The sequence below is a fragment of the Neokomagataea anthophila genome, assembly GCF_018122595.1.
GTDB classification, from domain to species: Bacteria; Pseudomonadota; Alphaproteobacteria; order Acetobacterales; family Acetobacteraceae; genus Gluconobacter; species Gluconobacter anthophilus.
Genome location: NZ_JAGRQH010000001.1, coordinates 1 through 461,373, shown reverse-complemented (window position 1 = coordinate 461,373; position 461,373 = coordinate 1). Strand labels below are relative to the sequence as shown.

The window sequence follows — 461,373 nt, the reverse complement described above, 5'->3', positions numbered from 1 at the left end:
GTGATGAGTTGCTCCGGCTGGTTGCGCAGCGTTTACGGCTCAATGTTGGGGCTAATGATTTGGTCGCCCGTTTGGGGGGGGATGAGTTTGTCGTTTTTTGTTCATCATGTGCTGATGAAGAGGCTGTGATGGATATGGCAGCTCGTATAGCGGCTGATTTGTCTTTGTGTGAGGAGTTACCCTTTGGGCAAGTGGCGGTTAGTGCCAGTGTTGGGGTTGCGATTGCGATGGTGGGGGATGTAACGCCAGAGCGTTTGCTGCGTCACGCTGATTGCGCCATGTATGCGGCTAAGAGCACGGGAAAAGGCTGCTGTGCTGTTTATGAGCCGTGGATGTTGGATGAAGCTGAGCGGCGGCAAAAATATGAACAGGCTTTGAGGCGGTCAGTTGAAACCAATGAGTTTCACCTTGTTTATCAGCCAGTGATTGATTGGCGTACAAAACGTGTCATGAGTTTTGAAGCTTTATTACGGTGGGAACATCCTGAGCTTGGTTCCGTTCCACCGAGTGATTTTATTTCTATTGCGGAAGAAATTGGAGCGGTTTTTGCTATTGATTGTTGGGTGATGAAAACGGCGTGTCAGGAAGCTGCGAAATGGCCTGATGATTTGATTTTGTCCGTGAATGTATCCCCGACGAGCTTTGTTGAAGATGATCTTTTAGAGAGTATTTACACTGCACTGAAGGAAAGTCAGTTACCACCGGAACGCTTGGAAATTGAAATCACTGAGACCGCGATGATTGAAGATCTTCCCGGGGTGCATGCTGTTGTCACGGCACTGCGTAGTCTGGGCGTTAAGGTTGCGATTGATGATTTGGGAGTGGGATATTCATCCCTCAGCTTTTTGCGGTCTATTCCTGTCACACGTGTGAAAATGGATAAAAGCTTCATTGCCGAGTTAGGGCGGGTTGAAGCTGCGCAAGCGATTATTCAGGGTGTTGTTGTCATCTGTCATGAATTGTCTATCGCCCTAACGGCAGAGGGCGTGGAGACTGCGATGCAAATGGCGGCATTGCAGAGTATTGGGTGTACGCAACATCAAGGGTACTATATTAGTCGGCCATTATCGGCAGAAGATGTTTTGCCATTTGTCGCTAGTTTTAGCGTGCGTACAGTCCCATCATTGCATGAGTGCCTACAAGGAACGTGGGGTGCCTTGCGGGTGGAAGCCTTATCTACAACGCACTCAGCCCTTGCATAGCTGTTCAGGCCTCTTCTTGATACGGTGTGCAAGGCTCTGGTGTTGTTTCTCTAAGGAAGTGGGCTAAGCGCCGAAAGACGTCTGCGCGGGGGTCAGAGCTACGCCATGCGAGTCCTATAGTGCGTTGGGCTTCAGTTTCGGCAAAGGGGCGTATACGGACCAAATTTTGGAAATCACTTCGGTTTTGTAGGGCGAGTTGCGGGATGAGGGAGAAGCCTTCACCCGCGCCAATCATATGCCACAGCATTTCGAGGCTGGTGGCTAGTCGTGGGATACTGCTGCCTTCACGGGGGCGTGGGAGTGCTGCGCATAGTGATAGGGCTTGATCACGTAAGCAGTGTCCGTCCTCGAGGAGCAAAAGATCATGACGGCCTAGCTGTTGGAGCTTAAGCGTTTTTTGTTGGGCGAGTTCATGTGTCGCGGGGAAAACACCTAAAAACGCTTCGTTAAACAGAGGAACGGTTTCGAGCGTATCCGCAGGAGCGGGGAGGGCCATTAACGCAAGGTCCAACTCTCCACCGCGCAGTTGGCGTACAACATTCTCCGTCATGCCTTCGGTCAAACGAAGGGAGAGTTGTGGGTATTCGTGGCGCAGGCGTGGTAATAGGCTCGGAATATAATACGGGCCTAAAGTGGGGATGACACCAAGGCGCAAAATTCCGTCGAGTGGGCTGCATCGTGCGCGAGCGACTTCCAAGAGATTACGAGCTGCTGCCAGTACCTCGCGGCCAAGAGTAATGAGGCGTTCACCTTCAGGAGTGGGCGCAACATGACGGCGTGACCGTTCAAATAATGTGACGTCTAAAAGCTGTTCCAATTTGCGGACTTGTTCTGACAAGCCAGCTTGGCTGACGCCGCAACGTTCCGCTGCACGTGAGAAGTTCCGTAGGTCGTCAACAGCGACGACGTATTCGATATCGCGCAGGGAGAGGCCCGCTAAAGGAATATAGCTCATAGAATAATAGATAGGACCGAATGATATTTTATAAAAGCCCGGTTTTTCTTATTAGTGCAATTAGGTGCGGGTGTGGACGTAAAAAGCACAGCGGCTCTGACAGAGCTGCTTTCAGGGGCAGAATATATTTCAAAGCACGACATCAAGAAGCAAAATATCATTATGATAGCGTACAGGGTGGTGAATTATGGAGATGCACCTTATCTCTCATGTTATTGCTGCTAATCGTGGCCCTTAATTCGGCATGTTTGAGGATTTACCTTGCGTAACGTAACTCGTTCTTTGGCCTTATGGGCTGCTTTATCCTGTGGTTTTGCCACAACATATTCGGCTCATGCGGCGGAAAGTACCCCTGTTGTTTCGGAGAACGATACCGCGAGTTTGATTACGGATCGTGATGCCGTTGGCCCAGATCAGACGTTACGGGTGGGACTGCGGTTACAGCTGAAGCCGGGTTGGCATACGTATTGGGTGAATCCGGGTGATGCGGGAGACCAGCCGACATTAGATGTTACGGCGTCTGGTGATGCTGAAGGAAAAGGTTCAGAGATACATTGGCCTGTGCCTGTGCGGATCAGCGAAGGCGGTTTGATGTCTTACGCATATCTCGGGGATCTTTTATTGCCTGAGACATTGGCGTTGAAGGGGCGTGGCCCCGTGACGCTGCATGCGCATGCGGAGTGGCTTGTATGTGCGCAGGTTTGTGTACCGGAGAGCGGTGACTTTACGCTTTCTTTGCCTGCGTCTGATGCGGCAGCGCCAGTCGGGAGAGATGCGGCGCGTTTTGATGCAGCCCAAGCGCATATGCCGGTTCCGTCTCCCTTTTCGACGACATTGGGGGCGGATGGTGTCCTGACATTATCCGGTAAGGGATTATCGCCAGCAACGGTGTCTGACGCATGGTTCTTACCGTTGGAGAATGGCGTTTTAGATCAGGTCGCGCAGCAGCGTTTGACGGTGCAGAATAATAGCCTTTCCTTGGCCTTACCGTTTCAGAAAACGGCGAAACGTGATGCTGCTTTGAGCGGTGTTGTGGTGTTGAAAGATGCGCATGGGGAAGAAAGTGCTTTATCGGTGACGGTGAAGCCGGGCGCAGTGGTGGCGGCACCTTCAGTCTCACCCGTTATGGCGGAGCCAGCGCCAAACGCAGCGGGATGGCTGCGTATGATGGCTTTTGCCTTTATCGGCGGGTTGATTTTGAACCTGATGCCGTGTGTTTTTCCTGTTTTAGCGATGAAAGCTCTGTCGTTAGCGCGTATGGGGGGGCATGGCCGCGCTGCCCAATTGCGGAGCGCGTTGTTCTATACTGTGGGGGTGATGGGCTCTTTTGCCGTGCTCGGCGGTATTATGATTGGGCTGCGTATGGCCGGGTCCGCTGCCGGTTGGGGCTTCCAGTTTCAATCAACAGGCTTCGTGGTGGCGGTCTGCTGGTTGTTGTTTGGCATGGCGTTGAACCTGCTTGGGGTTTTTGAGATTAGCGCGGGTCGTTTGGGGCAAATCCAAACCAATGGTCATGGTGTAGGGAATGACCTCATGACCGGCTTGTTAGCTGTGATCGTTGCAACGCCGTGCACGGCACCATTCATGGGTGTTGCGATTACGACGGCACTGAGTGGGCCACCGGTGATGGGGCTGTTGGTGTTTTTATCCATGGGATTTGGCCTTGCAGCGCCTTATGTGCTGGCAGCAGGCGTACCGGGAGTGGCCTCTCGCTTCCCTAAGCCGGGTGCATGGATGAATATCTTGAAACAGGTTCTGGCATTTCCATTGTTGGCGACCTGCGTGTGGCTGTTGTGGGTTTCTGTTGTTCAGCGTGGGGCTGATATTGTGGTGACCGTGGCTGGTGGCTTGGTGCTGCTGGCGATTGCGGCATGGCTGCATGGCATTGGGCAGCGTCGCGCCATTATGGAAGGGGCAGACCGGACGGTTTGGCTATGCCGTGGGCTGACGGCGTTAGCTGTTCTGGCATGTGTTGGCGCTTTAACGCAGGCTGTGCGTGCGCCGGTACAGGCTGTTGCCGCGCCTTCACAGCAGGCAGGGATTGAAGCGTATACGCCAGACCGTTTAGCGGTTTTGCGGGCTGATGGCCGACCTGTCTTTGTGGATATGACGGCGTCTTGGTGCATCACTTGCATGGTGAATGAGCGTGTAGCGTTGGATGTGGCGTCTGTACAAAAGGGGTTTGTCCAAAATCATGTGGCCTATTTGAAGGGGGATTGGACGAATCGGGATGCGACGATCTCAGCTTTCTTGAAAGAGCATGGCCGCGATGGTGTGCCGCTTTATGTGTACTACCCGCCCCATGGGGAAGGGGTTGTTTTGCCACAGATTCTAACGCCTGCTTTGGTGTTAAAAGCGATTACACCTCAATAATAACTTTGCGGATAAATGGCGCTTTTGTGCGAAAAAACTTGTGCAGAGTGCCATTTTCAGCTACGTCGCCGCACGCACAGGCACCCCTGGAGGTCTGTGTTTTATGAATTTTTTCTACGCAGGAGCGTAAAATAGTGACCAAATTGACGACACTTGCTGTCTCTCCGCGCGCGAAGGCTGGTAAGGGGGCAGCGCGCGCTACGAGACGTGAAGGTCTTGTTCCAGCTGTAATCTACGGCAACAAGCAAGAGCCTGAAATTGTTTCCATCGATCCGCGCCTCATCATGAAGGAGCTGTATCGTGGTGGTATTTCTTCACGCGTATACACGCTCGCAATTGAAGGCGGTGCTACGGCTTCCGTTCTGATCCGTGACGTGCAACTGCACCCGGTTTCTGACGCACCGATCCACGTTGACTTCCAGCGTATTGCACCGGGCCACAAGATCCACGTTGCAGTGCCAGTTGCTGTTGAAGGCGAAGCACCGGGCGTAAAGCGCGGCGGCGTTCTGAATGTTGTGTATCATTCTGTTGACGTTGAAATTGATCCGTCAAAGATTCCTGAGCACTTCGTTGCAGACATCAGCGGTCTCGACATTCACGACACCGTTCGTTGGACAGACCTGAAGGGTACGGAAGGCGCAAAGCTGACCGGTTCTCAGCCTTCTGACCTCGTGATCGTGTCTGTTGCTGCTCCGAGCGTTGACGCAGACGCTGAAGACGCTGCTGCGGAGTAAGTCCATGCTGCTCTGGACCGGCCTCGGCAATCCCGAGCCGGGGATGAGCCGTCATCGACACAATATCGGTTTTATGGCGGTTGACGCCATTGCCGCGCGTCATGGGTTCTCCCCATGGCGCAAGCGTTTCCGCGGTGAAACTGCTGACGGAAATATTGGGGGGCAGAAAATTCTGCTCCTCAAGCCGCTGACCTATATGAACCTTTCCGGTGATAGTGTTCAGCAGGCGGCTCAGTTTTTCAAAATTCCACAATCCGACATTACCGTGTTTCACGATGAGCTTGATTTGGCATTTGCTAAATTGCGTATCAAACGTGGCGGTGGTGCCGCTGGGCATAATGGCCTGCGTTCTATGGATCGCTGCTTGCCCGGGCCAGATTATTGGCGTGTGCGGATGGGAATTGGTCACCCCGGCCATAAAGACCGTGTGCATGGTCATGTGCTCGGTAATTTCGCAAAGGCTGAAGAGCCTGAGCTAGAGCGTTGGTTGGATGCAATTGCGGATGCAGCACCAATTCTCGCGAAAGGTGAACGCGAAGCTTTCATGACGAAGGTCGCGCTGCTTTTAGGATAAGACGTATTCGTCTTTGATTCTGGGCGCTGCCCAGACCCGGCAGGGATCTTGATCCCTGCACCCTGATTTTAAAAGTGCGATAGTCTCACAAACGATATTCCTACAAAAGGAATAAGGCTCAACAGTTTATCGCTTTTCACAGGTCCTTTAAGTATTAAAAATAAAAAATATCCGGTCAAATGGAGTTTAACAAAGTAAATTCATAATTACTTTTTTGAATTATAATTATATATTAGAGTGTGTAGTAAATTATATACGTATTATATATTAATAACTTTTGTAAAATATTTGAATTTATTTACTCTATTATGGGTAATTATATGAAAGCATACATCCAGTATAATCGAAATTATCATCAGAGTTTTGTGAAAAATTATACATACGATTTTTTGATTTAGGCTTTTAGAGTGCACGAAGTGATATTTGTCATATTCGGTAGGTGACATTGGTCCATTTTTAAAAATAATTCTTTAGATCACAGTGGAATCGTTGAAAAAATTCAATGAAATTCCTTTGAAAAGTGACCGTTCATGCTCAATTTAGCGATATTTTTTGTGGTTGTTTTCTCGCTCGGGGAAATAGCCCTTCTTCTACGGCGTAGGTCAGGAGACACAACGAACCGTGACCAAAGCACGCTGCGCTTATTTTGGATTATATTGCCTGTTTCCATATCCGCAGCATTCCAAGCCCAGAGGTTCTTTCCTGTGTGGATGCTGCCTAAGACGGAGGCTGTTATGGCTTTCGGGGCAGTATTGGCCTTTTTAGGGCTGATATTACGCTGGTATGCTATTTACCGTTTAGGGCGTTGGTTTACGGTTGATGTTGCTTTGTCTTCTGAGCAAGTCTTGTTGCGTGAAGGGCCATATCGCTTCATCCGTCACCCCTCTTATATAGGTGCACTTTTGACGTTGATGGGCGTTGGCGTGCTGATGGGAAATATGGGTGCGATTGCGCTGATGATGCTTCCAGCACTGGCAGCCTTTTTATACCGTATTCGCGTTGAAGAACGCGCGCTGGCACAGGTGTTTAGAATGCAGTGGAGCGATTATTGTGTACAAAGCTGGCGTTTGGTGCCGGGAGTTTATTGACCTTTAATTGTGTCGTTTTTGGATATTTTATAAAGTGATAGAACAGGTTAGCGGGGCATAACACCATACCTCAATAAGAAGGGTGCAGGGATCAAGATCCCTGCCGGGTCCGGGCAGCGCCCGGATGGTCCGACAGGGGAGGGTTATTATTGCGCCGTCAGACCGCGATGCGCGAGCATAGGCTCGATTTCGGGGTCTTTGCCGTAGAAGGCGCGGAACATGGGGGCGTAATCCATCGTATGGCCCTTGGACAGGATCATATCGCGGAAGCGCTGGCCGTTTTCACGGGTGAGGCCACCATGCTGCGTGAACCATGCAAAAGCGTCTTGATCCAGCATTTCGGTCCAGAGATAGGCGTAGTACCCGGCGGAGTAGCCGTTGGACCAGATATGCAGGAAGTAGGTTGAACGATAGCGGGGCGGAACGTGTGTGACGTCTAGGCCCATGCTGTTGAGGGCGTCGCTCTCGAACTTATCAACGTCTTGACGTGGGGTCGAAGCGGGCAGGCTGTGCCACTTCATATCCAGTTCAGACGCTTCCACGATTTCACCCAGAGCGTAGCCTTGGTTAAAGCGTGCGGCTTTTTTGATCTTCGCGACGAGGTCCTGGGGCATGGGGGCGCCGGTTTTATAATTCCGTGCGTAATGCGCTAGAACTTTCGGGTCAAAAGCCCAGTTTTCGTTGAACTGGGATGGGAACTCGACGAAGTCACGGGCAACGCTAGTGCCGGAGAGGGACGGGTATGTCTGGCTTGCAAACAGGCCGTGCAGGGCATGGCCAAATTCATGGAACATGGTCGTCACGTCATCAGAGGTGATAAGTTGTGGTTGACCCGGCGCGGCTTTTGCAAAATTGCCGACGTTGTAAATAACAGGCTTTGTGCCAAGCAGCTTGGATTGACCAACGAAGTTCGACATCCATGCGCCACCAGATTTGGTGTCACGTTTAAAGTAGTCAAAATACATCAGACCAAGCTGTGAGCCGTCTTTGTCGAACACTTCAAACACCATGACATCCGGGTGGTAAACGGGAATGTCTGTGCGGGGTTTGAAGGTCAGTCCGTAAAGCTGATTTGCGGCAAAAAAGACGCCATCAGTCAGTACGGTCTTGAGTTCGAAATAGGGTTTTACGTCATCTTGATTGAGGGCGTATTTTTCGCGGCGTACCTGCTCGGCATAGCGTTGCCAGTCCCACGGCATGAGAGAGAAGTTCTCTCCATCACGGTGAATGGCATCTTGCAGAAGGTTAACTTCGTTCTTCTGTTCTGCGGCAATGGCGGGCACCAGTTTTTGCATGAAGCCATTGGCTTCTTCTGGTGTTTTGGCCATTTGATCATAGAGCGTATAGGCGGCGTAGTTCGGGTAGCCGAACAAGGCTGCTTTTTGGGCGCGGAGTTGTGCGAGTTCTGCGATGGTTGAGCGCGTGTCGTTCGCGTCACCACGTTCTGCGCGGTTCCAGCTATGGTCATACAAAGCTTGGCGTGTGGCGCGGTTGCTGAGGCCTTCTAGAGCAGGTTGCTGCGTGGTGTTTTGCAGAGGGAGGGCCCACTTCCCAGCGAGTTTGCGGCTTTCTGCGGCTTTAGCGGCACCGGCGATGCTGCCATCATCCAGACCTGCGAGGGCGTCTTTCGAGTCGACAACCAAAGCGCCATCACGTGCGGCGGCGATCAGTTTTTGTTGATACGCGGATTCGAGATTTGCCAGCTTCGTGTTGATCGCGCGAAGTTTGATTTTATCGCCCTTGGACAGCTCTGCGCCAGAGTGGACGAATTGCTGATAATAGACATCGAGAAGCTGTGCTTGTTCAGCATCCAGATTTAGTGTGGCACGTGAATCATAAAGTGTTTTGATGCGTGCAAAGAGGCGTGGGTTAAGGTTGATTTCATCTGAATGTTGGGAAAGGCGGGCCGCTTCACGGCTTTCGACCTTATCTAGAGCGGGGTTGCTGTTGGCTTGGTAAACACCAAAGAAGGTTTCTTGAACGCGGTCCAGCAAGCGGCCTGATTTTTCGAGGGCAACAATGGTGTTCTCGAATGTTGGCGCGGCTTTGTTGTTTGCAATCGCGAGGACTTCACGCATGTGATCGGCCATGCCGCGCTCAAAAGCGGGGGCGTAATCACTGTCTTTAATCAGGTCAAAGCGGGGTGCTTGATAAGGTAATGTGCTGGCGGTGAAAAAGGGATTGGTCGCTGCTGCTTGCGCTTGTGTGCCTGCGAGAGCGGTAAAAGAGAGCGCATAAACGGCGCGCACCCAAGACTTTGTATTCATGACATTATCCTGATTTTGTAATGACATATTGAGTGTAGGTGAGAAGCGTTCGAGCGTCCATGAGTGCGCTGGGGTGGTGGTATTTGTTTGATCGATAAAAATTTTCATTCAAAAAACGTTATTCGGTTAAACCGATCAATCATATTGACACTAACTGTTTCCTGTTTTTCTCATTCTGTGGGACATAGAATCCCGTCTCTAAACGTAGAGCGACAAAGCAGGAGATTTTCTGATGGTTCGCATTAACTCGACGCTGGCTCCTTTCAGCACTGATGCTTTCCGTGATGGTAAGTTTTTGACGGTTACGGATTCTGACGTTCGCGGCAAATGGTCCGTGTTCTTCTTCTATCCGGCTGACTTCACATTCGTTTGCCCGACTGAGCTTGAAGACCTCGCTGACCATCAAGCTGAGTTCGACAAGCTGGGCGTTGAAATCTACGGTGTGTCTACCGACAAGCACTTCACTCATAAGGCTTGGCACGACACGTCACCAGCAATTGGCAAGATCAAGTACACGATGCTTGGTGACCCAACAGGTGCGATCTCCAAGGCATTCGATGTGTACATCGAAGAAGCTGGTATGGCTGACCGTGGTACCTTCCTGCTCGACCCAGAAGGTAAGGTTCAGTACATCGAAATCACCTCTGGCGGCGTAGGCCGTAGCGCGACGGAACTGCTCGATAAGGTTCGTGCGGCTCAGTATGTTGCGGCTCACCCTGGTGAAGTTTGCCCAGCAAAGTGGAAAGAAGGCTCAGAAACGCTGAAGCCATCTCTCGACCTGATTGGCAAGATCTGATCCTTACGGTCAGTATCGGGGTAGGGGCTTTTGGGCCTCTACCCACCACAGTATTTTTGTTTTAGCGATATCCACACAATACCAACCGGCTGTCGCTTCTGTTTCCGATGATACAATGGGAGAAAAACCATGCTTCAGGACGACCTGAAAACCCAGATGCGCGCCTATATGGACTATCTGCGCGAGAATGTCGTTCTGGAAGCGACGCTCGGAACAGATGCGCGTTCGAATGAAATTCGTGATGTTTTGGCAGAGGTTGCTAGCCTTTCAGACAAGGTGAGTTTTTCAGATCAAGGCACAGATGCACGCAGCCCATCCTTTGTGATCCGCCGTGCGGGTTCGCAAGAGCAGGTGGCGTTTGGTGGTCTGCCGATGGGCCATGAGTTTACATCGTTTGTGCTGGCGTTGCTGCAAGTTGGCGGGCACCCACCGAAGATCGATGTAGACCAAGTTGAGCAAATTCGTGCGCTGGATGGTGATTTCCAGTTTGAGACGTATTTCTCACAATCCTGCCAAAACTGCCCAGATGTGGTGCAAGCGCTCAATGCGATGAGTGTGCTGAATCCTAAGATTAAGCATATTGCGATTGATGGTGCGGATTTCCAAGCTGAGGTGGAAGAGCGCGGTATTCGTACTGTGCCGCAGGTTTATCTGAATGGTGTGCCGTTCTCATCTGGTCGGATGGATGTGGCGCAGATTCTGGCGAAGCTTGATGAGTCTTCTGTCGAGCGTGCTGCGGCGAAGCTGGGTGATCTTGCGCCATTTGATGTGCTTGTTTTGGGCGGTGGCCCTGCTGGTGCATCGGCTGCTGTGTATGCGGCGCGTAAAGGCTTGCGTACGGGTATTGTGGCGGATCGCTTTGGTGGTCAGGTCATGGATACGGCAGGGATTGAAAACTTCATTTCCGTAAAGGAAACAGAAGGTCCACATCTGGCCGCAGCGTTTGAAGCCCATGTTCGCCAGTATGATGTTGAAGTGATTGCGTCACAGCGTGCGAATAAGCTGGTGCCAAAGCAGGATGAGACCGGGTTGCACGAGATTGTTTTGGAGAGCGGTGCAAGCCTGCGTTCTAAGACGATTATCTTAGCGACGGGTGCTCGCTGGCGTCAGCTTGGTGTGCCGGGTGAGAAAGAATACATGACCAAGGGCGTGGCATATTGCCCGCATTGTGATGGTCCGTTCTATAAGGGGCGCCCGGTTGTTGTTGCTGGTGGTGGTAACAGCGGTGTGGAAGCGGCCATTGATTTGGCGGGTATTGTGTCTCACGTCACGCTGTTGCAGCGCGGTGCACAACTGAAGGCGGATAAGGTTCTGCAAGATAAGCTGCATAGCTTGAAGAACGTTACGGTGTTGACCAATGCTCTGACGGCTGAGATTCAGGGTAACGGTAAGGAAGTGACGGGTCTGACTTACCGCGATGTTGATGGCGCATCCCAAGAGATTAAAGCGGATGGTGTCTTTGTGCAGATTGGTTTGTTACCAAACACGGAATGGCTGAAAGGCGCACTGGATCTTTCTCCGTATGGTGAGATCGTGATCAATGATCATTGTGCGACGTCTGTTCCGGGTGTGTTCGCGGCAGGTGACGCGACGACCGTGCCGTATAAGCAGATTGTGATTGCCACAGGTGAGGGGGCAAAGGCGTCTCTATCAGCCTTTGATTATCTCATTCGTTTGCCTGTTTAAGGCATATTTGGTCTGTAGGTTGGAGGTAAGGCGGCTGTTTAGCCGCCTTATTTTTTGTCTCAACTCGCTGTGTTTCACGTGAAACGCTGTTGGGGTTGATGTGCTTCCCGGAACTGTAGCCATTGTGAAGTGGAGTTTGCTGGATAGGGTTATGAAGCGCAGTCGTTGTGTGGAAGAATAGATTATCAAGGTCCTACACAAGCAGGGTGCGGGGCTGAAAATGCCGGATCTCTGCCGCAAAAGTGCTATTGAGTGATGCCACGTTTTATAAGTGGAAACCCCGTTATGGAGGCCTTGAGGTTTCGGAAGTGAAAAAACTGTGTGTGTTGGAGGACGAGAACACCCGTCTGAAACGTCTCTTGGCGGATGCGATGCGGGTCAACGAACATATGCCGTGTAAAAGGCTGGTATCATGGTCGTACGCCATGTTTAGAAGCCTTTTCCCTTCCTATCGCTTGAGAACAAGAAGGGACTTATTATCCGGTTGGGTTGAGGTATACTTCGTTTAGCAAGACTAACCACGATCTAAGATAAAAACGGCTTGGATTTAATCCACAGCTGGAATGAAACGTCCTGCGCTGGCGGCTGTGATGTTTTGTGTGTTCATGTCTGTAGGGACGAAAATGACGGTGGCTTTGCCGGTGCGGCTGGCGGTGGTGACCATGTCATTTTGATTGACGTTGAGCATGAGCGCGAGGATGGCGTCTTCGCTGACTTCGGTCATACTCGCGCGGAGTGTGGCAGCGGCTTCGGCAAAGCCTGCAGCAATGGCTTTGCGTTCATTGGCGATACCTTCCCCTTGCAGTTTTTTACTTTCGGCTTCTGCACGGGCGATACCAAGGCGACGCACCATTTCGGCATCAGCTTCAGCCTGTGCGGCGTCTTTGCGCGCTACGGCGGCGAGTTTATTATTCATGGCTTCTTGGATCACTTTTGGCGGCATGGGCTGCTCAATCGTGACGTTATGAATATCGAGACCAGAATCGAGGGCATCGGCCGTTTGGTCAGCGATGACTTGGCGGGCTACGGCGTTACGCTGTGAGTAGAGTTCGGATAGCGTCATGGTTGAGGCGATCTGGCGAATTTCATTTTCGACTTTAAAGACAAGTCGTTTGACGGGTTCTGAGACTTTATAGGCAAAATTGAAGACGGCATCAGAATCATCGCGGACGCTGTAGAGCAGGACCCATCGGATTTCGATGAATACGTCATCTTTGGTTTTGATTTCGGATAGGGTTTCGACCTGCTCTTGTTGCAGGGAAACTCTGTAAGAAATGCGGTTGAGTACAGGAATGATAAAATGGAGGCCGCTATTGAGTGGTTTGCGCTGCGGTTTTCCGAGAAACTCGTAGACATAGACCATGCGTCCTGGAACGATGATAATGCCATTTAGAAGTAGTATTGCTCCAATAATGAGAAGGAGTATAATTAAAAATACAAGGCTGGTAAGCATGATGTGTACTCGCATTGTTATGATGAAATATTTGCAGAGTACACATCATGAAATCAATAAAAATCAACCAAGACGCCAGTTGCCCCAATCGGTTGAGACGGGTTTTTGGGTTTCAGCAGCTTTGTAAATCGCTTGGATAATTTTTAGGTCTTGCAGGCCTTCTTCCCCTGTAGACGTGATGGGGGCCTTCTTTTGAATGGCTTCTGGTAAGTGATCTAGTTGTGCAGAGAATTGGTTGAGTTGCGGAATGGTGAACATTCGTGGTGTCCATACTTCTGTTTCATCAGTTTCATGAAGCTCTACTCGGTTACCATAATAGCCTGTGGCTGGGTCCATGGTGAGGTTTGCTTTGTCGCCTTGGAGGCCAAATCGTGTTGTGGCAGCGGTGGAGAATGAGGAGCTACCATGGACCATAGCACCAGAACGGTAGCGCATTAGCCAAGTAATACGGTCTTCGACATCACCGAAATTGGGGTTTTTGGGTGGTACGGTCATGGCCATGACTTCGATGGGATCTTCATTAAGAAGGTAGCGAGAAGCATTGATGCCGTAGATGCCGATATCCATGAGTGACCCACCGCCGGAGAGTGCTTTGGTGACGCGCCATTGGGCGGAGGGGTCTTGGAAGTCAAGAATATCGGTATTGTCGGTTGTGAGGATTTTGGGGGTGCCGAGGCGTCCATTGCGGATGACGGAGACGGCTTGACGGTTCAGTGGGTCATAATGGCAGCGATAGCCGATCATCAGTTGTTTGTTTGCGCGCTTACCTGCATCGATCATGCGTTGCGCGTCTTCGATAGTAGTGGCCATGGGTTTTTCACACATGACATGTTTACCGGCCCGAAATGCGCGAATGGTGAAGTCGGCATGAAGAGCATTTGGCAAAATAATATAGACGGCATCAATTTTGGGGTTGTGAATGATGTTGTCAAAATTTTCGTAAGAGTAAATGGAGTCTTCGTTTAGGTTGTATTGCTGTGCGACTTTGAGCGCTTTGTTGCGGTCACCGCTGACGAGGGCCTCTAACCGTGCGTGTTGGCACTCGGCAAAGGCAGGTAAAATCTGATTAAGAGCGTATTTTCCAAGCCCGACGATAGCATAGCCGAATGTTCTTTTGCCTTCTGGCAAGGGACGGATTGGGGTGGGATATGGGCGGCCTGTTAGGTGGTTAGGGGGGGCAGTAAAGCTTTGTGCCAGTGCGGTGTTTGCGAGGGACCCTACCGCGGCAAGCGATCCGATACTGAGAAGTGTACGGCGGGAAGTATGTGTTTTGGGGGCGCTGTGCTTCTTTTGGGTCATGTGGAGAGCCCTTTATTACCCTGCGAGAGGGATGTTTTTAGGAAGACTCGAATGTCTTTCTTAAAAACTATTTTATAAAAAGGTCTTTTACCCAGAGTGATGTGGATCAAGAAGGATGATGAATCCCCCCACTTTGATAATGAAAGTGGGGGGTGTTGGCTTAAGAGCCTGATTTAACGCGGTGTTTGACAGTGATGTTTTGGCCTTTCATCATGCCGTGCCAGTAGACGCGGTGAAAGACTTGCGTTTTGAGGAACCATGCAAAGCGGCTGGGTTTGCGTTGGTCATAGGGGAAACTGGGGGCGACTTTTCCGCCATATACGAACTCAGCCAAGACGACTTTGCCGTATGCCACGGTGAGGGGGCAGGCGCCGTATCCGTCATACGTGCCTTTGAGTGGGCGGCCATCGAGTGAAGCGAGCAGGTTTTCAACGACGATTGGTGCTTGCTCACGTACGGCGGCGGCGGTTTTAGCGTTGGTGGTGCCCATGACGTCACCTGCGCCGAAAATTGTGTCATAGCGGGTGTGTTGCAGGGTGGCGGGGTCAACGTCGAGCCAACCACCAGCATTGGCGAGGGGGCTGGTTTTTACGAAATCTGGTGCGCTTTGTGGTGGGGTGACATGCAGCAGGTCAAAGCTGCGTGTGATGGTTTCCTCTGTTCCGACGATTTGGAACGTTGCCTCGCGCTTTTCTCCATCGACTTTGATGAGGTTTTCTTTTTTGTGAACGTTGACGCCGTAATAATCCATTTGACGCTGTAAGGTTGGGACCCAGTGGGCAACGCCAAAGAGGGCGTCCCCTGCGAGGCAGAAATCTACTTCGGTATTATGTAGTGAGCCTTCTTGGCGCCAATGGTCTGAGGCGAGGTAGACGATTTTTTGTGGTGCGCCTGCGCATTTGATCGGCATAGGGGGCTGCGTGAAAATTGCCTTGCCGCCATCCAAGTGTCGGATGCACTCCCATGTATAGGCAGCCGTTTCACGTGAGTAGTTGGAGGTGACACCGTTGCGCCCGAGGGTTTCGGGGAGGCCTTCGATTTTGTCCCAGTCCAGTTGTAGGCCGGGGCAGACGATCAAGCGGCGGTACTGGACGGTGCGGCCGCTTTCAAGGGTGACGCTGAGGTCATCAGGTGCGAAGGAGGCTGCGCGTTCTCTGATCCATGTGACGCCACGGGGAATGAGGCCGCCTTCTTGGCGTAGGGTTTTGCGTAGGGGAACAACGCCAGCGCCAACCAAGGTCCATGCCGGTTGGTAGGCGTGGGTCGTGGAGGGTTCGATGATGGCGATGGAAAGGTTCGGGCGGTGCTTTTTCAGCAATGACGCGATGGAGATGCCTGCCGCACCACCGCCAATAATGACGACGGTGAAGCGATCTTCAGATGATGGGGATGTATCAGCCATGATCGAAACTCCGAAAGATCGAAAGAGCCGAGCCATCCCAAGAGGTTGAAGTGAGGTTTACTTCAAGCGGCCAAGACGCTCAGCGAGAAGACTATAAAACGCCTCTGCGTCGATCTCGTCCACCCACAAAGCGTTTGGTGTACGTGATGTAACGGCCCAATAATCGACAATACTTTGGCCGAGGCAAAGGGGAGCGTCACATTCAACGACGACATTGCATACCCGCCCTGCGAAGAGATCAGGGCGCAAGAGCCAGCCAATGGTGAGAGGGTCATGCAGTGCGCCGCCTTCCCAGCCATATTTCAGCTTCTCAAAGCGGTCCTCTGCGCCGAGCATACGAGTGACCATGGCGCTGACGGGGGTGTTGTGTGCGCTGATGGGGGCGAGGCGCTTGGGGGTGGCGATGGCGCGGTGTGTGACGTCAAGCGGAAGCAATGTGATGGGGCGCCCGCATGCGAGCACAATTTTTGCGGCGTCTGGGTCTACAAAGAAATTGAATTCAGCGGTGGGGGTGATGTTGCCGCCTTCGCGCTGTGCGCCGCCCATGGCGACGATCTGTGCGATGCCGTGCACGCAGTTAGGCGCGCGGGTTAAAGCAGTGGCGATGTTGGTCAGCGGGCCAAGGCAGACGAGGGTGATGGGGTTTTGGTCGTCATGTGCTTGGGTGAGGCGTTCGATCAGGGCATCAACGGCATGTTGGGGTTGTGCTGTGAGGGTGGGGGGCGGCAGGTTTGCGCCGCCCATGCCTGTTTCTCCGTGGACATTGGCCGCGTAGATGGGGTCTTTACGGAGCGGGCGGGCCGCACCGGCATAAACGGGGACATCAGTGCGGTGTGCAAGTTCCAGCAGGGCGCAGGCATTACGCGCTGTTTGCTCCACGGCGACATTACCAGCAACGGTGGTGATGGCGTCTACCGTCAGTTCTGGTGACGCAAGCGCCAGAAGAATGGTGACGGCATCGTCCTGACCGGGGTCCGTATCAATAATGATGCGGCGAGGTAATGGAGCCATGGAGTGCGCTCTCTCTTTTTGTTTATTACGATTCGGTGTTGTCGTCTTTGAACCAGACTTCGACTGGGCCGGTGATCTTCAGGGTCATGGGGCGGCCTTTACGGTCCATTGCTTTACCGACGGTGAGACGCACCCAGCCTTCGCTGATGCAATATTCTTCAACCGTGGTCTTTTCTTCACCTTTGAAGCGGACACCGACGCCACGAGCTAGGACTTCTTCATTGTAGAAAGGGCTGTCGGGGCTGGCGCAGAGGCGGTCGGGAGGCGTATCGCTCATGGGAATGATCCTGTTCATGTGATGTGTTCGTTCCTTCTCTAGCGCCCAAGGCGCTACTCTCCAAGTCATCAACCTCTCGTCCTGTGTGTTTCTCCTTGCTAGGGTCTTGATTGGGCCACTGAGGATTGTGGAAATCATGGGTGTATGTCGTGCTGTGACGCGCTGGGGATCGTATGTTGTTTCCGGAGTGGTGGTCTTATCGGTGGGGTTAACGTCTTGTGCGCCGAAGCCTGTGCTGCCCGTTTTGGATGATGTGCCGGGCGTTGCTGCCGGGCAGGTTGTACGTGTGGATCGCTTAGGAAATGGAGCTGTCCGGCGGGGGTGGCGCCTCACGTATCGGAGTTTGGATGGGCAGAACGCGCATCAGCTGGTGCGTGTGTCGGCGCAGGTGTTTTTGCCGTCTGGTAAGGCGCCTCAAGGGGGATGGCCTGTCCTAGCGTGGGCGCATGGTGCGCGTGGCCTTAGTCTGACATGTGCGCCTTCTATTATGGGAGAAGGAACGTCAGAACAGGCATTTTTTGAAGCGTGGCTGCGCCGTGGTTATGCCATTATTGCTACGGATTATCAGGGCTTGGGTGAGCCGGGCCAGGTTTTGTTTATGAATGCTCGTTCTGAGGGAATGAATGTTCTGGATGCGGTGCGGGCTGCGCGGGTACAATTCTCTCAACTCTCCAGTACCGTGATTGTTTATGGTCATTCGCAAGGGGCACAGGCGGCGTTAGCGGCGGCGGGTATGGCTGCGTCTTATGCGCCTGGCTTGGCGATACGTGGTGTGATTGCTGCGGCGCCACCATTCTTGGACCAGCTTGGGTTGCAGCAACGTTTGCATTCTGATGGGACAGGGAATGGTACGTCGAGTTTACCGGTTATGATGTCTTTGGTGCAGTCTGCTGCGGATGCAGGAGAAGATATGCAGGGTGTTTACACGGCGAAAGCGAAGCGTTTTTCTGTGCAGGCGCGGTCCTTATGTATCGAAGACTTTGCGCCTAAAGTGCATAAGCAGGGCTTAAAACCGGAGACGGTTTTCGCGGCAGGTGCAGCAAAAAAACTGGCATTTTTAGCGCAGACATGGACGGCCTACCCATCTTTCTCTTTGCCTGTTCCGGTTTTGATTGGGACGGGGTTGGACGATCACCACAATACAGCTCTTGAGCAAGATCGACTGGTGCGTGCTTTGTGCCATGCTGGAAGTATTGTGCAGCAGGAGCATTTTCCGGGGGCTAATCATTTTTCGACGCTCCGTGATGTACAGCACGATGCGATGCATTTTGCGGATTCTGTTCGTTTAGGCAGAGTGCCGCAGAATACCTGCCCAGCTTTATGAGAGTTCTGATTTCAGGTGCGGCGTCTGGGATTGGGCGTGAGTTAGCGTGCCGTTTGGCGCGGCCTGGTACGATCTTATTTTTGGTGGATGTTCAGGCAGATGCCCTAGAGCAGACGCGGCATGATTGTATGGCGCGTGGGGCGGATGTGCGGAGCATTGTGCTGGATGTGCGAGATCGTGTGGGGATGAGTGCTTGGGTGAAGAGTGCTCAGCAACTGGATCATGTGTTTATTTGTGCCGGGATTACGGGGGGAAGGCCACCTTGTGATGATGATATGGCCGCGTTTGAGGGAGAAGAGCGTGTCCGTACAATGTTTGCGGTGAATTTTGATGGTGTTTTGAATGTTTTTTATCCGGCGCTGGCTATTATGCGGTGCGGAAAGCCGAATGCGGCGGGGGTACGTGGGCGAATTTGTGTGATGGCGTCTGTTGCGGGGTTTGTTTCCTATCCGGGTACGGCATCTTATTCTGCATCCAAGGCTGCGGTGGATAGGTTTTTGGTAGCGATGGCGCCGTCGGTCGAAGCATTGGGTATTACGTTGACGTCCGTGTGTTGTGGATTTGTGGACACGGCAATGGTGTGGCGGAATGATTTCCCGATGCCGGGTCAGGTCTCGGTGGAAGAGGCCGTTTCGCGTATTGTGCGGGGTGTGCAGCAGGGAAAGCGGCGTGTGGTGTTTCCGTTGTGGCTGGCGGTGGGATCACGGCTGATGGATCTTTTGCCGCCACGCTGGGCAGAGCGGTGTTATTTACGGCAGCCTTCGGCGCAGCCTGCGGGAATGCCGGATTTTTAATCAGAATATCATGATAATTTTCATGGATTAGGCATGATGTATTGTGTCTAATTGGTAATGACAAAAAACAGGTCAATGAGGCTATACTTTTCTTATGAACTTCTGCCGTATTTTCATTGACCGCCCCGTTGCGACAACGCTGATGTCTATCGCGATTTTTGTTGCAGGGATTATTTGTTATCCATTGCTTCCGGTCTCGACTATGCCGGATATGTCATCCACTGCGATTATGGTGGTGGCGACGCAGCCGGGGGCAGATCCGGAGCAAATGGCGACGTCTGTTGTCGGACCGTTGGAGCATCGACTGACGGGGCTGGCAGACCTTGAAAGTATTGAATCCGAAACAACGCAGGGTAGTAGTAGCCTCTACTTGAATTTCTCATCGTCCCGCAATCCGGATGGAGCGTTGCGTGATGTGCGTGCTGCGTTGCGCGCTGCGCGGGTGGACTTGCCGCAAGGGACGTTGGACGGGGATCCGCAGGCTTTTAAGCTCGATGGTGGTGGGTTCCCGGTTTATTTGATGAGTTTGACGTCGGATACGTTATCTCAAGGGCAGCTTTACGATATTGCTCATATCAATGTTGATCCGATTTTGTCGGAAGTGTCTGGGGTTGGGCGGGTCGAGGTTGTCGGTTCGTCTAATCCTGCGGTGCGTGTTGAGCTTAATCCTGGTCCTTTGTATCGGTGGGGGATTGGGCTGGAGGATATTCGGTCTGCGCTTGCTTCGGCGAATGCGTTTACGCCGAAAGGTTTTATTGACAGTCACGGTCAGCGCATGACGCTGACAACGAATGATCAGGCGCTTAAAGCGGAAGATTATCGAAATCTGATTATTGCGTACCGGAATAACTTTTTCCCTGTGCGCTTGAGTGATGTCGCGACCGTTAAAGATGACGTGCAAGATGTTTATCAGACGGCATATTTGAATGGTCAACGTGCGGTGACGTTGCTGGTAACGGCGCAGCCCCATGCGAACACCGTGGCGATTGTGAATGGCATTAATGCGCGGATGGATAAGCTCCGTGCGTCTTTGCCGCCCCATGTTGCGTTGCGTGTTGGGCTGGATACATCCCGTTCTATTCGGGCGGCGCTACTGGATGCCAAAGAGACGTTATTTGTTTCTGTGATCCTGGTTGTGCTGGTGATTTTAGTCTTTTTCCGCCGTGTTAAGACGACGATTATTCCAGCCGTGACGGTGCCATTAGCCTTGTCAGGCACATTGGCTGTGATGGCGATGTTCCATTTTTCACTCGATGTTTTGTCTTTGATGGCTTTGACCATTGCTGTTGGTTTTGTGGTCGATGATGCCATTGTCGTGTTGGAAAATATCGCGCGTCACATTGAGAATGGTGAGACGCGCTATGATGCCAGTGTACGTGGTGCTTCTGAGATTGGATTTACGGTTCTATCGATCAGTGCATCGCTGATTGCGGTGTTCATACCGTTGTTGTTTTTGCCGGGCACCGCGGGTTCGATCATGTTCGAGTTCTGCATGACGATGATTGCCGCCATTGTTATTTCTATGTGGCTTTCGCTGACGCTGACGCCAATGATGTGCGCGCGTATGCTGGAAGTGGATCATGGAGATGGAGAAGCGCGTGGTTTTGTTGGGGCTATTCTGAATAGAACCGTATGGGTGTTGGACGGGTTGTCTGCGCTCTATGCGCGTTCCATGCGCTGGTGTTTACGGCATACGGTGCTGGTGGGTTTGACATTACCCTTAAGCTTTATTGCGTTGATTGCGGTAGTCACGATCTTGCCGAAGGATTTTGTACCGCAGCAAGATATTTCGCTTTTGGGAGGGAATATACAGGGTGACCCGACGATGTCGTTCCAAGAGTTGGATCGGCGTATTAAAGTTGTGGCGAATATTGTGGGGAAAGACCCTGATGTTTTGTCGACAACAGTGTTTACGAGTTCGAAAAATGAGGCAGATTTTTATCTGCATTTGAAAGATAAAAGCGAGAGACCTCCGGTTGAGACGGTTCTGGCTCGGATACGTAAAGCCTTACCGAATGATCCCGGTGCTGAGGTGATGTTCTGGAATCAGGGCGGCGGCAATCAGGGCGGGAATAGCCAGAATAATACTGGTAATTATCGTTATGTATTGCGCGGTGAAAATATTGATGATTTGTCGGCGTATATCCCGAAATTAATGTCTTATTTGCGTAATTCGGGGCATTTTAACAACCTCTCTTCACCGACAGAACATCAAACGATCTCTGCTGTTGTGGCAGTGCGCCGTGAGACGGAAGCGCGCTATGGAGTGACGCCGCAGCTGATCCAGCAGGCATTGTATGACTCGTATGGGCAGAGCATTGTTTCTACGATTCATCTGCCGATGACGACGCATCGTGTGGTGATGGTTGTGGCACCGGAATATCGGTTGGATCCGTATCAATTGCATTCGTTATGGGTCTCGACTTCGGCAGGAACGGCAGCGGGTGGTATTGCCTCGAACTTGATACGTGTGCGTGAAACGGGTGGAACGGAATCTGCGTTTAATGCGCGTGCTGCGGCATCGATTCAGAATGCGCTGGCCAATAGGTTGTCTGGTACGAGTTCTGCGGGGTCTGCTGTATCGTCTTCGAGCGAAACGATGGTGCCATTGGATAATGTGGCGCAGGTTTTGATGAAGCCGCAGCCTTTAATGGTGGCGCATCGGGAGGGGTATTTCTCAGAGTCGTTTTCATTCGATCTCACCCCGGGGTTTTCCTATTCACAAGCAACGAAATTTATTGAGCGTGCTTTACAGGAGACGCATGCACCTTCTGGTGTTTTGGGGGAATTTACGGGAACGGCGGGTGATACCTCCAAAATGTTGGTTAATGGTTTGTTGGCCTTCGCGGCCGCCTTGGCGGTGATGTATATTGTGTTGGGGATTTTGTATGAGAGTTTGATCCACCCAATCACCATTTTATCGACGCTTCCGTCAGCGGGTATTGGCGCGGTTCTGGCTCTTTTGGTGTCGGGCAGTTCGTTCAGTTTGATTGCGATGATTGGGATTATTCTTCTGACAGGGATTGTGAAGAAGAACGCTATTTTGGTGATTGATTTTGCGATTGAAGCTGAACGCAAAGAAGGGTTGAGTCCGAAAGAGGCTGTATACAAGGCTTCTGTCACCCGGTTCCGTCCGATTATTATGACGTCTTTGGCTGCAGCGCTTGGGGCTGTCCCTTTGATTATTGGGCATGGTTATGGCTCTGAGATGCGTGCGCCTTTGGGGATTTCGGTGCTGGGCGGGATGATTGTGAGCCAGTTATTGACTTTATATACGACGCCGGTGGTGTATTTGTGGATGGACCGTCTAGGGCGGTTCGGAACGCGTTTGGTTCGGCGTGTTGTTGGGAAATCAAAAATATCATCAGCCATTAAAGTTTAAGGGTAGTATATTTTTTCCTGAATAGGATTTATTGTGAAAGCATCTTTCTTCTTGTGAGGAGAAAGATGCTTTTTGCTATTTTATTAATATTTCAATTTTATTAGAGAAATAAAAGGGATTTTATTAAGAACGATGGCAGATGATTTTTCTTCGACCGCCCCTCAGAGTTTTTCTGTGTCTGCTGTGAGTAAGGCCTCGGATGCAGGGCCTTATTTGTTACCACCTGCGGCACCTGCGTTGAGTGTTGAGCGTAATATATGTTTTGATTTCAATGATGGTGCTCGTGTGATGGTGCCTGAAATCGATCCTCAAATTGGACAATGGCATGTCTGTCTGTCCGATTATGAGACGGGTAATGTATTATTCAATGCCCCATTAAAGGGCGGTATGGTGTCTTCGACGAAGAAGTATCATGTGCCGTTTCAGATTGATGTGACTTTGGTGCAGGCGGATGGGACGCGTGTCGCGGCCTTGCATCATAAGATGTCTTTGCGGGAACAGCCGGTTTTGGTGCAGCTTCCTGTGGGGACGTTGGGGGATACACTGGCATGGTTGCCAGCAGTTATCCGTTTTGCGCGGCAAACGGGTGCGCGTGTGACGTGCAGTGTTGCGGACATTATTTTACCGCTTGTCGCAGAGGCTAACCCTGAGGTGGTGTTGGTCGGGCATAATGTTGCGAAGGCTGACGAAGCTTTTACGAGCCGTTTTTACGCGACGTATCGTATTGGTTTGTTCTTCACGGATAAAGATTGTGCCTATCAGCCGACGGATTTTCGACATGTTGGGTTGCACCGTACGGCAGCGTATATTTTGGGGGTAGACCCTTGGGATGATACGCCGCCAAAGGTGACGATTCCGGATGGTGATACGCCGCCAATAAATGGCCCTTACGTGGTCATTGCAACGCAGGCGAGTACCCAGTGCAAGTACTGGAACAACCCTGCTGGGTGGCATGAGGTGATCGCATTTTTGAAGAAAGCGGGATACCGGGTTGTCTGTATTGATAAAGATGCGTTTCATGGAACAGGGTATGTGTATAATCATATACCGCATGGCTGTGAGGATGAAACGGGCCCTCGGCCACTCTCTGAACGAGCACGCTGGCTCAAACACGCAAGTTTCTTTATAGGGTTATCGAGCGGTCTGGCGTGGTTGGCTCATGCAGCGGGGACGCCTGTTGTTATGATTTCAGGGTTTACACATCCGAATAATGAGTTTGCTACGCCGTATCGTGTCATCAATTGGCATACGTGCAATTCTTGCTGGAATGATCCGCAACACCAGTTTGATCATAAAGACTTTTTTTGGTGCCCTCGTCATAAAGGGGATGAGCGCCAATTTGAGTGTACTCGTTTGATTACGGGGGCGCAGGTCATCCGCACGATACGCCGCTTGATGAAAGACCGTGCCCTGCCGGGTGCGGAGGATCAACAAACGAACGCTGCGTGACCGAGTCTTATGTCTGAGATATCTTCTTCCGTTGAAATGCCCATCTGTGTGGCAGCTCTGTATAAATTTGTGCCGATTGAGGATTGTCCATCTGTTCAGGCCTTGCTGAAGCAGGATGGGGAGGCGTTGGGCATTCGCGGGATTCTGCTGGTCGCTCCTGAAGGGTTGAACGGCACGATTGCGGGAACGGATGAGGCGATTACGGCTATTTTGACGCGTATCCGCTCTTTGCCGGGGTGTGCAGATATTGAGGTGAAATTCTCACGGGCGCCGGAATTACCGTTCCGGCGTTTTAAGGTGCGGTTGAAGCGTGAAATTGTGACGATGGGGTGCCCGGATATTGATCCGCGGCATAGTGTTGGTCATTACGTTGCGCCGGAAGATTGGAATGATTTGATTTCTGATCCGGATACGATTTTGATTGATACGCGTAATGATTACGAAGTGTCGATCGGAACGTTTAAGGGGGCTGAAGACCCGAAGACGACCAGCTTCCGTGAGTTTCCTGAATGGTTTCGTAAGCGTCGGGAGGCCTTGGAGGCTGAAGGGCGCAAGCCAAAGATTGCGATGTTCTGCACGGGGGGCATTCGCTGTGAGAAATCGACGGCTTTTGCGCGCTCGGAAGGTGTGGAAGATGTGTACCACTTGCAGGGTGGTATTTTGAAATATCTGGAGACGGTGCCAGAGGAAAAGAGCATGTGGGAAGGCGCGTGCTTTGTCTTTGACCAGCGCGTTGCGGTGGAGCATGGCCTTGAAATTTCACATTATGATCTGTGCCATGCGTGTCGCCGGCCAATTTCGGAGGCAGAAAAAGCCTCTCCGCTGTATGTGCAGGGGGTGGCATGTCCGCATTGTCATAATGAACGCTCTGAAGAGCAGCGGCACCGCTACGCTGAGCGTGAGCGGCAAGAGCGTTTGGCCTTAGAGCGTAAGAGCGGCCATTTGGGTGTGTCCCAGAAATAGGGTGAGGGGGCGTTTTCTGTATGTGGAAGACGCCCTGCCGGTTGTTGCTACGTCTAAGAATAAAATCATCTAAAATTCTGAGTGAATACGGGCGCCAAGAATTGAGACGGGGCCACGATCTTTATTATAGGCGGGGTTTCCGACCCATTGATAATCAAGGGTAAGGTGGCCGATAGGGTGGACTGAGAGGTCGTAATACATCTCTATGATATGTTCGTCTCCGGCGTGGGGGAGTTGGCCATCCCCGACGAGTAAGCCGGTTCCACCTGCGGCGAGATAGGCTTTGCGGCGGCCGGATGCCGCGTTGATGACTCCTGCGAGGCCGATGCGGTCATCGGAGCGGTGCCAAATTGTACCGTCAAAGGACAGGCCGAGGGCGAGAGAGCGGTCAATATCTGTGAATTCGTAGGTTTCGTAGTGGCCGTCGGCCCAGCCTGTGCGGATAAAGGCGGCGATGTTTTTTGTCAGGGATTGCTCAATGGTAAGGCTGAGGCCGGGGCGGTTTTCCATGCGGCGGACATTGGCGGTGTTGGGCGTAGTGTCGGTAAGGTTTCCAAGGCGTAGGGCATCGGAAAAGCGCCCCATACGGGCATGGGTTGTGAATGCTGTGAGCAAGATTTTTCCGGGGAGTGTGCCGATTTGGTGCCGCTCTTCAAGTTCTTCATCAATTTGGAATTGTTTGAAGCTAGTATCAATATCCGGGCTGTTGGGCACGATGGACATGAGGAATGCGCCGGAGCGTAATGTCCAGCGGCCTTGTGTCCATTCCGTGGCGATGCCGGTGGTGTAACCCCACGAATCTGCTGCGTAATCGAAGGTTCCGGTATCGATCAGGGACCAGTTCAGAAAGTCGGCCCGTGGGTCATGGGCGTAGCTGTTATTATCGTAGAGATCGGGGATGGAGAACTTCCCCATTGTGAGGACCAAGCGGTTCGGTGCTTGTTTGATTGAGAATTGGTTGAGGTCATCATCCACTCTCGTGGCGGTCCCGCCAAGGTTGATGGTTTGTCGGAAGAAGGCCCGTTGGACGCGGAAATAGGGGGTGCCGCGTCCAATTTTATAGGCTTCACCGCTGGAGAAACCGGCTAACCCTAGGGTGTTACCAATGCCGAAGCCTTGATCAACTTCGCCATTTACCCAGATTTCGCCGCCCTGCCATGGGTGCAGTCCGGCATAGAGGGTGAGATCCCATGTTTCATCGCCGCGTGCGGCGGGCATGAGGCTTTGCGCGCCGGAATAAGGGGCATGAAATCCGTCATGCCCTTGCCAGACGAGGGTTGATTGCGCGTGGAAGGCAAAGAGGTCGCTAGAGTCGGTTGTGTTGGGCTGGGCTGTTTCCGCTTCGATGAGTGGGGATAAAGCGGGGACAGCCCATGCTGGGTTTCTGGGTGCGAAAACCGTGGCAAGGGTGAAAGATAAGAGGCTGTAGCGACGGAGAGAGTGGTAAGCGGTGCGTACGATCATTGACGGATGAGGATGTAATTCAGGGTCATGTCGAATTCGAAGTGATCGCCCTTCATGTCTGGCGGAGGAGGAGGCAAGTGGGAGCCTTGGAAGGTGCTCGTAAGGCCCGCATCTAAAGAGTATGAGCCGGATGATCCGATGAGGCGCACGGTTTTGACGCGTCCGTACCGATCTAGGACGACGTGGACGGAGGTAGCGCCGTCTTCGCCGTTACGGGCGGCCTCTTCTGGGTAATAGATATGGGCTTTGATCCAGCGATCGATTTCACCGGCATAATCTTCACTGACGCCACGGATGGAGGTTTTGGTTTTGAAGGGCGCATTGATTTGCCCGTTCATGCTTAGCGGGCCGAGGGACATATCGATGGGGCCGCCGGAGCCTGCGGGGCGGCCGCGATGGCGTGGGCGGGGTGAGGGTTGCTCGTTAAAGCTGAGATCCATGGGGTGTGCGAAGGGATTACTGGTCGCGCTGCTGGATGTTGTCTGGCGGTGATGTTGGTGGCCGCGCTGCGTGTGTGCTTGAGCGCTGGGGGAATGCCCCGGTGTGACGGGTGCAGTGGTTGGTGGTGTTTGGGTGAGTTCTGCGGAGTGATCTTGCTCTAATGGCGGTGCGGAGGGCTGATCTGGGGTGGGTACGACTGTGGATGGTGCAGATTCAGCACTGTCTGAATTGGCTTCAGAAGGTGGCTGTGGTGAGGGGGTTTGCGTGTTTTGAGCCGGCTGACCGCCGCCTTGATCCTGCGAGCGTGGGCCTTGCATGCTGTGTTTGGTAGGGGGTTGGTCAAAAACCATTTCGACCTGCGGTTCTGCACCCGTGGCGCCGCCGGAGAGTTGTTGGTGCGGCCATAAAAGGAGCGTTAAGAGCGCGCCATGCAATAAGGCTGAAAAGCAGAATGGGCCGAGGGGGCCAGCTTCGATGAAAACCTGCCGTCGTTCCATAGGGGTAAGGACGGAACGGACGGGGGTGCTGGGGGCGGCATAATCGCGCAGGCGTTCCCGTGTCCCAGTTGTCGGGGCGGCACGGCGTGCTGTGGCCGTTTTGAGGCGTGGAGCGGCGAAGAACTGGGGTTCTTGGCGCTCATCGCGTTGGGAAGCATGCGGGATACGGCGGATCATGCAGGTTGGCGGCGTGTGTGTTGCGTCCGGCCAGATGTCAGCCTCTCCCGTTGTGGGAGGGACTGAGCGGGTGCTGGTGCGGTCAGGTTTACTGTGCGGCCTTGGGAAGGCCGTGCGGAAAATTCACGTCGGATCACACGGTATCATAGACAGGTCTTAGGGAATCAAGAAAGCCCGAAACCTGTTTTGTTGTGTGTTTGTTGGTGCCTATTGAGCCGAAAGAAAAGGAGTCATCTGTGCGAGAAAGCCTTTAGGTTGGTCTACATGGAGCCAATGTCCGGCATTGGGCAGGGTTTCAATCTGTGCTTGGGGGAAAAGAGCGTGGATAGTGGGGTGGTGGGATTCTTGGACGTAGGGGGAGAGTTCACCGCGTAAGAAGAGGGTGGGGCCCTCATAAGGGAGGGTTTGTGGAGCTTCCCAGCCTTCAATATGGGTAATGGCATCTGCGAGTTCATCAAATCCAATCGCCCAGCCGGGTTGATCGCCTAAGCGAAGATTTTGTCCCATGAGTTCGGAAACGGCGCGGCTTCCGGTGATGGGGTCTAGAAGAGCGAGTGCCTCTTTACGGTCTAGCGTTGGGGGGAAGGTGAGGGTTTTGAGGCGTTCGATCATAGCGCTTTGACCGTGGCGTGTGGGGGCAGGAGCCATATCCGCTACGAGGAGGCGGCTAACACGGTCTGGGTGTTTTAGCGCGAGATGCATGGCGACTTTGCCGCCCATGGAGTGCCCGACAAGTGCAAAGCGGTTAATGTGATGCGCGCTGAGTGTTTCGAGCACATCTTCGGCCATGGCGCTGTAGGATGCGGGGCCATGAGGGCTGTCACCGTGATTGCGCAGATCTGGCGCGATAGTGCGAAAATTGCTGGCGGTGGCGCGTTGGAGAAAGCCGAGATTACGGGCACGTCCGAACAAGCCATGTAGAAAAACAATGGCGGGCCGCTCTTCTGTGGGGGTTTCGCCTTCGGTTCGTTCAATGACGTGCAGTTGCATGAGTGCACCTTCCAGAGAGAAGAGTTGATTGATGGTGAATGAACCGCCAAACAGTAAGGATATTCCTGCCCATGAGGGGCGTCCTTGTCTAGCACCCTAAAATAATTGGGGTACGAAAGGGATAGGCAGCCGTGTTTTTGGTGTTCGATTATGCGTGAGCCGCGCTCTTTCTTAGCGCCTGTTTGGCTGCGTTCATGGGTGCGAGCCGATGAAATCTGGCTCACTCTGTTATCGGCCATCTTAGGCGGTGTGGCGGCGTTGTGGGTGATTGGTATTTCAACGGTGACGTTGATGCTGCATCGTTGGTTGTATGGGGTGGCCTATACCCCCACGGGGCATCTTTCAGGGTTAGATCACCTTTCTGTTTGGCGGACGGTGTTGGCGCTGACGCTGGGCGGATTGGCGGTTGGTGTATTTGGGGTTGTGGCGGCGGTTTTTGTGCCACGGCAGCCTGTTGACCCGATCGAGGCGAATGCGCTGCATGGTGGCCGGATGTCACTGCGGGATAGTCTTGTGGTGGTGGGGCAGACGATTTTATCAAATGGCTCGGGTGCATCCATTGGGTTGGAGGCCGGGTTTACGCAGATTGGCTCTGCCTGTGCGTCTTGGGCAGGGCGTGCTTTTCGTGTGCGGCGGGATGACTTGCGTGTTTTAGTCGGCGCGGGTGCGGGTGCGGCTATTGGTGCTGCGTTTAATGCGCCTGTGACGGGTGCGTTTTATGCGTTCGAACTGGTTATAGGCTCGTACACATTGGCGAGTCTGCCGCCGGTTGCGGCTGCGGCTTTGGCGGGTGTGGGTGTAGCGCATGTTTTGCATCACAACCCGATGGCGCTGCCGCCGTTGTCGATCGGTCCGTTGGATTGGAATGCTGGTATTGGCGTGGTGTTGATTAGTGTTCTGTCTGCGCTGACGGCGATTGCTGTGATGTTTAGTGTTACGCAGGTGGAGAAGGTGTTTCGGCGTTTGCCTGTGCCGGGTTGGGGGCGCCCTGCATTGGGTGGTTTGGCGGTGAGTGGCTTGGCGGTGATTCATCCATCAGTTCTGTCGTCCGGGCATGAAGCGATGCGTCGTGTTTTATCCGGTGATTTTACGCCGCGTATGGCGGCGGGGTTGTTGCTCTTAAAAGCTGTGGCGTCGGCCTTGAGTATTGGTTCGGGCTTTCGAGGTGGGTTGTTCTTTGCCTCTCTGTATTTGGGGACGTTAGCGGGAACGGTTTACACGGTATTTTTGACCCCGCTGGGCGTGGCACCGGGCAGTATGGTTCTTGCAGCTTTGGTCGGGATGAGCGCCATGGCTGTTGCGGTGATTGGAAGCCCGATGACCATGGTGTGTTTGGCGTTGGAAATGACGGGGAGTGCGGTTTTCAGCGGCGCTACCTTTGTGGCGGCGATTATATCGCTTCTGACGGTACGGCGGCTGTTTGGATATAGCTTTGCGACGTGGCGTTTTCATTTGCGTGGTGAATCGATCCGTTCGGCCGTGGATGTGGGGTGGATACGGTCTTTGGATGTGCGGCGTATGATGCGGCCTGTCCCGCGGAGTTTACCTTTACGCACATCGGTAGCACGGGCGCAGAAAGTACTCGCTCCGGGGTCCGGGCAGCGGGTTATCCTGCTGGATGATGCCGGGCGGTATGCTGGGGTTCTTGGGATCGCGGATTTGCATTTGGCTGATGGTACACGTGGACAAACGCTGGAGATGTTGGCGCAGCATGGGGGGGATGTTTTGACGCCTCTCATGAATGTGCGTGAGGCGATTGAGCTTTTTACGCAGGCTGAGGCTGATGCGTTGGTTGTGGTGGATGATGTGATGTCACGCAAGGTTGTGGGCCTCCTAACGGAGCAGCATGCCTTGCGGCGTTATGCTGAGGAATTGGAGCGTAGTCGGCGGTCTTTGGCGGGAGAGGAGTCTTTCCCGACGTAAGGCTCTTGGCAGTGTTGCGGGAACGTTCCAAACTAGAGGTGGTACTTTTTCAAAGGATATGACCGACATGGCTGATGTGAACTACGAAGACCGCCTTGCTGCTTTAGGGATTACGCTGCCGGAAGCAGCTGCGCCTGTTGCTAATTATTTGGCTGTGACCCGTACGGGGAATACGCTGGTTGTGTCCGGCCAGTTGCCATTGGTTGACGGTAAGCTCCTTGCTACCGGTAAGCTCGGTGGTGATGTTGACGCTGAAACGGGCGTGGCATGTGCCAAGGCGTGTTTGGTTAATGTGATTGCACAAGTGAAGGCTGCTTTGGGTGGTGATTTGTCCCGTGTGCGTAAAGTTGTGCGCTTGGGTGGGTTCATTGCATGCACGCCGGACTTTGTGACGCATGCTGTTGTGATGAATGGTGCGTCTGATCTGGCGGTTGAGGTCTTTGGTGATGCGGGCCGTCATGCGCGTTCGACCATTGGTGTGCCAAGTTTGCCGCTGAATGCCCCTGTTGAGGTGGAAGCTTTGTTCGAAGTCGATTGATTTTGACGAAGATGGGTAGAGCGCTGCGGGGTTCTACCCTCCAATTTTTAACGATTTAGCAAGTATATTGACCCTACTCTTGGCGTGCTTGGAGCGTGGCGGAGTCTTGGGTCTTGGAAAATACGACGTATATCGCGTTATCGAAGATGGACGCGCAGCAGCGTGCGATGTCTGTCATTGCAACAAATATGGCGAATGCGTCGACCGTTGGCTTTAAGCGCGAAGACGTTTTGTTCAGTGATTATCTCTCACATCAACATGCCGGACAGCAGCCGAATGGCGCGGAAACGCAGGCCTACACGCAAGATCGTGCGACGTATCGTGATGTGCAGCAGGGTGATTTACAGCAAACGGGAAATCCGTTGGATGTTGCGCTGGGTGGGCAGGGGTATTTCCAGTTGCGTACGCCGGATGGCGTGCGTTTGACGCGTGCGGGCCGTTTTGAGCAGCAGGCAGATGGTACGATTGTGGATGAGAGCGGTAATGCGCTTTTGGATACCGCCGGGCAGCCTGTGAAAATCCCACAAGGTGACCAGAAAATCAGCATTTCGAGCGATGGTATTTTATCAACAGAAAGTGGTGACCAAGCGCATATCGCCGTTGTGTCGGTAGCGGATGAAAATGCGTTGAAAGCACAGGGTGGTCATCTGTTTATGACAGATCAGCCGACGCAAGCGGTTCAGCAACCGCATATGGCGCAAGGGATGCTTGAGGGGAGCAACGTTCAGATGATGAGCGAAGTGACCAAGATGTTGGATATACAGCGGAATTTTCAGTTCATGGCGCAATTTGTGAATGCGGAAGCGACGCGCCAGCAAAATGCCATCGATAAAATTGTTCAGGTTTCAGCCTGATTTTCATGTTTAAATGAAGGATTGAGACCTGATGCGTTCTCTTGATATTGCCGGCACCGGGATGCAGGCCCAGCAGACCAATGTTGAAACGATTTCCAACAATATCGCGAATATGAGTACGACGGGCTATAAGCGTGCGCGCGCTGAATTTCAGGACTTGATGTATCAAGATTTGCGGCGTGTTGGCACGACGTCTTCTGATTCAGGCACCACCGTTCCTTCTGGCGCGCAGGTTGGGTTGGGGGTGAAGACGGCGGCGATTTACCGGATTAATGATCAGGGTAGTTTGGAGCAGACGAGTAATTCGCTGGATCTCGCGGTGCAGGGGCGTGGGTATTTTCAAGTGCAGCTTCCATCGGGGCAGATGGCCTATACGCGTGATGGAACGCTCTCCATGGATAGTAACGGCGCGTTGGTCACGGCAGATGGCTATGCGGTTAATCCGGGGATTACGATTCCATCAAACGCGCAGAGCGTGAGTATTGATCAGTCTGGTCAGGTGAGTGTCACGGTGGCGGGGCAGAATACGGCAACGGTTGTTGGACAGTTACAGCTTGCGACATTTGCGAATGAAAATGGTTTGGCCGCGATGGGCCAAAACTTACTAACTCAGACCGCGGCATCTGGTGATGCACAAGTTGGTACGCCTAATACGACGGGTTATGGCGGTGTGATGCAGGGTTATGTTGAAAAATCAAATGTGAATGTAGTGTCTGAAATTACAGATTTGATTACGGCGCAGCGGGCGTATGAGATGAATAGTAAAGTGATTACGTCTTCTGATGACATGATGCAGACGTTGAATAATTTGGGTGGCCGCTAATGATGCTGCGGCGTCAGCTTCATGTGATGTGGTTGGTGCTGCTGCTCTTCATGGGGCAAGTTCAGGCGGCGACGTTACGGCCATCGGCTAATATTGAGCATGAGCGTATTCGTCTTTCGGATCTTTTTGCGGGCTTAAACCCTGGGCAAGATGTGGAAATTGGCGATGCTCCGGCTTTAGGTCAGCATTATACAGTTGGCGGTGATCAGTTAACGGCAATTGCGGCACAGTTTGCTGTGGACTGGCCGGATGCTTCTCCCTCTGTTTCTGTAACATTAACACACGCTGCGCGGTGGGTAACGGAGGATGATGTGTTGCCGGTGGTCCAGCAGGCATTGATTTTACCGGAACATGCAGAAATTGACGTCGCGCTAGAGAATTTTAAGCCAATTCCTGTACCTGTGGAGGATCAGGAACCGCTTGTTTTGATACGGTTGGAGCATCCGGGGCGAGGGGAGCATTTTACGGCGCGTTTTCGTGTTCCCGGCTATGCAGGAACGCAGGGGACTGTTCTGACGGTTTCGGGCAAGGTGCAGGCGAATATACGTACTGTTATTTTGCGGCGTTCGGTACGGGCGGGAGAAACCCTCTTAGCTGAAGATGTGACGATGGGGCTGGTGCCGTTTAGTGAGGTACCGGAAGACGCATTGGCGTCGGAAGATGCAGCTATTGGGTTAATGGTACGGAATAGTGAGCACGCAGGAGCAGTGCTGAGTACCGCTCAGTTGGTGCGGCCGCAGATGGTGCATCGTGGTTCGCCTGTGGTGGTGACTTATCGTGGCCCTAATGTGAATGTGACGGTATCTGGAACGGTTTTGGAAGGTGGCGGCAAGGGAGACATGGTGCATGTCTATAATGCAGCGAGCCAGATGATTTTAACGGGCCGGGTGATGGGACGAAGTGCGGTCGATGTGTTGGAAGGAGCAACACCTTTAGCCGCGGGCACGCGGTCGCATGAGGGGCCAGTGATGTTGCCGACCTTGTGAGTTTTGATTGACGTGGTCTTAAAAAATATGTCCCAATTGACGTTATAGAATTTGGGGATGAATTATGGATTATCATTATTATTACCATGCAAATCATGACGGTATTGTGCTTTTAATCTTCTTTTTTGTTATTCTGCCGATATTGAGTTTGGGGTTCTATTTTTTACCATCAATTATCGCGCTGAACCGGCGCTCTGATTATGTCGGTCTTGTGTGCATTACGAATTTATTGGTGGGGTGGACGTTTTTCGGTTGGTTCATTGCGCTGTATATGGCGTTGACGATGCCTGGGCGGGTGCATCGGGTTCCGCCTGTTCTGCCGGGGCAAGGTGGGTTTGGTCCTCAAGGTGGTGTGTCCCCTCATACGCCACCGCCGGGTTGGGGGCGCTCTTGATCGGTATGGTGATGGGTTTTTGAGGGGAGAGGGTTTTTCTTTTTCCGGGAGGCTCTGCGTATTGGTTTGGTAGATGTGCAGGGCTGAAGATTAAGCACCTCTTTGAAAGCCTAACCTGACGGGGTTTTTCCGTCAGGTTTTTGCGCTCAGCGGTTTACGATTGTCTATAAGGCCGCTCCGCCTAAGGGGGCGTACATTAATGGCGGTGGCGCAGCCTGAAGAGATTACTTTTTAGGCTTCTTTTTGTTGCTTTTGGGGCGGTTATTGTGCGGACTATCCTTCAAAAGAGGCGCGAGGAATCGTCCGGTATGGCTGGCTGAGCAGGCGGCAATTTCTTCCGGTGTGCCTTGGGCAACGATTTGGCCGCCGCCATCTCCGCCTTCAGGGCCGATATCGATCAGCCAATCGGCTGTTTTGATGACTTCTAGATTATGCTCGATGACCAAAATGGTATTGCCTTGTTCGACCAAGGCATGCAGCACGTCGAGCAGTTTGCGAACATCTTCTGTGTGCAGGCCGGTGGTGGGCTCATCGAGAATATAGAGGGTGCGGCCTGTGGCGCGTTTGGCGAGTTCTTTGGAGAGTTTGACGCGTTGTGCCTCACCGCCAGACAGGGTGGTTGCTTGCTGGCCAAGGGCGACGTAACCGAGCCCGACTTGTTGGAGAATGGCCAGTCTGTCGCGGATACGGGGTACGGCTTGGAAGAAGGGGAGTGCGTCATCCACCGTCATGGCGAGGACATCGGCGATGGATTTTCCGCGAAACTTAACCTCTAGGGTTTCGCGATTATAGCGGGCGCCTTTGCAGGTATCGCAGGTGACAAAAACATCCGGCAGGAAGTGCATTTCGATCTTTAAAACGCCATCGCCTTGGCAGGCCTCGCACCGTCCGCCTTTGACGTTGAAGGAAAAGCGCCCGGGTTTGTAGCCGCGTGCTTTTGCTTCGGGCAGTTCAGCGAACCAATCACGGATGGGTGTGAAGAGGTCTGTATAGGTGGCGGGGTTAGAGCGCGGGGTGCGGCCAATGGGAGATTGGTCAATTTCGATAATTTTATCCAGATGCTCTACGCCGGTGAGGCGGTCATAAGGCAGGGGAGATGCGCTGGATTTCATCAGGGTGCGTGAGAGCGCTTTGTAGAGTGTATCAATGACGAGGGTGGACTTTCCGCCGCCGGAGACGCCCGTAACGGCGATGAAGGTACCGAGTGGAATATCGACGGTGATGTCTTTGAGGTTGTTGCCGCGTGCGCCATGCAGGGTGAGTGTTTCGCGGGCTGTGCGGCGTATGGCCGGGATTGGGATGGCTTTGCGGCCTGAGAGGTAAGCGCCGGTGATGCTGTCTGGGTTTTGGGCGACTTCAGCGGGCGTACCATAGGCGATGACATTGCCGCCGCGTGTGCCAGCCCCTGGCCCCATATCGATAAGGTAATCGGCAGCGCGGATGGCGTCTTCATCATGTTCGACGACGATGACGGTGTTTCCGAGGCGTTTTAGCCGCTCTAATGTGCCGAGGAGGCGCTCATTATCCCGTTGGTGCAGGCCGATAGAGGGTTCGTCCAACACGTATAGGACGCCTGTGAGGCCGGACCCGATTTGTGAGGCGAGGCGGATGCGTTGGCTCTCACCGCCGGATAATGTGGCGGAGCCGCGCGAAAGGGTGAGGTAATCGAGGCCGACATCATCCAAAAAATGTAGGCGGTCTGTGATTTCGCGCAGGATGCGGCGTGCAATTTCGGCTTTTTGTGGTGTGAGGGTGCCTTCAACCTGAGAAAACCAGTGTAGCGCTTGCCGGATGGGCATGTCTGACGCTTGGGCAATGTTGAGGTCACTGACTTTGACGCATAGGGCCTCAGGCTTGAGGCGGGCGCCTTGGCAGGTGCGGCAGGGTTTTTCGGATTGGTAGCGGGTGAGGGCATCACGGACATGGATGCTGTCTGTTTGGGCCATGCGGCGCTGGAGTGTTTTGAGAACACCTTCAAAGGGTTTGGTGACGGTGTGGACCGTGCTGCCATCACGGTAAGGAATGGCGATGAGTTCTTTGGTGCCGTAGAGAATGAGGTCTTGCGTTTCGGGTTTGAGGTCACGCCATGCGGTTTGCATGGTATCACCCGTATGGCGAGCGAGTGCGGCGAGGGTTTGGGCGTACCACTCGGCGCCATTGCCTTGCCATGGGGCGACGGCACCATCCTCTAAGCTTAGGCTGTCGTCAGGTACGATGAGGTTAGCGTCAAAATGCGTTTCAGTGCCGATGCCATCGCAGGAGGGGCAGGCGCCCATGGGGGCATTGAACGAGAAGAGGCGTGGCTCAATTTCCGCAATGGTGAAGCCGGAAACAGGGCAGGCGAAGCGTGCGGAGAAAATGGTTCGGGTGGCTTCCCCGTCTTCTCCAGCGCGTTTGACATCTTGAGTGAAGGCGACGCCATCGCCGAGTTCGAGAGCGGTTTCGAAGCTATCGGCCAGACGTGTTTCGAGACCCTCTTTGACGATGATACGGTCAATAACGGCTTCAATCGTGTGACGTGTTTTGCGATTGAGGTCCGGGGCGTCAGCAATATCGTAGAGTGTGCCATCTATAGTGACGCGGGCGAAGCCTTTGCGGGCGAGTTCGGCTAGTTCGCGTTTGCCGTCGCCCTTACGGTCTTTCATGACGGGGGCGAGGAGCATCAGGCGCGTACCCTCTGGCATGGCCATGACACGGTCAACCATTTGGCTGACGGTTTGCGCTTCAATCGGTAGGCCTGTTGTGGGGGAGTAAGGTGTGCCTGAGCGTGCCCAGAGCAGGCGCATATAATCGTGGATTTCTGTGATGGTACCGACGGTTGAGCGCGGGTTTTTCGATGTGGTTTTTTGCTCAATTGAAATAGCGGGTGAGAGGCCTTCAATGGAGTCGACATCCGGCTTGCCCATGAGCTCCAAAAACTGGCGTGCATAGGCGGAAAGGCTCTCAACGTAGCGGCGTTGGCCCTCGGCATAGATGGTATCGAAGGCGAGGGATGATTTGCCGGAGCCGGAGAGGCCTGTGATGATGGTCAAAGAATCCCGTGGGATAGTGACATCAACATTCTTGAGGTTATGGGCGCGAGCACCGCGGACGCGAATGGCGTTGTTCTCAGGAAAAGTCACGTTTTGGCACACCGATAAAGATGAGGGCATTGGATGTGGAAACCACGCGCAAAGGGGGTGTGGTCAACCGTCTTACTATGTTAGGTGTTTGGGAAGGTTTGAAAAGAACAATTCGCGAAAATAGAGTGGAACGTCATGGCTGGTAGCGTCAATAAAGTGATTTTGGTGGGGAATTTGGGGCGTGACCCTGAAATTCGCCATACGCAATCGGGTTCTAAGATTGTGAACATGACGATTGCGACGTCTGACACGTGGAATGACCGTCAGTCTGGTGAGCGTAAAGAGCGGACGGAATGGCACCGTGTGGTCATCTTTAACGAGCATTTGGCTGGTGTTGCTGAGCGCTTCGTGAAGAAGGGCAGCAAGGTTTATGTGGAAGGTGAACTGCGTACGCGGAAATGGACGGACCAGTCTGGCCAAGAGCGTTACACGACGGAAGTGACGATTGATCGTTTCCGTGGTGATTTGACGCTTCTGGATAGCCGTTCAGCGGGCGGTGATGCTGGTGGTGGTTATGGTGGCCAAGGCGGTGGTTACGGCGGCGGCGGTAACAACTATGGCGGTGGTGCGCCTGCGGGTAATCAGCAGGGTGGCGGCTCTCGTGGTGGCTCCGCGCCGTCTCACGGTGGCGCTTCCAGCCCGGGCGGCTGGGATTCATCACGTGATAACGATCTGGATGATGAAATCCCGTTCTGATTTTTTGGTAAAATGATTTAAATATTGCCCCCCACATCCTAGATGTGGGGGTTTTTATTATGGGTATATGGAAGATATGATAAAGGTCATTGTAAAAATAATAGGTTTTTATTGTATATTAAATATATTTTGTGGATTAGTTGATGCTCGTTCTGTAGGTGATGCACATAAATGTGTGTTTATTTCGCCACGGGATGCTGCGATAGTTTTTAATAAGAAATATAATAGATTTATATATTCTGATGATAAAGACATTTCTTTATCGGATTATGGAAATATTATTTCTGATCTGGATGAGGGAAGTTTTTATAATCTCGATCATTGTATAGGGTATTTTTTTCATACGAATGAATTTAATTATTTGGATATAATATCTCAAAATACAATTTACCATGATTATTTAAAATATGGTGCCTCTCCTCCTCGAGGAAGTATTTTTTATGGTAATAATTATTATACAATAGCCTCATGTGATTTAAACGCATGTGCAGAAAATATTGAAAATGTTATTTTTGATCGGCATGGAATGTTGATTGCGGTTATGGAGAGTGTTCCATTTGGTGAATCAAAAAAAATTGAAAAATATAAAGGGAAATATATCATTCTGGAGCGTTGGGTATTGGTTCGAAAAAAAGATCTTAATGATGAATTGAAGTATTTTATAGCGCTTTCTATGGAGAATTTATACGCCAATACTCGGATTAGAATTCAAAAATGGCATTATGTGGTGAGTGATCATTGATTGTGCTGTCATTTCGTTTGTGAGTAAGGGATTCATCCCATTTTAGGGTGGGTTTTTTCTTATCTGAGCGGGAGAGTAGCGTCGCGGCGTTGGTTGGAGTATATTGGTCTTCTGTTTTCTAGTGTGGTGGACCTGTCTTGACCGAGTTGAATGAGCCGACTGATCTTGTGCCTTCCGGCCGTCTTCCCGTGACGATTGAGGAGGAGATGCGCTCCTCCTATCTGGCCTATGCGATGTCGGTCATCGTCTCGCGTGCGTTGCCGGATGTTCGTGATGGTTTAAAGCCTGTTCATCGCCGTATTCTATACGCGATGCGCGAGAGTGGATTTACGGCGGATAAGCCGTACCGTAAGTCAGCGCGTGCTGTTGGTGACGTGATGGGTAAATACCATCCGCACGGTGATAGCTCGATTTATGATGCCATGGTGCGTATGGCGCAGTCATGGTCCATGCGCGTCAAGTTGATTGATGGTCAGGGTAACTTCGGTTCGGTCGATGGTGATAGCCCGGCTGCGATGCGTTATACGGAAGCGCGTTTGGCTAAAGCCTCGTCCTTCCTGTTGGATGATATTGATCGTGGGACGGTTGATTTCCAGCCGAACTATGACGAAAGCGAATATGAGCCGGGCGTTTTGCCGGCGACGTTCCCTAACCTTCTGGTCAATGGTGCGTCTGGTATTGCCGTCGGTATGGCGACAAATATTCCGACGCATAACCCGACGGAAGTTATTGATGCCACGCTAGCAGTCATCGCTAATCCGGCCATTGAGCTGGATGAGCTGATGCAGGTTATTCCGGGTCCTGATTTCCCAACGGGTGGGATTATCATGGGCCGCAGCGGTATTCGTAAGGCGTTTGAAACGGGCCGTGGTTCGGTACCGGTGCGCGCACGTGCGGAAATTGAAGAAATCCGTAAGGACCGTCAGGCGATTGTTATCACCGAGATTCCGTATCAGGTGAATAAGGCAACGCTTCAGGAAAAGATTGCGGATCTCGTACGCGCGAAAGAAATCGAGGGCATTTCGGATATTCGTGATGAATCCGATCGCTCCGGTATGCGTGTTGTGATCGAACTGAAGCGCGATGCGACGCCGGATGTGGTGTTGAATCAGCTTTATCGTTTCACGCAGCTTCAGACATCTTTCAGCGTGAATATGCTGGCGTTGGATGAAGGCAAGCCACGTACGATGGGGCTGAAGGATGTTCTGGAGGCGTTTATTCGCTTCCGTGAGGACGTCATTCTGCGCCGTGCGCGTTTTGATCTTGATAAGGTGCGTGACCGTGGGCATTTGCTCGTCGGTCTTGTGTTGGCTGTTGCCAATATTGATGAGGTTATTGCGCTCATTCGGAGTGCGCCAGATGCAGCGACGGCGCGTGCCTCTTTGATGGCGCGTGAATGGGATGCGGGCGAAGTTGTTCCGTTGCTTGAGCTTATCCATGATGAGGGCAATGTCGTTATTGATGGCAAGGTTCGTCTGACGGAAGCGCAAGCGCGTGGTATTTTGGAACTGCGCTTGCAGCGTTTGACAGGCCTTGAACGCGATAAAATTCAAGGTGAGTTGGGCGAAGTTGCCGTAAAAATCGAAGATCTGCTCGATATTATTGGTAGCCATCCTCGCCGTATGGATGTCATGCGGAATGAACTCATGGCCGCGCGCGCTGAAATTGCGACGCCGCGTATGAGTGAGATTTCGGATGCGTTGGGTGATCAATCGGATGAAAGCCTGATTGAGCCGGGGCAGATGGTTGTGACCATTACCCGTGACGGCTTTATCAAGCGTACGCCATTGGAGATGTTCCGCTCCCAGAATCGTGGTGGGCGTGGTCGTACTGCGGCGGGTCGTCGTGGTGATGATGTGATTGTCCGCAGTTTTAATGCGCATACGCATCAATGGGTCTTGTTCTTCTCCTCTGGTGGTAAAGCCTACCGCATGAAGGTTTGGCATTTGCCGGAGGCGTCCCCGACATCTAAGGGGCGTGCGCTGGTGAACTTGCTGCCGGAATTGGGCAGCGATGCCATTACCGCTGTTCTGCCTTTGCCGCAGGATGAGGAGTTGTGGGATGATCTGCACCTCGTCTTTGCAACGGCGAGTGGGAATGTCCGTCGTAACCGTCTGAGTGATTTCCGTAATATCCGTGCGTCTGGCTTGATTGCGATGAAGCTGGATGAAGGAGATTCTTTGATCGGTGTGGCGACATGCCGTGAGGGGCAGGATGTCTTCCTGGCGACGCGTAAGGCGCGTTGCATCCGCTTCCATATTACGGATGAGGTGCTGCGTGTCTTTGCCGGGCGCGGCAGCTCTGGTGTGCGTGGTATTAAGCTTGCAGAGGGCGATGAGGTTATTTCGCTCTGTGTGCTCAACCATGTGGATGCGAGTGTTGAAGAGCGTGCGGCTTATCTGCGTATGGCGAATGCAAAGCGCCGTGCAGAAAATGCCGCTTTGGCAGAGGGCGCAGAAGAAGACGTTGCATCGGCTGATGATGAAGCTGTTGAAGTTACGGGTGATCTGACGCCAGAGCGCTTTGAAGAATTGGAAGCGCAGGAAGAAGTGCTTCTTACCGTGACCGATGGTGGTTTTGGCCGTCGTTCCTCAGCGTATGATTACCGTGTTTCTGGTCGTGGTGGTTTGGGTATCACGAACATGACGTTCTCGGCGACGCGTCGTGGGACAGAAGTGGTTGGAACGTTGCCAACGTTGCCGGGTACCGATGTAATGTTGGTTACGGATACAGGGCGTTTGATTCGTCTGCCGGTGTCGCAGGTTCGTATTATGGCGCGCCAAGCTGCTGGTGTGACGTTGTTCCGCCTGAATGATCATGAGACGGTGATTTGTGTGTTCCCAGTTGTCGAGGATGATGGGGAAACAGGTGATGAGGCTGTTGTAGATGGCGCAGACGTTAATGCTGCTCCAGAGGCGCAAGCTGCACCGACTCACGAGGCAGGGGATTCATCTAGCGTAGGTGAATAATATGCCCCTTAACCCACGTATGGCGTTTTATCCGGGGACGTTCGACCCTGTGACGTATGGCCATATGGATATTATTGCTCGTGCGGCCCGCTTGTTTGACAAGCTGGTCGTGGGGGTAGGGGTGAATGGTGGGAAACAACCTCTTTTGACGCGTGCGGAGCGTTTAGTCTTGCTGCGTCAGGAGGTCTCAAAATTACCGGAGGCACCGCGGATTACTGTGGTGGAGTTTGATACTCTGCTCGTGGATGCTGTGCGTTCCGTGGGCGCAGGTGCGGTTGTGCGTGGGCTACGTTCTGCGGGTGATTTTGATTTTGAATGTCAAATTTCAGGAGTGATGCGTCGCCTTGCTCCGGAGATAGAAATGGTTCTGTTGCTCTCTGCTGATGAGCATCGCGCAACGGCTAGTCGTATTGTGAAGGAAATTGCTGGTTTAGGCGGTGATATTTCTTCCTTTGTGAGTGAGGAAGTGGCGCGGGTTGTCTTGTCGAAAAGTTGTAGAGAGGCGACATAGAGGGCCTAACCGGATTCAGAAGGATTTCATGAATGTCTGAGAACGTGACGATCCCAGCAGGTAACAAGCTGGTTTTTGAACTTAAGACGGGTAAGGTTGTCATTGAACTGCGCCCTGACCTAGCGCCTTTGGCTGTGGAGCGCTTGAAGCTTCTGGCGAGTGAAGGCTTTTACGATGGTGTGAAGTTCCACCGCGTGATCGAAGGTTTTATGGCGCAGGGTGGTGACCCGACCGGAACGGGTACGGGTGGTAGTGAATATCCAGACCTTAAGGCTGAGTTCACGGATAAGGCGAAGTTTGAGCGTGGTACGCTGGGTATGGCCCGTACAATGGCGCCGCACACAGCGAACAGCCAGTTTTTCATTATGTTTGAGAACGTGCCGTCACTGAATGGTCAGTACACGATTGCTGGTCAGGTTGTGGAGGGTATGGAATTGGTTGATCAAATCAAGCGTGGTGCGGGTGCATCAGGCATGGTTAAAGACCCAGATTCTATCGTGAAAGCTTATGTTGAAGCCTAATTTTTTAGAGTTTTGATAGAGTTTTTGAAGCCGGTGGGAGTAATCTCACCGGTTTTTTTGTGCGTGGAGTGATGAAAGGTGATTTTATTGGTTTCATTGTGTAATAATTACGAATTAATTTTATTAATTGAGGATTCTGCTGCATGGAAAATACGTCTTTTGGTGTTTTTTCATTTTTAAAACAGAGCTGGACATTACCTTATCTGTTCAGGCGTGATGTTTTTTGGTTTTTTATTTTTTTGTTTGGGCAGGATATTGGGTTTTCCGTAATTGGTCATTTTTTTCCGCAGAGCGAGTGGCATCGTTCAGAATTATTTATTAGATATTTTAATATATTCGTAGTTTTTTTGTCATTCATTAAATCTTGTTTGTGCACTGTAATAATAAACAGAGCGTTTCTTACTAAAGAAAAAGGATTTTGTTTGATTAAAATGGATTTAGGTTCATTGTATTTTTATTTATTCTCAATTTTATCGGGATTATTTTATTCTTACATGAATAAAATAATCAATTTTGTTCATGACAATATTAACGTTGAGTATTTTTTTATTGTTACATTAATGGCTATTTTTTATATTGTCTTTAAGTTATGTTATGACCATTTGTATGGTGAAATGGAGCACGTTTGAGAGTCATTTTTCCATTAAACAATCTAAAGATAAAATGTCTGATAATTATTTAAATTATTTAATATCATATTTGATTATTGTTTTTATGTTCTCTTCTGTAAATAAATCCATAGATGATTCATTGCATTTTTTTGGTTTTGATAATTTTAATTTTTTTGTTGATATTATTATATCAACATACACGGCGATTCTTTTTTCATCATACGATGCATTTTTTGTACGGTCTTTGGAAAAAGAACAATAAAGATACAAGGTGAGTGCCTATGTGCGTAGGATACTCACCTTTGCCGCATCATGCGGGTAGGGGATGCCGTATTGTGCTGCATAGCGGGTAGCGAAGTCTTGCCGTTCCAGACGCTCACAATAATCAAGGTAGCGCATTAAGGCGCGTTCTGCGCGCGGTGTGCGGCCATAGATACGTTTGTAGTGTTTCCACAGGATGAGCGCATTCACTGACCATGCGTCATAGACATGCTCTGCTAGTCTTTGGCGGATAGAGGGAGGAAGTTGGTCGAAGGCTTCCCACGCATCACCATCGAAACGTTGCCAAATTTGGTCGCGAAAGGTGCGGTCGTTGAGGTCAGGTTTTGTCATGCCAGTCACAGAAAGAAGGTTATGATATATCATAACATTTAAGGCTTCCGTGGAGCAAGGTCTCGCTATTACGCTGAAAATCGAAGGTTTTTTAATTTTTTTCCTCTTTGGTGTTGACCCGAGGGCTGATCCTTCGTAAACACCGCGCCAGATGAACCGGTAGCTCAGTTGGTAGAGCATTCGACTTTTAATCGAATGGTCCTGGGTTCGAGTCCCAGCCGGTTCACCACTCTTTCCTCTGAAAAATATACTCTGCTTTGGTAGCGTGATCCTTAGATGCGTTACAGAATTATGCTGTTTTCAGCTTCTATTTGGAAAAAACGTATCAAGAGCGTTAAAAGACGCTGAGACACGGATATTTCAAAGGACACAAACATTGCAGAAAAACCGGATGACCTTGTTCATTCTGATTGCCTTGGTGCTTGGCATCATCACGGGTGGGGTGATTCATAATACGGTTGCAGATGCTGCCATGCGGCAGAGTTTTGCTGCGGATATCTCCATTGGATCGACTGTTTTTCTGCGTCTGATCAAAATGATTATCGCGCCGTTGGTGTTTTCCACGTTGGTTGCCGGTATTGGTCGTATGACAGATGCGAAAACGGTTGGCCGCATTGGTGGGAAAGCGATGCTCTGGTTTGTTGGGGCGTCTTTGTTCTCGCTGACATTGGGTATGGTTCTGGTCAATGTGATGCATCCGGGCGTTGGTTTGCACCAGGTCAATGCTATGCAGGCTACGCATCTGAGTGCGGGTGGTATGACGCTGGATAGTTTTATCCATCACCTCGTGCCGGATTCTGGCTTTAAAGCGATGGCCGATAACGAAATTTTGCAGGTTGTTGTTTTTGCGGTTTTCGTAGGCATTGCGTGTGCGTCCCAGCCAGAGAAGGGGCGCTCCTTCTTGGAATGGACGGAGAGCCTTGCGCACATCATTTTAAAGGTGACGAATTATGTGATGCTGCTGGCTCCGCTCGCAGTTTTCTGTGCAGTGGCTGCGACGATCAGCACCAATGGCCTTGCGATTTTGCTGACCTATGGAAAGTTCATGGGTGAGTTCTACTTCGCCATGTTCTTGCTGTGGGTGTGCTTGATCGGGGTGGCGTTCTTGTGTTTGGGCAAGTCTGCACTGCGACTGGTGCGTTTGATGCGTGAACCGTTCTTGTTGGCATTTTCAACGGCAAGTTCTGAAGCTGCATACCCGTTGATTTTGGAGCGGATTACGCAATTCCCTGTTTCGCGTAAGATTTCATCTTTTGTGTTGCCGTTAGGGTATTCGTTTAATCTCGACGGTACGATGATGTACTGCACTTTTGCGAGCATCTTCATTGCGCAGGCTTATGATATTGTTCTGCCGTGGAGCACGCAGATTGTGATGCTGTTGACGCTTATGTTGACGAGTAAGGGGATGGCGGGGATACCGCGTGCATCATCTGTTGTGATTGTAGCGACGCTGGGTCAATTTAATATCCCGACCGAAGGTATTTTGTTGATCCTTGGTGTGGATACATTCCTTGATATGGGGCGTTCGGCCACCAATGTGATCGGAAATTCTCTGGCGACGGCTGTTGTTGGGAAGTGGGAAAATCTGCTCGTGCGTGACGGTGAAGTCGCAGAGTGATGCAGATCATGGGGCGGCATGTCGATAATGACGTGTCGCTTCAATTCTCTTAATTTTTTAAGGGAAATGGTGCCGGGTGAGGGATTTGAACCCCCGACCTTCGGTTTACAAAACCGCTGCACTACCACTGTGCTAACCCGGCGACCTTGGGGCCGTTTTTCCATGTGTCGGCCTCAGGGTCAAGATGAAATTTACGATTTTGAGAAGAATTTAGGCCTTATCTTCGAGGCCTTTGGCAATGACCTGCGCTAAGGCGGTATAAGCTTGGGCAGCTTCGCTCTCTGGTTCGGAGAGGGTGATAGGGGTTCCGTCATCGCCGCTGCTGCGAATGGCGGCGAGTAGGGGGATCTCCCCTAGGAAAGGCACGCCAGCGCTCTCAGCTTCTGCGCGTGCACCGCCATGACCGAAGAGTTCTGTGCGGTGGTTGCAGTTTGGGCAGCAGAAGTATGACATATTCTCGATAATGCCGAGAATGGGCGTTTCCATGCGTTCGAACATGGCGATGCCACGGCGGGCATCAAGCAGAGCAATATCTTGGGGGGTGGACACAATAACAGCGCCACCTTTGGCGAGCTTCGGGCCGAGCTTTTGGGCAAGGGTGAGTTGTGCATCTCCGGTACCGGGTGGCATGTCAATGACGAGAACATCAAGTTCGCCCCATTCGACTTCACCAAGGAATTGGGTCAGTGCGCCCATGACCATGGGGCCACGCCAGATCATGGCTTGTTTTTCGTCCACCAGATAACCGATGGACATGCTTTTAATGCCCCATGCTTCAAGTGGGATGATGCGGCTGTCTCGGACTTCGGGGCGGGTGGAGTGACCGAGCATGCGGGGCAGAGAGGGGCCGTAAATATCGGCATCCAGAAGGCCCGTTTTGAGGCCGGATTGCGCTAAGCTTACAGCGAGGTTAACTGCTGTTGTCGATTTTCCAACGCCCCCTTTACCAGAAGCCACAGCGATAACGGCTTTGACGTCCGGGAGGATGGCGTGAGTTGGTTTGCCTTTCCCTAGGTTAAATGGACGGTGTCCAGCAGTCTTGGGAGGGGTGGCCGGTTGGGGGGGAGTTTTGCGGTGCGATGTCAGAGAGAGGGTGGCTCCGGATAAGCCGGGGAGGCGCGCGATGTCCGCTTCGATCTTCTGGCGAATGGGGGTAAGGCGTTCAGCATCATCGCGTGAGGTGGAAAGTGCGATATGGGCGTGGCCTTGTTGAATGGAAACTCCATCTAAGCGTGCGAATGTGAGGATGTTGGAGCGCTCTTCGTTCTGACGCTGTAAAATATCGATGATGCGTTTTTCGGTCAGGTTATCAGGGCTGGAGGGGGATGATGAAGGGGGGAGGGTTTCGTCCGTCATGGCCGTTAATCTCAATATGCGCTTTTCGTGTGGTGCTAGCCTAGCATAGAGAGAGTATGTCCGCATCTTGATGAGGTGTAGCGGCATTTGGCCTTATGCGTTAGCGTGTTGATATGACCCGAACTTGCTTCCGATCCTCCTTATTTGGTCTTACTGCATTGGCTCTGGGCGCGTCTGTTACGCCTGCTTTTGCGGATGCTGGGGTGGAGGTGCCTATTATGGCACCACGTACTCCAGCCAGTTTTGCTGATTTGGCAAACAGGCTTTTGCCGTCTGTGGTGAATGTTTCGATTGCGGCGGTGTTGAAGCCTGATCAGGATGAGGAGAAAGGGCCGGATGCGAGTCCGCCTGCAGGGCCGCAAGTGCCGAAAGGCGCGCCGGGTTCTCCCCTCGATAAGTTTTTACATGATTATACAAAGCGTAAGCCTGCGCCAAACCGGCCTCCACGCCGGGTGCAGGGCTTAGGGTCTGGGTTTATCATTGATCCGTCTGGCATCATTGTGACCAACAATCATGTGGTTGAGGGGGCAGATCAGGTTGTTGTGACGCTGCATGACGGGACGGAAATGCCGGCCAAGATTGTTGGGCGGGATAGTCAGGAGGATTTGGCGGTCTTGTCCGTTAAGCCTGATCATCCATTGCCGACGGTACCTTTGGGGCATAGTGATGCGGCCCGGATTGGTGACTGGGCGTTGGCCATTGGCAACCCCTTTGGGCTGAATGGTACGGTTACAGCTGGCATTATCTCGTCGCGTGGGCGTAATGTTGAGCATGGTTTGTATGATGATTACATCCAGACGGATGCTGCGATTAACCGCGGAAATTCCGGTGGTCCTTTGTTCAATATGGCAGGGGAAGTGATCGGGATTAACACGTTGATTTACGGCGGGTCAGGTGGTGGCTCCATAGGGCTTGGCTTTGCGATTCCGTCGGATGATGCGCGTGGTATTATTGAGCAGTTGCGGCGGGATGGGCATGTCTCTCGTGGGTGGCTTGGGCTGCGTTTTCAAGACGTGACGTTCGATATGGCGCAGGATCTCGATTTTCATGGCGCGGATGGTAAAGTTGGCCACGGGGCAATTGTCTCGCAGGTTGAACCACATGGGCCAGCTTCCGCGGCAGGTTTGCAGATTGGTGATGTGATCATGCGTGTTGGGGCGCGTGATGTGACGGGGCAGACGATGCCGCGTGTTGTGGCGTCTTATCCACCTGGTACAAAATTAGCGCTGACAGTGTGGCGGAAGGGAACGGTACAGGCGTTAAATATTACGCTGGGTAAATCACCGACACCACCGGATATGCCGCCTTCTGATACGCATCCGCCTGAGCACGCGAAAGAGGCTGTTGGGTTATTGGGTTTGGAAGTCAGTGCGATTAACGCAGAGTTGCGGACACAATATGCGCTTTCTGATGATCAGCGTGGGGTGCTTGTGGACCGTGTGGATTCATCTGGTACGGCAGCATTACGTGGTATTGCTGTTGGGAACGTGATTGTTCAGGTCGGACAGGTTCAGGTGAATACGCCAGATGCGTTAGCTGGAGAACTGAACCGTGTAAAAGAGCAGAAGAAGAATGAGGCTCTGCTTTTAGTGCAAGATGATGATGGGTTGCGCTGGGTGCCTGTACCGCTTGCGGCGGATTAAGGTTTGCAACGGGTCTTCATTTTTCTGAAGAAAAATGAAGCAAAAAGATTTTTGACTGTTTTGGTGGTGAGCGTTTTTATGAGGCTTAGCCTCGATGAATAGGTCAAAAGAGCGCTTATATGAGAAGACGTCAGGGGGAGGCGTTGGACATAAAAAAGACCCGGGTGGTGTGGCCCGGGTCTTTTTTATGTGTGTCTCTGCATGGTATTATGCGGAGACAGGGTGTTTTAGAAGCCAGCGCTAACCGATGCGATTGCGGAGAATGGAGCCGCAATCGCGTAAAATGGGGTGTTGGGTGTGACGGTATGATGGTTGCTAAGATTTACTGCGTTAGCATTCACTTGGATTGATTTTGCAAAACCAAGATAAGCATGGTTGGTAAGGTTACTAAAGTTTACCCGGATATTTGGCGCTTTGAGGAAGCCAATATCAGAGAAACGGTAACCGATATTTGCATTCATCAGGACATAGCCAGGAATAGATTGGTCGTTCATGAAAGTTGAGAATTGCTTCGCGACATATTTGACATTATAGGCACCAAAGAGATGGCCATCGTCATAATCAAGGTTAAAGGCCGCTTGATAGCGTGGCGCTTCAGGAGCAACTTTTCCTCTTGTAGGGAGATAGTCAGAGCCTGCTGAGATGGCAGGGTTGGTTGTTTTATTAGTGCCGGTACCTGTAATAATAGAGTTGCCAGCCAGATTGCTGCCTAAGCGTGCGTCCAGATATTCAAACGACACATAGGGGCGCAGGTGGTAGAAAATTGGGCGTGTGCCGATTTCTGCATCGACACCGTTTGACGTTTGGCCGCCGCCATTCAGACTGGTTTGGAATGTGTTCAAGCACTGCGCATCAAGGCACTGTGTTTGGCTAAATAAGCGGTTGGTGAAGTCATAATGGAAGTATGTGATGGAGCCCATAATGGTGTGGCCAGTGTAACGATAGCCTGCCTCTTCCGAAATGGAGACTTCAGCATTTTGGTTCACGTTAGCACGTGTGGAGTAGCTGCGTGTTGTTGGGTTGTAGTTGCCTGAGTCGTACAGTGCAGCGTTTGTTGGCATACGGAAGTTTGTTGCGGCAGACACGAAGAACTGATTTTCTGCGTCCAGCTGGTAACGGATTGCCATGGTCGGTAATGGTTTTTCCCATGTCTTGTTGATGTATGGGCCGGTGGATGTGTCTGGCAGGAAGTTGTGACCGTTACGCATGACGATGGCATATTTGAAGCCAGCGTCGATTGTTAGTTTGTTGTTCAGCAGGGACAGTGTGTCACCGATAAACATGGTGTGGACGCGGGTTTGCGTCAGAGTATTACGGTATTGGTATGTTTGGCCATTAGACAGAACGGCATTTGGGCCAGCTGCCCAGATGTTCCAAGGGTTACCGTCCGCACCGATCCCTGTGTATGGAGAGGTTTGGCTTTGTTTGGAGTATTCGAACCAGTAGCCAACCATCAGGCGGTTTGCGCCTGTTGTGAGTGTCAGCTTCGCGACGTTACCTGGGCGGTAGGTCGTGGAGGTTGAAGGGTTATACAGCAGGCCTGATGTTGTTTTACCATTCAGGGTCGCATTGAGCTGTTGTTTACCCCACTGAACACCATTGAGGTTGGTGTTGTATGCGGATCCACCATTGCCGTCACCGTACCAGAAGTAAGGTGTTTCGGTGAGTGTGAGGTGGTCAGACAGGTGAAATGTGGAAGGGGCACTGGCATAGATGTTGGTGAACGGGTTCTGTTGCAGCTTGTAGTAAGATGCACCCTTGTCTGAAGCTGTTGGATCAAACGTTGAGTTTAGTTGAGTATTGCCTACAACATATTGGTCTTTACGGCCACGGCCATAAAGGTTCCAGCTGGCGAGGCTGGGGTTAACGTTCTTGTAATTATACAGGCGGTTGCCGATGATCGCGAGGGAAATACGGTTGCCGTTACCCCAGTCATTCACAAACTTTGTTTCAGCATGGAGTTTACGGTTTGTGAAATCGGTATTGAAACGGTCTTCTGAGGCGTATGAGCCGGAGAAGTAACCGCGCAGGTTCGTGTTGCCGATTTTACCTGTATCGAGGCGCAAGAAGCCACGCGTTGCGTTGTAAGAACCGTAGGAAACGTCGAAAGATCCGCCCTTCTTCATGGCAGGGTCGACCATATACATATCAACCACACCGCCGGTAGAGCTGAGATGCGGGCTGTCCAAATCGGCTGAACCTTGGGCCATGCTCACGGTACGCAGGTTTTCTGGGTCTGCGATTTCTTGTGAGTATACGGCGTAGTTGCCGATATCGTTGATCGGGAAGCCTTCAAGCGTAAAGCCGACTTGCGTCTGGTCCATGCCGCGCAAGCTCATGGAACTGCCGGTCAGGCCCATTGCATCTGTTGCCGTGACATTGGCACCGGGAAGCAACGCGATAAGTTGCATCGGGTCGCTGCCTGGGACTTGCTTGCTAATGAAGTCACGGGACACAGCGGAGACAGATTTTGCGCTGTCTTGCTTTGTCATCAGACCGCCGCCGACGGCATTGCGCGTAACACCGTCGAAGTAACGGTGCTGTGCGTGCACAGTCAGGTGTTCTTCGTTGTAATCGGTGGGGGAGGTGTTACCCATCATGGATGGAGCCGTGATTTGGGTATGTGCTTTGGCTGCTGGCTTTTTAACATCCGTATTGGATGCGGGGGCAGCGAAAGCAGGCAATGTCCCTAGGGCGATGAGGGCGGAGGTTGATAAAAGGCGTGTCAGGCGCATGGGCAGCGTGATCTTTCTCGTTTCCGATAGGAAGGTCGAGACGTCGGAAACCACGCTTTTTAAGGTGGAGCAACACTTCTTGCGTTGACAAGAAATGACATCTTTTTTTCGTGATAAATCTGCCACTCTTTCTGCGGTGGTGGGTGCTTTTTCCGCAGAAAGAGATAGTTTATGTGACAATAGGATGACATGAAGGGGGAAAGTTTTTCATCCCCTTTTATGTGAGATGTGTTCTTAACGTTTCATCTTTTGCATAGAGTGCTCGGATTCGGTGTTTTTGTTCTTCTGTCACTTGAAGTGCGTGTGCGTTTTTATTGAGGTGAGGGATAGAACGTTTTTTTAATTGGGGAATATGCTGCGGCAAGTCATTGATTTGTGCCATTGAGAATAGTTTTGAAACAGCTAATTCGCCTTGACGGTTACAGAGGTACCAATGCTGTGGGCGGAAGATATGATCCACGTCGTAAGGGGATGGTGCTTTTTCGACGAGGGTAATAGCATCATCTAAAGTGTGTAGTGTGCGGTAAAGTGCATTGACAGATGGATGCATGTTGACGCGCTGTGTGCCGCCGCGGCGGGCAAAGGACCATGCAGAGATAAAGCGTTCAACTGGATCACGCCAAATAGCAAAACTCGGTAGAATGCGGACCATGTCTGGAGCTACATGTTGGTAGTAGCGGATGCTTTCATGCATCATGATACCGCCATAGAGTTGGTCACAAATAGATGTGCCGCCATTTTTGGGGACATGTACAAAGAGAACACCAGATTTGAGAATGGTTTCTAGGCGGCGTTTTCGTTTGCCTCCACAGGGGAGTGGCATTTTGAGGTCGGCGGCGCGTTCATGAATATCATTGAACTGCTGCACTCTAAAAAGGGTGCTTAATGCTCTATGAGCCCAGTCGTCTCGTGTTGGGTACGGTAGGGACGATGGAGTAATGGGCAGTGTGTCTTGGAGCGTTAATGTCGCGTTTGTGTTCATGGTAAGATGCTGGCTGCCAATTCTTTAAGTGTGCTGATTCTCAAGTCTTTATGACGGTGAGAATAGCACAGAATGCACCCAGCGCTGTAAAAAATAGAAACAGAGTGAAACGTTATCTGGTTTTATCGTTTTCCGTACTGTCTTGCTAAAAGTGTACAGGTAAAGAGTTGGATTTGGTGGTAAATCATCAAAGGTAGGACAATGATCCCCACAGTCGAGGCTGGGAAAATAACGCTGGCCATAGGAACACCTGATGCCAAGGATTTTTTTGATCCACAGAGTTGTAGAGAAATAGAATTTTCGATGGGCATTTTGCGCCCTAAGAGGCGTGAGATCATTAAGATGCTTGTTAAAAGAATAAAATTAATGGCGGTAATCTCTATGAGACGCATGACAGAGACACGGTGCCATATGCCTTCCGTGACGGCTGCGCTGAAGGCGGTATAGACGACCAAAACAATGGATCCACGGTCTGTCATTGAGATAAGGAATTTGTGCTTTTTAACAATGGGGCCAAGCCATTTTTGAACAATTTGTCCCAAGAGGAAGGGGAGCAATAACTCTTTACTGACGTCGAGAATGGCATGGACTGGGGAAGAGCCACTGTTGTGAGTGCTTCCGAGAAGAAGGCCGGCAAGTATAGGCGTTAGAATAATACCAGCAATATTTGACATTGTGGCTGCGCAGATTGAAGCGGGAATATTGCCGCGTGCGATGGATGTGAGGGCAATAGAGGATTGTACAGTGGATGGTAGGCAGCAGACAAAGAGAATGCCGCTCCATAAGCCATCTCCGATTAGGCCATCGGGCGAGAGTGTTTTGAATAGGTGGTGTAGCGCGATTCCCAATAAGGGAAAGATTAAAAAAGTGCAGAGCAACACGCCGCCTTGAAGCCGCCAGTCCCGCACACTTTCTACAATGGCTTTTCGTTCCAATTTTGCGCCTTGGAAGAAAAACATGAGCGCGATGAGTGCCGTAACAGCGTTTGAAAGCCATAGGCTCAGAATGCCATGGCAAGGGAAAAACGATGCCAGCATGACAGCGCCGATTAGGGCCATGAGAAAGGGATCGAGACGTTTCATGATCTATTATGGGCGCAGTTTCTCTGAAGATGCAAATGACTGTTTTCGCGTTAAATAAAGTAGAAAAAGGTTGTGCCCTTCTACGTTTGGGCTGACACTTACGGCCTATTTTAAATCGGGGCGAGTGGGAGTGGTCATGAGCGACGAGATGCGTGCGAAGAATGGTGGTGTATTACCTGCGCAGAACGCTGAAGGCTTTGTGTCTGGGCGGAGGCAGGCTCTAACGTCTTTGCTGGCAGCCGGCGCTGTTTTGGGGGCTGGTCGTGCTCGGGCTGCGGATGTTGTGAAGCCGCCTGCTGGGGCTATGTCGCCGCAGCGTGATCAGCCGAATAACTCTCACGCGGAACCAGCTAACCGACCTGGTGCCGCGAGCCAGCCGGTGATTAAAACACAGGCGGATTATTTTTACCGACCGACCATTCATTACACGCCGTTAAATGGTTTTATGAATGATCCGAATGGTTTGATTTTTGATGGTGAGCGTTACCATCTTTATTACCAGTATGACCCGTTTGCTCCGTATGCTGGGCGTGTTCATTGGGGCCATGCAACCAGTATGGATCTGTATACATGGCAAGATGAACCAATTGCTATTAATGAGACGGCTGCGGGGGAAGCGTACACGGGTTGTGTGGTGATGGACCGTGATAACGTATCGGGTTTATTTCCGCCTAAAAAACCAGATGTCGTGTCAGGTAGTGCCGCTGGCGGTTCGGTGGTACCAACAGCGACGCAAGAAGCTGTTGCGGCTTTGTCGTCAAAGCTGGGGAAAGATGCGACGGATGTGCCGTACGCTCCCGATGCAATGCAGGCTTTAAAGCCGAATGCAGACCAGCCTTTTGGGACATTATATGCGCCGGAAGATGCAGGAACTGTGCCAACAGCCCCTGTTCAGCCTAAGCTGCCGCCAATGGCTGGTGGTCTGATAGCACTTTACACGCGGGCTACGCCGCAGAAGCAGTCTCAGTATATTGCATGGAGCCCGGATGGGGGTAACCATTTCATTGATTATGACCAGAATCCAGTTTTGGATTTGGGGATGACATCTTTCCGAGATCCAAAAGTCTTCTGGCACAAAGAGAGCCAGAAATGGGTCATGGTTGTTGCAAAATCACGTGAGCATAAAATTGCATTTTTTGGGTCGATTGATCTGAAGCATTGGATGCATTTGAGTGATTTTGGCCCCGCAGGTTTATTCGGGGTCGATTATGAATGTCCGAATTTGATTGAAGTGGATGTTGAAGAGCCGGGCGCGGCGCGCCGTTGGGTTTTGTTTGTTTCGGTTAATCCGGGTGGCCCTCAGGGGGGGTCTGTTACGCAGTATTTTATTGGGGATTTTGATGGTGAACGCTTCATCCCTGAAAATACGGTGATTGGCCTGACGGATTTTGCCAAAGATAGTTATGCTATGCAGGTCTATGATGACATGCCGGATAATAAGGCGGTTTATTTCGCATGGTTTGGTAATTGGCAATATTGTGAAGAAGTTCCGAACCGGAGTTGGCGTGGCTTGATGAGTCTGCCGCGGACTTTGAGTTTACGCCGTGATGATATGAATTGGTTGCGGTTAGTGCAGAAACCCTATGGGGTTGAAGGACTGCGGCAGCCGGACTTGCCATTTAAACCAACGCGTATTCAGGCGCAGAGCGGGGTGCAAACGTCTTTGCCTGTCGCGCAGGCTTTTGAGTTGTCTTTGACCGTTACCGTGGATGAGAAGTTAAATGCTCAACCAGATGGCGACCATGGGCGGGCAGGACGCTTTGTGATTGTTTTGTCGAATAGTCAGGGTGAGTCGTTGTCGATTGGCTTTGATGCGTTTTCAGGGCAGTTGTGGCTGGATCGTGGTAATTTACATGGTTTTTCGCAGCCATTTTTTACAGAGCGTTTTTCTACGCCATTAGTGGCAAATAGTCGGCGTTTCTCGCTGCAAATTATCGTTGATGCTTGTGCACTAGAAATTTACGCTAACGATGGTTTGTCTGTTGGAACAGCGTTAATTTATCCGGCGAACCCTTTGGAAACGCTTAGTCTTGAAGCTACTAATGCAGGCGCAACAATTAATGAAATGCGTTTATGTCCTTTGCGTAAAACAATGGATCGACCGACTGCAATGTAATTCTTTAAGATAAAATTCACCTATATGCGTTTTTTAGGGTGTATATAGGTGAAATAGGTATTAAAAATAATAATTTCTTAAAAGTTAACAAAAATAAAGATTGATTTTTAATAATTAATTAAATTATTTGAATTAATTAAATTATATATTTATGGATTGGGTGTTATGCTGAAAAACACATTGATAAAAACCAAAATAGCTTTGGTTGCTTTTTCTTTGGCTGTGGTTGCTTTGGTTGGAAATGCTTTTTTATCTTATAATGAAATAAAAACAGAAGAAAGTTATAGAAAATTAGTTCAGGTAGATGATCCTGGTACTATAGAGCTTACAAGGGCAACAGATAAAATAAATGCTTTACTATATGCAACGCACCGAATGTTGGAGCAGGTCCATACTTCTACTGTTTTAGAAACTCAGAAACGCTTTGAGCGTGATATTGAGGGTATGGATGCTGTTTTGAATGAAGCGCGGCGTAAAGATCCTCAAATGGCTCAAACTTTGGAACCATTTAATAAGCGCTGGATAGAATTGCGGAGGATGTTTCGTCAAGCTGGGGCAGCAGTCAAGCAGGGAGATGTCGAACAGGTTATTGATAATTTAAATTATCTAGATCGTGATGGCGTTAATTTTGCGCTGGATATTGGTTCTCTTGCCAGTAAAAGAATTATGTCTGTTGACAATAAAGCCAATAGCATTATGAAATCGGCGTCTTTTTCTATATATTTATGTATGTCTATTGTATTTTTTTCAATATTAATATTTTCTATTATTTCTTATTATGTTGCTAATAGAGGTATTGTTTCGCCTCTTCTCTCTGTGCGTGATCATATGTTGGCGTTGGCACGTGGTATTTTGAATGAAGATATCGTGCATAAAGAGCGTGGCGATGAAGTGGGGGCTATGGCGAAAGCTTTGCATATTATGCAAAATGCCTTGGTACAAGCGCGCCGCTTGGAAGATGAGCAGCGGTTATTAGAAGAAAATGCTGCACGGGAACGGGAGTTGGCCGCAGAACGTGCGGCGCGTGATGCAGCATTTGAAAAACAAGCAATTGATGCAATACGAAAAGGCTTATCAGAAGCGGCCGAAGGAAACCTAACGTATCATGTGGATACGGATTTTCCTGACCGACTTTTGATTATGCGTGATGATTTTAACAGTTCTTTTGTGAAGTTACGACAGACCTTGATGGCTGTTCAGTCAGGTATTGTGGTTATTAATTCTGGCGCGAGTGAGGTGGCTACAGCTTCGACAGATATTTCACGTCGCATTGACCGGCAAGCGCAGAGTATTGAACAATCTTCGGTGGCTTTGGGACGTGTTTCAGGAATGCTCCGCGATTCTGCCGAAAGTGCCAAGAAGGTGGCAGAAGTAACAGATAAAGCGCGTGAAACGGCAGAACATTCGGCCCAAAAGATGCAAGGGGCGGTGGATGCGATGGGGCGCATTGAGGGGAGCTTTAAAGAAATTAGTCAAGTGATTGGGTTGATTGATGACATTGCATTTCAAACGAATCTTTTGGCTTTGAATGCAGGTATTGAGGCCGCCCGTGCAGGGGATGCGGGGAGTGGTTTTGCTGTTGTGGCGCGTGAGGTGAGAACGCTGGCCTTACGGTCTGCGGAGAGTGCGCGGCAGGTGAAAGAGCTTGTGTCGAATTCTGGGCATTTTGTACAGGATGGTGTGGTTCAAGTGAACGATGCGGGTGGAGCTCTCGAAAATATTTTGCGCCAAGTTGGTGAGATTAATCAGTATGTTGCTGAGATTGCTCAAGCCTCTTCAGGGCAGTCGATAGCCGTTGAAGAAGTGAATTTAGCCGTTGGTGAAATGACGCAGACAATTCAACAAAATGCGGCGATGTTGGAGCAAACGACAACGTCTATTGCATCTTTGGATCAAGAGGCGATGCGGTTGAAAAAACGGATTTCACTTTTCAAATTAGAGAGTGAAGGTCATGTGCTTGATTATGTAAAAGCGCATTCATTCTCCAAAAAAGAGTTGAGTTTGTCTTCGTAAAGGGGTGTTTCAGCGTTCCTTCTCATGGCGTTAGGGTGTTAGAGGTCATTATCTAACGTGATGAGAAGGGGAATGGTGTGCAGGCAAAACCATACCCGCAAAGCATAGGTGGTGTAATGCGACCGAGTGTGTGGTGCGCTGTGGGGGCGTTGGTTTTCGTTGTTGTTTCGTCTCTTTCAGCGCCGCTTTATGCACATTTTTGTGGTGTCAGCCCGTTTAATTCTAATGTCGCGGGCACGGCATTGCGTGGTGGGCATGTTGTGGATGTCATGCAGCCTAATGATAACCCTCTACATCTTGGTTTGTCGCCTTTAGGGCCAGATTGGCGGTTAGGCGCGTATATGTTGGGGGCGGATACGCAAGGCCGGGATGTGGCTGCACGTTTGTTCTACGGTGGCCGCAATTCTTTACTGATCGCGGGGGCATCGGCAGTTGTGTGTTTGCTTGTAGCGGGCAGTGTGGCGTTATGGGCAGGTTATAAGGGGGGATGGATCGATATTATCCTGTCACGGTGTATGGATATTTTATGGGCCATCCCCGTATATTTGTTGGCAATTTCGTTGTCGGTTGTGACGTTGGGTCACGGTTTGACCATTGGTCCTTTGCGTATTGAAGCAGATAGTTTTCTCATTCCCATTATGATTATCGCAACGGTGTACGTGCCCTATGCAGCGCGTTCGTTGCGGGCGCAGGTGCAGCGTTTGGCGCGGGCTGAGTTTGTGCTGGCCGCGCGTAGCTCTGGTGCTTCGGATATGCGTATTCTTGTGCGGGAAATTTTACCGAATTTATGGCCATCGTTCTTAGTGCTGGCACCTTTAGTCATGGCACTGTGTTTGATGGCGGAATCGGCTTTGTCGTTTTTATCTCTTGGGGTGCAAGCGCCAGCGGCGTCCTGGGGGACGATTATTTTGGATGGTGAGGGGCTTTTATATACGCGTCCTCTTGTAGCGATTGCCCCGGGTATTTTGATCGCTATTACAGTTTTATCCTTGAATGTTTTGGGTGGTGCTGCGCAGTCGGCTTTAGAGGCGCCGGAGCACGACCGGACATGATGATGCGTGCTGTGTTTTCGCGTTTAGGGCAGATGGTTTTTGTCTTATTTGGGATTTCTGTCTTGGTGTTTGCAATTTTCTTTGCAACCCCCGGTGCGGATCCGACGGCGCGTATTGCGGGACGTGGAGCGAGCCCAGATGTTGTGGCGCGTGTGCGCGCAGAGTACGGCTTTGATCGTTCTTTGCCAGTGCAATACGCCACGATGATGAAAAAGCTTTTCGTGACCCGTGACCTGACATCTTATGTAAATCATGGGCAACGTGTTGTGCCGGAAGTCTTACAAGCTGCGCCTGTTACGGGGTCACTCGTTTTGTTTGCCGCCTTGTTTTGGGTGGGGGGGGCGTTGGTCTTTGGGCTGATCGCGGCAATATGTGCAGGGCGGTGGCCTGATCGGGTGGTCATGACCTTGGGGCTTGTGGGGTTGTCCATGCCGGTTTTTTGGTTGGGGGAAACGGTTAATCTTCTGACGCAAAGCCGTTGGCATGACAGTATTGTGTTTCGTTGGGTGCCTCCACTGGGATACACGCCGTTTCATGACAGTCCGTGGGGCTGGGCGCGTGCTTTGTTATTGCCGGCATTGACGTTGGCTGTGTCGTTCATTGGGTTTTATGCACGGGTTTTAAGAAATGATCTTCTGGCGGCTATGCGGGATGATTCGGTCAGGACAGCGCGGGCGAAAGGGGTGGGGCCTATAGCGCTTTGGACTCGATATGGTTTGCGTTTGTCTTGGACGGGACTTGTGTCTTTGTTCGGGCTGGATTTTGCCCAATTATTGGGCGGTGGCGCATTGTTGGTTGAGGTGGTGTTTGCGCTGCCCGGTGTTGGCCGTTTGACGTATCAGGCATTGGCGACGTTGGATTTGCCATTAATTATGGCCACGGTGATGTATGCGGCGTTTTTTGTAGTGCTGACGAATGCGGTTGTAGACGGGATTTACGTATTGCTGGACCCGAGGTTGCGGGGGGTACGTCATGGGGGATGAACCGCTTCTCTGTGTCGATGATATGCGCTTAACGCTCCGTAATGGTGTGCGGCTATTGGATGGGGTGTCCCTGTCGGTGCAACGTGGTGAAGCGTTGGGAGTGGTTGGTGAGTCTGGCTCCGGTAAAAGTTTGACGGCGCTCAGCATCTTACGTCTTGTACCTGATGTGGTGACAGAGGGAAGCTTACGCCTGAATGGTGTGGAACTAACGACGTTGTCTGAGCGTGCTTTGCGGCGTGTCCGTGGGCGTAAGGCTGCGATGGTGTTTCAAGATCCAATGACAGCGTTTTTCCCAGTACGATCTGTCGGGGAGCAAATTGTAGAGCAAATTCGTTTGCACCGAAAAATACGCTTTCGTGCGGCATGGGATGAGGCTGTGGCTCTTTTGGCACGTATGGGAGTGCCGGATGCCGATGGTGCTGCGCGGCGTTATCCGCATCAACTGTCTGGTGGCCTACGGCAACGTGCCATGATTGCGATGGCGTTATCGTGTACTCCGGACCTTTTAATTGCAGATGAACCGACGACGGCTTTGGATGTGACGGTTCAAGCGCAGATTTTACGGTTATTTCAAGAAATTAGAGCTCGTGGGTCGGGGCTTATGATCATTACGCATGATGTGGGGGTTGTAGCGCAAACCTGTACGCGTGTGGCTGTGATGTATGCAGGGGTTGTTGTCGAAGAAGGGCCGACGGAAGCAGTTTTGAACAAGCCCTTGCACCCATACACGCAGGCTCTGATTGCTGCGGTTCCTCCTTTGGAGGGAGATAGGCCGGAGCGTTTGCAAAGTTTATCTGGGACACCGCCTAACCCTGCATCTCGTCCGGTAGGGTGTGTTTTTGCGCCGCGCTGTTTGTATGTGAGCGACGCGTGTCACACGCGCCCTATTTTGAATGTTGGGATTACGGGGCGGAAAGTGGCGTGTATTTTGTATGATGGGGCGGAGGCGCTGGATTGATGCAGAAAAGCGCATCATCTGATCATCCTCTTTTGGAGGTGAAGAATCTTCATCGTCGTTACCCTGTGGGGAGGGGGCGTGTTCTGCATGCGGTTGCGGGCGTGTCTTTAACGGTAGCGCGTGGTGAAGCTCTTGCGCTTGTCGGTGAATCAGGGTGTGGGAAATCAACATTGGGGCGTTTGTTGATTGCCTTAGATCAGCCTGATGAAGGGGAGGTGCGCTTCGAAGGACAGGTGATTAGTGGCCGTTCTGAGCGTGCAATGAGGTCGATGAGACCGCGTATGCAAATGGTCTTTCAAGATTCGCTATCGAGTTTTAATCCGCGGCGGCGTGTGGGGGATGCGCTATTAGAGCCATTAAAGATCCATCGTCGCTCTTATGATGCCGGTACTCTTGAGCGATTATTGGAACAAGTTGGGTTGCCGGTCGATGTTAAGGGGCGTTTTCCAAAGACCTTTTCAGGTGGACAAAGACAGCGGTTAAATATTGCACGCGCCTTGGTGTTACAGCCCGATTTATTGGTGGCAGATGAGCCTGTTTCGGCTTTGGATGTTTCATTGCAGGCGCAAATCATTAATTTATTTCATGAGTTGCGCGCTCGTTTAGGGCTGGCGTGTGTTTTTATTTCGCATGATCTTTCTGTCGTGAGGCAAATGGCTGATCGTGTAGCGGTGATGTATTTGGGGCGTATTGTTGAGGTGGGGGAGACCCTTTCGCTCATGCAGCATCCTGCGCATCCTTATAGCCGGGCATTATTGGACGCGATTCCGCGTTTGAATCAGCCTTTGCCCAATGCTTTGCAAGGAGATGTGCCGAGTCCGGTGGATGTGCCGTCTGGGTGTCCTTTTCATACGCGGTGTCCAGTTGTGAGGTCGCGTTGTGGGCAGGAGCGTCCAATGCTGCGGCCGGTTGGGGGCGGGCGTGAAGTTGCATGTCACTACCCTGTTTAGGGTGCTATCTTAATTGTGAACGACGGTGGAGTGCGGTCTCTCGCGACTGTTACAAGTTGAGGCTTGCGCCGATGGGAGGAGCGTTCTTGTGTATTCTGCGTTTCTGTTCAGAGGTGTTCATGCTTGATGTCCGTTTAATTGCTTCGGTGAAATCAACTGCGCGTTGGGTACGGAATATGACGGCGCTGGCGGGAGTGGCGGTCACTGCCGCTCTGTCTTTGTCGTCCGTTGCTGTAGCTGAGGATGTAAAATCGACTTTGGCTCCGCAGGATATCGCTTTTGCACAGGACTTAGAGTATCGGACGTTCCACTGGTTTTGGGATAATGCGAACCCGAAGAATGGGCTTGTGCCAGATCGGGCACCGTTGCCGAATGGTGCCGCGAGCATTGCAAGTGTTGGCTTTGGTTTGACGGCGTACGGCATTGGGGCAGAGCGCGGATATATTACGCGGGATGCTGCTGTGGCCCGCACCTTGCTAACGTTACGTTTTCTGAGCTCTTTACCGCAAAATGGTAATGTGTCCGGCAGTGCCGGGTATCATGGTTTTTTCTATCATTTTCTTGACCCTAATACGGGTTTGCGGGTGGCGGATTGGTCCGAGTTGTCCAGTATTGATACCGGGCTTTTTATGTCGGGCGTTTTGTTTGCCCAGTCTTACTATAACCACGATACGCCGGATGAGCGTGAGATACGGTCTTTGGCAGAAGCATTGTATCGCCGGGTGGACTGGGCCTGGATGCGAGATGGTGGTCAGTGGTTGCGGATGGGGTGGTATCCACCGGGCACGTTTATCGCAACGCCGTGGAAGGGTTATAATGAAGGTTTGATCTTGTATTTGCTCTCCCTGGCATCACCGACCTCTCCTTTGCCACCCGCGTTGTGGGATCAATGGACACAAAGTTTTTCAGGGCAATGGACAAGCTTTGAGGGCAAGACATTTTTGAATTTTGCGCCGCTGTTTGGGCATCAATACAGTGAATCTTGGCTAGATATGCGCGGTATTCAGGATGCATTTTCTCGGGCGCATCACACAGATTACTTCCAAAATAGTCGTGCGGCGACTTACGCGCAGCGTGATTATGCTGTGCGTAATCCGGGGAAATGGGTTGGCTATGGCTCGGATGTGTGGGGTCTGACGGCCTGTGATGGGCCGGGAGAGGCCCGTCAGGCTCATCAGGGGCAAGACCGTCATTATCTGGCATATAGTGCGCGTGGCGCGGGTGCAGATTATATTTTGGATGATGGGACTATTGCGCCGACTGCAGCGGGTGGGTCTGTTGCGTTCGCACCTGAGATTGTTCTGCCGACTTTGCATGCGATGTATGATCGGTATGGAAGCCGCATTTATGACCAGTATGGTTTTAAAGATTCGTTCAATTTGACCTTTAATGACCAAGGGAATTTTTGGGTTGATGGTCAGCAATTGGGCATTGATCAAGGGCCTATTTTGCTCATGCTGGAGAACTGGCGCAGTGGTTTTGTGTGGCAGGTTATGCGTCAAAACAGTCACATCCGTGATGGTTTGACGCGCGCTGGGTTTACGGGTGGTTGGTTAAACGCGCAGTGATTTAGTGTGAGGTATGGGCGGAACGGAACAACGCCCATTCTTCGCGGACAGAGCCATCGGGTAGATGGCAGTACCCTACTTGCCCTTGAGCTTCGGTACGGATTTCGGACCGTCCTCCGATCTGTACGCAATAGACAGAAGCAGGGTTTGCCATCGTCATGGTATGCGTTTTTTCGGGGGCTTTGGGGGCGGGAGAGCAGGCGGCAAAAAGTAGAGGGATGAACAAGATGCTGATACGCATGGGCTAGGCTCTTGGTGAGTGTTGAGACAATAGAATGATAAGCCATTCAAGCGTTTCCGCCTAATGAAGAGGGTTATGTGTCTTTGTGGTCGTGCCAAGGTGAACATTGTGTTTTTTGGCATCATGGCTGATGATAAGGCCGTGAATAGTCATCTTAATGAGAGGACAGATTATGCGTTTTCTATTGGCTCTTTTGTTGCCTTGGTTGCAGTTTTTTACCATTGGCCGTCCAATTAGTGGTCTGATTTGCTTGGTACTGCAGATTACGGTGATTGGTTGGGTTCCTGCTGCGATTTGGTCTGTGTATGCGCTGACCGAATATCGTGCAGAACAGCGTAACCGTTAAAATTATTCTTTTAGCAATACCCGGATACAGCAATGGTCCGGGTGTTTTTATCGCGCCTAATTGAGATTAATTATTATTTGTGATATGGGCTGCGCATTCAATTATTGCAGTTGCCAAATAAGGTTTTTGGGCACGTGCGTGAAAGACGAGGTGCAGAGGGCTTTGTCTTCGCTTTTTCAGAAAGGGTGAAAGATGCCTCTTGCAGGGTTTGGAGTGTGCTTGAGTAGCATTTTTGCTGTGTCATCGGCTCTGTTTTTATATCTTTCCGCTCCTGCGCAAGTGTTGTTGCGTCAGCCTTTGCCGCGCACAATGAGTTGGGTATTGGCTGCTTGTATGTGGTCGGTGAGTTGGGTGGTGCTGTGGCGGGTATTCTCCTTTCCGGCAGCGTTGAGTCTTGCGCTCCTTATGGTGATGTTGGGGGCTATGGCGTTAGCGTTTTTAAGTGGTTTATTCTCGGCGGTTAAAAACATGCGCCGTGATCGGATATTCCAACGCAATGCGTGATTCGCGTCGTTCTAAGCGGGGTGGGCAGAACCCCGATGCACTGCTGAAGCAATGGTTGAGCAAGGCCTTAGCGGGTCTTATTTTAGGTGCTCCTTTAAGTTTCGGTGTTTTGGGGGATTTGGGCTTACTGTTGCGAGTTTCGGCGCAATTGGACCAAGCAGAAGCCTTGTTGTTGCGCTGGGTTCCGGGTGTGGTGTGGGTGCTGGTGGTATGTCTATCGCTGACCTGTCGGTCCGGTTTGCGTGCTGTAGGGGCTATGTTGGCGGGTAATATATTCGTCTGGGGGGTGTACGGTCTTTTGTATGCGCTCTGTGTTGCGGGGTGGGCGGCATTATGATGCGTAAGCCAGAAATTGTGGCGTTGTATCGTCGTGTGCATAGCTGGGTTGGTATTCTGGCGGGGTTATTTTTATTTATTGGCTTTTATGCTGGGACACTGACCCAGTTTGAGGAGCCCTTGCAGGATTGGGCTGCATCCTCACAAGGGTTGCCTGCACCTGTGCCGTTTAGTCGTCTGGGAGAGTTGCGGGACAAAGCATTAGCCGAAAATCCTAAAGCGCGGGCAGGGTTTACTCTCCACTTGGCTCCCGAAGGGGCAAACCCTTCAAGTATGAGTTGGGTATTGCAGCAGGACCGTGATCGTGGTCCTGGTTTAACGGTTTATGCGGGACTGGATACGCAAGGGCGCGTTGTGTTGGCGCAGCGTGTGCCACCGCAGGGTGCACGCTTTTTAAATATGTTGCACCAGCGGATTGGTCTGCCACTGAACCGCGCTTGGGGCCGTCCTGTAATGGGGATTGTTGCCTTTTTATATGCCATGGCTCTGGTGTCTGGTGTGGTGGTGATGCTCCCATCAGTCGTGCGAGCGATGTTTAATATGCGCTTAGGGCAAGGTGCGCGGCGGGCATGGTTTGATTTGCATACGTTGTTGGGTGTGTTTTCACTGCCGTTTCATATTATGATTGCGGTTACAGCATTGGGTTTTGCTTTTGTGGAGCCGCTGGGTATGGCGGAGCGTGCGCTTTTTGTGCCGGTTGTTAAGGTGATGCCAAGCACTAAACAGAATGTGCTGCCGGTGCATGATATGAAGGCGTCACAACACGAGAAAATTTTTTTAGAACCTGATGTTCTCGTTGCGCACCTAAAAAATGATGTGCCTAGTTTTACGCCAAAAGATTTGGACTATTTCCCGAGGCAGGGTGGTTTTCGTGTCATGGCTGTTGGGCCGGATGCAACAACGGTTACTCGTATTGCCCGAGGGGGTGTTGCTTTAGTGGACCCCTATGATGGCCGTCTCGTTGGGGTGAAAGATTTACCTTATCATCAGAGTACATCTTTTCTTGCTGCTGCTGCCATTGGTGGTTTCCATTTTGGGCGTTTCGGTGGTTGGCTTGGCCATGTCGGAATGGCGTTGATGAGTGCGGTGGGTAGTTTTCTTTTTTATTCTGGGAACGCATTGTGGTTGGCATCGCGCCGGCGCAAGGACCGTGCTGCGGGCTATGTGGCAGACCGCTTTGGAACGCGTCTTCTGTCTGTGCTGAGCGCAGGGGTGATATTTGGGTGTATGGCCGGTGTTTCCGCGGTTCTGGTTGCGATGTTGGCGGTACCGCATGCAGAGTATTATGTTGTATGCGAGCGCGTATTTTACGCTGTATTCTTCGCGTGTTTGTTGATTGCTTCCTGCATGGGGGGGGAGCGTGCAACGCCGTGGTTGATGCGCGTTGTGGCCGGTATCACGCTAGTGCTTCCGCTGATGGATGGTTGGCGCCATTGGCAGCAAGGGGATGTGGATTGCTTTGCTGCGTGTTTGGATATGGTGGCTTTAGTGCTGGGCGTATGGTTGCTGCGAGTGTCGTATGGCCGCGGCATGGCACGGTTGATGCGTGATCCGGTCGTTTAATTCAGCGCATGAGCTGCTTGAGTGGTGCTAGCGTTGAGTTCGCCTTAAACAGCGAGAAGCTATACTGGATGTTGAATCCTGCGTCTCAGAACGTACAGCTAGGTTGTGATGTTGTTATCGCTCTGGGTAAGAGGGTTTAAGAATAGCGAAGGGCTTTTTCAGCTAAGAGGTTGGCTGGGCGTAATGGGAAAAAACGTGTGAAGGCTTGGCCAATATGACCGTGTGTCATGAAAGTTTGGCCGTCTAACTGTGCACCAACTTGGATGAAGCGGTCACTATCCATAATGGGAAGTGAAATGGGTACCCATTGGCGTTGTCCGTTGATGAGCATAGGGGCACCGTCTTGAAGGCGAGGGGCGTTTGGTGTGGCACGGCGTTCTGCAAGGTGTAATGCCGTGCATGTTTCCCAACCGCAGCCGACCATGAGAATGAGCCCGTCCTGATCTTCCAGTCGTGCCAAGGGAGACTCGCTGCCGAGCGGATCCGTCAACGGTTGATGGCATAAAAACTCTGTAGCGTTCGGGCCTCGTGCCGAGAGAGATAAGAGGGGGTGGTCGCTACGGCGTGTTTCGGGCCAATGTCGGAAGGCTTCGGGGACGGCCCCACAACCATAAGTCGGGGTAAGGTCCGGGTCATAAGGTGTTTGGGAGGCGCGGATTGTGGCCCACCAGCTTTCAGGGACAGGTGGGTTGCTCCAGTGCTGTGGGTCACTCAAGCTAGGAGACTGAGCAGGCATCATAAGTGTGCCGTTGGGGCCGACAGCTGTAATGAGGGCGTTAATCATACTCTGCGCACCGCCACAGACCCAACCGACACGGCTAAGGGCGGTATGAACCAGAATGGTCATACCTGGCTGTACCCCTAGCTGTGTTAGGTCATGTTGAAGGCGCGCTTGTGTAATGGGGCCGTTTGTGGAGCGCGCTATGGCTGCGACCTCGGTCATGGACAGAGCTTAGCCGCGGCCACGATAGCCGGGAACCTCTTGAGCGGGAATCCAGACACCCTCTGGAGCGGTGCCAGTTTGCCAGAAAACGTCAATGGGAATGCCGCCGCGGGGGTACCAATATGCGCCGATTCTGAGCCATTCTGGGTCAAGAAGTTCCACGAGGCGTTCGGCAATGCTGACGGAGCAATCTTCATGGAAGGCGCCATGATTGCGGAAGCTCGTCAGATAAAGCTTGAGAGATTTGCTTTCGACGATCCAGTTACGCGGGATATAGTCAATGACAATATGCGCGAAATCCGGCTGGCCAGTGACGGGGCAGAGGGATGTAAACTCAGGTGCCGTAAACCGAATGACGTATTGGCGTCCTTTATGCGGTGCGGGAACACGCTCGAGCACGGCTTCTTCAGGAGAAGACGCAGGAACAGCATGTTGTCCTAGCTGACTAAGAGCATCGGTGCCGGGGGCAGATGGGCCGGGGTGAGACATAGATTTTTCCTTCGAGTGTAAACTGCATAAAAGCTGATTTTCTGCGTATGTGAAGCAGCTTTTGCGATGGCTCAAGTGGTGTCGGATATGAAAAGACGACGACAGCATTTGCAAATTGTCAGGATTCAGTGCAGAAGATCGCGGAATTTGATCTTTGCTAGCCTCTTTCTGGAAGACCGTATGGAACTCCGTAATATCGCCATTATCGCACACGTTGATCATGGCAAGACCACGCTGGTCGACCAGCTCCTCAAGCAATCCGGCTCGTTCCGTGACAATCAGCACGTTGCTGATCGTGCGATGGACAGCAACGACTTGGAACGTGAGCGTGGTATTACCATTCTCGCGAAGTGTACGTCTGTTGTTTGGAACGACACGCGCATCAACATCATTGATACCCCAGGTCACGCCGATTTCGGTGGTGAAGTTGAGCGTATTTTGAGCATGGTGGATGGCGCGATCATCCTCGTGGATGCTGCTGAAGGTGCACTGCCACAGACGAAGTTCGTTCTGGGTAAGGCATTGGCACGTGGCATGCGCCCGATCGTTGTCGTGAACAAGATTGACCGTGGTGACGCACGTCCGGACGAAGTGCATGAAGAGATCTTTGATCTGTTCGCGGCACTGGGTGCGGATGAAAAGCAACTCGACTTCCCGATGCTGTATGCATCTGGCCGTCAGGGTTGGGCTGATGAAGAAATCGAAGGCCCACGCAAAGATCTGTCTCCTTTGTTTGACCTCGTTCTGCGTCATGTTCCGACGCCGGGTCTGGACAAGGATGCGCCGTTTGGCATGGTGTCCACCATTCTGGAAAGCGACAACTTCCTGGGTCGTATCCTGACGGGTCGTATCGAGCAGGGTCGTGCGAAGGTGAACATGCCTGTTCGCGTTCTGCGCCGCGACGGTACGATTGTGGAAACGGGCCGCTTGACCAAGCTGCTGTCCTTCCGCGGTCTGGACCGCGTGCCGGTTGAAGAAGCAGAAGCTGGTGACATTGTTGCTGTGGCTGGTCTGTCTGAAGCAACCATCCCAGACACGATTGCTGACCCAACGGTTGAAGCACCGCTGCCTTCAACGCCTGTTGATCCACCAACCCTGTCTATGACGTTCCGTATTAACGATGGTCCGTTGGGTGGCCGTGAAGGTAAGAAGGTAACGTCTCGCCAGATTCGTGACCGTCTCTTCAAGGAAACCGAAGGCAACGTTGCTATTAAGGTGACGGACAGCCCAGAAAGTGAAGCATTCGAAGTTGCTGGTCGTGGCGAACTTCAGCTTGGCGTTCTGATTGAAACGATGCGTCGTGAAGGCTTTGAACTGACGATTGGCCGTCCGCGCGTGCTGTTCCGTGAAAACCCAGAAACGGGTGAACGCGAAGAGCCGTTTGAAGAAGTTCTGGTTGACGTTGACGAACCTTATTCTGGCGTTGTCGTTGAGAAGATGTCCCTGCGTAAGGGCGTGATGCAGGATATGCGTCCGTCTGGTGGTGGTAAGGTCCGTCTGACGTTCTTGATCCCGTCACGTGGCTTGATTGGTTACCATGGTGAGTTCCTGACGGATACGCGTGGTACGGGCCTGATGAACCGTCTGTTCGATGGTTATCATCCTTATGTTGGCACGATTGAAGGCCGTCGTAACGGTTCCTTGATCTCTGCTGAAGACGGCACCACGACGCAATACGCACTGTTCTCTCTGCAAGACCGCGGTACGCTGTTTGTTGATGCGGGTGAGAAGATTTATCAGGGCATGATCTTGGGTGAGCACTCACGTGAGAACGACCTTGATATTAACGCAGTTCGCGAAAAGAAGCTGACCAACATGCGTGCATCCGGTAAGGATGAAGCGCTGCTTCTGACGCCGCCACGTAAGATGAGCCTTGAGCAAGCAATTGCATACATCGAGGACGATGAACTGGTTGAAGTTACACCGTCTGCGGTTCGTATTCGTAAGCGTTACCTTGATCCGCATGAGCGTAAGCGCGCATCGCGTTCTAAGGAAGCGTAAGAGCGTTTCGCTAAGCGTTTTGAAGGGCCGGCTGATATTTTATCAGTCGGCTTTTTTTGTTTTTATGGTGTTTTTTAACGGTAACGGAATATGTCATAATTGTGGCGCATTCACGAATACCTGCCCTATTGACTTGAAATTTCTAAAAGTTAATGCGCGACTATCTGAAAATGTAGTGATAGGCTTCAATCAAGGTCGAGATTTAAGAGATCGATTTCTTCGATTTCTTTCTTGTTGATCCAGTGATTATTTTTATATGGAGCTTGGTTCCCATGCGTCTGTTCAATGTTTCTCTGATCGCTGCTGCTTCTGCTCTGGCCCTGACGGCTGCTGCTCCTGCATTCGCTGCTGACCCGGCAACGGCTCCGGCACCTGCTGCTGCTCCGGCAGCACCAGCAGCTCCTGCTGCAACAGACGCTGCACCAGCAGCAGCTGACGCAGCGGCACCTGCTGCTGACGACAAGGGTGCAGCAAAGCATCACCACAAGCACAAGCATCATAAGGGCCACAAGAAGGCTGCTTCCAAGTAAGATTGGAAGACATCGTGTGAAGGGTTCTTCTTACGGTGCCTTTGATAAAAAGGGTCGGCTTAGCCGGCCCTTTTTTATTGCGTCTAAGGTGTGTCAGGTATGTTTAGGGTGATTGAAACGGGGCAATGGTCTGAAAGGCCAGTAGGGTTTGTATCGCGTTGGTAGGTTAAGACCCGTAGGCTTTGAGGGACGAGCCATTGGCGCGCGGTGTTGCCCAGTAGAATATGATCAATAAAAGACTCGCCGTACCAGCAAGGGCTAGAAAAACCAGCTGTGGTGAGGTTGAGCGGGGCAATTGTGTTCATGTGCTGCATGAGTGGGTCGCTGGGGGTTAACCTACGATTGAAGTCTCCCAAAACAGCATAGGGCATGCCTTCATCTTGCCGCTCGGCAATCCAGTTTTCTAGAATGGTGAATTGTTGATACAGAGTTGGACATGAATGTTGCTTTTGGCTTAGGGGCTGGTCCCAGCAGCCTGTTTTGAGATGTACGACCAATAAGCGCAGTGTTTGAGGGCCGTCAGAAAGTGTGACATCCAGCCCGCTGCGAAGATGGTGAATCGCTGTTGGCGGGGTATTGTCTAGTTCTTGCAAGGGTGGGTTGACGGAAACAGAGAGTGACTTACGGATAGCGAGCCCTGTTTTTTGAATGACTTTGTCTTGGCTAAAGATGAATTGATATTTTTGAGGGTCGAAAACACGTGAGGCAGTCTCTACGTTTTCAACTTCTTGGAAAGCAATAATGTCTGCATTGAGGTGGTCAGCATAGGCATGAAGCCTTAAGAAATCATTTTGTGTGCGGCTGGGAATGTCTGGTGGAAGAGCCGCGTCTCCGCTCTGCCTGAGAGTTAGCCAGTCTAGATTCCATGTGCTGAGTTTTAAACGGTGTGCGTTTGCAGCCGGGGCAGAGAAAAGAAGTGCTGCCGTGAGGCAGCACTTTGTCCAAAATCGGTCGGAGAATTTAGGCACCAAGGTCAGAAAGAACATCCGCTACGGAGCGTGCGGTCCGAGTTTGTTCATCCAAAACAGCGATTTGTCCCTTGGGAATATCGTAGTACCACCCTTGCAGGGTGATGTCTTTTTTGGCGAGTGCACGTGCCACAGCAGGGTGAGTACGCAGATGTGCTAGTTGCAATAGTACGTTATTTTCCGTCAGTTCACGGATTTGCGCGGGGCCTGCATCTTCTGCTTTGAGATCCCCAAGAGTTGCGCGCGCGGCTTCACCATTGCGCATCCAACTGCGGACGGTGGGAAGGCCATCGAGCTTGGGGTCATTCAGGTTCATCAACGCACCCATGGCACCACAGTTGGAGTGTCCGCAGATAATGATGTTTTTGACCTTGAGAACAGCCACAGCATATTCGATAGCTGAAGAAACACCGCCAAGCATTTCACCGTAGGCTGGTACGAGGTTACCAACGTTACGAACGATGAAGAGCTCACCCGGTTGAGTCTGGGTGATCAGGCTGGGGCTGATTCGGCTGTCTGCGCAGGTGATGAACAGCGTAGAAGGTGCTTGGCTGTTTGCGAGGCTTTCAAACAGTTCTGCACTTTCTGGGTAAACATCGTTCTGGAAGGTTTTAACGCCTTCAAGCAGCTTAGAGAGTGTATCGCGACCGCAATCCATGGTGTGTCTCCACCTAATGAGAGGATGGCCAAAGAGCGAACCTGAAGGGGGTCAGGTTCTATAAAAGAAAATTTATTTATTCCTCCGGAACGGCACAAGCGGTTTCCGAAGGAACTTACTCTTTGTTGCAATGCCCCGTATTATGATCTTTACCCTTCGAGGGTTTTTCTCAGCATAGCAAACACAGCATCCGAATCAGCATTCGGGCCACCAGCTTGCGCCATATCTGGTCGGCCGCCGCCGCCTTTTCCACCCATAAGAGCAGAAGCCTCACGCACTAAGGTCACGGCGTTAAAGCGCTCGGACAGATCCTTGGTCACGGCGATTACGATGCTGCCGCGCCCATCTGCCGCAGACATCAGAGCCACGACGCCAGAGCCGATTTGTTTGGTGATTTCTTCGGCCAAGCTCTTCAGCTCTTTCGGGCTGACATCCCCAAGGTTGCGTGCGCTGAGCGTGATTCCATTGATGGTCTCGTTGGATTCGGCAGCACCGCCCGTGGCTAAGCGGCGTTGTAGCTCTGAGATTTGGTTATTCAGGGCCTTACGCTCTTCCAACAAAGCGGCAACGCGTGAGGTCGCATCGCTTACCGGCACTTTGAGAAGGTCAGCGATATCTTTTAGGCGTGCTTCTGTTTCGAGAGCGAGATTCTCTGCGGCGAGGCCACACACCGCTTCAATACGACGTACACCGGCTGAAACGCCTGTTTCCGAGACGATACGGAAGGTACCAATTTCACCCAGGCGTTGAACATGTGTGCCGCCACAAAGTTCGATAGAATAAGCATGACGGGCGTCATCGCCTTTGCCCATAGAGACAACGCGGACTTCATCACCGTATTTTTCACCGAAGAGTGCCATGGCGCCTTCAGCGACGGCCTGTTCTTGTGTCATGAGGCGTGTTTCAACAGGTGCATTTTCACGAATGCGCTCGTTGACTTCGGCCTCAACAGCAATCAGTTCGTCTTGTGTGAGCGGGCGTGGCTGGCTGATGTCAAAACGCAGTCGTTCAGGCGCGTTTAAACTGCCTTTTTGTGTGACGTGATTGCCGACCTGACGGCGTAGGGCTTCATGCAGCAAATGTGTTGCAGAGTGATGGCCACGAATGGCCGTACGGCGCGTATGGTCGAGTTCTGCATGGACCGCCATGCCCGGTTTTGCGGTGCCTTCAACGACGCGGCCGTAATGGACGAGAAGATCTCCATTACGCTTTTGCGTATCGGTAATTTCAATGGTGAGACCCGATGCGGTGAGCGTGCCGTGATCCCCAACCTGACCGCCGCTTTCACCATAAAACGGTGTTTGGTTGAGGAGGAACGCAACGGTCTCATCGGAAGTAGACGCTTCCGCGAGTTCATCGGAACCTTTGTAAATAGCTTGGATTTCGGCGTCAGCTTTTTCGGATGTGTAGCCGAGGAATTCGCTCGCGCCGTGCTTATCACGTGCGTCAAACCAAATGGTTTCTGCTGCTGCGTCACCTGAGCCTGTCCATGCAGCGCGTGCACGTGCGCGTTGCTCGGACATGGCGGCTTCAAAGCCTTGCTCGTCAACAGTACGATTTTGCTCACGCAATGCGTCTTGTGTCAGATCCAATGGGAAGCCGAATGTGTCGTACAAGCGGAAGGCGACGTTACCCGGAAGAGCTTCTTTCTCACCAAGGCGAGATACTTCATCGGAGAGAAGCGTCAGGCCGCGTTCCAGAAGGGCGGTGAAGCGTTCTTCTTCACCCTTCATAGTTTCAGCGATGAGAGCTTGATGCTGAACGAGTTCAGGGTAGGCGGCGCCCATTTGACGAATGAGAGCGGGGAGGAGGCGGTAGAAAACTGGCTCTTTCGCGCCCATCATGTGTAGGTGGCGCATGGCACGGCGCATGATACGGCGCAGAACATAGCCACGGCCATCTTTGGAGGGCAGAACGCCGTCAGCAATCAGGAAGGCTGTTGAACGCAGGTGATCAGCGACGACGCGGTGGCTGGACTTGAAGGGGCCATCAGGATCTTGGTGTAGCGCATCAGCCGAAGCCTCAATGAGTGCGCGCATTGTATCTGTATCGTAGTTGTCGCGCTTTCCTTGGAGAATCGCAGCAAAGCGTTCCAGGCCCATACCCGTATCGATAGAAGGGCGTGGGAGTGGGTTACGAACGCCAGCAGGTTCTTCAAAGAACTGCATGAACACGAGGTTCCAGATTTCGACGAAGCGATCACCATCTTCGTCCGGGCTACCTGGAGGGCCACCGAAGACGCTATCCCCATGGTCAAAGAAAATTTCGGAACATGGACCGCAAGGGCCTGTGTCACCCATACGCCAGAAATTATCCGCTGTGCCGATACGGATGATTTTATCGTCGCTCAGGCCTGCGATTTTACGCCATAGGCCTGCTGCTTCTTCATCGTCAGCGTAGACAGTGGCCAGCAGTTTTTCTTTGGGCAGGTTAAAGCCCTTGGTGAGTAGATTCCATGCAAACTCAATGGCATCAGCCTTGAAGTAGTCACCAAAGCTGAAATTGCCCATCATTTCAAAGAAGGTGTGATGGCGTGCTGTGTACCCGACATTGTCGAGGTCATTATGCTTGCCGCCTGCGCGCACGACCTTTTGTGCTGAGGTTGCACGTTTGTAGGAGCGTGTTTCTTGGCCTGTGAACAGGTTTTTGAATGGCACCATACCCGCATTCGTGAACAGAAGCGTTGGATCGTTCTGCGGCACGAGAGGGGCCGAAGGAACGATGCGGTGGCCATGGGAGGCAAAATACTCAAGGAAAGCTGAGCGGATATCGTTTGTACTGGTCATGAGCGCGCGCAATTCCGAAAAAACGGCAAGAAAATGTCTGTTTCTCCTAGACGATTGTGACGCTCTTGGAAATGCGTACCGTAAAGGAGTGTTTAAGAGAGTTTGGAGGGGGGAGCGGGTTGGTGTGTGTCTTGATCTATTTGGGGGGGATAGTTTTTGGTGTGGAGCTATGAAAAACGAGGCGTTTTGAGAGATTAAAGTTCGCTATCATGCCGCAGGCCGCGCCGATTGCGAGGGCAATCGCGGGGTGGTGTCGGGTTATTGGCCATACTGCGTACAGACTAAATACCGCGCCGCGATTAAACAAAAAGCCGATGCTATTTGCTGCGAGGAAACGCAACCATTGTACGATTAGTGGCTGTTGTGCGGAGGTTTCTCGGAATGTCCAAAGGCGGTTGAGCAGCCAGTTTCCGCTTGCGGCAATAAAATAGGCGCAAAGCGTAGCAAGCGTGAGCTTGAGAATGGGGCGTAGGAGCGTGACGCTGGCGCAATCAACGAGAAGGCCAAGGCTCCCGACAGCTCCGAAACGTAGAAATTGCTGACAATAGAGCGGAATACGAATGGAAAACCGAGCCACGAGGCGATCCCATGCAGGAAAAATATCTGCTTTTTAAGCAGGTTTATGAAAATCCTCGAAGGGCATTCATAAAGGTTTTATATGTACGGTGCTTAGAAACAGAAAAGGCGCCCCGAAGGACGCCTTAACGTGGAACCGACACCGAAACCGAGGTTCCGGTGCGATACGCGTGGCTCTCGCCCTGAATTACTTCAGGATGATTTCTACGCGACGGTTCTGAGGCTCACGAGTGTTTGGACCCGTTGGAACCAGTGGGTTCTGCTCACCGAAGCCGTGGATGTCGACAGCTGCAGCAGGAACGCCATCACGTACCAGCTCAGCCTTCACAGCATTTGCACGACGCAGGGACAGACCCATGTTGTACTTCTGGCCAGCTGCGCCTGGGCGAGCTGCAGAGTTATCGGTGTAGCCGTTAACTTCGATGCGCGTTGTTTGAACGTGCGTAGAAGCTTGAGCTGCCGTAGCAACGATCTCACGAGCGCGGCCCGTCAGGTCAGCCTTATCCCAGTCGAAGAATACCAGGTATGTACGAGCTGGCTGAGGCGCAGGCGGTACAACAACTGGTGCTGGTGGCGGAGGAGGAGGAGCCGTATCGAACGCATAACGCAGGCCCAGGATGAACTGGTGCGAGAAGCGTGGGTCGAAGTTCAGGTTGCCTGTGTGGCGGCCCGTCGTGTTGTACGACGTTGAGCTGAAGGAACCGTTTGAGAACTGCTGACCAATGAAACGGTATTCCGTCGTCAGAGCCAGGCCTGGTACGCTTGGGATGTCGTAAGCTGCACCGACGATGCCCTGGTACGCGAAGCCGCTGTTTGTGCCGCCGATGCGGTTAACTGCGCCGTTCGTGTAGGACGTCGTTGTTGGGTTCAGGTGCTGCCACAGGTAACCTGCACCGACACCAACATATGGCGTTACTGGTGAGTTCAGGCCGAACTGAGACAGGTCAATGTCATACAGGACGTTGACGAAACCGCCGTAAGACTGGTCAGAACCGGACGTTGCGCCAGGAGCTGCCGTGAAGTTGCGGTGGTTCAGCTGGGAGTAGTTGTATACACCCTCGATTTCGGCGCGCAGGCCGTTACCGAAGCCGTAACCTACTGAGCCGAAGCCCGTGAAACCGTCTTTATGACGGAAAGCGGAATTGGTGCTGCCATTGTAGGAAGAGCCATCAGCTTGCGTCGTTGGTGAGAACGAGCCGTGCTGTGTCTGAACCAAGTTGTAGCCGCCGCCGAGATCGACGTATGGGCCGGTGATCGTGCTTGCCATAGCGAGCGACGGTGCCGCCACCATCGATGTCATGGCAAGGAGTGCCGTGCGGAGACGCATGTTTTCGTCCTCTTTCGTGACTTAACGTTCGAGCAGCCAGTCCATCAGTTTCCTGTCTTGGACTAACTGACCCAGCGCGATGCATAAGTGCATATAGAGCCGTAAGTTCCCCTTCACCAAGTGATCTAGGGTAGGTTGGGCGCTATAGGAGCGGAGGTTGTGTGTTTTTGGTCACAGTTTATTCCGACTCCGACACAATATAATTGCGCTGCGTATTTTGCCTTAGCTGAAGAGAGCAGAGAGCACCATACTTTAATTTTTTATGATCAGATAAAAATATTAATAAAAATCAATACCTTCTTTCATCTTATGAAGCATGAATAGAGAAATATTATGGTGCACAGCCTTCTTCTTCTAAGAGAGTTTTAACCTGATCGAGGGAGACGTCACTGTTTGTAAATGCTTTGCCAATTCCTCGTAATAAAATAAACGCAATTTTGCCATTTTTCATTTTCTTGTCGCGCATCATGTTGTTTATGAGTGTCGTTGCTGAAAAATGATTGCTTAAAGCGCGAATACTCAGGGGCATATTAAGTGTTTTTAAATGAGTATCTAATCGATCAAGGTCACTATTTTTAGCGTAACCAAGTTCTACAGAAAGGCGCATAGCCATGTGAAGCCCAATAGACACAGCTTCACCATGTAGAAGACGGCCATTATAGCCCATTTCTGCTTCGATAGCATGGCCGAATGTATGGCCTAAATTGAGTAATGCACGCCCATTTTGTGCAGCAACCTCTCGTTCGTCATGAGCGACGACTTTGGCTTTGAAAGCGCATGCGCGTTTGACGGCTTCGGCTACAATTTGTGGGTCACCGTCCAAAACGCGTGCGCCATGCGTTTCACACCACGCAAATAGTTCTGGGTCACTGATGAGACCAGCTTTGAGGATTTCCGCATAGCCTGCGACGCGTTCGCGGCGCGGTAGTGTTGCGAGGACAGAGCTATCGGCTAGAACGGAAATAGGCTGATGAAATGCACCGATCAGATTCTTGCCGGAAGGAGAGTTGATACCCGTTTTCCCCCCTACGGAACTATCGACTTGTGAAAGAAGTGTTGTGGGGATTTGTACAAAAGGGAGGCCGCGGAGCGCTGTAGCGGCAATAAAACCGGCCAAATCGCCCACGACGCCGCCGCCAAAGGCAATGATGGTGGTGTGACGTTCGATGCCGAGGGCGAGTACGCGGGTTATGAGATCACTATAATGTGAGAGTGATTTGCTACCTTCTCCTTGGGGAACGTGGAGTGTGTCAAAGCGAATCTCTGTTTCGGCTAGTGCAGCCTCGAGTCGTGAAAGGTGCAGTGTTGCAACATGCTCATCTGTAATAATGACAGCGCGCTTTTGTGGCAGAAGCGGTGCTAACCAACGTCCTGCACGTTCGATCAAGTCTTTGCCGATCAGCACATCATAAGCGTGGTTTTGAAGTGCGACGTGTACTTTCTCTGGTGGCTGCCATGTTGTGAGAGCCACATGCAGTTTTTCGACGCCTTGTTCCACCGTTTCATCTCCACAATCTACAATAAGGTCTGCTTCCGCATAAACGGGATGTCGTTGTTCAGCTAAATTGCTGAGAATTTCATGTGGGTTGCCCGTTGCAAGAAGTGGACGACCGTGACGGCCATGCACGCGTTTCAAGAGGACGGGGATTGGCGCGCGTAACCATACAGAAAGGCCGCGTTGGCGGATTCGGCTGCGCGTTTCTTTGTTCATCCATGCCCCGCCGCCCGTGGCCAAAACGCAGGGCGCACCATCAAGGAGGCGTGTAATGACGCGTCGTTCACCATTGCGAAAAAAAGCTTCGCCATGGCGTTCAAAAATTTCTGTAATGCTACAGCCTGCTGCCCGTTCAATCTCGGCATCAGCATCGACAAAGCGGCGGCCGAGAAGCTGAGCGAGGCGGCGGCCAATGGTCGTTTTCCCAACACCCATCATGCCGATCAAAACGATGGTGCGTTGTGGAATGCGGTGCATCGTGGAAGCAGGTAGCGTCAGTGAGGCGGGATGAAGGTAAGAAGACGATGATGACATGGTGCGTTGCATAGCATAGGAAGGGCAAGTCGTCCCCTCTGTACTGCTGAGAGTACTCTAAATATGCCCGGTTTTGACCGTTCGTCCCGCCTGCCGTTGATTGCGGGCATTGCTTTCTTGGCTGTGGTTGTCATCGGTGGTGGTGGTTTCTTACGCCTTGGGTTTGACCAGAGTGCGCCAGCACAGAGCAATGTGCATAAAATTTTGCCAGTTTCAGCCTTTGTGGTGAAAGAATCGGGTACGCCGCTGCCGTCTTTGGCGCCTGTTCCGTCGGTTAGTGGTGTGCCTATGGTTGCTGTGCCTGCACCTATGACCGCGAATCCAGCGAGTGCTGCGTCTGCTATGGGGCCATCAACGCCATTGCCGACTTTGCCAGCGCCGAAAGCATTGCCGGGCCAAGGTGTGGTTGCGCATTAAGTTAATGCAGCGCTGTGGTGTCTGATGATCGGTATATAGACGCGTTTTTGGAAATGCTGGCCTCAGAGCGTGGGGCGGCAAAATTGACGCGCGTGGCCTATGCGGCGGATTTGGCCGATGCCGAAGGGTTTGTCGCTCCAACTCGGTTGGAGAAGGCGACAGCGTCAGACATTGCAGCGTATTTGGCGTCTTTATCGAAGCAAAAGCTGTCTGCCCGGACTTCGGCGCGCCGGTTATCGTGTCTGCGGCAGTATTATCGTTTCTTAATGCTTGAATCCGTGCGGGAAGATGACCCAACGGCGCGGCAAATTGCTCCTAAAGTGTCAGCTACTTTGCCAAGGCCATTGGCTGAAGACGAGATTCGACGGCTTTTAGAGCACGGTACGGTTGGTCATGACGATGAACGCCGTGATCTGGTTTCGCGCGCGGCTTTAGAGCTTTTATACACGACGGGGCTTCGTATTTCGGAGCTTTTGGCGTTGCCTGCTACCTGTGTGCAGGCGAAAGGGCCGATGTTGTTGGTACGTGGTAAGGGGGGGCGTGAGCGCCTCGTACCTTTATCGCAAGCGGCGCGTGATGCTGCGGATGCGCTGGTGCATTATGATAGAGGTTTGGGAAGTCTTTATTTGTTTCCGGGGCGGAATCCAGCGAAGCCTTTGACGCGACAGGGTTTTGATAAAATTTTGTATGCTTGTGCCGTGAAGGCAGAGATTGATCCAGAACGGGTCAGTCCGCATGTTTTGCGGCATTCTTTTGCGAGTCATCTTTTGGCACGCGGTGCGGATTTACGTGCGTTACAGATGCTTTTGGGGCATGCAGATATAGCGACCACGCAAATCTATACGCAGGTGATGGCAGAACGCTTGCGTCAATTGGTCTCGGCCCATCATCCGTTAGCGGCTGTAACATCGTAAGACGCTTTGGGGCTGTTTTCTGGGGCGTCTCCGTGCTATCGGGCAAGCTATGCGCCAATTCCTAGATTTCGAGAAATCGGTTGCCGAGCTGGAGACCAAAATTGACGAGCTTCGTCAAATGGGCAGCGAAGAGCCGAATGCAGGTGCCAGCAATGCTGGCGGTATCGACATTGCGGACGAGATTGCTCGTCTGTCTGACAAGGCAGAGAAGCAACTTCGGACGACGTATAGCAAGCTGACGCCACTGCAAAAAGTGCAGGTGGCTCGGCATGCACAACGTCCGAAAACGCTGGACTATGTTCGCTTATTGACCACAGATTTCACGCCGCTTGCGGGTGATCGGGCATTTGCAAACGACGAGGCCATGATTGGTGGCCTTGCGCGTTTTCGTGGTCAGCCCGTGGTCGTGGTCGGTACGGAGCGTGGGCACGATACGGAAACGCGCTTGAAGCACAATTTCGGCATGGCTCGTCCGGAAGGGTACCGTAAAGCACAACGTTTGGTGGAGATGGCAGGGCGTTTCGGGCTGCCGATTCTCAGCTTTATTGATACGGCAGGGGCCTGGCCCGGTATTGATGCGGAAGAACGCGGCCAGGCTCAAGCCATCGCCCGCTCTATTGATGTGTGTTTGCAAGCGCCTGTGCCGTTAATTGCGGTTGTCATCGGTGAAGGTGGCTCTGGTGGTGCAATTGCTATTGGCGCGGGCGATCGCGTTATGATGCTTGAACATTCGATTTATTCTGTGATTTCGCCGGAAGCTGCAGCTTCGATTCTGTGGCGTGATCCGAAGCTGGCCCCAGCGGCGGCTGAAGCGTTGAAGTTGACCGCGCAGGATCTGAAAAAACTGGGTCTGATTGATCGTATCGTGACGGAGCCAGTAGGCGGTGCGCAGCGTGCGCCGGAAGATGCTGTGCAGGCTGTCGGTGATGCGATTGCTGAAGAACTGGAAGAGCTTACAGCACTGAACAGTGCGGCTTTGCTTCAAAAGCGGCGTGATAAGTTCTTAGCGATGACGCGTGGTGCGTTGAATTAATTAAGTGGTTTGTGGCGTTGGAGGCGGCCTTATAGAAGCCGCCTCTGTGCCGCTGCTTACTGTGTTTTTCGGTACGCAGTATGCGCTTTATGATGGGCACAAAATGCCCTTCATCTTTTTATTGTGGTGAAAAAAGAAACAGCCTTACAGATCGGCAGTGATTGTTATGGTCGGTTAAGGTTCGCCGGCTAGCGGGGTTTGTCCCTGCGTGATGATCAGGTCATGCAGTATTCTTGCTGCGTCTTGGACCTGCTCTGCATGATACCCTTTGACGATAAGTGCGACGCCTTTCCCGTTTTCAGGGTGTTCATAGGGATATGAGCCGATATCCAGTTGCGGAAAATTTTCTTGAATTGTGGTGAGGTTTGCAGCGAAGTCGCCTTCGCGTAGGCCGTATGCGTGCCATCCTGTCATGCTGAGGGCTGTGCCTTGTGGTAGGGTAGGAATCAGCGCTGCAATTGTAGCTGTGAAAATCTTGGGTACGCCCGCGAGGACGTGTACGTTTTCGATAATAAAGCCGGGAGCGATAGCGACAGGATCAGCGATAGGAACGGCCCCTTCGGGAAGATAGGCCATACGCTGGCGAGCGGTATTAAAACGTTCTGTCCCGAAATACTCTTCAAGTGCCGTGAAGCTTTCTTGGTGCTTTACGAGTGAGACGTTAAACGATTTTGCGATGCAGGCAGCCGTAATATCATCATGTGTTGGCCCGATGCCGCCGCTGGTGAAAATAAAATCAAAATTCTCCCGGCATGCTGTGACGGTTGTTACAATATGCTCTTCGATATCAGGGATAATCCGCACTTCTAATAGGCGAATACCATGCTGGTTAAGGGCAAGTGCTAACGTGCGTGTATTGGCATCTTGTGTGCGTCCAGAAAGAATTTCGTTACCGATAATCAGCAGGCAGGCTGTTTTGGGTGACGGGATATTTTGAAGCATGGTCTGATGCCTGTTAGGGTGCGTTGAGAGTATGTACTCTTCTACTCTATTCCATTCTTTGGACAGGATTGCCATGACCACGTTGAAGCATCACGACCCAATTTGTGTTTACGATATCCGTGCGACTTTGGCGGAAGGCCCTGTTTGGAGCGCGGCCGAAAATGCTCTGTATTTCGTTGATATTGTAGAAGAAAAAGTACACCGCTTTGTGCCATCAACGGGTGAGCGTACGGTGTGGACGGCCCCTGATCGGATTGGTTTTCTTCTGCCGGTAGCAGGGGGTACGTTCCTAGCGGGCTTACGTGATGGTTTGCACCGTTTTGATCCGAAAACGGGTGGTTTTTCAGTGGATACTGTTGTTGAGCCAGAGCATCCGGGCAACCGTCTGAATGACGGTTGTGTTGATGCAAAAGGCCGTATTTGGTTTGGCACCATGGACAACGGTGAAACGCATCCGACGGGTTCAATCTATCGTGTTCTGCGTGGTGAAAAAGGTCTGGAAGTGACCCATCATGATGAAGGTTACACGGTCTCAAATGGTCCGACCGTCTCACCATGCGGTAAAGTGTTGTATGTGTGTGATAGCCCTGAGCAGCGCATTTATGCTTTCGACGTGGATGATGCTGGTGAGCTGTCGAATGAGCGTGTTTTTGCCACGTTGACGGAGGGTTATCCGGACGGGATTGTGACGGATAGTGAAGGGACGGTTTGGTCTGGCGTGTGGGGTGGCAGCAAGATTTTGCGTTTCCGGCCAGATGGTACGCAGCTTGAGCCGATTGCAATGCCGGTTTCGAACGTCACGAAAATTACGTTTGGTGGTGATGACCTGCGGACTGTGTACGTGACGACAGCGCGTAAGGGGCTGTCTGCGGAAGCATTGGCGCGTGAGGAGCAGGCTGGTTCAATCTATGCATTCCGCACGGATGTGCCGGGTTTGGCGCAACGTCAGTTCGCTCTGTAAGGTTATTGGGGTGAGAGTATCACCCCAATAATTCCCGTAGTAATGGGATCAAAGGGACGTCAGGGTCTGGCATAGGGTATGTGTGCAGATCTTTTGCATCGACCCATGCCAGTTCTTGGCCTTCTTTGCCGCGGGGTTGCCCACGCCAGCGCCGTACCACATAGAGTGGCATGAGTAAGTGTCGGGCGCCGACATCTGCGCTGACAAAAGTAAAGGGAGAGAGGCAGGCCCCTTTGAGGTCTATGCCGAGTTCTTCTTCCATTTCTCGAATGAGAGCGCGTTCTGGCGATTCGTCCGATTCTACTTTCCCGCCGGGGAACTCCCATAAACCTGCGAGTGGTTTGCCTTCGGGGCGGCGTGCGAGCAAAATTTGTCCATCTTGATTGATGAGGGCTGCTGCTACGACGAGCAAGGTGCGGGTTTTGGCTGGTGGTGCCGGTAGTGCTGTGCTGGTTGGGGTGTCGGCCTGTGCTGTATCGGCGGGCAGCGGTGCTTTGGGCATTACTGGCGTGGGTAGGGTGGCTTCTGTTCGTTCAAAAAGGGTGATGGGACATTCTTGCCCGCGTGAGACGAATCGACGTGTGGATTGACCAATTTCTTGGAAGCCATTTTTGCGTAAAACGGCAGCTGATGCCGGGTTATCCACGCTTACATCGGCTGTCATGCGTTTGAGTTTGAGGACAGTGAAAGCCCATTCGGTGACGCGCTGCGTGGCGCGTGTGGTGATACCCTGTCCCCATAAAGTGGGACCAATCCAGTAGCCTAACGTTGCACTGTGTTGAGGCTTCGTGATGGTTACTCCGACTACGCCAAGAAGAGTGCCTGCACGTGTAATGGCGAAATGATAAGCTGTACCACTTTGACTATCGGCAATGACGCTGGCGATCCATTGATCTGCAAGGTCACGCGGATAAGGAAAAGGAAGGCGACTGAGCATGCGCACCACGCTCCAGTCATTGATCAAGCGGTGTACGGCCGGAGCATCCTGTAATGAAAGCGGGCGTAAAATGAGATCGTCGATCAGGAGTTCCGGTGTCATGTGTCTCGTAGCATCAGGAGGAGTGAGCAGAAGCTGAGTAAACGATGCAGTTACTTTATCCCGTCAGGATAACAGGCAAATCTTTCATTCTGAAAGTTTTATATGCTGTATAGTGTGTGTTATAATGGCAACGTGAGACTTTAAAACAACAATCGGTGCATGTCATTGAAATGTCATTCGTTTTAATGACGGGTTTCGCCTCAAATTAGGAACCGTAAAAGTGGCCACCCTCTTTTGGTTCGAAGCCTTGATAATGCAGGGCAGCTTTACTTGGAAATATGTGATCAGGAGCCCGGAAAAAACGTGCGATTGAAACTGTGTCTTTTGTCTTCCGTTGCGTTGTTGACGATGCCGTGTGTGGCTTCTGCTGCGGTGAAGCAGAATGCTGCTCATAAAACGGGTCATCAAGCCGCCCCTGTTCATGCGCCTCAGTCCGTTAATACGGCAGAAAAAGCACATACAGTGGTGCGTCATGCGCATGCATTGAATGCAACGAGTGAAGAAAGTGTTTCAGTCGTCGGGCGGACACGTACAGGGCAGGATGCTGAGCAATCTGTTTCTAAGGCTGTGATGCGCCAATTTGTGCCGGGGACGAGTCCATACCGAATGTTGAGCCGTGATGCGGGTGTAAATTTCACCTCCACGGATCCATTCGGCATCGATAGTTTTGGTGCGAATCTTTATGTGCGCGGCTTTTTCATGAACCAGATGGGCGTGACGGTTGATGGCGTGCCATTGAACGATCAAACCTATCAGTCTGTGAATGGGTTAAGTCTTGCTTCGGCTATTATCCCAGACGATATGCAGTCTTTGCGTATGTCTCAGGGGGCAGGGTCTGTTGAGTTGCCGTCAACGAATACGCTGGGCGGCACGATTCAGGTGACATCGAGTGACCCGAGTGATCGGCGCGGTGGAAAGATTAGCCAGTCTTTCGGGAGTTATGATTCGTACCGCACCTATGTCCGGTTGGATTCGGGTAAGCTGAATTCGAGTGGTACCAAGTTGTTCACATCCTATGCGCGTACGGATGAAGGTATGTGGATGGGCGGTGGTAAAGACCAGTTCATGCAGCAGGTTGATGCTAAGCTGGTGCAGCCGATCGGTACGCAAAGCCGTATGTCTGCGTTTTTTAACTGGTCGGGCCTGACGCAGTGGAATTACCCGGATACATCGGTTGGCATTTTGCAGCAAGATGGCTGGCGGACGCCCAACCTGTATCCGAATTATGCTCTGGCTTATAATATCGCAAATGGTGGTGCCGTTCCGGCGGGCTATGCTGGTGTGCCGGGTATACCGGGATCACAGATTGCGCGTTATGATGGTGGGCAAGCTGAGACCAACTATATGGGCGGCTTGCATTTTGACTTGGCCTTGTCTGATGCACTGACGTGGAACACGACGGTCTACGGCCATAGCCAGACAGGTTATTATAGCTACACGGATAATACGACGCCTTCTCCGGGAACGGGTGCGCCGCTCTCTGAAATTGTATGGCAGAACCGCCAAGAGCGTTATGGTGTGGATACATCCTTACGCTACCGGATTGGTCGCCATACGTTGGAAGGTGGCGTTTGGTATGAGAATAATAACCAAGCTGCGGGGCTGTTCAGTTATAATGAACCTGCTTTAGGGCAGGGTGCGCCATTGCAGGCTGTTGGCCCGTATGATGTTTATGGCCCGGCTTTTCAGCAAGGTTATGGTTTCCAGTGGAACACCAATGTAGTGCAAACCCATTTGCAGGATAGTATTCGCCTAGCACAGGGGCTTGTTCTGCATGCAGGCTTCAAGTCCATGGTGGCGACGACATCTGGTGGGGCTAATTATAATAATCAGAGCTATACGGATGCTACAGCATTGCCCAATGGGTCATTGACGGCTTCTGATGCGTTCTTGCCGCATGTGAACTTGGATTGGCATGTGAATCGTCATCATGAGTTTTATGTCGATGTGGCGGAGAATATGCGGGCGTATGAGGTGTCCGCTTATGGTGTGGCTAATTCGGTGTACTCGGTACAAGATCAAGATACGTTTTTGGCGCAACGCAAAGAGCTGAAGCCTTCTAAAGCTTGGGTTTATTTGGGGGGGTATCGTTACACGTCTTCATTCCTACAGGCGAATGCGACGGTGTACCATGCGAAGTTGCTGCATCCGGTTTTGGCTGCGGCTGTGGGGTCTTTAACAAACCCTATTTCGCAAGTGATTGATTTCGGTAAGGTATCCATGACCGGTGCAACCGGTGATGTAGCGTTAACGCCGCTTCCGGGACTGACGATTGATAATAATATTTCCTACAATAAAGGAACTTATGATCGTGATGTTCAGACCACGGGTGGCTATTACGCGCTAGCAGGTAAGAAGATCGTTAATTACCCGGCATGGATGTATAAGGCTTCGGTCTCCTATGCTTGGCACGGAGCAATGGCACATTTTGATGCGAACTATCTGGGCCGACGCTATTATAGCTTTATGAATGATACATCCATCGGGGGGTATTGGTTGGCGAATGCGGGCTTGGATTATCGCTTTGGCAATGTGAGTGTCCTGCGTGATGTAACAGCGAGCTTTAACGTTTATAACCTGTTTAACACTAAATACATCGCAACGATGGGTGAGAATGATAACCCTGCAACAGGTGATTATCAGTCGATGGAACGTGGTGCTGTACGTCAGTTTTACGGTACGATTAGCGCTGGTTTTTAAGTCCAGCATAAAACTGTACGGGTAACGAAGGGCACAGCTTGGCTGTGCCCTTTTTATTTTTATATTGTAAAAAGATCAAAACGTGACATATATGAAACGAAATTGGGCTTTCGTTACAAAGTTTGTGTAAAGAGTGCTTGTATAACGCTTATTTTAATGTAATTTAAAATTAATCGTATCGATATAGGTGAATTCATTTTCACCGAAAATAATTAGTTAAATTAAGCGGATGTGATCATGAGACTGCGCCTTCTTCTTTCAACTGTGGCGGCTGGAGCTGTTTTGACGGGTTTCTCGTATGCGGAAGCTGCACGGCATACGGATGGGAAAACCAAATCGACGCAGACCGTTGGTGTGAAGAAAATCAGCGCTCCTGCGGTGCATATGCGGAAATCCGCGCCGCATGTTGCTCCCGGAAATGAAACGCTGACTGTGAGCGTGCGGCGTACGGCATCGCATAATGCGGTGGAAGTGGTTTCTCGCCAGACAATGGATCATTTCGTTGCGGGCACGAGCCCCGTAGCGATTTTGGCGCAAACGACACCGGGGGCATTGTTTACATCGGATGATGCCTTTGGTCTCGATACCGTGGCGAATACATTGTATGTCCGTGGTTTTAATCAGACTCAACTTGGCGCGACGTTGGATGGTATTCCAATGGGTGGGCAAGGTTTTCATAATTGGAATGGTCTTGGCGTTGATCAGGCTGAAATTCAGGAGAATATCTCCAGCTTAACCCTTTCGCAGGGGGCTGGTGCATTGGACACGCCATCGGCGCAGACATTGGGCGGCGCCATGACGTTTGCGAGCAGCGATCCGACGGATCATGCTGGTGGGCGTTTGAGCCAACTCTTCGGGAGTAATCATGGTTTCCGTACGTTTGCGCGTGTGGACAGTGGGATTCTGAATCAGACGGGTACGAAGTTTTATGCTTCTTTTGCACGGACGGCTCAGGATTTATGGAAGGGTTATGGAGACCAATCTGAACTTCAAGCCAATGCAAAAATTGTTCAGCCTGTTGGTGAGCACGGGAAAATTACGGCTATTTTTGATTATTCAAATTTTGCCCAGTACAATTACCTCTCGGTCACCAAAAATATGTGGCAGCGCTTAGGGCAGGACAGCATTTATCTGAAGCCAAATTACGCATTGGCGAAGCAATATGCGTATTATGCGCAAAATGGCGGTGTTCCTGCGAATTATGCTGGTATTCTATCCAATGATGAAATCAGTGATTTTGCTTATGACGGCACCCAGATTCAACGGAATTACCTCTCTGCATTGACCGGTGATTTTGAACTGGCTCCTGGGATTACGTCGAAAACTATTGCGTATGCACATATTTCTAATGGTGATTATGCGGGGACAAATCCGTCTTTGATATCGCCAGATTCTCAGGTGCCTATGGTGCTTGAAGTTGGGCACCCTGATACCCGTCGACTTGGTGTGGTGCAGAGTTTTGATATTCAGGCGGGCCGCCGTAATGATATTAAAACGGGTATTTGGTACGAGAATAATCGCTTCCAATACCCCATGATGATGTATCAAGATGGCGTTAACTACCCACATGCGTCGTTGTCAGATTTCACGAATGGGACAACGTGGTGGCGTGATGCTTTTAACACCAATACGTTCCAGTTTTACCTGCAAGATACATACAAGGTCTTGAAAAATCTGACGGTTACGGCTGGGTTCCGTTCTTTGGTGCAAAGCACGCATGGGGGCACTAAAGAAGATAATTCGAGCTCATTGTCGGATTGGGGGGTCTATTATAGCCATCCCGTTAATGGTGCTTTGACTGCGGCAAATGCCTTTTTGCCACATGTGAATGTAGATTATCGTTTCCTTGAGCATCATGAGATTTATGTGGATGTTGCTGAGAACATGCGCGCTTATGATTATGGTGCTCAGTCTTCGAGTGGGAGCGCGTGGTCTCATATTGGTACAAGTAAAGTCAGCGCACAAAGTGTATTTGATGCGAGCAAGTCTGTTTTGCGCCCTGAGCGGACGTGGAATTATGTGATTGGTTATCGTTTTAACAGCCAGTATTTTGCAGGTAGTGTTGATTATTATCATACGGATTATTTCAATCGTTTAGCGGCGATTTCCAGTGGTCCGGTGAATAATACGTATAATGCTTATCTGAATGTTGGGCGTGAAAGTGTGAATGGTGCGGATGTTCTGGGCACTATTCGTCCGATCCCGGGCTTGGCGATTACGAATAGTTTTAGCTGGAATGACGCGCGTTATCAGCAAGATAGCTTGCCTTATGCTGGGAGCACGATCAGCATTAAGGGTAAGCAGCAGGTTTATTATCCGAAGTATATGTATAAGGCCGATGTGACTTATACGTGGAAAAAAGCGACGGTGAACTTCAACACGAATTATGTGGGGTCACGTTATATGACCTATACAAATGATGAGAAGATTCCGGCGTATTGGTCTTCAACGCTGACGGCGAGTTACGATTTTGGTCGTATTGGTTTTGCTGAAAATCTGAAGGCAACTTTTGGTGTAACGAATTTGTTCAACCAGAATTATATTGGTGGCGTATATGGCGCTGCAGCTGTCTCTGGTGATGATAATGCTAATCTGTTCGTGGCCGCACCGCGTCAGTATTTTGGCAGTGTTGCTGCTCAGTTCTAAGGTCTGTAGTTGACGATATCTTTCCGGCCCATTTCTGGGGCCGGAAAGTGTAAGGTTATGTGCGGCTAGCCTCGTTTTTTTGGGGGAAGGCCGCGCCTCTGTTAAGCAGATAATTCTGCCGAGAGATTATCAATAAATTGAGCAGCCACGCGTCCTGATCGGCTACCGCGTGCCATCGCCCATTGAAGTGCGCGGCGGCGTAGTTCTTCAGTGTCGATGGGGAGTTTTCGGTCTGTAGCATAGGCGTTTACGATGGCGAGGTAGTCGTCTTGTGTGGCGCCATAGAGACCAATCCATAATCCAAAGCGGTCAGAAAGGGAGACTTTTTCTTCGATGGCTTCTGAGGGGTTAATTGCGCTTCCTGTTTCATTTTCGATCATGTCGCGTGGCATGAGGTGTCGACGGTTTGAGGTCGCATACAGCAAGACGTTGTCAGGGCGACCGGCGACGCCACCGTCTAGGACAGATTTGAGTGATTTATAATCGGCGTCTTGGCTTTCAAAAGAAAGATCATCACAGAATAAAATACACCGGCGGGGCGTTTGGCGCAGAAGTGCGAGGAGGCGCGGGAGTGATGCGAGAGCATCACGTGGGATTTCGATGAGTGCGAGTGGCGCTTCGCCGCGTTCACGTTGTTCAGTATTAATGGCCGTTAGGGCGGCTTTTACAAGGGATGATTTCCCCATGCCGCGCGCCCCCCAGAGCATGACGTTATTGGCAGGAAAACCGCGCGCAAAATGACGTGTATTGGCCAGAACGGGAGCAATCTGTCGGTCAAGGCCGCGCAGTAGCCGCAGGGGAACGCCAGAAGGGTTTGTAATAGGGTGAAGGCTTTCGGTTGCTCCGTCCCAATAATGTACATCGGCTTTGTCCAAAGCATCAGCACGAGCGGGCTTTGGGGCCATGCGCTCAAGGCTATCGGCAATACGGGTTAGGGCAGTGAGGAGGGCGGGGTCGGTCATGGTAAAGCTTTATTCAATAGAGTGCGGCGCTTGACGCGCGGTCCGGGAACGATATGGTCCCTTCACGCTTCACTCAAGATGGAACTTTGATCATGCAAAATGTGTTTGCTAACCCACAATTTATTCAATTCGCCCCGATGGTTCTGATTTTCGTGGTGATGTATTTTCTGCTGATCCGTCCGCAGCAAGCGCGTCAGCGCAAGTTGAAAGAAGAGCAAAATAGCTTGCGCCGTGGTGACCGTATTGTGACGGCAGGTGGTGTGATCGGTGTTGTTCAGGCGACGCGTGAAGGCAGCGATGAAGTTGATGTAGAGATCGCTCAAGGTGTGCGGGTTAAGATTGTACGCAGCACCATCACGACGGTTCTGTCACGCGAACAAAAGGCTTGATGTCTGGCGTTATGTCAGCAGAAGATTAGGTACAAAAAAGCTCCGCAGAATAGTCTGCGGAGCTTTTTTATGTGTGTAGCCCGTGATTAAGCGGATTTCAGCACAGCTTCTGCGAATTCGTAATTCGCCAGCTTGTCGAGGTAGTTTGATACGTAATCTGGGCGACGGTTACGGAAGTCGAGGTAATAAGCGTGCTCCCAAACATCGAGACCCAGAAGGGTCTTGCCTTGGCCTTCAGCCAGTGGGTTGCTGCCATTTGGGGTCTTGGTGACGACGAGTTTGCCTTCACCATTCAGAACCAGCCATGCCCAGCCTGAGCCGAACTGTGTGGTGGCAGCTTGCTTGAAGGCTGCTTTGAAGGCATCAACTGAACCGAAATCTTCGTTCAGCTTGCTTTCCAGCGCTGTTGGGATCTTGCCGCCAGCAGGTGACAGATTCTGCCAGAACAGAATGTGGTTCCAATGTTGGCCCGCATTGTTGAAGATCGGCGCCATGTCAGCAGAATCGTGCGAGAGAACAATGATTTCCTCGAGCGATTTGCCTGCGAGCTCTTCATTCTTTTCAACGAAGCCATTCAGGGCTGTGACATAAGCCTGATGATGCTTGCCGTGGTGCAGTTCCAGGGTTTCCTGGCACATGCCAGCGTCAGCAAGTGCGTTGGCGGCGTAAGGTAGGGAAGGAAGTTCGAAAGCCATGATATGTGCTCCTTGAGGAAAAGGAAGGGGCATTAAAAAGCGTGTCGGCCCGCATGCTACAATGCGTATAGCGAACCGTCATGCTCACCGATGTCACTTATGCGCGATGTTTGCAACGCTGCGTTCCATCGCACCGATCAGTGCAGCGTAATCTTCATCTGAGTGGTTATTGTTGCTGAGGGCAAGAGCTTGGTCAGCAACAGCCATAGCCGGCATGAACGCACCAGCTTTTCGGCCGGCCTCCATGAGAAGGCCCATGTCTTTGGACATGAGGCGTGTGGGAAATTGGGATGGGAAACTTTTATTCTCTGCCATGGTCAGCTTGCGTTTGTGGTGCGGGCTAATAACGGCGAGGTTTTGGAGTGTTTCGAATAGGACATGCCGCTTAATTCCTGCAGAAAGGCCATAGCTGACCCCTTCAGAAATGACGTTGAGCGTTGCCCCCATAATGCCATTCACGACGAGTTTGAGGCGTGCAGCACTACCGGCAGGGCCTGCGTGAATGGTGATTTTGCCAATGACATCTAGTATGGGACGTGCACGCTCAACGGTTTCTGCGGTGCCGCCGACCAGCATGATAAGCTCGCCTTTTTCAGCTTCTGGTGTGCTGCCTGACATAGGGGCGTCGAGCAGGGCGAAGCCGTGTTCGTGTGCAAGCTTGGCGAGTGCATCTGCTTGATCTGGGGAGACAGTTGAGGTGTCGAGCACGAGTTTGTCTGGGTTCAGCCCTGCGAGAAGTCCGTTTTCGCCATGCAGGGAGGCTTGTTCTGCGGCATCATTGGGTACGCAGAGAATGATAATGTCAGCTTGCTCAGCAATGGCCCGTGGCGAGGGAAGTGGTGTTGCGCCGGTGATACGGCCTGAGGGTGTGTAGGCTAGGACCGTATAGCCCGCTTTCTGGAGGTTTTTGCCCATGGGTTGGGCCATGGCGCCGTAGCCAATGAAACCAATTGTTGGGTTGGGCATGTAAAAACCTCTTTAGGCAGTGAGTGTATCAGCCCTGCATGGTGAAGGGCTGAATGCATATTTGTTCTCTACGTGGCAATGTGAATGGGGTGAGGAATATTTTTTGTCATCGTATCTAGGGTGTGAAGCATAATTTTTTAAGCATGTAGTGCGAGGGCGTGTTCTATATCTGGCAAGAGTGCATCGAGCGCTGCGGTCATCCGTGTGAAGTGGTTACGGCTTTTTTGGATGGTGGGTGCAGGGAGATGCGCGACCAATAGGCCATCTGGTAGGCGCGTAATCGCGTTGGGGTGAAAGGTCTGTCGGTTGAGCGTAATGCCGCAGGCATCCATCAGGGTAATGTGGGCACTGACGCCGATGGCAATGACCAGTTGTAGGCCGTGCAAGGTTCTGAGCTCGTGCTGCAGCGTTTGTTTGGCAGTATTCAAGCGGTCGGGTTGGGCGATGGTGGCTTGGATGGCGGCGCTTGCTTGAGAAAAGCATGCATAAGGGCGAAAGCCATCACCATTCTGTGCGGAGAACCGCAGGCCGCGTGCTTCGAAAAGATCTTTTAAGCAGGCCCGTGAGAGGGTCTGATCAACATGGACGATGAGTATCGAAGGGGGAGAGAGGGGGGTAGAAGGAGGGCTCCCTTCCGAAGGAGCCAGAAAAGAAGAATGGATAGTCTCGGAAGGGAACGCAAAGGTCATGTCGGAAGAGTTTCGTCGCTATTAATATCGGCAGGATGACGAATAGGAGCCTGACGAGGGCGCGGTTCTGCGCTGCGTCGTGTGAATTCTGGAGCAATTTCGGCCAATTCGATGAAGCGATCTGCCTGGCGGCGCAGGTCATCACTGATCATCGGGGGGGTGGAACGCGTTGAAGAAATCACAGAAACACGTACACCACGAGATTGTACGGCCTCAACCGCACGGCGTAGGTCCGCATCCCCGCTGATAATGACAGCGTGGTCCAGATTAGGCGCTTGTTCCAGAAGATCTACGGCCAGTTCGACATCCATATTGCCTTTAATACGGCGTCTTCCTGAATGATCCGTAAACTCGCGTGCGGTTTTCAGTACTAAATGAAAGCCGTTATAGGCGAGCCAGTCGGTCAAAGGGCGTAGAGGGGAGTATTCGTCGGTGTCTGGGATGGCGGCGTAATAGTAAGCGCGGCGGAAGAGGCTGCGCTTCTCGAAAAGATCGCGCAGACTACGGAAGTCAACGTCGAAGCCAAGGTTTTTTGCCGCATGATAGAGGCTGGCACCATCAATGAAGAGGGCTGTGCGTTCTGCTGGTTTTAAAAACATGATTTTAGACAATCCATTTTGTACTGAGAATGTGGGCTCATATTCGCCGCTTGCGGCAGAATCGTGACAATGCGGTTAAAATAAGTGTCCAACTTTCTGAACGTTGCGTGTTTGAGGAAAGTTGCACGGTGCTGGTGTAAAGTCGTATTTCATTCTGTGGGATGTGGGCCATCTCGCGCCGGATTGCAACGCTGTGGCCATTATGCTATACGCTGAATCTTCCAAAGTTGTATATTAATTATTTCGACCCGAAGGGGACAGCCTCATGGCGCGCGTAACCGTAGAAGACTGCATCGAGAAGGTGCCTAACCGATTCGATTTGGTTTTGTTGGCCGCACAACGTGCGCGTGGTTTGTCACGCGGCGAAGAAATGCATGTTGATCGTGACAACGACAAGAATCCAGTTGTAGCTCTGCGTGAGATTGCGGAAGACAAGGTCGAATTGTCTACTCTGCAAGACCGTATTGTTCGTTCACTGGCACGTGCGCCCGATCCAGAGCCTGTTGATGAAGAAGTGATGGACATCATTCCTACGGATCAAAATATTTTTGGTCTTCAAGATGTGTCTTCAGAAGAAGAGCAGGCGCATATGTCTTCTGACAGTGCTGCTGTTGAGGCAGAGCTTGGTGGTCGCGGGCGCTTCTAAGCTTTTGCTTTGTAATGCTCATGGGTGAGGGGTGAGATGTAATGGCTGACACCCTTCCTCCAGCAGAAGAAAAAAAAGCAGGTCGTCCACCGCGTGAGGCAAAAACCCCCGGTGGGGCCTGTGGTGACTTTAAGCCGCCAATTGATGGTGTCATTCGTCGTATCGTGGCGTATGATGCTAGTGCTGATATTGCACGTGTTGAGGCCGCTTATGATGTGGCGGCCGATGCCCATGATGGGCAGCGCCGTGATAATGGCGATGCGTATATCACTCACCCCATTGCTGTTGCGAATATTCTAGCCGGTTTTCGGATGGATATTACGTCCATCATGGTTGGTTTGCTGCATGATACGGTAGAAGATACCGGTGTATCGTGTCGTTCCTTGCAGGAGCAGTTTGGGGAAGATGTGGCCTCCCTTGTTGATGGGGTCACGAAGCTTACACGGCTAGAGCTACAGTCAGACCGTACCAAGCAGGCGGAGAATTTCCGTAAGCTGGTGTTGGCGATGTCACGCGATATTCGCGTGTTGATTGTGAAATTGGCGGACCGTCTGCATAATATGCGGACATTGCATTATGTGCAGAGGTTGGACCGCCGTCAGCGTATTTCACGCGAAACGATGGATATTTATGCGCCACTCGCTGAGCGTATTGGTATGGATCGTGTTAAAACGGAGCTACAAAATCTCGCCTTTGCTCAGCTTGAGCCAGAAGCTGATGCGACAATCCGTGCACGCTTGAACTTTCTGCGCGGTCAAGGGGCAGATGTTGTTGAACATGTGCGCCGTGAACTGATTGCTTTGTGTCGTGAAGCGGGCATTGAGCAGGTTGAAGTATCCGGTCGAGAAAAATCTCCTCATTCGATCTGGGCTAAGATGCAGCGCCGTAATGTGGCGTTTGAACAGCTTTCGGATATTATGGCGTTTCGTATTGTCGTGCCAACGCGTGATGCGTGTTACATGGCATTAGGCGCGATACATGGTGCGTTTCCGGTGATTGCGGGGCGTTTTAAGGATTATATTTCCACACCAAAAGCAAACGGGTATCAAAGTTTGCATACTGGGGTGACGCTACGGCACCCGCGCAATCAAAAAATTGAAGTGCAAATCCGTACGCCGCAAATGCATGATTTGGCGGAAAATGGTGTTGCTTCGCATTGGGCATATAAAGAAGATGCGACCCCTAGTGAGCGGGAAGCTGCAGCACTATCATCTGCTTTTGGTGCACATACGCGTAAGCTGCGTTGGGTTCAGGATCTTTTGGAGATCTTGGAAGATAGTCAGGCACCGGATGAGTTCCTCGAAAATACGAAGCTGGAACTGTATCAGGACCAAGTTTTTTGCTTCACTCCTAAGGGGCAATTGATTTCACTTCCCAGCGGTGCGACGCCGATTGACTTTGCTTATGCAGTGCATAGTCAAGTGGGGGATCGTTGTGTTGGTGCGAAGGTCAATGGGCGTTTGATGCCCTTGCGCCATGAATTGCAAAACGGGGATCAGGTTGAGATCATGACGGCGCGTGGTGGTACACCGTCGCCGTCATGGGAACGTTTTGTTGTTACGGGCAAGGCGCGTGCGCGTATTCGGCGCTTTATTGCAGCACAGCAACGCCAGATTAATCTTGATAATGGTCGTGCCAGCATTGCTAAGGCCTTCCGTCAGGAAGGGGTGGATGGTTCAGAAAAGGTTCTAGAGAGCCTATTGAAGGACCTTCGTTACGCTTCGGTCGAAGATTTGAGTGTTGCTGTTGGGCAGGGCCAAATTGGGCCGAAAGATGTTGTGAACGCGGCTTATCCAGAGTTGCGTCAGACGGCGCGTGCGCCGCGTATGGTGCCGGGCCTCTCGCCACGTTTTGGGCAGACATTGACGTCGCCTCAAAGTGGTGCGCGTACCTCTCAGGTGTCATCGGGTAATATCGTGACCGGGGTTGGGCGCGGTATTGCGGTTAGCTTTGCTGGGTGCTGTCGTCCGCTTCCGGGTGATCAGATTGTTGGGATCATCGCGCAAAGTAAGGGTATTTCGATACATCGTAAGAGCTGTCGAAACTTGTCGAGCTATGTGGACACGCCTGAGCGTTTCTTAGATGTTGACTGGGATTATGATGCGCTTGGTAGCCGTAAGGACGCGGCACCGCACACGGCACGTTTGTCTGTTGTAGCGACCAATGAGCCGACTATTCTTGCGACTTTGACGAATGTGGCTGCCAAGCATGCGGGTAGCGTGGTGAATTTGCGTATTGTGAATCGTCAGCTCGATTTCATGGAAGTCTTGGTTGATTTGGAAGTGCGCGATTTGAGGCACTTATCGTCTTTGATTGCAGCATTCCGCACGGCTGTGGGTGTTATGCAAGTTGAGCGGGCGAAAGCGTAAGGCATTACAACGTGATTGTGGGTATTGGGACAGATCTGTGCATGATCGAGCGGATCGAAACCGCGATTACGCGTTTTGGTGATCGTTTTGTCGACCGTGTTTTTACTGAAGCTGAGCGCAAACATGCTGACCGCCTGTCTGGCGCGGCCCGTATGGGAAGTTACGCAAAGCGTTGGGCAGCGAAAGAGGCTTGTGTGAAGGCGCTTGGTACAGGTTTTGCTCAAGGTGTAAGTTTTCAAGATATCGGTGTGGTGAATAGCGCTGCGGGCGCGCCGGAGTTGGTGTTGTCAGGTGGGGCTGAGCGCGCGTTACAGCGTTTGGTGCCACAGGGAAAACAGGCGCAACTCTTCGTGAGTTTGAGCGATGATGCGCCTTTTGCTTTGGCTCAGGTTCTGATTCAAGCTGTGCCATATTGATGCCCTTATAGGAGAGCATTGGCCTAAAGTGCCAAGCTGGGCTATGAGCAAGACATGAGACAGAAGGAAGCGCCGGTGTTAGGGACGCAAAAGACAGCTGAACAAGCCGGCAATGCGCCGAGCATACCGCAAGAGCAAGAAAGTTGGAGGGACACTCTACGCTGGTTTGTTGGTATGGTTTTCATCTTTGTGATGGTGCGTACGTTTGTTTTTGCGCCTTATGAAGTGCCGTCGGGCTCCATGATTCCAACGTTGCAAGTTGGTGATTTTGTTATCGCAACAAAATTCAACTATGGATATTCACGCTTTTCACTGCCTTTTGGTCCGAACCTCTTCAATGGTCGGATTTTTGGTGCGGAACCACATCGCGGCGATATCGCGGTGTTTCGTTATACGCATGATACGTCCATTGATTATGTAAAGCGGATTGTTGGTTTGCCGGGTGATCATATTCAGATGATTGACGGTAAGCTGTATCTCAATGGTCTTGAAGTGCCACGTAAGGACCTGGGGCATTATGAAGTCGTCGATGAGAATGGTCGTTTGCTGAGTGGTGAACGTTATCGGGAAGAGCTGCCGGGGAGTGGTGGGCGTCCGCCTGTATCGCATGATATTCTCAAGCTGGTGGATGACGGCTTCGCGAATAATACGTCGGAATATGTTGTGCCTGCAGGGACCTTCTTTGCGATGGGGGATGATCGGGACGATAGTGCCGATAGCCGCTTCCAAGGTGATGGTCCGGATGATTTGGGTTTTGTCCCAATGCAAAATCTTGTGGGTCGTACGCCTATTGTTGCGTTCTCGATTGATCTGCGCCATCCGTGGTGGGAAATCTGGTATTGGCCGGTGGAAATCCGCTGGGGCCGTATTTTGCATTTGTTGCACTAATGACGTTATCTCTTGAACAAGCCATTGAGGCTATGGAACGGGCTCTTGGGCATAGTTTTCAAGAGCAGGGGTTTTTGGTCGAGGCTTTGACGCATCGCTCGGCTGTGAGTGGGCGTGAGGCAAAGCGAGGCCGCCGTTCTGGGCGCAGTAAGGGTGCCGGATCAAATGAGCGTTTAGAGTTCATTGGTGATCGTGTGTTGGGCTTACTGATGGCAGAGTGGTTGTTCGAGCGCTATCCGGATGAGCAGGAGGGCGCTTTGGGGCCACGTCATGCGCATTTGGTCTCGCGGCCCGTTTTGGCTGAGATTGCGGATCAGGTGGGGCTTTCAGCGGCGCTGCGTATTTCTCCTCATGAAGAAGAGGCAGGCATCCGTCGTTTATCCAGCATTCGCGCTGATGCGATGGAAGCATTATTGGGTGCACTGTATTTGGATGCGGGGTTGGATCCGGCGCGCCGTGTCGTGCGTGAGCGTTGGGCTGGGCGAATTGATAGCGATGCGCGCCCGCATAAAGAGCCAAAGACACGTTTGCAGGAATATTTGCTTGCGCGTGCGCAGCCTCTTCCAGTGTATGATATTTTGGCTGCTGAAGGCCCCTCTCATGCGCCTGTGTTCCGCGTGGCGGTGACAGCGTGCGGGCAGACGGGTATGGGGCAGGCTGGTTCAAAGCGCCAAGCGGAAAGCATGGCTGCGAGTGATTTATTGGCCCGTTTAGGGCAAAACAAAGCATCCTGAGGGTGAAGGAAAAGAGTATGACGACGCGCTGCGGTTTTGTGGCACTTGTTGGGGCGCCGAATGCGGGGAAATCAACCCTGTTGAACCGCATTGCTGGTGCAAAACTGTCCATTGTAAGCCCGAAGGCACAGACGACGCGCTTTCGGACGTTGGGCATTGTAATGCATGAAGAGGCTCAGGTGATCTTGGTCGATCTACCGGGGATCTTTAAGCCGCGCCGTCGTTTGGACCGGGCGATGGTGAATGCCGCGTGGTCTGGCTCACAGGATGCGGATATGACGCTGCTCTTGGTGGATGCCAAAAGCGGTCTGCGTGACGATGTGCGTGAGATTATTGGTAAGCTGGCTGAAGCAAAAAGCAAAGTTTGGCTGGTTCTGAATAAAATTGATCTGCTGTCCCCGGACGCACTATTGCCGCTGACGAAAGAGATCAGCGCGCTCATTACCGTTGAGCATGTTTTCATGCTGAGTGCGCGTAAGGGCAATGGTGTGGATGATTTGATGGGGCGTTTGTCGCAAGCGCTGCCAGAAGGGCCATATCTGTACCCGGAAGATGATTTGACGGATTTGCCGGATCGTTTGTTGGCGGCTGAACTGGTGCGTGAGCAGATCTTTATGCAGACGCATGAAGAAATTCCGTATCAAGCAACGGTTGAAACAGAGAGCTTTAAGGATCGCCCGGACGGGTCGGTTCGGATTGAAGTCACGATTTATGTGTCTCGCCCCGGACATAAGGCGATTCTCATCGGGGAAGGTGGGAATAAGATTAAGTCCATCGGTGCGCGTGCGCGTGTTGAGTTGCAGGATCTTCTGGAGCGGCAGTGTCATTTGTTCCTGAACGTCAAAGAGCGTGCTGGTTGGGATGAGGAAAAAGCGCGTTTGCGTGCCATTGGCCTCGAAGATTAAAGGGTGAAGGCGCGGAAAGTGTGGGACTTTGCTTGTTCCGCACGCTTTGCGTCTGTATGAGAAGCAAAAACACGATATCCGCCTGTGAGGAGCCCCGCCATGAGCGATGAGACAGAGAAAACCCCCGCCTATAAGCGTGTGCTTCTAAAAGTATCCGGTGAAGCATTAATGGGGGATGGTCCCTCAGGTGTTGATCCCGATATGGTGGACATGGTTGCCGCAGATATTGCTGATGTTGCAGCGTCTGGTGTGCAGGTGTCTCTCGTTGTTGGTGGTGGTAATATCTTCCGCGGCTTGGCTGCTGCTGCGAAGGGTATGGACCGTGCGCAGGGTGACTATGCTGGGATGCTGGCAACGGTCATTAATGCATTGATGCTACAAAATGCGCTAGAGCGCCGTGGCGTTGAAACCCGCGTTATGACGGCCATTCAAATGGCGTCCATCGCTGAACCTTACATTCGCCGTCGTGCTGTTCGTCATATGGAGAAGGGCCGCGTTGTAATTTTCGCAGCGGGTACGGGTAACCCGTTCTTCACAACGGATACGGCTGCAGCTCTGCGCGCGAATGAGATGGAGTGTGATGCTCTGTTGAAGGGGACGCAGGTTGATGGTGTGTACTCGGCTGATCCGCGCCGTAATCCGGATGCTGAGCGCTACACGCAACTGACGTATATGGATGTCTTGTCGCGTGATCTGAACGTGATGGATGCTGCTGCGATTAGCTTGGCGCGTGAAAACCGTTTGCCCATTATCGTGTTCAATATGCACGCGCCGGGTGCTTTTGGTGCAGTGATGCGGGGTGAAGGTCGCTTTACCCGTATTATTGAAGCGAGCTAATCCGGCTTTATCACATTCTTTAGACTGTTAGTTTTACATTTCGTTCGTACGAAATGCGTTACATTGAAAGGAACCGCTCATGTCTGCTGATCTTAAGGATCTTCTGGATGATCTGACCCGCCGCATGGACGGTGCTATGGATAGCTTCCGCCGTGACCTATCCGGTCTGCGTTCAGGCCGTGCAAGCCCGAACCTTCTGGAGCCTGTCCGTGTTGAGGCTTATGGCTCGGAAGTTCCACTGTCTCAGGTGGGTTCGATTGCTGTGCCAGAAGCGCGTATGCTGACGGTATCAGTTTGGGATCGTACGGTTGTTGGCGCTGTTGAGCGCGCCATTCGTGATGCCGGTCTGGGCCTGAACCCTGCGGCTGATGGCCAAACCATTCGCGTGCCCATTCCGATGCTGACGGAAGAGCGCCGTAACGAGCTGGCACGTGCGGCTGGTCGTTACGCTGAGAACGGCAAGATTGCTATTCGTAACGTGCGCCGTGACGGTATGGAACAGGCTAAGGCGCTCGAGAAGAAGAGCGAAATCAGCCAAGATGATCAAAAGACGTGGACGGATGCCATCCAGAAGCTGACGGATCAGTATGTGAAGAAGGCTGATGAGATGCTTGCGGATAAAGAACGCGAGATCAAGCAGGTCTGATTTCAAACTTGTCTTCTGGTTCATCCCCGTTTTCTCAGGATTGTTACACCGCGCTTGACGAGGGTGGTGTAACGGTGCCGCCGCAGCACATGGCCATCATCATGGATGGTAATGGGCGGTGGGCGCAGGCGCGTGGGCTGCCTGTGGTAGCCGGGCATCGTAAAGGTGCTGAGGCTGTGCAGCGTAGTGTGAAATTCGCGATCCGAGAGGGGGTGCGCTATCTAACCCTTTATGCGTTTTCGTCTGAAAATTGGCGGCGTCCTGCGGCTGAGATTGGTGATTTAACCTCGCTGTTGCGGTTTTATTTGCGCCATAAATTGGATGAGTTGGATGCGCAGGGTGTGCGTTTGCGGGTCATTGGAGAGCCTGAGCGGTTTGAAGGTGCGCTGTATGATGAGTTGTTGCGTGCAGAAAATCGCACTCGCAACAATGATCGGCTGACGCTGACATTGGCGCTCTCTTATGGTGGTCGTGCGGATATTGTGCGCACAGCACAGCGTTTGGCACAGTCGGTCGCGCAGGGAGAGATGGCTCCTGAGGCGATTGATGAGACCTGTTTTGAGCGTAGTCTCCAAACAGGTGATATGCCGCCGCCGGATATGCTGATTCGGACGAGTGGTGAACGGCGACTTTCCAACTTTTTGTTGTGGGAAAGTGCGTATGCGGAGCTCGTCTTTTTAGATGTGCTGTGGCCGGATTTCGGGGAAGAAGACTTTCTCCAGGCATTGAATATTTATGCAGGCCGTCAGAGGCGGTTTGGTGGGCGTCCAGCATGAGCAGTGGAACACGTTGGGCAGATTTACGTCTGCGTTTGATCTCTGCTGTGGTGATGGTCACCATAGGTGCCGCGTGTCTGATGGCGGGCGGTGTGAGTTATGCTCTCCTTATCTTGCTGACCATGTTTGGTTTGGTGTGGGAAGGGGAAGCGCTGCTCGGGCACTCGCGGACGAGTTGGCGTGGTATTTTGATGTTGGTATGGCCTGTTGCGGCTGGGATTGCTGCTCTGAAGGGGTCTTGGCATGAAGCAGTCGTACTCTCTCTGGCAAGCATGATTTTTGGGTTGCCGACCTGTATTCCAGTGATGATTGCGGCTTTTGGTGGGCTCTCTCTCTTGTGGTTGAGAGGGCTGCCTTATGGCCTACAGGGTGTACTGTTCGTTTTTGCTGTTGTTGTGGCGAGCGATAGCTTTGCGTATCTCACGGGTCGTATTTTCGGTGGTCCTAAATTGGCTCCGAGTATCTCCCCGGGTAAGACCCGCTCCGGTGCGATTGGTGGTCTCGTCGGTGCCGCGCTGATTGGTGGTGCTGTGGCGGCCTGTGTTGGTATCGGGCCTGTCTATGGTGGCATGCTGTGGGGGGGCTTTCTCGGTTTTTGTGCGCAGAGCGGTGATTTGCTCGAAAGTGCAGCGAAGCGCCGTTTGGGTGTGAAAGATTCTGGGCAGTTAATTCCGGGGCATGGCGGTTTATTGGATCGTTTCGATGGTCTTTTAGCGGCAGCACCAGTGGCGGCCTGTGCGTCTTTGGTGGCACCCGGGCAAGTTTTTTGGTCCTTGGCATTTACGCATTGGTCGTCTGTCGGCTTGGGCGCTGGGGCTTCTGTAGTGGGGCTCCGATGACTGTTTCACAAAGGAGCGTTTTTTCATGACGAACAGCCCAGCAAGTGCTGCTCCACGCCGCATTAGTGTGCTTGGGAGTACGGGGAGCATCGGTACATCCACTGTGGATTTGCTGAAGCGTATGCCGGAATCGATTACGGTGCGCGCGCTGGTCGGGGGGCGTAATGCCGCGTTGCTGGCGGAGCAGGCTATTGCTCTGCGTGCAGAAGTGGCTGTTATTCATGATGAACGCCATTATGACGCGTTAAAGAGCCTTCTCGCAGGGACGGGTATTCAGGCGGCGAGTGGTCGTCAGGCTGTGATTGATGCTGGTGCGCTTGAAGCGGATTGGACAATGGCGGCCATTACTGGGGCTGCAGGGCTTGAACCGACATTGGCAGCGGCGCGGAATGGTCATGCTGTGGCATTGGCTAATAAAGAAGCGTTGGTGTGCGCCGGTGATGTGATGCTCCGGGCGGTGCGTGAAGCGGGTGCGACTCTTTTGCCGGTGGATTCTGAGCATAATGCTATTGCTCAGGCTTTAGGTGGTTGTGACATGGCGACCGTTGAGAAGATTATTCTCACGGCGTCCGGTGGGCCTTTCCGTCAAGCAACGCGTGAGCAAATGCGTGAGGCGACCCCAGAGAAAGCGTTGAAGCACCCGACATGGACGATGGGTGCAAAGATCACCATTGATTCGGCGTCTATGGCGAATAAGGGCCTTGAAGTGATTGAGGCGGCGCGTCTGTTCGATCTGACGGAAGATCGCATCGATGTGTTGGTGCATCCGCAATCGGTGGTGCATGGCTTAGTGCAGTTCCGCGATGGAAGCTTGGTGGCGCAAATGGGGTCTGCTGATATGCGGATTCCAATTGCGCATACACTGGCGTGGCCGCAGCGTATGAATACGCCGTGTCAGCGTTTGGATTTGGCGACAATCGGTCGTTTGGATTTTGAAGCGCCGGATGAAGAGCGCTTTGTGCCGCTGAAGTTAGCCCGCCAAGTCTTACGTGCTGGCGGTGCTGCGCCAACGGTTTTCTCAGCGGCCAATGAAGTGGCTGTGGACGCATTTTTGAATCGTCGGATCACGTTTTTGGGTATTGGTGAAACGATTGATGCCGCGCTACAGGCAATGTCAGAAAACCCCGAATTAACAACACTTGATGACGTTTTGGACTGGGATGCGCGTGGGCGTGAACTGGCCGAAGAGCATATTTTATCTGTCCATGGTGGGCGGCGTAATGTGATGGAAGCAGCTTTGAATGTTTGATCTGCTACGGACCCTTTTGGCGTATGTGCTGATTCTTGGGGTACTCGTTTTTATCCATGAGGGGGGGCATTATTTCGCAGCACGCTGGCGTGGTGTGAAAGTTGATACCTTCTCTATCGGCTTTGGGCCAGCTTTACGGCGCTGGTATGACCGTACAGGCACGGAGTGGCGGATTAGCGCTATTCCGTTGGGTGGTTATGTGAAGCCTCATGGTTTTGAAGGCCCTGATGAAGCGACGGACGAGCAGAAGGCGGCCTGGATTCCGGGTAAAACCTTCCATGATAAATCGGTTTGGTCCCGTGCATTGGTGATCGTGATGGGGCCGGTTTTCAATTATCTTTTTGCGATCCTTGCATTCACTGTGCTGTTTGCCACGGTGGGGCAGCCACAATTGAAAGATAATGTTGCATCTGTTTCGGTCGGGAGTGCTGCTGAGAAGGCCGGGCTTCAGGTTGGTGATGTGATTACCAAAATTGGCACTTTGTCGATGTCTGGACCGCAGGATATTATGGGCACGGTTTCGGCCCGTCCGGGTGTGACGACGACATTGGATGTGCTGCGTGCTGGGCATGATCTGACGTTGCCGGTGACGTTTGGTAGTCAGCCGGGGCAAGGAAGTGGGCACCGCGCAACGGGATTCCTCGGTATCGGTTTTGCGGCTGTGCCTGGGCATCCATTGCCTGTTTGGTCTGCTGCTGTGAAAGGCGTGGAAGAAAGCTGGTTGACCTCAGAGCGTATTTTGCAGGGTGTTGGCCAGATTATTACGGGCCAGCGGAGTGCACGTGAATTAGGTGGTACGATCCGTATCGCGCAGATGTCTGGCCAAGTCTCTCATTATGGTTGGGCGAGCATTTTGTCCTTTATGGCGCTGCTATCCATTAATTTGGGGTTGATTAATTTGTTCCCGATTCCGGTGTTGGATGGGGGACGTTTGGTCTTTTATGCGGCGGAGGCGGTGTTGCGTCGTCCAGTGCCAAAAAAGGTTCAAGATCTCGGAATGCAGGTCGGTATGGCGTTAATTGCGGCTTTGTTCCTGTTTTCGACATTGAATGACTTGACTAATCTGGGTCTTTTCCGCTGGCTAAGGCATCTTGCTGGTTGATCGTACTTTAGTGAAGAGATACGTCTGGTAACGCTTTGTGAGGGGCCGTATGGCTTGCATAAGTGGGCGCTTTTCGGATACCTCCGGCGAGGTAGCTCGGCGTCCGGGCCCCGTTTGCGTTCTGTAACAAGGAAAGCTGGTTTGTCAGGATCACGGTCTAGAAGCCCTCGGCTCTCGAACATGCGGCTCCTGCTGCTGGCTTCGGCATGTCTTATTCCGGCAGTGCCGATGGCCGCAGATGCGCGGGCCACGCGCCATGCCGCACCGGTGAAGGCATCTCTTCCCGGGGATATTATTCAGTCGATTGATGTGAAGGGTAATGCTCGTATTGAGACGAGCACGGTGCTGTCTTATATGGTGGCCCAACCCGGTGACACGTTTAAGCAAGATGACCTTGATCGGTCTTTGAAGACGCTATACGCGACGGGTTTGTTCCGTGACGTCACGCTGCGCCGTGATGGCAGCACTTTGCATGTAGATCTGGTTGAAAACCCAATTGTTAATCGCATTGTGTTTGAGGGGAATCACGCCATTAAGGATGAGGATCTTCGTAAGGAGATCAGCCTTCGTCCCCGTGCTGTTTTCTCATCACAGGTCACGGCAGCGGACCGTCAAAAGCTTCTGAACCAGTACGCGCAAAAGGCTCGTTTTGGGGCGACGGTTACGCCGCAGATTGTGAAGCTTTCGCATAACCGCGTAGATGTGATCTTTAAGATCAATGAAGCTGAACAAACATTGATCCACAAAATTGCATTTGTGGGCAATAAGCAGTTCAGTGAAGCCCGTTTGGCGCAGGTTGTGTCCTCCAAGGAAGCTGCGTGGTACCGTTTCTTCTCGTCATCGGATGAATATAACCCAGAGCGTATTAAGTACGATGCTGAGTTGTTGCGCCGTTTTTATCTTCAAAACGGTTACGTCGATTTCCATATGATTGATGCGACAGGTGAACTGTCGCCAGATCATAAGACCTTTACGGTAACCTTTACCTTGGATGAAGGTGCGCGTTATCGTTTGGGAAAGATTGATATTCGTTCGTCTGTGCGTGGTGTTACGCCAGAACTCATGAAGAAGCATGTCGAGCTGTTTAACCACCAGTGGTATGACGGCACGGCGATTCAGCATAATACGACGAATATGCAGGAGTGGTTACAGGCAGAAGGGCATCCATTTGCTCTGGTGCGCTCCGAAATTGCTCGTAATCCGGAAAAGCATGTTGTTGATCTGTTGTTCGATGTGAACGAAGGTCCACATGTGTATGTTGAGCGGATCGATATCAACGGGAATACCATTACCCGTGATAGTGTTATTCGCCGCAACCTACCTATGGCCGAAGGTGATGCATACACGCCGTTCGCGCGTAAGTATTCCAAACTTGAATTGCAGGATCTGGGCTATTTCAGTTCAGTGTCTGTTGATCAGACGCAAGGGTCAGCGCCTGACCGTGTGAACGTGTCGGCGAATGTGGTTGAGAAGCCAACAGGTGAATTTTCGCTCGGTGGTGGTTACTCAACAGATGTTGGTATGTTGGGCAACGCGTCTGTAAAGCAACATAACCTGCTGGGAACAGGGGTGGATGCTGGCTTGTCAGGCACGTTGGCTTATTATCAAAAACAAGCCGATATCTCGATTACGGATCCATACTTCCTGAACCGTAATCTTGTTGCTGGTGCAGATTTCTATTTTATTAAGACCAGCAGTAACGGTTATAGTAGCTATCAGCAAAGCTATAGCGAAGGTCAGTATGGTATGAGCCTGCGGATGGGGTATGCGTATAATCGCTATCTGTCTCAGTCTTGGAACTATACGCTGGTTGATCGTCAGGTTTCTAATACTTATAGTCAGGCACTGATTAATCAGTACCCGTCTTATAATGCATATGCACCGTCGATTTATGTTCAGCAGTCCAGTGGTTGGTCTTTGCTGTCTCAGTTGAGTACCACATTGACGTATGACCGTCGTGATCGTCGTATGAACCCACATGATGGGTATGTCATGACGTTGGGCGGTGACTTTGCTGGGCTTGGCGGCGGCGTGAAGTATGGCCGTGTGAAGGCGGATGGTGCGTATTATATTCCGCTGGATGATTTCACAGGTAACCATGACTGGACGGTGCAGCTGAAGGGCGGCGTTGGCTACATGGGTGACTGGAGCAGCAGCAGCCAGAAGAACATCATTGATAACTTCTATCTTGGTGGTCAGAACCTGCGTGGCTTCTTGCAAGGTGGTGTCGGTCCTCGTTCAGGGCATATTTGTACGAATAAAAGTGCAAATGGGCAGTGCACAGGATGGATGCCAACCCAAGGAAGTGAAGACTTCATTGGTGGTACGTTCATGTATACGGCCTCTGCTCAGTTGAATTTCCCGATGCCAATGGGCGATGATCTTGGGATTTCAGGTCGTTATTTCGTGGATGCGGGTAGCTTGTCTGGTATTCGTGTTCGTAACCGTTATACGGATTTTGCGCGTCGTTATCAGGCGAATTATCCATACACACCGATCAATGGTGACACGATGACGCCACGCGTGGCCACTGGCTTCGGGGTCTCTTGGAAGAGTCCGTTTGGTCTCGTGAATATTGATGCCGCTGTGCCGCTCCGCAAGGAACGCGGAGACCGTATTTACCCAATCCGCTTTGGTTTTGGGCAGCAATTCTAAGTACCAAGAGTGCGGTATCGTACCGCACTCTTTAGATATCATTTTAAAAGAGGTGTTTATGACCCTGACTTCGCTGAAACGCACGGCCAAGGTCAGTGCTCTGCTTGGTGCTTTCGTTGGAACGGCATTGGGCTTTTCTGTGCCAACTGCACAGGCTCAATCAGCAAATGGTGGTTGGTTTGTGCCTAAAAGTGCACAGCCAGAAGCTGCACCGCGCCCAGTAGCACGGCATGTTGTAGAGCAGCCTGCCCCGATGTCGGAAGAAGATGCGCAGGCCGCCCCAGAGGCGCAGCGCGCTCCGCCAGTTTTGCCTTTGCCGCCCGTGCCGACACCGCCAGTATTGGCAAAATCAACGACGCCACCGCCGGTTGTGGTGGGTGTGATTAATGTGCAAGCTGTGATGCAGATGTCCAGCGCGCAACAGGAAATCCAACAGGTTTTGGGTGCGCGCCGGGATCGCTTGGCGCAGGCTGTTCAGCATGAAGAAGCCGCATGGCGTGAAGAAGCACAAAAGCTTCAAGCGCAAGCGCGCGGTCTGAGTGCGGATCAAATCCAACTGCGTGAACGTCATTTGCAAGAGCGTCGTGCGAAAGATCAGCGTGAGTTCGGTAATCAGGCGCGCATTTTGCAGGAAGCGGCTCAGGTTGCGTATCATCAGATTGAGCGTGAACTTGAACAGCCAAACGGCATTATTGCGAGTGTTGCAGGTTCTCATGGTATGAATCTTGTTCTGCATTCAGAGCAAGTGGTTCTGCATGTTGGAGAACATGATATCACGGACGAAGTTATTGCTCAGTTGAACAAGACTTTGTCGCATGTTTACATTCCGGCTGATGGCGTTGACCCTGAACAAATTGCGAAGTCTGGCAAAATGCCAACAACGGCTGATGAAGAGCGTTCTGCTGCACCAGAGCCTACCCAGGCTCCTGCGGAAAATGGTCAGCCGCAATCTGTTCTGCGTCAGTCGCACTGAGGTTTATAGTGTCTGAGACTGTCAGTTCGTCAGTGGCATCTCCAGGGCAGGATACACGCCCTGGAGACCCACGCTTTTTCCAGCGTTCCGGTCCGTTTACTTTGGAACAGTTAGCGGCAGTTTCAGGTGCTGAAGTGAAGCCAGCAGAGCAGGGCGGCGGTACGGTTTTCCGAGGTGTCGCTCCTTTGCATGTGGCGGGGCCTGATGAAGTAAGCTTTTTAGATAATCGGCGTTATTTGCCGCTTTTGGCGGAAACTCGTGCTGGTGCGGTTATTTTGGGGCCGGCTTTTGCAGATAAACGTCCAGAAGGTACGGCAGCATTAGTTAGTAAGTCTGCGTATCTGGCATGGGCACAAGTGGCATCAGCATTTCACCCTGCGCCACCGTCAACAGGTACGTGCCATCCGACCGCGGTGATTGAAGACGGGGCGGTATTGGGCGAAAATGTCCAGATTGGTCCGTTTGCCGTGATTGGTGCTGGTGCTCGTATTGGTGCAGGCACAATTATTGGTGCGCATGTCAGTGTAGGTCAAAGCGTTGAGATCGGTGAGCGCTGCCGCATTCATGACCATGTATCTGTCTCTCATGCTCGGTTGGGCCAACGTGTGACGTTGTTCCCCGGTGCGCGGATTGGGCAAGATGGTTTCGGTTTCGCGGTGGGGCCTGCGGGTTTTGAAACAGTGCCACAACTGGGACTTGTCGTTCTGGAAGATGGTGTGGAGATTGGTGCGAATTCGACCATTGATCGCGGTTCGATGAAAGATACCGTCATCGGTGCAGGTTCGCGGATCGATAATCTGGTTCAGATTGGGCATAATACGCGCTTAGGGCGATGCTGTATTGTTGTGGCGCAAGCTGGCATTTCTGGCTCTACTGAGTTGGGTGACTTTGTCACGGTTGCGGCGCAGGCTGGCTTGATTGGGCATATTAAAATTGGTGATAAAGCCCGCATTGGTGCGCAGTGTGGTGTGATGTCCGATGTGGATGCTGGGGCTGATGTCATCGGTAGTCCGGCTATGCCCTTCCGTGAGTTTTTCCGTAATGTTGCAACACTCCGGAAGCTTTCCGCACGAAAGACTGAGGGCTCTTAGGAAACGTTACGCGGTTCAAGTGTTTTAATGGTGGATGGCATAAATGTGACCCTTTTGCTAAAGGGGGGCACAAACATTGTGTTAACCGCTAAAAAACTGACGAATGGGTTCTTGATCAAGAGCCCGGAGGGGGGATTGTGACAGACACTGACCGCGTAGACGCCCCGGTGATTCCGGAAAAAATTGACGTTCTGCAAATCATGCAGGCAATCCCTCATCGTTATCCGTTCTTGTTGATTGATCGGATGGTTGAGATCAAAGCCGGGGAATCGGCTGTCGGCATCAAGAATGTCACGTTTAATGAGCCTTTTTTCCAAGGTCATTTCCCTGGTCGCCCGGTGATGCCGGGTGTGTTGATTGTGGAAGCTATGGCTCAGACAGCGGCGACATTAGTCGTGCTGACCCTTGGTGAAGCATTTGAAGGTAAGCTCGTTTATTTCATGACGATTGAGGGCGCGAAGTTCCGCCGTCCGGTTGAACCGGGTGATCAGCTTCGTATTGAAGTTGTGAAAGAGCGTTCTCGCGGTAATGTTTGGAAATTCAAAGGCATTGCGCGTTGTGACGGTGTAGCCGTGGCAGAAGCAACGTTCAGCGCCATGATCATGGGTTGATCTTATGGATATAGCGGGTAAACGGCCGGAAACGGTGGATATTCATCCGACAGCACTTGTCGATGAACGTGCGCGTATTGGTGAAAATGCGCGCATTGGTCCTTGGTGCCAGATTGGCCCGCATGTCACTCTGGGTGCCGGTGTGCATTTGCACGCATCTGTCATCGTTGACGGGCACACGACCTTGGGTGATGGGGTTGAGGTTTACCCGTTTGTAACCATAGGGATGGCTCCACAAGACCTGAAATATGCAGGGGAGCCAACGCTCTGTGAGGTCGGTGCCGGGACGGTCATTCGTGAGAATGTGACGATTCATCGTGGCACGGCACAGGGTGAGGCGCTGACACGTATTGGTAAGAATTGTCTTATCATGGCGAATGCACATGTGGCGCATGATTGCTTGCTTGGTGACCACGTGATCGTTGTGAATAACGTGGTGATGGGCGGGCATGTTCAAATTGGTGATGGCGCGCGGGTCATGGGCTCAGCCGCTGTCCATCAATTTGTACGCGTTGGACGTGGTGCCGTGGTTGGCGGTGTCTGCGGTGTGGAAATGGACGTGATTCCTTATGGCAGTGTGCTGGGGAATAGAGCGCGCCTTGTTGGTTTGAATTGGGTTGGCCTGAAGCGCTCTGGTGTGACGTCAGAAGAAATGCAGGCCATGCGTAAAGCGTTTCGGACATTATATCCACGCCATGGGCAGGGTAACGATGTGTTGGAAGCGCGTATCGCGCATGTTCGGCAAGAATATGGGCATTTGCCACGTATTGCTGAAATGCTCGATTTTATGGAAGCGCCGAGCCATCGTGGTTTGACGCGTGCTGCACGTCCAGATGCACAAGCTGAGACTGAAGGTGCCTGATACAAGCCCAAGGCGGTGTGTTGGTATCCTGGCAGGGTCCGGGCCCTTGCCGGCACAAGTCGCGGCTGCTGCGCAAGCACGTGGGCACGATGTCTTTGTTGTGGCGTTTCGTGATTTTGCGGAACTGCCTTTGCTGGCGCCATATCCTCATGAAGTCTTCCGTTTGGCTGCGGCTGGAGAAATCCTTTCGGCATTAAAGCGCAGGGGATGCCGTGAGCTTGTCTTGATCGGCCCAGTGCGCCGCCCTGCATGGCGTGATTTACGTCCGGATGGTGAAGGGGCGCGGATTTTGGCGCGACTAGGGCGGGCTATTTTCCTTGGAGATGATGGTCTGCTCGGTGCGGTTGTGCGCGTTCTGGGGGAAGAAGGGTTTGTAGTCCGTGGCGCGCATGAATTCTTGCAGAATGCGACGGGCCATTCCGGGGCATTAGGGCGCGTTGCCCCTGACATGCAGGCGCGCGCGGATATTGCGCGCGGCGTTTCTGTGCTGCGCACAATGGCACAATTGGATATTGGCCAAGGCTGTGTGGTACAAAATGGTCTTGTTTTAGCTGTCGAAGCTCTTGAGGGGACGGACGCCATGTTGGGGCGTTGTGGTTCACTGATGCAGGCTGGTAGTGGCGGTGTTTTGGTGAAGATGCCTAAACAAGGCCAAGATTTGCGTGCAGATATGCCCACTATCGGCCCTGAGACTCTCGAAAATGCTGCTCGCAATGGTTTGCGTGGCGTTGCCTTCCAGCCTGGTGTTACGCTCTTGACGGACCCGGTGCGGTGTATCGCGCAAGCAGATCGTTACGGGCTATTTTTGTATGGGCTGACAACAGACGATCTTAAGGAATAACAATGAGCAGCTATCTTCATACGATGGTCCGTATTCGTGATATTGACCGGAGCTTAGCCTTTTATCAGCTTTTAGGCATGAAAGAGCTGCGTCGTAACGAAGTGCGCGGTGGGCGTTATACGTTGGTGTTCATTGGCTTTGCTGACAATGCACACGGTCAGGCTGAGATTGAACTGACCTATAACTGGGACCAAGAAGAAGATTACGACATTGGGACAGGGTTTGGCCATTTCGCGGTTGGTGTGCCGGATGTCGCTGCCGCGGTAGAGCGGATTCGCTCAGGTGGCGGGAAAGTCACGCGTGAGGCTGGACCTGTGAAGCACGGCACGACGGTCATTGCGTTTGTTGAAGATCCAGATGGTTACAAGCTGGAGCTGATTGAACGTAAAAATATGGAAAATGTTGAAGCTTTTAAGTGAGGCTTGTGCACCGACTCGCTCTTAAGAGGGCGGTCGGAGTAAAGCGAGGGCGCGATCAAGAGAGTGTATGATCGTTGCAGCGTGGTCTTGTACGGTAGGATCTTGGTGCGATTCTAGCATTTCTGCGCATAAGAGCGCGCTTGCGAGGGCATTACGGAGGTCGTGGCGTGTCTGTGCGGCCTCGTCCTGTGACGAATTGGGCATGATCTGATGGTTCTTTCGCTCTTTTCTTGACAGAATCGATACCACATTTTATACGCCCGGGTCACATTCAACGGGCGTTTCGTGCGCCCGATCGACGCGTTCGTCAGCAGGGCGGGCGCAAAAGACGTTAAGGATCGATGTCATGAAGCGCACGTATCAACCCTCTAAGCTGGTTCGCAAGCGTCGTCACGGTTTCCGTGCACGTAAAGCAACTGTCGGTGGCCGTAACATTCTGGCGAACCGTCGTTCCAAGGGCCGTACAAAGCTCTCTGCTTAAGGGTTTCTTTCCCTGTCGTCTGATCAACAGCCGGGACGCTTAAAAAAGCGCTCCCAGTTCCTTCATCTCTCGCGGAGAGGGCGTAAGGCCGCTCTTCCGGGGATGGTGGTGCAAGGCCTTCTTCATGAAGGTGCTGAGGCTGAAAAACAGACGCGTGTCGGTTTTACCGTCACAAAAAAAGTAGGCAACGCCGTGGTCCGTAACCGGACGCGGCGTCGTTTGCGAGAAGCCCTGCGTTTAGTGGCGCGTGATGAGGGCTTGCCATCCGGTGACTTCGTGCTGATTGGGCGAGAAGGAACGCGGGGGCGTGATTTTTCTGCTTTAAAAAATGATCTGCGCCAAGCGATGATAAAAGTGTCAAAGCGCTGATGCATAATGTCGGCTATTGGCTGTCGCGTTGTGTCTCTGGTGTGTTTTTGCTGCTGATCAAAGCCTATAAGCTGTGTGTCAGCCCTTTCCTTGGTCAAAATTGTCGTTTTGAGCCGGGGTGTAGCACGTATGGCCTTTTGGCGATTCGGCAGCATGGGCCTTGGCGTGGTGGATATCTGACAGTACGGCGCATTTGTCGCTGTCATCCGTGGTCAAAGGGTGGCATTGATTATCCGCCTCCACCTGATTCAGCCTGAATTTGGGTGACCTCTTAATGAAAAAGAGAGCTTGCCTATTGTTTTGAGGAATTTTTTCCTCCACTTGAAGCGCAAGCTTATTCTCGTACGACGAAAGACCGGCACCCGCCCGATGGACATCAAGCGCATTATTGCGGCCACTATCCTCTCCGGCCTGATCCTAATCGGCTTTGATTATTTCATGCCGAAGCCAGCTCCTGCTACGCATGCTCCCGCTCAGGTAGCGGCGACTGCGCCTGTGAGCTCCCAGTCCTCTCTTGCTTCTACGGATACGGCGCAGAATGCTGCACCGGCCGTTGCAGCGCGCCGTTTGACGGTCCGCAGCCCAGATGTGCAAGGGTCAATCACACTTAAAGGGGCTTTGCTCGATGATCTGGTGCTGACGAAGTACCGTGAGACATTGGCAAAGGACAGCCCGTTGGTACGCTTGTTGAGCGCACCGGGGAGTTCTGCTCCGAGTTATGTAGTGATTGGTTGGGAGAATGCTCCGGGCTCTAACGCGGCTGTGCCGGGTTTGAATACGGTATGGCAGAGCAATGATGACGCTTTGGATCCGACGCACCCCGTTACGATGCATTGGGATAATGGGCAGGGCCAAGTTTTTATTATTCGTTTGAGCATCGACAGTCATTATGTGATTGCGGTTCAGCAGACGGTGGAAAATCACGGGACGACGCCTGTTTCATTGATCCCGTACCAGCGGGTACAGCGGGATTATGAAGCGCAAGGCGGGTCATGGACGGAGCATGAAGGCCCGGTTTCCGTTATGGATGGCCGCCTGAATGATGAGAGCTATAAAAACCTCCGTGATGCTGCGACGCATCCTGACCACACCTATTGGGCTAAAAATGGTACCGGTGGTTGGGTCGGACTGAGCGATAAGTACTGGCTGACGGCGGTCTTGGCTGAGTCGACAGCACCTGTGTCAGCATCTTTCGGGTTTGTGCCGGGGCTGCCAGGAACGGCGGGTTCGTACCGTGTTGGTTTCACGGCGCAAAGCGCTCAGACAATCATGCCAAACGCTTCGATTACGCTGAGCAGTCATATCTTTGCCGGTGCGAAGGTTGTCGACTTATTGCAGTCCTATAGCCGTGATTTGCATGTGCCAGATCTGGATAAAGCCATTGATTTTGGTTGGTTCAGTTTCTTGACGCGTCCGATTTTAACGCTGCTTCATTGGCTGTATGTGCATCTGGGCAATTTCGGTTTGGCGTTGATGGCGTTGACCTTGATTGTGAAGATCATTCTTTTCCCGCTTGCGGCGAAGGCTTCAGCATCTTCAGGGCGTATGCGTTTGTTGGCGCCAAAGATTCAGGAAATTCGGGAGCGTCATAAAGATGACCCGATGGCGGCTAATCAAAAAGTCATGGCGCTGTACAAAGAAGAAGGGGTTAGCCCAGCAAGTGGCTGTTTGCCGATGCTGATACAGGCACCGATTTTCTTCTGTCTGTATAAGATGCTGTATATCAGCATTGATGAACGTCATGCGCCGTTCTTTGGTTGGATTCATGATCTGTCGATCCCGGATCCGACCAATATCTTTAACCTGTTTGGTTTGCTGCCATTTGACCCAACCGCTTATATTTCAATGCTGCATGTTAGCGTATGGGGTACAGCGTTGGGCATTACGTTCTGGCTGTTACAGCGTCAAACCACCGTGACGATGGACCCTGCTCAAGCGCGTATTATGCAGTTTATGCCGCTGGTTTATGTGTTCTTCATGTCCAGTTTCCCAGCGAGCTTGTTGGTTTATTACACATGGAACAACTTGCTGACCTTTGCACAGCAAGCTTTCATTCAAAGCCGTACGAAGTTGCCGGTACCGGTGACGACGGCGAAAAAGGGACGCTGAGCGAGCATGCGTGAGATAGCAGGGCCACCGTCACCGGAATTGGTAGAAGAAGGGCGCCTCCTCTTTGCGGGGGAGTGCACCTTCTATTTCGGGTCTCCTCGGATTGACCAACTGCCGCCGATAGATTTGCCAGAGGTGGCATTTGCGGGGCGTTCTAATGTTGGCAAATCGAGCCTGATTAATGCTTTGACCGGGCGTAAAGCCTTGGCGCGTGCTTCTTCTGAGCCGGGCCGTACGAAGCAATTGAACTTCTTTAATCTGTCTGAGCGTTTGGCTCTGGTGGATATGCCGGGTTATGGCTTTGCAAAGGCGGCTAAATCCGTCAAAGAAGATTGGCAGGAGACGATGTTCGCGTATCTGCGCGGACGGACAACCCTTGAACGCGTTATTCTGCTTCTGGATGCGCGTATTGAGCTGAAAGCGTCCGATAAAGACGTGATGGAGCTTTTGGACCGTGCTGCGGTTGTGTTCCAAATCGTGCTGACAAAAGCCGATCAGGTAAAGCCGGGTGCGCTGAAGAAAAAGCGCGAAGAGATAGAGGCGCTGGCTTTGAAGCATGCTGCGGCCTATCCGCGCGTGGTTGTGACCAGCAGTGAAACGGGTGAGGGGATTGAAGATCTCCGTGGTGAAATTGCACGTTTCGCCCGTTCGTCAGATCATACGACTCAGTCCTGACTGAGTGTAAGCAAGGGATATTGCCCCAGCTATGAACGCGAAAACACATAGTGATAAGCTGCCAACGACGCCGCCGATCATTAATACGGATGAGGCGCAACAGCAGGCCTCTATTCTTGCAAGTGCTTTGCCGTATTTGCGGCGTTATGCGGGTGACACCATCGTGGTCAAGTATGGTGGCCACGCTATGGGACACGGTGAACTCGCGAATGCTTTTGGGTATGATATTGCCCTCTTGAAGCTGGTAGGGATTAACCCGATTGTTGTTCACGGTGGTGGGCCGCAAATCAGTGCAATGCTGGATCGTCTGCATTTGAAGTCCACCTTTGTGGATGGTCTGCGTGTGACGGATCAGGCGATGATTGACGTCATCGAGATGGTTCTTGCTGGGACAGTGAATAAACAAGTTGCGGAGTTGATTAACCGCGCTGGTGCTTTGGCTGTTGGTATTTCCGGCAAGGATGGTGGGCTTTTGCAAGCACGCCGTATTCAACGAACAAAGCGTGATCCTGAGACGGGCGAAGACAAGCCGCTGGATATTGGGTTTGTCGGCGAGCCAGAAAAAATTGATCCACGCGTGTTGTACGCGTTGTTGGGGTCTGGCTTGATACCTGTTGTTGCCCCAGTTGGGGCGGGTAAAGACGGTGAGACATACAATATTAATGCGGATACAGCGGCTGGAGCGATTGCTGGTGCGGTTAATGCATCACGTTTGTTGATGCTGACGGATGTGCCGGGTGTTCTGGATAAAGACGGCAATCTGATTGAAGAACTGACGGCAGAAGATGTCGCCCGTTTGATTGCTGATGGAACGATTTCTGGTGGCATGATTCCGAAGGTGGAGACTTGCTTGCAAGCTGTGCGTGCTGGTGCAAAAGCAGCAGTGATTTTGGATGGTCGTGTTCCCCATACGTGTTTGTTGGAATTGTTTACCCGCGCAGGGCCAGGAACGCTGATTAAGGCGTAAGCGTGCGCTTACGGCGCTTCATGAAAGAAGCGCCATTTTACGCCTTCGCGTAGCCCAGTATTGAGCGCTAGTGTTGCGCGTTCGAGTAGGGTATTTGCGGTCCCTTCGGTATCTCCGGCTTCACGAGATACAAGGCCGATATGCAATGGAAAATGGACGGGTGGGTTAATGAGAATTGGGATGCCGTGTGCTGTCATGCGTTCTGCGCGTTCAGCAATGGCAAAACGGTCTCCCCCATCTAACCACAGGCCAAATGTATTGCCACTGAGGCGGCTTAGGGCATCTGTTGGGCGGACGGCATTGCGGAGTAAGGTGATGCTTTGAGATAAAGCATCTTCGAAGCTTTGAAAGTCGCGCTCGGAAACGAGCGTATCAAGGCCCGGAATATAAGCTAGCATGAATGTTGCTGCTTTCTGATCACGGTCTAGCCGGCGGCATCGACGTGTGATTTCAGCTTGGAAACCCTGCCAATTTAAAAGATTCGATGAGATGTCGTAATGCGTATTGGCATGTACGCGTCTGTGCAGCGCATCAAGTTCGAGAAGGCCGCACAGCGTTGAAACGATTGTGCGCAGCATAGTGATGTCATGATGTGACCATGGTTGTGAGTGCCAGCAAATAAGGCAGAGCGGTTTTTGGCTACGTACGATATCGGAAATAAGGAGAGCATGGGTGGTGCCATGCTGGTGGCTGCGCGTCTCTGGGGTGAGTGCGTTTACTCCGTGAGGTAGCAAAGCTGCTTGTAGTGAAGAGGGTATGGGGGTGGTCTTGTGAAGAATATTGTCCTCTTCGGGCGTATCGTCTCCCTGAAAAAGAAGGATATTTGTATGAGATAACGTTGAAAGATGGGAGAGGGCAGCGGCGGCTCCGAGGTGAGGGAGAATAGCGCGTCGGATTTTGATGAGTGTGTCTGTAAGGGTGGTGTGATTCCAGAGCGATGGCGCAATGTCAGGGGCGGAGGATGTGCGCCCTAGTGGCGTACGGGTGCCCGACTGATACATAGCGGTGTGCTCCTGAGTAAGTCTGTGGGGCATAAGGAAGCCCAGCATGGGTAGCGGACCGATTCAAATTTAGACCTAAAGAGTAAATAAAAGGTTAATCTTGATTTTTGGGTGTCATTTCGGGCGTTGACATTACCGGGACCGAGCAGCATGGTTCGGCACTATTTTCAGTTTCTGACGGGTAAAATCATGTCTCAGGATACGCTGCGCACCGCTATCGATTCTCTTTGGGAGCGTCGTACGACGTTAAGTTCGCAGACTGAAGGTGCGGACCGTGAAGTCATTGAGAACGTTCTGCGTGATCTGGATTCTGGCGTTCGTCGTGTTGCTGAGCCAACAGCGGATGGCTGGGTTGTCCATGAATGGCTGAAAAAAGCTGTGCTGCTGTCCTTCCGCCTGAACGATAGCCGTGTAATGGAGCGCGGCTGTGCGGGCGTTTCTGGCTTTGATAAGGTTCCGTTGAAGTTCGAAGGCTGGGACCAGTTCCGTTTCTCTGAAGCTGGTTTCCGTGCGGTTCCGGGTGCTGTTGTGCGTCGTTCAGCGTTTATCGCGCCAAATGTGGTGCTGATGCCGAGCTTTGTGAATGTCGGTGCTTATGTTGATAGCGGCACCATGGTTGATACATGGGCAACGGTCGGTTCCTGTGCGCAGATCGGTAAGAACGTGCATATCAGCGGTGGTGCAGGCATTGGTGGCGTACTGGAGCCACTGCAAGCGGCTCCCGTTATCATTGAAGATGATTGCTTTATTGGTGCGCGTTCGGAAGTGGCAGAAGGCGTGATCATTGAGCGTGGTGCTGTGCTGTCTATGGGCGTGTTTATCGGTGCTTCCACGAAGGTTGTGGATCGTGCGACCGGTGAAATCTTCCAGGGCCGCGTGCCAGCGTATTCCGTTGTTGTGCCGGGTACGCTGCCACCGAAGGAGCCGGGTCAGCCATCTCTGGCATGTGCAGTGATCGTGAAGCGTGTTGATGAGCGTACACGTTCCAAGACGTCGATCAACGATCTGTTGCGCGACTAATCTTGAGTATCATTTCTGCTATTGCGTCTGCGCCGTTCACAGATCCTGTTGAATTGGCGCAGGACATGCTGCGCTGCCGCTCTGTGACGCCTGTGGATGATGGCGCACAGGCGTGTTTGATTAAGGCTTTGGAGGCGTTAGGGTTTACCGTAACGCAGCTACCGTTTGGGCCTCAGGATGCGCCTACGCCGAATTTTTATGCGCGTCGTGGGGAAGGGCGGCCTCGTTTATGCTTTGCTGGGCATACAGATGTGGTGCCGCCCGGGCAAGGATGGTCGCATGACCCGTTTGAGGCTGTCATTCATGAGGGTATGCTGTATGGGCGCGGCATTGCGGACATGAAGGGTGGGTTAGCCTGCTCTGTGGCTGCTGTGGCGCGTTTAATAGCAGAAGGTGAGCCAAAAGGTGCCATTTCATTCTTGGTGACTGGGGATGAAGAGGGGCCTGCGCATTATGGTACTAAGCCTGTTATTGAATGGCTGGCGGAACGTGGTGAACTGCCGGATTTTTGTCTCTTAGGTGAGCCGACGAACCCGGCATTCTTGGGAGAAACGATTAAAATTGGCCGTCGGGGCAGCATGAATGCACAGATTACTGTGCAAGGTGTGCAGGGTCATGTCGCGTATCCACATCGTGCGGATAATCCAATTCACCGCTTACTTTCCGCTTTGAGCGAGATGACTGGGCGTGTACTGGACGAGGGCAATGAGTGGTTTGCGCCGTCATCTTTGCAGGTGACGAGTGTAGATGTTGGAAACACTGCCACCAATGTGATTCCGGCCCAAGCCAGCGCTATGTTGAATATCCGTTTCAATGATTGTCATACAGGTGCTGCGCTGGAAGCGTGGTTGCGTGATGTGACGGCGCGACACGCGCCGAATGCGCAGGTTGATGTGAGCATTAGTGGTGAAGCATTTTTGACTGAACCGGGTGAGGCGGTAACGTGTTTGCAGGCCTCAGTGGCTGATATTACCGGTTCTACGCCAGTATTGGATACTGGAGGAGGGACGTCAGATGCGCGCTTTATTTCGCAATATTGTGCTGTCGCAGAGTTCGGTCTTGTTGGGGCGACGATGCATAAGACGAATGAGCATGTGTCGCTGACCAGTTTGGAAGAGTTGACTGAAATTTATCGTGTTTTCATGAAGAGGTTTGGTCTGTGAATTCGGAGCGGCCAACAGGCCTTCTGCCACCTCGAGGGGGGAGCGTGCCCTTAGGGGTGTGGTTGTTGGCGCGTGGGCGTGGCATTGGCATGATGTGCTTTGAGCCTGGTGTGCCACCGTTGATGGCAGCATTCGCCCCGACTGTTGCTGTGGCTATTATTGCGTGTGGTCTTACGTTTCAGGCGCCGAGCGCAGAGTGGGGTATGGGGCTAGTGCGTGCATTGGTCCCGTTGACGTGTACGCTACTGCAACTGGTTGTATCGCATGCTTATGCGCGCTGGGTGCGCCGTGAAGGATTGTGGACGCGTTATGCGACGGCATCGCTCTGGTGTGCATGGGTGCCGTTGATTATGGCGTCACTCGCTGTTGGGGTGTGGAAAGGGCTTTTGCCCCATGCAGGTGCGCAGAGTATATTGTTGATATCGCTGGTAGTTCAGATTTATGGGCTATGGCTTACATGGTATACGAGTAAAATTGGGCTGTTAATTAGTAATTTTCAGGCTGTTTGTGCCACGGCTTTGCAGGTTGTAGCAGTGGTTATTTTATTGATTGTTTTGAGTATTTTGCCACCACATTATAATGCAATGGCGGATCTGCTGATTGCAAATTGAGGTTCACGGCCATGATGCATGGCCGTGATACACCAGTCCTTATTAGAGGGCGTTTGGCGTTTGCTCTAAAAAAGGTAAGAAATATCTGAAGAGCTCAAGGTCATGCTCACGAATTGTGAATGCACCTGTTTCTTCGTTCTGTTGTCCGAAAATATAGGAACATTCTTGACCGCAGGCTGCTGAAATACCGGATTGTAAGAAGCCGGGATGCCCCATTGTGCCGCGTAATGTAACGATTTCCGTTCCTGCTGGCGCGAGGACGGAGTTATGCATTCCAGAGCCATATTCTCCCATGATGATACGGGCGGACGAAAAGGTTTTGATTTGGTCTGTGATGCTCAGGCGCTCTGGATAGATAATGTCAAAGCCGAGTTCTTGAACGAAGTTTTGGACGTAATCTTGGTTGGTGAGTTGGCGTGATGTGTTGCCCCATAATGCGCGGGACACAAACAGCTTTTTATGCGGTGTAGATGTATTGGCGCCTAAGCGTGCGGTACACATCTCTTGGAACATTTTGCCTAAAATTGGCGTTGCTCGTGAGTTGCCGCGTATGCTGGTTGGTATGATGGCGCGTTTGATATGGCAGCGGTCACGGACCACATCGTAAGTGTGAATATTCTCACGTGGAATGCCAAGAAATTCGAGCCAAGCCCATGAGAAGTTCAGCAGGTTATGCGGTACGAGGTACTTGAGGGTTTCTAGAGCGTAACCGGCTTCACGTAGGATTAAGAGGCGCGGCAAAAAGTCGATAAGCCAATGGCCGTAGATTTGATAAGCAGGGCCGCATAATAAGACAACGTCTTCGTCGATATGCAGGTCACGGTCAGGCTCTGGTACGACCAAGGCATCACGGACTGAGCCTTCATGCATGCCTGTGCGTTCTATGAAGATAGTATGTCCATCTTTAACCAAGACGCGATCAGAGCCGAGTGAAACGTGATCAATGGTATAAATGCCGCAAGATGGTGCCAAGCGATCTCCATAAAACCAGTCACTAAATGGGCCGGGGATTGGCCCTAGTGTAAAGCGTGGTGGCTGGCGAGGGCCCCCGGCTTCAGGAGCGACAAGCTGCCATCCGAACCCTTCTGTCTGGTTTCGAATAGCATCATCAATATAGAGACCGGATGGAACGTCCATTGTTATACAGAGCCTGTTTTAGAGGTCGTTGTGGAGGGTGCGAACGACGAGTGGTACTTGAGCGACGTTAAAAAACGGATGTTTTTTGCGCTTTGAAAGGATGAAGTAGTTGAGGGCTTTTTCGGCGACATAACCCCAGCGTCTTGGGAACGGATCTAGTTTCCCTTCCATGAGTGCTTCAAGGTCTTTTACGGCGGCGAAAAGGCCATGCATATATTCGTCAAACAGTTCGGTCTTCATAATGAAGATGCTGTTATGGTTGGATGTTCGGATCGGGTGATAGGGAAGTGGAGAGAACTGGGGTTTGTCGCGCATGGACGCCATGAACATTTCCCACATTTGTGGTGGGAGGCCACTATTTTTCCATTCGCTTTCTAGGTCTGGCCGATCATGCAGATGCCACATGCGTGGAACCACAACATCATATTGGGACAGCCAATGTTTGAAGCTATCGATTTCAGCCGGGGTGAAGTTTTTACGAATGGTGAAGTAGTCTAGGAAATCTTCGCGACTTTGTTGAATTTCGTGTATTTTCTGATCCGTATCAAATCCATCGCGCTGTTCAGCATAATGCGGTGAAATGGACTGAAGTTTGTCATATGGCATTGGGGTGATAAAGAATTTTCTTCTGTAATGATCAAAGCCGATATATTCGTAGTCATCTAAAAGATTTTTCCATACGTAATAGTGATGGCGTATTTCGCTAAAATCATTTTGTTCAGCAATGTTTACGCCATCTAGGTCACCAATATAAGCGCCGTCAGGATCGCTATGATATCCGGAAATTAAATCAGCGAATAGTTCAGTATTCACGGTGTGGGTTGGTTTTTGGTAATGGCAGGAGAAAATCTTTACGCGCATTGACTTATCCTCGGCTGTGATAGTGTGCGTACCGTTTAGGTTTGTAAGAATGTTCTCCTATTAGTGCGATTATTCCTGAGTAATGACAAGGTGTTCAGCGTTTAATGTAAGAGTGAAAAATGTGTTTTGCCTTGCTGTGATGAAGGTCATCAAACATTTCACAATACTTAATGTTTTTTCAAAAAAGGATTGTCGGGGTAGCCCACTGCGAGGAAGCATAACCCTTCCGAGGGGGCTGTCTGTCCTGCGGCGCGGCGGTCACGTGCTTCGAGTGCTTGGGTAATGCGATCTGGTGTCCATTGTTTGGTGCCGACCATCATGAGAGAGCCGACCATGTTGCGGACTTGATGATGCAGGAATGATCGCGCTTGCGTTTCGATCAATACATACTCTCCGTCTCTGCGGATGCTGAGTTCGTCGAGTGTGCGTATGGGGGAGTTTGCTTGGCAAGCGGAGGCACGGAAGGATGAGAAATCATGCGTGCCGAGCATGCGGTTCGCGCCTTCTTGCATCAACTCTATGCTGATAGGGCGCTTTACGTGCCAAGCGCGGCCTTCCATGAGGGCAGGGCGCGAGGGGCGGTTGATGATGGTGTATCGGTAGCGCCGCCATGTGGCTGAAAACCGTGCGCTCCAGTCAAGGCTGACGGGGGCGGCATCAAGGACGACGACGCGGTGTGGTTTGAGGTGAAAGCTCAATCCGTCTCGGACTTGATGGGAACGAAAGTTCGTGTGGGCTGGAAAGTCTAAATGTACGACGAGACCAGCGGCATGGACGCCGGAATCGGTTCGTCCGGCGGTGATGCTGGAAACGGGGTGCCCGCTGGCAATGCGTGAGGCGGCGGCTTCGACTAAGGTTTGAACCGAGACACCGTCTTTTTGGCGTTGCCATCCGACGAAGTCGGTTCCGTCATACTCGATTAAGACGGCCCAACGAGTAATGGCAGTTTCAGTCACAACGTCAGTCAAAGCGGGTCCCTTTGGGGATGGATTGGCCACGGAGAAAGTCTGCGGCAGACATCATGCTACGGCCCGGTTTTTGTAAGCGATCGATGCGTAGGGCAGTCGCTCCACTAGCGTTGTTGCCGCATGCAATCGTGAGGGTATCATCAATTGTGCAACCACTCTCGGCGGTGTGGGATGATGATGCGATGGGGGTTGCAGCGCCAATTTTGATTGTGACGCCATCAAGTGTGGTGAATGTGCCTGGCCATGGCGTGAAGCCACGAATTTGTTGGTCGAGTTCTTGTGCGCTACGGGACCAGTCGAGGCGGCCATCATCGCGCGTGAGAATTTTGGCGTAGCTGACGCCTTCTGCGGGTTGAGGTGTGGCCTTTGGAGTCGTTGTGAGGGCTTGCACGATTAATTCGCCACCAATGGCGGATAAGCGGTCATGCAGTGTACTAGCGGTGTCTGATGCTGTGATGGGGGTGGCGCCTTGGAGTAAGACGGCTCCTGTGTCTAAGCCTTCATCCATTTGCATGATGCAGACGCCGCTTTGCGTATCGCCCGCAACGATGGCGGTTTGGATGGGGGATGCGCCGCGCCAGCGTGGGAGTAAGCTTGCGTGGATATTCAAGCAGCCGAGGCGTGGGGCATCGAGCATGGCTTTGGGTAGGATTAGCCCATAAGCGGCTACAATGGCGGCATCGGCGTTGAGTGCGGCGAAGGCTTCGTGCTCGGCTGTGTCACGTTTGACGCGTGCAGGTGTACGTACGGTGAGGCCAGCGGCATCTGCGGCTTCATGGACAGCGGAGCGGCGCAATGCTTTTCCGCGCCCAGCAGGACGTGGTGGTTGTGTATAGACGGCCACAATCTCGTGGCCGGCTTCCATCAGGGCGTGCAAGGCAGGGACGGCAAAGTCCGGTGTGCCCATGAAGATCAGACGCATGGTGTGATTAGCGCCTTCTGAACTTTTGCTCTTTGGCTAAGCGACGCATGATCATGTTGCGCTTGAGCGTAGAGAGGTGGTCGATGAAGAGGACGCCGTCGAGATGGTCCATTTCATGCTGGATGCATGTGGCGAGGAGGCCGTCGGCATCAAGCTCTTCGATATCTCCGGCGACATTGCGGAAACGCACGCGAATCGCTTCAGGGCGAATCACTTCGGCATATTGGTTTGGAAGAGAGAGGCACCCTTCCTCACGCGCGGCCATTTGCTCCGAATCGGTGACAATTTCGGGGTTGATCAGCACCATCGGGTTACGATCTGCACCTTCTTCTGCCACATCAACGAGGGCGAAGCGCATATCTAGCCCAACTTGTGGGGCTGCAAGGCCAATGCCGGGGGCCTTGTACATGGCAGAAAACATGCCCGGAAGCTGTTCGCGGAGGCGGGACATGTCCTCAGGACGCACGTCACGGGTAACCTGCCGCAGGATGGGGGCAGGGGCAATGACGATGGGCGTGGGCGGGACGTCTTCAATCCCGGTCAGAAAATCGAATTCGCTCATGCTGTGCGATGTAGCGATCAGGGGCGCGCAAGGCCAGCTTAAAGAGGCGATAAGCCGTCATTTCCTGAGGAAAGCTTGCGTGAAAGGGCAACAGGACCATATTATTCCAAGGTGGATGCCGCTTTTTGGGTCCATATCACCCTGTTTCGCTCCTTGAGGAGGCTTCAGCTTATGTCAGGTCGTCTTTTTACGTCCCCTATGTTTCTTGGGTTTGATCATTTGGAACAGATGTTGGAACGGGCTTCCAAAACCAGCTCAGATGGTTACCCGCCCTATAACATTGAACAAATTAGCCAAACGGCGTTGCGCATTACGCTCGCAGTGGCTGGTTTTACGATGGATGACCTCCAGATTACGCAAGAAGATAATCAGCTTGTGATTCGTGGTCGTCAAAATGATGATTCGCAGGGGCGTGTTTTCTTGCATCGTGGTATAGCGGCCCGGCAGTTCCACAAGGCGTTTGTCTTGGCGGAAGGGATAGAGATCGGTGGTGCATGGCTCGATAATGGCTTGCTCCATATTGATCTCTTACGGCCAGAGCCAGAAGTGCGTGTGAAGCGGATAGCGATCTCTCAGGGACGTCGTCCGGGTGCACCCACCGCACCGCTCCATCCTGATGTTGTTCCGCCCGTGGTGAAGTCACGTCGGTCTCACCCAGTGCGTGAGATTGGGGATGATTAAGGCGTCGCGGCGTTTAACGTAGCGTTATCTTTTGCTCTGCTGTGCTCTGTGCATAAGCCAGCGGAGCACCTAGAGGATTCAGATTTGACCGATATTTTCGACAGTAACCAGCCAGCAGAAGAGGCATTGCCAAGTGATCTGCGGCATATCACGGATCAGCAATTGCGTGTTCTGGGTATGTCACGTCTCGCTTATGTGCGGGCGGGTGTTGAGGATGGCGAAGCTGTTATGATTATTCATGCGGCCGATGGTACGCCGATGGCTGTGGCAGATGATGAAGAAAGCGCCATGGATGCCATTCTTGAGCATGAGATGATTCCAACCATGCTTCAGTAAGCCGGTTGGCTTGCACGGGGAGTATGACGTTTGTCATGCGTCATCAGAACGTTAACGGGAGGGTATATGGTCCAGCATCACGATATTAGCCGCCACTTGGAAGAAAAGCGTCTGACAGGTGTGGTTGTGCATAATGGGGTGGCATATCTGGCTGGTCAGGTTGCTGATGATGCCAGTTTGGACACAGAAGGCCAGACGGCGGATATTCTCCGTCAGGTTGATGCGTTATTGGCTGAGTTGGGTACGGATAAGACACGTCTGCTCTCAGTGCAGATTTTTCTGACGGATATTAATGAGATTGGCGCGATGAATCGTGCATGGGATGCATGGTTGGACGCGGGGCATAAGCCTGCGCGCGCGACGGTTGAGGCAAAATTGGCCGACCCAGATTGGCGTGTAGAATTGACGGCGATTGCGGCCTTAAAAGGCTGATACATACAATAGTTCACGCGCTGTTTTGATGAGAAGCGTGTGTGGTGAAGTGATTAAGGGGCATCCTGTTTGTGCAGGAATGCCCCTTAATGCGTTTGAGAGCGTATATCTCGCTCGGGTATTAGTGCTTTCGGTGGGTAATGGCGGCCAATGCCCATAGGATGGCCATTGTGCTGATTGATAATAGGCAATCATTGCGGCCAGAGGCAGTGAAGGCAATGCTGAGCAATGTCAGGGCAAAACCTGCGAAGGTAATACCGGCGAGCATACGCTTGGATGTATCGCCTGGGGTTTGGGACGCAGAGAGGCGGTGTATTTGTGCAGCATTGGCGAAAAGATATGTGAACATGATGAGCATGGCTGAGAGTGAGAGCGCCATGATGTATCCATCATGAGGGGAGAGGATTCCTAATCCAGCGACAATGCACTCTAAAATGGCAGTATAAATGACGGCTCGGGTTGGAACGCCGCTGCTGCTGAGTGTGCGGCAGTTCGAGGGGGCATCTTTCGTTTCAGCTAACTCATAAAGTACGCGAGACGCGGCGAAGAGGGCTGAGTTTAAGCATGATGTTACGGCCACGAGAACAATAGCGGTGAGAATGCGTGCTCCAACTGGGATACCCATGTGGCTGAGAGCCGTAGTGAAGGGGGAGTGCCCCGGTTGTAGGGCTGAGATGGGCACGATGGTAAGCACCAGCGCCAAAGATGCGACATGGAGAAAGCCAACTTGAGGCACAAGGCGGCGGGCGGCATGGGATACGCTGCGGACGGGGTCTGGAGATTCCATAGCGGCAACAGTGGCAATTTCGAAACCCGTTAATGTTTGAACGAGTAGGGGGAGTGCTGCCAGTGCTGTGCCAATTCCGGCCGGGATCAGGGAGGCTGTTGGGAAGCCGACATTCTGTGTGGGTATGCCGCTGATGAAAGGCCAGCACCATGACAAAACGCCGACAGCGATGAAGAGAGTGAGTGCACCGAGCTTCGTTAAAGAAAGGGCAGCTTCTCCGCTGGCATAGGCGCGTGCCGAGATGAGGTTTGTGATGAGCGTTAGGGCGACCAATGCGCCCATGCCGAGTGGCCCGGGTAGGCCTGTTAACTGGTTAAATAGTGGGCCGATGGCAATGATTTCTGATCCGGCAGTGGCGCACCAATATAGGACGTATCCCCATCCCGCGATGAAACCCGCGCGTGCCCCGAGTGCATCGCGGATTTGTCCAATGAAGGACCCTGCTTCAGGTTTGCGGGCCGTCATATCCGCCAAAGTCCGCATTTGGGCAATCATGAGGAGAATGGCGATGGTGTAGAGTGGGATAATCAGAAAGCCGGTCTGCCGTAGAAAGGCGGTAGAGCCGACGAATAACCCTGCGCCGATTACGCCACCGACGGCAATCATCCCGACGAGGCGGGGGGAGAGTGAGTGGCGTAGGCCGGAGGAGGGTGTGCTCATGGTTATCCCCAAAGGTCCGTGAGGGTTTCTTCCGCAATGGCGAAGGACGTGCTGGCCCCTGTTCCGCTGGTGATGAGGACGATGCGGACAGAATCTGACACGCGGTCCATGACCATGGTGTTGGGGCCACTGGTGTAACAGCCACTCCAACGGGCAATGACCGATGGTGTGTGTTTGAATACACTATCATGTTCTGTAAGAATCAATTCGTCCACCCCTGTATCGGTAAATGGGTCGGGTTCGTCCATATAAACGTGTGAATCACCGACAATTTGTGAGCCATCGGCGGAGCGTACGGCAATAAGGTGAACGCCCGCTGCAAGGGCTGCGCTTTTGTCCTGTTGGAGGCGCTTTTGGAGGGCTGTATGGCCGGGGAGGTGATGGTAGCCACGGTAACGTTCAACGCCAAGGTCAGACATGATGGCGGGTGTATTCGCGTGTACGCCACCGGGGGCGAGGCGCATCATTTGGAGTTTACACCGTGTAAGGCCGTAATGTTTGAGGCGCTCGGGGAAGAGGGTGCGGAGATCATCACCGGGGCAGATAATGACGGATTCGGCGTGGACTGTGCCTTGGCTTGTCTGAATTTGTGGCGATTCAACGGTATGAACGGTGGTGCCCCATAGAAAGGTTACGCCCCATTGCTCGGCGAGCCATCGTGTGAGCTGGGGAATGGCCTCTTTTGATTCGACGCGGAGTTCATGAGGGGAGAAGAGTGCGCCTTTGAGGTGTGTGGTTTTGAGGTCTGTGTAAGCGTCCAGTTCTGTGCGGGAGAGAAGATGACAATCCTCGCCCATTTCATCCTCTGTGAAGGCTTCTAAGAGATGCTGTGTCTCTTGGGTTTGAGCCAGAACCAGCATAGAGCGCTGGGTAATCTCTATGCCTGCGTGGTCTGCAATCTCGGCCCAAATGTCACGACTGCGTTTGGCGCGTTGCCAGCAAGCCCCTTGTTCTTGTCCAGAGACAGTGATGAAACCGAAATTGCGGATAGACGCACCTACAGCCGCTAAATTGCGTTCGATCACAATGCAGCTTTTGCCACGTTTTGCTGCGGCAAGGGCGTGAGCGAGGCCGCAAATGCCAGCACCAATAATGGCGACATCATAATGTGCGTTCATGCTGCGCCGCCTGTTTTGTGCAATGCTGCGGCACGCTGGGAGAGTGCAGTGGGAAGGTCTGCGATTGTATCAATGACGCAGTGCGCTCCAGCCTCGCGTAACGTGTCGTAGGCAGCTTGGCGTTTGGTGGCGAAGTCTTGTGCGGACATAGTGGCAATGTCCGCTTCAGAATGGCCAAAGGCATTTCCTGAAAGAGCGACACCGACTGTCCATGTTCCGGCATTAAGGCCTTCTGCAATACCGACGGGCGTATCATCGACTTTCACGACGCGCTGGGCGGGCCAGATATTGAGGGCGATGAGATTGTGCCAGAGCATGAGGGGGCTAGGGCGGCCGGAAGGCGTTTCTTCCGCGCAGACGAGATGATCGACGGTTACACCTTGCTGTGCCGCAATGGGTAGAACCGCGTTCATGATGGAGCGTGTGTATCCGGTGGTTGAACCGATTTTAAGGCCATGTTCTCGTAAGGTTTGCAGGCAGTGTGTGGCACCGGGAATGGGCGTGGAATGTGAGGCTGCGCTGGCAATATTGCGTGGTATAAAGTCATTATAAACGGCATCAATATCTGCGTCCGTGGGAGGAGCGCCGTGGGTTTGCGTCCATGCGGTTTGAATGCGGGGTTGGGCGAGGAGCGCTGCAATATGGGGGCGCTTGGCCATGCCCATGGGGATGCGGGCTTCGGCGATGGTAATATCCACGTTAAAACGGGAAAAGCTTTCAACGAAGGCTTGCATAGGGGCCAGCGATCCGAAGTCGATGAGTGTGCCGGCCCAGTCAAAAATAACAGCGTCAAAGGCAGAAGATATCATGGTGTTTGGCTCCACGTATAAGGTGGTGCCAGTATCAGGTGCTTGGCGCGTTTAAGAAAAATCGTTAATAATGATAAATATATCAGTTTTTACGATGGATGTGTGATGCAATATGTTCAGCTCCGCGCCGTACATGCGGTGGCGGTACATGGAGGTTTTTCTGCAGCGGCTGAGGCGCTGGGGGTAACGCAACCTGCGATTTCAGATCAGGTGCGTAAACTTGAGCAGGAATATGGGTGCGTGTTGTTTCATCGACGTGGTCGTGTGGTGGAATTGACGGAATTGGGGCGGCGGCTTCTGACGGTTATTCAGCCCATGTTTGACGCGCAAAAACAGGCTGAGATGCTACTCTCCCAAGCGGAGAGTATTGAATATGGTTCGCTGGCTGTGGTGGCGGATGCGCCGGATTTGGCCGTTGGGTTAATTGCAGCCTTTCGTGCGCAGCACCCTAACGTGCAGGTCACGTTGTCGATTGCTAACGCAGAGACATGTTTGGAACGTATCAGTAATGCAGCGGCGGATGTAGCGATTACGGCGGCACCGTCTGTTGATTCACGTTTACACGCACAAACACTGCGGCGTGAGCGTTTGATGGCGTTGGTGCATAAGCGCAGCCCTTTGGGGCAGAAAAAGAAGCTTACTTTGGGGGCGCTGGCAGCGTCGGGATTGATTTTTCGTGAGGCGCGGTCGGTGACGCAGCGTTTGTTAGAGGCGGAGCTTCAGCAGAACCAAATTGTTTGTGAGCCAGCTTTGGTGGTGGATGGACGTGAGGCCATGGTGGAAGCTGTTGCGGCTGGTCTGGGTGCGGGGGTTATTGCCGCGAGTGAATATGGTGGTCGTCGTGGTGTACGTGCCGTGCCGATTGCGGATTGCCGGGCACGTATGACGGTGTCTTTGGTTTCACTCAAACAGCAAGCGAATACGCGGTTAGTGGCCGAGGTATTTAAGATCGCTGCTGCGGACGCGGTAAGCTGATGGCCTTTCATTGTAGCGATGTATGAAAAAGGGTCTTCTTTTTCTGGAAGAAAAAAGACGTTTGACTGTTTGGGGGGCGCTCACGAGGACGCTCTTTGCGCGTTGGTCATCCATAATGACCTGTTCGGCCTGAACGTCCGTAGGGTTCTATTATGTCATGGGTGGCAGTATTAGCTGCCACCTACGATTGTGAGCATAAGGCGTTTTATTAGGACGGTAAGCCACAAATGAGGGAGACGCCTTCAGCAGAACCCAAGACAGCTGCTTTTTCAGCACGGCTGAGGTGTTTGAGGGCAGCGTCTAGAGTGGGGGCCTCGCGTAGTTTAACCAGCCCGACCAGTAGGTGAGCGTCAATATTGCTGCCCGGTTGGCGTGGCGCTGGCAGCGCATTGAGATGCGCTTTTAATAGCGAGGGGTTGGTCCGGAGGGCTGCAAAAGCTTCTTCTGGTGGGCGGTGAGGTGCATTTTGGGCTTGGATCCGCCGTTGTTCATTGGCGCTGGCAAGTTGCAAAATGGCAGGAGGCGCTGTTTCTTCGGGAATGAGCAAAAGACCAAGCCGCCGCAGGCCAAGCCCGACATCCCGGCTTGCCGTAAGGGCTGCAAGAGGGATAGCGAGAGCGAGGCCCACCAAAACCGGTAGCATCCATAGGAAAAGTGCTTCGGAAACGGACCAAGCAGCAACGGCAAGTGCAATGCCAAAAACAGTATAAATCCAATAGCCGCGTGCGACCTCTTTCAAGGATACGCGGTCATCGTCACGGTTCTGTGCGTTCCAGCCGGAATCGCGCCCCAAGAGGATGGAGAGAATACCAGAGGTTTGGATCAGCATGGCGATGGGGGCGATCAGACCGCCAATCAGGGTTTCGAGTACGATGGATAGGGCAAGGCGGATGAGTCCCCCTGCACCGCGTCGCGTTTCCCGGTCAAACAAAGCGGCGATAAAGGACAGGCCTTTCGGCGCTAGCAAAATCAGCATCGTGCTGATGAACACGTATTTGGCTTGAACCGGGTCAACCTGTGGCCAATGAGGATACAGGGTCAGGCCGTTACCAAAGTAATTCGGATGATAAAAATGGGCCTGAAGGGAGATAAGAATCCCTACCAGTAGGAACAGTAGCCATAAGGGAGACGTGACGTAGGAGCCAATGCCCATGAGCATGTGGACGCGGCTGACCCAATGCATGCCTTTTGTGCCGAGTAGTTTGGCGTGTTGAAGGTTCCCTTGGCACCAGCGTCGGTCACGGATGGCAACGTCGGTTAGGGAGGGGGGGCTTTCTTCGTATGAGCCAAACAGTCCGGGGACCATGTGAATGGCCCAGTTCCCACGCCGCATGAGGGCGGCTTCAACGAAGTCATGGCTGAGGATGTGCCCGCCAAAAGGGGGCTTTCCGGGCAGGTGGGGGAGGCCAGCTTGTTCCGCAAAGGCTTTGGTGCGGATGATTGCGTTATGCCCCCAGTAATTGCCTTCTGAGCCGTGCCACCATGCGACACCATGCGCGATGAGAGGGCCGTATAAACGCCCGGCAAATTGCTGCATACGGGCGAATAATGTGCGGCCACCGATAATGACGGGGAGGGTTTGGATGAGAGCCACATTGTCATGCTTCTCCATAGCGGAGACAACGCGGACAATCAGGCTCCCGTCCATGACGCTATCGGCATCAAGGGTAAGCATATGGTCATAGGCACCGCCATATTGCGTGACCCATTCACCAATATTACCCGCTTTACGGTCTGTGTTGCGGTGACGGCGGCGGTAGAAAATACGCTGTGCGTCGCCCGTGCTTTCACGTAGGGCGAGGAAGGCACGCTCTTCTTGCACCCAAACGTCTGGGTTGGTTGTGTCTGCGAGAATGAAGAAATCGAAAGCGTCGATCTGTCCTGTCGCGTTGAGGCTATCATAAATCGCACGCAGGCCACCCAGCACGCGTTCTGGGTCCTCATTATAGGTTGGCATGAGGACGGCGGTGCGGCTTTTAAGAGCAGGTAATGGGCCGGTACGGTGAATGCCGAGGCCTAGTCCGCCACGTCTTAAGAGGGAGACAAAACCGCCAAGGCTGGAGGTAAAGGAGAGGGCAATCCAGAACCCCAGCACCACAAACAACACCATGATCATGATGCCTAAGGGGGTGACACCCATGGCATTGAACACGCGGTTGATGTGCTCAGCCCCAAAAGCAGTCAGTGCAATGGCACCACCAAACACAAAGACTCTACGCAGCCACAACAGAGTGGGCGTTGTGGGCAAGCGCGGACCGGAGCGGCCATAGCGCTCTGGTGCTTTGTGGAGGTTTTGTGCCTTCATGCCTAGCGGGGCGTGCTGGGGCATGAAGGGTGTGTGCGTGTCGGTTAGAGTGTCCACCGATACATCCATTTTTCAGAAATAGGGCCTTGATCATTCGCAAGTTGAACTTGAAGTTCAGCCGCTTTGGTGTCTGCGGGGTCAAATTCAAACATGGCGCGCCAGCCATGAATGGGAGGGTTGGCTTCCACGACCACGTTACGAATGGTGCCTTGCGTTGATTGCGGCAAGAGATGGAAATGCGTGTCAGGCGGGCAGTTTACGAAGGGTTCGCCTGTGAAGTCGATGACGAAAAGCTGTGCGTTCTCGCTGCCCGGCACGCTGCCAATGCGTGTGGCACCAATACGGGCGAGGTGTGTGGGGGCAGGTGTGTCCCAGCCCCATGTGATGCGATAAGTGTAATCATATTGTTGCCCAGCTTTGAGCGGGCGCTCCGGGCGCCAGAAGGTCACGATATTATCGTTGACCTCATTGGGTGTTGGAATCTCAACGAGGTCGATTGCGCCTTTTCCCCAGTGGCCGATGGGCTCGATCCATGCGGATGGGCGCTTTTCATAGTTTAGGGCAAGGTCTTGATAATCCGCGAAGGCGCGTTTGCGCTGCATGAGGCCGAAGCCTTGTGGCCCGTCATCGGCAAAGGCAGAGAACTGTAGATCGGTTGGGTTTGCCAATGGGCGGTAGAGCTGCTGTGCGGTGCCGGTCCAGATTTGCAGGGCTTCACTGTCATGGGCGGCAGGGCGCCAGTCATTGACGCGGGTATGGTCGTTCGTATCGAAGTAGAACATACCGGTCAGGGGGGCGAGGCCAGCTTCAGCCATGTCTTGCCGTGGGAAGAGTGAGGATTGGACGTCAAAGACGGTGGCGTCACCCGGGCGAATGGTGAAGCGGAAGGCGCCTGTGACCGATGGGCTGTCGAGCAGGGCATGCACGACGAGTGAGTCCGCGCCGGGAGCGGGTTTTTCGAGCCAGAAGGCCCGGAAAAGAGCGAATTCTTCTCCGCGAGGGTCACCGGTTCCGTTTGAAAATCCACGTGCAGAGAGGCCGTAGGTCTGCCCTTTTGCGATAGCGCGGAAGTACGACGCACCTAAGAAAACGGCAAATTCTTCCATGACGCCGGGTGTGTTGATGGCGTAACGCAGGCGCAACCCACCGAAGCCGACATTGTCGGTCGTACGCAGGAGGGGGTCTGCGTAGTTAAACAGGTCTGGGTCATATGGGACGGCACTTGCTTGCCCGTCTACGACTTCATGCATTTCGATACGCGGGCGGTAGAGGAATCCGCGTGGGAAGAACTCAACCTCAAAGGCAAGGTTCTGCCCTCGCCAGAGGGCTTTGTCCGTATTGTAGGTAATGCCCCGATATTGATCGAAGCTGAGAGAGGACAAAGGGGCAGGCAAGGATTGAGGAGGAGGAGAATATGCTGAGCGTGCCAAGTTCCGCGCCATATCCCGTACCGTATCTTCAGAGAAGGCGGTGGCTTTGGGCTGTTGTGGCTGTGGGGCGGTGGGTGGCGTTTGGGCGCGGGCGGTCCAGCCTGTCCCAAGAAGTGACAGGCCGGCTCCTAATTTTACCAGATCGCGGCGCAGCATAGTCATAGTTGTGTTTAGAACCTTAAAAATGCAGTGGACCCAGAGTGCTCTTTCCTGGTGAGAAAAGGAAGAAAAGCATGGGGGCCTGAGGGGTTAACGTAAGATCGTCCTGTTGAGATGCACGTTACACGGTGCAGAAATGGCATTTCGATGGCGGCGTTTTGCAAATTACATTTAATGTTGGTCAGGCTTTGTGGACGAGGCTGTGAAATGTTGGAACGTTTTTGGCATGCTCAGTGACGCTTTGGGGAGAAATATGCGCAATGTGAGGGACCGTAAAAAGCGTTCTGACACCGCTGAAACGTTCAATCATTCGCATATTATCAGGGTTTTCCTTCCCGCTAAATACAACGCCTAAAATTTCAATCCCACGCTGTTTTAGGGCCTCAATAGTCAACAAACTGTGATTAATGGTGCCAAGGCCACTGCGGGCGACGAGAACGACTGGCAGCGCAAAGCGCGCCATCAGATCAATCATCAACACGTCATCGTATACCGGCACCATTACGCCACCCGCGCCTTCTACGACGAGCGGTGCAGCAACATTCGGTAGGGTTAAACGGTCAGGATCAATGTGGATGCCCTCTAAGGCGGCGGCGGCCGATGGGGCCAGTGGTTCCTGCAGTGCGTATGCTGGGGGAATGAGGCGTTCTGGTGTGAGGTTGGCAAGGCGGCTTACGGTGGGGCTATCGCCTTCTTCTTCATTGAGGCCGGTTTGGAGTGGTTTCCAGTAGGTTGCTTGCCATGCGGTGGTGAGGATGGCTGAGGTGAGGGTCTTGCCGATCCCTGTATCTGTGCCGGTAACAAAAACGCCGCGTGTCATGCTGTGTGTCCTTTGTGAAAAATACCGATTCCGATGCGGTAGGTGACGCCTTCATGCTCTGCGTCAAAGCGTTTCATCGCGCGACGTAAAGCTGCGCCTGTGGCGGGGCGAGCATCATCGCGCGGGAGGGAAGCGCCGATTTGACGTAGGCCGCGTAAGAAAGCGCTGGCGGAGGGGGTAGGGTCAATGAGGTCATGGCTTTGCCAGTGTCTCTCTCCGGGAATAGAGCTTGGCCAATCTTGCGTAAGCTGTTCTTCGGTCGGGTAATGCGGGACGCCGCAGGGGGCGTTCTCGGTAGCGCAGGCGTTGACCCATTCTTGCAAGCTTCCGGAAAGGAGCGTGGCTACAATCAATCGTCCGTTGGGGGCAAGGTGTGCGCAAAGCCGTTCAAGTGCTTGTGGGCGGTTTTGGAACCATTGCATGCAGAGGCTGGAGGTAATGAGGTCAAAAGGCCCGGAGACATCAGGATTTTCACCATCCATGATGTGATAGCGGATGTTGTCATGTCCTAATCGCGCTTCGGCACGGGCGAGCATGCCGGGAGCAAGGTCCGTAGCGTGGATGAAGGCGTGGGGGAAAAGTTGTCGTAGATGGTGTGTAAGAAGGCCTGTACCGCAGCCGAACTCTAAAATGTTCTTGGGTGCATGCTGGCAGGAGGTTGCGATGGTATTTGCGGTGAGTTGTGCACAGCGTCTTTGGATATGGGCCGCTTGATCATATGTATCTGCGGCACCAAAGCGCGCCATGAGGGCTCGTTTTCGGGCATCTAGCATGATGCTTGGCCTGTGATGTGGAGGGCTTGGCGTATGAGTGCGGCGCACTCTTCTGGATATTCTTGTGGCAGACAATGGCCGCCGGGCAGGGATGAGCCGCTGCCCGTTTGGAAGCCAACTCGTGCTGGGGTGAGGGGGTCATGATCCCCTGTGAGCCAAAAAAGGCGTTCGCCCCATTGGGTGGCTTTGGCGCGGGCATCACGGGTTTCGAGTTGGTCGAGGCCGTGGTCAAGTCGGATGACGTTGGGTGTGTTTGGTATGGGAGTGTGATCACCGCATTGTTCGCGGAAATTAAGGAGTGTCTTGGTCGGGTCTTTGGTGAGGTGGCGGCGCATACGGGTGATGATGCGGGCAGGGATGCCATGGGAATGATCGGGGGCGGCACTAAAGCGCGCAAAGCCATTAAAGGACACGATCCCAACGCAATGGGGGAGAGGGTGCGTTAGAAGGTCCAGCACACCGGCGGAATGGCCGATTGCGAGGAAGGGTGTGGTGGGTAAGCTCGGTGTGAGGTCTTCACCATAATAGCCAGAATCGGTGCATATGGCTGTGTATTCTGGAAGGTGCTTTAGCATCTTCTGCCAGAAACTATGGTCATAGCTCCAGCCATGGACGAGGTAGAGTGGCAGGGTCATGAGATGGCCTCTTGCAGAATAATATCCGCTAATGTGTTCAGGCTGTTGTGGTCCAAAGCGCTATGCAGGGCTAGGCGTAGACGGGCTGTGCCTTTGGGGACTGTGGGTGGGCGGATTGCTCCAACAAGGAAGCCGGCGTCTTCTAACGTCTGTGCAATGGCGAGTGTGCGTTCTGGGCTGCTGAAAACCACCGGTATGATTTGGGTGCTTGAGTCGAGGGTGGATAAGCCCGCTGCGTGGAGGCGTGTGCGTAGGTGGGCTGCGTTGCTTTGTAGTGTTTCTCGGCGTTCGTTTAAGGATGGAAGCAGGTCTAGCGCGGCATCAATGGCGCCAAGAACGGCGGGTGGAAGTGCCGTGCTGTAGATGAGGCCAGAGGCATGATTGATCAGATAATCGCGCAAAGCGTGTGAGCCTGCTATGAAAGCCCCCATGCCGCCCATGGCTTTTGAGCATGTCCCCATAATGATGTCAGCTTGTCCGTCTGCAAGGCCGCGCCCATCTGTGCCGAGTACGCCGGTTGCATGGGCCTCATCGATATAAAGAAGCGCATTATAGCGGTCCGCCAAGGCGCGGAGGGCAGGGATGTTAGCGCGGTCTCCATCCATGGAGAACACGCTTTCGGTTACGATCATACGCAGGCCGGGTGTGTCCGCATGGCGTATGAGAAGCTGTTCGAGATGGGCGAGGTCATTATGGGCAAAGCGTTGCTGGCGAATATCGGCGGCGGCGAAGCCATGATGCAAGCTGGCATGGTTTAGACGGTCTGTGAATGCCAGCATTTTGTGGCCAGTTTGGGAGAGAGAGAGAGCGCAAAGTGCCGGGATGACGGCGGCATTGGCTTGCCAACCGCTCGCGAAGAGCAATGCCGCATCCGTTTTTTTGAAGGCAGCGATTTTGTGTTCTACGGCGTCATGCAGGTCGAGCGTGCCGGTGACGAGGCGTGAGGCACGGGCGCCGGTGCCAAAGCGTTGGGCCCATTCGGCGGCACGTTCGCGCAGTAGTGGGTGGTCTGCCAAGCCGAGATAATCATTTGATGCAACATCCGCGAGGTGCCGTCCGTCACGTTGTATTGTGCCGTTATGGCGCGTGATGGGGCGCAGGGTACGGCGGGTGCCTTGAGCAGCCCGTTCTGACAAAGCTGCTTCGAAATATGTGTCAAACCGGGTCATGCGTGGCTCTGTAAAACGCTGTGGATGCTGCGTGTTAGATGGCTGAGTTCCTCAGGGGGGATGGTGAAGGCTGGCGTGAGATAGACAATCGTACGGAAGGGGCGAACCCAGACGTTATGTTCCAGCAAGGCACATTTGAGCTCTTCCGGGTCAGGGATGGCCGTGAGTTCGACCACGCCAATGGCGCCCATAACGCGGACATCACGGACATTCGGCAAGTCTCGGCATGGTTCGAGTTCTTTGCGGAGTTGTGCTTCAATCTGGGCGACCTGTTGGAGGCGTGGTTCCTGCTCAAAAAGGTCTAAAGATGCATTGGCGACGGCACAGGCCAGCGGGTTCGCCATGAAGGTGGGGCCGTGCATGAGGGCTTTGCTGGGGTCGTCCGAGAGAAAAGCCTCAAAGACCGAGCGCCGGGCAACGGTTGCGGCTAATGCCATGGTGCCGCCGGTAAGGGCTTTGGAGAGTGCGACGATATCGGGAGTGATTTGGGCCTGCTCACAGGCAAACATGGTGCCGGTGCGCCCAAAGCCCGTAAAGACTTCATCAAGGATCAGTAAGAGGCCAAAGCGGTCACAGAGCGTGCGAAGCGTTTGTAGAACGGCGGGTTCGTGGAAGAGCATGCCGCCTGCGCCCTGCACGAGGGGCTCTGTCACAATGGCCGCGATTTCGTCACCACGCTCAGACAGCAACTGTTCGAGCTTGTGGGTGCTTTCGGCATCGGTGGGGAGATCGGCGATGATGTGTTCTGGCAGGACACCGGCGAAGAGGCTGTGCATGCCTTCTTCGGGGTCACAGATAGCCATCATGCCGAGCGTGTCCCCGTGATAGCCCCCGCGAAAAGAAAGAATCTTGGTGCGGCCTGTGTGGTTGTTGTTGAGTTGGAATTGGATCGCCATTTTCACGGCTACTTCCATCGCGACTGAACCAGAATCGGTGAAGAAGACGCGCTCTAAGTCTCCGGGGAGGAGGGCGGCCAAACGGGCGGCAAGGCGTTTGGCGGGTTCATGGATCATCCCGCCGAACATCACGTGCGGCATGGCTTCCGCTTGTGCGACCAGTGCCGATCGCAGATGGGGGTGATTATAGCCATGGCATGCGGTCCACCATGAGGCGATGCCGTCAATCAAGACGCGCCCATCATCCAATGTGATGGTGCTGCCTGCGGTTTTAGCGGCGGTGACAGGCCATGCGGTTGTCTGCATTTGGCTATAGGGCAGCCAGAGATTGGGGAGGTCAGCAGCGCGGTGATGTGGTGTGGTCATGAGGGGTCTGTCTCTTACCGCCTATGGCGAGGGTCATTCTTTATCGTGCGAGTGCTTAGGTCAGCATACCGGATATCGGGCAGATGCCATGAAATGGCCTTGCGATATCATAAAACGGTCACTCGACTGTAGGGAACATTATGGCATGACGCGTGTTCAGAAGGGAGCCCGTACTGTTGGGCAGTTTTATCTAAGGTCGAGATCCATGTTGAGTTCTAAGGTCATTCATGTCGATGGTGTGTTTTTAGGCACTGCGATTATGGCCGACGCCGGAGCTGTTTTCCGGTTTTATGCGACCCACGACACAGTGCGGGAGTTGCATGGTATATCCATGCCTGATTTATCGCTTCTCGTGGAGCGGGCGCGGCGTTTGTTTAAGAATCGTCGTCCGGTTCTGTCTCCGGTGTCAAGCGCCGCTTGAGAGGTTATTAAGTCCCACAAAATGTATGAAGGACGCGTTCTTCAGGGCGTGGGGGAGCATAAAAGCTATCATCCGCGTCATGATATGGCGTGCGTAATGCTTTTTGTAGGTGTTCGAACGGTTTGAAGTCCCCGTCGTAAGCGGCGTTGATGGCGTGTTCGACTAAGTGGTTTCGCGGGATAATACGAGGATTCACCCGCTGCATAGCGTTGAAGCGATCGTCTTGAGAGATGGCCTCCTGCGCGATGCGTTTTTGCCATTGTGTGTACCAGTGTTGGCCTGCGTCGCGGTCTGAGCAAAGGGCTAAGAAAGGCTCAGGGTTTTGTGTGCGTATCGTGGTGTTGAGTGCACGGAAGCTTTGTGTGAAGTCGAGTTGTTGGCGGTGCATGATGTCGAGTAATTGGGCGATGAGCCTTGTATCGGCTGGTGCTTCGGTGAATAGGCCCAGTTTTTTGCGCCACCCGGTTAGATAATGTTCTGAGAAAACACGATCGAAGTCTTTGAGGCAGGCAGTGGCCTGCTCAACCGCCATATTATCATCTGAATGAATGAGCGGCAGGAGGCATTCAGCAAAGCGCCCAAGATTCCAAAGGGCCATATCAGGCTGGTTGCCATAAGCGTAGCGCTTGCCACGGTCTATGAAGCTAAAGCAGGCTTCGGGGTCATAAGCATCGAGGAAGGCGCAAGGGCCGTAATCAATGGTTTCTCCGGCGATAGACATATTATCGGTGTTCATGACGCCATGCACGAATCCAATATGCAGCCATTGGGCGACGAGTTGAGCGTGTTTGTGGATAACGGTTTGGAGCAATGCCAAGGCTTTATTGGGGGTATTGGTGAGGTCTGGATAGAGGCGTGTGATGACGTGATCCAGCAGGACCGCAAGTGCTTCATGGTCTTGGCGGGCTGCAAAATATTGAAAAGTGCCGATTCGAACATGACTGCGCGCCGTACGGGCGAGTACGGCACCGGGTAGAGCGGTGTCTCGTTGTACAGTTTCGCCGGTGAGTGTGGCGGCAAGGCTGCGTGTTGTGGGGATGTCGAAAGCTGCCATAGCTTCACTGATGAGCATTTCTCGTAAGACGGGGCCGAGAGCGGCTTTTCCGTCGCCATTGCGTGAGAAGGGGGTACGGCCCCAGCCTTTGAGGTGAAGGTCATGTTTCTGACCGTTTTTGGTTGTGAGTTCACCAACAAGAACGGCGCGCCCATCACCGAGAGATGGGACAAAATGTCCAAATTGATGACCCGCATAGGCCATGGCAATGGGGAGGTGTCCGTCTGGTGTGATGCCGTGTGTGAGGAGGTCTTTACCCTCTGGTGTGTGGAGCCATGTGGGAGAGAGGCCTAATGCTTCGGCCCAAGGGGTGTTGAGGGTGATGAGTTGCGAAGGTGGAGGAGAATATTTGGGGGCAATTTTTGCGGAGAAATGCTCTGGCAGGAGAGCGTAATCGTGGGAGAATTGCATCAGGTGCCCAGTTCGTAACGTGTCATGTCGTAATGATAGTGTGTTTTTTGAATGATAAAGCGCAGATTAGTGGGGAAAATCATTATTATAGGCAAAGAGTTAAATATATTGATTGAGTTGTAAAACTTTTTCTTATGTGAAGAAATATAGACATATTGATGAGAGGGAGGTGACGAAACAGTTTGTCTTGACTATTCATTAAGTATGAGTGGGTATGGCAGACTACGATGCCGCCTGTGCGGGACCGCAGCATAGAGGATTTTTCGTGGAGCAGACGCATCCTGTGTCAGGACCGGGGGTAAAAGTTACTCCGGCAGTAATCCGACTTTATGCCGCAATGGCGGCAGCCCGTTTTCACGGGGTCGAGTTGGATATTCGAGATTTTGCCGCTGAACCCGGTGAAGAATCACCCTCCCCGGCAGCATTGGCGCGCTGGCTGAACGATCAAGGTGCCGTCGCTAAAGGGATGCGCCTGCGTTGGCGTTATCTGGTGCGTATGGGGAATACGCCTCCGGTTGTTCTGATGTTCCGTGATGGATCCGCAGGCCTGATGGTCGCGAGTGATCCTGAGCGGGGTGTGGTTTGGCTGCGAGACCCGATGGGTGGTGATGGTGATGTCCCTGTTGCCGTTGATGAAGTACGCCTGAGCCAAGTATGGACGGGGGATGTACTGCTTGTAAAACGCCGCAAAGATGAGAGTGAGGCTGATGCCCGCTTTGATATGTTGTGGTTTGCGAAGATGGTGCTGCGCGAAAAGAAAATTTTGCGTGATATTTCTTTGGCATCAATTGTTTTGTCGATTTTGCAAATTTTCCCTGCCCTGATTGTCATGCAGGTCATTGATCGTGTGGTGAATTACCACTCGATGGCGACCTTGGTTTCGATGGTCGGCTTCGTAATTATTTTAAGTTTCTACGAAATTTTAGTCACGTATGGTCGACGTGAACTTTCATTAGTTCTCTCGTCTCGTCTTGATGCGCGTATTTCATTGCACGCCTTTAATCGTCTGTTGGCTTTGCCGCTGGAATTTTATGAGCGTGAGCAAACGGGTGAAGTTCTTGGCCGGTTTATGGCCATTTTTAAGGTTCGTGACTTCCTAACCGGGCAGCTCATGACCACATTTTTGGATCTGTTTACGCTCGTTGTTATCTTGCCCATTTTGTTCATGCTGAGCTCTACTTTGGCGTGGATGACCTTGGCGGGCGCTGGCTGTATTGGTCTGATTGTTATTCTGTTCTTGCCGGTTGTTACGCGTGTGATGTCGCGTCAAATTCGGGCGGAAATGAAACGTAGTTCAGTTCTCTATGAGAGCATCGCGGGTATTCGCACTGTTAAAACGCTGGCTTTGGAGCCAACGCGCCGCGAAGAATGGGACCGTGTTACAGCAGAAGTGGTGCGTTGGAAGCTTGCAGCCGGTCGTACTGCTGCATGGCCTCAAACGCTGATTATGCCGTTTGATACATTCATTAACCGTGGTGTGATTTTGGTAGGTGCCTATTTGGTACTGACTAATCATAGCGATTTGTCAGGCGGTGCACTGGCAGGATTCATGCTGTTGGGCGGGCGTGTTGCGACACCGCTTGTGGGTCTTGCGCGACTGTTGGAATCATTCAACGAAGTGATGGTCTCGTTGGGTGAGGCAGGCGCTGTTTTGAATCAGCCGACTGAGACGAAAGCTCTGACCACGGGTATGCGCCCAGTGATTAAGGGTGCTCTGTCATTCTCGAATATCAACTTCTCTTACCCCGGTTCGACGACCAAGGCTTTGAAGGATGTCACGTTTGATATTCCTGCGGGCACCATGCTGGGTCTGGTGGGGCGTTCTGGTTCAGGTAAGTCAACGATTACGCGTCTTTTGCAAGGTGTGAGCCGTAATTATCTTGGGTATTTGCGCTTGGATGGTGTGGATATTCGGGAAATTAACCTGACACATTTGCGTCGTTCTTTTGGTGTTGTTCTGCAAGATAACTTCTTGTTCCGCGGCTCAATCATGGAGAATATTACGGCGGGTCGTCCGGGATTGACGTTGGAAGATGCAATTCGTGCGGCCCGTTTGGCTGGCGCTGAAGAGTTCATTGAACGTATGCCTGCCGGATATGATACGTGGATTGAAGAAGGGTCGACGAATATTTCGGGCGGTCAGCGTCAGCGATTGGCGATTGCCCGTGCCGTTATTAGTGATCCGAAGTTGATGATTCTGGATGAAGCGACTTCAGCTCTTGATCCAGAATCAGAAGCATTGGTGAACGCAAATCTGAAGCGTATTGGTCAAGGCCGTACGATGGTGATTGTGTCTCACCGACTGTCTTCTTTGGTGGATTGCCATCAGATTGCGGTTATGGACCAAGGTGAGCTTGTGGATATTGCACCGCATGATGTTCTGTTGGAACGCTGCGAGATCTACCGTACCTTGTGGCTGCAACAGAACCGCCATTTGAACAAAGCTTCGACGTCGCGTGATGTGAAGCCACTGGGTGAGGGAGAATAAGCGCATGAGTGCATCTAATATGACTCCCCATAACGGTTCTTCTGGCGCAGAAGATGTGCCTGTGACAGGTGCTCAAGAAGGGCCTCGCCCTGCGACGGATCCGTTTGCACCTGGTGACACGCCGCTAGCGCTTTTGGAGTTCCATTCGCCAACGCAAGGCTATGTGAATCTGCCAGCGACAGCATCTGCACGTTATATGGTGTGGCTTGTTGCTGGGCTGTTTTTTGCGTGTTTAGTAGGGATGATTTGGTTCCCTATTAATCGTGTTGTCTCCACGACGGGGCGGTTGACCTCTACGCAGCCCACTATTCTGGTGCAGCCTTTAGAGACGTCTATTGTGAAGTCGATCGACGTACATATTGGCGATTTCGTTCATAAGGGTGATGTGCTTGCGCATTTAGACCCGACATTGACTGAAGCTGATATTGTTAATGTCCGGCAGCAGGTCTTGGCCTACCAGGCGGAGGCAGACCGCTTGCGAGCCGAAGCAGATGGTCTCGATTATAAGCCAGACATGCACATTCCGGCTTCGGTTGAGCAGGCGGCCGCTTTCCAACGGCGTCGTGCGGAATATCGTGCACGTATGGAAGATTACGATCAGCAAATTGCTGGTTTGCAAAGTGATCTTCAGGCTAGTCGTGCAAATGCGGCTATGTATGGCAGTAAGACGCGCCTTTTCTCCGAGGTGCTGAAAATGCGCCAACGTGAGCAGGTTGATCAGGTCGGGTCACGTCTGTCGACGCTTTCTGCGCAAAGTGACTTGATGGAAGCAGAGCGTGCGGAAATTACGTCTCAGCAGGAAGCGAATAGTGCAGAAAGTAAGCTTTCGGCTACCCGTGCTGAAAAGGAAAGCTATTCTGCAAATTGGAAAGCGCAGATTTATACTTACCTGTCAGATACGCAGCACCGTTTAGATGAATATCGCAGCGAGTATCAGAAAGCTCATTTGCGGCAGGACTTGATTACACTGCGTGCGCCAGAAGATGGTATTGTGTTGACGCTTGCTAAGGTGTCGGTGGGTTCCGTTCTGCAATCTGCACAGCCTTTCATCACGCTCGTCCCGACGGGAACGGGGATTGAGATGGAAGCGATTATGCAGGCGAATGACGCAGCCTTCGTACAGGTTGGTAACCGTGCGCTCGTGAAGTTCGCAGCGTTCCCATACACACAATATGGCGGTGCGGAAGCCACGGTGCATGTGATCAGTGCGGATTCCTTTACGCCGGAGTCATCATCGTCTGATTCATCCACGCAAATGTTCTACCGTGTGCGTTTACGTATTGATCGCTATACGTTGCATGGTCAGCCAGCATTTTTCCACCCAACACCCGGTATGCCTGCCTCGGCAGATATCAATGTTGGGAAGCGTACGATCATGCAGTACCTGTTTAACAGCCTCACGCCGCTTCTCAGTAGTGGTATGAGAGAGCCCTAAGGCTTGAGTATAGGACGCCCTTATTTGTCTTAAGGGCGTCCTTTGTCGTTTCAGGTGAAATGAGTATCCATGTCTTTAAAGCAACGTTTTTCCGCCCTTTTGAATCCACAGGCAAAATTGGCGTATGCGCTACAGCTTCTTGAAGGCAAGAATGCTGTTCGTGGTGTCCAGCTTTTGGGACAACTGGCGAAAGACGGCGTTGTAGAGGCTAAATTTCGGCTTGGGCGTATTTATCTTGACGGTCAGGCGGTTCCGCCAAGTCTTGAAGATGGTGCACGGTGGATGCTCCAGGCCGCAGAGGCCGGTCATGTTGAAGCCGCTTTTATCTTGGCGACTTTATACACGGTTGGTCTACCCGAAGGGTTTGAAATCCGTGCCGAGAGCGGAGCGTTGGATTTAAGTGTCCGACCAGAGCAAGGGCCGCGTATCCCCGATTTTCATCAAGGTCGGTATTGGGCGCATAAAGCTGCTGTAGAGCACTCGGCAGATGCTCAGGCACTGTTGGGTTATATTCTAACAAATGGGCCAGAAGATTTACGGGATTTACCTCAGGCGCGTGACTGGTACCGGAAATCAGCACAGGCTGGGTGTTCGCAGGGGCATTTGGGGCTGGCTTTCGCGTTATTGAATGATGCGGAGACGGATGAAGAACGCCAATATGCGGCGCGTCACTTCATAGAGGCGAGTAAAGCAGGTCTCGGTACGGCCTATGAGTTTTTAGGTCGTATGAGTGAGGCGGGCATTGGCCTGCCGCAAAGTATGAGTGCTGCGGCAGAATATTACCGTAAAGGCGCTGAGCAGAATGTTCTGTATGCTCAGGCGCGTTATGGCTTGATGCTTTTGGAAGGCGTCGGGGTTGACCAGCATTATGGCCAAGCTGAAACGATGTTGCGTCGTGCCGCTTTGGGTGGTGATGCTGAAAGTGCAGCGGTTCTAGGCGATTTGAACGCCAATGGTGGTGATTTGCCACCGAATATGATGGAAGCTGCGAAGTGGTACCGTCTTGCGGCGGAGCAAAAGCACCCCGGAGCAGCGCGGGCTTTAGGACTTTTGTACTTAACGGGCAACGGCGTTCATAGAGATGCTGATGTTGCGGCGCATTGGTTCAAAGTTGCATCCGAATCTGGGGATGCGCAGGCTGATGCGGATTTGGGTAACCTTATTTTAACGGGGGCCCGCGCGACAGATACCGAAAAAGAGGCATTGCGTCAGCGTTTTGAGCGTGCGGCTGAGAAAGGTGACTTGGTTGGGGCGTTCAATCTGGGCGTGTGCTATGCAGAAGGTGTTGGCCATACGACGGATAGTCGTGAGGCTGCTCGGTGGATGCAGCGTGCAGCTGATGGCGTTGTGAATGCTCAATATTGGTATGGCCGGATGTTGCTGGATGGGCGTGGTGTTGCTGCTGATCCGACACAGGCGCTGTATTGGATGGAAAAAGCGGCTGATGCGGGTATGGCAGAAGCGCAGGCTGCTGTAGGGCAGTTTTTGGTCACGGGCCAGATTAATAACCGTAAGGATCATGCGAAAGCGTTGAAACTTTATGCGGCTGCAGCTGAGAGTGGTAATGTTGATGCCATGTTCTCACTAGCGGCGATGCTGGGTGGTGGGCATGAAGTGCCGGAGAATCGTACCGAAGCGCAGAAATGGTTCCGCAAGGCAGCACAGCGTGGCAATGGCTTGGCTCAGCTGATGCTGGGTCGTTATCTGGTGCGTGGTTTGGGCGGTGTGCAGGACCCGGTCGAGGGGCGTATTTGGTTAGAGCGTGCGGCAGGGCAAGGCATTGATGGTGCTGAGCAAGAGTTGGCAGCGTGTGATGCGACGCATACGTCAGACTAACCCTTTATAGTTTATGTGATTCGTGTCTGATGATTCAAAAGTGGTGACAGAAACTGACCGTGCGGGTTCCGGTTACGCAGGGTATGGCAATGTGATTACGGAAGCGGACCGTGTATTATGGCGCAAGGTCTATGAAGAACGTGCGCAGGAAGCGTTTCAGCGTGGTGAGCGCGCTTTAGAGCAAAATGATGTGCTGGCGGCACGCTTCTGGTTGGAGCGTGCAGGGCGGATGGCACGTGTCAGTCCTAATATCACGTGGGCTTTGGCTCTGGTGGATATGCGGATGGGTCATTTTGACGATGCACTGCATAAAATGAGTGACCTGCAAGAGCAGTTTCGCCTGCGGGAGGCGGCCTTTCTTGCTGTTGTGTGTTTGGTGCGCTTGCAGCGGTGGGATGAGGCGTTACAGCGGTTGCATCATGCTTTATCCGCATCGGTGATCATGCCGGATCTGCATGCGATCGCGGACCATGTGGTTCAGGTGGCGCAAAAGCCTGGGTGGTGCTTTGCGTCTAATGCAGGGCATGTGCACGTTGTTGCTGAAGGGCGTGTAACCGTTGCACTTGATGGTGAGCGTGTGAGTGTCGGCCTGTCAGGTCAGCATCAATTGCCGGATGGATGGGGGAAGGCGCGCCAGATTACGGTGAAAGTGCGTGGTCGTCATGTGGTTGGTAGCCCTATTGATGTCGCGGCTTTGACACGTTTTGAGTCTTTGTTGACGGCGGATGCGGATGGCTTGTGCGGTTGGGCGTGGTTCCCTGCCGAGCCGGAGCATGATCCTCAACTGCGTTTGTGGGATGATACCGTTTGTTCGGCTACTGAGAATGCTCTGACGATTGAGAGTGACGTACCGTTAGCCCGCCCACGTGCGTTTCGTGTGCCTTTACCGTCGGGGGGAGAGGGCGCGGCAACGTTATTGGCTGTTTATGATGATCATGGGCGACCACTGACGGGGGCACCAATTCGCGCGGATATCGGGATGTTGTTGTCTGGCAAGGTGGAAGCTTTGTTGCCAGACATGCGGCCTTACCCGGTGAATACATTAGCTTACTCTGCGGGTAAGAAAACTGTTGCGGCGGCGCAAGGCTGTTGTGTCGTGATTCCGGTGTATCGAGATTATAGAATCACACGGGATTGTCTTGAAAGTGTATTGGCGACTATCCCTGCGCATACGCGTGTGATTGTGGTGGATGATGCGACACCGGAAAAGAAGCTGGCATTGGCGTTGGACGCGTATGCTGCGCAAGGGCGTATAGAACTGGTGCGTTTAAAGCAGAATCGGGGTTTTCCGGTTGCTGTGAATATGGGGTTGGCGCGCGCCGTCGGGTTTGATGTTGTTTTATTGAACAGTGATACGGTTGTGCCGCCCGGATGGTTGGAGCGGTTGGTGCGTCGCTTGCGTGTTCCGGGTGTGGGAACAGTGACCCCGTTTAGTAATGATGCCAGTATTTTCTCGTATCCGTCCGTTGAAGAGCGAAATCCCGTACCCTCTATACGTGAGGCGCTGCGGTATGATCGGTTATGCCAAGACTTGTTTCATGACGAGGTGGTGGCAGAGAGTGCACCGACGGCGAATGGGTTTTGTATGGCCATCTCCGCTGGGTGCTTGCAGGAGGTTGGTTTCCTGCGTGAGGATGTATTTTCGCAGGGATATGGTGAAGAAAATGATTTTTGCCTGAGGGCACATCGACTGGGTTTCACACACCATATAGCGCCCGATGTGTATGTTTTACACCGTGGCTCGGTCTCTTTCGGGGCTGGAAAGCGCTGGCTTATGGCGCGTAATCTTGAGATTCTCAACGGTTTACACCCCGGTTATGATGCGTGTGTTGCGGAGTTTCAAAAGCGTGACCCTTTCCGTGTTTTGCGGAGGCGTTTGGACCAAGTACGGTTAAGGCGTGATGTCACAGCGAAGGGGCCTGCGGTCGCCATGATTGTCCATGCTGGCGGTGGCGGCGTGGAACGTGTGGTTCGTGAGCGTGCGGCAGCTTTTGAGCGTCAGGGGCGGGCAGCTTATGTTTTGCGTCCCGTTGAAAAAGGCTGTCATGTTACGCGGCCTGATGCGGGAGAAAATAAGAAAAAAGTTGAGCCGTTTAACTTCGTGTTTGATTTGCCGGATGAAGAATCTGCGTTGGTCGCTGCATTGTCAGCACTCGGTATTCAGCACATTGAATGGCATCAATTAATTGGGCACGCAGAATGTATCCGAACGCTGCATCAAGCGCTGGGTGTCCCTTATGATGTGTTTGTGCATGACCATGTGTGGTTTTGCCCGCGTGTTTCTTTGTTGGATGGGCATGGGCGGTATTGTGGCGAACCCGATGTGTCTGGGTGTGAGCAGTGTGTGTCACGTTGGGGGGATGTTTTAAATGACGGGCTCTCGATAAAGGCGCGTATTGCCCGCTCTCAGTGTGAATTTTCTGAGGCAAGACGGTGTATTACGCCATCACGGGATACCGCGCAGCGCTTTCGGCGCCATTTTCCAGTGACGGCTTTTGAGGTGGAAGAACTCGAAGCGGATGATTTCCCGACGCCGCTTGGTCAGCGTAGTGGGGCTGTAACGGTGCAAGGGCGGCCTTTACGGCTATGCGTGCTTGGTGGGATTGGTCAATGGAAGGGTTATCATGTTTTGTTAAGCATGGCCCGTGATATTAGAACTCATTCATTGCCCGTAGAGATAATACTGGTTGGTCATACACCTAATGATAATGAATTAATGGATGCTGGTGTGATTGTCACGGGAGAGTATAAGGAAGGAGAAGCATTCAAACTTATTGAAAAATACAACCCAGATGTAGGTTTCATTCCTTCTATTGCTCCTGAAACTTGGTGTTATGCGTTGAGTATTATCTGGAAGGCGGGTTTGGAGGTGATGTGCTTTGACATTGGTGCACAAGCTGAGAGGGTGAAGGAGCGAGATGGGATTATTCTTCCACTTGGTGCATCTTCATTACAGCTTCTGCGTTTTATTTTACTACGTTGGTATCGATAAGTTTGAAGAGAATGGGTTTACCTGTTTGTAAAGACAGTTAGACTAGGGTGGATGAACATGGGAGTTTCATTTTCTGGAGGGATACATTTCTTCAAGAATGGAATATTTCATGTGCGTTTATCGCTCTTGGCTTTAGTTTGGCTGCTTGAGTTCCGTAATGACGCCCGGATGTGTGGGACCTATTGGGAGTAAAGAATGACAAACTCTGAAGAAACGCCTGGGCCAAATCGGGTTATTGACCTGAAAGCCAGCGCTCGTCTGATGGTGCTTGATGCAGGCGTGTTTTGTATTTTTCATCCTCCTGGGCAAGCCGATTCGGGCCCAAGTGGCTTGCCAGGCGTGCGGATTTCACGTGCACCTGCGACACCGGCTGGTTTGGTAAGTATTAGTACGTTTGATGAAGACGGTTGGATTGGAGGCAGTAAAGGCGCTGCGCTCGTGCGCGTTCTGCGTGGTCCTGCCGCTGTTTTGGTTACGACGTACCAGGACCCAAGCAGTGAAGCCGGCGCGCCTCAGCTTCAAGTCGTGCAATTGGCTGGTCCAACGGCTGCAGTAGCGCCTGCTACCGCAGAAAGCACACCGGAGCAGGTTGCAGCACCAGCAGCACAAGGCTTGGAGATCTCGGCGCATGTTCAACGCCGCGGTGACGTTGGTGGTGTTATTGGTGAGTGGATGGGCACGCCAGAGAGCCAGACATGGATCGAAGGGTTTGCAGTCGCTCCAGTCGATAAAATCCCAGCAACTGATATTGAATATCAGGCTGTGCTTGGAAAAGGTTGGCTTTCACCTTGGGCAGAAGGTGGTCAATATTGCGGTTCTCGCGGTATGGCTCTGCCGATTTTGGGTCTGCGCGTACGTCTGAAAAATGAATCCGCAGAAACGCATGAAGTGCGCCTGACGGCAACGTTCACAGATGGTACTCGTTTGGGGCCGGTTGATGGCTCGACAGCACTTGAAGCAGAAAGCTTAGCGCCTCTGGAAGCATTTTTGCTGGAAGTTGTTCCTTTAAAAACAGCCTCAAAAAAGGCTGTAAGTGAAGGATCAGAAGAGGCGCCAGCAAAGAAGGTGCGTTCTTCTGGGCGGCGGAAAGCGGCTTCAGGCAAATAATGAGTGGTGCCCCCAACGCAGCTTTTAAAAAGCGTACGTTGGGGGTTTACAATGTGCGGTCCTGTATGAAGAGGCAGGTCGCTGGCTGTTTCTCGGTCAGGACAATTACGTGCGGTATCTTTTCGTTCATCAAAACTTTCCGGGACAGTTCTTACATTTTGTTCGTCACTTAAGCGCTCAGGGCGGGCATGAGATTGTTTTTCTTTCTGAGGCCAATGCAGGTGATATTCCTGGTGTAAGGCGGGTTATTTACCGTACGGAGCGTGAGCCTGCTGAAGCGACGCATCCTTATTTGCATGAGTTTGAACGAGGTTTATTGAGAGCTGAAGCGGTTGCGCGCTCTGCAAGAACTCTCAAAAATCTCGGCTATGCCCCGGATATTATTATTGGCCATCATGGTTGGGGTGAGTTGTTGAATCTTGTGGATGTTTTTCCGGATACACCCATTTTGGGATATTTGGAGTTCTTCTACCATTCTGATCGCAATGATGTGGGCTTTGACCCAGAGTTTCCGCCGAGCGCAGATTTGCCGTCTCTCGTTCGGATAAAAAATTCGATTAATTTACAGGCCCTGAATTTGCCAAATAGTGTAGGTCAGACACCTACAGTGTTTCAAAAGCAGACTTATCCGGCATGGGCACAGTCAAAGATGGCTTTGCTACATGAAGGTGTGAATTTAGAGGCATGTAAACGCGACGGACGCCTTAGAAATCGTCATTTGACCATTGGCGGTGTGCATATTGCAGCGAAAGAACCAGTGGTGACTTACGTCGCACGGAATTTGGAGCCTTATCGTGGCTTCCATGTTTTTATGCGGGCTTTGCCACGAATACAGGCTGAATGCCCTGATGCGCGTATTATTCTGATTGGTGGGGATGGTGTTAGTTATGGAAACCCGCCTCCAGGGGGAGGTAAGTGGCGTGACCATATGTTGGCGGAGTTGTCTGGTCAGATTAATTTAGACAAGGTGCATTTTGTTGGTCATGTTGCTCATGATGATTTCCGAACGTTAATTCAGCGCTCTGATGCTCATGTTTATCTTACATATCCTTTTGTTGCTTCGTGGTCGCTGCGTGAAGCAATGGCTGCCTCTTGCCCGATTATTGGGAGTGATACTGCACCCGTACGAGAGTTTATCGAAGATGGTGTGACGGGCCGTTTGGTACCATGTCTGGAACCAGAGCGTATTGCTGATGCGGTTGTAGAGCTTCTACAGGATAGAGCCTTGGCGCGTCGTTTGGGGAGTGGAGCACGTCGGTATGCGGAAAGAGAACTCTCTATGGATGGATATATCGCACGCTATGAAGAGTTGGTACGGGATATTTTGGCTGGAAAGCGCGCGTTCTAAGCACTAATGCACGGCCCGAATATGAAGAGCGGGCCGTGATTGTTTAAGAATGGTGGAGGAGATGTGGCTACTGGGCGTGCCACGATGCTCCGCTATTCTTATATTGTACTTCATATTCTTCTACAAAACGATCGAAAGCAGCTTGGTCATCAATGCGCATAGATGGCAGGAATGCGTCGAGCTGAAGGCTTTGGTAAAGTGCGCGGCTGACGGCACGATTGAGAACGCCAGGACCTGTTTTGAATGCAATATAAAGACCTGGATGGCGAAACATATTTGCCCAAGCTGTCATCATTGCGTTTGTAATGATTGGGCTGGTTGGTGCGGCTCCAAAAAAATCATTATGAAGGACGTAGTTGCCTGTCGTGAATAACTGGCAGTTTGTTTTGATGTCTTTTAGTCCTTGCCAAGCCTCAGCGGATTTTACTCTTAGATCCGCATCAAGCCACCAGCCACCATGCGTTAAAATGACGTGAAGGCGCAGAAGGTCTGCACCTTCAGCAGGGTGGCGGACGTTTAAGAAGAGGTCTTTTGCTTCTTGTCCATAGTGATCATACAGCCAATCAGCGGCGCTGCTTTGGTCAAAGACAGTAAAGGAATCGCCAAGAAGTTCGCGGTGGTACTGGATATTGGCTTGAATTTCTGGGGGCGGATTTTTGTCCCAGTACATGTAGAGATGATGAGGAATACTGGGTGCTGAATCAGGGAAACCCGTATCGCCGAAAGACCGAATCCAGCTGAGGGCAATTTCAAGGTAAAGGCGGTCAATTTCTTCGCCAGAGTGGAACTCTTCAAAGGCATTGCCCATGAGTGCAAGGCTTTTTTCCGGGTTATGATCCTGCCAAGCTGCACGGATGCCGCGGATATAGTTCGCCATTAAGGGCGAGTAAGATGCTAATTCTTCTACTTCATTTTCAGGTAGGGGCTGTGCAGCCTTTAGGAGGCAAAGAAGGCGAACCTGTAGCAGTGACTGGGGTAGTGGGTATTCTGTCTGGGATTTGCTGTGCAGATCAAAGGCTCGGCGATAAAAAGAGGACGCCTCAAAAACTTTGTTATGGATATGCAAAATGTTGGCAATGGCGAAAGAGTGCTCAACCGTATCAGCGCCATGGCGTTCGAGATAAGCTGCTGCCTGCCCATCGCCGGCAAGATCTGCCGCGCTTGGAGAGGAAGATTTGTGCAGGCTTTGATCGTTGTTTTCGCTCATGGACTAATCTTCTTTGAGTGTATGCGTATTATGATTTTTGAAGTTAGCAGATAATTCTTAAAAAATCTTGAGTGCAATAAAGAGTTCTTTGAACTTTTGAGGCTATATCGGGATAGATAATTCAGCCATGATGCAGTCACGTGTTAAATTTAACTCTTCCGGCACATAAGGCGGGTCTTAGTTTCCTGTTGAGGTGTATGGGGCTGATTGGACGAGGGGAATTTTGATGTCTCAAGAATTACTTCCAGGCTTTAAAGAAATGTTGCAGGGGTGGGTGTTAAAAAAAGGCCCGGCTCGCGCTCCGCAGCGTATTACGGACGCAGATGCAGATGAGATTGCACGCGCTTCTATTGAGGCATTGCATCAGCGGGTTATTGGTGAAGGTTGGGGTAGCCTTGAAACGCTGACGCAAGGCTGGTTGGTGCAGCGTCAAAAAGGGCAGAAACCCTCCCCGGTGGGAGAAGAAGACTTTCGTGCCTTTACGCTTCTTGTGCTGCGAGGCTTGAGTGCGCCGCAGGGAAAAGCAGAAGAGGGCGCTGTTGTGCAGGCGGAAGAAGAAGGTGTTGAGGGGGCGGAATCGGAAGAGGTGCCCGAAGATACTTTCCGTTTTGCGCGTGAGCATCTGGCTCGCGCATTGTAAAATTAAGAGTATAAAAAAGGCGGCCCGTTATTATGGGCCGCCTTTTTTATTTAAGCTGTATACCAAGATGGTAGTTGTTGCTTGTACGGTGTGTCGAATTCTTCGATCATATCGTTGAATTTATGATGGTCGAAAATTTCGATTTTCTTTGCTGGTGGGTTACCAAGCAAGCTGCGATGTGCGATTCGGTTAAGGGCGCGGTTAAAGATACCTGGGCCTGTTTTATACGCGATGAAGAGACCGTGGTGCAGATAGCAGTTACGGTAGAGTGACAGGAGGCAGTCACTCAGCACATCACTATTGGCAACAGATCCAAAAAAGTCATTATGAACAACATTATTGTGCGTTAGGAAAAATGCTGCGCCAGCATTGCGGGTTGCCATGAATTTGAGCGCGTCTGAATTTTTGACGCGAATATCGGCATCCATCCACCAACCGCCAAGCAGTTGGATAACATGAACACGTAAGAAGTCTGCCGCTTCAGCAGGGTGGCGTGCGGCAAGGAAAAGAGAACGCGCTTCAATGCCATAATGTTGGTAAAGCCATTCAGCGGCTTCTTCTTTGTTGAAAAAATGCGTTTCAAAATGTGGAATGTTTTTGTGTAATTCAAAATTCTTCTGAATTTCTTCAGGTGGATTTTGATCCCAGTACATGAAGAGTTTACGCGGTATTTGCCCGTAGACACCTGCGTCAGCATTGGGCTCGAACGGAGATGGTGAAGCTTGCCGGGCTATTTCCAGCGTGATGCTATCGACCTCTTCGCCGGTATGGAACTCATCATAGGCATTGCCGATGGTATTTAAGGCATCGTGAGGTGTGACGCCTGCCCATGCGCGGGCTGTACCGTCAATGTAGTTCGCAAATGGGATGTTGAGCGAACGTAGTTCCAAAAGTTCTTCTGCAGGTACGGGCAAGCCTGCTTTGAGACGGCAAAGTAGGCTGACTTGCAGGAGTGTCTGCGGCAGGGGGTAGTGATTAGGCTCTCTGGAGTGGAGGTCATACGCTTGGCGGTATGCGCGTGAAGCTTCAGAGACGTTGCGGTTGGTGTGTAAGATATTGGCTAAGGCAAAAGCCGTTTCGACCGTATCAGCACCATTTTGCGCAAAAAATTCGCGTGCCTGATGATCGGCTTCTGGGAGGTCTTCTAACGTTAAACGCTGTTGATGGGCGGGCTCCGCTGGTGTTTCCGCAGGCGCTTCCGGTTCATGGGTTTCTACGACTGGCTCAATGGCCGGAGAAGAGGCTTCTTCCGATGGGGGGGGGGTATCTTGGGGGGCAGCTTCTGTTGCGGCATCATCGCGCAACGCGTCCCATTCAGAGAGATCCCAATTGGAATTGCTATCACCAAAACCCGCTGCAGAGACGCTCATGCGTGTTTTCCCGTCAAGTGTTTGTTAAGGTTCGAAGCATTCAAAGAATACAACGGACTGATAAGTTTATTGGTAACCCTCAAAAGAGAGCGGGGCAAGATTATGAAAAGGCGGGTAGAGCAAAACTCTACCCGCCTTTTCATCGTGACATACAGAAAGTGTTTCTAAAAGAAGAAGAGCGTTATTGCGTGCAATTATTGATAATTTTTCTTCTTTTAGGAGGAAGACGTTTTATGCAGAAGGCTCTTGTACGTGTGCTTCTAAGAACCAAAGGTCCTTATCGAGGCCGCGTGACACTTCCGTGAAAAGATCGGCAGTATCATCATCACCCGCTTCGGCGGTGATGGTAATAGCCTCGCGTACGTTGTTTGCTACGATGGCATAGCGCTCAATGAGTGCTGAGATATGGTCGGAAATTTTGTAAATATCGGTTGGGTAGGCTGGGCATGATGATGACTGAGCAACATTTTGCACAGTGCCGAAGGCCGTTCCGCCAAGTTGTACGGCGCGTTCCGCTGCAGTATCGACGAAGCCATCAACGCCTGTACGAAAGCCATCGAGCATTTCGTGGACGCCAATAAATTGTGGGCCTTTAAGGTTCCAGTGTGCTTGCTTAATCACGAGCGCAAGGTCAATCAGGTCCGCTAAACGCGCGTTGAGCAGTTCAATGGAAACGTTTTTGGTGTTGTCCGCAGTATTGTTCTTCGTGGCGTGACGATAGGAACTGACAGTCATGGTACGTTGTCCTTTTCAAGCTGCAATACACTTAAACACGTTGTGTTGTTTCACCAGAGGTCAAGGTCTCTGGGTCTTCCAGTTCAAAGAAAGGCTGTTGATCAACCCGGAAGAAGCGTGAGTAAGCGGGGTCTTGTTTGAACAGTGGTTCATGCTCCCAACGGGTGAGCATGGTCTGAGTTTCTAGGAAGAAGCGTGTTTCATGCTCGGGACGGTCATCGCTGCCGCGGCTTAAGCTTTCATGGTGCACAGCAATAGAGTCGGCACTGAAAATGATGCGATAGCCTGCCTTGCGAATCTTGAGGCAAAGATCAACGTCATTGTAAGCAACGGTGAGATGTTCATCATCAAACCCGCCGACAGCGTCAAAAACATCTTTGCGCACGAGCATTGCTGCCGCTGTCACCGCAGTTACTTCATGCGTTAACATGGCTCGGCCGATATAACCGTAGTCGTTGGCTGCAATGCCACGTTGAGTATGGACCGCAACAGCAGGAGCGCCGACGGCCACGCCAGCATGTTGTACTGTATTGTTGGGGTATAAAAGTTTTAAGCCGACGGCACCAATGTCCGGGGCAGCCAGAGCTTCGCTCATGGCAATGTTAAGCCAATTTTTTTGCTCAACAAATACGTCATTATTTAAGAATAAAATAAAGGGGGATGTGCTGTTGGATACGGCTTTATTATTAATGAGGGAATAATTAAACGGTTCTTCGATGCGAAGGGTACTAATTTTTTTATTTTTTTGAATTTCTTTTAAATATTCTAAAGTTTCTTTTTCTGTTGACCAATTGTCTACGAGGATAATTTTGAAATTTTTATAGGATGTGTATTGTAAAAGTGCATCAACACATTGACGTGTTGTTTCGACTTGATCACGGAATGGAATAATAATGGTGACTTCAGGTTGTTCGGTGAGCGTGTATTGCGCACGATAAACTGTAAGATTGTTAATCGATGACACTTTTACTTTGTGTTTTTTGCGTGTCAGGTGGTCTTTCACGCAGCGCACACCCGCATCAACAGCATATGTTTTATTGGCTACGGTTACCGCTGTAGAATTGGGGGTTTTGCGCCAGTGGTAAAGCAATTCTGGAACGTGGTGAATCTCGTCAGGCGTGAGTATTTCGGTAGCTCTAAGAACAAAATCATGATCTTGCGCGCCGTCATATTGCTTTGACAGATGACCGACTTTGCGCATGGTTTCTGTATCGATCATCGTGAGATGACAAATGTAGTTGCAGCCTAGAAGGTAGCGGTAGTTAAAATCAGGTTTGAAGTTTGGTTCTAGATAGTAGCCCGCTTGATCAATTTTATCTTCATCAGAATAAATAAGCTTAGCACCAGTCTTTTGTGCTGCGCGCACCATAACCTCTAACGCGATATCTTCCATCAGGTCGTCATGGTCGAAAAAGACAACATACTGGCCTTGAGCCGCATCCATTCCGACGTTCGTAGCGTTTGAAATGCCTGCATTTTTGGTGAGTATAATGGGGCGGATGCGCTCATCTTGCTTGGCAAAACTATTGATAGTTTTGGTGGTTTCGGCCGATTTCCCGCAGTCATCAATAATGATGAGTTCCCAGTTGCTGTAAGTTTGGTTGAGAACAGATTGGATAGCGGCCTCAAAGTCGCTTTTGAGTGGTCGGTACGTTGGGCATAGCACCGACACGAGTGGTTGCGGTGGCGTCCCGTTTTGTGCGGCATAGTCACGTTCTTGTGCGGCAAGTACGCGGCGCATTGGATAATAGCGCCGTGCCCAACGATCATAATCTCTGAGTGTATCAGGGCGTTTGGGAATGAGTGAGCGGACATCTTTGCGGAGAGTGCTTAACTCGCGGTGCAGGCCGTCGATAACATTTATGAGGTTCACCAATCGCGTTTCTAAAGCATCATCTGTGACCGCACTGATGATGGGTGTGCCGGGAATCGTGAGTTTGTTGGGGAGTGTAATCACCTCAAAGTGGTGAGGAGCACTTCCACGGAAATGCAAAGGAATGGGAAGTTCAAAGCCGCAGTTTGGTGAGCACCCTAACGCGGCGGCAACATCGCCGCGATACAGGTTTGCGCGGGCTTGAGATGCAGGTCTTCCGTCCACGAGAAGGGAGACCGTGACATCGCCCTCTAGGTCGCCGCTTGGTGAAAGGCGCTGTAGTGCCCAGCCACGCACAGCGCCGTGTGTAATGCCGTCTGCATGGCTGACAATTTCAGGGGTATAGTCGAGTTGGAAGGTAATTTCGTCATGTGAAGGTGTCGCGTCTTCTTCGGGGAGTGGTAGAAGAATGGGGCTGCGGTCTGGTAGCCGAAGTGACAGCGTGTGTGGCTGGCCGTCGTGAAAGTGAGGGGGGATGGTAATGTTAATGCCGTGGTTTTCATGAGGGAGTTGGAATGCGTTTTGAACGTCTATTCGTGGTTCGTTGCAGGTGGACTGAAGTACTTCTTGCTGGTCTATAAGAATATGTACGGTTACGGGTTTGAGTGTTATTGTATCAAATGCCCATCCGGAAATTGTACCGTTGGTAATTTTATCAATATTGCTTCTAAAAATACTAGATATTTGTGGTTTTGAATTATTTTCTACCATGGAGAATTATACCTTCCGTTTTAAATGTATTGTTAACTTTTCGGGGCTTTGTTTTTGCCGTTGTTGTTAAGGTCTGATTTTCCCAAATGACAATAATGACATTTCTATAAGAGCGTCAATTCACGTACGTATACAAATTGATAGGCTTTTTATTGTGAAGGGAGGTTATTTTTTAAATGACATAAATCTTTCACTGTGGCGAATGAAGCTTGAGGTTGTGTCTCGTGAGAAGGGACGGTAATGCCTCAATAAAAGCGGCTTTTGTCGCCGCATGACGCCTGAACTTAGATGTTAGAGCCTAACCAGCATGACCCTTGCCCCTACTAGGCAGACCGAGACTTCTCCTTCTTCTTTTGAAAAAGAAGAGAAAAAATCGGGCTGGACAGATAGTTTTTTTCACTTGCTCGTCGGTGGGAGTGCCCTTGTGGTGCTGCTTGCGTTGGGTGGGTTGGTTCTGTTGATGGGATATGGCGGGCGAGAAGCCTTTCATATTTTTGGTTTGCAGTTTGCATTCCATAATGTGTGGAATCCCGTCACGAATGAATATGGTGCGTGGGCTCCACTTTTTGGTACGATTATCAGCACGCTCATCGGCGTTGTGATTGCAATACCTTTGGCTTTTGGTACGGCATTTTGGTTAACGGCTATCGCTTCGCCACGCGTGGCTTCCGTGATCGGTATGGCGGTGCAATTGCTTGCAGCTGTTCCTTCTATCATCTTTGGTATGTGGGGATTTTTTACAATTGTTCCGTTCGTCGCACGGCATATTCAGCCCTTTTTAACGCATCATTTCCGCCATACGCCTATTTTAGCACCGCTTATTCATGGCGCACCGTTTGGGACTGGATTGTTAACAGCAGGTCTTGTTTTGGCGGTAATGATCGCGCCGTTTATGACTGCTGTGATGCGTGATGTTTTTAGTGCAGTGCCGCCGATGTTGCGTGAGAGTGCGTATGGTCTTGGCGCGACACGTTGGGATGTGATGCGTAAGATTGTTGTGCCGTGGTCGCGCTCAGGGATCATTGGTGCTGCGGTTTTGGGTATGGGACGTGCTTTGGGTGAGACCATGGCGGTAACTTTTGTGATTGGTAATGTCACAGATGTTGGTTGGTCTTTATTCGCGCCGCGCAGCACGGTTGCTTCTTTGATTGCGCTCCAATTTCCTGAAAGCCCGGCAGGGTCTGTACGTTTATCGTCGCTTCTGGCGTTAGGATTTATTTTGATGTTGTTGTCATTCGTAAGTTTGGCTCTGGCGCGTACGCTCCGTGGAGATACAAAATGAGTGACGTGATGTTGAAGTCTGACGGTTGGGCGCCAAACCCTCGTGCAGCGCGTCGTCGCCGCTTTGATATGCTGGCAACGTTGTTTGGGATGGTAGCATCTGGCATTTTGGTGCTGGTGCTTGCTTCTATTCTCTGGACTTTGCTGTCTAACGGTCTGGCAGGATTGTCTGTTGCCGCCTTGGTAAAACCGATGGGTGCACCGGGCTCGGGTGGTGGTTTGGCGAATGCGATTATCGGTAGTGTAATCCAGACATTTATGGGGCTGTTGATTGCTACTCCGCTCGGCTTAGGGTGTGGCATTTATCTTGCGGAATATGGTTCCAAGTTGAATCGTTTTGCATCTTGCGTACGGTTTATTTCCGATGTGTTGATGTCGGTTCCTTCTATTCTGGTGGGCCTTTTTGTCTATCAGATTTTAGTGGCTCCATTTGGACATTTCTCGGGCCTGGCGGGTTCAGTGGCGCTGGCTATTTTGGCTGTGCCGATTATCGTGCGTACGACCGAAGATATGCTGCGTTTGGTGCCTGTGGCCATGCGTGAAGCCGGAGCGGCTTTAGGTGCGCCACGGTGGCGCGTAACGGTTTTCCTTTGCTTGCGTGCGGCTAAGACGGGTGTGACAACCGGTATTCTTTTGGCTCTGGCGCGTGTTAGCGGTGAAACGGCACCGCTATTGTTTACGTCTCTGGGTAACCAGAATTGGTCTTTGAGCTTAGATAAGCCAATGGCGAGTCTTCCCGTCACGATTTATCAGTATGCCGGTGCATCTTATGATGACTGGGTGCAACTCGCATGGGCGGGGGCGCTCTTGGTCACGTTGGGTGTGCTTGCCATTAACATTGCTGTCCGTATTTCAGCACGCCGCGGATAATTGAACAGGATTCTGACATGACAGACACTCAGCAACAGGCCGCTCCGCAAAATGCTCTTACGGTTCGTAACCTGAACTTTTTTTACGGGCAGCATCACGCGTTGCATGACGTAAATATTGACTTTCCGGCTCGCAAGGTAACAGCGATGATCGGTCCAAGTGGGTGTGGTAAGTCAACGCTGCTACGGATTTTTAATCGCATGTATGATTTGTACCCTGGCCAGCGTGCCGAGGGTGAGGTCATGTTTGATGGTCGCAATCTCCTCGAAAATGGGATTGATTTGAACATCATGCGCGCCCGTATTGGGATGGTGTTTCAAAAACCGACGCCTTTCCCAATGTCGATTTATGACAACATCGCTTTTGGTGTACGTCTTCATGAGCGTTTGACACGTGCACAGATGGATGAACGCGTACAGGATGTTCTGACGCGCGTGGCTTTGTGGGGTGAAGTGCGTGACCGTTTGCACGCGCCTGCCAGTGGTCTGTCAGGTGGGCAGCAGCAACGTTTGTGTATTGCGCGCTCTATTGCCACACGCCCTGAAGTGTTGTTGTTGGATGAACCCACATCTGCGCTGGACCCTATTTCGACGGCGCGTATTGAAGAACTTCTGGACGAGCTTAAGGAAGAGTTCACAATCGTTATTGTGACGCACAATATGCAGCAGGCTGCACGTTGCGCTGATCAGGTGGCATTCTTTTATATGGGGCGTCTGGTTGAAGTTGATACGGCGGATCGGATCTTTACCAACCCACGCCAGCAACAGACGCAAGATTACATTACCGGAAGGTTTGGATAATCATCATGGTTGACAGGTCCCATATCGTTAAAAGCTATGAGCAAGAGCTCGGGCAGCTTCGTTCGATGGTGTCACAGATGGGTGGCATTGTAGAGAATCAGGTGGCGCTGGCTCTGTCCGCGATTGCGGATCAGAATGAAGAAGCTGCAAGTGGCGCGACGCAACAAGATCCAGAAGTGGATGCGTTGGAGCGTGATGTTGAGGCGCTCGCTATTCGCCTTTTAGCTCTTCGGAGCCCCATGGCGAGCGATCTGCGTGAGATTGTTGCCACGCTGAAAATTACAGGGGATCTGGAACGTATTGGCGATTATGCGTCTTCTATCGCACGTCGTTCATTGCGGATTCGTAGCACAAGTGAGCAGATTACTCTTACGGGTCTGCGTTCAATGGGGCGTTTGGTGCAGGACAATCTGCGTCGTTCTATTGATGCTATTACGCAGCAAGACTCGAGCCGTGCGATGGAAGTCTGGCATTCAGACCGTGCTGTTGATGAGTACTATACGGCGCTCTTCCGTGAACTTGTGACGTATATGATGGAAGATCCGCGGAATATTCGTTCGTGCACAGAGCTTTTGTTTATTGCGAAGAATCTGGAGCGTATTGGTGATCATGCGACCAATATCGCGGAGCGTGTTTTTTACGCAGTGACGGGCGAAAATCTTCCGGCAGTTCGCCCGCGTGGTGGAATTGCAAGCACAGAAAACATTACGGATGCAACCGACCGGTGAGTGGCTCAACAGCTCTTCGTGCCAAAGGGCTCATTCTTGTTGTTGAGGATGACCCGGCACTCTCTTTGATGATGCGGTATAACCTTGAACAAAGAGGGTATCGTGTTGAGATGGCATCTGATGCAGAAAGTGCATTGGAGTTTTTAACGACGTCTCGCCCTGATGCGGCGGTACTGGATTGGATGCTTCCCGGTTTGTCGGGGTTGGATCTGTGCCGACGGATTCGTAGCAATCCGGCGTTGCGTGACTTGCCGGTGTTGTTGCTTACGGCGCGTTCTGAAGAGCAAGATGCTATTCGCGGGCTAGATACTGGTGCGGATGATTATCTGATCAAGCCGTGTAGTATTGATACGTTGGATGCCCGCTTACGTGCGTTGCTGCGCCGCCATCAGTCATCGTATGACGTACTGACCTTTGCCGACATTACGTTGGACCCGGAAACGCACCGTGTGGAGCGTGGCGGGCGTTTGTTGTCTTTGGGGCCAACAGAGTATCGTTTGTTGGACTTATTGATTCGTAACCCGCGTAAGGTCTTTTCCCGGGAAGATTTGCTGAGGCGGATCTGGGGGCAGAATATCCACGTCGAGATACGTACGATTGATGTGCATATTCGACGTCTTCGGAAGGCGATCAACGGGCCTAATGAAGCGGACTTGGTACGTACGGTACGTGCTGCAGGTTATGCGTTGGATGATGGACCTGTTGCACAAGAAGGTGCTTGATTAAGTGAAACCGCACGGGTTGTCTCTTGCTCTCAGCAGTGGTGACCCGCTGTGGCTTGGAATTGCTTTACTTGTTCCCGCAACAGCAGTTGGTTGGGGAGTGGCATTTTCTGCGTTGAGTCGTTTGCGTTATGCGCGCAAGCGTCTCATAGAACAGCAAGATAGTGCGATAGCTGAGCATTATGTAGAGCCGCCGGAATTGCCGATTGATGGTTTCCCAGGGTCGGTTCTTTTGTTGGATACGTTGGGCGCGTTGCTTCAAGCGAATCAAGAAGCCGTCTCTCAGTTTGGAGATAGTATTGGGGCAATTTTGCGCCATCCTGCTGCGCGTGGAGCGCTGTCCGCAGCGCTGCGTGCGGAGGCATTGGTGCAAGATGGTGCCCCTCCCGTGTGTTCGACGACATTTACGTTGGATGTCCCAATTAAGCGCACAATGTTTGTCGCATTGCGGCGCATTCCGGGAGCAAAGCGTTTAAACGATCGCATTTTGGTGCTTTTGACCGATCGGAGTGAGGCGCACGCGTTAGACCGTATGCGGATCGATTTTGTGGCACATGCGAGTCACGAGTTGCGTACGCCCTTAGCGTCATTGAGCGGTTTTATTGATGCTTTGCGCAATGGTGGTGCAAGCACGGACGAGGCAGTTCGTCAGCAGTTTCTTGATGTTATGGCGCAGCAATCGGCGCGTATGAAGCGCTTGATTGACAGGCTGCTTTATTTGTCTCGGGTGCAAGCGCATGAGCATCAGAAGCCTCAAAATATTGTAGAGGTCTCTGACCTTATGGCGTTGGTTTTGGATGAGGTTGCCCCCCGTTTTGAGGGGGAAGGTTATGCGCTGAAATTTGATATTGAGGATGATTTATTCATCCATGCGGATGAAGATGAGCTTGTTCAGGTTATGCTGAACCTCATTGAAAATGCGCTGCGTTATGGAAAGTATGACGATAAACTTTTGACGGTAACGTTAATGGCGCGCCGCGCTGCGGAGCAGGATGATCGTTGGCCCACTGAGGGCGGGGTTGTTTTGAGTGTGAAAGATGACGGGCGTGGTATGGAAGCTCATCATTTGCCACGTTTGGCAGAGCGTTTTTATCGTGTGGTGGATGCTGGACAGGTAGGGCGCACGCAGGGCTCTGGTCTTGGGCTGTCCATCGTGCGGCATATTATTGATCGGCACCAAGGGCGGATGCACATGGCGAGTGCTCCTAACCAAGGGACTTCTTGTCTTGTTTGGCTGCCGCCGCTTGTCGGTGATGCGGTTGTAGAGAGGGTACCGGGGCCGTCTATCTCTGTCAGTTCAGATGAAGCTGAACTGACAGATATCTAGAGGGACTCTAGCGCTTATTGTGTGCGGGAGCGTTTGATCACCCACCAACCGGCGGCTAAGAGCAGCGCAATCAGTGGAATGCTGGCGACGGTGTATGTGCCAGATGGATAGTCAAATGCCATCATCACCACGACAAACCCAAGAAAACCAAGAGTAGCCCAGTTCGTGATGGGCGCACCCGGCATAGCGAAGCCTGTAGGTGCAATTGTACCTTTCTTGATGGCAGCACGGAGGCGCATGTGTGAGAGCAGGATGCTGGCCCATGTGCCGATGATACCGATGGCAGCAAGGTTTAGAACGATCTCAAAAACCTGAGACGGGATGAAGTAGTTGAGTACGACGCCGACGAGATAGACGCATAATGTGGCGAGAATGCTGAAATAAGGGACTGAGCTCTTATTCATACGCGCGAAGGCTTTTGGGGCTGAACCACCAAGAGCAAGGGCGCGTAGAATACGGCCTGTGGAATAGAGGCCAGAGTTAAAGCTAGACAGCGCGGCAGAGAGCACCACGATATTCATGATGGTGCCGATGCCGGGGATGCCGAGCTTTTGGAAGAATGTCACGAAGGGACTGACGCCAGCGTGATAAGCGGTCCAAGGAAGCAAGCAGACGAGCAAAACGACAGAACCAACATAAAAAAGGCCGATCCGCCAGATAACGCTATTAACGGCTTTCGGCAGTACGCTGCGTGCATCCTTGCATTCACCTGCGGCGGTACCGATCAACTCAATGGCTGAATAGGCGAAAACCACGCCTTGCATGAGCATTAATGCGGGGATGAGGCCGTGCGGGAACAGTCCACCATTGCTAGTGATGAGGTGCAGGCCTGTATCTTGGCCAGCAATAGGGTGGCGGCTGCCGAGAACAACAATGCCGATGATTAAGAAAATGACGAGTGCGACGACTTTGATGAGGGAGAACCAAAACTCCATCTCACCAAAATATTTTACACCAATCATGTTCATGGTCCCGACGATAGCGAGGGCACCAAGCGCAAAGACCCATTGAGGAACGGCAGAAAAGACAGCCCAATAATGCATATAGAGAGCAATGGCTGTAATATCGACGATGCCGGTCGTGGCCCAGTTTAGGAATGAGAGCCAGCCTGATACGTAGGCGGCTTTTTCTCCGAGAAACTCGCGGGCATAGGTAACGAAACTGCCGCTTGTTGGGCGGTACATGACCAATTCACCCAAGGCACGGAGAATCAAAAAGCAGAAAGCGCCGCAAACAGCGTAAGCGATGGCAAGAGAGGGGCCTGCAATTTGAAGGCGAGACCCTGCACCCAAGAAGAGGCCGGTACCGATGGCGCCACCAATGGCAATCATCTGGATGTGACGACCGCCCAAGTCCTTGTGGTAGCCTTCTTCGCTTGTGGTCGTATCGGGCTGTGCATGAATCGGCGGAACGGGGTTAGACGTCATTTGTTCATCCTGCTGTGAACACATAGGGCGGTAGAGCGCATTTGGGCTGTTTTCCAGTCGTTAATGCTTGGCTGATATGCTTCTAGCGCATGAACCATAGCCGAAATGATCTCATGATGCGTGGTGTACGATCAAAAAAAGAACCTATTTCACGTTTTTTTTTATGAATTGTGTTCTTAGGGACCTCTCAATGGGTGGGAAAGTTACTGTCCAGGCTCTTTAGGAATGCAGGCCAGATTCTGGGCGGTGAGCTGGTGGCAGGCGGCTGCGGCGCTATGGGCATCAAGTCCGGATAGGCGGGAGCGCCAGAGGGTGCGGCCGTTAATGTTGACGGCTTGAACGGTGGTTTGTGTGGATTGCAGTGTAGAAAAGGCTGCTTGTCGGGCCATAGTTGCAGCAAAGCGGGCCTGTCCTACGCTGTTAAATGCGCCGACTTGGATACTCCATGCACCGTAATGAGAGATGGCGGGAGGTGGAGGCTGTTGGGTGATGTGTGGTTGTACTGGCGTTGGAATGGTGGGTTCTGCGGGGTTGGAGAAAGAGTTGGTTGTTGTGTTGCTGAGGGTGGGTGTCGGTGGAGCAAGCGTAGTTGTTGGTGACGTGCAGTTATCTGTCGTGTCATAGGCGGCGTTGGGATCACATGGCACAGCAGAGACTGGGGCAGGGAGGTTGGCTGTGTCGGTTTGTGTGGGAGGAGCGGGTGCGTATGCCCGTTTTGCCCATGCTGCACTGACGGAAGAAGAGTTTTGCGGTGTGGTGGTGGCGATATCCGCGGCGGCGGGTGGGGCATCACTCAGATGGGGGCTGATTGCGGCGATATAAGCCACGGTTTCGTGCGGTAGAGGGCGGGATTGGTTGAGATAGGCTTCTAGCCGTTGGGGACCGGCATTATAAGCGGCAAGGAAGGCGGGTGAGCCATATTTGCGTGAAAGAATGGCGATGTATTCTGTGCCTGCGGCGATATTGTCATGTGGGTCATAGGGGTCTGAACCGAGGTTTAAACGGTCCTGCATGTCTGCATAGGTTTGGGGCATCAGTTGCATGAGGCCCATCGCGCCGGAGCTTGAGGTGATGGGTTGGCCGTCTAAATACTCATGCCCGCCGGATTCTTGGTGCATGACGGCGCGGACCCAACTTTCTGGGACCGAAGAGTGCTGAGAGGCTTCACGAATATAGGGTCCCCATGGGTCGGCTGCTGTGCCGGGGGCACGGTAAGTAGGGTTGGCCATGCTGTAGCGGTCATAGGCAGAGCGGTGGCTGGCGCAGTTGGTGAGGAGTAGAGGTAGAAAAAGCCAAGCATATGATGCCCGTATAGGAGGGGCTGTATACCTAAAATTAACCTTTTCTGCACATGGTATGCACCTGTGAAGAGGAAGGGTGAGCAAGCGGTGACGACAGCTCCAGACATGAAAGATAAGGCCGGTATGTCGGGCAAAAAGCGCAAACTTATGCTGGCGGGCGTTGGTCTGGCTGTGCTGCTGGGCGTGCTTGGAGTTGTTGGTTTTCAGAAAATGCATCAGCCACCGCCTGCGCGAGAAGTAAAAAAGCCAGCCTTAACCATTCTGTCTATTCCCACGGTTGTGTCTAATCTTGATACGGGTGATGGCCGGGCGCGTTATGTTAAAATCACAGCACGTGTCCAGACGGAAGGGGCACCGGATGCTGCGAAGATGGCCCTTCTGATGCCGCAAATTCAGGATGCTTTCCAGACATGTCTTCACGGTATGCGACCAGATGAGATGGAAGGTGTTGGGATTTATCGTCTGCGCGAAACGATGTTGGTGCAAATTGAAAATATTTTAGCACCGATCCCAGTGAAGGATCTCTTCTTTGTGGAGGTTCTGGTTCAGTGACCGATCAAGAGGCAGAACTCCCCATTGCTCAGGACGAGGATGGGATGCCGGTGCCGCGTAATGCGGTATCGCTTGATGACTTTAATTTTGGCGATGATGAAGAAGAGAATGATGGGCGCATTCTGAATCAAGCTGAAATTGATAGTTTATTTGGCGGGGACGCTTCGTTTCAAGGTGATGAACGGGACGAAACAGGACTGACCCGTCTGATCAGCTCATCTCATGTGTCCTATGAACGCTTGCCGATGTTGGAGGTGGTGTTTGACCGTCTTCTTCGGATTTTTACGACCAGCTTACGGAACTTCACGAGTGATAATGTTGAACTCTCGATGGATCGTCTGGGGTCTCAGCGTTTTGGCGATTATTTGGACAATGTTTCTCCGCGATCGACCTTCGTGGTTTTTAAGGCTGAGGAGTGGGATGGCTACGGTATTCTCGTTCTAAGTTCGTCACTGGTTTACAGTGTTGTGGACTCTCTTATGGGGGGGCGGGATCGTGGCCAGTCACCGGGGGCGGCTCAGGCAGCAGACCGGCAGGAGGGGCGGCATCATACGGCTATTGAACGCTCTTTGGTTGAGCCATTGGTCCGGATGATTTTGAACGATCTTTCGACTAGTTTTAGTCCGCTTTGTGCAGTGAATTTTCGTTTTGAACGTTTGGAGCTTAATCCGCGCTTCGCGACTATTTCACGGGCAGCGAATGGCGTGGTGATGGCGCGGTTCGGTATCGATATGGATGGGCAGGGGGGCGATATTGATCTGATTTTGCCTCACGCCACGCTGGAGCCTGTTCGTGATATTCTTTTGCAGCAATTTATGGGTGAAAAATTTGGTCATGATGGTATTTGGGAAAATCATTTAGCTCAAGAACTCTGGCAAACCGATATTACGTTTGATGCAGTGCTTGAAGAGCAGGTTATGTCCTTGAACGATATTGTTTCTTTATCTCCCGGAGATCAGTTGATTATTCGCCGCAACCCGGAAGGGAAAGTACGCCTTCGTTGTGGTGATAAAACCTTGTTTCAAGGGCGAGTGGGTAAGAAGCAAGGGAACATAGCGATTTGCATAGAAGATGTTTTCATTGGTCGAGATGCAAAAATACATAATAAAAACTATGTATAGAGTGGTATAAAAATAATGGATTTATTTCAGACCTCCCTCGAGGTAGCTCTTCTTTTGATGCTGCTAATCACTTTATTTGTATGTTTGCATTTGGGACGCTCGTTGAGAGCATTGCGGCGGGATCGTACAGATCTAGATATGATGGTGGCCCAGCTTCGGCAGTATGGTGATGATGCGCAAAAAGGCATTGATCAATTGCAAAGTTCCAGTGAAGGCGTGGGGCGAGCATTAAGTAAGACCGTGGAAGCGGGGCAGGTGCTGAAGCAGGATTTAATGATGCTGTGTGAGCGGTCTGAAGCACTGGCGGAGCAGTTGGAGGGGAGTGTTTTTCAGCGGCGTGGACAGGAGAAACCAGTCAATACGGCAAGTCGAGTACGGAGTGCTCCAGCGGTAGCGACTGTAACTGATGCAACGGGCGGTTTAGGTAAAAGTGCTGCGGAGCGTGAGTTGCTTCGCGCATTGCGGCAAAAGCAGGGGTAACGGGTAATGCTTCTGCGCTTATTGTACTGTGCTAGCACGGTGATGATGTTGTTAATGGGTGTGATGGCTTATGATTTGGCCTCTCGCTGGATGGGTTTGGATTCATTTCCTGTTGCCGTTGGGGTGAGTGCAGAGGCGGCGCCGGAAGGGAGTGTGACGTCAGCGCCAGTGCTACCGCATGCTCTTCGCCATGATGAAAAAACCGTCGCTGTGCAGAATGGTTGTGCAGGGGGAGGGTGTACAGGGGGTGTATCTTTTTCTGCGCCACTGGACCCTGTTTTGAAGGCATCTTTGGCGGAGCGTGAAAAAGCACTGGACCGTCGTGAGCGCGCGCTAACCGACCGGCAAGCTGTGATTGAAGCAGCGGAAGAAGAGTTGCAAAAAAAGATGGCGGCGTTGGATGATGCGCGTAGTCGTTTGGATGCGAGCCGTCAACAAACTGCACGTTTGGTGGATCAAGATGCTGATCGTTTGGTGAAGATTTACGAGGCGATGAGCCCAGTGGATGCGGCGGCGATTTTCAACATTATGGATTTGCGTATTGGTGTCGGGCTTTTAAGTCGTATGACACCGCGGAAAGCGTCTGCAATTTTAGAAGTGATGTCCCCTCAGCGAGCGATTTTGGCGACGCAAATTTTGGCGAATACACATAACCAGCCTGTGCCATTGACAGGGCATAACGGATGAAGCGCGTAGGAGCCGTGCTTTTGGGGATGTGGGCTTTGTATGGTTCATGCGCTGAGGCTCAAGATGCTCTTTCGGTAAAACATCGGCATCACCACCACCGTAAAGTGAAAGGAATGCCCGTTGTGGCGGCGCCAGTAGCGCCTCCTGTGCCAGCAATGTCTGAGCAGGCTGCGGCGGTACCGCCCTCGGTAGGTGGTTTGCCTGCTCTCCCCACAGGATGGGCTGTTGTGGGGAAGGGGCGGTCGATGGCGGCTACAACGAAAGGGGATGGTCTAACGCCCATTTCTGCAGATGTTGCGGTCAGTGGGTTGTGGTTGCCATTAGGCGAGCGCACGCCCATCGCGATGTTTCGTGAAGGGACACAAGGGGTCATTGTCGCGGGCGGTGAACATGGTTTGGACACGTTGGGGAGTCTTGAAGCGGGTGGTTTTGCGCCAGTGCGCAGTCATGTTCTTCCGGGTGTGACGATTATTACGTTTACTTTGCCACAAGGCATGTTGGTGGGGGTGAGGCCGCAAGGTGCGGGCTGGGTGGTGGCTGCAACAGCGGATGTGCAGGCTGAAATGTCTTTAGGACGCTGGGGGAGTGGCCTTAGCTTTGTTCCACCAGAGCAAGATGCTGCTTTGGAAAGCGTACAAATTGATGATCCACTGTCCGGCCGACGTTTACTGGTAGGGATGGTGCGCGCGGGGCATGTGTCTTCTGAACGGATTGTGCGAGGTGACGGGTATCTTGTTCGTCCCAGTCTGATCGGGTTAGTGGTGGCGGCAGATGAAGATGCGTTGGAATTGCGCAATCTGGCCGGGCGCTTTGTATTGGATCGCATAGGGCCAGCAGAAGACCCGTTATTTGCTATGAGAGATTTGCCGGATTCGGGGGCAGCGTTGAATGGGGTCTCCTTAGGGCAGGGGACGCCAGAAGCATTGCGGGGAGCGGTCCGTGATGCGTGGTTTGCGGTTTCGGCATCATCTCCCGGGGAGCGTTTGAATACGCGTATCCATTTGGCGCAGAGTACGGCCCGATTAGGGCAGGCTGCGCAAACAGACCAAGTTTTGCAAACCATCATACGTGATGAGCCTGAGGCCTCTGGCCGTAGTGATGTGCGTCGTTTGCAGCAGGTCTCTTCGGTTTTGTTGGGGCGGGTGCGTGATGATGCGTTGATGGATGATGGCGGTACAGCGCCAGAAGATCAGTTTTGGCGTGGCATGATGCGGACATTGCCTGAGGATCCACGTTTGGGTCAACGGCCAGTGCCAGAGCGTTTGAAGGATCCAAAAGAGCAGGCGCAAACAGCGTATATGATTGCGGCCGGTTTGCCGTCCTTAATGTCTTATGCACAGCCTTTGCAGGCCGCTTTGCTGGGGCCGGCAGCGCTTTGGGTTGCGCGTTATGGCGATGTAACCGCACAAAAGGCTCTGGATAGTGTGCCAAAAACGCCCGATACGGCGTTGGCATATGCTGTGCGGGATATGCGGGCACATGCGCCGCAGGCGAAGCACGAGTTAGATATTCTAGCACATAGTGCTTCCCCTCATATATGGCCTGTAGCGCGTTTTTTACAGCTACAGCAGGGGGTGGAGAGCAAACAACTCTCTCAGGAAGAGGCCGTGCACCAGTTGGATCGGTTGATGCCGGGTTTCCGTATGGCGGGAATCGGTTCGGAAGCACAACACATGCTGTTGGAGGCTCAGTTACAGGCTGGGCAGATGCGGGACGCTTTGATGGGGTTGCTGCGTGGGCAGCATACTCCTGTGTCTGGAGAAGATGGAGAAGCATTGCAGCGCATTGCTTATGGTATGCGTGCACAATTGCCAGAAAATGTTGAGCAACGTGCTGAAGAGGCGGGGCTGCTGCGGCAGATTTTGACGCAACGTGACCGAATGCCGGTGGAGACACAGCGGACATTTCGCCAAGCATTGGCTGAGCGTTATAAAAGCTTGGGCTTACCTTTCGATGAGCGGGAGGTGCTTCAGAGTATTACGGAGGATGAAAATCCTCGTGCTCATCAGAAACGTTTGATGAGGTTAGTAGAGCTAGATCTTGCTATTGGCGATTTGGATATGGCGGCCCGTGATTTGGCGCATTTTCCCGAAATAGATGTGCCCCCCGTTGGTGCTTTGCCGGGGGGAGAAGGGAGTTCAGACCTTGCGTGTCTGAAAGCACGTTTATTGATGGCGCAGAAACGGCCTGTAGAGGCGATAGCTGTGTTGCAGCCTTATACGGATCATCAGGCTTCCGCCCTTTTGGCAGAGGTTGCGGAAGCCGTGAAAGATTGGAGAACAGCGGAAGCAGCACGTTTGAAGCAGTTGGGGGCTGAGAATCCGTCTCCTGCAGGGTTTGATGAGGTGCAAGCAGGCGTTGTTTTGCATGCGGCAGGTGATGCATCACGCGCACAGGACGTGACGACACAAGAAGCATTATGGAGCCGTTATCGTGATGTGATGATGAGGACATCATCCGCAGGTTTATTCCGTATCGTGACTGGGCACGCTGTAGAGTGAGGCTAGGGCGATGGAATATGGGCCGAGATAAAGATATGGACGCTGCTACGAATAAAGTTTTCGAGGTCTTTGCCTGTGCGGGGGCGCTTACATGTGCACAGATGGGCGAGTAATGTTCCGCCAATGGCACTGCCAAAGAGTTGGTCTGCTGCGTCGTGTACGTTGGGTATTATTAATTTTCCTTGTTGCACCTGGGTTTCGAGCCAATCTTGGATCGGGAAGTTCTTTTTGGACATTTCGAAGAGTTGCGTGATGCGTTCTGTAATCTCGGGGTTTCGTCCACTGGCGGCGATGACGGAGCGCAGGAGATTAATTTTTTCAGGGTGTAGAATAATTTCAGCGCTTTTGAGCGTTAACTGAATCAGTTGTTCTTCGGCGCTGTCTTTGGGGTCCGGCGTAAAAACGATTCGTGAAAAAAGGCGCTCTAGGATGACGGCCTCAAAAAGAGTGCGTTTTGATGGATAAAAATGGTACAGAGTCTTCTTAGACATCCCTGAATATGTAGCGACGTTATCCATCGATGCGGCATGATAACCGTGCTGGCAAATGGCTGTGCAGGCGGCATCTAAAATACGGTTTCTGCGCGTGGTCTCGTCCATAGCGTCGTGGCGCCGCCCGCAGCAATGCTGGGTAGAGTCAGGAGAGGTGGGCTCAGACGGTGTGGGGACGGGGCGCGACAAAAAATTAATTCCTTAGGTTCTGTAAGTTGATTGACGAGATTGGGGGAAACCAGCTAGTTTCCGTCCCAATAAAGGAAACTAGGAAGTTTCTCTATCACAGGATTGGCTCAGTATCATGCTTTCTTTTGAAAAGAATTCTTCACGATGTGTGAGGGGAACTGTTGATTCGGGTTTGTCCGTTTTGCGTGCTGTGGGGGGTGTTTCACTCCTGAGTGTACCGCTGATTTTGGCGGGATGTGACAAGAAGCCCGCCATGCCGCAAATGCCGCCTCAACCAGTTGTTGTGCAGACGGTTAAGACACAGCCTGTGACGTTAGATACGTCTTTACCGGGCCGCATTGATGCAGTTGAACAAGGTGAGATTCGGCCGCAGGTGAGCGGTGTGATTGTGTCCCGTAACTTTGAGCAGGGTACGGACATCAAAGCGGGACAGCAGTTGTTCCAGATTTATGCGGCGCCCTATCAGGCTGCGTATGATCAGGCTAAGGCGCAGTTACAAAATGCTCAGGCAGCGGCATTTCGTGCGCAGGGTCAGTTGCGCCGTTATGCGCCTTTGGTGCGTGCCCACGCGATTAGTGACCAAGAGTATGACAATACATTAGCTGCCGCGCGGGAGGCTGATGCTCAGGTCGCGCAGGCAAAGGCGAATGTTGAATCCGCTGCTGTGAATGTGCGCTATACGCGCGTCTTAGCGCCGATTGATGGTCGCATTGGTCGTACATTGTATACGCCGGGCGCATTGGTTACGGCTAATCAGACACAGCCTATCGCGGTTGTGACGCGGTTGGACCCGATTTACGTCGATGTAAACTTGCCGGCGGCTGATATGCTGCGTTTGCGCCGTGAATTGGCGAATGGGCAGTTGCAGCGCAATGGTGGTGATGCCGCCGTCCACCTTCAGCTGGAAGATAGCTCGGCTTATCCACAAGTTGGTAAGCTGGAACTCTCCGAAGTCACGGTTGACCCGGCTACGGGGACATTGGTGATGCGTGCTGTGTTCCCAAACCCAGACCGTTTGTTGATGCCGGGTATGTTTGTGCATGCCAGCATCCAAGAGGGTGTGGACCCGAAGGGTATTTTGGTGCCGCAAGTTGCGGTTGAGCGTGACGCGAAGGGCAAGCCTTACGTGATGGTTGTGAACGCTCAAAATATTGTGGCGATGCGCTTTGTTGAGACATCGCGTGCCATTGGTACGGACTGGTTGGTGACGCAAGGTTTGGCTGAGGGCGACCGTGTTGTGACGAGTGGTCTGCAAAAGATTCAGCCCGGAGCGAAAGTGTCACCGCAGGAAGCGCCTGCTGCATCCGCTGGAAAGGCGGAGTAAGAGATTATGAGCTTATCACGCTTCTTTATTGATCGGCCGATTTTCGCATGGGTTATCGGGTTGATCATCATGCTGGTGGGTGGCGTGGCCATTACCCGCATGCCGATTGCGCAATATCCGAGCATTGCCCCGCCGCAAATCGCGATTAGCGTTATGTATCCGGGTGCCTCGGCTGAAACGGTGAACAATACGGTTGTTCGGCCGATTTTGCAGCAGATGTATGGTTTGGATCATCTCGAATATCTGTCAGCGTCTTCTTACGCGAGTGGACAGATGGAAATTGACCTGACGTTTGAGCAGGGGACAAACCCCGATATTGCTCAAGTTCAGGTGCAAAATAAACTACAACTGGCCCAGCCTCGTTTGCCCCAAGAAGTGGTGTCGCAGGGTATTGGTGTTACGAAGGCCACTAAGAACTTCATGTTGGTAGCCGCCTTCATTTCCGAAGATGGCAGCATGAGCGGCCAAGATATTTCGGATTATGTAGCGTCTAACATTTCGGACCCGCTGTCGCGTGTGTCTGGCGTTGGTGATCATACGTTGTTCGGTTCTGAATATGCGATGCGTATTTGGTTGGACCCGGCCAAGCTGTATAATTACAGCCTGACGGTTGGTGACGTACAAAATGCGATTTCAGCGCAGAATATTCAGGTTTCTGCGGGTGAGTTGGGTGGTTTGCCAGCGAAGAAAGCCATTGGCTTTGACGCGACGATCCTTGGCCCAACGCGCTTCAGCAAGCCGGAACAGTTTGAGCAAATTCTGCTGAAAGTTCAGCAAGATGGCAGCCAAGTTCGCTTGAAAGATGTCGCACGGGTTGAACTAGGTGCGCAAAGCTATGCGCTGTCTTCCATGTATAATAACCACCCGGCGGCTGCGATGGCGCTTAAGTTGGCACCGGGTGCTAACCAGTTGAAAACGGCTGCGGCGGTGCGTGAGCGTATTGGTGAGTTGAGCCGTTACTTCCCGCCAGGCTTGAAGGTGGTTTATCCGCTGGATACAGCCCCTTTTATTACGCTTTCCATTCATGAAGTGATTGAAACGTTGCTGGAAGCCATTGCGCTGGTCTTCTTGGTAATGTTGATTTTCTTGCAGAACTTCCGGGCCACGTTGATACCGACCATTGCTGTTCCAGTGGTGCTGTTGGGGACGTTCGGTCTGCTCTCCACTATGGGGTATGGGATCAATACGCTGACGATGTTGGCGATGGTTCTCGCTGTTGGCCTGTTGGTGGATGATGCTATTGTTGTTGTTGAAAACGTTGAGCGCGTGATGAGTGAGCGGGGGATTTCACCGCGTGAGGCTGCACGTCAGTCCATGGATGAAATCTCAGGTGCTTTGATTGGTATCGTGCTGGTGTTGTCGGCTGTCTTTTTGCCGATGGCGGCCTTTAGTGGTTCGACCGGTGTTATTTACCGTCAGTTCTCCATCACGATTGTTGCGGCTATGTGGCTGTCCGTTCTGGTGGCGATGGTGATGACGCCAGCATTGTGCGGTACGATGTTGAAGCCAACGCATAAGGCAGCCGATAAGGGGCCTGCTGCGTGGTTTAACCGTAACTTTGATCGTTTGACCCGTGGATATTTGGGTGGTGTTCGCCGGATGGTGGGACGCCCTGTTTTGAGCATGCTGGCCTTTGTTATTCTTACGGTCGGTGTCGTGTTCTTGTTTAACCGTGTTCCGGGCGGTTTCTTACCGGATGAAGACCAAGGCGTTATTTTTGGTCAGGTGACGATGCGGGCGGGGGCAACAGCTGAGCAAACGGCTGAAGTGAACCGTCAGATCTCTGATTATGTACTGAAAACATACGGCAAGACGGTGAAGTCTGTCTTCACGATGACCGGGTTCAGTTTTGCTGGGCAAGGGCAAAGTGCGGGTGCTTTCTTCATTCGTATGAAGCCATGGGATGAACGCCCGGGTAAGCAGAATACCACCATGACGGTTGCTAACCAGGTCATGATGCACTTCTGGATGAACCCAATGGCGCAAATCTTTGCCGTTAATCCGCCAGCCGTGATGGAACTGGGCAATGCGACCGGTTTTGATCTGGAATTGGAGGATACAGGGCATTTAGGGCATGAAGCTCTCTTGAATGCGCGTAACCAAGTTCTCATGGAAGCCGCTAAGAACCCTGTATTGCAGGCTGTGCGTCCGTTGGGCATGGAAGATGCGCCGCAATTTGCGATGGAAATTAACCGTGAGCGTGCGAATGCTCTGGGCCTATCCAACGCAGATATCAACACCACCGTACAGGGTGCTTTTGGTTCCACCTATGTGAATCAGTTCATGCGTAATGACCGCGTGAAGCAGGTTTATATACAGGGTGCAGATTGGGCGCGTATGACGCCGGAAGATCTGAACCGTTGGTACGTCCGTAATGCATCTGGCACGATGGTTCCGTTGAATGCCTTTGTGGATGGGCACTGGGTCAGTGGTCCGCAAAAGGTTGAAGACTATAACGGCATGAACTCGTACGAGATTCAGGGCCAACCCGCTGCGGGCGCAAGCTCTGGTCAAGCCATGGGCGAGATGGAAAAGATCCTGTCTCATCTGCCTCATGGGATTAGCTATGAGTGGACGGGCTTGTCATATGAGCAGTTGGCTTCGGCAGGTGCGACGGGGCCGCTTTATGTGCTGGCTGCGATTGTCATTATGCTGTGCTTGGCTGCTCTTTATGAAAGCTGGGCTATTCCGCTATCCGTTATGCTTGTACTGCCCTTGGGTGTGCTGGGGGCTATTGCAGCGACGTTGGGGCGTGGCCTGAATAATGACGTTTACTTCCAAGTCGGCTTGCTGACGACGGTCGGGCTGTCGGTGAAGAACGCTATTCTGATTGTGGAATTTGCGAAAAGCTTCTTCGAACAAGGGCGTTCTTTGGAAGAGTCAGTTTTGGAAGCAGGGCGTGAGCGTTTGCGGCCAATTCTGATGACGTCGATTGCGTTTGTTTGCGGTGTGTTTCCGCTGGCGATTGCAACAGGTGCGGGTTCTGCTGCGCGTGTGGCGATCGGGACATGCGTTGTGGGTGGTATGCTCTCAGCGACATTGCTGGCGGTGTATTTCGTTCCGGTCTTCTTCGTTGTCATTCTACGCCTGTTCCGTGTGAAGCCGATCAAGGACCGTAAGGACCCGTACGCTCATTTGGATGAGAATGCTGATATGCCTGCACATGGGGAGCACAGCGCATGAAAATCCGTCTCGGACTGGCAGCGCTTTTGATGCTGTCGAGCTGTAATATGGCGCCTGATTATCACCGCCCTGCACCCATGGTGCAGGATGCCTATCCGGCAGATACGGGGGTCAAAAGCGTTAAAGCTGCGGCACAAACGGCAGATTTGGGGTGGCAGGATTTCTTCACGGATCCACGCCTGAAAGCTCTCATTACGCTGACCCTGCAAAATAACCGTGACCTTGCTGCGCAAGCGGCTGCCGTGGCGGAAGCGCAAGGGCAGTATGAGGTACAACATGCTTCACTTTTCCCCGCCATTTCGGCGGGAGGAAGTGGCATGTTTATGTCTCCTTCAGATACGGCGGGTTTTGCGTTTGCTCCAGGGTCTGGGCGCAGCATTGGTACGCTACGCTTCTTTCAAACGTCGATCGGATTTTCGTCTTATGAAGTTGATCTGTGGGGGCGGATACGAAATCTGTCTCGGCAGGAAGCGGAAGCTGCTCTGAGCAGTGCTGAGAACACGCGTAATGTGCTGATTACGACAGTATCTCAGGTGGCGAATACGTATATCCAGTGGTTGGGTGATCGTGAGTTGCTACGTGTCACGCAGGATACTCTGGCGTCGCAGCAGCATACATTATCGTTGACGCAACTGGCTTATGACCACGGGGAAACCGATGCGCTGACTTTAGCGCAAGTGCGGACACAGGTTGAGCAGGCTGCGGCGAATGAAGCGCAGTATCGTCGTGCGGTTGCGGATGATGAGCATGCGTTGCAATTGGTAGTTGGTATGCCTTTGCCAGCAACATTGCCCGCGCCGGCTCCGTTCGGTACGCAAACAATGCTGAGTGATTTGCCTGCTGGTTTGCCATCAGACTTGATGCAGCAGCGCCCGGATATTCAGGCGGCTGAGCATACGTTGCTTGGTGCAAATGCGAGCATTGGTGCGGCGCGTGCGGCGTTTTACCCACGCGTGACGTTGACGGCCTCTGAGGGGACTAGCGCGCTTCAGTTCCGCCATCTCTTCACGCCGGGGGCTGAGACATGGTCTATCGCTCCATCGATCTCACTGCCGATCTTCACGTGGGGGCAGAATGAAGGGAACCTGCATATTGCTAAGGCGCGCGCCTTGCAGTCTGCAGCGCAGTATCAGAAGGCGGTACAATCGGCCTTCCGTGAAGTGTCTGATGCATTAACAGCGCGTGAGACTTATACGGCGCAAGAAAAGCATCTGGCAGGTTTGGTTCAGCAGTCTCAAACAGCATATGACTTGGCTATGATGCGCTATCATGCTGGGATTGATAGCTATTTGACGGCTCTGGAGCAGCAACGGACCTTGTACCAAGCACAGCAAAATCATATTGCGGTGCAGGCTGCACGGTTTGCGAATTTGGTAACGGTTTACCGCGCTCTAGGGGGTGGCTGGAGTGCGAAAACGGTTTCGCCTAAGGTAGCCTCATCTGCTCAGGCGGAGAAGGCAGGGCACTGAGCCTGCATCTGATGATTGGAGAACCCTTTGCGTAGAGTCACTTTTCTTCCTTTAGTTGCTGTTACTGGCTTTTGTGCTGTTGCGGCGTGTGGTGTGGCTCATGCGCAAAGTGCTGATGATGACGGGCCGAGTAAGCCGAGCATGCATGACGTGTATCGGAGTTCATCATTACCGAAGAACCATGCTGATTTCAGCCGTTTCACGTATCGCCCACCGGGGGATAAGGTGATTGAGCAGCCAGATGCTTTCCGTCTTTTGTTTCGCACGAAGGATGGAAAGCCGGATGGTTGGGCTGAGCGTCGTGGTGATGCGGTGATGTATTACGATCAGAATGGCCGTGTTATTCGAGTGCAGCCTCTGCCGACTGAGACGATTCCATCAAACGAGTAATCATGATGGCGTGATATAGGGGCGTTTTCGGCTCTTGTATCACGCGTTGGCGAGATATTTGTTATCTCTTAGAGATGGTGCGGTGTGTGCGCCGTTAGGCGCTTTCGTCCGTCCAACGCATGGCTTGAAGAAAGGCAGCGAACGCGGGGGAGTGCTGCTTGCGGCTAGGGTAGTAGAGATAGTACCCATCATATTCAGGGCACCATTCGGCCAGTACTTCCACAAGTTGACCGCTTTTTAAATAGGGCTCAGCAATGGTGCGAGGAACATATCCAAGGCCCAGATCGTCAAGAGCGCCTGATAAGACCAAAAATGTTGTATTGAAGGTGGCTTGTCCGTTCACTTTTAAAGAAAAATCCCGCCCTTGGGGTGTTTGAAACTCCCATCGGAAATGTCCGCCTGCAGTTTTCATATGCATATTGATGCATTTATGGTCACTGAGGTCATGTGGGGTGGGTGGAATACCGTATTGTTTAAAATAGGCAGGGCTACCAATGACGCAGAAGCGCCATTTGGGGCTGATGCATGTGGCGATCATATCTTTTTCTAAGGACGCGCCAATACGTACCCCAGCGTCAAAACGTTCAGCGACGATATCAACCAGTGCATAATCCATGCTGAATTCGACGTTGATTTCAGGGTATTTTTTTAAAAATTCGCGGAGTTTGGGACGAAAAACAGTTTCAATGACAGCATCGATACAGGTGATGCGAATAGAGCCAGAAGGTGTTTTGCTGAGGGATGTAATGGCTTCTATCTCTGTGTTTACCTGTTCGAATAGGGGGGCAAGGCGGCGCTGGAGTTGCTCACCTGCTTCGGTCGGGGCAACAGCGCGCGTAGTGCGGGATAACAGGCGGAGTTGGAGGCGTTCTTCTAGTGCCCGGATCGTATGGCTCAGTGCCGATGGTGTGACACCGAGCTCTGCCGCAGCTTTGGTGAAACTGCGCTTGCGGGCCACCATGAGAAACGCTGTGATGTCATGAAGGGGGGTGCGTGCCATTGATGAATATATTTCACAAATTCATGTATTTTATAAGCGCTAATCTTTTGCCTATGGCGTGTTTACAGTCTTGCTAGGACACGACTCAGCGTATTGCTGAAGTACCATAGCAGGAATAATCTCATGGATATTTTTAGAGCAGGACATAAGCCTTCCATGCGTGGGCCGGCAGAGTGGTTTACCGGCACCGTGCGTGTTGATTTTTTATTCAATCCAGCTGCGCCAGAGCGTGTTCAAGGCGCTAATGTGACATTTGAGCCTGGGGCACGGACGGCGTGGCATACGCATCCACTGGGGCAAACACTGGTTGTGACGTCAGGTGTTGGGCGCGTGCAGCGCTGGGGCGGTCCCATTGAGGAGATACGCCCGGGAGACGTGGTGTGGTTCGCGCCGGGAGAGAAGCATTGGCACGGCGCGGCACGGGAAACAGCGATGACGCATCTTGCGATTCAGGAAGTGGAGAATGGCAAGGTGGTGGATTGGTTAGAGCATGTCTCAGACCAACAATATGCAGGTTAATGTTAAGGCGAGTGGGGCAGTATTATGATTAAAGATAAAGTAGTCATTATTACCGGTGCGTCTTCTGGTATTGGCGAAGCGACGGCACTTTTGCTGGCACAGCAAGGTGCAAAGGTTGTGCTTGGCGCACGTAGAGAAGAGCGCTTAGAGAAGATTGCAGAGCAGATTTGGCAAGGCGGTGGTGAGGTCGTGTATACCGGGTTAGATGTGGTTAATCCGGCAGATAATGCGGCAATTGTGGAACTGGCGAAAAAGACTTTTGGCCGGGTGGACGTGATCTTTTTGAATGCCGGTGTGATGCCGACGGCGCCTGTCTCTGCTTTGAAGGTGGAGGAATGGAATAACGCCGTGGATGTGAATATCAAAGGCGTTCTGAATGGTGTGGCGGCAGTCATGCCTGTTTTTGCTGAGCAGAAATCGGGTCAGATTATCGCGACGTCTTCTGTCGCAGGGCTGAAAGCGTATCCGGGTGCTGCCATTTATGGCGGTACGAAATGGTTTGTTCGTAATTTTATGGAAGTGTTGCGGATGGAATCCGCAGCAGAAGGGACAAATATTCGTACGTCCACGATCTATCCGGCCGCAATTAGCACCGAGCTTCTAGGCGGTATTACGCATGAGAAGGCGGCGGAGGCTATGCAGGGTTTGTATAAGCAATATGCCATTACGCCGGATCGCATTGCGCGCGTTGTCTCGGTTGCGATTGATACGCCAGAAGATACAACGATTAATGAATTTACGGTTGGGCCTGCGTCTCAGCCTTGGTGATAGCGAGGAGCCTGTATGCCGCATATTGTTGTAAAGTTATGGCCGGGGAAATCAGAGCAGCAAAAGCAGGAATTGGCTGATGCGTTGTCTCAGGATGTAGTGCGTATTTTGGGCAGTAGTGAAGGGTCTGTTTCGGTTGGGATTGAGGAAGTCTCGTCGGATGATTGGCGGGATCAAGTGTATGGCCCGGAGATCGACGCGAAGCAGGCCATGTTATATAAAAAGCCCGGTTATTCTATGTGATACGAGTGGCAGGCTTAGAATGAGCCTGCCATTTTTGTTTTTAGGCGGATGCAGGGATATTGCGCAGGAAGGCTACGCTTTCGACGCAGGCTGCCGCGGCTTCACGGCCTTTATTCTCAGCGTCTTTGCGTGAGCGGGCGATTGCCTGTTCTTCGGTATAAGTGGTGAGGATACCGAAGGCGATGGGTGTCTCAGTATTCAATTGAGCCTGCATGATGCCCATGGTTGCGCCGAGGGAAATAAACTCGAAATGTGCGGTATCGCCCTTAATCACGCAGCCGAGGCAGATGACGCCTTCATAGCGGCCGGATTTCGCAAGGCGCTGTGCTAGAAGGGGGAGTTCGAAGGCGCCGGGTGCGTCATAGACATCGACATCGGTGATGTCGCGTTCACCAAGCCATTCGAGTGCACCATTTTTCAGGCCACCGGTAATATCGGTGTTGAAACGGCTAACGACCAGAGCGAGACGTGGTGCCGGTGTGAGCTTCAGGTCTGGGGCAACGGGGATGGACTTGCTCATGATGTTTGTTCCTGAAGAAAATGCCCCATACGGGTGCGTTTGGTGGAGAGATAGGCGCGGTTAAACGGGTTTGACGCGATTTCGAGCCGTTCCCGTGCGACGACGTTGAAGCCGAAGCGCATAAGGTTGGATTCTTTATCCGGGTTATTGGTCAGGAGGCGGAGTTTCTCCACACCGAGATGCCGTAAAATATCGGCGGCGGCGTCCCACTCACGAGCATCAGCAGGCAAGCCGAGAGCTTCGTTCGCGTCCACCGTGTCCATGCCCTGGTCTTGCAAAGCATAAGCGCGGATTTTATTCGCCAAGCCAATGCCGCGCCCTTCATGGCCGCGCAAATAGAGCAATACGCCGGATTCTGAGGCGGAAATACGCTCAAGTGCTTCGCGGAGTTGTGCGCCACAGTCGCAGCGTAAGGAGCCGAGGGCATCGCCGGTCACGCATTCGGAGTGCAAGCGGATGAGCGGTGTGCCTTGGGTAGGGTCCCCTTTGACGAGGGCAACATGCTCAACGCCATCCACGGCGCGGAAGGCATGAATGCGCAGATCATGTCCACCAAAGAGGCTGGGCAGCGCTGAGGATGCGATGGCTTCTGCGGGGGGCGCAATGGGGGTTGTGATGGGCGTTGCGTCAGAGACGGCATCGCGCCCATGTGCCCGGCACCAGTCTTGCAGTTCGGCAATGCTGATGAGGGGCAGGCCGTGTTTTGCGGCGTAGCGGCGGAGTTCTGGCAGGCGCATCATGCTGCCGTCATCGGCCATGATTTCGCAGATCACGCCAGCAGGGTGCAGTCCCGCTAAGCGCGCGAGGTCGATAGAGCCTTCGGTATGGCCATTCCGTGCGATGACCCCTTGGGGGTGGGCGCGTAAGGGGAAGATATGACCGGGGGAGATGAGGTCTTCTGCCACGGCATCTGGATGCGCGGCAACCACAATGGTTCGGGCCCGGTCAGCGGCAGAAATGCCTGTGGTGACGCCGGTAGCTGCTTCGATGGAGACGGTGAAGGCCGTGCCGCGTGGGTCACGGTTCTTCTCAACCATAGGGGGCAGGTTCAGGCGGTCTGCGTGCTCTGTTTCCAGTGGGAGGCAGATGAGGCCGCGTGCTTCCTTGGCCATGAAGTTAATGGCTTCTGGTGTGGCGAACTGGGCGGCCATGACAAGGTCCCCCTCATTTTCTCGGTTTTCATCATCCACCATGACGACCATACCGCCACGGCGATAGGCTTCAATGGCGGCTTTGAGTTGTGGGGTCATGGCTGTGTTCCTCCGGCGGAATGTGGGGAAAAGCGCACGAGGTTTTCAACGTATTTAGCCAGCACATCGACCTCAACATTCATCTTCGCATTGGGGGAGAGGCTTGAGAGGTTCGTATGTTCCCATGTGTGCGGGATGATGGTGAGGCCGATTTCAAAGCCGCTTTGCTCGTTATGGGTGATGCCATCATATAGGGCGTTAACGGTGAGGCTGATGCCATCAAAGGTGATAGAACCTTTTTCCACGACATAACGGCGCAGATCTTGGGGCACGAAGACGCGCAGAACGTGAGAATCTCCGGCGTGTGAATGGCTTGTGAGTGTGGCGACGCCATCCACATGGCCTTGCACGATATGACCAGAGAGGCGGGTGCTGGCCGCGACGGCACGTTCCAGATTGACCCGTGCGCCGACGGTGAGTGCGCCAAGAGGGGTACGGGAGAGGGTCTCACCGCTGAGGTGGAAGGAGGCAATACCCGCATGATCGAAGGATTGAACGGTCAAACAGACGCCGTTGACGGCAATGCTTTCCCCTAATTCGAGGTCTGTGATGTGGGTTTCCACAGTGAGGTCCATGGCGGAATCACGGAGGGAGACGGCACGGACAGTGCCCAGACGTTCGATTATTCCGGAGAACATGTTTTTTCCCTCAACAGGCGCAGGGGGCTTAGGCCGTGGGGGCCATGCTGCGTTGTTATGTCGATACGGTCAGCCGTATTGGTTTTGTGAATGGTGAGCCAGTCATCCCAAAGATTGAGCTCTGAGACGGCTTTCAACAGGGCTGGGCCACCTTCTACCATGGCCCAATTGACGCCATGTTCCGCCAAAAGAGCAGGAACATTGGCGAGGTTGTCACTCACGAGAACGGTAAAGCCTGCTTCGGCCATGCGTGCACGCCATAAAGTAGGCATACGGCCAAAGGGACCGCCGCTACGGTCACAGACAACGATAATGCGTGGGCCTCGCCCTATATGGTCGGGGACGTGCCGCACGGTGAAAGAGGGGTCATCCGTCAAGACCGTGCCGATGCCTGTAATGATGGCATCCGTTGCGCGGCGCAGACGGTGTGCGAGGGTGAGTGATGCTGCGGATGTGAAGGTCTTTTGCCCTTTTGGGGGAACCATAGAGCCAGCTTCATCCAAAGCTTGCTTGACGCTGATCCACGGGCGCTGATTCAGGACGCGTTGTTGAAACGGTATGATGAGCGCGGCGCAGTCTTCTGCGAGGTCGGCCAGTTCCGCATGGTCAGATAAGAAGGTGACGTTGCGGTTGCCGGGGGCTTCGCGCAGGCGTGAGGCACCGCCGGATGCTTTGGGGTTGGGGTCTGCCGCGCCAATCCAGATGTCTTTAACGGATGTGTTGAGGAGCGCTTCACTGCATGGCGGTGTGCGCCCGGTATGGTTACACGGTTCAAGTGTGACGAGCGCCGTATGGACCTGATCGAGGACGCCTTTTTGATGAGCCTCGTTGATGGCCATGATCTCGGCATGCGGAGCACCGACCTTTGGGTGAGTGCCACTGGCGAGGACGGTGCCGTTTTGGTCCAACAAGGCGCAGCCGACGGATGGGTTAGGAGCGGTTGCGCCAAGTGTGTCCATCGTTTGGGTGATGAGCGCGTGAAACACCGTGCGGATATGGGCTGGTGAAAGCGTCAGAGCAGAAATGTTACGCGAGTCAGTCAAGGCGTGTCACTTACATCCCGGTTGGGCATTCCAAATAGGAACGCTCCCAAGGCGCACGCCGCACAGAACCGGGGTGTGATGTTGGGGCACAATCTACGTGCGTACAACATCAGCCCACCGGGGCCGTTACTGCGTTCTCTCTCATCCGGACTATGACCGTCGGCTCCGGAATTACACCGGATCTGCTTGACCCCCAGCCTTGTTAGGTTGGGGCGCTCGCGGGCTTTGTAAGGTCGAAACTCTACATTACCGCCGGTGGGGAATTACACCCCGCCCTGAGAACGTCTGTTCATGGGATGATTTATGGGGAGGAGGGGCGTCTTTTGCAAGTGAATCCCGCATAATGGGGGTAAACATTCTGGTGAAATGGGAGTTTGAGAGAGGTTTTCTCTCGCTAGGGGGGCGGCACATCTGCGCGGTAGATATGACAAGGGCGCTCTACATGGTGTCTGTAGAGCGCCCTTGTCATTGTTATCGCCCGTGGGTGGTTGTGGCTCCCCACGGAAGAAGAGAGGTGTTTAGGCTTTCAGGCGTGCTGAAGTTTGAACGCTGTCAGCAAGAATGTAGTCAACGGTTTGAACTTCCAAGCTGAGCAGTGCTTGCTCTTCGGAAATTTCACGGTTCAGCGGCAGGAGAGCGTTGCCCGTTGTCCAGCGCTTGTCTGAAGCTGTTTCAAGGTTGTTCCAGCCATCGAGTTCAGCGACATCGTGATGCGTGGTGATGGGGGTGCGCTGGTTCCACTCGAAGATGGAGACATTGCCAACACCAACACCGATGGAACGACGGTCATCCCAGAATGCGCCAACGATATCACATGGGCGAGATGCACGGGACATGATGCGTACAGACTGAACATCGCCCGGCAGCATGAAGATCATGTGGCCATTGGTTTCACGGAGTTTGCTGAGTGTCAGGCCTGTATCCGTAACCAGTGTGATGTTTGCATCTTGCGTCAGGCGTGGTGCTGGCGTCTGTGATGCAATGTTGTTCGCAATAGCGCGCTCTTCGATGGCCGTGAACACAGGCTTAACCACTTCTGGGGCCGTGCTCAGTGGAGCGGCGGCATCAACGTCCCAGCTTTTTGCCTTGTGACCAATGAAGGCAAGGTTTTGATGGCGGAATGCCGAACGGTTACCGGTGTCGAGGTAGCTTTCGGTCAGAACGCCGTTGGCCATGATGACGGAGTGCTGTTTGGTTTCGATGTGGTAGTAGCTGTAAGAGGTGAAGCTCTTGTCAAAGAAGACGGAGCGACCGTTTACAAGCATACGTGCCGGTACGAACTTACCATCAAAGAACAAGCAGTGATCTGCTGTGACCAGCAGGTCCTGAGACGGTACGCCTTGTGCGATGGCATCCTTCAGGATGCGTACTGGGTAACCAGCTTCATCATCGGTCAAGTCAGCACGGATTGTGCATGTTGCTTCACCCGCCCAGGTGACGGTGTCTGTTACTGGCTTGCCAGCATCAAAAACGGTGACTTCGTCGCCAATTTTGATGTTTTCAACCAGTGATGTGCCGTTGGGCGTTGCAATTTCTGCGCCTGCCAAGAAGCAGACAACGAGTTCTTGGTAAGAACTGGCGTATGGTTGTGAGAATGGATCTGCTTTGTTGAAGGTGTGGAAATCAGATTGGTCAGAGAAGGTGGAGTTTTTGTCTAGGGTAATAACGATCTGATGGTCGCTGCTGCTGTTCTTGTTGGTATCAATGTAAAGGACTTTTTGGCCGTTAACGGTTTTGATTTCAGCGCTGAGGGCAAGAGGTTGTCCAGCATCATCGATAACGTCAATGATGGTGCCTTGTTGGATGTTGAGGTCGGTAATAGTGGATGTGACGAAGTTTTTGCTATTGACGTGGAGGGTCAGCGTTGACCCGCTGTCAAAAGTAACGCCGGATACGGTGGAGCCGGATTGGATGGAGAGAATACCACCATCTTTGACTTCACCACCTTGAATTTGTGCGCCAGCAAAGCCTTGAATGAAGGCGCCGCTATAAACAGTTGGGTTCACCAAGGTGGCTGTTCCGCCAACGTTTACGCTGGCAGCTTGGTTAATAATGACGTTCGTGATCGTTTTTGTGCCACCGATACGTAATAGTGCACCAGAGCCTTTGGCGCCTTGGCTCGTCCCTTGACCACCTTCAAGGTAGTAGTTTGAGAAGGGGCCCGTTGAAGTGATGTTGTAGCCAGCATAATATGAGTTGCTGATAAACTGGTATGTTGTGCCGTTTACGACGATCGTTGAATCTGCCATTGGTTTTCTCCCTTAATTATTGGGAAAATTAAGCATTTTCGGTCTCAATAAAAAGGTTTTTTTAAAACTAACACTTTAAAAATATTTTTTGTACTTTATTTCTATAAAAATAAACTAAATTTTTTAAGTAAATTTGGGGGTATTTGATTTTTTTTGGGGCGATGATTTGTGGTTGGTAATATCATTTTTTGAATAAAAATTTGTGTTTCGCAATTCGTCGATTCTTAAGGCGTGTTGTTGTTGATGTTTTTTAAGGCAACAAAAGATGTTTTCTTTTTTACGAAACATTTCTTTTGAAAATGAGGTGTTCGGTACAAAAAAGAGGCGTTTTAAGGCCCAGGAATTCGGCTGAATACACGGCTGATTATATGGGTATTTATGTCTTTCAAAAAATTGAGTCAGTATCTTTTTAGCAAAAAATGGAACGTTTTATAGCGTGTTGCGTTATTGCCCTCTTGTGTCGTGATGGGGGCATCTATGTCTGGGCGTAATGTGGGGCGAAAACCTGTTATCGTATGGTTTCGGCATGATTTACGTTTGGATGATCACCCAGCACTCTCTGCGGCTGTGGAAACGGGGCGTCCTGTTCTTTGTGTTTATATTTTTGACCCAAGTATAGAGCATGTTCCCGTTAAGGGGGGCGCTTATCGCTGGTGGTTGAGGGAGGCTTTGGCCTCTTTGAGCGCTCAGTTGCAGCATTATGGCGGTACGTTATTGACCTTGGCCGGGGTGACTGAAGAGGTGTTGCCGCGTTTGGTTTCTGAGGTCGGGGCGGTGAGTGTCTTTGCGCATTGTCGTGTTCTTAGTGGAGAGCGTGCGCAGGACCAGCGTTTAGCGCGTGTGTTGAGCCGAAGTGGTGTTGGGTTTCAATTGGAATGGGGGACTGTTCTTCGGCATCCGCAAGCGGTTCTTACAAAAGAGCGTCATGCTTATCGTGTTTATACGGCATTTTGGAAAGCCTTTCGGGCTGTAGGGGCTGAAGCGCCTCTCGCGGTGCCGGAGAAGTGGGCATCTTTGAGCGTGCCAAGCTCTCTTATGGCGGAGCACCGTCTGGATGAAGGTGGATTGCGCCCTGCGGTGCCGGATTGGGCTGCGGGATTGCGTGCGAGTTGGCGGGTTGATGGGCGTGCGGGGTTACAAGCGTTGGAAGCGTTTGTGGATGATCTCTGCGGTGATTATGCCAAAGCGCGTGATTATATGGCGCAAGAAGGGACATCACGTTTGTCGCCCTATTTAGCAAGTGGGATGCTGTCACCTAGGCGTTTATGGGACATCGTGAGGCAGCGTGGCGGTGAGCGCGAAGGGGCTCAAGTGTTTTTGTCAGAACTAGGATGGCGGGAGTTTGCTCAGTACACGCTCTTTCATACGCCGTCGTTACCGTATGAAAGTGTAAATCAAAAATTTCATGCCATGTCGTGGCGGCGCTCGGAGCACGACCTCACAGCGTGGCAGCGGGGGCAGACAGGGGTGCCAATCGTTGATGCGGCGATGCGGCAGTTGTGGCAAACGGGGTGGATGCATAACCGGGCGCGTATGATTGTGGGGTCTTTTCTGGCTAAACATCTGCTGATTGATTGGCGCGAAGGTGAAGCGTGGTTTCGCGATACATTGGTGGATTATGATCCGGCGAGTAACGCGATGAACTGGCAATGGGTGGCCGGGACGGGTATTGATGCCGCGCCGTTTTTTAGGATTTTCAACCCGACGCTTCAGGCGGAGAAGTTTGACCCAGATGGTACGTATATTCGTCGTTGGGTGCCAGAACTAGGGGCCTTATCAGGCAAGGCTTTGCGGGAGCCGTGGAACGCGTCAGAAGCGGTATTGCGGTCTGCGGGAGTGGAGTTGGGGCGGACTTACCCTCGGCCGATCGTTGGTTTGTCTGAGGGGCGAGACAGGGCTTTGAAAGCGTTTAAAGCCCTGTAATACGATTATGCGTGGTTGTTGGCTGCAGTGATACTGCTTGGGTGCTCTTCTTTTTGAGTGGCTGTGATGCCATGCGCGGCTCAGGAGAGAAGATATTCTTGCGGGACCATCCGCAAGGAGGCGGTTTCAATATGACCACGAGAGAAGGAAGGTGGCATTGTCCCTGCCTTGCTCTGGTCGCCACATTATTGTGGTGGGTAAAGGTTTACGGTGTGTCATCTAACGGTCGTGCTTCATCGGGAAGCATGATGGGAATGCCATCTTTGATTGGATAAGCGCAGCGTGCTTTGGCGCTAATGAGCTCTTGGGCGGCACTGTCATAGGTGAGTGGCCCTTTGGTGAGTGGGCAAACCAAAACAGATAAAAGGCGTGGGTCAAGTTCAGATGTCATGGGTTATTCCATGCCCTGTCGTAGCAGGGTCAGCAAGAGTTCAGCGCGATCTTCAGGGCGTGTAGCTTCGAGGAGAAGTTGTTTTTCGTCATCCTCAAAGGGAATGAGCATAGGGAGTACGATGAGAAGGGAATCATCGTCTAGCTCATCGAGGAGCGTCCAATCCGTTCGTAGGTCACGCGCGGCGAGGTAGTCTTTTAATGTTGTGAGCAGTTTTTCCCGGCTGACGGGGGCGGTTGGGGCATCCATCATGTCTTCAACATAAGCCGAGACGTCGATGGAGCCTTCACGCCAGCATTGTTCTGTCAGTGTATCGCGCAGTAAGCGAAAGCGGGCGACGCCGTGTAATATAATCATGAATGTGCCGTCTGGTTGTTCGGCAAATTCCATGACGCGCCCTACGGCTCCTACCTTGTGTAGGGGCGGGTGATCTAAGAGGGCATCGTCTTCATCGTCATCCAAAGGTTGGATGATGCCGATGAGACGATTTTTGGCGAGTGCGTCTTCGAGCATGGCGATGTAGCGTGGCTCGAAGACTTGTAATGGCAGCCGTCCGCCCGGTAGGAGGACCGCGCCGGGCAGAACGAAGAGGCCAAGGCGTGGCGGCATGTCCGCGAGAGTGAGTTCATTCAGCGGTGTTACGCGCCGCGGAATCTCAGGGATCGTGATGAGGCTATTGAAATCGCGTGGTGTCATTAGGAAAACAGCACTGCGGAAAGCTTGCGGCGTGCGGCGAGGGTGTCTGGGTCTGTGTGTCCCCATGCTTCAAAAAAGCGGAGGAGTTCTGTGCGTGCGGCACCATCGTTCCAGTCACGATCTGTGCGGATGATGGAGAGTAGCGTCTCGGCTGCATCTGCTCTGTGGCCAGCGGCGTTGAGTGCTGCGGCGAGTTCCATGCGCAGGTTGAAATCGTCGGGGGCGGTGATGGCTTTTTGGCGGAGTTCATCAAGCTGTGATGCTGCTTGAGCGCCTTCTTTATGGAGGGCTAAGGCAGAGCGTGCGCCTGTGATTTCTGGGTGTGTGTCCAGTTTTGATGGGATTTGGCTAGAGGCATCTTCTGCAGCTTCGGTTTCGCCTAAGCCAATAAGTGCCCGTATCATCCCGCCCCATGCGTCTGGGTTTTCGGATTCGCTTTCTAGCACAGCCCCGAACAAGCCGGCAGCTTCCGCAAAGAGGTTCTCGGAAAGGGCTTTTTTACCGGCGGAGAGCATCTCTGCTGCCGGCATGGCGCCGCCGCTTTCTTTTAAAACAGTTTCGACAAAGCGTCGGACGGCTGTTTCAGATTGTGCGCCTTGTACCGCGTCCAACACTTGGCCTTTCCAAAAGGCAACAACCAGTGGGATGGATTGGAGGGGAAGACCCATTTGGCTTAATTGTGCGGCGAGGCTTTGATTGGCTTCAATGTCAAGTTTGACGAGGCGGACGCGTCCTTGTGCTGCTTGCACGACCTTTTCGAGGACTGGCGTAAACTGCCGGCAAGGTCCGCACCAGGGTGCCCAGAAATCGACGAGGATGGGGAGTTCATTACTGGCTTCAATGACGTCTGCCATGAAGTTTTTCTGGTCTGTGTCGATAATGATTTTGGCGGCAGCGTTTGCGGTGGCTTGGCCGATGAGGGGTTCATTGAAGTTGCTCATGGTCGGTCTTTCTATGGTGTCGCTGTGGTTTTGTCTTTCAGAAGAAGATCGGACGATGCTGCGTGATACGCAAGAGGTTAAGAAAAACGGAGGTGGGTGTATTTTTCCTCTTGCGGGGGCGGGTGAAATGCTTCATAAGCCCGTCCAACGGAGTGCGGGTGTAGCTCAGGGGTAGAGCACAACCTTGCCAAGGTTGGGGTCGTGGGTTCGAATCCCATCACCCGCTCCAGTTATGAAAAAGGTGCCATCAGGCGCCTTTTTTCGTTTCTAGCGCATAAATTCAAAAATATCATGAAGAGTTCATTTTTCCTCTTGCGGGGGAGGGTGAAATGCTTCATAAGCCCGTCCAACGGAGTGCGGGTGTAGCTCAGGGGTAGAGCACAACCTTGCCAAGGTTGGGGTCGTGGGTTCGAATCCCATCACCCGCTCCAGTTATGAAAAAGGCGCCATCAGGCGCCTTTTTTCGTTTCTACGCGATAAGCAGAAACGGTTTTCCTGCCCGGAAGCATTCCCGAGCAGGAAAGAAAGCGTTTTACTTCGCAGCTGCGATTGCGCTTTCGATAGAAGCGTAGGCTTCTTCCTTTGTTGCCCAGCCAGTTACTTTAACCCACTTGCCAGGTTCAAGATCCTTGTAGCGTTCAAAGAAGTGGGTGATGGCCTGACGGGTGATTTCTGGCAGATCATCAATTGATGTGACGTCTTTGTACTGCGTATGCACCTTGTCGTGTGGAACGCAGATGATTTTTTCATCAACGCCGCTTTCGTCTTCCATCTTCAACATGCCGATGGGGCGTGCACGGATGACAGCGCCCGGAACGATAGCGGCAGGAGCTAGAACCAGCGCGTCTGATGGGTCACCATCGGCAGCGAGTGTGCCGGGGATGAAGCCATAAGCAGCAGGGTATGCCATTGGCGTGAAGATAATACGGTCTACGATCAATGCACCGCTGTCTTTATCGACTTCGTACTTGACCTGAGAACCCTGCGGAATCTCGATAACCACGTTGATATCGCGTGGTGCGTCTTTACCGGTCGGGATCTTGCTGATGTCCATGAAAGGCACCTTGTCATTGAAGTGAATGGAACCGGGGTGATCTTACTGGGCTGCTTTCACTCTGCCCAGCCCCTCTCTTCTCTTTGCATAGAAGAATAAATGTGTGGTTTTTCTCGACTAAGCACTTGCAAAAAAGTTTCAGGTGCGCGATTTGCTGAACCAACCGCGCGCCTGTAGCTCAATTGGTTAGAGCCGTCCGCTCATAACGGATTGGTTGGGGGTTCAAGTCCCTCCGGGCGCACGGTGTTTCTTTTTGACGCGCATCTGTCATGCGCTGCTCAGCTTCTCACTCCACCTTCTCGATTTGGGAGACCTGCCATGGCCGCCTACCAATATGTCTACGTCATGAAGGATCTGACCAAGGCCTATCCCGGTGGCCGAGAGGTCTTCAAGGGCATTACGCTCTCCTTCCTTCCGGGTGTGAAAATCGGCGTTCTCGGTGTGAACGGTGCCGGTAAATCAACCCTGTTGAAGGTTATCGCAGGTATTGAAAAAGAATTCGGTGGTGAAGCTTGGGCCGCTGAGGGCGTTAAGATCGGTTACTTGGAGCAAGAACCGAAGCTTGATGAAAGCCTGACAGTTGGTGAAAACGTTGCTCTGGGCTTTGGTGAACTGAAGCAAGCTGTTGATCGCTTTAACGCGATTTCAATGCAGTTTGCTGAGCCAATGTCTGATGATGAGATGACGGCGCTGCTGGCTGAGCAAGCTGAGTTGCAAGAAAAGATTGATGCGGGTGATGGCTGGGAACTGGACCGTAAGCTAGAGATCGCGCTGGACGCGCTGCGCTGTCCGCCGGCTGATAGCTCTGTGGAGAAGTTGTCGGGTGGTGAGCGTCGCCGTGTTGCGCTGTGCCGTCTGCTGCTTGAAAAGCCAGACATGCTGCTGCTTGACGAACCGACCAACCATTTGGACGCAGAGAGTGTGTCTTGGCTGGAAAAGACGCTGCGTGATTATCAAGGCACCGTGATGGTCATTACCCATGATCGTTACTTCCTTGATAATGTGACGAACTGGATTCTTGAGCTGGAACGTGGTCGTGGTTATCCGTTTGAGGGTAACTATTCTTCTTGGTTGGAGCAGAAGCAGAAGCGTCTGGCTCAGGAAGAGAAGGAAGAAAGTGCCCGCCAACGTGCTCTTATTGCGGAGCGTGAGTGGATTTCGGCTTCTCCCAAGGCACGTCAGGCGAAGAGCAAGGCGCGTATTACCCGTTATGAAGACATGCTGGCGGCCAATGCTGAGCGTGCAGGTGGTACGGCAGACATTGTGATTACGCCGGGTCCGCGTTTGGGTGGTACGGTTATTGAAGCTGAAAATCTGCGTAAAGGCTTTGGTGACCGTCTCTTGATTGATGGCCTGAACTTCAAGCTGCCGCCTGGTGGTATTGTTGGCGTGATCGGTCCGAACGGTGCAGGTAAATCCACGCTGTTTAAGATGATTACGGGTCAAGATCAGGCCGATGAAGGCTCTCTGAAAGTCGGTGAGACCGTAAAGCTCGGTTATGTTGATCAGTCCCGTGATACGTTGGATGACAATAAGACCGTATGGGAAGAAATTTCTGGCGGCACGGATGTGATTCATCTGGGCAAGCGTACGGTGCCATCACGTGCGTATGTGGGTGCGTTTAACTTCAAGGGTTCAGATCAACAAAAGCGTGTTGGTGTGTTGTCCGGTGGTGAGCGTAACCGCGTGCATCTGGCTAAGATGCTCAAGCAAGACAGCAATGTCATTCTGCTTGACGAACCGACCAACGATCTTGACGTAGATACGCTGCGTGCACTTGAAGATGCGCTGGCGGAATTTGCAGGTTGCGCTGTGGTCATCTCCCATGATCGTTGGTTCCTTGACCGTCTGGCGACACATATTTTGGCCTTTGAGGGCGATAGCCACGTTGAGTGGTTTGAAGGTAACTTCCAGGCTTATGAAGAAGATAAGCGACGTCGTCTGGGCGCTGATGCGACGGAGCCCAGCCGTATCAAATACCGACCAGTTGCACGCTAAGTGGTTTAGGTGATTTGATAGCCGGTGGGGTTTCTCCACCGGCTTTTTTTTGGCCTATTGTGTTGAGGGCAGCGCGTTGCTTGGTCGTGAAATACGGACCATACGCCTCGTACTGACGCCGATTACGTGGCGTGATCTTGAGGATATGGTTGATCTGAAAGGGAATGCAGGCGCGTTTGGGCGGATGCTGGGCGGCGTGAGGGACCGTCTTCAGGCAGAGCGGGAAATGGCAGAGGATATTACGCTCTGGGCGCGCCGTGGTGTCGGAATTTTTGCCATCCGTGAAGAGGGGCGCTTTGTTGGCATCACGGGGGTGCATGAGCGGCCTGATGGGCGTGGTCTTGGTTTGCGTTTTGCGCTGTATCCGTGGGCGGGGGGCCGTGGGTTAGGGCGAGAAGCAGCGGGTGCTGCGTTGCGGTTCGTGCTGGATGTTGGTGAGACGCATGTTGTGGCGGTCGCGCGGGAGGATAATTGGCCGTCTCGCGTGGTGTTGGGCAGTATTGGTATGCATCATGTTGAGACGTTTGAACGTGATGGTTATACGATGCTGCTGTATGAGGTGAGGGTGCCGTCCTCACACGAGTGAGGCACTTGTTTCGTTGCGAATTCACAATACTATGAATTGGTATATTTGAAGTCGTGGGCGATCATAATGGAACTGACATTCTTACAAGTTGATGTTTTTGCGGGGGCTGCATTCAAGGGGAATCCCTTGGCGGTAGTCGTCGGTGCGGATGCGCTGTCTGACGCGGAGATGGCGCAGATTGCGAATTGGACAAATTTGAGTGAGACAACATTTTTGCTCAAGCCGATCAGCGCAGATGCTGATTACCGTGTACGAATTTTTACACCTAGTCAGGAGTTACCTTTTGCGGGGCATCCGACATTAGGTACGGCGCATGTATGGCGTGCTTTAGGCGGTGTTCCTAAGGGGGAGATGGTGGTGCAGGAATGCGGTGTTGGCTTGGTGACGCTGCGTGAAGTGGATGGAAAATTTTCTTTCGCCGCGCCGCCATGCCAGCGTACGGGGCCTGTTGATGCTGAAGACCTCGCACGGGTTGTGCGTGCCCTGAAGATTACGGAAAACGATATTGTGGCGGCGCAATGGACGGATAATGGTCCGGGCTGGCTGTCGGTTTTGTTGCGTGATCGGGCTTCTGTGCTGGCGTTACGTCCTGATTGGAGTGTGTGGGGTGATTTGAAGGTTGGCGTGGTCGGGCCTTGGGATGCGCAGCAGGATGGATCGGATGCTCAATTTGAGGTGCGTGCATTTTTCAGCAGTGGCGAGTTTTGTGTTGAAGATCCAGTGACGGGCAGTCTGAATGCAGGCTTGGCGCAGTGGTTGATTGGTAGTGGAATTGCGCCAGCAACATATGTTGCGCGTCAAGGGACGGTTTTGAACCGTGTGGGCTGTGTGTCTGTGGAACAGTGTGGAGACAACACATGGATTGGCGGTGAGGTTATGACACGCATTCGCGGGGTGATCACGGTATAAGAGGTATAAAAAAGGCCCCAGTTTTTACTGGGGCCTTTTGTGGTGCACCTTAATGGTGATGTGCCAGTTGATGCTCAAGAGCAGTATTTAGGGCATCAACATCGCCGCCGTGGCGGGAAAGGTAGGAGCTGTAATCGCCCCGTTGGTTCATGCGGAGGCTGGCGCCTTCACCGAACATGTCCACCACCTTGGGTGGGTTGCCGGAGATGATCAATTGCATGTTCACCTCTGGCTGCCCCGGACGATCAATGAGAGCCCGGACGCGCTCCCCATCTGGCGTGGAGGTCGAGCCTACGATGTGGAAGCTTACGCCCTGATAATTACCGACCTGATCTGTGATAGTATTCACCAGAACTTGGTCAAACAGAGAGATATATTTTTGCTGCTGTGCTGGCGTTGCAGTGTGCCAGTAGCGGCCCAAGCAGTAGCGGCCAATGCCCTCAATATCGAGGTTTTGCTGTAAAAGAGGCAGGACTTGCTGTTTTTTCGCATCAAGGGACTGACCGGAATTGACGATTCCGACCAGTTTTGTGCCAAAATTATTCACAAAATCCGTTGCCGGGCTTGCAGATGCAGCGCCCGTGCTCAGTGCTGTAGCAGCAACGAGACCCAGAAGAGTGCGGCGTGAGAACGTATTTAACATAGTGATTATCCTCGGTTTTTGGGTCAGAGAGGTCAATCAATGGTACCAGTCGGGCGTGGTGGCGCGGTGATCCGCGTTCAGCGTGTCCACTTGGCTTTGGCGGTTTTGTTGCCATGCGCTGCGGATATAAGAATAGGGGTCTAAGCTGTCTTGTTCAACATGATCTATTTGATCCGTACTCTCTGCCAGTCCATCCATTGTGCCAAGAATATTGTACGCCCAGTTAAAGGTTAAAAGGCCATAACCTCTGGGGACGTAATTAATTGGGGAGAGACCTTGGCTGATGGCGTAACCGCCAGCATCACGGAAGCTGGATGGGCCGACCAGTGGGATAAAGAGATACGGACCACTTGAGACGCCCCAATTGGCTAACGTCATGCCAGGGTCGGTCTCATGCTGAGGGTAGCCCACGAGGCTTGCGACATCAAACAGGCCAGCAACACCAGCGCTCATATTGATAGCAAAGCGCATGAAAGAGTCGCCTGCGCGGCGGGGTTTGCCGGCGCCGACATCTGAGAAGAACACGGCAGGTTCGCGCCATGTTTGATTCAGATTATCGATGCTGTGACGGACGGGGGCAGGCACGGCCCAGATCCATGCTTTGCTCACGGGGCGAAGGGCTTTGTGATAGGCCCACATCTGAGCATCATACATTTTGCGGTTTACGGGTTCGTAAGGGTCATTGGCCGCTTTATAATCTGCAAGGTCATCCGGATCGGTTGGAGGCGGATTGCGCAGGGAACTACAGGCCGTCAGAGAAAGCAGAGCCAGCGTTCCTACCGCCCACCGTTTGGTGGTGGAGAATGAAGGCTTCCCGACAAACCGAAACCGTCGAATGTTCATAAACCAATCCTCGAATACCGTGCTGCAGCGGTGCTCACAAAGACTTTACCGCATGGCGGGAGGCAATGTGTGGCGCCTGAAAGACGCCCGGAATATCCAGCGAGAACGATGCGCAGACAATCTTTAATTCCGCAGTTAACTGCGGATAAAAGCTCTTTTAGAGTATCTGACATGATTCTGCACCCCTCCGCGTTTTCTTGATTTTTACTGCGCAAGCGCCGCATGGTTAGCGGTTCATCGCGGAAAAAGATGCGTTTCGGGCTTTGACGCGATGGAGAATTTTAGAGCACTGTTGCGTGAACTCAACACGGGGGATAGCGTTTATGCCCGCTTTCAATTTGCGCAAGGTGTCTCTTTTGGCTTCAGCCGGTTTGTTCGCTGTATGTGCCGGACAAGCTGTCGCAGCGCCGACGGTGACATCTGCTCCATGGGGTACGACGCCCAATGGAAAAGCTGTTAAGATATTCACACTGAAAAATGACCACAATGTGACGGTGCGCGTCATTACGTATGGTGGTATTATTCAGTCAGTTGAGACGCCAGACCGCAATGGTCATGTGCAAGATGTGGTGCTCGGCTTTGGGACGCTAAAAGGCTACACTGTTGATAGTGCTAAGGGTGGCCTGTTCTTTGGTGCAGTGATTGGTCGTTATGCGAACCGTTTGGCCAAGGGTAACTTTCCTGTTGAAGGCAAAGAGTACCATACGGATGTGACGGCACCACCCAATGCGCTGCATGGTGGTAAGCGCGGTTTTGACAAGCAAGTTTGGACATTCGAAAAAAGTGGTGTGAATGCGGACGGTGCGTATGTCACGTTGAAGCTGGTGAGCCCGAATGGGGATCAGGGCTTCCCGGGTACGCTGACCACGCATCTGACCTATACGTTAAGCAATGATGATGCGTTAAGCCTGCATTATGTTGCGACGACGGATGCACCAACGGTTCTGAACCTGACCAACCATTCTTACTGGAATTTGAATGGTGAAGGCAGTGGCAGTATTGAGCCGGAAGTACTTCAGATTAATGCGGATTCTTTCACACCGACCGATGCAACGTCGATTCCGACTGGTCAGGTAGCGCCTGTTGTGGGAACGCCATTCGACTTTACGAAGCCGACTGTTATTGGTGATCGTTTGCGGAGCAATGACCCGCAGATGATGTATGCGCGTGGCTATGACATTAACTGGGTCGTGAATGGTGCATATGGTCAGGCACCACGTTTGGCTGGTAAAGTGTATGATCCGCGTTCAGGCCGCAGCATGGAAGTCTTGACCAGCCAGCCGGGTCTGCAAGTGTATACGTCGAACTCATTGGATGGCGGATATGCAGGTATTTCGGGGCATGCTTACCGTCAGGGTGATGCGGTAGCGTTTGAAGCTGAGCACTATCCAGATAGCCCAAACCACCCTTCTTTCCCGACGACAGAGCTGAAGCCGGGTCAGACGTTTGACTACACGACGACGTTTAAGTTTTCGAACAAGTAACATACGAAAAGAGCGGCTCTCATCGAGCCGCTCTTTTTTCTTCAATAGTGTTCAATCAATATATTAGCTGATACGACGGCCTTCTTGTACGCCGTAGAAAATGAAGTGCAGAAATAAGTCGCCTTCATAAGCAGCGAGATCAGGGTTCGCTGCACGATAAGCATTCGGATTGAAAAAGCGATTTGGTGACCGAAGTTCACGATGGCCTGTTTCGCGGTAATGCGTTGCTGCATCAATGCCAGAGGCGGCAACGTCGGGGTATTCGCGTTCATACCATGCACGGTCAAAGACACAGGCCATGTCGAGTACGAATGGACCTTTTTCTTGTGCTGGCAGGGGCGTGGCCGGTGCTTCAGCAGGTGTTGCTTCTATATTTTCTGAAGCAATGAAGGTCTCGTTCTTCTTGTCGTCTGACATAACCTGTTTTGTCTCCAGTTCGGTTTTTTTATTCCGTTGTCGCTGCCGTGAGGTAGCTTTCTTGGGTGAAGATTGTGTCATGCCGGCCCGTGCTACTTGGTGTTAACTTTTAAGAGCTCCTAAAAACACTGACGCTTTTTGGTGGAGTTGTCCAGAAAACTTCGTTTATGTTGTGTGTATAATTGATGATTTATTGTGTGTGTTTTTGTTAAATATTTTTGTTCTGCGTAGAATGTGAACGAATAACCCGCACAGGGTTCCCGACGGCGGTGGTGTCTGATGGAATATCTTCGAGTACCACAGAAGCAGCACCAATCCGCGCACGTGCACCGATGGTAATGCGACCAAGAATTTTGGCGCCAGCACCGATCAGTGCACCTTCTCGAATGATGGGGTGTCTGTCTCCGCTGAGTTTTCCTGTACCGCCGAGGGTCACGTCCTGAAAAAGAGCCACGTCGTTTTCAATGATGCAGGTTTCACCGATGACAATGCCTGTACCGTGATCCAAGCTGAGGCGTTGCCCAATACGTGCCGCAGGATGGATGTCTATAGCAAATAATTCATTGCAGCGGCTTTGTAGGTGGTAGGCAAGGTGCCGGCGGTTATGGTGCCATAAATAATGGGCGACGCGGTGTGCTTGTAAGGCTTGCCACCCTTTGAAGAAGAGAAAAGGGGTGACGAGGTCTGTACAGGCGGGGTCACGCTCTTGAATGGCGAGAATATCTGCCGCTGCGGCTTCCGCAATAGTAGGGGCATCGGTGAAGATGCTGCTGATCAGTCGTGTGATGGACGTGGCTGGGATGGCGCGGTCTGCCAGCTTTGTGCCGAGGAGTGAGGCAAGAGCAGAGGGGAAGCTTGGGTGATCCCCTATATTCGTGGCGTAGACGTCTTGGATCAGGGGATCATGGCAGCTGCAGGCTTGTGCCTGCATAGTGTGCCAGAGTGTGGTGAGGTTCGGCTGCGGTGTCATAGGCCCATCGCTCGTCGGACGAAAGCTTTACGTAAGGAAGGCACGCGGTGTACGCCGGCAATGCCGATGTCACGAACGCGGCGGAGGAGCGGGTTATCGTTGCTAAAGAGGCGTTCTAACACATCCGTTGCGGCAAACATGGCCATATTCGCAGGGCGTGTTCTACGCTGATATTGCTGGAGAAGTGTGCGTTTACCAAGGTCTTGTTGATTTTGATGTGCAGTGATCAATAGATCGGCTAAGGCGATGACGTCTTTGAAGCCGATATTGAGGCCCTGTCCGGCTATGGGGTGGATGCCGTGTGCGGCATCGCCCGCGAGTGCGAGGCGGTGGCTGATATAGGTCCGTGCGTATTGTGCGCTGAGTGGATACAGCCAGCGGCGCCCGATTGGAGTAATCGTGCCGAGATCTTCATCGCCCATGCGTGCTTTGATTTCACGTGCGAAGACATCATCTGGCAGGGCGTGGCATCGTTGAGCGCGGCCTTCCCCTTCAGCCCATACGATGGCGGAACGGTGGGGGTGTTCTGCTGTGCCGGGCATGGGTAAACGTGCGAACGGTCCTTGGGGAAGGAAATGTTCAAGAGCAACGCCATGATGAGGGTGCTCATGTGCGATTGTCGCTACGATACCGTATTGGTGATAAGGGACTTTGGTGATGCCAATACGAGCTTGTTCTCTGAGGGGAGAGCGGCGCCCCTCTGCTGCAACGACTAATTGTGCGTGTACGGTTTTACCTGTGGCAAGGCGGATTTCAGCATGGTCTGGATGGAACGTGAATGTGCCGGTATTGGGCGCTTCGACGGTTACGCCTTCAGACTGTGCGAGGGTATGATTAATGGCAAGGCGTAGGTCTCGGGCTTCAGCCATCCAGCCGAAAGGTTGATCTGAGGGAGCATCTTCGACGCCAAAATGTAGAAAGAGGGGGGATGCGCCTTCATAAGGGCGGCCGTCTGACACGCGGATTTCACGAATGGGTTGTGATGTGCCGGGAAGATTGCCCCAAATGCCAGCTTCTTCCAAAAGGCGGCGCGGCCCTTCGGCGATGGCATAAGCACGTCCATCGAGAGAAGGGTCTTCAAGGCCGGGAAGCGCTGCGCGGTCTATGAGTAATACCTTAAGGCCCGCGGCGGAAAGACGACAGGCTAGGGTGGCGCCGACGGGGCCAGCCCCGTTGATGCAGACGTCATAGCATGTATCCGCCATTGTTTTATGTCCCTTCGCGTATGCGTATTTAGCCGCGCTATGGCGGTTATGTTCTGATTTTAGTCCTACTCCTCAGTGCAGTGAAGAGAAAGAGGGGTCTGTGCATGGGAGGGGTGCGAGTGATGGTTTATGTTTTGAGGGCTGTATTGTAGGGGGGTATTCTGGCTTGGTATTGTGAACTTTTTCTTGTCGTGAGTGTTGCGGGAAAGAAGTAACAGATTTGCAAGAATATTCTCTTGTCGAAAACGTTATGTTAGTGGCACGATCGGGGCATGAAGGTCTTTTCTGTACGTATTTGGAATATGTGCAGTGGGAAAATGAAGAACCCGGCGCTGATGCCGGGAACAGATTGAGGACAGCCCCGCCGTGAAGCTTGTTACTGCGATCATCAAGCCATTTAAGCTCGACGATATTCGTGAAGCCCTGACGCCGCTTGGTATTCAAGGGCTTACGGTTACGGAAGTGAAAGGTTTTGGCCGTCAGAAGGGCCAAACAGAGATTTATCGTGGTGCAGAATATCACGTGAGCTTTTTGCCGAAACTGAAAATTGAAATCGTTGTTTCTGACAGCGTGGTGCAAGAAGTGGTGGATATTATCCGTGATGCTGCGCATACGGGTAAGATCGGTGATGGTAAGATTTTTGTTTCTCCGGTGGATGAAATTATCCGTATTCGTACAGGTGAAACGGGCGAATCTGCCCTATAAAAGGCTGAAGAAAGCCTTTTATAGGGAACGTTTTCATGCGTAGAGTGCTTGTGGCCTTTGAAGAAAAAGGAAAGTCCACCATGGCACTTCATCGTTTAGTTTCCCGTTTTGCGTTTGTCGCACTTCCTGCTGCGATTGTGTGTGTTGGTGCGGCCCCTGCTGCATCAGCTGCTGCGACCAGTGGTCGTGACTGTCATGCAGCGTTCCAGTCTGCGAAGACCAGCGGTACGCTGCAGGGGCAGAATTACCTTGCTTTTAAAGCAGCGCATTGTGCGTCTGGTGCGGCGGCGGGAGCCCCCCCTTCGGTTGCGGCGCCTGCTGTACCTGCAACTCCGGCGGCACCAGCGGCTCCTTCTGTGCCTTCGGCACCGGCCGTTACGAAGCCTGCTGTTCCTTCAGCGCCGACAAGCGCTTCTGTTAAGCCGAGCGCAACGGTGCTGCCGACAGGTTCTGTTCAAACTGGTGGTAAGGCTGTGTTCCCATCGGCAATTTCGCCTGAATTTGCGAAGTTATCCGCTGGAAAAGCACGTTTAAAAACCTGTGCAGCACAATATCAGGCGAATAAGGCCAATGGCGGTAATGCTGGGCTGACGTGGATTTCTAAGGGTGGTGGGTACTGGTCTGCTTGTAATGCGCATCTTAAGGGTTAAGAGCGTTTCGTCAGATTTGGTAAACGGCCGGGTATAGCCCGGCCGTTTTGCTATGTGTTCTGTGTGTTTAACGAATGAAGACGTGCTGGTGAGTGTATGAGATCCACACAGTATGTTGTGCAAACCAGTCACTGCCTAAGAGCATATCAACGCTATCATAGAGGGGAGCGATGGTCAGTGTTGGGTGGTCCCATTGTGTTGGGCCAAGTGTGAATTGTTTAAACTGATGCCAGTAATAGCGATGTGGATGTAGATCTATGCCAGCAGCAATGCCGCCCGGATCTCGGGCGAGTTGTTCATCTGTGAGGCTTAATTTATGTGCAAAATCGAGGCTTACGATATGTGAGCGTGCGCCACTATCGAGCAAGGCAGTGCCGGGAATGCCATCCAGCGTAAAAGTGAGTGTTACGCGCCCTGATGTGAGATGTGCGGGGATATTGCGGGTTTCTTCTTGTGGTGTACGGCATCCTTGCAAGGGGTCTGCGCGCCAGAGCGTGAGCTGATGGTGCGGAACATCAAATTCAAGATCAAAGCTTGATAGGACATCTGCTCCGATGAGTCCTTCGACCGGGGGATGTAGTAGCGGACTGCCTGGTAGTTCACCGACGGCTATGAGGCCACTGCCAAGTTTGAGTGAGCCGAGTTGGAACGTTGTGATGCGTGTGTCTGGAACGGTGGCACCTACACCGCCGGCGCCGGAGAGAGCTGTGCGTAAAGAAGTATCCGTTGGGAGTTTCATTCGCTTTACAGCGGAAGGTGTAATGAGGCTTCCCTGTGAGCCGGTATCTACAATCATGGAAATAGCGTGGCCATTGATAGTGGCAGGGACGCTAAGATAGCCGCCGTCATCCCGTAGAGGGAGTGTGATGATGTGTGTGGGTGGAACGCAGCGCGGCGCTGCTAGGTTGGTTTCTGCATGTGCATAAAGCGGTGAAGTGAGTGCCGTTATGCTGATAATGGCTGTGGTGAGGGCTTTGCTCATGATGACTCTGCTCTGGGGTGGGCTTTGCGCCACACATCAAGAAGGTGCTTTTCGTCGGCTAATGTATAGGCTTGCGTCGTGGAGAGGCTTGCGTGCCCCATGAGTTCTTGAATGGCGCGTAGGTCAGCGCCGCCTTCAAGAAGGTGTGTTGCGAATGAATGGCGTAGGGCGTGCGGCGTTGCGGAATCGGGCAAACCTTCTGCTTTGCGCCATTCGCGCATAGAGCGCTGGGCCACGCCGGGGTTGAGTCGCCCGCCGCGCGTGCCACAGAAAAGAGGGGCGTCAGGGGAGGGTGAAGGGTGTGCGGCGCGCCATGTATTTAAGGCCGTTTGGACGGCAGGGAGGAGAGGGACGAGGCGTTCTTTTCCGCCTTTCCCGCGGATCATAAGGGTATCATGGCCGGTACGCCCAAGATCACTGATATTGAGGGCGAGGGCTTCGCTGATACGTAGTCCTGTACCGTAAAGTAGGGTGAAGAGTGCCTGATCCCTGAGGGCCGCTTGGTGGGTGGTGGCATCATCGGCAATAGCGGTTGTTGCGGTGAGAGCTTGCTCTTGCCCTAAGGGGCGGGGGAGTCTTTTTTTGCGGCGAGGTGTCGCAAGGAGGCTGGAATTGGGGTTCGTGATGCCGTGGCGTAGGTTAAGATAGCGGAAGAATGAGCGTAGGGCAGAGACGCGGCGCGCACGGGAGCGGGCACGGCCGTCGGCATTGCTGGCGCGGCGGGTGGGTTTTTCGCTGCGTTCGGTTTCGTAAGCGAGCCATGCGCGTAGGTCTGCGAGGGAGAGCGTATTGAGGTGGTGGAGGGTGACGTCACCGCCGAGATGTTGTGCCAAAAAGGCGAGTGCTAAAGTCATGTCATGGCGATAAGCTTCTACAGTACGCAGGCTGGCGCGGCGTTCATGTGTGAGCCATTCAAGCCAATCAGACAGGGCGTAGTCGGCGGGGCGGTGGGCAGTCATCTCTCATAGCCTTTCAGAGAGAAGCAGGTTACACAAACATTATGGCATCAAAGAGCCTAGCGAAGCATGACCTGTCACGAAAGTCCTACGCTGCGGGAGAGCGGGTGCCAGTGTTGGTGCCTTTGCCCTTTGCGGGGGCTTTTGAATATCGCAGTGACACTCCTTTGGCAGCGGGTGATCTGGTAGCGGTCCCGTTGGGACGGCGCGAGATCATAGGCTGTGTGTGGGAGCGCGAGAGTACGGTCCCGCCAGATCTAGCACCGCCGCCTGTACCGTCTGTTGCGGAGCAGAGGCTCAAGGCTGTGATACGGCGTGTGGATGTGCAGCCTTTGCCGCAGCAATTACGACATTTCATTGACTGGGTTGCGGCTTATACGCTGAGCCCGCCGGGCATGGTTTTGGCCACGCCTTTGCGGTTGCATACGCAAAAGCAACCCAAGCCAAGTTTGGGCTGGGTGCGGACGCAGTTGCCGGTTGAAGGGGGGCGTTTAACACCCTCTCGCCGGGCTGTGTTGGAGGTGGTGGACGAATATCCGCAGAGTGCAGCGGATATTGCTGAGAAGAGTGGGGTGAGTACGGCGGTTGTACGCGGGCTGGCGAGCACAGGCCTCATTCAAGAAATGGCGATAGGTGTGGCTGCGCCTTTTGGTACGCCAGATGCTGACTATGCGCGGCCTGTTCTATCGGATGAACAAGAAGAGGCTGCGAATGCTTTAAGGGCGTTAGTGACGGCGGAGCGGTTCTCTGTGGCCTTGCTGGAAGGTGTGACCGGATCTGGCAAAACGGAAGTGTATTTTGAAGCGATTGCCGCGTGTTTAGCATTGGGACAGCAGGTTTTGGTGTTGCTTCCGGAGATTGCGCTTTCGGCACAATGGACGGAGCGTTTTGCACGGCGCTTTGGCGTGGAGCCAGCGCTTTGGCATTCTGACTTAGGGCAAAAGAGCCGCCGGGATACATGGTTTGCGATTGCGGCTGGTACGGCGAAAGTTGTAGTCGGGGCGCGTTCTGCGCTGTTTTTACCGTTTGAAACGCTGGGCCTCATTATTGTGGATGAGGAGCATGAAACGTCTTTCAAGCAAGAAGAGGGCGTGACGTATCATGGCCGCGATATGGCTGTGGTGCGCGGGCGTTTGGCGAAAGCGCCGGTGTTGTTAGTGTCTGCTACGCCGTCATTGGAGACATTGGCGAATGTGGAGAGCGGGCGGTATCAGCATTATCTTCTGACGTCACGTCATGGCGGGGCGCATTTGCCGGATGTGTCTCTGGTGGATTTGCGGGAAAATGGTCCAGAACGCGGGCAATTTTTAGCACCGCTTTTGTGTGAAGCGATTGATGAAACGCTTGCTGCGGAAGAGCAGGCGATGTTGTTTCTCAATCGTCGAGGGTATGCGCCGTTGACGCTGTGCCGCACGTGTGGCCATCGGATGCAGTGCCCGAATTGTACGACATGGCTGGTGGAGCACCGGAACCGCGGTATTTTGACCTGCCATCATTGTGGGCATACGGAGGGTATTCCGAAGGCATGCCCAGAATGTGATCATGAAGAAACATTGGTGCCGATTGGCCCTGGTATCGAGCGGGTGACGGAAGAAGCGCAGCAGCGCTTTCCGAATGCGCGGATATTGGTGATGTCGTCTGATACACTGGGTTCAGCGGCGGCTACGGCGGAGGCTGTGCGGCAGATTACGGATGGTGAAGTTGATCTCATCATTGGCACGCAGATTGTGGCGAAGGGCTGGCATTTTCCGAGGCTGACTCTGGTGGGCGTGGTGGATTCAGACCTTGGGTTAGGCGGGGGGGATTTGCGTGCGGCGGAACGTACAGTGCAGCTTTTGCATCAAGTGGCAGGGCGTGCAGGCCGTGCGGAGCGGCCCGGACGGGTGATGTTGCAAAGTTATGTGACGGAGCATCCGGTGATGGAAGCGCTGGTTTCCAATGATTTTGATACATTCATTGCACAGGAGACCGCGCAGCGCCGGCCCGGGTTTTGGCCGCCTTATGGGCGTTTGGCTGCGATTATTGTGAGCGCAGATGGTGCGGATGAGGCAGATGCTTTGGCGCGCGAGATTGCACGCTGTGCGCCGGAAGGGGAAGGCATACAGGTTCTTGGCCCTGCGCCGGCTCCGTTGGCGATTTTGCGCGGGCGGCACCGTAGGCGCTTGTTGTTAAGGACAGTGCGTGGACGGGCTGTACAACCTATTATTCGGCAGTGGTTGGCTGATGTACGTGCGAAAGGAAGTGCGCGTATTGATGTGGACGTAGACCCGATATCGTTTTTGTAAGAAAGGTGGTAATCTTGTCATGTTGATATTGAGGCGAGATTTTTAAGAGTTTGGTTTAGTGGAAAGTAATAATACTGTATTATATGAAGATGACCGTATTTTGGTTGTATGGGCGCCTAAGGAACATTTTTCAGATACTGTTTTTATTACTTTTGGGGACCTTTTGTTAAAGCCTGATGGGAAGCGTTTTTTGCTGAAAAACCACTGAGTAAAATTGGCATTTCGTCGGTTGGAATCGTTTCTAAAGACAATGGGTGGTATCAAGGGGATAGTCTTTTAAAAGCGTATAATATTGTAGAAGGTATTTTGAAAAATTTCAGTAATCGTATTCTTTATGGTGGCTCCATGGGGGGCTATGCCGCGATAAAATTTTCTCGTTTATTCTCAGCGACGCATGTTTTGTCTTTATGCCCTCAATGGTCCTTGGACCCAGATGAGTGGGATAGGGATGATTTTGGTTTTGATGGACATTTTAATGCTTCTATGCGTGGTATGGGCATTAAAAGAGAAGATGTTTCTGGTGAAATATATGTGTTTACAGACAGGTTTGATCAGAATGATTTCAATCATTTTTTAAAAATAAAAGAAAATGTAAGTAATGTTCATTATATTAATGTTCCTTTTGTTGGTCATGATGTGACGACTGTTTTTGCGGGGACGTCGCGTCTTTTGGATATTGTGAAATATTTTATTTCTGGTGATATTATTTCTTTAATTCAGATTAGTCGGAATGCGCGTAAAAGTTTTACATCTTATGTTGAAAGAGTGGAGAATATAGCCATTGAAAAATACCCTCGTTTAACGGCGAAAAGAATTATACAGAATAATGTATTTCCTGGTTATATTAGTCTTCTTCCTGTTATTGTATCTATATTGAAAAAAGAAAATAAATTAGAATATGCAATTTTTTTGTTGAATAAATTTCTTGAAAAGACACCGATAAATTCGTGTGAAATTGATATTTTATTTTCTTCTGCGCTCATGATCGGGAAAAATATTGTTGTTATGACAGCGCACAGAAAAATACTTTCTGTCGATGTTATGTCTATGATGTTGGCACAGTGTGATATCTCATATCGAGAGTGGGAATTTCCCATATTGTTAGATCCATACAATAAAACATATTTAATGAGTAAAATTAATTCTTCTTCTGTTGTTGTTCATGAAATAAATGAGAATAAAATTTCTCTTTCAAGAGGTGTCTATGGCGTTTCTTTGAAGGTAGATTTACTTCCAGCAGAGGGAAATAAATTTCATATGAAATACAATGATTTGTATTTATGTGCAGAGCCGTCGGGAGTGATTGGGTTTAATCGAACGCACCCGGCAGCATGGGAAGAATTTTATTTTCAGGCTTTATAAAGCCATGTCAGGTTTATCCTTAAAATCGAAAGACTAGATTAGATTGGAAGAAGCTTCCGGACTGGCCACCCGCTTTGTGGAGGCCGTTGGATGTGATGAAGCGGGCACCAATGAGCTGCCATGTGAGGTGGCGTTGTAGTTGGATAAGTAAGAAGGCTTGTGGCTCCACTCCAACAAAGCGGCCGTGATAAGGATGTGTGAAGGTGAAGGGGCCAGAAGAGCTCCAAATAGCGCCGTTCATATTTTCACGCCACAATACCGGCGCTTTTAATCGGAGGGATGCATAGCCTTTGAAAGGCGTAATACTGATGACGGGGGATAGAGAGATAAGGTTAGAAGGTTGTAGATAGGTAGTCGGGTCTGAGTAGGTCGTTTGTGGGTTATAGGGGCTCATATAAGTATGTAGCGTTGGGGTGGGGCCGTCTTTCCCGCCAGAATAGAGATCAAATTGCGTACCGATAAAAGGGTGCAGCGGGGATGGGGTATGGCGGTACCCTGCTATAGTATTAATGGCCCATGCAGAGACTGCGCTGGTGGGCGCATGATTGGCGTATTGAAATGTTCCGTTTTGATATAGCCCACCAAAAGAGAACTCGAAGTCCCGTGCGGTACCGTACCAGCGTGCACCGATATTGCCGCGCGATGATGTGCCGGTGAGGGTGCTTTTGCCGCTGGGAACAGCGGAGAGGCTCGATGCATAGCGATAGCGCAGGTAAAAGACGTCAAAAAATGAGTGAACTTGGTTTGAGCCGATCGTGATAGTGGGCATGACGGCTGTGCCATCGGTGCCGTATAAGCGCGTGCCCCAGTCAATAGTATCGTGGAACATTTTGGTTGGGTTGGTGTTGGTTTGCGCGAAGTCGAACGTATCTAAACGGAACTTAGGCCAAAAGGCGTAAAAGCGTGCTCCATTCCAAGAGAGGGGCACGTTCGGCGTTTCACGATTGTAGAGAATGTAGGAAGGTGCATCGAGAAATTGTTGTCGCCCGACAATCAGTCCGGTGCGCGCCTCTGCAAATTGACCTTTGAGCTCAATAAATGCCTGTTGTGCATCCAAGCGCTTACGAAAAGTTTGATTATACCCGAAGCCCTTCCAGCCAGCGGCATCACCATTGACCAGTTGGCCAAAGAGACGCACGTGTTCCCCGAGGTGTAAATCCGCACCAAGAAGATTTCTGACCATGAAACGGCCTGAATTTGCGTTGCCTCGCCTTCCTAAAAAGGGTGCTTCTTCCGCCCAGTTGCGGAGGCGTGTTTCACCTGAAAGGGTAAGCCAGATTGTTTTTTGCGTGTTGAGAGCAATAAATTTGAGTGGGTCGAGCGCGTCATCTGATGTGTGAGGGTTGCGGAGGTCACTCCAGTCTTCGGCCCAGGGTGCAATGCCGTACCGCCCGACGGGGCCAAAACCAGCGGCTTCACCCGTACCATAGTTAAAGGCCCCCCATGGGCCTTGGTGGCCTTCTGTGGGGCGGTTTAGGCTGGGTAAAACACGGCGTGGCTGCCCCACAAAGCCAGCATGTGGATAATCCTGTACAGGGGGACGATCATGTGTTGCACCGGGTAGCCATGATGAGGCTGTTTCTGCTGTATGGGCAGAAGTGGGTATGCTGATGATCGTCATGAAGAATAGGCAGGTACTGAAGACATGGGGTGAGGGGGCGGTGCGTCTCTTCAGTGACCGTGAAGGGGGCATGGAACTGCTTTCTTTTTTCGGTATATCTCTTTGGGGTATATAGTAGGACGATTTTTAATTGTTTTTCTACAATCAATACGAAAATAGAATATTTTCCATATACAACGATTTTTGGCTGTTATTCATCGTCGCATTGAATGTGAATTTGTCCGCGTGTCATGTCGCGGAGTTCCGTTGTGACGTCTGCTAAAATGGTGAGAGGCACAGCAAGGGCGAGTTGAACGCCATCAGCATCAAATTGAGTGTCTGTTTTTTGCGCGCCCCATGTGGCGCAGCGTGCTTCTAGGCGGGCAAAAAGGGAGAAGGGGCAGTGGAAGTGGAGTGTGCGGGTTTCGATGCGCTCGGATTTGGGGGCCTCACGTAAGCAGGCTGCTGCGGCTCCGCCATAAGCGCGCACAAGGCCGCCCGCTCCGAGTTTGACGCCGCCAAACCAGCGGATCACCACGACCATCACATTATCAAAGTTCTGTCCGTCAATCGCGGCAAGGATGGGGCGTCCAGCCGTGCCGGAGGGTTCGCCATCATCACTTGAGCGAAAACGTTGGCCAGTGCGAAAAGCCCAACAATTATGGGTGGCGTCTGGGACCGAAACTTTTTGTAGGAACGCCATTGCTTCAGCTTCGTCAGTCACAGGGGCCGCATGTGTATGAAAAACGCTATTGCGCACCACGGAGTGATGTTCGGTAGGGGCATCAAGGGTCCAGATCATGGGGGGATTGTGCCTGATCTGTGTCGTGATGTCAGGTGGTGGTAACGGGGGTAGGGGGATTGTTAGAAATCTGCTATATAGTGGGCATGTTTTCCGATCTGATTGGGCGGCTTAATGCTGCCTGTGCCCGCCATGCCGTAAAGGTCGTTGCTCTGTTTGTACTGCTGATTGCTGGCAGTATTGGACTGAGTGCTCTGCGTTTGAGTGTGACGACGGATACGGGGAAAATGTTTGCGGACTCGCTGCCATGGAAGCAGCGTGTGACAGAGATGGATCATCTGTTCCCGCAAGATGCCGATCAGCTTGTAGCGATTTTGGATAGTCGCACGCCTGAAGCAGGGCGTGAAGCGGCGCGCCAGTTGGGGCAGATTCTGAGTAAGGACCATGTGCATTTTCGTACGGTGACATTGCCGGACGACAATGCATTTTATCGTCAGAATGGTTTGTTGTTCCTTGATCAGAAAGATTTAGAGCCTTTGCTGGACTCTATTGTTTCAGCGCAGCCTTTTCTAGGGACGCTCGCAGCGGACCCATCGGCACGTGGCCTGTTTGGTGCGCTTGGCTTGGTCGGTGAAGGTTTGCGTTCCGGGCAGGGTGTTCCCGCCGGGTTTAATGGCGCATTGAATGGTTTTGCGACGGCCTTGGAGCAAGGTGCTCAGGGGCATCCGGATGATTTGTCATGGCAAAATCTTCTATTGGGCCAGCTTTCCAGCATGGGAACGGGGCATGAGTTTGTCGTTACCCAACCTGTGTTGGATTATAATGACTTTGAACCTGGAGCAGCGGCGACAAAAGCGATGCGTCAGGCCATTGATGATTTGCCTTTGGTAAAGGCGGGGCAGGTCAGCGGTTTGATTACAGGTGAAGTTAAGCTGGGCGATGAGGAGTTCTCGACAGTCGCGCATGGCATGATCACTGGGCTGGTCATTTCGTTGGTGTTGGTCGCTTTGTGGTTGGTTCTGGCGGTACGTTCTCCTCGATATATTGCGGCGATTTTGTTGACGTTGATTACGGGCTTGCTGATGACGACGGGGCTTGCGGCTCTGGCGGTTGGTGAGTTGAACATGATTTCCGTTGCGTTTGCGGTGCTGTTTGTTGGGATCGCTGTTGATTTCGCGATCCAATACAGTGTGCGTTTGCGTGGGCAGCGTGATGCTGCTGGGAATGCTTTGCCATTATTAGACGCCATTACGCTGACGGGGCGTGAAAGTGGCGCTCAGATTCTTGTGGCGGCTCTGGCTACGGCTGCGGGCTTCTTGGCATTTACCCCGACGCATTTTATCGGTGTGGCACAATTAGGGCTTATTGCCGGGATTGGCATGATTATAGCCTTTGTGTGCACCATGACGTTGCTACCTGCTTTGTTAAGTTTATTCCGTGCGCGTTTGGGGGCAGGGGAGCCTGGTATTGTATCGTTGCGCTCGGCTGATGCGTTTTTGCGGCATAAGCGTGTGCGTGTGATGCGTGTGTTTGGGCTTTTGGGCATTGTGGGCGTGGCGTTGATGCCGCTGCTGAAGTTTGATGCAGATCCGCTGCATACCAAAAACCCGAATACGGAAGGCATGCGTGCGCTTCATGTCTTGGAAGCCAACCCGCTGACGACACCGTATAGCGCGCAAGCACTGGCACCCAATATGACACAGGCAGCCCATATGGCTGCGGCATTTTCAAAGTTGCCGAGTGTGCATGATGTGTTGTGGCTTGGGGCTTTGGTGCCGGAAGGTCAGGACACAAAGCGGGCGATGATTGAGGATACAGCCTCGATTTTATTGCCGACCTTAGAAGTCACGCCTGCGCCAGTCCCGGATGCTGCGGCGTTACGCGATGCTGCGGCGAAAGCAGCGGCGCAGTTGGATGCTGTGAAAGAGAAGCTGTCTCCGCCTTTGGAGCGTATTCGCCAAGCTTTGCAAGTGTTGGCGAAAGCTCCGGATGATGTGGTGTTGCGGACGAGTCATGCGCTGACGCGTTTTTTGCCAGATCAGTTGGATACACTGAAGACTGTTTTGCGTCCTTCTGTTGTGACGCTAGCATCAATCCCGGAAGATATTCGGCGGGATTATACGTTGCCAGATGGCCGTACCCGTCTGACTATTCATCCTAATGGGCATATGTCTGAGACGCCTGTGCTCCATCGTTTCGTGGCGCAATTGGAAACCATTACGCCGCATTTGGCGGGGCCAGCTATTGCTATTATGGGTAGTGCACAGACGATTGTGACGGCCTTTATTGTGGCGGCGGTCTCGGCTTTGGTGATGATCGCGGCAATTTTGCTGGTTGTGTTGCGGCGCATTGTGGATACGGCGCTTGTGATGGCGCCGTTGTTGATGTCTGCGTTATTGACGGTGATTATGATTGTTACCGTTCCGGAGACATTGAATTACGCGAATATCATTGCTTTGCCTTTGTTGCTGGGTGTGGGTGTGTCGTTCAATATTTATTTTGTGATGAACTGGCGGCAGGGCTTGAAGCGGCCTTTATCCTCGCCAACAGCGCGTGCTGTTTTGTTTTCTGCACTGACAACGGCTACGGCTTTTGGATCTTTGGCGGCATCTGCACATCCTGGCACCGCGAGTATGGGGCGATTATTGCTGATGTCACTTGGCTGTACATTGGCGTGTACGCTGGTGCTTGTGCCAGCCTTGCTGCCCAAACGCCCAGAGGACACGGTGTGAGGAAATATTACAGACTAAATTAAATGTGACAATTAAGACACAATATAAAATACAGTTTTATAATGTGTTGCAATTTATATTGCGAAATCGACATAAAGATCCTCATTCTTTGAATCGGATTTTAAATCTTGGTTACAAAGTGAGGAATTTCTGTGGAAAGAGTATCGTTTTCGGTAGGTGTTGGAACAACGTTGCGACCGTTGATGATGTCGCGCTCTCTTTTGAAGGTACTGCTTTTTGCTGGAATCTCCTCAGCAAGTTTTGTGGCGTGTGAAGCGCAGGCTCAAGCTGCTCCGGCAGTGGTGAAAGCATCCAAAACACATCATAAAGTGCTGCATAAGGCTGCACGTGTTGCTCCTCAACAAAAGCAGGCTTCAACACCTGTTGCGACGATACAGCCCCGTGCAGTGCCGAATGTAGCACCGCGTGGTGTTGCAACCGTTGCGCCGGTTGCGGCCCAATCCGCTGTGATTGCACCTGCACAGTCACAAGAATTTGTGAGCGTTACGGGCACACGCTTGGCCAAGAACCGCTTAAACAACGTTATGGCGGGTACGACGGTGGACGGCGCGCAGTTGCGTGCACGTGGCTACACGGATTTGTCTCTTGCCATGCTGCGTGAGAACACCGCGTTCTCTTTGGGTGATGCGTCCCCAATCGGTGGGCAAAATTCCTTCGGGGCGGGGCAGAGCTTCTCCTCGCTCTTGGGGTTGGGGTCTCAGCGTACGCTGACTCTGATCAACGGTATGCGCATGGTCGGTGGTGAAACGGCATCGTTGTATGGCGGTGGGTCTGGTTCACAGGTCGATGTAGCAACAATTCCGACGTCTTTGGTGAAGCGCGTTGAAACCAAGTTGGGCGGTGCAGGTGCCGCGTATGGTGCGGATGCGGTTGCCGGTGTGATCAATTACGAGTTGGATGATCATTTTAAGGGTGTTGACCTGACAGCGCAGGGCAACTGGTCCCAAAAGCTGGATGCGCCACAAGAAAAGATTACATTCAAAGCCGGTACGTCTTTTGATCATGAGAAAGGCGGCGTGGTTTTTGACTTAGAATACCGTGGTGCAGGCGGTATGCTCGCGAATGACCGGCCTTATTTGACCGGTACACAAGCAACGACGTATGCGCGCCCCGCTTATGGTGACGCGACACCTTATGCACGTGTTTTGACACCACAAGTACGCTTCTTACAGAACTCTGTGACGGGTATGCCGATGCTTCAGGCACCGGATGGTTCACTGCCGGTGCGTCGTGGTTTGGCGAGTTCCTACGGTGTGGGCAACGCTGCTGGTCAGGCATTAATGTTCAGTGCTGACGGTAAGTCTTTGGTGCCGCTGACAACAAACTCTGTGCTTCGTGATGGTTTGCGTGGCAGTGGTGGCAATGGTTTGGCGCTGCAAAATTACAGTCAGCTTTATGCGCCCTCAAGCAAGTTGAACCTGACGACGCTTGGACACTACGATATTACCGACCATCTGCATGCAACGTGGCAAGGTTGGTACGCTCAGGGTAGCGCGTCTCAGCTTGTTGGGCAGGGGACGTGGAATACGCCGCAATTTGCAGATCCGTTGAGCTTGCAGAGCTATCAGCAAGACGGCGTTGTGAATGGTGCGTATCAGTTGAGCACGAATAATCCGTTCCTGACATCTGCGGAACGCACGACGATTAAGAATGCACTTGGTAAAGCGGGTTTGCCGACTGATACATTCTACCTGACGCGTTTGAATCAAGATTTGGATGCTGGTTTGTATCAAACAAACTTGACGATGTTCCGCTTCCAAGGTGGGTTGAATGGTGATTTCAACGCACTTGGGCGTAATTTTGGCTGGTCTGTTAAGGGTGAATACAGCAAGTACATCAATGATACGGTACAGCCTTCTATCGTTACGCAAAACCTGACGAATGCGTTGAATGCAACGACGGATGCGTCTGGAAATATTGTTTGCGCACCGTACACGAATTCGACGGCTGTAACGCGTAGCTCTACTTGTGCACCGTTGAATCCGTTTGGTTTCAATCAGCTGACGCCAGCGGCACGTGACTATGTGATTTCGGATGCACATACTAAGAATCACAACGTACAGCGTGATATTCAAGCTGAAATTCACAGCACGATTGTTCGTCTCCCTGCGGGTGATGTTGCGTGGGATCTTGGGTATGAGCATCGCCGTGAGGGCTATGACTTTAACCCGGGTGCGTTCTTCGCGGGCGAAAAGCAAGCTGACGGAACGTATAAGCAATATGGTAACTTAACCGCACTGCCGCCCACGAGTGGTGCCTATCATACGCATGAAGCGTTTGGTGAGTTGGATGTGCCATTGGTGTCACCCAATATGCATGTTCCCGGTATTTATAACCTTTCAGCCACGACGAATGGTCGTTTCACCAATAACAGCATGACCGGTAATTACTGGACGTATATGTTCGGTGGTGCATGGTGGCCGACACGGGATTTCGGTTTCTCAGGGAATTACAGCCAATCCGTACGTAATCCGTCTGTGACGGAATTGTTTTCTCCGCAAAGCACGTCATATGAAACGGCATCGGATCCGTGCTCTATTGAATATATTAATAGTGGGCCGAATCCTGCTATTCGTGCGGCAAACTGCAAAAGCCAAGGTATTCCAGCAGGCGGTTTCTCATCCAATATCAATTACTACACCATTCCGGGTAAATCGGGTGGTAATTCGCACCTTCAGAATGAAACGTCAAAGAGCTATACGGGTACTTTGGACATTCATCCGCACTTCATGCGTGGTTTTGATATGACGGCATCTTTTGTTGACATTAAGGTCAATAATGAGATTACGTCTCTCAGTGTCGGCGATTTGATGAATGCTTGTTATGATTCAAGTTCATTCCCAAATTCATATTGCAATACCTTCACACGTGATTCGAACCATCAGGTTACGAACTTCACCGAAGGGTACTTCAATATTGCCAACCAGCATCTTCAGGCGATGCAGGCGCATTTGAGCTACTATCTGCCGCTTACGCGTCTGGGCTTGAGTGAGGCGTTTGGCGATGTTGAATTGACGGGTGATTACACACACTACATCAAGAACAACACGACGTATCTGGGTTCAACCTATCAAGGTGTTGGTACGACATCGAGCCCGAAAGATTTGGCAACGCTCAACCTGAATTATTATCGTGGTCCATTCTTCATGCAGTGGCAGACGATTTATTATGGTGCGTCACAATATGCTGTGCAGGTTGCCAGCACGACGTATGAGCATAATAAGCGGCCAGATTTTGCGTATTTCAATACGACTTTCGGTTACCAGATCACGAAGAACTTCGATGCGAACTTCATGATCAACAACATCACGGGTGCTTTGCCAAAGTATCCAGGCACAGTGAGCATGACGCGTTATTATGATGCGATTATTGGGCGCTCGTTCCAGTTGAACATTGGCGCGCATTTCTAAGATTAATATTGTCTGCGCCAATGACATGGAAGGGAGGCTTTAGCCTCCCTTTTTTAGTGGTGTGTTTAGATGCTGCCTTCTGCAATGCGTAGAAGGCGTTCAGGGCGTAGAACGTCAATATGTGTGATGCCGTGAATGTTGATCAGGCCTTCGCGTTTGAACAGGCTGAAGGCACGGCTGACGGTTTCAATTGTCAGGCCGAGGTAATCGGCAATATCGCTGCGGGGCATGGGGAGTGTCAGCGAGAGATCTGTTGTGTTGTCAGATCCGGTGACGCGGTGGTGGCAGCCGATGCGCTCAATAATGAAGCTCGCAAGGCGTTCTTGTGCGCTTTTGCGGCCTAGGAGTGTCATGCGTGCTTGGCTGCGGGCGAGTTCACGAGAGGCTTCGCGGCGGAGGCGATTTTCTAAGTGCGGAAAACGCTCTGTCAGACGTTCCATCGCGACATGGGGAAAGCGGCACAGATGCGTGGGGGTGAGGGCTTCTGCGCCAAAAGCATATCGATCTTCAGCCGCGAGGCCGAGGAAAGATCCGCGTTCAGCAAAGCCAGTGACCTGACGGCGCCCATCGGGGAGTAAAGTAAATAACCGGATTGTACCGTCAGTGACGACAAAGAAATCACGTGCTTCCTCGCCTTCTTCAATAAAGCCACGCCCGGTTGGGACGGTCATCTTGGAGGATTCGCGTGAGAGAATGCCGAGATCGGCTTCGTCAATGGCGTCACAAATACTGAACTGTCGGCCTGCGCAATGGATGCAGCGGTCTGAGGGTTCTTCGTGAGTGGAGGGCATGGGCATGGGCGCGCAAAGTCCTTCTGTAGCGCAATGAGCCCCTGCGGATATGCTTTTGGCATTTGTGGGTAAGGTGCACAGCAAAGCCATAATATGTGTTATCCGAGCATCTGTTGTTCAGAGGCCTATGAGGTATGTCTACAAAACTTATTGGACTTGATCTAGGTCAAGGTCTGGTGATGTTGAGAGGAGTTTTGTGAGCGCATCAAAGAGTTATTGGAATGTGTCTCATGAAAATCTCGTCAATGTTTGTCCGTATGTTAGGTGTTTCTACTGCACTGATGGTTGTGGCTCCGGTTGTGGTCTCTGCGCAGTCAACGGTTTACACGACGGCGCCGACGGTTACGTTGAATGCACCGCGTGTGCAGGAGAAGTGTGGTCTTTTCGAAACATGCGCGAATACCAAGCAGGGGCTTGGTAAAGGTGATTTCTTAGTGCGTGTCTCGGCATTGGGGGTTTTGCCAGAGAATACATATTCACGCGTGGGCGTGATTGGTGGGCATGTTTCTGCGACGAATCAGGTTATGCCGGAACTCACGTTTGAGTATTTTCTGACGGACCATATTTCAGTTGATTTGATTGCTGCGAGTACGCGCCATGAATTGGCTGTTCAGAATTCGGCACTTGGTAAAGTTGATCTAGGCAGCACTTGGGTTTTGCCACCCACGATTACGGCTGCATGGCATTTCCGTCCGCATCATCGTTTTAACCCGTATATTGGTGCGGGTATGACGCTGGCTTTCTTCTATAATATGAACCCTGCCGGTGGTGCGGTGCAGAAGCTTGACTTGCGGACTACGGTTGGCCCAGCTGCAAATATTGGTTTTGATTATCAGGTTGCTGGGAATTGGTTCGTGAATGTGGACGCGAAGCAAATGTTCCTGAGTGTGCCAGCGTATATTAACGAGCGCGGTGGCGGTGTGGGCCCCTTTATTCATGCGCGTGATAGCTTGAATCCGACCACGGTTGCAGCGGGTATTGAGTACCGTTTTTAATTTCGTTTTTTACAGTGCGTAATGAAAAGCCTTCCTTGCTGATGTGGGGAAGGCTTTTTTCATAGCGTGTCTGGGAGATGAATTTTTTGCAACATGTAACATCAAGGTCTTGCCAAGCTGTCCCTATATGCGCCAGTCACCGAATACATAACATGGGCAGCTCACATGGTTTGTCCGAATTGACGGTACGATGTGCCTAAGGTGTTTTGCACCGACATTTAGGGGCCGTGTTATCTGATGCGGGCTCACACTATGAGCGGGGGTTATCTGTAAATATGCGCGTTTCACGCGCCGGCACGCTGGCTAAGGTCCTTCTGTGTCTGGCTATTTTGATTGTTGGTTACTTTATCGGTCATCGCTCGGTTTCGCCGAGTTATAAGACGGATATGGAGCCAGCTATGTTTACGGTTGATCATGGTGCTCTGGTTGTGCGCTCGCAAAGCCCCCTGCGAAAACGTTTGGTGGTGGCCCCGGTGGTACAGGCGGATGGCGCGGCTCATTTGACGGTTCCCGGCCAAGTGATGGCACCGCCAGACCGGCAAGTGAATGTCCTCTCTCCTGCAACGGGCCTGATTACGCAGGTTCAAGTGCAGTTGGGGCAGCACGTGACGCGTGGCCAAGTGTTGGCAACGATCGCAGCGGGTGATCTCGCGCAGGCCTGGGCAGATGACCGTCGTGCGAAAGCGGCCTTGGATTTTACTCGGCGTGCTTATGATCGTGCGCGTGGTGTGCAGGCCGTTGGCGGTAATGCCGTAAAGGATATGCAGTCTGCACGGAATGATTTGGAGCAGGCTGAAGCCGAAGCGGAGCGTGCTTCGCAGCGTTTACAGACAATGACGAGCCGCCCGGATTATGCGGCTAAAGGTCTGATGGCACTGGTCGCCCCTGTTGATGGTTTTATTGCATCGACCAAAATGGCACCGGGTCAAAACGTGACGGATGCCACCGCTGTGCAGATGACTTTGGTCGACCTGTCCACAGTGTGGGTTGCAGCATCCGCGCCGGAAGATCATCTAAACGCCTTGACGGCCGGTGTGCATGTAGCCGCAGATTTCCCCGCTCTGCCAGGGCGTCACTGTGATGGTGAAGTGCTGACGCGTGATCCGGCATTGATGCCAGATACACGGCGTTTGAACTTGTATGTTGCTTGTTCTAACGCAGACGGTCTGTTGCGTCCGGGTATGTTTGCCAATGCGCAGATTGCGGTGCAGGAAGCGGGGGCGTTGATGGTCCCGAAGACAGCATTGCTAATGAATAATGATCAGGTGTCTGTTTTCGTTGAAACAGCTCCTGATACGTTCCGCCGTCGCTATTTGGACATCGCTTATGATGAGGGCGATAACGTGCGGGTTCTTTCTGGTCTCTCTGCTGGCGAACATATTGTAAGCAGCGGTGCCATTCTTCTGAACGACGACTGATCGGATAGTTTCAAGACTATGATTGAACGTTTCATCGGTTGGTGTTTCGGGCACCGAAGTGTTGTTTTCACCGTTGCTGTGCTGTTGGCAATTGCGGGTGGAATTGCGTATCAGGTTCTACCTGTTGAGGCGTACCCAGATTTGGGTGCGGTTAACGTTGTTGTCACGACGCAGCAGCCGGGCTTGGCTGCTGAAGAAATGGAACAGCAGGTGACCATCCCTCTGGAGCGGACGCTCGCAAGTGTCCCCCGGGTTACGGATAGCCGCTCGACCAGTACGTTCGGCCTCTCTTTGATTACGTTGATTTTCAAAGAAGGGACGGATGTTTATTGGGCACGGCAGCAGGTTGAGACGGTTATCGCGAATAACCCTCTTGCGAATGGTGCTCAGCCGACACTAGGGCCGATCTCTGGCACGACGGGTGAGATTTATCGCTATACGCTGGAGTCCGATGACAAAAACCTGATGGAACTGTCGGATCTTCAGCGGTGGGTCGTTATTCCTGCGCTGATGCACGTTCCGGGTGTTGTGAATATTGATAACTTTGGTGGTTTCACTAGAGAATATCAGCTGGTGTTAAATCCTGCGGCGTTGATGCGTTATGGCATTGCGTTAGGGGACGTTGAGAGCGCAATCCGTAACAATAACGCCAATGCGGGTGGCGGTCGTATTACGCGTGGCGAGCAGTCTTATATTGTTCGTGGTGTGGGGATGATCCACTCCTTGGAGGATATGGGCAATATTGTTGTCACGCAGCGTAATGGTCTCCCGATTTTTGTGCATGATTTGGGCACGGTGCAGTTCGGCCATCAGGTGCGTGAAGGTATCTTGGGTAAAGACCATAACCCGGATACGATTGAGGGCGTCGTGGATATGTTGACGGGTGAGAACCCGTCTTTAGTTCTACAAAATCTGCACGCGCAAGTGGATGCACTGCAAAAGCGTTTGGCGCCACAGCACGTACGTATTGTGCCGTATATTGACCGTGACAACCTGGTTCAGGCGACGACTCATAAAGTCACTGAAACCATGATTGAGGGTATCTTGTTGGTTGGGGTTATTTTGACCCTCTTCCTTGGTAGCCCGCGCAGTGCAATCGTGACAGCTGTGACGATCCCTATGGCTTTGGCTGTGGTCTTCGGGGTGATGCATGTTCTGGGTATGTCGGCCAATCTCTTCTCACTTGGGGCAATTGACTTCGGTGTGATTGTGGATGGCGCGATTGTTGTTACGGAGACGATTTTGCGTCTGCGTGAAGATAAACCGAATGAGCGTCTGAGCAGTTCGGATGTGTTGGTTGTGGCGAAGCGTGCAGGGCATGCAATCTTCTCGGCAACATTGGTGATTATTCTAGCGTATAGCCCGCTCTTTGCGTTTGAAGGCAGTGAGGGGAAGCTGTTCCGCCCCATGGCCTATACGGTGAGTTTTGCGCTCATTGGTGCATTGTTATGTGCGCTGACATTGATCCCGTCTCTCAGCTATCTGGCACTGCGTAAGCCGAGCAAAATTTGGCATAACCGTCCTTTGGAATGGCTGCATGAGCGTTATACGCGCACGTTGGGTCATTTCATTGATAAGCCGTTTGTAGCGTTTGCCGGCGGTGCGGCAGCATTGGTGGCTGTGTTGGTGCTGGGTGTGTCAATTGGGCGTGAGTTCTTGCCGGATCTGGATGAAGGCGCGCTCTGGCTTCAGGTGCAGATGCCGACTGCTATTTCCATGGAAAAAGGCGAGCAATATGCGAATGAAATTCGTAATGTTATTCGTGAATTTCCGGAGACATCTTACGCGATTACCCAAATGGGCCGTTCGGATGATGGTACAGATCCGTGGACGCCGTCGCATATTGAGATGCCAGTTGGCTTGAAGCCGTATGATCAGTGGCCCGCAGGTGAAACGAAGGCACAGTTTATCGCACGTCTGCGTTCACGTTTGTCCCGCTTGCCGGGCATTGATTTTGGTATTAGCCAGCCAATTCAGGATCAGATGAGTGATCTAGTGGGTGGTGCGCATAGTCCGTTGGTGTTGCGTATTTATGGTGATGATTTCCAAGAACTGCGCCGCATTGGGCAACAGGTCGTTGATATTCTGCATCAGGTGCCAGGCACTGCAGAAGCGTCGATCTTCCAAGAACCACGTATCCCGCAAATTGCTGTGCAGGCGGACCGTCTAGCGGCGGCGCGTTATGGGATTAATGTTTCTGATATTGCGGATATGGTCTCTGGCGCGATTGGTGATGCACCACTCACGACGGTGTATAGTAACGCACGTTTTTATAATGCGACGTTGCATGTGCCGCATGATCAAACGCATGACTTGGAATATCTGAAACAGTTGCCTTTGCTGGATGGTTCAGGTGCGTATGTGCCACTGTCACAAGTGGCCTCGGTGGGCTTGCATATGGGTGAAAGTAATATTGCCCATGAGATGAGCCATCGTCAGATTACCATTCGAGTGGATAATGGGGACCGTCCGCTGTCTCAGTATCTGGCGGATGCACAGGCGCGGATTGATCAGGCTGTGCGTTATGATCCGAAGCAGTATTCGCTTGAGTGGGCAGGGTCTTTCCAGCAGCAACAACGGGCGCAAAAGCGTCTGACGGTTGCGCTGGCTGTGATGTTCGCGGCGATGTTGGTGCTGTTGTACATTGGCTTTGGTCAGTTGCGTCATGCACTGCTGATTTTGAGCGTGGTGCCTTTGGCAACGTTGGGTGGTTTGATCGCGCTGCATCTGCGTGGCGAAACGCTGAATATTGCAACGGCAGTTGGCTTTATTGCCCTGTTTGGTGTGGCGGTGCAGAATGGGATCATTATGATTTCCAGCATTAACCGACATCGTGCAGAGGGCATGTCTGTTCGTGATGCGACCATTGCAGGGGCTGGTGAGCGTTTCCGTCCGGTATTGATGACGGCGACGGTGGCGAGCGCAGGGATGTTACCTGCGGCGATGGCGACGGGTATTGGTACGGACGTTCAGCGTGGTCTTGCAACGGTTGTGGTTGGCGGCTTGGGTATTGCGACGTTACTGACGTTGTTTGTGCTGCCGGTTTATTTCAGTGAGCTTGAGATCTGGATTGAAAACCGCGAGGCGCGCCGCCCGAAACGTCAGGATGATGAAGGCGAGGTACGCTCATGAGACACGTAGTGATGAAGCGGGCCTTGCGTCTGACATCCGTATTATGTGCGACGGTGTGCGTGGCAGCTTGTGCAGTGGGGCCGGATTCTAAACCGCCGGTTATGGCGGATAAGATTGGTTACCAAGCGCAATCGGTCAAAGATACGGCCGGGGCGGCGGGCAGTGGTCTTAACGCGGCGCAGCACTTTGCTCAGGGCAGCGATGTGTCGGGCACGTGGTGGGAAATCTTTGGCAATGTTCAGCTGAATGCACTGGTGCTGCAAGCGCTGGATAATAATCAGACGCTGCACGGTATGCAGGATGCGCTTAAAGCGGCTTGGGAGCAGCGCCGCGTTGAAGGGGCATCGTTGTATCCGTCCGTTTCTGGGCAGTTGATGGTGACCCGGAATAAGACGTCTTATGCGTTGTCTAACGTGCCATTTGCCAATGAGTGGTTGTATAATCTGCATACTCTGCAATTGAATATTGGGTATGTGCCTGATTTGTGGGGTGGTAACCGTCGGGCCATTCAGGCCTCTGGCGCCGATGCGGATGTGCAGCGTTTCCAAGTGGAAGCAACAGCGCTGACCATGATCACCAATCTGGTGGAGTCCGCTTTGCAGGAAGCGTCTTTGCGGGCGCAGATTGATGCAACGACGATTCAGATTGAAACGCAGCGTCATACGCTGACGATCATTACGGCGCAAAACCGCCTTGGTGATATGTCGCAGCAGGATATTGCTGCTCAAATCGCATCTGTTGCGCAATTGGAAGCTAGTTTGCCACCATTGCAGCAGCAACTGGAGCAGACGCGTCATCAGATTGCTGTTTTGGTTGGACAATCGCCAGATGCGCCGTTGCCGGTGTTTACGCTGGATAAGTTTACGCTGCCCGCACAATTACCGCTTACGGTGCCGTCTGACCTGTTAAATCAGCGACCGGATATTCGTGCTGCACAAGCGCAGATTGATGGTGCTGCGGCGCGTGTCGGTGTGGCGATTGCGAACCGCTTGCCGAACCTGCAGTTGAGCGCATTGCCGGGGCAGGTTGTTGGTAAGTTTACGCAATTCTTTACGCCGAGTTTTAGTAACTGGTTCATTGGTGCGACGTTGACGCAGCCAATTTTCCAAGGCGGGTCACTGCTGCATGCGGAGCGTGAAGCGCGGGATAATCTGTTGCAGGCGAATGAGCTGTACAAAGCCACTGTGTTGAGCGCTGTGCAGAATGTAGCGGATACGCTTTCTGCTCTTCAGGCAGATGCGGCTGCATTACAGGCGAACCAAAAGAACTTTGAAGCGGCGACAAAGAGTTTGAAGATTGCTCAAGCACAGTTGCGCTTGGGGGATGTCAGCGTATCGACCCTTCTTCAGGCACAGCAAGCGCAGGCGCAAGCGCGTGTGGCCTTGGTGCAGGCGCAAGGTGCACGTTTCTCAGATAGTGTTGCATTGTTCCAAGCGCTTGGTGGTGGCTGGTGGCACCGCAATGATTTGGGCATGACACCGAAAGAGCAGAAAAAACTGGGTAAATCACTCGTTCCGTGGTGATGTGTGGTGGGAGGTATACTTTAGTATATCTCCCGTAAACTTTAAGTATTCTCATATATATTCATATTGGATTGCTCTGTTGTGAGAGGGTGTGCACATTGCCCCCGCAACTGAGGGCGGTGCTGTTTTGAGATCAGAACCTGCCTCAACTCCATGCTGCGTTTGTCGGTATTTCTCCTGCATAGGGGCCGGTTTTTGAAAGCCGGGAATGTTTATGAGCCAATTTGATCGTTTGTTTCAGGCCTTGTTTGGTGTGTTTTTTACGCGCCACAAGACGGCTCGGCATTTACGACGAAGAGCGATTTTGGAGACGTTTCGTTCTTCTGCGAACCCTAAGCATGACCGAGCTTTTCGGTATGTATCCCGGGCGATGCGGCGTGTCGCTCAAGATGATGTGCTGGAAGCAATTGCGCGTCTGTCTTCACATGAAGAGGGTTTGACGGAGCTTGAGGTTGAAAAATACCGCAAACGCTTTGGCCCGAATACGGTTGATTATGAAGCTGCTATGCCGTGGTGGCGGCATTTGTGGCAGTGCTACCGGAACCCGTTTAATGTTCTTTTGAGTGTTTTGGCCCTACTATCGGGGCTGACGCATGATTTGCGGGCCACCATTGTTATTGGCACGATGGTGCTGTTGAGCACGCTTATTCGGTTTGTGCAGGAGGGGCGGTCCAACCAAGCAGCTGAACGCTTGAAAAATATGGTGAGCACCACGGCGTCCGTGCTGCGTCGTCCGTCTATGAATGATGAAATTGTGGGGATCGGGCGTAAGTATTTTGGCGTCAACCTGCATTTGGATAGTGATACCCGGCATATTGAAGTGCCGATTAGTGAGTTGGTGCCGGGTGATCATGTGGTGCTCTCGGCAGGGGATATGATCCCGGCGGATTGCCGTTTGCTAACGGCTAAAGATTTATTTGTCTCTCAAGCCGCTATGACGGGGGAAGCACTCCCAGTTGAAAAATTTGCGGTGTTGGATCAGCCATTTGAGACGGTATTTGACGCGGCAAATTTGGTGTTTATGGGCACTAATGTCGTCTCTGGTTCGGCCGTTGCGCTGGTGGTGGCGACGGGGCGTCAAACGTATTTTGGGACATTATCCGAACGTTTGGGCATGCAGGACCGGAGCACGACGGCGTTCCAAGCCGGTGTGAACGGCGTGAGTTGGCTCCTGATCCGTTTTGCGCTGATTATGGCGCCTGTTGTGCTCTTGATTAATGGGTTCACGAAAGGAAGTTGGGTCGAGGCTTCGGTATTTGCATTATCGGTAGCGGTGGGGCTGACGCCTGAGATGTTGCCGATGATTGTGACGTCTACCTTAGCGAAGGGGGCGGTGGCGCTCTCTCGGAAAAAGGTCATCGTGAAGCATTTGGATGCAATCCAGAACTTTGGTGCGATGGATGTTTTATGCACCGACAAGACGGGGACATTAACGCAGGATCGGATTGCGCTGGAGCGTCATACAGATGTGCTGGGCGATTCTTCAGATGATGTGTTGCGTTATGCGTATTTGAATAGTGCGTATCAGACGGGGCTGAAAAACCTTCTGGATCATGCGGTTTTGCAGCATGTGGAGTTGCAGCATGAGTTGGTGAATGCGCAGGGCTATACCAAGGTTGATGAGGTTCCGTTTGATTTTGAGCGCAAGCGGATGTCGGTCATCGTGGAAGGCGGGAGCGGTGAGCGGACGTTAATTTGCAAAGGTGCGCTGGAAGAAATTCTCTCAGCCTGTACGCATGTGCGTTTGAGCAAGCAGGCTGAAAGCACAGCTCTTGACCAAGAAATGTTGGAGCGCGTTCGGGCGGTAGCGGCTGATTTGAATCGGCAGGGATTGCGCGTGGTTGCTGTGGCCATTCGTGAGAATTTGGGTGAGCAGTCGGTCTTTGGTGTGGCGGATGAAGCTGGGCTGACGCTGCTGGGTTATATGGCCTTTTTGGATCCACCGAAGGAAAGCACGGCCCCGGCGTTGAAGGCTCTGGCATCGCACGGTGTGGCGGTAAAGGTTCTGACCGGGGATACGGAGCTTGTGGCCTTGCAAGTCTGCCGCCAGGTGGGATTGGAGCATTGCCGCTATTTGCTGGGCGTTCAGATTGAGAAGATGAACGATGAAACGCTGGCGCATGCGGTTGAGCGGCATCAGTTGTTTGCGCGTCTGACCCCAGCGCATAAAGACCGGATTGTGGGTGCTTTGCGTGCGAATGGGCATGTAGTGGGCTTCATGGGGGATGGGATTAATGACGCCCCAGCTCTGCGTGCTGCGGATGTGGGTATCTCGGTTGATACGGGGGTCGATATCGCGAAGGAGGCGGCGGATATTATCTTGCTCGAAAAGAGTTTGATGGTGTTGGAGCAGGGTGTTCTGGAAGGGCGTCGGACCTTTGTGAACATGCTCAAATATATCCGTATGACGGCGAGTTCTAATTTCGGGAATGTTTTTTCGGTGTTGATTGGCAGTGCATTTTTGCCTTTTTTGCCGATGTTGCCGTTGCAGCTTTTGGTACAAAACTTACTGTACGATATCTCGCAAATTGCGTTGCCTTTCGACAATGTGGACCGCGATTTGGTAGCCAAGCCTTTGAAGTGGGACCCAAAGGATGTTGGGCGCTTCATGCTCTTTTTCGGGCCGTTAAGTTCTGTTTTTGATATCGCGACGTATATGTTGCTGTGGTGGGTTTTTGGTGCTGATAATATTGCGCATCAAGCTTTGTTTCAGTCCGGCTGGTTTGTGGAAGGTCTTTTGACCCAGACATTGATTGTGCACATGATCCGCTCTCCCAAGCTGCCCTTTTTGCAAAGCACGGCGTCTTTGCCGCTGATGGTGACGACTGTGGTGATTATCGCGCTGGGGATCTTTTTGCCGATGAGTCCTTTGGCGGGGTATTTTGGATTTGAGGCACTTCCGGGCACGTTTTACCCATGGCTTATGCTGATTGTGCTGGGTTATGCTGTACTGACGACAGTCATGAAGAGATTTTATGCGCGCCGCTTTGGGTGGGTATGAGTGTACGATCAGAAAAATAAAGAGGCTTCATGAGCGGCTGGCATTTTGCGACCTTAAGTGAAACGGGTGAAACTCTGGTGAATCTGCTCTGCGCGTTTGTGCTGGGCGGGATCATCGGCATTGAACGGCAGGTGCGGCAGCGTACGGCAGGGTTGCGTACGAATACGCTGGTTGCTGTTGGGGCTGCGATTTTTGTGTCTTTGGGGACGCGGCTGCATGAGTTGCAGGGTGGCTCTCAGACGGCGATTACGATTGTGGCCTATGTCGTGTCTGGTATTGGCTTTCTTGGTGCGGGTGCGATCATGAAAGAAGGGGCCAGTGTGTCTGGCCTGAACACTGCGGCGACTGTGTGGGGCTCTGGTGCAGTAGGGGCCTGTGCTGGTGCGGGCATTTTGGACGAGGCGTTTTTAGCGGCGTTTTTTGTTCTGGCATCAAATACGCTGCTGAGGCCGCTCGTTAATCATATCAACCGTTTGCCGTTCCGTGAGGAAAGTGGTGAGGCCACTTATGTGGTTTATGTGATTTGTGAGCGTTGGGTACGGTCTGATCTTCGTGATGCGGTTGCGGAGATTTTGGAGCTGGCTAGCTATCCCGTCCGGCAGATTGAGGATCATCCATTCGGTGATGATGAGGTGGAATTGTCCTTCACGCTCTACGCAACAGCCGTTCAAGTGGAAGAGTTGGATATTGCGATGGAGCGTGTTGAAGATATGGAGGGTGTTCGGCAGGCGTTTTGGAACTCAGGTGAAGAGGCGTGAGTCGATAAAAGGGTTTTTGGCAGGTGTGGCGAGTTGCACCGGTTGGGCTGCATCTTTGAGGGTAACTGCCGTATAACCGGCGGCGTCTCCATCGGCTTGGAGGGGGACGCCATCGGGATGAGCTATTGTTACATGTGCGCCTTTGAGGGAGATAACGCCCGGTAGGCGGCTCATGCGGCTTTGTGGGAGCGCCATCCCTGCGCGTAGGGCAGAAAAAACGCCGCCATGGCGGAATAAAGTAATGGAAAATCCTGGGCGATCTGGGCGCGCGGTGGGATCTAGTGTGTATGGACCGCCATAGAGGCGGCCTTTGCTGATAATGGCGTTGGCTGCGGTGTAGGTACTGCCATCGACGGTGACGGTTAGGTCTGGGAAGGAATATTTGGGCAGTTCTGTCAGTGTTTGAATGATATAGGCATTCCGTCCGACAGCGCGTTTGAGGCGTAGATTGATGGCATGCACGACATGGGCGTCAAAACCGGCACCAACCATTTGAACAAAGAGTTTGGTTTGATGATTGGTTTGCATCATCCCCGGCCAGAGAGGGGTGCTGTGGGGGGATGTCAGTGTGGCGGCGAGGTCTTTGGTGTGGAAGGGGATGCCATATTCATGGGCCAGAACATTGGCTGTGCCGAGCGGAATAATTCCGAGGCGGGCTGAACTGCCGATCATACCGGAGACGGTTTCAGCAATGGTGCCATCGCCTCCTGCGGCAATGATGATACGGGCACCAGCCTCAGCGGCTTCACGGGCGAGGCTTGAGGCGTGCCCGCCGTAACGGGTTTCCATGATTTTAACGGAAATGCCATGCGCAAGAAGGCAGTCCAGAACGGCCCAGAGTTTGCGTGTGTTGCGGCGGCCCGCTGTGGGATTGTGGATCACGTACATGGCGCCGTCTCCTGTCGAAACCGCATAATAAGGTTAAGCCTTGATGGAGTGATTTGAACGCTATTCTTGGGGTTCTGACCATCGGCACGGAAGCGAAATCATGAAACTGTCACGTGGCAAGGAGAAGGAATCGTTTAAGACAGAACACGTCCTAGGACTGTAATAGCGAGGGGGCGGGTCCCATGCGTTTCACAGTGGAAAGTTCCGAGCCGACGTCTTATCGATCGGTTTTTATTTCGGACATTCATATGGGTACACGAGGAAGTCGTGTTGCTCTGACAACTGACTTCTTACGTACTATTACGTGTGAACGCCTTTACCTTGTTGGTGATATTATTGACGGGTGGAGACTTCGTCGTGCGTGGTATTGGGATGAGGCGCATGATGAATTTTTGCGTCTTATCTTGCGGTTGGCACGTAATGGCACCGAAGTCATTTATATCCCCGGTAACCATGACGAGATGCTTCGTAATTGGCTCTCGATGGAATTAAAAATTGCTTCTATCCGTTTGGTGCCAAAGGCTGAGCATATTGCTGCGGATGGGCGTAAATATCTGGTCATTCATGGCGATGAGTTTGATAGTATCGTCCGTTGTTATCCGCTTTTGGCGGTGTTGGGCGATCATGCTTATACGGCGGCGCTGTTCCTTAATCGTTGGATTAATGTCGCGCGTCGTAAGTTGGGTTTGCCGTATCGCTCATTCTCTGCATGGGCCAAAAAGCGCGTGAAAAGTGCGGTTAAAGCGATTGATCGTTTTGAAATGGCGCTGGCGCGTGAAGCGAAGCAAATTGGCGCAGATGGTGTAATCTGTGGACATATTCATACGGCTGAAATCCGCGATATTGGCGGTGTGACGTATATGAACACTGGGGATTGGGTGGAAAGCTGCACCGCTCTGGTGGAAAAATGGGATGGCCAGTTTGAGCTCGTGGACTGGACTGCACGGATGCATGAGTCTTGGAAGACCACGTTGTCTGAGATTAATAAGCCTGCTGGTGCGCTTGGGGATGATTTGAAGCCTGTGCTGGCGCAGATGATGCAGCAGGGTATGGCATCTGAGACCACGATTGAAGCAAAGCAAACAGCGTGACAGAGACACCTCGCGTTTTACGACGTATTTTGATTGCTACGGATGCGTGGCACCCTCAGGTCAATGGCGTTGTGCGCACAATGTCCATCGTGGTGGAAGAACTGCGTAAGCGCGGCCATGAGGTGCGTGTTGTGGGGCCAGATCAGTTCCACACGGTGCCGTGCCCGACTTACCCGGAGATTCGTTTGGCGACGCGGCCGGGTGGGAAGTTCGCGCAGATTATGCGGGAGTTCCGTCCTGAAGTTTTGCACATCGTTACAGAAGGGCCTATTGGCTGGGCCGCTTGGCGCTGGGCACGCAAGAAGGGTGTGCCGTTTACGACCTCTTATCACACGCGTTTTCCGGAATATGTGCAGGCACGGATTAAGTTTGGCTTGAACCTGTCTTATCGGTTGCTGCGGCATTTTCACAATGCGGCCTCGGCGACTTTGGTGGCCACGGCAAGCTTGCGGGAAGATTTGGAAGGGCGTGGCTTTACGCGTTTAAGCCCGTGGACGCGCGGGGTTAATCTGGAGCGTTTTGCGCCGGAGCCGCGTTGTGATTGGAAAGCACGACTTGGCGTGTCAGGTCCGATCTTTATCTATGTCGGGCGCGTTGCGGTGGAGAAGAATATCGAGGCGTTCTTGTCGCTCGATTTACCCGGCACGAAGGTAGTTGTGGGCGATGGTCCGCAGCGCCCGGCTTTGGAACAGAAATTCCCTCAGGCGTTTTTTACAGGGCGTTTGGATGAGGGGGAGCTGTCAGCTGCTTATGCGGGGGGGGACGTTTTTGTGTTCCCAAGTGTGACGGATACATTTGGTCTTGTGCTGTTGGAGGCATTGGCTAGTGGCACGCCGTGTGCTGCATACGACGTGACGGGGCCGCGCGATATTCTTGCAGGGACGAATGGGCGCATTGGTTCTGTTGGGTCCGATTTGAAAGCTGCGTGTTTGGCTGCGCTGAAGGCGGACCGGGCGGAATGTCGGAAACATGCTGAGCGCTTTACGTGGGAAGCCTGTACGGATTTGTTTGAGGATGTGTTGCAGCCGTTTTTTTGAGGGCTAGTTGTTGAGATCTTGTGGTTGTTGGAAAAGTTACCCTGAAGAGTGCGTGTGAGCACCGAGGTGGTTTCATTTGGCATATGCCAGGGTAACGGATATTAACATTTCTAGATCATTATGATTATAGTTGGCGCATTTTTATGGGACTAGGGCCATTCAAGTGCGCGTAAAAAGCTATGTTAATGTCCTACGTAGGTACAAAAAATCGGCTAATTTTCAAAAATTCTCCAGTTTTTCCAATCATCATATCAGGAATAATATTTGGCATAAATCATTATTATAGTTCGGTATATGTGGTATTCATGATATTTGTCGGTTTTTTGTGGGCATATGGATATGAAAATAGAATAAAATCACAGAATAACCCTTTCTTATCGATTTTTTTAGTTCATTCAATTACGAATTCGTTTTCTATTTTGGCTTTATTTTTAATGCAGCATCATTCTTTTCAGTGGAAAAGCATGTAATGGTGCCTCTCCACTGAATGATTTGGGGTAGTATAAATATTAAACCGTCGTCAGCTTAACATATTCCTCACGGAAGCGGCGGAAGATGCCGAACAGCACGGCATCTTGGACCTTGCTGGCATCTTTGGGAGTGCTGAGGCGGACGGTCATGACCATGGTGACGGTGGCATCGCCCAAGGCATTGATGCGGACAGTTGGTGCAGGGTCAGCGAGGACTTCGTCACGCTCGGCGGCGATTTCGATGAGTTTCATGCGCACGGCATCAAGGTCACAGGATGTTGGGACATTGAAGGTCATGGACAATGCGCTGGTTGCACCGGAGAAGGTGGCGTTTTTTACGCTGGATGTGATGAATTGTGAGTTCGGCACGATCACCGTTGAGCCGTCGCTCAGGTTCAGTTCTGTGGCGCGAATGCTGATGCGTTTGACATCGCCACGATTGCCGGAAATTTCGACCACGTCACCAATACGTACCGGGCGCTCTGCGAGGAGAATAATGCCGGAGACGAAGTTCTGGACGATAGACTGAAGGCCAAAACCAATACCGACTGAGAGGGCGCTGACCACCCATGTTAGGTTTTGAACGGACAGGCCAGCGAGGCTGAGTTCAAACAGTCCCACTAAAATCCACGAACAATAGGTGAAAATGGAGGTGATCGAATTGCGTGCGCCGATATCGAGGCGTGTTGTGGGGAGAAAGCGATCGCGGATCCACTGGCGGACTTGCTGGATTAGGTAAGAGGCCGCGAAGAAAATGAGGATAATGGTGAGGATCGTGCCGAGGGAGACATGCACGCCGCCAATGGTATTGCCGACAAAGAGTAGGCGCAGACGTTCACCGACATCACCGGGGTTAGCGCTGCCGCTGGTTTGTGCGGTGGAGACGAGGAGAAAAAAGAGAAACAGATTGCCTAGTCCGGAGAGCAGGACCGTCAGTTGTTGGAGGCGGCGTTCTGGCAGGCCAAGTCCGCTGAGATGTCGGCCAATGCGGCCTTCTGGGTTAAGCAATTGCTCAAGCGCGTGACGCCAGAAGAGAGCGAGTAGCCCGGTGGTGAGGAGGGCCGTGCCGAGTGTGAGCAGCCAGCCGATGAGGAAAAATGCGGTTGGCGTATGGCGCAGAAGAATGGCGGCGCTGCTGAGGATAAAGGTGAGCACCATGAGGCCGAGTAAGGACGGTGCGAAGCTGTTTGTGCCTTCGATAGCGCGGAGTTTACGGAAGATCAGGATCGCAGTGATGTTGACGCTTAATACAAACAGAATTTCAAGGACAATGAGCAGTGTTGGCCCAAAGACGTCTTGTTCAAGGGCGGTGCGTAGAATGTTAAGCGTCACGATTGCGATGGCGAGTGCACCATCGACTTTGCGCAGGAGTGCGGCGAGGTCCGGGTGGTGTTGGGCGAGGGGGCTATGACGCCCGGTGAGTGCGTGGCCTGTGCCGATAATAAAGCCGCAGAAAGGCAATGTCTGGGCGAGTGTGAGCGCGAAGATATTACCATCAAGTGCGGCGCCGCCGGGGAGAAGTGCTATGAGTATAGCCCAGAGAAGGCCCGCAACGATGGCACCGACCAATCCGCCAAGGAAGGTCACGAAGATACCGCCGCGGAGAGATGTCCCAATCGTTGGGGTTTCCTCGTCTTCTGAGATGGCTGGTTTGCGTAGGGCAATACGTAGGATGGCAGGAATAATGAGAGGCGTGATGAGGAATGTGGCGAGGAGGCTGCCCAGTAGTGTTCCCCAATATTTTAATGTACCGCCTTTATGGAAGGAGCCGTGATTTTCGGCGTTTTCGGATGCGAGGCTTGCCCAAAAATGGGGGTTGAGCGGAGACGGGACAGGCTCCCATAGGGTGGCGTGGTGCAGGCGCATACGGCGGGCATTAAGTGTGGCGATGAGCTGTTGGGCTTGGAGTGCGTACAGCTTGGCGCGCATTAGCGATGTTTGCACCGCTTGGGCGTTGCTGAGAAGGGCGGCGCGCTGGGTTGTTATGGCGCTATCTTCATGGTCTGCGGCTTTAGGGCCGAGGATTTTAAGATAAGATTGGGTGATGTCATCAAAGGATTGAAGCTGGTCAATCGTACCACGCATGGTTTGTTGTGTGGTTTGCGCTTGGTGGATGAGCGCATCTAAGGTGGTGTTGTCAGGGTTGGTGCTCGCTTGGTTGAGGCTATTATTGATGCTTTGCAGATCATGTGCGCCGTCATCCAGATCGTGAAGGATGGACGTTGAGATATTCCGCCAGTCTTGCCCGACGATGGTGAGGTTCGGGGCAGCCCTGAGGGTCGAGATGGATGCACAAAGCGTGATGATGACGAGGAGGCACAACGGTAATACGCGCCGGTGAGAGAGGGTGGATTGTGGAAGGAGCGGCATTGGCGTTGTGTCCTGCGTTAAGAAGCGTCGGGTGATGGGCTGAAGAATGTTTGAATATCAGTCAATGTATCGGCAAGGCTGAGGCGATGCACAGTCACACCTGCGGGAAAAGCCGTTAAGAGGCGTGATGGCATACGTCGATCTAAGATCACGAAGACACCGCGATCTGTGCCATGTCGTATTAAGCGGCCAAACGCTTGGCGAAGTTTCATACGGGTTAGGCGGTCATCATAATCGCTTGGGTGTCCATCGGCCAGAACACGGCGGCGTTCGCGGTGGAGAATATCGGGGCGGGGCCATGGGGTTTTCTCGAACACGACCATGCGGAGTGCTTCCCCCGGAACATCCACACCATCGCGCATGGCATCGGTGCCGAGTAGGCACGAATGCACTTCTGTACGGAAAATATCGACTAAGGTGGCGTTGTCCATTGCATCCACATGCTGCGCGTAGAGCGGTATGCCTTGCTCTTCGAGGCGCTCATGAATGCGTTGGTGGACATCACGCAGGCGTTTGATTGCGGTGAATAGGCCGAGTGCGCCGCCGCCTGATGCTTCGAATAGGGCTTGAAAGGCCCATGCGAGAGATGCCGGTTCGGTCGAGACATCCGTAACAACATAGGCGCGGGTTTGGTTGGCGTAATCAAACGGGCTGAGGACCGAGGCGCGGATGGGCGGTTTAATGAAATGCGTGGCCCCAAGGCGTAGTTCTGCCGCTTGCCAGTCACGCGTGCCGTCTTGATCAAAGGCAGTGCCGCTTTGATCCCGCAGTGTGGCGGAGGTGAGGAGTAGGCCGTGTGCCGCTGTTTGTATGGCTGAGGCAAAAGGAATGGTCGGGTCCAGCCAGTGTCTGTGTAGGCCGACATCATGCGTGCCGCCGCCGGAGCGGTTGCGCGGTAAGGGTTCGGTGCGGATGAAGTCCACATATTGCGGGGCGTGTGTGTTGGGTTCTGGCGGGTGACAAACGGCGTCAAGCATGCCGATCCACCCGCTGACGCGGAGTGTGGCGCGGCGGTAGAGGCTGCGGATCATCGCCTCAATGCGTTGGCGCGTGCCGGAATCCATTTCGGGGTCATCGTCGAGTTGGGCGGCGAGTTGATTGCTGAGATGTTGGAGGGGGCGTTTGAGGGTGTGGAGCGCGGCGGAGAGGGTTTGAGCGGTGTCGAGAATGCCGGGTTCTGCGGGGAAAAGGTCACATTCTGAGGGCGGGTAAGGGTTGTTGGCGCGTTCTTGTGTGTGGCGGCGGTTGCGGAGTTGTGCGTTGAGGGCGCGGAGGAAGGCTTCAGACGGATTATTCTCATGCGGGGTGGCGGGCAGGATGCCACTGAGCAGGTCATCTTGTTCGGGATCAACGGGCGGCTCCGTCGTGCTGGAAGGGTTCAGGCGTTCGCTCCATCCCGGTGCGGGCAGCGCGTGTGCAGCCGCTAGGACGGCATGTACGGGGCCATCAAGAGTTGGGACGCGCTCTAATAAATCTTCAATACGGCGCAGTAATCCACGTGCGCGGGAGCGGCTGCCTTCAGCACCTAAAAGCCACCGGCGGAGCTCAGCGGCTTCGAGGCCGCAGAGGACCGTTGAAAAAGCACTATCGGCGGCGTCTGGAACGTGATGTCCTTCGTCAAAAACATAGCGTGATGGGGTGCTGTCTTCATCGGGGATGCCTTCTGGGGTGGCGGCGTTCCATGAGGCTTGCGCCATGATGAGGGCATGGTTGGCGACGACAAGGTCTGCGTGTTTTGCGCGGCGGATACCATGTTCGACAAAGCACGTTTGGTAATGCGGGCATGAGGCGTGAATGCACTCACCGCGCCGGTCTGCGATGCTGTGTAGGATGCCTTGCCCAAAGACCTCCCCGAACCATCCGGGCAGATCTCCGCCCATGAGGTCCCCGTCTTGGCTGGCTTCAGCCCAACGGGCGATGAGGGCAAGGGGGAGTAGGTTCTTGCCGCCATCGGGGGATGAGGCGGCGCGTGCGGTGGTGGCGTTGAGCATATCCTCCATATTCAGCAGGCAGAGGTAGTTTTCGCGTCCTTTACGCACCACAACTTTGTTTCGGCGTGTGGCTTTGTCGGGGTAGAGGCGGTGGAGTTCTTTCTCTAATTGCTTTTGAAGGTGCCGGGTATAGGTGCTGAGCCAGACTGCGCCGTCATTTCGCTCGGCCCAGAGGCTCGCTGGAGCAATATAGCCAAGGGTTTTTCCGGTGCCTGTCCCCGCTTCTGCGAGGACGACATTGGGCGTGCCAACGGCCTCACGGGGTTCAAAGGCTGCTGTGGCAACGGAGGAGAAATCGGCTTGTCCGGGCCGGATCTCGGCTTGTGCGCCTAGGATGTCACGGAGGCGTTCACGCGCGGCGAGGGGATCAACGGGGTGAGCGCTGGGTGGTGGGCGTTGAGCCTCATCTTCCCATTTGGGGAGGCGGCGCCAAATACGAATCGCGTCATGAGCATGGCCGGACGTATGATTGGCGGCGCCAAGAACATGGCTGACCTCATGGCTCCAGACCCAGCCTGAGCGTGTGAGTGGCACGAGGAGGGCGCGTAATGTGTTGCCCTCTTGTGTTTGGGCTTTTGCGTGGAGCTGGTCGAGCAAGATTTCGCATAAGCGCGGTAAGAAATCGGCCCCGATGGTGGCGGGGGGCTCAATCTCTAATGCAAGGGCCATGCCGCGTGGCGTTGGGGCGACCGTGCGTGCGGGGTGCACGAATAGAAATAACTCCAGCAGGTCAAACCATGGGACGGGCTGTGTATGCGGCGGCAAGCCGAGGGCACGCATGGCGCTTGGGCCATGGATGAGCAGTGGTGGTGAGAGGCTGAGGAGGTGGGCGCGTGTCTCGGTAACGGTAAGAGAAAGGAGTTCTCCATCCGGGGTAAGCAAGGAAGAATGGCCACGTCGTGCGATGAGGGCGGGGGCATCGAACGGTGAAAGATGAGCGGGTGGAGTATGGGAGACAGGCGTGGACATTGTTGGGAGTTTACCCTGAGGGGCAGAACACTGCGAGTGAAAAGCAGAACGGATCGTGAATAATGCGACGATTTGAGAAAAATGACGCGTTTTGATACCTTAGAAAGGGAACTAAATGCTGTGTTACTCTGCGTATTGCTTGACCGGAGAAACGTGGCTCCCTACCTTTTGGGGTAATCATGGAAAAGCAGAACTCTTCTACAACCCCCCGCCCCGCTGCGTCCGCGCCGCTCCCGAAAGCATGGCCTTTTGAGGAGGCCCGCAAGATTGCCGAGCATGTTGGCAAACGTGATGCGGATAAACCTGCATTGCTGGAGACGGGCTATGGCCCCTCAGGCTTGCCGCATATTGGTACGTTTGGCGAAGTTGCCCGTACGACATGGGTGCGTAAAGCCTATGAAGCGCTGACAGGCCGCCCGACGCGTCTTTTGGCGTTTTCGGATGATATGGATGCCTTGCGTAAGGTGCCAACCAATGTGCCGCAGCAAGAGATGTTGGCGAAGCATTTGGGCTTACCGTTGACGCGGATTCCTGACCCATTTGGCGAGTATGATAGTTTTGCCGCGCATAATAACGCGCGTTTGCGTCAGTTCCTCGACAGCTTTGGTTTCCAATACGAATTTGCATCCGCCACAGATTATTACACGAATGGCACTTTTGATGCGGCGCTGCGCCGTATGTTGGAAGTGCATGATGAAGTCGTTGCAACCATTATTCCAACCCTAGGCCCAGACCGTCGGGCGACGTATTCTCCTGTTTTGCCGATCCACCCAGAAACAGGGCAGGTCATGCAGGTGCCCATCATTAAGGTGGACCCTGATGCGGGGACCGTGGTGTGGGACGATGAAAGCGGTAAGCGCTTTGAGACGTCTGTGCTTGGTGGTCAGGCCAAGATGCAGTGGAAAGCGGACTGGGCCATGCGCTGGTATGCGCTGGGCGTTGATTACGAAATGTCCGGCAAGGATTTGATCGACAGTGTGCGTCTGTCCTCCAAAATTTGCCGTATTTTGGGTAAAGAGCCGCCGGCTGGTCTGACTTATGAACTGTTCTTGGATGCACAAGGGCAGAAGATTAGTAAGTCTAAGGGCAATGGTTTGTCCGTTGAGGAATGGCTGCGTTATGGTACGCCGGAAAGCTTGGCGCAGTATATGTTCCAACAGCCGACCCGTGCGAAGCGTCTGTTCTTTGATGTCATTCCGCGAGCGACAGATGATTACCTGACCTTGGTGGGTAAGGCTGGGCAGCAAGAAGGCGATGACCTCAAGGCGAACCCGGTTTGGTCCATTCATGGCGGGACTATTCGCCCGGAAGATACTAGCCCCGTCTCCTACACGGCGCTGTTGAACCTCGCGAATGTGGCGAATGCGCGTGATACGGACACGTTGTGGAAGTTCTTGCGCCGTTATGATCCGACCCTGTCACCTGAGACGCATCCTTATGTGGATCGGTTGGTTGGTTGTGCGTTAACGTATTTCACTGAGCAAGTTTCACCGAATAAGACGTATCGTGATCCGACGGACCGCGAACGCCGTGGCCTTGAAGATTTGGCGGATGAGTTGGCCAAGTTGGATGTCTCTACACCGCCAGTGGCTGTGCAGGATGTCGTCTTTGAGGTGGGTAAGCGTTACTTTGAGAAGTCTGAACTGCGGTCGTGGTTTGGTTGCCTTTACGAGGTGCTTCTGGGCCAGAGCGAGGGGCCGCGTTTTGGTATTTTCGCGTCGTTGTTCGGTTTAAAAGAAACGGTTGAGTTGATCCGTACTGCGCTGGCGCGTCCGTCCAGCGAGGGTGAGCAGGGTTAAGGCCTATGAGCAAGTCCGCTGACGAGGCGTGGTCGGTGACGCCGGCAGCACCAGAGGAACCGGACTTGGTGTGTGAGGGGGAGGAATGTGTTGCCCCCCCTCGGTGGCGGCGCCTTTTGGCGCGGGCTCCGGCATTGGTTGGTGTGGTACTGCTTGTTGCCGCTGTGACGGTGATTTGGCGTGAGTTAAAGCACTTATCGCTGAAGGATATTGGTCATAGCCTTGCGGCAATACCGCACCATGCGTTGGTGGCAGGCGCTGCTGCGACGTTTTTGTCGTATTTCGTGTTATCGTTTTACGATTATTTGGCCTGTGTTCATGTGCGGGCTGATGTGTCGTATCGGCGGTCGGCCTTTGCGGCATTTTGCTCTTATGTTTTGTCCCATAATCTAGGTTGTGCTGCGATTTCTGGGGCGGCGGTACGCTTTCGTTTATACCGTAGCTGGGGCGTTGCACCGGGACAGATTGCGCAGATTATAGGTTTTTGTTCTGCGACGTATTTGCTCGGAACATGTGCGTTAATTGGCTCGATTTTTCTGCTTGAGCCGCATGCTGTGCCCTCCTTCATTCATATGCCTGCGCCTGTTTTGCAGGCTATTGGTGTGGGATGCTGGCTGGTTTTAGGTGTGTATTTGGTGCTGTCCCGTTTGGGGCGGGCCGTGACTATTCGTGGTCATGTGATTGAAGTGCCGCGTACGCGTATTGCTTTCTCTCAGATTGTTGTGAGTGCTGCGGATATGGCCGCGACCGCGCTGATTGCGTATGCGGTTTTGCCGCACCTTCCGCCGCAAGCTCATTTCGGCTTTGGGACGTTTTTGGCCATTTATATTGCTTCTTACACGGCAGGTTTGATGGCGAATGTACCCGGTGGGTTGGGTGTGTTCGATGGTGCGATGATTTTTGCGCTACGACCATATTTGCCGGTTGCAGAGATTATGGGCGCCATTTTGGTGTTCCGTTTGTTTTACTACATCATTCCGCTGGTGATGGCGGGTTTGATGTTCGCTGGGCATGAGTTGTTCTTGCGGGGTGAGCAAGCACTTGTTTCAGCTGGGCAAATTCGCCAGCGGATGCGTCCCAGTCAGGTTCTGTTGGAATCTGAGGCCGATTTCTCTGTGGCGGTTGCTTCTGGGGTGCAGGCGACCATTGGTGTCGTGTTGGTTGTCTATACTTTATGGGCGCGCTTGCCGCCGTTGCACGGGGTATTTTGGGCGGCTGTTGTTCAGTTGTCGGGCTTGTCGTTGACGGTGATGGGGGTTGCGCTTTTGGGGCTGGCTTTGGGGCTTCAACAGCGTGTGGCCTTGGCGTGGAAAGTGTCCACAGGCGTTCTGTTGGCCTCTATTGTGTTATTGCTGTTACGTGGTGCGCCTGTACTGGCTGTGCTGGGGCCAATTATGGCGTTGGTTTTGTTGCTGCCGTTCCGAAATTGTTATTATCGGCGGGCTCATTTGCTCTCTGCGCCGTTGACGCCTTTCATGCTCGCGCCGGTCACATTGTGGGTGTTGGGTCTTGTGGGGGTCGCATGGGTGGCGATGGAGCGTCATTTGGGGCCAATCTGGTGGCGCGCTATGATTTATGATGCTCATACGGCTGTTGGGCGTTGGTTTCTGGCGTTGTCGGCTGTGTGTGGTCTGGTGGCATTGCGGGTTGGGATGCGCCGTGCGCGGATACGTTTCGAAGACTGGACGCAAGATAACGAGGCTCTTTATCGTAATTTGCCACGTGCCCTACAGGAGTTCACGCCGCGCCGTCCTAATGGTTTATTATTGGATGAAGCTGGGAAAGCGGCCATTCCCTTCCTGCGGGCAGGTCAATTTATCATTGGTTTAGGGGACCCTGCTGGCGCAGAGCGGAATGCGATTGCTGCCATTTGGCGTTTGAGGGATTTTGCGCTGCAAGAAGGCAAGCATTTGGCTTTTGTGCAGGTCGGTCCCTCTTTGATGGCCGTTTATAATGATTTAGGTTTGACTGTTTGCCCCTCAGGGGAGCGCGGTGCTATATGTTGCCTTACTGAGGACTACCGCCGTGTTAAAGCTTTTCTCATGGGAGAAGAGCGTTTGGCGCGCCGTCGAGCCGCTCGGTCGGATGATTTTGCGCGCGCGGTTCAATCGTGACTTTGTCTTCTAGTTTTGCAGATGCGGTAACAGCTTGGCTCATCGCATTCCCGGCATTGTTTTCAATCATTAATCCTTTTGGCGCCTCCTTGATTTTTGCGCAGGCGACAGAAGGGCGGGAACGGCGTGATGTGCTCGTTCTTGCGCGCTCAGTCGCTCTCAATTCGCTGATTATTCTGTTGGTATCATTGTTGGGAGGGCGCTGGATCCTCCACTTTTTTGGTATCAGCATGGATGCTTTGCGTGTAACTGGCGGTTTGGTGGTGGTTGCGCGTGCATGGGTGATGTTGCAGCAGCCAAAAGCAAATGAAGAGCGGAAAGAACGTCAAGCCTTGCAAGGTGGACGGACGGCATCTGCGTTGGATTTGCGGGAACGGGCTTTTTTCCCATTGGCGATGCCTTTTACGGTGGGGCCGGGGAGTATTTCCGTTGCAATTGCACTGAGTACATCACGGCCGGATGCCATGCCTGAGATGCATTATCTCATCGGTATTTCTGTGGCGGCAACGGCCATGGCGTTGTTGATAGCCGTTTTATATTCGTATGCTGAGCGCGTTGTGTCGTTCTTAGGTGTGACAGGTGCGCGGATTGTGAGCCGTTTGGCGGCTTTGATCTTGCTGGCGATTGGTGTGCAGATTTTAGCGTCTGGGGTTTCAGGCTTCGTTACCGCTGCGGTGCGTCAGGCGCTACATTAACGCCTGACGTTTGGGCGTTTTAGTCTTCGTACTCTGGGACTAGTGGCATGTCAGGGCACCAAGCATATTCGGCTTGTGGGACATAGGTATGCTGGCCAAAGCCTTTGAGGCTTTCAAAGAGCGTGACGTGTTGCACGTTCATGGGGGCGCTGCGGAAGAGATTATGCGCTTGCACCCAGCGTGCAGCTTCTTCGCGGCGTGAAGAACTGAGGTGACCAAGGGCAATCTCTGGGTGAAAGCGTTTACGTAGAGTTGTGCACCCTGCGCGGCGAAGGTGTTTTTCGATATTGGCTTGAAGGTTGGTCAGTGCATCGCTGCGCTCAACATGAATGGTGAGCGTATCGTTGGTTGTATTTTCGCGCAGTCCAGCACCGAGAAGAGAAAGATCAAATGGCTCCCATGATAAGCGTGAGAGAGCGAGGTCTATATCTTCTTGATCTGTGCGGGCAGAGACTTCACCAATGAAGCGTAAGGTGAGGTGGTAATTATCTTTAGGAATCCACTGAACATTGGGGAGTGATCCACGCAGGAGGGCGAGTTCCTCACGCAGGGCGTCGGAAAGGTCGAGGGCGACGAAAAGTCTCACAGTGGCGCTCCCTGAAAGGCTATAACCGCAAAAAGACGGTTTATGGATGCAGGATTTCTTGACGATGATCAGAAAAACCCCACATTCATAGAGTGTACCGGCGAGCCAGCAGGGTTCGTCAAGCGCCCTTGTGTTACGACAGGGCCCAACTGGAAAATAAGGTGTCATGGCGTTTAATACCAATTTCGGCAGAGCTGGCGTTCAAGCCGGGGTCGGCAATCTTGATGATGGTCTGCGTGCGTATATGTGCCGCGTGTTTAATTGGATGGCTCTTGGCCTCGTTATAACGGGAGCCGTTGCGTATGCCGTTGCTGAGACGGCGCTGCATGCATTGTTTTTCCATGGCGTTGCTTTGCCGAATGGTATGGTGGTGCAACGCCCCACCTTACTTGGTGATCTCGCTATTTTTGCGCCTATGGTTTTTGTGTTTGTGCTGTCATTTGGGATTAACCGTCTGTCCCGACCGGCAGTGCAGGCGCTTTTTCTTGTGTTCAGTGCAACAATGGGTGCGAGTCTCGCGAATATTTTGTTGAGCTATACGGGTGTGTCAGTGGCCCGGGCCTTTTTCATTAGCGCAACCATGTTCGCGGCCATGGCGTTGTGGGGTTATACCACTCGTACAAGCTTAGCGCGCCTTGGGTCGTTTCTGCTGATGGGGCTTATTGGTCTGTTGGTAGCGTCTTTAGTGAATATTTTCCTGCATAGTTCGGCGGTTAGCATGTTGTCGTCTATTGTGGGTGTTGGCGTATTCACGTTGTTAGCAGCTTATGACACGCAGCGTATTAAGGTTAGTTATCAAAACATGGCCTTTAATTATGATGCGGAGACCGTTGCGCGGCTCAGCATTTATGATGCTCTGTCCATGTATCTGAATTTTATTAATCTGTTCCAGTATATGCTTCAGTTCTTTGGGGTTCGTTCAGGAAATAACGACTAATAAAAATTTCACGAATAATTGATTTGTATCAAAAGCGGCCTGAATAGGTCGCTTTTTTTTGTGTATCATGGACTAAAATGGTCTTAAATATTTAATTAGATCAAGTTTAGTACACATTAAAAAATTGTAATGTAAAAATACGAAGTTGTGAGCGTATTTCACTAAATGTGGCCAAAAACTGCCATTTATAAGGCGGTGGTTTTCGGAAATAGAGAGATGCTCCTCATTCGAGAGAGGTGCAAAAAACCTTGTGTTTCAGCCAATTCAGGCGGAAATAAACGGAGACGAGAGACCAGTGTGCCTCTGTTGTTTGTTATGCAGGAACCGATAGAGCGGGGCCTGATGCTAATTTAGAGAAGGGGATAGCCAAGGTGTTGGAGTGTTCGAGTGTTTTTGGAGCACCCTATACGCCATCGCTCTTTCTATTCTTTGCTCACTGCCGGAACGGAAGATGAAAGCAGGACCGATGAAGAAATCCTGGCGATATCTCCCAGCGTTGCCAGCGCTGATGCTTTCGGGCTGTACGGTTGATCTGCTTCAACCTGCGGGTCCGATTGCAGAAATGGACAGTAAGGTCATGATCCTTGAGTTCGTGATCATGCTGCTGATCGTGATTCCAACTGTTATTGCGACACTGGTTTTTGCTTGGAAGTATCGTGCTTCCAATAAACAAGCAGAATACCTTCCTACATGGGACCACTCGACGAAGATTGAAATCTTTGTATGGGGTATCCCAGCGATTATTATCCTCGTTTTGGGGGCTATTTCTTGGTGGAGTACGCATGCGTATGACCCGTATCGCCCACTGCAAACGACTGGAAACGTTAAGCCCTTGAATATTCAGGTTGTTTCTCTCGACTGGAAATGGCTGTTTATCTATCCAGATCAAGGGATTGCGACCATCAATCAATTGGCTGTCCCAACCAATACGCCGCTGAATTTTGAGATGACGTCAGACACAGTCATGACATCGTTCTTTATTCCGCGTCTTGGTTCCATGATTTACGTCATGCCGGGTCAGCAAACGCAGTTGCATCTTCTGGCAAGTGTTGCGGGTAATTACCTGGGTGAAGCATCTCACTATAGTGGTGGTGGTTTCTCAGATATGAATTTCCGCACATTGGCGATGGATAAATCTGGCTTTGATGCTTGGGTGGAGAAGGTTAAGTCCAGCTCTGACAGTCTGGATACGGTGTCTTACCCCAGCTATGCTGCACGACAAGTTGCAGCGCCGGTTCATTACTTCTCTCATGTCCAGCCGGATCTCTTTGATGGGATCGTGGCAAAGTACAATAATGGCATGATGGTAGAAAAGACGACCGGTAAGGTCATGCACATGCCAGCAGCTGGTGCAGCCGCTAGCATGCCTGACATGAATATGAAGGAATAAGACGGATGCTCGGAAAGCTTTCGCTCTCTGCCATTCCTGTCGATGTGCCGATTCTCGTCGGGACATTTGCTGGTGTGGCCATCATGGGTCTTGTTGTGCTTGCAGCAGTGACCTATTTCGGCAAATGGGGTTATCTCTGGCGTGAATGGTTGACGACTGTCGATCATAAGCGTCTTGCCGTCATGTATATTATTTTGGCTATTGTGATGCTGTTCCGCGGGTTTGCGGATGCGGTCATGATGCGTAGCCAACTTGCTCTTGCCTATAATGGTAACCCCGGTTACCTGCCGCCGCACCATTACGATCAGATTTTTACCGCTCACGGTACAATCATGATCTTCTTCATGGCGATGGCGTTTATGACGGGGTTGTTGAACCTGGTTGTGCCGCTGCAGATTGGCGCGCGTGACGTTGCGTTCCCGTTCCTGAACTCTTTCAGCTTCTACATGACGCTGATTGGTGCGCTGCTGATTAATATCTCGCTGTTTATCGGTGAGTTTGCTCAGACGGGTTGGTTGGTTTACCCACCGCTGTCTGAAATGCAGTTCAGCCCCGGCGTCGGTGTGGATTACTACATCTGGGCCGTGCAGATTTCTGGTGTTGGTACGCTGCTGACGGGTGTGAACTTCTTCACGACCATCGTTAAGATGCGCGCTCCAGGCATGACCTGGATGAAGCTGCCAGTCTTTACGTGGACGGCTCTTTGTACCACCGTTCTGATCCTCATGTCCTTCCCGATCCTGACGGTGACGCTTGGGATGCTGAGCTTGGACCGTTACCTGGGTATGCACTTCTTTACGAATGATGCTGGCGGTAACGTCATGCTGTACCTGAACCTGATTTGGGCTTGGGGACATCCAGAAGTTTATATTCTGGTCATTCCGGCATTTGGTGTTTTCTCAGAAGTTACGGCAACATTCTCCCGTAAGCCGCTCTTTGGCTACAGCACCATGGTGTATGCAACATGTTCGATCATGGTGCTGGCAATGGTTGTGTGGGTCCATCACTTCTTCACGATGGGTGCGGGTGCAGACGTTAATACATTCTTCGGTATCGCCACGATGGTGATTGCTGTGCCGACGGGTGTGAAGATCTTTAACTGGCTCTTCACCATGTATAAGGGGCGGATTGAATTCACGTCTCCGATGTACTGGACTGTTGGCTTCATGGTGACCTTCTCAATCGGTGGTATGACCGGTGTGATGATGGCGATGCCAGCTGCTGACTGGATTGTGCATAACTCTTTGTTCCTGATTGCTCACTTCCATAACGTGATTATCGGCGGTGTGTATTTCGGTTACATTGCAGGTCTGAACTACTGGTTCCCGAAAGCATTTGGCTTCAAGCTTAATGAAAAATTGGGAAAATGTTCGTTCTGGTGCTGGTTCATTGGGTTCTATGTGGCCTTCATACCGCTGTATATCCTTGGTCTTGAGGGTATGACGCGCCGTATGAACCATTATGACAACCCCGATTGGTACCCATGGGAGCTGGTTGCAGCGGGTGGTGCGGCGATTATTGCACTGGGCGTTGTGTTCCAATTGCTGCAAATTTACGTCTCGATCCGTGACCGTAACCTGCCAGAAAACCGTGATTTGACGGGTGACGCATGGGGTACGGGTCGTACGTTGGAATGGGCAATTTCTTCACCACCGCCGGCTTATAACTTTGCTGTTATTCCGAAGGTGTACGGTCTGGACACGTTCCATATCGAGAAAGAAATGGGCCGTCCGGCACATGGTCAGGCTCTTGCGCCGATCCATATGCCAAAGAACACGTCTGCTGGTGTGTTTATTGGGGCGTTCACATTCATCTTCGGCTTTGCAGCGGTATGGTACATCTGGTGGCTGGCAGGCTTGGGTCTGTTGGGTATCCTGGTGACTTGGATCCTGCGTAGCGCGAATGAGGACATTGATTACTATGTCCCTGTCAGCGAAGTGGAACATGACGAGGAAGTTTATTCCCGTCGTCTTGCAGCTGCACAGGCTGCGGAATAAGGGGGGCGTAAGCTGATTATGGCTCACGAAGCAACAATGTCGCCTGCGGCACATGCAGACCATCACGATGGGGAACATCATCACGAGACCCCCAACGTGTTTGGCTTCTGGGTGTACCTGATGACAGACTGCGTCCTGTTCGGCACCATCTTTGCTGTATTCGCAGTGATGCGGAACCAGTTTGCAGGTGGTCCGACGGGCAAAGAACTGTTTGATCTTCAAAATGTTGGTATTGAGACAGCAATCCTGCTGTTCTCATCCATCACCTACGGTTTTGCATCCATCAATGCGCATGCGCAGAAGAAGGGTGCAGTTCTCCTGTGGCTCGCCGTGACATTTCTTCTCGGTGCGTCCTTCGTAGGACTTGAGGTCAACGAGTTTCATCACATGATTGCGGAGGGCAATGGCCCTGACCGTTCAGCGTTCTTGTCTGCGTTCTTTACGCTGGTTGGTACGCACGGTCTGCACGTAACGTGTGGTTTGATTTGGATGGTTGTTCTGATGGTGCAGATGCTTGGCCGACAAGGGCTGAAGCCACGGATGATGGACAAGCTTGCTTGCCTCAGCCTGTTCTGGCACTTTCTGGACATCGTTTGGATCTGCGTTTTCTCCTTTGTCTATCTTGCGAGTACGCTCTAATGGCCCAAGCTTCTCACTCATCCGGGGCAAGCAATAGTCACGGATCTTACTCCGCATATCTGATCGGTTTTGTTCTGGCCGTCATTTTGACAGTAGCGTCTTTCGCTGCTGTCATGACCCACGCTTTGTCTCCGGGCATGGCGATTGCGGTTTTGTCGGTTTTGGCTGTTGTTCAGATTTTCGTACACTTGGTGTTCTTCCTGCACATGAACGGTAGTTCTGAGCAGTATTGGAACCTGTTGTGCTTCTTGGTTGCAGTGGCGACGGTGGTCATCGTTATCGGTGGTACATTGTTCATTATGCACGATACGGCCATGAACATGATGTCACGCTAAACGCTTCTGAAGTGTTGAGTGTGTTGAGCCGGTGGGGGAAACTCCGCCGGCTTTTTTTATGATGATGAAGACGTATAAAAAAAGCCCGACACGAAGATGTGTCGGGCTTTTTCGTGATCCTCGTAGGAGGGTGCGGATCAGTCTTTATGTGGCGCCTCGGACAAAAGGCCAGCTTTGTCTGGCTTATCTTTCCATTCTTCAGCATCGGCGGGCTGTTCGCCTTTGCGGGTGATGTTGGGCCATTGTGCCGCAAGGCGTGAGTTTGTCTCAATCCATGCTTCGGCGCGGCCATCACTATCTGGGAAGATCGCTTCTGCAGGGCATTCTGGTTCACAGACGCCGCAGTCAATGCATTCGTCAGGATTGATCACTAGGAAGTTTTCGCCGGCATAGAAACAGTCTACGGGGCAAACTTCGACGCAATCCATGAACTTGCAGCGGATGCAGTTCTCGGTGACCACATAGGCCATAGATGTCTCCAATCTGTCTTGGTGGCTTGGTTTAGCACCGGTCTTTCATTGATGACGGATGATATGCGAGTGTTTTTGGTCAGACGCAAGCGTCTTCACTGTGTGTTGTGCCGTTCTCATAAAGCAGTGTGGCTTCTGAAGCAGGGCCACGCCGCGTACCGAGAGCGCGAATAGTCCACACATGCACATCATCTTTAGAGTGCCGTGGGGATAGGGTGACGGTATCGCCAACGCGTATTTTAGCGTGAGGTTTATTGGTTGGTTGACCATTAATACGAGCAAATCCACGCGTAATATAGGCCGCACTTATGCTGCGGCTCTTTGCGAAGCGCGCATAATAAAGCCAAAGGTCAAAGCGTTGAAAATCTGTTGACATAGGGGGTGTGACTTATGAGGAACGTTTGCGCTTGGGGTGAGGCATGCGCGTTTTGGAGGGGGGGCGTGGTGTGGGGCGTAAGGCCGCGAGTGCTGCAAACGGACTATCTGCATTATGGATAGGCCTCGTGCGTTCGGGGGGGAGGGATGTACGTCGTTTATGCGTTTGTGAGCGTGGCGGCAGGAGTAAAAGTGGTGCGGCCGGTCCGAAAAAGCGGTCGTCTAATACTGATGGTGGTTGGTGACGTATGCCTAAGCTGGTGAGCGTATGTGTCAATTGAGCGGCTCGGATACCAAACCATGACGGTAAATCTCTAGGCGCCAGGCAGGGGGCGCGAGCGGTGAGGCGTTTGAGATCATATAAGCGGCGCTCAATGATATCGAGACGTACCCCGACATCACCAACGGCTACCCAGCCCGGTCGCCCCGAGACGGTAGGAAGTGGACAGGAAATACGGCCCGGTGGTGGTGGCGCTAAAGCGCTAGAATGACCAGCATGAACATGAGAGAGCAGCGCGCGCATATGCAAGGTATGGGGACGCATAAGCGCAGGCATAAAGAGCGCGAAGTGTCCGATGATAATACCGTGTTTTTTTAGTAGGCGTCGGTCGTCGTGTGGGATTGTATAATCTGCCGGGAGAGGGGGGGTTATACCACCATCTTCTACCAAGCGGTGCACGACGCCGCGCAAGGCAGGGTGTGTTTCGGCAGCGTGTTGCAGAGCGAATAGGACGCTAAAGTCTCTTTGGATAAGAGATTGTACAAAGGTGATGAGGCGTTTTTCGACCTGTGTGCGCTGTTGTGTGTCAGCGAAGTCATCATGGAAGAGACGTATATGCGGCTGGAGGACGGTTTTCCCGGCACTTAGGCGGCCGAGCGGCACTCCGTTCCATGAGAGGATGGCGGTTTCGGTGTTTAGTGCCAGATCAGCATCGGGGGCGTGGGTGAATTGATGGATCCGGCGAGGGATTTCTTGTTGGAGTGCACGTCGTCCTGCGCGGAGCACTAGGGCGCGTTCCGAGTCTTCAATGGGGCCAAGATTGAGGGAGAAGCCTTCAATTTTTCCGATTTCATGACCTTCAACAACCACGGTGCCGTCTTGTGTGACGGCAGAGAGGAGGGGGTGATCTTGCGCGTCGTCAAGGCGGCGCAAGAGTGTTGCGGCCCGACGGTCGACAAAACGTGCGGTGAGGCGGTCATGCAAAGCATCTGATAAGCGCTCTTCAACCTCACGCGTGCGTTTTTGCCATGTGTTTGCGTGGCGGCTCCATTCATTGCGAGAAGCAATATAGGCACAGACGCGGATACCGGTGAGGCGCTGCATCAGGGTGTCGATATCGCCTTCGGGTTTATCGAGACCGCGAAGATGGCCGTCCATCCAGTTCGGCGGGATGGTCCCGTCTTTGAGCAAGTGCATGTACAGATTGCTGCACAAGCGGGCGTGGCTGTCGTCCCCTAATTTACGGAAATCGGGGATTTGGCAGACGTCCCATAGCAGTGCTGTTGCCTCTCGCCCTCGTGCAGTTTTTTGGATGTCTGGGTCGAGAAGGAGGCTTTCGAGTGTGGTGACATCTGAGGCGATGCGGCCGGGGACGAGGCCTTTTTGAGGGGGGGACACCGTGAGGCTGGCTAATAAGGCGCGGGGGTTGGTGAAATCTAAGCAGCTATTGCGCCAAGAAAGGCGTTTAATTGGCTCGAAACGATGTTGTTCGATGGTTTCGGCTAGTGTTTCAGAGAGCGCAGGAGCGTCTGCTGTGGTGCCAAAGGTGCCGTCGCGCATGCCACGCCCAGCACGGCCTGCAATTTGGGCGATTTCTTGTGGGTAGAGGGGGCGTGGGGTGGTGCCGTCAAATTTGCTTAATTGGGCGAGGGCCACATGGTCCACATCCATATTAAGGCCCATGCCGATGGCGTCTGTTGCGACGAGATAATCGACTTCCCGGTTTTGGTAGAGTTCGATTTGGGCATTACGGGTGCGGGGGCTGAGCTGCCCCATGATAACGGCGCAGCCACCGCGGCGCCGTCGGACGACTTCCGCCAATGTGTACACTTCGGCCATAGAGAAGGCGACGATGGCGGAGCGTGGTGGAAGTTTTGAGAGCTTGGTTGCGCCGGTATAGACAAGGCTGGATAGGCGGTGCCGTGTATCGATCTCGATGTTTGGGATCAGGCGTTTGAGCAGGGGGCGGATGGTTTCAGCCCCAAGAAAGAGAGTTTCGACCGTGCCGCGGGCATTGAGAAGGCGGTCTGTGAAGACATGGCCGCGATCGGGGTCTGCGGCGAGTTGAATTTCATCGACTGCGACGAACTCCACCTTACGGTCCAGCGGCATGGCCTCAACGGTACAGGAGAACCATTTTGCACCATGCGGCACAATTTTCTCTTCGCCAGTGATGAGGGCGACAAAGCGTGCGCCTTTGGCTTTGACAAGGCGCTCATAGTTTTCACGTGCGAGAAGCCGCAGGGGAAAGCCAATAATGCCGGTGGCATGGGCCATCATGCGGGTGAGCGCATAATGGGTTTTCCCCGTATTTGTGGGGCCAAGGGCGGCACGAACGGCGCTTGGCATGGTATGAGCGGTCGAGAAGGTTCTTTGAACTGCGCTGGGCATAGGTGAATGGTCGGGTTTGTGCGCGATAAAAGCAAGCACCTGATACAATGAACCTGTTTAATTTTGGAATAAGATGGATGATTTCTGTGCAAACACTTCCTTTCATTGCGGCCTCTGCTCTGAATGCAGAAGATGGAAGCGTGAAAACGCTGCATATTGTAGCTCCGTCTCACTGTGCGGCTTTTGAAGAACGCCATGAGGCGTGGCTGAAGGCGCAGGCGTTTCAGGCGAAAGTTGGACAGTATGCAAGACTGCCAGAGGGGGCCGCTCTCTTTGTTGTAGCTCCTGAGAAAGCTGAGGATCCGTCCGTATATGGTGTGCTCGGTACGGCCTTGGATGCTGGAGATTGGCGCGTAGCATTGGACGGTGTGGCGGAAGAGGCCCGTTCTGCTGTGGTTTTGGGTTTTGCGATGGGGGCGTATCGTTACCATGTGCGTGGCCGTGACGCATTTGTAGCGCGGCTGGTGGTGGATGAGCGCGATGCTGGTGCCTTGGCTTTCGCAGAAGCGAACCGTTTAGGGCGTGATTTGATTAATACGCCAGCGAATTTACTTGGTCCGGTTGAGTTGGCTGAGCAGGCTCGTGAGGCTTTAGTTGCGCGGGGTGCGGCTGTTGAAATTGTGCAGGGTGATGCGCTGCGTACTGCCTATCCGTGCTTGGCGGCTGTTGGTGAGGGGTCAGATCGCCCGTCTCAAGTGGTGATTGGACGTTGGCAGAAGCGTGAGGGTGCGCCGCTCGTCTCGTTGGTTGGGAAGGGGGTATGTTTCGACACCGGAGGGTATGACCTCAAGCCGCCAGCAGGCATGTTGCGGATGAAGAAAGACATGGGTGGGGCCGCGTTGGCACTGGCTGTGGCCTGTACCGTGATTGATCTGGGATTGGATGTATCTCTGGAGGTCCGCCTGGGGTGTGTTGAGAATAGTGTTTCTGGGCATGCGATGCGCCCTGGTGATGTTCTCATGACGCGGAGTGGCAAAACTGTTGAAGTGGGTAATACGGATGCAGAAGGCCGGCTGGTCATGTGTGATTTGCTGACGGAAGCTTCTGAACATACGCCTGCTTGGTTGTTGGATATGGCCACTTTGACGGGCGCGGCCCGCGTGGCGCTGGGGCCGGATTTGCCAGCGTTGTTCGCGAATGATGATAACGTTGCTGAAATCTTCTGCGAATCAGCGAAAACGAGTGCTGATCCCCTGTGGAGAATGCCACTCTGGCATGGTTATGACGCATGGCTCGATAGTAAGATTGCGGACATGGGTAATATAACGGCCAAGCCAATGGCAGGAGCGATTACGGCGGCATTATATCTTCAACGCTTCGTGCCGAAGGGCCAAAAATGGTGCCATATCGACACTTATGCTTGGAATGACGCTTCCACGCCGGGGCGCCCAGAGGGTGGAGAGACGTTGGGGCTACGTGCGATTGTTGGTGCGATAGCAAAACTTTGTTAGAAAAAGAGAAGTGGAAGAGGGGGTTAGCGCCCTCTCTTTTTTGCATCGTAACATAATTGTCTTTGAGTAAGGGGTGTCTTTTCGAAGGCGTTTCGGCTTATTCCTCCGTTCACTAAAGAGCTTTCTTTTGCACCGACAACATGTTGTGCCAGATGCTACCCCCAGGAAGTGTTTGGAAAAACATGACGGAGCGTGTGAAGGAGAAGCCAAAACTTATAGCGAAACGGAACGTTTCGAATTCAATATTGTTTTCGTTGATGTGGGGTCCGCTCGGGGCTTGCGGAGAGAGCAAGAAACGTAAGGAGTGCAGTTATGTCGCAGGCTAAGAATGATCAGTTGTTAAATCTTCTCTGCGGTACGGTTGTAACGCTGGTACGTCGTGATGGGCCGGATCTTTCGGCGCGTCAGTTGGCTGTTTTCTTGACGTGCTATTTGAATGATGGCGCGCATACGGTTCGCGGTTTGGCTGCAGCATTGAATGTGTCTAAGCCTGCGATTACGCGTGCGTTGGATCGGTTGCGCGTTTTGGGCTTGGCTGAGCGTAAGCCAGATCCGTTGGATCGCCGTTCTGTATTGGTACGCCACACCCCGAAGGGACAAGCGTTCCTGCGGGAGATGCGTGCGATTATGGCAGAAGCTTCTGGTTCACAAGCGGATCGTGATGACCGTGCCATTGGCCAGGTCGAGCGTTTAAGTGTCCGCCGCGCAGGCTAAGCTTCAACGCTTTACCCTCGCTGTAGAGTATTAAAGAAAAAACCGCTGCGGGATGCCGCAGCGGTTTTTTTTATGCTCTTACCATGCGTCGGAGATATGTTTGCGGGCGCGGTAGCAGATAAAGGCGGTCCAGCCGCATTGTGGGGCGAGAATGAGTATGAGGGCTATGGGCGGGTGAGAGACTGTTCTCCAAATAACGGCGCCCCAAATGACAAAAGCCCAGTAAAGAAGTGTAATGAATGGTGCCGAGAGGCCGGAGCGTGTGGCTAACTGATAAAGGTGCCCGCGATGGGCCTGCATGAGGTGATTACCCGCGCATAAGCGGCGGATCAGGGTGAAGAGTACGTCCCATAAAATACCGGCAAAGAGTGCGAGTACTAATGCGGGTTCAGCATGGGTCGGTTGGATGGCGCACCATGCCATGACGAGTGCTGCGGATTGGCTTCCGACATCGCCCATGAAGATACGGGCTTTAGGGAAGTTAAAGGGAAGGAAGGTGAGCAGCGCGAGTGCGAGAAGAAGAAGAATTTCAGGGTGTAAGCCAGTAGACGCAAGTAGCAGGGCGGCGATTGCCATGCTGCCAGCCGCTAGGCCATTGATGCCGTCAATGAAATTGAGTGCGTTGGTCATAAAGACGGCGAGGCACACATCGGCTCCGAGAGTGAGGGGACTCGATGTGACGGGGAGTGCCACGAGAAACGCTGCAAGGCACTGAGCGGCGAGTTTATACCAAGCTTTAAAAGAATATATATCATCCGCCCATGAGACGATGGCGAGAAAGAAAACGCCCGTCATAAGGCCGGCAATCGGGACCGCATGTATATGTGGGTGAAGATAGAGTGCAGCAGGGATCGTGACCAAAAAGCTGCCTATAATGCCGATGCCGCCGCCTTTGGGGATAGGACGCGTGTGAGCACTCCGCGCAACGGGGTGATCTAACACGCCAATCCGGATCATGATAAGTATTAAGGTGGCGCACAGGACCGGCACTGCACAACATGCAAGGGTAAGGCCCGAAAACAGTGATGTAACAGAAAACAGCATAATGCAGAGCATAGGGTATTGTGTATTTTAGCGCTATAAGCAGGATGTGACGAGTATGACGCATTCTGAAGCACCTGCTGCTCCCTCTACTGAGGATAATACCCCCATGGCCGATCTTACATCGCGTCGGGGGGGATGGTTCCTGATGACACGCTCCCGCCGGATTGCGTTAAATGTTCTTTTGGACGGTATGGTTTCAGCTGTGGCGGCACCTCTGGCACGGTGGCTGGCCGCTCCTGAAGGCGGCATGTTGCATCCATTATGGTTTGTAGCGGGTGGCGGCATTACACTGCTGGTTTCCGGTTTGCCGTTTCGTATGCCGCAGCAATATTGGCGGTTTTCAGGTCTAAGTGACTTGATTGGGATTGCGTGTGCTTCTGTAGTAAGTGCCGTTTTCTTTATGGCATTATTGCTGCTTTCCGGGTTTGGACTACCGACACCGACTTTCCCGTTAATTCATGCTTTAGTGCTTTTGGTATTGCTGGGCGCAATCCGTATGTTCTGGCGGATTTGTACGCGGCGTCAGCCTTGGGGGTTGCCGCGTGAGCGTGTGCTCTTGATCGGGGCAGATTTTGAAGCCGATCTTTTTATCCGTGCGATGGAGCGTGACCGGGTTAGCAGTCAGAAAGTCGTAGGTGTTGTAACCCTGAGCGAACAGCAAGCGGGGCGACGTATTCATAGTGCGCCTATCTTGGGTGCTTTGGATGAATTTTCCGAGTTGTTGCGGCGATTGGTGGTTTCGGGACGGCAGCCGGGGAAAATTGTTGTGACATCACCGGATTTGCGCGGCGCGGCGTTGTCGCAAGTGTTGGATACGGCGCGGCTGTTTGGGGTGGATGTGTTGCGGACGCCGTCACTCACGGCGTTGCAGCCTGCGGCACATATTGAATTGCAGCCGATTGCTATTGAAGATTTATTGAATCGTGCGCCGGTAGCGCTGGATGGACGAGGAATACAGCATTTGCTGGCTGGCCGTGTGGTGGCAGTGACCGGGGCGGGTGGCAGTATTGGCTCTGAGTTGGTGCGGCAGATTGCGGCTTATCAACCGATGACGTTGCTGCTGATTGAGCAAAGTGAATATGCGCTGTGGCAAATTCATTTGGACCTATCGGAGCGCTTTCCGGGTGTGTCGTGTGTGCAGGTTATTGCTGACGTGCGGGATCGGGAGCGGATGGCTGAGGTATTTCGTCAGCATCCACCGGAGATTGTGTTCCATGCCGCGGCTTTGAAACATGTTCCTTTGGTAGAGAATAACCCGATAGAAGGTGTGCGTACGAATGTGCTGGGCACACGGGTTGTTTTGGATACTGCGCAAGCTGCCGGTGCGCGTGCAACGGTTTTGGTCTCGACGGATAAGGCGGTTAATCCATCAAGCCTTATGGGGGCGAGTAAGCGTTGTGCTGAGATTTATGGGCAGGCTTTGGATATGCGCGCCCGTAATGACGAAGGCTCCATGCGCTGCGTGACTGTGCGTTTTGGTAACGTCTTAGGCTCTACCGGGTCTGTTGTGCCCTTATTCCGCCGTCAGTTGCAGCAAGGTGGCCCGCTGACGGTCACACACCCGAAAATGACACGGTATTTCATGACGATTCCAGAGGCGGTGGGACTTGTCTTACAAGCTGCAGCCCGTGGTACGTGTGACCGTGACGGAGAGGCCGCGACGGAGCAGCGTCTGCGTGAAGGCGGGATCTTTGTGTTGGATATGGGGGAACCAGTCCAGATTATGGATCTGGCGTGCCAGATGATCCGTTTGGCACGTTTGCGCCCGCATGATGATATTGAGATTAAGATTACGGGGCTGCGGCCGGGGGAAAAGCTATTTGAAGAGCTGTTCCATGGCCGTGAAGCACCTGTGCCGACAGATGCGGCTGGCTTGCGGATTGCAACGCCACGCACTGTTGATTTCGAGCTTGCAAGTCAGGCTTTGGATTCTTTGGACGCCGCATGCCACCGGGGGGACTTGGTGGAGGTCATGCGTATTCTTCAGGATTTAGTGCCGGAATTCAGGCATAATACGGAGGCTCTGGCCTTCGAACCCGTGACAGATGGGACCTCTCCCCATGAATAAATCAATCGCTTTTCTTGATCTCCCACGTCAGCAAGCGCGTTTGGGCGCGGCGTTGAAGCAGCGTGTGGATGCTGTTTTTCAGCATTGTCGTTTTGTGATGGGGCCGGAAGTGGCAGAGCTTGAGGAGAAGCTCGCAGCGTTTGGTGGGGCCAAAGAGGCTATTGGCGTTTCCTCCGGTACGGATGCGCTGTTGATGATCCTGATGGCAGAAAACATTGGGCCGGGCGATGCCGTTTTTCTACCCGCATTCACGTACACAGCGACAGCGGAGGTTGTGCTTTTGTTGGGAGCGGTACCGGTTTTTGTGGATGTCACGCCGGATACGTTTCAAATTGATTTGGCGTCGTTAGCGCAGCGTGTTGAGGCGGTACGTCGTTCTGGAGATTTGACCCCACGGGCCGTGATTGGTGTGGATTTGTTTGGGCAGCCAGCACCTTGGGATGAGCTGAATACGTATGCAAAGGCTGAAAATCTTCTGCTCTTTGCGGATTGCGCGCAGTCTTTTGGTGCCTCGTATAAAGGCCGCCGCTTAGGGCATGAAGCCGTAGCGACGACGTTGTCGTTCTTTCCGTCTAAGCCGTTGGGCTGCTATGGGGATGGCGGGGCCATTCTGACGGATGATCCAGAGCGGGCAGCTTTGTACCGGTCTTTGCGTTCTCATGGTGAAGGCAAGACGCGCTATGCAGTGGAGCGTATTGGTCTGAATGCACGCTTGGATACGATTCAGGCGGCTGTATTGCTCGCGAAACTGGAAGCATTCCCGGAAGAATTGGCACGCCGTGATGCTATTGCGTGTGCTTATGACCAAGGTATGCCGAATGGTATTATAGCGCCGGTGCGTGTGGCTGACAGTGAGAGCGCGTGGGCTGTTTATTGTGTGCTGTTGGCGGATGCTGCGCAGCGTGATGCGTTACAAGAGCATCTGAAGGCAGAAGGTGTGCCAACAGCGGTTTATTACCCCAAACCGCTCCATCATCAGCCTGCTTATGCTGCCGCTCATGACGGTGTGTCTTTACCGGTTTCAGAAGGGTTGGGCGGGCGTGTTCTGGCATTGCCCATTCATCCAGAATTGACGGATGAAGAAGTGGCACATGTTGTGTCAGCACTCCACTCCGGCATGACAAAGGTTGGGTCATGACCCGCGAGAAGAAGCTCTTACTCGCCTTTATTGCCGTGGTGGGTGTGCCGGTTGTTGTGATCTGGACAGTATGCTGGCCGCTGCTGCGCCCTTGGGATTTGCCGCATGTGGTCGGGGGGCAGTTAGAGGCTCCTCATTTGCGTGCTTTGACCGCGTCTGAGGTGCAGATGTTGGATCAGTGGGTGCAAGCGCATCGTACAGGGTGGGGGCCAGTTGGGGAGGTTCCGCCGCATGCCGGAGATGTTGTTTTCCACTTGGATACGCCTCAGGGGCGTTCTTTGTGGGTGTCTGTCTGGCGGCACCCACACATGCCGGATGATGTCGGGATTCAGACGCAAGGGCGCGGTCCGTACCGGATGAACAGTTTTTCTGAAGAGACTTTGAAAGGAATTATCCCGCAGGATGTTCCACCGCCTTCAGATGGTCCGAAGCCTCCTGAATAAAATTAAGGGTTTCGGCTGAAAAAGGAGCTTGTTGCGCTTGAGGTGCTTTGTGAAGCTCTTTGTACAGGGCGGCAGTTTTGTTCCATAAATCGCGGCCTAAAGCGGTTTGCAGGGGCTTTTGCAAGGCGAGCCATTCTTTCACAAAAGAGGCAGCCTCAGGCGCGTTTGGGCGCATACCGTTGAGACGAGCATGATCAATACGTTTGATGAGGTTTTCCCATTTTAGAGCATAAAAATTACGGTCTTCGTCCGGGAAGTGTTTCTCTGCGGTAGCTTCCCACTGTTGTTTTTCTGTTTGTGTGAAATGCTTGTTGATCAGGGGCGCCAAGGCTTTTTTGTCCAGTTTATGGGTGGTCTGGCGTAGTAATTGACAAAATTCTTGGATTGTAATGGCCATTCCCTTGGTGGAGTGGTTGCGGTGATCTTGTAAACCCTTGAGCGTATTTAGGGCTTTTTCGGTTTCTCTTTGTTTGTTTTCTAAAAGGGCAATCTGAGCTTTTAAAATGTTGTCTGGATCAAGAGGTTTTTCGAAAAAGCTTTGGATTTCGCGCAAAGAAAAACCAGCATTTTTCAGCGTTATAACGTGCAAAAATGCTGTGATAGCCTGCTCATCATAGAAGCGGCGTCCATTCTCCGCACGTTTGGAGCGAAGAAGGCCTAAGGCTTCAAAATGGCGCAATGTGCGTGGGGTGGTGCTGGCTGCTTTGGCGAATTCACCGATGGTCAGTAAGGCGTTTTGTGGCTGCATAATATCCTCCTGACGTAGAGAGTGTTTGATGACGTTACGTCAGGAGCAAGCGAAAAAATTATGCCATGTGTATGTTTTTAGGATGAGCTGTTTTCGTCCTCAAGTTCATGGCGGGTTTGCACGTTCTCTTCGAGTGGAGGGGTTGCTTTATCCATCACGGCGAGGAGGGCAGCCGTGAGTGGGGATGCGATAATTAGCCCTGGAATACCAAGAATAGAGCTGAAAACAGTTTGGGAAAGAATGGCGATGGCAGGTGGCATGTGTACGGCGCGCCGTTGGATCATCGGGGCCATGACATTGCCTTCAAAGAATTGAATGACGCTGTAGAGGATGATGACTAAAAGGGCCTCTTTTCGCCCCATGGACAGCGCGAGTAAAATGGCAGGAACAGCCCCCATAATCGCGCCGATATAGGGAATGAAGTTACATAGACCCGCGATGACACCGAGCGCTAAAGCGAGTGGAACGCCAATGAAATAGAGGCCGATACCAGATAAAAGTCCAACGACGAGCATGTCGAGGGCTTGGCCTGCGGTCCATGCCCATAGGGTCGCGCCTGCGGTGAGCATGAGGCTGCGGACGGTGCTGCGCTGCGCAGGAGGGATGAGGCGCAATACGCCATCAATATATTGGGAAGGTGAGAGGGCAAAGTACAAGCCAGCAATCAGGACAACGGCGAGTGTTCCTAAAACACCAAAAGCGCTGCTGAGTAATCCTGTGACAGATCCTGCAATACCGGTGCCAAAGCTGCTGAGACCACCAGAGCTATTGGCATTGCCGCCCAAAGACGTGGGAAGGTAGTCGAGGATCATGCGGCCGAGTGTTGAATCTGACAGTTGGGCTTTGAGGCCCCCAGATTGGACGATCAAAGCTTGTTTAAGGCGCAAGAACTGATCACCAATTGCGGGACCGCTGCTCCAGCCGAGACCAACCATCAGGAGTAGCAAGACAAGTGCGACGATGGCGACTGCTGCGGTATAGTTGAGGAACGGGACACCCCGGCGCAGGATACGTGCCAAGCCGTGCAAAACGATGGAGACTAATGTTGCGGCAAAGACGACGGTGAGAACGTCTCCCATGAGCCAGATGGCGAGCATGGTGAGGGCAATTGCAAGGGCAACCCGCATAACTGTGGCAATGCGTTGCAATTCCCGTGCGCGTGGTTCGTTTTCTTGAGGGGCGGAACCAGGGAAAGGCAGCGGCATGGTTAATCACCTTGATCTAAAACGGGAATGTCACGTTAGAGCAGATGGCAGCGTGTGACCATCATTCCCTAGAGTATGTTGTGACCGTCGCTTGCTCACAAAACTCTAGGAAGGTGAGTATGGAGAGGGTTTTAGGCGGAAGCCTCTTCGAGTTCTGTTTGTGCTTCCAGCCAAAGTTCCTCAATTTCTGCTTGTTTGGCTTCTAGTCCCGCACGGTGTGCGTTGAGGGAGGCAATATCGCCAGGGTTTCCTGATTGGTAGAGATCGGGGTCCGCTAATTTTTCTTCGATGGTAGCGAGTTCTTTCGCGATTTGGGCTAATTTGGTTTCCGCGTCTTTAATCTTGCGGCGCAAAGGGGCCAGAGCGCGAGTGAGTTCTTTCCGGTCCGCGCGGCGCTGGGCTGCGGAAGGTGCTGACGTTTGAGTGGTGTCATTACCCTCTTGTGGCGTGCGTGCACGTTCAGCATTTTCGGCGCGGGCTTTACGGGCGCGCTCAATAAGCCATGCTTTATATTCGGCCATATCCCCATCAAAGGGAGTGATGGTGCCGCCTTCGACCAGCCAGAATCGGTCGGCCACGGATTCGACCAAGTGGCTGTCATGGCTGATGAGGATGACAGCCCCTTGGAAAGCAGCAAGCGCGCGGATCAGGGCGTCACGTGCATCAAGATCAAGATGGTTGGTTGGTTCATCCAGAAGGAGAAGATGTGGCGCTTCACGCGTGGCGAGGGCGAGGAGCAGGCGTGCTTTTTCGCCCCCTGAGAGTTCGGCTACGCGGGTTTCAGCACGGAGGGCGTCAAGGCCGAAGCGGTCAAGCTGGGCGCGAACCGCAACGGGGGTGGCCTCTGGCATAGCGCGGGCCATATGATCAATTGGCGTATCGGACAGCACTAATTCATCGGATTGATGTTGTGCAAAATATCCAATGCGGAGTTTAGAGGAATGTTTGACGGAGCCTTTTAATGGTTCCAGTCGTCCTGCGAGGATTTTGGCAAAGGTGGATTTACCGCGCCCATTTTGGCCCAAAAGTGCAATCCGGTCTTCCATATCAAGCCGCTGGTTAAGGCCGCTAAGAACGATGTGATCGCCATAGCCCGCTGTGACATGGTCGAGTGTAAGCATAGGGGGTGGGAGTTGGGCGGGTTCTGGGAAGTTGAAGCGTGTGGGGCTGTCTTCAACGACGGAATCAATTTGGGGGAGTTTCTCGAGGGCTTTGATACGCGCTTGCGCTTGGCGTGCTTTGGTCGCTTGTGCGCGGAAGCGGTCCACAAAGGCCTGCATATGGGCGCGTTGGGTGGCGACGCGTTCTGCCATACGGTTTTGCTGTAGCGCTTGCTCGGTGCGGATGCGGATGAAGTTGTCATAGCCGCCGGGGGTGAGGCTTAGATTGCCACGATCCAGATGCGCGATGGCATCTACGGTGTTATCCAGCAAGGAGCGATCATGGCTGACGATGATGGCGGCGCCGGGGAATTTGGCGAGCCATGATTCCAGCCATAGTACGGCTTCAATGTCCAAATGGTTGGTTGGCTCATCGAGCAAGAGCAGGTCGGGGCTCAGGAAGAGGGCCGTGGCAAGGGAGACACGCATACGCCAACCGCCCGAAAAATCGGACACAGAGCGGAGTTGTGCCTCTTGGTCAAAGCCGAGACCTGAGAGAATCGCACCCGCGCGCGCTGGGGCTGTATAGGCATCAATGGCGATGAGGCGTTCATGCACATCGGCGATGCGTGTGGGGTCTGTTTCCGTTTCTGCCGCGTGTAAGAGCTGCGTGCGTTCGAGGTCTCCTTCCAGCACGGTGTCGATCAGGGATGTATTTCCGGAAGGGGTCTCTTGTTTCACGCGGCCCATTGTCGCGCGGTTCGCGAGGGTGATGGTGCCGCCATCGGGGCTGATATCGCCCGCAATAGCGGCAAGAAGTGTTGATTTTCCTGCACCATTACGGCCGACAAGGCCAATTTTGCGCCCGGGGTCCACATTTAAGGACGCATTGTCCAGAAGGGTACGTCCGGCGATGCGGAGGGTCAGGTCGGAAATGGTCAAAAGGCTCAAAGCAGGACTCGCGCAGCAGAGGAAAGTGGATATTATGCTAAAAAATTATGTCAGACCTATCAGGAACGCAGATTTTGCTCTAGGGGACTGACGAGTTTTACCTTTTGCTTCATTAGGAGAAGACAAATGGCTCTTGAGCGCACGCTTTCCATCATTAAGCCCGACGCAACGAAGCGTAACCTGACCGGCAAAATCAATGCTGTGTTCGAAGACGCTGGCCTGCGTATCGTTGCTCAAAAGCGCATTCAGCTGAGCGAAAAGCAAGCTGGCGCATTCTACGCTGTGCATGCTGCACGTCCTTTCTACGGCAGCCTCGTTGCTTCCATGATTGCTGAGCCAGTTGTTGTTCAGGTTCTGCAAGCTGAGAACGCTGTTGCTAAGCACCGTGAAGTGATGGGCGCAACGAACCCAAGCGACGCAGCAGAAGGCACAGTCCGTAAGCTGTTTGCTGAAAGCATCGAAGCAAACTCCGTACACGGCTCTGACAGCCTGGAAAATGCGAAGAACGAAATCGCATTCTTCTTTGCTGAAACAGAAATCCTGCCGTAATCTCACGGTTGGTGACCTCGGCTGGTTTCGGCCAGCTGAGGACTGTATGGAGGCAATATGTACCGTAGGTTTTTGGCTGCGGTCTTGTCTGATGAGGCCGCCTATGGGCGGTTTTTTGCGTTTTTATGGGCGTTGATCATCGGGCTAGTGCTGGTTGGAATGGTGTTTTTAACGCCGCCGATTCAGGTTCCTGATGAAGAACATCATTTTCTTCGAGCGGCACAAATTGGCGAAGGCCATATTGTAGGGGACCGTTTAAGCCCGTGGAGCAGTGGTGGTGTATTGCCACAGGGCGCGGCGCATTTCGCCTATCGTTTTAATGATCTCTTTTTCCATTATGATCACAAGGTAACGGTAACGCAGATTTTGGCTGCGCGAGAGGATCATTGGGACACGCCGCGTGAGCAGGCTAGTTTTCCGAATACTGTTATTTATGCGCCGTTTTTTTATATCCCGCAGGCCTTAGGTATTGATCTGGGCCGTGTGACGCACCGCTCTGTGTTGGTGTCGTTTTACATGGGGCGTTTGGCGTCTGTTCTTGGTTGTGTGGCCTTAGCCGCTTTGGCGCTGGTTGTGACGCGACGTGGACGCGTTTTGATGGCGCTTGTACTCTCTCTCCCGATGACGCTGTCACTTTATGCGTCTTGCTCACAAGACGGACTGTTCATTGCAAGTTGTGCGCTGTGTGTGGCGCTATTGACCCATATACGGGGGCCTTTGGCGGAGCGGCCTTGGTATTGGGCTGTGCTAGCCGTGCTTTTGGGCGCGCTTTTAGCGTCGAAACCGCCTTATGTGATGATGGCGTTTCTGTCGTTATTGTCTGCGGTGCGTGAGCATCGTCTCCGTGCGGTGTGTGTTGCTGTGATTGCTCTGGCTGTGATGGGGCTGTGGAGCGTTTATGGCATGCACCCGGTGGATATTACGACGGGCGGCAGTGGTGCGGTGAATGGGAAACGTCAGGCTCTAAGGTTATTTCATCACCCGTGGGTAGCGGTGGTGTTGGTGATCCGAACCATTCAGGCCTTTGGTGCAGGCCTTTATCAGCAATATGTTGGCGTTTTGGGGTGGTTAGACGCCCCGGTTGTCACGTGGTTTAGCCGTATCGTTGAAATCGCTGCTCTTTACGGTTTGATTTCGGCTGTGCTGCAAGCTCGGTTTCGGCGGGGTGTGGCAGCATGGGGACAACGCCTGAGCGTATTGGCGATTATTGGTGCCACGTTCTGCGGTGTGAGCCTCGCGCTTTATATGATTTGGACGCCGGTGGGGCAGTCTCTGATTTTAGGGCTCCAAGGGCGCTATTATTTGGGTTTGTCGTTGTTTTTCGTGCTGCTCTTGCCGGAAGTGCCGCGTCATTGGGGTGTGCGGATGTGGCGCAGTGGTGATGCTATGGTGATGCTTGCCATGCTCTGTGGGTCAGCTCTTGCAACGTATGAGACGTTGGTTCTGCGTTACTGGTAGTTGCGTTTTGATGGAGGGAGATGAGGTTTATCTCTGATCGTCTTCATCGGAGAGTATGTTTTTAAAGGAGTTCTTTTTGGCTGCGCGCGCTATACCTGCCCGTGCAAAGAACAAGCGTTGTTGGCGGTTAGGTTTTTTTGATTCGTTTATTTTGCGGTTAAATCTGATGTGCATCATCGTCAACAATAACGAAGACCCTTCTTAAACGAGGGCTGAATCCTGCAAATATATAAATACGCGCCATGCTGTGTGTGGGCAGTGACTAGCGGTAAGGCAGGGGCCTATTCAGTATGAAGGTATATTTTCACTCTTGCTTTAACATCGTAATTTTAATGTGTGCGTGTGGGGATGCTCACGGGGCGTGGCGGTAGAACGATGAGTTGTGTTTTGTTGAAGAACTTCATCATGGATTGCACGTCCCAACCTGTTCCGCCTGCTAAGTAATGTCCTGGCTCCCATGGCCAGTAATAAAATAGTGGCGAGTTTGTGCCTTGTGACATGGTCATTATAGGGCTGGCAGAGAGTCCAGACTGCCATGTGGCGGCGCGCGCTTGGGCTTCAAGTGGGCGGGAGCGTAGGAAAAGAGCCATATCAGCGTAGCGCCATCGCGCGGTATCTAAAGTGAATATGATCAGGCAGGCATAGGCGATCAGTTGGAGTGTGTGCTGTGTGCGGTGTAGGGGAGGCAGTGTGCGGGCGGCATACCCTCCGGCCAGCATGGCGAGTAAAAGGCTGACATCTAGGCGTAGGGTTTCATGGCGCTGGCAGCAGAGGAAGCCAAACTCGTAATAAGCACTGGCAATGATCAGCGCGTTGCAGGCGAGAAAAGAGAGGCTGAGGATCGTCAGGCTGTGTAAAGACGGGCGGATATTGGTAGCGCGTAGTGCTGTGAAGCAACTGAATGCGATGAGTATTTTTAGGATTATGCCGTGCAGAGCCGTGCCGCTGCCACGCTCGCCGGTGCTTATGTCCATTGGGTCGAGGATGGCGAGGTTCTGCACAAAAGGAATGAGACTGCTGCGGATACTTTGAAGGATGGCGCCCTGTGTAGGGGTATTGTGCGGGTGTGGAAGACCTATACGTCCGGCGAATAGACGCCATAGAACAAAGAGGCATAAAGCTGTGGGGACACAGAGTATTTGAAGGGATTTCCTCTTCTGGTGAGAGCGTATCAAGGCAAAGAGGGCTGTGAAGCAAAGATAAGCGCCGGACAAGAAAAACCCAGCTTCGCTAGAGACAGCCGCAACGCTAAGGCATAGGGCCGTGAGCCACGGGCGTTCTGTGTGCGTGAGGGTGTTTAAAGTAAGGCAGAACGCTGTCGCTAAGACTGGCAGGTGAGCGGCTGTTGCCATAGGCCAGAACATGAGATCCGCGATAGGGTGGCCTAAGAAAACAAGGATACTGCTCAACGCGACAAGAAAGAGGCGTGTACTCTGTGGAATGGTACGACACAGGAGCGTTGGTAGGAAAGCGAGTGTGGCGCAGAGTGTCCATATCGTGCTGAGCATAGGCCCAATGAGGGGGGCGTGTATCCGGGCGACGCACAGGCCATAGAGGGCAATGATCACTTCAGAAAGTGGACGTGGGCTCCAAAAAAGGAGGCGATGCCAGAAGAAGCTTCTGCCGGTATGGGCTTGATTATAGAAATAATCATACTCGTCGCCCTGCCAGAGTGCATAGGGCAGGGCGGAAGCATGAAGCGTGATGACCGTACCGGCCAAGATGAGGCAGAGACCTAGGGTAAGGCGTGCTGCAAGCATAGACGGTGTCGGCTTTCTAAGAGTTTTTACGCTAAAAACGTTTTGAGGACGTTTGGATATAGTGTGTGTTCTTGCTCAAGTACGCGGGCGGCTAGGCTGTCTGGCGTATCACTTTTGAGCACGGGCACGCGTGCTTGGCCGAGGATGGGGCCTTCATCTACGCCAGCGGTAACAAGGTGAACGGTGCATCCATGCTCGGCTTCGCCTTCGGCAATGGCGCGCTCATGGGTGTGTAGTCCTGGAAATTTTGGCAGCAGAGAAGGGTGGATATTGAGCATTTTCCCCTCCCAAGCGGTCACCAAAAAGGGCGTTAGGACGCGCATATAACCAGCAAGGCAGATGACGTGGATGCCTGCTTTTTGAAGCGCGTCGTGGACAACGCGTTCATGTGCTTCGCGATCTTTCCCAAACAGTTTGTGATCAATCGCAAGGGTTTCGAGGCCAGCATCAGCCGCGACTTGCAACCCCGGAGCATCCGGGCGGTTGCTGAGGACGAGAGCAATACGGGCTGGAAAATCGGGGCGAGCACACGCATCAATCAGGGCGCGCATGTTACTGCCGCGCCCGCTGATCAAGATTGCAATGGGGGTTTTACTGGTGGTCATTAGTCGAAGGAGACCGGTGCTGTGAGGCTGTATTCGGTTTCGCTTTCGACAATTTTGCCCATGACGAAGCCTGTTTCGCCGCGTTCTTCCAGCTTGGCGAGGACCTTCTCAGGTTCTGGCGTGACGAGAACCATGCCGACGCCACAGTTAAAGACGCGGAGCATTTCGTCCGTAGCGACCTTGCCGGTTTGTGCCAGCCACTGGAAGACAGGTGGGATGGCCCATGCGCTGCCATTGACCTCTACGCCCAGACCTTTTGGTAAGACGCGCGGCAGGTTGCCTGGCAGGCCACCGCCTGTGATATGGGCGCAACCATGCAGAAGGTTTGCAGCATGTAGGTCCAGAACCGTGCGGACATAGAGCTTGGTTGGCGTAAGAAGCGCTTCAGCCAAGGTCTTTCCTTCAGCGAAGGGTGCGGGTGCATCCCATGCGAGGCCAGACATGCGTACCACTTCGCGGACTAATGAGAAGCCGTTGGAGTGTACGCCAGATGAGGGCAGACCGATTAGCGTATCACCTGCGCAGATACCTGCGGGCAGAAGCGCATCACGCTCCGCCGCACCGACGCTGAACCCGGCGAGGTCATAATGGCCGGGAGCATACATGCCCGGCATTTCTGCCGTTTCACCGCCGACGAGGGCACAGCCTGATTCGGAGCAGGCACGGGCAATGCCACGAACGACGGTTGCTGCATCAGGAACCGCCAGCTTTCCTGTTGCCAGATAATCAAGGAAGAAGAGCGGCGTAGCCCCTTGGACGACGAGGTCATTGACGCACATTGCGACGAGATCTACGCCGACATCGGCATGCTGGCCTGTTTCAATGGCGACCATGAGTTTGGTGCCAACGCCGTCAGTGCAGCTGACGAGAACGGGATCTTTAAAACCAGCGGCTTTCAGGTCGAACAGAGCGCCAAAACCACCCAAGCCCCCCATTGTGCCGGGGCGGTTCGTTGCTTTTGCATCAGCCTTGATTTCGTCAACAAAAGCATCACCAGCAGCGATGTCCACCCCAGCCTGAGCGTAGCTGGCTCCTTGTGTGGTGGTGTGTTCAGGCGAGTTTGGGGTGGACTGGTCGGTCATGAAAGCACTCCGAGGGTCAAGAACGTGGGGCCCTTCTAGCATTGCTTTGCGGCGGTGTAACGCGCAACACGCATGAGGATATTACACTTCCGGCAAAATGGGTGCTAAGACCATCAAATGATGGTGCAATTGCAACAATCCTGCGGGACCGAGGAACAAGAGTGAGCAGGTCTGGACGGGCAGATGGGAGGGGCGAGCAGTTAGCGTTCTCGCTGGCGCGGCATAGCGCATTAACGGCAGAGCGGTTTATCCCGGCACCTTCCAATGTTGCAGCGCGTGCGTGGTTGGCGCGCCCTAAATGGCCAGATGGCCGGTTATGGCTCTGGGGTGCACCCGGTACTGGAAAAACGCATTTATTGACGATGTGGGCTGCCCAACATTCGGCGACGATTTTGAATGCCCGTGATTTTATCGCGGAAGCGAAAAACGAGCGGGTGCGTGTGGCTGGGCACGTTGCTATTGATAATGCTGACCAAGCGGGTGATGAAGCCACATTATTACATCTTCTGAATGATGCTTTGGCTTTTGGTGATCGTGTGTTGATGGTGGGGCGTTTGCCGCCTTCACGAACGGTGTGTGTGTTGCCTGATTTGGCAAGCCGTTTGCGCGCGACCGCGACAACGGCGACCTCTGAGCCGGAAGATGAATTGCGGGCCCGTCTTCTGCTGTCGCTTTTGGCGGGGCGGCAGCTTGTTGTGTCGCAGCAAGTGACAGATTGGTTATGGCGGCATTTGCCTCGGACGGGAGACGCGCTGGTTGAAGCGGTACAACGTTTGGATGACGCCGCATTGGCAAAAGGTACACCGATTACGCGCGCATTGGCGCTGTCTGTGCTGCCGGACCTCCTGCAACCCGATGAGTAAAAATTTAAGGGGTTGATGCTTGGAGAGTGGGGAATATTGTGTGACACGAAACCTACGTTTGACAACATCGGCATATATTGAGCAGCTTTTGCAGCGCCGTTCCTCCAGGTCCCGGGAAAGATTTTAACGTGACGACAGATGATAAAAAGCCCGCTCCGCGCCGTACGCGTAGTCGTACAACGTCAACGAGCACTAAGCCTGCAACGACACCCCGTACGCGCGGGGCATCAACGCGGACGACCCGGAGGCGGACCAGCCCTAAGACTGTACAGGATTATGCTGCAATGCGGACGTCTCCAGAACGCTTTTTGAACCGTGAAGTGTCATGGTTGGACTTTAACCAACGCGTGATTGAGGAGGCGGAGAGCCTCAAGAACCCTCTGCTTGAGCGGGTACGATTTCTGTCAATCAGTGCAAGCAATCTGGATGAGTTCTACTCCGTACGTGTTGCGGGTTTGGTAGGACAAGTCCGTGAAGGCATGGTGGTACGCAGCCCTGATGGTCTGGCACCGGCTCAGCAACTAGCCGCGATTCGGAAAAAAGCCCGCTTCCTGATGGAAGAGCAGCAACGGGTTTGGGGTATTCTGGAAGCGGAGTTGAAAGAAACGGGGATTAGCATCCTCTCTCCGGACACGTTGGATGAAGCGGATTATGCGCAGCTTTCAACGATTTTTGACGAGCGGGTTTTCCCTGTTCTGACGCCTTTGGCTGTTGATCCTTCGCATCCTTTGCCGTTTATCCCGAATATGGGTCTCGCCTTGGTTCTTCGTCTGAAAGATGAAACCACTGGTGGGCCCGTGATGGATGGTTTGGTGCTCCTGCCGACGCAATTGCCGCGTCTGGTGCGTCTGCCTGCTCGACTTGACGAGGAAGGGAAAGCGACGAGCGAAATCCGCTTTATCCTTCTGGAAGATTTGATCCGTCTGTTCGCTAGCCGTTTGTTCCCAGGTTTGATCATTGGGGAAGCTGGCGTGTTGCGGATTATCCGCGATACGGATGTTGAGTTCGAAGATGAAGCCGAAGATTTGGTCCGCTCGTATGAGACGGCTCTGAAGCAGCGCCGTCGTGGTGTAGGCATCCATCTGGCGTTGGACCGCCGCCTGCCGGAAGATCTGGGCCGCGAATTGGGTGAAGAGCTCGGCGTTGGCGATGAAGATGTGATGGTGCTGCCCGGTTTTGTCGGGGTGGTTGATCTGAAGCAATTGATTGTGGATGACCGCTCAGACTTGGTGTTCCCATCCTATACGCCGCGTTTCCCTGAGCGGATTTTGGATTATGATGGAGATTGCTTCGCGGCCATTCGTGCGAAAGATATAGTCGTTCATCACCCGTTTGAGAGCTTTGATGTGGTGGTGCAGTTCCTGCGTCAGGCTGCGCGGGACCCGAATGTTCTGTCCATTAAGCAAACATTATATCGTACGTCTCGTGACAGTCCAATTGTGCAGGCCCTGATTGAGGCTGCGGAATCTGGTAAGTCCGTCACAGCAATGGTGGAATTGCGGGCGCGTTTTGATGAAGAAGCCAATATCCGCTTGTCCCGTGCGTTGGAAGCCGCAGGGGTACAGGTTGTCTTCGGGTTCACGCATCTGAAAACGCATGCCAAGTTGAGCTTGGTGGTCCGTCGGGAAGGTAATAACCTGCGCTCCTACGCGCATTTTGGTACGGGTAATTACCACCCGATTACCGCTCGGATTTACACGGACCTTTCCTTCTTTACGTGTGATCGTACCTTGGCATCTGACTCGGCACGCTTGTTCAATTACATGACGGGCTACGCAACGCCGGAGAAGATGGATGCGTTGGCTTTCTCTCCGATGACGACACGTTCAACCTTGGAAGCGTTGATTCGTGAAGAAATCGAGCATGCGAAAGCGGGGCGTCCGGCCAAAATCTGGCTGAAGATGAACAGCCTTGTTGATGCTGAGTTGATTGATATTTTGTATGAAGCATCTCAGGCTGGCGTGAAGGTTGTTGGTGTTATCCGTGGCATTTGCTGCTTGCGACCAGGTGTGCCGGGTCTATCGGAAAACATTGAGATCAAGTCCATTGTGGGCCGTTTTCTTGAGCATTCTCGTATTTATGCGTTCGGTAATGGCCATCGTATGCCGTCGCATCAGGCTAAGGTTTATATCTCATCTGCGGATTGGATGGTGCGTAACATGGATTGGCGCGTAGAAACGCTGGTGCCCATTACGAACACAACCGTTCATGCGCAGATTTTGGGTCAGATTATGACGGTTAATCTGAAAGACACGCTGCAAAGCTGGACACTGTCGAAAGATGGGAGTTGGCATCGTGTCGCGCCAGGGAGTAAGCCTTTCTCGGCACATGACTATTTTATGCATAACCCTTCACTGTCTGGGCGTGGTTCTGCCGCACGGGAAAAGGCTTTGCCAGAAAGCCGTTTGCCGCGTGAACGACAAGACCGTGTTCTCGAAGATTGAACTGTAAAGACTGACGATAATGCCTCCTTTCACTCAGCGTTCAGCAATTGTTGACCTCGGTTCGAACTCGGTTCGTCTTGTTGTTTTTGAGGGCGTGGTGCGCAACCCGCTGCCTATTTTCAACGAGAAAGTTACGCTTAAGCTTGGTCGCGGACTGGACGCGAGTGGCCGTCTTAATGAAGAGGGCGTCGCTCTTGCGATGGACGTTCTTGGACGGTTCCATACTGTGGCGCGGGCCATGGGTGCGGAACCGTTTGAGGTTGTCGCAACGGCGGCTGTGCGTGATGCGAGCAATGGTCCGGACTTTGTTTCGGCCATTCGTGCGCGTATGCCGGGTGTGACTATTCGGGTTCTCGAAGGCACTGAGGAGGCAGATTATGCTGCCCGTGGTGTGCTGTGTTCGCTACCAACGGCCAATGGCTTGGTAGCGGATATTGGCGGTGGTTCTTTGGAACTCATCCATGTGGCAGATAGTCAGTATCATGAAGCGGTGACGACAAAGCTCGGCGTTATTCGGTTGCAGGACCGGGCGCAGGGTAGTGTGGAGCGTGCGCGTGAAATTGCGGATGAAATGCTCGCGGAAGTGAATTGGTTGCCCGGGATGACGGGGCGGCCTCTTTATCTGGTAGGTGGGGCTTTCCGTGCTTTGGCGCGTTTGCAGATAGCGCGTACGCGTTATCCTCTAAGCCTCGTGCATCTTTTTACCATGTCTGAAGGTGAATGCCGGGAGATGGTGGATTGGGTTGTGGATGCGCCACGGCGTACGCTTGAAAAATTACCGAATACGCCGCGTAAACGTTTAGCAGATGCGCCGTTTGCTGCGACTGTTTTGCGGAGCCTGATGGAGCGTGTGCGCCCATCTAAGGTTGTATTCAGCATCGATGGCCTGCGTGAAGGCTGGTATATGAAGCACGTGGCATCATCGGTTGCGGGTGATGACCCAATGACGGCTCTGGCTGATGAAATGGCAGGGCGTTTGGCGCGGAATCCAGCATTGTCTCAGGAGCTGGTGGGATGGACAGCACCGCTCTTCCCGGGGGAGACACCGGCGCAGAAACGTTTACGGACCTTGGCATGTACGCTGTCAGATATTGGGTCGTATGATCATCCAGAGTATCGCGCTGAGCAAACCTACCAGCGCGTGATGCACTGTTATGGTGTTGGGTTTGAGCATAGTGCGCGGGCATTTATTGGTCTTACCCTAGCGGTGCGTTATGAAGCGGCAACAGATTCTACTTTGATTGAACCGTCGCGTTATTTGCTCTCGCGTACGGAAATAGAGCGCGCGACCCGTTTGGGGCAGGTATTACGTCTTGCTTATGCGTTATGTGCAGGGACGACGATCTTACTGGAAGAATGCCGTATTCTGGTTGAAGAAGAGACGCTTGTGCTTATCCTCGGCGCACGGTCAGTGCGGGCAGCAGGCAGCAATGTTCGGCGTCGATTAGAGCGGCTGGCTCATATTATGGGTTTGAACGCAGAAATGCGCGAAGAGTAAGAGGTTGATTACTCTCATGCCATTTATTGAAATGGCATGAGTTCGGGTGGTGTTTAAAAAACGGCTTTTTTGTGGCGATCTCGTTTTATGGCGTGGCGATTTCTCGTGATGGAATGGGCACGTTACATAAAGCGACTCCATGTGCTGCATGGACAAAAAACGCCTCTGTCCGTGCGGCACGTGCTGCGAGATAGTGATCGAAAGCAGCGCTGTCGGTGCGCATGACTTGTATGCGTGGGCGTTTTTCTGGTGGTAAATCTACGACGAGCTTTATGTTTTTGATCGGCATGTTTTGGTTGGGCTTTGTATAAAAGCCTAAAGGGCCCGTCCCTCGTGGTAGTGCATTTAAATTTTCCATTCCTGTGAGGACGCGCCCAACCACGGCGAGGTTGCGGTCAAGTTGGCGTGGGGCTTCACCGTTGATAACATAGAGTTCGCGTCCGTCACCTGTATCGGGTGGCATGCCTCGTGCTACGCCGATGGTACCGTAACATTGGGCGGGCCAAGCGTGTGTTCCGTCCGTTCCGATGGCCCATTCGGAGGCAAAGCCTGCTTGTGGGGCGTAGGGGTCTGGTGTCGTGAGAGGATGAAATGAGAGGCCCGTGAGGGGGCGGTCATATTCTGCTGCGGGCTGTGTAACAAAGTGCTGGGGTGGAGGTGTCTGTTCGTTATGGACGCGCCATTGCACAACATAATTTTCTTGTACGCGGATGATAGCGCCTGCGTCCCATGCGTGGGCTCGTGTCAGTTCAAGAATATTGGCAACATGTGTGGGGGCAAAATCAGGCGCAAGGGCAATGAGGACGTGCCGACCATTCCCCATGGTCATGAGCAAGAGTTGCTCCGGCGGGATTGTTCGCCATGCGCTTTGTGGAGCATGGGCAATGATATCCGTAGGGCTTTCCGCTGCCGCATGGGCGACAACGCTTGAAAGCAGGAAGGCTGTGAGGGTGGAGAGTACGCGCATGATGATGACAGTGCATGATTTTGCAGCATGCGAATAGAGGTTACGCGTTGTCTTGTTGGTTCTGAGAAAGAGGCGGGGTGCGTTTATTATGATGTGCCGTAAGCTGCTGAGTGGCTCGCTCACGGCACTACGATGCGGTGCTGCTTTTAAAGACCCAATGCGCGTTTTAGGCCGTTGACGTCGTCTTTGACTTCAAAGCCAGGATGACCGGATTGGAAGAGTGTTGCGGAGGCAAGGCCACCAGTGAGGACAGGGTCAAAACCCATCTCGGTTGCAAGGTTTTGGACGGTTTTGACGGCGTTTAGAGAGTCTCCAGCGATGGGGACCGCTAGCCGTGGCGGGGAACGAAAGGCTTCAGAACGTAAAACAGCCATATCAATGGAATTAAATGCACGTATTAAAACTGCGCCGGGGAAATAGCTTTGGCTTAGCACACCAATCCCTTTTTCATTTGCTTGTTCGGCAAGGCTTCCATCGCGGAACCAATAAGCGTTTGTTGCATCAATGAGGGTTTTACCGTGCAGGAGTGGGCTTAGCTTTTGGCCGACGGATGGCATGGCTTTATACGGTACAGCAAGAATAACAACGTCACCAAAATTGGCGGCGTCGTTGGGAGTTCCGGCGGAAGCGAGTGAACCGAGTTCTGCCGCAGCGGATTGTGCCTCTTGGACATTGCGGGCGGAGAGCATGATGGGATGTCCTGCTTTGATCAGTAGGCCACCAAGAGTTTGAGCGACGTCACCAGCGCCAATGATGCCAATTTTCAGCGGATGGGCTGCTGCTTGAGCGTGTACTGGCAGTGTGGCGGCGGCAGCACTCATTACAGCACCGAGGAGAGTGTTGCGTAGGACGGTACGACGTTTCAGCATGGTCATTCACCCATAATGCCAGTCATGTGGAACAGGGCCGTCCTGTCCACACACTGGGTCTGTGGTGGGAAAAGAAAGTTTAGTGAGGCGTTGTAATTGTGCATCGCTTGGGGCTTTGCGGACAATGTCAAAGCTCTGGTCAGGTGGATATGCACCGACAACACCGAACTGATTATCGGCGGAGATTTTCATATGGCCTGTGCCTGCCGGGAGCAGCAGAATGTCTCCTGCATGGACGTCCATTTTCCGGGCGGATGGGCCGCCGATCATGAGTTGTGCTGAGCCACTATAAATGCCCAAAACCTCATGGCCTTCTGTGTGGTAATGGTGAAAAGGATAAACGCCATTGCGCCATTGAGGGGGCCAGCCATTGGTTTGAAATAGCTCTTCAAATGTACTGGCGGGGTCGGGGGCATTGGTGCTGAGAGCGTTGCGGTACACGATGACTGGGAGTTTTTGGTTGTTGGGAACCCAGCCATTCGTTGTGAGGAGAAAACTCTCCGTACTGACGGGAGTGCCTTGCGCAATAGCGCGCGCTACATGCCCACTGAGAGAGAGCCCAAGTCCTGCAAGGATGGCGTTAAAGAGACGTCGATGCATGCCATTCTCCTTGTATCTGGCGCTCTCATTATGGAGAGAAAAATGGAACAAAGTACGGGGTAAGGGTGTGCACCCTCTCACGAGAGCTATGTGGCCTCTATTAAAAAAAAAGGTAAGAATTTCGAGGTGGTGTGCGTTTTGGTTGCTGAAAGGTCCGGAGGCGATATACACACGCGCATGTCTGATACTGTCGCACCACGTTCGGCCCTAGATGGGGGCTTTTGGCCGGAATTTCTAAGGGGTATGCGTACCTCAATTCCGGTGATGATTGGGTTTATCCCCTTTGGTCTTTTGTTGGGACGGCAAGCGGTCCAGCAAGGAGTGAGTGTGTTTAGTGTACCGCTCATGACAGGGTTGAATTACGGGGGTGGTTCAGAGTTCGCAGCGGTGAATTTATGGGCGAATCCTTTACCTGTAGCGCTGATTATTGGTGTGACCTTATTGATTAATTGCCGCCATGTGTTGATGGGGGCGGCTTTGGCGCCGTGGTTGAAAGAGGTTCCCCGGCGTAAGGCGCTTTTGTGGTTGTTTTTGATGTGTGATGAGACATGGGCCTTGTCGTTGTCAGACACGCAAAAACGCCAAAAATTCAGTGCTGGATATTATTTCGGCTTGGGGTGGTGCCTGTATGCTACGTGGCTTCTGAGTACGTTTCTCGGAGCTTATTTGGGGGCGAAGATCGGGGACTTAACGCGCTATGGGTTTGATATGGCGTTCCCGGCGGTTTTTCTCGTGATTTTGCGTGGCATGTGGAAAGACCATCGTATGTCCATACCGTGGATTGTGAGCCTGTTGGTGGGGGTTGTGGTGTATCGGCTGTATCCGGGGGCGTGGTGTGTGCCTGCGGGAACTGTGGCAGGCGCTCTGACCGCAGCATGTATTGTGCGGAGGGTCGGATGATTCATTGGGATTCGGCTCTGACCATTATTGGTATGGGCATTACAACTTATCTGACGCGTATTGGTGGTTATCTTCTGCTGGGAGGCAAGCGTCTGTCCCCGCGTGCAACGGCGATGATGGATATTATCCCCGGCTGTGTGTTGATTTCTGTCTTGGCGCCGAGCTTTGCTTCTGGCCGGCCGACGGATTTAGCGGGTTTGGCTATTACGGTTTTCGCGGCAACGCGCTGGGCACTTTTGCCGACGATGGCAATTGGCATTGTGAGCACGGGAGTTTTACGGGCGGTGTTTCCGTAGGCTGGCGTTAGGTTCAGGCTCCATTGATTAGATGGCGGAAAGTTAATGAAGCCTGAGCCGAGGCTTCATTAAAATACATGAGGCGGCATATAACTCCGCTTAAGCCTTAGAATAGAGCTATCTAGACGCACTAAAAGGATTTTAGGAGGCGCTGCAGGTAATCGAGTTCGCTTTGGGGGCGGGTGCGGTCTGCTGCGCGGCGGCGTAGTTCGCGCTCAATGTCTCGGGCACGGTCACGGGTGTTTTGGTCTGGGATATGGGCATCACTATCCTGCCCGTTATGACCTTCGCCCATGTCACGGCCGAGGGGGTCTTGGTCTTTATCCGCTGGTGTGCCGCCCTTCCCATTATGTGAAGGAGATCCGCTGTTGGAATCGTCATCATCATCGTTGTCATCATCTGATGGGCTGTTTTGGTCGCCATTTTGTGATTGGGAAGCACCATGATTACTTGAGGACTGGCCGTGGCTTTGGCCCGCAGGGGGAATGAAGCTAAGGCTACCCTGGCCTTGGCCTGAAGATGATTTTTGGTTCTTCTGCATTTGTTGGTTGGCCTGTTTGAGGTCATCCAACACTTTTTGTTCAGCGATGGCGGCTTCAGGATCGTGTCGCTCGGCGAGGGCGTGGCGAGCGGCCATCATATCAGTTTTAGCTTTATCGAATGCGTCGACCTTTTTACCCGTATTGCTCTGGGTACGTTGTGCAATGACGGTATCGAGCTGTGTGAGAGCGCGTTGCAGGGCATGATCGTCACGGCGTTGTGGTGCTTGTTCACGCACGGTCGTTTCATCCAGTGGTGCCTGTGGTGTGGGCTGGGCTGGCGTATGAGTTGGTGCGGATTGCATTCCCAATTGTTTGAGCAAATCATCGGTCGACATTTGGCTGACATCGGGCTGAGCATCATCATCCATAGGTTGCGCTGCCTTGCGCGCGGCTGAGAGCCGAAGTTGTGCGTGGTCGAGCAGTTCTGTTTCTCGGCGGATGAGGTCACGTAAGGCGGAGCGCTCCATGCGGGCTTCTTCTTGTGCCTGCATGGAATGGGCGAGGGCTTGCATGTCTTGCGGACCCGCTTGGCGCATATGCTCCGCCATGTCCTCCATGTCTTGTAAGGTTTGGAGTGCGCTTTCGGTTTGGCCTTGTGTCGCTTGGGAGCGTAGCTGCTCTATCGGTCCGGAGAACGGATCATGTTCGTTCGCGCCAGAGCTGGGCATGATGATGCCGCTTTGGGCGGCATGTTGGAAGAGGAGTGCCAAGCGGTGGGTGAGTGCTTGTTTTAAAGTTTCCGTCAGGTCGTGGAGTGTTTGTTGCTCTGTCAGGCTAGCCATGTCGCTGTCGTGCTTAGCCATGTCTTCGATATGTTGGCGTACGGCTGTTTCGGCAGCGCGTACAGCGGCTGCGGCATCTGCCGTGGCAGGGTCCGTGGTTTTAAGATCTTCGAGATACAGGGCAAAATCCCACAAAGCCTCGGTGATGGGGGCGAGGTTTGCAGGGGCAGTGTCCGTTGGCACGCGTGCTGCGAGGAGTGCCAGCGTGCTGAGGAGCGGTCGGGCTTTGGTTGCGTCGGTCAGCAATAGAAGTTCTTGTGCAGCGTCTTGTGGGGTTTCTTGCTGTAAAAGGAGGCGCACACGAAGGGCTGTGATGGCGCGGGCGAGCGGGTCTGTGAAGTGACGTGAGCCAAGGTGGAAATGCAGCGTCTCACTCTGGCCAGTTTTGCCAGAGACGCTGACGGCATGCAGTGTACCGACAACATCCGTCCCGGCGAGGGGATCATCGGAGAGGTCAGGCTGGGCAATGCCTTTGGCAGATAAGGGATGGCGGTTTAGCGGGATATGAACGTGGCGGATTGGGCCATGTCCGTTCGGAGCGCTGATCGTCGCCTCAAGTGATTTTACGCCATAAGGTTGCTCCACGCTCCACGGTAGAGCGGTGCGCCATGAGGGCGTATTGGATGCGGGGTCATGAAAAGGGCCGGGCTTGCCGTTCCAGAGCACTTTGGGCGCTGGGTTGGGAGCGATGGTGATAGGCCAAGTGCTGATGGTACGCCCTCTAACGGTGAGGCGTAAGAGGTGGGTTGTTGTCAGGGATGCTTGGAGACGCCAGCTATGCGCATCCAGTTTTTGCAGACTGGTGAGAGGCGCGCCATGTATGTGTGGTGTGCCTTCTGCATGACTTACAACAGCCGTGAGGGTTGACCCTTCCGCCAGAGAGGTTGAGGGGGCCTGGTCGGTTGTTAGGAAGAGCGGCGCGCCGGGTGCATAAGTGGGCAGATCAATCCATGCTTGTAGTGTAGGTAAAGGTGCATCGGCATCATCTTGCCCCGGTATCCATCCCGCCCAGAGGCGTGATGGAGCATGAGTGCCGGATGCGGCCAGACTGAGGAGCAAGAGGCTGGCTAGGCCGAGAACGCCCCACTTGGTGCGTGGGTGTGGTGTGAGTACAGGCCAGCCGCTGCGGAGTGGGCCGATACGTGCGACGGTACGCTGGACGTGTTGTGTCCAGAGGGTTTCTTCTGCGGCTGAGTGGTGTGTGCTAGCTGGGCTATCTTGTAGCGTCAGGAGGGGTTGATGCGAGAGAGCAGAGGCCTGCTCAATACGGCGATCAATCTCTTCCGGTGTTGCTCGTGGGATGTGCCGTAGGCCGCGCCATATTAACCTGAGGGCTACGCCGATAATGGTGAGTTCGAGGAGTGTATGCAGCCCGTCTGGAAGGGATTGTGGAAGGCGCAATAAGCACGCAAGCGTGTAAGCGCAGAGCAGTATAGTTGGGTATGCTAGATGTGGAAACGCGCGCTCCACCCAAACTACGCGTGCTGTATGGCGGCGTACTGTGTTGAGGCGATGCAGAGATGATGTGGTGGGCGCGGTTTCAGGCATGAGGAGGTGTTAGAGCCAGTCTGGAAGGGTTTCAGCGGCGATCAGTTCTTCCAGTGTCTGTCGCTTGCGTGTGGGAGCCCAACGGCCATTATCGACCATCGCCTGAGCGGCAAAGGGGCGTGAATTATAGGTGGAGCTCATCACTGATCCATAGGCACCGGCGTCAAGGAAAGCCAGCATGTCGCCGCGTTTCAGGTTCGCGGGGAGAGGGCGGTTCCGTGCAAAGACATCGCTGCTTTCACAAACGGGACCAACCACATGCCAAGGCTTGAGAGGGCTATGTGTGGCTGTCGGAGAGATAGGCAAAATACCGTGCCATGAATCATACATGGAGGGGCGGGCCAGGTCATTCATGCCACCATCGACAATGAGGAAGTCAGGCGTTCCGCGCTCGGGGTTTCCCGCTTTTGTTTCGATAATGGTGGTGACGAAGAGACCGGTGGGAGCGGCTAGCCACCGCCCAGGTTCAAGGCCTAAAGCGACGTCGAGGTCGCCTAAGGTTTCGGCAATAACGCCGGCGAGCATATCAGGAGCTGGTGCGATTTCATCACGGTAAGAAATGCCCAAGCCACCGCCGCAATCAACTGTTTCAACAGGGTGACCTTGGCCGCGTAGTGTGCGGACCATATCGGCAAGGCGCTGATAGCCTTTACGGAACGGCTCCGCTGCGAGCATTTGGCTGCCGAGATGAACGGCCAGGCCGATAACGCGCAAGGATGAGAAGCCTTGTGCTTCGGCGTAAAGTGCGAGGGCTTGATCATAGGCGATGCCGAATTTGTCATCAGCTCGGCCAGTGGTGATTTTGTCGTGTGTTTGGGCGTCTACGTCTGGGTTGACGCGTAGGGTTACGCGCATGCGGAAGTTATCACGATTGGGCATTGCGTCTGCTAATGCCGCAAGGCGGTAGAGTTCTTCAGCGCTTTCAACATTGATTTGGCCGATTCGTGCGGTGATAGCTGCACGCAACTCATCATCACTTTTACCAACGCCTGAGAAGACGATGGCTTCTGGTGCAATTCCAGCCGTGAGGGCGCGTGTCATTTCACCGCCACTGACGATATCGACCCCATATCCGCAGTCTTTCAAAATACGCAATGTGGCCTGATGGTCTTGAGCTTTCATGGCAAAATGAAAGCTCATGGGTAGTTTTCGTGCGGTAAATGCAGCTTTGAGGTCTGCGGCGCGGCGTCGCAGTGTGCCTGCACCTGTGATCCAGCAAGGCGTGCCGATAGTTTGCGCAATTTGGTGCACGGGAACATCTTCAAACAACAAGCCGTCACGCGCATCCATGCGTAGGGAAGGGCGGCTTGCCAGAAGAGCATCAGGGGTGGGGTCGGTATAAGGGAAGCTTGTCATGACTGTGCTAGGGTATCGCACAGTGAGGAGGCTTCCAAGCCATCACTTGGGGAATTGGTAGGGTGAGATGCTTTCGGGAGGCAATAGAAGTGTTGAAAATTTTATTCTTCCTATTGTGACTGGGCCGTGAAATAGCGCATACATTTTTTGTATATGTAGCGTTTGTGCTATTAAATGAAGGCTGTTTTTATAATGAGTGTATTACCGTTATTGATACAGGAAGCGATAAAAGCGCGCGCCAAGGCCTATGCACCATATTCTCGTTTTTCTGTCGGGTCAGCCTTGTCGTGTGACGGACTTATTTACAGCGGGTGTAATGTCGAAAATGCAGCTTATCCACTGGGTAGCTGCGCGGAAGCTGGTGCTATTTCTGCGATGATTATGGCGGGCATGCGTAAAATTGATGAGGTTGTGGTTGTCGGGGGGGATCTGCCGTGCACACCATGTGGCGGATGTCGACAGAAATTAAGAGAGTTTGCAAATCCTGATTTGAAAATTTACATGGTGAGTGCCCAAGGAGATGTTTTGTTGGTACGCACGTTGGAACAGCTTTTGCCAGATTCATTTGGACCAGATCATTTGGTATAGTAGGTATTATTTTCTGTTTTTGTGATCTTTTTCTAAAAGGTAAGAACTGTGTCTGACGATTATTATAAAGAAATTTCTTCTTATAGTTTAATGCCAGATATGGTGGCACAGAACTCCGGTATTTGGCCGGAACCTAAATACAAAGTATCCTTGGTTGCCTGTGCGCGGTGGGAAACGCGTTATATAAGTGAATGGCTCTCTTATCACAGGTCTATAGGAATAGACCATGTTTATTTATATTGTAATGATGATGATCCTATAGATTTTTATACACAAATAATGCCATTTTTGGAGGGTGAAAATCCCTTTGTAACATTTACACACTACCCTAAAAAGGGTTTACAATTTCAAATGTATTTTCATTTTAATAGAAAATACATGCCAGAGACAGAATGGTTTATGTTTTTGGATATAGATGAATTTTTTTGTATTCGTTCTTTTGAGGGGATTAATTCGTTTTTGAAAATGTTCCCAGAAGATATGGATGCGCTGTATATTAATTGGTGTAGTTTTGGGCATAACGGTCATAAAACACGTCCTGAAGGAAGTGTTTTATTAAATTATACGCGCCGCGAAGAAGGCGTTACACCTTTTACTAAGTTGATTGTTAAGTCAAAATCATTTCCGTATAAAGAGTTATTTTGGAGTTCTTGTCATGCTATTCAGCATGATTGTAGTGGATTAAAAAAAATGAACATTTATAATGTTTTGGGTGAAAATATAGAAAAATATTATGAGTCTTTTCCTGAAAGTGCATGGTCGTTCCTGCATCAAGATAATCGGCGCCAAACGCTATTGGCGAAAGCTTTCATAGCGCATTACAATATTAAATCAGATGAAGATTTTGATTTGCGTGTACGTAGGGGGTTGGCGGGGGATTATGCAGCTGAAAAAATGTGGGGGGAGAAGACTGAAGAAGAACGAGCAATTCATCATAAGTATACAAATGCTGTAGAAGACTTGTGCTTGCATGATTATTGGAAAAATTATTTGACGCAAAAAGCGTGGAGCACGTCGCCCTTTCCTCCAACGCGTTGGCCTCTGATTTCTCCAAATTGCTTGGTGACGCAAAGCTCCACTGTTCATGATTGTACGGTGGAAGAGGATGCGGCTCAACTCATCAATCAGGCTCCAAATGGACGTTCTCAAGCCCATACGGATAAAGAAGACAGGCCTTGGTGGAAAATTGACTTTGGTGAAGTGAAGAATATTCATGAAATTCGTTTGTTTAATCGTATGGATGGTGTCTTTGAGCGGATGAAGAACTTTGCATTTTTATCTTTGAAAGATGAGAATACTTCCGATGAATTCTTTGTTCGTACGTCTGATGAGGTTTTCGGGGGAATGGATGGAAAGCCTTTTATTTGGGTTTCGGAAGATGGTGTATTGATGCGCCATTTACGTATTGAGCTACGTGGTGAAGCAAATTATTTTAACCTTGATCAGGTTGAGGTCTATGGCACGGATGTAGACTGAGAGATGATGCCGATAAAAAAGCCCCGTGCTGCGATTTGCGGCACGGGGCTTTTTTAGAACGCTATTGTGGTGATTAGCGTGGAGCCATCACCATCAGCATTTGCCGGTTTTCAAGGCGCGGCATTTGCTCAATCTTAGCTTTTTCTTCGACTTCGATGCGGATACGCTCCATCATCTTGATGCCGAGTTCTTGGTGAGCCATTTCACGGCCTTTAAAGCGCAGTGAAACCTTTACCTTGTCACCAGCATCCAAGAAGGAGTGAATAGCTTTGAGCTTCGTTTGGAAATCATGCTCGCCCGTACCGGGGCGGACCTTAACTTCCTTGATCTCAATAACTTTTTGCTTCTTGCGTGCTTCGTTCTTCTTTTTCTGCTGTTCGTATTTGAACTTGCCGTAGTCAAGAATTTTGACCACTGGCGGTACAGCAGTTGGGCTAATTTCAAGAAGGTCGAGACCTGATGAGAACGCGCGCGTCAGAGCGTCGCGCGTCGACATGATCCCTTGCATTTCCCCCTCCTCATCGATGAGGCGGACTTGAGGTACGCGGATCTCTTCGTTTACACGCGGTCCTTCACGCGTGGGCGCACTCTGCATCGGCGGTCTAGCTATGGTCAGCTCCTGTCGTCAGTTTCATCTTATGTAGTCCGTGCACGTTTCTCAAAGAGAAGTCCCTGAGGAAGTGCACGGGAAATTACCTCTCAGCACATAGTCTCGTGTGACGATCCGTGCAAGAGGATTACGCTTGTTTGATGGACAAACGTGCGAGATCAGGTGGCGTTGCCTCGGTTGAGAGGGCTGAGAGCGCTTCATCCAGTGTAAGAATGGTCTGTTGTGCTCCGCCGAGGCGGCGCATGGCCACTTTACGCTCTTCTGCTTCACGTCGACCGACAACCAGAATCACTGGAACGCGGGCAAGGCTATGCTCGCGAATCTTGGCATTGATTTTGTCGTTACGCGTATCGGCTTCAGCTTGGATGCCGCGGGCTTTAAGTGCGGTGACAACTTCATGTGCATAGTCGGCGGCATCAGACACAATGCTCGCGACGACGACTTGTGTTGGAGCCAGCCACAGCGGGAATTTGCCCGCATATTGTTCGATCAGAATGCCTAAGAAGCGCTCAAAACTACCAAGGATAGCACGATGCAGCATCACGGGACGGTGACGTTGGCTGTCTTCTCCGATGTAGGATGCGTCTAAACGTTCTGGCAGGACGTAATCTACTTGCAGGGTGCCACACTGCCAGTCACGGCCGATCGCGTCGGTCAGGACGAACTCAAGCTTAGGGCCGTAGAATGCACCTTCGCCGGGGTTTAATTCATAGTTCACGCCTACCAGATCGCAGGCTTTTTTCAGAGCCCCTTCGGCGCGGTCCCATGTTGCATCATCACCGGCGCGGCTTTCAGGGCGGTCTGAGAACTTAATACGGAAGTTTTCAAAGCCGAGGTCTTGGTACACTTCGGCCAGCATACGTACGAACTTGGCTGTTTCATCTGCAATTTGATCTTCTGTACAGAAGATATGAGCATCATCTTGTGTGAAGCCACGAACGCGCATGATGCCATGCAGGGAGCCGGACGGCTCGTAGCGGTGGCAGGCGCCGAATTCGGCCATGCGCAATGGGAGTTCACGGTAAGAACGCAGGCCATGGCGGAAAATCTGCACATGGCAGGGGCAGTTCATAGGCTTCAGGGCGAGGGTTTTATCTTCATCTTCCACTTGGGCGATGAACATATTCTCGCGGTATTTATCCCAGTGGCCGGAGGCTTCCCATAGGGCGCGGTCTACCAGTTGTGGGGTGCGGACTTCTTCATAGCCGTTCCGTTCTTGAGAGCGGCGCATGTAGTCTTGCAGCACATTATACAAGCGCCACCCTTTACGGTGCCAGAAAATCTGGCCCACGGCTTCTTCTTGAATGTGGAATAGGTCCATTTCACGGCCGATGCGGCGGTGATCACGCTTCTCTGCTTCTTCAAGGCGCAGAAGATAGGCGTTGAGTTCTTTCTTGTCGCGCCATGCGGTGCCGTAAATACGGGTTAGCATGGGGTTGCGATGGTCCCCGCGCCAGTAAGCGCCTGCAACGCGCATCAGCTTGAAGGCGTTGCCAATATCAGCTGTGCCGCGCAAATGCGGGCCACGGCAGAGGTCTAGCCACTCACCTTGGCGATAGATCGAAATATCTTCGCTTTCGGGAAGGTCACGGATGAGTTCGGCTTTGAAGTTTTCCCCACGATCTTCGAAGAACTGGATGGCTTCATCACGGTCCCAGACTTCGCGCGTGAAGGGAGCATTGGCCGTGATGATTTCATGCATCTTGGCTTCGATGGCTTCGAAATCATCAGGGGTAAATGGCTTGTCGCGGGCGAAGTCGTAGTAGAAGCCGTCTTTAATGCTTGGGCCAATGGTGACTTGTGTTTCTGGCCAGAGCGACTGCACAGCCTCCGCGAGAACATGCGCAGCATCATGGCGGATCATCTCCAGAACGACGTCGTCTTTTTTGGTGATGAAGCGGATGCTGGAATCGTGTTCAATCGGGGTGGCGAGGTCAAGTTGTTGACCATTAATTTCCATGGCGAGAGCAGCTTTAGCGAGGCCCGGGCCGATGGAAGCCGCGACTGTCGTGCCCGTCACGGTCCCGTCGAAGGTGCGGACGCTTCCGTCGGGTAGTGTGATGGCGGGCATGATGTGCTCCTTTGAGAAAACAAGGCATTTAAACGCAAGGCTGCGCTTAATGGCATAAATGTGGAATGGGCTAAATGGCCTCATTCTGTCTTATGTCGCAAGACCTACGCAGCGGAAAATCAACGAGAAAGATGCGTTTAATGTTGTGTTGTGAAGATGAGAGGAGGGATTCCTGCAGGATTGGGGGCTCGTCCTTCATGCCAGCCAGCATCCATAAAGTGTATGAGAGGCCAGATTCCATAATAGGCATCAGCGGCGACGTCTTGGTTGTTATGGGCGTAGGCTAGGGCATCAAACAGTACGTATTCGTGAGTCTGACCTTGATCATGGCGGCGATGTGCCATGAAGCCTTGGGGGGCATGGATTGGAAATTGAGGGCAAAGTGCTGCGCCGAAAAGGGGGGTGGGATCAATTCCAAGGGTCTGAAAGCGTGTGATGATGCTGGGGGCGTAGATATCAGGGTGGTTTTGATATTCTTCGAGGAAGGCGGCGTTATCACGTTGAAAAAAGTGGAATAGATGGTGCCCGGCCTGTGTGTAAGGGTGCTGGTGGGTTAACTGTTCGGGTGTTGCACCGTCCGGCGTATTGAGTTTCTGGCGGGCGAAGCGTTTGATTGCTTCATAATCTGGGCGGTTGTGCAGATGGAGATACACGAAAGGGGTACGGACGCAGCGCTCGTGGTATCGACTGATGGGAGCATGTAAACCGTGATCAAGGCCTTCAATCGTCTGAGCATGGAAGAGAGCGCGGGATACGCTTTGCGGACGAAAATAACCGGGTGCGTTGGGCACATTCAGTAGGATGCGGTCTGTAACCAGTGTTGCGCGTTCATTTTTGAGAGTAGCGAATTCCGCCAAAATATCATCGGGCTGAACGGAGATGCGGTCGAGGAAAACAGCGATGAATTCGTCACAGTCCATAGGGAGTGCAAAATCGTAATTGTTTTCTTGATCCCACTTTTGAATTACTTCTTGGAATATGGCGCCTTTATTTAAGAAATCATCATAAGTTTTATAGTGATTGATAATTGTCACGCCGCGTTTTTTGTATCGGTTCTGAATGCGCTTGACGTTTGGCTCGGTAGAGCCGTTATCGATGACTGTGAGGTTTTCAAATCCAAAGAGTGCTCCGTGCCACAGCAACCATGGTTCTAAAAGATCGGCTTCGTTCTTTTGCATGGTGATGCAGCGAATTCGGGTCATGGCGGGAGCAGAGCCTCCAAGCGGTCTGGGTGGATCGTTGCTAAATCAGAAGCAGAGATGATGTGCGTCCGTCCAGGGGTAATGGTGAGTGGGGCAGCTAGGCGTGGGTCACTATCCTGACTGAACAAGGTTATGATGTGTGTGTCCATAGCTGCTGCGAGGTGCAGGGGGCCCGTATCATTGCCAATGACATAGTGCGCACGGTGCAATACGCCAGCGAGCTCTGGTAGGCTGGTTTGTCCCGTGAGGTCTACGGCATGGGGGCAGGCGGTTTGTATGGAGGTAGCTAAATATTTTTCGGCTGATGTGCCGACGATTACGGGCAAAACTCCGCGTTGGGTAATGCGTTGTGCCACATCACAAAAGCGTTCAACGGGCCATCGCTTTTGCGGGCGATGTGCGGCAGCGCCGGGTACGAGTACGGCGTAAGGTTTTGGGATGTGTGGGCCCTGTTCTGTCAGCCAGCTGGGGACTTGTCGGGAGAGTGGTGTGATATGTGCCGCGCGTAGCTGATCATCCAATCGGGCGAGAGTGTGCATGTCGTTACGGTGCGGATTCGCGTGGGGCATGCTGCAACGAGGAGCAATGCCGGACCATTGTGTTCCGCGCGTGACAAACTGATGGTAGCGGGATGAACGGCTAGAGGTTTGTAAATCAAAGACGACGTCTTGAGCGCGAAAAAGGCGGGCTAATGTTAAAAGGCCGCGGGGGCGCTTGAGAGACGGACGTGGGTCCAGAGCGATCTCATCAAACCAAGGGCAGCTTTGTGCAAGAGCGACAAAAGGAGCCGTGGTGAGCAATGTGATATGTGCCGTTGGGAAGGCTGCTCTGATGGAGGAAAAAGCTCCAAAAGCTTGCACAAAATCGCCAAGGGCGCCGAGTTTAATGATGAGAAGACGCATGTTTCCGGTCGTGCGCTATGGCTCTGCTCACAGGGTATGGTGACCATGTGAGCAGAGAACATAGTGTGCTAATTACGCAGATGTATCGAGGCCAGTTGTGGCCTTTTCTGCGTTTGGTGTGCCTTTGGCAACGATGACCATGGCAGCCTTCAGGAGGCGGCCTTTGAGCAGCCATGCTGGTGTCCATGCCTGCATGACATGGCCTGGTTCGTGTTCGTCCGATGGCTGTTCAGCCATAGCTTGGTGCAGGTTCGCGTCGAACGGCTTGCCCGTTGGGTCTTCACGGGTGATGCCGTTACGTTCCAAAATGCCGAGGAATGAGCGCTCAGTGCTCTCAAAGCCTTCGCGCAGTTTGGCAACGAGCGAATCTTCACCTTCTGCCTTTGCCGGAAGAGAGGCAATGCCGCGCTGAATGTTGTCAGCGGCTTCCACTACGTCTTTCGCAAATTTCTGAATCGCGTACTGACGCGCATCGTCGACATCACGTTTTGCGCGGTTGCGGATGTTTTGTGCTTCTGCTTCTGAACGGACCCAGCGGTCTTTGAGTTCAGCAACTTCAGCTTCTAGTGCAGCGATACGTGCTTCAGGAGACGTATCTTCCACTTCGTGTTCACCAGCAATCGTGGTGTCTTCATGGGTTCCGTTGGTCTCAACGCCCTGTTCAGGCACGTCGTGGGCCGTTTCCGGATTCTGGTTTTGGTCTGTCATGTCACGACCTTTCTCTGTGGGACGGGCCGACAAGCGGCCCCGTTCTCCACAAGGACATAACGCCGATTGCTCCGAAGGCAAGGGGTAAGCAGCGAAAGAGGGCTTGCAACTGGCGTGGATGTCATTGAAATGCCTTTTTATAGGCCCGAAATAGGGTGTGACTATCCGTGATACGGATGCAACGTTCTTTTCTTTATCTTCAGGAGACGGATCTCTTTCATGGAGAGCACTCGCCCTTTCTCGTCCTCACCGCCGCCGTCACCGGCAGCGCCTATCATCGCTCTGGTGGATGATGATCGTAACATTTTAGCCTCGGTGCAGATGACCCTCGAAGCGGAAGGGTTCATCGTTCATACCTATACGGATGGAGAGAGTGCGCTGCAGGGGATGATGTCCCGCCCGGTTAGCTTGGCTGTGCTGGATGTGAAAATGCCGCGTATGGACGGCATGGAACTCCTTCAGCGTTTGCGTGCACGCTCGACGTTACCTGTGATTTTTCTGACGTCTAAAGATGAAGAATTGGACCAATTGATGGGTCTGCGTCTTGGGGCGGATGATTACATCACTAAGCCTTTCTCCCAGCGTTTGTTGATTGAACGCATGCGTGCGCTATTGCGCCGACAGGATGCGAGCCGGGCCGAAGCAACAGGGACTACCACGCGCGGGGCGGCCTTGGTGCGTGGGCAATTATCGCTCGATGAAACCCGCCATCAGTGTTTATGGAATGGTCAGGATATCGCTTTGACCGTGACCGAATTTTTGCTGGTGAAAGCCTTGGCGTTTCGTCCTGGTATGGTGAAGTCGCGGGATCAACTTATTGATGCGGCGTATGGCGATAATATTTATGTCGATGACCGTACCATTGACAGCCATATCAAGCGCGTACGGAAGAAGTTCCGGCAGGTTGATGATAACTTCAATTATATCGAAACCCTTTACGGGATTGGGTATCGCTACCGCGACGAGTGACGTCAGTTTTGCGATCTAGATCGTACGAAAATTGAAGGTATTAGGAGAGCATGTGTGAGTGACGGGTCATTGTCGCCAATGCGTGATGAAGAACGGCGAGAACAAGGGCAGACCCGTCGTCATGTTCTGGAAGTGCGCCGTCGCCCCGGTATGGTGCGGCGTTTTTTCCATATTGGCGCGATGAAGCGGCGGATGATGCATGTTTTGCCAAAGCGCCGCGCTATGACGCCGCTTTTGGTGCGGATTTTATTGCTTAATATTCTTCCGTTGGCGTTGCTGGCGGTGACGCTGTTATTTTTGGATCAATTTCAAAACTCTTTGCTGGAAACAGATGTGAATGCTCTGCGTGAGCAGGCGCATATTTATGCTGGTGCTGTAGGGCAGTTCGCGGCAAAGCCAGCTCCGCGTGGGGTGCGGAGTTTACCGGGTGAAGATTATGTTTTGGACGCAGCTTTGGCGCGTTCATTTTTGACACGACTGACTGAGCCAAGCCCGAATGCTACGGCACGTTTGTTTGACCCTGATGGAAAGTTGGTGGCGGATAGTCGTGAGGATCGGCGGGTACGTTCGGTGGCGCGACCAGAGCGTGGTGCCGCGTCATCTCTTGCGGTTAAGCATGAGGAACATGTGGATGGAGCGATACCGTCCCTTGAGGGAGATAGCGGAGGCTATGCGCCGGCTTCCACTGGGCGTTCGGTTGAGGCGTTTTATGATTGGTTGGTATCGCTCCTGCCGTTGACGTCCAGTGAAGGGATTGTCACGCTCAATACCCCGGACCCTATTCCGGATACGCCTGTTAGCGGGCGAGCGAATGAAGCTGTGCAAGCCTCCCCGAGGCAAGTTGAACTGCCGCCTTTTATTCGACGTTTACCTGACCATCAGCTGGCTATTACGGTTGTAGAGCCAGTTATCCATGATGGTTTGACGGTTGGGATTATTCAGCTAACGCGACAAGCTCCAGAAGTGGATCGGTCGCTTTTTGAAGTGCGCTCTTCGATCCTTTCCTTGTTCTTGGGCGCGTTGATGGTGACGGTACTGCTCTCATGGTATTTGTCCCGTACAATTGCGCGGCCTTTGTTGAGCTTGGCACGGGCATCGCGGGAAATGAGAGAGTCTGACGGGCGCCGTGATGTTGTGCCGGATCAGCTCTTGATACGCCGTGATGAGATAGGTGTTTTGGCGCGTTCTTTGCGTGGGAGTGCGTTAGCCTTATGGGCGCGGATGGATGATATTGAGCGCTTTGCCGCTGATGTGAGCCATGAAATTAAAAATCCGCTCTCGTCTATCCGGTCGGCAATTGAGACTTTGCCGCGCATTGCTTTGGCAGACCGGCGTGAGCGGCTGTTGTCGATTATGACGAGTGACGTGAAGCGCCTTGATCGTCTGATTACGGATATTTCGGATGCTAGTCGGATTGATGCAGAGTTGTCTCGTGCGCGGCCAGAGCCTGTTTCTGTTGTGGCACTCTTGTCTATTTTGGTGGAGATGCACCAGACAACCCGAAAAGACGATGCTCCAATCTTACGGTTGGACGTGCCGGATAATGGGCCAGCTTTGCGCGCTTTGGCGGTGGAAGACCGTCTCGTGCAAGTGCTGCGGAATCTGATTGGGAATGCTATTTCCTTTTCTCCACCGCGGGGTGTGATTGCGCTGCATGCGAGTTGCCGTGATGTGGCGGGCACAGGCCCCGGAACGGGCAGCGTGATTGAGATTGCTGTGAGCGATCAAGGGCCAGGTATTCCGGCGGGTAAGCTTGAGAATATTTTTGACCGTTTTTACTCAGAGCGCCCTCAGTCTGAGCATTTTGGCCAGCATTCAGGTCTTGGCCTAGCGATTAGCCGACAGATTATTAATGCGCTGCGCGGGCGCTTATTTGCAGAGAATGTTGTTGGGCCAGCGGGAGAAGTGCGTGGAGCGTGCTTCGTGGTGCGCCTGCCAAGTGCAGGCTAAGCACCATGAGATGGGATTTATGCGGTGTGTGATGCCACGACGCTTAAAGCAATGCGCTGACCGGGTTTTTGGAAGCGTGGGACAATCCGTAGTGTCATTGCTGGATGTGTGGCCGTTAATGCACCTTCAATAATGTGCTGGCAGTGTGTGTAGTCTTCACCTGCACGTAACATGGCGATCAGATGGCGGGTATCGCTGAGTGTGAGGTTGTGGGTCTCTAAAGCGTCAGAGATGGCGCTGAGTGCTTGGCGGCATTCTTCAGCCAGATGGGGCGGGCGCTCCCCTTCGGGGGTTAGGCCATTGAAATCTGAGCACGCTACGTTGTCGCCATAGAGTGTAACGTCATGGTGTAGGCGTATATTCAGCATGAGAGATCAGTAAAATCCGCTGTGGTGACGGGGGAGGCGATCATCAAACGCGATGGTCGTACCCAAAAAGAGTGACCTGTTCATACCGCCCGTGTCACGCTCAGGTAAACAGTAAAAGGCATAGAAAGAGATGGCCCGACAGACGGTTCATGCAAGTTGCGTGGCATTTAATGGTGCGGGAATTCTGATTTATGGGCCTTCTGGCAGTGGCAAATCCTTGATGGCATTGGCGCTGATACAGGAAGGTTTTACGCTCGTTTCGGATGATCAGGTTGTGCTGGAGGGAGTGATTGCGCGCGCGCCGGAAACGATTCGAAGTAAGATTGAGGTCCGTGGTGTTGGGGTTTTGGCCATGGAAACTGTGGATACGGTTCCGGTGATTTTGGTGGTTGTTCTAGGGCAGCGTGGGGAGCGTCTGCCGGTGTCTGAGCGTGATCCCGTGACGGGATGTGTTCTGTTGCGTCTGATGGGGACAGATATGGGGGATATTGTGCGTGTGAAGGCCGCATTTGGGGCATGTTTGGGGCGTTATGAATGGGTTGTCGGGGCCGGGAGAGCCTAACACGGCAGTGCTTCTCTAAAGTTTGAGATGGAAAAGCTTTTTTTCTTCGTCAGAAAACGGCTATTTTATCCTTTATGACTTTGGCCAATGATCCCAAACCTGATGCTGTGATGTCAGATCAGCCTGATCTCGACCGATTATCGGTTGAAGATTCGGTCCTTCAGACGGTGCCTATGCCGCATGATGATGGCGGTGATGAGAGTGCACAGTTGCGGCACATCTTGATTGTCACGGGGCTGTCAGGGGCTGGAAAATCGACGACTCTGCGGGTTCTGGAAGATATGGGGCATGAAGTGGTGGATAATCCGCCACTGCATTTGCTGGGTGCTTTGGTGCCCCGTCCGGGTGAACGGCTGGTGATTGGCATTGACGTGCGGAGCCGTGGGTTTGAGGCGTCTCGTGTGTTGCAGGAGTTGGAACGTCTCAAATCTTTGCCAGATAGTCATGTTCAGTTGGTCTATGTCACGGCGGAGCCGGAGGTCTTGCTGCGCCGCTTTACGGCAACACGCCGTCGGCACCCTTTGGTAGCAAGTGGCACAGTCCGTCCTGGTATTGAACAAGAGGCCCGTATTTTGGCACCGTTAAGGGCTGTCGCAGATACGGTTATTGATACGTCAGATTTGCCAGCACCAGAGTTGAAGAGGTTTATTGAAACCCGTTTTGGTGATGGGAGTGGTGAAGGACTGACGGTTGTGTTGATGTCTTTTGCATATCCTGCAGGGCTGCCCCGTGAAGCCGATATGGTTTTTGACGCACGATTTTTACGCAATCCGCACTATAATCCGGCTCTCCAGCCGCGTACGGGCTTGGAAGAAGATGTTGCGGCCTATGTGCGCACAGATAAAGCTTATGCTCCGTTTTTCGATGGTATTATGAACTTGTTAGAATTGGTGCTGCCACGTTTTGTTGAAGAAGGTAAAAAATACGCCACGATTGCTGTGGGGTGTAGTGGTGGGAAGCATCGTTCTGTGACGATTGTAGAGGCTTTGGCGCGTGGCTTGCCACAGGTTTCTCCGGTTGGCCCGTTCATGGTGACGCATCGGGAATTGGCACGACAGGGTGTGGCGACGTGGCGTTGGGCTGTGCCGCCGGTCAGCGCAGTTGATGGGACCGCGTCATGATTGGTGTGCTGCTTGTTATGCATGGGCGTCTTGGTGAAGTCTTGCTTGAGACGTTGGTCCATGTCGTGGGGCCGCAAGCTCAAATTGAGTGTGTTGCAGTGACAGACCACGATGATCCGGTGGCTTTGCGTCCGCAGGCTGATGCTTCTTTGCAGCGGTTGGATACAGGTGAGGGGGTACTGGTCCTTACGGATATTTTTGGTAGTTCTCCGTCAAACTTGGCTTTGTCTTTACGTAATCCGGGGCGTGTGGAAGTGCTGGCTGGGGCGAATGTTCCTATGTTGGTGAAGTTGGCGAAGTCACGCCCATGCTTGGATTTGGCGGGTTGCGTTGAAAAGGCTACGCTTGCCGGGCGTAAATATATTGCGGCTGCCTCACAATTGCCGGATCCGTGTCTGCAAGGTGGGCCGCGGTCAGCCTGTGTTCCGCCGGTTGAGGGGGAACGTCCTCGGCGGCGGCGTGTGCGTACGTGGTATCGGCCCGCGGCCTCCTCTCTCTTATCTTGAAAGCTGGTCCCATCATGGCGGAAGATCTTTTTGTGCGTGAAGTGCGGATTGTAAATCGGTTGGGTTTGCATGCGCGGGCAGCAGCGAAATTGGTGACGACGGCCGAGCGGTTTCAGGCAGAGACAACGGTTGAGCGTGAAGGGAATGTCGTTTCGGCATTGTCGATTATGGGGCTGATGATGTTGGGTGCGGGCGAGGGGGAAGCGGTAACGCTTCGTTCGCATGGTGAGCAGGCATCTGCAGCTTTGGAGGCCGTGGCAGCATTAATTGCAGATGGGTTTGGTGAGCGTGATTGAAACAGCAAGTCGCGGGCGGTCACGTGGGCGTGCGAAGCGTGAGCAAACGCGGATTTTGCGTGGGCGTGCGATTACACAAGGTATCGGACTGGGGACGGCAGGGCGTGTTGAGACGTTACCTCTCCCGGAAATTACGGAGCGTTTGAGCCAACGCGGTGCGGATGTTGAGGCAGCACGTTTTGATGAAGCTGTAGCGCGAGCGCAGCGGCAAATTGAGAAAATACGTCGCCGTTTGGTGCGTCTGCCGGAAGGTGGGCGTGATGATGTTTCAGGTTTGCTGACGGTTTATGATCGTATGCTTGGCCCGTCACGTTTGACGCGACAAGTACGCCAAAAGCTGGAGGGGGATGGGCTAACGGCTGAAGCCGCTGTTGCTGAGGTCAGTGCGGAACTCGCGCAGCGTGTGGCGGAAACAGCGACGGTATCGTCGGCCCTGACGGATGAGAGCGATACGTCTGGGGCGGATGCTTCTTTGCGTTTGGCAGGGGAGTTTGAAGAGATTGGCCGCCGGTTGGTGAGAAACTTGACGGGGGTTTCATACCGCGCGTTTTCAAGCTTGCCGGAGGGTTCTGTTTTGGTGGCGGAGCAATTGCGCCCAGCAGATATTGCAATGATTGACCCAGCCCGTGTTGCTGCTGTGGTAACGGAAGGGAATGGCGGGGCCGATCATACGGCGATTTTGCTGCGTGCGTTGGATATTCCAGCGATTGTTGCTGTTCCGGGGCTGATGGCACAGGTGGCAGAAGGGGACATGCTGGTGGTGGATGCTCATTTGGGCACCATTACTGTGAACCCTAACGCGACGGAGCTACGTCTGGCGCATGAGGCGGCGGCGCGTGAAGCGCGGGAGCGGCGGGCTTTTAGTCGTATCCGGCGTTTACCTGCGGAGTTGCGTAGTGGTGAAAGTATTGAGCTTCTCGCGAATCTAGAATTGGCGTCTGAGCTGCCGATGCTGGTGCGTAATGGTGCGCGTGGTATTGGGCTTTTACGCAGTGAGTTTCTGTTTAGTGATGAAGATGACCTACCCGATGAAGATGGGCAGGCCGCGATTTATCGGACAGTCTTGCAGGGTATGGCTGGGCAGCCGGTGACGATCCGTGTGTTCGATTGGGGTGGAGAAAAGGGACAGGATTATCTGCGTTATGCGGATCAGCCGCAATCCGTCGTCGGGGATAATCCAGCCCTTGGTCTGCGTGGTATTCGGTTGCTCTTGAAGGCGCCTGAGGTCTTGGAGACGCAGTTCGCTGCGATTTTGAAGGCTGCAAGCCCGACGGAAGAGGCGATTGGTCCAGTTCGTGTTTTGCTGCCCATGGTGACCTCATTGGATGAGGTGGTGACCGCACGGGAGATTTATGAGCGTGTGGCGCGTGGGTTGCGCCGCCAAGGTGTAGAATTGCCGGAACCGTTACCGCCTTTGGGGGTCATGGTAGAAACACCTGCTGCGGCGTTAATCGCTGATGCTTTGGTGCAGCATGCTGATTTTATGGCCTTGGGTACAAATGATCTTACGATGTACACGCTGGCGGTGAATAGGGCTGATGCTGCTGTTGCCGATCGGTATAGCCCGCTTCATCCGGCAGTTTTACGTTTGATAGCAACGACAGCAGAATCTGCATTGCGGGCGCATCGTCCTTTGTCCGTTTGCGGTGAAATGGCGGCTGACCCGCGGATCGTAGCGCTTCTTATTGGGTTGGGGGTGCGTAGTTTCTCGATGAAGTCAGCGTCATTGCCGCGTGTGAAGCGTTTAATTCGTACGGTGAGCTTCGAGGAATGTGACCAACTACGCCGTGAGGTAATGTTGGCAACAGAGGCCGATGCCGTGCAGGAAGTATTGCGGCGTTTTGCAACTTAAAACGTGGTGTGTGGGCAGTCGGTTTCTTTTGTGGCACAGTACATTTGTAATCTGGACCACATAAGCCCGAGAGCGCTTGCATGACCGACTTTATCATTGAGCCTACTGCTACTCCAACAGATCCAGCGCGTCGTGCTGAGCTTGTGGCAAACCCTGTTTTTGGCCGAGTTTTTACCGATCATATGGTGATTATTCGTTATTCAGAGGGTAAGGGATGGCACGATGCACGGGTTACGGCGTACCAGCCTTTGAGCATTGATCCGGCATCGACGGTTCTGCATTACGGGCAAGAAATTTTTGAAGGGATGAAGGCCTATCGTACGGCGGATGGGCGTGTTTCAGCGTTTCGGCCGGATGCGAATGCGCGGCGTTTTGCAGAGTCAGCGCGGCGTATGGGTATGGCTGAATTGCCGGAAGAGCTATTCGTACAGGCTGTTGATGCATTGGTACGGATTGATCATGACTGGGTACCGTCGGGTGATGGTAAGGCGCTTTACCTGCGTCCCTTCATGATTTCGAATGAAGTGTTCCTTGGGGTGAAGCCGGCATCTGAGTATTTATTCATCGTCATTGCTTGCCCTGTTGGTAGTTACTTCAGTGGTGGTGCGGTTTCAGTTTGGGTATCTGAACATTACACGCGTGCGGCGCCGGGCGGGACGGGTGAAGCCAAATGTGGCGGTAACTATGCCGGTAGTCTCGTCGCGCAGGCTGAGGCAAAAGAACAGGGCTGTGACCAAGTGCTGTTCCTAGATGCGCGTGAGCGTCGTTATATTGAAGAGATGGGCGGCATGAATGTAATGTTTGTGCGTGATGATGGTGTTCTTGTGACACCGCCGCTCGGTGGGACCATTTTGCGTGGCATTACGCGTGATAGCCTTCTGCGTGTGGCTGCTGATAATGGGATCACGGTGGAAGAAACTCTTCTTGATATCGATGAAGTTTTTGAAGGTGCTGCGTCTGGCCGTTATCGTGAAGCGTTTGCTTGCGGAACGGCTGCGGCGCTTTCGCCGATTGGGTGCTTCCGCCGGACCGGGGGGGAAGCTGTTTTTGGTGATGGCGCAACGATGGGCCCTGTGTCTGCAAAAATGCGGCAGTTGCTGATGAATTTACAATCCGGTCGCAGCAATGATTCTTATGGTTGGGTTCATCCAATCGTTTAATGCGATGGCCTAATCCCGCTTCAACTAACCGGTTGAAGCGGGGCAGAATTTTAACCCAGCATTAAAAAACACGGGGCGTATTATGACCCAGAAAATTGTGCCAGTTGTTTTGTCTGGTGGTACGGGAAGCCGCCTTTGGCCTGTATCGCGCGGGAGCTACCCGAAACAGTTTTGGCCTTTAATCGGGAAAAAAACGCTTATTCAGGATACGGTCCTGCGTGGTTGTGCTGTGGGTGGTGCTGCGCCTGTGGTGGTGTGTAATGCTGAGCATCGCTTTATTGTTGCTGAGCAATTGCGTGAAGTCGGTGTTGAGCAAGCACGTATTGTATTGGAGCCTGTAGGCCGTAATTCAGCCCCTGCGATTGCTGCTGCGGCTTTTTTGGTGGCGGAAACGGACCCAGATGCTGTGCTATGGGTCATGGCAGCGGATGCCTCCATTCAAGATGAGGCGGCTCTGCAAGAGCGTGTGCGTGATGCTGTTACAGCGGCTGAACACGGTTATATCGTGACATTTGGTATGACGCCGACCCGCCCAGAAACGGGATATGGGTATATTGAAGCAGGGGAAGCGCTGGCGGAGCAGCCGGATGTTTTTGCTGTTTCGCGCTTTGTCGAAAAGCCGAACGCACAGCAGGCGGAAGAGCTCCTAAAATCTGACCGTTTTCTATGGAATTCGGGGATGTTTATTGCGCGTGCGAGTGTTTTTTTGGCGGAGATGGAGCGTCTGGCGCCAGATGTGTTCCATACTGTCCAGAAAGCGGTCCAATTGCGGCATACGGATATGGATTTTGAGCGTTTGGATGTGGATGCCTTCGGGGCGGCTCCAGATATTTCGGTCGATTATGCTATTGCTGAGCGTACAAATCGTGCCGCTGTTGTGCCGGGGCAGTTTGGCTGGTCCGATATCGGTAGTTGGGATGCGCTGTGGGATTTGAGTGAGAAAGATGATCAGGGCAATGCTGCGTTGGGGGAAGTTTTCTTAGATCAGACGCAGAATTGTTATGTGCGCTCTGATCATAAGGTGACCACCGTATCTGGTGTGGATGATTTGATTGTCGTGGTTACCACGGATGCGGTGATGATTACGCATCGTGATAAAGCGCAAGATGTGAAAAAAGTTGTGGCACGCTTGAGTGAAGCTGGGCGGCCGGAAGCTCGTGTGCACAACCAGATGCACCGTCCTTGGGGCTTTTATGAAAGTTTGATCCAAGCGGATCGCTTCCAAGTGAAGCGGATTGTTGTCCATCCGGGGGCAAAGCTGTCTTTGCAAAAGCATTATCACCGGGCTGAACACTGGGTTGTTGTGGCAGGTACGGCCGTTGTTACGCGTGATGATGATGAGATTCTCGTACGTGAAAATGAGAGCGTTTATCTGCCGCTAGGGTGTCGTCATCGCCTTGCGAATCCGGGTAAAATTCCGTTAACATTAATTGAAGTTCAATCTGGTCCGTATCTGGGAGAAGACGATATTATCCGTTTTCAGGATGATTATTCCAGACACTGAACATACCAATATCTCCAATGGGGGCGTCTCCTGACATTGGGTACGATGAGGATAAGCCCGCTTTATGAACGCGTTGATCACCGTTTCTCGTGCTGAATCCCTCATCTGGGAGCATGCTGGGGATTTTGGCACTATTCAGGTGCCGTTAAATAAAGCGGTAGGGCGCACTTTGCGTCAGGTCGTGCGGGCAGAGCGCGATCAGCCTCCGTGTGATCGTGCTGCGGTTAATGGCTTTGCTGTATGTTGGGCGGATCTTCCCGAAAGTGGCGTTTTACGTGTTGTTGGCCTGCAAAGGGCCGGGAAAGCACCGCTCACTCTTCCTGATGGCGATGTCTGCTTGGAGATCATGACGGGCGCAATCCTGCCGGATGGTGCGGATACGGTCATACCGGGTGAACGTGTTAAGCGTCAGGGTGATAGCATTTTTATCCCTGTTGAAAATGTGCCGACGGAAGGGGCTTTTGTGGACCGGCAAGGGGATGTTTGTCAGGCACAGGCCCCTTTGCTGGAGCCGGGAATGGTGTTGCGCTGGCCTGTTCTTGCGGTGTTAGCGGCCAATGGCGTGAGTGATGTTACGGTTTCCGCTGACCCGTCTATTGGTGTGTTTGCGGTGGGGGACAGTTTGGTCCCTGTAGACAGCGAAGATGACGATGAGCCCTTAGAGCCGTGGCAACTGCGTCGTTCGAGTGAGTATGCCATTACGGGAGCGCTGCATGGGTTTGGATTTAAGCGCGGACAGCGCCGCCATGTTGCGAATAATGTGAAAGATGTGCGTGAAGCATTGGCAGAAGAGCTGGCAACGCATGATGTGCTGATTCTGGGAGAGGGTGGTCCCTTTGGGACCCCCAGTGCCGTGGCAAATGCTCTAGAAGAATTGGGTGTCACGGTTATTTTTGACGGTGTTGCTCAGGAGCCAGGCTCGGCTTTTTGGTTCGGTGTTGGGCCAGAAGGGCAGTGCATTTTTGGTTTGCCAGCAGATCCGGTTGGGGTGACGGTGTGTATGCGCCGTTATGTGCTGCCGTTTTTAAAGCGGGCCCAAAAGCGCTGCATTAACGCGCCGCCGCGTGTAGCATTGGCTGAGCATGTTCCAGAATTGAATGGGTTGACGCGGTTTGTGGCCGTGGGTGTGCAGTATGACGCGACTGGCCGTGCCATGGCATATCCGAAGGATATTGTGGTTTCGGGTGAGTTTGGTTCTTTGTTGGATGTGGACGGTTTTGTAGAAATTGAAGGGATTATAGACGGGGTCGAGCCACGTATTGAGGCGGTTCCCTTTTTCCCTATTTAATCTTTGAAGAGTTGTGATGTGAGGCGGTGCTTTCCTTGATGAAGGGAAGGGCCGCCTTTTTCATATGTGACGTATTTTTCAGTTGAAGGTGCAAATCATTCTCATTTAAAAGGGGTGTCTATTGAGATTCGGAGATGTTTCCCATGCCTCGTTTTACCGCCCTTGCCTCTGAGAACATCGCGTTTCAGCCAACTCTGTCTGTTGCCTCGGCTCAATGGCGAGGTCTTGATCGTTTGGCGCATCCACGCGTGAATAAGGCAAAATATCCTCAGGCACCGTCGCACCTGCAAGGTGAGAGTCGTGTCGTGTCGAGTTTGACGGATATGTGCTGCTGTGAACGTTTGGCTTTATGGAGTATTCGCTGCTTATCAGGACATTTTCGGATGCCAGCATGCCGGGAAACACGCACGACCGATGGTATGTTTCCAGATGTATTTGCACCGTTATTTGATGCTGCAGAGCAGGCATTCTCAGATGCACAAATGCTTTTACAGCAGGTGGACCACCCTGAGCTTAATATTTCTCGTCCTGGTGCTCAGACGTTGACGACAACAGAAGATGCGCTGGTGAATGTTGTACGGGCTGCGCAGAATGATGACACGGATAAAGCGCGTCAGATTTTAGGCGGGTTATTGTCTAACCATGTTGCGGCAGGTCAGGTGCTGACGGCCTTAACACTTTTGGCAGAGTGCATGGCGGGTGCAGGGCATTGGTTGCCGCGCTCTGGTGAGGTCGCTTAACAAAAAACCATAGTTTCCCCCGCACTGAAAGGCGGGGGAATGATGATGGTTTTTAGATATAATGCTCACTGAGGGGCGGGAACCCGTTAAAACCAGTTGAGCAATATGTTGAGACATATGCACCGGTTGCGAGAATCTCGACTCGATCACCGCTCGTGAGTGCGTTGGGAAGTGGAACGCGATTTTTCTCATACATGATGTCCACGCCGTCACAGCTTGGACCTGCAACAATGCAGGGAGAGCGTGTGCTGTCGCTATCATCATGTGGCGTGCGGAAGATGTAGCGAATGGCTTCGCCTTCCGTTTCGGCTAGGCCGCCAAAACGTCCGATATCAAGATACACCCAGCGTGGGTCTTTTTCGGCCCCACCGCGTTTGCTGACTAAGATCACCTCTGTGGAAACAACACCGGCACGACCAACCATGTAACGGCCAGGCTCCAGCAGAAGCTCTGGTGGCGCTTCTGGGAAGTTACGGTCGATGGCTGACATGATTGTGCTGCCGAATGCCTCTACGTTGGGGACATCACGGTTATAGCTTGTCGGGTAGCCGCCGCCGAGGTTCAGCATGCGGATGTCGATACCGTCTGCGCGTAGGCTGCGGTAGAGGGCACCGGCGATATCAATGGCACGATCATAGGCTGCTGTACCTGTTTGCTGGCTTCCAACGTGGAAAGACAGACCATAAGGATGCAGACCAAGAGAGGGTGCACGACGCATCAGCTCTCCCGCATGTGCGGTCGTGGTGCCGAACTTGCGTGATAAGGGCCAGTCAGCGCCTTCATTTTCGACGGCGAGGCGGCAAAAAACGCGGGCGCCAGGGGCGTTTGCTGCGATTTTTTCCAGCTCTTCTGCGCTGTCAAAAACGAAGAGGTCAATGCCCATAGTGTGGGCTTGGCGGATATGCTCAGCCTTCTTAAGGGTATTGCCATAAGAGACTTGGCTGGGCTTAGCGCCAGCGGCCAAGCACATTTCGATCTCAGGGATCGAGGCGGCATCAAAGCAAGATCCCAAAGAGGCAAGCCGCTTTAGAATGGCGGGTGCTGGGTTCGCTTTGACGGCGTAGAAAATGCGTCCCTGCGGGATAGCTGTGGTTAAGCTATGATATTGCTGCTCCACGACGTCGAGGTCGACGACGAGGCACGGCGTTGCAGGTTGTTGTTCAGTCAAGAAACGAGTGATTTTGGGAGTCATGCACTCAAATTCCCCAAATCATACTCAACAGGGATCGCTCTCGCCCTGCGAGTGTGTTGCGAAACGGTCGAACGGACCGGCGAAAGCTGGAAACCCAAAAATGAGCCCCTTAAGCCAGAACGCTTGACGTCGTTGCGTAACCTTCAGAGGGCCAGTGGCACGTGCGTTGCTGCGTGACGCGGGGTATTAAACGATCTTGTATGAATCGCAAGTGGAAAACAGAACCAATCCACATGCGTAAGGAAAACCGTGTCTTTTTGGTCCTATTTGAGGCAAAGCCTGCAAGAAATATGCAACGATGAAGCATTGTAATGCGTAACCTGTTGCGTGTTTTGTACGGCTGTGTGGCTGTTTTTAAGAATGATACATTTTGAGGGTATTTTGTGTGAATTCATCCCTAGATTCTCAGGCTGGGCGCTCCTTGGCGTCATCTGATTCGGGGGCAGTGGTGCCTGCTAAGCCGGATGAAGAAGGTGTGCGTGTAGCACGTCAGTTGGGACCAGAAGCTCCGGGGACCGGAGCGACTTCACCGATTGCTATGTCTGGCGGAGGGTGGAAACTCGTGCTGCGCCAAGTTGTGTCGGAAGTACGGTCTACGCAGACCTCTATTTCGGCCGCAGGTTGCGCTTTTTATGCGACGCTCTCGATGTTTCCGGCAATTAGCAGTTTGATTTCTATGTATGGATTGGTGTTTGACCTGCAAACGGTTGAGCCACAACTGCAGGTTTTGCAGCATATTTTACCGGAAGCAGCTTATTCATTAATTGGGGATCGTATTCACCAACTGGTTAGTCAACCTCACTCATCATTGACGATTGGGCTGGTGATTTCTTTGTCCATTGCGTTGTGGTCTGCTTCTGCGAGTACGAAGGCCATCCTTTCCGCTTTGAACATGGCGTATAATGTGGATGAGACGCGTGGCTTCATTAAGTTTCAAGTGCTGGCCTTAGGGGCCACCCTCATGACGATTTTGGGTGCTGCTTTGACATTGGCTTTAATGGTTGCGGCGCCTGCACTGATTGATCATTTACCAAAAATTTTGCTGCATGTTTTTGGGCTTCGGACATTGCCGCCACCATTTGATTTTTTGGTGTCTTATGGTGCTCCCATGGTGGTGCATATCGCAGCGCCGGTTTTGATGTTGTTGTTTGTTTTTGTCGCGATGAGTTTGCTCTATCGTTTTGGGCCTTGTTACATCGCAGGGGGCTGGCGCTGGGTGTTTCCCGGGTCTTTGCTTTCGACGGTTCTGTGGGTACTCAGTTCGATGGGTTTCTCATGGTATGTCGGGCATTTTGCGAGTTATGGCGCGACTTATGGGCCTTTAGGGGCGGTGGCCGCGATCATGATGTGGTTTTTTGTTAGTGCGTATGTCGTGCTGGTGGGGGCTGAGTTGAATGCAGCCCTAGAAGATCGACGGAAAGGCATACAGCCGCGCATCGCAGGTATAGAGCGAGCAGACCCTGTGACAGAAGAAGCAGCTTTAGTGAGTAAAAACGGCTAAGTGTTTCGCGTAAGCGCGCTTAGTGCCGGATGTGTGCTGCTTTATGCGAGCGGCGCACGCTGGCGTGGTGCGTGATGGCACGTTGCGGTGTGATGCGATGGGTGGAGTGGAACTCGGGTATGGCGGGGCCCGCATCAGCAACTTCGACTGGGGTATCCTCGGCTTTTGTGTCTGTGACGCGCGCTATTTTAACATGCGCTGTGCCGCTGTTGAGCATGCCGAGTTGTGATGCGGCTGCGTGAGACAAGTCGATGACGCGGTTATTAAAGGGGCCGCGGTCATTTACAGTGACGATTACGGACCGTCCCGTTTCTTCGGACATGACCTTGAGTTTTGTACCGATAGGCAGAGTGCGGTGTGCTGCCGTCATCGCGTTGGTGTTGAAAATTTCACCTGAGCTTGTGCGGCGACCGTGAAATTGACGCCCATACCAACTCGCAATGCCTTGCTGTGTCCATTTGGCATCATCTTTTAAGCGCTGCGTTCTGTGTGCCAATGCCGAACGTACAGAATCGGCCCAGCTTGTATGCACGGGTTGGGCTGAACCTGCGTTTAGCGGGGTATCTTCTGCCATGGCTGACATCGGAAGAGTGAGGCCGATGAAGAGCAGGGCGCAGAGTTTATGCGTGATGTTGGTGTGTTTTAGAGGCGAAAATGGCACCGCAAGTGGTTCTTCTCCAGTGAACAGGATAGGGCGGAAAGTCCTTACTCTTAGCATGGAATAGCACCCATGTCCTATTCTTGAACGCTTAAAAACGGCAGTTTTAGGGCGATGGTGCTTTCGCAATCGTGCTGAAAGTGCTATCGCGCGGCTTAATGAGACGCCCTCACATTGCCGTTTTGAACGGCCCAAACTTGAATATGCTTGGCTTGCGCCAGCCGGGAATCTACGGATCTGCCACGCTTGATGACGTGGAGCAGATCTGTATTCAGGCGGCTGAGCGGTTGGATGTTGGTATCGATTTTCGGCAAACGAATATCGAAGGCGAACTCGTGTCTTGGGTGCAGGAGTGCCGAGGGCGGTTTGATGGGATTGTGATCAATCCTGCGGCTTATGGGCATACGTCGATAGCATTGCTGGACGCGCTTTTATCCGTCGATCTGCCTGTTATCGAGGTGCACATATCCAATATTCACCGCCGGGAAGCATTCCGACATCACACCTATGTTTCACAGGCTGCAATTGGTGTAATCTGTGGGTTCGGTGTGCGGGGTTATGCCCATGCGCTCCAAGCAATTACTGACCTGATCGAAGACGAAGGATGAGCCGTATGCTCGTGGATAAAGATGCCATTCGGGCATTGGCCGAGATTCTGACCGATACCGGCCTGACCGAAATTGAAATTGCAGAACAAGATAGCCGTATTCGTGTTGCCCGTAGCGCAGCACCTGTGCAGGCCGTTGCTGCACCGGCTCCCGTCGCAGCACCTGCGGCAGCCGCCCCGGCGCCAGCGGCACCTGCCGCTGCGCCTGCTGATCACCCCGGCGCTGTACCGAGTCCGATGGTAGGTGTGGCGTACCTGTCCCCGGATCCGTCTGCGCCAGCTTTTGTGCAGGAAGGGCAGTCTGTTTCTGCCGGTCAGACCATTATGCTGATCGAAGCGATGAAAACGTTTAACCAGATTAAAGCGCCACGCGCAGGTACGCTGACGAAGTACCTCGTCGAATCGGGGCAGCCGGTTGAATTTGGTGAGAAGCTGGCGATCATCGAATAATGTTTTCTAAGATCCTCATCGCCAATCGCGGCGAAATCGCATTGCGCATTCTCCGGGCCTGCCGTGAGATGGGCATTAAAACCGTTGCTGTGCATTCAACCGCTGATGCGGACGCCATGCATGTGCGCTTGGCCGATGAGGCTGTGTGCATTGGTCCACCAAGTGCGCGTGATTCGTACCTGAATGTTGCCGCGATTTTGTCAGCGGCAACGATTACTGGGGCGGAAGCGATTCATCCGGGTTACGGGTTCTTGTCTGAGAACGCGTCTTTTGCGGAAACGGTCGAAGAGCACGGTCTTGCCTTTATTGGTCCAACGGGTGAGCACATCCGTATGATGGGCGATAAGATTACGGCAAAAACGACGATGCGCGCGCTTGGCGTGCCGTTGGTGCCGGGGTCTGATGGCGGTTTGGCTAGCCTTGCGGAAGCGCGGGAAGTGGCCGAGCGGGTTGGATATCCTGTTCTCATTAAGGCTGCTGCTGGTGGCGGCGGGCGCGGCATGAAGGTTGCGCACACAGCAGATGAGATTGAGGAAGCTTGGAGCGTTGCACGGACGGAAGCGCGTGCGGCTTTTGGTAATGATGAAGTCTATCTGGAAAAATATCTGGATCGTCCGCGTCATATCGAGCTTCAGATTCTGGCTGATGCGCATGGGAATGTGGTGCATCTCGGGGAGCGTGATTGCTCTTTGCAGCGCCGTCACCAAAAGCTGTTGGAAGAAGCAGGTTCACCAGCTCTGACGGCAGAAGAACGTGATGCTATCGGTCGCACAACGACGGATGCGCTAGCGAAGATGGGCTATCGTAATGCGGGGACGCTTGAGTTCTTGTACCAAGATGGTCAGTTCTGCTTTATCGAGATGAATACGCGTCTTCAGGTTGAACACCCCGTGACGGAAATGGTCTGTGGTGTGGACTTGGTGCGTGAGCAGATTCGTATCGCTGCGGGCGAGAAGCTCGGTTATGAGCAGTCCGACATTACGTTCTCTGGTCATGCAATTGAGTGCCGTATTAACGCGGAAAACCCTGAAACCTTCGCCCCAAGCCCAGGTACGATTAAGGTTTTCCATGCACCGGGTGGTCTTGGTGTGCGTATGGATAGCGCGATTTATGCGGGCTATCGTATTCCACCATATTACGACAGCATGATTGCCAAGTTGATTGTTCATGCACCGACACGCGCAGAAGCAATCGCACGTATGCAGCGTGCGTTGGATGAATGCGTTGTGGAAGGGGTTCAGACCGTGATCCCGCTGCATCGTAAAATTTTGGCAGATGCTCAATTCCAGAAGGGTGATTACACGATTCATTGGCTGGAAAAATTTGTGGCGGCGCAAACGCCACAAGGTTGATGCTTTAAGTAGAGGAAAACGCTGTGCGTTACGCGGAAACACTGGCTCTCGATATTCGTCCTGGTCTTGTCTCCCGCGTTGCGGCAGCGTTGGAAAATATCAGTGGGCTTGGTCTTTGGGTGACAGAGACCGGCCCGCTGAACCGGATTATGGTGCTACGTTTTGCGGAGTCTCTTGAGCAGCTGCGTGATGCACGGCAGGCTCTTTTGGCGCATGTACCGCGAGATGTGTTGGTCCGAGAAGAAGCGACGTCTTGGCGTGTGGTAACGCCAGTTTTAGAGTCTGGGGCGTATGGTTCTCTTTATGAATGGCGTTGCTACGAAGCCCATCCAGATAAAATGAACGGAGTGGTTGAGTTGTTCAATCACGCCTTGGTCGCGCGAGAAACGCTGTCCCCTTTATGTTGTGCTTTGGTGTCCTTAGAAGGTACGCCGCGTTTTGCACATTTATGGCCTTATAAAGATGCACAGTCGCGGAGTACTATTCGTGCTGAAGCGTTAAAAACTGGCAAATGGCCACCGGCGATTGCGCCGCTTTTGGTGCGGATGGAGAATGCGCTTTTGTCGCCTCTGCCAGCATCGGCGTGGTACTGATAAACAATTCGTGAATGTTTGCCATGAAGAAAAATCATGGCGTCATTATGATATGCGGGAAGGAAATAAATCGTTTCCCCAGCTATACTGTCGGAAAATTAAGATAAAAAAATCTCTTCCTGTAAGAAATAGTATTATTCCAGTGCTCTTTAATTGGTCATAGGATGGTTGCCGATCTCGCCGCTATTCCGTATGAAAGGGCTCCCATCACGATGCTGTGACTGGCGACGGAAAAGGTCTTTCGTTTGCTGGTTATGGCAGACGAGTAGCGAGAGTTCCCATGTCTCTGAATTCCGTCTTAGAGAGCGTAACTGCCCGGATCATCGATCGATCGAAGATTTCGCGTCGACGTTACCTCGCTTTGATGGAGCGTAATCGAGAGAAGGGTGTTTCGCGGCCACGTTTGGCCTGTGGTAACCTCGCACATGCTATTGCGGCATCAGAAGGCGATAAGCCGAGTCTGATGCAAACGCGCACGAATAATATCGGCATCATCTCCACCTATAACGATATGCTGTCGGCGCATCAGCCTTACGGGCGTTATCCAGAGCAGATTAAGTTGTTTGCGCGTGAGGTCGGTGCGACGGCTCAAGTGGCTGGTTGTGCCCCTGCTATGTGCGACGGCGTGACGCAAGGGCAGGAGGGCATGGAGCTTTCTCTGTTCTCCCGTGATGTGATCGCGATGTCCACGGCTGTAGGGCTGAGCCATGGTATGTTTGAAAGCGTGGCCCTTCTTGGTATTTGCGATAAGATTGTTCCCGGCCTGTTGATGGGCGCGTTGCGCTTTGGTCATTTGCCGACGATGTTGATCCCTGCTGGGCCTATGACTTCAGGCCTTCCGAACAAAGAGAAGGTGCGTATTCGCCAGCTTTACGTGCAGGGTAAGGTTGGGACAGATGCACTGATGGAAGCAGAGAATGCTTCGTATCATAGCGCTGGGACATGTACGTTCTACGGCACGGCGAATACGAACCAGATGATGGTTGAGATTATGGGTCTCATGATGCCGGACTCAGCCTTTATTAACCCACATACAAAGCTGCGTCAGGCGATGACGCGTGCGAGTATCCATCGTTTGTCTGAGATCAGCATGAACGGGAACGATGCCCGCCCGCTGGCAGAATGTGTCGATGAACGTGCGCTCGTGAATGCAGCTGTTGGTTTGTTGGCGACAGGTGGCTCTACGAACCATACGATCCATCTTCCGGCGATTGCACGTGCTGCGGGCATTATCATGAACTGGGAAGATCTGAGTGATCTCTCTAAAGTCGTGCCGTTGATGACGCGTGTGTATCCATCAGGCTCTGAAGATGTGAACGGTTTTAATCGTGTTGGTGGTATGCCGACGGTGATTGCAGAACTGTCTCGTGCAGGGCTGTTGCATCAAGATATTATGACTGTTTCCCGCAATGGTTTTGCTGATTATGCGCAGCGTGCGACGCTAGAGGAAGGCGAGTTGGCGTATGTGCCAGCAGAGCCATCTTCTGATCGTGATGTTCTACGAGATGTGGCAGAGCCATTCTTGCCGGATGGCGGCATTAAGCTCATGAGTGGTAATGTTGGGCGCTGCATCTATAAGAGCGGTGCGATTGCAAAAGAGCATTTGACGGTGGAAGCACCAGCACGTGTGTTCCATGACCAAAACGACGTTGGTGCTGCGTTTAAACGCGGTGAGTTGGAACGGGATGTTGTGGTGGTTGTGCGCTTCCAAGGTCCCGAAGCCAATGGCATGCCGGAACTGCATAAGCTGATGCCGACGCTTGGCGTGTTGCAGGACCGGGGTTTCCATGTGGCTTTGCTGACGGATGGCCGCTTGTCTGGCGCTAGTGGTAAGGTGCCATCGGCTATTCACGTCTGCCCAGAGGCGCAGGTAGGCGGTCCAATCGCAAAGATTAAAGATGGCGATATGGTCCGCGTTTGCGCTGTGACGGGGTCTATTGAAGTGCTGGTGTCAGAAGAAGAATGGGCCGCACGGACGCCGGCTGATATTCCTCCTCCGGGTGTTGGTACGGGGCGTGAGTTGTTCGCCCTGATGCGGAGTGTTCATAGCTCTGCGGAAGAGGGTGCCTCTGCTATGTTGGCCCAAATGGACCACGTGCTAGACACGGTTGGAGACGAGTTCTGAAAAGGCCTCCTTGTCTGGCCTTGATGGAGAGGATCGAACGATCATGAGCGATACTGCGAAACTTGACGCCGTTATGACCCGCAGCACGGTTATTCCCGTGCTGGTGGTGAAGGATGTTGCTCAGGCGCGTCCATTGGCGGAGGCGCTGGTCGCCGGTGGTTTGACCACGTTGGAAGTGACGTTGCGCACGCCATGCGCGCTTGAAGTGATTGCTGAGATGTCCAAGGTTGAGGGCGCGCTGGTGGGTGCTGGCACGGTACTCAACCCGAAGGATTTGGAAGCATCCGTCAAAGCGGGGGCGGAGTTTATTGTGAGCCCCGGTTTGACGGAGTCTTTGGCGAAGTCTGCTGTGGAGCATGATGTGCCGTTCCTGCCGGGCGTGGCCAATGCGGGTGACATTATGCGTGGTTTGGATTTGGGGCTGACGCGCTTCAAGTTCTTCCCGGCGGTGACGAATGGTGGTCTGCCGGCCATTAAGGGGCTGTCGAGCGTTTTTGGTGCGGTTCGTTTCTGCCCGACGGGTGGTATTACGGAAGCAACAGCGCAAGAATGGCTGTCTTTGCCATCGGTTTCTTGTGTTGGTGGTTCTTGGTTAACGGCTGGTGAGTTTGATGCGGCTGAAGTAACGCGCCGTGCGAAAGTGGCTTCGGCCTTTAAGGCATCCTGACTTAGAGCGGTATAAATAATATAGAATTATTTATAATGGGCCACTCTGGGAGATACTCTAGAGTGGTCCATATGCTTTTTATGGAATTGAAGCGGGATTATAGGCGGCGTTTTCTGGCATTGTGCTGGGAAGGCAAAGGAAAGGCGTTCTTGTTTTATGGACGCAGCTAAGAAGCCTCTGGTCGGGTTGGCGGGGGTTATTGTTTTAGCCTTGGCGACGGGGCTTAATGAGCAGGTCTCTAGTCAATCTTTGCCTGATATTATGGGCGGGTTGGGGTTTAGTCATGACCCGGCGACGTGGTTTTCCAGTCTGTATACAACGGGTGAGGTTTTAGGTCTCGCGCTCTCTCCGTGGTTGGGGATTACATTCTCGCTACGGCGTTTTATCTTTTTCGTGATTGCGCTCGCGACGGTATCGAGCGTTTTTATACCGTTTATTACGGCTGTCCCGGCTTTGCTTATGTTGCGGAGTTTGCAGGGGCTTTCGGGTGGATTTGCTATTCCGCTTTTGATGACGGTGGCATTGCGTGTCTTAGCACCTAAAATCCGCTTGGTCGGTTTGGCAGCTTATGCGTCTACAGCGACTCTCTTTCCGTATTTAAGCGGGGCCTTAGCGGCCTTGTGGTGTGATCTGGTGGGGTGGCAGTTTGCTTTCTTCCAAGTCGTGCCGTTGAGCGCTTTAGCTTTGGTGCTTGTGTGGTTTGGAATGCCGGTTGATGCGCCGCGTTATGAGCGTTTCCGCCAGATTGATTGGCGCGGTATGGTTTTGGCGGTGATTGGCTTTTCGTCGCTTACAACCATGTTGCAGCAGGGGGATCGGCTGGATTGGTTTAACTCTGAACTGATCTGTATTCTGGCTTTGATTTCTGCCGTCTCAATCCCGCTTTTTGTTGTGAATGAGTGGTTTCATGAATTGCCGCTCTTTAAGTTCCAGCTTTTGTCCCGGCGTAACTTTGCTTATGGCGCCATTACGCTACCGGTTTTTGTTTTAACGACGATTGCATCAACGGCGATACCGGGTGGAGCACTGGCCAGTTTAGCGGGGTATCGGCCTGAGCAAAGTTACGGGATTACGCTGGAGATCGCGCTCATTCAGCTCATCATGCTGCCTTTTCTGGCGTGGTTGTTGAACCGGGAGTGGGTTGATTGCCGTGTGGTCAGTTTGACGGGGTTACTCTGCTTGTTGGTGGGGTGCCTTGGGGGTAGTTTTGTCACGACGGTGTGGGATCGTGGGGAGTTTTATCTCTGGCAAGGGTTTTTCGGCGTGGGTGGTTCCATGGTGGTGATGTGCATGTTGCTCATGGCCACGAACTCTCTTTCGCCACAAGAAGGCCCGTTTGCTGCTGCGATGGTGAATTGCCCAAGGGGGATGGCCTCTACCGTTGGAGTATGGCTGGTGCAGTTGGTGCAGCGCTGGCGGGGGAGTTTGCACTCTGACCGACTAACGGATCATTTGGGGCAAGAGCGTTTTCGTTTGTGGCAGGGGGCAAATCCGGCCTTGCAGTACCCAACGCCTTTATTGCCGAATGGCGTGCCGCGCACACCCGTGAGTGTGCGGTATCAGACCTATGAACTAGCGCATCAGACGCGCGCTCTGGTATTGAGTGATTTGTATTTGGTGGTTGCTGGACTCGTTATTTTTCTTATTTTTCTTGTACTTTTGGTTCCTGAGAGAACCTATCCGCCGCGTATTGCTTTGGCGAAGAAATAGTACGTGCCATGAAAGTTCATGATCATGAATCCTGCCGATAATCATCAGAAGAAAACGCCCAAATGGCCCTTTTTTCTGGCAGGGGTGGTAGTGGTGGTTTTTGTTGGCATTGTGTTGGGTATTATCTTTGTACCAAGTGCCAATGTTTCCACCGATGATGCGTATGTGACGGCGCATTATGCGACGATTGCGCCGCGTATTCCGGGGCAGATTGTCAGTGTTGATGTGGATGACAATCAAGTTGTGAAAGCCGGGCAGGTTTTGGCGACGTTGGATGACCGTGATTATCGCACAGCGTTGGATCAGGCTCGGGCGACGTTAGCGCATGATGAGGCGCTGGTTTTGGATGCTGCGGCTGCGGAAACGCGTCAGCCTTCTTTGGTGCTGCAAGCGCAAGCTGCGGTGGCACGTTTGCGGTCTGAGTTGGTTTTTGCTCAGCAAAATTTGCAGCGTTATCGGGACTTGGCGCGCACAGGGGCGGGAAGTGCTGAAACGCATCAGCATTATGCGGCACAGGTTGGTGAGTTGCAGGCCGCTTTGCAGGGGGCGGAAGCCGATGTGCAGGCGACTCAAGACCAGATTCCCATTTTGAAAGCGCGGCATGATGCAGCGGAGCAGACGTTAGCTGTTGATCGTGCCCGGGTGCATCAGGCGGAACTTAATCTCTCTTATACCCGTATTATTGCGCCGTTTGATGGCATGGTTGGTGAGCGGAGCGTGCAGCTTGGGAATTATGTTGGCCCCGGTGCAGCGCTCATGGCAGTGGTCCCGATGAATGAACTGTGGATTGAAGCGAATTATCGTGAAGTGGCGTTGCGGAATATGAAGCCCGGGCAGGCGGTACGGATTCATGTGGATGCGTATAACCTCGATCTGGAGGGTGTGGTCGATAGTGTGCCGCCGGCTTCAGGGGCTGCCTTTGCGCCTTTGGCACCGGAAAATGCGACGGGGAATTTTACGAAAATTGTGCAGCGTTTGCCGGTGAAGATTACGTTGAAACCGGGGCAGAAAGAGGCGGGTCTGCTGCGTATGGGGCTATCGGTAGAAACGACCGTACAGACAGGTTTGGCGGATGTTGTGGGTGCACAGGCGCACTCGCGTGCAGGATCGGTGACGGCGAAATGATGCGCGGAATGAAGCAGGTTGCTACATGGTGTGTTGCCGGACTGTTGGCTGGGTGTACCGTGGGGCCGAATTATCAGACGCCACATATGACCGGTTTAGAGCATTGGGGGCGTGAGCCGGGTGCGCCGAGTGCAACCTATGCGGGGGAAGTGGATGTTACGTGGTGGCGTAGTTTCCATGATGAAGAATTAAATCATCTGGTGGAACGGCTGGGTCAGCAGAATTTGGCCTTGCAGGAAGCGGCGACGCGGATTTCAGCCGCTCGCTCTCAGGTGCAAATTGCGGCGGCGCAAGGTTTGCCAAGTGTGAATTGGGCTGGCGCTTATACGTGGACACAGCAAAGTACGCGGGGCTTTTTGTCTTTGGCAGAGCCTCGGCCGGGCGCGAATTTGCAGTATAATTATTTCACCAACATGGCGTCAGCAGGGTGGGATTTAGACCTGTTCGGCATGGTACGTCGGGCGGTGGAGGCGGGGAAAGCTGAGGCTGATGAAGCCGTGGCAGCGCGGCGTGCGGTAGCACTGGCAAGTGTGTCGGACATTGTGAGTGCGTATATGCAGCTGCGGGGTACGCAGGAGCAGCGGGCTCTGACGGAACGTAATCTAGCGCTTACGCAGCATGATTTGGCATTGGTGCAAGACCGCATGCGTGATGGCGCTGCGACGGAATTAGAGCTGGCGGAAGCGAAGGCACGGGTGGCGAGTACGCAAAGTGCGCTGGCCCCTTTGCGGACCGAAGAATCGGCATTGATGAACGCGATTGCCTCTCTTCTCGCACTGCCGCCGCGGGCCTTGGAGGCTGAATTATCGCCAGTAAAGCCGCAGCCTGTTGTCCCGGCCGCAGTACCGGTTGGTGTGCCGTCGAGTTTGGCGCAGAGGCGGCCAGATGTGATGTTGGCAGATGCGCGGTTGCATGCGGCGACGGCGCGTGTGGGGGTGGCGAAGGCATCATTTTACCCGGATATTGTGCTGGCGGGGAATTTAGGGACGCAGTCTCTCTCTGCGGGAGATTTCTTTTTGCCTGTGGCCAAATATTTCACGCTCGGCCCGACATTGAACGTGCCCATTTTTGAAGGCGGCCGGTTGCGCGGGGAACTGCATTTGCGTGAGGCTGCACAGAAGGAGGCGGCTTTGGCCTATCGCCAGACGGTTTTGGATGCATGGCGTGATGTTGATGATGCGCTGACCGGCTATGCGCAGGTGCAGGAGCAACGGGCTCAACTGGCGGAAGCCGTGAAGCAGAATCGTTTGGCGCTGGCGGCGGCGCGGCAGCGTTATGTGGCTGGAGCTGTGCCATTTTTAGAGGTGGATGAAGCGCAGGCACGGGTTTTGGCCAGTGAAACGAGTTTGGCGGCTGTGCAAACGCAGATGAATACGCAACTCGTTGATTTATATCGGGCTTTGGGTGGTGGGTGGCAATTCACGGAAGCTCTTGCATCTTCGCGCAAGGACTGATTGTTACTGCGCCTTATGACAGGTCGTTCACATCTTCTCGTTGGTGCATTTACATCGTTTTGTGCCATGCGGTGGCATATTTTGACACCGGATATTGTTTCATTTTTCACGGCTCTGATTGGAAGTCTTTTACCTGATATTGATACGGAGCGCTCCATGATGGGTGCGCGGATGAAATGGTTGTCTCGCCCAATTGCGCGGATGTGTGGCCATAGGGGGCTGACGCATTCGGCGGTATTTTGGGTTGCTGTGTCTGTTTTGTGTCGAGTGCTCTTTGGAGAAGATGTATTGGCAGGGCCGTTGGGCGCTTTGCTCTTAGGGGTGGCGAGTCACATCTGTGTGGATTTGCCTACCGGGGGCTGTCAGCTTTTTGGGCCGTTGAGTCGTTCACGTGTATCGGTTTGGCCGTATGTGAAGACGGGCGGGGTTGGAGAAGTGTGTTTGTTGGTGCCGACTTTGGCGTTGCTCGGGTGGTGTGGTTGGAATGCAATGCCGATACATTTGGGGCATGATCTGCACCGTCCTGCACATCAACGGTTGCATGTGCCGTTTTCCGGGGATATGGCTCTCCCATCATGACCGAAAACCGTATCCCTGTCCGCCGCGCTCTGCTCTCTGTTTCTGACAAAGCCGGGCTTATCGAGCTTGGGCGTGCGCTCGCCGCCCATGGCACCGAACTCCTCTCAACCGGGGGATCTGCTCGTGCGTTGCGCGAAGCGGGCCTGACGGTGAAAGATGTTTCCGAACATACGGGTTTCCCCGAGATTTTGGATGGTCGCGTTAAGACGCTGGTGCCGCAAGTGCATGGTGGCATTTTGGGCCGTCGTGATCTGGCAAGCCATCAAGAACAAATGGCGCAGCACAACATTGCGCCGATTGATCTGGTCTGTGTGAATCTTTACCCGTTCGCTGCGACGGTTGCGTCTGGTGCAGGTGTTGAAGACTGCATTGAGAACATTGATATTGGCGGTCCGGCTATGGTCCGTGCCTCTGCTAAAAACCATGATCATGTGGTTATTCTGACGTCCCCTGACCAATATGCTGGTTTGATTAGTGCCCTTGAAGCGGGTGGAACGTTGCATGCTGAACGTCGTGCTTATGCGGCCGCTGCTTATGCGCATACGGCGGCTTATGACTCGATGATTTCACGTTGGTTTGCGCAGCAGGCTGGTGATTTGTTGCCGCAGACGCTGACCTTGTCGGGTACACGCGGTGATTTGCTGCGTTATGGTGAAAACCCGCATCAGCAGGCAGCTTTTTACCGTGATGGCAGCACGCGTCCGGGTTTGGCTTCGGCACGTCAGGTTCAGGGTAAGGCGCTGAGCTACAATAACCTGAACGACACGGATGCAGCTTTTGAAGCTGTGGCAGAATTCTCGGCACCGAGTGTTGTGATTGTGAAGCACGCTAACCCATGTGGTGTGGCTTCTGCTGAGACGCTGGAAGATGCATGGGTTTCGGCTCTGCGCTGTGATCCGGTTTCGGCTTTTGGTGGCATCGTTGCCGTGAACCGTACGCTGGATGCTGCAACGGCGAAGCGTATTTCAGCGATCTTCACGGAAGTTATCGTTGCGCCGGATGCAGAGCCAGAAGCACTCGAAGTTTTGGCCGCGAAGAAGAATCTGCGTTTGTTACTGACAGGTGGTTTGCCTGATCCGAAGGCCGAAGGTCTGGCCGTAAAGACGGTTGCAGGTGGTTTCTTGGCGCAGAGCCGTGATGCTGGTCATGTGACGGAAGCTGATCTGAAGGTTGTGACGAAGCGTGCACCGACAGATGCTGAGATGCGTGATCTTCTTTTCGCGTTCCGTGTAGCGAAGCATGTGAAGTCCAATGCGGTGATTTACGCAAAGGACGGTGCGACGGTTGGTATCGGCGCGGGGCAGATGTCACGTGTTGATAGTGCGCGTATTGCGGCCCGCAAAAGCGCGGATGCTGCGGAAGCCGCCGGTGAACAAGAACCGTTGACGACGGGATCTGTAGCGGCATCTGATGCGTTCTTCCCCTTTGCAGATGGTTTGGAAAGTGTTGTTGCAGCTGGTGCTGTGGCTGTGATCCAGCCGGGTGGTTCTATCCGTGACCAAGAAGTCATTGATGCGGCTGACAAGGCTGGTATTGCAATGGTCTTCACTGGGATGCGGCATTTCCGTCACTGAGGTGAGTTATGGGTGTTTGGCGCGGCGTTTTAACGGCTTTTAGTCTATGCATGATGGCGTCATCCGCCGCGGCAGCACCTTGTGAATATGATGTCAGCCCTCTGCCAGTGGTGCAGGGGGTGGTCATCCGTTTGACGGATGACGGCGCTGTTTTGCGCGATGGCACGGTATTGAATGTGCCGGAAGGTTTACGTTCCACACTGGCTGTAGGAAAAGCCGTGACGGTACGCGGCTTGATGTCGGTATCAGCGCATAAGGTACAGGTTTTTGCGGTTAATAATCCGCAGCCGGACTGTGAAGGGGCTCCGCATGTGGCGCGGGGGCCATATCCCGGTTCGCCACAATACGATGCTTTGCAGCCGAATATAGGGCATAAATAAACGTGATCTTTTGGGGGTGGTAACGCTTCCTTAAAGACTCTCGGGCATGGTGTGATGGTTGTGTCATACCGTTTTCGGGAAGTTCACGTCTGCCATGTCTCACAATCCTTCTCTGCCGTTGGTAGGGCAATTATGGATGTCTGGTCGTACGAATACGTCGAGCGGTGGGACGAGTGCGCTTATGGCGCAGGACATGGTGAAAGGTCGGTTTGACGCATTTCTAAAAAGTTATGAACACGCTCAAGCACAGCCGAAGGCGGAGCCTGTTGCGCGACCGCCGACCACCGTGATGCCTCATAGTATCTCAAAGACGATATTTACGTCCGGTGAGCGCTCTGTGACCGCGGAGCCGAAGAATACGGCATACGGGCAGTTAAAAAGCGATACGAGTGCGGCTTTTCAAAAGGCTGGAGCGGCGGGGGAGAGAGCGGCCGCCATGCAGCGGGCTCCGCGTGGTACTGCGTCTGGTGGAGAAGCTGGTCATATCGGAGCGGAGAAGTCTACGACGGATGAAGAGGGCACGGATGGGCACGGTGAGCGGCTCAAGGGTGCTGTTGAAATGCCGTCTCAACGTTTGGGAAAAGGGGCAGGTGGGGAAGTCAACGAAGCGTCCCAGCACTCTGCTGTTTTGACGTGTTCGAGCGGCGGTAGTGACCGGGAACATTCCCCCCCTGAAGCAGCGCAATCGTCTGTGCCACGTGAGGTGAACGCTTCGACGGTGTCAGATAGTCAGCATGTGGTTGGTACGGGTGATGATTCTATCGGTGCTGAAGATGATGCCGTGCAAGGGGTAGAAAATGGCACATGTGAGGGTGTTAGTTCTGCCGATCCTGCTGTGGAATTGCCTGCTGCGAGTGATGTTTTAGAGCAGGACCTTAAGGAGAATCCGCCTCAAGAGAGACCTGATGAGGTCTCTCATACACAGTCATTAGATGAGGCGAGGGAAACCCCAGAAGCGCAGCATACGCCTAGGGTGGATGAAGGTGCTCCGCAGATTTTGCACAGTTCTACGGAGAATGGGCACCATAGTTGGATTCATATGGACCTTGCCGAACAAGGGCATGTGCGTGTGGCGATTCATGAAAATACCGAGGGTGCAAAGCACATACATATTGCGGCGGATGATCCGCAGACATTGCATATGCTGACGCAGGATCGTGTGTCGTTGCTGGGCGCTTTGGAGCAGACCCCGCTACCGGGACAGGCCCTTTCCGGTGAGGTCCATGTCACGATGGGTCTCTTTGTTGAACCGAAGGTGAAGAGTGGAGGCGTGGGGAGTATAACGCGGGCAGGGCAGGACGAGGATGTTTCTGGCACAGAATTACCAATGAATAATGGGCGTGTGCGGCCATCACGCTGGGGGCGTGGCGTCGTGGATCTTATGGCGTAATGGGATGAGGGAATTATTAAGGTGAGTGTATCAGTAACATCAACGAGTGGGCAGGATTCATTGCTGTCCCAAGCGGTATCGGCCGCACGAAGTAGTGCGACGACAGCGAAAAACACCTCAGATACGACCAGTACAACAGCGAGTAGTGCTGGTAGTGCGGCTTTGTCTTCGATAGCAGGGAATTTTAATCAATTTTTGACGTTGCTGACTGCGCAGTTACAGCATCAAGACCCTACGAATCCGACGGATAGTAATAATTTTACAGCGCAGGTCGCGCAGTTTGCTGGTGTACAGCAGCAGGTACAGTCGAATACGACATTGTCGAGTTTGCTCTCCGCTACACAAGACAGTCAGTTAACGAGTGGAGCAAGTTTGATTGGCAAAACGACCACGGCTACGACTTCGTCTTTACCGCTGCAAAATGGTCAAGCGAATTTAAGTTATACCGCACAACAAGCAGGTGATGTGGCTATTGCGGTGACGAATACTGCGGGGCAAGTTGTACGCAGCGAAACTGTCTCGGCGGCAGCGGGTCAGCAGAGCTGGCATTGGGATGGTAAAGACAATGCGGGTAATCAACTCGCTGATGGTGGGTATTATGTCGCGGCTGAAGGCACAGCGACTGACGGTACAAGTGTTGCACTTCCAACGACGGTAAGCGGTACGATTACGGGTATTTCGCGTGATTCAGGTACGGTTAATGCCCAAATGGGTGGGGCCTCAGTAGCGTTAAAGACGCTAAATGCGTTTCAAAGCTAAGGTTTCCGTGCTGATAGAGCCACGTATGCATAAGCCATAATGAGGGTTGTCATTAGTGGGTGGTTGGCTTGAATGGATATCGTCTTGGCACTCTACCGTGCGAGTAGAGACGCATGCTGTGCGATCCGCTGTTGGGTAGAGTGCCTGGAGCATCGTTGGGTGTGGTTATTCGGAAAGGCTTTGTGTTGCGCGTAGAGCCGTGACGAGGCTGGGGGCTGCGGGCATTAGTGGCGCTAGAGTAGATTGGTAGGCGTGGTAGAGGTCTGCTTTGCCTTGATAAATCGTTTCTGAAGGAATGCCTTCGGGGGTGACTTCATTGAACCAACTCCCATGTGTGCGGTCGATGAGGGTGGTATCGATATAATCCCAAATGGTGCGGTACCATTCTTCGTACTGAGTGTTGCCAGTGCGTTTATACAAAAGAATGGCTGCGGTGAGGGCTTCGGCTTGTGCCCAGTGTACTCGGGCTGAGACGTGTGGCTTGTGGTCCCAGTCAATGGTGTAGATTAAGCCGGGTTTGCCGTCGGTATTCCAACCTGCGTGCATACCAGTTTCGAAGAGAGACTGTGCGTCATGCAGGAGCCAGCCGGGGGCGTGGAGGCCGTGGCGGAGTAGGGCCGATTCAAGCTTTAAGGTGAGATGTGACCACTCGACAAAGTGCCCCGGTGTCATGCCGTAGGGGCGGAGATCGTGTGTGGGTTGGTCGTGATGGTAGTCTTTGAGTAATGTCCAGTTGCGGTCGAAATGTTCGGGCATGGCGAAGTCTTGTGACGCTGCGAGTTCATGCACAAATCGCGTCACGATGCGCAGGGCACGGTGGAGCCATTTTGTATCACCTGTGACATCAGCGAGAGCAAGGAAGGCCTCGGTGGAGTGCATATTGCTGTTGGCACCACGGTAATCTTCTTCGTCTGACCAGTCTGCGGCGAAACTCTCGCGCATGACGCCTTCGTCTTCGGACCAGAAATGTTGCTCGATGCATGTCGTGGCGTCATGCAGGAGTTCCTGTGCTCCTGTAAGGCCAAGAACTGTTGCAGAGGATGCAGCGAGCGCAATGAAGGCATGAAGGTAAGCTTGCTTACGTTCTTGCGGTTTGTCGGCGTAATGCCGCCAGCCACCATGCTCGGTATCCTGAAAAGTGCTGCGCAGCCCGTTTAAGGCATGTTGGCTGAGTGCTGCGCTGCCGGGGATACCTTTGAGTGCTGCTGCGGCAAAAGCGTGGGCGCAACGTGCTGTGAGAGTCGCTTCTGCAGCCGCTTTGGGGGGGAGCTGCCCTGTGAGGTCTAACCCCGTAAAGCCACCATCGACTTGCCCTTTGCGACTAAAGAGCAAGAGGTCTTCTCCACGCGCTTTTAGCCATGCGGTATGTGCTGGCTGGCGGATCCATGTGGAGGAGTCGAGCAAGACGGGGGAAAGGCGATCAAACATACAGGGCTCCACAGCGGTGAAGAGATCAGGAAAATGTGTTAGTGTAAAACCTTCTTTCAAGGACGCAGAACCTTCCCAAGAGTTGCGCTGTGCTCCATGTGTGAATGGAGCGACAACCTCTAGAGTATGGACGGGGGTTGTGGTTTTATAGATGTGTAAGGGCCGATAAGCGGCTTGCGTCTTGTTCGAGCATTGCGGATAGATAGCGTTATGACTGATCGTTCTCCAATTCTTGTTGCTCCTAGCTTGCTTGCGGCTGATTATGGGCGTCTCGCAGAGGAAACGCGTTCTGTGGCGCGTGCGCCGTGGTTACATCTTGATGTGATGGACGGCCATTTTGTGCCGAATATCTCGTTTGGTCCGCCTATTATTGCGGCTTTGCCGCGTGATACGGGGGCTAAATTTGATGTGCATTTGATGATTGATCCAGTGGATCCTTATCTTGAAGCAACAGCAAAGGCGGGTGCTGATCACATTACGGTGCATATTGAAAATGCGCCCCATGTGCACCGGACGTTGCAGACGATTAAGGCTTTAGGCTGCCGTCCGGGGATTGCATTATGCCCGGCAACGCCGCCAGAAGCGGTGTCTCAGGTTTTGGATCTGGTGGATATTATTTTGGTGATGACGGTGAACCCAGGCTTTGGGGGGCAGAAGTTTCTTGAGAGCCAATTACCGAAAATCCGTAAGCTTGCAGAGATGATCAAAGCATCTGGACGTGATATTGTGCTGGGTGTTGATGGTGGAATTGGGCCAGAGACAGCGGCGCAGGCTGTAGCGGCTGGGGCAACAATGTTGGTGGCGGGGTCATCGGTCTTCGGGAAGGAAGACCGCGATGCTGCAATTGCAGCACTTGAGGGACCGTACGCGGAATAGGATAGCTGATGGGCGAGGGCCGAACGGGGCAGACGACATTTTCGAAGCTGAAGCTGTCAATGGCGAGGATGCCTTTCCGGAAGGGCGCGCCATCTGGGCCGGTGACGGTATGTCATGATCCTTGGCATGGCGATGCAGAGCAGGGTGCGCGGTTGGTTGCGCGTCACTTTCGTTTTGATCGTAAAGACTATGATCTGACGTATGGGCGGGTGCCTTTGACGGCGTGGCCTGTGGGCACATGGCCAGAGGCGGCGCGGCACTGGTTGTATGGTTTTTCGTGGCTGCGTGACTTACGGGCGCTTGGCAGTGATGAAGCGCGTCTTATGGCGCGTAAGATGGTGGGGGTATGGATTGCCAACCCACCGGGTGGTGAAGTCGCTGAAGATGCATGTACGACGGGAATGCGTTTAGCGTCATGGCTCTCGAATCATGCGTTTTGTTTAGCTTCTGCAGATCATCAACTGCAGAAAAAATTGATGGATCGTGTGTTGGTAGAAGCCCGCACGATTTCAGCATTACTGCCATTGAAATTTTGTGGTTGGGCGGAGTTGTCGGCTTTGCGGGGCTTGCTGGCAGCGGCATTGGCGATCCCTGAACAAACGGGCTTCATGGTACGTTTCTTGCGGTATTTGCCGAGTGCGTTGGAGCGTATTTTATTGCCTGACGGCATGGTGGCAGAGCGTTCTCCTCAAGCTCAGTATGAGTTGGTGCGTGAGTTGGCAGAAATCTCCATGATGTTTCGTGCGGCTCAACTGCGCGTGCCGCCCTTGGTAGAGACGTCACTCGAGAAGGCTGTGCCTGTATTGCGTGCGCTCTGTCATGGTGATGGCGGTCTAGCGGTTTTCAATGGGAGCGGCGAAGGCGATGTACGCTCTGTCGAGCGGGTGTTGGCGCAGGGCTCTCGTCTGAAGCTGATTGCGTCTAACCTGACAGATGGGAAGTTTACCCGTGTTGCGTTGGGTAAATCATTGCTGATTGTGGATGGGGGCGGCCCGCCAATTGCAGGGGCAGATCAGACGGCGCATGCAGGGACATGCTCGTTTGAGTTCTCGCATCTAAAAGATCGTATTTTTGTGAATTGTGGGTCTGCGCTTTTAGCGCCGTGGGCAGAAGCGCTTCGTGCGAGTGCAGCGCATAATGTGTTGATACCAGAAGATTTGTCGTCGTCTGACTTTGACCGGCGTGGCAGGGTGACGCGACGGCCAGTACACATCTCGTGCCATCATCAGACCAATGGTGAAGGGCATTGGATTGATCTCTCTCATGATGGTTATCATCCCTCATTAGGGGCGACATGGAAGCGTCAGTTGTATTTGGGGGATAATGGAGAGGATCTGCGCGGGCAGGATGTTTTGCACAGTGAGCGTGCTGTCTCTTTTGTTCTACGTTTCCATCTGCATCCTAATGTGATTGTGACGCAGGATGATGATGACGTTATCATGCATGTGGGTGAGAAGATTTGGCGTTTCCGGCAGCGTGGTGGTGGCCTTGCTGTAGAGCCGGATGTGTATTTGGCACGTGACCATGTAGAGCCTACACGACAAATCGTGGTGTATGTTGATCCGAAATATACGGGTGCTGCGTCGGATGCGGAGGCTGCGGAAGAAGGTGTGCGTCAGGATGACGCAGCTAAGCTAAGCGCGGCTCCGCCCAGTGTGACACAAACTGTTTCGTGGTTATTGGAGCGTATTCCGGAGTGAGTGGCCGGCCCCTGAAAATCTTGCAAATTACGAACGTTGATTTTGCTCTAAAGCAGTTTCTTTTTCCGTTGATGCAGGCTTTGCGGGCCGCTGGTCATGACGTGCAAGGCGGCTGTGCAGAGGGGCCAGATTTGGCGCCCGTCAGGCAGGATGGGTTTGTTGTGCATAGTGTGCCGATGGCGCGGAGTTTTTCGCCTATAGCGCAGGGCCGAGCTTTGTGGGCGTTGATCCGACTTATCCGGCGAGAGCGGCCAGATATGGTGCATGGCCATATGCCGATTAGTGGTATTTTGGCGCGCATTGCAGCGAAAATCTGCGGGGTACCGATTATTGCTTATACGGGCCATGGTTTTTTGTTCAACCAGCCGGGATCATGCTTGCGGCGGTGGTTATCTTTGGTTCTGGAGTTTATCGCCGGACGGATAACTGATCTTTATATGACAGTATCCGTAGAAGAAGCGCGGGATGCGCGTAGGCTGCATTTAAATGCGCATCCTCTAGCGATTGGCAATGGACGCGACCCGCAGCGTTTTCGGCCTGATGAGGCTGTGCGTTGTCGTGTTCGGGCCGCGTTCGGTGTGGCTGAGGATGTGCCCGTTGTCATCGTGGTATCGCGGTTGGTGCGTCATAAAGGCTATCCTGAATTGCTGCGGGCGATGGAAGAGGTACCGGGTGCAGAGCTATGGGTCGTAGGCGAGCGGCTGACGACGGATCACGGGGGGGATTTGGAGGGTAGTTTTGCCCGGGCGCATCAGGTGTTGGGTAAAAGACTACGTATGTTAGGTGCGCGCGATGATGTGGCGGAGCTTCTGGCGGCTGCAGATGTTTTTGCTTTGCCTAGTCATTTTGAGGGTTTGCCGATGTCGGTTATTGAAGCGATGTTGTGTGGACTGCCAGTTGTCGCAACGGATGTGCGTGGCCCTCGTGAGCAAGTTGAGCAAGGGCGCACGGGATTGTTGGTACCTCCGGGTCTGGCAGCGCCTTTGGCCCGGGCCTTACAAGTGTTAACGCAGGACCGTGAGAAAGCGGTGGCGATGGGAGAGCGCGGTCGTCAGCGGGCTGTCTCGGTTTATGCACAAGATCGGGTGTTGCAGCGTGTTCTACGCTTGGTGGGGCAAGAAGCACAGATGATGAAGCTGCCTCGGTGAGGGGCCTCTCTGTGTATTTGAGCATTGAGACGCAATAAGTAGTTTATTGTTGGCGTGTAGGTGCTGGGTGTGTCCCTTGCCTTGGGTGAGTCTTATAGCCACCCATTTTGGCGTGCGATGCGGCTGGCTTCGATACGGTTTTTAGCATCCAATTTTTGTACGATCTCTGAGAAATAGTTGCGGACTGTTCCCGTGGATAAATTCATTGTTTCGGCAATGTTTTGATTGGTCTTTCCGGCCTCGGCAAAGCGGAGCATCATGCGCTCACGGTCATTGAGTGGGTCTGGCAAGGCATCCCAGACACTTTCGGCCAGGTCTGGTGCGATAGCCCGTCCTCCAGCAGCGACTTTGCGAATGGCATTGGCGAGTTGAGTAATGGGAGCATCTTTGAGCATGTAGCCACGGACGCCTGCTTGAAGCGCACGACGCAGATAGCCGGGGCGGCCAAATGTTGTGACGATAATGATTTTGGCAGGGCTGTTTTCTGCTTTTAGACGTTCGGCGAGTTCAATGCCGGTCATGTTCGGCATTTCAATATCCGTCATAATGATATCGGGTTTGAGTTCATGGGCCAGCGTTAATGCGTCATGACCATTATGGGCGCGGCCGATAATGGTCATGTCATCTTCTAAACTCAGCAGCGTTTCAAACGCATCTATGAGCATGGTTTGGTCTTCGGCGAGAAGGAGGGTGATCATGGTGTAAAGCTCGCGGTTAGGGTGAGGCCGGGGGTATTGGGCGTAAGGGTGATGGTACCGCCGATGGCGGCAAGGCGCGCACGCATCCCACGAAGGCCATTGCCCTCTAAAAGGGTATCGGGGCAGGTGAGTTCGGTGCCGTTATCGCTGACTGTGATGCCTTGTGGCGGACCGTTATGTTGGCCATGAATTGTGATGTGGCATTGGGTAGCGTGTGAATGACGGATGACATTGGTAATGGCCTCACGCAAGGTCATGGCTAGAACACTACACGTTTCTACAGAGGTATTACTTTCATGTGCGAGGCATTCTGCACCGTGAATTATGAGGGAGATGGATGCAGATTGAAGGGCATTTTTAGCTTGCTCTAACTCGCGAGTGAGGGTGGCGCTTTTCATGTTTGTGATGGCAGCGCGTACATCGCGTAGGGAATCACGGGCAATAAGGCTGATATCGTTGATTTCACAGAGGGCACGTTCAGGAGCGCGGTTGTGGAGTTTGGCAGCGAGCTCACTTTTGATGGCGATGACGGTGAGGGAGTGACCTAAGAGGTCATGCAGGTCACGTGCAATGCGCTCACGCTCGGATGTTGTGGCGAGGGCGCGGATTTCAGATTGGGCTTCTTTCAGGCGTTGGTTCTGGCGAGCAAGGCGGCTTTGAAACCATGACATGGTGTAGGTGGCCAAACTGATGAGAACGGAGATACCGCCTGAAATCGGGACATGGCGCACGGTCCAAGCGAAAGAAATGAGGGCAATTTGGAGCAAAACCAGTAGAGTGATGGCGCGGCGTGTATCATGCAGGCGGATACACATGGCAGACGCATAAATGTTGAGCGTCATCCATCCCGCATTGGTCCAAGAGGCTGAAAAGCCAAGTAATGCCGTGAGAATAATTTCAAAAGTGGTGCTGTCGACACCATCAATTTTATTGGCCGCTCTGTATGGTGCAAAGTAGAGCACCAGAAACGCCAGAAGAGCTGCGATGCCGTAGGATGCTTGGAAAATGCTTGGTGTTTTATCGAAGAACCAGTTGAGCGGATAAAAGAACAAATAGACCAGATATACGGAGTGGTAGAGATAGGTTTTTCGGCGGGTTGGATTCTGGTCTATTCCGAGTAAGGACATGACGTTAAGCAACCGTTTCCTGTGTGGTATATGTGTGTATCCGTGCGAGGCGTATTGTCGCGCTGATCCATAATGTGGTGGCGGTGCCAAGGCCTGCGAGTGTCATGTGCATTTGGGCTGGTAAAAGACAAGAAAAGCAAGAGATTAAAACAATAATTGTGCCGGAATAGTAATGGATTGGTTCTTCTAAGGCGCGCGCCATAGGGATTAAGGTCAGCCCGATGATGCTACCAATCAGGGGGTATATGAGTTCTGTATGATGTGTGGCGTTCGTGAGGAATCCGACACAAAAGAGCGATACGCCGCGCCATATTTGGACGCGCTTGAGGAGTGTTTGGTCAAATGATTGTTCGGGCAGGTTGAGGTAGAAATACCGGGCGATGAAACTGCCGAGCAGCAGGGCAGAAATGAGCCCAACGAGAATAAAGAGCGGGGTCTGAGGGAGGAGGGCTGCTTTGCCGCCGCGCAATGCCCAAAAAGCAGCAAAGACGAGCGTTATGGCTTCTGTGGTGAAAAGGCGTTTTTGTGGGGCAGTGGCCATGGTGGGGACTCCATAGAAACCCAAGAGCGGGTGTGGTCACTATGGAGAGATGAGCCAAGGGCCGAACAGTGCCGGGTGTCACGCGATGGATATGACACCCGTCATGTTGTGGCGTTATGCAGGGCGCACGAGGATATGCTTCTTCTTTCCGGAAGAGAGCTTTACGGCGCCATTTTGTAGGTCTTTTGCGCTGACGGTGAGGTTCTCGTCACTGACGACAACGTCATTGACGCGTGCACCACCGCCTCGGATCAGACGGCGTGCTTCGCCTCCACTGGCGGCTAGGCCGGCATCTTGCAGGAGACGGAAGATGGGCAGGCCGTCTTCTAATGCCGCAGCGGGAATGGTGACTTCTGGCAGAGCTGCTGTGGCGGCACCCTGTTCGAAAACGCGGCGTGCAGTTTCGGCTGCTTCTTCAGCCGCAGCGCGGCCATGGCAGATGGCGGTGGCTTCTGTTGCGAGGATTTTCTTCGCGTCATTAATCGCTGCGCCTTCCAGCGCACCGAGGCGTTCACATTCTTCAACAGGTAGGTCTGTGAACATTTTCAAGAAGCGTTCGACGTCCGCATCTTCTGTGTTGCGCCAGAACTGCCAGTACTCAAAGACGGGGAGCTTTGCTTCACTGACCCATGTGGCACCACCAGCAGATTTGCCCATTTTGGCGCCGGAAGACGTTGTAACCAGTGGTGTGGTCAGGCCGAAAACTTGTTTGCCTTCTGTGCGGCGGGTGAGATCAATACCTGAGACAATGTTGCCCCATTGGTCTGAGCCTCCCACTTGGAGCGTGACGCCTTCGCGGCGATTGAGTTCGCGGAAGTCGTAAGATTGGAGAATGGAGTAGTTGAACTCTAGGAAAGTGAGGCCTTGCTCACGGTCGAGGCGTTGTTTGACGCTCTCAAAAGACAACATGCGGCTGATGGAGAAATGCACGCCGACATCTTGGAGCAGATCAAGGTAGGAGAGCTTATTGAGCCAATCTCCGTTATTGGTCAGCAGGGCGCGATTATCTGAAAAATCAATGAATTGGCGTAGGGATTTTTCAATTCCTGCGATGTTATGCGCGATGGTTTCGGCGGTGATGAGGGAGCGGGCTTCATCTCGGAATGATGGGTCACCGATGCGTGCTGTGCCGCCGCCCATGAGGGCTACGGGGCGATGGCCGTGTTTTTGCAGCAGGCGCAAGATCATGATGGAAACAGCATTGCCAACATGCAGAGAATCCGCGGTGGGATCGAACCCTGCATAGGCCGTGATGGGGCCTGCGAGCATTGCGGCGTCGAGCGCCTCAAGGTCGGTGCACTGAAAGATCAGGCCGCGTGCTTGGGCTTCACGAAGGAACGAAGACTGGGGCATGGGATGGTCAACACTATTTATCATGAAATCAAAGGACTGTTTGCATAGCACAGCGTAGCGTGCAGGGCACCTGTCTATGGTGCTTCATAGGGCCAGTCTGCTGTGATGATGCGTTTTGGGGTGATGAAATAGCTGATAAGGCCAAGGACACACGTCACGGCAGTGACCGTGAGGGCAAGGCGGAGTGGAAGGGTCATTGGGTTGCCCAAAGAGGCCGCCAATATGGTGATGGCGATGCTACTGAGCATGAAGGCTTGTTTTGTAGGGCGTGATGTAAAGAGGAAGGGAAGCGCTTCTGTGAAGCCTAAACTTACCCCCAAAAGGGTTAAGCAGCACCAAAAGAACGCTGATTGCCCAAGTGATGTGTGCGGTGTTGTGTATGCCCAGCACAGAATGAGGCTTCCGGTACGGGGGATGATGGAAAAGAGTGTGTGTTTGAGGCGGCACTGAAAGAGGGTCCGCACGAAGTCTTGGCGTGTGCCGAAATATCCGGTGACGAAGAGGGGCGCCCAATGTGTGCGGATTGAGAGGAAGGATTGAGGAAAGAGGCTTATGATCAGCAGTCCCATGAGGCTTTGGGACCATGCGTGATGAAAACTTGTAGAGGATGTGAAGGCGGTGACACTTGCCATAGCGAGGCTGACGGCAGGGATTAGGCAAAGATTGATAAGGAGAGTTGCCCAAAGAGGGATGTATCGGGTTGTTAAAAGGCTGTTTTTGAGTTGTTCATTGGGGATGAGACGTTTTTTGCGATGTTTAGGCGTTTTTCCCGATAGGTGTTTTTCGGCTGGAGCCGGTATTTGTATGGCGCGACGTGGTGCGCTGAGAATGGAGAGCGTTAAAATTGTCGTTAAGACAAGGGATAATGGTATAGCGATGATGGGCGGTTGATGGAATATAAAACCCTCATCTGCGGACAGAATAGAAAAAATTAATTGTCCAATATATAATAAAGCTGTCAATATATCTAAGAATAGCTTTAATTTTTTATGTTTATAATTTTTGGATGTTAGCCACTGAAATATAAATATTTGGCATTGTATGGTTATAAATAAAAATGCGGCATGGAGAGGAAAACCCAATAGGTGTACCCAGAGTGTCATTAAGGCAATACTAGTGAGGGAAAGGGTGGCGGCGGCCTGTGCCTCGGCGCGGTATAATCCGGGGATAGAAGCGGCTTGAGGGCTTTTCGTTTGGGATTGAAAATGCGTGAAAAATGCGGCTTGCAGCAGGAACATGAAAAACGCTAATTGCCGCAGCACGTCATGTGCGCCTTTATGCGGTGTGATACTGTCCACGAGCGAGAGAGCGAAGAAGAGTAATACCGTCCAACTTGTTGGATTTCCGCGCCAAAAAACGCGTGTGCCGTAAAGGCTTAAGCTTAGCCATGTCAGTTTGAGGGATGTTGGGAGAGCAGGGCGCATGTTCATGCTGCGCCTCCCGTGGGTTCGGTGATGGCTAAAAAGGCGTCTTCGAAGTCAGGAATGCTGATCTGTGTTTCTGCTGGGAGGGGAAGGTTGGCCTGCCAGCCATGGATCAGGATGTTACCGTCTTTCTGTGCTAGAATCTGTACGGGGAGCGCGGTGAGGCTCTCTGGTGTTATGTTATGCAGCCAGCGTGTCGTCTCTTGGAAGGATTGTGTGCTGCAATCAAGGATGAGGCGCCCTTGCTTTAAAAAGAGAAGTCGCGAGCAGACCCGCTCAATATCAGACAGAATATGTGAGGAGATGATGATGCTCGCACCTGTTTCTTTGGCGTATTGATCTAGAAGGTTCATGAAATCCCGGCGCGCTTGTGGGTCTAAACTGGCGACGGGTTCATCCAGAATTAGAAAATCTGGCCGATGGCGCATAGCGAGAAGAATAGCGAGGCGTTGTTTTTGTCCGCCAGAAAGGGTTTTGACGATTTTTGAAGGGCTCAGCTCTGCCCATGCGAGCAGGCGGGGGTCAATAGGGGGTAATGCGCCGTAAAACGCGCCTATAAAATCAATAAGTGCACCGACTTTGAAGGCATCAAAACCGCTCATTGTTTGAGGGACATAACCCGTACGGGCGCGGATGGTGCGGGGTAGTTCGGCAATGTCTGTGCCGAACATGGTAATGTGCCCTTGATCGGTGAGGAGAAAGCCTAAGAGGCAGCCAATGAGTGTTGATTTTCCGGCGCCATTGCGGCCGAGGAGGCCTATTGTTTCCCCGGTATTTATTGAAAAAGATATATCGCTCAGTGCTGTAAATGTGCCGAAAGATTTGGTGATATTCGCAATGTTTATTGTGTTGTTCGTCATGATAAATGCTTCTTTGAATGTTTCTGATCGCATTGTGTAAGTTTTACGATAGGCGAAATATCTATAATGTGAAGGTTTTGTTTCGTTAACGAATATTTACGCTCTTATTCATATTTTATGATTCAGTCGACAGAATATAATTAGGAATAATTTTTATGTATCGTGATGATATGATGCAGGCTCGTGATATAAAAGAGACTGATTTTACGGAGAAAAATAAGAAGCGCTTAGAGCGTATTGCTCGTCGTGCACGGGATTGGATGAATATTTATACGATTATTTTTATGCAGCGTCGCGAGAAGGCATCTAAGATAGATAATAATGACGCTGTCATGTGAGTAGGGCATTTTTGCTACGGGAAAGTGTTTTCCCGTAGCAAAAAATGTTTTTAGTCTGCTGCGAGAGCAAGCGCTTTACGACCACGCATGGTGGTAACGTGGTCTTCAAGCGCTGCGCCGACTTGGTCTGCTTGGTTCGCAAAAATATGGTCCGCGTCATCAAAAATGCGATAATCGACGGATACATTTTTCTGCGTATTAAGCTTGTCCACAAGTTTGTGGATGCCGGGCTCTGGAGCCATTTCGTCTTTTCCGCCAGCGATCATCAGACCGCCGCAGGGGCATGGTGCTAAAAAGCCGAAATCATAATCATTGGCTGGAGGCGCTACGCTGATCCAACCACTGATTTCTGGGCGGCGCATCAGCAACTGCATGCCTACGAACGCACCAAAGGAGTATCCGGCGATCCAAAGTTCGGTTGAATTTGGGTTCACCATTTGCATCCAGTCCAGCGCAGCGGCTGCATCTGAAATCTCGCCTATGCCGCCATCATAGCGGCCTTGTGAACGGCCAACACCGCGCGAGTTATACCGCATCACTGAGAAACCCATTTTCTCGAAATGGCGATACATTGTGTAGGTGATGCGGTTATTCATGGTGCCACCGTGCAGGGGGTGGGGGTGCAGCACCAGGGCGAGGGGAGCGTTAGGTTCGCTAGAGTGGTGATAACGTCCCTCGAGCCGGCCATCTGGGCCAGCGAACATCACTTCGGGCATATTTCTCTCACACTGTGTCCGGCAGGATTACGGCCCTGCCTTCCGATGTGCGATTGTATATCGACTCAAGCGCAAAGATTTCCACCAAAATCGACACGTTGCCTTAAATTCACGAATCGTCAATCCAAAACTTGCGTAAATCTCTGTTCAATCCGATGTGGTGTTTATGACTATTTCATCCGCCCAAATTTATCTTGATGCGAATGCGACGGAGCCGTTGCGCCCGGAATCGCGTGAGGCTGTGATTGCCGCGTTGGACCTCGTTGGTAATCCGTCTTCGGTGCATAGTTTTGGCCGCACGGCGCGTCGTGCGCTTGAAGAAGCGCGCTCTGTTTTTGGGCAGGGGTTTGGACGAGATCCGGATCAATGCGTGTTTACGTCTGGCGGGACGGAGGCGAATGCGTTGGCGTTGCACGCGTATGGTGCGGGGCGACGGGTTTTCATTGGCGCAACGGAGCATGATGCTATTCGGCGTGCAGCACCGGAGGCGGATATTATCCCTGTCATGCGTGATGGCGTGTTGGATTGTGCTGTTTTGCGCGAAAAATTGGCCGAATCAGGTCCAGCTTTAGTGTGCGTCATGGCGGCAAATAATGAAACGGGTGTGCTTTCTCCATTGGGAGAAGTGCACGCCTTATGCCAAGAGTTTGGCGCGCATTTGCATGTGGATGCGGTGCAAAGTGCAGGGCGTTTAGAGCAGCGTTTTGAGGGCTGTAGTGTTGCGCTGTCCGGGCATAAAATGGGTGGGCCGAAAGGTGCTGGCGCTCTGTTATTGCCTGATGCTGCAGCAATTGATGCGTTTATGCCGGGTGGTGGGCAAGAGCGCGGTCGGCGTGGTGGTACGCAAGCATTACCGGCGATTATGGGTATGGCGGCGGCGTTTACGGCTGCGCGCGGTCAGGATTGGTCGTTTATTGATGCGTTGCGCGTGCGGATTGATGATGCTGTCAAACATGTGGGCGCGCGTGTGGCAGGGGATGGCGCTGCACGCTTGCCGAACACGAGTAATGTGATTTTGGACGGCATTGGTGCGCAGATACAGTTAATGACGCTGGATTTGGCCGGCTTTGCGGTGTCTGCGGGGTCGGCTTGTTCGTCTGGGAAAGTGGCGGCATCGCATGTGTTAACGGCGATGGGTGAGCAGGATGGCGCTACGCAGGCTCTTCGTGTGTCGTTGCCGTGGAATGTCCAAAGCGCGCAGGTGGATGGTTTCATCGTGGCGTATGAACAGATGGTGCAGCGTTTGCGTAAAGCGTAAAGACCGGGAGATGGGTACATGATTTATCTGGATTATTTTGCGACGACGCCGTGCGCGCCAGAGGTTGTGGATGCCATGTTGCCGTGGTTCACGCAGGATTTTGCCAATCCGCATAGTACGCATGGTCCGGGTCAAAAAGCAGCGCACGCTGTTGAGGTGGCGCGTGAGCATGTGGCAGCCCTGATTGGGGCAGAGGCGCGCGAGATCGTTTTTACGTCTGGTGCCACGGAAGCCAATAACATCGCCATTAAAGGTGCGGCGCGCCATGTGCAGCGTATGGGCGGGGAGCGGCGCCGGGTTATTACGAGTGCTGTCGAGCATAAATGTGTTTTGGAGTCCGTAAAATCTCTTGAAAGTGAAGGTTTTGAACCTGTGATCTTGCCGGTCGATCGGCATGGGAGGGTGGATTCGGCTTCTTTGGAGAAGGCCTTGTCGGTGCCGACAGCCCTAGTCAGTATTATGGCAGCCAATAATGAAACGGGCGTTTTGCAGGATATTCCGACGTTATCCGCTTTGGCGCGTCAGGCTGGGGCGGTGTTTCATACGGATTTGGCCCAGATGGCGGGGAAGTTGCCAGTATCGTTAGAACATGTCGATCTTGCATCGGTTTCAGCGCATAAAATGTATGGGCCCAAAGGAGTTGGTGCCTTGTATGTGCGCCGGCGGCCACGGGCGCGGATTGTGCCACTCTTTTCAGGTGGTGGGCAGGAGCGTGGGGTAAGGTCTGGCACGTTACCAACGCCGTTGGTCGTTGGGTTTGGTGAGGCAGCGCGGATAGCACGTGGTGCTTTGACTGTGGAGCCAGAGCGTTTGGCGCAGTTGCGGGATGTGTTGTGGCAAAAATTGCGTGATGGACTGCCGGGGAGTGTGTTAAATGGTGCAAAAGTGCCGCGTTTGCCCGGTGGATTGAATTTCTGCCTGCCGAAAGGGGTCTCAGCCCTTGACGTAATGGCTCATCTGCCCGACATCGCCATGTCGACGGGTTCTGCTTGTTCAGCGGCGGAACTGGCACCCTCTTATGTTTTGACGGCGATGGGATTGCCGGAGGCTGAAGCATCACGGTGCTTGCGTCTCTCGGTTGGACGTTTTACGTCCAACGCCGAAATTGATCGTGCGGCGGCGCTTCTGGTTGATGTTGCACGTGTGTCCTGACGTTTACTGAGTACAAGGAAGATGATCGTCCATGCCTAAGATGACCTTTATTGATCGTGATGGTTCACGCCATGATGTTGATGCGCCGAACGGTTTGTCCGTTTTGGAAGTTGCGCATAAGCACGATATTGATCTGGAAGGGGCCTGTGAGGGGTCTTTGGCATGTGCAACATGTCACGTCATTGTGGACCCGGAATGGGCTGGTAAGCTGAGCGATGCGACGGATGATGAGGAAGATATGCTCGACCTCGCATTTGGTCTTGAAGAGACATCACGTTTGGGCTGCCAGATTGTCATGACAGACGCGCTGGATGGTCTTGTCGTTCATATTCCGAAGCAGGGCTGAAGACGATGCGTATCCTCGTTGCCATGTCCGGAGGGGTGGACAGTTCTGTTGTGGCGGCACTTCTTCACCAGCAGGGCCACGAGGTCATTGGTGCGACGCTTCAGCTCTATGATCATGGGCAAGCTGCTAAGCCGGGGGCTTGCTGTGCAGGGCGTGACATCATGGATGCGCGTGCCGTGGCTGACCGTTTAGGTTTTCCGCATTATGTGATTGATGCGGAAAATCGCTTCCGTGACAGCGTGATTGATAGTTTTGCCTCATCTTATGCACGTGGGGAAACCCCTGTGCCGTGTGTTGCCTGTAATCAGGGCGTGAAGTTCACGGATCTGCTGGGCATGGCGCGGGATCTTGGCTGTGAAGCGATGGCAACGGGGCATTATGTGCGCCGTGTTGAAGGAGAAGACGGGGCACAAATGCACCGTCCGATCGATAGTGACCGTGATCAAAGCTGGTTCTTGTTTGCGACGACACGTGAGCAGTTAGAGTATTTGCGTTTCCCGCTAGGTGATGTGCCGGATAAGGCTCAGGTACGTAAAATGGCGGAAGAGTTTGGCTTGCAGATTGCGGATAAGCCGGACAGTCAAGATATTTGCTTTGTGCCGAATGGCTCTTACGCTGAGATTGTGGAAAAGCTGCGTCCTGAAATTCGTGGTCCGGGAGAGATCGTGGATGAGGCGGGGCAGGTGCTTGGTCAACATGAAGGTGTGGCGCGGTACACGGTAGGGCAGAGCAAGCGGTTGGGTGATATTCACACGGCTGTTGGCGAGCGTCAGATGGTGACGAAGATTGATGTGTCGAGCCGGCGCATTGTCGTTGGGCCGCGTGCTTCGGTACAAAGTGCTGAGGCGCGGAAGGTAATTCACCTACGGGACATGAATTGGCTGTGCAATCCAACACCGGAAGGTGTGCGGTGTGGTGTGCAGATTCGTGCGCGTGAGGAATTGCGTGAGGCGCTTGTTGTGCCCTTGCCGGATGGTGGTGCCCGCGTTGAGTTGACCTCAGGGGCAACGCCTGCGCCCGGTCAGGCATGTGTTTTGTATGACGGAACGCGTGTTTTAGGTGGTGGCTTTATTCTGGGTTCTGCCTGAGTACGTTATTTTTGAAGGTTGGTATGACAGGGGGCAGGAAACTGTCCCCTTTTTTTGTGTTCTGTGCTGGACACGACTGATATTGTGCGGGCTCAATCGTGTTGTTTGGATGGTACTCTGACGTGTTGAGTGCTTATCGTCGAAGGCGTGAATAGCCTTTCCATTACGCTGTATGACATATGTGAGAAGATGTATGGCCCTGACGTGAGTGCTGTGTTGGTGCTATGGCTGGCGCGTTTTCTTTAGTGGAGCGGGTTATCGTGTCTCATTCTGTCGTCACGCCTCTTATTGTTTCGTTTGGCAGTGTTAATATTGATGTGACGGCACGGGCGCGACGGTTACCGCGTCCGGGAGAGACGGTGCATGGTGAAAGTTATGGCGTCATGCTTGGGGGCAAAGGGAGCAACCAAGCCGCTGCTGCGGGGCGTTTAGCTGCCTCTGGCGCTGTACGTGTGGCGCTGGTGGGGCGTGTAGGGCGTGATGATTTCGGGGCGCGTGCGCGGCAGGAATTGGCGCGTTTTGGGGTTGATCTGAGCCCTTTACGTGATGATGCTGACCATGCAACGGGTGTGGCGCTAATTGGAATTGATGCGGGAACGGGCGAAAATAGCATCACTGTGATTGGTGGTGCGAATATGGCCGTTGATGCGACGGATGTTGTTGTTGCCGACATTTGGTTGGAAGAGGCCGCCGTTCTTCTGTTGCAGCTTGAGGTTCCGGAGGCTGCTGTGATTGCGGCGGCGCAACGTGTGAAAGCTGCGGGCGGCATTGTGGTGTTGGACCCTGCACCAGTACCGGATGGTGGTTTGTCTGATGATGTGTTGCAGGTGGCGGATATTATTACGCCAAATGAAACCGAGACGGGTCTTTTAACGGGTATTACGCCAGAAACAGTGGAAGAAGCTTCTGAAGCAGCACGGATATTGCAGGCAAAAGGTGTGCGCCGGGTATTGGTGAAGATGGGTAGCCGTGGTGTGTTTTGGCGTGATGGTGATGAGGAAGGGTTTTGTAAGCCTTTCTGTGTTGATGCGATTGATACCGTGGCTGCGGGTGATAGCTTTAACGCGGGTTTGGCTTTTGCATTAGCGCAGAAGAAGTCCTTTCAAGATGCAGTATGTTTTGCGGCTGCTTGTGGTGCTTTAGCGACGACGCGTAATGGAGCGGCCGATGCAGCGCCGCATTATGCGGAGGTTTCTGCGTTGGTTGAGCAGCAAGGCGCTCGTTAGGGCGTAGGGCCTTCAGGTAGCTATTTTATAGGGTTAGAATAATGATGATGCAGCATTGGCTTAAGGGTGCCGTCTTTATGGCGCTGGGTATGAGTGTTTCGACATCGGCTTATGCGTGGGGGCCTTATGGGCACGCGATGGTGGCAGATATTGCCCAGGAGCGTTTAACGCCAAAGGCGGAAGCGGTGGTGCATCAGCTTTTAGCGTTGGAGGGGCATCAGTCTCTCGATCAAGTGGCATCATGGCCGGATACGATGGCGCATCTTCCGCGTGCGCAAGGTGGGCGCCCAGAGACGCTGAAATGGCATTATGTGGACACGGATGTTGTCAATCCAGCCTATGAGCGTGCGCGGGATTGTGCGGATACGAATTGTGTTGTGGAGCGTTTACCGGAAGAGATTAAAATACTTGGGGATGTTCACGCACCGTCTCAACAGAGGTTAGAAGCGTTGAAATGGGTTGTGCATTTAGTAGGGGATTTGCATCAACCCTTACATGCGGCGGAGCGTGACCATGATATGGGGGGCAATACGGTGCGCCTGACCTATTATGGTGATTCAGCGCGTGGGCATATGAACCTGCATGCGTTGTGGGATGATGGTATTTTGAACCGTCAGGATCACTTGGTCATTGGTCCGCATTATTCAATTGATTATGCGGTGGCGAAGGAGGCTGCTGAGCATTTATCGGCGCAGATTACACCTGAAGAGACGCGATATTGGACGCAGGATTTGTCGGCTGCGGGGGCGCCTTATCGTGCCGTTGTTGACTGGGTAGATGAAAGCCATGAGTTGGCGCGGAGCGTTGCTTATGGTGTATTGCCTTCGCAGCAACACCCAGATTTGGGGGATGCGTATACCGCTGTGGCGTGGCCGTTGATTCAGTTGCGTTTGGAGCAGGCAGGAGTGCGTTTGGCGGCTGTTTTGAATCAGTCTTTGGGACAATAATATCCGTCTGCCCTTATGGGTGGATATTAGGGCCGGGGAAAGGCAACGCTTGGAAGCGTTGCCTTTTTTTGTGGTTTAGAACGATGCAGAGAAAGATCCGTAATAATTGCGTGGTGGCAGGTAGTAATATGTTGGCAGGGTTGCGCTGCCGTTACCTTCGGTAATGGTACGGTTATCGAAGATATTAGCCACTTGGAATTGTACGCGGTATTTGCTGCCGAAGCGGTAACCGAGCGTGAGGTCCGTGGAGGAATAAGCGGGAAGGCGTGTGTAGTTCGCACCACTTGGCAACTGTCCTGCACCAGCGAAGCGGTGGCCCACATATTTTGTGAGGAAAGACCCGTACAGGGCATCGCGGTCATAAAGTACGCCAAAAAAAGCCGTGCTGGATGGAGCGTTGGCAACTTGCATGCCGCTTGTTTTATCTGCGGCGCTATTGATGGAAGCGTTGGCTGTTACGCTGAAGCCATAGCCTGCGCGTAGAGTGGCTTCGGCTTCAAAGCCTTTATAGATGACGCCGCCTTGGTTGCCGTAAACGGTAACGTAGCTTCCGCCTGGCCCGACGGGGAGGGCAAAGGCACTGATTTTGTTGCGGAAGTTAATATAATACCCATCGATATCAGCGATAAAACGATCAGATTTAAAGATAATACCCGTTTGGTAATTAATCGTTTGTTGTGGTGACAAGGTGTTGAATTGTGCGCCGGGGCCACGCTGCACATTGGATGGTGGCGCCTGAAAGCCCATGGCCCATTGAGCATAGTAAGCCCAATGTTGGTTGAACTGATAATTCAGTGCTGCTGACCCGAGATCGACCGCGTAAGAGCGGGTGGAGTTTAGGGTGCTACCGCTGGATACCCCGTTAATGCTGCGTTTGAAATCAACATGTTTCCAGCCCGGTGTAATGGAGAGACCTTTGACCGGTCGCCAGACAAATTCCAAGAAGGAGTTAATGGAGGTCGTATAGCCAAGAAGGTCGTAGGAAAGGGCCGTTGAGCGGCCTTTATAGGGTTTGATTTGTCCGGTTGAGAGGTCGTTTGTGACTTGAACTTGGGTTTGACGTGAGTAGTCGTACCATACACCAGCGCGGGCGGTAACGTTGGTGACGCCATGTCCAAAGTCACGCTCTAACGTCGCGATATTGCCCCATGGGCGGTAATGGGAGCCAGAACCAACGCCGGGTACCCCAGATGTTAGTAATGTGCTGTTCGGGGTTGTCCCGTTTGTGTTGCCGCCAGCGGTTGCGGCTTCATCGTAGCCATAAGTGTAGGCTTTATCGACGAAGCGGAAGCCATATTTTTCAGCATCAAATTTGGCGTAGCTGAAGTCTGACCAACGGTTGCTAAAGTTATAGGAACGATAGAGTTGGGATGTTGGGTCATTGTTCAGGCTGGCGTAATTATAGCCGTATTTTTGGGTGCCTGCGACGGTGGGTTGGACGTAGTTGTTCCATGCGACTGTGGTGCGTTCACTGACTACGGAAAAATGTGCGAAATCATAGATTGGCTGTTCGATTTTGAGGAAATAATTATCCTGTCGCAGCCCCGCATATTTCAGCAAGCCATCTGTTGCTGTGTGATTGTAGTTGAAAAGAATACGTGTGCCGTTTGTGGCGGCAATAGCACCAGATTGTAGGTCTATGCCTGCTTGGTAGGTGTTGGCGCTGCCATAGGCACCGTTAATGGTGATGAGGTGCTTGTCGAGCAGGTCTTCCGAGTTCAGAGCCATCGTGCCGCCGAAGGTGGCATTGCCCATAGTGGACGCCGTGCCGGGACCGCGGTCAATCATCATGCTGCCCAGTACGGGAGCTGGGAAAAAAGATGTTGTTTGGTGGGAGAAGGAGCTTGGGTCCGCGAAGGGAATGCCGTCAAACGTGACGTTATATTGGCCGTCTTGGAAGCCGCGAATGGCGGCATTTTTGCTCGACATGCCCGGACCGTTTGGAGAGGAGTTCGAGGCGGAGGGGCTGAATTGCATGACAGACAAGTAGTCTGCGTGGGGTGATGCAATGTGTTTGATGTAGGTTTTGGAAATGCTGGTTTCAGGCTGGGTGGCGGTCATAGGCGTTTGCCCGGGGGCTTGCGCTTGTGCGGATTCGCTTTTGCGTTTGCCATGCACCTGGAGGTGCTCAGTGTGTGCGTCATCCGCCATGGCTGTGAGGCCGGATGTACAGAATAAAAGGAGGGATAGGCCGGAGAAGCTTTTCTTGAACATATTAGAGTGAACTCGTGATATTAAATTTATGGCAAAATACATTTTATTAAAATAAATATTATTAATATTTTATGAATATTGATTTTTGCATAATTTACGCAGTTACATATATTTTTAATGAAAATAATATAAATTATTCACATATATTTTATTTACTCATGAATTTTTGTTTCTTGTGTTTTTTTGATGTCTTTTTTCTTTTAATAAAAATTCAAATTAAATTTACAAAATTGTTGAGAATTTTTCTCATTTGCATAAAAGGAGCCGCATTCTGTTTGAAAGAGGAAAGCACAATGCGGTTGCACGGTGGTTTATGGATGATGTTGGTCTCAGCTTCGGCTCTGTGGCCTTTGGCGAGTCTTGCAGGTGATGCGGTGCCGGTTACGACAGCAAAAAAAATATCTCAGAAGGCGACGGCTTCTGAGCCGCAAAGTGTAGAGCAGCTACTGGTTTTAGGGCGGCGTTTAAAAGCTGAGACGGATGGTACGGGGACTTACACGGTACCGGCGGTGTCCATGAATAAAATGTTGATGCGTGTGCGGGATGTGCCGCAATCGATTTCTGTGCTGAGCAGCCAGCAGATGAAGGACCAGAATTTATTTTCGGTTGATACCGCTTTGCGGCAGGTCGCGGGTGTGAATGTCAATCTTTATGGGGACGGTACTGCTGGGTTTACGTCGCGAGGTTTTGGGCTTCAGCCACAATATGACGGTGTGGCTGCGGCTAATGGCTTAGCTTGGGCGCAGCAATTTGATTTGGCGATTTACGATCGTTTGGAGGTGATGCGCGGGCCAGATGGTATTTTCCAAGGTTCTGCCCCTCCGGGGGGGAGTGTTAATTTTGTACGTAAGCGCCCAACGGATCAGTTCTCGGGTAATGCGTCTTATTCATATGGCTCGTGGAATAATAACCACGCAACGTTGGATATTGGTGGGCCGGTTGCGCGTTCACGCTATGTCTCTGCGCGTTTGGTTGTGGCAGGAACAGATCGTGGTTTCTTCTATGATAATGGTCGTGATCGGCGTTGGACCATTTATGGTGTGACGGATATTCGACCGACTGTGAACGACACTGTGACATTATCTGTGGCGTCTCAGAGTAATGAAACGCGGCGCTTTATGGGCCTCCCGCGTGGTGCGGATGGTTCAGATCTGAATTATGCGCGTTCAACGTGGGTTGGTGCCAAATTGAACAATGCTCATGCTCCGATGACGGAATTATCGGCGCAGTGGGAGCATATATTTGCTCATGGTTGGCGAGCCTTAGTGAATGGACGTCATCGTTCTTCGGATACGGTGCTGCAATATGCGTATCTGGGAACGTGGAATGCCGCAACGCAGCGGGGTAATGCGATACTCGCTAACACGAAATATTCCGAAGTGAATAATGGTGTGGATGGGTATGTTACAGGGCCAGTGCGTCTATTTGGGCAAACGCATCATCTGATGTTTGGCGCAAATTATGACCGTTATATTTACAATGGTTCTGGTGCGACACTTACGTCAACGACGAGCGCAGCGCTTCGTAATGTTTCTCTAGCTGGTATGGAGGGGATATCATCCGCTCTTCTGCCGACGATTACGCGTCAAAGTTATCAACCGATGACGCAGTGGGGTGTATACGGGCAAGCGCATATCAAGCCGGTGGAGAGTGTCTCTATTACGCTTGGTGGCCGTGTGAGTGGATATGTGAGCAAAAGCCAGACACGCCGGCCTGTGACGCTGCCGATGACGACGAGCATCGACCAGTCAGGGATTTTGTTGCCGTATATTGGTGCGACGTGGAGTGTTCTGAAGAATATCTCTTTTTATGTGAGCTATGTTTCCACGTTCCAGCCGCAATCAGCTTGGACCCTTGCGGGCAGTCAGTTGCAGCCTATTCGTGGCAAGCAGTTGGAAGGTGGGGTGAAGGGTGATTTCTTCCATCACGCTCTGAGTGTTTCGGTTGCCGGGTTCCGCATTAATAACCAGCATGAAGGTGTTTATCTGAGCTCGGTTAATTCGATTTGTGGTCCCTCAGGAACCAGCGATTGTTATGCTTCTACGGGGAAAACACGCAGTCAGGGTGCTGAAGTTGAAGTGATTGGCCGTCCGCTCCAAGGATGGGATGTCAGCGGCAGTTATACGTATAATGATAATCATATTGTGAATGACGGAACTCCGCAGGATGCAGGGCTGGTTTACGCTCCTAATTCACCGCGTAACCTGTGGAAATTGTGGACCCATTATCGTTTTGAGCCGCATGCTGGGGCAGAAAAAAATATTTGGAGTGTTGGCGGCGGCTTTAATGCGCAAAGCAGCACGTTCGGGAATAGTCGTCTTGTGACGCAGCGGGGTTATGTCGTGGCATCTGCACAGGTGGGGTACCAGTGGAACCGCTACCTAGCGATGACGGGGACAATCAATAACCTGTCGAATACACGGTATTATGAACGCCTTGGGAATACGCGTTTTTATAATTATTACGGTGCGCCACGCAGTTATATGCTGACGTTACGTTCTGATTTCTAAACCGGATTGTGATGAGGTCAAGAAAAAGGCGGCTCCATATGGGCCGCCTTTTTTGTAGTGTTATTGATCAGAGGTGACACCGATTTGTTTGATGTCGTGGAAGGCAAGGTCGGGGTTCATTTCAATGGTGCGGCGCATCATGAAGGACGAACTGGCCAGAAGGACCGGGTCACCATCAAGGTCATCGGCCATGGAGGAGCGGTTGGTCTGCGCGAACATGTCCAGCTTGTTGTGATCGCCTGTGACCCAGCGGGCCATGGTGAAGGGGGTGCTCTCAAACCCGATGGAGACGCTGTACTCAGCCTTGAGGCGTGACTGTAGCACGTCCAACTGAAGGGTTCCGACCACGCCGACGATAGGGGGCAGGCCATCTTGTGGGCGGAAGAGTTGGACAACGCCTTCTTCTGCGAGTTCGACCAATGCTTGGCGAAGCTTTTTGGCCTTCATGGCGTCATCAAGGCGGACACGGCGTAGAATTTCTGGTGCGAAGTGCGGAACGCCGGTGAAACGCAGTTCTTCGCTTTCGCTGAGCGTGTCACCGATACGCAATGTACCGTGGTTAGGAATGCCGACAACGTCACCGCCAAAGGCTTCTTCTGCAAGTTGACGGTCACGTGCGAAGAAGAATTGTGGTGTGTGCAGTGCGAATTGTTTGCCGGTGCGGACGTGTTTGAGACGCATACCGCGAGTGAGGCGGCCAGAGCAGACACGTGCGAAGGCCATACGGTCCCGGTGATTGGGGTCCATATTCGCTTGAATTTTGAAAATCAGAGCCGTGACGTTGGTTTCATCAGCGCGGACTTCGCGGGAATCTGTAGGTTGTGCGCGGGGAGATGGGCCGTATGCAACGAGGGCATCCAGCAAATCGGTAACGCCGATTTCTTTCATGGCAGAGCCGAAGAAGACAGGGGTCAGGTGGCCTGCGTCGAAAGATTCCTGATCAAATTCTGGTAGAGCGGCTTCAGCGAGTTCAAGGTCTTCGCGCATTTGCTCAAGACGCGGGTCGCTGTCGTCCAGTTCGACCTTCGTGGTCATTTTGCGGGTGCGGAGGTCGAACGTACCTGTGAAGGTTGCAGCACGGCCGATGGGCCATGTGGCGGGTGATGTGTCGAGCGCGAGTGTGCTGGCAATTTCATCAAGCAGGGTGAAGCAATCTTGGGCTTCACGGTCCATCTTATTGATGAAGGTGATGATGGGGATATCGCGCAGGCGGCAAATTTCGAACAATTTGCGTGTACGGGCCTCAATACCTTTCGCGGCGTCAATGACCATGACGGCGCAGTCAACGGCGGTGAGGGTACGGTAAGTATCTTCAGAGAAGTCTTCATGGCCCGGTGTGTCGAGCAGGTTGAAGACGCAATCTCCGTATTCGAAGGTCATGACGGAGGTCACGACGGAAATTCCACGGTCCCGCTCGATGCCCATCCAGTCAGATTTTGTGCGGCGGCGTTCGCCTTTAGCGCGGACGTTGCCGGCAAGCTGGATCGCGCCACCGGCGCGTAGGATGCGCTCGGTCAGGGTTGTTTTACCAGCATCCGGGTGAGAGATGATCGCGAAGGTCCGACGACGGGCAATCTCGCGGTTGATGTCAGCGCTGAGGGCTTCGGACATGGTCTCTCCGGAAGGCAGGTAATAGGGAAGATAGGGAAGGTATGAAACAAAAACGCCGGACGGGGGAACCCGCCCGGCGTTTCCGGTCGTATATCGGTCGATCCAGCCCGAAGGCTGGAAAGAGAGCCGAAACTTAGCGGGAGTAGAACTCGACCACCAGGTTTGGTTCCATTTGGACCGGGTATGGTACGTCGGACAGAGCCGGAACGCGCAGGAAGGAACCCTTCATCTGGCGGTGATCGACTTCAACGTATTCTGGTGCGTCACGCTCAGCTGTTTGAACAGCGTCAAGAACGATTGCGAGTTGCTTGGACTTCTCACGCACTTCGATCACGTCACCTTCCTTCACGAGGTAGGATGGGATGTTAACGCGCTTGCCGTTAACTGTGATGTGACCGTGGTTGATGAACTGACGTGCAGCGAACGGTGTGATCGCGAACTTCAGGCGGTATACAACCGCATCCAGACGACGCTCGAGCAGACCGATCAGGTTCTCTGACGTATCGCCCTTACGACGAACGGCTTCGTCATAGTACTTACGGAATTGCTTTTCGCTGATGTTACCGTAGTAACCCTTCAGCTTCTGCTTAGCCATCAGCTGGATGGAGAAGTCAGATGGCTTGGACTTGCGGCGTTGACCGTGCTGACCCGGGCCGTATTCACGACGGTTAACCGGAGACTTGGCGCGGCCCCACAGGTTGACGCCGAGGCGGCGGTTAATCTTGTACTTGCTCTCGAGGCGCTTTGACATGGGTTGATCCCTTGTTCGCGTCAGACCTGCCCAAAGCTGCGTGGCAGATCGTTTTGTTGCGCCGGTAGGTCCTCCCCCGAATTGGGTCAGACGGGCGCGAAACCATGAGCCGCTCCAGACCGGGTGCAGTGCCCTGTGTCATGTGAAGGAGCAGCCGGTTCGTCCACGTTCCCGGCAATGGGGTCGCGCATTAGCGTGGCTAGCGGCTGGAGTCAATTAATAGTGTAGCGAATCCTGCGGGGGAGGCGCGTAAAAAACACACACGGGCGTTTGGATCGGGTAGGCTATGTAAGGACAAGTGCTCTGGAGTGCCCAGAGTCTGTATCTGTGAAGAGTTGTTGATTATGAGTTCGCAGAAGAAAACCTATCGTTTTAATTCAAAGGCCGGCCGTATTGCGGAAGGTGCATTAGAAGGGCTGGTCCAGTCCTTAGAAGGTACGGCGCCGAAGCTGAAGGAAAGTGCCATCAAACGGGCCTTTAAGCGTTTTGGCTTGGCGCAGATGCATATGTCTCATTTGGTCATTGATGATCGGACGATTGTTCTCAAGGGTCGTGCAGAGAGTGCAAAAGACCGGGATCAGATGATTCTGACAGCTGGGAATGTGGCGGGTGTCGCTGCGGTTGAAGCGGATATTGTGGTGCCGCCCGGAACGCCTGAGCCAAAATTTGTTCAGGTGGGGGAAAATGGCACTTTAGATGAGCTGGCAGAGGCCTTGCCTGAGAAAGTGACGGGTGATGAGCTGCTGAAAGCCAATCTTCCGCTTGTCAGCGCGAAGGATGACATTTATCCGGGGCAGACTATTCGCTTGCCGACGGACCACTCTTAAATAGACTGCATGATACAGGGTCCGGCGGTGAGATGTTTTGATCCATTTCATGTTCGGACTCTGCTATGGAAGCCAGCGATTCCTTGACCGTTGAACGGGTGCGCCCACCCCACGGTGTCGAACCCGCTATGTACACGCTTATGCTTGGTACATTTGCGATTGGTACCGGTGAGTTTGGGATGATGGGATTGCTCCCTGAATTCGCACACTCTTTGGGTATTTCGATTGCGAAGGCCAGTACCGTTATTTCGGCCTATGCAATGGGCGTTGTGATCGGTGCGCCTTTTATGGCCATTCTGGGAGCTAAACTCGCCCGGCGCACATTGCTGATGTGGATGCTGGTGCTGTTTGTTCTGGGCAATATCGGGACCATTCTTGCGCCGGACCTCCTAACCACAGAGATTATGCGGTTTATTACAGGGTTGCCGCATGGTGCGTTCTTTGGCGTTTCGGCTTTGGTTGGGGCGTCTATGGTGGAGCGTGCGCGCCGAGGGCGTGCGGTGAGCCGGGTGATGTCTGGCATCATGTTCTCCACGGTATTGGGTTCACCACTATCCACTTATGCGGCTAATCACTTGGGGTGGCGCTTTGCTTACGGGACAATCGCGGCACTTGGTGTGATGTGCTTCATTGCATTGTGGTTTTTTGCGCCGCGTGATCGGCCTCATGCTGGGGTGGATGCGCTGTCTGAGCTTGGGGCGTTTCGTCGTCCGCAGGTGTTGTTGACGCTGCTGACCAGCGCGATTGGCTTTGGTGGTTTGTTCGGCATTTATACGTTCTTGACCACAGGGTTAGGGCAGGTGACGCATCTGCCTGTATGGGCTGTGGCAACGTATCAGGTCGTATGGGGGCTTGGTATGATGGCGGGTAATGTCGTTGGCGGTGCTGTTGCAGACCGGAGCGTGGACCGCGCTGTTATGTTGGCGTTAGGGCTGAGTGTGGTGCTGATGTTGGCTTACTGGCTGTGTTTGCCGTCTGCGCTGGCGATGCTCCCGATTGTTTTCTTGGTGCCTGCGGCGTTGATCGGGCTTTCTCCTGCGCTGCAAACACGTTTGATGGAAGTGGCAGGGGATGCGCAGACATTAGCAGCCTCTTTGAATCACTCTGCCTTTAATATTGCCAATGCTATTGGGGCATGGTTGGGCGCGATGTTGGTTGGGCTCGGTTTTGGCCTTGGGTCTGTTGGGTGGGGAGGTGCTCTTCTCTCCGCGGGCGGGCTGGTGATTTATCTCATTACCATCCGTTTGGCGCGTAACGCGCCATCAACGTGACCACAGGACTTTACGTAACCGTAAGGCGAAGCCGAGGCTTGTAGCCGCCAAGGCGGATGCCATGCCAATCCAAAGGCCTTCCACGCCCATATGGTGTTGGAAGGCTAACCAGCCACCAAAGCCAACACCAATAAAACCAAAGCAGCCGAATGCTATGAGCATGGGTGTGAAGGTATCGCCGCAGCCGCGTAAGGCACCGTTGCAGACCGTTTGTGTACCATCAACCAATTGGTAAACCCCTGCAATTTTGAGCAGGATGGTCATGAGGGTCAGTGCTTCTGGTGTCGGGGGCGTATGACGGAAATAGAGACCAATAATTTTTTCAGGCCATGTCAGGAGTAAGACGGAGGTGAGTACGCTCCAGCTTATGACCAAAGCGAGGCCCATCAGAGTTGCGCGCCGGGCTTGAGAAGGTTGGCCTGCACCGCGCCAATAAGCCACGCGCATATTAGTGGCTTGTCCAAAGGCAAGAGACACCATGAACAGCAGTGCTGTGACATTAATGGCGACTTGATGCGCCGCGAGGCTGTTTGTGCCGAGCTGTCCGGCTCTGAGGGCGGTGATTTGGAACATGAGGATTTCGGCAGCAGCCCCCATCATCATGGGAATGCCCAGTCGTGCGAGACTGCCAAGAAGCGGAAGCTGGAACGCTTTGGGTTTGAGTACAGAACGGACGCGGGGGTGTAAGGTGCTTAGGCCGAGCAGGAGGAGGGTAATTGTCCACCCTGTGAGGGCCGATGCGAGAGCGGAGCCGAAAAGGCCCAAGCGTGGTAGACCAAATAAACCTTGAATGAGGCCAGCATTGGTTACGCCATTGGCAATAGCCATGAGCGGCATAGTCCATGACAGTAATGTCGCGGCCCCAAGAGATGGCAAAATGACTCGGAGGACCCCAAGGAGTACCAGATTGGGGAAGAGTGCGCTGAGGAGAATGCGGACGAAGTGGCTACCATCATGGATGACGGGGGTAGGTTCGCCTAAGAGAGTGAAGATGTCCTGTGTGCACCATAAAAGTGTGAAACAGGGGATAAAAACAATGAAGGCCAAGGTAACGGTTGCGCTGACGACGCTGCGCCCATCCGCCGCCCCTGCTTGTCCATAATCGGTAGCACCGCGACCATGTGAGAGGAGAACGCCTGCTCCCCCTAGAATCGCTTGAAAGATAATCATGGTGGTGAAGAAGAAAGCGCTTGAAAGCCCGCCGACGGCTACAGCGGTGACGCCCAATCCACCCAGCAGAACTGTATCTGTAACGCCCATGGCCATTTCGGAAAGTTGAGAGAGGGCCAAGGGGGCGGCAAGGCGCAGCAGGGCGCTTGCGTGGCGAGGGTAAGTCGGGGGAAGGGGCGTGGTGCTGGACATAAGATACCCTATTACAGGGCGTGGTTTTGCAGACAAGCGCTGAAAAGGTGGTTGCGTCTCGCGCGTGGCTGTCGCATTGAACAGATTATGCCAGAACAGTCGATGTCCGTGCTACGTTTGCACGATACCCAGACACGTGAGAAACGGGTTTTCTCACCCCTCGATCCGCAGAATGTTCGTGTCTATTTCTGTGGACCGACGGTGTATGACCGCGCTCATATCGGCAATCTGCGTGCGATGATGTGCGCGGATGTGCTCGTGCGTTTGCTGCGGGTGTGCTTCCCGAAGGTCACTTACGTTCGTAATGTGACGGATGTGGATGATAAGATTACGGCGCGTGCCCGTGAGAACGGCGAAGACATAGCGTCTTTGACGGCCCGTACGACGGTTGCTTTCCATGAAGATTTGGCAGCGTTGAACATTCTGCCGCCTGACATTGAACCACGGGCCACGCATCACATCGCAGAAATGCTGGATATGATTGCGACATTGATTGAGCGCGGCCATGCGTATGAAGCGCATGGGCATGTGCTGTTTTCCGTGCGGCATTTCCCAGATTATGGTGCATTGTCTGGGCGTTCTTTGGATGAGTTGGTTGCCGGTGCCCGTGTAGAGGTTGCGTCTTATAAGCGCGATCCGGGGGATTTTGTGCTGTGGAAACCATCGGACGCGGATCAGCCGGGCTGGGATAGTCCGTATGGGCGTGGCCGTCCGGGGTGGCATATTGAGTGCTCGGCCATGTCACGGCGCTATTTGGGTGAGAGCTTTGATATTCATGGTGGTGGGGATGATTTGCTCTTCCCGCATCATGAGAATGAGCGCGCTCAGTCTTTGTGCTGCAACCCGGAAGGGAAGTTCGCGGCGTATTGGCTGCATAATGGCATGTTGCTGTCCAATGGTGAGAAAATGTCCAAATCTTTGGGCAATTTCTACACGGTGCGTGAGGTTTTGGACCGCGCCCCTGCGGAGGCTCTGCGTTTGTTGGCTTTGGGCGCGCATTATCGCTCTACGCTCGACTTTACGTGGGACAAGTTGGCGGATGCGCAACATACGCTGGACCGCTTTTATCGTGCTTTGGAAGCTGGGAAGGCGTTTGAGCAGGATGCTGTGGATGTTCCGGCTTCTGTTATGGACGCGCTGAAGGATGATCTGAACACGCCGCTTGCTTTGGCGGCGCTTCATCGTTTGGCGGATGCTGCGATGCAGGGTGATGAGCAGGCTGCTGCGGGGCTTTTGGCAGGTGGTCGTTTGCTGGGCTTGTTCTTTGGTACGGCAGAGGAGTGGTTCCGTGCAGGTGTGGATGGCTCTGCTATTGAAGCGCTGATTGAGGAACGTTTGGCCGCTCGTAAAGCCAAAGATTTTGCTCGTGCGGATGCGATCCGTAAGCAATTGGCCGATGATGGTATTCTTTTGGAAGATGGGCCGGGTGGTACGACCTGGCGGAAGGCAAGCGCATGACCGGGCGTGACGGTGGGGCTGATATTGGCCCGATTGGTGAGTTTGACCCGGTTGTTATTTTGGTGCGCCCTCAATTGGGTGAGAATATCGGCACGACGGCACGGGCTATGGCGAATGGTGGGTTGTTCCATTTGCGCATTGTGGCCCCGCGTGATGGTTGGCCGCAGGAGCGGGCGTGGTCTGCCTCTTCAGGTGCTCATCGGATTTTGGATGCGGCGACGGTGCATGAAACGGTGGATGATGCCGTTGCCGATTTGCATCATGTCTTTGCGACTTGCCCACGACCGCGTCATATCATTAAGCCGATTATGACCGCACGCGGTGCGGCGTCCGAACTGCGTGTCCATGCGACGCGTGGTTTGCGCTGTGGCCTATTGTTCGGGCCGGAGCGCGCTGGGCTGGATAATGAGGATATGGCGCGGGCTGATACGTTGATTCGTTATCCGCTTAACCCAGACTTCATGTCTTTGAATTTGGCTCAGGCCGTTTTGGTCATGGCGTATGAGTGGTTCTTGACGGAAGATACAACGCTGCCGCGGGAATTGATGACGAATGAAACGCAAATTGCCACCAAGGGCGATTTGGAGAATTTCATGACGCACCTTCTGCGTGAGCTGGATGATAGCGGCTTTTTGCATAATGAGCAGAAGCGCCCCGGTATGGTCCGTAATTTACGCCATTTCTTCACGCGTGGAGAAGTGACGGAGCAAGAGTTGCGGACCCTGCATGGGGTGGTCAGTGAGTTAGTGCGTGCGCGGAAAGCGGGGCGTACGCCAAAAGTCTGACCTTAATATGGACCGAGTGCCTGTATATGGGGCACTCGGTCTGTGCGGTATGTGGCGTGGAAAGCACATCATTTTGTAGGGCGCTGAGATGATTCTCTCGTGAGTGCCATGAAAATGAAATAATAAGAAATGATATTAAGTGTTTGAAAAATAAGGATTGATGCTGGTCGTTGGGTGCGAGCGGTGCGGATCTATATTGCAAAAAATGCATATGTATGGCTGAAAAGCGACACTTCCGTGTCCTCCTTAGGGGCGCTCTGTTTTTGCGGATAACGCAGAGCAAATATTCGTCTTCTGAGGGTTGGGGTATTATGTTACGAATTCGTTATGGGATGCCTTCCTGTAGGGAAGTCGTGACAGCATGAAAATTTTGAGAGCCTCGCAGCAGGAGAAGCCTTAATATTATGAATTCGTATCGTTCGACCCCGCATTCTACCCGTAAAGCGCTTCTCTTGATGACGTGCTTGGCCGGATTGGGCTCTGTCGTTGCCGTTTCATCTGCGCGTGCGGCTGTGCCGCATAAGGGGCGTGCTCATGTGGTTGCACATCACGCGGCGCATAGTGCAATTTCTGCAAAACCTGTCTCTTCAATCGGCGCGGCGCCTGTTGTGGTGAAAAAGCCGCGTCCGACGTCTGTCAATGCGGGTGACGCCGAGCATGTGACGGTTTCAATGTCGCGCCAGTCTCATAGTCGTGGCGGCGGGATGATGCGCGTTGAGACGGCGCCCTATGCGATTCAAACGATTACGAAGGCTTTCATTGCCGCGAAAAGCCCGACGAGCACGGCGCTGAACCTGATTCAGACCTTGCCGAGTGTCAGTGTGTCGAGCCCAGATACGTCTGGTATGCAAGGTGGTACGATTCAAAGCCGCAGTCTGACGGATGCGGATATGGCGTTGATGCTGGATGATGCACCAGCGGCGAGTGCGACCTATTTGTCTGAGAATATTGATTCTGAAAACTTAGAAAGCGTGAGCATGATGCCGGGGTCTTCCCCGATTGATTTGCCTGCAACGTCTGCAGCTGCTGGTGTGATGAATGAGACGTCTCATGACTCAGACCATAAGTTTGGCGGAATGGTGGATTTCTCATACGGCACAAACAATTTGTTCCGTGAGTTTTTACGGTTAGACACGGGCGATATTGGTCGTACAGGTGTGCGGAGTTATCTCTCCTTTTCCAACACGAATGCTCGTTCGTGGATGGGTGCGGGAGAGAATTCACGTCGTCATTTGGATTTTGGCATGCGGAAGGATTGGAGCAACGGTTCGTTCGCCAAGCTGTTCATGTCATGGAACTCTGAAGACTTCGTGATTGATAATTATCCGACGGCTGCACAATTCCTGACGTATAAGCATACGGGGCAGGGTTATGGCCGTAAGGCCGAGTTTGATAAAGCTGGGAATGACTACTGGAAGAATAATATCGACCATTGGAACCAGCTATTCCTGACTGCGCCGATGCATTTTGTGCTGAACGACAAGCTGCAATTTGACCTGCGGCCTTATTATAACTGGGGCCGTGGCTGGGACGGGTCATCAGGTGGTTTTGCTGATGGCACGACGACCTATGGCAATGGTCAGGTTATTGCTAAGGGCACCCCTTTAACGGGCTATTTCCAAGAAGATGGCGCGTTGGATGTTGGGGCAACCGCGAAGCTTGGTTACGATGTTGATGCCCATAACCATGTTGAGGTTGGTTACTGGTACGAAAACCAGAACTACACGCAGCATTTCCCGACGAGTGTAACCAAAGCAGACGGTTCTAACCCTAGCCCGAATGCAGGTTCTTATCAGGTCTTTTCGAATGGGGTGCGCTCCTTCCCAGGGAATACGACGGGGTATGAAGTCCACTCGTTATTCGTACAGGACACGGCTAAGTATTTGAATAATCGCCTTCAGGTGAGTGCGGGGTTCAAGTATGTTATGTCTAACATGTGGTATATTATGTACCCGGGCAATAAGCAGATGGGGCAAAATCTAACAGCACCGCTGCCTCATTTGTCGGTGAGCTACCGCATTAATGATCACCATCAAGTGTACATTAATGCAGAGGGTGATTACCGTCAGCCATCCTCATCATCTATTGCCAATACATCATATACGGGTGTTCTTCCGAAGAACCAATATTCTATTAAAGAAGAGTTGGGTTATCGTTATAACGATAAATACGTTGTCGTTGATCTCGACCTCTTTAATTACAATATTACCAACCGTTTGCTTTCAACATATGTGGGTAACAACCAATATGGTGTTGTGAATGCGGGTAATCAGACGGCGCGTGGCGTTGATGTTATGGCATCGTTGCAGCCGATTTATGGCTTTAGCCCATATGTTTCGTTTGAGTATCTGAATGCGCGTTTGGATACGAATATCGCAGCAGCGGATGCATTGGGGAACCTGACGGCCTTCCGCACGAAGGGTACGCAGGCTCCTTTGGCGCCGCACGTGATGGCAAACTTTGGTTTGACCTACACGAATGCAGGCTTCTTTGCGAATGCGACAATGCATTATACGGGGCCACAATCGGTCACGATTGCAGGGGATCAGCGCATTCCGGGTTATATTACGGATACGCTGTCTCTGGGCTATCACTTCAAGCCAGTGTGGTATGCACAGTCTCCGACGGTCCGTTTGAATTTCACGAATTTGACGGGGTCTGTTGTTCGTACCGGTGTTGTTGGGGTTGGAACCAATGCAACGGCTGTTCGCTTGATGAATGGCAATATGTCTGGTGCGGGTTCAAGTGCACAGTTTTTTGTGCAGCCACGTTTCAGCATGACGGGCACGATCTCTACGTCCTTCTAAATGTTGAGGATGTAAAAGCCTGTAAAAAGGGCCTGCCAGATCATACTGGCAGGCCCTTTTTTGTATTGGGTTTCAATACGTTTTGAGTGTTTGTGACGGAGTGTTTTGGGATGGGCAGTATGATCTCCATCCGTGGAAGAAGATCATACATGTACGTTTTTAAGTGCGCTGAGACTGTACCGCCTCTTTGATGCGATAAGCTGCATAAAAGACAATGACGCTTAAAGTACTGGCAAACAGTGTGGATCTGCCAGATGCGGAATACAGCATGCCAATAATGACAACAGCAATACCGATTAGGCTTACCGTACTGATCCAACGCGGCATGACAAAGAGTGCAGATTGCTCGTCACGAAGGGAGCGGTGGGCACAGATGACGAGAGCATAGACCACCAAAATGACTGCGCCAGAGGCGCCGAGCAGAAAGGCAAAGAGTACATCTGGCGATAGGATGGAACAGCCAGCAACAATCAGGCCAAAGAGGCTACAACCGGCAATGGCGCGTTGCGGCAGGCGTTGCTTAGACAGTTTTGCGAACCAAGAGGGGGCATCTTTACGCGCGGCTAGGCCTTGTAGGGTACGAGATGTGATGTAGATGGAAGAATTCAGGCATGAAATCACGGCACTTAGGATGACCACTTTCATTAAGAAAGGTGCGCCCGGTATGCCGATGGTTTCCATGGCGGTGACGAAGGGAGAGTGCCCAGGGTGAATGTTTGTCCATGGCACGAGGCACAGAATAAGAGCAACGGATAGAAGGTAGAAAACCATAATCCGTAGGCCGGTCGAGCGTGTGACTTTTGCGATATTCCCGCCCGCATCTTTGGTTTCTGCGGCTGCCACGGTCGCTGATTCAGAGCCGATCATTGAGAAAAGAACGCTTGGAATCGCGGTGAGGACCGCAAAGATCCCATGTGGAACAGGCCCCCCGCCAGTGTTCAAATTATGAACGACAGAAGGGGGTGGACCGACAAAATGGAGTAGAGCGGCCAAGCCGAGTGCACAAAACCCTAAGACGCAGATGACTTTGATGAGGGAAAGCCAGAACTCACATTCCCCAAAGAGGCGGACCGAAATCAGATTCAAAAGGTTAACGGTGATGATGAGGCCAATGGCAATGACCCATACGGGGAGGGCGACCCATTCGGAAATGGCGATGGCACCGGCAATGGCTTCTGCCCCGATGACGATGGCCCAGAAGAACCAATAGAGCCAACCGGCGACAAATCCGGCGGCTGGTCCGCAACCGACGCGAACACAATCCACAAATGATCCGATGCCGGGGCGTGCTAGTAGCATTTCCCCAAGCAGGCGCATCACAATAACGACGAGTAGACCTGTCGCCGCATAAGCAAGGAGGACGGCAGGGCCTGCAAGAGCGATAGACGCAGAGCTTCCCACGAATAATCCGGCGCCAATGACGCCACCTAAAGCGATCATTGTAACGTGCCGATCTTGTAATGTCCCGGTTGGGGCATTCTCGTGAGAGGTGTGGTGAATTATCGCCATGAAGCCATTATGTGTTGTGGATGGGAATGTGCGGAGTGGCCGATATAAAAAGGCCAGCTTATTTTCAAACATAGAATTGGCCCTATGGGAAGAGGTGCTCTCTGGGGCGTTAAACATGCTGGTGCGCGTTTTTGTGTGAGAGGGTTTTGCAAAATGGCCATAAAAAAAGCGCTCCAGCGGGAAGCTGAAGCGCTTTTGAAAGGGGAAGGCTGAGGCCGGCCTGTTTTAGGCGCGGATTGCATCCTTAAGACGTGAGACGACGCGTTCCCGCCCCATGAGAGCCAGAAGTGTTGGTAGGTCTGGGCCTTTTTCTTCTGCTGTCAAAGCAAGGCGCAGTGGCATGAAGAGAGTCTTTCCCTTGCGGTCTGTGCGCTCTTTGAGAATGTTGGTCCATTCTTTCCATGTGTCTTCACTCCATGGAGAGTCTGGCAATGTATCCAGAGCAGTCTGCAGGAAGTCACGGTCATCTGGCTGTGGTGGTGAGATGATTGTGCCTTGTGTGACGTCCCACCAATGTGGAATTTCTGCAGAGATATCGACGTTACCGCGTACGGCGTTCCAGAACTCTTCTGTTGCTTCTGCCGGGAGATGCGCCTTGGCTTTCTCAAATGGCAGATTGTGCAGAGCTTTACGGTTCAGCGCGAGAAGTTGGCGCATGTCAAAGCGTGCGGCTGATTTGGAGACATGGGAGATGTCGTAGGAATCAATCGCTTCTTGCATGGTGATGACATCGGGGTCATCGGATGTGCCGACGCGCGCGATGTAGGACACGATGCTCATTGGCTCAATGCCATCGGCCCGTAGGGATTTGAGGCCGAGAGAATCAAAGCGCTTGGAGAGCTTGCCGCCATCGGTGTCGAGCAGCAGTGGAAGATGCGCGAAGGTGAATGGTGCGGGCTTGCCGGTGATGGCCTCGGCAATATCAATCTGCACACCGGTATTCGTGATGTGGTCTTCACCGCGCATAATATGCGTGATGCCCATTTCAAGGTCATCAATGACGGATGCCAGCGTGTAGAGAATCGTGCCGTCTGCACGAATTAAAACAGGGTCAGAAATGGCGGTGAGCTTAACGGAGCACTCATCCATGACGAGGTCGTTCCACTTTTTGCTGCCATCGGTCAGCTTGAAACGCCAGTAAGGGACTTTGCCGTTTGCTTCCGCACGTGCGCGCTGGTCTGCGGTAAGTTTGAGCATTGCGCGGTCATAAAGGGGGGGCTTGCCTGCGCGGATACGCATTTCGCGCTTCGCGTTGAGTTCATGCTCGCTTTCAAAGCATGGGTATAGGCGGCCAGATGCCTTTAGTTTTTCGATGACGGCATCATAAATGTCCCGTCGTTCGGACTGGCGTACTTCCTCATCCCAGTTCAAGCCGAGCCATGCGAGGTCACGGTGGATGCCGTCCACATATTCCGGGCGGCTACGGGATGTGTCCGTATCGTCAAGGCGCAGAATAAAGCGGCCACCATGGCGGCGCGCAAAGAGATAGTTAGCAACGGCCTGACGCGCGTTACCAACGTGAAGATAACCAGTTGGGGAGGGTGCAAAGCGCAGTTTCATGCCGTCTTAATGCCTTATCGTTTTCGTGCTGGCCAGAGTGTTGTGCTGTGTTGGGCGTTATAGTGTGTTTTACGTCATTTCAACATTGCTCATAGCGCTGCTTCCTGTCATTCACGGCATCATGACAACATCCACTGATTTTGAGATTTTTCTGGCCGCGCCTCCCGGGTTGGAAATGGTTTTGGCTGATGAGATTCGGCTGAAAGGTTTTAAGCGTCCGCGCATCGTGCCTGGTGGCGTGACAATTCGTGGTGGGTGGCCGGAAGTCTGGCGTGCGAATTTGTGGATTCGCGGTGCGAGTCGCGTTTTGGCACGTATTGCGTCGTTTCATGTGCGGCATTTGGCGCAATTGGATGATCTGGCGCGTGCGGTGGAATGGTCGACACTCTTGCGACCTGATGTGCCGGTGCATGTTGAAGCGCATTGTGCTGGGTCACGCCTCTATCATAGCGGGGCTGTGGCAGAGCGGATTGGGAAAGCGATTCATACAACGCTCGGCGCGCCGCTTGCGGAAGGTGATGTTGAACCCGCTGTCACGGTGATGGCGCGTATTGAGCGTGATGTTTGTGTTTTGAGTTTGGATACATCCGGCCAGATGCATAGCGTCTGGCCGGGTGAAGCCGCTTAGGATGCGGCTTCTTCGTTCTTCTCTTCTGTGGCTTCAGAAGCTTCGTTGAAAGAAGGGCGCGGAGCGGCTGCTTCCGTGATCATTTCGAGTTGGCCGGTAATCTGGCCACCTTCTTCAACCTGCAGGCGACGGCACTTTGCTTTGCCAATCAGGCGGCCACTGGCGCGAATGGTCAGGCTACCATTGACGGTCAGTGTTCCATCAACTGTGCCTGCAACTTCGGCGTCTTCAACTTCAACGGCGCCACGGAATACGCCGCCTTGAGCGACTTCGAGTTCCGTTGCGGTGATAAGGCTGGACTCGACCGTACCTTCAACGACCAGACGTTCTGCATCCTGTACGGAGCCTTGAACGCTGATGCCACGGCCCACGACGAGTGTACGGCGCTCTGGGCCGTTATGGCGTGCGGCACCGGGAGGGTTCACACCGGGACGTGCTGCTGCGCCGGGAGAAGGAGGAGTAGGGAAGGGAGTGCGACCCATGGCGGCGTCCTTTGGTTGTGAGGATTCGTTATGTGGCTGTGCGGTATCGTCCGGCGCAGAAGGTGCGTCGGTCGTTTGTTGGGCATCAGGCCGATTAGAAAAGATAGGTGGGCCCGAGAGCTTATTGTTCTCGGCAGACTTGGTGTCTTCTTCCGGTTTGCGTCTTCTGAACAAAGGAACCCCGCTACGGATCTGAAGGAAGGATACTTAGTCTCGGACGTGTACCCCAACGAACGCTGAGAGCGAGGGCGGGACAAGACCTAAAACTACGCTTACACGTTCTCGCCCTTGGCGGACAACCCGTGGAAATGTCGTAATGAGTTATTCTTTTGGAGAGGTCGTTAAAGGGGAAGAAGGAGGGGTGTGTTGGCGTGGGATTAGAGAAGCGATAAAAACATGTTGATTTGATGGCGCACCTAGCGTCTTTGAGCGTTAATTCTCACTCTATAATTGTGGAAACGTGCATGTCTGCTTCTTATGATATTTTATGCATCGGCAATGCTATTGTCGATATTCTTGCTTCTGTTTCTCATGAGACAGTGACAGCGCTTGGGGCTGTTCCGGGAAGTATGACGTTGATTGATGCGGCGACCGCTCATGATATTGAAGCACGTATTCAGGTTGAGCAGGTTTCTGGCGGTGGATCTGGCGCAAATACAGCGACTGTTGCAGCGCGCATGGGGGCGAAGGTTGCTTACTTGGGGAAAGTAGCTGCGGATAAAGCCGGCGAAGATTTTGCGCGTGATATGAGTGCGCAGGGTTTGTATTTCCCGTCTGCGCCGCTTGTGGACTCTACCCCGACGGCACGTTGCATTGTGCTGGTAACGCCGGATGGTCAACGCACCATGTTTACCTATTTGGGGGCCTGCACGGAGTTCACGACGGAGGATGTCGCGGCGCAGACGGTTGAGAATTCAGCAATTACTTATTTGGAAGGCTATTTGTTCGATAAGCCGCAAGCGCAGGCAGCTTTGATCCGTGCGGCGGAATTGGCGCAAAAAGCAGGAAAGCGTGTTGCGCTGACTTTGTCCGATACGTTCTGTGTTGAGCGTCACCGTGACGCATTCCGTACGCTGATTTCGAAGCATGTGGATGTATTATTTGCCAATGAAGCGGAACTGCAAGCTCTGTACCAAGTCACGGATACGGACGCCGCTTTGGTCGCCGTTGGGCATGATGTCTCTTTAGCTGCGGTGACCCGTGGTGCTGAGGGCTCTGTTGTTGTGGCGAATGGTGAGCGTCATGATGTGGTGACTCAGCCGGTGAATGTTGTGGACACAACAGGTGCAGGTGATGCTTTTGCGGCTGGTTTTCTAGCGGGCTTGGCCAAGGGGCATGACCTGACGGTGTGTGCGCAATTGGGCAATAAAGCAGCAGGCGCTATCATTACGCGTCTTGGTGCGCGCCCGGCAGAAGATTTTACGCTGAAAGCGTAAGGTTGGTGTGCCTCAGGCTGAATTGTGCAGCCTGAGGCACATATGTGAGATCACGGCGCCAGATTAAGATACGCGTTGATTGAGATAAACGTTTCGTAGGGTGGCTTTCAGTTCAACGGAACAACAGGCTTCGGACGATCGTATTCCAGACTGAAAGTGTTTTTAGATAAAGCCTTAGATGTCTCGCCAGCCGATTTGCTGGATTCCAGCATCGTTGAAAGCATTTTTGACATCGGCTGAGAGGAGTGCAGCTAGCTCTCCGGCTTGGTCATACCCTGGCATGAAGTAAGCCATTTGTTCATTTTGGGCTGTGGCCGGATGAAAATAAACTTCGCTGACGCCTTTAGGTAGGGATGGAATAAGTTTGGCAACGCGCTCGGGGGTCATCTTGCCAGACCAGCGTAGGCCAAAGCATGAATCATTGGTTTTGAGGCCCGCACGGCGGATTTGATAGCGGAGCAGTTGCGTCCAGTAACGCAAGGCACGATCAGCCGTCTTTTCAGCTTCGCCGAAAGGGGCGGCGGGCTCCATGGGTGTACGAATGGCGGGAACACCGTGCTGCACACCGAATTCGATTAAAAAGCGCCCAACAATAGGGTGGAGATGCATGTGCTTATGCGCATTGGCATGGTCAAGCTGTAGGCCCGTTTTAGCAAAAAGGCGGTATTGCGCTTCGATTTCGCGCCGTAGGGCACGGCGTTGGGCTGGGCTGAAAAAGTAACCAATGCCGAGGGCCAGTTGGTCACGCCCGAACCAGCCGGTAGTGTCTGTGATATCCGGGTCACGGAGAACCGATAACCCTTCAATCGTGACAGCATGAAGCCCAACGCGAAGATTGGGCATGGTCTTGGCCCGCCGCACGGCGTCTGCCGCGGCATCCCCTGCCACCATCAGGCTGGCGGTGGAGAGGATGCCTTCTTTATGTGCCTGCTCAATGGCTTCGTTGACTTCGATGCTGAGGCCGAAATCATCGGCAGAAACAATGGCGCGGCGGGTCATGGGTTTTGGTCTTTATGCGGCGTTACGGTCTTTAAGGAACTGGAAGAACTCCACACCTTCGCGCAAGCGGCGCTTCATCATCTGTGGTGAACGGACCATCTCATTGAGGATGGACGCGATCTTGGACCCACGGAAGTAGAACTTGCGGTAGAACTCTTCAACGCTTTCGAAGATTTCTGTGTGAGACAGGTGATCATAGTGTAGCGGTGCAATTTGCACGCCGTTATCATCAATCAGTTCAGCTTCTTCGACGTTCAGCCAGCCATTCTCTGTTGCTTGCTTATGCAAGAACGTGCCGGGATAGGGGGCTGCGAGAGAGACTTGCAGGGTATGCGGATTGATTTCTTTCGCAAATTCAATCGTCTCCTGAATGGTTTCTTTCGTTTCACCCGGCAAGCCGACGATGAAGGTGCCGTGAATCTTGATGCCCAGCTTATGGCAGTTCTTGGTGAACTCCTTAGCCGTTTCAACGCGCATACCCTTCTTGATGTTGTGAAGGATTTGCTGGTTGCCGCTTTCATACCCGACGAGCAACAGGCGTAGGCCGTTCTCTTTCAGGATTTTCAGCGTGTCATAAGGTACGTTTGCTTTGGCGTTACAGGACCATGTGACGCCGAGCTTACCCATTTCGCGGGCAATGGCTTCTGCACGTGGCAAGTCATCGGTGAAGGTATCATCATCAAACATGAATTCCTTCACGTCTGGGAAGTATTGCTTGGCCAAGCGTACTTCTGCCGCCACATGTTCGGGGCTACGCGTACGGTAGCGGTGACCACCGACGGTTTGCGGCCATAGGCAGAACGTGCAGCGGGACTTACAGCCGCGCCCGGTATAGATGGAAATGTAAGGATGCTTCAGGTAGCCGATGAAGTAATCCTTGTAGTTCAGATCCCGCTTATAGACTTCCGTAACGAACGGAAGGCTGTCCATGTCTTCAATCATCGCACGGTCTTTATTGGCGATGATTTCACCTTCAGGCGTACGCCACGTGATACCGTCTACTTCCGCCAATGGTTTACCTTCAGCGATTTCTTTGATCGTGAAGTCAAACTCGTTGCGGGCGACGAAGTCGATCGGGCCGCCTTGTTCCATGCTTTCTTGCGGTTGAACGGCAACCTTTGCACCCACCATACCGATCATCAGCTTAGGGTTGGTGTCTTTCAGCATCTGAGCCACGCGCACGTCAGACGCGAAGGATGGCGTGGATGTATGGATGATGACGAGATCGCGGTTTTTGACGTCTTCAAGAATGGGTTCCATGCCTATTTTTGCAGGGGGGGCGTCGATCAGGCGTGAGCCGGGGACCAGTGCTGCAGGTTGGGCCAACCATGTTGGGAACCAGAAGGACTTAATCTCGCGCTTCGCCTGATAGCGTGAGCCAGCGCCACCATCAAAACCATCAAAGGAAGGGGGCTGGAGAAAGAGTGTTCTCATCATCGGCGAAGTCTCCAAAAGTAAAGGCGCTAACGGCTAGTATGTGGGGAGGAGTATGGATCCTCTGTGTATACTTGAAATGCCGTTAGTTGTCTGTCCGTTTTCGTTTTGCGATATGGACCGTTCTTCCGCGCCATGCAACGCGTGAGCCGCGTGCACTTGCCAGCATAACGCCTGCGGAAAGCCAGTCCCGCAGGGGGAGAAGCGGTATAGACGTGGGAAGGGGGGTCTGAGTTGCGCGATCTACGGTACGACTACCGATTGCGCGGATGCACCAACTCAGGAGAAATAAGAACCATGTCCAGCGTGACTTAGGTTGGAACATGACGGCGGCTAGAGCCCAAAAGAGCGGTAGTTGGATGGATGAGAGGCCATAACCAACGGGCTCTTCATTTTTAACAGTCCGGCCCCAGCGGAGTTCGTGTAACAACAGATCTCGCAGCGATGTTTCCGCTACGGTTGTGTGAGTGAGTGTCGGCGCGATGGAGATGTCGTAGCCATGTTTGCGGATGAGGCGGCCGAGTTGGGCATCATCTGCAACGTGATCAACCAAGGCTTCGAGGCCGCCAATGGCGCTGAGCGTTTCACGGCGAAGTGCCATTGTCGCGCCGAGGCAGTCTTGGCGGCCAAGCAGGCGTGACATCATCACACCGGGTAAGAAATTGTGATTAATTTGGCAGGAGCCGATCTGCTGGACCACGGTATTATTGCCGGGGCGGCCCGCATAAAGGGTGGTGACCAAACCAGTTTTAGGGTCATCAAAGGAGGCAACGACGTGTTTTAAATAGGTCGTGTCACAGTGAATATCCGAATCTGAGATCACAATAATGTTATGACGGGCGTGCCCGTACATATTCATCAGATTACCGACTTTGCGGTTCGGTCCATGCTCAGTGGCGTTAATGACGATGTCTGTTGGGACATGTGGATATTGCGCGCATAACGATTCGACGACAGGCCGAGCTGTGTCATCTTCAGAATGTAGACCGAAGACGATTTGAAAATGCGGGTAATCCTGCGTGAAAAGCGTTTCGAGCGCATGACGCAGCAGCGGCTCATCTCCATGCAGGGGTTTTAGGAGGGTGACCTCCGGCCAAGCGCGTGGATCATGGGAGACCGCGTCCTGACACTTTTTCTCGCGCTTGCGAAAGCGGTGTAGGAGCGTGGCACCTATGAGGGCTTGGGCATTCCCGGCGAAAGAGACGGCGGAACAAAAAGCCGCTGCGAAAAAAGAAGGTGATAGCACGGCGTTGATGTCAGGCCGCGTACGTGCGGAAAGTGTAAAAAGACACGTAAGAAAAGATCCGTTTAGTCATGAAGGAAGCGAGCGGTTTTGCTGTCAAGGAGATCAGCCAGTGCGGGTGCACCACCTTGGCTGAGGGCCGCACTAAAATCGGCGCGCTGTGCAGCAACTTGGCTAATATGTGCGTCCAACAGGACATCCGTTGCGCGCCAGCCGTTGGGGCCTTGTGTCATGACGTAATCAATCGGCGTTGCGGCGTCGGTACCGCCACCAATGGTTGTGTCCACAATCTGCCCGCCGGTCGGGTTGGGGCGTGTTTGTGGAAGCATGGTGAAAACGGCACCGGTTCCCGGTTTGAAGGATGATGCGTAGCGCGCAATTGTGAACTGTCGGAACGATGAGAGCAGGCGTGCCTTGTCGGTGTTGGAAAGACCCGCATAGCGGTATCCGACGGAGCGCCGGAGAATGGCTTCGAGGTCAAAAGCACGATCAACGGCAGGGGAGAGGAGAACCATGCGGCGTTGGGCCGTTGTTCCTGTGGTCTGCGCTGTCCGCAACGCATCATAAAGACCCCGAATTGGGGACGATACGGCGTCATTCGTGGGCGCTGCAGCCACGCTCTGCGCGTTTGCATAGGGCAGGGTGCCCATGAATGGCATGGCGCTGGTAACCAGCAATGCGCCTAACAAAAGGCGGGGCAGGCGACAGGAAATGGAAGGAATCATGAAGAGTGCTTTCGTCCTCAACGGCGTATTTTGCAAGAGGTCGTGTTGGATACGCCGAAAATCAACCCATAATTTTTGAGGCTATACCCCGTTGGTGCGGCAAAAATGTGATGAATTTGCCACAGGGGCGGAAGGAATAGGGTTGACGAACATTGAGAGGCATGAGGCTATCGGGGTATAGCCCGCAATTAAGGATTGCCGGGTGCTTTATGGGAACGCGCGTTTTTGCGTGAACTTTAGGGAAAAAGTATCTGCGCGGTGCGCTTTTGCATAAAGTCGTAGCAGCAGGTACTTGTTACCCCCGTGATCGATGTCAAAGTAAGGCGCTAGAGTTTTAAACCCTGAGGGGTCTCTCTGGTGTTCAGAATCTGAGGATTATAATGGCCGTACCCTTGATGCAGGCTGTCCGGGTCGGACGGTACGTTGTCAAACAGCACCTGACGGGTCGGAAGCGGTATCCGCTGGTGCTGATGCTTGAGCCGCTTTTCCGCTGTAACTTGGCCTGCGCGGGCTGTGGTAAGATTGATTACCCTGCGCAGATCTTGAACCAGCGCATGAGCTTGCAGGAATGTTTGGATGCTGATGCCGAAGCAGGCGCACCCGTCATTGCTGTGGCTGGTGGTGAGCCGCTGCTGCATAAAGACATGCCGCAGATCATTAAGGGGCTGATTGCACGTAAGAAATACGTCTATTTGTGCACCAATGGTCTGTTGCTTGAGAAGAAGCTGGACGATTACGAGCCGTCTCCTTTCTTCTCATGGGACATCCATCTGGATGGCGACAAACTGATGCATGATTCGTCTGTGTGTCAGGAAGGCGTGTTTGAACGTGCAACGGCTGCTATTCGTGCTGCAAAGGCACGTGGTTTCCGTGTGTCCATCAACTGCACATTGTTTGATGGTGCAATGCCTGAGCGTGTGGCTGCGTTCTTTGACGAAGTCATGGCGATGGGTGTTGATGGTATTATGACGGCACCGGGTTACGCTTATGAGCGTGCACCGGATCAGGAACACTTCCTGAATCGTCAGAAAACCAAGCAGTTGTTCCGTGATATTTTCCGTCTGGGCAAGGGCAAGAAGTGGCGCTTTACGCAGTCACCTCTCTTCCTGAACTTCTTGGCTGGTAATGAAAATTACCACTGCACCCCATGGGGCAAGCCGCTGCGTACAGTCTTTGGCTGGCAGCGTCCGTGCTACCTTTTGGGTGAAGGCTATGCCAAGTCCTTTAAGGAGCTGATGGAAGATACGGCGTGGGAGCAGTACGGTACGGGTGCGTATGAGAAATGCGCAGATTGTATGGTGCACTCAGGTTATGAATCCACGGCTGTGATGGATGCGGTGCGTCGTCCTTGGCATATCGCAAAGGTTGCACTGTTTGGTCCAGAAACAGAGAAGCCGATGGTGCCGGAAATTTCATTGGCGAACCAACGCTCTGCGGAATATGACTACGACGCACAGGTTGCACAGCAAATGGAACGCCTGACGACGAAGGGCAAGCCTGCTCGTGGCCCGCGCGTGCGTGTGAATGGACGTGTTGCGGATGCAGTAACGGCGAACGCAGCGGACTGATTTCGTCGCGTATTGTCTGTTTCGGAAAAGACCAGCTCTTCATAGGGCTGGTCTTTTTTTATGGGATGATGGGAAAGTTTTCCTCTCACTCTTAGGGGGGGAGGCATGGTGACGGCTGAGTGCTTTTGCGTGATGCTCAGGTGGGGCGTGGTAAATTATGGTGTTTTCCGTCTGAACCTCGTATGCTGAGCGCATGATATCGGTTCGATTATGCTGACCCCTATCCTTATTATTGGTTTGCTCATTCTCATCAACGCTGTGTTCGCGATGGGAGAATTGGCGCTTATCTCTGCTAAAAGGCCACGACTTGAAGTCTTGGCGCGGCAAGGGGTGAGCGGTGCGGCAGCGGCATTACGGCTTTCTGAGAATCCGCATTCTTTCTTGCCGACAGTACAAGTCGGTATGACGCTTGTGTCGATTTTGGAAGGTACCTTCGGCGGCAGTGAGATTGAAGCCGGGGTGCGTGACAAGATCGCGCTTATTCCGTTCCTTCGGCCTGCGGCGGAAGAACTATCCACGGTTGTTGTGGTCGCGTTAATTACGTTTGCCATGCTGGTTTTTGGGGAGTTGGTCCCTAAGCAAATTGCTTTGCAAAAGCCAGAGCGGACGGCTGCGCGTTTGTCGTGGTTGTTGGTGGCTGTGGCACGTGTGGCGCAGCCTGTTGTGTGGTTGTTGAGCGGTGCATCGTCCTTGGTGCTGCGTCTGCTGCGTGTTGGCTCCATGCCGCGTGAGGCCGTGACGGAAGAAGAGTTGCGCGCGGTTTTGGCTGAAAGTGCACGGGCCGGTGTACTGGAGACAGATGAGCAGTTCATGATTGAACGCTTGCTTCGTCTGGCGGACCGTCCTGTGCGGGCGATTATGACCCCGCGTAATGAGCTTTTCTGGATTGATCGAGAGGCGGATGAAGAGACGCTTCTTCAGAAATTGCGTGCCTCACAACATGCGCGGATTGTGGTCTGTGAGGGGGATGTTGATCATCCTATTGGCGTTATTCTCGCCAAAGACATCATGGACCGTCTGCTTCAGAAAAAGCCTATTTCTGTTGATGCTGTGCTGCGAACGCCGCCCGTTATCCCGGACAGTTTAAGCGCGCAGGATATGATTGAGCGTATGCGCGGTGTGAACTTGGGCATTACTTTCGTCTTGGATGAATATGGCTCTTTCGAAGGTATCGTGACGGCATCTGATGTTTTTGAGGCCATTGTTGGTGAAGAGGCTGTCGATGTCGGCCCTGCGGAGCTTCAAGCTGCGCCGGGAGAAGAAGAGTACTTGTTTGATGGCTTTATGCCTGCTGATGAGTTGCGCGCGCGACTGGACCTCGCCAATTTGCCGGGCGGGGGCAGCTATCATACGTTAGGCGGTATTTTGTTGGCCATGCTGCGTCGTGTTCCTGCAGTGGGGGACAAGGTGGCGTTTGAAGGTTGGTTGTTTGAAGTGCTGGAAATGGACCGCCGACGTGTTGCGAAAGTAAAAGTTAGCCGGCAGGTTCTCGCGCAAAATTAATGTTTAGGCGTTATTGATAAAGAACGGCGTATGTGCGGCGGTGCTCGTGGATGTGTAACCGCCTTTTTGTCCGTAACTGTGTGGTTCAGCCTCTGGCGGTGGCGCGGTGAGTAATTCGACTACGCGCCGCTGTGCTGAGATTGCGCGTTGTAATAAGGCTGCGTTACGCGCTGTGAGCGTAGAAAATTCTTCGATTAAATGGTGGTGTTGGTTTTCAGCGTTTGATGCGATGTGTGGTTTGGGCGTAGCGTTTTGCACGGCTTGTGTGAGAGCCTCTGTAGCGGCTTGCTTTTGCGGCAGTAAAGCCAATGCATGAGGAAGCTGTGCCGTTTCTAGGGCCTGATTTTCGGAACGTAGAATATCTAAAAGCGCCATAAGGCGTGAGACGATCGGGTTCATGCGTGCTCCTGCATGGCCAGCATTTGTTTTTGAAGGGCATCACTCAGGCCAATGCCGCCATTTTTCTCCATGTTTTGAGAGATCTGCTCAATAAGCATTGGCTTGAATTGTTTCTCCCCAGCACCTCCGCTGAACATATTGTCTGAGGTGTCTTCAGTTTCGAACATCGGTTGCAGCATTTGATTAATGGTCATGGCTTCGAAGTCATGAGCGGCTTTGTCGGTTTTATGCTGGGAAGTGCTGGGATCAGCATTGGGCAAAGACGGGATGTGTTGTTTAGTAATGGGTAATGATGTGCTCATCGAATTTCGAGCTCCGCTTGGAGGGCACCATCGGCTTTAATGGCTTGTAAAATGCTGATGAGATCACGCGGCCCCACGCCGAGGGCATTTAAACCAGCGACAAGCTCGTGAAGTGATGTGCCGCTGGGCATGGTTGTGAGGTGGTGGTTATGGCCCGTATCGACCGCGACATTGGTGCGTGGGACGATGGCTGTTTGTCCGTTTCCAAAGGGGCCGGGTTGAGAAACGGCCGGGTCTTCGGTGATTTGCACCGTTAAGTTGCCTTGAGCAATGGCAACAGTGCTGATGCGGACGTTCGCCCCCATAATGATGGTGCCACTGGCTTCATCAATGATGACTTTTGCGGGGGTGTCTGGTGTGACCATTAAATCTCCAATGCGGGTTAGTGTTGAAACGGGGTCCGCGGAAGAGAGGTCTAATGTGATAGTGCGAGGGTCTTCCAAAGATGCGATGGGGCCGAGTGTGTGGTTAATGACCGTTTTGATGCGATTGGCGGTTGTAAGGTCTGGGTTGCGTAAGCTGAGGTGCAAGCTTTGGCGGTTTTTGAGATTAAAAGGGACCTCGCGTTCGACGATGGCGCCGTTGGCAATATGGCCGCTGGTGGGGACATTGCGTGTAATGGAGGCGGCGGCGCCACGTGCGCTGAAAGCATTGGTGACCATGCTGCCCTGCGCCACGGCATAGACTTCGCCATCGGCAGCCATAAGAGGGGTAACTAAAAGGGTCCCCCCTGTAAGAGACGTGGCATCCCCGACCGCTGAAATCGTGACATCTATGCGGTTGCCTCCATGGACAAAGGCGGGAAGGTCAGCCGTTACCATAACGGCAGCAATATCGTGGGTTTGTAATTGCCGTTCTTGGTCGCGGATATTGACGCCCAGACGGTTCAGCATTGAAATTAATGTTTCACGGGTAAAAATGGAGTTGGTGAGGCGGTCTCCGGTACCATTCAGGCCAACGACAAGGCCGTAACCGATGAGTTGGTTACTTCGAACCCCTTCCATATCGGTAATATCTTTGATGCGTACTGTGGCAGCGTGACTGTGTAGAGAAAACAGCGTTGAGACTATAAGGACGGCTGCGCAGAGTAATCCGACCTGTTTCAACATGTGCTGGAAGAGGTGCGGCATGAGAAAGTGATGTCCTGACAGCGAAGAAGTGTGAACGGTCAGAAAAAATTTTGGGGCTTATAGGTAAATAAATTACTAATTTATGAGGTATTTTATCTCTTTTTGTCTTTTGAGGTGGGCTTGGCTAATGCTGTTCGTGTGGTTATAAGCCGCTCGAGGTCACTGCGGAGTGACTATGCCGGATTATCGGCAGAATTGCAGGGATTGGATGCGCATGATTACGTTGCCGCCGGACTATACCCCTTCCGACGACGAAGAGTTCATGAATCCGCTTCAGGTCGAATATTTTCGCCAAAAGCTGCTGCGCTGGCGCGCAGAGCTCTTGAAAGAAGCAGACGGAACGCTGGCCAGCCTCTCAGAAGGTGGTATTCACGAATCTGATATTTCTGATCGGGCAAGTGTCGAAACGGATCGGGCTTTTGAATTACGTACGCGTGACCGTGCGCGTAAGTTAATTACAAAAATTAATATGGCTCTCCAAAAAGTTGAAGACAATGTTTACGGTTACTGTGAAGAGACCGGAGACCCGATTGGTTTGAAGCGTTTAGAAGCGCGTCCTATAGCGACTCTGTCGATTGATGCCCAAGAACGTCATGAGCGGATGGAAAAAATCCACCGCGACGACTGATTGGGGGTTGCACTTGGCGCGGTAAGACGATAGGTACCCCGCCAAGGCAGCGGGCTGCTGTAGCTCAGTGGTAGAGCACTCCCTTGGTAAGGGAGAGGTCGCGAGTTCAATCCTCGCCAGCAGCACCAGTTTTTTCCTGTTTTATAAAATAAAGATGGTCGATGCGCTCCGTTCCTGACGGGATTCGGTGTCAGTAAGGGGCGACGGCGCCTCAGAACGATGTTATCAAACGCTTATGACGCATCCTCGCTATCGCTCCCGTCATCCTCATGACAATAAAGGTCGGCCGATTATACGGCCGCGTTTTCGTCGTTTTCGCCAAGCTCTGGCGGTCACAGCCGGCGTTGGTCTGGTTGGGGCGTTAGGGGCAGGTGTCTTAGCCTGGGCGACTTACGCGAAGTTACTGGCGGATCTGCCAAGTATTGATAGTTTGCAGGTCTATCAGCCGCCAACGGTTAGTCGGATTTATACATCTGATGATCAACTGATGGCGCAATTGGCCAGTGAACGGCGTATTTTTGTTCCGATTGATGCGATTCCAGATCGTGTAAAAAAAGCTTTCCTCGCGACGGAAGATCATAATTTCTACAGCCATGGCGGTGTAGATATGATGGCGATTGCACGTGCGGGTGTGACGGATTTATTCGCACGGCATGGGCGACGGCCATTAGGGGCTTCGACGATTACGCAGCAAGTGGCAAAGGTCATGCTGCTGAACAGTAACGTGCTGACTCTGGAGCGTAAGTTCAAAGAAGCGCTTCTCGCTATTAAAATGGAAGAGGTTCTATCGAAAGATAAGATTCTCGAAATCTATTTGAATGGTATTGATCTTGGGAATGGCGTTTTTGGTGTGGCAGCCGCTGCGCAGACGTATTTTAATAAGCCTTTAGATCAATTGACGGATGCAGAAGCCGCATCTTTGGCAGCACTCCCGAAATCTCCGACGCATTATAATCCGTATTTGCACCCTCAGGCCGCATTGGTGCGCCGTAATCTTGTTCTGGACTTGATGGTTGAGAATGGGGTTTTGGATCGTGATCAGGCAGAGCAAGATAAGCAAGAACCGCTTCTTCCAGAGCGCAGCCCACGCTTTGGGCCGTTGGCGGATTCAGAGTGGTTCGGCGCTGAAGTGCGGCGTCAGCTTATCGGGCAGTATGGTGAAGATCGTGCTCTCAATGGTGGGCTTGAGGTTCATACGAGTATGAATCATGGTCTCCAAGCTGCTGCGACACGTATCCTGCGTGAAGGCTTGGTGACCTATGATCGTGCGCGGACGGGGTGGCGTGGCCCGGTACGGCATGTAGAGGGCGTCACGGACAGTAATTGGACAGCGCAGTTAGATCGGGTCGTCGCGCCTGCTGGCATGCTGCCAGAGTGGCGGCTTGGTATGCTGCTGCCCGGTGGTAACCGTGTTGGCTGGGTCGAGCATGGGGTGCCGCGCACTGCGACCTTGCTATGGTCCGATATTGTATGGGCGCGTCGTATGCGTCTGATACAAGCGGGTGACGCCATCATGGTTCAACCGCAAGCGAATGGGACCGTATCGTTGCGGCAAATCCCTCAAGTGGAGGGGGCCGCAGTAACGATGGATGCGCGCACCGGTCGTGTTCTGGCTTTGGTTGGGGGATGGTCCTTCCGTGAGAGCCAGTTTAACCGTGCGACACAGGCGCTGCGTCAGCCGGGGTCATCGTTTAAGCCATTTGTGTATTTGGCGGCGATGGAGCAGGGTATTTCACCCTCTGAAAAGTTTGATGATTCTCCCGTTTCTTACGGGAATTGGCACCCACGTAACTATGAACATGATAACTGGGGACCGACGACCCTACACGATGCATTGCGGGAAAGTCGGAACCTGGTCACGATCCGTGTAGCGGCGCATTTGGGTATGAAAGCGGTTGCGGATACGGCAGAAAAGGCAGGACTTGTTGACCAAATGCCGCGCGTGCTGCCAGCAGCGCTGGGTGCAGTCGAGACGACGGTTCTGAAAGAGGCGGCAGCTTATGCGAGTATTGCTAATGGTGGGCATGTCGTTCAGCCAAGCTTGATTGATGATATTCAAGACCGAGCTGGAGATATTTTGTGGCACTCTAGCGCGTTATCGTTGACGGCGGGGCAGCAGATGCCTCCTGTCCCAACGCCAACGCCAACGCCAACGCCAACGCCAACGCCAACGCCAACGCCAACGCCAACAGTGTCGAGTGGTGCAGTTGTGCCGCTTCTGAATGACACCCGCCCTGTTCTGGCAAGCGAAGCAAGTTCGTATCAGGTCATTACAATGTTGAAGGACGTGATTGCGAATGGTACGGGCCGCTTGGCTGGGGAAGGGATTGACCGGCCCATTGCTGGGAAAACAGGGACGAGCCAGGATTTCCATGACGCGTGGTTCGCTGGGTTTTCCCCTGATCTCGTGACGGTTGTATGGGTTGGTTACGATACGCCAGAGACATTGGGAAAGAATGCTGATGGCGGGCGCATTGCGGCACCTATTTGGAACCGCATCATGAAAGCCGCGTTGGCAGACCGTCCACGTGTTGATTTCCGAGTTCCTGCGGAGATTACATTGGCGCGCTACAATACAGGTCGTGTAGAGGCAGTTGACGGGTTTAAGCCCGATCAGGTTCCGGGTGTATCGGTTACGTTGCATGGCTTTGGTGCTGGTACAGAGGCATTAACGGCGACCGACACTGGGGCCGATTCTGTCGTGTCTGACAGTGAAAACGATATGGGGAACGCCCCTGAGAATTCAGCTGCATCTTCAGGGCATACAGCCGCACCGAATACGCCTGCACCGCAAAAACCGGATTCGGCTGAGGGTGACATTGGTGTCGGCGGGTTGTACTGAGGGGCGCTTTCGTTGTGGGAGCACCGTAGTGGTGGGACCATTTTTGCGAATGGAGAAAGAATATGTCGGCCGAAACTGAGGCCCTTGCGGAGCAAATCAAGCAGTCGGTGGCACTGCTGAGGAGGCATCTTTAACTGGGATGTCTCTAAAACCCGGCTTGAAGAATTAAATCACCGCTCTGAAGACCCTGAACTTTGGAATGATGCAGCCCTTGCGCAAAAATTAATGCGTGAACGGACAACGCTCGCGAACCAAATTGAGGGCGTTGAACAGATTGAAGAAGAAGTCAGCAGCACGCTTGAGCTTGTTGAATTGGCAGAAATGGAAGGCGATGAAGGGATGGTACAGGATGCCATTGCTTCGCTGCGCGCTATCGCTGCGGATACGCATAAGCGTGAGATTGAGAGCCTTCTGTCTGGTGAAGCAGACAGCAATGACTGTTACTTAGAAGTCAATGCTGGCGCGGGCGGCACGGAAGCGCAGGATTGGGCTCAAATGATCCTGCGTATGTATACGCGCTGGGCTGAGCAGCATGGTTATAAGGTGACCTTCATTGAAGGCAGTGAAGGTGAGCAAGCTGGCATTAAGTCTACGACTGTGCAGATCAGCGGGCCCAATGCTTATGGCTGGATGAAGACGGAAGCGGGTGTTCATCGTTTGGTGCGTATCTCCCCGTTTGACTCGGCTGCGCGTCGTCAAACCTCTTTTGCTTCTGTGTGGGTTTATCCTGTTGTGGATGACACGATTGAAGTGGAAGTGAACGATTCTGACCTGCGCGTTGATACGTTCCGTGCTTCAGGCGCGGGTGGTCAGCACGTGAATAAAACCGATTCTGCTATTCGTATCACGCATATTCCAACGGGCATTGTTGTTGCCTGTCAAACGGATCGCTCACAGCACCGTAACCGTGCGAAGGCGATGGAAATGCTGCGTGCACGTATGTACGAGGCAGAGCTGCAAAAGCGTGAAGCGGCTGCGGCTCAGACAGAAGCGTCTAAGACTGATATCGGCTGGGGGCATCAAATCCGCTCGTATGTTCTGGCGCCATATCAGTTGGTGAAAGATCTGCGTACGGGCGTTGAAAAGGGTAATCCAGACGCCGTTCTTGATGGCGCCTTGGATGATTTTATGTCCGCTTCTCTGGCGCAACGCGTGGGGGCAACCCGTTCGGAAGCGAGTGCTATTGCCCAATAAAGAGGCATAAGAGCTTTTGCGCTTACGAATCTAAAATTCTTTATAGTTTGTAAAAAAAAGATCGTTCGAAAGAGCGGTCTTTTTTTTGTGTTTTGGCCCTTAAAAAGACGTTTTTTATCAGAGAAAACATTCATTAATGTCGTATTTAGTCATTCAGTCAGTCTGAATTGTTTAAAAAATATGACGGTTTCATAATTTTGAAATGAACAATCGGCTTGACACATTATGGCGAAGCCTGCCCAATTAAGCATATCGGGTATGTGTGCAAGGCATGTGACGTTCATGTTGATTTGTCTTGCATAGTGTCTGCAAAAAAGCGTTCGATCGGTTGTCGCATGTCATGAGGGATGTGTGTACCGATTGCCTATTGTCAGTGAGGGGTAAGAAGGTTTCGACATGAAGAGCTACGCCGCACAGCAGCGCAAGCCGGCAGATTATCTTGTCGCAATCATCGTGGCCGTGCTGGTTATGGGCGGCATCGTTTATGCGCTCATGAGTGGTGCTGTGGGCAAGCTTACCCACGAGCAGCCGCCGATCAAAACAGAAGTGATCAAAGAGCAGCCTAAGCCACCGCCGCCACCTCCACCGCCGCCACCGCCGCAGATGGAGCAGCCGCCTCCGCCGTATATTCCGCCGCCAAAGATCAGTGTTCCGCCGCCGCCGAAGGCTGTGCAACGTGTAACGCACACGAAGCCGCCACATCCGGTTCCGCCGAGCCCGACGCCGACGCCTGTGCCGACGCCAGCTCCGCCAACACCGAACCCGGTGCCAGCAGTTCCTGATCACAGCGCAGGTGCGCGTCCTATTAACGGCGCGAAACCTGATTATCCGGAAGAAGCACAAGAAGAAAACCGCGAAGGTAAGGTAACTGCCAGCTGCGATATTCTTCCGACCGGCTATACAGCAAACTGTCAGATCGTCAGCTCTAGCGGTGGTCATGAGTTTGTTGAAAGTGCGCTCGAGTTCCTGCGGAAGGCTAAATATCAGCCTGCGATTGTGAATGGTGCGCCTGTGATGGAACATCATCACATTCTGCACGTGGACTTTAACCTGGGCGACTAAGCGCAGGTTATGGGTTGCGATAATTGAGCTTTCTCCCTTCGTTTCCTTTGTGAGCGAGGGGAGGGAATAAAAAATACGGTTCCAAACATCATGATTTTGGAACTGCCAAGTTTAAGACCGCTCGGCTTCGAGCATTTTAATTGAGGATATGGAGTTCATGACCAGACTGTTCCGCCTTCCCGCTCTTGCTGCTCCTACGAAGGCGCGCGCCGTCCGGGCCAGCGCTATGGCTCTGACGCTGGCTCTGGCAACGGGCGCTGTAGCTCCTGCGATCAGCTACGCTCAGGACGCTTCTCAGGCTGCTGCGCCTGCGGCTGCTCCAGCTCCGGCTGATCAGTCCGCTCCTGCGGCAGCAGCACCAGCTCCTGCGGCACCTGACGCGGCTGCTCCAGCAGCAGCTCCGGCACCAGATGCCGCAGCGCCTGCTGAAAAAGTTTCTGCACCTGCTGAAGACACAGCACCAAAGGGCAACCCATATGGTCTGGGCGCTCTGTGGGCAAATGGTGACATTATCGCACGTAGCGTGCTGATCATTATGGTGATCATGTCCGCTGGTACGTGGTTGATCATGGTCACGAAGTTCCTTGAGCAGGCACGCGTTCTGTCCGCTGCTAAAGAATCCGCTCGTGAATTCTGGTCAAAGCCTTCTATCCAAGAAGGTGCAGCGTCACTGAAGGCGTCTTCTCCGTTCCGTTACATTGCAGAAACCGGTATTGTTGCTGCTGAGCACCATGACGGTTCTATGCGTGACTCCATCGACCTGCACTCATGGACGGAAATGTCCATTTCTCGTTCGGTTGAAACGGTGAACACGCGTCTGCAAGGCGGTCTGGCATTCTTGGGTACCGTTGGTTCAACGTCTCCGTTCGTTGGTCTGTTCGGTACGGTTTGGGGTATTTATCACGCCCTGACAGCAATCGGCATGTCCGGTCAGGCATCCATCGATAAGGTTGCTGGCCCAGTCGGTGAATCCTTGATCATGACGGCAATTGGTCTGGCAACGGCTGTTCCTGCTGTTCTGGGTTACAACCTGCTGATCCGTCGTAACAAGGGTGCTATGGACCGCGTGCGTAACTTCGCAGCTGACGTTCAGTCCATCCTGATCGGTGGTTTCCGTCACGGTGCTTCTCCAGAAGCAACGCAGACGACTTCTGCAACCAACGGCCGAGGCTAATCCCATGGGAATGAACGTCGGAGGAGGCGGCGGTGACGACGAGGTGGTGTCGGCTATCAACACCACTCCCCTCGTCGACGTCATGCTGGTGCTGCTGATCATCTTCTTGATCACGATCCCTGTAGCGACACATACGGTGAAGGTGAAACTGCCGGTTGATGCTAATCAGCCGACACAGACTAAGCCGGGCAATGTTGTCCTTGCAGTGACTGCAAACGGGCAGGTGTATTGGGATACAACCCCTATGCACTCGCGCGATGACTTGTTGAACCATCTGGTGGAAGCGGCGAAGAAAAAGCCGCAACCACAGATCCAGGTCCGTGGTGATGGTGCAGCGAAGTACATGGCAGTTGGTCAAGTTGTGGCCACGTGTCAGGAGGCGGGTATTGCTCACGTTGATTTCATCACTGAGCAACCTCACTCGTAAGGTTGGTCGCAGGGCCTGAATTTCAGGCTCTGCGCTCCCTTCAATTGTTTAAGGAAGGACCGCCGATATGGGTATGAACGTAGGAAGCAGTGCCGAAGACGAAGGTATTGTCGATATCAACACCACGCCATTGATTGACGTGATGTTGGTTCTGCTTATCATGCTTATCATTACTATTCCGTTGCAGACACATTCTGTGTCGATCGATCTGCCGCAGGGTAATCCTCCGCCATCAGCGGAGCAGCCTAAGTTGGTTACGGTCAGCATCGGTTATGACAACAGCATTACCTGGAATGGCGAAGCGATTGATTCTGAAGCATCGCTGCAGTCACATTTTGCCTCTGCCGCGGCAGAAGCAGATCAACCAGAAATGCATATTCACCCTGACCGCCTTTCAGATTATAAGACGGTTGCCCATGTTATGGCTGATGCTCAGCGCCTCGGTATCACGAAGCTCGGCATTGTGGGTCTAGATCAGTTTATGGAAGGACAGTAATTCGTGTCTTTGTCCCTTAACCGCTTCAACCTTACCCGTAAAACGCTCATGGTCGGCACTGCTGCTCTGAGCCTTGCTTTCTTTGGTACGGCTTCGGCAGCCGATGTTCTTGGCCAAGCCGTTGGTAAGGATCTGCAGCAGGCACAGTCTGCCCTTGCATCCAAAGATTACGCAAAGGCGATGACCGCTGTTGATGCAGCGGACGCTGTTAAGGGCAAGACCGAGTACGAGGCGTACACGACTGCACAAATGCGTGCGGCTGTGGCGGCTCAGTCCGGTAATACGGCAGCTGCGATCAAAGCATATGATGTTTTGATCGCGAGTGGCCGTACGCCTGCAGCGGCCAAAGGCCAAATGCTGATGGCCGAAGCAACGATGGCGTATAGCGGGAAGAATTATCCGCTCGCGATTCAAGCGACGCAGCGTTACCTGAAAGATCATGCGCTTGATACGCGTATGCAGACGGTTTTGATTCAAAGCTATTATCTGCAAGGTGATTGGAAAGGTTGTGCACAGGCGGCACAGGCACAAGTTGATGCAACGATTGCTGCGGGAAAGATTCCGCCAGAAAATCATTTGCAGATGCTGGCCACGGCCTATACCAGCCTCAAGGATGCTGACGCGAAGACACATACCTATGTGTTGCTCGCAAAGTATTACAACAAGCCTGATTATTGGGCGATGTTGATCCATGATTTGGTGGCTAACCCGAATCTTCAACCGCCATTGGTTCTGTATGTTGAGCGTCTCCGCTTGCAGACGGGTGTGTTGAAAGATCCGTCTGATTTCCAAGATATGGGTGAACGCGCTGTTCAGATGGGCTTGTCTCAACTGGCATTGAACCTGCTTAATCAGGGCTATGCAGCAAAGATTTTGGGTGTTGGTCCTTCAGCACCGGCTACGGCCAAGTTCCATGCATTTGTTGCACAGCGTGCCGCAGCTGATCGTGCGCAGTTGACGCAAGATACGGCAGCCGCTCAGGCCGCAACGAATGCAGGCCCGTCACTGACGACAGGCTATAACCTTGTGCTGAACGGGCAGGGGCCTGCGGGTTTGGCTCTGATGAAGGCTGGCTTGGCAAAGTCGCCACGTTATCCAGATCTGGCAGTTGTGGAATACGGCATGGCGCAGATGGATGCGGGTCAGAAGGCTGAGGCTGTGACGACCTTCAATTCTATTAAAAATCCAGGGCCGGCACGTGATGTTGCGGCTCTGTGGGCTTTGCTTTTGTCTCAGCCGGGTCATTAAAAAGAGATTGTATAATCGTTTGATTATGCTGTTTCGTGGAAGCGCCTTCTCATGTGAGAGGGCGCTTTTTTTATGTCGTATGGTTGTGGTCTAGAGAGTTTTCTAGGCCCATATGGTTTAGTTAGAATGGCAAAATGGCATCCATAATTTGCTGTCCATATCGTGGGGTTTGAAGGCGACTGAGTGTGCCACGGCCACCATATGAGATACGAGCTTCTGCCATGCGGTCATGGGTGACGGTGTTATCGGCAGTGATATCTTGAGGGCGTACGATGCCGGATACGCCGAGTTCTCGAAGTTCACTGTTTACACGCATTTCCTGTTTGCCCATCACGACAAAGTTTCCGTTTGGTAAGACCTGTGTGATCGTCCCTGCAAGGCGTAGGGTTACGCTCTCATTTCGGGCAATTTTACCGGTAGCGGTATTGCCGCTGCTACTATTGGTCGCGAGGCTATTGGCACCTGTGAGGGCATCAATGATTTTACCTTTGATGCCAAACAGATTGGGAATGCCGAGCTTTTGGTTACCATCCCGTTGGGCGGTTGTTCCGTCATTCATGGACGCATTATCGGTAATATTGACAATAATTGTGACGAGATCTCCCACTTGAGATGCGCGCTGGTCTTTGAAGAAGGCGCGACTGCCGCTGTGCCATAAGCTGGAGGGCTCTTGAGGGGGTAAGCGTAGTGGCGGCATGGGCATGGTGATGGGCTGATAATTGGCGGCTAAAGTGGGGTCTGAGATACTGGTCATGCGTGGTGGGCGGCCAATTTCAGAGAGATCATCCAGATTATTGCAGCCGCTGATGAGCAAGCTGAAGGTACAGCATATCAGGCTGAGTGGTCTTTTTAGGGAAGGGTGCATGTGTTTGGGGTGATCCAAATGGTGGCGTGGTCTGCCTAGAAAAGCATTGAGGTGTTTAAGATCAGGTTAAAAGCGAACCTCTGGGGGAAACTCTGCGTTCACAAACACAGTATAGGGCAGGCCCAGCATCATGTTTTGGGAAGTGTCTGGCTCTATCATCGCTTAAGAGTAGTTTAGGTGGTGATAGGACGGTCCAAGAGGAGTTCATTTATGGCGCCGAGTGCAGAGAGTGGTGGTCATCGTCGCGTTAACCGGTCTAAAATTTGGGCGCGTTGTCTGCGCGGAGTAGGGGCTGCTTTTGTCGTATGCCTCTTCGCATTGGGGAGCGTTCATACGGCTCATGCCGAAGGGACGGCGGTTCCAAGTTTAACCCAAGCGCAAGCGCAGCAGTTGCTCGGCGTTTTGAATGATGATGCAAAGCGCAAAGCTTTTGCGACCACGTTGAAAAATCTAGCAACCGCACAAACAGCGGGTGTCGTGCCGGGTGTTCCAAAGGCGAAACCACAATCTGACAGTTTGGGTGACCAAATGTTGAGCAGCGTGGTGGATTTTGGACGGTCCTTACAGCATGAAGCGCATGTGCTGATTGGCACTATTGGGAATGTGCGTGCTTTAGGTGTCTGGGTCGTGGGTGTCGTGCAGGCGCCGTCTGAGCAGGCTGTGATCTTGAAGGTCCTACTGCGTGTTGCGGTTTTGCTGGCAGTTGGGGGTGTTTTGTTTGCAGCGCTCAGGTTGGCTTTGAAGAAGCCGCGTGCAGCGTTGGAGGCGCGTGGGCAGCAGCGTAATGCTGATGAAGAGCGAGCAGAGCGCCGTGAAGTACGCCAAGTGGCGGAAATGCCCATTGAGCAGAGCGGCACCACGCGGTCTGCGGAAGATGTAGAGCGGAATGAAGCACAGCGTGTGCGGCATCAGGGGTCATGGTCCAAACTGGTTTTGGCCTTTCGTCGTTTACCGTTTGCATTCGGCCTGTTCGTGCTGGACGTTTTGCCAATTGCGATGTTCCCGCTCGCTGCTTTCTTGATCGAAGGGCTGGATGATGCGGGCGATGGGGCAACCGGGGCTGCCATTGAAGCTGTCGCATGGATTGGTTGTTTTGGTGCCTGCGGTCTTGTGGCTTTTGTGCAGATGCTCTTTGCACCGCAGCAAGCGTGGCGCCGTTTGCTCATTATGGGCAATAAGGGCGCGAGCTTTTGGTTTGGGTGGCTCAAGCGCCTTGGGACGACCTTAGGTTTTGGTCTGGCTATTTTGACAGTGCTGTCATCTTTTGGAATGCCAGATGCTGTTGTAGGTGCTTTGGGCAAGTTATTAGCCCTGATTATTCATCTGCAATTGCTCTTTATGATTTTACGGGGGCGTGCGCCCGTCTGGAAGCTGTGTGAGCAGGTTGCAGAGCGTAGCCGCGTTCCGGGTTTGCTCCGCTTTATTGGGCATGGCTGGTGGATTGCGGCCATTTTCTTTGACTTGGCCTTGTGGCTGGTTTGGGCGGCGGAGATTCACGGTGGCTATGCCGTGATCACGACATTGTTTGTGCGGACATGTATCGCTGTCGCATTGACGCGTGTTGTGAGCATTGTTGCGTATGGTGGTGTGGAGCGTTTGTTCCGTCATCTGCCGGATTGGGCATCATTGACTGAAGACGCGCAGGTGCGCGTAAGCCGTTATTATCCTGCTGTGCAGCATGTGGTGACGTTGCTTCTAGCGGTTGTAACGGTTTTCGCGTTGTCAGTGGCATGGGGTGCACCTGTTCGTGAATTGTTTGAGCAAGGTGGCTTAGGTCAGCATATTTTCTCGTCTGTTCTGACAATTCTTGTGGCTCTCCTCATCGGTGTATTGGTTTGGGAAGCGGTAAGCATTGCGACCGAACGGCATTTGCAGCGTTTGGCAAAGTCTAAGGATGGTGTGGCAAAGGCCGCGCGTTTTCGGACGTTGCAGCCAATGTTGCGTATCATTTTGCTTGTTGTCCTATCAGCTGTGATTGGGCTTACGATTTTGTCGGAGATTGGTGTGAACACAGCGCCCCTGCTGGCGAGTGCATCGATTTTCGGCGTGGCGCTGGGTTTTGGTTCACAAAAGTTGGTGCAGGATTTTATCAGCGGGATTTTCTTGCTGATGGAGAACGCACTGACAGTCGGTGATGCCGTGACGCTGAGCGGGACTTATGGTGTTGTTGAAAAGCTCTCGTTGCGTACAGTGCATGTACGGGCGAATGATGGTTCAATGAATATCTTCCCGTTCAGTTCTTTGAACCAAATCATTAACTATAACCGTGATTTTGCTCGTGCCATTATTGTGGCGGAGGTTGGATATTCGGTTGATACTGATGACGTTGTGAAAGCTATTCATGACATCACGGCAGAGATGCGAGCTGACCCGGACTTCAAAAATCTGATTATTGATGATTTTCAGATGTGGGGTGTCGATTCACTTAATGATTGGTCTGTTACGGTCCGTGGTACCTTGCCGACGACGACGGCTGGGCGTTGGCCGGTGCAGCGTCAGTTTTATCGCCGCATGAAGAAGTGCTTTGAGGCGCGTGGCATTGACATTCCATTCCCAACGCGGACACTGGAAGTTTCTGGACTGGAACGTTTGACGGATTATCGGGGGCCACAAGGCGAAAAGCTTGGTATCACTCCTGAGCATTCTGGTACGGTTCAGGCTCAGGATGCTGAGATTGATGAGAAGCCATGATTAGGGGAGCGGTGGGCCGGGAGGCAGCGCCGAGACATTTCTGAGTGTTATAAGACCTGTCTCTGTTGTGGCGATGTTAGCATTATGTGCCGTGTTTGGAACGGCGAGTGCTAAGCCACAACCTACGGACTCGCCTTCTCCTGAAACGGATATGGCGTCTGATCAGTCTGGTAGTCATACGGATGATCCGACGCCATCACCGGGGGCTGCGGCTACTTTGCCGAAGGCATCAGCCTATGAGAATGTGATCGGGAATTTTCCGGTTCCACCATCATTATTCCCGATTGTAAATAAGCGTACTGGTTGGCTGCGGCGCCATGGAACGATTATTCAGCTTGATAATTTGAACGAGTTTATGGGGGCTGTGACGGCTCCAACATCTGGGCATGGGTACCGGCAAGGTTCGTCTAATGCAGGGCAATATGCGCTGAATATTTTGACGGATTGGGACCGTGTTTTGGGGTGGTCTGGCTTTACGACGCATGCGGTGATTGTGGGGCGTTACGGTACGACTGCGAACCGTATGTTTGGTGATTGGTTAGCCCATAGTCAGGAAACTTATGGCGGTGGCGGTAATGTCGTTGCGCATTTGGTAATGGCGTATGGTGAGCAGCACCTTTGGGAAGATCGTTTGTCTGTAGCGGCTGGGCGTATGTCTCAGCTCTCTGATTTTGCCAGTGGGTCTCTGTTTTGTACGTTTATGAATAATAGCTTTTGCGGCCGCCCAAAGGGGGCTGCGGATAGTTCCTATTACAGCTCTTATCCTGCATCAGTGTGGGCTCTTCGGGTGAGAGCACGACCGTTGCGGCGTGATGTTTATGTGCAGGCTGGTGTTTATTTTGCGGAAGAGGGGATTTATTCCCCTGCGATGAACCGTTCTGGTTTCCATCTCAGCGGTGCGTATCATGTTGGGGAGATTTTCCCGGTTGAACTGGGCTGGCAACCGAGCTTCCGCCGCCATTCTGGGGAAGTCGCATTCCCAGGACACTATAAGCTTGGTTTTGCGGTAGAGCGTGTGTCACGGGCAGAGAACTTCCTTGATACGCTTGGAAATCCGTATGCGGATAGTGGCTTTTCGGCTGCGCGCCAGAATGGTTCGTGGTCGAGCTGGTTTTTGATGGATCAACGTTTATGGACGTCGCGGCGGCATCCTAAGACGGGGCTCTCCTTTTTGGGTGGCGCCGTTTTTAACGCGCCACATACAGCATTGCGTGACCGCCAATTCTATGCCGGTTTTACATGGAATGGTTTCTGGGCCAGCCACCCAGCGGATACGATTGGTCTTGCATTTTCGTATGTTCATATTGCTGATGGTGTTCAGAAGTCGGAAGCGCATTTAATGCGCCGTAAGCGTGCGCTGCCGTATAAGGCGACTGGTGTTCAAACGGATGCTGAAGTGGTGGAACTGAATTATAGTTTCCCAGTCGGGCGTGCGGTGACGCTAGAGCCGGATATTCAATATTATCATCATCCGAATGGGCAGGCGAATTTGCGGGATGCTCTGATGCTTGGCTTCCGCAGCCATATTGAAATCTTCTAATTAGTGATGTGTGTTTCGCGGGCTTGTGAGAACATTGCCTGCGGATGCTGTGACAATGCATAAAACACCGATCCAGCGTGCAGATGACAGGTTCTCGCCTAAGAAAAGAAGGCCAGAAACCGCGCCGAGCATGGGTTCTAAACTCAGCAGAATGCCGAGGTCACGCGGTTTGAGGCGGCGCATTGCCATCATATCTAGAATATAGGGTACGGCTGAAGAGAGGACCGCCACGCTTAGCGCAGCGCCTCCCTGCCACGGGTGGGTTACGATTAGTGGGAGTGTGGGCAGGAGGCAGGGGAGTAGTATGATTCCTGCTGTACTCATGCCAAGGGTTGTTGCGAGTGTTGCAGGGAGTGTCTGCCCAATGCGTGTTCCTGTGAGGATATAGACGATCCAACCGCCGCCACTGAGCAAGGCTGCGGCAATCCCCCACGGGTCTAGGCTGTGTACGGCTCCGTGCAAGGCGCTTTCGGGGCGTAGAAGAAGGAAAAGACCAAGGATCACAAAGCTGGCCCAGCAGAGATCTAAAATGCGTCGGGAGCCTGTTAAGGCAAGGGTAAGCGGGCCTGTAAATTCGAGGGCTACGACAATGCCCAAAGGTAGCCGCACAAGCGCGTAGTAGAAGCAAAAATTCATCACGGCGATGGACAGCCCATAGGGCAAGAGCAGCGTGAGCGTTTTTTTGTTCAGTTGGCCGGGTAGAGGACGCCAGATCGTGAGGAGAATGATGGCGGCCAAGCAAACGCGCAGCCCCACCATGCCGGAGGGGCCAAAAAGTGGGAACAACCCTTTGGCTAAGGTTGCTCCGATTTGGAAAGAGGAAATACCCCCGATCAATAAGCCAACGGCTTTGAGTTGGCTGTAGCGCTCAGGGGGATGGGGCAGTGTGGACATGATCAGACGTCGAGGTCTTCAACACTGCGGGCGTGTTCTTGAATGAAACGGAAACGGAGTTCGGGTTTGCGTCCCATCAGGCTTTCTACGCGTTCACTGGTAAGATGACGGTCTTCAGGTAGGGCCACAACGCGTAAAAGTGTGCGGCGAGCAGGGTCCATTGTGGTTTGCTTCAGGTCCTTGACTGGCATTTCCCCTAAGCCTTTGAAGCGTGAGACTTCGACTTTGGCATTCGGTTTGAAATCGCTGCGGATGCGGCGGTCTCGGTCCAGATCATCCATGGCGTAAATGGTTTTGGCACCATGGGTCAGCCGGTATAGCGGGGGCTGTGCAAGATGTAGGTGTCCGTGGCGGATGAGTTCTGGCATTTCGCGGTAGAAGAACGTCATCAGCAGTGAGGCGATATGCGCACCATCTACGTCCGCATCAGTCATGATAATGACGCGACCATAACGTAAGCGGCTGATATCGAAGCTTTGGCCGACACCGCAGCCGAGTGCTTCAATCAGGTCACGGAGTTCTTGATTGGCGCGCAATTTATCTGCTGTGGCGGAGGCGACGTTGAGAATTTTTCCACGAAGAGGGAGGACCGCTTGTGTTTCACGGTCACGGGCTTGGCGTGCAGAACCGCCAGCGGATTCACCTTCGACGAGGAAGAGCTCTGTTTCCGCCGCATTCTCACGCGTACAGTCGGTTAACTTGCCGGGTAGGCGCAGCTTGCGGGTAGCGCTCTTACGGGCAGTTTCTTTGACTTCACGGCGGCGCAGGCGGTCTTCTGCGCGTTCGATCATGAACGCTAAAAGATTATCAGCCTGTTGAGGGTTGCCGCCGAGCCAATGATCAATCCGGTCACGCAAAGCCCCTTCGACAAGGCGTGAGGCTTCTTGCGTGGTCAGTTTGTCTTTCGTTTGCCCTTGGAATTGCGGGTCACGAATGAAGACGGAGAGTTTTGCCGCGACCGCGCCGAGAACATCTTCCGCGGTGATAGCGGCTGCGCGCTTATTCTTACGCTGGTCGCCCCATGCGCGGAACCCTTTGACGAGAGCCGCACGGAAGCCCGTTTCATGCGTGCCGCCTTGAGGGGTGGGGATGGTGTTGCAGTAGGACGTCAGAGCCGAAGTGCCGCTTTCAAGGAAAGCAACCGCCCATTCCACCCGTCCTCCTGTACGTCCATCGGCGGCGACGGGGAGTTCAGCTTCACCTGCCCAGCATGGGGAGAGGAGTGCCGGATTCTCGCCGAGATCAGCGGCGAGCGCATCTTCTAGGCCATTGGGGAATTGGATGAGCGCTTCGGCGGGTGTTTCATCCTCGGCCTTGAGGAGGGAGGCCTCACAGCGCCATTGGATCGTGACCCCCCGGAACAGGGCTGCTTTGGATTTGCACAGACGGAAGAGGCGCGCAGGAGAGAAATGATGCGTGCCAAAGATTTCAGGGTCCGGTGCGAAGCGCACGGTCGTACCGCGGCGGTTGGGTGCGTTGCCTATCGGAGCCAGTGGGCCGAGAGGGTTCCCGCGTGAGAAGTCTTGGCGGTACAGCGTACGATCCCGCGCGACTTCGACCTCTAATTTTTCAGACAAAGCATTGACGACGGAACTACCGACGCCGTGTAGGCCTCCAGAGGTGTCATAGGCTTTGCCGGAGAACTTACCACCAGCATGGAGGGTGGTGAAAATAACTTCGAGCGCAGATTTGTCTGGAAATTTGGGGTGTGGGTCGATTGGAATACCGCGGCCATTGTCGCGCACCATCAGTTGATGGGCGCTTTCTAGGCGCATTTCGATAATGCTCGCATGCCCTGCAACGGCTTCATCCATGGCGTTATCAAGGATTTCAGAGGCAAGGTGATGGTAGGCATTATCATCCGTACCACCGATATACATGCCGGGGCGACGGCGAACAGGCTCTAAGCCTTCGAGGACTTCAATGTCCTGCGCGTCATAATTAGGCGCATTCGTGGCGCTGCTGGCAGGCCCCGTGGATTTGGGGGCCTGTCCGCGGCCGCGTCCACGGCCTCGTGCTGGGGAAGTGCCGTTTTGGCCTGACTCGAACAAATCGCTCATTAGAGCGTTGTCGCCGCGCAGCCAGCGGACGTCAAGCGTTGCCGATGGCTGCGGTGCAGAAATCAGCCTTTATGGCTGCGGTGGCGCGTTGTGCTCTTGGTTTCACCATGGCGAGAGCGACGCTCCGTTGGAGCCGGGGCAGAGCAGGTTTCGTAAGAAGCAGGCTGCGCGACGTCTTTTGCTTCAGCATAATGAGCGAGATCAGAGGCCGTTTGTAGGGCTGCTGTTTCGTCAAACATTGCTTCGCGCTGAGCGCAGAAGACTGTGCCGGATTTTAAGCCGCCAAGAGATTGAATATCGGCCAGTTGGGTCACGTAGTCATCATGTGCAGCCTGTGCGCGGCGGCCATATGTGTCACGGAAATATGTATTGAGGCGGTTTTCTGCATCGAGCAGAGCAGGGCGGAACTTGCTGACAAACGCATTGTAACGATCTTGCGTTTTGCAGGACAGCGCTGTCACCATCAGTTCAGACTTTAGGCCAGCAACGTCAAACGCTTCATGTGCGGGCGAATTATTGCAATCCGCGGCAAAGCTTTGGGTCGGGCCTGTTACGAGGGCTATAGCGAACGCTAAGCCAGTGCATGTTTTGCATAGTAGAGAACGGCGGAAAATCGAGGGCATTCACTCACTCCACGAGGTCGAGGCACTGACGGGTTCAAACCATCATCTGAATGTGCATCGCAGTAGCCTGAAAAGAGTTTTTCAACAAGAAACTTTACAGCGTCTTGGTCGCTACTGAAAACATGGTGTGGAGCATGGCTTCATGGCGGAAAAGCGGCAATTTTGGTGGTGTGCGTTTCTTTTCATGCCGTTGATAAAAATTGTCTTCAGAATAAGTAAGAGTCCTCTTCTTGCTCTTTCGCTTGTTGGTTTCCTGCTCTACATGCGGGATGTGCTATGTGATGATAGCGTTTATATTTGACTCGTACCGGAGGTGACTGTGCGTTTGCGAGGTTCTGCCATTTCTTTGGGTTCGGCCTGTGCGGTCGCCCTGCTGTTGTCGGGCTGTGCCCAAACGCCGTTGGTTCAGCGTGCTGTTGCACCTAATCCGTTTGGTTATCAAAAAGTCTCCGCTGTGTGCCATGTGTCACCGGTCACGACGGGGGCCGATGGCAGCATGGCTGTGACGATGGCTGTGCGGAGTGACGATGGCCTCTGTGCGCTTGCTGTCCAGCAGCCTGGTGGTGGAAATTATGCCTCTTTTGGCGTGAATCCAGCACCGTCACACGGGAAGGCTTTCCTGTATAATTACGATGGTCAAACCTATATTGATTATACGCCAGCAACGTCTTTTGTGGGCTCAGATAGCTTCACGGCAGAGTTGATCCCAGCTTCTGGTGGAAAGCGTGAGCATTTGACGGTGAAAGCAACGGTTGATGCGACGGGTGTGAGCGTCACGGCGCCAACTCCACCAAGCAGCACCAAAGCAGCGGCTCCTGTGGCGAAAAAAGCGGCACCAGCACGCCACGTTCGGGCGCGTCATAAGCGGTAATTTCTGTTTGTTCATAGACGATATACGGAAAGCGGCCAGATCAAAGTCTGGCCGCTTTTTTTGTGTTCAAAGATCACGTTTTATAGATCGGAAAGATGTATCAGGCAGCGTTTCTATGTACGATTATGTATGCCAATCGCACATAGAAACGGCTTCCTGCCGGTTATCCAAGCAGTATTTTACAGAGCGACATTCACGCCGAACTGGAACGAACGTAGGATGACACCCTTTTGAGACCAAGAGGAGTTGTATAGGTAGCCGCCATATGTGCCGAAATCATACGGGGATCGGAAGCCTAGCAGGTTATAAACGTTCGCGTAGACCGACCATTTTTTGTTCACCTGATAGTTCACAGTCATATCAACATCCCAGAAGCCTTTAACGTGGCACTGTGTTGCTGGGAAGTTTACGCCGTTAACCTGATTGATCGGGAGTGCGTTTGAGCAGCTATGGCTATAAAGGCCATTTGCTCCGGCAGAAGCGATACCTGAATCATCGGCAACACTCTTATAGCCACTGGTATAGTAGACTGTTGGTGTGACGGAGAGGCCCTTATAGATAAAAGTATTGGCCCAGTTTGCACGCCAGCGTGGCGTACCGGAAGCAGACACGGCGTTATACGGACCAAGGGTCCCTGCGAAACGATACATAGACCCATCAGGATTAACCTGATTGAAGCGGCGCACGAAGGTTGCCTGACCCTTACTGTACCACATGACATCATGCAGGAAGCCGGGAAGGCGCGAATGTGCGTCTAGAGACATATCGAAGCCATCGGTCATCATGCTGCGCGCATTGATGTACTGTCCGGTGATATAGCCCGGGGCTGGTAAGGCATTCGGGTAGTTCGGGTCTTTAGGGCCGGGAACAACGGTGATGCCCGCAGGAAGACCAGCATTGGATCCGCCATTCTCAATCCAAGAATTCATGTACTGGTTTGGATTGAGGATACCGCTGGTGATGAAGTTGCTTTTCTTGATGTAGTAATACTCGAAGGACAGCGTCATCCAGTTTGTTGGGGAAAAGACAGGGCCAACCGTGTAGCTGGTTGAGACTTCAGGGCGCAGGTTCGGATTGCCGACGTTCATCTGGCCTATGCTTGCCCCGGATTGAGAGTAAGCGCTGTTCCCATGAGAAGCCTGCCAAGCTTTGATCTCTGGGTTGGACGTATCGTAGGAGGAGGACGTAAAGCCTTCGGTTTGCCCGCCCGTTTCAGCAAAGCTTGGTACGCGGAAGCCACGGTTAAAGGTACCGCGCAACGTGAATTCTTTGACGGGCTTGAACTGGAAGCCAACCTTTGGGGAGAAGTGACTGAAGCCTTCCGAGTAATGATCGTAACGGCCTGACGTATCAATATTGAATTGTTTTACGACAGGAATGTTTGCTTCATAAAACCCAGCTTCAACCCAGCGATGTCCCACTTGTGCGACAGGGTTATAGCTAGCCCATTGGTTCGCATAGTTGGTGGGGTCAGTAGGGTTCGCGTTGGGGTCATTGACAGATTCGTAACGAATATTGCCGCCAATAGCTACTTTGACCATGCCGCCCGGCAATTGAAAGAGGCCTTTGCTGAGCCCGATATTGCCAGAATATTCTTGTGATCGTGCATTGATCGTGTTGCGTGGGAGAACGTAATTTGTGATGGCGGCTGAATTTTGTGAGGGATTAACAAAATTATAGGAGCCATCGGCCAAAACTTGCTGAACGTGACTAATATAGGGCTGGCCTGTCTGAACTTGGTTCAGAAGGGTATTCATGCCGACGAAATCAGCATTGTAGTCCCAGTTTGAGCCCCAGTTAGAATGCGCCCATCCGTTATAGCGCAAAGAACCACGAAAGTTGTTTGATGTTACTGTGGTTGTTGGAATTTGATTAAAGAGCCCTGCTATCTGTGCATCTTGATGTTGTGCGCTGTACGGGTCATTCGGATTCAACTGCCCATTGGACAATTGCCATGGCAGAATAGTTGGCGTGTTCCCTACGAGTTCATTTTGCGTGTAGGCACCGTAACTTGCGGGGGCACCTGTCGTTGTGGTGCGGGCTTGGGACCAGTTAAACATACCGATCAGTTGTGACTGATCGGTAATGTTTGCTGTTAAATGGGCCGTTGCGCTGATCCGGCGTTGGTCGGGAGAAATTTGCGAGAATTGCTTCGCATTTTGAGAGCATGCGTTGGTGAACGCATTGGGATAATTTGTAGAAAATCCATACCCGGAAACCGGTGTTGTATTGGGGCCACATCCAGTTGCAGGGTTGAGAAGGTTATAACCACCTACGCCATGTCCGTTGACGGCAGGGCGTACGAGTGCGGTCTGGGTTGAGCCGGTAAAGTTGGTGTTAAACTGATTGGTGCCGGGGAGTAGAGTATTGGTGTTTCCATTGGATCCACCCAGACCTGTTAGATCTCCATTATTGTATGGGGATTGTAACTGGCGATAGTAGAGGGCATCGTCTTGGTCGTATTCGGAGTTTACGTAGACGTTATAGCCATCATTATTTAGATCGCCATGACCGTACGTAGCATAGAGCCGTTGATGCCCTTGATCACCGCGTTGGGTAAGGCCACCTTCAGCATTACCTTCAAATCCTTTGATTTGCTTGCGGGTGTTGAAATTAATTACACCGGCGACAGCATCAGCACCATAGGTTGCCGAGCCTCCGTCTTGAAGAACATCCATGCCCTCAAGGATGGATTGTGGGATCCAAGTCGTATCAACGAAGTTGCGCTCGCCGTCATCTGCAAGGGGGTAGTATGAGTTACGTTGTCCATCGATCAGGACGAGTGTAGAATCTGTACTCAAACCACGCAACGCTGGGGCTGAACCACCTGGAGCAAAGCCGCCACCTGAAGCCCATTGGCTGGTCAGGTTGCCGGCGCCGTTGGAGGAAAGCTGTTGAACCATGTCGTTCACAGTTTTCAGGCCACGCTGTTGCATGTCACGGCGGGTGATGTGCGTGATTTCAGAAGAACTGGTCGCATTGGGGTCACGGAAAAGCGTGCCGGTGACAACAACGTTTTCGACGCTGTGATCAACGTATGGCGCTGCGAGGAAATGCGTAGGGCGTGTGGATGCAACATTGTGCTGTGCCGGGAGGGCCGGAGTAGGTGTTGCTACGGCAGGAGCGGCGGTGCGGCCTTTAAGTTTCTTCGCGGCGGTGTGTACGGCGTGCTTATGGGCGGCAGCCGCTTGAGCGACGGAAGGCGCTGCAGCGCATGTAGCGCTGATGGCCAGAACGCTTGCGCTCAGGAGCAGAGCGTGATGGCGGTGCCGTAGTTTGGACGATGTCGTTGCAGGCATCTGGGTATCCGGTTGCAAAATGTGGGTCGCAATAAGAATTACGACATAACAAGGTGCGGGGTCATAAAACCGCAATGTTCTGACATTAACGCAACAAAATGACACTGCAATGTCATATATGGCATCTGGGCACCGGTTACAAAGAAGTGTTGTGTTTTCGCAACATTAAGGGGGGGGCTGAGAGAGTTTATTAAAAGTAAGTTTATAAAATGAAACAGGCGCGGCACCCTGAGTACCACGCCTGTTTCATAAAGATATTCTCGCGCTTAGATGTGTTTACTTTAGATCAATTTCAACACGGCGGTTCTGTGGCTCACGAGTGTTTGAGGATGTTGTCACGAGTGGGTGTGCGTCACCATAGCCATGTGTGACAATCATGCCTGAGGCAATGCCGTCACGGATAAGCTCAGCTTTTACGCTTGTTGCGCGGTGTTCTGAGAGTGCGAGATTATAGTGCTCGCCACGTTCGCCGGGGTGTGCAGCGGAGTTATCAGTGTAGCCGCTGACGTCAATATGTGTGACCTGCACGGAACCTGTATTTTTAGCGGCTTCCGCAACGACTGCGCGTGCGCGTTCGCTTAGATCTGCAGAGTCCCAATCGAAAAAGACGAGGTAGGTACGTGCTGGTGTTGGTGCAGGCGGAACCGTGGCTGGGATGCTCGCCGGTGCTGGTGGCGGTGGCGCTGGGTTGAATTCATAGCGCAGGCCAAGCAGCAGGGAGTGGTTAAAGTCTGTGCGTGTATCGCGGTTGCCCGTGCTGAGGCCGTAGGGCTGTGTGGCGCCATGCCCTCCAAGCGTGCCGACAGCGATGGCAGGGTGGCTATTGGGGCCAAGCAGTGAATAAAAACGGTATTCTGTGGTTGCGGAGAGGCCGACGACCCACGGCACAGGGAAGGAAAGGCCAAAAATACCTTGGTAAGCAAAGTTACCTGAAGTGCCAGCGACTAACTGTGTAAACGTGTTGTTAGGGGCAAAGATAGAACTGTCCATCTGTTGCCAGCCATAACCAACGCCAGCCCCGAAATATGGGTAAACCCATGACTTGCCGATATCCATATCGAATAAAGCATTCACCATGGCGCCGTAGCCCTGTTGGTAGCCATGAGTACGTGATGGGAACTGGCTGCTGCGGAATTGCTTTAAGTCGTTTTTCCGATAATTGCCTTCAACTTCCACACGGAAGCCATTGCCAAAGCCCCAGCCAATGCTGCCGAGGCCGGTGACGCCGTAATCATAACGGTCACGGCCACTGGGAAAATTGGGAGAGAGGCGGACTTCTTGGTCTTGATTCCAGCCGACGCCACCAGCGCCAGAGATGTAAAGGCCGTGCACTGGTTGCGCGTGTGCCAAACCAAGGGCCATCACAGAGGCTCCGGCTACGAGCCCGACCCGGGCGAATAGGTGTCCGGGGGCGGAACGTCGGGTCATGTCATCTCTCTCCAAATTGCCCAATACGGATATGGTTTCTTGCTGAAACTGCGTTGAAACGCAACGCGCTTCCCGCATGGGAGGTTGGGTTTTGTAGCATAACACTCGCTGCTTTTGGTGCAGTCTGTGGCTTTTTATCTACACATGCTTTTTACGCTTTTGGCTACTCTTTACCAGAAGAGTTCTTCGGGTTCTTCATCATCATTAGTGCGAGAGCCGAGTTCTTTTTCCAGTGGGGCGCTACAGTCAGGTATGGTTAATTCGAGCACCCATAAATCAGGATCATAGCGTTGTTGTCGTGCGATATAGTCATGGAGCGTCTCGTTATTGGTGAGCGGGGTACGAACCCATGTGCTGCCATCTTCGCGCAAAATGACTTGGTTACGCGCTCTATCTTCTAACACGATGAGAATAGCCCCGGCGTCTTCATCACCACGATGCAAAACCATGCCAGCATGATCGCCATCATTGAAGCGGCGCAGAGTGGCGCGGACCCAAAGGCCCGTTTTGAGGCGGGGCATGTGATGATTTCCTTATGTCACTTGCGATTTATAGTGCGAGGGATGATGCCACTTTAGAGCGATGGTACGAAAAGAGATATGCACGGTTAATGCAAAGGGGCGTTGTTTTCGTCCGGCACAGCATTGATGGCCGCTGCGTAGAGCTGTGGGGAGGAGAGAATGCTGGAGGCAATCTCCATATCAGCATCTGTACCGAGCGCTGCGGGGCATTGATTACGGATTGCGAGAACTTTGGAAACCGTCACGGGTGCGCGGGTAGCCCGGGCTGTATGCAGGGCGTCTTCCATAAGGTTATGGCCGTGTTCAAGAGCTTTAAGCTGCTCTTCAATTGAGCTTCCGCCTTGAGATGTGCAGATTTGGGGCATGACACCCAAGCCTTGGAGTGGCCAGCCGAGGGGGGCTTGGTTGCGGCTCCATGTTACGAAAAGCTCTCCACCATTGGGCATTTGGCCAATGACTTGGGTGAGGCCCTTGCCCAATGTTTCGCTGCCGATCACGACTGCTCGGCGATGGTCCGCTAAGGCTGACGCGAGAATTTCGGAAGCGCTGGCTGTACGACCATCTACCAGTACAACAATAGGCGCGCCGCTCGTCATGTCGCCGCCTTGTACGGCCCAAATGTGGTTGGCTTGGGGGTAACGGCCATGCGTTGTGACCGCAATGCCGTGGTCAAGAAAGAGGGCCGCTGTAGTGACGGCTTGTTGGACGACGCCGCCTCGGTCTCCTCGCAGATCTAAGATGAGACCTGGAATAGCGGGGGCGTGCCCTTTGTTTTGTGTGAGGTCATCATCTGGGGGAAGAATTTGACTGAGATATTGGCTCATTTCTTCCGCAGTTTCAGAAGAAAATGAGGTGATTTTGAGGACGGGGTAGCGTCCATTATGCTCCAAGAAGACCGTTTCTGGGGGGACGGCACTGCGCGTGAGCGTTACGGTCGAATGGGTATGGTTGGGGGCTGCGATTTGTAGTGTGACATCAGTGCCGGTCTCGCCTTCGAGCCAGTGTTGAACACGCTCTGCCGCTTGGTGATGGGTTGTTTGACCGTCCACGGCAAGGAGGTGCTGGCCGATATTGAGACCAGCCTCCCATGCTGGGCCGTTTGCATTGATTGCTGAAATAATCATGTTGTGACCGCTTGTATCGACGGTGATCCCGATGGAGCCATCATGTCCCACGCGTTTTTGGCGGTCATGGTCTGCAAAAGATGGCGCGAGATAGCGTGAGTAAGGGTCAAGATGATTGAATAATTCATCAAAGAAGCTTTGGAGCAATGCGTCGGCGCCATTTTGATGAATGGCATCTGACGCCTGCCAACTGGCTTGCAAAGCGTCTGCCACGAGAGCAGCCCATGCAGTAATATTGTTATCTGCCGGCACGACGCGTTGGAAGAGTGCTGTTTGCCCACGGATTACGCTTAGGGTGATGCTGGTCGTGGGTTTGTCGCTTGAAGCACCATGCGGTGTAGGAGGGGTTGGAGTTGGATCTTCTTGGATGGTGATGGTGGGGTCGATGGCGGTGAGGCCGTCTAGACCCCAGAGGCTAAATTCATGGGCGCTATGGCTGTCTAATGTGCGCGGAGACAGAAAGCGCAGAGCTGCGGTAATGACATCACGTGTGTCATTGGTTGGGAAAGTGCTGGTGGGGGCTGATTGTATGGCGGCGGGCGATGGAGCCTGCGCAAGCACGGGGCATAGGGTACTTGAAAGCCCGATAAATACAGCAGTTGAGACAGTAAGGCACGCATTTCGCGCTACAGGCGCAAAGCGGCGTGTAGCATAGGACTGCGCGGACCTGACAAAAAAAGGAAAAGGGAAGGCGTGGCGCAAAGACGTGATTCCAAATGGCGTATGCGTGGAGTCTCATGCGTCTGAATCCACGCATACGCCATAACCCTGCTTCATCATAAAGAGAAGAGGGGTAGGCGCGCCTTTAGGGCCCTCTTGTGAGGGCCGAGAAGAGGTTACTCGCCGTCTTTGGACGCGGTTTCTTTGGCCTTTGTTGTACGTGAAGAAGGCTTTTTCGTGGTTTTCGTAGCCGTTGTACTTTTTTTGGCGGCGGTAGCGCGTTTTGTTTTGGTCGCAGTTTTCTCGGTTGTTTTTGCTGCGGTCTTTGTCGTTGTTTTGCGCGCTGTGGTTTTTTTAGCACCACCCTTAAGGGGTTTACCCTTTTCCGCGAGCAAAGCGAGGGCCTCGTCCAAAGTGACGTCATCCATGCTGCGATCTTTTGCGAGCGTGGCGATCATTTGTTTGTGTTGTACGTAGGGACCAAAGCGGCCTTTACGTACCATCACAGGTTCGTTGTCTTTGGGGTGTGCGCCTAGCGTACGAATGGAAGCGAGTTTTTTGGCCAGACTATCCACTGCGCGGTTAAGACCTACGGTGAGGACATCATCGTCCTTATCCAAAGTGCCGAATATGGCTCCCATCTTGACGTAAGGCCCGAAGCGGCCGAGGCCAGCCTCAATGGTTTCGCCAGTCTCAGGGTGAGGGCCGATGACACGTGGAAGGGAGAGCAGGCCGAGAGCTTGGTCTAATGTGATGGTGTTACCATCCAACCCCTTAGGGATGGTGGTGCGCTTTGGCTTAGCTTTCTTATCGTTCGGGTCGGCTTCACCACGTTGAATATAGAGCCCATAAGGGCCACGGCGGATCGTGATGTCTTCTTGTGTGGTGGGGTCTTGTCCCAGCACGCGCATGCCGTCTTTTAGGCCGTCATCTTGTCCATCATCCGCGACAAGGCGGCGCGTGAACTGACATTCCGGGTAGTTGGAGCAGCCGATAAATGCCCCATGCTTACCCAGTCGCAGGCCAAGACGGCCTGTGCCGCATGCCGTGCAGGAACGTGGGTCTGTACCATCTTCCTTGGCAGGGAAGAAATGCGCCCCAAGATCTTCATCGAGGGCATCGATGACATCGGAGATTTTCAGGTCTTTGGTTTGATCGACCGCAGCGGAGAAGTCACGCCAGAAAGCGGCCATGACATCGTGCCAATCAGCCCGCGCACCGGAAATGTCGTCCAATTGCTCTTCAAGAGAGGCCGTGAAGCTTGTGTCCACATAGCGCTCAAAGAAGGACGTCAGGAAGGCTGTGACCAAGCGCCCGCGGTCTTCTGGCATGAAGCGCCGTGTTTCGAGGCGGACGTAGTTTCGATCGCGTAGAACGCTGAGGACGGAAGCGTAGGTTGATGGACGGCCAATGCCGATCTCTTCCATCTTTTTGACGAGTGACGCTTCTGAGTAGCGTGGTGGTGGCTGTGTGAAGTGCTGTTCGGCATCAACGGCTGTCGTGCTGATGCGGTCCCCTTCCTTCATCGGAGGTAAAAGGCGGCCGTCTTCATCATCGCCCGTTTTGCTGTCGTCACGTCCTTCAATGTAGAGCTTTAAGAAGCCATCAAAGGCAATGGTGGAGCCGGTGGCGCGTAAAAGCGTTTTCCCGCTGTCATCAGCTAAAGTAACGGCGACTTGGTCCATCTCTGCGGATTGCATTTGAGATGCGACTGAGCGTTTCCAAATCAGGTCATAAAGGCGCTTTTGGTCTGGGCTGAGAGTTGCTGAGACCTGTGCGGGGGTACGGCTGATTTCGGTAGGGCGGACGGCCTCATGGGCTTCCTGTGCGTTTTTCGCTTTAGTCGCGTAAGCCCGTGGGGAAGCCGGGACGTATTCCGCGCCAAAGGCGTGCCCGATATGGCCGCGGATAGAACTGATGGCTTCTTGTGCCATTGTTACGCCATCGGTACGCATATAGGTGATCAGACCGACGGTTTCCCCACCGATTTCGACACCTTCATAAAGTTGCTGTGCTGTCCGCATTGTGGTTTGCGCGCTCATGCCGAGCTTGCGGGATGCTTCTTGCTGGAGCGTAGATGTTGTGAAGGGCGGTGGTGGGTTCCGCTTTGTGCGTTTGCGATCAACGGCGCGGACGGTGAAGTTGCCTGCGCGGACGGTATCACGTGCAGCAAAGGCGAGGGCTTCTGTGCTTAAGCTGAATTGGTCGAGCTTTTCACCGTGAAGCTGCGTCAGTTTCGCTTGGAAGGCAGTTTGAGCGGGCGTTTTGAAGCCCCCTGTGACGCTCCAATATTCACGTGGTTTGAAAATTTCGATTTCTGCTTCGCGTTCACAGATGAGGCGCAGTGCTACGGATTGCACGCGGCCAGCGCTACGGCTGCCCGGAAGTTTGCGCCACAGGACCGGAGAGAGCGTGAAACCGACCAGATAATCCAATGCGCGGCGGGCGAGATACGCATCAATTAGCGGCTGATCTAACTCACGCGGGGCCGCCATGGCCGCCTGCACAGCAGATTTGGTAATTTCGTTGAAGGTGACGCGGTGGACGGTCAGATTCTTGAGAAGATTTTTTTCTTCAAGGACGCTGCGGACATGCCATGAAATGGCTTCACCTTCACGATCCGGGTCAGTCGCGAGATAGAGGTTTTTGGCGCCTTTGAGGGCTTTGGCAATGGCAGAAATCTGCTTGGAGCCACGCTCATCGGTTTGCCATGCCATGGCAAAGTTCTCGTCCGGACGGACGCTGCCATCTTTGGGCGGCAAATCACGGACATGTCCGAAGGAAGCGAGAACTGTATAGCCGCTTCCAAGATATTTGTTGATCGTTTTTGCCTTCGCCGGGCTTTCGACCACCACCACGTCCGTCATTGTCCCTCCGGCGTTACCGCATCTGTTCTATGTTGGCAGGAGCGCTACGCGTCCCCCCGGCACGAATTCCAGCACTCCACCCAACTCTAATTCGGTCAGGGCTGAAAGTACGGCCGAGACGGAGAACTGACAGCGACTTACAACCTCGTCAACTGTTACTGATGTGACAGATAAGAGAGGATGGATATGTTCGATGATAAAATCGAGGTCTTCTTGCGGTGTGTTTGGTTGTATTTTGGGGCCTTCCCAAGGGATGCTGGATTCAGAGAAACCTAAGGTATTCTGCCGATTGAAGCACCATGGAGCCGGAAGGTAGGCAGGCATCTGTAATGAGAGTTCTGGTAAGATATCATGAATATTTTCTGTTAAAATTGCACCATGGCGTAAAAGCATATTTCCACCGCGTGACCGTGGATCTAGTGGAGAGCCGGGCACAGCGAAGAGGGGACGCTCATAATCTTGTGCAAGGCGTGCGGTGATGAGTGTGCCGGAATGTAATGCGGCTTCGACCACCACGCAGCCGAGTCCAAGCCCTGCAATAAGGCGGTTACGCCGTGGGAAATGTCGTGCCTGAGGAATAGTGCCGAGTGGGGCTTCTGTAATGAGGCAGCCGCGTTCGGCTATGGCGTGTTGAAGATGTGTATGTTCAGGCGGGTAGATATGGTCCAAGCCACTGGCAATCGCAGCGACAGTGAGACCGGGGTGGAGGGCGGCTTGGTGGGCTGCCGAATCGATTCCCCGCGCTAAGCCTGAAATGACGCAAAGATTATGAGCCGCCATTTCAGCGGACAGACTTTCGGCCATACGGATGCCTGCGGCGGAAGCATTGCGTGCCCCGACAATACCGATGGCAGGTTGGGACAGCTTACGGACATCACCACGCGTAAAGAGGACGGGCGGGGCATCCGTGATATGACTGAGGAGGCGTGGGTACTCGGGGTCTGAGCGCAAGAGCGCGCGCCCGTGGTTTTGGTCCAGCCATGCGAGTTCGGCTTCAATGGTCGTGCGTGAGGGAATGGCTGGGGTGGTTGCCCGCCCTGCGCGGAGGAAGCGCTCTGGCAGGTTGTCGAGCACCTGTGTTGCAGAGCCGTATTGGCGCATGAGCTTTGTAAAATTAGCGGGTCCTACGCCCGAAACACGAGAAAGACGTATGGCATTAATGCGTTCGGTCAGGGGAGTGGTTGGGTGGAGTGACATGCTCTCAGTGTTACGTGAGAGGGGGTTAATAAAGTGTGCGCGAGAATGAGGCGGTGGGCGCGTATATTATTCGTCTAAAATACGCGCCAAGCTGTCACGCAGGAATTGTAAGAACCATTTTTGTGCGCCGAAATCCGCGTGGCTTTCGCTCCATCGGAGCATGACATCCAGTGGTCTTACGTTGAAGGGGAGTTCGAACCATTGAAGGTCATATTTTTGAGCGAGCATAATAGCCACCCGGCTTGGGAGGGTGAGTAAGAGGTCTGTACCGAGGATGATCTCCGGCAACACGCTGAAGTGAGGTATATATAACGCGACGGGACGTTCTAAGCCCAGTTCCCTGAGGCGCTCTTCGACGAGATTATGTCCTGTTTCGGGTGTAACGACGATGTGCCGTTCTGTTAGGTACTGTTCTAATGTGAGCGCTTGTGTGAGGCGGGGATGGTGTTTGCAAGACAAGCAGACGTATTTATCCGTAAAAACAGTCTCGCCTTGTGATGCTATGGGAATAGAGCCGCGGTTGCATAAGGCTGCATCGATTTTGCCTGAAGCGAGCCAATATCCTAGCTTTTCGATATTCACATTAATGACTTCGATCACAATGTCGGGCGCTTCTTTTTGAAGACGCTGCATGATGTATGGCAGAAAAAAAATCTCGCCGACATCAGACATTGCGATGCGGAAACGGCGATTGGATGTTGCCGGGTGGAAGCCGTGAATATCTTCAATGGCGCTTTCAATTGCGGTGATCGGGGTACGGAGGCGTTGATAGAGCTGTTCGCTAAAGAAGGTTGGGCTGACCCCGTGTTTAGATCTTTGAAAGAGTGGATCGTGGAGGATGTCTCGGAGGCGTGCGAGGGAATAGCTGACGGAAGGTTGGCTGACATGCAGCCGCTCCCCTGCGGCGCTTAAGCTGCCAGTTTCATAAATAGCGATGAAGACACGGACGAGATTGAGGTCGATCATGCTCTAGATATAAAAATTTATGATAACATGTCCTAACATTTTTTGATTTTTCTATAGAGAGAAACTCCGCCACATAAAGTGCCCATAGTACAGCATGAGTTGATAGGGTTAGGGCCGATCATGAAAATCTCTATTGGGCAGTTTCTTATTGAGCGTTTGGTTGAGGCTGGTTGCCATCGGATTTATGGCGTGCCTGGGGATTATAACCTTGAGTTTTTAGAGCTTGTTGAGAAGGACGAGCGTATTGATTTTATAGGGAATTGTAATGAGCTGAATGCAGCTTATGCTGCGGACGGTGACGCACGGATTTCGGGATTTTCAACGGTTTTAACTACTTATGGTGTTGGTGATCTGAGTACGATTGCCGGTATTGCTGGGGCTTATGCTGAGGGGGTTCCGGTTTTGTCTTTGTCAGGCGCGCCGCCGCTGGAAGCAATACAGACGAATGCGCTGGTGCATCATACGCTGGCGGATGGAAATTACGATAATGTTCGTAAATGTTTTGCAGAGTTTACGGTCGCACACACTCTGATTACGCCTGAGAATGCCTATTATGAGATTGATCGTGTTTTGGCGGCGTGTTTGCGTGAAAAGAAGCCTGTTTATCTCCAGTTGCCATCCGATATTTGCTATTTAGAAATTGAGGTGCCGGAGAGGGGGCTTGTGACGAGATCCACAGTAACGGACCAAGCAAGCTTGAATAATCTGACGGATGTTGTGCTCAAACAATTGGCAAAGGCTGAAAAGCCATTGATTATGGTTGATGGGTTGGTGCGGAGTCATCAGTTGGCAGAACAACTGGAAGCAGTGATTACGGCATTTAATATTCCTTTTGTAGCGCTCAATTCAGGTAAGGCCCTGATTTCTGAAAATCATCCCCTGTTCTTAGGGATGTATGGTGGGAAATCAGCAGCACAACCGGTTTTTAACTATGTTGAAGAAGCAGATTGTATTCTGGCTTTTGGTGTAAGGTTTGTTGATGCAACGTCGTCATGGTTTACGCAGAAATATAACGTGAACGCTTATATTGATATTCAGGCTTATAGTACGCGTTTCCAAAATGTCTTTTTTAACGGTATTGCCGCGCAGGATTTATTGAAATCTTTGATGAAGAACGCACCGTCAGAGCATGGGTATAGCCTCCCTCATGTTGCGTCGCCTCAGGGGCAAGTTGTGTCTGCCGATGCCGCGTGGTGCCAAGATGTGTTTTGGCAGCGGATGCGGCAATTTTTTGCCAAGGGCGATGTGATTATTGCCGAAAATGGTACATCGCTTGTTGGGCTCGCCCGCTCACGTTTTCCTGAGGGTGTGAGTTTTATTAGTCAGCCCATTTGGGGGGCTATTGGTTACACATTGCCGTCTTTATTGGGGGCTGGGATGGCGGCACCACAGCGGCGGCAGTTCTTATTTATCGGGGATGGTTCTTTTCAGGTAACGGCACAAGAATTATCAACGATTATTCATCAAAAAATGAAGCCAATTATTTTTCTCATTAATAATGATGGATATACGATTGAGCGAATGATTTTGGGAGAAAACTCTTCCTATAATGATGTTGCAGCATGGAAATACCATGAGTTGCCAGGCGTGATGGCGCCTGAGGCTAAGATACGTTCAACTGTTGTGACCAATCTTCAAGAGTTGGACGTTGTGTTGGCTGAAGCCGAAAAAGCTGATGAGCTGACGTTTATTGAAGTCTGTTTTGAGCGGATGGATGGGCCGACGGGTATGGCTGCTTTTGGTAAAAAAGCCTGTGAATATGATTATGGTTTTTGGGGGCGGGATGCGTGATTGGTGTGCTCATGATGAGCGCCTTTAGCCCTTGGGTTCGGGCTAAAGGCGCTTAAAGTTCTATGCTGCCGGGCAACAGATGTGTTGTACGGCAGCCAGTATTTTATGACGATTTCTGCCCGACGCGCGGCTCTGTACCGTTGATCAAACGTATGATGTTGCCGTAATGGCGCAGCCAAATAATGGTTGAAATCCCAAGCGTTGCTAAAGGGAAGGGCGATGCAAAGGGAGGCGAACCAACCATTGCGACCATTAATAACGGTGCAGCTAAGAAAGCGGTGAGTGCACCTGCTGAGGAAATACGGCTAAAGCGGGCAACAGCCAGCCAGAGGATGGAGCTGATTAGTCCGACAGGCCAGCATAAAGCCCAGATAACGCCAAGGCCGGAGGCAACGCCCTTACCGCCTTTGAAGCCAAGCCAGATAGGGAAGCAGTGCCCCAAAACAGCACAAAAGGCTGAGACGGCCATCGCTTGGGCAACATGATCTTGGGCAAAGCGTGCGGCGAGCACAACAGCCAGAACGCCTTTGAGCGCATCCAGCAACAAGGTTGCGGCGGCGACGCCTTTTTTGCCAGTGCGTAAGACATTGGTGGCGCCAATATTGCCGGAGCCTATCTTACGAATATCACCACCGCCAAAAGCTGCGGTTAGAAGCAACCCAAAAGGGATGCTTCCGAGGAGATAAGCCACGGCGGCGTAGAGCAAAATATTATGCGGCATGGCGTTATGGAATGTTGCGCTCATGCCACCGTTCCGGCGGTGTAGACTTCAACGCCATGGCGGAAGGTGCGGAGCACTTTGCCGGGCATGGTTTCACCGTCAAAGGGTGTGTTCTGTGCGCGGCCGGGGAGTTTGCCGGATTCTACAACCCAGCTTTGCTCAGGCGCGAAGAGGCAGAGATCTGCTTTAGCGCCAACGGTTAGTGTGCCCGCATCAATGCGGAGGACATTTGCCGGGGCTGAGGTGATCAGACGCAGGGCGTTCAGCACGTCCAGCCCAGAAGCCAGCGTGGCGCTTAGGAGCGTGACGAGGCCAATGCCACCCGCACGGGCTTGTGCGAAGGGGAGGCGCTTGTCGTCTGCGTCTGCCGGGGCGTGGTCAGAGGCAATGGCGTCAATCGTACCATCGGCTAGGGCGGCGAGGACGGCATCTCGGTCCGTCGTGTTGCGCAGTGGAGGGGAGAGTTTGGCGTAGGTGCGGAAATCGCCAATTGTTTCTTCTGTGAGGAGGAAATAGGGCGGTGCCGTATCGCATGTGATGGACAAGCCTTTGGCTTTGGCCTTGCGGATCAGATCCAACCCTTCCGCTGTGGAGACGTGAGCGAAGTGCAAACGGCCGCCCGTCATTTCGACAATGCGGATATCACGCGCAATGAGAATGGCTTCAGCAGCAGCGGGGACTTGCGGCAGGCCCAGTCGTGTGGCGAGGGGGCCAGAAGTTGCACAAGCACCACGGGCAAGGGAGGGGTCTTCAGGGTGCTGAACGATCAGCCCATCCATGAAGCGGGCATAAGATAGCAGATTTCGGAGCTGCTTGGTGTCTGCAATCGTACGGGTGCCATCCGTGAAGGCAACAGCCCCAACCTCTTGCAGGAGGCCAAGCTCTGCGGTTTCCTTGCCTTCGCAGCCTTTGGTTAAGGCCCCATAGGGATGAATGGTGATCATCCCCGTGTCATTGCCGCGTTCTTTTAAATGCTGAACGAGGGCGGGGTCATCAATCACGGGGGCTGTGTTGGGCAGGACGGCCAGTGTTGTCACGCCGCCAGCAACGGCTGCACGGGCGCCGGTTTCCACATCTTCACGGTATTCAAAGCCGGGCTCGCCCAAATCGGCGCGCATATCGACAAGGCCGGGCGCGAGAACAGCGCCTTGGCCGTCAATGCTGTGTGCGCCTTCAGGGGCAGAAGGCGCGTCCAGCTCTGCAATCAGGCCATCACGAACGGTCAGTGTGCCGGGGGCGTCACGGTTGCTGGCGGGGTCAATGATACGGACGTTATGAAAGAAAAGAGTGCTCATGAGGGTCTCCGTCCGCGGGCGAGGCGGTCTAGCACGGCCATACGGACGGCAACGCCCATTTCAACCTGCTCGGAAATGACGCTTTGGGGAGAGTCGGCCACGTTTGATGCAATTTCGACACCGCGGTTCATTGGGCCGGGATGCATGACGAGTGCGTTGGGCTTAGCAAGGGCAAGGCGCTTGCGGTTGAGGCCGAAGAAGCGGAAATATTCACGTGCGCTTGGGACGAGGCCGGAGCCCATACGCTCTTTTTGCAAGCGCAAGGACATGACGACATCCGCTCCCTCAAGAGCCTCTTCCATCGTGTGGTGAATGGTCACGTTGCCATTGCCGAGGCCAGCCATAGCGCCGGGTAGCAATGTTGGTGGCCCGACCAAACGAATGGTGCTGCCAAGAGCTGAAAGAAGGTGAATATTGGAGCGAGCGACGCGGCTATGCCCGATATCACCGCAAATCGCGACGGTCAGCCCAGAGAGTGTGCCGAGGTGACGGCGGATGGTGAGAGCATCCAGCAAGGCTTGCGTTGGGTGCTCATGCATGCCGTCCCCTGCGTTGATCACGCTGGCTTCAACCTTTTGCGCCAGAAGGGCTGGCGCGCCGGATTGTGCGTGGCGCACGACCAACAGGTCACAGCGCATTGCGTTGAGGGTTGCGGCTGTGTCTAGAAGCGTCTCGCCCTTGTTCACCGAACTGGTAGCGACGGTCATGTTAATGACGTCTGCCCCGAGGCGCTTACCGGCAAGTTCAAAGCTGGTGCGCGTCCGGGTGCTGTCTTCAAAGAACAGATTGATGAGCGTACGCCCACGCAGCGCTTCCCGCGGGGCAGAGCGGGAGCGGCTGAGCAGGGCATAGCTTTCGGCCAGATCCAAAATAGGGAGGATCTGGCCTTCATTCAGGCCTTCAATGCCAAGTAGGTGACGGAGGGGCGGAGACGAATCAGGCATGGCGCGTTCTCTTAGCTGATGGCGCTGTCAATGCGGGCCAAGACTTCATCTTGGCCGAGGGCGGCCAATGTCAGGTCAATGCCGGGTGACGTGGTGCTGCCAGTCATGGCGGCGCGTAGGGGTTGTGCCACCGAGCCGAGCTTCAGCGTGTTGGCTTCTGCATAGGCACGCAATGCACCGTCCACAGCTTCTGGCGTGAAGTCAGGCAGTGCAGCCAAGGATGCACGAATGCCTTTCAGCACGTTTTGCCCATCTTCTCCCAGAAGCTTCTCGGCTTTTGGTGTGAAGGTCAGTGGCAGGCTGAAGCCCGCAAAGGCCGCGTTATTGGTGAGTTCTACCAATGTTTTCGCACGCTCTTTGAGGCCCGGCATTAGCGCGAGAACACGGCTGCGCGTTGCATCAGTGATGGTGACGCCGTCATGGGTCTTGAGGCGTTCCAACACATCATCTGTCAGGCGTGCATCATCCGTCTGACGCATCCAAACGCTGTTGAAGTGAGAGAGTTTGGCGTAATCCATGCGAGATGGAGAGCGGCCAACGCCATCGAGATCGAACAGGCGAATTTGGTCTTCACGTGACAGGATTTCAGCATCGCCGTGGCCCCAGCCGAGGCGCAGCAGGTAGTTGCACAGTGCTTCTGGCAAATAGCCTTCATCACGGAAATCCACCACAGAGGCTGCGCCGTGACGTTTGGACAGCTTGGCACCATCAGGGCCGTGGATCAGTGGGAGATGTGCAAAATGTGGGAGGTCCCAGCCCATCGCACGGTAAATCATCGCCTGACGGAAGGTGTTGGTCAGGTGATCATCGCCGCGCATGACATGGGTGATGCCCATATCGTGGTCATCGCACACAACAGCGTGCAGATAGGTTGGCGTGCCATCGGAGCGTAGGATGATGAGGTCATCCATCTCCGCATTCGCAACGCGGACATCGCCTTGGACGAGGTCTTTGATAATGGTTTCACCATCACGCGGGGCTTTGAGGCGCACGGCGAATGGTGCGCCTTCTGGGGCTTCTGATGGGTCACGATCGCGCCATGTACCGTCGTAACGGGGGGGGCGCTTTTCCGCCATGGCTTTTTCGCGCATGGCCGTGAGTTCTTCTGGCGTGCAATAGCAGCGATAGGCGAGGCCGCGTTCCAACAGGTCTTGTGCAACTTCTGTGTGGCGGTCTTGACGGGTGGATTGGAACACCGGTTCTTCATCCGGTGTCAGGCCCATCCATTTGAGGCCATCCAGCAGCACGTCCACCGCTTTTTGCGTGGAGCGTTCGCGGTCCGTGTCTTCAACACGAAGCAGGAATTGGCCACCGTGATGGCGTGCATAAAGGAAGTTGAACAGGGCCGCGCGGGCATTACCAACGTGCAGGAGCCCGGTCGGCGAGGGGGCGAAGCGAGTGCGGATTGTCATGCCGCCCTCTTATCATAATCTGAGGCGGTCTCGCTATCCGCAAATGATGTGATTGTTGGGTGATGGTCCCTTATGATGCCCTGTGGTTAGGCACACCGTAATTACGATATGTTGTGTTCATTTTGGGCGGGTTCTGATGTTCAATTCGGTGAATACCTCGCTCTTGCGAGGGGGAGGTCGTTAACCGCTTCAGGAGAAGCGGCGTAGATGGATATTTTTATCCAGACCTCAATCATGGCGCCTCTGGTCAGCCCAGCATTTTTATGTCTCTAGCCATATTATCTTTGGTCATGAGGGTGGGGTGTTCCTAGTGTAGAAAATGCCCAATAAACACTCGGCAAATTCTGGCTCGATGGCGTTCAAAAGTGCTTTTACTTTTTAGCCATCGTCTCATTTGGAAATACGTGTTTTCTTCAGATTAATATATGAATTTTAACATCAGGGTTGGATGAGAAGACATATCTCATCCTATGAAAGAATTAATAGAAACCACATTATAATGACTGCCTTGATTTGTATGGATGTTTTTTTGGCAAAAATAGATTTTCAGGGTGCATTGGAGTGGTTAGAGCGCCAATGTGTTCGGCAGGGGGCAGCATTATTGAACTGGTCCCCTGTTGTGTTCTCCTTTGGGGTTATTTTCTATTTTTCCTTATCGTTTGAAGTGAACCCGTGGTGGGTGTGCGTTGCCTTGATGTGTTCCGCATGGGGCGTGTGGATTTTCCGGCATTCGGCTGTCGGTGTGCGTGTGGCTTGGGGTGTGCTGCTCTGCGTGTTGGGCTGTGCGGATGCAGTCTGGGAAGCACATCGTCAGCCGGGCATGCCAGCGCTCCCCAGTCGCGCAGTGACGGTGACGGGGCGTGTGCAATCCGTTGATATCTTGCCTGAGCGTGACGCTCAAACAGGCATGGTGCGGCGGTTGCGTATTGCAGATGCTGTGTTTGATACGCCGAGTGATGTCGGCATGATGCCATTACGAAGGGTATTAACACTTCGTTTGCGTGCGGGTGATGATACGCCAGTCTCATCGGGGCAACGCGTGTCTGTAAGGGCATTATTGCGCCAACCGCAGCGCCCCGCGTGGCCGGGTGGGCGGGATATGCAGCGTGAGGCGTGGTTTTCCGGTGTGGCGGGGAGTGGTTATGCGCTGGGTGATGTAACCGTGGATGGTACGGCGCATGGCGCGTGGTTGCAACGTATGCGTGAGGCCATTGCAGAACAATTTTATGCTGTTTTACCGGACCAAGAGGGCGCGATTGCGGCTACGGTTATGGTGGGTGAAGCTACGCGTTTGTCTGCTAAGACGCGGCAGGATTTTTCGGTTTCTGGTTTGGCGCATTTATTGGCTGTGGCGGGGCTGCATCTTGGGCTGGTGATGGGCAGCGTTACGATAATAATACGTGCTCTTTTGCCTTTTTCTGAGCGGGCTGCGCTCTGTTGGCCGTGCAAAGAAATCGCCATTATTGGGGGCTTTGTGCTCGGTGCAGTTTATGTGGTGCTGACCGGAGCGCATTTGCCCAGTGTGCGGTCGTTAGGCATGGCGGGATTGTTTGTTGTGGCGCTTCTGAGCGGGCGGCGAGTAATGTCGATGCGGTCTTTATCCGTCATTGCGATGGGTATTTTGGTTGTGGCGCCGAGTGCTGTTTTGGATGTCTCGTTTCAAATGTCCTTTGCTGCTGTGATGGGACTGATCGCAGGGTATGAGGGGCTGCGTGGCCCTTTGCTAAAGCTGCGAGGGGAAGGACAGTTTTGGCGTGGTGTTTTGGTGCATGTGGTGATGTTGGCGATGACGTCGTTACTGGCGGGGCTGGCAACCTTGCCGGTGAGTATGGTGCATTTTGGCGCGTTCCAGCCGTGGTTTGTCGTGGCCAATATGGTGGCGGTTCCACTGATGGCGGCATGGGTTATGCCAATGGGAATATTATCAATTTTATTTATACCGATACATTTAGCGACTTGGCCTATGCGCTGTATGGGGTGGGGGCTGGCTGGTATTCAGTGGCTGGCTGAGCGTGTTGCTCAGTGGCCTTGGGCACATGTTTCCGTTCCAGCGATGCCGACATGGGCGCTTTGTTTCGTGATGTTGGGTTTGTCGGTCGTATGTTTGTGGCGAGGGGCTGCGCGCTGGGGTGGGGTGATCCCGTTAGTGATCGGGTTGAGCAGCTTATGTGTGGCGAAGCCTTTGCTTTTGGTCGCACCTGATGCGGGGGTTATGGCAGTGCGTATTGGCTCCGTCGTGCAGACCGGGCCAGTCAGTGGGTTGGATCGATCTGTGGTGGCTGATTGGGTGCAGGCCTTGGCTTTGCCTGTGCAGGCATTGCCGGAGGCCTGTCAGGCAGGGCTGTGCCGCGTGACGGTAGGTGGGCATGTATTTTTGCTGCGCACGAAAGATCGGGCGGATGGTTATGTTCTGCCATCTTCAGAGATGTGTCGTGATGTGGTGCTGTTTGTCAGTGCCTCACCGGCGCGGGGGGCATGTCCGGGCGTGACGCGAATTGATCGTTTTAGCGTGTGGCGTGATGGGGCTTTTGCGGTGTACCCGGCGGCGGATGGCCTTCGCGTTGTGTCGGGGCGGATGGCCCAAGGGGCTCGGCTTTGGGTGCCGCCGCCGGGCTGGCATGGTGTGCCAACCCTGCCGTTAGCGGCCGCGGAGTGAGAGCTTATCGTGGAGTTGGGTGATTGATCGCTGAAAGAGGGCGGGGTCATTGAGTGCGCGTGATAAAATAATGGCGCCTTGGATGTGTAGGATCGTTTCTTCCGCCAAAAGACGTGCCTGAGAAGGTTGGTGACACTGCTTCTGCAGTGTGAGCGTGAGTGCATCTATCCAGCGTGAGAAATACTGGGCTATGGCACCGGCGAATTGATCACGTTGATTGCTAACGGAGAGCACGCCCATCAGGCATACACGCTCCCCAGAGCGGAAGTATTGTGTCACGGCATCCAGCATTGATGGAATGGCGTCATGGCTCTGTGTTGTATTTCTGAGTGGTGCATAAATACGGGTTTCAAACCACGTATCAATCTCCGTGAGAACGGCGGACATCATCTCCGCTTTTCCACCGGGAAACATATGATACAGGCTGCCTTTGCCTAATCCGGTGGCTTGCGTGATGAGGCCGAGGCTGGTGCCGTCATATCCATACTCGCGAAAAACGTCTGCGAGTATGGAGAGTGTCTTGGCGTGATCTGTCGCTATGCGGGGCATTTCAGAGGCCTAAAGCGCTGAGGCCGGGGTGATCATCTGGGCGGCGGCCAAGGGGCCAATGGTATTTGCGCTCGGCTTCTGAAATGGGAATGTCATTGATGGACGCAAAGCGTTTTTTCATTAGGCCGTTTTCATCAAATTCCCAGTTTTCATTGCCATATGAACGGAACCATTGGCCATTTTGATCATGCCATTCATAGGCGAACCGAACGGCGATGCGGTTATCCGTATGGGACCAGACTTCTTTAATGAGGCGATAGTTATGCTCACGGCTCCATTTTTGCGTGAGGAAGTCAATGATTGCGGCTTGTCCGCAGAGGAAGGAATCTCGGTTGCGCCATGTGCTGTCGTGTGAATAGGCCTGCGATACTGTGAGTGGATCACGGCTGTTCCACGCATCCTCTGCCAATCGTGCTTTCTGAGCGGCCGTTTCGCTGGTGAAGGGGGGTAGGGGAGGGCGGGTCATGATGTGCCTTGGTGCTTGTGCGATATATTGATCTGTACCGATCGGTACAAAATGTACATAAGAAGGTTTTTCGTGGATGTCGAGTTGATTTCTGTTGGAGGCTCTCTCTGAGGACATGCAGGCACAGGCTGTTAGTTGTTTAGGCATGGCGTAGTATTGTGGAAAAAATTGCGCTGGTATTACGGTGCTAGCAAGTAGATGTGATGCTGACGGTAATCCCAGACGGTTTTGTAATGTTGAAGAAAGCCGTAGCCGATCGTGAGAATATTGGCCTCGTTTAAGCCAATGGGTGCAGCCGCAGCAAAGCGGGTGGTTTCAACAGAAATACCCGATATGACGGGGAGGTCGTGCCCGTTTATGCGTAATCCGCTAAGGTCAAAGTTACCTGCGTCTGTTGTGGATGGCTTGAGTTGGCCATTTTGCAGCAAGTGCGCTTTTTCAGATGTGCTGGTGTATAATGTGCCGTACTGCCCTGTATCCCACGCTGTTATGACTGGAGTGCTGCCGATGGTTGCGCGCATAATGGGATGATTAGGGAGTTTACGTGTTACGAGGGGTAGGGTGGCAAGTACCTGTTCGCCGTGTAGATATGTCGCAGGTTGGCCGCGGTACAGTACAGCTTTTGATTGACGGTAGTCCAATTTTAAAGCGTAGTGCGCCCAAGCATTATAGCCAATCCAGCCTATAAAATCAGGCGTAATATTTTCGAGTTGGCGTGCGTCTTGAGAAGTTACAAAAGTGGCTTTTGGAAAAATAACAGGTCCTATTTGAATATTTTGTATTTCTGGCACGAGGCGTATGGAAAAGTGTTGTCCACTGCCGAAAAATCCAGAACCAATTTCAATGCTATTTTTGGTTGGAATTAAGTGATTATTGATTGTGAGGGGTAGTTGAGCCCCTGTATCCAGCATTAATTTTCCGTGCACACCAGCTATGGAGCTGTTGATAAATGGGTACCCATTTATCAAGGCAATAGGGAGGGTTATTTCTGGAGGAGTGAATTGTATCTCAGCCGCGCGTTGGGTTTTGGGCGGTATTTTATCATGCGCAACGATCAGCCCGATATGCGTTATGGTGTAAAGGCCGAGTATGCAAAATCTTTGATAATGCGCGGATATAAAAGGTATTTTGGGTAGGTAATGGGAGAGCATACAGCCTCATTGTTTAATGATGCGATAGTGTATCATCCTCGATTATCAAAGATTTTTGATTGATGGCGTTAGTCATTTCGGTGGGGGCGGTTGGATAGAGTGTGAGTGACCGGCGTTCTGTTGTGAAGCTGTGTATGGTGAGGTGGGACGTCATAGTGATGCTCTCTCAGTCGGCTTTATTTTTGAAGGCGTAGGCTGCGCAGTGTGTCGTTTAAGGTGGTGGTCATGCGGTTATGTTTTGGTGTTGCGAGGCGCTGAGAGAGGTAAATGCCGTGATGGCCTGAGCAGATATAGGCAACCCAGCAGGCAATTGTGATCGGAACAGCATTTGTTGCGCCAAAGAGTTCAATGCCCATGAGTGTGCAGGCAATGGGTGTATTGGCGGCCGCAGCAAATACGGCGACAAATCCTAAGCCCGCAAAAAGGTCTGTGGGGGCATTAAGGATGCTTGCCATTGTGTGTCCTAGGGCGGCTCCGATGAAAAATAGTGGTGTAACTTCCCCGCCTTTGAACCCTGTGCTTAGGGTGATGACTGTGAAAAGAAGCTTAAGTGCCCAACTCCAATAATCGGAAGATGGTGCAAAAAAGCCTGCTATGGTTGGATCCCCCGGAATAGCAGACCAGACGCCTAAGCCGAGATAAGCACGGGTTTGGAGTAGCCAGACAAGTGCAATGATAGCGCATCCGCCTAAAGCTGCGCGAAGGGGGCTGGAAGGAATATGGCGCTTTATGAGTGCGCCTATTTTATGATTGGCTTCGGCAAAAATGAGAGCGACAAGGCCAAAGGCGATACCTGCTAAAGCTATTTTGGCCAGGAGCATGGGGTGCTGCCAGAATGGTGCTGTGGCAGGTGCAGCATAGTTTATATGATAGAGTGCATGGTGGATCCCCCAACTATGGCATGTCCAATCGGCGATAATGGCAGCGAGTAGGCAGGGGAGTAGACCTGTATAGTCTAGTCGTCCGATGGCAATGACCTCTAAGCCAAATACGGCCCCGGCCAGAGGAGTACCAAACACGGCCCCGAAGCCAGCGGCGACGCCGGACATAAGGAGTAGTCGTGTTTGTGCGTGGGAGAGGTGCAAATACTTGCCCGCAGTGCTGGCGAGGCTGCCGCCTAATTGGACGGCTGTGCCTTCTCGTCCGGCGGAACCGCCGAAAAGATGCGTGATGATGGTACCGAGAAAAACCAACGGTGCCATACGGAAGGGTACGCCAGCGGATGGGGTGTGAATTTCATCGACGATGAGGTTATTACCAGCTTCGGCAGTTCCGCCAAAGCGCGCGTATAACCATGCGACAAAAGCACCGCCGATGGGCAGTAAATAGAGCAGTTCTGGGTGGTTAAAGCGGCTTTGGGTTGCCCAATCGAGAAGCCATAAAAAAGCTGCACATAGGGACCCTACGGCGATGGAGACGGGCACCAAAAGAGCAAGCCAGAAGAGCACCGTGTGGGTGGTATTGGCTATGTTTGTTATGTGGTGACGTAATGCAGGCATGAGTCCTCCTTGCTGCCATACAGGCGCTTGGTAGGAATCATCGTCCCTTGTAAGGGCGGTTCGGCCACGATGGCCCGGCAGAAATCCATTACCGTGTGAGGAAACGATCGCAAAATATGGTGGGGTTTGTCAATGACGGTGTCAGTGAGGAGTGTTGAGAGGATAGCTTTTGGAAAGCGATAAAGTCGCGGCTCGTTTTTAAAGAGGATTATTTATAAATGGGTATGCACGGATTGATTAATATTGAGATGGTGCCGTAGGAAAATGTAGTTTTACCGGGCCACAGAGGCCCGGTAAAAGCCGAGTAAAGACAGTCTTAGGCAGCAGAGAGAGCTTGCGCTACGTTAGCGAAGGCTTGAACGGCCTGATCGATTTCATCCGCACTATGCGCTGCCATGACGGAGCAGCGTAGAAGTGGGCGGTTATCAGGTGTCGCGGGTGGAAGCGAAAGGTTCACATACACACCAGCTTCGAGCAGGGCATTCCAGAACGTGACGGCTTCAGGAATGGTCTCAAGCGTTACGGCAATAACCGGGGAGACGTGCTGGCTGATGGACAGGCCCGTTGCTTTCAAACCGGCATGGAGGCGCGCTGCGTTTTCATACAGTTTGGTGCGACGTTCTGGCTGCTGCTCTACGGCATCTAACGTGGCGATGGTTGCCGCGATGATCTCTGGTGGGAGAGATGCTGTGAACATATAAGGGCGTGAGCACAGGCGCATTAAGTCCACGCCATCATGATCACTGACGCAGTAACCGCCAACGGTGCCAAGGGATTTAGAGAAGGTGCCGACGATGAAGTCGATGCCCTTTTCACAGCCTTGGACCTCCGCAACACCACGGCCTTTTTCACCCAAAACACCGAAAGAGTGGGCTTCGTCCACCATGAGAGCAACGCCGTGTTTTTCTTTGACCGCGACGAACTCTGCCAGCGGGGCGACATTGCCCGTCATGGAGTAAATGCCTTCCACAACAATGAGCTTGGCGCCCGGATGGTCTTTGACGCGGTTTAGGCGCTTATCGAGGTCTGCCGGGTCATTATGGCGGAAGCGAATGACTTGTGCGCCAGACAGCTTTGCACCGTCATAAATGCTGGCATGACTGTCTGCATCAAGGAACAAGATGTCATCTTTGTTCACGAGCGCAGAAATCGTGCCGAGATTGGCTTGATATCCGGTGGAGAACACCATGGCGTGCTTGCGCTCAAAATACGCAGCCAAGCGTTCTTCAAGTTTGCGGTGGAGGCCAAATGTGCCGTTTGCAATGCGAGAGCCGGTGGTGCCGACGCCCATGCTGCGGACGGTTTCAATCGCTGCCTCTGCGGCTTCGTTCGATTGGCTGAGGCCCATATAGTTATTGGTGCCGAATAGCAGCGTCTCACGGTCTTCGATCACGCCGAGTGTTGCTGATAGAGGGCGCTCAATAACGACTTCAAACGGGTTGCGTGGTGACAGCGCGCTTAGCCCATCATAAGCAGTTTTCAGCGCAGCATGTTTGGCGAAAAGGTCGGTCACGCTTAGCCCTTCAGCCCATTCAGGCAGGTTGCCAGATCATCAATTGTGCGGATGTCAGCCAGCTTGTCGAGCGGTACGGAAACGTCGAGCTCATCCTCGATTTCCATAACGAAGTTCATGACGGCCAAGCTGTCAAAAGCCAGATCTTCGACGATCTTGCTGCTGCCGGTGATGTCACGGGGGACTTTCGGGTTGGCGAGCAGTTTTTCGATGATCATCTGTGAAATGCTGGATACGCTGTCAGTCATGCTCTGTACTCTTGATGCTTATGGGCCAAAGGTGATGTGTATGCGGCAGGAAGCCCTGCGCCGTAAATCCCGAAGGTGCATATCCCCGCTCTGTGGCGGGGGTATGGCGCTTTAGGCGGCAGAGTGTTCTGCATCTTCAAATGCGCCAGAGAGCAGCATAGCTTTGGCTTTTGCGCGTGTGAGTTTGCCGGAAGATGTTTGCGGCAGGGTACGGGGTGGCACCAATACAACGCGCACATCCACACCATGGTCACGGCGGAAGAGGGCTGTGAGGTCGTTGGTCAGGCGATCACGCATGGTTGGGTCGCTTGCGCGGCACTGGACAAGCGCTGTGATCGTTTCGCCTTCGTCGCCATCAACGGAGAAGACGGCCACATCACGGGAGCGGAGGCTATCGATGGCGCTTTCCGCGGACCATTCAAGGTCTTGCGGCCAGATATTACGGCCATTGATGATGATAAGGTCTTTGGCCCGGCCTGTGATGATGATTTCACCATCCAGCATGTAGCCAAGGTCACCTGTGTTCAGCCAGCCTTGTGCATCCAAAACGGCATCAGTTTCATCTTGGCGGCCGTAATATCCAACCATGAGGCTAGGTCCACGGACGTATACAGTCCCGACGCGACGATCTGGCAGAGGGTTGCCATGCTGGTCACGAACCTCGATGGCATGGTCTGGCAGGGCGCGGCCACAGCGTACGAAGGTGCGCAAAGCGTGAGACGGGTCATTGCATGGAACTGCAATGCCGGTGCTCTCCAAACGGCGGAGGTCCACAGTATCCGTCTGCATGCCGTTATTAAGAGGGGCAAAGCTGATGGCGAGTGTTGCTTCGGCCATGCCATAACTTGCGACGAAGGCTTTGCTGTTAAAGCCATTCGCGGCGAAGCGTTCGGAGAATTCTTCTAGGATATGCGGGCGGATCATGTCGCCGCCGATCCCTGCAATACGCCAGTGGGACAAGTCCAGACCGGGTGCGCCATTGCGGCGTGAGCATAGCTCAAAGCCGAAGGATGGGCTGTAAGACATAGTCCCCTTGTTCCGGCTGATCAGGTCCAGCCAAACATGGGGGCGGCGTGCGAATTCACGTGTTGGGAGCAGGTCCACAGATAATTGGCAAGTCATTGGCGTCAGGAAGAACCCAACGAGACCCATGTCATGGTAGAGCGGCAGCCATGAGACGCAGCGATCATCTTCGATGTCGGATGATGGGCGTACTTGCAAACCATCATGGGCAATGGCGCGGGCATTGGCCATGCCTGCTGTTTGTGTCACGGATACTCCCATCGGGAAGCGCGTGCTGCCGGATGAGAATTGGAGGTAGGACAGAGCATCGGCTTGGATGGCTGGAAGCGCAATGTCTGGGGCTGTGTGTGCGCTAAGTTCAGCGGGGGAGCCACCAAAGACAAGGTCTAGCCCGTCAATGATCTCGTCAGTCCAGCCGCCGATGACGTCTGGTACGACGACAGCGCGCGCACCGGCGCTGCTGATCATGCCGCGCAGAGTGGTGATGTAGCCGTCACGCCCACCGAAAGCGACGGGCAGTGGCAGAGGCGCCGGGACGAGGCCTGCGTACTGACAGCCGAAAAAAATGCGGGCGAAGTCACCGTCACTTTCAGCCACGATGGCGACGCGGTCACCCTGCGTGAGGCCAAGGCTAAGCAAGCGGCGAGCCATTGCAATGGCTTGTTCGCGTAGAGTGCGATACGGCAGGGCTTCTAGAAGCTGGCCACGGCCTGAGTAAATATTGAAGCCACTCTCGCCCTGTGCTGCGTAATCCAGAGCGGCAGGGAAGCTCGGGAAGTCACCATAGCGTCGGTTCAGGCCCGAACGGCTTGGGGTAGGCTGTGCCGGTGTGGATGGTTGAGGGGGGGGTTGGGTGGCTTCGGTCAAACCTGGACTCGCTTCGTTAGAAATGCCGTTTTCAGAAATGCCGGGCATCATACGGCTCGTTGTAAGAAGGCGATGATTGCGTCTGCCCCTAGAGGTGCAGTCGGCTTATCGCCGTGTGTCTCGAATGTGTCATACAGATACTGGCGCTGTGTCTCAAGAAACTCAGGATGTGTCTTGAACGCATGTGCGATAGACGCAGCAGGGTCATCCAGAGTTTCCGTCACGGGGCCGAGCGTCCATGACAGGTAGTTTGGGTCGTCTTTCCATGCAACATGGTGTGCGTTTAGAAAGAGACAAGGGCGCGGATGGATAACAAATTCTGCGGCTTGGCTGGAAACATCGCCAATATACATATCTGCCGCCAGCGTATACGTCATATCAATGCTGCGCTGGCTTCCGGGGTCAATCAACAGATGGTGAACGCCTTCATAACGACGTTTTAGCGCGTCGGCTTCGGCGCGTCTGTTGTCGAAAAGTCGAAAATGTGGCGCAAAAACCACATTATATTGCTCTTGCTGAGCAAAAAAATCGAGTAATTTCTCGCCCATGAGAGGCCATGAGGAGAAGCGGCGCACGAAATGCGGGTTGTAGAGAAGGGTGGTTTTCTCATTTTGGAAGAGTTTTGGGCGGTGTTTTTGAAGGCGGTGGACAATGTCGAACTTGCCATAAATGCCGCGGGCGTAAGCACCCGGCCGGGCGATGCCTTCTTTTAACATGCGTTCTTCAATTTTCCGTCCGGGCAGCAGCAGGAAATCAAACTTGCGCAGGTGTTGGGCGAACCCGATGGCCCGGTCTCCGGCGCCATGTCCAGTCCAGACCATACGAGGGCGTGTGACGCCCATGTGGCGGAGGTAAAGCGAGGTGGCTTCTGGTACGATGATGGCGTCAAAGCCGTTGAGGTACCGTCGTGACACGAAAAGACCGTATAGCCGGTCAATCACGCGCAGGCCGCGCGTTTCGATGCGTTGCCGTAAAGCGGGGGATAACGGCAGGAGAGTGAGGCGAAGTTTGGCCTCAGGGTAGAGCTGCGCGATCGAGCGAGCAAGCTCTAGATGCCCCGGTGTTAAGCACGCCACGTCCACGGATACATCGGTGTGGCGTGAGGCCATTTCGAACGCGATTGGCAGGGCATGGAGCGCTTGATGGCGCTGGGCAATCAGGGGGAAAACAACGCGCATAATGGGGGTTATCCCGTTGTTTTCGGGGTGAGGGGGGTGCGTATGACAAAAATCAGCTGAATGCTGATGAGGAGAGTCACCCCGGCGAGTGTGGCGGGGCCGACGCCGTTTAAACCATATTTCTGCACAACGAGAACCAAGCCCGGCAGGAAAAGCGCACATTCAAGGCATCGCGCGATGATGGCGGCGTCAGAACGATCAATGGTGAAGAGAAGCGGTTCGAGTGGGAGGCCCCAGACGGTGACGACTTCAGCGGCTAAGAGCCATAGGGTGACGGGCAGTGTTGCGATTGCGCCATCGGCCCCGACATAAAGGCGCAAAAGAGGGCCGCCAGCAAAGAGAGTGATGAGCAGCAACGCAGTGCCAATAGCACCTGCGGTTAGCGCGACTTGCACCGTTAAGCGGCGGAGGCGACCCATGGCGCGGTCACGCCATAAGCGAGCCATTTCGGGGTAAACGGTTGTTTGAATGAGTGTTGCGGGCTTGGCGATGCCTGCGGCAATTTGGCTGGCAATACGGTAATAACCCGCGCTTGCGGGGCCGACGAAGGCTCCGACCACCAGGGTGCCGATATGCCCGAAGGCGAGGGCTAGGGTGGAGTTCAGGTTGGTTGAAAAGACAAAGCGCCAGAGGCGTGGGTAATGCTCTGAAAACCGGCGATGTGCTAGGTCGCGCATGACGCCACCAAAGGCATGTGAGAAGCCAGTATGGAGGTTGCGCCGGGTCATTTCTTTTAGGGCCATGACTGAGATCGTGCCCCATGCGATGACTTCCGCAAGGAACCAAACCGCCGCAAGAATGGCGACGGAGGCGCCGGTTAACAGCATGCTGGCAGTGCCGATGACACGGATAATGGTGGCGATGGTGCCTTGGACGGCCAGAAGGTCATAGCGGTTAAAGACGCGCAGAAGCCCCGTGGGAGTTGCGGCAGCCATGAAGAGGATAGAGCCGCAATAGAGAATGCCGATACGATGAATTTCGGGTGGCCAGCCGAGAGATTTCATCGCGAAAGCACTAATGCCGACGCCAATGAGCAAGCCTGCAACGCCGCCGATGATGTCTAGGAAGAGGCTGAACGACACAATGCGCTGAAATTCACGTTTATTGCCGTCTGTCAGGGGGCGTAAGCCATATTGCAAAACGGTTTGCCACGACTGGAAGTCGACAACATCTCCAATAGTGCGCGCAAAGGCGTACATCATGGCGATGAGGCCGAAGCCGTAGCTGCCGAGCAAATGCGTTGCTAGCCAGATATGCACGAGGCTGAGGGGCGCATTAACAGCACGGCCACCGAGAAGCACGCCAAGGTTCTTCATGACGCGGCGTACTCCGCCAGCTTTTAACGACTGAGAGGGGAGGTCAGACTCCGGCATTAGTTCCGCGAAACTTTCATAATAAGGGGCATCACTGTCGTGTTGGTTTAGGGGGTATATAGGTATGCCCCGCAGAATCGGAATGGTGTAGAACGAGGGAATATTGCATTTTTACGGCAAATCGCTACCCGTTATGGAGCAATTCTTCATTTAGCGCCGGTTTCTCACGCAATGTCATTTCTGAACCAAGACGATTCGAGTGCTTTTTCTTCAGCTCAAGCGATGGCAGGAGCGTGGCTCTGCGTTGACCGAGAGGTTTTGGCGCAAAATTATAAAAAATTAGATTCCATAACAGGCTCTGCCGAATGTGCGGCTGTGGTGAAAGCAGACGGATATGGGCTAGGGGCTGCGGCGATTGCGCCTGCATTATTGAACGCTGGAGCGAAAACATTTTTTGTGGCGCATCTGCAAGAAGGCGTTCAACTGCGTCAGGTTTTACCGCATGCGCGTATTTTCGTGTTGCATGGCTTTATGATTGGTTGTGCCGATTTGATGCATGCACATCATTTGATCCCGGTTTTGAATGATTTGGGGCAGGTGAAAGAGTGGGCCGATTTGGGTGCTGTGCATGGTGGGCCACTGCCGTGTGCTGTGCAGGTCGATAGTGGGATGTCTCGCTTTGGTCTTTCTGCTGCGGATTTAGCGGTAGAAGGGGCCTTTGATGGGGTTCAGCCCTGTTTGGTGATGAGCCATTTGGCGTGTGCCGATACGCCGGATAATCCAGCGAATGAACAGCAGCGTCGTAATTTTATCGCAATGGCTGAGCATTTTCCGGGGGTGCCGCGTTCTTTGGCGGCGTCTTCGGGTATTTTCTTGGGGTCGGATTATCATTTTGAGCTCGTGCGGCCGGGGGCTGCGCTCTATGGCGTAGCGCCGAATGATGGCGTGCCCGCTTTAGGGCATGTTGTACGGTTGGAAGCGCGCGTGGTGCAAATACGGACCGTACCGCCGGGCGCAGGTGTTGGGTATGGGCTGACCTGGCGGGCTGAAAAGCCCACGCGTTTGGCGACGTTGGGTATTGGGTATGCGGATGGTTTCTTCCGTGCTCAAGCAGGCCAAGCAGCTGTATGGTGTGGTGATGTGCGTTTTCCGTTGGTCGGGCGCGTGTCTATGGACAGTGTATCGGTTGATATTAGTGACGCGCCAGAGAGCTTAAAGCCGGGTGACGTTTTGACGGTTTTGGGGCCGAACCAAGGGGTTGATAGCTTGGCCGCAAGCGGCGGGACGATTGGCTATGAAATCTTAACGTCCTTAGGGGCGCGCTTTTACCGGCATTATCTTTAAGTTGACCGGGAAGACCGTTCTGGTGACGGTCTGTGCATGATCATCCACTCAGCGTGTGTTGAGTGCCGGGATGTAAATATGTGTGTTCTAGAGTGTTTGAAGAGGCGTTAAGGCCAGCCTCTTTTCCGCTTTTGCGTGACTAGTATTTTGTCAGAACGCATATGCGCCTCCCCACGCTATATGGGGAGGCGCATATGGTAGGCGTTGTTCGTGAAAGGTGATGTGGAGTTTTAGAACGCCACTTCAACCATGCCGCCGAACTGACGAGGCTCATTGATATAGCCTTGCAGGCCCGTCGTTACGCTGAGGCTCTTGTCGTAAACATACTGCTTGTTAAACAGGTTACGTGCCCAAAGAGAGAACGTCGCCTTTGCCGCGCTGTTGGCAACTTGCACGTGAGCGAGGGCAATACGGCTGTTTACGATAAGACCGCTATTTCCGCGTGGTTGGTAAACGTTACGTGGATTGTTAGGGCCTAGGTAAACGGGGTCTGTAGAGCTGGAGTAGAAGCCTGAGTTGATGTTCCCATCAACATGGGCCAGCAGAGTGAAGTGCTCGAATGGGCGGGTGTAATTAACTTGAGCACTGCCGGAATGTGCAGGGGTGACCACCTGATAGATGGGAACCTGCAAAGGTAAAACCACACCATTTGCGTTTGGATATGGGTTGGCGGTTGGTGGGATATGCACATGGTTGTAGGCATAGGACAGGCCAACTTCAACGCCCTTATAGGGGATGAAGGTCAGTTCTGTTTCTGCGCCACTTACGTTGCCGTCACCTGGGGCGTTAAAGGTTGAAATGGTTGTACGGTTCGTACGTTGGTTGGCGATTTGGTATGGGCGTTGGAAATCAACCTGAATGTCTTTGTAAATTCCGTAATAGCCAGTGGCGTTAAAGCGCATACGGTGGTTCAGGAATTCAGATTTCAAGCCGCCTTCGAACATGGAGATGCTTTCTGGAGCGAAGGCATCATAGTTCTGAGAGCGGGAGTTTGCGCCGCCGGATTTGTAACCCGTGCTCCATTTGCCGTAGAGATAAAGGTTCTTGGCAGCATCAAAGCCAAGGTTCAGCATCGGGTCAACACGTGACCATGTTGCTTCCAATGGAATTGGGCCACTAACACCATCACGGTTAACAGGTGCTGCGCCATTGACGGTCCCAAGGTGACCATCTTTGGTGTCGCGGGACCAACGCAAGCCGCCCGTCAGGTGAAGTTTTTCACTGAGGATAGACGGGGTGTAGGTGGCCTGACCGTAGGCACCGATGCTGGTTGTGTTGACGTGGCTGGCACGGTCAACGCGCTGCAAAGAGTAGTCGTTAAACGCGGGGCCGGTGAGTAATTGGTATGCGCTACCGGCTGCGTTGGTGAACTGGTTGGTGTAAAACGCTTGGGCGTTATCACTGACCGTTTCATGGTAGTACAGGAAGCCGCCAACATAACGCAGATGTGGCAGGTCACCGATAGCTTGGATTTCTTGGCTCAGCTGGTGCTGCTTGAAATTGGCCAAGCTGTAACGGCTGAAGGTGTAGTTTGTGAAATCACCGCTTGTGTTGGACATGCTCGATGAAACAGCCGCATTGTCATATTGAGACTGTGTCAGTTGGCGGTAAGCGGAGATTGAACGCAGGGTCAGGAGCTTTGGAATGGCTTGCCATTCCATCGTGAAGCGATGGCCGCTGGTTCTGCCAATGCTGGGTTGCTCTGGCACGCCGGCTACGGCCGTCTTGGCGCGTGAGGTTTGAATAACCCCGAGAGCGGCTTGTTTGTTCGTGCCGTTGGCAAGGTGCTGGCTGTAAATGGATGTCGTGCTGTCGTAGTTGTTGTCATACGCGTAATCAGCACTGAACGATGATGTTGGGCGCCACATTGCTTCGGCGCGTACACCCCGGCGGTCATATTGGTTGAAGCCGCTTGCGCCTGTGAGTGGGTTATCCGTCAGGGGATCGCGGTGAGCGGTCATCGCGTCAATTTTGACGGCGATGTCATGGAAGGCAGGCAGGTCAACGTGGAGTTCACCTAGGTTGCTGCCGTAATTGCCCATTCCGCCGCTGGCACGGACCTTGAACTTGCCGGATGGTCGGCGCGTGACAATGTTGAGCGCACCGCCTTCGGTGTTACGCCCAAAGAGTGTGCCTTGCGGGCCTTTTAGGACTTCAATATTGGCAACGTCCAGCATCGCGGCACCGAGGCCTTGCGGTCGTGCAAAGTAAACGCCATCGATGTAAACGCCTACGCCCTGGTCTCGTGCTGGTTGGTTACTATCGCCCAATACACCAACGCCACGAATGTTGACGATCAGTGCAGAGTTACGGCCAGCGAACTGTTCAACGTGAAGAGATGGGATCGAGCCATCGGCCATATCAACGAGTGAGATGACGTGACGATCAGCCAAGCTCTTTGCGCCCATGACGGAAATAGAGATTGGGGTTTTTTGAAGATTTTCAGGTCTTTTTTGTGCAGTAACAACAATGTCTTCTAGCCCGCCTGAACTTGCTTTGGCGGGAGAGGTTGTTGTTTTCTTTGGTGTTGTAGAGGTATTTTGTATCGTTTTCTGTGTATTGTTTTGTGGTATTTTTTGATTTTTATGTACATTTTCAGCATTGGCTGAGGTGAAGCATAGTAATGCCGCAGAAGACATGTACATATATTTTTTTATATGCATCGAATTTTTCCGAGTTGTTGTCTAGTTTGCACATTTCAATTTGAAAACAGATCAACATTACTCATTGCTTATGTCTTCATAACGTCCTGTGCGGTGTGTTTGAAATATTTCAGGGATATAAAAAAAACAACATGATTTATGTGAAGGTTTTATTTAGGTATTTATTTTAATTTTATTTGAGTAATTTTAAATTTTTTTGGTGTATTATTTAAGTATAGTGATATATTTTTTATTTAATTAATTATAAAAAATATATCGATGAAGAAATTATACTAATAATATAGATGACAATATGATGTCTGTTGTTATTAATTTTTATTTATTAACTTAAAATTTAATATATGGTTACATTATGTTGTGTGGGGGTGGGGCGTAAGAGAGATAAATCATTCTTTTCTGTTCTTTGCGCGCGAGTGTAACGCTGTCCAAAATGAGTCCGCAGGTGAAAGATAAGGCGGATAGTGTCATCAGGCCCGTGGAGAGCAGGGCGGTCGGTAGGCGTGGGACGAGGCCTGTTTTTAAGTAGGTCATGATGACTGGAGCGCCGAGGGCGACAGAAAGTAAGCTAAGAGAAAAGCCCAGCGTACTGAAAAAAAGAATGGGACGTTCTTGCTTCACTAAGGTGAGGATTGTTTTTAAAATGCGAAAGCCGTCGCGGTAGGTACGTAATTTTGAGGTGGAACCGGGAGGGCGCTCGCTATAGCGCGTGGGGAGTTCCCCAATGGGCATGCAGAGTTCAAGAGCATGCACGGTGAGTTCTGTCTCGGTTTCAAAGCCGGATGACAAGGCTGGGAAAGATTTCACGAAACGCTTGGAAAAGACCCGATAGCCGGACAGCATATCGGTAAGGCGGCGTCCGAAAATATGGGTGACGATACCGGTTAAGGCGCGGTTTCCGGTGACGTGGCCGCGCCGATACGCGCTGCTTTGATCAGTCACACGGGCGGCATTGACCATATCCAGACCTTGGCTTTGTGCTAGGGCGAGGAGGCGTGGGGCGGCGGCAGCTTCATAAGTGGCGTCACCATCGACGAGGACATAATAATCAGCATCGATATCCGCGAACATGCGGCGGATGACGTGCCCTTTGCCTTGAAGCGTTTCGGTACGGATCAGGGCACCGGCCGCTTGGGCGACCGCAATGGTATTGTCGGTCGAGTTATTGTCATAGACATAAATTGGGGCATCTGGCAGGGCGCGACGGAAGTCTTGGATGACCTGCCCGATGGCAACGCTTTCATTATAGCACGGAATAAGGACAGCGATGCGGGGCTGGTTCATAGTGGTCAGGCCTTAAGGGGTGGCGCTGAGGCGCGTGGTTGTTTCATCCAAGATGGTCCGTATGGCGCGGGTGAGTGGGGTGCCATCGGTGTATTTTCGGCCGTAATGCAGGTTGAAGCGGTGGTCAAAATCGTCAGGGTTTGTACCGTTGATATGTTGGGAGATGGTTTCGAGCTTATCGAAGGCTTTGGCGAGTTTTGCTTCGGCTGAGGTGGCGTTCTCGTAGTCATCCCAGAGGGCTAAAAAATCGGCTTTAAGGTCGTCCGGTAAGGTTTCCATGACGGTCAGTAGGTCGGTGCGTTCTTGCGTACTTTTGGTGGCGGATGCTGTTAGTGAGGTTGCGGGAATATCGCCGTGAATAGCCTCACCGAGATCGTGTAGAATGCAGAGTTTGAAGAGTTTTGTAAGATCGATTTCTGGAGGGAGCTGGTCTGCGAATGTCATAACCATGAGGCATAAGCCCCAGCTATGAGCGGCAGTGCTTTCCGGTAAGCCATTGAGTGTATAGGCTCGGCGCAGCACATCCTTTAGGCGCGAAGCTTCGCGCAGGAAGGTCAGTCTTTTCTCGATGCTGTGATGAGAAAGGTGGCTGTCTGCGGTGTTGGTCGCGTCCATGGGTCTCCTTGGGCGTGTTCTACTGTGGGTGGTGGCATAGTGATAAAGTAATGACACGCCATAAAAATCTTATGTTTATGAGGTATCTGACGCGAGCGAAGACGGCAAGGCTAAGGGGATGTTTCTTGTGGTCCTTTGCGCGGCTGAGTGGCTGTGTATAGTGAGAGAAAGACCGTGACTTGCAAGACTGATGGACAAGATGGACGCTGATAAACCCCTTTCCCCGATTGAAACGGGATGGTTCCCGATTTCGGTGCGTATTGAAGGGGCACGTGTGTTGCTTGTGGGTGGCGGTGAAGTGGCCATTAATAAAGGGCGGCTCCTGTTAGATCACGGTGCGCGTATTGAGATCGTGGCGGATCGGTTGATCCCGGGTGTGCAGGAATGGGTTGATTCTGGGCAGGCACTCCATGTTGGTGGGCGTGTTGATGAGGCGCTTCTGGAGGGTTTAATGCCGGGGTGTCGCCTTGTTTATGCAGCGACGGATGATCGGGCGGTGAACCGCGTGGTAGCGGCGATGGCAGAGCGCATGGGTATTCCGGTATGCGCAGTGGATGACCCTGAGCCTTCGACCTTTATTACGCCAGCGCAAGTGCGCCGTGGCATGGTGCGTGTCTCCATTGCTACTGCGGGTGGTGCGCCAGTTTTGGCCCGGCGCTTGCGTCAAGAAATTGAGGCATGGTTGCCTGAAGGCACAGGGCGTTTGGCAGAGTATATGCAGTCTCGGCGGCCGCGTGTTTCAGCGCGCTGGCCAGAAACGCAAGACCGGAAGCGTGTTTGGGAAGATTTTTTGGATGGTCCGGGGGCTGATGCCGCACGCGCTGGAGATCACGTTGGGGCTGACTGTGTTTTACAGAGTTTGCTCGATGGGTATGGGCGGGCGGGGGAAGTGTGGCTTGTTGGGGCAGGGCCGGGCGACCCGGATTTGTTGACGCTGAAGGCGCTGCACTACATGCAAAATGCAGATGTTGTGTTGTACGATAATTTGCTGCCTGCTGCTTTATTGGGGCGTGTGCGCCGGGATGCTGAGTTAATTTTTGTTGGCAAAAAGCGTGATCGACATACTCTTCCGCAATCAGAGATTAATGCAGAGATGGTGCGTCATGCGCATGCGGGGCAGCGTGTTTTACGGCTGAAGGGTGGGGATCCCTTTATCTTTGGCCGAGGGGGTGAAGAAATTGAGTCTTTGCTGGAAGCAGGAGTGCGCTTCCGGGTTGTACCGGGGATTACGGCAGCGAGTGGCTGTGCGGCGTATGCCGGTATTCCGCTGACGCATCGTGATTGTGCGCAGGCCTGCTTGTTTGTGACGGGGCATGCCAAAGCAGATGGCGTGTTGGATTTGCCTTGGAAGGATATGGCGGACCGTCGACAAACGGTTGTGATTTATATGGGGGTTTCGTCGTTACAGCGTGCGATGGATGGGTTGTCTGAGCATGGTTTGCCCCATGATTGGCCGGCAGCCATTGTCGAACGTGGTACGCAGCCAGATCAGCGCGTGTTGGTAGGAACTGTGGGGACATTGCCGCGCTTGGCGCTGGAGGCTGGTGTCGCTTCTCCGGCATTGGTGATTGTTGGCAAGGTTGTGGACCACCGGGTTGTGTCCCCTGAGGAGGTTAGGCAATGACGGCGTTACAGGAAATTCTTCCGCGTATTGTTAACGATATGCGGGGTGTCGTGGAACGCGGGCAGGTTGCTAATTATATTCCGCCACTGGCCTGTGTGGACCCGTCCAAATTTGGCATGGCTGTTATTGAGGCTGACGGAACGTTTCATCGTTTTGGTGATGCGGATGAGCCTTTTTCTATTCAGAGTGTCTCGAAAGTGTTTGGGCTGACGTTAGCGTTGGATGCGGTGGGGGACAGCCTGTGGCAGCGTGTGCGGCAGGAACCTTCGGGGAGTGCTTTCAACTCGATTATTCAGTTGGAGAGTGAGCACGGTATTCCACGGAATCCATTCATTAATGCCGGTGCGATTGTTGTGTCGGATATTTTGGTGTCTTGTTTTGGGCGCACGGGTGCTGAAGATGCGTTATTGAATCTTCTGCGCCCGCTGGCGCGTGATCCGGCATCGGTCGTTATTGATCGGGAGATGGCGCAGCAGGAGGCTGAGACGGGGTTCCGCAATTTGGCCCTTGGTAATTACATGCGGAATTTCGATAATATTTTAAACCCGGTTGAGCGGACGTTGGATTTTTATTTCCATCAATGTGCGCTGACAATGAGCTGTGGCCAACTGGCGGAAATGGGGGCTTACCTCATGACGGGGGGTATAAACCCACGGACGGGAGAGCGCGTGATGTCCCGGCGTCATGCCCAGACGGTTCTCGCTTTGATGATGATGTGTGGCCATTACGATGGTTCGGGCGCGTTTGCTATTCGTGTTGGGCTGCCGGGAAAATCTGGTGTTGGGGGCGGTATTTTAGCGATTACGCCCGGTGTGGCTTCGGTCGCGGTGTGGTCCCCCGGTTTGAATGCGCAAGGGAATTCCTTGCTTGGAACATTAGCGCTGGAACGCTTGGTGCAAGAAACAGGTTGGAATGTGTTTAGCGCGTGCGGTCATTCGGCGTAGTGTTGGACTGAGGGGCAGGGCTTATGCATGGCTCTCCGTTGATTTTGGACCGGCCATGTGATGATTTTTTTAACGAGATAGTGCGTTACAAGCCAGTGACGGTTCGTCGCCAAGCTTTCCAGCGGCAATCCAGTCACGTTTGGTACGCAGGTAGTCGGCCATAACCCTCAGATCTTTGGCTTTGAGTTCGATCGCCTGCAACTGCAAGTCCATAAGCTCCACGGTGCGTTCGCGGGATATGTCAGCTTGCTGCATCTCGTTCTGGACCTTGGCAATTTCCTTGAGTGACATGCCGAGGGATTGACCGAAACGGATCATCGCGGCGATCTGCACATCACGCTCTATAAAGTGTGCATATGGATTACGGCCCCCTGACCGCCCGTCCTCAGGCGCAAGCAACCCCTTGCGAATATAGAACCGGATCGTTGCGATACTGAGTCCGGTTCGCTTTGAAAATTCTCCGATCAGCATGGGCTTCTTGTCCTTGACTATGAACCATGGTTCACACGTATAGACGAAAGCTCCTTTTTATGGAGCTTTTGACATGAATGCGTTTTCAACTGGTCAGACACCGCTTGCTTTTGTGACCGGTGCGACCGGTCTGTTGGGTAATAATCTGGTGCGCGCGTTGCTGATACAGGGCTTTCGTGTCCGTGCTTTGGTCCGTTCGCCGGAGAAAGCAAAACAGCAATTCAATGGATTGACCATCGAGATCGTTACCGGTGACATGCTCGATGTAGAAGCGTTTGCACCAGCATTGGTAGGCGTTGACGTGATTTTTCACACTGCCGCCTATTTTCGTGATTCCTATACCGGAGGACGTCACTGGTCGAAGCTGCACGCTGCCAATGTAATGGGAACGCGTGCATTGTTGGAGCGGGCCTATACTGCAGGTGTACGTCGTTTCGTGCATGCCAGTTCGATCGCCGTATTGCGTGGACCGCGTGGTAAGGTCGTTGACGAGACCATGCTGCGCGATGAGCGCCATGCCGACGACTATTATCGCAGCAAGATCCTCTCTGATCAGGAAGTGTTAGGTTTCCTCGACCGCTACTCCGATTTTTGGGCTGCGATGGTCTTGCCGGGCTGGATGCATGGTCCCGGTGACATGGGGCCGACCTCTGCCGGGCAAACAATCCTCGACGTAGCGCGTGGAAAGCTTCCCGGTGTGCCGCCAGGGTCAGTCAGTCTGGTCGATGCACGTGACGTAGCGAAGGCGATGATCATAACGCATCGGCAGGGGCGTCGAGGCGAACGCTACCTTGCCGCCGGTCGACATTTTGCGATGAAAGAACTTTTACCGTTAATCGGGGAGGCACTCGGCGTTGAAGTCCCCTCGAGGCGGCTGCCACTGGCCATGCTCTATACAGTTGCAATGCTCAGCGAGATCAAGGCGCGTCTGACCCGTAAACCAGTCTTGTTCAGTTGGGCCACAGCCCGTGCCTTATCGACTGAAAACGAACGGTCGCGTTTCAGCGTAGCCAAGAGCAAAGCTGAGTTGGGTCTGATATTTCGTCCAGTTGCGGAAACTTTGTGCGACGAGATCGCTTGGTTCCGAACGAATGGGTGGCTACTCGATGATGAGAGAAAAGAATCTCGTTAAAGACAAGTGGGTGTCGATCCTGTTGGATATGCACGCATTCGCAACGAGAAGGCATCATCTGACGGAAGTTCGCTTCACGAACAGCGTATTCGCTTGATAGGATAATGATCTATTTGCCCATCTTCCGAAAGGCTCAAAGCACCCCCGACGTCCACCCCGAGTATCGAACTGTACTATCTAGCTTTGGACGTGTCGCGGGTTTTGTCGGGGTAGGTGCACCATTCGGTGGCGGTGCAGCGCCAGCATTCTGGGCGGCGCGCTTTGCAAATATAACGTCCATGGAGAATAAGCCAATGATGGGCTTGGCGCAGTAATTCTTTTGGAATGCGTTTGACGAGGCCGTCTTCGACTTGGCGCGTGTTTTTCCCGGGGGCAAGGCCAGTACGGTTTCCGATACGAAAAATATGCGTATCTACGGCCATAGTGTCAGCACCGAAGGCAACGTTCATGACAACATTGGCTGTTTTGCGTCCAACGCCGGGCAGGGCTTCGAGCGCGTCCCGATCAGAAGGAACTTCACCATTATAAAGGGTAAGAAGTTGTTCGCTCAGCAAGGCAACGTTTTTGGCTTTGCTGCGCCATAACCCAATGGTGCGGATATAGTCGCCAATAGCGTCTTCCCCAAGGGCGGCCATGCTTTGTGCGTCTGGAGCGCGTTCATATAAGGCGCGTGTGGCCTTGTTAACTGAGACGTCCGTTGCTTGAGCGGAGAGTACGACGCTGACCAAAAGCTCAAACGTATTATTGTAGATCAGTTCACTCTCAGCGTTGGGGTTTGCTGCGGCGAGTGCGCGGATAAAAGCATCTACGGCCTTCAAGCTCATGGCCTTAGGGGGCTTTTGCTTGGATGTACGTAAGGTTTTCGGCGCGTTATTGGTCATGGCGGCATCTTATCGCGCCACAGCATGATAGGCGAGGTTTTCCCGTATATGATGTTCGCTTGAAGGTCTTTTGATGTTTGGCGTGATGCACGAGAGGGGGGGGAGTTCCCGTGCATCAGTTGTGTTGTGGAAAAGCTTACGGCAGAGCCAGAGATGTTAGGCGTTTGGTGCTAACGGGCCATAGAAGAAGCTGGCCGTTACCCCGCCGTCCATTAGAATATCGCTGCCGGTGATGAATGCCCCAGCGGGGCCCATGAGGAGGGCACCAACGGTTGCGACTTCATCGGGGGTACCTGCACGCCCGACGGGAGAAAGGTCTATCATCCGTCTGTACCCTGCGCCGCGCTCCCCGGAGAGCTCATCGTTTGCGAGGGGCGTTATAATAATTCCCGGGCTTATGGTGTTGATGCGGGCTTTGCGCTGAGACCAACGCACCGATTCAGCGCGGACCCGCAAGGCATTGGCGCGTTTAGAGAGCTGATAGGCATGTAAAGAGTCTGAGACTTGGTCTGGCTGTAACAATGGTAAGTTGAGGAGGTCTTCTGTTGGCGTCGTTGCTAGAGCTTTGTCTTGCTCGGCTGTTAAGGCACCGAGGCGATGCCCAGATTGAGAGGCGATGACGACGCCAGAGCCGTATGGTGCAATGACATTGCCAAATAATTCGAGCACAAGTGCTGTGCCGTAGAGATCAACATCCAGAATGGTGGAGGGGGATGCTTGTGACGGAGAAACGCCTGCGGCATGGATGACGCCAGTGATGCTCCCGAGGGCTGTAGCTGTGTTGACCAATGTCGCAACGGATTCCCGCTGGGTAATGTCTACAGCTGCTGTGCTGACAGAAAAGCCAGCGTCGTGCAGGGTCTGAGCGGCTTTTTGCGCTGTTTCTTCGCGCAAATCAGCGAGAAGAATATGTTTACCGGCACTGACACGGCGCGCAATAGCCACGCCGATAGAGCCGGAACCAATCACAACGGTCACATGTGTCATGGGCGTACCATTACTTTGAGGGATGAGCGTTCGTTCATTGCGCGATAGCCGGCGGGAACACCGTTGAGGTCTACAGTGTGATCAAAGACACGGCCCGGCTGGATGCGCCCTTCGAGGACATCTGGCAGAAGATCGTCGATGTAACTTCGTACGGGGGCAGGGCCACCGGAAATCGTGATATTATCGAAAAAGCTTTTGGGGCTGCCGGTGATGTTCTCATAATGTGGCACACCAACGCGTCCAATTGCCCCGCCGGGGCGGACGATGCCGATGGCTGTATCCATAGCGCTTTGAGCGCCAACACATTCGAGTACGGAGTGTACACCATGCCCGCCTGTGAGGGCGCGGACTTGTTCGATTGCAGCTTCTCCACGTTCACTCACAATATCTGTTGCGCCGAAATCACGTGCCAGAGCTAAGCGAGATGGGTGGCGGCCGAGCATGATAACCCGTTCAGCGCCGAGACGCTTGGCGGCGATGACGCCGCATAAGCCTACGGCTCCATCTCCAATGACGGCAGCCACTTTTCCGGGGCGGACATGCGCGCACAGAGCTGCGTGGTGGCCGGTACCCATGACGTCAGAGAGGGTAAGGAGCGATGCCATCATGGCATCGTCATGGGGTGCATCTATCGGGTAAAGAGTGCCATCAGCTAAGGGAATACGCAGCGCTTCGGCTTGTGCACCACCTACTGCGGGGTCATGACCGAAAAATCCGCCATGCTGGCATGAGGTTGGTAGGCCCTCATCACAAAAAAGGCATGAGCCGTCTGAATATGCGAAGGGCATGATGACGAGGTCACCGACTTTGATGCGGTGTACGTCTGGGCCAATAGCTTCCACGCGCCCAATGGCTTCGTGCCCCATAGGGCGTGGAGTAGACCCTGCTTGCATGTCATTATACGGCCAGAGGTCACTGCCGCAAATGCAAGCTCTGACGACGCGGATGACAGCATCTGTTGGTTTTTGGAGAGTTGCATCAGGCGTATTTTCGATGCGGACATCGCCTGCATTATGCATGAAAGTTGCGCGCATATTGTACTCCTAGGGTGAGACAATTTTGCTTGAGGGGAAGGTGGTTCGAGCAGGTATGTTTTGTGTTTTGAAAGGTACAATAATGTTTTATAAGAAGAGAATACGTTGAATATTGAATGTTCTTATGAATACAATTCATGAATGCAACGGGATAATCTTGTCGATCTGAATGCGTTTGTGACTGTGGCCGAGGAAGGCAGCTTTACTCGGGCTGCAGCCCGGTTGGGGGTGTCTCAGTCTGCATTGAGCCATACTATCCGGCGTTTGGAAGAGCGGTTAGGAATTGCGCTTCTGACGCGTACGACACGGAGTGTTGCCCCAACGCAGGCTGGGCAGCAGTTATTACAGACGCTACAGCCTGCTTTTGATGGGATTGCTGCACAGCTTGCCTCTTTGGGGCGGTTAAGAGACAAACCAGCGGGGCATATTCGCATTACGGCATCTGAACATGCGGCCCAAACCATATTATGGCCTAAGCTTGCAGCGATTTTGCCGCATTATCCGGATTTGCATTTGGAGATGAGTCTGGATTCTGGCTTTCGAGATATTGTTTCTGAACGGTTTGATGCAGGGGTACGTTTGGGAGAAGCGCTGGCGAAGGATATGGTGGCCGTGAAAATAGGGCCTGACCTACGGATGGCCGTTGTCGGTGCACCTTCATATTTTGCTCGTTACTCTATTCCACATACGCCACAAGATTTAGGCGACCAACGCTGTATTAATATGCGCTTTGTGAGTGCAGGCACGTTTTATGCGTGGGAGTTTGAGAAAAATGGCCGTGAATACCGCATACGTTGTGATGGGCAGCTTGCTTTTGATGATGTGAACATGATTATCCGTGCGGCGATGGGTGGTTTTGGTTTGGCTTATGTGATGGAAGACCGCGTATCGCAGGAGTTGGCGGATGGGCGGCTTATTCGTGTGTTAGAGGATTGGTGCCCGGCTTTCCCGGGATATTATCTGTATTATCCGGCGAAACGTCAGAATTCTGCGGCATTGTCTTTATTGATTGATACGTTGCGCTACCGGCGAGGGCGTGCGTAAGGGCATTGCCTCATATTGTGGTCATCCGGCACTATGGATGACAATTAGTATCGACTGAATGAAGAGCTGCTCCTGTTTTTGGACAAGGGCGGTGGAGTATCCTGTGTCTAAAGATTCATCTGTCTTGTCTGCTCAGCAACGTGAGGGACGTAAAATTGACATTCCTTTTACGGAAGTTGTCGGCTTTGTGGTGCGTCGGTGGTTAGACCATCCGTCCTTGCTGGCAAAGACGCTGGCAGGGGTTTTTATGGCCACGCTTGCGGATATTGCGACGCCAGTTTTGGCGGGGCGTTTGGTCACGGATATTTCCCAACATACGGCTGGGCCGGGTGTGACGGTGGATAAAGCTCTGTTAGCGTTGCGGGATGATGCGACGCTGATGGTGACGGGTCTGATCGTTTTGGGGTTGGTCGGGCTGTTTGGGCGCCGTTCCTCTTATATTGGTATTTCGCATCTGACGTTGGCGATCATGCAGCGTATCGCGGATACGGCTTTTGCGCGGGTACAGCGTTTTTCAACGGATTGGCACGCTAATACATTTGCTGGTTCCACGGTGAGGCGTTTGACGCGCGGTATCTGGGCGATTGATACGCTGGATGACACGCTGCTTTTGCTTATCGTACCGGAAGTATTGGTACTATTGGGGACGACGGTGGTTCTGGCGGTACGCTCTCCGTTGATGGGAGCGGCTTTAGGGCTCTTTGTTGTACTGTTTACGTGGCTCTCCATTATGTTGACGTTGCGTTATGTGGCGCCGACCGCGCGTGCCGCGAATGCGTGGGATACGAAAATGGGGGCGGCAATGGCGGATGCTGTCACCTGTAATGCCGTGGTGCGGGCTTTTGGTGCGGAAGCGCGTGAGGAAAAGCGCCTGCATCGTGTTGTTCGTGGTTGGCGTGGGCGTACTTTGCGGACATGGATCCGTGGGACGAATAGCGCAAATTTACAGGCTTTGGCCTCTCTCGGTATGCGCATGCTGATGATTGGTTTGGCCGTGTGGTTGTGGTGGCAGGGCAAGGCTGGACCAGGTGATATTGCCTATGTTCTGACGATGGTTTTCCTCATCCAAGGGTATTTGCGTGATTTGGGGCAGCAGGTGAGCCAAGTGCAGCGCTCGGTGAATGAGATGGAAGAGCTTGTGGCTGTTTTCCAGCGAGAGCCTGCTATTGCTGATCCTGTGCAGCCAGAACCGTTAAAGATTGAACGCGGTGAAATTCGTTTCGAGCATGTTGGCTTTTGTTATCCGGGGCAGAAAAAGCCGCTTTATAATGATTTGGATTTGACGATTAAGGCGGGTTCTCGTGTGGCTTTGGTGGGGCCGAGTGGCTCTGGGAAAACGACGCTCACAAAGCTTTTGCAGCGTTTATATGACGTGACGGATGGGCGCGTTTTGGTGGATGGGCAGAATATTGCACATGTGCGGCAGTCTGACCTGCGGTCACGCATTGCGATTGTTCCTCAAGAGCCTATTTTGTTCCACCGTACTCTGGCTGAGAATATCGCTTATGCTCGGCCCAGTGCTTCACGTGAAGAGATCGAGCAGGCGGCGGATCAGGCGAATGCCGCAGCGTTTATCGAACGTTTGCCTGAGGGCTATGACACCATGGTTGGTGAGCGCGGCGTGAAGCTGTCAGGTGGTGAGCGGCAGCGTGTGGCAATTGCCCGGGCATTTTTGGCCGATGCGCCAATCTTGGTTTTTGATGAAGCAACGTCGAGCTTAGATTCTGAATCGGAAGCGCAGGTGCAAGAAGCGATGCGGCGTTTGATGAAAGATCGAACGGTGATTGTGATTGCTCATCGTTTGTCGACCGTGGTGGAGTTGGACCGTTTGTTAGTCTTTAGCCAAGGCGAACTGCGTGAAGATGGTACACATGCGGAATTGGTTGCGCAGGAAGGTGGGATTTATCGCCGCTTGTATGAACTGCAATCACTAGAGGGTTAGTCTGCTCTGGATTTTATTTTAGCTGCCATAGAGCCAGTGCGTTATCAATAATGCGCTGGTGATGAGCGTTAGTACCGATAGTGCTGCGGCGCTTAAGATTTTGATATTGTTTTGGAAGACTTCGTGGAGGTTAATCCGTAACCCGAGTGCTGCCATGGCGAGTACGGTCAGGAATGTTGCGCTGTGCTGTAGAGGTAGGAGGGCTTGTTCCGGGATTAGTCCTACGGAGCGGCACACCATAAGGATGACAAAGCCCGGAATATACCATGGTAAAAAGCGGGTAAGGGAGACATGTTCTGGGGAGTGTGTGCGGCGCCGTTGTATGAGGGCCATTACGCAGCAGGTAGGTCCCAGAAGTAGGACCCGGCCGAGTTTGACGAACATGCCGGTTTGTAGTGCGGTCTGGCCGATGGGGTGTGTGGCGGCAACGACTTGTGGGACGGCATAGACGGTCAGTCCCGCAAATGTGCCATAGGCGAGTTCATTCATGCCGAAATACGGTGCGCATAACGGCAGCAATAAGACAACGAGGACGCCCAGCAGAGCGGTGAAGGTGATGCAGGCCGCAATATCGGAGTGCTTTGCTTTTAATAGGGGGGCCACAGCGACAATGGCGGAGTTGCCGCAGATGGCGTTGCCGCATGCGATTAACGCTGCTTGTGTGAAAGGCAGCTTGAAGGCCAAGCCAATGCTTAGATTTGCTCCAATAGTGATGACGACAAGTGCAAGGATGCTAATCAAGAGATAGGGGTTAGCGTGAAGTAACGCTGTTGCGCTGATGGAGGCGCCTAAGAGGAGAATGGCGGCTTCAAGCATAGGCTTTGCACAAAAAAGAATGCCGCTTTCTGTGTGTGGTGGTGTTTTGATGAGGTGCCGTGTGGTGGCGCCGATAAGGATGGCCAGATTCATGGCTTCGATGCCGGGGTGGCCTAAAAAAAGATGCTCAGCTTCAGCGACAGAATAGGCTCCGCCTGTGACGAGAAGGCAGAGCGCGATGCCCGGTAAAAGTTGTGCTGCGGATGGTATGTACGGTGTGGCGCGGTGATGTGGCGTCATGTGTTGTCTCCTTGTGTGCAGGATACAAGGAGAGTAAATCATCAATCCAACGCCTCATTATGATGATTCTAATCGATTTTTACGATGATTTTGAAGGAAGCTCAGCATGACGCTGGAGCAATTGCGTGTGTTTATCGCTGTGGCTGAACGTGAACATATGACGGCGGCGGCGCAGGCTTTGCATATGACGCAATCGGCAGTTTCAGCCGCTATTGCGGCTTTAGAAGAACGGCACAAGGTGAAGCTGTTTCATCGTGTGGGACGGGGGATCCGCCTGACGGAGGTGGGAGGCGATTTTTTGCAGGAAGCGCGCGCTGTTGTGGGGCGGGCTGATCGTGCTGAGCAGGTCTTGGCTGAGTTAAGTGGTTTGCGCCGGGGCACTTTACGGGTGGTCGCTAGTCAAACGATTGCGGGGTATTGGCTTCCACGCGTTTTGACGGCGTTTCGGGAGCGTTATCCGCATGTAGTTGTTGAAGTTTTACAGGGGAATACGCAGCAAGCAGCTCAGCATGTTTTGGAAGGGCGTGTCGATTTAGGCATTGTGGAGGGGCGTGTGGATCACCCGGCTTTGGCGCAGTGGGTTGTGGGGGAAGATCGTCTGATTTTGGTGCAGAATGAGGCGTGTGCGGACGAGGTAGATGCAGAGTGGTTGCGTCGTGCGCGATGGGTCATGCGTGAGGAGGGTTCAGGAACGCGCTCCTCCTTGGAAGCGGCTTTGGCGAGGGTAGGTGTGTGTGGTGAGGATTTGGATGTTTCGTTAGTCCTGCCATCGAATGAAAGTGTGCGTACGGCTGTTGAAGCTGGGTGTGGGGTGAGTGCTTTGTCATCGCTTGTTGTTGATTCGGCGCTGCAGGAGGGGCGTTTGCATCAACTTTTATGGGGTTTGGGTGGGCGTCCGATTTGGGGTTTGTGTCACAAAGAGCATTATCGCAGTGGGGTTATTGAGGCATTTTTGGCGCTGTTATAGAGGTGATTTATTTTCAATAATTGATGAAAAAATAAAGTAATAAAATGAATTCCGGGGAAGGTGTGTTTAATAATAAAAAACAACAATATATACAATATTTCCGTATTTATTTATATTTTTAACCTAATATATTGGTATTTATTCGTATTAATGAAAATAAATTGTTTAATTTTATATAAACACATGTAATTTACTTAAATTGTTATGGTTAAAATAATTAAATGGTAGTTTTTTATCAAAACATTTCTAATTTATATGGAAATATTTCTTATGTTATTGGGCATTTGAATATTTCAAATTGATATAATGGGCAAAAAATATTTGCTTTTTTGTTTCTTTGTTCGATATGGTTGTTTTTAGCAAACACAACATGCTTCGGTATGCTACCTTTCGGGAGAAAAATTTTGACGCGTGCTTTGTATAGTCTCAACTCTGGTGTTGCTACAGTTTACAGTAGTGGTGACTTTGGTTTCTTGCGTGAACTTAATGGAGTTAAGAAGATTGTTGTCACAAAGACGGCAAATACTCCGAAGGGTGATCCGGTTGTTGTAAGTATTTCCAATAACTTCGGCCCTTTTACATCGGGTTCGTCTTTGGTTGTTGAAAATGGCGCGACCGCTAAGGTTGATGGCGGTCTTTTGGATGTAAACCTGAACGTGAATACCGTCGTGAACGGTGGCGTTCTTGATATTCAAGGGAATGTTTTAAGCGTATCTGCTGTACAAAATATTAAAGTTGGTCCAGCAGGAGGAAAGATTAAGGTTGAGCCTACAGGTATTTCTGTTGGTGTATTAAACGTTCCTGTCTCTTTCATTGATAGCAATGGGAACTCTACCAGCAAGTTCCCGCCAAACTTTGTGATGGACTTCCCGAGCGCGCGCTCGATCCCAGCAACATTTGACCCGGTCACGAATACGACCGTTATTGGGGATGGGGTTGACGTTCTTGGCGTTCTTGGGGTCGGGCGTACGATCACGCTTAAGGGTGACGTCTTTAATTTAAGGCAGAATGGCTCACCACAGTATGCCGCGTTGGACTTTTTCCATTGGGGTAGCCCCGTAGCTTATACGTATAATTTCACGCAGTCTGATGGAAATGGTGGTGTTATCACCTGCTTCTTGGCTGGTAGCATGATTGAAACGCCGTCGGGCCAAGTCGCTGTTGAATATATTAATGTTGGCGATGAGATCACGATATTCGTTGATGGCAAGCCTGTTGCCGATAAGGTGACGTGGGTTGGCACGGCGCGCCATGTCGTGAAGGCCGACGGTGCGAATGATCAGGCTGGCTATCCTGTACGTATCTTGAAGGATGCGATTGCGGAAGGTGTGCCATCTAAGGATCTTTTGGTCACGTCTGAGCACTGCTTCTTGTTTGAAGGTCAGTTTGTACCTGCACGTATGCTCGTGAATGGTCGTTCAGTCTTCTATGATAAGAACTTTGCTTCTTATGATTACTACCATGTTGAGACGGCCAATCATTCTGTGATCATGGCGAATGGCATGTTGACAGAAAGCTACCTGGATACGGGCAATCGTTCCTCATTCCATGATGGCAAGATTCACTTCTTGGGCCACAAGGGAAAATCTTGGGAGAGCGATGCTGCTGCACCGCTGAGCACAAGCCCAGAATTTGTTGAGCCGATTTTCCGTGACATTGAGCAGCGTGCTGTTCAAAATGGTTTGGCTTCACAAGAGCCGGCGCCGCGTTTGACGCAGGATGCAGACGTGTTCTTGCAGACGGATACGGGTTTGGTGCTGCAGAAGCTGCGTGAGACGAATGGTCATGCTGTTTTCATGCTGCCGGGCGATGTAAAGGCCGTGCGCATTATGTCTCGTGCGTCTCGCCCATGTGACATTGTTGGTGCATTCTGGGATGATCGTCGTCAGCTTGGTGTTGGTGTTAGCGATGTTTCCATCTTTGAGTGGAATGCAAGAACGCCTGTTACAGCACACCGCGAGATGGAACATCTTGATGGTTGGAACAACCTTGATCTGGAATCAGACATGCGCTGGACGGCGGGTAATGCGCTTCTGCCGTTGAACCGTCCGAACCCAGAGGATCATGCTATTCTGAGCCTCAAGATTCAGACGGTTGATTACATCGTGGCAGAAGAAGAACGCGCTCAAGAGCGTGCATAAGTCTTTAACGATGTGATGTGTGCTTGGTCATGGTTGAAGGTGCTGCTTTATGGCGCTGTGCTTCAGGCATGACCGTGCCACAATAATGTGTTTGCTGTGCGGCGGATGGTGAGAAGTGAAAGCTTTTGACCATCCGCCGTAATGCGTAGAAGCGGCGTATTTATGGCTTCAGTTTTGCGGATGTGTGTTCTGAGATGTCGTGCTGTGTGCGTTCGGCGAGGCAATCGGCCTTGATGGTGCGGGGGTACGCTTTTTCTTACGCAAACTTTGCCTTGCTGTATGGGGCTGAGCATGGTTTGGGGGCGGGATAGTTTGTGTTCCGTGTTTGAGGTCCCATGATTCGGCTCGATAATATTAGTAAGCGTAATGGCCATCGGGTCATTTTCATTGAGGCTTCGGCGGCTCTCCTTAAAGGAGAGAAAATCGGTCTTGTTGGGCCGAATGGTGCGGGGAAAAGTACTCTTTTCCGTCTTATCACAGGGCAGGAAGCACCTGATGATGGGTTGGTCTTGGTCGATCGGGGCGTATCCATCGGTTTTTTTAACCAAGATGTTGGGGAGATGCAGGGGCGGAGTGCTGTGGCGGAAGTCATGGATGGTGCTGGGCCAGTTGCAGAAACGGGGACAGAGCTAGCGGCTTTAGAGGCGGCGTTGGCAGACCCGGAGCGGATGGATGAGCTAGACGCTATTCTGGAGCGTTTTGGTGAAGTGCAGGCGCGGTTTGAGGAGTTGGGCGGTTATGCGCTTGATGGCCGGGCGCGTGAAATTTTGCATGGCCTTGGTTTCTCACAAGAGATGATGGACGGTGACGTCGGGCGTTTGTCTGGTGGTTGGAAAATGCGTGTTGCGCTGGCGCGTATTTTGTTGATGAAACCTGATGTTATGCTGCTTGATGAGCCGAGCAACCATTTGGATCTTGAAAGTCTGATTTGGTTGGAAAAGTTCTTGAGCGGCTATGATGGTGCGTTGCTCATGACCTCGCATGACCGTGCTTTCATGAACCGTATTATTAATAAAGTCATTGAAATCGACGGGGGTACGTTAAACAGTTTCTCCGGCGATTATGAGTTTTATGAGCAGCAGCGTGCGCAGAATGAAAAGCAGCAGCAGGCTCAATTTGAACGTCAACAAGCGATGTTGGCGAAAGAAATAGCGTTTATTGAGCGTTTTAAGGCGCGTGCATCCCATGCGGCGCAGGTGCAAAGTCGGGTTAAAAAACTCGATAAAATTGACCGGGTTGAACCACCGAAACGCCGTCAGACCTTGTCTTTTGCGTTTCGTCCAGCGCCGCGTTCAGGTGATGCGGTAGCGACATTGCGTGGCGTGGATAAAAGCTATGGTAAGCGTGTGATTTATCAGGGGCTGGATGTGCTGATCCGGCGCCAAGAGCGTATTTGTGTCTTGGGTGTAAACGGTGCGGGTAAGTCCACCCTGTTGAAGCTGGCTGCAGGTACGATGGAGCCTGATTCGGGGGCTGTATCTCTCGGTGGCGGTGTGAAATTGGGCTATTTTGCGCAGCATGCCATGGACCTTTTGGATGGTAGTTCAACGGTTTTTGAGGTGCTGGAAAATGCCTTCCCGCAAGCAGGGCAAGGGGCATTGCGTTCATTGGCCGGTGGCTTCGGGTTTTCAGGAGATGATGTCGATAAAGCCTGTAGTGTTCTTTCCGGCGGAGAGAAAGCGCGGCTTGTGATGGCATTGATGCTGTATGATCCGCCAAATTTCCTTGTTTTGGATGAGCCGACCAACCATTTGGACATCGCGACGAAAGAAATGTTGATTAATGCGTTGAAGGATTATGAAGGCACAATGTTGTTTGTGTCCCATGACCGTCATTTCTTGGCGGCATTATCAAACCGTGTTCTGGAAGTGACGCCGGACGGTCTGCACCGTTATGAAGGCGGCTATAGCGAGTATGTGGCACGGACCGGACGCGAAGCGCCGGGCCTGCATGAGTGACACTGCTGCGTGGGGCCTGTTCTATCCACGCTGCTAGGGTATGTTCAGGAATGTTTCTTGAGCATACCTCTTGTACTGCTGATGTGATTCTTCATCCCATAAAGACAGCGATCCGTCCTTTAAGTCTTGCGCATGAGTTTTCCGGGAGCGTTATGCGCTGGACTGTACGGGGAGCGCCAGAACGGTCGGTCTTATTTGCCTACTGTTCTGGCGCTGAGAGGAATTAGCCCGCCACGCATTCTTTGAGGAAGAGGGATAGTGCCTTGCCGCGATGGCTGAGGGTGTTCTTTTCGCTTTCGGGCATTTCGGCGAAGCTGCGTGTGTCACCTTCGGGCACGAACATAGGGTCGTAGCCGTGGCCATGTTCTCCACGTGGAGGCCAGATGGTGTGACCGTGACATTCGCCACGGACCGAGCGTGTTTCGCCGTCGGGCCATGCGAGGCAGAGTACGGCGACGAAAGAGGCTGAGCGGTCTGGGTTATTGCCAGTTTCGGTATGCACGCGGTTCATGGCGATGTGCATATCTTTTTGTGGCCCCCCCCAACGAGCAGAATAAATGCCCGGTTGTCCATCCAGCGCTGCAACGCAAAAACCAGAATCGTCGGCTAATGCTGGCAAGCCGGAAGCCTGCGCCGCGGCGAGTGCCTTAATGGCGGCGTTGCCTTCAAAGCTGTCGGCCGTTTCTTCTGGCTCTGGGAGGTTGAGGGACGCAGCAGAAACGACGGTGATCCCCGTTTGGGCCAAGAGCATAGAGAATTCGCGCAGCTTGCCAGCATTATGGCTGGCAAGAACGATTTTGGCACCTTTCTCTAAGGTGCGTGTATTAGCCATTATGCTGTTCCAGCGCGGCATTTTGAGTGGTGAACAAAGTGCCCGTGCCGATCTTGGCAAGGCGCAGCAGTTCGAAGAATTCAGCTTCTTCAAATGGAGATTCTTCGGCTGTACCTTGGATTTCGACGATACCGCCTTTGGATGTCAGGACGAAGTTTGTGTCTGCTTGTGCGCTGCTGTCTTCGACGTAGTCTAGGTCAAGAACAGGGCCAGCTTTGGTCAGGCCACAGGAGACAGCGGCGACTTGTGCGGTTAGTGCTTTGGAGAGGTTTGCTTTTTTCAGAGCAATCGCCAGTGCAACCCATGCGCCTGTGATGGAAGCGCAGCGCGTGCCGCCATCGGCGTTCAGAACGTCACAATCGATGGTGATGGTACGCTCACCAAGTTTTTTAAGGTCAACGCAGGCGCGCAGGGCACGGCCAATGAGGCGTTGAATTTCTTGTGTACGGCCGGATTGCTTGCCTTTGGCTGCTTCACGGTTGCCACGTGTGTGTGTTGCGCGTGGGAGCATGCCGTATTCAGCCGTGATCCAGCCTTGGCCTTTATTACGCAGAAACGGCGGTACGCGGTCTTCCAATGATGCGGTGCACAGAACTTCAGTTCCGCCAACGCGGATGAGAGCGGAGCCTTCCGCGTGGCGTGCAAAGCCGAGTTCGATCGTGACGGCGCGGTTTTCATCGGCGGCACGGCCGGAGGGGCGGCGGGCAGCAAGAGCAGCGGAAAGGGCTGTATCGGGTGTTTGGCTCACGGGAGGCGTTCCTGTTATTCTGTTTCCATCGCGTCTAGAGCATGTCGGGCGTGAGGGAAACAGGCGTAAGGGATATTGGCTGGGAGGTACGGCACTTTGGACTATGTAAGGGCAGCTTCAATTGCGGCTTGGGCATGGAGTTCGGTTGTATCAAATAGTGGAACGGTACTGTCTTCTGGCCCGACAAGCAGCATGATTTCTGTGCAGCCCAAAATAATGGCTTCTGCGCCTGCATGAACCAGTTTGGCGATAATGTGTTGGTAGGTAGTGATTTTACCGGCAACGAGTTCATTATAGATAATGTGATGGACGGTGGCGCGGTCCTCGTCATTGGGGATAAGGACGTTCAAACCGTGGTGCTGTGTTAAGCGCCCTTTGTAGAAATCTTGTTCCATAGTGAAAGCTGTGCCCAAAAGGCCAACGGTGCGTAAGCGGGCGGCTTTAATACGTTCTGCCGTAGGGTCTGCAATGTGAATGAGTGGTATGTTGATGGCCGATTGAATGGCTGGTGCTACTTTGTGCATTGTGTTGGTGCAGAGCAGTAATATTTCTGCGCCAGCATTTTCGAGGCGTTGAGCAGCATTAATTATATGTGTATTGAGAGTGTCCCAGTCTTTCTGGTGTTGAAGCGTTTCAGTATCCGAAAAATCGAAAGACCAGAGGAGGCATTTAGCGGAAGCCGTTGAGCCGCGTTGAGCGCGGATGCCTTGATTGAGAATACGGTAATACTCAGCGGAGCTTTCCCATCTCATACCGCCGATAAGGCCGATCATTTTCATATAAAATCCATGGTCACGTTTCTGTGGTAGAGGGGCATTATGATGTTATCATCATGTTGTTCATTACTTTGCTATTTAAGGGCATGTCATGGTCGGGCGTAATCCCCCATTCCTGCGTACGTCTACGGCTTTTCCGTCTGGGTTGGGGGAGCGTGAGGCCGCTATTCTGCGTGAAATTGTTGCGGAATATGTGGAGACGGGGGAGCCTATTGGCAGCCGGACGCTCTCTCAGCGTTTGCAGCCTGCACTGTCTCCGGCAACGATACGTAATGTCATGGCAGATTTGGCACGGGCGGGTTTGTTGTTTAGCCCTCATGTGTCTGCGGGACGTTTGCCCACAGAAAAAGGGGTGCGTCTTTGGGTTGAGGGATTAGTGCAATTTGGCTCTTTGACGGCAGAAGACCAAGCGAGCATTGATCAGCGGTTGGATGTGCATGGGCGGTCGTACCAAGATATTCTGGCGGATGCTTCCACGATGCTGTCGGGCTTGTCCTCAGGGGCAGGCTTGGTTTTGGCGCCTAAGGCGGATGCTTCTTTGAAGCATATTGAGTTTGTGCCGCTTGGGAATGGCCGTGCTTTGGTTATTCTTGTTGGGGCTGATGGTCAGGTTGAAAATCGTATTATTGAGACCCCCGCAGGTTTGCCGCCTTCTGCGCTGGTGGAGGCGGGGAATTATCTCAACGCACATTTGGGCGGGGTAACGCTCGGGACGTTGCAGGCGCGTATTCGGGCTGAAATGGCGGCTAATCAGCATGAGTTAGATGCACTGACCGCTGCTATGATTGAAAGCGGATTAGGCACGTGGGATGCCGATGCGGGTACGCTGTTTGTTCGCGGTCAGAGTAAGCTTCTGGCCGATGTTACGGAGTTAGAGCGTTTAACCACTATTCGGCTGTTATTTGAGAAGTTGGAAACGCAAGATACGATGTTGGAATTGCTTAATATAGCGGCGGATTCTGATGGGGTACGCATTTTTATTGGTAGTGAAAGCGGGATGTTTGGCATGTCGGGCATGTCGATGATTGTGGCGCCCGCTCGTAATGATGCTCAGCGTATTGTGGGAGCTATTGGGGTGATCGGGCCGACCCGTTTGAACTATGGGCGGATTGTGCCTGTTGTGGATTATACGGCCCGTTTGGTGGGGCGCTTACTGGGGTAAGCGCCCTTTATTTTAGGGTTTTATTCGGCGTCCGGCTCAGGTGATGTCAGCATTGCCTCAGCGACAATGCCGGATTGGGCGCGGATGCGGCGCTCAATCTCATCGGCCATTTCGGAGTTGTTACGCAGGAATTGTTTCGCGTTCTCACGGCCTTGTCCGATGCGTTGGCTATCAAAAGAGAACCATGCGCCAGATTTTTCGACAATGTTGGCTTTTACGCCGAGATCGAGCAGTTCGCCCATTTTGCTGATACCTTCGCCGTACATAATGTCGAACTCGACCTGACGGAACGGAGGTGCCATTTTGTTTTTGACAACTTTGACGCGGGTTTGATTCCCGACGACTTCGTCTTTGTCTTTAATGGAGCCAATGCGGCGGATATCCATACGGATGGATGAGTAGAACTTCAGTGCGTTGCCGCCCGTCGTCGTCTCTGGATTACCGAACATGACACCAATTTTCATGCGGATCTGGTTCAGGAAGATGACGAGTGTGTTCGAGCGGGAAACGGTGCCGGTCAGCTTACGGAGAGCTTGGCTCATGAGGCGAGCATGTAGGCCGACATGGCTGTCACCCATATCACCTTCAAGTTCGGCACGGGGTACGAGCGCCGCTACGGAGTCCACCACGAGCACGTCTACAGCGCCAGAACGGACAAGTGTGTCTGCAATTTCGAGCGCTTGCTCACCAGCATCCGGTTGGCTGAGGAGCAGATCGTCAATATTAACGCCGAGCTTTTGGGCGTAGCCAGGGTCTAGTGCGTGTTCAGCATCAATGAACGCAACCGTACCGCCTTTTTTCTGCGCCTCTGCCAGAGCATGCAGAGCCAGAGTGGTTTTGCCGGAGCTTTCGGGGCCATAAATTTCGACGATACGGCCACGTGGTAGGCCACCAATGCCGAGGCCAATATCGAGGCCAAGAGAGCCTGTTGAAATAACGTCCGCTTGTTCTTTAGGGCGCTGGCCCATGCGCATGATCGAGCCTTTACCGAATGCGCGTTCGATCTGGCTGAGTGCGCCTTCAAGTGCTTTGGTCTTGTCCATTCGATCCTCGTTATGGTCGATCATGTCAGTACTGCGTGAACGATAGACTGCTTTGCGGTGTGCCGCCTAGGTGGTGGCGGGCCGTGTTATGGTCTTTGGTTCTATGTTCACAAAATGTTCTTGCTACATTAGGCCCTCTCATGCCCGACGCCAAGAGGGGGAGATGGTCTTTTCATAAGATTATCGCACAGCAGCGCGTGCATGTGCGGGTTGTTTCAAGCGCCAGACATAGCTGATGACGGCGGCGACGGCACGGAAGTGTTCTTCCGGCACTTCACTTTCAAGAGGAAGGGTGTGGAGTGCCCGAGCCAAGGGTGGGTTTGGGACAATTGGGATACGGTTATCTTGGGCTATTGCACGTATGCGGGCAGCGACCTCATCCATACCTTTGGCCACGATCTTGGGGGCACCAGATGTTCCTTGTTCATAATGTAGGGCGACGGCGTAATGTGTGGGGTTGGTGATGATAACCGTGGCGTTTTCCACGGCCTCTTTCATGCGTTCTTTGGCGGCTTTGGCGCGGAGGGCTTTTAGGCGGCCTTTGACGTGTGGGTCGCCTTCAGTATTGCGATGTTCTTGTTTGAGTTCTTCACGGCTCATCTTGAGCTTTGACGTATGGCGGTAACGGTTCCAGAAGATATCAGCTCCTGCAAAGAGCAATTGTGCGCCGACCATCAGAAGGCAGGCGTGGAAAATGAATGTGCTGAGTGTGCGTAGGATACTGGGTAAAGGCAGGCCGACCATATCTCTTAGAGCAGGAAGGCTTTGATGGAGTTCTTGATACAGGATGAACCCAAAAAGGCTGAGTTTAAGGACGGCTTTGAGGGCTTCCGTGAGGGAATGTGTGCCGAGGAGGCGTTTGACCCCGCTGAGAGGCGAAATACGAGAGAGCTTCGGCATAGCTCCAGCAGGAGAAAGTAAAAACCCTGTCTGTAAAAATCCGGTGCTGAGGGTAGCGGCGAGTGCAATGGCCGCTGGAATAAGGGCGAGTTTTAGCCCTTCTGTGAGTGCGTCTTTGAGCAATGGGGATTGTGTGATGGCGTCGGCGGGTAGGGTTCCAGCTTGCTGCATAAGTGTACGCATAATGTGCACGAAACCGGGGAGTATGAAAGGTAGCGCGAGGAAGATGCCCATGGTGCCGCCGAAGAGAGAAGCGGTGCTCATAGCTTCCCGCGAGAAGGCGACTTGCCCGTCCTCTCGGGCTTTGCGGAGCCTTTGTTCTGAGGGGGCTTCTGTCCGGTCTTCGGCGTCTGCCATGTTTTATAAACCCGGTAGGCCGTGCAAGACGTCAAAAGCCTGATTTTGCCAGAAGGTCAGTATGGCTTCGAGTGTGATGCCTAATAGGGCGAGGCCGCCGAGCATTTGTAGCGGGCTGACCAAAGTTGAAACCTGAAGTGTGGGCAGCAAGCGCGTCATAATGCCGGTAAGGGCTTGCCAGAGTAATGAAAGAATAAGGAAAGGCGCGCTGAGTTCGAGGGCAAGAGTAAAGCTACGTTCCGTGAGTAGGATGATGCTGTGGGTGGCATCTATAATGAGCGGTATATGCTGGGTGCTGAGTAAAAAGCTGCCGGGGGGGATAAGGTCATAGCTCCCAATGAGGGCGCGTATGGGGAGGATATAGGCGCCGCTGATGAGGAGGAGTAAAGGTGCGAGTAAGTTGAAGAAGCGTGCTGGGGCGGAACTGCCCGCCCCAAGGTCTGGGTCAGGCTGAAGGACGCTGGAGAGGCCGATAAAAAGCGCGATCATTTGACCTGCGATGGGAAGAGCAAGGGCGATTAAGCGGGCCATCCAGCCGATGATGAGGCCGGAGAAGACCTCGGTGGCGATCATGGCGCAGAGTGCGAGTGGCGGGAGTGTTTCGAAGGATATTCCGTGGAAATGCGGAGTAATGAGAGGCACAACGAGCGTCGTGATGGTGAGGGCTATTCCGGCACGGAGCATCATGGGAAGGCTTTGTTCACCCAGTCCGGGCAAGACCAGAAAAGCGGCGCTGGTACGGCATAAGATGAGTAGGAAAGCGCTGGTCCACATGGGGAGTGTGGCGAGGCTGAAGGCCATGGGCTGCATTAGGTGCCGCCAATGATAATAAGTTGGTCAAAAAGGTGATGAGTGAACGTAATGAGCGTATTGCTCATGAAGGAGCCAGCTAAAATCATGACGGCCCCGATGGCGAGGACCTTGGGGACGAAAGATAGGGTGGTCTCATTGATTTGGGTGATGGCTTGAAACAGTGAGATGAGGAGCCCAACCAGCAATGCGGTGAGTAGAGCGGGAGCGCTGAGCTTGAGGATTACAAGAAATGTTTGCTCAAGAATGGCTCCGATATCGAGGCTTTGCATGTGTTAAATCGCCATTTTCATAATGTCTTGATATGCTTGCACCATGCGGTCCCGTAATACGGTGGTGGTTTGTAATGTCAGCTGTGCGTTCGAGACAGCCGTGACGATATGGGTCATGTCACCTTGACCTTGTAAGCCTTGGGCAGACTGGGTTTCTGCTGTGTGTGAGGTGGCAAGGGCGTGGTCTAATGTCTGTGAGAGGACATCGCCAAAACTTGCGGAAGGTGTGGCTCCATCGGAGACGCCATCGTCAAGGGGCGAAGGGGTTTGGCTATTTTGTAGGCTTTGGGTGTAGGCGGAGTGCGCTTGAGACAGAGATGTGATCATTTGAGCAGATCCAGCGTGCGTGAGAGCATGGTGCGGGTGCTTTGCATGGTGTTGAGGTTGGCCTCGTAGGACTGCTCAGCCTCACGCATATCCATCATTTCTGTCATGGAATCGACATTAGCGATTTTGACATAACCCTTAGCGTCTGCGGCGGGGTGGGAGGGGTCATAGCGGGTTTCAAATGCGCTCATATCACGGTCGATCTTTTGGATGTCGACGGAAGAGGCGCCGGTTTCTTGGTCAATATGTTCAGCAAAAGTAATGGTTTTGCGTCGGTATGGGTCTGCGCCGGGCGTTGAACCGGTGGTGTTTTGATTGGCAAGGTTTTCAGCCACGATGCGTAAACGCTGGGATTGTGCATCCATGCCGCTGGCGGAAATATTGAGAGTATTGGAGAAGTCCATGATTGTTCTCTCTTAACTTATTTACCAAGAACGGTTTGAAACATGGCCATATATTTGCCGTAGAGATTGACCGTGAAATGTTGTTGGTCGTTAACCTCAGCTACTTTTTCCATCTGTTGATCAAGAGCGATGCCGTTGTGATCAAGGGATTCTTCGGTGTCGATGCGCTGCACCGCTGGGTGCGAGGTTGTGCTGCCGATATGCCCGCTTTGTGTTGCGGTTGGTGCGATATCGAATTGTGAGAGTGTGGCGGAAAAGGGGGTAACGTCCTGTGCGGCGTAACCGGGGGTATTGGCATTGGCGATATTGCCTGCCAGTACTTGCTGGCGGTTTTGCAACCATTCGAGGCGTTGCTGGCCTAGGGCAAAAAGATCGGTGCCACTTTGGGCGGTGGTGTCGATATTTTTCATGCGTTTTCCGCCGGGTGGGCTGTGTCTGAGTTGAGGTTATGGTGACAGGAATTGGTTAATAATCCGTATATGGACGAGGTGCGGGGGAGTGTGGTGCAGGTATTCATCGGCTCGCGATTAGGCGTTTCTTAACCTTTGTGCAGCAGCATGGCGGTCAAGGATGATGGAGAGCCTGACAATGAGCCTGCATGAAGTGATTTTGGCGTGTTTTGCCCTTTGTATGATTGTGGGGGCTATTATTGGTCTGAAACCACTTTTGGCACGGTTAACGCCGCATAAAGGTAGAGCTGTGTCGCCTGATAAATCTTTGGTTTTAGAGGCGCATTTATCGTTGGACCGTACGCGCAGGCTGTCTTTGGTGCGGTGTGGGCAAAAAGAGGTTCTCGTTTTGAGTGGTGGCGCGACGGATGTGCTGCTTGAGTGGTCGTCCGCTCCGGCGTTTGCCGCATTGCTGGAGGATGCGCCATGAAGTGGTTTCTGGCGGTGGGTGTTGCGTTTGCCTGCGTGATGGTTCCGCATATGGCGTTGGCTCAGGCGGTGAATATTGACCTCGGGCAGGGCGGAGGGGCTGGAACGACGAGCCGTTTGGTGCAACTGAGTGCACTGATTACGGTTCTTTCCCTCGCGCCGAGCCTTTTAGTGATGGTGACGGCGTTTACGCGTATTGTTGTGGTGTTGTCCTTATTACGCAGTGCGTTGGGTGCACAAGGAACGCCGCCGAACCCGGTTCTGATTGGTTTGGCCTTATTTCTCACATTGTTTGTGATGCAGCCGACATTGCAGAAATCGTGGGATATGGGTGTCCAGCCGATGATGGCTGGGCAAGTTGATGAGATGGAAGGGTTAAGCCGTACGGCCCAGCCTTTCCATGACTTTATGGCGGCGACGGTACGGCCCGATGACGTGACGACATTTTTGAATATTGCACATGAGAAGCCGCCTGCCAGTATTGGTCAGACGCCGTGGCGTGTTTTGGTGCCAGCGTTTATGGTGGGAGAGTTACGGCGCGGTTTTGAAATGGGGTTTTTATTGTATTTGCCGTTTTTGATTATTGATTTGGTGGTGTCGAGCGTTTTGATGAGTTTGGGAATGATGATGCTGCCGCCGAACACCGTATCATTGCCATTTAAGTTGATATTTTTTGTGGCCGTGGATGGGTGGTCCATGGTGGCGGGGAGTTTGGTGCGAAGTTTTACAGGGTAAAGTAAGACTTTCGCCCTATGGAAAAAGCCCGCTTGAAGAGGGTATCTTCGAGCGGGCTTTGTATTGTTTAGTGGGTGGTGCCGGTAGCGAGGCCTGTGCCGCGGCTATCCGTCACACCATGGCAACTATCACCATTGCAGAGGATTGCATTGGTACGACCTGGCCCTTCAGGCAGGGTTGTTTGCCCGTTAGCAACCGCGCGTGCTGCATCTCCCACGGCATCGGCTGCGCCATTTTGGCCAGATGCAGCGATGACGGCGTGGAGTGTTTTGCCTGAATGAAGGATTGCTGCGGGTAGCAATGGGCGAGGTGCTTGGGTCGGTGATGCGCCGAGAACAACGCCGGTATTGCCGGCAATGCGTCCCGTACCGAACAGGTTATAATCAGAGAGCGTACAAGCGACGGCTAAGCCTGTGCGGTCTGTGATGGTAAAAGCTGTTGAAGCGGGCAGAGCCGGGAGTGTATCGCCGCCAGCGCGTTTGTCATTGAGCAGTGCTTGTGCCGTGTTGAGGTCTGTACTACCGGAAGCGCGCCACGCTGCGACGACGCCTTGGGCTGGGGCACCGGTCGTGTAATGAATTGCCGCGCCTAAGCCGCCATCTGCGGGTGGGGCCGTGAAATCGGCGGTGAGACCGTTATTGGATGTGGTGAGGGCGGCACTCTCTACAGGTAGGGTCTGACGTAAGTCATCAGCTGTGAGGGCACCGCCAGCAGATTGAGCTGCATTGGAAAAGACGGTGGCGAGTGCGCCGGTATAGAGGTCACCAATGCCAGCGTTGCGGAGGCGTTCAAGAAAACCAGCAAGGCGTGGCTGTGCGAGAGTATCACCTGTGCTGAGCGGGGTGCCGTCATGGCTAAAAAGTGTGCGGGCCGTATCATCAGCAAAGAGAGCGGTCTGCACGGCAGCGATATCACTAGCGAGTGTATGACTTACGGTGATGCCATTATTTGCCAATGTGATGGCCGGGGTGAGCAGATCATTGAAGTCCACGCTGCCGTAGCTGTGGTGCATCAGGTACAGGCCGCGCAATGTTGCGGGTGTGCCTGCTGGGCGGTCTTGGTTGGTGGTTGTGCTGGCAGCGCGGGGGAGGAAGGCGAAGCTGTGGGCATCGCTCCCCGGGCGCCAAACAAGGCACGCACCGCCGCCGCCTAAAGACGCACGAGAGGGTAGTGTGACGCTAAGGGCTGTTGCGGTTGCGACGGCGGCGTCGACGGCATTACCACCGCGTGCAAGGACGTCATGGCCTGTGAGGCTAGCCTGTGGTTCGTCTGTGACGACAGTACCGATGGGCCCTGTGAGAGCGGGGGTGCCCGTTTTGCCAAAGAGGCTGTGGCCAATTGATGTTAAAGCCGGTGGGGCAGAAGGGAGGCTTGAACAGGCCACCAGCGACATGAGGCTGGTGGTGCCTGCAATCATGCGGAAGAGGCGACCCTTGGTGCGGGTATGGGCAGAAATCTGGTCTCGACGATGCGCCACCTGGCGTTACTCCGTACTGTCTGGGCCTCGGGTCAGGCAAAACGGGCGGGCGTTTGACGGTAAACCGGACGCCGCCACCTCAGGGTTTGGTCTAGTCATACCGAGAATTGCCGCATTATGGGAGGGGGCAGCCGTGCTTCTTCTTGTGTCTGTACGTTCTTTAATGCGGTACGGCTTTATGGTGGGGCTGGTGCTTGTGTGTTTTTGGGTATGCCGTACCATGGAGGCATAGCTTGGTTCTGGAGTGTTTTTGTGAGACGTTTTTCTAAGTTTTTTCGTGGCTTAGCGGTTTGTTCTGTGTTGGGCTTGGGCGGTTATGTCCATGCGGCAGATGGGACGGGGACGCATTTCACGACTGAGCAGCGTGCAGAAATCGTTGGGATTGTTCGTCAGGCGTTAAAAGAAGACCCGACGATTTTGACGGAAGCTCTGCGCTCTTTGCGTGAGCAAATGGCCCAACAGCAGCAAAATACTGCGCGTGATGCTGTGCGTCAGCATTGGGCGGCTTTGCGGGATGCGCCAGATTATGCCGTGCGCGGGAATCCGAAAGGGGCGGTTACGGTCGTGGAGTTCTTGGATCCACGTTGCTCTTATTGTCGGGCTATGGTGCCGGTTGTGGAGCGGTTTTTGGCGCGCCACAAGGATGTACGTCTAGTTGAACGCTTGGTGCCGGTTTTGGGCAAAGGGAGTGTCTTGGATACGCAGGCGGTGCAGGCGGCTAGCCTTCAAGGGAAATATGATGTTTTACGTCAGGCCCTCATGAGCGATACGGTGACGCCAAGTTTTGACCGGGTACGTCAAATTGCGCAGGCAAATGGTATTGATGCAGACCGACTGGTAAAAGATATGAATTCTCCTGCGGTTATTACGGCTATTCGGTCTAACCTTGACCTAGCACAGGCGATTGGGTTGGACGGAACGCCGACCTTCGTATTTGGAACGGCTGTTATAGCGCCGGGAGCGTTGAATGATATGCAAATGGATACGGATTTGGAGCAGGCCCGCCGGGGTTGATATTTCATAGTGTAGATGAAGGGAGAAAGTGGCGCTCTCCCTATTGAGTTTGCATATTAAATTCAATTACTTAATGGGGTGTTGCTCAAATTCTGAGCAGCGCTCCTCTTAAGAGAGTGTCGCAGGACAATCAGGCAGCTTCATTGGTTGTGATGTGAGGGACTGCTGCGCTTGGCGGAGGTATGCTCATCTGTGAGGGCTGTCGTTCTGTGAAAGCGTTACGATCTTTGGTGCATGATGTATTGGCCTTGGGGCGTAACAAGCTGAAGGGCATTATAGACCCATTAGCTTGTGATACTGAGCGACTGTCCGTACGGATATATCTACTATGTCAGATGTATGCGGTTTCCATCCTTATAGCAGGACTATGGAGATATAATGCTTATGCGGCATTTTGGTCTGGAAGTTTGATTTGGGGAGCTATTATTTTATGGTATATTATTTTTAATATTTTAGGTATTTATATACAAAATGAATCATTGGTTATCCTAAAAAGAAAGTCACTTGTATTTTTGAATATTATTCTTGGATTCTTTTGGTCTCCAATAATATTTTATTCAATGTATCTTTCTTCGTTTTTGTTAAAAAATATACTTATATTTGATATATTCATTATATTTATATCGCTACTGTCTCTATCATTTTGTGTTGTATTTTCGGAATTATTTCTTTTTTCATTTATTTTGTCATTCATTTTTATCTATAATATATACGGTATAAAAGAATATTACATGGAATTTTATGTTTCATGTTTGATAGTTTTGATTATTATTGTATATAATTTATGGAAATTATTGAAGTTTCGTGTATCTTTTATTATAAAAAATAATAAATCAATTGTAGAAATATTATCAATTTTATCAAATAAAAATATAAATAATTATAATTATTGGGTTTGGGAGACTGATAAGGACGGTTTTTGTATTAATACTAAGAAAGATCAGTCTTTGGCGATGGGCTTGCCGGTAGAACGTTTCGCTGAGATGAAATTGCATGATATTTTGTCGCTCTCTGACGGGGCTACGGGTAAGGGGTGTTTTGTTTGGCAAGAAAAAATGCAGATGCCAGCACGGCATCTGCTCCATTGTTTGGAGCGAAAACTTCCTTTTCGTGAGTTAGATATCGCTTTGGTTTTGCCTAACCGTAAAGTGTGGTGCCAATTAACGGGGCGGCCCGTTTATGAAAACGGTGTTTTTCAAGGTTATCGAGGGGTCGGACTTGATATAACGCGAGAGCGCGCTGCGCGTATTGCGCATGGTCAGAGGGCACGTTGTGACCGAGAGACAGGGCTGCCTAATCGTTTAGCCGTAATTGAACACCTGCAGGCTTTATTACAGGAAAGAGCATCTTCTGCTGGTGAAGTGGTTGTTTGCATTATATCGCTTGGTGCGTCGTTAGAGGGGCGTAGCACGATTGAAGAAGGGAGGGTTCTAAGAGAGGCTGCAATCCGTTTGATGCGTGAATCAGGTTCTTTGTATGTTGGGCGTTATGCACAGGCGCGTTTGGCTGTTGTGACGGCGCGTCGTCCGCTGTCAGGATGTTTTGATCGAGTATCAGTTGAGGCGTTTATACAGCGTTTACATGCGTCTTTAGGTGAGCGGATTGTTTTGGAGAATGGTCAACACGTTGTGTTAAATCCGCATATTGGCTCGGTTCTATCGATGGTAGAGAACCAGCGTGCTGATCTTTTTTTAGAAGCTGCAGAAATGGCTCTGCAGGATGCGTTATCTGGAAATGGTGAGCGGTGTTCTGTTGTTGATCAGGTCATTGTATATGGTGGGGATCGGCAGTCTCGGTTGATGGATGATATTCGCCGCGCCGTGGATCAACATGAGTTTCAACTGGTGTATCAGCCGATTATTCATGCGCAGACAGGGTTTGTTGTCGGTTATGAAGCTTTGTCGCGCTGGAGTGGTGCTGTGCATGGAGCTGTTTCTATTCAAAAGGTCATTGCGCTGATTGAAGAGAATGGTCAGAGCGAGACGTTTGATTATTGGGTGTTAGAGACTGCGTGCAAGCAGGCGGCGGGTTGGCCCAAGGGAACGTGGGTTGCCGTTAATATGGCGGCTATGCATTTTTCAGTGCCGGGAGTGGCAGAGCGTATATTAGATATCGTGCATCATGCAGGTATTGACCCCTCACGCTTACAGCTTGAAGTGACGGAGACGTTTGCTTTGGATGTGGGGCCACAAGTGGCTCATGCGCTTGCGCTGCTTGATGAGGCGGGCATTAAATTAGCAATGGATGATTTTGGCGCAGGATATTCGTCAATGAATTACCTACGCCTTTATCCATTTTCTAAAATTAAGTTGGATGCAAGCCTTGTGCAGGATGTTTTGTACAACCCTAAAAGTAAGGGCATTTTGAGGTCTGCGGTAGAGTTGTCAGTTGATTTGGGTCTCTCTTTGACCGCCGAGGGGGTGTCTTCCCCCGAGCATTATCGTTTTCTACGTGAGGCAGGGTGTACGGACTTACAGGGTTTTTATTTAGGACGCCCCGTACCGGCTGAGCATTTGGTGTGGGGGCATGTGATGGGGCAGGAGTATTTGGGGTAAAATGGACTGGGGTTCAGTATTAAAGGGGCGTTCTCATCCTGCCGTGATGGGTATTGTGAATGTTACGCCGGATTCATTCTCGGATGGTGGACGTTTTTTCGATCCCGCTTCGGCCATTGAGCAGGGTATTTCGCTTTTAGCGGATGGTGCGGATATTCTAGATATTGGCGCGGAATCAACGCGACCTGGTTATGATGTTGTTCCTGCGGATGAAGAGTGGCGACGTTTGGAGCCTGTGCTGCAAGAGCTGCGTGCTCATGACGTGCATTTATCTGTGGATACGATGAAAGCGGCTGTTGCTCGCAAAGCCTTGCAGGCGGGTGTGCATATTGTGAATGATGTGTGGGGCTTGCAGTCAGATGTGGAGATGGCGCGGGTTATTGCAGATCACGACGCTCTGGTGGTCGTGATGCATAATCGTGCAGAGATTGATCCGGCATTGGATATGAAGGCTGAATGGAAGCGCTTTTTTGATCTGACGTTAGAAATCGCTCATCGGGCTGGCGTGACGGGGGAGCGTATCGCGCTTGATCCGGGAGTCGGTTTTGGTAAGACGCAGCAGCAAAATGTGCAGGCGATACGCGGGATTTCCTTCTTAAAAGCGGAATATGGTCTGCCTGTTTTGTTGGGGGCATCTCGTAAGTCGGTTTTGGGATGGATTACCGGTCGTTCCGCGGGGGAGCGCTTGGCGGCAACGCTGTCGGCTCATCTCTATGGTGTGGGTCAGGGAGCAGATATTGTGCGGGTGCATGATGTGCGTGAGCATGTCGATGCATTTTCGACATGGGGAGTTATGGAGGGCCAGCGTGATTGAACCGATTTTGACCTGTGTTGAGGTGAAGGATCTGTGCCTCTTTGGGTACCATGGTGTTCTGCCGGAAGAAAATCGGTTGGGGCAGCGTTTCATTATTGATATGGCGATCAGAGCGGATCTGACACTGGCACAGCGTGATGACGCTTATGAACATGCAGTGTGTTATGGTGCTTTATGTGACATTGCGTCCAAGATCGTGACGGGCCCTCCGCTGGCTTTGATTGAGACCGTGGGGGATCGCATTGCATGTGCTGTTTTGGAGCAGTTCTCTGCTGTAGAATGGGTGCAAGTACGGGTGCGTAAGCCCGCAGTCCCCGTGCCTTATGCGCTGACGGAGACAGTGGCGGTTGTTGAGAAGCAGCGCCGATATGATGTTGCGTTTTCTTTGGGGGCGAATCTGGGGGAGCGTGAGGCAACCTTATCGGCTGCAGTGGATTGTTTGTCCGTGGCCGCAGGTTTGGATATTCTTACGGTTTCTTCTTTGTATGACAGTGCCCCTTGGGGGGAGACGGATCAACCAGGCTTTGTGAACTTGTGTGTATCTGGGCAGACGACATTGCGGCCTCATGATGTATTGCGTCTGTGCAAAGAAACAGAGCGGGCATTAGGTCGGCAAGCGGGGCGCCGATGGGGGGAGCGTGCGGTTGATATTGACTTATTATATTATGGCGAACGTTCAGTATCGGATCGTGTTTTAACGCTGCCACATCGTTTTATGTTTGAGCGTGCTTTTGTGCTTGAACCGCTAGCAGAAATTGTTCCTGAGCGTCAGATGAGTGGACGTAGCGTTAAGGACGCGCTAGCAGTCCTGTCTCGCACCCCGGGAGATGTTGTGCGCCGCCAAGCGTGATGGTGTTGTCGGGGGTTTTCATATTTTTGTTTTTGCTGTCCGTATTGTCTGAAGGAATGACGGTACGGAGAGGGAGCCTGTAACACGACATGACCGATCCGAAGCCCGTCGACTCTCTTGCTGGTCAGGAAGAACTTCGCCCATTGGATGCGTTGTGTTGTCCGGGTGACGCGAAAACGCGTATTGCCGGTGCCGTCCGCACGATTTTGGAAGCACTTGGCGAAGACCCTGCACGAGAAGGCTTAAATGATACGCCGCGCCGCGTTGCGGAGATGTATTTGGAAGTGTTCGGTGGATTATATGAAGATCCGCGAGAGCATTTGAAGACGCAGTTTTCTGCGGATCGTCACCAAGGTGCGGTGATCGTTAAGGACATTCGTTTCCATTCAATGTGCGAGCATCATCTCTTGCCTGTGGTTGGGCGTGCTCATGTGGCTTATTTGCCCGCAGGTGGTCGTTTGACAGGGTTGAGCAAACTTGCGCGTGTTGTAGAAGGCTTTGCGCGTCGTCCGCAGTTGCAAGAGCGTTTGACGGATCAAATTGCTCAAAGTTTGGAAGAAATCTTGCAACCTGCAGCAGTTTTGGTGGTGCTTGAGGCTGAGCATATGTGCATGAGTATGCGCGGTGTGCGTGCGCCGGGTTCATCAACGGTGACCAGTATTGCGCGTGGGCTTTGGGCTGATGATCATGCGGCTCGCCAAGAGGTTTTGTCTCTTTTGCGTGGGTAATCTGATAGGCTGTGCCGCTTTGAGCCCAGCCGGTGCATGCAGTTTGGTGAAGCTGGATTTTAATAAAAGGCCCTAGTCTTTTTGTATTAGTGTGGGGCTAGCCTTCTAATAGGAAGGTTGGCCCCATTGTGCGCGTTCGGCGTGCCGTAGGGGAAGATTAAGAGTCTGCGATGCTATGGTCTGCGCGGTTCCACCAACACTCTTCTGGGGGACGATTGACGGGTGGGATAAAGAGATCTGGGCACCCATTCAGGCGTACGGTATTGGTGGGTGTTTCTTTGAGTTCGATGCCTTGCGCTTGGAGGAAACCGCCGTCATCGTGCAAAAAAGCATTCAGTTTGGTGAGTAGAAGTGCGGCCATGAGTTCGGTTGTAGGGTCACCGGGCGTAACGATGATGCGTTTGGCGCGCTCGGGCTCATGAGTGCGGAACCATGTGAGTAATGGGTCTTGATCGGAAAGTTGTAAGGCATGGTCCACCGCATTATCAATGAAGGTATGCCAGCGGGTTTTAGCGCTGGCGAATGGGGTGATCATGTTGTGCTGACCGTCCAGACGTTGTGGGTGCGTTGCGGTTAAGCGGACGGTGACATATTCATTATGACCGTGCACCATGGCGCAGCGTTCGCTGCTGCCCGCGATGAGGCGGTGCCCCATACTGAAGCGCCGGGTGAAAACGAGTTCCGTTTCGGGGAGATCTGGGGCTACGGTCATGCGGGGCTCTCTTGGTATTGGCGCCATCCTTCGGCACGAAGGTCACAGGCGGGGCATTCGCCGCAACCGTAACCCCATGCATGTTGGTGTTGCCGGTCACCTTTATAGCATGAATGGCTTTCTGTATTGATCAGCTTCACAAGTTCAGAGCCGCCGAGTTTTTCAGTTAGCTGCCATGTTTGTGCTTTATCAATCCACATAAGTGGGGTGTGGAGGACGAAGCGTTTTTCCATGCCCAAGTTGAGCGCGACTTGGAGGGCTTTAATCGTGTCGTCCCGGCAATCTGGATAGCCTGAATAATCGGTTTCGCACACGCCAGTGACAATGTGCTTGATGGTGCGACGGTACGCCAAAGCCGCAGCATAGGTTAAGAAGAGTAGGTTACGGCCCGGAACAAACGTATTGGGCAGTCCGCTTTCTGTCATGGAAATTTCGGCTTCGCGGGTGAGAGCCGTGTCAGACAGGGCGCCTAAAGAATGGAGGTCCAGTGTATGGTCTGGTCCGAGGCGTTCTTTCCACTCGGGTTTGAGAGTGGTCATGCGTGTCCGCAAGGTATCACGGCATTCGAGTTCAACGGAGTGGCGTTGTCCGTAATCGAACCCCATGGTTTCAACGCGTTTGTAATGCGTTAGGGCCCAAGCGAGGCATGTTGCCGAATCTTGGCCGCCAGAGAAAAGGACGAGCGCACTGTCATGAGCGTGTCGTGTCATGGGATGTCGATCATTTTATGGGTTTGAAGGGACAAGCGCCACCGGGGGTGCGCTCGGCAATAAGCAACAGCTGCTTGAGTATTAGCGATACGGTTGGGGCCGTCCATAGGTTGCAGCCAGAAGTGCTTGAAGTCCAATGTTTCGAACATTTCTGGGGTTAACTCGTCTTGTGGAAAGACGAGTTTTAATTCTGAACCGGATGTCTGTGCGAGGGGGGCGTCTGCCTTGGGGCTAACGCAAACCCAGTCGATTCCTTCAGGTGCTGTAATGGTGCCGTTGGTCTCAACAGCAATTTCAAATCCTGCGTCATGCATGGTGGTGATTAAAGCGGGGTCGATCTGGAGGAGTGGTTCACCTCCAGTGAAGACAACGTAGCGACGGCCGCTGTGGTCTGCTTCAGCAGTCCAGCATTGTGTAATGGCCTGTGTTAATGTTGCAGCGTCACGGAATTTTCCGCCGCCTTCGCCATTGGTGCCAATAAAGTCAGTGTCACAGAAACGGCACGTTGCTGTGTCTCTGTCGATTTCTCGACCGGACCAGAGATTGCATCCGGTGAAGCGGCAAAAGACTGCAGCGCGCCCGGTTTGGGCGCCTTCCCCCTGAAGGGTGAGAAAAATTTCTTTTACGGTGTAAGCCATAAGAGTGGGTGTCGGCGAGGTGAGCGCAGGATGCAAGAAAAAAGATCACGAAGCGTAAGTCAATGGTGGAGGGGGCTTTGTTGTGGCGCGGATCGTGCTAGGGAAAAGACATGACAAATCAATCATCTCGTGAGCCTGTTCAGGAGTTCACGCCGCGCCGTGGGTTGGGGTATGTGCAGGCAGCCTTCGTGGATGTGTGCGAGGGCGTGAAGCTGTTTCCATTGGCCCTTACGCTGGGGTGGATGGATATTAAGCTGCGTTATCGTGGGTCGGTGTTGGGGCCATTCTGGCTCACGCTGTCAACGATCGTGATGATTATCGCTATGGGGCTTTTGTACGGTTATTTGCTCAAGGCACCTTTGCGTGAGTATCTGCCATTCTTGTCTTTGTCATTGGTGCTGTGGGGGTATTTTTCGAGTATTGTTAATGAGGCTGCGGGTATTTTTTCGCAGGCTAAATCCGTTATGCATGCGCGTCGGACACCTATTACCCTTATGGTATTAAGGTTTGTTGTGCGGCAAATACTGGTGGCGTGCCATAATTTAGTAGTGGTTTTGTTTGTTTTTGCTATTTTTCGTATTATACCATCCCATATATGGTTGATATTTATGGGTATATTTATTGCTATTTTTGATAGTTTAGCAATTAGCTTTTTGGTTGGGATATTGGGGGCGAGATTTAAAGACATATCTCCAGTATCCTCAGCTATTATGCAGGTTTTGTTTTTTGTTACACCAGTTATTTGGAAGCCAAATTTAATATATTTTGGAAGGCAATATTTATTGTTAGATCCATTTTATCCAGTATTGGAAATTTTACGTGCTCCACTTCTTGGGGAGGGAGTTCGTTCATCATTTATTGAAGTTGCTTTGTTGCAGGCTGCTGTCTTGGGTGCATTTTGTTTAGTGCTATTTAGTCGTATGCGTGCGCGTATAGCTTATTGGGTTTAAAAAATGCCACACATTGAAGTTGAAAACTTGCACCTGGAGTTTCCGTTATATCATGCGGAAAGTCATTTCTTAAAAAAACGTTTGGCAGAGGCTTTGATTGGTACGGGTGGCGGTAGTATTGCGACGAGATTTGCGCAGGATGCGAGGAAGCGTACTGTTGTAGATGTATTGCGTGGCGTTCATTTTAACGCCTTGCCAGGAGATCGTATTGGCTTAATTGGACGCAATGGTGCTGGGAAGACTACTCTGTTACGGGCTTTGGCAGGGATATATGAGCCTGTGCAGGGGAAGGTACGGTTGCAAGGGACTGTAGGTACATTATTGGATGCCTCATTGGGAATGAACCCAGAGCTAACTGGGCGAGAAAATGTGCGATTATTTATGCAGCAATGTGCAGTGCCTAGAATGTCGCTGGAGAGTGCTTATCAAGATATAGAGGGATTTGCTGAGCTAGGGCATTATTTTGATTTGCCAATTAAGGCTTATAGTTCTGGGATGAGTATCCGTCTGGCTTTTGGTATGGCCACGGCTGTGGCGCCACAAATTTTATTGATGGACGAATGGTTTTTAGCTGGAGATGGGGCTTTTTTGAAAAAAGCAGAGGCACGTTTGTTGCGTATGATAGAGCGTGTAGAAATTTTACTCGTTTCGAGCCATCAACCAGAGATTCTAGCGCGTTGGTGTAACCGTATTATTTGGATGGATGAAGGGAAAGTACGGGCTGATGGATCTTGCGAAGAAGTCCTCAAGCAGTACAAAAACATGTAGGGAGAAATGGCGCGAGTGACGGGGCTCGAACCCGCGACCTCCGGCGTGACAGGCCGGCGCTCTAACCAACTGAGCTACACCCGCAATGTCTACTTCATAAGAAGTAGGAAGATAGAGCACTATACGTGCTCTTAGTAACGACTTCAAAAGAAGTGGCGCGAGTGACGGGGCTCGAACCCGCGACCTCCGGCGTGACAGGCCGGCGCTCTAACCAACTGAGCTACACCCGCAACGTATGCCCAGTTTCCTGAACATTTCTTAAGGTGCTTAGAGAAGCGCCTCGTTGTCGTTGAGCGGTCTTATATCGGTCTGTTTTCAGTATGGCAATAGGAAATTTTTAGAAAAATCATTTTTTTGCAACATGGGGCATGGGAGGTGGTGTTGAGAGGGATCTCTTTGATTTTTAAGGGCATTTTGATTTGTGGCGCAAAAAATAAATGGAACGTGGTTTGTTAACCTAATGTCAAGACATCCCCAATTATGAGGGGAAGGTATTCTATTTGGTAATTTTGTGCAGGGCAAAACCAGTGGTTCGATATGTTAGCTGGGCCGTTCCAGAGAGGCGCAAAAGTCTTTTTAGGGGGTATGATGTCTATTGTGTTGTTTGAACGGCTGGATACGGTTCATGCAGATAAATTGCTAGATACCTTACAGAACCATGAAGGTGATTTTATTTTGGATGGTCATTTGGTTCAGCATCTTGGGGGGAAGTGTTTGGTAGCTCTTTTGCGTATCAAAGAGTGCGCAGAAAAGGAGGGGCGTGGGTTTTGCATTATTCATCCATCGGATGTGTTGCGTAGTGATTTGGAGTTGTTGGGGCTCTCAAAATTTTTGTTGAAGTTGGAAAATTCATGAAAATTTTAATCGTCGATGATACGCGTACCATTCGTGATTTATTATATCGTGAATTGTTAAAAGCGGGATATGACGTGGAGCAGGCTGGTGATGGGCTTGAAGCTTTAGCGGTGCTGCAAGGTTATACGCCTCAAATGATTATCACAGATTTTAATATGCCGAATATGAACGGTATAGATCTGGTAAAAAAATTGAGAATAATGCCCCAAACACAATATCTTCCAATATTAATGTTAACGACTGAAAATAGCGTAGAAAAGCGTAATATGGGAAAAGAAGCTGGTGTTACGGGGTGGTTAGTTAAGCCTTTTGATAAAGAAATATTAATAGATATGATTGAGCGTGTTTTATAATGGATACATATGATGAAATGGAAGAAATAAAAAATATTTTTTTTGAAGAATGCCGAGAACAAATTACGGCATTAGAAAAAGAATTAACTTATATTAAAAATAATGGGTATAATAGGGATAATATAGATAATATTTTTCGTTCAGTTCATTCTATAAAAGGAGGAGCTTCGGCATTTTCTTTTGATAATTTAGTGGATTTTTCTCATTTATTTGAAAGCGTATTGGATTCTTGTAGGGAAGGGATTATAAATATTGATGATGAAAATATAGATAAATTTTTACAGTGTACAGATTTTCTAGATGATTTGGTTGATGCTGTTATTTCAGGGAAAGATGGTGCTTGCTTGCAGGAATCGTTAGATTTCCATAAAAAAATCCTTAATAGCTTTGATGAAAATAATGAAGAAGTAGATATTTTTCATAATTTTAACCCAATACCGATCTCGTTAAAAGAAGATAAGTATCTTAAGCTTATATTTGATGAAGAATTTTACCGATTGGGTCATGAGCCAATTGTTTTTCTCAAATATATAATGAATAAATTTCCATTATCTGTATCTCTAAAAAAGGTAACTTTTTTGGAAAAATACCCATATCATCTAGTTATGGAAGTAGAGTTTTCTTCAGATGTTTTTGATAGAGTTCAAGAAATAATAAATTGGTATAATATTAAATTTGATATGGATTTATTCAGTAACACACCTACACCTACACCTACACCTACACCTACACCTACACCTACACCTACACCTACACCTA

Annotated in this window: 400 protein-coding genes, 8 tRNA genes, 1 pseudogene and 2 riboswitches (1 of these 411 only partly in view); of the genes and pseudogenes, 233 read left to right on the top strand and 176 right to left on the bottom strand. The window is 52.7% G+C overall.

The window, feature by feature from the left end; translation table 11 throughout:
* Nucleotides 1–1,202, top strand: the 3' portion of a protein-coding gene (locus KB213_RS02045; protein ID WP_211680396.1) for a putative bifunctional diguanylate cyclase/phosphodiesterase. The gene continues 922 nt to the left of window position 1, outside the view; only the last 1,202 of its 2,124 coding nucleotides appear in the window; its start codon lies beyond the left edge, outside the window; its stop codon occupies nt 1,200–1,202.
* A gap of 4 nt (nt 1,203–1,206) precedes the next feature.
* Here KB213_RS02045 and KB213_RS02040 read toward each other — a convergent pair whose 3' ends face one another.
* Nucleotides 1,207–2,157, bottom strand: a complete 951-nt coding sequence (locus tag KB213_RS02040) for a hydrogen peroxide-inducible genes activator (protein ID WP_211680395.1) — start codon at nt 2,155–2,157, stop codon at nt 1,207–1,209.
* Between the two features lie 261 nt (nt 2,158–2,418).
* On the opposite strand from KB213_RS02040, the gene KB213_RS02035 reads away from it, so the two are divergent.
* The 4 genes from KB213_RS02035 (at nt 2,419) to KB213_RS02020 (ending at nt 6,926) form a co-directional block, all read left to right on the top strand.
* Nucleotides 2,419–4,530 (top strand): protein-disulfide reductase DsbD family protein, encoded by a 2,112-nt coding sequence (locus KB213_RS02035; RefSeq protein WP_346266650.1) that lies wholly within the window; start codon nt 2,419–2,421, stop codon nt 4,528–4,530.
* A 134-nt stretch (nt 4,531–4,664) separates the two neighbouring features.
* A complete protein-coding gene (locus tag KB213_RS02030) occupies nt 4,665–5,264 on the top strand; it encodes a 50S ribosomal protein L25/general stress protein Ctc (RefSeq protein ID WP_211680394.1) in 600 nt (199 codons plus the stop codon).
* Between the two features lie 4 nt (nt 5,265–5,268).
* Nucleotides 5,269–5,838: an aminoacyl-tRNA hydrolase gene (gene pth / locus KB213_RS02025; RefSeq protein WP_211680392.1), complete on the top strand. Its 570-nt coding sequence runs from the start codon at nt 5,269–5,271 to the stop codon at nt 5,836–5,838.
* Between the two features lie 530 nt (nt 5,839–6,368).
* Nucleotides 6,369–6,926, top strand: a complete 558-nt coding sequence (locus KB213_RS02020) for a methyltransferase family protein (protein WP_211680390.1) — start codon at nt 6,369–6,371, stop codon at nt 6,924–6,926.
* 146 nt (nt 6,927–7,072) lie between these two features.
* Here the strand turns inward: KB213_RS02020 and KB213_RS02015 are convergent, their stop codons facing one another.
* Nucleotides 7,073–9,193, bottom strand: coding sequence for a M3 family metallopeptidase (locus KB213_RS02015; RefSeq protein ID WP_211680388.1), 2,121 nt, complete (start codon nt 9,191–9,193; stop codon nt 7,073–7,075).
* Between the two features lie 232 nt (nt 9,194–9,425).
* Between KB213_RS02015 and ahpC the strand changes: the two genes are divergently transcribed.
* The 3 genes and pseudogenes from ahpC to KB213_RS12800 form a co-directional block, all read left to right on the top strand.
* Nucleotides 9,426–9,989, top strand: coding sequence for an alkyl hydroperoxide reductase subunit C (ahpC, locus tag KB213_RS02010; protein ID WP_068167542.1), 564 nt, complete (start codon nt 9,426–9,428; stop codon nt 9,987–9,989).
* Nucleotides 9,990–10,118: 129 nt separating this feature from the next.
* Nucleotides 10,119–11,675, top strand: a complete 1,557-nt coding sequence (gene ahpF / locus KB213_RS02005) for an alkyl hydroperoxide reductase subunit F (RefSeq protein WP_211680386.1) — start codon at nt 10,119–10,121, stop codon at nt 11,673–11,675.
* 181 nt (nt 11,676–11,856) lie between these two features.
* Nucleotides 11,857–12,049, top strand: a pseudogene (locus KB213_RS12800) (transposase); the annotation flags it as partial.
* 173 nt (nt 12,050–12,222) lie between these two features.
* Here KB213_RS12800 and KB213_RS01995 read toward each other — a convergent pair.
* The 5 genes from KB213_RS01995 to KB213_RS01975 form a co-directional block, all read right to left on the bottom strand.
* Complete coding sequence (locus KB213_RS01995; protein ID WP_211680382.1) at nt 12,223–13,128, bottom strand: SPFH domain-containing protein; 906 nt, start codon at nt 13,126–13,128, stop codon at nt 12,223–12,225.
* A 63-nt stretch (nt 13,129–13,191) separates the two neighbouring features.
* On the bottom strand, nt 13,192–14,427 hold the full coding sequence (locus KB213_RS01990; protein WP_211680380.1) for a Gfo/Idh/MocA family protein: 1,236 nt from the start codon (nt 14,425–14,427) through the stop codon (nt 13,192–13,194).
* 160 nt (nt 14,428–14,587) lie between these two features.
* Entirely contained in the window at nt 14,588–15,829 is a 1,242-nt protein-coding gene (locus KB213_RS01985; protein WP_211680378.1) for an NAD(P)/FAD-dependent oxidoreductase, read from the bottom strand.
* A 57-nt stretch (nt 15,830–15,886) separates the two neighbouring features.
* Nucleotides 15,887–16,840, bottom strand: coding sequence for a nucleoside hydrolase (locus KB213_RS01980; RefSeq protein WP_211680376.1), 954 nt, complete (start codon nt 16,838–16,840; stop codon nt 15,887–15,889).
* A 25-nt stretch (nt 16,841–16,865) separates the two neighbouring features.
* Entirely contained in the window at nt 16,866–17,117 is a 252-nt protein-coding gene (locus tag KB213_RS01975; protein WP_211680374.1) for a DUF3297 family protein, read from the bottom strand.
* Nucleotides 17,118–17,253: 136 nt separating this feature from the next.
* Between KB213_RS01975 and KB213_RS01970 the strand changes: the two genes are divergently transcribed.
* The 5 genes from KB213_RS01970 (at nt 17,254) to trhO (ending at nt 25,029) form a co-directional block, all read left to right on the top strand.
* Nucleotides 17,254–18,441, top strand: coding sequence for an alpha/beta hydrolase (locus KB213_RS01970; RefSeq protein ID WP_211680372.1), 1,188 nt, complete (start codon nt 17,254–17,256; stop codon nt 18,439–18,441).
* A complete protein-coding gene (locus KB213_RS01965; RefSeq protein ID WP_211680370.1) occupies nt 18,438–19,235 on the top strand; it encodes an SDR family NAD(P)-dependent oxidoreductase in 798 nt (265 codons plus the stop codon). The genes KB213_RS01970 and KB213_RS01965 overlap by 4 nt, the downstream gene beginning before the upstream one ends.
* 94 nt (nt 19,236–19,329) lie before the next feature.
* A complete protein-coding gene (locus tag KB213_RS01960) occupies nt 19,330–22,617 on the top strand; it encodes an efflux RND transporter permease subunit (RefSeq protein WP_211680368.1) in 3,288 nt (1,095 codons plus the stop codon).
* Between the two features lie 132 nt (nt 22,618–22,749).
* Nucleotides 22,750–24,066: an autotransporter strand-loop-strand O-heptosyltransferase gene (locus KB213_RS01955; RefSeq protein ID WP_211680366.1), complete on the top strand. Its 1,317-nt coding sequence runs from the start codon at nt 22,750–22,752 to the stop codon at nt 24,064–24,066.
* Nucleotides 24,067–24,075: 9 nt separating this feature from the next.
* A complete protein-coding gene (gene trhO, locus KB213_RS01950; protein WP_211680364.1) occupies nt 24,076–25,029 on the top strand; it encodes an oxygen-dependent tRNA uridine(34) hydroxylase TrhO in 954 nt (317 codons plus the stop codon).
* A gap of 69 nt (nt 25,030–25,098) precedes the next feature.
* On the opposite strand, the gene KB213_RS01945 is transcribed toward trhO, so the two are convergent.
* The 3 genes from KB213_RS01945 to KB213_RS01935 form a co-directional block, all read right to left on the bottom strand.
* A complete protein-coding gene (locus tag KB213_RS01945) occupies nt 25,099–26,493 on the bottom strand; it encodes a carbohydrate porin (RefSeq protein WP_211680362.1) in 1,395 nt (464 codons plus the stop codon).
* Entirely contained in the window at nt 26,490–27,608 is a 1,119-nt protein-coding gene (locus KB213_RS01940; RefSeq protein ID WP_211680360.1) for an energy transducer TonB, read from the bottom strand. The genes KB213_RS01945 and KB213_RS01940 overlap by 4 nt, the downstream gene beginning before the upstream one ends.
* 207 nt (nt 27,609–27,815) lie before the next feature.
* Nucleotides 27,816–28,598, bottom strand: coding sequence for an alpha/beta fold hydrolase (locus KB213_RS01935; RefSeq protein WP_211680358.1), 783 nt, complete (start codon nt 28,596–28,598; stop codon nt 27,816–27,818).
* Between the two features lie 150 nt (nt 28,599–28,748).
* Here KB213_RS01935 and KB213_RS01930 point away from each other — a divergent pair, with 150 nt between their 5' ends.
* The 6 genes from KB213_RS01930 (at nt 28,749) to KB213_RS01905 (ending at nt 34,116) form a co-directional block, all read left to right on the top strand.
* Complete coding sequence (locus KB213_RS01930; RefSeq protein WP_211680356.1) at nt 28,749–30,521, top strand: chloride channel protein; 1,773 nt, start codon at nt 28,749–28,751, stop codon at nt 30,519–30,521.
* A gap of 67 nt (nt 30,522–30,588) precedes the next feature.
* Nucleotides 30,589–31,059 carry a RidA family protein gene (locus tag KB213_RS01925; protein ID WP_211680354.1) on the top strand — a complete coding sequence of 157 codons (471 nt, stop codon included), beginning with the start codon at nt 30,589–30,591 and terminating at the stop codon, nt 31,057–31,059.
* Between the two features lie 113 nt (nt 31,060–31,172).
* On the top strand, nt 31,173–31,913 hold the full coding sequence (flgF, locus tag KB213_RS01920) for a flagellar basal-body rod protein FlgF (protein WP_211680568.1): 741 nt from the start codon (nt 31,173–31,175) through the stop codon (nt 31,911–31,913).
* A gap of 31 nt (nt 31,914–31,944) precedes the next feature.
* Nucleotides 31,945–32,736, top strand: a complete 792-nt coding sequence (gene flgG / locus KB213_RS01915) for a flagellar basal-body rod protein FlgG (protein ID WP_211680352.1) — start codon at nt 31,945–31,947, stop codon at nt 32,734–32,736.
* Nucleotides 32,736–33,722: a flagellar basal body P-ring formation chaperone FlgA gene (gene flgA / locus KB213_RS01910; protein WP_249110131.1), complete on the top strand. Its 987-nt coding sequence runs from the start codon at nt 32,736–32,738 to the stop codon at nt 33,720–33,722. Before flgG ends, flgA begins: the two co-directional genes overlap by 1 nt.
* A gap of 64 nt (nt 33,723–33,786) precedes the next feature.
* Nucleotides 33,787–34,116 (top strand): superinfection immunity protein, encoded by a 330-nt coding sequence (locus KB213_RS01905; RefSeq protein ID WP_211680350.1) that lies wholly within the window; start codon nt 33,787–33,789, stop codon nt 34,114–34,116.
* 224 nt (nt 34,117–34,340) lie between these two features.
* Here KB213_RS01905 and uvrA read toward each other — a convergent pair whose 3' ends face one another.
* A complete protein-coding gene (gene uvrA / locus KB213_RS01900) occupies nt 34,341–37,238 on the bottom strand; it encodes an excinuclease ABC subunit UvrA (protein ID WP_408903699.1) in 2,898 nt (965 codons plus the stop codon).
* 135 nt (nt 37,239–37,373) lie between these two features.
* Here uvrA and ssb point away from each other — a divergent pair, with 135 nt between their 5' ends.
* From ssb to KB213_RS01870, 6 genes are all read left to right on the top strand, one after another.
* The gene (ssb, locus tag KB213_RS01895) at nt 37,374–37,934 is read left to right on the top strand and encodes a single-stranded DNA-binding protein (RefSeq protein ID WP_211680346.1); all 561 of its coding nucleotides are present in this window, start codon (nt 37,374–37,376) and stop codon (nt 37,932–37,934) included.
* 67 nt (nt 37,935–38,001) lie between these two features.
* The gene (locus tag KB213_RS01890) at nt 38,002–38,676 is read left to right on the top strand and encodes a hypothetical protein (RefSeq protein WP_211680344.1); all 675 of its coding nucleotides are present in this window, start codon (nt 38,002–38,004) and stop codon (nt 38,674–38,676) included.
* A gap of 137 nt (nt 38,677–38,813) precedes the next feature.
* Nucleotides 38,814–41,645: a DNA gyrase subunit A gene (gene gyrA, locus KB213_RS01885; protein ID WP_211680343.1), complete on the top strand. Its 2,832-nt coding sequence runs from the start codon at nt 38,814–38,816 to the stop codon at nt 41,643–41,645.
* A gap of 1 nt (nt 41,646) precedes the next feature.
* The gene (coaD, locus tag KB213_RS01880) at nt 41,647–42,156 is read left to right on the top strand and encodes a pantetheine-phosphate adenylyltransferase (protein WP_211680341.1); all 510 of its coding nucleotides are present in this window, start codon (nt 41,647–41,649) and stop codon (nt 42,154–42,156) included.
* Between the two features lie 32 nt (nt 42,157–42,188).
* A complete protein-coding gene (locus tag KB213_RS01875; protein WP_211680339.1) occupies nt 42,189–42,677 on the top strand; it encodes a peptidylprolyl isomerase in 489 nt (162 codons plus the stop codon).
* Nucleotides 42,678–42,820: 143 nt separating this feature from the next.
* Nucleotides 42,821–43,306, top strand: a complete 486-nt coding sequence (locus KB213_RS01870) for a hypothetical protein (RefSeq protein ID WP_211680337.1) — start codon at nt 42,821–42,823, stop codon at nt 43,304–43,306.
* 261 nt (nt 43,307–43,567) lie between these two features.
* Here the strand turns inward: KB213_RS01870 and KB213_RS01865 are convergent, their stop codons facing one another.
* The gene (locus KB213_RS01865; protein WP_211680335.1) at nt 43,568–43,900 is read right to left on the bottom strand and encodes a DUF6525 family protein; all 333 of its coding nucleotides are present in this window, start codon (nt 43,898–43,900) and stop codon (nt 43,568–43,570) included.
* A 153-nt stretch (nt 43,901–44,053) separates the two neighbouring features.
* Between KB213_RS01865 and KB213_RS01860 the strand changes: the two genes are divergently transcribed.
* Together KB213_RS01860 and KB213_RS01855 are read left to right on the top strand one after the other, a co-directional pair.
* Nucleotides 44,054–44,129, top strand: a tRNA-Lys gene (locus KB213_RS01860).
* Between the two features lie 162 nt (nt 44,130–44,291).
* On the top strand, nt 44,292–45,518 hold the full coding sequence (locus KB213_RS01855; RefSeq protein WP_211680333.1) for a dicarboxylate/amino acid:cation symporter: 1,227 nt from the start codon (nt 44,292–44,294) through the stop codon (nt 45,516–45,518).
* Nucleotides 45,519–45,585: 67 nt separating this feature from the next.
* Here the strand turns inward: KB213_RS01855 and KB213_RS01850 are convergent.
* Both KB213_RS01850 and KB213_RS01845 read right to left on the bottom strand, forming a co-directional pair.
* A tRNA-Thr gene (locus tag KB213_RS01850) sits at nt 45,586–45,660 on the bottom strand.
* Between the two features lie 68 nt (nt 45,661–45,728).
* Complete coding sequence (locus KB213_RS01845; protein WP_211680331.1) at nt 45,729–46,874, bottom strand: Mrp/NBP35 family ATP-binding protein; 1,146 nt, start codon at nt 46,872–46,874, stop codon at nt 45,729–45,731.
* A gap of 113 nt (nt 46,875–46,987) precedes the next feature.
* Here KB213_RS01845 and KB213_RS01840 point away from each other — a divergent pair, with 113 nt between their 5' ends.
* Complete coding sequence (locus tag KB213_RS01840) at nt 46,988–48,517, top strand: Do family serine endopeptidase (RefSeq protein WP_211680330.1); 1,530 nt, start codon at nt 46,988–46,990, stop codon at nt 48,515–48,517.
* Nucleotides 48,518–48,744: 227 nt separating this feature from the next.
* Here KB213_RS01840 and KB213_RS01835 read toward each other — a convergent pair whose 3' ends face one another.
* The 3 genes from KB213_RS01835 to KB213_RS01825 all read right to left on the bottom strand — a co-directional run bounded on the left by KB213_RS01835 (nt 48,745) and on the right by KB213_RS01825 (nt 53,316).
* The gene (locus tag KB213_RS01835) at nt 48,745–51,252 is read right to left on the bottom strand and encodes a TonB-dependent receptor (RefSeq protein ID WP_211680328.1); all 2,508 of its coding nucleotides are present in this window, start codon (nt 51,250–51,252) and stop codon (nt 48,745–48,747) included.
* A 217-nt stretch (nt 51,253–51,469) separates the two neighbouring features.
* Complete coding sequence (locus KB213_RS01830; protein WP_211680326.1) at nt 51,470–52,234, bottom strand: sulfotransferase family 2 domain-containing protein; 765 nt, start codon at nt 52,232–52,234, stop codon at nt 51,470–51,472.
* 122 nt (nt 52,235–52,356) lie between these two features.
* Nucleotides 52,357–53,316 carry a bile acid:sodium symporter family protein gene (locus tag KB213_RS01825; RefSeq protein WP_211680324.1) on the bottom strand — a complete coding sequence of 320 codons (960 nt, stop codon included), beginning with the start codon at nt 53,314–53,316 and terminating at the stop codon, nt 52,357–52,359.
* A gap of 148 nt (nt 53,317–53,464) precedes the next feature.
* On the opposite strand from KB213_RS01825, the gene KB213_RS01820 reads away from it, so the two are divergent.
* The 7 genes from KB213_RS01820 (at nt 53,465) to KB213_RS01790 (ending at nt 62,956) form a co-directional block, all read left to right on the top strand.
* On the top strand, nt 53,465–55,432 hold the full coding sequence (locus tag KB213_RS01820; protein WP_211680566.1) for a glycoside hydrolase family 32 protein: 1,968 nt from the start codon (nt 53,465–53,467) through the stop codon (nt 55,430–55,432).
* A gap of 165 nt (nt 55,433–55,597) precedes the next feature.
* Nucleotides 55,598–57,445: a methyl-accepting chemotaxis protein gene (locus KB213_RS01815; RefSeq protein ID WP_211680322.1), complete on the top strand. Its 1,848-nt coding sequence runs from the start codon at nt 55,598–55,600 to the stop codon at nt 57,443–57,445.
* A 116-nt stretch (nt 57,446–57,561) separates the two neighbouring features.
* Entirely contained in the window at nt 57,562–58,497 is a 936-nt protein-coding gene (locus tag KB213_RS01810; protein ID WP_211680565.1) for an ABC transporter permease, read from the top strand.
* The gene (locus KB213_RS01805; protein WP_211680564.1) at nt 58,497–59,480 is read left to right on the top strand and encodes an ABC transporter permease; all 984 of its coding nucleotides are present in this window, start codon (nt 58,497–58,499) and stop codon (nt 59,478–59,480) included. The genes KB213_RS01810 and KB213_RS01805 overlap by 1 nt, the downstream gene beginning before the upstream one ends.
* On the top strand, nt 59,470–60,438 hold the full coding sequence (locus KB213_RS01800) for an ABC transporter ATP-binding protein (RefSeq protein WP_211680320.1): 969 nt from the start codon (nt 59,470–59,472) through the stop codon (nt 60,436–60,438). The genes KB213_RS01805 and KB213_RS01800 overlap by 11 nt, the downstream gene beginning before the upstream one ends.
* On the top strand, nt 60,438–61,388 hold the full coding sequence (locus KB213_RS01795; protein ID WP_211680318.1) for an ABC transporter ATP-binding protein: 951 nt from the start codon (nt 60,438–60,440) through the stop codon (nt 61,386–61,388). Before KB213_RS01800 ends, KB213_RS01795 begins: the two co-directional genes overlap by 1 nt.
* A gap of 119 nt (nt 61,389–61,507) precedes the next feature.
* A complete protein-coding gene (locus tag KB213_RS01790) occupies nt 61,508–62,956 on the top strand; it encodes a glucoamylase family protein (RefSeq protein WP_249110129.1) in 1,449 nt (482 codons plus the stop codon).
* Between the two features lies 1 nt (nt 62,957).
* On the opposite strand, the gene KB213_RS01785 is transcribed toward KB213_RS01790, so the two are convergent.
* Complete coding sequence (locus KB213_RS01785) at nt 62,958–63,197, bottom strand: putative hemolysin (RefSeq protein WP_211680316.1); 240 nt, start codon at nt 63,195–63,197, stop codon at nt 62,958–62,960.
* A gap of 172 nt (nt 63,198–63,369) precedes the next feature.
* Between KB213_RS01785 and KB213_RS01780 the strand changes: the two genes are divergently transcribed.
* The 4 genes from KB213_RS01780 to KB213_RS01765 all read left to right on the top strand — a co-directional run bounded on the left by KB213_RS01780 (nt 63,370) and on the right by KB213_RS01765 (nt 65,946).
* Nucleotides 63,370–63,543 (top strand): YqaE/Pmp3 family membrane protein, encoded by a 174-nt coding sequence (locus tag KB213_RS01780; RefSeq protein ID WP_084366964.1) that lies wholly within the window; start codon nt 63,370–63,372, stop codon nt 63,541–63,543.
* Nucleotides 63,544–63,762: 219 nt separating this feature from the next.
* The gene (locus KB213_RS01775) at nt 63,763–64,047 is read left to right on the top strand and encodes a hypothetical protein (RefSeq protein ID WP_211680314.1); all 285 of its coding nucleotides are present in this window, start codon (nt 63,763–63,765) and stop codon (nt 64,045–64,047) included.
* Nucleotides 64,040–64,384 carry a hypothetical protein gene (locus KB213_RS01770; RefSeq protein ID WP_249110127.1) on the top strand — a complete coding sequence of 115 codons (345 nt, stop codon included), beginning with the start codon at nt 64,040–64,042 and terminating at the stop codon, nt 64,382–64,384. The genes KB213_RS01775 and KB213_RS01770 overlap by 8 nt, the downstream gene beginning before the upstream one ends.
* A complete protein-coding gene (locus KB213_RS01765; RefSeq protein WP_211680312.1) occupies nt 64,381–65,946 on the top strand; it encodes a PepSY-associated TM helix domain-containing protein in 1,566 nt (521 codons plus the stop codon). Before KB213_RS01770 ends, KB213_RS01765 begins: the two co-directional genes overlap by 4 nt.
* Nucleotides 65,947–66,082: 136 nt before the next feature.
* On the opposite strand, the gene KB213_RS01760 is transcribed toward KB213_RS01765, so the two are convergent.
* Nucleotides 66,083–66,889, bottom strand: a complete 807-nt coding sequence (locus KB213_RS01760) for an aminoglycoside N(3)-acetyltransferase (protein ID WP_211680310.1) — start codon at nt 66,887–66,889, stop codon at nt 66,083–66,085.
* Nucleotides 66,890–66,898: 9 nt separating this feature from the next.
* A complete protein-coding gene (gene queF / locus KB213_RS01755; RefSeq protein WP_211680309.1) occupies nt 66,899–67,378 on the bottom strand; it encodes a preQ(1) synthase in 480 nt (159 codons plus the stop codon).
* Between the two features lie 180 nt (nt 67,379–67,558).
* On the opposite strand from queF, the gene typA reads away from it, so the two are divergent.
* Entirely contained in the window at nt 67,559–69,379 is a 1,821-nt protein-coding gene (gene typA / locus KB213_RS01750) for a translational GTPase TypA (RefSeq protein ID WP_068169924.1), read from the top strand.
* A 272-nt stretch (nt 69,380–69,651) separates the two neighbouring features.
* Nucleotides 69,652–69,909, top strand: coding sequence for a hypothetical protein (locus KB213_RS01745; RefSeq protein WP_211680306.1), 258 nt, complete (start codon nt 69,652–69,654; stop codon nt 69,907–69,909).
* An 83-nt stretch (nt 69,910–69,992) separates the two neighbouring features.
* Here the strand turns inward: KB213_RS01745 and KB213_RS01740 are convergent, their stop codons facing one another.
* The 6 genes from KB213_RS01740 to aroB form a co-directional block, all read right to left on the bottom strand.
* Nucleotides 69,993–70,895 (bottom strand): endonuclease/exonuclease/phosphatase family protein, encoded by a 903-nt coding sequence (locus KB213_RS01740; protein WP_211680304.1) that lies wholly within the window; start codon nt 70,893–70,895, stop codon nt 69,993–69,995.
* Nucleotides 70,870–71,535, bottom strand: coding sequence for a carbonic anhydrase (locus KB213_RS01735; RefSeq protein WP_211680302.1), 666 nt, complete (start codon nt 71,533–71,535; stop codon nt 70,870–70,872). The genes KB213_RS01740 and KB213_RS01735 overlap by 26 nt, the downstream gene beginning before the upstream one ends.
* Before the next feature lie 149 nt (nt 71,536–71,684).
* Nucleotides 71,685–74,321, bottom strand: coding sequence for an alanine--tRNA ligase (alaS, locus tag KB213_RS01730; RefSeq protein ID WP_211680300.1), 2,637 nt, complete (start codon nt 74,319–74,321; stop codon nt 71,685–71,687).
* Between the two features lie 136 nt (nt 74,322–74,457).
* Nucleotides 74,458–74,898 carry a GtrA family protein gene (locus tag KB213_RS01725; protein ID WP_211680298.1) on the bottom strand — a complete coding sequence of 147 codons (441 nt, stop codon included), beginning with the start codon at nt 74,896–74,898 and terminating at the stop codon, nt 74,458–74,460.
* A gap of 186 nt (nt 74,899–75,084) precedes the next feature.
* Entirely contained in the window at nt 75,085–76,224 is a 1,140-nt protein-coding gene (locus KB213_RS01720; RefSeq protein ID WP_211680296.1) for an OmpA family protein, read from the bottom strand.
* Nucleotides 76,225–76,555: 331 nt separating this feature from the next.
* Nucleotides 76,556–78,196 carry a 3-dehydroquinate synthase gene (gene aroB / locus KB213_RS01715; protein ID WP_408903706.1) on the bottom strand — a complete coding sequence of 547 codons (1,641 nt, stop codon included), beginning with the start codon at nt 78,194–78,196 and terminating at the stop codon, nt 76,556–76,558.
* A 120-nt stretch (nt 78,197–78,316) separates the two neighbouring features.
* On the opposite strand from aroB, the gene KB213_RS01710 reads away from it, so the two are divergent.
* From KB213_RS01710 to KB213_RS01700, 3 genes are read left to right on the top strand one after another with little or no spacing between them, the layout of a single operon-like run.
* A complete protein-coding gene (locus tag KB213_RS01710; RefSeq protein WP_211680292.1) occupies nt 78,317–78,670 on the top strand; it encodes a hypothetical protein in 354 nt (117 codons plus the stop codon).
* A gap of 17 nt (nt 78,671–78,687) precedes the next feature.
* Nucleotides 78,688–79,584 (top strand): tyrosine recombinase, encoded by an 897-nt coding sequence (locus KB213_RS01705; RefSeq protein WP_211680290.1) that lies wholly within the window; start codon nt 78,688–78,690, stop codon nt 79,582–79,584.
* A gap of 49 nt (nt 79,585–79,633) precedes the next feature.
* A complete protein-coding gene (locus KB213_RS01700) occupies nt 79,634–80,617 on the top strand; it encodes an acetyl-CoA carboxylase carboxyltransferase subunit alpha (protein WP_068170120.1) in 984 nt (327 codons plus the stop codon).
* Nucleotides 80,618–80,791: 174 nt separating this feature from the next.
* Here KB213_RS01700 and KB213_RS01695 read toward each other — a convergent pair whose 3' ends face one another.
* Nucleotides 80,792–81,559 (bottom strand): competence/damage-inducible protein A, encoded by a 768-nt coding sequence (locus tag KB213_RS01695; RefSeq protein WP_211680288.1) that lies wholly within the window; start codon nt 81,557–81,559, stop codon nt 80,792–80,794.
* A 73-nt stretch (nt 81,560–81,632) separates the two neighbouring features.
* Here KB213_RS01695 and KB213_RS01690 point away from each other — a divergent pair, with 73 nt between their 5' ends.
* A complete protein-coding gene (locus tag KB213_RS01690) occupies nt 81,633–82,520 on the top strand; it encodes an SMP-30/gluconolactonase/LRE family protein (RefSeq protein WP_211680286.1) in 888 nt (295 codons plus the stop codon).
* 19 nt (nt 82,521–82,539) lie between these two features.
* Here KB213_RS01690 and KB213_RS01685 read toward each other — a convergent pair whose 3' ends face one another.
* Entirely contained in the window at nt 82,540–83,559 is a 1,020-nt protein-coding gene (locus KB213_RS01685) for a bifunctional GNAT family N-acetyltransferase/(deoxy)nucleoside triphosphate pyrophosphohydrolase (protein WP_211680284.1), read from the bottom strand.
* A gap of 348 nt (nt 83,560–83,907) precedes the next feature.
* On the opposite strand from KB213_RS01685, the gene KB213_RS01680 reads away from it, so the two are divergent.
* Together KB213_RS01680 and KB213_RS01675 are read left to right on the top strand one after the other, a co-directional pair.
* On the top strand, nt 83,908–86,259 hold the full coding sequence (locus KB213_RS01680) for a TonB-dependent receptor (protein WP_211680561.1): 2,352 nt from the start codon (nt 83,908–83,910) through the stop codon (nt 86,257–86,259).
* A 237-nt stretch (nt 86,260–86,496) separates the two neighbouring features.
* Nucleotides 86,497–88,905, top strand: a complete 2,409-nt coding sequence (locus tag KB213_RS01675) for a TonB-dependent receptor domain-containing protein (RefSeq protein ID WP_211680282.1) — start codon at nt 86,497–86,499, stop codon at nt 88,903–88,905.
* A 101-nt stretch (nt 88,906–89,006) separates the two neighbouring features.
* On the opposite strand, the gene KB213_RS01670 is transcribed toward KB213_RS01675, so the two are convergent.
* Entirely contained in the window at nt 89,007–89,867 is an 861-nt protein-coding gene (locus KB213_RS01670) for an ATP-binding protein (RefSeq protein WP_211680280.1), read from the bottom strand.
* 92 nt (nt 89,868–89,959) lie between these two features.
* Between KB213_RS01670 and yajC the strand changes: the two genes are divergently transcribed.
* Nucleotides 89,960–90,256, top strand: coding sequence for a preprotein translocase subunit YajC (yajC, locus tag KB213_RS01665; RefSeq protein ID WP_245642308.1), 297 nt, complete (start codon nt 89,960–89,962; stop codon nt 90,254–90,256).
* 86 nt (nt 90,257–90,342) lie between these two features.
* On the opposite strand, the gene KB213_RS01660 is transcribed toward yajC, so the two are convergent.
* The 4 genes from KB213_RS01660 to KB213_RS01645 form a co-directional block, all read right to left on the bottom strand.
* The gene (locus tag KB213_RS01660; protein ID WP_211680278.1) at nt 90,343–90,951 is read right to left on the bottom strand and encodes a superoxide dismutase; all 609 of its coding nucleotides are present in this window, start codon (nt 90,949–90,951) and stop codon (nt 90,343–90,345) included.
* Nucleotides 90,952–91,044: 93 nt separating this feature from the next.
* Complete coding sequence (locus KB213_RS01655) at nt 91,045–91,917, bottom strand: NAD(P)-dependent oxidoreductase (RefSeq protein ID WP_211680275.1); 873 nt, start codon at nt 91,915–91,917, stop codon at nt 91,045–91,047.
* A gap of 137 nt (nt 91,918–92,054) precedes the next feature.
* A complete protein-coding gene (locus KB213_RS01650; RefSeq protein ID WP_211680273.1) occupies nt 92,055–92,606 on the bottom strand; it encodes a uracil-DNA glycosylase family protein in 552 nt (183 codons plus the stop codon).
* Nucleotides 92,603–93,205: a LabA-like NYN domain-containing protein gene (locus KB213_RS01645; protein ID WP_211680271.1), complete on the bottom strand. Its 603-nt coding sequence runs from the start codon at nt 93,203–93,205 to the stop codon at nt 92,603–92,605. The genes KB213_RS01650 and KB213_RS01645 overlap by 4 nt, the downstream gene beginning before the upstream one ends.
* 265 nt (nt 93,206–93,470) lie before the next feature.
* Here KB213_RS01645 and rpoZ point away from each other — a divergent pair, with 265 nt between their 5' ends.
* The 19 genes from rpoZ (at nt 93,471) to gloA (ending at nt 112,064) form a co-directional block, all read left to right on the top strand.
* Entirely contained in the window at nt 93,471–93,851 is a 381-nt protein-coding gene (gene rpoZ / locus KB213_RS01640) for a DNA-directed RNA polymerase subunit omega (RefSeq protein ID WP_211680269.1), read from the top strand.
* Between the two features lie 41 nt (nt 93,852–93,892).
* A complete protein-coding gene (locus KB213_RS01635; protein WP_211680267.1) occupies nt 93,893–96,220 on the top strand; it encodes a RelA/SpoT family protein in 2,328 nt (775 codons plus the stop codon).
* An 11-nt stretch (nt 96,221–96,231) separates the two neighbouring features.
* On the top strand, nt 96,232–96,636 hold the full coding sequence (gene acpS / locus KB213_RS01630) for a holo-ACP synthase (RefSeq protein WP_068172467.1): 405 nt from the start codon (nt 96,232–96,234) through the stop codon (nt 96,634–96,636).
* 54 nt (nt 96,637–96,690) lie between these two features.
* Nucleotides 96,691–97,524: a signal peptidase I gene (lepB, locus tag KB213_RS01625; protein WP_211680265.1), complete on the top strand. Its 834-nt coding sequence runs from the start codon at nt 96,691–96,693 to the stop codon at nt 97,522–97,524.
* Nucleotides 97,524–98,258: a ribonuclease III gene (rnc, locus tag KB213_RS01620; protein ID WP_211680263.1), complete on the top strand. Its 735-nt coding sequence runs from the start codon at nt 97,524–97,526 to the stop codon at nt 98,256–98,258. The genes lepB and rnc overlap by 1 nt, the downstream gene beginning before the upstream one ends.
* Nucleotides 98,259–98,275: 17 nt before the next feature.
* Nucleotides 98,276–99,163: a GTPase Era gene (era, locus tag KB213_RS01615; protein WP_211680261.1), complete on the top strand. Its 888-nt coding sequence runs from the start codon at nt 98,276–98,278 to the stop codon at nt 99,161–99,163.
* Nucleotides 99,164–99,262: 99 nt separating this feature from the next.
* Nucleotides 99,263–100,000 carry a UMP kinase gene (gene pyrH, locus KB213_RS01610; RefSeq protein ID WP_068172475.1) on the top strand — a complete coding sequence of 246 codons (738 nt, stop codon included), beginning with the start codon at nt 99,263–99,265 and terminating at the stop codon, nt 99,998–100,000.
* 79 nt (nt 100,001–100,079) lie between these two features.
* A complete protein-coding gene (frr, locus tag KB213_RS01605) occupies nt 100,080–100,646 on the top strand; it encodes a ribosome recycling factor (RefSeq protein ID WP_068172479.1) in 567 nt (188 codons plus the stop codon).
* Nucleotides 100,647–100,735: 89 nt separating this feature from the next.
* Nucleotides 100,736–101,422: a polyprenyl diphosphate synthase gene (gene uppS, locus KB213_RS01600; RefSeq protein ID WP_211680560.1), complete on the top strand. Its 687-nt coding sequence runs from the start codon at nt 100,736–100,738 to the stop codon at nt 101,420–101,422.
* Nucleotides 101,419–102,261 carry a phosphatidate cytidylyltransferase gene (locus tag KB213_RS01595; protein ID WP_211680259.1) on the top strand — a complete coding sequence of 281 codons (843 nt, stop codon included), beginning with the start codon at nt 101,419–101,421 and terminating at the stop codon, nt 102,259–102,261. Before uppS ends, KB213_RS01595 begins: the two co-directional genes overlap by 4 nt.
* A 25-nt stretch (nt 102,262–102,286) precedes the next feature.
* On the top strand, nt 102,287–103,510 hold the full coding sequence (gene dxr / locus KB213_RS01590; protein ID WP_211680258.1) for a 1-deoxy-D-xylulose-5-phosphate reductoisomerase: 1,224 nt from the start codon (nt 102,287–102,289) through the stop codon (nt 103,508–103,510).
* On the top strand, nt 103,503–104,612 hold the full coding sequence (gene rseP, locus KB213_RS01585) for an RIP metalloprotease RseP (RefSeq protein ID WP_211680256.1): 1,110 nt from the start codon (nt 103,503–103,505) through the stop codon (nt 104,610–104,612). The genes dxr and rseP overlap by 8 nt, the downstream gene beginning before the upstream one ends.
* 180 nt (nt 104,613–104,792) lie before the next feature.
* Nucleotides 104,793–107,267 carry an outer membrane protein assembly factor BamA gene (gene bamA / locus KB213_RS01580; protein ID WP_211680254.1) on the top strand — a complete coding sequence of 825 codons (2,475 nt, stop codon included), beginning with the start codon at nt 104,793–104,795 and terminating at the stop codon, nt 107,265–107,267.
* Nucleotides 107,268–107,325: 58 nt separating this feature from the next.
* Nucleotides 107,326–108,240: an OmpH family outer membrane protein gene (locus KB213_RS01575; protein ID WP_211680252.1), complete on the top strand. Its 915-nt coding sequence runs from the start codon at nt 107,326–107,328 to the stop codon at nt 108,238–108,240.
* 8 nt (nt 108,241–108,248) lie between these two features.
* Nucleotides 108,249–109,331 (top strand): UDP-3-O-(3-hydroxymyristoyl)glucosamine N-acyltransferase, encoded by a 1,083-nt coding sequence (lpxD, locus tag KB213_RS01570; protein ID WP_346266648.1) that lies wholly within the window; start codon nt 108,249–108,251, stop codon nt 109,329–109,331.
* Nucleotides 109,332–109,468: 137 nt separating this feature from the next.
* Entirely contained in the window at nt 109,469–109,942 is a 474-nt protein-coding gene (gene fabZ / locus KB213_RS01565) for a 3-hydroxyacyl-ACP dehydratase FabZ (protein WP_267288021.1), read from the top strand.
* Between the two features lie 4 nt (nt 109,943–109,946).
* Nucleotides 109,947–110,804: an acyl-ACP--UDP-N-acetylglucosamine O-acyltransferase gene (gene lpxA / locus KB213_RS01560; protein WP_211680250.1), complete on the top strand. Its 858-nt coding sequence runs from the start codon at nt 109,947–109,949 to the stop codon at nt 110,802–110,804.
* Entirely contained in the window at nt 110,776–111,645 is an 870-nt protein-coding gene (locus tag KB213_RS01555) for an LpxI family protein (RefSeq protein ID WP_211680248.1), read from the top strand. Before lpxA ends, KB213_RS01555 begins: the two co-directional genes overlap by 29 nt.
* 2 nt (nt 111,646–111,647) lie before the next feature.
* Nucleotides 111,648–112,064: a lactoylglutathione lyase gene (gene gloA / locus KB213_RS01550; protein WP_068172501.1), complete on the top strand. Its 417-nt coding sequence runs from the start codon at nt 111,648–111,650 to the stop codon at nt 112,062–112,064.
* Nucleotides 112,065–112,085: 21 nt separating this feature from the next.
* On the opposite strand, the gene KB213_RS01545 is transcribed toward gloA, so the two are convergent.
* The gene (locus KB213_RS01545; RefSeq protein ID WP_211680246.1) at nt 112,086–112,268 is read right to left on the bottom strand and encodes a HAMP domain-containing histidine kinase; all 183 of its coding nucleotides are present in this window, start codon (nt 112,266–112,268) and stop codon (nt 112,086–112,088) included.
* A 142-nt stretch (nt 112,269–112,410) separates the two neighbouring features.
* Between KB213_RS01545 and rpmH the strand changes: the two genes are divergently transcribed.
* From rpmH to argB, 6 genes are all read left to right on the top strand, one after another.
* Nucleotides 112,411–112,545 carry a 50S ribosomal protein L34 gene (gene rpmH, locus KB213_RS01540; protein WP_068172504.1) on the top strand — a complete coding sequence of 45 codons (135 nt, stop codon included), beginning with the start codon at nt 112,411–112,413 and terminating at the stop codon, nt 112,543–112,545.
* A gap of 12 nt (nt 112,546–112,557) precedes the next feature.
* A complete protein-coding gene (gene rnpA / locus KB213_RS01535) occupies nt 112,558–112,914 on the top strand; it encodes a ribonuclease P protein component (protein ID WP_068172509.1) in 357 nt (118 codons plus the stop codon).
* Nucleotides 112,914–113,171: a membrane protein insertion efficiency factor YidD gene (gene yidD / locus KB213_RS01530; RefSeq protein ID WP_211680244.1), complete on the top strand. Its 258-nt coding sequence runs from the start codon at nt 112,914–112,916 to the stop codon at nt 113,169–113,171. The genes rnpA and yidD overlap by 1 nt, the downstream gene beginning before the upstream one ends.
* Nucleotides 113,172–113,283: 112 nt before the next feature.
* A complete protein-coding gene (yidC, locus tag KB213_RS01525) occupies nt 113,284–115,023 on the top strand; it encodes a membrane protein insertase YidC (protein WP_211680558.1) in 1,740 nt (579 codons plus the stop codon).
* A 6-nt stretch (nt 115,024–115,029) separates the two neighbouring features.
* A complete protein-coding gene (yihA, locus tag KB213_RS01520; RefSeq protein WP_211680242.1) occupies nt 115,030–115,698 on the top strand; it encodes a ribosome biogenesis GTP-binding protein YihA/YsxC in 669 nt (222 codons plus the stop codon).
* A 31-nt stretch (nt 115,699–115,729) separates the two neighbouring features.
* Nucleotides 115,730–116,665 carry an acetylglutamate kinase gene (gene argB / locus KB213_RS01515; protein ID WP_211680240.1) on the top strand — a complete coding sequence of 312 codons (936 nt, stop codon included), beginning with the start codon at nt 115,730–115,732 and terminating at the stop codon, nt 116,663–116,665.
* Nucleotides 116,666–116,673: 8 nt separating this feature from the next.
* Here argB and KB213_RS01510 read toward each other — a convergent pair whose 3' ends face one another.
* Complete coding sequence (locus KB213_RS01510) at nt 116,674–117,666, bottom strand: GGDEF domain-containing protein (protein WP_211680238.1); 993 nt, start codon at nt 117,664–117,666, stop codon at nt 116,674–116,676.
* A gap of 189 nt (nt 117,667–117,855) precedes the next feature.
* Between KB213_RS01510 and dapD the strand changes: the two genes are divergently transcribed.
* From dapD to KB213_RS01495, 3 genes are read left to right on the top strand one after another with little or no spacing between them, the layout of a single operon-like run.
* On the top strand, nt 117,856–118,686 hold the full coding sequence (gene dapD / locus KB213_RS01505; RefSeq protein ID WP_211680235.1) for a 2,3,4,5-tetrahydropyridine-2,6-dicarboxylate N-succinyltransferase: 831 nt from the start codon (nt 117,856–117,858) through the stop codon (nt 118,684–118,686).
* 2 nt (nt 118,687–118,688) lie between these two features.
* Nucleotides 118,689–119,849 (top strand): succinyl-diaminopimelate desuccinylase, encoded by a 1,161-nt coding sequence (dapE, locus tag KB213_RS01500; RefSeq protein ID WP_282958306.1) that lies wholly within the window; start codon nt 118,689–118,691, stop codon nt 119,847–119,849.
* Nucleotides 119,846–120,460 carry a hypothetical protein gene (locus KB213_RS01495; protein ID WP_211680233.1) on the top strand — a complete coding sequence of 205 codons (615 nt, stop codon included), beginning with the start codon at nt 119,846–119,848 and terminating at the stop codon, nt 120,458–120,460. The genes dapE and KB213_RS01495 overlap by 4 nt, the downstream gene beginning before the upstream one ends.
* A gap of 42 nt (nt 120,461–120,502) precedes the next feature.
* On the opposite strand, the gene KB213_RS01490 is transcribed toward KB213_RS01495, so the two are convergent.
* From KB213_RS01490 to def, 5 genes are all read right to left on the bottom strand, one after another.
* A complete protein-coding gene (locus tag KB213_RS01490; RefSeq protein WP_211680231.1) occupies nt 120,503–121,597 on the bottom strand; it encodes a glycosyltransferase family 61 protein in 1,095 nt (364 codons plus the stop codon).
* An 18-nt stretch (nt 121,598–121,615) separates the two neighbouring features.
* Complete coding sequence (locus KB213_RS01485; protein ID WP_211680229.1) at nt 121,616–122,458, bottom strand: DUF4422 domain-containing protein; 843 nt, start codon at nt 122,456–122,458, stop codon at nt 121,616–121,618.
* Nucleotides 122,459–122,625: 167 nt separating this feature from the next.
* The gene (gene truA / locus KB213_RS01480; protein ID WP_211680556.1) at nt 122,626–123,414 is read right to left on the bottom strand and encodes a tRNA pseudouridine(38-40) synthase TruA; all 789 of its coding nucleotides are present in this window, start codon (nt 123,412–123,414) and stop codon (nt 122,626–122,628) included.
* A gap of 4 nt (nt 123,415–123,418) precedes the next feature.
* Entirely contained in the window at nt 123,419–124,348 is a 930-nt protein-coding gene (fmt, locus tag KB213_RS01475; RefSeq protein WP_211680227.1) for a methionyl-tRNA formyltransferase, read from the bottom strand.
* Nucleotides 124,349–124,355: 7 nt separating this feature from the next.
* On the bottom strand, nt 124,356–124,910 hold the full coding sequence (def, locus tag KB213_RS01470; RefSeq protein WP_211680225.1) for a peptide deformylase: 555 nt from the start codon (nt 124,908–124,910) through the stop codon (nt 124,356–124,358).
* A 171-nt stretch (nt 124,911–125,081) separates the two neighbouring features.
* On the opposite strand from def, the gene KB213_RS01465 reads away from it, so the two are divergent.
* The 3 genes from KB213_RS01465 to KB213_RS01455 all read left to right on the top strand — a co-directional run bounded on the left by KB213_RS01465 (nt 125,082) and on the right by KB213_RS01455 (nt 126,359).
* Entirely contained in the window at nt 125,082–125,591 is a 510-nt protein-coding gene (locus KB213_RS01465) for an Hsp20 family protein (RefSeq protein WP_068172542.1), read from the top strand.
* An 84-nt stretch (nt 125,592–125,675) separates the two neighbouring features.
* Nucleotides 125,676–125,927, top strand: coding sequence for a DUF1150 family protein (locus KB213_RS01460; protein ID WP_068172575.1), 252 nt, complete (start codon nt 125,676–125,678; stop codon nt 125,925–125,927).
* A gap of 66 nt (nt 125,928–125,993) precedes the next feature.
* On the top strand, nt 125,994–126,359 hold the full coding sequence (locus KB213_RS01455; protein WP_211680223.1) for a RidA family protein: 366 nt from the start codon (nt 125,994–125,996) through the stop codon (nt 126,357–126,359).
* A 121-nt stretch (nt 126,360–126,480) separates the two neighbouring features.
* Here the strand turns inward: KB213_RS01455 and KB213_RS01450 are convergent, their stop codons facing one another.
* The 3 genes from KB213_RS01450 to phnX are packed head-to-tail and all read right to left on the bottom strand — an operon-like array spanning nt 126,481 to nt 129,733.
* Nucleotides 126,481–127,806 carry an amino acid permease gene (locus KB213_RS01450; RefSeq protein ID WP_211680221.1) on the bottom strand — a complete coding sequence of 442 codons (1,326 nt, stop codon included), beginning with the start codon at nt 127,804–127,806 and terminating at the stop codon, nt 126,481–126,483.
* A 2-nt stretch (nt 127,807–127,808) separates the two neighbouring features.
* Complete coding sequence (locus tag KB213_RS01445) at nt 127,809–128,924, bottom strand: TIGR03364 family FAD-dependent oxidoreductase (RefSeq protein WP_211680219.1); 1,116 nt, start codon at nt 128,922–128,924, stop codon at nt 127,809–127,811.
* Complete coding sequence (gene phnX / locus KB213_RS01440; protein ID WP_211680217.1) at nt 128,921–129,733, bottom strand: phosphonoacetaldehyde hydrolase; 813 nt, start codon at nt 129,731–129,733, stop codon at nt 128,921–128,923. The genes KB213_RS01445 and phnX overlap by 4 nt, the downstream gene beginning before the upstream one ends.
* A 105-nt stretch (nt 129,734–129,838) precedes the next feature.
* On the opposite strand from phnX, the gene KB213_RS01435 reads away from it, so the two are divergent.
* Complete coding sequence (locus tag KB213_RS01435; RefSeq protein WP_211680215.1) at nt 129,839–130,708, top strand: LysR substrate-binding domain-containing protein; 870 nt, start codon at nt 129,839–129,841, stop codon at nt 130,706–130,708.
* 208 nt (nt 130,709–130,916) lie between these two features.
* Here KB213_RS01435 and mdoH read toward each other — a convergent pair whose 3' ends face one another.
* From mdoH to KB213_RS01400, 7 genes are all read right to left on the bottom strand, one after another.
* Nucleotides 130,917–133,082 (bottom strand): glucans biosynthesis glucosyltransferase MdoH, encoded by a 2,166-nt coding sequence (mdoH, locus tag KB213_RS01430; protein WP_211680213.1) that lies wholly within the window; start codon nt 133,080–133,082, stop codon nt 130,917–130,919.
* The gene (locus KB213_RS01425) at nt 133,058–134,605 is read right to left on the bottom strand and encodes a glucan biosynthesis protein (RefSeq protein WP_211680211.1); all 1,548 of its coding nucleotides are present in this window, start codon (nt 134,603–134,605) and stop codon (nt 133,058–133,060) included. The genes mdoH and KB213_RS01425 overlap by 25 nt, the downstream gene beginning before the upstream one ends.
* A gap of 178 nt (nt 134,606–134,783) precedes the next feature.
* Nucleotides 134,784–135,422, bottom strand: a complete 639-nt coding sequence (bioD, locus tag KB213_RS01420; protein ID WP_211680209.1) for a dethiobiotin synthase — start codon at nt 135,420–135,422, stop codon at nt 134,784–134,786.
* Complete coding sequence (locus KB213_RS01415; protein WP_211680206.1) at nt 135,419–136,195, bottom strand: methyltransferase domain-containing protein; 777 nt, start codon at nt 136,193–136,195, stop codon at nt 135,419–135,421. The genes bioD and KB213_RS01415 overlap by 4 nt, the downstream gene beginning before the upstream one ends.
* Nucleotides 136,189–136,830 carry an alpha/beta hydrolase family protein gene (locus KB213_RS01410; protein ID WP_211680204.1) on the bottom strand — a complete coding sequence of 214 codons (642 nt, stop codon included), beginning with the start codon at nt 136,828–136,830 and terminating at the stop codon, nt 136,189–136,191. The genes KB213_RS01415 and KB213_RS01410 overlap by 7 nt, the downstream gene beginning before the upstream one ends.
* Complete coding sequence (locus KB213_RS01405; RefSeq protein ID WP_211680203.1) at nt 136,827–137,999, bottom strand: aminotransferase class I/II-fold pyridoxal phosphate-dependent enzyme; 1,173 nt, start codon at nt 137,997–137,999, stop codon at nt 136,827–136,829. Before KB213_RS01405 ends, KB213_RS01410 begins: the two co-directional genes overlap by 4 nt.
* Complete coding sequence (locus KB213_RS01400; RefSeq protein ID WP_211680201.1) at nt 137,996–139,261, bottom strand: adenosylmethionine--8-amino-7-oxononanoate transaminase; 1,266 nt, start codon at nt 139,259–139,261, stop codon at nt 137,996–137,998. The genes KB213_RS01405 and KB213_RS01400 overlap by 4 nt, the downstream gene beginning before the upstream one ends.
* A gap of 205 nt (nt 139,262–139,466) precedes the next feature.
* Here KB213_RS01400 and KB213_RS01395 point away from each other — a divergent pair, with 205 nt between their 5' ends.
* Nucleotides 139,467–139,682: a hypothetical protein gene (locus KB213_RS01395; RefSeq protein WP_211680199.1), complete on the top strand. Its 216-nt coding sequence runs from the start codon at nt 139,467–139,469 to the stop codon at nt 139,680–139,682.
* 7 nt (nt 139,683–139,689) lie between these two features.
* Here KB213_RS01395 and KB213_RS01390 read toward each other — a convergent pair whose 3' ends face one another.
* Nucleotides 139,690–141,147 (bottom strand): protein adenylyltransferase SelO, encoded by a 1,458-nt coding sequence (locus tag KB213_RS01390; RefSeq protein WP_211680197.1) that lies wholly within the window; start codon nt 141,145–141,147, stop codon nt 139,690–139,692.
* Nucleotides 141,148–141,484: 337 nt separating this feature from the next.
* Between KB213_RS01390 and KB213_RS01385 the strand changes: the two genes are divergently transcribed.
* The 6 genes from KB213_RS01385 to KB213_RS01360 all read left to right on the top strand — a co-directional run bounded on the left by KB213_RS01385 (nt 141,485) and on the right by KB213_RS01360 (nt 152,353).
* Nucleotides 141,485–143,635: a peptidase domain-containing ABC transporter gene (locus KB213_RS01385; RefSeq protein WP_211680555.1), complete on the top strand. Its 2,151-nt coding sequence runs from the start codon at nt 141,485–141,487 to the stop codon at nt 143,633–143,635.
* Nucleotides 143,636–143,639: 4 nt separating this feature from the next.
* Nucleotides 143,640–145,070, top strand: a complete 1,431-nt coding sequence (locus KB213_RS01380) for an HlyD family type I secretion periplasmic adaptor subunit (RefSeq protein WP_211680195.1) — start codon at nt 143,640–143,642, stop codon at nt 145,068–145,070.
* Between the two features lie 69 nt (nt 145,071–145,139).
* Nucleotides 145,140–146,906, top strand: a complete 1,767-nt coding sequence (locus KB213_RS01375; protein ID WP_211680193.1) for a tetratricopeptide repeat protein — start codon at nt 145,140–145,142, stop codon at nt 146,904–146,906.
* Nucleotides 146,907–146,949: 43 nt separating this feature from the next.
* Nucleotides 146,950–149,898: a glycosyltransferase gene (locus KB213_RS01370; RefSeq protein ID WP_346266647.1), complete on the top strand. Its 2,949-nt coding sequence runs from the start codon at nt 146,950–146,952 to the stop codon at nt 149,896–149,898.
* Nucleotides 149,899–150,093: 195 nt separating this feature from the next.
* Nucleotides 150,094–151,005, top strand: coding sequence for a hypothetical protein (locus KB213_RS01365; protein WP_211680189.1), 912 nt, complete (start codon nt 150,094–150,096; stop codon nt 151,003–151,005).
* Nucleotides 151,006–151,114: 109 nt separating this feature from the next.
* Entirely contained in the window at nt 151,115–152,353 is a 1,239-nt protein-coding gene (locus tag KB213_RS01360) for a glycosyltransferase family 4 protein (protein ID WP_211680187.1), read from the top strand.
* A gap of 67 nt (nt 152,354–152,420) precedes the next feature.
* Here KB213_RS01360 and KB213_RS01355 read toward each other — a convergent pair whose 3' ends face one another.
* Nucleotides 152,421–153,560, bottom strand: coding sequence for a glycosyltransferase family 32 protein (locus tag KB213_RS01355; RefSeq protein WP_211680185.1), 1,140 nt, complete (start codon nt 153,558–153,560; stop codon nt 152,421–152,423).
* Between the two features lie 226 nt (nt 153,561–153,786).
* Between KB213_RS01355 and KB213_RS01350 the strand changes: the two genes are divergently transcribed.
* Nucleotides 153,787–154,200: a hypothetical protein gene (locus KB213_RS01350; protein WP_211680183.1), complete on the top strand. Its 414-nt coding sequence runs from the start codon at nt 153,787–153,789 to the stop codon at nt 154,198–154,200.
* 50 nt (nt 154,201–154,250) lie between these two features.
* On the opposite strand, the gene KB213_RS01345 is transcribed toward KB213_RS01350, so the two are convergent.
* From KB213_RS01345 to KB213_RS01335, 3 genes are all read right to left on the bottom strand, one after another.
* Complete coding sequence (locus KB213_RS01345; RefSeq protein ID WP_211680181.1) at nt 154,251–155,570, bottom strand: glycosyltransferase family 32 protein; 1,320 nt, start codon at nt 155,568–155,570, stop codon at nt 154,251–154,253.
* 231 nt (nt 155,571–155,801) lie between these two features.
* The gene (dps, locus tag KB213_RS01340; protein ID WP_211680179.1) at nt 155,802–156,305 is read right to left on the bottom strand and encodes a DNA starvation/stationary phase protection protein Dps; all 504 of its coding nucleotides are present in this window, start codon (nt 156,303–156,305) and stop codon (nt 155,802–155,804) included.
* Nucleotides 156,306–156,336: 31 nt separating this feature from the next.
* Nucleotides 156,337–158,889, bottom strand: coding sequence for a glycosyltransferase family 2 protein (locus KB213_RS01335; RefSeq protein ID WP_211680177.1), 2,553 nt, complete (start codon nt 158,887–158,889; stop codon nt 156,337–156,339).
* Nucleotides 158,890–159,196: 307 nt separating this feature from the next.
* Between KB213_RS01335 and pstC the strand changes: the two genes are divergently transcribed.
* The 6 genes from pstC to KB213_RS01305 are packed head-to-tail and all read left to right on the top strand — an operon-like array spanning nt 159,197 to nt 164,617.
* The gene (gene pstC, locus KB213_RS01330) at nt 159,197–160,171 is read left to right on the top strand and encodes a phosphate ABC transporter permease subunit PstC (protein WP_211680176.1); all 975 of its coding nucleotides are present in this window, start codon (nt 159,197–159,199) and stop codon (nt 160,169–160,171) included.
* Nucleotides 160,168–161,040, top strand: a complete 873-nt coding sequence (gene pstA / locus KB213_RS01325) for a phosphate ABC transporter permease PstA (protein WP_211680174.1) — start codon at nt 160,168–160,170, stop codon at nt 161,038–161,040. Before pstC ends, pstA begins: the two co-directional genes overlap by 4 nt.
* 17 nt (nt 161,041–161,057) lie before the next feature.
* Complete coding sequence (pstB, locus tag KB213_RS01320; RefSeq protein WP_211680172.1) at nt 161,058–161,840, top strand: phosphate ABC transporter ATP-binding protein PstB; 783 nt, start codon at nt 161,058–161,060, stop codon at nt 161,838–161,840.
* Nucleotides 161,841–161,845: 5 nt separating this feature from the next.
* Nucleotides 161,846–162,568, top strand: coding sequence for a phosphate signaling complex protein PhoU (phoU, locus tag KB213_RS01315; RefSeq protein WP_211680171.1), 723 nt, complete (start codon nt 161,846–161,848; stop codon nt 162,566–162,568).
* Nucleotides 162,565–163,290, top strand: a complete 726-nt coding sequence (locus tag KB213_RS01310; RefSeq protein ID WP_211680169.1) for a response regulator — start codon at nt 162,565–162,567, stop codon at nt 163,288–163,290. The genes phoU and KB213_RS01310 overlap by 4 nt, the downstream gene beginning before the upstream one ends.
* Nucleotides 163,291–163,294: 4 nt before the next feature.
* Nucleotides 163,295–164,617, top strand: coding sequence for a sensor histidine kinase (locus tag KB213_RS01305; protein WP_346266646.1), 1,323 nt, complete (start codon nt 163,295–163,297; stop codon nt 164,615–164,617).
* Nucleotides 164,618–164,631: 14 nt separating this feature from the next.
* Here the strand turns inward: KB213_RS01305 and KB213_RS01300 are convergent, their stop codons facing one another.
* Complete coding sequence (locus tag KB213_RS01300; RefSeq protein WP_211680167.1) at nt 164,632–166,044, bottom strand: amino acid permease; 1,413 nt, start codon at nt 166,042–166,044, stop codon at nt 164,632–164,634.
* Nucleotides 166,045–166,247: 203 nt separating this feature from the next.
* Nucleotides 166,248–167,273: a lytic transglycosylase domain-containing protein gene (locus KB213_RS01295; protein ID WP_211680165.1), complete on the bottom strand. Its 1,026-nt coding sequence runs from the start codon at nt 167,271–167,273 to the stop codon at nt 166,248–166,250.
* A 135-nt stretch (nt 167,274–167,408) separates the two neighbouring features.
* Between KB213_RS01295 and KB213_RS01290 the strand changes: the two genes are divergently transcribed.
* The 5 genes from KB213_RS01290 to KB213_RS01270 are packed head-to-tail and all read left to right on the top strand — an operon-like array spanning nt 167,409 to nt 172,686.
* Nucleotides 167,409–167,897: a flagellar basal body-associated FliL family protein gene (locus KB213_RS01290; protein WP_346266645.1), complete on the top strand. Its 489-nt coding sequence runs from the start codon at nt 167,409–167,411 to the stop codon at nt 167,895–167,897.
* Nucleotides 167,894–169,018 carry a flagellar motor switch protein FliM gene (fliM, locus tag KB213_RS01285; RefSeq protein WP_346266644.1) on the top strand — a complete coding sequence of 375 codons (1,125 nt, stop codon included), beginning with the start codon at nt 167,894–167,896 and terminating at the stop codon, nt 169,016–169,018. The genes KB213_RS01290 and fliM overlap by 4 nt, the downstream gene beginning before the upstream one ends.
* A 15-nt stretch (nt 169,019–169,033) precedes the next feature.
* Nucleotides 169,034–169,498, top strand: coding sequence for a DUF6468 domain-containing protein (locus KB213_RS01280; RefSeq protein WP_211680163.1), 465 nt, complete (start codon nt 169,034–169,036; stop codon nt 169,496–169,498).
* A 6-nt stretch (nt 169,499–169,504) separates the two neighbouring features.
* Nucleotides 169,505–170,185, top strand: a complete 681-nt coding sequence (locus KB213_RS01275) for a MotE family protein (protein ID WP_211680162.1) — start codon at nt 169,505–169,507, stop codon at nt 170,183–170,185.
* A complete protein-coding gene (locus KB213_RS01270) occupies nt 170,182–172,686 on the top strand; it encodes a hypothetical protein (protein ID WP_211680160.1) in 2,505 nt (834 codons plus the stop codon). Before KB213_RS01275 ends, KB213_RS01270 begins: the two co-directional genes overlap by 4 nt.
* Before the next feature lie 2 nt (nt 172,687–172,688).
* Here KB213_RS01270 and KB213_RS01265 read toward each other — a convergent pair whose 3' ends face one another.
* On the bottom strand, nt 172,689–173,285 hold the full coding sequence (locus tag KB213_RS01265; protein WP_211680158.1) for a TetR/AcrR family transcriptional regulator: 597 nt from the start codon (nt 173,283–173,285) through the stop codon (nt 172,689–172,691).
* Between the two features lie 229 nt (nt 173,286–173,514).
* On the opposite strand from KB213_RS01265, the gene KB213_RS01260 reads away from it, so the two are divergent.
* The 4 genes from KB213_RS01260 to KB213_RS01245 are packed head-to-tail and all read left to right on the top strand — an operon-like array spanning nt 173,515 to nt 179,732.
* Nucleotides 173,515–174,690, top strand: coding sequence for an efflux RND transporter periplasmic adaptor subunit (locus KB213_RS01260; protein WP_346266643.1), 1,176 nt, complete (start codon nt 173,515–173,517; stop codon nt 174,688–174,690).
* 6 nt (nt 174,691–174,696) lie between these two features.
* Nucleotides 174,697–177,873, top strand: coding sequence for an efflux RND transporter permease subunit (locus KB213_RS01255; RefSeq protein ID WP_211680156.1), 3,177 nt, complete (start codon nt 174,697–174,699; stop codon nt 177,871–177,873).
* Nucleotides 177,870–179,342 (top strand): efflux transporter outer membrane subunit, encoded by a 1,473-nt coding sequence (locus KB213_RS01250; protein WP_211680154.1) that lies wholly within the window; start codon nt 177,870–177,872, stop codon nt 179,340–179,342. Before KB213_RS01255 ends, KB213_RS01250 begins: the two co-directional genes overlap by 4 nt.
* A 27-nt stretch (nt 179,343–179,369) precedes the next feature.
* Complete coding sequence (locus KB213_RS01245) at nt 179,370–179,732, top strand: hypothetical protein (RefSeq protein ID WP_249110123.1); 363 nt, start codon at nt 179,370–179,372, stop codon at nt 179,730–179,732.
* Between the two features lie 94 nt (nt 179,733–179,826).
* Here KB213_RS01245 and KB213_RS01240 read toward each other — a convergent pair whose 3' ends face one another.
* Nucleotides 179,827–180,732 (bottom strand): LysR family transcriptional regulator, encoded by a 906-nt coding sequence (locus tag KB213_RS01240; RefSeq protein ID WP_211680152.1) that lies wholly within the window; start codon nt 180,730–180,732, stop codon nt 179,827–179,829.
* Nucleotides 180,733–180,855: 123 nt separating this feature from the next.
* On the opposite strand from KB213_RS01240, the gene KB213_RS01235 reads away from it, so the two are divergent.
* Genes KB213_RS01235 through KB213_RS01225 form a run of 3 tightly spaced genes read left to right on the top strand, consistent with a single transcriptional unit; the run spans nt 180,856 to nt 182,262 of the window.
* A complete protein-coding gene (locus KB213_RS01235; protein WP_211680151.1) occupies nt 180,856–181,251 on the top strand; it encodes a (R)-mandelonitrile lyase in 396 nt (131 codons plus the stop codon).
* A gap of 24 nt (nt 181,252–181,275) precedes the next feature.
* A complete protein-coding gene (locus tag KB213_RS01230) occupies nt 181,276–182,019 on the top strand; it encodes an SDR family oxidoreductase (protein ID WP_068167611.1) in 744 nt (247 codons plus the stop codon).
* A 15-nt stretch (nt 182,020–182,034) separates the two neighbouring features.
* Entirely contained in the window at nt 182,035–182,262 is a 228-nt protein-coding gene (locus KB213_RS01225; RefSeq protein WP_211680149.1) for a tautomerase family protein, read from the top strand.
* Between the two features lie 40 nt (nt 182,263–182,302).
* Here KB213_RS01225 and ribH read toward each other — a convergent pair whose 3' ends face one another.
* The 5 genes from ribH to KB213_RS01200 all read right to left on the bottom strand — a co-directional run bounded on the left by ribH (nt 182,303) and on the right by KB213_RS01200 (nt 187,962).
* Complete coding sequence (gene ribH / locus KB213_RS01220; RefSeq protein WP_068167615.1) at nt 182,303–182,782, bottom strand: 6,7-dimethyl-8-ribityllumazine synthase; 480 nt, start codon at nt 182,780–182,782, stop codon at nt 182,303–182,305.
* Nucleotides 182,779–184,032, bottom strand: coding sequence for a 3,4-dihydroxy-2-butanone-4-phosphate synthase (ribB, locus tag KB213_RS01215; protein WP_211680147.1), 1,254 nt, complete (start codon nt 184,030–184,032; stop codon nt 182,779–182,781). Before ribB ends, ribH begins: the two co-directional genes overlap by 4 nt.
* A complete protein-coding gene (locus KB213_RS01210) occupies nt 184,029–184,670 on the bottom strand; it encodes a riboflavin synthase (protein WP_211680145.1) in 642 nt (213 codons plus the stop codon). Before KB213_RS01210 ends, ribB begins: the two co-directional genes overlap by 4 nt.
* The gene (gene ribD, locus KB213_RS01205) at nt 184,655–185,629 is read right to left on the bottom strand and encodes a bifunctional diaminohydroxyphosphoribosylaminopyrimidine deaminase/5-amino-6-(5-phosphoribosylamino)uracil reductase RibD (protein ID WP_211680550.1); all 975 of its coding nucleotides are present in this window, start codon (nt 185,627–185,629) and stop codon (nt 184,655–184,657) included. The genes KB213_RS01210 and ribD overlap by 16 nt, the downstream gene beginning before the upstream one ends.
* 213 nt (nt 185,630–185,842) lie before the next feature.
* A riboswitch (FMN riboswitch) is annotated at nt 185,843–186,000 on the bottom strand.
* A 231-nt stretch (nt 186,001–186,231) separates the two neighbouring features.
* A complete protein-coding gene (locus tag KB213_RS01200; RefSeq protein ID WP_211680143.1) occupies nt 186,232–187,962 on the bottom strand; it encodes a Hint domain-containing protein in 1,731 nt (576 codons plus the stop codon).
* A gap of 477 nt (nt 187,963–188,439) precedes the next feature.
* On the opposite strand from KB213_RS01200, the gene KB213_RS01195 reads away from it, so the two are divergent.
* A complete protein-coding gene (locus KB213_RS01195) occupies nt 188,440–189,885 on the top strand; it encodes a cryptochrome/photolyase family protein (RefSeq protein WP_211680140.1) in 1,446 nt (481 codons plus the stop codon).
* 205 nt (nt 189,886–190,090) lie between these two features.
* Here KB213_RS01195 and KB213_RS01190 read toward each other — a convergent pair whose 3' ends face one another.
* From KB213_RS01190 to KB213_RS01180, 3 genes are read right to left on the bottom strand one after another with little or no spacing between them, the layout of a single operon-like run.
* Nucleotides 190,091–190,276 (bottom strand): Trm112 family protein, encoded by a 186-nt coding sequence (locus KB213_RS01190; protein WP_211680136.1) that lies wholly within the window; start codon nt 190,274–190,276, stop codon nt 190,091–190,093.
* A 3-nt stretch (nt 190,277–190,279) separates the two neighbouring features.
* Nucleotides 190,280–190,972, bottom strand: coding sequence for an LON peptidase substrate-binding domain-containing protein (locus KB213_RS01185; RefSeq protein ID WP_211680133.1), 693 nt, complete (start codon nt 190,970–190,972; stop codon nt 190,280–190,282).
* Entirely contained in the window at nt 190,972–191,913 is a 942-nt protein-coding gene (locus tag KB213_RS01180) for a tetratricopeptide repeat protein (protein ID WP_211680130.1), read from the bottom strand. Before KB213_RS01180 ends, KB213_RS01185 begins: the two co-directional genes overlap by 1 nt.
* 154 nt (nt 191,914–192,067) lie before the next feature.
* On the opposite strand from KB213_RS01180, the gene KB213_RS01175 reads away from it, so the two are divergent.
* Both KB213_RS01175 and KB213_RS01170 read left to right on the top strand, forming a co-directional pair.
* A tRNA-Gly gene (locus KB213_RS01175) sits at nt 192,068–192,142 on the top strand.
* A 127-nt stretch (nt 192,143–192,269) separates the two neighbouring features.
* Nucleotides 192,270–192,344: transfer RNA gene (locus KB213_RS01170), tRNA-Gly, on the top strand.
* Between the two features lie 101 nt (nt 192,345–192,445).
* On the opposite strand, the gene ppa is transcribed toward KB213_RS01170, so the two are convergent.
* On the bottom strand, nt 192,446–192,967 hold the full coding sequence (gene ppa / locus KB213_RS01165) for an inorganic diphosphatase (RefSeq protein WP_211680127.1): 522 nt from the start codon (nt 192,965–192,967) through the stop codon (nt 192,446–192,448).
* A gap of 167 nt (nt 192,968–193,134) precedes the next feature.
* On the opposite strand from ppa, the gene KB213_RS01160 reads away from it, so the two are divergent.
* From KB213_RS01160 to KB213_RS01145, 4 genes are all read left to right on the top strand, one after another.
* Nucleotides 193,135–193,208, top strand: a tRNA-Ile gene (locus KB213_RS01160).
* A gap of 77 nt (nt 193,209–193,285) precedes the next feature.
* Complete coding sequence (ettA, locus tag KB213_RS01155) at nt 193,286–194,965, top strand: energy-dependent translational throttle protein EttA (protein WP_068167630.1); 1,680 nt, start codon at nt 193,286–193,288, stop codon at nt 194,963–194,965.
* Nucleotides 194,966–195,041: 76 nt separating this feature from the next.
* On the top strand, nt 195,042–195,551 hold the full coding sequence (locus tag KB213_RS01150) for a GNAT family N-acetyltransferase (RefSeq protein WP_068167632.1): 510 nt from the start codon (nt 195,042–195,044) through the stop codon (nt 195,549–195,551).
* Nucleotides 195,552–195,617: 66 nt separating this feature from the next.
* On the top strand, nt 195,618–196,460 hold the full coding sequence (locus KB213_RS01145; RefSeq protein WP_211680124.1) for a PhzF family phenazine biosynthesis protein: 843 nt from the start codon (nt 195,618–195,620) through the stop codon (nt 196,458–196,460).
* A 49-nt stretch (nt 196,461–196,509) separates the two neighbouring features.
* Here the strand turns inward: KB213_RS01145 and KB213_RS01140 are convergent, their stop codons facing one another.
* Together KB213_RS01140 and KB213_RS01135 are read right to left on the bottom strand one after the other, a co-directional pair.
* Nucleotides 196,510–197,103: an MlaC/ttg2D family ABC transporter substrate-binding protein gene (locus KB213_RS01140; protein WP_068167636.1), complete on the bottom strand. Its 594-nt coding sequence runs from the start codon at nt 197,101–197,103 to the stop codon at nt 196,510–196,512.
* A gap of 36 nt (nt 197,104–197,139) precedes the next feature.
* A complete protein-coding gene (locus KB213_RS01135) occupies nt 197,140–197,946 on the bottom strand; it encodes an MlaA family lipoprotein (protein ID WP_068167638.1) in 807 nt (268 codons plus the stop codon).
* A 323-nt stretch (nt 197,947–198,269) separates the two neighbouring features.
* Here KB213_RS01135 and KB213_RS01130 point away from each other — a divergent pair, with 323 nt between their 5' ends.
* On the top strand, nt 198,270–199,430 hold the full coding sequence (locus tag KB213_RS01130) for an aldose epimerase family protein (protein ID WP_068167641.1): 1,161 nt from the start codon (nt 198,270–198,272) through the stop codon (nt 199,428–199,430).
* 63 nt (nt 199,431–199,493) lie between these two features.
* Here KB213_RS01130 and KB213_RS01125 read toward each other — a convergent pair whose 3' ends face one another.
* The 3 genes from KB213_RS01125 to KB213_RS01115 all read right to left on the bottom strand — a co-directional run bounded on the left by KB213_RS01125 (nt 199,494) and on the right by KB213_RS01115 (nt 202,022).
* Entirely contained in the window at nt 199,494–199,847 is a 354-nt protein-coding gene (locus tag KB213_RS01125; RefSeq protein ID WP_249110118.1) for a hypothetical protein, read from the bottom strand.
* 208 nt (nt 199,848–200,055) lie between these two features.
* Nucleotides 200,056–200,817: a serine O-acetyltransferase gene (gene cysE / locus KB213_RS01120; RefSeq protein ID WP_211680122.1), complete on the bottom strand. Its 762-nt coding sequence runs from the start codon at nt 200,815–200,817 to the stop codon at nt 200,056–200,058.
* Nucleotides 200,814–202,022 (bottom strand): UbiH/UbiF/VisC/COQ6 family ubiquinone biosynthesis hydroxylase, encoded by a 1,209-nt coding sequence (locus KB213_RS01115; protein ID WP_211680119.1) that lies wholly within the window; start codon nt 202,020–202,022, stop codon nt 200,814–200,816. The genes cysE and KB213_RS01115 overlap by 4 nt, the downstream gene beginning before the upstream one ends.
* A 366-nt stretch (nt 202,023–202,388) precedes the next feature.
* Between KB213_RS01115 and KB213_RS01110 the strand changes: the two genes are divergently transcribed.
* On the top strand, nt 202,389–202,727 hold the full coding sequence (locus KB213_RS01110; RefSeq protein WP_211680116.1) for a P-II family nitrogen regulator: 339 nt from the start codon (nt 202,389–202,391) through the stop codon (nt 202,725–202,727).
* 35 nt (nt 202,728–202,762) lie between these two features.
* Nucleotides 202,763–203,377, top strand: coding sequence for a hypothetical protein (locus KB213_RS01105; RefSeq protein ID WP_249110117.1), 615 nt, complete (start codon nt 202,763–202,765; stop codon nt 203,375–203,377).
* A gap of 67 nt (nt 203,378–203,444) precedes the next feature.
* Here KB213_RS01105 and KB213_RS01100 read toward each other — a convergent pair whose 3' ends face one another.
* Together KB213_RS01100 and KB213_RS01095 are read right to left on the bottom strand one after the other, a co-directional pair.
* Entirely contained in the window at nt 203,445–204,359 is a 915-nt protein-coding gene (locus KB213_RS01100; RefSeq protein WP_211680112.1) for a retroviral-like aspartic protease family protein, read from the bottom strand.
* Nucleotides 204,356–205,318 (bottom strand): tyrosine recombinase XerC, encoded by a 963-nt coding sequence (locus KB213_RS01095; RefSeq protein ID WP_211680109.1) that lies wholly within the window; start codon nt 205,316–205,318, stop codon nt 204,356–204,358. Before KB213_RS01095 ends, KB213_RS01100 begins: the two co-directional genes overlap by 4 nt.
* A gap of 41 nt (nt 205,319–205,359) precedes the next feature.
* Between KB213_RS01095 and KB213_RS01090 the strand changes: the two genes are divergently transcribed.
* Nucleotides 205,360–207,600 carry a primosomal protein N' gene (locus tag KB213_RS01090; protein ID WP_211680106.1) on the top strand — a complete coding sequence of 747 codons (2,241 nt, stop codon included), beginning with the start codon at nt 205,360–205,362 and terminating at the stop codon, nt 207,598–207,600.
* Nucleotides 207,601–207,906: 306 nt separating this feature from the next.
* A complete protein-coding gene (locus tag KB213_RS01085; protein WP_211680103.1) occupies nt 207,907–208,962 on the top strand; it encodes a hypothetical protein in 1,056 nt (351 codons plus the stop codon).
* Between the two features lie 19 nt (nt 208,963–208,981).
* On the opposite strand, the gene KB213_RS01080 is transcribed toward KB213_RS01085, so the two are convergent.
* Together KB213_RS01080 and KB213_RS01075 are read right to left on the bottom strand one after the other, a co-directional pair.
* The gene (locus tag KB213_RS01080; RefSeq protein ID WP_249110116.1) at nt 208,982–210,583 is read right to left on the bottom strand and encodes an alginate export family protein; all 1,602 of its coding nucleotides are present in this window, start codon (nt 210,581–210,583) and stop codon (nt 208,982–208,984) included.
* A 190-nt stretch (nt 210,584–210,773) separates the two neighbouring features.
* The gene (locus KB213_RS01075; protein WP_211680095.1) at nt 210,774–211,364 is read right to left on the bottom strand and encodes an IMPACT family protein; all 591 of its coding nucleotides are present in this window, start codon (nt 211,362–211,364) and stop codon (nt 210,774–210,776) included.
* A gap of 86 nt (nt 211,365–211,450) precedes the next feature.
* Between KB213_RS01075 and KB213_RS01070 the strand changes: the two genes are divergently transcribed.
* Nucleotides 211,451–214,036, top strand: a complete 2,586-nt coding sequence (locus KB213_RS01070) for an MMPL family transporter (protein ID WP_211680092.1) — start codon at nt 211,451–211,453, stop codon at nt 214,034–214,036.
* 203 nt (nt 214,037–214,239) lie between these two features.
* A complete protein-coding gene (locus KB213_RS01065) occupies nt 214,240–217,467 on the top strand; it encodes a TonB-dependent receptor domain-containing protein (RefSeq protein WP_211680089.1) in 3,228 nt (1,075 codons plus the stop codon).
* A 65-nt stretch (nt 217,468–217,532) separates the two neighbouring features.
* On the opposite strand, the gene KB213_RS01060 is transcribed toward KB213_RS01065, so the two are convergent.
* The gene (locus KB213_RS01060) at nt 217,533–218,264 is read right to left on the bottom strand and encodes a Crp/Fnr family transcriptional regulator (RefSeq protein ID WP_249110115.1); all 732 of its coding nucleotides are present in this window, start codon (nt 218,262–218,264) and stop codon (nt 217,533–217,535) included.
* A 275-nt stretch (nt 218,265–218,539) separates the two neighbouring features.
* Between KB213_RS01060 and KB213_RS01055 the strand changes: the two genes are divergently transcribed.
* The 6 genes from KB213_RS01055 to KB213_RS01030 all read left to right on the top strand — a co-directional run bounded on the left by KB213_RS01055 (nt 218,540) and on the right by KB213_RS01030 (nt 229,085).
* Entirely contained in the window at nt 218,540–219,253 is a 714-nt protein-coding gene (locus KB213_RS01055) for an OmpW/AlkL family protein (protein WP_408903705.1), read from the top strand.
* 275 nt (nt 219,254–219,528) lie between these two features.
* Complete coding sequence (locus KB213_RS01050) at nt 219,529–220,671, top strand: efflux RND transporter periplasmic adaptor subunit (RefSeq protein ID WP_211680086.1); 1,143 nt, start codon at nt 219,529–219,531, stop codon at nt 220,669–220,671.
* An 18-nt stretch (nt 220,672–220,689) separates the two neighbouring features.
* On the top strand, nt 220,690–223,803 hold the full coding sequence (locus KB213_RS01045) for an efflux RND transporter permease subunit (RefSeq protein ID WP_211680083.1): 3,114 nt from the start codon (nt 220,690–220,692) through the stop codon (nt 223,801–223,803).
* The gene (locus KB213_RS01040; RefSeq protein ID WP_249110113.1) at nt 223,800–225,326 is read left to right on the top strand and encodes an efflux transporter outer membrane subunit; all 1,527 of its coding nucleotides are present in this window, start codon (nt 223,800–223,802) and stop codon (nt 225,324–225,326) included. The genes KB213_RS01045 and KB213_RS01040 overlap by 4 nt, the downstream gene beginning before the upstream one ends.
* A 214-nt stretch (nt 225,327–225,540) precedes the next feature.
* On the top strand, nt 225,541–228,327 hold the full coding sequence (mgtA, locus tag KB213_RS01035) for a magnesium-translocating P-type ATPase (RefSeq protein ID WP_211680080.1): 2,787 nt from the start codon (nt 225,541–225,543) through the stop codon (nt 228,325–228,327).
* 29 nt (nt 228,328–228,356) lie between these two features.
* Nucleotides 228,357–229,085: an MgtC/SapB family protein gene (locus KB213_RS01030; RefSeq protein ID WP_211680077.1), complete on the top strand. Its 729-nt coding sequence runs from the start codon at nt 228,357–228,359 to the stop codon at nt 229,083–229,085.
* Here the strand turns inward: KB213_RS01030 and KB213_RS01025 are convergent.
* Nucleotides 229,068–229,973, bottom strand: a complete 906-nt coding sequence (locus KB213_RS01025; RefSeq protein ID WP_211680074.1) for a diacylglycerol/lipid kinase family protein — start codon at nt 229,971–229,973, stop codon at nt 229,068–229,070. The two genes, KB213_RS01030 and KB213_RS01025, sit on opposite strands and share 18 nt — an antisense overlap.
* 182 nt (nt 229,974–230,155) lie before the next feature.
* On the opposite strand from KB213_RS01025, the gene KB213_RS01020 reads away from it, so the two are divergent.
* From KB213_RS01020 to KB213_RS13175, 3 genes are all read left to right on the top strand, one after another.
* Nucleotides 230,156–231,064, top strand: a complete 909-nt coding sequence (locus tag KB213_RS01020; RefSeq protein WP_211680070.1) for a UDP-2,3-diacylglucosamine diphosphatase — start codon at nt 230,156–230,158, stop codon at nt 231,062–231,064.
* The gene (locus tag KB213_RS01015; RefSeq protein ID WP_346266642.1) at nt 231,061–232,101 is read left to right on the top strand and encodes a glycosyltransferase family 4 protein; all 1,041 of its coding nucleotides are present in this window, start codon (nt 231,061–231,063) and stop codon (nt 232,099–232,101) included. Before KB213_RS01020 ends, KB213_RS01015 begins: the two co-directional genes overlap by 4 nt.
* Nucleotides 232,102–232,280: 179 nt before the next feature.
* On the top strand, nt 232,281–232,571 hold the full coding sequence (locus KB213_RS13175; protein ID WP_408903697.1) for a CPBP family glutamic-type intramembrane protease: 291 nt from the start codon (nt 232,281–232,283) through the stop codon (nt 232,569–232,571).
* Nucleotides 232,572–232,610: 39 nt separating this feature from the next.
* Here KB213_RS13175 and KB213_RS01005 read toward each other — a convergent pair whose 3' ends face one another.
* On the bottom strand, nt 232,611–234,941 hold the full coding sequence (locus KB213_RS01005; protein ID WP_211680064.1) for a DUF3772 domain-containing protein: 2,331 nt from the start codon (nt 234,939–234,941) through the stop codon (nt 232,611–232,613).
* Nucleotides 234,942–234,958: 17 nt separating this feature from the next.
* Nucleotides 234,959–237,901 (bottom strand): ATP-dependent DNA helicase, encoded by a 2,943-nt coding sequence (locus KB213_RS01000; protein ID WP_211680061.1) that lies wholly within the window; start codon nt 237,899–237,901, stop codon nt 234,959–234,961.
* Between the two features lie 179 nt (nt 237,902–238,080).
* On the opposite strand from KB213_RS01000, the gene KB213_RS00995 reads away from it, so the two are divergent.
* The 3 genes from KB213_RS00995 to KB213_RS00985 are packed head-to-tail and all read left to right on the top strand — an operon-like array spanning nt 238,081 to nt 242,509.
* Entirely contained in the window at nt 238,081–239,700 is a 1,620-nt protein-coding gene (locus tag KB213_RS00995; RefSeq protein ID WP_211680058.1) for a lysine--tRNA ligase, read from the top strand.
* Between the two features lie 5 nt (nt 239,701–239,705).
* Nucleotides 239,706–241,814: a lysylphosphatidylglycerol synthase domain-containing protein gene (locus KB213_RS00990; RefSeq protein ID WP_211680055.1), complete on the top strand. Its 2,109-nt coding sequence runs from the start codon at nt 239,706–239,708 to the stop codon at nt 241,812–241,814.
* Nucleotides 241,811–242,509, top strand: a complete 699-nt coding sequence (locus KB213_RS00985; RefSeq protein ID WP_211680052.1) for a MarC family protein — start codon at nt 241,811–241,813, stop codon at nt 242,507–242,509. Before KB213_RS00990 ends, KB213_RS00985 begins: the two co-directional genes overlap by 4 nt.
* Nucleotides 242,510–242,528: 19 nt before the next feature.
* Here the strand turns inward: KB213_RS00985 and thpR are convergent, their stop codons facing one another.
* Nucleotides 242,529–243,095, bottom strand: a complete 567-nt coding sequence (gene thpR, locus KB213_RS00980) for an RNA 2',3'-cyclic phosphodiesterase (RefSeq protein WP_211680049.1) — start codon at nt 243,093–243,095, stop codon at nt 242,529–242,531.
* Nucleotides 243,096–243,261: 166 nt separating this feature from the next.
* On the opposite strand from thpR, the gene KB213_RS00975 reads away from it, so the two are divergent.
* The 5 genes from KB213_RS00975 (at nt 243,262) to cyoD (ending at nt 248,393) form a co-directional block, all read left to right on the top strand.
* Nucleotides 243,262–244,032, top strand: coding sequence for a Bax inhibitor-1/YccA family protein (locus tag KB213_RS00975; protein WP_211680046.1), 771 nt, complete (start codon nt 243,262–243,264; stop codon nt 244,030–244,032).
* Between the two features lie 466 nt (nt 244,033–244,498).
* Entirely contained in the window at nt 244,499–245,422 is a 924-nt protein-coding gene (cyoA, locus tag KB213_RS00970) for a ubiquinol oxidase subunit II (protein WP_249110112.1), read from the top strand.
* Nucleotides 245,423–245,427: 5 nt separating this feature from the next.
* Nucleotides 245,428–247,419, top strand: a complete 1,992-nt coding sequence (cyoB, locus tag KB213_RS00965) for a cytochrome o ubiquinol oxidase subunit I (protein ID WP_211680043.1) — start codon at nt 245,428–245,430, stop codon at nt 247,417–247,419.
* A gap of 18 nt (nt 247,420–247,437) precedes the next feature.
* Complete coding sequence (cyoC, locus tag KB213_RS00960) at nt 247,438–248,058, top strand: cytochrome o ubiquinol oxidase subunit III (RefSeq protein WP_068167706.1); 621 nt, start codon at nt 247,438–247,440, stop codon at nt 248,056–248,058.
* Nucleotides 248,058–248,393, top strand: coding sequence for a cytochrome o ubiquinol oxidase subunit IV (gene cyoD, locus KB213_RS00955; protein ID WP_211680040.1), 336 nt, complete (start codon nt 248,058–248,060; stop codon nt 248,391–248,393). Before cyoC ends, cyoD begins: the two co-directional genes overlap by 1 nt.
* Before the next feature lie 137 nt (nt 248,394–248,530).
* Here cyoD and fdxA read toward each other — a convergent pair whose 3' ends face one another.
* From fdxA to KB213_RS00940, 3 genes are all read right to left on the bottom strand, one after another.
* Complete coding sequence (gene fdxA, locus KB213_RS00950) at nt 248,531–248,863, bottom strand: ferredoxin FdxA (protein ID WP_068167709.1); 333 nt, start codon at nt 248,861–248,863, stop codon at nt 248,531–248,533.
* 79 nt (nt 248,864–248,942) lie between these two features.
* Nucleotides 248,943–249,239: an RNA-binding S4 domain-containing protein gene (locus KB213_RS00945; protein ID WP_211680037.1), complete on the bottom strand. Its 297-nt coding sequence runs from the start codon at nt 249,237–249,239 to the stop codon at nt 248,943–248,945.
* Between the two features lie 12 nt (nt 249,240–249,251).
* Entirely contained in the window at nt 249,252–251,849 is a 2,598-nt protein-coding gene (locus KB213_RS00940) for a helicase-related protein (protein ID WP_211680034.1), read from the bottom strand.
* A gap of 77 nt (nt 251,850–251,926) precedes the next feature.
* On the opposite strand from KB213_RS00940, the gene KB213_RS00935 reads away from it, so the two are divergent.
* The gene (locus tag KB213_RS00935) at nt 251,927–253,300 is read left to right on the top strand and encodes a leucyl aminopeptidase family protein (RefSeq protein ID WP_408903696.1); all 1,374 of its coding nucleotides are present in this window, start codon (nt 251,927–251,929) and stop codon (nt 253,298–253,300) included.
* Between the two features lie 312 nt (nt 253,301–253,612).
* Nucleotides 253,613–254,014 (top strand): MarR family transcriptional regulator, encoded by a 402-nt coding sequence (locus tag KB213_RS00930; protein WP_211680028.1) that lies wholly within the window; start codon nt 253,613–253,615, stop codon nt 254,012–254,014.
* A gap of 78 nt (nt 254,015–254,092) precedes the next feature.
* Here KB213_RS00930 and KB213_RS00925 read toward each other — a convergent pair whose 3' ends face one another.
* Nucleotides 254,093–255,058, bottom strand: a complete 966-nt coding sequence (locus KB213_RS00925; protein ID WP_211680025.1) for a glycosyltransferase family 4 protein — start codon at nt 255,056–255,058, stop codon at nt 254,093–254,095.
* A gap of 106 nt (nt 255,059–255,164) precedes the next feature.
* Here KB213_RS00925 and KB213_RS00920 point away from each other — a divergent pair, with 106 nt between their 5' ends.
* Genes KB213_RS00920 through KB213_RS00910 form a run of 3 tightly spaced genes read left to right on the top strand, consistent with a single transcriptional unit; the run spans nt 255,165 to nt 258,707 of the window.
* On the top strand, nt 255,165–257,126 hold the full coding sequence (locus KB213_RS00920; protein ID WP_211680542.1) for a polysaccharide biosynthesis protein: 1,962 nt from the start codon (nt 255,165–255,167) through the stop codon (nt 257,124–257,126).
* Nucleotides 257,119–258,264 (top strand): DegT/DnrJ/EryC1/StrS family aminotransferase, encoded by a 1,146-nt coding sequence (locus tag KB213_RS00915; RefSeq protein WP_211680022.1) that lies wholly within the window; start codon nt 257,119–257,121, stop codon nt 258,262–258,264. The genes KB213_RS00920 and KB213_RS00915 overlap by 8 nt, the downstream gene beginning before the upstream one ends.
* The gene (locus tag KB213_RS00910) at nt 258,261–258,707 is read left to right on the top strand and encodes a hypothetical protein (protein WP_211680020.1); all 447 of its coding nucleotides are present in this window, start codon (nt 258,261–258,263) and stop codon (nt 258,705–258,707) included. The genes KB213_RS00915 and KB213_RS00910 overlap by 4 nt, the downstream gene beginning before the upstream one ends.
* On the opposite strand, the gene KB213_RS00905 is transcribed toward KB213_RS00910, so the two are convergent.
* The 3 genes from KB213_RS00905 to KB213_RS00895 all read right to left on the bottom strand — a co-directional run bounded on the left by KB213_RS00905 (nt 258,655) and on the right by KB213_RS00895 (nt 262,711).
* Nucleotides 258,655–259,455: a MerR family transcriptional regulator gene (locus KB213_RS00905; RefSeq protein WP_211680017.1), complete on the bottom strand. Its 801-nt coding sequence runs from the start codon at nt 259,453–259,455 to the stop codon at nt 258,655–258,657. The two genes, KB213_RS00910 and KB213_RS00905, sit on opposite strands and share 53 nt — an antisense overlap.
* A gap of 77 nt (nt 259,456–259,532) precedes the next feature.
* Nucleotides 259,533–260,660 (bottom strand): AI-2E family transporter, encoded by a 1,128-nt coding sequence (locus KB213_RS00900; RefSeq protein WP_211680014.1) that lies wholly within the window; start codon nt 260,658–260,660, stop codon nt 259,533–259,535.
* Nucleotides 260,661–260,791: 131 nt separating this feature from the next.
* Nucleotides 260,792–262,711: an ABC-F family ATP-binding cassette domain-containing protein gene (locus KB213_RS00895; RefSeq protein ID WP_211680012.1), complete on the bottom strand. Its 1,920-nt coding sequence runs from the start codon at nt 262,709–262,711 to the stop codon at nt 260,792–260,794.
* A gap of 126 nt (nt 262,712–262,837) precedes the next feature.
* On the opposite strand from KB213_RS00895, the gene ndk reads away from it, so the two are divergent.
* Together ndk and KB213_RS00885 are read left to right on the top strand one after the other, a co-directional pair.
* Entirely contained in the window at nt 262,838–263,260 is a 423-nt protein-coding gene (gene ndk / locus KB213_RS00890) for a nucleoside-diphosphate kinase (protein ID WP_068167727.1), read from the top strand.
* A 57-nt stretch (nt 263,261–263,317) separates the two neighbouring features.
* On the top strand, nt 263,318–264,718 hold the full coding sequence (locus KB213_RS00885) for a DUF2142 domain-containing protein (RefSeq protein ID WP_211680010.1): 1,401 nt from the start codon (nt 263,318–263,320) through the stop codon (nt 264,716–264,718).
* A 329-nt stretch (nt 264,719–265,047) separates the two neighbouring features.
* Here KB213_RS00885 and KB213_RS00880 read toward each other — a convergent pair whose 3' ends face one another.
* Genes KB213_RS00880 through purM form a run of 3 tightly spaced genes read right to left on the bottom strand, consistent with a single transcriptional unit; the run spans nt 265,048 to nt 268,165 of the window.
* Nucleotides 265,048–266,478 (bottom strand): hypothetical protein, encoded by a 1,431-nt coding sequence (locus tag KB213_RS00880; RefSeq protein WP_211680007.1) that lies wholly within the window; start codon nt 266,476–266,478, stop codon nt 265,048–265,050.
* A 26-nt stretch (nt 266,479–266,504) separates the two neighbouring features.
* Nucleotides 266,505–267,083, bottom strand: a complete 579-nt coding sequence (gene purN, locus KB213_RS00875; RefSeq protein WP_211680005.1) for a phosphoribosylglycinamide formyltransferase — start codon at nt 267,081–267,083, stop codon at nt 266,505–266,507.
* Nucleotides 267,083–268,165 (bottom strand): phosphoribosylformylglycinamidine cyclo-ligase, encoded by a 1,083-nt coding sequence (gene purM / locus KB213_RS00870; RefSeq protein WP_211680002.1) that lies wholly within the window; start codon nt 268,163–268,165, stop codon nt 267,083–267,085. The genes purN and purM overlap by 1 nt, the downstream gene beginning before the upstream one ends.
* Nucleotides 268,166–268,326: 161 nt before the next feature.
* Between purM and KB213_RS00865 the strand changes: the two genes are divergently transcribed.
* The 3 genes from KB213_RS00865 to KB213_RS00855 all read left to right on the top strand — a co-directional run bounded on the left by KB213_RS00865 (nt 268,327) and on the right by KB213_RS00855 (nt 272,970).
* Complete coding sequence (locus tag KB213_RS00865; protein WP_211679999.1) at nt 268,327–269,028, top strand: chromosomal replication initiator DnaA; 702 nt, start codon at nt 268,327–268,329, stop codon at nt 269,026–269,028.
* Nucleotides 269,029–269,156: 128 nt separating this feature from the next.
* Nucleotides 269,157–271,472, top strand: coding sequence for an RNA degradosome polyphosphate kinase (locus KB213_RS00860; protein ID WP_211679996.1), 2,316 nt, complete (start codon nt 269,157–269,159; stop codon nt 271,470–271,472).
* Nucleotides 271,473–271,491: 19 nt separating this feature from the next.
* Complete coding sequence (locus KB213_RS00855) at nt 271,492–272,970, top strand: Ppx/GppA family phosphatase (RefSeq protein WP_211679993.1); 1,479 nt, start codon at nt 271,492–271,494, stop codon at nt 272,968–272,970.
* Nucleotides 272,971–273,055: 85 nt separating this feature from the next.
* On the opposite strand, the gene KB213_RS00850 is transcribed toward KB213_RS00855, so the two are convergent.
* The 3 genes from KB213_RS00850 to KB213_RS00840 are packed head-to-tail and all read right to left on the bottom strand — an operon-like array spanning nt 273,056 to nt 275,406.
* The gene (locus tag KB213_RS00850) at nt 273,056–274,060 is read right to left on the bottom strand and encodes a peptidylprolyl isomerase (protein ID WP_346266641.1); all 1,005 of its coding nucleotides are present in this window, start codon (nt 274,058–274,060) and stop codon (nt 273,056–273,058) included.
* 23 nt (nt 274,061–274,083) lie between these two features.
* Nucleotides 274,084–274,806 carry an NADPH-dependent F420 reductase gene (locus KB213_RS00845; RefSeq protein ID WP_211679991.1) on the bottom strand — a complete coding sequence of 241 codons (723 nt, stop codon included), beginning with the start codon at nt 274,804–274,806 and terminating at the stop codon, nt 274,084–274,086.
* Nucleotides 274,807–274,812: 6 nt separating this feature from the next.
* Nucleotides 274,813–275,406, bottom strand: a complete 594-nt coding sequence (locus tag KB213_RS00840; protein ID WP_211679989.1) for a cupin — start codon at nt 275,404–275,406, stop codon at nt 274,813–274,815.
* 177 nt (nt 275,407–275,583) lie between these two features.
* Between KB213_RS00840 and KB213_RS00835 the strand changes: the two genes are divergently transcribed.
* Together KB213_RS00835 and KB213_RS00830 are read left to right on the top strand one after the other, a co-directional pair.
* The gene (locus KB213_RS00835) at nt 275,584–276,306 is read left to right on the top strand and encodes an AzlC family ABC transporter permease (protein WP_211679986.1); all 723 of its coding nucleotides are present in this window, start codon (nt 275,584–275,586) and stop codon (nt 276,304–276,306) included.
* Complete coding sequence (locus KB213_RS00830) at nt 276,303–276,602, top strand: AzlD family protein (RefSeq protein ID WP_211679983.1); 300 nt, start codon at nt 276,303–276,305, stop codon at nt 276,600–276,602. Before KB213_RS00835 ends, KB213_RS00830 begins: the two co-directional genes overlap by 4 nt.
* A 130-nt stretch (nt 276,603–276,732) precedes the next feature.
* Here KB213_RS00830 and KB213_RS00825 read toward each other — a convergent pair whose 3' ends face one another.
* On the bottom strand, nt 276,733–279,474 hold the full coding sequence (locus KB213_RS00825) for a DUF4175 family protein (RefSeq protein WP_211679981.1): 2,742 nt from the start codon (nt 279,472–279,474) through the stop codon (nt 276,733–276,735).
* A gap of 9 nt (nt 279,475–279,483) precedes the next feature.
* Entirely contained in the window at nt 279,484–280,830 is a 1,347-nt protein-coding gene (gene lysA / locus KB213_RS00820; RefSeq protein ID WP_249110109.1) for a diaminopimelate decarboxylase, read from the bottom strand.
* Nucleotides 280,831–281,022: 192 nt separating this feature from the next.
* On the opposite strand from lysA, the gene KB213_RS00815 reads away from it, so the two are divergent.
* A complete protein-coding gene (locus tag KB213_RS00815; protein ID WP_211679978.1) occupies nt 281,023–281,418 on the top strand; it encodes a cytidine deaminase in 396 nt (131 codons plus the stop codon).
* Between the two features lie 48 nt (nt 281,419–281,466).
* On the top strand, nt 281,467–282,894 hold the full coding sequence (locus KB213_RS00810) for a glycosyltransferase family 2 protein (RefSeq protein ID WP_211679975.1): 1,428 nt from the start codon (nt 281,467–281,469) through the stop codon (nt 282,892–282,894).
* A gap of 73 nt (nt 282,895–282,967) precedes the next feature.
* Here KB213_RS00810 and infC read toward each other — a convergent pair whose 3' ends face one another.
* The 5 genes from infC to KB213_RS00785 all read right to left on the bottom strand — a co-directional run bounded on the left by infC (nt 282,968) and on the right by KB213_RS00785 (nt 288,387).
* A complete protein-coding gene (infC, locus tag KB213_RS00805) occupies nt 282,968–283,489 on the bottom strand; it encodes a translation initiation factor IF-3 (RefSeq protein ID WP_068167764.1) in 522 nt (173 codons plus the stop codon).
* Between the two features lie 142 nt (nt 283,490–283,631).
* Entirely contained in the window at nt 283,632–285,575 is a 1,944-nt protein-coding gene (thrS, locus tag KB213_RS00800) for a threonine--tRNA ligase (protein WP_068168128.1), read from the bottom strand.
* Between the two features lie 137 nt (nt 285,576–285,712).
* The gene (locus KB213_RS00795; protein WP_211679973.1) at nt 285,713–286,777 is read right to left on the bottom strand and encodes a glycosyltransferase family 2 protein; all 1,065 of its coding nucleotides are present in this window, start codon (nt 286,775–286,777) and stop codon (nt 285,713–285,715) included.
* A complete protein-coding gene (locus KB213_RS00790) occupies nt 286,774–287,679 on the bottom strand; it encodes a glycosyltransferase family 9 protein (RefSeq protein WP_211679970.1) in 906 nt (301 codons plus the stop codon). Before KB213_RS00790 ends, KB213_RS00795 begins: the two co-directional genes overlap by 4 nt.
* A 72-nt stretch (nt 287,680–287,751) precedes the next feature.
* Complete coding sequence (locus KB213_RS00785; protein ID WP_211679967.1) at nt 287,752–288,387, bottom strand: nucleotide exchange factor GrpE; 636 nt, start codon at nt 288,385–288,387, stop codon at nt 287,752–287,754.
* Nucleotides 288,388–288,606: 219 nt separating this feature from the next.
* Between KB213_RS00785 and KB213_RS00780 the strand changes: the two genes are divergently transcribed.
* Both KB213_RS00780 and KB213_RS00775 read left to right on the top strand, forming a co-directional pair.
* The gene (locus KB213_RS00780; RefSeq protein WP_211679965.1) at nt 288,607–289,356 is read left to right on the top strand and encodes a response regulator transcription factor; all 750 of its coding nucleotides are present in this window, start codon (nt 288,607–288,609) and stop codon (nt 289,354–289,356) included.
* Nucleotides 289,357–289,536: 180 nt separating this feature from the next.
* Nucleotides 289,537–291,306, top strand: a complete 1,770-nt coding sequence (locus KB213_RS00775; RefSeq protein ID WP_249110157.1) for a stimulus-sensing domain-containing protein — start codon at nt 289,537–289,539, stop codon at nt 291,304–291,306.
* A 17-nt stretch (nt 291,307–291,323) separates the two neighbouring features.
* Here KB213_RS00775 and KB213_RS00770 read toward each other — a convergent pair whose 3' ends face one another.
* On the bottom strand, nt 291,324–291,674 hold the full coding sequence (locus tag KB213_RS00770; RefSeq protein WP_211679963.1) for a RidA family protein: 351 nt from the start codon (nt 291,672–291,674) through the stop codon (nt 291,324–291,326).
* A gap of 130 nt (nt 291,675–291,804) precedes the next feature.
* Here KB213_RS00770 and KB213_RS00765 point away from each other — a divergent pair, with 130 nt between their 5' ends.
* The 9 genes from KB213_RS00765 (at nt 291,805) to KB213_RS00725 (ending at nt 300,703) form a co-directional block, all read left to right on the top strand.
* Nucleotides 291,805–292,236: an HPr kinase/phosphorylase gene (locus tag KB213_RS00765; protein ID WP_211679959.1), complete on the top strand. Its 432-nt coding sequence runs from the start codon at nt 291,805–291,807 to the stop codon at nt 292,234–292,236.
* 173 nt (nt 292,237–292,409) lie between these two features.
* The gene (gene rapZ / locus KB213_RS00760; RefSeq protein ID WP_211680538.1) at nt 292,410–293,357 is read left to right on the top strand and encodes an RNase adapter RapZ; all 948 of its coding nucleotides are present in this window, start codon (nt 292,410–292,412) and stop codon (nt 293,355–293,357) included.
* Nucleotides 293,354–293,863, top strand: coding sequence for a PTS sugar transporter subunit IIA (locus tag KB213_RS00755; RefSeq protein WP_068167783.1), 510 nt, complete (start codon nt 293,354–293,356; stop codon nt 293,861–293,863). The genes rapZ and KB213_RS00755 overlap by 4 nt, the downstream gene beginning before the upstream one ends.
* Nucleotides 293,864–293,877: 14 nt before the next feature.
* A complete protein-coding gene (locus KB213_RS00750) occupies nt 293,878–294,159 on the top strand; it encodes an HPr family phosphocarrier protein (RefSeq protein ID WP_068167785.1) in 282 nt (93 codons plus the stop codon).
* Nucleotides 294,152–296,011, top strand: coding sequence for a phosphoenolpyruvate--protein phosphotransferase (gene ptsP, locus KB213_RS00745; RefSeq protein ID WP_084366830.1), 1,860 nt, complete (start codon nt 294,152–294,154; stop codon nt 296,009–296,011). The genes KB213_RS00750 and ptsP overlap by 8 nt, the downstream gene beginning before the upstream one ends.
* Before the next feature lie 80 nt (nt 296,012–296,091).
* Nucleotides 296,092–297,171 (top strand): branched-chain amino acid aminotransferase, encoded by a 1,080-nt coding sequence (locus KB213_RS00740; RefSeq protein WP_211679957.1) that lies wholly within the window; start codon nt 296,092–296,094, stop codon nt 297,169–297,171.
* Between the two features lie 82 nt (nt 297,172–297,253).
* The gene (locus KB213_RS00735) at nt 297,254–298,675 is read left to right on the top strand and encodes a mannose-1-phosphate guanylyltransferase/mannose-6-phosphate isomerase (RefSeq protein WP_211679953.1); all 1,422 of its coding nucleotides are present in this window, start codon (nt 297,254–297,256) and stop codon (nt 298,673–298,675) included.
* A 64-nt stretch (nt 298,676–298,739) separates the two neighbouring features.
* On the top strand, nt 298,740–299,963 hold the full coding sequence (locus tag KB213_RS00730) for a molybdopterin molybdotransferase MoeA (RefSeq protein WP_211679950.1): 1,224 nt from the start codon (nt 298,740–298,742) through the stop codon (nt 299,961–299,963).
* A gap of 143 nt (nt 299,964–300,106) precedes the next feature.
* A complete protein-coding gene (locus KB213_RS00725; protein WP_211679948.1) occupies nt 300,107–300,703 on the top strand; it encodes a hypothetical protein in 597 nt (198 codons plus the stop codon).
* 52 nt (nt 300,704–300,755) lie between these two features.
* Here KB213_RS00725 and KB213_RS00720 read toward each other — a convergent pair whose 3' ends face one another.
* Nucleotides 300,756–301,895 carry a type III PLP-dependent enzyme gene (locus tag KB213_RS00720; RefSeq protein ID WP_211679945.1) on the bottom strand — a complete coding sequence of 380 codons (1,140 nt, stop codon included), beginning with the start codon at nt 301,893–301,895 and terminating at the stop codon, nt 300,756–300,758.
* A 385-nt stretch (nt 301,896–302,280) separates the two neighbouring features.
* On the opposite strand from KB213_RS00720, the gene KB213_RS00715 reads away from it, so the two are divergent.
* Nucleotides 302,281–303,396 carry a YihY/virulence factor BrkB family protein gene (locus KB213_RS00715; RefSeq protein ID WP_346266640.1) on the top strand — a complete coding sequence of 372 codons (1,116 nt, stop codon included), beginning with the start codon at nt 302,281–302,283 and terminating at the stop codon, nt 303,394–303,396.
* A 19-nt stretch (nt 303,397–303,415) separates the two neighbouring features.
* Here KB213_RS00715 and KB213_RS00710 read toward each other — a convergent pair whose 3' ends face one another.
* Entirely contained in the window at nt 303,416–304,057 is a 642-nt protein-coding gene (locus KB213_RS00710) for a septal ring lytic transglycosylase RlpA family protein (RefSeq protein WP_408903694.1), read from the bottom strand.
* 155 nt (nt 304,058–304,212) lie between these two features.
* On the opposite strand from KB213_RS00710, the gene aroQ reads away from it, so the two are divergent.
* The 14 genes from aroQ to KB213_RS00640 all read left to right on the top strand — a co-directional run bounded on the left by aroQ (nt 304,213) and on the right by KB213_RS00640 (nt 318,819).
* Nucleotides 304,213–304,662, top strand: coding sequence for a type II 3-dehydroquinate dehydratase (aroQ, locus tag KB213_RS00705; RefSeq protein ID WP_211679939.1), 450 nt, complete (start codon nt 304,213–304,215; stop codon nt 304,660–304,662).
* Nucleotides 304,659–305,111 (top strand): acetyl-CoA carboxylase biotin carboxyl carrier protein, encoded by a 453-nt coding sequence (locus KB213_RS00700; protein WP_211679936.1) that lies wholly within the window; start codon nt 304,659–304,661, stop codon nt 305,109–305,111. The genes aroQ and KB213_RS00700 overlap by 4 nt, the downstream gene beginning before the upstream one ends.
* A complete protein-coding gene (accC, locus tag KB213_RS00695) occupies nt 305,111–306,463 on the top strand; it encodes an acetyl-CoA carboxylase biotin carboxylase subunit (protein WP_068167802.1) in 1,353 nt (450 codons plus the stop codon). Before KB213_RS00700 ends, accC begins: the two co-directional genes overlap by 1 nt.
* Nucleotides 306,464–306,486: 23 nt before the next feature.
* Nucleotides 306,487–307,056, top strand: a complete 570-nt coding sequence (locus tag KB213_RS00690) for an NIPSNAP family protein (RefSeq protein ID WP_211679933.1) — start codon at nt 306,487–306,489, stop codon at nt 307,054–307,056.
* A gap of 280 nt (nt 307,057–307,336) precedes the next feature.
* Complete coding sequence (gene edd, locus KB213_RS00685) at nt 307,337–309,181, top strand: phosphogluconate dehydratase (RefSeq protein WP_068167808.1); 1,845 nt, start codon at nt 307,337–307,339, stop codon at nt 309,179–309,181.
* Between the two features lie 43 nt (nt 309,182–309,224).
* Nucleotides 309,225–309,848 (top strand): bifunctional 4-hydroxy-2-oxoglutarate aldolase/2-dehydro-3-deoxy-phosphogluconate aldolase, encoded by a 624-nt coding sequence (gene eda / locus KB213_RS00680; RefSeq protein WP_068168138.1) that lies wholly within the window; start codon nt 309,225–309,227, stop codon nt 309,846–309,848.
* A 156-nt stretch (nt 309,849–310,004) separates the two neighbouring features.
* Nucleotides 310,005–311,558, top strand: coding sequence for an MFS transporter (locus tag KB213_RS00675; RefSeq protein ID WP_211679931.1), 1,554 nt, complete (start codon nt 310,005–310,007; stop codon nt 311,556–311,558).
* A gap of 18 nt (nt 311,559–311,576) precedes the next feature.
* A complete protein-coding gene (locus tag KB213_RS00670; protein WP_211679929.1) occupies nt 311,577–312,683 on the top strand; it encodes an HlyD family secretion protein in 1,107 nt (368 codons plus the stop codon).
* 8 nt (nt 312,684–312,691) lie between these two features.
* Nucleotides 312,692–314,137, top strand: coding sequence for an efflux transporter outer membrane subunit (locus KB213_RS00665; RefSeq protein WP_249110107.1), 1,446 nt, complete (start codon nt 312,692–312,694; stop codon nt 314,135–314,137).
* Nucleotides 314,138–314,152: 15 nt separating this feature from the next.
* On the top strand, nt 314,153–314,716 hold the full coding sequence (locus tag KB213_RS00660; protein WP_211679923.1) for a metal-dependent hydrolase: 564 nt from the start codon (nt 314,153–314,155) through the stop codon (nt 314,714–314,716).
* Nucleotides 314,713–316,290 carry a bifunctional phosphoribosylaminoimidazolecarboxamide formyltransferase/IMP cyclohydrolase gene (gene purH / locus KB213_RS00655; protein ID WP_211679920.1) on the top strand — a complete coding sequence of 526 codons (1,578 nt, stop codon included), beginning with the start codon at nt 314,713–314,715 and terminating at the stop codon, nt 316,288–316,290. Before KB213_RS00660 ends, purH begins: the two co-directional genes overlap by 4 nt.
* Before the next feature lie 50 nt (nt 316,291–316,340).
* Nucleotides 316,341–316,670 carry a hypothetical protein gene (locus tag KB213_RS00650; RefSeq protein WP_211679917.1) on the top strand — a complete coding sequence of 110 codons (330 nt, stop codon included), beginning with the start codon at nt 316,341–316,343 and terminating at the stop codon, nt 316,668–316,670.
* Nucleotides 316,671–316,764: 94 nt separating this feature from the next.
* Nucleotides 316,765–318,060: a hypothetical protein gene (locus tag KB213_RS00645; RefSeq protein ID WP_211679914.1), complete on the top strand. Its 1,296-nt coding sequence runs from the start codon at nt 316,765–316,767 to the stop codon at nt 318,058–318,060.
* A 21-nt stretch (nt 318,061–318,081) separates the two neighbouring features.
* On the top strand, nt 318,082–318,819 hold the full coding sequence (locus KB213_RS00640) for a flagellar hook assembly protein FlgD (RefSeq protein WP_346266639.1): 738 nt from the start codon (nt 318,082–318,084) through the stop codon (nt 318,817–318,819).
* 165 nt (nt 318,820–318,984) lie between these two features.
* Here the strand turns inward: KB213_RS00640 and KB213_RS00635 are convergent, their stop codons facing one another.
* The gene (locus KB213_RS00635) at nt 318,985–320,247 is read right to left on the bottom strand and encodes an AGE family epimerase/isomerase (RefSeq protein WP_211679911.1); all 1,263 of its coding nucleotides are present in this window, start codon (nt 320,245–320,247) and stop codon (nt 318,985–318,987) included.
* A gap of 210 nt (nt 320,248–320,457) precedes the next feature.
* On the opposite strand from KB213_RS00635, the gene rpe reads away from it, so the two are divergent.
* Genes rpe through KB213_RS00620 form a run of 3 tightly spaced genes read left to right on the top strand, consistent with a single transcriptional unit; the run spans nt 320,458 to nt 323,971 of the window.
* Nucleotides 320,458–321,123: a ribulose-phosphate 3-epimerase gene (gene rpe, locus KB213_RS00630; RefSeq protein WP_068167853.1), complete on the top strand. Its 666-nt coding sequence runs from the start codon at nt 320,458–320,460 to the stop codon at nt 321,121–321,123.
* Between the two features lie 59 nt (nt 321,124–321,182).
* A complete protein-coding gene (locus KB213_RS00625) occupies nt 321,183–322,823 on the top strand; it encodes a heparinase II/III family protein (RefSeq protein WP_249110105.1) in 1,641 nt (546 codons plus the stop codon).
* Between the two features lie 11 nt (nt 322,824–322,834).
* The gene (locus tag KB213_RS00620) at nt 322,835–323,971 is read left to right on the top strand and encodes a glycosyltransferase family 4 protein (protein WP_211680535.1); all 1,137 of its coding nucleotides are present in this window, start codon (nt 322,835–322,837) and stop codon (nt 323,969–323,971) included.
* A gap of 92 nt (nt 323,972–324,063) precedes the next feature.
* Here KB213_RS00620 and KB213_RS00615 read toward each other — a convergent pair whose 3' ends face one another.
* The 6 genes from KB213_RS00615 to KB213_RS00590 form a co-directional block, all read right to left on the bottom strand.
* Nucleotides 324,064–324,669, bottom strand: a complete 606-nt coding sequence (locus KB213_RS00615) for a response regulator transcription factor (protein WP_068167857.1) — start codon at nt 324,667–324,669, stop codon at nt 324,064–324,066.
* Entirely contained in the window at nt 324,666–325,796 is a 1,131-nt protein-coding gene (locus tag KB213_RS00610) for a sensor histidine kinase (protein WP_068167862.1), read from the bottom strand. The genes KB213_RS00615 and KB213_RS00610 overlap by 4 nt, the downstream gene beginning before the upstream one ends.
* A 4-nt stretch (nt 325,797–325,800) precedes the next feature.
* A complete protein-coding gene (locus KB213_RS00605; RefSeq protein ID WP_211679906.1) occupies nt 325,801–326,337 on the bottom strand; it encodes a hypothetical protein in 537 nt (178 codons plus the stop codon).
* Between the two features lie 114 nt (nt 326,338–326,451).
* Nucleotides 326,452–327,690, bottom strand: coding sequence for a tyrosine--tRNA ligase (gene tyrS, locus KB213_RS00600; RefSeq protein ID WP_211679903.1), 1,239 nt, complete (start codon nt 327,688–327,690; stop codon nt 326,452–326,454).
* A 74-nt stretch (nt 327,691–327,764) separates the two neighbouring features.
* Nucleotides 327,765–329,120 (bottom strand): hypothetical protein, encoded by a 1,356-nt coding sequence (locus tag KB213_RS00595; RefSeq protein ID WP_211679900.1) that lies wholly within the window; start codon nt 329,118–329,120, stop codon nt 327,765–327,767.
* Nucleotides 329,117–329,974 (bottom strand): ABC transporter ATP-binding protein, encoded by an 858-nt coding sequence (locus KB213_RS00590; protein WP_211679898.1) that lies wholly within the window; start codon nt 329,972–329,974, stop codon nt 329,117–329,119. The genes KB213_RS00595 and KB213_RS00590 overlap by 4 nt, the downstream gene beginning before the upstream one ends.
* A 155-nt stretch (nt 329,975–330,129) precedes the next feature.
* Here KB213_RS00590 and KB213_RS00585 point away from each other — a divergent pair, with 155 nt between their 5' ends.
* Nucleotides 330,130–330,312 (top strand): hypothetical protein, encoded by a 183-nt coding sequence (locus KB213_RS00585; protein WP_211679896.1) that lies wholly within the window; start codon nt 330,130–330,132, stop codon nt 330,310–330,312.
* A gap of 50 nt (nt 330,313–330,362) precedes the next feature.
* Here the strand turns inward: KB213_RS00585 and KB213_RS00580 are convergent, their stop codons facing one another.
* Nucleotides 330,363–331,028, bottom strand: a complete 666-nt coding sequence (locus KB213_RS00580; protein ID WP_211679894.1) for an alpha/beta hydrolase — start codon at nt 331,026–331,028, stop codon at nt 330,363–330,365.
* 166 nt (nt 331,029–331,194) lie between these two features.
* Here KB213_RS00580 and KB213_RS00575 point away from each other — a divergent pair, with 166 nt between their 5' ends.
* From KB213_RS00575 to KB213_RS00550, 6 genes are all read left to right on the top strand, one after another.
* Nucleotides 331,195–332,286, top strand: a complete 1,092-nt coding sequence (locus tag KB213_RS00575; RefSeq protein WP_211679892.1) for a cysteine desulfurase family protein — start codon at nt 331,195–331,197, stop codon at nt 332,284–332,286.
* Between the two features lie 18 nt (nt 332,287–332,304).
* Nucleotides 332,305–333,438 carry a cysteine desulfurase family protein gene (locus tag KB213_RS00570; RefSeq protein ID WP_211679890.1) on the top strand — a complete coding sequence of 378 codons (1,134 nt, stop codon included), beginning with the start codon at nt 332,305–332,307 and terminating at the stop codon, nt 333,436–333,438.
* 31 nt (nt 333,439–333,469) lie between these two features.
* The gene (locus tag KB213_RS00565) at nt 333,470–333,784 is read left to right on the top strand and encodes a ferredoxin family 2Fe-2S iron-sulfur cluster binding protein (protein WP_068167878.1); all 315 of its coding nucleotides are present in this window, start codon (nt 333,470–333,472) and stop codon (nt 333,782–333,784) included.
* A 5-nt stretch (nt 333,785–333,789) separates the two neighbouring features.
* The gene (mnmA, locus tag KB213_RS00560) at nt 333,790–334,872 is read left to right on the top strand and encodes a tRNA 2-thiouridine(34) synthase MnmA (protein ID WP_211679887.1); all 1,083 of its coding nucleotides are present in this window, start codon (nt 333,790–333,792) and stop codon (nt 334,870–334,872) included.
* 260 nt (nt 334,873–335,132) lie between these two features.
* On the top strand, nt 335,133–336,098 hold the full coding sequence (locus tag KB213_RS00555) for a PfkB family carbohydrate kinase (RefSeq protein ID WP_346266638.1): 966 nt from the start codon (nt 335,133–335,135) through the stop codon (nt 336,096–336,098).
* Nucleotides 336,099–336,139: 41 nt separating this feature from the next.
* Complete coding sequence (locus tag KB213_RS00550) at nt 336,140–337,045, top strand: S1/P1 nuclease (protein ID WP_249110102.1); 906 nt, start codon at nt 336,140–336,142, stop codon at nt 337,043–337,045.
* A gap of 75 nt (nt 337,046–337,120) precedes the next feature.
* Here the strand turns inward: KB213_RS00550 and KB213_RS00545 are convergent, their stop codons facing one another.
* On the bottom strand, nt 337,121–339,259 hold the full coding sequence (locus KB213_RS00545; RefSeq protein ID WP_211679883.1) for a TonB-dependent receptor: 2,139 nt from the start codon (nt 339,257–339,259) through the stop codon (nt 337,121–337,123).
* Nucleotides 339,260–339,552: 293 nt separating this feature from the next.
* Between KB213_RS00545 and KB213_RS00540 the strand changes: the two genes are divergently transcribed.
* The gene (locus KB213_RS00540; protein ID WP_211679879.1) at nt 339,553–341,769 is read left to right on the top strand and encodes a TonB-dependent siderophore receptor; all 2,217 of its coding nucleotides are present in this window, start codon (nt 339,553–339,555) and stop codon (nt 341,767–341,769) included.
* A gap of 60 nt (nt 341,770–341,829) precedes the next feature.
* Here the strand turns inward: KB213_RS00540 and prfC are convergent, their stop codons facing one another.
* Both prfC and rpsD read right to left on the bottom strand, forming a co-directional pair.
* Nucleotides 341,830–343,380, bottom strand: a complete 1,551-nt coding sequence (prfC, locus tag KB213_RS00535; protein ID WP_068167913.1) for a peptide chain release factor 3 — start codon at nt 343,378–343,380, stop codon at nt 341,830–341,832.
* Between the two features lie 133 nt (nt 343,381–343,513).
* Nucleotides 343,514–344,131 (bottom strand): 30S ribosomal protein S4, encoded by a 618-nt coding sequence (rpsD, locus tag KB213_RS00530; RefSeq protein WP_068167917.1) that lies wholly within the window; start codon nt 344,129–344,131, stop codon nt 343,514–343,516.
* Nucleotides 344,132–344,475: 344 nt separating this feature from the next.
* Here rpsD and KB213_RS00525 point away from each other — a divergent pair, with 344 nt between their 5' ends.
* Together KB213_RS00525 and KB213_RS00520 are read left to right on the top strand one after the other, a co-directional pair.
* Nucleotides 344,476–344,958: a peptidoglycan-binding protein LysM gene (locus tag KB213_RS00525; protein WP_068167921.1), complete on the top strand. Its 483-nt coding sequence runs from the start codon at nt 344,476–344,478 to the stop codon at nt 344,956–344,958.
* A gap of 65 nt (nt 344,959–345,023) precedes the next feature.
* Complete coding sequence (locus KB213_RS00520) at nt 345,024–346,229, top strand: MFS transporter (RefSeq protein WP_211679877.1); 1,206 nt, start codon at nt 345,024–345,026, stop codon at nt 346,227–346,229.
* Here the strand turns inward: KB213_RS00520 and KB213_RS00515 are convergent.
* A complete protein-coding gene (locus tag KB213_RS00515; protein WP_211679875.1) occupies nt 346,221–347,591 on the bottom strand; it encodes an MATE family efflux transporter in 1,371 nt (456 codons plus the stop codon). The genes KB213_RS00520 and KB213_RS00515 overlap by 9 nt on opposite strands.
* An 87-nt stretch (nt 347,592–347,678) precedes the next feature.
* On the opposite strand from KB213_RS00515, the gene cysS reads away from it, so the two are divergent.
* The 3 genes from cysS to KB213_RS00500 all read left to right on the top strand — a co-directional run bounded on the left by cysS (nt 347,679) and on the right by KB213_RS00500 (nt 352,641).
* Nucleotides 347,679–349,049: a cysteine--tRNA ligase gene (gene cysS, locus KB213_RS00510; RefSeq protein ID WP_249110101.1), complete on the top strand. Its 1,371-nt coding sequence runs from the start codon at nt 347,679–347,681 to the stop codon at nt 349,047–349,049.
* Nucleotides 349,046–349,834 carry an RNA methyltransferase gene (locus KB213_RS00505; protein WP_068167944.1) on the top strand — a complete coding sequence of 263 codons (789 nt, stop codon included), beginning with the start codon at nt 349,046–349,048 and terminating at the stop codon, nt 349,832–349,834. The genes cysS and KB213_RS00505 overlap by 4 nt, the downstream gene beginning before the upstream one ends.
* A gap of 404 nt (nt 349,835–350,238) precedes the next feature.
* Nucleotides 350,239–352,641 carry a TonB-dependent receptor gene (locus tag KB213_RS00500; RefSeq protein WP_211679872.1) on the top strand — a complete coding sequence of 801 codons (2,403 nt, stop codon included), beginning with the start codon at nt 350,239–350,241 and terminating at the stop codon, nt 352,639–352,641.
* Nucleotides 352,642–352,800: 159 nt separating this feature from the next.
* Here KB213_RS00500 and KB213_RS00495 read toward each other — a convergent pair whose 3' ends face one another.
* Both KB213_RS00495 and gltX (KB213_RS00490) read right to left on the bottom strand, forming a co-directional pair.
* Nucleotides 352,801–354,222: an amino acid permease gene (locus KB213_RS00495; protein WP_249110100.1), complete on the bottom strand. Its 1,422-nt coding sequence runs from the start codon at nt 354,220–354,222 to the stop codon at nt 352,801–352,803.
* A 153-nt stretch (nt 354,223–354,375) separates the two neighbouring features.
* Nucleotides 354,376–355,710 carry a glutamate--tRNA ligase gene (gene gltX / locus KB213_RS00490; RefSeq protein ID WP_211679869.1) on the bottom strand — a complete coding sequence of 445 codons (1,335 nt, stop codon included), beginning with the start codon at nt 355,708–355,710 and terminating at the stop codon, nt 354,376–354,378.
* Between the two features lie 25 nt (nt 355,711–355,735).
* On the opposite strand from gltX (KB213_RS00490), the gene KB213_RS00485 reads away from it, so the two are divergent.
* Nucleotides 355,736–356,338 (top strand): THUMP domain-containing protein, encoded by a 603-nt coding sequence (locus KB213_RS00485; protein WP_346266637.1) that lies wholly within the window; start codon nt 355,736–355,738, stop codon nt 356,336–356,338.
* Here KB213_RS00485 and KB213_RS00480 read toward each other — a convergent pair.
* A complete protein-coding gene (locus tag KB213_RS00480) occupies nt 356,335–356,994 on the bottom strand; it encodes a bactofilin family protein (protein ID WP_408903693.1) in 660 nt (219 codons plus the stop codon). The two genes, KB213_RS00485 and KB213_RS00480, sit on opposite strands and share 4 nt — an antisense overlap.
* Nucleotides 356,995–357,284: 290 nt before the next feature.
* On the opposite strand from KB213_RS00480, the gene KB213_RS00470 reads away from it, so the two are divergent.
* A complete protein-coding gene (locus tag KB213_RS00470; RefSeq protein ID WP_211679862.1) occupies nt 357,285–358,256 on the top strand; it encodes an adenosine kinase in 972 nt (323 codons plus the stop codon).
* A gap of 174 nt (nt 358,257–358,430) precedes the next feature.
* On the opposite strand, the gene hpnK is transcribed toward KB213_RS00470, so the two are convergent.
* From hpnK to KB213_RS00450, 4 genes are all read right to left on the bottom strand, one after another.
* Nucleotides 358,431–359,255 carry a hopanoid biosynthesis-associated protein HpnK gene (gene hpnK, locus KB213_RS00465; RefSeq protein ID WP_211679859.1) on the bottom strand — a complete coding sequence of 275 codons (825 nt, stop codon included), beginning with the start codon at nt 359,253–359,255 and terminating at the stop codon, nt 358,431–358,433.
* 12 nt (nt 359,256–359,267) lie between these two features.
* A complete protein-coding gene (gene hpnJ / locus KB213_RS00460; protein WP_211679856.1) occupies nt 359,268–360,692 on the bottom strand; it encodes a hopanoid biosynthesis associated radical SAM protein HpnJ in 1,425 nt (474 codons plus the stop codon).
* Between the two features lie 82 nt (nt 360,693–360,774).
* On the bottom strand, nt 360,775–361,935 hold the full coding sequence (hpnI, locus tag KB213_RS00455; RefSeq protein ID WP_346266636.1) for a bacteriohopanetetrol glucosamine biosynthesis glycosyltransferase HpnI: 1,161 nt from the start codon (nt 361,933–361,935) through the stop codon (nt 360,775–360,777).
* Between the two features lie 62 nt (nt 361,936–361,997).
* Entirely contained in the window at nt 361,998–362,657 is a 660-nt protein-coding gene (locus KB213_RS00450) for an ABC transporter substrate-binding protein (protein ID WP_249110099.1), read from the bottom strand.
* A 380-nt stretch (nt 362,658–363,037) separates the two neighbouring features.
* Here KB213_RS00450 and hpnH point away from each other — a divergent pair, with 380 nt between their 5' ends.
* Both hpnH and KB213_RS00440 read left to right on the top strand, forming a co-directional pair.
* Nucleotides 363,038–364,225: an adenosyl-hopene transferase HpnH gene (hpnH, locus tag KB213_RS00445; RefSeq protein WP_211679853.1), complete on the top strand. Its 1,188-nt coding sequence runs from the start codon at nt 363,038–363,040 to the stop codon at nt 364,223–364,225.
* Between the two features lie 210 nt (nt 364,226–364,435).
* Nucleotides 364,436–365,728, top strand: a complete 1,293-nt coding sequence (locus tag KB213_RS00440) for a hemolysin family protein (protein WP_211679850.1) — start codon at nt 364,436–364,438, stop codon at nt 365,726–365,728.
* Between the two features lie 3 nt (nt 365,729–365,731).
* On the opposite strand, the gene KB213_RS00435 is transcribed toward KB213_RS00440, so the two are convergent.
* Genes KB213_RS00435 through KB213_RS00425 form a run of 3 tightly spaced genes read right to left on the bottom strand, consistent with a single transcriptional unit; the run spans nt 365,732 to nt 367,559 of the window.
* Nucleotides 365,732–366,127 (bottom strand): flagellar protein FlgN, encoded by a 396-nt coding sequence (locus KB213_RS00435; RefSeq protein WP_211679847.1) that lies wholly within the window; start codon nt 366,125–366,127, stop codon nt 365,732–365,734.
* On the bottom strand, nt 366,124–366,429 hold the full coding sequence (locus KB213_RS00430; protein ID WP_211679844.1) for a rod-binding protein: 306 nt from the start codon (nt 366,427–366,429) through the stop codon (nt 366,124–366,126). Before KB213_RS00430 ends, KB213_RS00435 begins: the two co-directional genes overlap by 4 nt.
* Complete coding sequence (locus KB213_RS00425; RefSeq protein WP_211679839.1) at nt 366,426–367,559, bottom strand: flagellar basal body P-ring protein FlgI; 1,134 nt, start codon at nt 367,557–367,559, stop codon at nt 366,426–366,428. The genes KB213_RS00430 and KB213_RS00425 overlap by 4 nt, the downstream gene beginning before the upstream one ends.
* 214 nt (nt 367,560–367,773) lie before the next feature.
* On the opposite strand from KB213_RS00425, the gene dksA reads away from it, so the two are divergent.
* From dksA to KB213_RS00380, 9 genes are all read left to right on the top strand, one after another.
* Entirely contained in the window at nt 367,774–368,187 is a 414-nt protein-coding gene (gene dksA / locus KB213_RS00420) for an RNA polymerase-binding protein DksA (RefSeq protein WP_068168175.1), read from the top strand.
* Between the two features lie 53 nt (nt 368,188–368,240).
* A tRNA-Thr gene (locus tag KB213_RS00415) sits at nt 368,241–368,315 on the top strand.
* Between the two features lie 107 nt (nt 368,316–368,422).
* Nucleotides 368,423–371,029: a penicillin-binding protein 1A gene (locus tag KB213_RS00410; RefSeq protein WP_211679837.1), complete on the top strand. Its 2,607-nt coding sequence runs from the start codon at nt 368,423–368,425 to the stop codon at nt 371,027–371,029.
* Between the two features lie 62 nt (nt 371,030–371,091).
* Nucleotides 371,092–372,223 (top strand): peptide chain release factor 2 gene (prfB, locus tag KB213_RS00405; protein ID WP_211679834.1). Its coding sequence is split into 2 segments (ribosomal slippage): nt 371,092–371,160 and nt 371,162–372,223, totalling 1,131 coding nucleotides; the frame shifts between segments, so codons are not numbered across the junction.
* A gap of 396 nt (nt 372,224–372,619) precedes the next feature.
* Nucleotides 372,620–373,285: an energy transducer TonB gene (locus KB213_RS00400; RefSeq protein WP_211679831.1), complete on the top strand. Its 666-nt coding sequence runs from the start codon at nt 372,620–372,622 to the stop codon at nt 373,283–373,285.
* A gap of 157 nt (nt 373,286–373,442) precedes the next feature.
* Nucleotides 373,443–374,459, top strand: a complete 1,017-nt coding sequence (locus KB213_RS00395) for a MotA/TolQ/ExbB proton channel family protein (RefSeq protein WP_211679827.1) — start codon at nt 373,443–373,445, stop codon at nt 374,457–374,459.
* Nucleotides 374,460–374,463: 4 nt separating this feature from the next.
* Nucleotides 374,464–374,886 (top strand): ExbD/TolR family protein, encoded by a 423-nt coding sequence (locus tag KB213_RS00390; protein WP_068167994.1) that lies wholly within the window; start codon nt 374,464–374,466, stop codon nt 374,884–374,886.
* A gap of 67 nt (nt 374,887–374,953) precedes the next feature.
* Nucleotides 374,954–375,382, top strand: a complete 429-nt coding sequence (locus tag KB213_RS00385) for an ExbD/TolR family protein (RefSeq protein WP_068167997.1) — start codon at nt 374,954–374,956, stop codon at nt 375,380–375,382.
* 3 nt (nt 375,383–375,385) lie between these two features.
* Entirely contained in the window at nt 375,386–376,630 is a 1,245-nt protein-coding gene (locus KB213_RS00380) for a hypothetical protein (RefSeq protein WP_346266635.1), read from the top strand.
* 121 nt (nt 376,631–376,751) lie between these two features.
* On the opposite strand, the gene flgH is transcribed toward KB213_RS00380, so the two are convergent.
* On the bottom strand, nt 376,752–377,495 hold the full coding sequence (gene flgH / locus KB213_RS00375) for a flagellar basal body L-ring protein FlgH (RefSeq protein ID WP_211679824.1): 744 nt from the start codon (nt 377,493–377,495) through the stop codon (nt 376,752–376,754).
* A 210-nt stretch (nt 377,496–377,705) separates the two neighbouring features.
* On the opposite strand from flgH, the gene KB213_RS00370 reads away from it, so the two are divergent.
* Together KB213_RS00370 and KB213_RS00365 are read left to right on the top strand one after the other, a co-directional pair.
* Nucleotides 377,706–380,186 carry a mechanosensitive ion channel domain-containing protein gene (locus tag KB213_RS00370; RefSeq protein WP_211679822.1) on the top strand — a complete coding sequence of 827 codons (2,481 nt, stop codon included), beginning with the start codon at nt 377,706–377,708 and terminating at the stop codon, nt 380,184–380,186.
* Nucleotides 380,187–380,259: 73 nt separating this feature from the next.
* On the top strand, nt 380,260–381,726 hold the full coding sequence (locus KB213_RS00365; RefSeq protein WP_211680527.1) for a carbohydrate porin: 1,467 nt from the start codon (nt 380,260–380,262) through the stop codon (nt 381,724–381,726).
* Here the strand turns inward: KB213_RS00365 and KB213_RS00360 are convergent, their stop codons facing one another.
* From KB213_RS00360 to KB213_RS00350, 3 genes are all read right to left on the bottom strand, one after another.
* The gene (locus KB213_RS00360) at nt 381,727–382,620 is read right to left on the bottom strand and encodes an EamA family transporter (RefSeq protein WP_211679819.1); all 894 of its coding nucleotides are present in this window, start codon (nt 382,618–382,620) and stop codon (nt 381,727–381,729) included.
* 2 nt (nt 382,621–382,622) lie between these two features.
* A complete protein-coding gene (gene parE, locus KB213_RS00355) occupies nt 382,623–384,680 on the bottom strand; it encodes a DNA topoisomerase IV subunit B (RefSeq protein ID WP_211679816.1) in 2,058 nt (685 codons plus the stop codon).
* A 62-nt stretch (nt 384,681–384,742) separates the two neighbouring features.
* Entirely contained in the window at nt 384,743–385,303 is a 561-nt protein-coding gene (locus tag KB213_RS00350; protein WP_249110098.1) for a hypothetical protein, read from the bottom strand.
* A gap of 319 nt (nt 385,304–385,622) precedes the next feature.
* Between KB213_RS00350 and KB213_RS00345 the strand changes: the two genes are divergently transcribed.
* Nucleotides 385,623–386,174: a hypothetical protein gene (locus tag KB213_RS00345; RefSeq protein WP_211679813.1), complete on the top strand. Its 552-nt coding sequence runs from the start codon at nt 385,623–385,625 to the stop codon at nt 386,172–386,174.
* Nucleotides 386,175–386,353: 179 nt separating this feature from the next.
* Here KB213_RS00345 and KB213_RS00340 read toward each other — a convergent pair whose 3' ends face one another.
* The 7 genes from KB213_RS00340 to KB213_RS00310 all read right to left on the bottom strand — a co-directional run bounded on the left by KB213_RS00340 (nt 386,354) and on the right by KB213_RS00310 (nt 398,236).
* Nucleotides 386,354–389,473, bottom strand: coding sequence for a TonB-dependent receptor plug domain-containing protein (locus KB213_RS00340; protein WP_211679809.1), 3,120 nt, complete (start codon nt 389,471–389,473; stop codon nt 386,354–386,356).
* Between the two features lie 276 nt (nt 389,474–389,749).
* Nucleotides 389,750–390,901, bottom strand: coding sequence for an OmpA family protein (locus tag KB213_RS00335; RefSeq protein ID WP_211679806.1), 1,152 nt, complete (start codon nt 390,899–390,901; stop codon nt 389,750–389,752).
* Nucleotides 390,902–391,071: 170 nt separating this feature from the next.
* On the bottom strand, nt 391,072–391,422 hold the full coding sequence (locus tag KB213_RS00330) for a DUF1491 family protein (protein ID WP_211679804.1): 351 nt from the start codon (nt 391,420–391,422) through the stop codon (nt 391,072–391,074).
* Between the two features lie 86 nt (nt 391,423–391,508).
* Nucleotides 391,509–393,107: a S41 family peptidase gene (locus tag KB213_RS12795; RefSeq protein WP_346266634.1), complete on the bottom strand. Its 1,599-nt coding sequence runs from the start codon at nt 393,105–393,107 to the stop codon at nt 391,509–391,511.
* Between the two features lie 275 nt (nt 393,108–393,382).
* Nucleotides 393,383–396,073, bottom strand: coding sequence for a type I DNA topoisomerase (gene topA, locus KB213_RS00320; protein WP_211679801.1), 2,691 nt, complete (start codon nt 396,071–396,073; stop codon nt 393,383–393,385).
* Between the two features lie 27 nt (nt 396,074–396,100).
* On the bottom strand, nt 396,101–397,270 hold the full coding sequence (gene dprA, locus KB213_RS00315) for a DNA-processing protein DprA (protein WP_211679799.1): 1,170 nt from the start codon (nt 397,268–397,270) through the stop codon (nt 396,101–396,103).
* Between the two features lie 66 nt (nt 397,271–397,336).
* Nucleotides 397,337–398,236, bottom strand: a complete 900-nt coding sequence (locus KB213_RS00310; RefSeq protein WP_211679797.1) for a LysR family transcriptional regulator — start codon at nt 398,234–398,236, stop codon at nt 397,337–397,339.
* A gap of 120 nt (nt 398,237–398,356) precedes the next feature.
* On the opposite strand from KB213_RS00310, the gene KB213_RS00305 reads away from it, so the two are divergent.
* The gene (locus KB213_RS00305; protein ID WP_211679795.1) at nt 398,357–400,027 is read left to right on the top strand and encodes an alpha-keto acid decarboxylase family protein; all 1,671 of its coding nucleotides are present in this window, start codon (nt 398,357–398,359) and stop codon (nt 400,025–400,027) included.
* Between the two features lie 103 nt (nt 400,028–400,130).
* Here the strand turns inward: KB213_RS00305 and plsY are convergent, their stop codons facing one another.
* Genes plsY through gltX (KB213_RS00285) form a run of 4 tightly spaced genes read right to left on the bottom strand, consistent with a single transcriptional unit; the run spans nt 400,131 to nt 404,399 of the window.
* Nucleotides 400,131–400,772, bottom strand: coding sequence for a glycerol-3-phosphate 1-O-acyltransferase PlsY (plsY, locus tag KB213_RS00300; RefSeq protein ID WP_249110097.1), 642 nt, complete (start codon nt 400,770–400,772; stop codon nt 400,131–400,133).
* On the bottom strand, nt 400,769–402,043 hold the full coding sequence (locus tag KB213_RS00295) for a dihydroorotase (RefSeq protein WP_211679793.1): 1,275 nt from the start codon (nt 402,041–402,043) through the stop codon (nt 400,769–400,771). Before KB213_RS00295 ends, plsY begins: the two co-directional genes overlap by 4 nt.
* Entirely contained in the window at nt 402,040–402,987 is a 948-nt protein-coding gene (locus KB213_RS00290; RefSeq protein ID WP_211679790.1) for an aspartate carbamoyltransferase catalytic subunit, read from the bottom strand. The genes KB213_RS00295 and KB213_RS00290 overlap by 4 nt, the downstream gene beginning before the upstream one ends.
* An 11-nt stretch (nt 402,988–402,998) precedes the next feature.
* Complete coding sequence (gene gltX, locus KB213_RS00285; RefSeq protein WP_211679787.1) at nt 402,999–404,399, bottom strand: glutamate--tRNA ligase; 1,401 nt, start codon at nt 404,397–404,399, stop codon at nt 402,999–403,001.
* 499 nt (nt 404,400–404,898) lie between these two features.
* Between gltX (KB213_RS00285) and KB213_RS00280 the strand changes: the two genes are divergently transcribed.
* The gene (locus KB213_RS00280; RefSeq protein ID WP_249110096.1) at nt 404,899–407,055 is read left to right on the top strand and encodes a ComEC/Rec2 family competence protein; all 2,157 of its coding nucleotides are present in this window, start codon (nt 404,899–404,901) and stop codon (nt 407,053–407,055) included.
* Here KB213_RS00280 and KB213_RS00275 read toward each other — a convergent pair.
* The 9 genes from KB213_RS00275 to KB213_RS00235 form a co-directional block, all read right to left on the bottom strand.
* Nucleotides 407,038–407,604, bottom strand: coding sequence for a TetR/AcrR family transcriptional regulator (locus tag KB213_RS00275; protein ID WP_211679784.1), 567 nt, complete (start codon nt 407,602–407,604; stop codon nt 407,038–407,040). The two genes, KB213_RS00280 and KB213_RS00275, sit on opposite strands and share 18 nt — an antisense overlap.
* Nucleotide 407,605: 1 nt before the next feature.
* Nucleotides 407,606–408,070 (bottom strand): nuclear transport factor 2 family protein, encoded by a 465-nt coding sequence (locus KB213_RS00270; RefSeq protein WP_211679776.1) that lies wholly within the window; start codon nt 408,068–408,070, stop codon nt 407,606–407,608.
* A 179-nt stretch (nt 408,071–408,249) separates the two neighbouring features.
* Complete coding sequence (locus KB213_RS00265; protein WP_211679773.1) at nt 408,250–408,981, bottom strand: hypothetical protein; 732 nt, start codon at nt 408,979–408,981, stop codon at nt 408,250–408,252.
* A 416-nt stretch (nt 408,982–409,397) separates the two neighbouring features.
* A complete protein-coding gene (locus KB213_RS00260; protein WP_211679771.1) occupies nt 409,398–410,720 on the bottom strand; it encodes a voltage-gated chloride channel family protein in 1,323 nt (440 codons plus the stop codon).
* A 24-nt stretch (nt 410,721–410,744) separates the two neighbouring features.
* Nucleotides 410,745–410,822: riboswitch (Fluoride riboswitch) on the bottom strand.
* A gap of 214 nt (nt 410,823–411,036) precedes the next feature.
* Nucleotides 411,037–412,233: a serine palmitoyltransferase gene (gene spt, locus KB213_RS00255; protein WP_211679770.1), complete on the bottom strand. Its 1,197-nt coding sequence runs from the start codon at nt 412,231–412,233 to the stop codon at nt 411,037–411,039.
* 2 nt (nt 412,234–412,235) lie between these two features.
* A complete protein-coding gene (locus KB213_RS00250; RefSeq protein ID WP_068168057.1) occupies nt 412,236–412,481 on the bottom strand; it encodes an acyl carrier protein in 246 nt (81 codons plus the stop codon).
* 111 nt (nt 412,482–412,592) lie between these two features.
* Nucleotides 412,593–414,422 (bottom strand): fatty acyl-AMP ligase, encoded by a 1,830-nt coding sequence (locus tag KB213_RS00245; protein ID WP_249110095.1) that lies wholly within the window; start codon nt 414,420–414,422, stop codon nt 412,593–412,595.
* The gene (locus KB213_RS00240; protein ID WP_211679768.1) at nt 414,419–415,549 is read right to left on the bottom strand and encodes a sensor domain-containing protein; all 1,131 of its coding nucleotides are present in this window, start codon (nt 415,547–415,549) and stop codon (nt 414,419–414,421) included. Before KB213_RS00240 ends, KB213_RS00245 begins: the two co-directional genes overlap by 4 nt.
* Before the next feature lie 8 nt (nt 415,550–415,557).
* Nucleotides 415,558–416,922 (bottom strand): lipopolysaccharide biosynthesis protein, encoded by a 1,365-nt coding sequence (locus KB213_RS00235; RefSeq protein ID WP_211679766.1) that lies wholly within the window; start codon nt 416,920–416,922, stop codon nt 415,558–415,560.
* Nucleotides 416,923–417,093: 171 nt separating this feature from the next.
* Between KB213_RS00235 and alr the strand changes: the two genes are divergently transcribed.
* Entirely contained in the window at nt 417,094–418,206 is a 1,113-nt protein-coding gene (gene alr / locus KB213_RS00230) for an alanine racemase (RefSeq protein ID WP_211679764.1), read from the top strand.
* 230 nt (nt 418,207–418,436) lie between these two features.
* On the opposite strand, the gene KB213_RS00225 is transcribed toward alr, so the two are convergent.
* From KB213_RS00225 to KB213_RS00215, 3 genes are all read right to left on the bottom strand, one after another.
* Nucleotides 418,437–420,845 carry a TonB-dependent receptor gene (locus tag KB213_RS00225; RefSeq protein WP_211679762.1) on the bottom strand — a complete coding sequence of 803 codons (2,409 nt, stop codon included), beginning with the start codon at nt 420,843–420,845 and terminating at the stop codon, nt 418,437–418,439.
* A 369-nt stretch (nt 420,846–421,214) separates the two neighbouring features.
* A complete protein-coding gene (locus KB213_RS00220) occupies nt 421,215–422,150 on the bottom strand; it encodes a glycosyltransferase family 2 protein (protein WP_211679760.1) in 936 nt (311 codons plus the stop codon).
* Nucleotides 422,151–422,162: 12 nt separating this feature from the next.
* Complete coding sequence (locus KB213_RS00215; RefSeq protein WP_211679758.1) at nt 422,163–422,765, bottom strand: HD domain-containing protein; 603 nt, start codon at nt 422,763–422,765, stop codon at nt 422,163–422,165.
* Nucleotides 422,766–422,964: 199 nt separating this feature from the next.
* Here KB213_RS00215 and cysG point away from each other — a divergent pair, with 199 nt between their 5' ends.
* Nucleotides 422,965–424,389 carry a siroheme synthase CysG gene (gene cysG, locus KB213_RS00210; RefSeq protein WP_211679756.1) on the top strand — a complete coding sequence of 475 codons (1,425 nt, stop codon included), beginning with the start codon at nt 422,965–422,967 and terminating at the stop codon, nt 424,387–424,389.
* Nucleotides 424,386–425,333 carry a glutaminase gene (locus KB213_RS00205; RefSeq protein ID WP_211679754.1) on the top strand — a complete coding sequence of 316 codons (948 nt, stop codon included), beginning with the start codon at nt 424,386–424,388 and terminating at the stop codon, nt 425,331–425,333. The genes cysG and KB213_RS00205 overlap by 4 nt, the downstream gene beginning before the upstream one ends.
* 69 nt (nt 425,334–425,402) lie before the next feature.
* Here the strand turns inward: KB213_RS00205 and KB213_RS00200 are convergent, their stop codons facing one another.
* Nucleotides 425,403–425,804 (bottom strand): helix-turn-helix domain-containing protein, encoded by a 402-nt coding sequence (locus KB213_RS00200; RefSeq protein ID WP_211679752.1) that lies wholly within the window; start codon nt 425,802–425,804, stop codon nt 425,403–425,405.
* Nucleotides 425,805–425,877: 73 nt separating this feature from the next.
* Here KB213_RS00200 and KB213_RS00195 point away from each other — a divergent pair, with 73 nt between their 5' ends.
* Entirely contained in the window at nt 425,878–426,936 is a 1,059-nt protein-coding gene (locus KB213_RS00195) for an SDR family oxidoreductase (RefSeq protein ID WP_211679750.1), read from the top strand.
* Nucleotides 426,937–427,109: 173 nt separating this feature from the next.
* Here the strand turns inward: KB213_RS00195 and nth are convergent, their stop codons facing one another.
* The 3 genes from nth to KB213_RS00180 all read right to left on the bottom strand — a co-directional run bounded on the left by nth (nt 427,110) and on the right by KB213_RS00180 (nt 429,838).
* A complete protein-coding gene (nth, locus tag KB213_RS00190; protein ID WP_211680521.1) occupies nt 427,110–427,760 on the bottom strand; it encodes an endonuclease III in 651 nt (216 codons plus the stop codon).
* A 213-nt stretch (nt 427,761–427,973) separates the two neighbouring features.
* On the bottom strand, nt 427,974–428,804 hold the full coding sequence (locus KB213_RS00185; RefSeq protein WP_211679748.1) for an SDR family oxidoreductase: 831 nt from the start codon (nt 428,802–428,804) through the stop codon (nt 427,974–427,976).
* Nucleotides 428,801–429,838 (bottom strand): zinc-dependent alcohol dehydrogenase family protein, encoded by a 1,038-nt coding sequence (locus tag KB213_RS00180; protein WP_211679746.1) that lies wholly within the window; start codon nt 429,836–429,838, stop codon nt 428,801–428,803. The genes KB213_RS00185 and KB213_RS00180 overlap by 4 nt, the downstream gene beginning before the upstream one ends.
* A 141-nt stretch (nt 429,839–429,979) precedes the next feature.
* Between KB213_RS00180 and KB213_RS00175 the strand changes: the two genes are divergently transcribed.
* Nucleotides 429,980–430,882, top strand: coding sequence for a LysR family transcriptional regulator (locus KB213_RS00175; RefSeq protein WP_211679744.1), 903 nt, complete (start codon nt 429,980–429,982; stop codon nt 430,880–430,882).
* A 58-nt stretch (nt 430,883–430,940) separates the two neighbouring features.
* Complete coding sequence (locus KB213_RS00170; protein WP_211679742.1) at nt 430,941–432,824, top strand: ABC transporter ATP-binding protein; 1,884 nt, start codon at nt 430,941–430,943, stop codon at nt 432,822–432,824.
* A gap of 18 nt (nt 432,825–432,842) precedes the next feature.
* Here KB213_RS00170 and KB213_RS00165 read toward each other — a convergent pair whose 3' ends face one another.
* The gene (locus KB213_RS00165; RefSeq protein ID WP_211679740.1) at nt 432,843–433,880 is read right to left on the bottom strand and encodes a YeiH family protein; all 1,038 of its coding nucleotides are present in this window, start codon (nt 433,878–433,880) and stop codon (nt 432,843–432,845) included.
* Between the two features lie 106 nt (nt 433,881–433,986).
* Between KB213_RS00165 and KB213_RS00160 the strand changes: the two genes are divergently transcribed.
* Both KB213_RS00160 and KB213_RS00155 read left to right on the top strand, forming a co-directional pair.
* Nucleotides 433,987–434,847, top strand: coding sequence for a LysR substrate-binding domain-containing protein (locus KB213_RS00160; protein ID WP_211679738.1), 861 nt, complete (start codon nt 433,987–433,989; stop codon nt 434,845–434,847).
* Nucleotides 434,848–435,251: 404 nt separating this feature from the next.
* Complete coding sequence (locus KB213_RS00155; protein WP_211679736.1) at nt 435,252–436,988, top strand: Hint domain-containing protein; 1,737 nt, start codon at nt 435,252–435,254, stop codon at nt 436,986–436,988.
* A gap of 4 nt (nt 436,989–436,992) precedes the next feature.
* On the opposite strand, the gene KB213_RS12990 is transcribed toward KB213_RS00155, so the two are convergent.
* Nucleotides 436,993–437,121, bottom strand: a complete 129-nt coding sequence (locus tag KB213_RS12990) for a hypothetical protein (protein WP_282958304.1) — start codon at nt 437,119–437,121, stop codon at nt 436,993–436,995.
* 202 nt (nt 437,122–437,323) lie between these two features.
* On the opposite strand from KB213_RS12990, the gene KB213_RS00150 reads away from it, so the two are divergent.
* Nucleotides 437,324–438,946: an ABC-F family ATP-binding cassette domain-containing protein gene (locus KB213_RS00150; protein WP_211679734.1), complete on the top strand. Its 1,623-nt coding sequence runs from the start codon at nt 437,324–437,326 to the stop codon at nt 438,944–438,946.
* 223 nt (nt 438,947–439,169) lie between these two features.
* On the opposite strand, the gene rdgB is transcribed toward KB213_RS00150, so the two are convergent.
* The 3 genes from rdgB to KB213_RS00135 all read right to left on the bottom strand — a co-directional run bounded on the left by rdgB (nt 439,170) and on the right by KB213_RS00135 (nt 441,305).
* The gene (gene rdgB / locus KB213_RS00145; RefSeq protein ID WP_068169274.1) at nt 439,170–439,778 is read right to left on the bottom strand and encodes an RdgB/HAM1 family non-canonical purine NTP pyrophosphatase; all 609 of its coding nucleotides are present in this window, start codon (nt 439,776–439,778) and stop codon (nt 439,170–439,172) included.
* Nucleotides 439,771–440,526 (bottom strand): ribonuclease PH, encoded by a 756-nt coding sequence (gene rph, locus KB213_RS00140; RefSeq protein ID WP_211679732.1) that lies wholly within the window; start codon nt 440,524–440,526, stop codon nt 439,771–439,773. Before rph ends, rdgB begins: the two co-directional genes overlap by 8 nt.
* 101 nt (nt 440,527–440,627) lie before the next feature.
* Nucleotides 440,628–441,305, bottom strand: a complete 678-nt coding sequence (locus KB213_RS00135) for an aspartate/glutamate racemase family protein (RefSeq protein WP_211679730.1) — start codon at nt 441,303–441,305, stop codon at nt 440,628–440,630.
* Nucleotides 441,306–441,393: 88 nt separating this feature from the next.
* Between KB213_RS00135 and hrcA the strand changes: the two genes are divergently transcribed.
* A complete protein-coding gene (hrcA, locus tag KB213_RS00130; protein WP_211679728.1) occupies nt 441,394–442,464 on the top strand; it encodes a heat-inducible transcriptional repressor HrcA in 1,071 nt (356 codons plus the stop codon).
* A gap of 20 nt (nt 442,465–442,484) precedes the next feature.
* Here hrcA and recA read toward each other — a convergent pair whose 3' ends face one another.
* The 7 genes from recA to KB213_RS00095 all read right to left on the bottom strand — a co-directional run bounded on the left by recA (nt 442,485) and on the right by KB213_RS00095 (nt 446,987).
* The gene (gene recA, locus KB213_RS00125; RefSeq protein WP_068169284.1) at nt 442,485–443,507 is read right to left on the bottom strand and encodes a recombinase RecA; all 1,023 of its coding nucleotides are present in this window, start codon (nt 443,505–443,507) and stop codon (nt 442,485–442,487) included.
* Nucleotides 443,508–443,687: 180 nt separating this feature from the next.
* Complete coding sequence (locus tag KB213_RS00120) at nt 443,688–444,764, bottom strand: EscU/YscU/HrcU family type III secretion system export apparatus switch protein (RefSeq protein WP_211679726.1); 1,077 nt, start codon at nt 444,762–444,764, stop codon at nt 443,688–443,690.
* A 3-nt stretch (nt 444,765–444,767) separates the two neighbouring features.
* On the bottom strand, nt 444,768–445,574 hold the full coding sequence (locus tag KB213_RS00115) for a flagellar biosynthetic protein FliR (protein ID WP_211679724.1): 807 nt from the start codon (nt 445,572–445,574) through the stop codon (nt 444,768–444,770).
* Nucleotides 445,574–445,846: a flagellar biosynthetic protein FliQ gene (locus KB213_RS00110; RefSeq protein ID WP_211679722.1), complete on the bottom strand. Its 273-nt coding sequence runs from the start codon at nt 445,844–445,846 to the stop codon at nt 445,574–445,576. The genes KB213_RS00115 and KB213_RS00110 overlap by 1 nt, the downstream gene beginning before the upstream one ends.
* Before the next feature lie 3 nt (nt 445,847–445,849).
* On the bottom strand, nt 445,850–446,173 hold the full coding sequence (locus KB213_RS00105) for a flagellar hook-basal body complex protein FliE (protein WP_211679720.1): 324 nt from the start codon (nt 446,171–446,173) through the stop codon (nt 445,850–445,852).
* The gene (gene flgC, locus KB213_RS00100) at nt 446,170–446,577 is read right to left on the bottom strand and encodes a flagellar basal body rod protein FlgC (RefSeq protein ID WP_211679718.1); all 408 of its coding nucleotides are present in this window, start codon (nt 446,575–446,577) and stop codon (nt 446,170–446,172) included. The genes KB213_RS00105 and flgC overlap by 4 nt, the downstream gene beginning before the upstream one ends.
* A 17-nt stretch (nt 446,578–446,594) precedes the next feature.
* A complete protein-coding gene (locus KB213_RS00095; protein ID WP_211679716.1) occupies nt 446,595–446,987 on the bottom strand; it encodes a flagellar basal body rod protein FlgB in 393 nt (130 codons plus the stop codon).
* A 178-nt stretch (nt 446,988–447,165) separates the two neighbouring features.
* Between KB213_RS00095 and KB213_RS00090 the strand changes: the two genes are divergently transcribed.
* Both KB213_RS00090 and fliP read left to right on the top strand, forming a co-directional pair.
* Entirely contained in the window at nt 447,166–447,456 is a 291-nt protein-coding gene (locus tag KB213_RS00090; protein WP_211679715.1) for a hypothetical protein, read from the top strand.
* Complete coding sequence (gene fliP / locus KB213_RS00085; RefSeq protein WP_211679713.1) at nt 447,453–448,190, top strand: flagellar type III secretion system pore protein FliP; 738 nt, start codon at nt 447,453–447,455, stop codon at nt 448,188–448,190. The genes KB213_RS00090 and fliP overlap by 4 nt, the downstream gene beginning before the upstream one ends.
* Before the next feature lie 67 nt (nt 448,191–448,257).
* Here the strand turns inward: fliP and KB213_RS00080 are convergent, their stop codons facing one another.
* A complete protein-coding gene (locus KB213_RS00080; RefSeq protein ID WP_346266632.1) occupies nt 448,258–449,667 on the bottom strand; it encodes a gamma-glutamyltransferase in 1,410 nt (469 codons plus the stop codon).
* Nucleotides 449,668–449,919: 252 nt separating this feature from the next.
* Between KB213_RS00080 and KB213_RS00075 the strand changes: the two genes are divergently transcribed.
* The 5 genes from KB213_RS00075 to folE all read left to right on the top strand — a co-directional run bounded on the left by KB213_RS00075 (nt 449,920) and on the right by folE (nt 455,628).
* Nucleotides 449,920–450,681: a DsbA family protein gene (locus tag KB213_RS00075; RefSeq protein WP_346266631.1), complete on the top strand. Its 762-nt coding sequence runs from the start codon at nt 449,920–449,922 to the stop codon at nt 450,679–450,681.
* A 209-nt stretch (nt 450,682–450,890) separates the two neighbouring features.
* The gene (locus tag KB213_RS13090) at nt 450,891–453,236 is read left to right on the top strand and encodes a putative bifunctional diguanylate cyclase/phosphodiesterase (RefSeq protein WP_211679712.1); all 2,346 of its coding nucleotides are present in this window, start codon (nt 450,891–450,893) and stop codon (nt 453,234–453,236) included.
* Nucleotide 453,237: 1 nt separating this feature from the next.
* Entirely contained in the window at nt 453,238–454,050 is an 813-nt protein-coding gene (folP, locus tag KB213_RS00065; RefSeq protein WP_211679710.1) for a dihydropteroate synthase, read from the top strand.
* Nucleotides 454,043–454,900, top strand: coding sequence for a 2-amino-4-hydroxy-6-hydroxymethyldihydropteridine diphosphokinase (gene folK / locus KB213_RS00060; protein ID WP_211679708.1), 858 nt, complete (start codon nt 454,043–454,045; stop codon nt 454,898–454,900). The genes folP and folK overlap by 8 nt, the downstream gene beginning before the upstream one ends.
* 89 nt (nt 454,901–454,989) lie before the next feature.
* Nucleotides 454,990–455,628 carry a GTP cyclohydrolase I FolE gene (gene folE, locus KB213_RS00055; protein ID WP_211679706.1) on the top strand — a complete coding sequence of 213 codons (639 nt, stop codon included), beginning with the start codon at nt 454,990–454,992 and terminating at the stop codon, nt 455,626–455,628.
* A gap of 157 nt (nt 455,629–455,785) precedes the next feature.
* On the opposite strand, the gene KB213_RS00050 is transcribed toward folE, so the two are convergent.
* Genes KB213_RS00050 through queE form a run of 3 tightly spaced genes read right to left on the bottom strand, consistent with a single transcriptional unit; the run spans nt 455,786 to nt 457,688 of the window.
* A complete protein-coding gene (locus KB213_RS00050; RefSeq protein WP_211679704.1) occupies nt 455,786–456,340 on the bottom strand; it encodes a 6-pyruvoyl trahydropterin synthase family protein in 555 nt (184 codons plus the stop codon).
* Nucleotides 456,337–457,050, bottom strand: coding sequence for a 7-cyano-7-deazaguanine synthase QueC (gene queC / locus KB213_RS00045; protein ID WP_211679702.1), 714 nt, complete (start codon nt 457,048–457,050; stop codon nt 456,337–456,339). The genes KB213_RS00050 and queC overlap by 4 nt, the downstream gene beginning before the upstream one ends.
* A complete protein-coding gene (gene queE, locus KB213_RS00040; protein ID WP_211679700.1) occupies nt 457,047–457,688 on the bottom strand; it encodes a 7-carboxy-7-deazaguanine synthase in 642 nt (213 codons plus the stop codon). Before queE ends, queC begins: the two co-directional genes overlap by 4 nt.
* A gap of 173 nt (nt 457,689–457,861) precedes the next feature.
* Between queE and KB213_RS00035 the strand changes: the two genes are divergently transcribed.
* Both KB213_RS00035 and KB213_RS00030 read left to right on the top strand, forming a co-directional pair.
* On the top strand, nt 457,862–458,638 hold the full coding sequence (locus KB213_RS00035; RefSeq protein WP_346266630.1) for an ABC transporter permease: 777 nt from the start codon (nt 457,862–457,864) through the stop codon (nt 458,636–458,638).
* Between the two features lie 3 nt (nt 458,639–458,641).
* A complete protein-coding gene (locus KB213_RS00030) occupies nt 458,642–459,406 on the top strand; it encodes an ABC transporter ATP-binding protein (RefSeq protein ID WP_211679696.1) in 765 nt (254 codons plus the stop codon).
* A 7-nt stretch (nt 459,407–459,413) separates the two neighbouring features.
* On the opposite strand, the gene KB213_RS00025 is transcribed toward KB213_RS00030, so the two are convergent.
* Together KB213_RS00025 and KB213_RS00020 are read right to left on the bottom strand one after the other, a co-directional pair.
* Nucleotides 459,414–459,490 (bottom strand) — tRNA-Asp (locus KB213_RS00025).
* 69 nt (nt 459,491–459,559) lie between these two features.
* Nucleotides 459,560–459,636: transfer RNA gene (locus KB213_RS00020), tRNA-Asp, on the bottom strand.
* A gap of 355 nt (nt 459,637–459,991) precedes the next feature.
* Between KB213_RS00020 and KB213_RS00015 the strand changes: the two genes are divergently transcribed.
* The 3 genes from KB213_RS00015 to KB213_RS12985 all read left to right on the top strand — a co-directional run.
* Entirely contained in the window at nt 459,992–460,261 is a 270-nt protein-coding gene (locus tag KB213_RS00015) for an STAS domain-containing protein (protein ID WP_211679694.1), read from the top strand.
* Nucleotides 460,258–460,614 carry a response regulator gene (locus KB213_RS00010; protein ID WP_211679692.1) on the top strand — a complete coding sequence of 119 codons (357 nt, stop codon included), beginning with the start codon at nt 460,258–460,260 and terminating at the stop codon, nt 460,612–460,614. Before KB213_RS00015 ends, KB213_RS00010 begins: the two co-directional genes overlap by 4 nt.
* A partial coding sequence (locus KB213_RS12985; RefSeq protein ID WP_211679690.1) for an Hpt domain-containing protein occupies nt 460,614–461,373 on the top strand: 760 nt, incomplete at its 3' end. The genes KB213_RS00010 and KB213_RS12985, both read left to right, overlap by 1 nt.

Bases quoted from the DNA above. Each gene is read 5' to 3' on its own strand.
- KB213_RS02040 (WP_211680395.1), bottom strand. From the start codon at position 2,157: ATGAGCTATATTCCTTTAGCGGGCCTCTCCCTGCGCGATATCGAATAC.
- pth (WP_211680392.1), top strand. From the start codon at position 5,269: ATGCTGCTCTGGACCGGCCTCGGCAATCCCGAGCCGGGGATGAGCCGT.
- KB213_RS02020 (WP_211680390.1), top strand. From the start codon at position 6,369: ATGCTCAATTTAGCGATATTTTTTGTGGTTGTTTTCTCGCTCGGGGAA.
- KB213_RS02015 (WP_211680388.1), bottom strand. From the start codon at position 9,193: ATGAATACAAAGTCTTGGGTGCGCGCCGTTTATGCGCTCTCTTTTACC.
- ahpC (WP_068167542.1), top strand. From the start codon at position 9,426: ATGGTTCGCATTAACTCGACGCTGGCTCCTTTCAGCACTGATGCTTTC.
- ahpF (WP_211680386.1), top strand. From the start codon at position 10,119: ATGCTTCAGGACGACCTGAAAACCCAGATGCGCGCCTATATGGACTAT.
- KB213_RS01995 (WP_211680382.1), bottom strand. From the start codon at position 13,128: ATGCTTACCAGCCTTGTATTTTTAATTATACTCCTTCTCATTATTGGA.
- KB213_RS01990 (WP_211680380.1), bottom strand. From the start codon at position 14,427: ATGACCCAAAAGAAGCACAGCGCCCCCAAAACACATACTTCCCGCCGT.
- KB213_RS01985 (WP_211680378.1), bottom strand. From the start codon at position 15,829: ATGGCTGATACATCCCCATCATCTGAAGATCGCTTCACCGTCGTCATT.
- KB213_RS01980 (WP_211680376.1), bottom strand. From the start codon at position 16,840: ATGGCTCCATTACCTCGCCGCATCATTATTGATACGGACCCCGGTCAG.
- KB213_RS01975 (WP_211680374.1), bottom strand. From the start codon at position 17,117: ATGAGCGATACGCCTCCCGACCGCCTCTGCGCCAGCCCCGACAGCCCT.
- KB213_RS01970 (WP_211680372.1), top strand. From the start codon at position 17,254: ATGGGTGTATGTCGTGCTGTGACGCGCTGGGGATCGTATGTTGTTTCC.
- KB213_RS01965 (WP_211680370.1), top strand. From the start codon at position 18,438: ATGAGAGTTCTGATTTCAGGTGCGGCGTCTGGGATTGGGCGTGAGTTA.
- KB213_RS01960 (WP_211680368.1), top strand. From the start codon at position 19,330: ATGAACTTCTGCCGTATTTTCATTGACCGCCCCGTTGCGACAACGCTG.
- KB213_RS01955 (WP_211680366.1), top strand. From the start codon at position 22,750: ATGGCAGATGATTTTTCTTCGACCGCCCCTCAGAGTTTTTCTGTGTCT.
- trhO (WP_211680364.1), top strand. From the start codon at position 24,076: ATGTCTGAGATATCTTCTTCCGTTGAAATGCCCATCTGTGTGGCAGCT.
- KB213_RS01945 (WP_211680362.1), bottom strand. From the start codon at position 26,493: ATGATCGTACGCACCGCTTACCACTCTCTCCGTCGCTACAGCCTCTTA.
- KB213_RS01940 (WP_211680360.1), bottom strand. From the start codon at position 27,608: ATGATCCGCCGTATCCCGCATGCTTCCCAACGCGATGAGCGCCAAGAA.
- KB213_RS01935 (WP_211680358.1), bottom strand. From the start codon at position 28,598: ATGCAACTGCACGTCATTGAACGAACCGAAGGCGAAACCCCCACAGAA.
- KB213_RS01930 (WP_211680356.1), top strand. From the start codon at position 28,749: ATGCGTGAGCCGCGCTCTTTCTTAGCGCCTGTTTGGCTGCGTTCATGG.
- KB213_RS01925 (WP_211680354.1), top strand. From the start codon at position 30,589: ATGGCTGATGTGAACTACGAAGACCGCCTTGCTGCTTTAGGGATTACG.
- flgG (WP_211680352.1), top strand. From the start codon at position 31,945: ATGCGTTCTCTTGATATTGCCGGCACCGGGATGCAGGCCCAGCAGACC.
- flgA (WP_249110131.1), top strand. From the start codon at position 32,736: ATGATGCTGCGGCGTCAGCTTCATGTGATGTGGTTGGTGCTGCTGCTC.
- KB213_RS01905 (WP_211680350.1), top strand. From the start codon at position 33,787: ATGGATTATCATTATTATTACCATGCAAATCATGACGGTATTGTGCTT.
- ssb (WP_211680346.1), top strand. From the start codon at position 37,374: ATGGCTGGTAGCGTCAATAAAGTGATTTTGGTGGGGAATTTGGGGCGT.
- KB213_RS01890 (WP_211680344.1), top strand. From the start codon at position 38,002: ATGGAAGATATGATAAAGGTCATTGTAAAAATAATAGGTTTTTATTGT.
- coaD (WP_211680341.1), top strand. From the start codon at position 41,647: ATGCCCCTTAACCCACGTATGGCGTTTTATCCGGGGACGTTCGACCCT.
- KB213_RS01875 (WP_211680339.1), top strand. From the start codon at position 42,189: ATGTCTGAGAACGTGACGATCCCAGCAGGTAACAAGCTGGTTTTTGAA.
- KB213_RS01870 (WP_211680337.1), top strand. From the start codon at position 42,821: ATGGAAAATACGTCTTTTGGTGTTTTTTCATTTTTAAAACAGAGCTGG.
- KB213_RS01865 (WP_211680335.1), bottom strand. From the start codon at position 43,900: ATGACAAAACCTGACCTCAACGACCGCACCTTTCGCGACCAAATTTGG.
- KB213_RS01855 (WP_211680333.1), top strand. From the start codon at position 44,292: ATGACCTTGTTCATTCTGATTGCCTTGGTGCTTGGCATCATCACGGGT.
- KB213_RS01845 (WP_211680331.1), bottom strand. From the start codon at position 46,874: ATGACGGACGAAACCCTCCCCCCTTCATCATCCCCCTCCAGCCCTGAT.
- KB213_RS01840 (WP_211680330.1), top strand. From the start codon at position 46,988: ATGACCCGAACTTGCTTCCGATCCTCCTTATTTGGTCTTACTGCATTG.
- KB213_RS01835 (WP_211680328.1), bottom strand. From the start codon at position 51,252: ATGCGCCTGACACGCCTTTTATCAACCTCCGCCCTCATCGCCCTAGGG.
- KB213_RS01830 (WP_211680326.1), bottom strand. From the start codon at position 52,234: ATGAACACAAACGCGACATTAACGCTCCAAGACACACTGCCCATTACT.
- KB213_RS01825 (WP_211680324.1), bottom strand. From the start codon at position 53,316: ATGAAACGTCTCGATCCCTTTCTCATGGCCCTAATCGGCGCTGTCATG.
- KB213_RS01820 (WP_211680566.1), top strand. From the start codon at position 53,465: ATGCGTGCGAAGAATGGTGGTGTATTACCTGCGCAGAACGCTGAAGGC.
- KB213_RS01815 (WP_211680322.1), top strand. From the start codon at position 55,598: ATGCTGAAAAACACATTGATAAAAACCAAAATAGCTTTGGTTGCTTTT.
- KB213_RS01810 (WP_211680565.1), top strand. From the start codon at position 57,562: ATGCGACCGAGTGTGTGGTGCGCTGTGGGGGCGTTGGTTTTCGTTGTT.
- KB213_RS01805 (WP_211680564.1), top strand. From the start codon at position 58,497: ATGATGCGTGCTGTGTTTTCGCGTTTAGGGCAGATGGTTTTTGTCTTA.
- KB213_RS01800 (WP_211680320.1), top strand. From the start codon at position 59,470: ATGGGGGATGAACCGCTTCTCTGTGTCGATGATATGCGCTTAACGCTC.
- KB213_RS01795 (WP_211680318.1), top strand. From the start codon at position 60,438: ATGCAGAAAAGCGCATCATCTGATCATCCTCTTTTGGAGGTGAAGAAT.
- KB213_RS01790 (WP_249110129.1), top strand. From the start codon at position 61,508: ATGCTTGATGTCCGTTTAATTGCTTCGGTGAAATCAACTGCGCGTTGG.
- KB213_RS01785 (WP_211680316.1), bottom strand. From the start codon at position 63,197: ATGCGTATCAGCATCTTGTTCATCCCTCTACTTTTTGCCGCCTGCTCT.
- KB213_RS01780 (WP_084366964.1), top strand. From the start codon at position 63,370: ATGCGTTTTCTATTGGCTCTTTTGTTGCCTTGGTTGCAGTTTTTTACC.
- KB213_RS01770 (WP_249110127.1), top strand. From the start codon at position 64,040: ATGCGTGATTCGCGTCGTTCTAAGCGGGGTGGGCAGAACCCCGATGCA.
- KB213_RS01765 (WP_211680312.1), top strand. From the start codon at position 64,381: ATGATGCGTAAGCCAGAAATTGTGGCGTTGTATCGTCGTGTGCATAGC.
- KB213_RS01760 (WP_211680310.1), bottom strand. From the start codon at position 66,889: ATGACCGAGGTCGCAGCCATAGCGCGCTCCACAAACGGCCCCATTACA.
- queF (WP_211680309.1), bottom strand. From the start codon at position 67,378: ATGTCTCACCCCGGCCCATCTGCCCCCGGCACCGATGCTCTTAGTCAG.
- typA (WP_068169924.1), top strand. From the start codon at position 67,559: ATGGAACTCCGTAATATCGCCATTATCGCACACGTTGATCATGGCAAG.
- KB213_RS01745 (WP_211680306.1), top strand. From the start codon at position 69,652: ATGCGTCTGTTCAATGTTTCTCTGATCGCTGCTGCTTCTGCTCTGGCC.
- KB213_RS01740 (WP_211680304.1), bottom strand. From the start codon at position 70,895: ATGTTCTTTCTGACCTTGGTGCCTAAATTCTCCGACCGATTTTGGACA.
- KB213_RS01735 (WP_211680302.1), bottom strand. From the start codon at position 71,535: ATGGATTGCGGTCGCGATACACTCTCTAAGCTGCTTGAAGGCGTTAAA.
- alaS (WP_211680300.1), bottom strand. From the start codon at position 74,321: ATGACCAGTACAAACGATATCCGCTCAGCTTTCCTTGAGTATTTTGCC.
- KB213_RS01720 (WP_211680296.1), bottom strand. From the start codon at position 76,224: ATGCGTCTCCGCACGGCACTCCTTGCCATGACATCGATGGTGGCGGCA.
- aroB (WP_408903706.1), bottom strand. From the start codon at position 78,196: ATGCACCGCATTCCACAACGCACCATCGTTTTGATCGGCATGATGGGT.
- KB213_RS01710 (WP_211680292.1), top strand. From the start codon at position 78,317: ATGCCCGGTTTTGACCGTTCGTCCCGCCTGCCGTTGATTGCGGGCATT.
- KB213_RS01700 (WP_068170120.1), top strand. From the start codon at position 79,634: ATGCGCCAATTCCTAGATTTCGAGAAATCGGTTGCCGAGCTGGAGACC.
- KB213_RS01695 (WP_211680288.1), bottom strand. From the start codon at position 81,559: ATGCTTCAAAATATCCCGTCACCCAAAACAGCCTGCCTGCTGATTATC.
- KB213_RS01690 (WP_211680286.1), top strand. From the start codon at position 81,633: ATGACCACGTTGAAGCATCACGACCCAATTTGTGTTTACGATATCCGT.
- KB213_RS01685 (WP_211680284.1), bottom strand. From the start codon at position 83,559: ATGACACCGGAACTCCTGATCGACGATCTCATTTTACGCCCGCTTTCA.
- KB213_RS01680 (WP_211680561.1), top strand. From the start codon at position 83,908: ATGCCGTGTGTGGCTTCTGCTGCGGTGAAGCAGAATGCTGCTCATAAA.
- KB213_RS01675 (WP_211680282.1), top strand. From the start codon at position 86,497: ATGAGACTGCGCCTTCTTCTTTCAACTGTGGCGGCTGGAGCTGTTTTG.
- KB213_RS01670 (WP_211680280.1), bottom strand. From the start codon at position 89,867: ATGACCGACCCCGCCCTCCTCACTGCCCTAACCCGTATTGCCGATAGC.
- yajC (WP_245642308.1), top strand. From the start codon at position 89,960: ATGCAAAATGTGTTTGCTAACCCACAATTTATTCAATTCGCCCCGATG.
- KB213_RS01660 (WP_211680278.1), bottom strand. From the start codon at position 90,951: ATGGCTTTCGAACTTCCTTCCCTACCTTACGCCGCCAACGCACTTGCT.
- KB213_RS01655 (WP_211680275.1), bottom strand. From the start codon at position 91,917: ATGCCCAACCCAACAATTGGTTTCATTGGCTACGGCGCCATGGCCCAA.
- KB213_RS01650 (WP_211680273.1), bottom strand. From the start codon at position 92,606: ATGACCTTTGCGTTCCCTTCCGAGACTATCCATTCTTCTTTTCTGGCT.
- KB213_RS01645 (WP_211680271.1), bottom strand. From the start codon at position 93,205: ATGTTTTTAAAACCAGCAGAACGCACAGCCCTCTTCATTGATGGTGCC.
- rpoZ (WP_211680269.1), top strand. From the start codon at position 93,471: ATGGCGCGCGTAACCGTAGAAGACTGCATCGAGAAGGTGCCTAACCGA.
- KB213_RS01635 (WP_211680267.1), top strand. From the start codon at position 93,893: ATGGCTGACACCCTTCCTCCAGCAGAAGAAAAAAAAGCAGGTCGTCCA.
- lepB (WP_211680265.1), top strand. From the start codon at position 96,691: ATGAGACAGAAGGAAGCGCCGGTGTTAGGGACGCAAAAGACAGCTGAA.
- rnc (WP_211680263.1), top strand. From the start codon at position 97,524: ATGACGTTATCTCTTGAACAAGCCATTGAGGCTATGGAACGGGCTCTT.
- era (WP_211680261.1), top strand. From the start codon at position 98,276: ATGACGACGCGCTGCGGTTTTGTGGCACTTGTTGGGGCGCCGAATGCG.
- pyrH (WP_068172475.1), top strand. From the start codon at position 99,263: ATGAGCGATGAGACAGAGAAAACCCCCGCCTATAAGCGTGTGCTTCTA.
- frr (WP_068172479.1), top strand. From the start codon at position 100,080: ATGTCTGCTGATCTTAAGGATCTTCTGGATGATCTGACCCGCCGCATG.
- uppS (WP_211680560.1), top strand. From the start codon at position 100,736: ATGGCCATCATCATGGATGGTAATGGGCGGTGGGCGCAGGCGCGTGGG.
- KB213_RS01595 (WP_211680259.1), top strand. From the start codon at position 101,419: ATGAGCAGTGGAACACGTTGGGCAGATTTACGTCTGCGTTTGATCTCT.
- dxr (WP_211680258.1), top strand. From the start codon at position 102,287: ATGACGAACAGCCCAGCAAGTGCTGCTCCACGCCGCATTAGTGTGCTT.
- rseP (WP_211680256.1), top strand. From the start codon at position 103,503: ATGTTTGATCTGCTACGGACCCTTTTGGCGTATGTGCTGATTCTTGGG.
- bamA (WP_211680254.1), top strand. From the start codon at position 104,793: ATGCGGCTCCTGCTGCTGGCTTCGGCATGTCTTATTCCGGCAGTGCCG.
- KB213_RS01575 (WP_211680252.1), top strand. From the start codon at position 107,326: ATGACCCTGACTTCGCTGAAACGCACGGCCAAGGTCAGTGCTCTGCTT.
- lpxA (WP_211680250.1), top strand. From the start codon at position 109,947: ATGGATATAGCGGGTAAACGGCCGGAAACGGTGGATATTCATCCGACA.
- KB213_RS01555 (WP_211680248.1), top strand. From the start codon at position 110,776: ATGCACAAGCTGAGACTGAAGGTGCCTGATACAAGCCCAAGGCGGTGT.
- gloA (WP_068172501.1), top strand. From the start codon at position 111,648: ATGAGCAGCTATCTTCATACGATGGTCCGTATTCGTGATATTGACCGG.
- KB213_RS01545 (WP_211680246.1), bottom strand. From the start codon at position 112,268: ATGCCCAATTCGTCACAGGACGAGGCCGCACAGACACGCCACGACCTC.
- rpmH (WP_068172504.1), top strand. From the start codon at position 112,411: ATGAAGCGCACGTATCAACCCTCTAAGCTGGTTCGCAAGCGTCGTCAC.
- yidD (WP_211680244.1), top strand. From the start codon at position 112,914: ATGCATAATGTCGGCTATTGGCTGTCGCGTTGTGTCTCTGGTGTGTTT.
- yidC (WP_211680558.1), top strand. From the start codon at position 113,284: ATGGACATCAAGCGCATTATTGCGGCCACTATCCTCTCCGGCCTGATC.
- yihA (WP_211680242.1), top strand. From the start codon at position 115,030: ATGCGTGAGATAGCAGGGCCACCGTCACCGGAATTGGTAGAAGAAGGG.
- argB (WP_211680240.1), top strand. From the start codon at position 115,730: ATGAACGCGAAAACACATAGTGATAAGCTGCCAACGACGCCGCCGATC.
- KB213_RS01510 (WP_211680238.1), bottom strand. From the start codon at position 117,666: ATGTATCAGTCGGGCACCCGTACGCCACTAGGGCGCACATCCTCCGCC.
- dapD (WP_211680235.1), top strand. From the start codon at position 117,856: ATGTCTCAGGATACGCTGCGCACCGCTATCGATTCTCTTTGGGAGCGT.
- KB213_RS01490 (WP_211680231.1), bottom strand. From the start codon at position 121,597: ATGGACGTTCCATCCGGTCTCTATATTGATGATGCTATTCGAAACCAG.
- KB213_RS01485 (WP_211680229.1), bottom strand. From the start codon at position 122,458: ATGCGCGTAAAGATTTTCTCCTGCCATTACCAAAAACCAACCCACACC.
- fmt (WP_211680227.1), bottom strand. From the start codon at position 124,348: ATGCGTCTGATCTTCATGGGCACACCGGACTTTGCCGTCCCTGCCTTG.
- def (WP_211680225.1), bottom strand. From the start codon at position 124,910: ATGAGCGAATTCGATTTTCTGACCGGGATTGAAGACGTCCCGCCCACG.
- KB213_RS01465 (WP_068172542.1), top strand. From the start codon at position 125,082: ATGTCAGGTCGTCTTTTTACGTCCCCTATGTTTCTTGGGTTTGATCAT.
- KB213_RS01455 (WP_211680223.1), top strand. From the start codon at position 125,994: ATGGTCCAGCATCACGATATTAGCCGCCACTTGGAAGAAAAGCGTCTG.
- KB213_RS01450 (WP_211680221.1), bottom strand. From the start codon at position 127,806: ATGAGCACACCCTCCTCCGGCCTACGCCACTCACTCTCCCCCCGCCTC.
- KB213_RS01445 (WP_211680219.1), bottom strand. From the start codon at position 128,924: ATGAACGCACATTATGATGTCGCCATTATTGGTGCTGGCATTTGCGGC.
- phnX (WP_211680217.1), bottom strand. From the start codon at position 129,733: ATGATATCTTCTGCCTTTGACGCTGTTATTTTTGACTGGGCCGGCACA.
- KB213_RS01435 (WP_211680215.1), top strand. From the start codon at position 129,839: ATGCAATATGTTCAGCTCCGCGCCGTACATGCGGTGGCGGTACATGGA.
- mdoH (WP_211680213.1), bottom strand. From the start codon at position 133,082: ATGGATGTATCGGTGGACACTCTAACCGACACGCACACACCCTTCATG.
- KB213_RS01425 (WP_211680211.1), bottom strand. From the start codon at position 134,605: ATGACTATGCTGCGCCGCGATCTGGTAAAATTAGGAGCCGGCCTGTCA.
- bioD (WP_211680209.1), bottom strand. From the start codon at position 135,422: ATGACACGCGGCGTTTTTGTTACCGGCACAGATACAGGGATCGGCAAG.
- KB213_RS01415 (WP_211680206.1), bottom strand. From the start codon at position 136,195: ATGCTAGATGCCCGAAAACGAGCCCTCATGGCGCGCTTTGGTGCCGCA.
- KB213_RS01410 (WP_211680204.1), bottom strand. From the start codon at position 136,830: ATGACCCTGCCACTCTACCTCGTCCATGGCTGGAGCTATGACCATAGT.
- KB213_RS01405 (WP_211680203.1), bottom strand. From the start codon at position 137,999: ATGACCCGGTTTGACACATATTTCGAAGCAGCTTTGTCAGAACGGGCT.
- KB213_RS01400 (WP_211680201.1), bottom strand. From the start codon at position 139,261: ATGACCACACCACATCACCGCGCTGCTGACCTCCCCAATCTCTGGCTG.
- KB213_RS01395 (WP_211680199.1), top strand. From the start codon at position 139,467: ATGTTGAGTTCTAAGGTCATTCATGTCGATGGTGTGTTTTTAGGCACT.
- KB213_RS01390 (WP_211680197.1), bottom strand. From the start codon at position 141,147: ATGCAATTCTCCCACGATTACGCTCTCCTGCCAGAGCATTTCTCCGCA.
- KB213_RS01385 (WP_211680555.1), top strand. From the start codon at position 141,485: ATGGCGGCAGCCCGTTTTCACGGGGTCGAGTTGGATATTCGAGATTTT.
- KB213_RS01380 (WP_211680195.1), top strand. From the start codon at position 143,640: ATGAGTGCATCTAATATGACTCCCCATAACGGTTCTTCTGGCGCAGAA.
- KB213_RS01375 (WP_211680193.1), top strand. From the start codon at position 145,140: ATGTCTTTAAAGCAACGTTTTTCCGCCCTTTTGAATCCACAGGCAAAA.
- KB213_RS01365 (WP_211680189.1), top strand. From the start codon at position 150,094: ATGACAAACTCTGAAGAAACGCCTGGGCCAAATCGGGTTATTGACCTG.
- KB213_RS01355 (WP_211680185.1), bottom strand. From the start codon at position 153,560: ATGAGCGAAAACAACGATCAAAGCCTGCACAAATCTTCCTCTCCAAGC.
- KB213_RS01350 (WP_211680183.1), top strand. From the start codon at position 153,787: ATGTCTCAAGAATTACTTCCAGGCTTTAAAGAAATGTTGCAGGGGTGG.
- KB213_RS01345 (WP_211680181.1), bottom strand. From the start codon at position 155,570: ATGAGCGTCTCTGCAGCGGGTTTTGGTGATAGCAATTCCAATTGGGAT.
- dps (WP_211680179.1), bottom strand. From the start codon at position 156,305: ATGACTGTCAGTTCCTATCGTCACGCCACGAAGAACAATACTGCGGAC.
- KB213_RS01335 (WP_211680177.1), bottom strand. From the start codon at position 158,889: ATGGTAGAAAATAATTCAAAACCACAAATATCTAGTATTTTTAGAAGC.
- pstC (WP_211680176.1), top strand. From the start codon at position 159,197: ATGACCCTTGCCCCTACTAGGCAGACCGAGACTTCTCCTTCTTCTTTT.
- pstA (WP_211680174.1), top strand. From the start codon at position 160,168: ATGAGTGACGTGATGTTGAAGTCTGACGGTTGGGCGCCAAACCCTCGT.
- pstB (WP_211680172.1), top strand. From the start codon at position 161,058: ATGACAGACACTCAGCAACAGGCCGCTCCGCAAAATGCTCTTACGGTT.
- phoU (WP_211680171.1), top strand. From the start codon at position 161,846: ATGGTTGACAGGTCCCATATCGTTAAAAGCTATGAGCAAGAGCTCGGG.
- KB213_RS01300 (WP_211680167.1), bottom strand. From the start codon at position 166,044: ATGACGTCTAACCCCGTTCCGCCGATTCATGCACAGCCCGATACGACC.
- KB213_RS01295 (WP_211680165.1), bottom strand. From the start codon at position 167,273: ATGGCCAACCCTACTTACCGTGCCCCCGGCACAGCAGCCGACCCATGG.
- KB213_RS01280 (WP_211680163.1), top strand. From the start codon at position 169,034: ATGGATTTATTTCAGACCTCCCTCGAGGTAGCTCTTCTTTTGATGCTG.
- KB213_RS01275 (WP_211680162.1), top strand. From the start codon at position 169,505: ATGCTTCTGCGCTTATTGTACTGTGCTAGCACGGTGATGATGTTGTTA.
- KB213_RS01270 (WP_211680160.1), top strand. From the start codon at position 170,182: ATGAAGCGCGTAGGAGCCGTGCTTTTGGGGATGTGGGCTTTGTATGGT.
- KB213_RS01265 (WP_211680158.1), bottom strand. From the start codon at position 173,285: ATGGACGAGACCACGCGCAGAAACCGTATTTTAGATGCCGCCTGCACA.
- KB213_RS01255 (WP_211680156.1), top strand. From the start codon at position 174,697: ATGAGCTTATCACGCTTCTTTATTGATCGGCCGATTTTCGCATGGGTT.
- KB213_RS01250 (WP_211680154.1), top strand. From the start codon at position 177,870: ATGAAAATCCGTCTCGGACTGGCAGCGCTTTTGATGCTGTCGAGCTGT.
- KB213_RS01240 (WP_211680152.1), bottom strand. From the start codon at position 180,732: ATGGCACGCACCCCCCTTCATGACATCACAGCGTTTCTCATGGTGGCC.
- KB213_RS01235 (WP_211680151.1), top strand. From the start codon at position 180,856: ATGGATATTTTTAGAGCAGGACATAAGCCTTCCATGCGTGGGCCGGCA.
- KB213_RS01230 (WP_068167611.1), top strand. From the start codon at position 181,276: ATGATTAAAGATAAAGTAGTCATTATTACCGGTGCGTCTTCTGGTATT.
- KB213_RS01225 (WP_211680149.1), top strand. From the start codon at position 182,035: ATGCCGCATATTGTTGTAAAGTTATGGCCGGGGAAATCAGAGCAGCAA.
- ribH (WP_068167615.1), bottom strand. From the start codon at position 182,782: ATGAGCAAGTCCATCCCCGTTGCCCCAGACCTGAAGCTCACACCGGCA.
- ribB (WP_211680147.1), bottom strand. From the start codon at position 184,032: ATGACCCCACAACTCAAAGCCGCCATTGAAGCCTATCGCCGTGGCGGT.
- KB213_RS01210 (WP_211680145.1), bottom strand. From the start codon at position 184,670: ATGTTCTCCGGAATAATCGAACGTCTGGGCACTGTCCGTGCCGTCTCC.
- ribD (WP_211680550.1), bottom strand. From the start codon at position 185,629: ATGGACACACTTGGCGCAACCGCTCCTAACCCATCCGTCGGCTGCGCC.
- KB213_RS01200 (WP_211680143.1), bottom strand. From the start codon at position 187,962: ATGGCAGATTCAACGATCGTCGTAAACGGCACAACATACCAGTTTATC.
- KB213_RS01195 (WP_211680140.1), top strand. From the start codon at position 188,440: ATGTCTGGGCGTAATGTGGGGCGAAAACCTGTTATCGTATGGTTTCGG.
- KB213_RS01190 (WP_211680136.1), bottom strand. From the start codon at position 190,276: ATGACATCTGAACTTGACCCACGCCTTTTATCTGTTTTGGTTTGCCCA.
- KB213_RS01185 (WP_211680133.1), bottom strand. From the start codon at position 190,972: ATGACACCACGCGATTTCAATAGCCTCATCACGATCCCTGAGATTCCG.
- KB213_RS01180 (WP_211680130.1), bottom strand. From the start codon at position 191,913: ATGAGCAACTTCAATGAACCCCTCATCGGCCAAGCCACCGCAAACGCT.
- ppa (WP_211680127.1), bottom strand. From the start codon at position 192,967: ATGGACATCAGCAAGATCCCGACCGGTAAAGACGCACCACGCGATATC.
- ettA (WP_068167630.1), top strand. From the start codon at position 193,286: ATGGCCGCCTACCAATATGTCTACGTCATGAAGGATCTGACCAAGGCC.
- KB213_RS01145 (WP_211680124.1), top strand. From the start codon at position 195,618: ATGGAACTGACATTCTTACAAGTTGATGTTTTTGCGGGGGCTGCATTC.
- KB213_RS01140 (WP_068167636.1), bottom strand. From the start codon at position 197,103: ATGTTAAATACGTTCTCACGCCGCACTCTTCTGGGTCTCGTTGCTGCT.
- KB213_RS01135 (WP_068167638.1), bottom strand. From the start codon at position 197,946: ATGAACATTCGACGGTTTCGGTTTGTCGGGAAGCCTTCATTCTCCACC.
- KB213_RS01130 (WP_068167641.1), top strand. From the start codon at position 198,270: ATGCCCGCTTTCAATTTGCGCAAGGTGTCTCTTTTGGCTTCAGCCGGT.
- KB213_RS01125 (WP_249110118.1), bottom strand. From the start codon at position 199,847: ATGTCAGACGACAAGAAGAACGAGACCTTCATTGCTTCAGAAAATATA.
- cysE (WP_211680122.1), bottom strand. From the start codon at position 200,817: ATGACACCGCAGCCGAACCTCACCACACTCTGGCACACTATGCAGGCA.
- KB213_RS01115 (WP_211680119.1), bottom strand. From the start codon at position 202,022: ATGGCGGATACATGCTATGACGTCTGCATCAACGGGGCTGGCCCCGTC.
- KB213_RS01105 (WP_249110117.1), top strand. From the start codon at position 202,763: ATGCGTAGAGTGCTTGTGGCCTTTGAAGAAAAAGGAAAGTCCACCATG.
- KB213_RS01100 (WP_211680112.1), bottom strand. From the start codon at position 204,359: ATGAGCAAAGCCCTCACCACAGCCATTATCAGCATAACGGCACTCACT.
- KB213_RS01095 (WP_211680109.1), bottom strand. From the start codon at position 205,318: ATGACTGCCCACCGCCCCGCCGACTACGCCCTGTCTGATTGGCTTGAA.
- KB213_RS01090 (WP_211680106.1), top strand. From the start codon at position 205,360: ATGGCATCAAAGAGCCTAGCGAAGCATGACCTGTCACGAAAGTCCTAC.
- KB213_RS01080 (WP_249110116.1), bottom strand. From the start codon at position 210,583: ATGACGATCATCAGCATACCCACTTCTGCCCATACAGCAGAAACAGCC.
- KB213_RS01075 (WP_211680095.1), bottom strand. From the start codon at position 211,364: ATGATCTGGACCCTTGATGCCCCTACCGAACATCACTCCGTGGTGCGC.
- KB213_RS01070 (WP_211680092.1), top strand. From the start codon at position 211,451: ATGTTTTCCGATCTGATTGGGCGGCTTAATGCTGCCTGTGCCCGCCAT.
- KB213_RS01065 (WP_211680089.1), top strand. From the start codon at position 214,240: ATGATGTCGCGCTCTCTTTTGAAGGTACTGCTTTTTGCTGGAATCTCC.
- KB213_RS01060 (WP_249110115.1), bottom strand. From the start codon at position 218,264: ATGCCCATGCCCTCCACTCACGAAGAACCCTCAGACCGCTGCATCCAT.
- KB213_RS01055 (WP_408903705.1), top strand. From the start codon at position 218,540: ATGGTTGTGGCTCCGGTTGTGGTCTCTGCGCAGTCAACGGTTTACACG.
- KB213_RS01050 (WP_211680086.1), top strand. From the start codon at position 219,529: ATGCGCGTTTCACGCGCCGGCACGCTGGCTAAGGTCCTTCTGTGTCTG.
- KB213_RS01045 (WP_211680083.1), top strand. From the start codon at position 220,690: ATGATTGAACGTTTCATCGGTTGGTGTTTCGGGCACCGAAGTGTTGTT.
- KB213_RS01040 (WP_249110113.1), top strand. From the start codon at position 223,800: ATGAGACACGTAGTGATGAAGCGGGCCTTGCGTCTGACATCCGTATTA.
- mgtA (WP_211680080.1), top strand. From the start codon at position 225,541: ATGAGCCAATTTGATCGTTTGTTTCAGGCCTTGTTTGGTGTGTTTTTT.
- KB213_RS01030 (WP_211680077.1), top strand. From the start codon at position 228,357: ATGAGCGGCTGGCATTTTGCGACCTTAAGTGAAACGGGTGAAACTCTG.
- KB213_RS01025 (WP_211680074.1), bottom strand. From the start codon at position 229,973: ATGTACGTGATCCACAATCCCACAGCGGGCCGCCGCAACACACGCAAA.
- KB213_RS01020 (WP_211680070.1), top strand. From the start codon at position 230,156: ATGCGTTTCACAGTGGAAAGTTCCGAGCCGACGTCTTATCGATCGGTT.
- KB213_RS13175 (WP_408903697.1), top strand. From the start codon at position 232,281: ATGTTAATGTCCTACGTAGGTACAAAAAATCGGCTAATTTTCAAAAAT.
- KB213_RS01005 (WP_211680064.1), bottom strand. From the start codon at position 234,941: ATGCCGCTCCTTCCACAATCCACCCTCTCTCACCGGCGCGTATTACCG.
- KB213_RS01000 (WP_211680061.1), bottom strand. From the start codon at position 237,901: ATGTCCACGCCTGTCTCCCATACTCCACCCGCTCATCTTTCACCGTTC.
- KB213_RS00995 (WP_211680058.1), top strand. From the start codon at position 238,081: ATGGAAAAGCAGAACTCTTCTACAACCCCCCGCCCCGCTGCGTCCGCG.
- KB213_RS00990 (WP_211680055.1), top strand. From the start codon at position 239,706: ATGAGCAAGTCCGCTGACGAGGCGTGGTCGGTGACGCCGGCAGCACCA.
- KB213_RS00975 (WP_211680046.1), top strand. From the start codon at position 243,262: ATGGCGTTTAATACCAATTTCGGCAGAGCTGGCGTTCAAGCCGGGGTC.
- cyoA (WP_249110112.1), top strand. From the start codon at position 244,499: ATGAAGAAATCCTGGCGATATCTCCCAGCGTTGCCAGCGCTGATGCTT.
- cyoB (WP_211680043.1), top strand. From the start codon at position 245,428: ATGCTCGGAAAGCTTTCGCTCTCTGCCATTCCTGTCGATGTGCCGATT.
- cyoC (WP_068167706.1), top strand. From the start codon at position 247,438: ATGGCTCACGAAGCAACAATGTCGCCTGCGGCACATGCAGACCATCAC.
- cyoD (WP_211680040.1), top strand. From the start codon at position 248,058: ATGGCCCAAGCTTCTCACTCATCCGGGGCAAGCAATAGTCACGGATCT.
- fdxA (WP_068167709.1), bottom strand. From the start codon at position 248,863: ATGGCCTATGTGGTCACCGAGAACTGCATCCGCTGCAAGTTCATGGAT.
- KB213_RS00945 (WP_211680037.1), bottom strand. From the start codon at position 249,239: ATGTCAACAGATTTTCAACGCTTTGACCTTTGGCTTTATTATGCGCGC.
- KB213_RS00940 (WP_211680034.1), bottom strand. From the start codon at position 251,849: ATGCCCAGCGCAGTTCAAAGAACCTTCTCGACCGCTCATACCATGCCA.
- KB213_RS00935 (WP_408903696.1), top strand. From the start codon at position 251,927: ATGATTTCTGTGCAAACACTTCCTTTCATTGCGGCCTCTGCTCTGAAT.
- KB213_RS00930 (WP_211680028.1), top strand. From the start codon at position 253,613: ATGTCGCAGGCTAAGAATGATCAGTTGTTAAATCTTCTCTGCGGTACG.
- KB213_RS00925 (WP_211680025.1), bottom strand. From the start codon at position 255,058: ATGCTGTTTTCTGTTACATCACTGTTTTCGGGCCTTACCCTTGCATGT.
- KB213_RS00920 (WP_211680542.1), top strand. From the start codon at position 255,165: ATGGCCGATCTTACATCGCGTCGGGGGGGATGGTTCCTGATGACACGC.
- KB213_RS00915 (WP_211680022.1), top strand. From the start codon at position 257,119: ATGAATAAATCAATCGCTTTTCTTGATCTCCCACGTCAGCAAGCGCGT.
- KB213_RS00910 (WP_211680020.1), top strand. From the start codon at position 258,261: ATGACCCGCGAGAAGAAGCTCTTACTCGCCTTTATTGCCGTGGTGGGT.
- KB213_RS00905 (WP_211680017.1), bottom strand. From the start codon at position 259,455: ATGCAGCCACAAAACGCCTTACTGACCATCGGTGAATTCGCCAAAGCA.
- KB213_RS00900 (WP_211680014.1), bottom strand. From the start codon at position 260,660: ATGCCGCTGCCTTTCCCTGGTTCCGCCCCTCAAGAAAACGAACCACGC.
- ndk (WP_068167727.1), top strand. From the start codon at position 262,838: ATGGCTCTTGAGCGCACGCTTTCCATCATTAAGCCCGACGCAACGAAG.
- KB213_RS00885 (WP_211680010.1), top strand. From the start codon at position 263,318: ATGTACCGTAGGTTTTTGGCTGCGGTCTTGTCTGATGAGGCCGCCTAT.
- KB213_RS00880 (WP_211680007.1), bottom strand. From the start codon at position 266,478: ATGCTTGCAGCACGCCTTACCCTAGGTCTCTGCCTCATCTTGGCCGGT.
- purN (WP_211680005.1), bottom strand. From the start codon at position 267,083: ATGACCACCAGTAAAACCCCCATTGCAATCTTGATCAGCGGGCGCGGC.
- purM (WP_211680002.1), bottom strand. From the start codon at position 268,165: ATGACCGACCAGTCCACCCCAAACTCGCCTGAACACACCACCACACAA.
- KB213_RS00855 (WP_211679993.1), top strand. From the start codon at position 271,492: ATGCCTCCTTTCACTCAGCGTTCAGCAATTGTTGACCTCGGTTCGAAC.
- KB213_RS00845 (WP_211679991.1), bottom strand. From the start codon at position 274,806: ATGCTGAAACGTCGTACCGTCCTACGCAACACTCTCCTCGGTGCTGTA.
- KB213_RS00840 (WP_211679989.1), bottom strand. From the start codon at position 275,406: ATGCATCGACGTCTCTTTAACGCCATCCTTGCAGGACTTGGGCTCTCT.
- KB213_RS00835 (WP_211679986.1), top strand. From the start codon at position 275,584: ATGTCTGATACTGTCGCACCACGTTCGGCCCTAGATGGGGGCTTTTGG.
- KB213_RS00830 (WP_211679983.1), top strand. From the start codon at position 276,303: ATGATTCATTGGGATTCGGCTCTGACCATTATTGGTATGGGCATTACA.
- KB213_RS00825 (WP_211679981.1), bottom strand. From the start codon at position 279,474: ATGCCTGAAACCGCGCCCACCACATCATCTCTGCATCGCCTCAACACA.
- lysA (WP_249110109.1), bottom strand. From the start codon at position 280,830: ATGACAAGCTTCCCTTATACCGACCCCACCCCTGATGCTCTTCTGGCA.
- KB213_RS00815 (WP_211679978.1), top strand. From the start codon at position 281,023: ATGAGTGTATTACCGTTATTGATACAGGAAGCGATAAAAGCGCGCGCC.
- infC (WP_068167764.1), bottom strand. From the start codon at position 283,489: ATGCAGAGTGCGCCCACGCGTGAAGGACCGCGTGTAAACGAAGAGATC.
- thrS (WP_068168128.1), bottom strand. From the start codon at position 285,575: ATGCCCGCCATCACACTACCCGACGGAAGCGTCCGCACCTTCGACGGG.
- KB213_RS00795 (WP_211679973.1), bottom strand. From the start codon at position 286,777: ATGACCCGAATTCGCTGCATCACCATGCAAAAGAACGAAGCCGATCTT.
- KB213_RS00790 (WP_211679970.1), bottom strand. From the start codon at position 287,679: ATGCGTCTTCTCATCATTAAACTCGGCGCCCTTGGCGATTTTGTGCAA.
- KB213_RS00785 (WP_211679967.1), bottom strand. From the start codon at position 288,387: ATGACAGACCAAAACCAGAATCCGGAAACGGCCCACGACGTGCCTGAA.
- KB213_RS00780 (WP_211679965.1), top strand. From the start codon at position 288,607: ATGGAGAGCACTCGCCCTTTCTCGTCCTCACCGCCGCCGTCACCGGCA.
- KB213_RS00775 (WP_249110157.1), top strand. From the start codon at position 289,537: ATGAAGCGGCGGATGATGCATGTTTTGCCAAAGCGCCGCGCTATGACG.
- KB213_RS00770 (WP_211679963.1), bottom strand. From the start codon at position 291,674: ATGCTGAATATACGCCTACACCATGACGTTACACTCTATGGCGACAAC.
- KB213_RS00765 (WP_211679959.1), top strand. From the start codon at position 291,805: ATGGCCCGACAGACGGTTCATGCAAGTTGCGTGGCATTTAATGGTGCG.
- rapZ (WP_211680538.1), top strand. From the start codon at position 292,410: ATGCCGCATGATGATGGCGGTGATGAGAGTGCACAGTTGCGGCACATC.
- KB213_RS00755 (WP_068167783.1), top strand. From the start codon at position 293,354: ATGATTGGTGTGCTGCTTGTTATGCATGGGCGTCTTGGTGAAGTCTTG.
- KB213_RS00750 (WP_068167785.1), top strand. From the start codon at position 293,878: ATGGCGGAAGATCTTTTTGTGCGTGAAGTGCGGATTGTAAATCGGTTG.
- KB213_RS00740 (WP_211679957.1), top strand. From the start codon at position 296,092: ATGACCGACTTTATCATTGAGCCTACTGCTACTCCAACAGATCCAGCG.
- KB213_RS00735 (WP_211679953.1), top strand. From the start codon at position 297,254: ATGACCCAGAAAATTGTGCCAGTTGTTTTGTCTGGTGGTACGGGAAGC.
- KB213_RS00730 (WP_211679950.1), top strand. From the start codon at position 298,740: ATGAACGCGTTGATCACCGTTTCTCGTGCTGAATCCCTCATCTGGGAG.
- KB213_RS00725 (WP_211679948.1), top strand. From the start codon at position 300,107: ATGCCTCGTTTTACCGCCCTTGCCTCTGAGAACATCGCGTTTCAGCCA.
- KB213_RS00720 (WP_211679945.1), bottom strand. From the start codon at position 301,895: ATGACTCCCAAAATCACTCGTTTCTTGACTGAACAACAACCTGCAACG.
- aroQ (WP_211679939.1), top strand. From the start codon at position 304,213: ATGAGACGCCCTCACATTGCCGTTTTGAACGGCCCAAACTTGAATATG.
- KB213_RS00700 (WP_211679936.1), top strand. From the start codon at position 304,659: ATGAGCCGTATGCTCGTGGATAAAGATGCCATTCGGGCATTGGCCGAG.
- accC (WP_068167802.1), top strand. From the start codon at position 305,111: ATGTTTTCTAAGATCCTCATCGCCAATCGCGGCGAAATCGCATTGCGC.
- edd (WP_068167808.1), top strand. From the start codon at position 307,337: ATGTCTCTGAATTCCGTCTTAGAGAGCGTAACTGCCCGGATCATCGAT.
- eda (WP_068168138.1), top strand. From the start codon at position 309,225: ATGAGCGATACTGCGAAACTTGACGCCGTTATGACCCGCAGCACGGTT.
- KB213_RS00675 (WP_211679931.1), top strand. From the start codon at position 310,005: ATGGACGCAGCTAAGAAGCCTCTGGTCGGGTTGGCGGGGGTTATTGTT.
- KB213_RS00670 (WP_211679929.1), top strand. From the start codon at position 311,577: ATGATCATGAATCCTGCCGATAATCATCAGAAGAAAACGCCCAAATGG.
- KB213_RS00665 (WP_249110107.1), top strand. From the start codon at position 312,692: ATGAAGCAGGTTGCTACATGGTGTGTTGCCGGACTGTTGGCTGGGTGT.
- KB213_RS00660 (WP_211679923.1), top strand. From the start codon at position 314,153: ATGACAGGTCGTTCACATCTTCTCGTTGGTGCATTTACATCGTTTTGT.
- purH (WP_211679920.1), top strand. From the start codon at position 314,713: ATGACCGAAAACCGTATCCCTGTCCGCCGCGCTCTGCTCTCTGTTTCT.
- KB213_RS00650 (WP_211679917.1), top strand. From the start codon at position 316,341: ATGATGGCGTCATCCGCCGCGGCAGCACCTTGTGAATATGATGTCAGC.
- KB213_RS00645 (WP_211679914.1), top strand. From the start codon at position 316,765: ATGTCTCACAATCCTTCTCTGCCGTTGGTAGGGCAATTATGGATGTCT.
- KB213_RS00635 (WP_211679911.1), bottom strand. From the start codon at position 320,247: ATGTTTGATCGCCTTTCCCCCGTCTTGCTCGACTCCTCCACATGGATC.
- rpe (WP_068167853.1), top strand. From the start codon at position 320,458: ATGACTGATCGTTCTCCAATTCTTGTTGCTCCTAGCTTGCTTGCGGCT.
- KB213_RS00625 (WP_249110105.1), top strand. From the start codon at position 321,183: ATGGCGAGGATGCCTTTCCGGAAGGGCGCGCCATCTGGGCCGGTGACG.
- KB213_RS00615 (WP_068167857.1), bottom strand. From the start codon at position 324,669: ATGATCACCCTCCTTCTCGCCGAAGACCAAACCATGCTCATAGATGCG.
- KB213_RS00610 (WP_068167862.1), bottom strand. From the start codon at position 325,796: ATGTCCTTACTCGGAATAGACCAGAATCCAACCCGCCGAAAAACCTAT.
- KB213_RS00605 (WP_211679906.1), bottom strand. From the start codon at position 326,337: ATGGCCACTGCCCCACAAAAACGCCTTTTCACCACAGAAGCCATAACG.
- tyrS (WP_211679903.1), bottom strand. From the start codon at position 327,690: ATGCCCCAGTCTTCGTTCCTTCGTGAAGCCCAAGCACGCGGCCTGATC.
- KB213_RS00595 (WP_211679900.1), bottom strand. From the start codon at position 329,120: ATGAACATGCGCCCTGCTCTCCCAACATCCCTCAAACTGACATGGCTA.
- KB213_RS00590 (WP_211679898.1), bottom strand. From the start codon at position 329,974: ATGACGAACAACACAATAAACATTGCGAATATCACCAAATCTTTCGGC.
- KB213_RS00585 (WP_211679896.1), top strand. From the start codon at position 330,130: ATGTATCGTGATGATATGATGCAGGCTCGTGATATAAAAGAGACTGAT.
- KB213_RS00580 (WP_211679894.1), bottom strand. From the start codon at position 331,028: ATGCCCGAAGTGATGTTCGCTGGCCCAGATGGCCGGCTCGAGGGACGT.
- KB213_RS00575 (WP_211679892.1), top strand. From the start codon at position 331,195: ATGACTATTTCATCCGCCCAAATTTATCTTGATGCGAATGCGACGGAG.
- KB213_RS00570 (WP_211679890.1), top strand. From the start codon at position 332,305: ATGATTTATCTGGATTATTTTGCGACGACGCCGTGCGCGCCAGAGGTT.
- KB213_RS00565 (WP_068167878.1), top strand. From the start codon at position 333,470: ATGCCTAAGATGACCTTTATTGATCGTGATGGTTCACGCCATGATGTT.
- mnmA (WP_211679887.1), top strand. From the start codon at position 333,790: ATGCGTATCCTCGTTGCCATGTCCGGAGGGGTGGACAGTTCTGTTGTG.
- KB213_RS00550 (WP_249110102.1), top strand. From the start codon at position 336,140: ATGATGATGCAGCATTGGCTTAAGGGTGCCGTCTTTATGGCGCTGGGT.
- KB213_RS00545 (WP_211679883.1), bottom strand. From the start codon at position 339,259: ATGTTCAAGAAAAGCTTCTCCGGCCTATCCCTCCTTTTATTCTGTACA.
- KB213_RS00540 (WP_211679879.1), top strand. From the start codon at position 339,553: ATGCGGTTGCACGGTGGTTTATGGATGATGTTGGTCTCAGCTTCGGCT.
- prfC (WP_068167913.1), bottom strand. From the start codon at position 343,380: ATGTCCGAAGCCCTCAGCGCTGACATCAACCGCGAGATTGCCCGTCGT.
- rpsD (WP_068167917.1), bottom strand. From the start codon at position 344,131: ATGTCAAAGCGCCTCGAGAGCAAGTACAAGATTAACCGCCGCCTCGGC.
- KB213_RS00525 (WP_068167921.1), top strand. From the start codon at position 344,476: ATGAGTTCGCAGAAGAAAACCTATCGTTTTAATTCAAAGGCCGGCCGT.
- KB213_RS00520 (WP_211679877.1), top strand. From the start codon at position 345,024: ATGGAAGCCAGCGATTCCTTGACCGTTGAACGGGTGCGCCCACCCCAC.
- KB213_RS00515 (WP_211679875.1), bottom strand. From the start codon at position 347,591: ATGTCCAGCACCACGCCCCTTCCCCCGACTTACCCTCGCCACGCAAGC.
- cysS (WP_249110101.1), top strand. From the start codon at position 347,679: ATGCCAGAACAGTCGATGTCCGTGCTACGTTTGCACGATACCCAGACA.
- KB213_RS00505 (WP_068167944.1), top strand. From the start codon at position 349,046: ATGACCGGGCGTGACGGTGGGGCTGATATTGGCCCGATTGGTGAGTTT.
- KB213_RS00500 (WP_211679872.1), top strand. From the start codon at position 350,239: ATGAATTCGTATCGTTCGACCCCGCATTCTACCCGTAAAGCGCTTCTC.
- KB213_RS00495 (WP_249110100.1), bottom strand. From the start codon at position 354,222: ATGTTTGAAAATAAGCTGGCCTTTTTATATCGGCCACTCCGCACATTC.
- gltX (WP_211679869.1), bottom strand. From the start codon at position 355,710: ATGAAACTGCGCTTTGCACCCTCCCCAACTGGTTATCTTCACGTTGGT.
- KB213_RS00470 (WP_211679862.1), top strand. From the start codon at position 357,285: ATGTCTGCTTCTTATGATATTTTATGCATCGGCAATGCTATTGTCGAT.
- hpnK (WP_211679859.1), bottom strand. From the start codon at position 359,255: ATGACCCGCCGCGCCATTGTTTCTGCCGATGATTTCGGCCTCAGCATC.
- hpnJ (WP_211679856.1), bottom strand. From the start codon at position 360,692: ATGATGAGAACACTCTTTCTCCAGCCCCCTTCCTTTGATGGTTTTGAT.
- KB213_RS00450 (WP_249110099.1), bottom strand. From the start codon at position 362,657: ATGATTCCTTCCATTTCCTGTCGCCTGCCCCGCCTTTTGTTAGGCGCA.
- hpnH (WP_211679853.1), top strand. From the start codon at position 363,038: ATGGCCGTACCCTTGATGCAGGCTGTCCGGGTCGGACGGTACGTTGTC.
- KB213_RS00440 (WP_211679850.1), top strand. From the start codon at position 364,436: ATGCTGACCCCTATCCTTATTATTGGTTTGCTCATTCTCATCAACGCT.
- KB213_RS00435 (WP_211679847.1), bottom strand. From the start codon at position 366,127: ATGAACCCGATCGTCTCACGCCTTATGGCGCTTTTAGATATTCTACGT.
- KB213_RS00430 (WP_211679844.1), bottom strand. From the start codon at position 366,429: ATGAGCACATCATTACCCATTACTAAACAACACATCCCGTCTTTGCCC.
- KB213_RS00425 (WP_211679839.1), bottom strand. From the start codon at position 367,559: ATGCCGCACCTCTTCCAGCACATGTTGAAACAGGTCGGATTACTCTGC.
- dksA (WP_068168175.1), top strand. From the start codon at position 367,774: ATGATTACGTTGCCGCCGGACTATACCCCTTCCGACGACGAAGAGTTC.
- KB213_RS00410 (WP_211679837.1), top strand. From the start codon at position 368,423: ATGACGCATCCTCGCTATCGCTCCCGTCATCCTCATGACAATAAAGGT.
- KB213_RS00400 (WP_211679831.1), top strand. From the start codon at position 372,620: ATGAAGAGCTACGCCGCACAGCAGCGCAAGCCGGCAGATTATCTTGTC.
- KB213_RS00395 (WP_211679827.1), top strand. From the start codon at position 373,443: ATGACCAGACTGTTCCGCCTTCCCGCTCTTGCTGCTCCTACGAAGGCG.
- KB213_RS00390 (WP_068167994.1), top strand. From the start codon at position 374,464: ATGGGAATGAACGTCGGAGGAGGCGGCGGTGACGACGAGGTGGTGTCG.
- KB213_RS00385 (WP_068167997.1), top strand. From the start codon at position 374,954: ATGGGTATGAACGTAGGAAGCAGTGCCGAAGACGAAGGTATTGTCGAT.
- flgH (WP_211679824.1), bottom strand. From the start codon at position 377,495: ATGCACCCTTCCCTAAAAAGACCACTCAGCCTGATATGCTGTACCTTC.
- KB213_RS00370 (WP_211679822.1), top strand. From the start codon at position 377,706: ATGGCGCCGAGTGCAGAGAGTGGTGGTCATCGTCGCGTTAACCGGTCT.
- KB213_RS00365 (WP_211680527.1), top strand. From the start codon at position 380,260: ATGTTAGCATTATGTGCCGTGTTTGGAACGGCGAGTGCTAAGCCACAA.
- KB213_RS00360 (WP_211679819.1), bottom strand. From the start codon at position 382,620: ATGTCCACACTGCCCCATCCCCCTGAGCGCTACAGCCAACTCAAAGCC.
- parE (WP_211679816.1), bottom strand. From the start codon at position 384,680: ATGAGCGATTTGTTCGAGTCAGGCCAAAACGGCACTTCCCCAGCACGA.
- KB213_RS00350 (WP_249110098.1), bottom strand. From the start codon at position 385,303: ATGCCCTCGATTTTCCGCCGTTCTCTACTATGCAAAACATGCACTGGC.
- KB213_RS00340 (WP_211679809.1), bottom strand. From the start codon at position 389,473: ATGCCTGCAACGACATCGTCCAAACTACGGCACCGCCATCACGCTCTG.
- KB213_RS00335 (WP_211679806.1), bottom strand. From the start codon at position 390,901: ATGACCCGACGTTCCGCCCCCGGACACCTATTCGCCCGGGTCGGGCTC.
- KB213_RS00330 (WP_211679804.1), bottom strand. From the start codon at position 391,422: ATGCCCCGCCTCAAAACGGGCCTTTGGGTCCGCGCCACTCTGCGCCGC.
- topA (WP_211679801.1), bottom strand. From the start codon at position 396,073: ATGACGGACGTGGTGGTGGTCGAAAGCCCGGCGAAGGCAAAAACGATC.
- dprA (WP_211679799.1), bottom strand. From the start codon at position 397,270: ATGTCACTCCACCCAACCACTCCCCTGACCGAACGCATTAATGCCATA.
- KB213_RS00310 (WP_211679797.1), bottom strand. From the start codon at position 398,236: ATGATCGACCTCAATCTCGTCCGTGTCTTCATCGCTATTTATGAAACT.
- KB213_RS00305 (WP_211679795.1), top strand. From the start codon at position 398,357: ATGAAAATCTCTATTGGGCAGTTTCTTATTGAGCGTTTGGTTGAGGCT.
- plsY (WP_249110097.1), bottom strand. From the start codon at position 400,772: ATGAGCGCAACATTCCATAACGCCATGCCGCATAATATTTTGCTCTAC.
- KB213_RS00295 (WP_211679793.1), bottom strand. From the start codon at position 402,043: ATGAGCACTCTTTTCTTTCATAACGTCCGTATCATTGACCCCGCCAGC.
- KB213_RS00290 (WP_211679790.1), bottom strand. From the start codon at position 402,987: ATGCCTGATTCGTCTCCGCCCCTCCGTCACCTACTTGGCATTGAAGGC.
- gltX (WP_211679787.1), bottom strand. From the start codon at position 404,399: ATGACAATCCGCACTCGCTTCGCCCCCTCGCCGACCGGGCTCCTGCAC.
- KB213_RS00280 (WP_249110096.1), top strand. From the start codon at position 404,899: ATGACTGCCTTGATTTGTATGGATGTTTTTTTGGCAAAAATAGATTTT.
- KB213_RS00275 (WP_211679784.1), bottom strand. From the start codon at position 407,604: ATGCCCCGCATAGCGACAGATCACGCCAAGACACTCTCCATACTCGCA.
- KB213_RS00270 (WP_211679776.1), bottom strand. From the start codon at position 408,070: ATGACCCGCCCTCCCCTACCCCCCTTCACCAGCGAAACGGCCGCTCAG.
- KB213_RS00265 (WP_211679773.1), bottom strand. From the start codon at position 408,981: ATGCTGGATACAGGGGCTCAACTACCCCTCACAATCAATAATCACTTA.
- KB213_RS00260 (WP_211679771.1), bottom strand. From the start codon at position 410,720: ATGCCTGCATTACGTCACCACATAACAAACATAGCCAATACCACCCAC.
- KB213_RS00250 (WP_068168057.1), bottom strand. From the start codon at position 412,481: ATGACTGACAGCGTATCCAGCATTTCACAGATGATCATCGAAAAACTG.
- KB213_RS00245 (WP_249110095.1), bottom strand. From the start codon at position 414,422: ATGATGCCCGGCATTTCTGAAAACGGCATTTCTAACGAAGCGAGTCCA.
- KB213_RS00240 (WP_211679768.1), bottom strand. From the start codon at position 415,549: ATGCGCGTTGTTTTCCCCCTGATTGCCCAGCGCCATCAAGCGCTCCAT.
- KB213_RS00235 (WP_211679766.1), bottom strand. From the start codon at position 416,922: ATGCCGGAGTCTGACCTCCCCTCTCAGTCGTTAAAAGCTGGCGGAGTA.
- alr (WP_211679764.1), top strand. From the start codon at position 417,094: ATGTCATTTCTGAACCAAGACGATTCGAGTGCTTTTTCTTCAGCTCAA.
- KB213_RS00225 (WP_211679762.1), bottom strand. From the start codon at position 420,845: ATGTCTTCTGCGGCATTACTATGCTTCACCTCAGCCAATGCTGAAAAT.
- KB213_RS00220 (WP_211679760.1), bottom strand. From the start codon at position 422,150: ATGAACCAGCCCCGCATCGCTGTCCTTATTCCGTGCTATAATGAAAGC.
- KB213_RS00215 (WP_211679758.1), bottom strand. From the start codon at position 422,765: ATGGACGCGACCAACACCGCAGACAGCCACCTTTCTCATCACAGCATC.
- cysG (WP_211679756.1), top strand. From the start codon at position 422,965: ATGGACGCTGATAAACCCCTTTCCCCGATTGAAACGGGATGGTTCCCG.
- KB213_RS00205 (WP_211679754.1), top strand. From the start codon at position 424,386: ATGACGGCGTTACAGGAAATTCTTCCGCGTATTGTTAACGATATGCGG.
- KB213_RS00200 (WP_211679752.1), bottom strand. From the start codon at position 425,804: ATGCTGATCGGAGAATTTTCAAAGCGAACCGGACTCAGTATCGCAACG.
- KB213_RS00195 (WP_211679750.1), top strand. From the start codon at position 425,878: ATGAATGCGTTTTCAACTGGTCAGACACCGCTTGCTTTTGTGACCGGT.
- nth (WP_211680521.1), bottom strand. From the start codon at position 427,760: ATGAGCTTGAAGGCCGTAGATGCTTTTATCCGCGCACTCGCCGCAGCA.
- KB213_RS00185 (WP_211679748.1), bottom strand. From the start codon at position 428,804: ATGACACATGTGACCGTTGTGATTGGTTCCGGCTCTATCGGCGTGGCT.
- KB213_RS00180 (WP_211679746.1), bottom strand. From the start codon at position 429,838: ATGCGCGCAACTTTCATGCATAATGCAGGCGATGTCCGCATCGAAAAT.
- KB213_RS00175 (WP_211679744.1), top strand. From the start codon at position 429,980: ATGCAACGGGATAATCTTGTCGATCTGAATGCGTTTGTGACTGTGGCC.
- KB213_RS00170 (WP_211679742.1), top strand. From the start codon at position 430,941: ATGAAGAGCTGCTCCTGTTTTTGGACAAGGGCGGTGGAGTATCCTGTG.
- KB213_RS00165 (WP_211679740.1), bottom strand. From the start codon at position 433,880: ATGACGCCACATCACCGCGCCACACCGTACATACCATCCGCAGCACAA.
- KB213_RS00160 (WP_211679738.1), top strand. From the start codon at position 433,987: ATGACGCTGGAGCAATTGCGTGTGTTTATCGCTGTGGCTGAACGTGAA.
- KB213_RS12990 (WP_282958304.1), bottom strand. From the start codon at position 437,121: ATGGTCAAAAGCTTTCACTTCTCACCATCCGCCGCACAGCAAACACAT.
- KB213_RS00150 (WP_211679734.1), top strand. From the start codon at position 437,324: ATGATTCGGCTCGATAATATTAGTAAGCGTAATGGCCATCGGGTCATT.
- rdgB (WP_068169274.1), bottom strand. From the start codon at position 439,778: ATGGCTAATACACGCACCTTAGAGAAAGGTGCCAAAATCGTTCTTGCC.
- KB213_RS00135 (WP_211679730.1), bottom strand. From the start codon at position 441,305: ATGAAAATGATCGGCCTTATCGGCGGTATGAGATGGGAAAGCTCCGCT.
- hrcA (WP_211679728.1), top strand. From the start codon at position 441,394: ATGGTCGGGCGTAATCCCCCATTCCTGCGTACGTCTACGGCTTTTCCG.
- recA (WP_068169284.1), bottom strand. From the start codon at position 443,507: ATGGACAAGACCAAAGCACTTGAAGGCGCACTCAGCCAGATCGAACGC.
- KB213_RS00120 (WP_211679726.1), bottom strand. From the start codon at position 444,764: ATGGCAGACGCCGAAGACCGGACAGAAGCCCCCTCAGAACAAAGGCTC.
- KB213_RS00115 (WP_211679724.1), bottom strand. From the start codon at position 445,574: ATGCAGCCCATGGCCTTCAGCCTCGCCACACTCCCCATGTGGACCAGC.
- KB213_RS00110 (WP_211679722.1), bottom strand. From the start codon at position 445,846: ATGCAAAGCCTCGATATCGGAGCCATTCTTGAGCAAACATTTCTTGTA.
- KB213_RS00105 (WP_211679720.1), bottom strand. From the start codon at position 446,173: ATGATCACATCTCTGTCTCAAGCGCACTCCGCCTACACCCAAAGCCTA.
- flgC (WP_211679718.1), bottom strand. From the start codon at position 446,577: ATGGACTTCTCCAATACTCTCAATATTTCCGCCAGCGGCATGGATGCA.
- KB213_RS00095 (WP_211679716.1), bottom strand. From the start codon at position 446,987: ATGAAAAATATCGACACCACCGCCCAAAGTGGCACCGATCTTTTTGCC.
- KB213_RS00090 (WP_211679715.1), top strand. From the start codon at position 447,166: ATGAGCCTGCATGAAGTGATTTTGGCGTGTTTTGCCCTTTGTATGATT.
- fliP (WP_211679713.1), top strand. From the start codon at position 447,453: ATGAAGTGGTTTCTGGCGGTGGGTGTTGCGTTTGCCTGCGTGATGGTT.
- folP (WP_211679710.1), top strand. From the start codon at position 453,238: ATGGACTGGGGTTCAGTATTAAAGGGGCGTTCTCATCCTGCCGTGATG.
- folE (WP_211679706.1), top strand. From the start codon at position 454,990: ATGACCGATCCGAAGCCCGTCGACTCTCTTGCTGGTCAGGAAGAACTT.
- KB213_RS00050 (WP_211679704.1), bottom strand. From the start codon at position 456,340: ATGACCGTAGCCCCAGATCTCCCCGAAACGGAACTCGTTTTCACCCGG.
- queC (WP_211679702.1), bottom strand. From the start codon at position 457,050: ATGACACGACACGCTCATGACAGTGCGCTCGTCCTTTTCTCTGGCGGC.
- queE (WP_211679700.1), bottom strand. From the start codon at position 457,688: ATGGCTTACACCGTAAAAGAAATTTTTCTCACCCTTCAGGGGGAAGGC.
- KB213_RS00030 (WP_211679696.1), top strand. From the start codon at position 458,642: ATGCCACACATTGAAGTTGAAAACTTGCACCTGGAGTTTCCGTTATAT.
- KB213_RS00015 (WP_211679694.1), top strand. From the start codon at position 459,992: ATGATGTCTATTGTGTTGTTTGAACGGCTGGATACGGTTCATGCAGAT.
- KB213_RS00010 (WP_211679692.1), top strand. From the start codon at position 460,258: ATGAAAATTTTAATCGTCGATGATACGCGTACCATTCGTGATTTATTA.